This window comes from Neotamlana sedimentorum (genome assembly GCF_000943565.1).
In the GTDB taxonomy this organism is placed as follows: domain Bacteria; phylum Bacteroidota; class Bacteroidia; order Flavobacteriales; family Flavobacteriaceae; genus Neotamlana; species Neotamlana sedimentorum.
The window spans coordinates 1-437,270 of sequence record NZ_JTDW01000002.1; the positions used below are offsets into that span (position 1 = coordinate 1).

Consider the following 437,270-nt stretch of genomic DNA (forward strand, 5'->3'; position numbering starts at 1 on the left):
AACCTGTAGCCATATTTCAGGACTAGACATCTGAAAAAAATAATTTGTAACATTTTGACATTCCTTGTATCTAAATGAAAACTAAAAGGAAACAAAATGAAAAAAATACTAGCAATATTCGTATTTGTATTATCTACAATCATAGTTAACGCTCAAACAGTTTATTCAAAAGCATTTGGTAATCCCAATAATAAACCGATTATCTTCCTTCACGGTGGACCAGGATATAATTCTATGGGTTTTGAAGCAACAACAGCTCAAAAACTTTCGGAAAATGGTTTTTATGTCATTTCTTACGATAGACGTGGAGAAGGAAGGTCACCAGATAAAGATGCAAAATTCACATTTAATGAAACCTTTGATGATTTAAATTTAATTTTCGAAAAATTTAATTTAACATCAGCAACATTAATAGGACACAGCTTCGGTGGTATAGTTGCCAGCTTATTTGCAGAAAAATATCCAAATAAAACTAAATCTATAATTCTCGTTTCTGCACCGCTTTCAATGCAAGAAACCCTTTCAACCATATTAAAGACATCAAAATCAATTTACACAAGTAAAAAAGATTCTGTTAATCTTAACTATATAAATATGTTAGAGAAAATGGATAAAAGCTCATTAGAGTACAGTTCATACTGTTTTAGTCACGCCATGCAAAACGGGTTTTATTATACAAAAGAACCAACAATTGAAGCTTTAAATATCTATAAAAGATTTAAAACAGACTCTTTACTTATAAAATACAGTTCAAAAATGACTTATGAAGCACCAAGAGGATTTTGGCAAAACGAAAATTATACAACGATAGATTTAAAGGACAATCTAAAACAAATATTAAAGAATCGCACCCCTGTTTTCGGGTTATATGGTAAAGATGACGGGCTGTTTTCAGCAACTCAAATAGAAAATATTGAAAAAATACTTGGAGACGTTAACTTTATATATATGAATAACTGCTCGCATAACCTCTTTATAGACCAACAAACCAAATTTATTAACGCATTAAAAAAATGGACTGAATAATGAATTTTGAAACTATATATAAAACACACTGGCAAAAAGTTTTTAGGCTTTGTATGGGTTACGTAAATGATACTGATAGAGCAAAAGATTTAGCTCAAGAAACATTTATTAAAGTTTGGCAACAATTACCCAAATTTAGAAACGAATCTTCTATTGGAACTTGGATATTTAGAATTGCATCTAATACCTGCTTACGGCAGATTCAAAAAGATAACAAAATGCCTAAGTCCGAATTGCCAATAGATATTAAAGATGAAATTTTGAACACAAACATAGAGAAGGATATTCAGTTTTTATATCAGTGTATTTCTGAACTACAAGAAGTAGAACGAATCATAATATCATTAGAATTAGAAGATATGAATCAAAAGGAAATAGCTCAAATTGTTGGTCTGTCTGAAGGCAACGTTAGAGTTAAGATTCACAGAATAAAAGAAAAATTAACACAAAAATTTAAAAAAAATGGAAACTAATATAGATTTTAGAAAAATATGGAATAAACAAAAGACAGAAACCCCAAATGTGGAAATTCTTTATTCTAAAGTAAATAAATTAAAAAAAAGAAGCTTTTTAACACTAATAATAGTAAACATTACACTTTTATTAACCATATCTTTTATTGGTTTTATTTGGTATTATTATCAGCCTGAATTAATAACTACTAAGATTGGTATTGTATTGATTATTTTAGCTACAATTATGTATTTATTACCTTTTAATAAACAATTTTCTTTACTTACCAAAAATAAGACAGAGCCAAATAGCAAGGAATACCTTCAACAACTTATAAAGTTAAAAAAAGCACAAGTATTCCAACAAACTAAAATGTTAAGTATGTTTTTTATAATGCTATCTTTAGGAATTGGATTATATCTTTTTGAGTATGTTTCTAGAATGACACTCACTTGGGGAATAATTACTTATGGAATAACCCTAATTTGGTTTGCAATAAATTGGTTTTATTTAAGACCTAAAGTAATTACAAAACAGAACACAAAACTAAATAGGCTGTTAGTTGAATTTGAGAAATTGAATAATCAAATGAATGACTAAAAGGTAGCATATAACACCGTTTAACCGAAAATAATCGCTAATTTAACCCGTAACTAACGGTGTTATACAAGACCGTTCTATACCATTACAACTTAACAATGGAAAATTTAATTAATTACATACAATCAAGAATTACTTTAACTCAAAACGAGATTGATTTAATCAAAAAATATTTGGTTTTTGAAGAAATACCAGCTCAAACTAATCTTTTAAAAGCTGGAAAAGTTGAGCGATATATTTATTTCTTAGATAATGGAATTGTAAAAGGATATCAAAATATTGATGGGAAAATTGTGGTCCAACACCTTGTGGCAGAACACGATTTTTTCACATCTTTAGACAGTTTTATGACTGAAACACCATCATTAGATTATTATGAGACTATCACAGATTGTAGAATTGTAAAAATTTCAAAACCAGATTTTGATATTTTACAAAAAGAAACAAAATTCTGGTCAATACTTGTCAAAGAGGTAACCAATGCGCATTTAAATTGCAAATTAGAACGTGTAAAAGATTTTCAAACTTTAACAGCAAAACAACGTTATCTAAAATTTGTAAATCAGCACCCAACATTAGCTTTAAATGTGTCTATTGATAATATTGCTTCTTTTTTAGGAATGGAGCCTCAATCTTTGAGTCGTATTCGAAAACAAATCGCTTTCTAACAAATGTTATTTCTAATTCTTTAAAAGGTCTCGAAATTTGCTCAAACAAAATTTAAATTTATGAGCAACGAAATTTCATTAGTAACAGGAGGAAATGGTCATTTAGGTAACAATTTAGTTAGACTATTACTTTCCAAAAATAAAAAAGTAAGAACAACTATTAGAAATATCAATAAAACTGAACCTTTTAAAGGCTTAGACTGTGAAATTGTGCAAGCTGATATTACTGACAGAGAATCTCTAAAAAAAGCATTTCAAGGAGTCACCAACCTATATGCAGTAGCAGCAAATTTTAGTATGTGGGCTAAAAATCCAAAAACTGAAATTTATGATAATAACATGCAAGGAACTCAAAATGTATTTGATATTGCAAAAGAATGTGGTATCAAGAATATCATATATGTAAGTTCGGTAGCCAGTTTAGATTTTACAAAATTACCCGGCAATGTGGACAATGGTTATAACAAAGACCGAAGAAATTGGTATTACAATTCTAAAAATGATTCGGACAAACTTGCTTTAGAATTAGGGGAAAAATATGGGATTAGGACCGTCCTCGTTTTACCTTCTGCAATGATTGGCAATGAGGCTTATAAATTAAGTTATTCTAACAATTTAATTTATCAAATAATTAATGGAGAAGTTCCGGTTGATACTAACATTACGCTTAACTGGATTGATGTAAAAGATGTTGCTTTGGGTTCATATAACGCAATGCAAAAAGGAAGAAACGGAGAACGCTATATTTTGGCAAATAAACAACATACTTCTATGCAAGAAAGTGTAAAAATAGCAGCAAAACAATTTCCAGAACTTAAATTAAAAACACCTAAAAAAGTACCAAAATGTCTACTGTATTCTGTGGCAGGATTAATGGAATTTGGAAGTAAATTAACGGGAAAAGAACCCCAATTGCAAAAACATTATTTAGATATGTTTTATGGGTTAAAACAAGATTATGATATTACTAAATCAAAAAATGAACTTGGTTTTAATCCTAAATCATCAAAAGAAGCCTTGATTGAAGCTATGGGATATTTAAAAAACGAATGGAAACAAAAAAACATAAAATAATGAAATACATATATTTACTATTAATAATAGCATTAAGCATTTCTGCAAATGGACAAACAATACTCGGAAGTTGGGAAACCTATGATGATGACACTAACGAAAAAAAAGCTGTTATTGAAATCTATGAAATGAACAATCTCTATTTTGCGAAAATCATTAAAAATATTATTGGCGATAAAGATGCTGTTTGTGATAAATGTAAAGAAGATAAAAAAGGCAAACCCATTGTTGGATTAATAATTATTGAAAACCTTAAAAAAAACGGTAATAAATTTGATGACGGAACCATTTTAGACCCTGAGTCTGGAGAAATTTATAGTTGCCATTTAGAACCCATTAACAAAGATAAACTTAAAGTAAGGGGTTTTCTTGGATTTTCGGTTTTTGGAAGAACTCAATATTGGATTAGAAAAGAATAAAAAATGGTATAGAACAACCTGTATAAGTAATGGCTACAAAAGAGCAAACTATAACACAAAGAATATTTCTGAATTAGTAATAAAAGAAATAAAAAATAACTAATACCGTATATTAGCTGTAATGTAGAGCGACGTTTCTGCATGTAAGCTACATAACTCTAAACAACCCTATTTCGGTATAGCAGAGAAATTAGAGGCTAAAATAATCCTTTGAAATAAAAATATTCGCTGAACTTAACTTTAGCAGAGGCACTAATAGTTAAGTATTTAACATAAGTTACTGACTTTAAGATAGTATTGGCAATGTTTAAGTATTAAAGCTGTATACTATAAATGAACAATTAAAATAAAAAACATGGGAAGGATTAAAGATAGAAAGAAATTTAAAAGAACAAAAGAACAGACTCATCCAACAAATCCAACTGGTAATATCAACCAACAAACTAGCCATTTTAATATTGATGATACCACTATAAAAAAACAACAAAATAAAAAATAATAATGATGAAAAACAATGTAGAATTAAAGTCTGATGTAATAGATGCTATTAAACAAAAAGAGGTTAAAAATGCCCTTGAACGAAGTTCTATTAATCATAATGATATAAATATAAAAGTGTCAGGCACCGCAGTAACACTTTCTGGAAAAATAATTTCTTTATATCAAAAAGAGAGGGCAGAACACATTGTTGGAAAAACACCTGGAATCTGGCATGTAAATAATGACCTAGAACTTGATTTTTAAAGTGTTAAAATGAAATCTCAAAATAATCTTAATGATAAAATCCGCTTGACAACTATAAAAATTCAAGAGGAACATCCTGAACTGCTTGAATACATAAATGAAATTCCCAGTACCTTTCTTTGTACAACTCAAAAAAAAGTAAGCAACAAAGCACTAAAAAGATATTTAGATTCCCTCGATCAAATATTAAAAAAATATTCAAAAAACACAAAAATTCAACATTATGAAAACGAATAATAATTTAGGTATCTGGATGGATCATTCAGTTGCGAACTTGATTGATTTAAAATCAAAAAAAAAATGCCGTTCTATTGAATCAAAATTCACTTCAGAAATCAAGGAAGAAGCCTTGATTCGAAGCGAAAGTCTTATGCATAACAAAAGACAGCAAATGAATGAAAAATTTTATGACAAAATTGGAGCTCAAATTTTAAAATATAAAAATGTACTACTATTTGGACCAACAAACGCAAAAGTAGAACTTCATAATTACTTGAATAAAGATTTGCATTTTCAGAATATAAAAATTGATATAGAATCGTCAGATAATATTACGGATAATGAACAAATAGCTTTTGTGAAAAATCATTTTGCAAAAACATAAAATTCTAATGGTAATAAACACTACAGCTAACAACGTATATAACTCATAGCTAATTAGATATAATTCCAAGATTAAGGCTTAATTACGAAATCGCCAAATTTTTAAATTTGGCTTTTTTGCGTTTATAAGTAAAAATTTAAAAATTTGTCTTGTGCTTAACTGAAAAGATATTACCTTCTTACACGCTACGAGCCATACACAAGACCATTATTAATTGCTGGTGGTGCAAGTTTGATTAAGAAAATATTTGTGGATTTTCTATTCGATTTTTATTTACTAAATTAGGTGCTTAAACGCGCCAATAATTATACACAAACACGTTGTAAGTAATAGGAACCCTGAACTTTCTCGAAATAGGTTGACTAAAAATTAACAAAATTTCATCGAATAAAACCCGTTGATAAACATTAAGTAGGATCTCATGAAAAAAAGAAAGACAATTGCATTATCATTATTGATTATTGGACTAGCTCTGAGTGTAGCCTTTATAACGAAGATTGATTTTCCACAAGGTTTCGAGGTATATTTTAAAAGAGAATACTACAAACAATATGGTCCTTTAGCAATAAGTGTTGAATTGTTAATTGCAAGCTATCATCTATTTATTGGACATAAAAAATCAAATTTCACTTTGGCTATCTTTGGTTTTACTGCTTTGTTAGATCCCCTTTTTAATCAAATAGGGCTTTTCAATAGCATTGTGCCTTTATATGGAACCATAATTTTAGCGATTTGTGCTTTGCTGTGCCTATGGTTGGCATTTTCAAACACATTTAAATTAAAACGTTTATCTAGTTTAGGAGCCTTATCAGTGTTGTCCTTGGTGTGATTGTAGAATTATTCTTCAATTACCTATTATAAATATTAGCCAACACCATGACAGGTACACGATTAAAATGCGCAGAATTCGTACTCAAACGGAATTTATTAACGTTGCGTAAAACGGAACTGAACACGAAATTAACTCTTGCGGAATTGAGCAAGTTGCAGAATTACTCACCTGAATAAGAAAATAAAAACTGCACGGAAAAACATAACGAATTTTAAACAATTAACACTTCATTCAATTATGTTCTTTAAGCTCTAATATAAGTAGCTGCAACTTACAACACCGTACAAAATCAATTGCCAGTTCTAGCCTACTTATAAATAGTCCCGCAGAACATTCTATTCGGTTTTTATTTGCTAAATTAGTTGCTTAAACACGCAACTAATAACAAATCAAACGGTTAACACCACAAAACCAATTAAGAGTACATGAAAATATTAAAGAAAATAGGAAAGTGCCTTTTGGTTTTACTAGGAGCAATTGTTGTATTTATTTTAGTTGTATTGCTAATAATACGAATTAATAGTTCTGGAAACGAAGAACCGTTTTTAGACGAAAAGGGTAATGTGCTTCCAAATAGTATCGCTATGCACGAGGATATGACCATAAATGGAGTGCCACAACGAATTACTATTCGAGGGAAAGACAAAAATAATCCCGTGCTACTAATAGTTCACGGAGGACCAGGCGCACCCATTTTACCCATAATTTACAAGCTTACAGGTATTGATTTAGAAGATATATTTACAGTTTGTTATTGGGAACAAAGAGGTTCTGGACTAGCTTATAATGACAGTATTCCCGACTCGTCCATTACCCTAAACCATATTGTAGATGATGGTTTAGAACTATCAAATCACTTAAAAAAGACTTTTAAAAAAGATAAAATTTACATTGAAGGTTTATCATGGGGAACGGCGGTAGCAGCTTATATGGTTCAAAAACAGCCTGAATTATATCACGCCTATATTGGTAGCGGTTTAATGGCGAATCTTTCGCTTTCAGAAAAGTTATCTTATGAATTTGCAATGTCTGAATCGCAAAAACACAACGACACCGTTTCAATTAATCTATTAAAACAAATTGGAAAACCTCCTTATGTTCAAAATGCAAAAAATACAGTAGCTGAAGCTTTTGAAATAGAACGACAAATTGTTATGAAGTATGCTCCAATAAAATTAGAAACCGATTTTAGTTTTATTAAAAGTATGTTTTTAGATAATGGATTAACGTTTAAGGAAAAATTTACCGATATGATAAATAGTCCTGAATCCTACTATCCAGCCGCTACGATTTTACAACCAACTGCTATCGACATGAATTTAATGCGCGATGTTCCAGAATTAAAAGTGCCCGTTTATATTTTGCACGGCGACAACGACCATTTTACCGAAACCGCTGTAGCAAAAATGTACTTCGATTCAATTATTGCGCCATCTAAAAAATGGTTTTTATTTGAAAATGGAACACACGGCGTTCAAGTGGAATATCCAGAAAAATATCGTTCAATATATATTAATGACATACTAGGGAAATAATTACTGTCAATGCAATTTATATAATCCATTAAAAGCTAAAACAGAACTTAATTCTGAAATTGAAAGTAAAAATTCTGAACTTTCGACCAAAATTACACAATCCACCAATAACCTTAAATTATTGATTATCAATTACAAAATAAAGTACTAAAAAAAGAATAACTTGATAATAACTGCTGTAATATATATTGTACTTGGAATTTTAATAAAATACAAAAAAATGTATTGGTTAATTGCCGGTTATAACACAATGCCAAAAAAAGAAAAACAAAAATATAATATTGAAGGCATCGCAAATGTTTTTGGAAATGTAATGTTTGGAATGGCTTTAATTTTAATTTTGGGCTACTTAGTAGCTAAATGGACCAGAAATCCCGAAATTGAAAATTATACATTTTGGGTTTCAATTATTATAGGTGTACCTTACTTATTAATTACATCGAACTCGAAAAAATATAAAATTTAATAATGAATTTATCCTTTCACAATCCCTTGTTTTTTATTCCGTTAGTGTCTGGACTAATTTTTATAAGCACAGGATTTGTAATGCTAAAATTTCCACCCAAAAAAATTAACGGGCTTTATGGTTACAGAACGTCAAGCTCAATGAAAAACCAAGAAAGATGGGACTTTTCGCAAAAACTCGCTTCTATTGAAATGATTAAACTTGGAGCTGTTTTAACTTTAACTTCGGTTATCGGGTTAATTTTTAAGACTGATGATAAAATCGGCATGCTTTTAGGGCTTGCTTTAATGATGCTTATAGTTGTATTTTTAATAATACGCGTTGAAAACGCTATAAAGAAAAAATTCACAAAGCATAAATAACAAAAGAGAAACTTTTAATGCTATTTCAGATTATTCGTTTGGTGGTATGTACTTTGAAATAAATATGTGTTGGAGCTACGATCATTAAAATCAATGACATCAACTTTTTACAACTAATTCTTCAATATTTTTTCTCCAGTCTATCAGCAATTTACTTACACTCTTCAAAAAATTTATGTTTCGTTAGGTCAATAAACTTTTCTTACGGCTAAAAATAACGTGTTTGTCCAATTATTTTTTTCAGTTTTACTTATGATTTTTAATTCGGTTTTTATTTGCTAAATTAGGTACCGAAACTACTTGCAAAAGCGACTAAAATACGACAATATTCTACCCATTAAAAAAGCCATATTTAAACGTAAAATGGACAAAAACCTGAAACAAATTAAAACCGAAATTTACGATGCATGTGCACTAAACATTTCGAACTTTAAAACAGAAACAGAAGGTAAAGCTTATCACGCATGTCGGTTTGAACTTAACGGACTTCAAATTTTAAGTAGAACTGCTAAAATAACACCTAATAAAGTCGGGCAATTTGTAACCTTCTGGAAAAGAAACAAAAACGGCATTATTGAGCCTTTTCATGCTAACGATAATATTGACTTTTACATTGTAAATGTAAGCGCTAACAGTAGTTTTGGGCAGTTTGTTTTTCCTAAGTCTGTGCTCATTAATAAAGGTATTATCTCAACCCAAAACAAAGAAGGTAAACGAGGATTTCGCGTTTATCCAACTTGGGATGTCCCAAAAAGCAAACAAGCCGAACGCACACAAAAATGGCAATCGAACTATTTTTTCGAAATAAATAACACAACCAATCTTAAACAGGTGGTTGAGTTATACCGACATAAATAAAAACAAACATTTATCTGCAATTATAATTAACCACAAATAAGTCTAAAAACATGGTGAGCATTTTAGATAAAACCAAAGACTACGCGATTAAAAAACATAAGAGTGTAAACCAAAAATATGACAATCATGATTATGATTACCACTTGAATATGGTGTTCGAAACAGCTCAAAAATTTATCGAGTCTGTTGAAACAAACGAGCGCGAAAACGTGTTGGCAGCGTGTTGGGTGCATGATATAATTGAAGACACAAGAGAAACATACAACGGTGTAAAAAAGGTAACAAACCAAACAATTTCGGATCTTGCTTATGCCTTAACAAACGAAAAAGGCCGTACCAGAGCAGAAAGAGCAAACGACAAATATTATAAAGGCATTAGAGAAACTAAAAATGCTTCGTTTATAAAGTTTTGCGACAGAATTGCGAATGTAACTTATTCTAAAAACTATGGCTCTAGTATGTTCGAACAATATAAAAAAGAACATGAAACTTTTGTGTCTAAAATATTTGTTTCAGGCTGCGAAGAAGTTTCAGAACACCTCAACACCATATTGAAAAATTAGATACAGCCCAAAACTCTTAAAACAAAACCAAAATCACTTATTTTGATCGCTTAAAACTCAAGCAAAAATGGAGGAACTTAAAAAATTCATTTTTAAAATTTACCCAATGAATAATTCAGATTGGGATTTCTTTTCTTCAAAATTGCAGCAAGTAACCTTAAAAAAGCACACTAATCTTATAAAAATAGGAGAAACAGAAAACTATTTATCTTTTATTTCTGAAGGCATCATCCGGTTTTATATTCCATTTGAAGAACACGATTTAACATTTGGCTTTCTGTTTAAAAACGAATTTGTTACCGCTTACGATTCGTTTATTTCCCAAAACCCATCGCAATATCAAATTGAAACATTAACCACTACAACATTGTGGCGCATATCGTTTACAGACCTACAAGAAGTTTACAATAAAACCGAAAGCGGCAATTATATTGGGAGAATAATGGCCGAAAATATGTTTTTAATAAAATCTAAAAGAGAGATTTCTTTATTAAACCAATCGGCCGAAGAACGCTACTTAAACTTGTTTGAAGAACGACCAAAATTATTAAAACAAATTCCTTTAAAATATATAGCCTCCTACATTGGTGTTACGCCTCAAGCCTTGAGCAGAATTCGAAAGCGAATTACTTAACCCAGGTTCATTGTTTTCTCTAAACGCATTTTTAACCTTTGCAAACAAATTAAAAGAAGACCACATGAAACCGTTAATTATACTTTTAACAAGCTTTGTAATTGCAATTTTCGCAATAAAAATAATTAATAAAGCATATCATTTTGCCTTGGCGGCAAGAATAGCTATGTCTGTAATGTTATGCTTTACAGCTATTGGGCATTTCGTGTTTACCAAAGGCATGTCGATGATGATTCCACCATTTATACCTTTCAAAACAAACTTGGTTTATCTCACAGGAATTTTCGAAATTTTATTAGCCATTGGTTTATTGATACCAAAATTAAAAGTGGTTAGCGCATGGGCATTAATTATTTTCCTGGTATTAATGTTACCAGCAAATATTTATGCTTGTTTGCATAACATCGATTTTCAAAAAGGCACTTTTAACGGCAAAGGGCTTTCTTATTTATGGTTTAGAATTCCGTTACAATTTCTGTTTATTGCTTGGACATATTTAAGTTCAATCAGAATTATTTAATAAAAACCCCCACTCAAAAATCGTTTAATCCATAGTTGAAGTATCGGTTCATCTATGGATTTTTAGTATATTTAAAAAACAAAGGAAGGTAAAGTCAATACCATTTCTAAACGAAACCAACTCAGGCTATAATCGGGCTCTTTTTCGAAATCATTTTTTCGCTAATCCTTTAAAACCTAAAGACAAAAAATCTATAAAATGAAAAACATCATAATTGCAACAATAAGCTTGGTAATATTGATTTCTTGTAAATCAAATCAAGAAAAAAATAAGCCACAAGAACCCAATGGACCTAAACCATCTTCGTCGCAATTAATATTAGAAATGGATAGTAATAACGACGGAAAAATATCTAAAACTGAAGCCAAAGGTCCTCTCTCAAACGACTTTAAAAATATAGATAGTAACAACGACGGTGTTTTAACTTTAGAAGAACTTAACCATGCCGAAAAAAATCACAATCATAAACCACCACAACAAGAAAACACCTCTAAAAATTTATCGAACGACATTGATCGTTCTGTAAAAGTACTTCCTGTAAATAAAGATTACTTTATAGCTGAAAACATTATTGATGGTATTCAAACTAAAATGATAGAATTAAACGGAGTAGAAACACTTTGCTATGTTATAAAAACCCATTCGCAAGCCACAGAACACCCTATGGGACCTTGGTGCCCGCAACATATAGATGATGGTATAGAAAAAGCAGGAATTTGGTTTAAAGATGATAAAGTTTATGATGTTTCGGGACATTTTATTGCAAACCTAGACGAATTTTATAGTGACAACCAATGGAAATTATATCGTGAAGATGGAACCATAAACGTTACCAATACCGAAGAAGGTTGTTTAGCAGCAGCAAAACCCGATGTAGAAGAAAAGTATAATAATTATTGCGTGGAATGCTTACCCGAATATTTTAAAGATCAAGTAACCACTTTTGTAATTCCGGCGACTCCAAAATACTTAAAAACCACTCAAAGTTTTGGAAGAGGCGGTATAGGCATTGCTTTTAACGGTGTAAATTACGACCCGCCGGCACCAACTCACGCCATATTAGCAGCTCACACCATCGCTCCTCTAGATGATCATGGCGGGCACGTAAATCCGCATGGAGGTTATCACTATCACGCCGCTACTGGATCGACTAAAGAAATTGCTCAAAACGATACGCACGCGCCACTTATTGGTTATGCCATCGATGGCTTTGGTATATTCGGGCTTTTGGATAAAAATGGAAACAAACCTACCGATTTAGATGAATGTGGTGGGCATTTCGACAATATACTAGGCTATCATTATCACGCGGGAGAACCTGGTGAAAACCAAGTTTTAAAATGTTTACATGGTTTACCGGGTTACACCGAAGTAAAAGAGTAAAAAAATATTTTGAACAGACTAATTGAAAAACCACATCTGGCTTTCTTATATGCTATTCCAGTAATTATGCTTATTGGCATTTTAAGTAATGGCTCTGCTGATTTTAATATTCACGCCACATATTTCATAATAGATCATTTGTATTTAGCTATCGCAATTTCAATGGTTTTTGTAATTATAGGAGCAGGTTATTGGCTTATGCAAAAATTTAAATTATCGAAATGGTTAAACAGAATTCACATGATACTAACTTTTGGCGGCATTTGCACAGCGTGGATTTTAACGAAACTACATAATGTCATAAATACCGAACATAGCTTTAACGACAACACAACCACAATTGTGCTGCTTGTTGTTTTACTAACCCTCGCCGGACAATTAATTTTCCCGATTAATATTATTTACGGATTTATAAATAAGAAAAAGAAAGGTTAATACAGTTTATAAAACAATTCAGATTTACCATTTAGTTACGACTTGATACTACACGCTTAAAACACAGTTATTTCGTACTTTTTATTATATTTACTAGAGTATAATATTCTATTTTCACTCATAACCATAAGCTTGAATACGTTTTAATTACAGAACTTAAAACAAATGAAATATATAATTTTACTAATACTTTCGTTTACGTTTTTAAATTTAACGGCTCAAAATTTTGATGTTCCACCAAACTTTACACCCGGAAAATGCTACGCAAAATGCTTTCATTATGAAAAGAAATTGGAATGGAAAGAAGTAAACTGTGAAGATTTTGAAAATAAAATACTAACCAAAAAAGATCTTTTAGCCCAGGAACAACAAAAGCTAAAAATGGAAAAATATCAAGAAAAATTAATTACACTTCGTTACAATGTCGACATTACAGGAATTCCAGACAATAAAACAATAATTGCACACCATAAATATTTAAAAGTAAAAGAGAAGAAAACTAAACGGAAAAACAGCTAAAAATGACACAGTATAATTTTTTAAATAATTATGCCAACCAAGATCTTAATCCTTCATAAATAAATTTAAACTACCAAACTAGACCTAAGTAAAACTTAACCTATATGCAAAAAACCTGTTTAGAATGCAACGAAAAGCTCATTGGTCGAAGCGATAAAAAATTTTGTAGTGACTACTGTCGTAACGCATACAATAACAATATAAATAAAGACAGTAAAAATTTAATTAGAAACATTAACAACCGCTTACGCAAAAATTGGCGCATTTTAGAAACAGCAAACACCTCCGGAAAAACCAAAACTACAAGAAAAAAACTTACCCAAGAAGGTTTCGATTTTAACTATTTTACCAGTATTTACACCACTAAAGAAGGTAGCATTTATTATTTTGTTTACGACCAAGGTTATTTAGAACTAGAAAATGAGTACTTTTTGCTAGTTAAACGCGAATAAGTAAACGTGACATATAAACCTAAAACATGGCTCAAATTACAATCATTATCATTTTTTTTATTATCACCGCTGCAATAATAATAGCAACTACTTATTTTAATTCAAAAAACACGGTATTACGACAATTAAAAACATATACGCCAAAATCGTCAACACAATTTAAAACTAACCAACCAACAAAAATATCGGGAACTGTTTTAGAAGTTAGCGAACCTTTTATAGCACCATATACAAAACGACCTTGTATTGCTTACATTTTTGAAGTTAAAGAACGTGTTAGTAATGGCAAACACACTCGATGGAAAACCCTAATAAAAAAAGAAGATATTCAAGATTTTTTTATAGAAACTAAAGGCGATCAAGTTATGATAAAGCCTACAAAGAACAATTACTTGCTGTATATGGAGCAAGACCATAAATTACAATCGGGCTTTTTTAATAAACCTAACGAAAATTTTGCTGCAGTTTTAAAAACATTAGGTGTAGAAAACAAAAATTGGTTTGGCATTAACAAGAGTTTAAAATATACAGAACGTATCATTGAAATAGGAGAAACCATAACTGTTGGTGGCATCTCGAAATTAAAATCGTTAAGCGAACCTATTGAAGGTTACAATTATTCGAAAATTGCAACATTAGAAAGTAGCGAAACACACAAACTAATTATTACAGACTCTCCAAAAGCAAAAGCATAAAAAAAGTTGAATTAAAAGTTTATAAGGCTTTCAATTCAACTTTTTACAATGTTTTAAAACTAGTTTACTTCCAGTTTTGTCCTTTTAATTGCATAGCGGCTTTTAACACATCTTTTTGGCTTATTTGCCCAACAAGCTTACCGTTTTCAACAATTGGAAAACGACGTCTTTTAGCATCTAAAAAACGTTTAGCCGCATCAAAAATATTCATATTACCATCAATAGTTTCAACATTTTTAGTGATGTGCTTTTCAATAGTACTATCGTGCATAGGCATATTGTAGTATCGGCTTTCACTAATTTGTTTTATACAATCACCTTCAGAAATGACACCAATCAATTCATTTTTTTCATTTACAACAGGACCACCCGAAATTCGGTTTTTTATTAAGGCCTGCATTACACTTTCAATCGTTTGGTTAGGCGAAAAGGTAATTAAATTAGTAGTCATATAATCACTCACTTTTAGTGGAGAATCGTCAACAGTTGTTGTTTGCATTCGCCTTGCCCCTTGAAAACTTTTAATTCCCATAATTTAGTCTTATTTAAATAGTTAGTAAACTTAAATATATGTATATTTTTTCAAACTTCCTAAATTACAACATTGTAACTCATTAAAAACATGGTATTTATAACTACAAAACATTAATTTCTATAAAAATATGATAAAGTTAAATACATAATTGTTTTGGTTATTAACCTAAAAAAGAAATAATTACATATCTTTTACTAAAAAAAGCATATATTTTTATAGATTTGGCGCACAAAAAAATTAAATAAGAACAATGAAAAAATTATTGACCACAGCTTTAGTTGTATTTGCTATTAGTTTACATTCGCAAACTAATACCGATTTATTAAAGCACTACGAGGCCTATTACAACCAAATGAAATTACAAGGGGATGTACAAGGTATTATTAATGCCATGACACATTTAAATGTATTACAACCTTCGCAAGCCAGAAAAGATACTCTTGCTTATATTTATATGAGCGAAAACCAATATAGACAAGCGATTAACACTATAGGTTTTGAAAAAAAATCGTCCGATTCCGACATTGCTTTAGAGGTTAAAGCAGTTTCTCTTAAAGCTTTAAAGCGACCAGAATTGGCAATTGGACATTTTCAAGAAATGTTTAATCGTAAACCAAATCCTTATATCGCGTATGATTTAGCCGAGCTTAATATGACTACCCAAAATAATTCTGAAGTTGAAAAACACATAAACTATGGGTTAGCAAATGCAAAAGACGATATGAAAAAAGCATATTTTGAAACCCAACAACCTTACGAAGTACCTTTAAAATCGGCTTTTATGTATTTAAACGCTCTAAATACTTTTAATAAAGATCGAAAAAACAATATTGATGCGGCTGTCGATATTCTGGATGCAGCTTTAAAATCGGCACCAAACTTCAACTTAATTCAGTTAACTAAAACTGAATTATTACGCCAAAAACAAGCCTTACAAGCTCAAGAAGAACAAACTAAAAATTAATTATAGTGGTAATAAAATAAAAAAAGCTCTATTTTAAAATAGAGCTTTTTTTATTTTATATTTTTAAAATTACGGTCGTTCAATTTCGCGAACATCGAATTCAATCTTTTTATTCATTTGAAAATTAACATTACTAAAGGCCGTTAAATATTCTTTTATGGCTAATAAAAGTTCGTCTCTATTTGTATTATCAAGATTAGCTAAACTTTTAAGTTTTAGCATCGTTGTTTTTAATACTAAAATTCGAGCCGTTATTGATGGGCTATTTACAGCATCGGGAATGCTTTTATCTAAATTTTTCAACAATAAGTCAACTTCATTTTCTTCAGCAATAAAAAAACCTAAATCTCCAAGTTTTACTTCACTAATAACATTAAGTAACTCAAAATAAGGCTTCCAATCTTTTATCGCATTTTCGGTTTTGGAATCTAATACAAAATCTACATACTTTAACTTCGCAACTTCTTGCTCGGTTACTAAATGCACGTGTTTTTCTTTTTCTTCCTGTGTAACTTCCGTTGTTTCTGACTCCTTTTTGCAGGACAGAAAAACAAGTAGCACAGTTAAAATTATGAAACCTTTAAAATTTATTTTCATTTAATATTATTTACAATGCAAATATAACGCAATAGCCGTTTTTATCGTATTATTTTATGGCCTTATGATAAATAAAAAATAATGAAATTAAAATATAATATTTTCAATAAAATCTTATTATTTTTGAAAAGTTTTCATAAATCACATTTAAAATGAGCTCTAAAATATTAATTATTGGTGCTGGTGGACAAATAGGTTCAGAATTAACATTTAAACTTCGAACTATTTATGGTGAAGAAAATGTAATTGCCAGCGACATAAGTTACAATAACGAATCCATTGTCAATTCCGGCCTTTTTGAAATTGTTGACGCTCAAGATTATGCCAGTATTAAAATTTGTGTTGAAAAATATAACATTGATACTATTTATTTAATGGCTGCTATGTTAAGTGCCACTGGCGAAAAATATCCTATGAAAGCTTGGGATTTAAATATGAGCTCCCTATTTAATGTGTTAAACTTAGCACGGGCAAAATTTATAAAAAAAGTATTTTGGCCATCAAGCATTGCTGTTTTTGGACCTACAACGCCTGTTAATTATACACCGCAATATACGGTTATGGAACCATCGACTGTTTATGGCATTACCAAACAAGTTGGCGAGCGTTGGTGCGAATATTACTTTAATAAATATAATGTCGATGTAAGAAGCCTTCGTTATCCAGGTATAATTAGTTGGAAAACCTTACCAGGTGGCGGCACTACAGACTATGCTGTTGAAATTTACCATGAAGCTATTAAAAACAATCAATACGAATGCTTTTTAAAAGCCGATACCGAGTTGCCAATGATGTTTATGGATGATGCTATTAAAGCCACCATAAATATTATGCAAGCTCCAGACGATACTATTAAAATTAGGTCCTCTTACAATTTGGCAGCTATAAGTTTTACTCCCGAATCTATTGCTAATAGTATAAAACAACGTTTACCAGACTTTAAAATAACGTATAATCCCGATTACCGACAAGAAATTGCGAACAGCTGGCCAAAAAACATTAACGACTCGTATGCAAGACAAGACTGGAAATGGAAACATGATTTTAATTTAGATGAAATTACCGAAGAAATGCTAACACAGTTAAGTAAAAATTATAACCAATAAATTTTTAACAATAAAGAGATACTTTAAATTGTATATTTGAGCAACCTAAAGAAAAAATAATATGCTTCAAGATTTTTGGTTTAATGTGGAGTATGGTGTTAACCATGTGCTCGATATAAATGCTTACGACCATGTATTATTTCTTATTGCTTTAACAGTACCATACCTTTTTAAAGACTGGAAACGTGTTTTACTTTTAGTCTCTATGTTTACTCTTGGTCATACCTTATCCCTAGTTTTAGCTGCTTACAATATAGTAAGTGTAAATGCAACCATAGTTGAGTTTTTAATTCCCGTTTCTATTTTTATAGTAGCACTTTACAACGTTTTTACTGCTGGAAAAGGAGCTCAAAAAGAAAAAGTTGGTGTATTATTTTTATCGACTTTATTTTTTGGTTTAATTCATGGGTTAGGATTTGCCCGAGAGTTTAAAATGTTTCTAGGCAAATCAGATAACAAACTTATTTTACTTCTAGAGTTTGCATTGGGTATAGAACTTGCTCAAATTATTATTGTTTTTATTGTACTGTTCTTAGGATATTTAGTACAAACATTATTTCGGTTTTCTAAACGCGATTGGGTTATGGTTTTATCGGCCATTGTAATTGGCTTGGTAATACCAATGATATTAAACAGCGATTATTTAGCTTAATCGTTATAAAAAGTTTAACTAACTTACGTTGCTTTTAAAATACTTACAACGTATATTCGTTATAGTGTTTTTGCGTTAAGGATTGCAGCGGCATCCTTTTTATGCTAAACTTATGCTTAATTGTAAGTTTAAAACTTTATTGCATAAAAAGATATAGCGAAAAGCCTGACCCCTTGCGGGTAACGCCCAAATTGAATTTTAATGCCAAAAAACAAACAACTTAAATACGATAAAGCCTACTTAAGAATTGCCAAAGAATGGGGTAAATTGTCATATTGTAAACGCAAACAAGTTGGTGCTATTATTGTTAAAGACAGAATGATAATTTCTGATGGCTATAACGGCACGCCAACGGGTTTCGAGAATTTTTGTGAAGACGACGAAGGTTACACCAAATGGTATGTTTTACACGCCGAGGCCAATGCCATATTAAAAGTGGCGGCATCTACGCAATCGGCCAAAGGTGCTACGCTTTACATTACGCTTTCGCCTTGTAAGGAATGTAGTAAATTAATTCACCAAGCAGGTATTATAAAAGTAGTTTATCATAAGGCTTATAAAGACGATTCAGGCTTAAAATTTTTAGAGCGTGCTGGTGTTATAATAGAACAAATTGAAGATATAATAGTTTAATGAGTTACCAAAAAAAATACTTACCCTTAATTTTAGGCGCTGCAATTGCCGCCGGTATTTTTATTGGTGGAAAACTAAATTTCACAGATTCTCCCGATAGATTATTTACCAAAAACAGCAAAAAGGATAAACTAAACCGGCTTATTGATTATATTGAATACGATTATGTTGATGACATTAATACCGATAGTATTGTTGATGTTACAGTTAATGGCATATTAAACAATCTGGATCCGCACTCGGTTTACATCCCAAAAGAAGATATGGAACGCGTTGCCGAAGAAATGAAAGGTGATTTTGTTGGTATTGGTATTAGTTTTTATACTTACCGTGATACTATTGCCGTAATTCGTGCATTGGAAAATGGCCCAAGCGCCAAAGCAGGAATAAAAGGTGGTGACCGTATTATTATGGCCAATGGAGACACCTTAATTGGCGATAAACTTAAAGATGTTGAAATTGTAAAAAAACTTAAGGGCGAAAAAAACTCTAAAGTTAATTTAAAGGTTTATCGTCGTGGTGAACCAGAACTTCTAGATTTTACTGTTAAGCGAAGTACCATACCAATTACTAGTGTTGATGCCGCTTACATGCTTACCGATGATTTAGGTTACATAAAAATAAACAGATTTGCCGAATCAACATATAAAGAATTTAAAGCAGGCTTGAAAAAACTTGAAGCTTTAGGAGCGACACAAATCGCTTTAGATTTGCGCGATAACCCAGGTGGATTTTTAGGAATAGCCGAACAAATTGTAGATGAGTTTTTAGAAGATGATAAACTTATTTTGTTCACTAAAAACAAACGCGGTGATATTGAAAAAAGCTTTGCAACCGATAAAGGTGATTTTGAAGATGGTAAGGTTTATGTATTAATCGATGAAAATAGTGCTTCCGCAAGTGAAATTGTTGCGGGTGCATTACAAGATAACGATAAAGGCACCATTGTTGGTCGACGATCTTATGGTAAAGGATTAGTACAACGCGAAATGGATTTAGGTGATGGCAGCGCAGTAAGACTAACCGTATCAAGATATTACACACCTACAGGTCGCTCTATCCAGCGTCCCTACGATCATGGAAACAAAGATTATTACGATGAATACTTAGATCGCTTAAATAGCGGTGAATTATTAGATTCTGATAAAATTCACGTAGATGACTCATTAAAATTTGTAACACCTGGTGGTAAAGTGGTTTATGGCGGTGGCGGCATAATACCCGATGTTTTTGTTCCGCTTGATACGAGCATGCAAAATGAAACATTGTCTTTTTTAAAGCGTCGTGGTTTTTTTGGCAATTTTGTTTTTGAGGAATTAGAACTAGATCGTCATGCATTTGATAATATGTCGAGAGAAGATTTTATAAAAAACTATCAAGTAAACGACGATTTGGTTTTTGCTTTTCAAGATTATTTAAATCTACGAGCCCAAGCCCAAATTACTTTTGTTGCCTATCACGACGAAGTAAAACAATACATAAAGGCTACCTTTGCCGACCAACTTTTTGGTAGTGGTGCTTTTAATGAAGTTTATAACCAAAATGATATTATGATAGACGAGGTTATAAAAATGAGTAAAGAAGAAACTAACTAATATAAAGAAGCTCGATAAAAAATCGAGCTTCTTTGCATATATTTTATTAAATACTATTTACTTCGCCTTATTAGCTTGTTCAATATACTTTTCTAAAGCCATAGTCATTGACGGTGTTTCAGGTGTTGGTGCAGCAATATCTACACGTAAACCTTTTTCCTCAACAGCTTTAATAGTTGTATTTCCAAAAACAGCAATTCTGGTTTCGTTTTGCTTAAAATCTGGAAAGTTTTTAAACAACGACTCAATTCCAGATGGACTAAAAAACACCAAAACATCATAAGTAACATTTTCTAAATCAGATAAATCACTTACAACTGTTTTATAAAAAGTAGCTTGTTTCCAATCTACTCCTAAAGCATCTAACGTTTGTGGCACTTCTGGTTTTACCTTATCGGTGTTTGGTAATAAGAATTTTTCATCCTTATATTTTTTTATAAGCGGTGTAAGCTCAGCGAATGTACGTTTACCAACATAAATTTTACGCTTTCTATAAACCACATATTTTTGAAGATAATACGCCACAGCTTCACTTTGGCAAAAATATTTTAAAGTATCGGGAACTTTAAAACGCATTTCTTCAGCAACCCTAAAAAAGTGATCTACGGCATTTCTACTTGTTAAAATAATAGCCGTATAATTACTTAAATCGATTTTTTGATGTCTAATTTCTTTAGCAGAAACACCTTCTACATGTATAAAAGGTCTAAAATCAATTTTTACACGCTGTTTTTCCTGTAAATCAAAGTAAGGCGAGTTCTCTATTTTAGGTTCTGGTTGAGATACTAAAATGGTTTTTACTTTCATATTAAGCGCAATTAAATTGTGTTATTTACTAATAAACACCTTATATAAAATTACATAGGGTGCAATTTCAAGAGCGCAAAGATACAAAATAAAATAGAATATATTATCTTTTATTACACTTTGATACGTTTTAAATGAAGCAATTAGCCCAATAAAATTTACAGTTAATAACAATATAATAACAACATAAAAATGCATCAATGTTGGTTTTAAACTATAAAGTAACAAAGCGTTAACCGGTAATAAAATTAAACCGAAAAAATTTTTAATAGTTATTTTTTGAAAAAGATAGTAATCTATTAATTTATCAATTTGAAAAACACTAGCAATTAATCGTTCTAATAGTACTTTTATTAATATAAAAGCCGTAACACCTACTGCTAGTTTAAATATTTCGTTAAAAGAAACCTCGTTACTTTCTATTGTTAATTGATAAAATAAATAAAAAAATACCGACAACGATAATATTAGGTTTCCAAAAAGGAGTCCATCAAACTTATCTAAAAACTTCTGATCGCGTGAATATATTTTTAAATATTTATTATTAATTAAAACAATAACAAAATCTTCAAATCGTTTTGGCGATACCATTCTAGCTACAGCAATTACCATTAAACCTAAGGTTAATAGTATGGTAAATAATTCGTTTGAAACAATGGTTCTAATCATGCTATAAAATTATCACATTTTTTTTTAGATTGATTTTTATTAAGGAATATTTAAAAAAAATAAAATTTGAATAGCTTACATTTGCTAAAATTTGTTTGAAAAGTTAAGTATGATAATATGATTGGGGCTGTAGTAATTATTCCTACATATAATGAAATTGAAAATATTGAAGCTGTTATAAGAGCCGTTTTTAGTCAATCGAACTATATTCATGTGCTTGTGGTCGACGATAATTCTCCCGATTTAACTGGGAAAAAGGTTAAAGCTTTACAACGCGACTACACGAATAGGCTTTTTTTAGAAACAAGAACAAAAAAATCGGGATTAGGCACCGCGTATATTCACGGATTTAGATGGTGTATCGAGAAAAAATACGACTATATTTTTGAAATGGATGCCGATTTTTCGCATAACCCTAACGATTTACCAAAACTTTATCAAGCCTGCCATAACGATGGTGCAGACATGTCTATTGGGTCGCGTTATGTAACAGGGGTAAATGTAGTGAATTGGCCTATGGGTCGTGTTTTACTATCGTATGTCGCATCAAAATACGTTCGTTTAATTACCGGGATGAAAATTCATGATACAACAGCTGGCTTTGTATGTTATAAACGCATTGTACTGGAAACAATAAATCTAGATAAAATTAAGTTTATTGGCTACGCTTTTCAAATAGAAATGAAATTTAAAACCTACTTAAAAAAGTTTAAAATTAAGGAAGTTCCAGTTATATTTACTGACAGAACTAAAGGCGAAAGCAAATTAAGCGGAGGTATTATTTCCGAAGCCATTTTTGGAGTTATTTCCATGAAAGTAAAAAGCCTGTTCACAAAATAAAACAACATGACAACTGCACAAACCACTCTTATAAAAAATGCCAAAATAGTTAACGAAGGCACTATTTTTAATGGCGATGTTTTAATTGAAGGAGCTATTATTACAAAAATAGATAGCTCGATAAGTGCAAAATCGGCCGATGTAAAAATTATCGATGCCGAAGGCAAATATTTACTTCCTGGAGCAATCGACGATCAGGTGCATTTTAGAGAGCCTGGTTTAACGCAAAAAGCAAATATAGAAACCGAAAGTAAAGCAGCTATTGCTGGTGGTATTACTTCTTTTATTGAAATGCCCAACACAAAGCCGCAAACTACTACCATTGAAAAGCTTGAAGAAAAGTTTGCTATAGCTGCAAAATCATCGTACGCTAATTATTCATTTATGTTTGGTGGAACCAACGATAATTTAGATGAAATTTTAAAGTTAGATGAAAAAGCCGTTGCTGGTTTAAAGCTATTTTTAGGTTCATCAACAGGAAATATGCTTGTTGACGACCCAGAGGTTTTAGAAAAAATATTTAAAAGCACCAATTTAGTAATTTCGGTACATTGCGAGGACGAAGGCACTATAAAACGAAATCTTGAAGCTCACATCGAAAAATTTGGCGACGATATTCCTATTAAATATCATCCAATTATTCGTAGCGAAGAAGCATGCTACTTATCATCTTCAAAAGCAATTGAATTAGCTAAAAAAACGGGAGCACGTTTACATGTTTTTCATTTATCAACAGGAAAAGAAACCGAATTATTTTCGAACAAAATTCCATTAAAAGATAAAAAAATTACAGCCGAAGTTTGTATTCATCACCTATGGTTTACAGATGAAGATTACGATAAAAAAGGCACTTTTATTAAATGGAATCCAGCAGTAAAAACCGCCAAAGACCGCGATAAACTTTGGAAAGCGTTACTCGACGATCGTATAGATGTTATTGCAACCGACCATGCTCCACATACTTTAACCGAGAAACAAAACGTTTATACTAAAGCACCGTCGGGCGGCCCGTTAGTACAACACGCCTTACCTGCCCTTTTAGAAATGCACCATCGCGGTAAAATTTCTATCGAAAAAATTGTAGAAAAAATGTGTCATAACCCTGCTATTTTGTTTCAAGTTGAAAAACGTGGTTACATTAAAGAAGGCTTTTATGCCGATTTAGTTTTGGTAGATTTAAACAACCCATGGACAGTAAATAAAAACAACGTATTATACAAATGTGGTTGGTCGCCTTTCGAGGGTTCAACCTTTAAATCTAGAATAACACATACCATTTTAAATGGTAACTTAGTTTATCACAACGCCAAGTTTAGCGAAACAAAACACGCCAAACGATTAACTTTTAACCGATGAAATTAAAAACTTTCATAGCACTTTTTAGTATTTTAGGTTTTATGGCTTGCTATAGTAAGCAGGAACCTAAAAAACCTGAGAACCTAATTTCTAAGGAAAAAATGGTCGATATTTTAATCGACTCTAAACTTATAGGAGCATCGAGTTCGGTTGAAAAAAGAATAATGAAAGAACATGGTATAGATATTACAACCTTTGTTTATAAAAAGCACAATATTGACAGCACACAATTTGCATTAAGCAATAATTATTACGCATTTCATGTAGAAGAATACAAGGCTATTTACGAAAAAGTAAAAGATAGTCTTGAAGCGTTAAAAGAAGCCTTTAAAAAACAAGAAGCTGCAGAATGGAAGAATGCCACTAAAAAAGAGGAAGATTCTATAATTGCTATTCAAGCAACTAAAGATTCTATTGCATTTTCAGAAAAAGTAGACAAATCGAAAACTACACTAAATAAAGATTCCATTTTAAGCGCTAAACTTAAGAAAGATTTAAGACCAAATCCCGACAAGGTTAAATTAATTACGCCTGCTTCAAGTAAATAGCTCCAATTTTGCTAATGGTTTCGCTAACCGAAGTAAACTCGTAATTAATAGCTTCCTTTATTTTATCGCTGCTATAATACGTTTCTGTTGTTAACGATTCTACTAAATGTTTTGTTAAGTGCCTACGTTTACCAGTAATTTTACTAAAAACCCAATCGAAACGCCAAGCTAAATTTAAAAGCCATGGTTTCGCCATAGTTTTTGGAACTTTCCCATTAACCGATTTGGCCAAAGTTTGTAACAGCTTTTTATAAGTCCAATTTTCGGCAACTAAAATAAAACGTTCATCCGTAATATTACGTTCCATTAACTGTATCATTACAGCAACTACATCGTTAACCGAAACAATTCCAACGGTTCCAGAAGTAATATGCGAAATTCCTTTTTGGGCACGTTTAAAAAAATTACCTGTGCCGTAACGCCAAATTCCAGGACCTAAAATTAAACCGGGGTTTACAATTACCGCATTTAAACCTTCTTGGGTTGCACGCCAAACTTCCATTTCGCCACCATATTTGGTAATAGCATAAACGCTGTTATCGCTTTCAGGATTGTAAATTGTAGCTTCGGTAATTGGTTTATTATTTAGTTCGTCGCCCAAAGTAGCAATAGAACTAACATAGCACAGTTTTTTAATATTGTACTGTAAAGCTAAATTTACAACGTTAGCGGTACCTTCAATATTCGTTTTCTTTAAAACATCGTATTTATTAGGCTCAAAACTTACAAACGCAGCACAATGGTAAACATAAGTTACATTTATAAAAGCTTCAGATAAGGTTGGAATATCTAAAATATTAGCTTCAACCCATTCAATTTTATTAAATAACGCATCTACATCATTTGTATAACAAGAAAACACGCTTTTTACATTACTAAACTTACGTTCGTTTCTGTAAATAGCACGCACTTTTTGGTTATTATTTACCAAGGTAAAAAGTAAATGCGCACCTACTAAACCGGTTCCTCCTGTTACTAAAATCATATAACGAATGTAAAGAATTATTAAGAATTGAAGTGTAATTATAAGCGTATTTTTATATTTGCGGTAGTTTTAAAAAATTGGAGAACATGATAAAGAATTTTGTTGAGGAATTAACTTGGAGAGGCATGATACAAGACATTATGCCAAACACCGAAGAACATTTAATGGAAGCTATGCGAATGGCGTATGTTGGCATAGATCCTACTGCAGATTCTTTACACATTGGCCATTTGGTTGGTGTTATGGGCTTAAAACATTTTCAATTAGCTGGACACAAACCTGTTGCGCTTGTTGGCGGTGCCACTGGCATGATTGGCGATCCTTCGGGAAAATCGGCCGAACGTAATTTATTAGACGAAGCGACTTTAAGACATAACCAAGATGCTATTAAAGAACAATTATCTCGTTTTTTAGATTTTGATAGCGATGCTGAAAACGCTGCTTTAATTGTGAATAATTACGATTGGATGAAAAACTTTTCGTTTTTAGAATTTATTCGCGATGTTGGTAAACATATTACTGTAAACTATATGATGGCTAAAGATTCGGTAAAAAAACGATTATCGTCTGAAGCTTCTGTTGGTATGAGTTTTACCGAGTTTACGTACCAACTAGTTCAAGGTTTCGATTTTTTACAACTTTACCGCGAAAAACAGTGTACTTTACAAATGGGTGGTAGCGACCAATGGGGAAATATCACGACCGGAACAGAATTAATAAGACGTATTGATAGTGGTAAAGGTTACGCCTTAACTTGGCCACTTATTACAAAAGCAGATGGTACTAAATTTGGAAAAACCGAAGGCGGCAACATTTGGTTAGATGCTAACCGCACTTCGCCTTACAAATTTTACCAATATTGGCTTAATACAAGCGATATTGATGCCGAGAAATACATCAAAATATTTACCTTTTTAAGTAAAGACGACATTACTGCTTTAATTGAAGAGCACCAACAAGCACCGCATTTACGTGTTTTGCAAAAACGTTTAGCCGAAGAAATTACCACAATGGTGCACTCTAAAGAAGATTTAGACAATGCCGTAAAAGCCAGTAATATTTTATTTGGTAAATCGACTTCTGAAGACTTAAAAGCCCTAAACGAACAAACCTTTTTAGATGTTTTTGATGGCGTACCACTTACACAAATTAACAAGGAAGATATTGAAAACGGTTTAGACATGATTGCCGCTTTAGCCGAAAAAGGTAACTTCTTAAAATCTAATAGCGAGGCGCGTCGTGCTTTAAAAGAAAATTCAATTTCTGTTAATAAAGAAAAAGTAAAAGACGACTATACACTTACAAATGCAGACTTAATAAACAAGAAATTTATACTGCTTCAACGTGGTAAAAAGAACTACTTTGTGCTTCAAATTATTTAATAAGATCAAAACTACTTAATTTTATTATTATAAAACAAACTCTTTTTTTACTAGTTTAAACAAAAAAAATAAAAACTAATATTTAGTTTAAATTTGCGGTTGTTAATGCAAAAATATTTACTATTAATTTATTTTATCACGAAGTTTGTTTTCTCGAAAACTAGCAATCGCCATTTAAAAAACCATATCTAAAAACGCTAAAATTCCCAACGGCCAACGTGCAAAAGACAACACAAAACTAAAAATCATTTAATCCTAATACAGAACAAAATCAGGCCTGTTTCAACTTCTAATAAATAAAATCGCTATTTATTTAACAAAATAAAATTAAGCGTTAATTAATTAAAAATATCAATAAAACTTAAGATTTCGTTCGTAGTTTAATTTTTGGTTTAGTATTTTTATGTTTCATTCTCAATAGAAAAAGAACATATGTCTGTAGAGCCAAAATTAATCCGATTTAAACAAAGTGTTTTATCAAAATACCAAATATACAATAGTATATTTATGACATTACCATTCGATGCTGTTACAAAAACCGGCGTCCTTTTACCTTTATTTCACGAAACTTGTGAAAAAGGGTTTAAACAAGGTGATGACCCAACAACTATTGTAGAAACTTTTTTTAAAAAATACCAAGCACGTCGAAGTGAAGAAAGTCAAATAAATTTACTGTTTCGTTTTATACAATATATAGAACGCCAAGTTGTACTTTTCGATGCGATTGAAGATGCCGCTTTCCCAACGGTAAACAATATGGAAGGTATTGGGACATTACGAAATTTAAAAGAAGCTGCAGCTTCCGAAAATAAACTAGAAGAACTCAAAGATTATCTTGAAGAGTTTAAAGTGCGTATTGTTTTAACAGCACACCCTACCCAATTCTATCCAGGGTCAGTCTTAGGAATTATTACAGATTTAACCGAAGCCATAAAAGATAACGATTTAAATAAAATTAACAACCTTTTTGGACAATTAGGAAAAACCCCGTTTTTTAAACGAGAAAAACCTTCGCCATATCAAGAAGCGAAAAGCTTAATTTGGTATTTAGAAAATGTCTTTTATAAATCGTTTGGAGACATTTACAACTATATACAACAAAATATTTACGACGATAGCAAAAGACATAACGAAATTATAAACATTGGTTTTTGGCCAGGTGGCGACCGTGATGGCAACCCTTTTGTTAAACCAGATACCACGCTTAAAGTAGCAGCTAAACTTAAGCAAGCTATTTTAAAGAAATATTACAGTGATTTAAAAGATTTAAGACGAAAATTAACTTTTAGAGGTGTTGAAGAACGTGTTATTAAACTTGAAACTATAATGTATAATTATAGTATAAACCAAATAACAAGTGAAACCCTAACAGCAAAAGAGTTTATCCGCGAGTTACTAAGTATTAGAGATATTGTGGTAAGCGAGCATCAATCGTTATACGTTAATGAAATAAACGATTTAATTAATCGAGTACATTTATTTGGATACCATTTTGCAACCTTAGATATTCGTCAAGATAGTCGCATTCACCATTCGGTATTTACAACTGTAATCGATCATTTAATTGAAAAAGGAAACTCATCCTTCCCAAATAATTATCACGATTTATCTGAAGCTGAACAAATTGAAATTCTGTCAAAAGCCAACGATCATGTTCACGATTTAGATACTTTTGAAGACGAAATGGTAAGAAATACTCTAAAAACTATTTCAATAATAAAAAACATACAACAAACCAATGGTGAACGTGGTGCAAACCGTTATATAATTAGTAATAACCAAACCGCACTAAACGTAATGCAATTATTTGCTATGCTAAAAATGGTTGGTTTTAAAGAAGAATTAACCGTAGATGTTGCACCACTTTTCGAGACGATTCCAGATCTTGAAAATGCACCAAAAGTAATGGAACAATTGTACACCAACGAAGCCTACATGGCACATTTACGAGCAAGAGGAAGCAAACAAACTATAATGCTAGGGTTCTCCGATGGAACAAAAGACGGTGGTTATTTAATGGCAAACTGGGGAATCTATAAAGCCAAAGAACTGCTAACAGAAATGTCTAGAAAATACGATATTACGGCTATATTTTTTGATGGCCGTGGCGGACCACCAGCACGTGGTGGCGGTAAGACACATAATTTTTACTCATCTTTAGGCCCTACAATTGAAGACAAAGAAGTACAAATTACCATACAAGGGCAAACTATTAGCTCTAATTTTGGTACTTTAGATTCTTCGCGCTACAACCTAGAACAGCTAATAACTTCTGGAATTAAAAATAGAATTGGTGGAGACAACAGCTTATCAAAAGAAGATACCGTAGTTATGGATGATTTAGCTGAAACTAGCTACCAAACCTATAAAAATTTTAAAAGCCATCCAATGTTTATTCCATATTTAGAACGTATGAGTACTTTAAAGTATTACGCCAAAACTAATATTGGAAGCAGACCATCAAAACGTGGAAAATCAGATAAATTAGTTTTCTCAGATTTAAGAGCCATCCCTTTTGTTGGATCTTGGAGTCAATTAAAACAAAATGTCCCTGGTTTTTACGGTGTTGGTACAGCCTTAAAAAAATATGAAGATAGCGGAGAATTTTATAAAGTAGAACAGCTTTATAAAAATTCTAAATTCTTTAAAACATTACTAGAAAACAGTATGATGTCTTTAACCAAATCGTTCTTCGATTTAACTAAATACATGTCTAAAGACGAAGAATTTGGTGCCTTTTGGAATATTATACATGAAGAATATTTAACAACAAAACGTTTACTATTAAAACTAACAGGATACACTGAACTAATGGAAAATGAGCCCGCTGGGAAAGCTTCTATTCAAGTTAGAGAATCTATTGTATTGCCGTTATTAACAATACAGCAATATGCTTTAAAAAAGATTCAAAATTTCGATAGAGAAGGTGTTCCTGCCGACAATGAAGAACGTAAGGTATTTGAGAAAATAGTAACACGCTCCTTATTTGGAAATATTAACGCGAGTAGAAATTCAGCATAAATATTATCTTTTAATAAACTAAAAAAGGATGTAAATTAAAAAATTTACATCCTTTTTTAGTTTAATTATTCCTATTATTTTATTAAAATGTACATTTTTATTAATGCTCATTCAATCTAAAATCTGGATAGGCATCCATACCATGTTCATGCGCGTCTAAACCTTCAAGTTCTTCCTTTTCGGAAACTCTAATTCCAACGGTTTTCTTTAAAGTGAAAATAATTATAAAAGCACTTACAACACAAAATACAGCATACGAACCTACGCCTATTAATTGAATTAAAAACTGATCGACCCCTGCTTTAGCTCCAAAAATACCAACTGCTACTGTTCCCCATATACCACAGGCTAAATGTACTGCAATAGCACCAACAGGATCATCTAATTTCAATTTATCTATTAAACTTACAGCAAATACAATTAAGGCCCCAGCAATACCACCAATTAAAATAGCATCTATTGGGCTCATTTGGTCTGCACCCGCAGTAATTCCAACTAAACCACCCAAAATTCCATTTAAGAACATCGTCAAATCTAAATTTTTATACATAATTGTTGATATTAACATAGAAACTATACCTCCTGCTGCTGCTGCCAAACATGTTGTTACAAGTACTAAAGATGTTAATTCTGGATCTGCAGAAAGTACCGAACCTCCGTTAAACCCAAACCATCCTAACCATAAAATTAAGACACCACCAGTGGCTAAAGGGATATTGTGACCTGGTATAGCCTCTGGCTTGCCAAATTTATTAAACTTGCCTATTCTTGAACCTAATAACCAAACTGCAATTACTGCAGCCCAACCACCAACAGAATGCACCAACGTAGAACCTGCAAAATCGTAAAAACCTTCGGTTTCTCCAATTGTAAATGTAGATAAAAACCCACCACCCCATTGCCAAGATCCTACAATTGGGTATACTAAACCTACATAAACGAGCGTAAAAATCATAAATGGACCAATTTTCATACGCTCTGCAACCGCTCCAGAAACTATGGTTGCCGCAGTAGCCGCGAACATGCCTTGAAATAAGAAGTCTGTCCAATAAGTGTAACCTTCATTATAACTTAAATCGAGTGATCCTTGATCTGTTAACGGCGCGTCTAGACCAAAACCAGCAAAACCAATAAAACCATTAAATTCTCCAGGATACATTAAATTAAAACCTACCAAACAATACAGAAGCAAGCCTACAGTAATTATAAATATATTTTTAAACAGTATGTTTATCGTATTTTTTTGCCTAGTTAAACCTATTTCAAGCAAGGCAAACCCCATATGCATGAAAAACACTAGTGCTGTACAGATCATCATCCATACATTATTTGTTGTAAATATTTCCATTTTAGTTAATTAATTTTTGTTGAATTATTTTATAGTATCTCCTCCTTTTTCACCCGTTCGAATTCGGTAACATTCTTCTATTTGCGATACAAAAATTTTACCGTCTCCAACTTCTCCGGTTGCACCAGAATTTAAGATTGCTTGGACCGTTGCCTCAGCAAAATCATCATTAACTACAATGGACAAATATCTTCGTTGAATATCGCTTGTACTATATGTCACTCCACGATAAACATGCCCTTCTTTTTCATTTCCCAACCCAGTAACATCCCAATAGGAAAAGAAATTTACACCAACTTCGTGCAAGGCTTCTTTTACCGCGCGATATTTGGATTTGCGAATAATTGCTTCAATTTTTTTCATAATTAGTTCTTAAAAATTTTTATTTAGTCTATCAATTTATATAATTAATATGAAATTTTAAAAAAGATCACACTCAAGATATGAAATATTTAAACAATTATATAAATAACAAAAGATGCCTTAAAATAAGGCATCTTTTTATGTAAATTATTTAAAGGGATTATTCTACTATTCTTCGTATTCTCTAACTCTTTTTCCTGGGTAAGCGATAGAACCGTGCTCAGAAATATCAAGACCTTTAATTTCTTCTTCTTCAGTAACACGTAATCCTAAAGTAGCTTTTAAAATACCTAGTACTATTGCAGATAAAACAATTGCCCATACTGCATAAGCTAGAACACCTATAGCTTGAGAACCAAGTTGTGCAGCTCCACCACCATTGAATAAACCAATACCAGTATCACCATCTACACCCCAAAGACCAATTACTAAAGTACCCCAAGCACCGCACACACCATGTACAGAAACCGCTCCAATAGCATCGTCAATTTTAAGTTTTTTCTCTATAAATTCTATTGAGAATACTACAATTACACCACCTATTAAACCAGCAAGTAAAGCGCCAACAGCAGTCATATTACCACAACCAGCAGTGATACTAACTAAACCAGCTAAAGCACCATTTAAAGATTGTGCTAAGTTTGGCTTACCATACCAAATCCAAGTAGTAATCAAAGCACCTAAACCACCTGCAGCAGCAGCTAAGTTTGTAATTAAAACAACAGTTGAAGCTCCAGTAGCATCATCGCCACCCCAAGCTAATTGAGAACCACCATTAAAACCAAACCATCCTAACCAAAGGATAAATACACCTAAAGTAGCTAATATTTGATTGTGTCCTGGAATAGGCATTACTTTACCATCTACGTATTTTCCAATTCGTGGTCCTACCATAAATGCAGCTACTAATGCAGCCCATCCACCAACAGAGTGTACAATTGAAGAACCAGCAAAATCGATAAAACCTAAATTAGTTAACCAACCATCTCCTTGCCATTGCCATCCTCCAGAAATTGGATAAATAACAGCAGTCATTAATACTGAAAAAATGATATAAGTTGTATATTTTGTTCTACCTGCAATAGCTCCCGATACAATTGTTGCTGCAGTTGCTGCAAACATAGTTTGAAAGAACAAATCGGCACCTTCACCTTGCATAAATCCGCCCCAGAAGAACCATCCGTTTGAGGTATCACCATACATTAGAGAGTAACCAATAAGCCAGAAGGTAATTGAACCTACACAAATATCTAAAAAGTTTTTCATAGCGATATTTACCGCATTTTTAGAACGAGTCATACCAGATTCAACTAATGTAAAGCCAGCTTGCATAAAGAAAACAAGAATACCGGATAGTAACATCCAAAGCATACCCATATCGCCTTCTACAGCAGCGGTATCTTGAAAAAATAAAGGAATGTTTAACATTGACATAATTTATTTATTTAATGGTTAGTAAAATTTAATTCTTAAACGCCATAACCCGTTTATAAAAAACGGGTATGGGTTTAATATGTTTGAGTTAGAAAGAATAAATTGCAGCTAAAGTAAATGCAGCTAAGCTCTCGCTAGGCATACCATCGTTATCTAAGAATTTTCCATAAAATTCTCCGCTATCAACATTAGTTAATGCATCAAGTCTAACTTCTGGCTTAATAATTAAGTTATCAACAGTATAACTTCCTGTTAAAGTAGTTGCGAAAACGCTTGGTAAATCGTCACCATCACCATGGATTGCGAAATATTCACCTCTTAAACCAATAGAAAAACTATCAGAAGTTGCTAACTGAGGATATAGAGCAGCTCCATAAAACCCTCCACCTATTTCACTGTTATCATTATAAGCAGCATTGATTCCTAAGAAGAAAGAATCGGATACATCGAAACCACCAGTATAATCGATTTCGAAACCTAAACCGTCGTTTTTACCACTATCGTAGTATAAGTTTAAGTATTGACCATAAAATCCTAACTGAGCACCTAAAGCATACTCACCAGTCATAGAAACATCATTAGTATCCCATGGATTAGTTACAGCTAACATTAAGCTAACATCATCAGATAAAGCAAAATCAGCTTTTAAACCCATATGTGAGAATGGTCCACTAGAGAATAAATAAGAACAGCTATAGTTGAAGTTTGCAGCTGGAGCAATTACCTCGTATCCTAAAAAGGTATTCCATCTACCAAAAGTTAAAGTGGTACCTTCTGAGACATTCCAGTAAACATAAGCTTGATTAACGATTCCGTCAACGATATCTGAATTAAAAGTAGCACCTGCACCTCTTGGACCAGTAACTAGGTCTAACACAGCACCTGCTTTTTCACCTTCATAGCTCACAATTAAGTTAGCCATACCTAGAGCAAAACCAGATTTACCAGCAAAAGCAGTTCCAAAACTTACACCTTCATTATCTGGTGCCGTTAAATAGGTTTGGTAATATGCATCTACACTACCGCTGATACTAAGTTTACTAGTTTCCTCTTCCTGTGCAAAACCTAGAGCCGCTACAAAAAGCAATGAAAGTGTTAAAATTTTTTTCATAATTGTTTTCATTTTTAGTTTTAATTATTAGTTAATTTTTTCTTAAGAGTGAGGTAAATCTATGCTAAAAAGTTATAACCCCCATAAAAAATAGGGGTATTTCCGATACTTTTATCAATATTCTAATTTTAACCCTATTTTTTTAGAGGTATTTTGGATTTTTTTTGATTTTTTGATTTTTTAACAAACCTTAAAATTGAGTTTTTGCTAATTTTTCGCAAAAAATACTATCATAATAGCTATTTAATTATTGCTTTTTTATCATAATAACACTTATCCCTATTTATTATTAACAAAACCATGATTGCATATTTAATAAAAAACACCTTATATATTAGCAGATAATTATTTTTAACTTCACTTCGCCTTAAAAATCGAAATAATGAAACACCCATTATTGCCATTTAATATCTTGTAACTATCTTAGCTATTCAACTCTATTTTTTAATCCAAAATTTGCTGACTATGCTGGAGAAACAAGGACTATATTCGCCCGAATTTGAACACGAAAATTGTGGCGCAGGTTTTATTTGTAATTTAAAGGGAGAAAAGACCAACCAAATTATTCATGATGCCTTAGAAATCCTAGTAAAATTACAACACAGAGGAGGCGTGAGCTCCGATGGAAAAACTGGTGATGGCGCCGGACTTTTAATTGACATTCCTCACGAATATTTTACTCGTGTTTGCGATTTTAGTTTACCCGCTTTTAGAGAGTACGCTGTTGGTATGATTTTTTTACCACAAAACGACAATCAACATATTTTCTGCAAGAACATTTTAGAACAAGAAATTGCCGAACAAGGACTTTCTATTTTAGGATGGCGTAAAGTTCCTGTTGACTCTTCTCAATTAGGTGAAATTGCTCGCGCTTCAGAACCTATTATAGAACAACTTTTTATTGGTAAAAATGAAGCTATAGACGAAGCTACATTTAAAGCTAAATTATACGCGGCTAGAAAGATAGCTGAACATACTATAAGAAAATCAAAAATTTCGGAAAGTGCTTACTTTCACATTCCAAGTTTATCCACTACCACACTAATTTACAAAGGTATAATTATGCCAAAAGACATTGGCCCATACTATACCGATTTACAGCAAATAGACTTAGTTACCAGACTTGCTTTAGTACACCAACGTTTTTCTACCAACACTATGCCTACCTGGGAATTGGCTCAACCATTCCGTTTTATGTGTCAAAACGGTGAAATTAATACCCTTAGAGGAAACGTAAGTAGAATGCGTGTTCGTGAAGAAATTATGAAAAGTGATGTTTTTGGACCACAAATACACAAACTTTTCCCTATAATTTTACCAGGAAAGTCCGATTCGGCATCTATGGATATGGTAGTTGAATTATTAACGCATACCGGTCGTTCTCTACCAGAAATTATGATGATGATGATTCCTGAAGCATGGGAAAAACACAAAACCATGTCTGAAGATCGCAAAGCATTTTACGAATATAACGGCTGTATTATGGAACCTTGGGACGGTCCAGCTTCAGTACCATTTACAGATGGCGATTATATTGGTGCTCTATTAGACAGAAACGGTTTAAGACCTTCGAGGTATACCGTTACCAAAAGTGGAAAACTAATCATGTCTTCGGAAGTTGGAGTTGTAGACGTTGAAGCATCCGATATTAAAGAACACGGAAGATTAGAACCGGGAAAAATGTTCTTGGTTGATATGAATGAAGGCCGTATAATTAGTGATGAAGAAATTAAAAGTAAAATAGTTTCAGAACGCCCTTACAAAGAATGGCTAGACAAAACACGCCTGCATTTGCGAGATGTACCTTACACCAACGAAACTTGCCCAATTGAAACTATTGACATAAAAACAAGACAACGTTTATTTAATTACACCTTCGAAGATATTCAAGAAGTAATTACCCCAATGGCTATTGTTGGCAAAGAAGCTCTTGGTTCAATGGGAATTGATACACCTTTAGCAGTACTTTCTGATAGACCTCAACTTATATCAAACTATTTTAAACAATTATTCGCACAGGTAACCAACCCACCATTAGATGGTATTCGCGAAGAGATTGTAACCGATATTAGTTTAAATCTCGGTAAAGACCGCAATATTTTTAGCATTACAGAACGTCAATGTAGAAAACTACGCATACAAAACCCAGTAATTTCTAATGCCGATTTAGAAAAAATCAGAACCATTGACATTGAAAGCTTTAAAGCCGAAACTATACATATGCTTTATCCTAAAGCACAAGGTTTAAACGGGCTTGAAGACGCTCTTGATTACATTATTGTACAAGTTGAAAAAGCTCTAGATAGAGGGACAAATATCATTATCCTTTCCGATAGAGGTGTAAATCAAGAATTCGCGCCTATTCCTGCACTTTTAGCTTGTAGTTATGTAAACCATCAAATGAACCGTTTACGTAAGCGTTCTTATTTCGATATTATTATTGAATCTGCAGAACCTCGTGAGCCACATCATTTCGCAACATTATTTGGATATGGAGCTAGCGCCATTAACCCTTATATGGTAAACGAAATTATTCGAATGCAAGTTAAAGAAGGCTTCATTAAAAATATAGACGAAGATAAAGCGGTTGAAAACTTTAATAAAGCCATAGGAAAAGGAATCTTAAAAATCATGAATAAAATAGGAATCTCGACCCTACACTCTTATCGTGGTTCTCAAATATTCGAAATTGTTGGCTTCAATTCTGCTTTCGTTGAAAAATATTTCCCATATACAGCCTCAAGAATTGAAGGTATAGGGCTTTACGAAATTGAAAAAGAAATTAACGAACGGTATAAATTAGCATATCCAGATAACAAAATTGATAAACGATTAAGTTTAAATATTGGCGGCGATTACCGTTGGAGAAGAAATGGCGAACGGCACTTATTTAACCCAACAACCGTGGCAAAATTACAACAAGCCGTTAGGTTAAGCGACCAAGCTAGTTACGATATTTACTCTAAAGCTATAAACGAACAAGCCGAAAACTTAATGACTATTCGAGGGTTGTTTGAATTTGATAATTTAGATCCAATTCCTATTGAAGAAGTAGAACCTTGGACCGATATTGTTAAACGTTTTAAAACTGGTGCCATGTCGTATGGTTCTATTTCTCGTGAAGCTCATGAGAATTTAGCTATTGCCATGAACCGTATTGGTGGAAAATCAAATTCTGGTGAAGGCGGAGAAGACAGAAAACGATTTCACCCAGATATGAATGGAGACAGCCGTAACTCTGCGATTAAGCAAGTGGCTTCTGGTCGTTTTGGTGTAACATCACACTACTTAACAAACGCCAAAGAAATTCAAATTAAAATGGCACAAGGTGCTAAACCAGGTGAAGGTGGTCAACTTCCAGGAGAAAAAGTACTACCATGGATTGCCTCCGCACGTAACTCTACACCATTTGTTGGTTTAATTTCACCGCCGCCACATCATGATATTTATTCTATTGAAGATTTAGCGCAATTAATATACGACCTTAAAAACGCAAACCGCGAAGCTAGAATTAATGTAAAACTAGTTTCTGAAGTTGGTGTTGGCACTATTGCCGCTGGGGTTTCAAAAGCAAAAGCCGATGTTGTATTAATTTCTGGATACGACGGAGGTACAGGTGCTTCGCCTTTAACATCATTAAAACATGCTGGTTTACCTTGGGAACTTGGCTTATCCGAAGCACAACAAACTTTAGTGCTTAACGATTTACGTAGTAGAATTGTTGTTGAATGTGATGGCCAATTAAAAACAGGGCGCGATGTAGCTATAGCTGCACTTTTAGGTGCTGAAGAGTTTGGTTTTGCAACCGCACCACTTGTAGCCTCAGGTTGTATTATGATGCGTAAATGCCATCTAAATACTTGCCCTGTAGGCGTTGCAACTCAAGATAAAGAGTTACGTAAAAACTTTAAAGGCACACCAGAACACGTTATTAACTTCTTCTATTATATTGCTGAAGAATTACGTGGTATTATGGCTCAATTAGGATTTAGAACTGTTGAAGAAATGGTTGGTCAAACCCATAAAATTAATGCTAACAGAGCTATTAAACACTATAAAGCTAAAGGGTTAGATTTATCAAGCATTTTGTATCGCCCAGCGGCTTACAAGCACATGACAGTTAAAAATACCGAAAAACAAGACCACGAGTTAGAAAATGTTTTAGATTTCACCATCTTGAAAGATTCTCACCGTGCACTTTATAGAAAAGAAAAAATGACACTTCAATATCCAATTAGAAACACAAACCGTACGGTTGGAGCTATTGTAAGTAACGAAATATCGAAAATTTACGGTCATTTAGGCTTACCTGAAGACACCTTGAATATTAACTTTAAAGGTTCTGCAGGACAAAGTTTTGGCGCCTTTGGTGCTCATGGTTTAACCTTTACATTAGAAGGAAACACCAACGATTACCTTGGAAAAGGTTTATCGGGAGGAAAACTAATTGTTAAAAAACCAGCTAGTGCCGATTTTGTTGCCGCAGATAACATTATTATTGGTAACGTTTGTTTATTTGGTGCAGTACATGGGCAAGCTTTTATAAACGGTATTGCTGGTGAGCGTTTCGCCGTTCGTAACTCTGGAGCTACCGCTGTTGTTGAAGGTGTTGGTGACCACTGTTGTGAATACATGACAGGCGGAAAGGTAGTCGTTCTAGGCAAAACAGGAAGAAACTTTGCAGCTGGCATGAGTGGTGGTATTGCTTATGTTTACGATCCAGACAACAAATTTGTAAACGGTTTATGTAACACCGAAACTATTGAATTCGAGGAAGTGTTATCCCAAGATGCCGAAGAATTAAAAACATTAATCGAAAAACATGTGCTTTATACCAACAGTAACCTAGGTAAAGAATTACTTGAAAATTGGGATATGACACAATCGAAATTTGTGAAAGTAATGCCAACCGAATACAAAAAAGCATTGAAGCGCTTAGAAACCGAAGAAGAAATGTTTGAAGAATTAGAAATAGCTGAATAAGATGGGAAAAGTAACAGGATTTAAAGAATTTGAAAGACAAGACGAAACTTATAAACCCGTTAACGAACGCGTTAAACACTATAAAGAATTTACAGTCCCTTTAAGTGAAGAAGAAATAACGAAACAAGGATCGCGTTGCATGGATTGTGGTATTCCGTTTTGCCACAGCGGTTGTCCGTTAGGTAATTTAATACCAGACTTTAACCATATGGTTCACCAAGGTGAATGGCAAAAAGCCTCTTGGATACTACATTCAACCAATAATTTCCCAGAATTTACAGGTCGTTTATGTCCTGCACCATGCGAAAAAGCATGTGTTTTAGGCATTATAGAAGACCCTATTTCTATTGAAAATATTGAAAAAAATATTGTTGAACGCGCCTTTAAAGAAGGATGGATTAAACCTCAACCTCCAAAAACTAGAACAGGCAAAACTATTGCCGTTGTAGGTTCTGGACCTGCAGGTTTAGCTACCGCACAACAATTAAACCGTGCTGGACATACCGTAACTGTTTTTGAACGTGATGATGAAATAGGTGGATTATTACGCTACGGCATTCCTAACTTTAAAATGGAAAAAGAAATTATAGATAGACGTTTAGCCATTTTAAAAGCCGAAGGAATTACGTTTAAAACAAATGTTCATGTTGGTGTTAATTACGACACCGAAGAACTTAAAACCTTTGATGCTGTTGTTTTATGTGGTGGCGCTACCCAACGTCGTAGCTTACCAACCCCAGGTATCGATGCTGATGGTGTTGTACAAGCTATGGACTTTTTAACCCAACAAACTAAAGTTGTTTTTGGTAAAAAAGTAGAAAACCAAGTACTAGCAACAGGTAAAGATGTTATTGTTATTGGTGGTGGTGATACCGGCTCGGATTGTATTGGCACCTCTAACCGTCAAGGTGCAAATTCGGTTACCAATTTCGAAATTATGCCTAAACCACCGGGACACCGTTCGCCAACTACGCCTTGGCCATTTTGGCCATTACAGCTTAAAACATCATCTTCTCACCAAGAAGGTGTTGAGCGTAACTGGCTAATTAACACTAAGGAATTTGTTAAAGACGAAAATGGTAAACTTACAGCTCTTAAAACTGTAAATGTAGAATGGAAAATGGTTCCAGGACAACGCCCACAGTTAATTGAAATAGAAGGTACCGAAAAAACTTGGCCGTGCGATTTAGCATTATTAGCTTTAGGTTTTACAGGACCAGAAAGTACATTAGCCGAAAAATTAGGAATTAAAACCGATGCTCGTTCTAATTACAAAGCAGATTACGGCAAGTATCAAACAAATGTTCCAAATATTTTTACTGCTGGCGATATGCGTCGCGGGCAATCGTTGATTGTTTGGGCAATTTCTGAAGGTAGAGAAGCTGCAAGACAGGTTGATATTTACCTTATGGGTAAATCAGATTTACCTACAAAAGATGCTAGTGGTGATCTAGTAGCGCTGCATTAAAAATATTAAAGTAATAAAATAACAGGGTTCTCTTCATTTTGATTTGAACCCTTTTTTAAAACAATTTCAAACCAAAAAAGGACCTCAAGTTGAGATCCTTTTTTTCACCAATAAAATTAACTTTAATAAAAAAGTTAACCACCAAAAATTTTATCGCTTAGTTTAAAAACTTAGGTTTTATAACTAGCATAGCCCAAGCCCAGTTTTGTCCACCTGCAGCAGCATCTTCTGTAATACCTTTTAAATCGTACATACCATCGGCAGCAAACATTTGTGAATATCCTGCTACTAAAGCATAACCTTTAAACGCCTTTTTAAAAACAATATCTAACTCTGTACCTAAAGCTTTTTCACCTTCTGTAATTTCTTGCTCACCGCTAAAGTTTAAAACTTTTACTAATAAGCTAGATCCTTTTCCTAAATTAAAGTTTGCACTAGCATGGATATCTACTAAACCAATTGAGTTAGCATGATTACCTACATAAAAATAATCCATAAACCCATTAAACTTGTGGTTTGTACCATATAATGGGAAAAATGCACCAGTTTCTCCAGCATCTGCATCATTACCACTAATAATTTCTACACCAGCACCTAAAGTTACTTTATCTGAAGCTTTAAAAGTTGCATCTAAACTTACATCGTATGCGCCTTTTACAGCAACTTCATTTTGTCTGTCACCTGTTTGAATATAAGCGTTTGCAGCTAAACCAAGTTTACCAGCTTTATATTTTAAGTGCGTACCAAGTGTTAATAAACTACTTGTACCATCTCCTGTTACACCATCATCTTCATATTCTTGAAACCCATTATTCATAAGCAATAAGCTACCTGAAAATTTATCCCAAGCTTTGCTTAAGTGTAACATTTGCATGGTTTTATAAGAGAAAAAACCTGTTGTGTTATATTCTGTACCAGAAGACACAAACCCTGTTGGATTGCTATAATCTTGATTAAATGCTAAAGCAAGATCAAGCTTAAAACTATCTTTTGCATACTTAATTAAAGCAGCATCGTGGTTACGCCCTTGTTGCGCCCAATCTAAACCACCAAGTATACGTTGGTCGTCGTACGATAAAACTTGGCGACCTAATTTAGTAGACCATCCGCCTCCTAATTGCAATTCACCCCAAGCTTGAAAAACACCAAATGAATTATTTTGGTCGTAAGGTAAAATTTGGCGATTTTCTCCCCAAACCATTACATCTTGTAAACTAATAAATACCTTATATTTTTCAGTTTTAAAACCAGAATTTAATCTAATTCTTGTTGAAATCCCGTAACCAGGTTCTGCTTCATCTGCAATTAAGCTTCCAAAACCATGACGGTATTCGGTACGTGGTCTAAATTCACCATCTAAGGTAAATTGTGCATTAGCTACTTGCAAGCAACCTAAAAATAATAGTCCTAGAGTAATTATTTGTTTTTTCATTTTTTGATTATTTTACGTTTTGTGTTAGTTTATATTTTTTTGTTAGTTTTTTAATGCTCTAAAAAGTCAATTAAATGTTTGCGGTATTTGTAATAATCGTCGTGTTCTAAAACTGCTTTACGTGTTCTTGGGCGTTCAAAATCAATACTTAAAACATCTCCAATTTTTGCACGAGGACCGCTAGTCATCATTACCACTCTATCGGCAAGGAAAATAGCTTCATCTACATCGTGCGTAATCATTACGGCAGTAATTTTTTCTTTATTCCAGATTTCAATTAAAATATCTTGTAATTCGCCACGAGTTAAAGAATCTAGCATTCCAAAAGGCTCATCTAAAAGCAATACTTTTGGCTTTATAGCAAATGCTCTGGCAATACCAACACGCTGCTGCATACCTTGAGAAAGTTCGCTGGCACGCTTATTAAAAGCATCTTCTAAACCTACTTTTTGTAAATAATATTTAGCTATATCGTTTCGTTGTGATTTGGTAGCATGAGGAAACACTTGGTTTACACCTAAAAGCACGTTTTGTAAGGCCGTCATCCAAGGCATTAAACTTGGCGCTTGGAAAATAACACCACGATCTGGACCTGGACCTTTAATATGGTTTCCTAAAACCGAAATATTACCACCAGAAATTTCGTTTAAACCTGCTATCATGGAAAGCATAGTTGTTTTACCACATCCTGAATGCCCAATTATAGTAACAAACTCTTCCTTTTTAATTTGTAGATTTAAGTTTTCTAGCACCACATAATCACCTTTTGGCGTTGGGTAAACTTTCTTTAAATCTTTTAAATCTAGCATCACATCTTCCGAAGGAAAAATAATGCCATTTTCTGTTATATTTTGTGTTTGAGTTATCATAATTTCAAGGTTTTAAAAACGTCCTACAAAGCTTTTTGGTTGTAAATCTGGCAATTCAATAGGTGCATTCGCTTCCGCTTTGCGAGAATCTCCTATATCCATTAAATATTCAATAATGGCGTTTCTGGTTTCTTTAAAATTAGCATTATCGTTAAGCTCGGTTTTGTCGCGAGGTCTTTCAATATCAATTTTAAATTCTGGTCCCAAAGTTGCTTTTGGCCCTGGACGTAACGGAATAATGCGATCTGCCATATAAATACCTTCATCTACATCATTTGTAATAAGTAAGGCAGTACGCTTGTTACGGCTCCAAATATTTAAAATTTCGTCTTGTAAATTTCCACGAGTTAAGGCATCAAGCGCACCTAGCGGTTCATCCATAATAATCATTTCCGGATCCATAGCTAAAGCTCTTGCAACCGATACACGCTGGCGCATACCACCCGACAATTCTTTTGGACGTTTATTAATTGCTGGTGTTAAACTTACCATTTCAATATATTCGGCCACCAACTCTTGTAACTCCTTTTTGCTCTTTTTAGGAAAAGCCTCTTTAACCGCCACATATACATTTTGCCCCACAGTTAACCATGGTAATAAGGAGTAATTCTGAAAAATAACACCACGCTCATGGCTAGTACCTTCAACCTTTTGTCCTTTAAAAAGCACCTCGCCCGATGTAGGCGTAATAAGTCCGTTAATTAAGTTTACCAAAGTTGTTTTACCACTTCCAGTAAACCCAACAATCGCCACAAACTCACCTTCTTCTATGGTTAGGTTTATATTCGATAATACCTCTGAAGCATTATCTCCAGTACCATATGTTTTATTTATATTATTTAATTCTAAATATGCCATTTTATTTAAGTTTTGGGTGTTCCCTTCCAGGTCGGGCTTTCGGCTATATCTTTTTTATTGGTTCTGGCGTTTCGCTATCGCTGCACACTAGAACTGACATAAAAAAGGATGCCGCCTCAATCCCTAACACGAGATTTCTACAAAATTTTAAACTATATTACTAACTATCGGTTTGCAATAAAACCAACAATTAAATTGCGTCTGTTTTATCGAAGGACACCGTGTTTTGTATAAACAACATCAATCGATCTAACAAGAAACCTATAATACCAATAACAAACATGGCAACTATAATTTTGGCGTTAGAATCGTTAGCTCCATTTTGAAACTCTTCCCAAACAAATAAACCTAAACCAGGACTTTGTGCTAATAACTCAATAGCAATTAAAACCATCCACGCTACAGATAATGTAATTTTTAAACCTGTAAAAATTAATGGTAACGACGATGGTAAAACCACTTTAAATACTTTTTGAAAAGGTCCTAATTTTAAAACCTTTGCAACATTTATATAATCTTTATCTACCGTAGATACTCCCATTGCTGTATTTACTAAAGTGGCCCACATAGAACACAACCCAACACTAATAAACGAAATGGTAAACGAGCTATCTTCGCTAGAATCTATAAGTAAAGTTTTAACAATCATGAACACTAATAAATACCAAACTACTGGAGATACAGGCTTAAATATTTGAATAAACCAGTTAAAAGCACTTTTTAACGTTGGGCTTAAACCTATAAATATTCCTAAAGGCACTGCAATTAATAAGGCTAAAAAGAAACCGGCAAATACCGTTTTTAAACTTCTAAAAATTTGATCTACAAACGATGGCCTTCCTGTATAAACTATAGGATCTTTACCTTCTGCAACACGTTTTTCATTTAATGCTGCTGTTTTTTCCTTAAATGCTAATTTATCTGCTCTAATTAAAAAGTGATCATCTAAAAGCGATTTGTAAGATGCCCAAACCTGTGAAGGTGATGGTAAAGTATTTGGCTGGCAACTAATATCTCCAGAAGCTATACATGCTTTTAAAGCATCTGCTGCTGCCTGACCTTGTTCGGTTAAAGCTTTTTCAATTTTAAACTCGGCTTCCTTATTGTATAACGCTTTTGCTCCTAAATGCCATATTCCTATAAATAAAAATATAGATAAAATTGGAACAATAAATTTCCTTAAAATCTTTAAATAGTCTTGTTTTCCTAAATTTCCGGAAAATAAATCTTTAAGGGTAGATATAAAACCTAATCCCATAAACTTAGATATTTTATTTAATGTTAAACTTTGACTCATGATTACTAATTTTATTGGTTTGTGTTTAAGTATAAATATTAAAGATTAAGTGACTATTATAGTTTGTAATTCCTGAAATATTGGAGATAATCCTCATCAGGAATAACAAACCAATAAAACCACTTTACTTTTTTACAGCTTATTGCACTGCTTTATCTTTATTTCCTATTGAGAAACTGTTTATGTATGCTATTGGATCTTTAGCATCATATGTTTTACCATCTATAAAATCTGTTGTTGCTGGCTTATAACCATCTGTTGTTGGCACATCGCTAGCAGGAATATGTCCTTCTTCAACTAAAAGATCTGCTGCTTTTTTCCAGATATCTGGTCTGTAAATATCTTTAATAGTTTCTGCATACCATTCTGCTGGTTTTGCTTCTGGAATTTGTCCCCAACGTCTCATTTGAGTTAAGAACCAAATACCATCCGAATAGAATGGATATGTTGCATTGTATTTGTAGAATACATTAAAGTCTGGCATTTCGCGCTTATCACCTTTTTCAAACTCGAAAGTACCTGTCATAGAGTTTGCTAATACCGCTTCGTCTGCACCTACGTATTGAGACATTGATAATATTTTTACGGCTTCAGCTCTGTTTCCTGGCTCGTCTAACCACTTTCCAGCACGAATTAATGCTTTAGTTACCGCAATTGCAGTGTTAGGATTTTCTTCAACAAACTTTTTTGTCATTACAAACACCTTTTCTGGGTTGTTTTTCCAGATATCGTAGTTTGTTGTTACCGGCACACCAATACCTTTAAATACAGCTTGTTGGTTCCATGGCTCTCCTACACAATACCCGTAAATTGTTCCCGCCTCTAAAGTTGCTGGCATTTGTGGTGGTGGTGTTACAGAAAGTAAAACTTCGGCATCAATTTGCCCTTGTACATTTTCAGCAGTATACATTCCTGGGTGAATTCCAGCAGCAGCTAACCAATAACGAATTTCGTAGTTGTGTGTGGAAACTGGGAATACCATACCCATTTTAAATGCTTTACCTGAATTTTTATAATCAGCAATTACTGGCTTTAAAGCTTCGGCTTTTATTGGGTGCACTGGTTTTCCATCTTCTCCTGTTGGTACATTTGGCTTCATTTTGCTCCAAACATCGTTAGATACTGTAATACCATTACCATTTAAATCCATAGAGAATGGTGTAACTAAATCTGCTTGACGACCAAAACCTGCACCAGCAGCAATTGGCTGACCTGCTAACATATGCGAACCATCTAATTGTCCATCAATTACACGGTCTAATACGTTTTTCCAGTTCGATTGCGCTTCAACAGAAACAAATAAACCTTCATCTTCAAAAAATCCTTTTTCTTTAGCAATGGCTAAAGGCGCCATATCTGTTAATTTAATAAAACCGAATGTTAATTGTGGTTTTTCAATTTCTAATGTTTTAGTTTTAGAAGTTTCAGCTACAGCCGCCACTGCTTTTGCCTCTTTTTTAGAATCTTTACCTCCACAGGCAAACATAACTAACGATAGTGCAGCAAGACTTGTTAATTTAATTAATTGTGATTTCATTATTATTCTAGTTTTTATAGTTATCTAAGTATGAATACTTATTTTCAACAAATATATACTTAGAACTAGAAACTACGTATGCAATTGACCATGTAATAACCGCTTTTTATACAGCTAATAACCTGCTAAAAAACATGTTTTTATCACAAACCCTTATTTAACAAGAAGATAAACGCATCGCTATGCAGAAAGAGTTTTAAAAAATTACTTATAAAAACACTTAAAACTTACTTAATTTTTTAAAAAATACGTAGAAAACAAACACTTAAGATTACAGAAAACGACTCAAACCCATTAACAATGACCTATAAATAAACCAATAACTAATAATTGTTTAAGCTCGCTGAAGGGAATAAGGAAAGTTTAAAAAATGATTATTTTTTCAACCATTCTTCTTGAGAAAGTGCGCTATATTTTTTATCGGTTCCATACGGATCGACTCCACCTTTTAAATAAGAACTTATAGCTTTTAATGCTATTGTGTCTTTCATTTTAGAAGCCACTTCGTAACGATGATTTCCATGAAAATCATGACATTGAATACACGTTGTCCATTGCTTTTTAGCGATTAAATCTTTATGAGACACATCTAAAGGATCATTTTCTACTGCTAAATCTTGATGACAATTCATACAATAGTTTATTTTATCGAGTGTAATGCGCTCTCCATGATGTTCTGAGTGACAGGTTACACAAGTAGTTGCATCTATATTTTGAATTGCATCGCTAAAGCGCGGTTCTGAAAAACGATAAATTGGATGCCTATCGTTTGGCCTATCATGACACTCTAAACAGTTATTAGCCGTTACGTCCTGTGTTCCAAAATCAACGCCTTTTTCACGAAATCCTAAGGCATGAGATGTGTTAGACTGCACTTGTTGCAACAAACTACCCTTTGCATCGGCATGACAAGCATAACAAGATAATGTTTCATGTCCAGTATTCATTGGCCCAATAGAAACATAAGACTCGTTAGATTCTAAGGTTAACAAAAAGAAGGCTGCAACACCTACAACCAAACCTATTAAACCCCCTATAACTTGTCTTTTTCTTAACGGACTTACATTAAACATGCACTATAATTTTTTAAAATTCAATAACCACTTTTTCACTTAATGGATACGATACACAGGTTAAAATATTTCCAGCCGAAACTTCATCCTGTGGCATTATATGACCATCTATCATTTTAACTTCACCCTCTACACATTTAGCTTTGCACGTAGAACACATACCCGACCTGCAAGAATATGGCAAAACAACATTATCAGACAAGGCTTGCTGAAGTATAGATTTATTCCCTTTAACTTTTAAATCATATTCTTCGCCGTTTAATTTCAAAACCACATCGCTTAGCAAATCCTTTCCCGTTAATTTTACAGTTGGCGCTTTAAACACCTCGAGTTTAATTTGCTCTCTGGTAATGCCATTTAATTTTAAAATCTCTTTTACTTTTTCCATATAACCATTTGGACCACAAATCATGTATTCATAATTACCAAAATCCAAATTATACTTAGTAAAAATTTCATTTACGAGCCCATTAGTAATTTGCCCTTTGTGATACCCTTCACCACAGGAATCGCAACTAGAAATTATATGCTCTGCATTAAATCTACCTTTATAATTAGCTTTTACTTGTTTAATTTCTTCATGAAAAATAATAGAGTTTAAATTTCGATTTGCATAAATTAAAAGCACACTAGAATCGTTTTCCTCGGTTAAAACAGATTTAATTATTGAAAACATTGGTGTTACACCACTACCTCCAGCAAATAACACATACTGTTTTTTATTACTTTTTTCTGGCGATACACAAAAACTTCCTGCAGGATTATCTACATTTAATTTATCGCCAACCTTTAAATTATCGTGAACATAATTTGAAACTAAGCCACCCTCAACACGTTTTATAGTAATTTTTAAATCCTTATCGGTATAAGGGTTACTACAAAACGAGTAAGCACGTTTATGCACTTGCCCGCTTATTGGCACATGTATGGTTAAAAATTGCCCAGGTTTATAACTTAATTTTTTAAAAAAATTTCCGTTTTTAAAAACCACTGTTAAAGCATCAGGCGTTTCTTTTATAAGTTCTTTTACTACTAATTTCATTTAAAATCTTATTTATAATAAAACACCATTGTAATATGAAACACCATGAGTATGGTTATTATTAAAGAAAGTGCAACATGAGCAATCATCCAACCTTTAAAATAAATTTCTCCGCTTTTCTTAATTACATCTAAATTAAAATACCCCAGTACGGTATTAGCAAGAAACATATACGACAACAAAAGCAAATACCCGTAGCCTAATCCTATACTGTGCATATAAAACAACAACGGACTAATTGCACCAAGCCACTTATGAATTTCTTGCATATTAACTGCAAACTTCTTTAATGTTTTAACGGTTCTAACCAACGACAACAACCATTGAAACAACACAAAAACAGCAAGAAGTAAACCCGTCCACCTTTTATACATTTCTTGTTGTTGCAACTGAAACAACCACTCCCAATTGAGTTTAAAAAGAAACTGAATAACAAAAGCTAGGAAAAAAATAATGCCTAAAATGCTAGTTTTACTTAATGCCATAAAAACGGATTGTAAAAAATGAAATATTACCGAAGTGAATCGAATACTTAATTAAATTATTTTTTATTTAATGAAACTAAGTGCTTCATCGTTTCGTAAGACGATAATTTTTTCACACTATCTAAAAACACCTCTGCAGTTGGCAAATATTTTCCATCTTGGGGCCACTTATCACCAATTTCTGGCTTCTCACTTTCTTTAAAATGCTCAATTTCATCTAAGTATTCCATATAAATATCAACCGTACCTTTTGCGTAAGAATTTAAAACCGCAACAGTTTCTTTATAGGTAAGCGAATCTTTAGGGTATTGCCAAGTGGTTGCTCCCATAACATCTCCTAGTTTCCAATCAGATTTTGTTGTTTGCGGATGATCGTTATGACAGGTTACACAAGCCCCAGCACTAGCTAAATCGGCAAACATGGCTGTATGCAATTTTTGAGAATCATCATAAAAAAATTGAGGTTCTTGATCTTTTTTTATCTGTTCGAACAACTCAGCTTGCTTACCTTCAAACTTATTTGCCGCATTTACGGGGTGGTCAGACCCCAAGTACAAGCCTAAAGGCACAGGGCCGCGTTTAATACTTGTAGCAACACCACGTAAAAACAAAGCTGGCAATGGCCCCGCTTCAACTTTGTCTTTTCGCCAATCTTCGTCAAATTTCATGCCTTGCAATTTCCCTTTACCAACAATAGCTTTAGTATAAAGTGTACGTGTTACGTCGTTTTCTTTAGACACCATTTCTAACACTTCTTCAACCGAAAAAACATTTTCTTCTCCTTGTAATTCAGCTTTTTCCTCAGGAACACCACCACATGCCACAACTATTAATGAAGCTAATAATGGATATGTAAATTTTAGTTTATAAAAAGTTTTCATTGTATTAATTTTTAGTTTATCGAATGTTTTTTTTAGTAAGATGCTTTAATCATAACATCTGCCATTGTACCGTAAACAGCTGCCCAAGCATCTTTTACCTCTGGTGTAAAATCGTCTCCAAGACCAGCTTCTAGAGTACCAAGCAATGCCGCTCCAACGGTATTATAGTGGCTAGCTTCAACCTTATACCCAACATGACGTTTACCTAAATCTTGTAATACAGGGATTAGCGCATCCAGATTACTCAACCCAGCAACCGCAGCACCCAACATAGTCATTAACTTATTACCTTGCTCTTTCATAACACCCTCGTCGTTAGGGAATAATGATTTTAAACCAGGATCTAATTCAAAAAGTTTAGTATAAAAAATGTCGGCTGCGGTAGATGCAATGGGTTTTACTTTTTCGAATGACGTTTGTACAAGTGTTACTGTTTTTTGTTCCATAATATTATCAAGTTAGTTTTATAATTTTCACTTAAGTATTAATACTTAAATAATGAAACAAATTTAATATGACTAGATAAAACTAAGTATGGAAACAAACATGTAAATAACTTTTTTTAAACACCTAATAACCTGATAAATAATAGGAAAATATATGTAATTAGCAGCATTTCATATTTAACAAACACAAAAAAGCCATACATAACAGTATGGCTTTTTTTAATATAAGTTGTTGGTAAAAGTATTAACTATCTAAGTAGAAATTATGTTCGCTAATTTCATTTTTTAAACCTTGAATATCGTTTATAGCAATTTTTTTTCCGCTAGTAGAAATTAATTTTTCACTTTTTAATGCCGAAAAAACTCTAATAACTTGCTCTTCGGTAGTTCCAGCATGATCGGCATATTCTTTTCGATTTAGTATAACGTCTAAATACCCTTTATTCACACCAAATTTTCTGTAAATATATAACAAAGTATCTATAACCCTTTCTCTTACCGTCATTTGTGAAATAGATTTAACTTTAGATTCACTTCTATTGAGCTCATCGGCATAAAACATCATAAAATCGTAGGCAAATTTTGCATCAGATAATAATGCCTCTTGCAAAAGCGATTTTGAAAAATAACACAGCATCGTAGTTTCTATTGCAATGGCACCTATAGAATAAAACTCTTCTGTACCAAACCCACGATGACCAATTATCTCTCCTTCGGTAGCAAACCTAACAATTTGCTCCTTACCATTTATTCCCGTTCTAAACACCTTTACTTTACCATCTAAAACAAAAAACAGGCCATTAACCGAAGCGCCTTCAATAACAAATTGCTGTCCTTTTTTGCATCGTAAAGTATTCTTACTACTTAAAAAAGCTTCGTTTATAGAACTTAAATTCTTCTTTATTAAGCAATTATAATTTTCACATGAAACACAACCTACATTCAAAGATGCTTTTTTTCTATTTAAAGATGAATAGTTCGGCATTATGGAGGTTACTTCATTCAAATTAATATCACATTACTTATTCAAAAGTAAGTAAAAATACTTAGTTTTTAATGTTTTTACGTATTTTTACATATTAAGTAATTATAAATCCTAATTTTTAATAAAACTATAATAAAATGATTCATTATACTTAATTTTTACAAAAATAAGCACAGTATAAATATACTAAAGACGCAATCGTTATATTTACAAAAACATAACGATACATTTAAATGATCTCGATTACCGAAGCCATTTCTTCAATAAAAATTAATCATAAACCTAGTTTTGCAACAACAACAAGACGTATTGAAAAAGCTAATGGCTATATTTTAGCAAAAAACATACGCTCTCCAATTAACATGCCTCCTTTTAAACAATCAGCAATGGATGGTTATGCATTAAACTTACACGATAATTTAACTTACAAAGTCGTTGACGAAGTTAAAGCCGGAGACCAACACCAACCTATTTTAAATCAAGGTGAAGCTGTTAGAATTTTTACAGGTGCAGCCGTTCCAGATTCGGCAAATGCTGTAATCATGCAAGAAAAAGTTATAGCAACAGGCAAACAAATTAAAATTGAACATCAAATTAGCGAACAACTCAATATTCGCCCAATAGGTGAACAAGTAAAACAAAGTGCTACAGCCTTAAAAAAAAGCACTAAACTTACACCAGCTGCCATTGGGTATTTAACCTCATTAGGAATAACCGAGGTTTTGGTTTTTAAAAAACCATCGATAGCCATTATTACAACCGGGAATGAACTTGCAGAACCTGGACACAAATTAAATCATGGCCAGATATATGAAAGCAATTCTAAAATGCTCCAAAGCGCTCTTTATAGTCTAAAATTTTACGACGTAACGCTACACAAAGTAGAAGACGATTACACCAAAACAGTAACACTTCTTAACACCGCTATAAACACCAACGACTTAGTAATAATTACAGGAGGTATTTCGGTAGGCGACTACGATTTTGTTGGAAAAGCTTTAAAAGAATTACATGTTAAAGAGCATTTTTATAAGGTAAAACAAAAACCAGGAAAGCCATTATTCTTCGGAAAAAAGAACAACACATCGGTTTTTGCATTACCAGGAAATCCGGCCGCAGCCTTAACTTGTTTTTACATTTATGTGTACATCGCTTTGCAAAAAATGATGAATAGAACCGAAATAGAATTACCAAAAACACGAGCCAAATCACTTTCTAACTTTATAAAACGAGGGGATCGTCCGCAATTTTTAAAAGGAATTTATTCTGAAGGCAAAGTAGAAATATTAGACGGTCAAAACTCTTCAATGCTACAAACTTTTGCTCTAGCAAATGCTTTAGTTTTTTTACCTGAACACACTCAAGAGGTAAAAATAAACGACAGTGTTGAAACTATTTTACTCCCTGTTTAAACCAACAAACTATGAGCTATAAAATTAAAAGCAGAATTTGGATTGAGGCTAACAACAATGTATTGCTCGGACAAGGCCGCGTACAATTATTAAAAGCCATTGCCGAAACCGGATCACTATCAAAAGCAGCCAAGTCGCTAAACATTTCATATAAAAAAGCATGGACGCTTTTAGACTCTGTAAACAAGTCTGCTAAAAAACCGGTTACCATAAATAGTATTGGTGGTAAAGGTGGTGGTGGTGCCGAATTAACAGATTACGGAAAATCATTAATTCATGTTTTTGACGAGATAAACCAGAATTGCTGGGAGTTTTTAGATAAACAACTTAAGAAAATAGACAATTTATAAACATGTTACAAACAGAAAATATATATATTTTTCTAGCCATACTTCCTATAATTTCATTTTTATATGCAAGTGTTGGTCATGGCGGCGCTAGTGGCTATTTAGCTCTAATGGCCTTATTTTCCTTTGCTCCAGAAACCATGAAACCTACAGCCTTACTACTTAATTTATTTGTAGCTGGCATATCTTTTTTCTATTATTTTAAAGCAGGACATTTTAACAAAAAGCTATTTTCCGCGTTCGCAATCACTTCAATTCCTTGTGCATTTTTAGGCGGCACCATTGAAATTGACGCCTCTATATACAAGAAAATATTAGCTGTACTACTCATATTTGCTATATTAAAAATGCTTAATGTTTTTGGCAAAGAAAAGAACCAAATTAAACCTGTAAAAATTTGGCAAGGTCTTGTTGTTGGTGCCTTAATTGGTTTCTTTTCAGGATTAATAGGCATTGGTGGCGGCATTATACTTACTCCCATAATTTTACTATTGCATTGGGGCAAAATGAAAGAAGCCGCAGCCGTATCGGCTTTATTTATTTGGGTAAACTCTGCATCTGGTTTAATCGGGCAATTAGTAAGCGGAATTACTCTAGAAAAAGGCTCATTCGTGCTTGTTACCATTGCATTAATTGGTGGTGTTTTAGGCGGATTTTTAGGAAGTAAAAAGCTAAACAACCAGAAATTACGATACATTTTAACCTTTGTTCTTGTTATAGCTTGTTTTAAATTAATACTAACCTAGATGATTAATAAAAACAACATAACAGGCATTGTTTTAGCTGGCGGAAAAAGCTCCAGAATGGGCACCGATAAAGGCTTTTTAAAACTCAATAACAAATATTTTGTTTCCTACAGTATCGACGCCTTAAAACCATTAGTTTCTGAAACTCTTATTGTTTCAGATAACAAAGACTACGATGTTTTTAAATGCCAAAGAGTTGAAGATACCATTAAAAACACAGGACCTGTAGCTGGTATTTATTCAGGATTAGCCACATCAAAAACCGAATTTAATTTAGTTTTAAGTTGCGATATTCCCTTTATAAAAACCGAAATATTACAACGACTAATTACTGCCATAGACGATGTTCACGATGTTTTTCAAATTAAAAGTAACAATAAAAATATGCCCCTAATTGCATTGTACAAAACCACTGCTTTAAACGCATTTAATAAAGCATTAAATGAAGATGAACGCCGATTGCAAACCGTATTAAAATCGCTAAAAACAAAATCGGTGGTTTTAAATAAAGAAGAAGACAACACAACACTAAACGTAAATACACCTAACCAATTTAAAGCCATTATAAATGGAAATAACTATTAAATATTTTGGGCAAATTGCTGAAGAAACAAACACAACCGAAGAAACTATTCGTATAGAAAACGGTAATATTTCTAACATTTTAACTCTTTTGCTTAAAAAATACGACGGATTAAAATATAAAGATTTTCAAGTGGCGCAAAACCAAGAAATTGTTTCGCCAGAAACCGAAATAACTGGTGCAGAAATAGCATTATTACCACCATTTTCTGGCGGATAAAAAACACAAATTTTTCATCTTTTTTAAATAGTTAGAAAGCCTAAAAAAAGTAACATATGACAAACAGATACAATAAACATATTATTTTACCAGAAATTGGACAAGAAGGCCAAAACAAGCTTTCTAATGCGAAAGTTTTGGTAGTTGGTGCGGGTGGGTTAGGTTGTCCCATTTTACAGTATTTAGCTGCGGCAGGTGTTGGCACCTTGGGAATTATTGATTTTGATGTTGTCGAAATATCAAATTTACAGCGTCAAGTTTTGTTCGGTCAAACAACTTTAGGAGAAAACAAAGCCTTGGCTGCTAAAAAACGCTTACAAGATTTAAACAGTGAACTAAAAATAAACGCATACCCAGAAGCACTAACCCACCAAAACGCCTTGAATTTATTCATGCAATACGACATTATTGTTGATGGATCGGATAATTTTAAAACCCGCTATTTAGTAAACGATGCCTGCATTATTACCAATAAACCTCTTGTTTTTGGTGCTATTTATAAATTTGAAGGTCAGGTTTCGGTATTTAATTACCAAAACGGACCAACGTATCGCTGCTTATTTCCAAATCCGCCACAAAAAAATGCCATTCCAAATTGTGCAGAAATTGGTGTTTTAGGAGTTTTACCAGGCATTATTGGTAGTATGCAAGCCAATGAGGTTATCAAAATAATTACAGGAATTGGCGCTGTGTTATCTGGAAAATTATTGTGTTTTAATTCGCTAACAAATCAAACATCCATTTTAAAAATTAAAAAAAACGAAGCTATTATAAACGCTGTTAAAACAAAGGCTTCAAAGTTTCAGTTTAATAAATCGATGCAACATAATTGTGAGGTCGTTAAAACGGCTTCATTCAAACATATTATCGGTAAAAAAAACATTCAAATTATCGATGTTCGCGAAATTCACGAGCAACCAAAAATAGATGGTTTCAATGTAATTTCTATTCCGCTTAGCGCAATTCAAAATCACTTAAATCTATTTAAAAATAATTTAGAAAACTACTTGTTTTGTCAATCGGGAATACGAAGCAAAAAAGCAGTTAAAATATTAAACGATGCAGGCATCACCAACTGTTTTAGTATAGAAGAAAGCGCTCAAGAGATAAAGAATTCCACCATCATGGAATTAAAAAAAACATAAAAAATGAAAGACAAAAAACCAAAAAACGTATTTATAAAAGGCGCCATTACCCACGAATTTATTGGGAACAGCATTTATAAACATCAAAGCAAAACTAGCATTGGAGCACACAATATTTTCTTAGGTCAAGTGCGTGCCGATAAAGTTGACGACAAAACAGTTTCGGCTATAGAATACACAGCTTACGAAGACATGGCCAACCAAAAATTTCACGATATTCGAGAAGCCACCTTTAATAAATTCAACCTTACTTGCATGCATATTTACCATAGTTTAGGCACAGTTAAAGCTGGCGAAATTTGCCTATTTGTTTTCGTTTCTGCACCACACCGAAAAGTTGTTTTTGACGCTTTAGAATACGTAGTAGAAGAAATTAAAGCACATGTTCCCGTTTTTGGCAAAGAGATTTTCGAAGACCAATCGCATCAATGGAAAAAAAACACTTAGGTGTTTTTGTGAATCGTTAATTTGTTAAAACGTAGTAATGGTATACCAATTTTTATTTGAAAAATTAAATGTTTGGATAGATCCCAAAGAGCTAGTTAAACTAACATATTTAGTTACAAAAGAATTTCCTATTGAAGAAAAATACGGACTAACTAACCAGCTACGAAGAGCATCCATTTCAGTAGCTTCAAACTTAGCTGAAGGCACTTCAAGAAACACTAATAAAGATAAAGCTCATTTTACAACATTATCGTTTAGCTCATTAATGGAGGTATTAAACCAAATCATAATAGCAAAGGAACTAGGCTTTTTAAATGAAAATAATTATCAAAAAACAAGAACACAAATTGAAAATATTTCAAATAAATTAAATGCATTACGCAAAGTACAGTTAAACAAATAAACCACTCAACACATTAACAAACAACATGGTAGACATCACTCATAAAAACACAACACTTAGAACAGCCATAGCCCAAGCAAGCGTAAAAGTAAGTAAACCCGAAACTATAGAGGCAATAAAAAACGACACCGTGCCAAAAGGCCATGTATTTGCCATGAGTAAAGCCGCTGGACTTTTAGGCGTTAAACGCACACCAGATATTTTACCAGATTGTCACCCATTACCCATTGAGTTTACAGGTGTTGAATATGAAATTGACGGATTAGATATTCACGTTATTTTCACTGTAAAAACCATATACAAAACAGGTGTAGAAGTTGAAGCCATGCACGGCGCAAGTGTAGTTGCTTTAAACATGTACGACATGTTAAAACCTATTGATAAAGGTATTGAAATTCACGCCATAAAACTTTTAAATAAAAAGGGTGGAAAATCTGATTACAAAAACAAATTTAAAACAGATTTAACTGCAGCAGTTGTAGTTTGTAGCGATACCATTTCGGCAGGACATAAAGAAGATAAAGCAGGAAAAGCCATTATTGAAAAGCTTAAATCCTGTGAAATAAGCATTTCGGAATATGTTGTTATTCCAGACGAACTAGACGCCATTCAAAACAAAGCAAAAGGCTACGAAACTATGGGTGTTGATATGGTAATTTTTACTGGCGGAACTGGGCTCTCAAAACGCGACGTAACTCCAGAAGCTTTATTACCCATTTTAAACCGAAGGATTCCTGGTATTGAAGAAGCCATTAGAAATTACGGACAACAACGCATGCCATATTCTATGCTATCACGAAGCATTGCCGGAACTATTGGCAACACTTTAATTTTGGCACTTCCGGGATCTACAAACGGTGCTAAAGAATCTATGGATGCCATTTTTCCATCGGTTCAGCATGTGTTTGGGGTTTTAAGAGGCGCAAGGCATGATTAAAACCAATAAAGTGAAGCATCTTAATTTTATATAAAAAACGATGACAAATATATTAACAGACCATTTTAACAGACAACACAGCTATTTACGCATTTCGCTAACCGAACGCTGTAATTTACGTTGCACATATTGCATGCCAGAAGCCGGCGTTCCGTTGTCGCCTAAAAGTCATTTAATGAGCTACGAAGAAATTTATGCCATAGCAAAAACCTTTGTAGAAAACGGTGTTACCAAAATAAGATTAACTGGTGGCGAACCCCTTGTTCGAAAAGATTTTAGTACCATTTTAAAAAAATTAGCATCGTTACCGGTAGAACTAGCAATAACATCGAATGCAGTAATAATTGATCGCTTTATCGACGATTTAAAAACCTATGGTGTTAAAAATATTAATGTTAGCCTTGATTCGCTTAATAAAGACAAATTTACACATATTACCAGACGCAATAATTTCGATAAAGTTTACAACAATATTTTTAAATTAATAGACGAAGGTTTTAATGTTAAATTAAACGCTGTTTTAATGAAACATTTTAATGAAGATGAAATTGTAGATTTTATTAATTTCACTAAAAACCTACCTATTTCGGTTCGATTTATTGAGTTTATGCCTTTTGATGGTAATAAATGGGATAAAAGTAAAATGATATCTTATGCTGAAGTTATGCAATATGCCGAAGCAGAATTTACACAAAATGATATTTTAAGATTACAAGATGCACCAAACGACACCTCTAAAAACTATAAAATTAAAGGTTACAAAGGAAGTTTTGCAATTATAAGCTCTGTAACCAACCCGTTTTGCGATTCTTGTAACCGACTTAGATTAACTGCAAATGGCCAATTAAAAAATTGTTTGTTTTCTGCAGAAGAATCCGATTTACTAACCACACTTCGCCAAGGAAAATCTATAGAACCTGTTATTAAAAAAGCCATAGAAGTCAAGTTTAAAATACGTGGCGGTATGGATACATTAAAAAAACTAGAAAAACCTCAGCTTCATACCAAAAACAGAAGTATGATAACTATTGGTGGATAGCAAATGCCAGTTTAAGAATTTTTTAAAAAATCAAACAAGAGAATGCCTCTCACTACTTCTTAAGTTTTAACTAACTAAAAACCTCAAACCGACAAATTGCAATCCTTTCTTCAACCAAAAATTAAACTTTATTTATTAACACTTTTTTCTCGAAACTAGATTTTGACGCCTCGCATAACGAACAATGATAAGTTTCTGGCAAGACCTCGAAACTAGTATTTGGTGCAATATTTTGTGTAATATCGCCATATACTTTATTGTAAACTGTTAAACATTCGGTACATTGATAAACTTCTTCCTCTAAAGTTTCAGAAACTACTAATTTGGTTTTCGTATCGGTGCTTTCATTTCCTAAATTTTCAAAATACAGCTTACTTAATTCCATTAATAACCCAGGAAGCTCAACCATATCTACATCTTGAACATGTACTATATATTCTCTTGTATTAGGGTCGAAATTTTTAGCGTAAAGCAAATTATAAGTATCTCGAATTATAAAATCCTCAACTGTTTCTGGCGCTTTATTTTTTTCTATAACTATAGACGTGAAATTATAGGTTGTACTATCAAAATTGGTTATACCAAAAGTTAAACCATAAGTACTAATATCATTTTGATCGAAATTAGTTACTAAGTATTTTTTTAAGTTTAAAGCATCTTTATCGTTTACCGGAATATGCCAATTCATTTCTAACATAGAGTGGCGTACATTTATACCAAACTTCCCTAAAAACTTTTCCCATTGTAATTTAGATTCTGCAGGAATACCCTTTACAATAAAACTTTTCCATGGGGTAATAGATATTTTTCCAATTTTATTTTCTGCACAAATTTCACAAAGTGACTTTAAAAATTTAATATCGTAGCGGTTGTTACGCCAATACAAACCCAACCAATATTTATCACCAATTCGGTTCATGCCTTCATAATAAGGAAAAGGGTAAAATGGCACTTCAAGTGGCTTATCAACAGTTCTATTATTTGTATCAACAGCATCACTAACGAGCTGAAAAATGGTTTCCACATTTTCCGGTTCCTCTTGCAGTACTTGCTCAATAGCCAATTCTATTTTATCCATATCCCAACTATATATTAAGGCAGGGTACATTTGTGTTTTTTTCCAACCAGGTAAGCGCACATATAAATACCAATAATCTTGATGATGTGATGCTACAAAATTTATATTACCTGTAAACAACGGCACCAAACGCTGTTTAGGGTCAGCAACATTTACGCGTAATTTTAAATTGTGTTTAAACTGCTCTATGATGTACAAATACCTATCACTTGTAAGCCATGAAGTACTTGGCAAAATATCAGCAGAAACATAAGACGACGATAAATTTTCTACACTATCTCGCTTTGGTTTAACAAAGGTAATTTTATCAAATTTATTAAATTTACTTTCATCTATTTCTTCTGGGAAAATAATATCTTGTCTCGAGCCAAACGAAATAGCATCCAACCCAAGATACTCTGCAGCTTCACAAATATATTTTAATTCTCCTGGTGACAATACACCACCGTTAATTCGTAATCTGTATGGCTCTATCATTATGCTAATACTTTAGAATTATTAAGAATTTCTCTTACTTCGGTTTTGCAACTACCACAACCTAAGCCAGCTCCTGTAGAATTGCATAGTGCGGTAAAATCGGCACACCCACCACGAATAGCTTCTTGAATGTTACCCACACCTACTTGACTACAAGAACACACCAATTCACCTTTAACAGGCTCTGTATTAGATGCGCCACGAAGCAAAGTGTCTCGTTTTTCGGCCATTTCAATCTTACTTTCAATCATCGATTTAAATTCGGCAAACTCATTTTTATCTCCCATTAAAACTGCTCCAATTAATAAATCGTTTTTAACTATACATTTTTTATAGTAACGCTTTTTTATATCGGTAAAAATTATTTCCTCATAGCTTTCATCATTTTCTGGCACTTTAATTTCTCCTATACTACAAAGATTTAAATCGTTAAATTTTAAAATATTCATAAGTACCGATCCATTGTAAGACGACCCTAAATCTCCTGCAATAAAATTGGCTAAAATATTAGCTTGCTCTTCTGCAGCCGAAGTTATCCCGAAAAGCTGATTGTTATATTCTGCAATTTCACCAATTGCAAAAATATCTGGATTAGACGATTGTAAATGCTGATTTACTTTAACACCTCTTCCGCATAAAATACCATTTTCTCTAGCAATTTCAACATTTGGAATGGTACCAATAGCATAAACAATAGCATTTGCTGTTAAAAATTTACCACTTTTTAAGGTAATATTTAATTCACCCGTATCCTCATCATCAAAAACCGTACTTACCTCATTATCAAAATAAACCTGTATGCCACGTTCCTGCACATCTAATGACAATAATTTGCTTGAAATACTATCTAACTGGCGCTCCATTAATCTTGAGGCGCGTTGAATAATAGTGATTTTAGCGTTTTTATGTTTCATTGCTGCTGCAAGCTCTAAACCAAGTAAACCTCCGCCAACAATTACCACATGTTGCTCTTCTGGCGGTAAGCCTGTAGCCTCTAAATAAGCTTTAAAATCATCTGCATCTTTTTTATTACGCATAGTAAATCGCCCTGGCAAATCTATTTGAACATCGCGAGGCACAAAGGCACGACTACCTGTTGCTAAAATAAGTTTATCAAAATTATGCTTCTCTTTATTACTATCTATTACGTATTTTTCTTTCTGGTTTATTTCGATTATAAACGTTTCAGGATGCACGTTAATATCTAATTTAGAAAGTTCTAATTTCTTGATTTTAAGCAATTGTTCCCAACTTAATTCATCGGTTACATATTCTGGAAGCAACACACGATTGTAAAATAAATTAGGCTCTTTTGAAAACACATGAATATCGTCTACTTCATTTAATTCACGATAATTTTGCACAAACCTAAATGCAGCAGCTCCAGCTCCAACAATTATAATTTTATCTTTTGGCTTTTTATATTTTACAACTTTAACACGAGTGTACTTAAAATCAGGTTCTTTTGAAACTGGATCTATAACCGTATGCGTTAAATTATTAGCTCGATTTAAAGTGTTTTGCAATTGTTTACCCCAATGCATAGGCAGAAAAACCACACCTTTTGCTATATTTTTAGTAACCTTTGCTCTTACACGAACCTCTCCATTTTCGCTGGTTATTTGAGTAATATCACCGTCTTTTATATTATTTAAATATGCATCGACAGGGTTAATTTCCAAAACTGGTTTTGGGTAATGTGTTTTTAATCGTGCTACCTTACCGGTTTTAGTCATGGTATGCCATTGGTCGCGCACACGACCAGTAGTAAGTACTAAAGGAAAATTATCGTTTGGCTTTACTGCCGTATTTTCTATTGATGAAGGCACATTAAAAATTGCCTTTTTTGATGGTGTATAAAACACCTTATCTTCAAACAAACGTGGTGTTCCTGGATGTCTATATTCTGGAACTGGCCATTGAAAAGTACCTTCAGTTTTTAAACGATCGTAATTAAGAAAAGACACATCTATATTTGTGCCTTTTGTCATACTACAATACTCATCGTAAATTTCTTCCGTACTGTTATAATTAAAACCTCTGAACCCCATACGTTGTGCAAAATCGCAGAAAATTTCAACATCTGGTCTGGCCTCACCGGGTGCTTGAATTTCTTTTGGTAAGTATGAAATTCGGCGTTCGGAATTCGTCATTGTCCCTTCTTTTTCCAACCAACCAGCAGCTGGAAGAAGTAAATCGGCATATTCTGTAGTATCTGATTTATGAGATATATCTTGTACCACAACAAACTTAGCGCTTGCCATAGCTTTTTCTATTTTATGCGAATTAGGTAAACTAACCGAAGGGTTTGTACATGCAATCCAGATGGCTTTTAATTTACCAGACTCTAAAGCATCAAACATTTGGGTTGCCGTTAATCCGGGGTTAGGTGAAATTTCTTCTACACCCCAAAACTGAGCGACTTCTCGACGATGTTCTGCATTAGCCAAGTCTTTATGAACAGCTAACAAATTTGCCATTCCACCAACTTCTCGCCCGCCCATGGCGTTAGGCTGACCCGTTAATGAAAATGGACCTGCTCCTGGCTTACCAACATTTCCTGTAATTAACGAAAGATTTAAGAGTGATACATTTTTATCGGTTCCTACAACGCTTTGGTTAAGCCCCATTGCCCACATGCTAATAAAACCTTTCGAAAGCCCTATTACATCGGCAACCTTACGAATGCTTTTTTCGGGAACACCACAAAGTTTAGAAGCTTGTTTAACCGAAGTTTTAAAAATGAGTTCTTTATAAGCTGTAAAACCATCGGTGTAATTGTTTATAAAATTCTCATCTATTAAACCGCGTTCGTATATACAACGTGCAATAGCATTGTAAAGAATAATATCGGTTCCTGGAATGAGTTGTAAATGAATATCTGCAAAATTTGCCGAATCGGTTTTTCGCGGATCGACAACAATAATTTTAACGTTCGGGTTTTCTTCTTTACGTTTTTCTATTCTTCTAAATAAAATAGGATGACACCAAGCTGGGTTTGCACCAGTAATTAAAAAACAATCTGCCAACTCAATATCCTCATAAGAAATAGGCACACTATCTTCACCAAATACTTTTTTATAACCAACAACGGCAGAACTCATGCATAATCTCGAATTAGTATCAATGTTATTAGTTCCTAAAAAGCCTTTAGTTAATTTGTTTGCTATATAATATTCTTCGGTTAAACTTTGACCAGACACGTAAAACGCCACACTATCTGGACCATATTTTTTTATCATTGTTTTAAAAACACTCGCCGCTCTATCTAGAGCATCATCCCAACTTACACGCTCTCTTGGATGTGAACGGCTCCAGCGCATTTCTGGATACAAAATTCTATCGGAAGTATCGTTAGCTACGTAATGCAGATTCATACCTTTACTGCATAGCATACCTTTATTTACCGGATGATCTTTATCTCCTTCTACAAAAACCTTATCGTTATTATCTTTTTTAATAACAATTCCGCAGCCTACACCACAATATGAACATGTTGTTTTTACTTCTTTTTTTAACATATCAAAGGTTTTCTTCTAAATTAAGGTAAATTTTGATGTGAATTTGTTTTACAAACCAAAATATAGCATAAATCAAAAATACGTATAAATACTTAATTTTCTAAGTATTTTATACGTATTTTAAAATTTATACGATTTTAATAATAAGAAATTTTACTTTTTAAGAATATGACAAAAAGAAAGCGATTTATACCCTAAAAAATATAAATCGCTTAATATTAAGCTTATATCGACTTAAATAAGCTGATATTTTTTAGCCTTATTAGTTAGTTCCATTAAATTTTTAACCTCAAGTTTTTTCATAAGATTAAACCGATGTACCTCCGCAGTTCGTTTACTTATTTCTAATTCTTTAGCAATATCTTTGTTGTTTTTTAGCTGTAAAACAAGTTCTAAAATTTGCTTTTCACGCTTAGTTAACTTAAAAGGATCTTGTTTTGTAATTTGGGCTTTAGGGGCTTTAGTTGTTTCCATCGCTATATTTCCGCTTACAAAATTATTAAGTAAAATTGCAGATACTTCGCCTGTAAAATACTTTCCTCCAGAAGCCACAGTGTTTAATGCTTTTAAAAATTCATCTTTACTTGCTCCTTTAAGCATATAACCATCGGCACCTGCCTGAATAGATTTTACTACATATTCTTCGGAATCATGCATAGATAATACTAGTGCTTTTACACCTGGATGTGTTTGTTTAAGCTCTCCAACCACCTCAATACCATTTTTATTTGGCATACGAATATCTACGATTAAAACATGAGGCTGTTCATTATTAATTATATCAATAGCTTCAACACCATCGGATGCTTCATTAACTACATTTATACCCTCTTGATCTTCCAGTAAAGCCTTTATACCATCGCGCACTAACACATGATCATCGGCTAATACCACATTTATTACATCATCCATAATTCGTTTAGTTTTTTAGGTTGGTAAATTTACTAATTTTTCGTTGCTTACCTGCTTTGGCAATGGAATGTTTAAAGTTACTCGTGTACCCTTATCTTTCTCTGAATATAAAAACAAGCGACCATCAATAAATTTAATGCGCTCTTTCATAAAAGTCATCCCCATACCACCATCTGCATTTTTTACTTTCTTAACTTTATTAGGATCGAAGCCCTTTCCATTATCATCAATTACAATACTAAGTAAATTTTCACTGTGCGATAAAGAGACTATTATATATGAAGAATTAGCATACTTAATTGCATTATTTATAGCCTCTTGAACAATACGATAAATATTAATTTCAACTAAAGAATCCAAACGTTGGTTAAAATTACTTTTATTAAAAAGTTGAATGTTTTTACCCGTAAGCTTACTTAGTTCCTGTGTTAACTTTGTTATAGCAGGAACAACACCATGATCGGACAATTCTGGAGGCGTTAAGTTAAACGTTGCCGTCCTTACACCTTTTATAATATTTAAAGCCAACTCTTTTAAATATTCAATTTTTTGCTCTGCCTTTTCTGTATCATTTAAATTAATACTCTCGAGGTTATATTTTAAACCCGTTAACATTTGTCCAATACCATCATGAACATCTTTGGCTATTCGGCTTTGTTCTTTTTCTTGATTTTCTATAATTTGACTTGAAATTATTTTTTGATGATTCATTTTCTCATCAAAACCTTTTTTAGTAAGGCGTTCAATTTCAAGTTGCGCTTCTTTCCTTGAAGTAATATCTGACGCAATAATTAACAATTCCGATTTATCTTCTGATGGATTAAACGGAATAAAAGCCATTTCTAACCATACATCCTTTTCGTCTTTGGTGGTTGCTTTTACCTCTCCTTGCCAACCAATTTTTTTATGCTTAGATACAATATTTTCAATTAAAACCTGTTCGTTTTCATTAACCGATAACACCTCTGCAAAAGATGCAGACGTACTAAACCTAGACACCTTAAAAAGTCTAGAGAATTTTTTTCCCATATGCACCAAAGAGCCGCTAGGGGTAATTCTAGCAAATAGTAAAGTTTCATCCATAGCATAATTTAGGGCTCGCAACTCTCTAATAGATTTTTCTTTTGCTATACTAAGTTCATCCGCTTCAATTGCCATTTGTTTTGCCTTACTTTCTGCTCGAAGCAAATCGGCTAAAGTTGCTCTAATATTTTTTGCGGTTGGCCAAAAAATAAACAAGAATTCCAATAATAAAACCGATAGTGTAAAAATGGTAATAAGCGACTCTAACTGGCGCAACCAATTTACCTTTTTACTAGCCTCTAGATCGTACTGGTTAACGATATCATCCATTAAAAATAAAAAATCACCTTCGGCGCTGGTAACTGTCGCAATTTCTGGTTCGTAATGAACTAATGGTAAAGGCGGTGTATTTTCAATTTTTGAGATTATCCCCTTGGAAGCGTTACTTATACTTAAGAAAACCGGATTTAATTTCTCAAATTTTTGCTGAACAGCTTTACTATTATCTCCTGGTAACCCCATACTATCATTACCTTTTTGTAAAGCATAGTGGGAGGTTTCCCAGACTCTTAAAGTTTGTTTTATTTGATTTTTTAGCTGAAGCTGAACATCTAAATCTTTAGCTGAATTAAGTTTTAAAATATCTTTTGTAAGCTTTTGGCTAAGCATACGTTGCCTTCCTGCAACGTTAATAATTGTTGAATCGCTTTCTTGAGTATTAAGATGTCGCCTAACTAAATACTGACTTACTATAATAGATAGCGCAATTACTGTTAATGCAATAATGTACAACCGGCTTAGTTTACCAAAGGTACGTTGGTCCAATGTGTTGCCGTTGTTACTCATATTTATAATTTAAATTTATGCTAGAGCCTGTTTTATAAGCGCCAAACTTTTTTCTGAATATTTAATTTTTAAGGCTTCTTCGTGGCCTTCATCAGACATTTTAACCCATGTTTTTTGAAGAATATCAATTATTTTTTCATCGGAATGCTTTTCTGCAAATTCTTCAAAATAATAATCTAAAAACACCAAACAAATAACATCTTCTAGTATTTGAGTTTCTTCGTTTTTCTTTATAAGTTTCTTTTTAATTAGGTCGGTTACTCGTTTAATAAACTCAATGTTATATCCTACTTCTTTTAAAATACCCTCTGTTAAATCGGCATGCATTTTTTTTAAAGCCTCACGCCATTTTAAATACCCAACACGATCCATTGGATATTCTTTCCTATCTATTTTCCAACGACAAATGTGTTGTGCTCGAGCTGCTATTTGCAATGCTCTTGAAGCATTAGGTTTAAATTGTAATAATTTTTGCGACATACGTTGCGAATACAATAATTCCTTTGGAAAATTTAATCCATTGGTCGTATATACATTTGTGTCTTCTGCGTTTTTTTTATCTATTAATGCTATTGCGGTTTCAAATCTTGTAGGCTTCATATATGTTTATATTAGTCTGCAAAGCCAATATACACAATTTCTTGTTCAATTTTTACAGGATATGTTGCAATAGGATCTAAATCTCCATTCAAGTTAGTGCCATCTACTAAAGAAAATAATTTTTTATGCAAAGGACAAGCTACTATGGGCACTCCTTTATGATCGCCAATCATGCCACGACTTAACACCATTTCTTCTTTTTCTGGCGATAAGTTTTGCGTGGCATACCAAGTATTTAATCTAGCAAAGTTAAAAACGGCTATTTGCAAATCTTTATACTTTACGCAAGCACCACCATCTTTAGGAAAATCGTTAACCGATGCTGCTTTAAACCAAACTTTTACCTCGTCTGGCTTTACACTTTTATATTTTTTAGCAACTGTAATCATTTTTATGTTTTGTGTTTTTAGCTGTAATTATTATTTCCAAGGTTCTGGCATTTTTTGATCTCTCATTGGCACAAAAACGATGTTATCGTCTTCTTCTTTGCTATTTACAAAATGATTAAAACGTTTCATCATTTCTGGATCGTTAACAGCTTGTGTCCATTCGCATTCAAACTTATTAACTAAAGTTTGCATTTCTTCTTCTAAATCTTTTGCAATACCTAATTTATCTTCTATAATAACTTCTTTTAAATATTCTAAACCACCTTCTAGTCGTTCTTGCCATGCAGCAGTACGTTGTAACGGTTTTGCTGTACGCATGTATAACATTAAGTAACGATCTAAGTATTTAATTACGGTTTCGTTATCAATTTGCTCTGCAAATAACTCGGCATGTCTTGGTGTTGCACCACCGTTACCACCAACGTAAAGATTCCAACCACCTTCAACAGCAATTAAACCAAAATCTTTTCCGCGAGCTTCGGCACACTCACGAATACAACCAGAAACACCACCTTTAATTTTATGCGGTGCACGAATACCACGATAGCGGTTTTCCAGCTCTATACCAAAACTCACACTTTCGTCCATACCGTAACGACACCAAGTAGATCCTACACAGGTTTTTACAGTACGTAGTGATTTACCGTAAGCATGACCACTCTCGAAACCATGCGCTATTAAATCTTTCCAAATTAATGGTAATTGATTTAAGGTTGCACCAAATAAATCAATTCGAACACCACCAGTTACTTTTGTATATAAATCGTATTTTTTAGCTATTTCGCCAAGTGCGATTAACTTATCTGGTGTAATTTCTCCACCAGGAACTCTAGGCACCACAGAATACGTTCCGTTTCGTTGAATATTCGCTAAAAATCTATCATTTGAATCTTGAATAGCATATTCCTTATTCGCAGTATCGGCATGAATACTCGCCATTAAAGATGCTACTACAGGCTTACACAGCTCACAACCATGACCACCGTTTCCGTGATTATCTAAAACTTCATTAAAGGTTTGATAACCTTTAACTTGAATAATTTTATATAAATCTTGACGGTTATAATCGAAATGCTCGCAAATAGTATCTTTAACCTCAATACCCAAAGATTTTAAAGTGGCTTCAGTAATATCTTTTACCATTGGCTTACAACCGCCACAACCAGTTCCTGCTTTTGTACACGACACAACATCGGCTAAATCTTTAGCTTCACCACTTTCAATAGCGCCACAAATTTGCCCTTTAGTTACACTTTCGCATGAACATACTTGAGCATCCTCTGGTAAATCCATAACATCGCCAAAGGCCGCAGCCCCATCGCTAGTTGGTAAAATTAATTGTGCTGGCTCTTCTGGAATAGCCATACTATTCATATACATTTGGTGTAACATATTATAATCGGCAGCATCACCAACTAAAATTCCACCAAGAAGTGTTTTTCTATCTAAACTTACATTAATACGTTTATATAAAAACTTCGTTTTATCTTCATAAATAATAGAATGCCCTTTTGATGCTGGCATAAAAGGCTCTCCAAAACTCGCTACATCTACACCAATTAATTTCAGTTTTGTAGACATATCTATTTCTTCTGGCATTTCAGCAGTAGCATCTCCTAAAACTTGCTTTACAGCAATATCTGCCATATCATACCCTGGAGCCACTAAACCATAAATCATTTGGTTTAACAAGGCCACCTCACCAATAGCATAAATATTCTCGTCTGATGTTTGCATTTTATTATTCACAACAATACCACCACGAACACCAACTTCTAAATCGCATGTTTTAGCAAGCTCATCTCTTGGACGAATACCTGCGGAAACAATTAACATATCAACATCTAAAACATCATCTTCACCAAACTCCATTCCCACAATAGCATCGTCTCCTAAAATTTGATTAGTTGCTTTGCTTAAGTGAATATTTAAACCAATAGATTCTAATTTTAACTGAAGCACTTTACTACTTCTAGAATCTAATTGTCTTGGCATTAATTTAGGAGCAAACTCTACAATATGTGGTTCTAAGTCCATATCTAAAACAGCTTTACCAGCTTCTAAACCAAGTAAACCACCACCTAAAACAGCAGCTTTAGCATTTGGTTTGGTCTTTTTTAAATCGGCAGCATAAGCTAGCATGCCTTCCAAATCTTCAATAGTTCTGTAAACAAACACACCTTTTTTCTCAACACCTTTAATTGGCGGAACAAAAGGCGAAGACCCCGTAGCAAGAATTAAATAATCGTAAGTAAAGGTTCTATCTTTTGAAGTAGTAATAGTTTTAGAATCGCGATGTATATCTACTACACGCTCGTTCGTCACCAAATGGATTCCGTTTTCTACATACCATTCGGCAGGAGCCATTTCTAATGCTTTGGCATCTTGATTTTCAAAATATTCACTTAAATGAACACGATCGTAAGCCGGACGAGGTTCTTCACCAAAAACCGTTAACTTAAAAGTATCATCGGTAGCTTGTTGTACAAACTTTTCGCAAAACTTGTAACCTACCATACCATTACCTACTACAATAATTTTTTTCATAACTACGTATTTTCAAAACAAATATAAGTAAAAACTACGTAATTATACTTAATTTTTAAAATAAGTTTATAGGTAATAATAAAGAATTACCGATTTGACAAACCCAACCTCTAAAATTTGTCAATGTTTAAATATTAGCATTATTTACTAGAAAATTTTTAAATTTTATGAAAAAGCAGCACGAATTATAAGTTAACTAAGTATGATTAACCTTTTAAAATGAAATTAACACCAGACATGGCGTGAATTTTTGTAGTATCGAAAATAGGAACGTTTAAATCGTCTTTAAAAATCATTAGAGGGAACTCTGTACATCCTAGAATTACACCTTCGGCTCCTTTATCGATTAAACTGTTAAGAACGCTTATAACATAAGCTTTAGATTCTTCTTTAATCTCACCATAGGTGAGTTCTTCTATAATTATTCGGTGTAATTCGTTAATAACACTTTCCGATTCTGGTACTAAAACATCTAAACCATTTTCCTCTAACCTTTGGCTTATAAATGTTTCTTGCATACTATATTTAGTACCAATAAAACATACTTTTTTTATGCTTTTTTTTTGAATGGCATGCGCGGTAACATCAGCTATATGAATCACTTTAAAATCTAACTGTTCCTGAACTTGATTGTATACTTTATGCGGTGTATTTGCACAAAACATAACAGCTTCGGCACCAGCCTTACGTAAACTTTTAGCGCCTTGAGTTAACATATGCGCTATAGAATCCCATTTATTTTCTATTTGAAAACGATGTACCTCAGCTTGATTAAGTGTATAAACTAGCAAAGGCGGATTGGTGTTATTACCAAAATAGTCGTTTACAGATTGGTTAATAGCACTGTAATATTCTATTGTAGAATGCCATGATGTGCCACCAATTAAACCTAATGTTTTCATTTTATTTTTATATTGATTTTTTTGAGCATGTATTGAACTTACAAATAACGCTACATTTATAAACAAAAGCACAGAAACACATTTTTTAAACATAAAAAGCTTGTTGTATTAAAAAGTAAATCCCTCTTTTAGTTTATTTGAAAGCTGTTTTATTAAAACTTCGTGTTCAGGGTTATTTACAATATTATAATTTTCTTGAGTATCGTTTTCATGATCGAAAAGCTCTCTCGCAATAAGTTGTTCTGGTACATTTTTATTTTTATTCCATGTGTACCATTCCACATATCTATATCTGTCTGTTCTAACGGTATAACCCATTCGTTCTTGCTTTCGAGCTTCTGGAGGCCCATACCTTCCTAATAAAAACTGACTATAAGCAGCATCTTTTATTGTAGCCTCAGAATCTTCTAAAACAGGTTTTAAACTTAAACCTTGAAGGTGTTTTGGTACGTTAAAACCTGCCATATCGCATAGCGTAGGGTAAACATCTACAAACTCTGTTAATGCATGACTTGTTTTTCCTTTTGATTTTACACCGTTTCCGCTAATAATTAAAGGCACTCGCGTATCTATTTCGTAGTTGGTTTGCTTACCCCAACCATTATGTTCGCCTAATTTCCATCCATGATCGCCCCAAAGTACAACTATTGTGTTTTCGGCTAAACCTAATTGATTAAGCTCATTTAACAACCTGCCTACTTGAGCATCGATGTAGCTAACGCAGGCATAATATGCATGTATTAATTCGCGTTGTTTATCTTCATCCCAAGATGTCTCATTAGGTTTTGGTAAATTGTTTTTTGCATCAACATAACCACGTAATTCGGTATCGCCATGAACCGAAAACTCTGGACTATCTTTTGGTGTGTATTGATTGTTTGCCAACGGAATTTTATCTCTATCATATAAATCCCAATATTTTTTTGGCGCATTAAATGGTAAATGCGGTTTATAAAACCCAACCGATAAAAAGAATGGTGATTTACTGTTTTTTAAAGCCTTTAATTTTTTAATAGCTAGGGTTGTTTGCGCACCATCGTAATAGGCATCGTCTTCTGAAATTCCCATTTCGCTAGATCGTGTTTTAGAATAAATAAAACCGTATTTATCGAACTTTGCTTTACCACTTTTTAAACGCTTTAATTCTAGTTCTTTTTGCTCGACAATATTATCGTGATTTACATAAACGGCATCCGGATCAAAAGGAAATCCATCTACATGCAAATACTCGTTCCATGCTATTGAATCTTGAAGTGTATTATGAAACGTTTTTCCTAATCCTACGGTATAATAACCATTGTTTTTAAAGAACTGAGGTAAAGAGACTACATTAGGTAAATTCCTTCTAAAATGGGTGCGTAAATCCCAAACTTGAGTAGAATCTGGTCTTAAACCTGTTAGCAAACTGGTTCTAGAAGGTGTACAAACCGCTTGCTGGCAATACGCATTATTAAAAACAACACCATTTTCTGCAAGCTTATCTATATTTGGTGAAATTACCAAATCGTTCCCGTAGCAACCTAATTCTGGCCGTAAATCGTCTATAGGAATAAAAAGAATGTTTGGTTTATTATTTTCCTCAATAACTTCTGCTTTTACATTTTTTTCGCCATTACAAGCAACTAGAATTACTAGAAATTGTACTGCAACACTTAATTTAATTAATTTTAAATTCATTTATTTTTTTAAATTTTAGGAACTGCAGCACGCCAACCTTTAGCACGCTTTACAGATAATTCTTCTACTACTTTTTTATATTCAGGGTAGTTAGCTACGTTAACCGTTTCGGTTGGATCTAAATCATGATTATATAGTTCTGTCGCAGCGTAATTTACTTTTTGTTTGGTTTCATTATCCCATGAATACCATTCTATATAATGATAGGTTTTAGTTTGCATAGAATACCCCATGTATTCATTACCATCTTTAGACACTCTGGCGCGTCTTCGAAATTGTGAAAAAACGGCATCTTTCCATTCTAATTCAGGGTTTTCAAAAAGAGGCGTTAAACTTGTTCCTTGAAAATAATTAGCTTTTTCTACGTTTGAAACGTCGCAAAGTGTTGGAAAAATATCAACAAGTTCGGTAAGCGCTTCAATGCGTTTTCCTTCTTTTTGATGGGCTTGTTTTATTATTAAAGGTACATGAGTATCAATATAAAAATTAGTCATTTTTCCCCATCCGTTATGGTCACCTAGTTTCCAACCATGGTCGCCCCATAATACAATAATGGTATTTTCGTAAAGTCTGCGTTCTTTTAATCCTTCAATTAATCTCCCTACGCAAGCATCAATAAAACTTACACTTGCAAAATAGCCGCGTTTTAGGGTGTCGGCATAATCTTCGGGTAAAGGTTCATCTTCGGGTCTTCCAATTTTGTGCGGATGATTATAAGCTCGCAGCTCGTAATTTGAATTTGCTACCATAACAGGTGCATTTTCCGGCAGCTTTGGATTTGCCGCTGGAGAAACAGAGCCTTTTGGATATAAATCCCAATACTTTTTAGGCACAACAAATGGTAAATGCGGTCTAAAATAACCTAAGCCAAGAAAAAATGGTTCGCTTTTATCCTTTATTTTATCTATAGTTTGTAATGCTAATTGAGTTTGCATGGCATCGTAATACAATGAATCGGGTGCATCGGCGCTTTCAATTGCAGGTCCACGATTCCAGCCGTCACCATAAATCTTTTTTCCTTTTCTCTTTTCTAACAGTACTTCTCTATCGCGTTTTTGAATTTCTAAAGCTTCAGGAGAGTAGTAATAGGTTTCTGCATCTCGATTGTTATAAGGCTTTGTATTATATGGGTAAGGTTTTAAATCTGGCTCGTCCCAAGACACAGAATCAGGCATATAATTATGAAATATTTTCCCAATATTTACCGTGTAATAACCCGCTTTTTTAAAATATTGAGGCATGGTTACAGCGTTCGGGTTTATTTCTCTAAACTTATCGCCTAAATGCCAAACTCTTGTAGAATCTGGGCGATATCCTAACATTGTACTGGCTCGTGAAGGCGCACAAACTGCCGACTGGCTATGCGTATTTAGCATAACCATAGACTGTTTTGCTAAAGCATCAATATTTGGTGTTTTAATTTCGGTATTACCATAAACACCTAAATCTGGTCTTAAATCATCAATAGACAAGAAAAGGATGTTGGGTTGTTTTACCTGTAATATTTCTTTAGTATTCGATTTATCTTTTACCTTAGTACACGATTGAATAGAAAAAAAAGAACAAATAATTAGGATTAAAATTCTCATATAATTTGATATACTATATCTTTTTAAGTCAACAATTTTATTTTTATAGACATTTTATATTATAAAATTAGCTACTTATTTTTCATACCACATATTAGTAAACAAGGTTAATCCTTGTGGGGTATTAATATTTGATCCTGCTTCGTTTGTGGAATATGTGTAACGTCTAATAACTTCTGTTGCTCCTGCATTAGCTGGAACATCTAGCTCAACACTTTTAGTTCGCTTCCACTGATTCCAAGCTTCAAGACCATTGTTAAATAATGAAATATAGTGCTGGTCATTTATATAATCTAAAGCTTCATCTGTGCTTAACGTAGATAAATCAGGAAAACTAGCAATATAATTGTCTTTATCTGTTTGAGAAATTTCTCCTAAAGAACCATCAAAATAATCAAGTGCCAATGTAACCCCTTGAATAAACCATGTATTTGCTTGAGACAAACCGCCTGAAACATATCCATTCGCCGCTGCATCTGCAAGTAAAAAATATGTTTCGGATGCAGTTGAATACCTGTCTGGAGTATCGGGTAAAATATTGTTAGCATTAATTTTAGAAATTGTAGCAAACCCTGTATATCCTTGCCATTTTCCTAAGTATGCGCCGTTTACATTAGGCTCGAAATATGTAGATAAACGTGGATCATTTAATTCGTTCATTAAATTTACTAGCGGTCTTCCTGCGTACCACAAATTAATGTTTCCTCCCCAATAATTTTGTATAAACCTATATTTAGGGTTTTCGTTCCCTATTTCTGTTGTGTATGACAATTTAGCTTCTTGACTATTGGTATATATCATAGGCTCACTGACTAAATCTTGCAATTGAGAGCTAACTGTTTCTGGTTTTTTATTAGCAATAAACATGAGCATTTTTAATTTTATAGAATTTGCCCAACGTATCCATGCTTGTCTATCTCCTTTAAAAACCAAATCTGAATCGGTTATGATATCTGAATCCATATCTTGCTCTAAGATGGCTAAACCCTCATCCATTAAAGACACGACTCCCTCAAGAACAACCTCTTGAGAATCAAAATTAGGGTAAGGGTAATCTGTTGGATTTACAGATTCGGTAAATGGCACATCGCCCCAAACCTGAGTAATATTGGAGTAAATAAACCCTTCTAAAATTTTAGCTTGCGCTTTTATATATTGATTTTCAGGATTGTTAGACTCAACCAAAAGCTCTACTAAAGATAAGTTTTTTAAACAGGTAGTATACCATGTTGTCCAACCATTATTTACAGAAGGCACACCTAAAACATAACGACTTCTGCTTAACCAAGTTCCCCCGCTACCACACCATTGTTGTGCGTGCATATTTAAACCAGCAAATTCAATAGACCTAACCGAAGAAAAATTAACCAATACTTCTGGAAACAATAGTTCTGGAGGAACAGATGTTACCGCTAAAGGATCTTCATTAATATCAACCAACTCACTATCGCAAGAGGTTAATGAAAATATTAGAATAAAAATAAATAAGAATTCAAATTTTATATTAGAGAATATATTTTTCATAACTAACAATAATTTTAAAATTTAACTTGAACATTGAAACCAACACTTCTTGTTGATGGCACTCCATTATATTCAATGGCGCCACCATTACTTCCGGAACCAAATAAATTAGTTTCAGGATCTATATGAGGAATACTCGTATTAAAAATGGCTAAATTTCTACCTTGAACACCTAGCCTTAAAGAACTAAATGGCAAAGATTTTAGTTGTTTTTTATTAAAAGAATAAGACAAACCTAACTCTCGCCACTTAATATACGTGGCATCAAACGTGTTACTTTCATGAATTCTACTCGCCGAATAATTACTCCAATATTCTTGAACACTGGATATTGGTATTGTGTTTTCAGAATATGTACCATCACCATTATCCATAAATGCTTCGCTATCAACAAACAGTGTTTCTCTATCTACAGCTGTTTCTGCAGCCAATCCTGAAGTTCTAAGAGATGAAACCGTTTGAGAATAAAGTACTCCGCCTTCTTTCCAATCGAAGGTGGTAGATAAACTCCAACCTTTATAACTAAATACCGAAGTAAGCCCCATAGTAAAATCTGGGAAAATATTACCTAAACGCTCATTATCTCCTTCATACCTAACTCCACTTTCGTTCACTAATATCATATCTTCAATGGTATTTCCGCTGTCATCTACTGCTCGAGCAAATCTATTTCCATAAATACCAATAGATTCTCCTTCTTCTGCACCAACAACAAGACCATTAAATGCCGAAGCCATTGTGTATTTATCAATACCTTCACCTAACTCATCAATTATGGTTTCATTGGTTGAAAAATTATAGTTTAAATTCCACCTAAAACCTTTATACCTAATAATTTTAGCACTTACTTCGAGCTCGAATCCTGTGTTAGAAATTTGCCCTAAATTGGTCATAGAAGTACTATATCCTGTTGAAGAAGGAACCAACAACGCTATAATTTGATCGGTAGTTACGTTTTTATAAAAAGTCGCATCAATATTAAATCGGTTTTTAAAGAAACCTAATTCAACACCCAGCTCATAATTGGCTTGGTTTTCTGGTCTTAAATTTACATTAGGTAATGTATTTGGACCTGAAAACGCTAATTGACCGTCGAAAGGAAAAGTTCCTCCTGTATTGAATTGTCCGAAAAAACTAGATTGCGGAGAATATAAAAAGTCTAATTGATAAGCTCCTGTATCACTTCCAACATTTGCCCAGTTTCCTCTAATTTTTCCATAACTTAAAATATCGCTATCAATATTAAAAGCATCTGTAAACACAAAACTTAAGGCTATAGAAGGATAAAAATAACTATTACCTCCTTGCGGTAATGTTGAAGACCAATCGTTTCTCGCTGTGGCATTTAATGTTAACCATTTTTTGTAAGTAAATGTTAAATCGCCAAACACTCCTAAAATTCGTCGTTTCGAGTAATTTTTCCAAGGTATGTTTGTATCAACATTTCCTGGATCGAATAATTCTGGAATTGTTAACCCAACGCCTTGATTTCCTATGGAACTAAAAACTCTTTGATTCCATTGCACCCCGCCTCTTGCTGTAAAGTCAATATCTCCAAAAGTATCATCGTAAGTCGACAAAAGATCTAATGTTAACTCATTTCTGCTAATATGATTTTCTGTATAGTTTCCATCAAGAAGACCAATGGTACCTTTATGTTTGTTAGAAAAATGTGTTGTATTATAAGTATCGTACCCAACTCGCCCTAGTAGAGATAGTTTTTTTAAAGGATTATAATCTAAACTTATATTACCAAAAAACCGTTCTGTACTGCTAGTTCTTTGGTTTTCATGTATTATCCAATAAGGGTTATTCGTTCCATCACTATCTACGGCTGCTAACTGCTCATCATTACTCTCGGCTTTCCATGGTTTAAATACGTTTACATCTGTAATTCTTGGTAAACGATTAACAATTCCCATAAGCACATTTGGGTCGTTACCTCCTTGAGCAACGGCTCCCTCGACATTAGAATTAATATAGTTAAGACTGAAATCTGATTTTAAATTTTCGAACAATTTTGTACCCGACTTTAAAGCAATATTTAATCGATTTAGTTCCGAACCCGGAATAATTCCCTCTTTAGAGGAATATGAAGTGCTTAACCTGTAATTGCTTGACCCTTTATTTGATAATCCAGAAACAGAAAAATTATTAACTTTTGTAATTCCTAGTGCATAAAAATCTTTTTGCAAGTCTGGGTGAGACTCGAATGTTTGCAAATTACCAGCATAATCGGTATAACTACCTCCTTCTGAAATTAAAGGTCCCCATCCAGGAGAAACATCTTGTAAATTATTTCCATCAATTTCACTATAAACACCCTGCGTACCAGGACCGTATGTGTTTTGAAAATCTGGCAATCTTAAAGGACTATCGAAACGTATTGTAGAACTATATGTTAATGAGCCTTTTTCTTTTCCTTTTTTTGTTGTTACAATTATAACACCATTTGATGCTCTTGAACCATAAAGTGCGGCTGCAGATGCGCCTTTTAACACAGTTAACGACTCTATATCATCTGGGTTTATATCTTGTGCTCTGTTTCCATAATCAATTGAACCTGTTGTTCTTGAACTCGTAAAATCGTTCGCATCTGAAATAGGAACACCATCTATCACCCATAATGGGCTGTTTGAACCACTAATTCGGGTAACACCACGAATAGTTATTTTTGAAGAAGCGCCAATACCTCCTCCTTGTCCTGTAATGTTAACTCCGGAAATTTTTCCTTGCAAGGCTTGTACAACATCTGTTTCTGCTGCCACATCAAAATCTTCCGATTTTACAGTACTTACACCGTATCCTAGTGTTCTGTCGGCACGTTCAATACCCATTGCCGTTACAACAACTTCGTTTAAAGCTTGAGCATCTTCATATAAACTAACATTTATTATTGAAGATTCAGCCACTTCTACTTCCTCTGTTTTCATACCTAAATATGAAAAGACTAAAACTTGACCTTTACTTGATTTAATAGAATAATTCCCATCGAAATCTGTTAAAGCACCCGTATTGGTACCTTTAACTATTACATTAACCCCTGTAAACGGAATTCCTGAACCATCTATAACTTTTCCAGAAATTGTTATTTCCTGAGAAAACGCACTTTGGATAGCTACAAACTGAATGGAAAGAAATAAAATAAATAACTTGGTAATTTTTGAATTCATACACGATTGGTTTTAACAAATACTTATTAATTTATAAGACATTAGTATTTAACTATTTTTAACAGTTTCTTATAAAGCAAATAAAAAACGCCCATTTTAGGGCGTTTACAAGGGTTACATTTGTACTACACTTACGTGTTGAACTAAACTTTTAAGTATATAACAAAATTTAGTCTTTATTTTAATAAATCGATATTTTATATATTCAATAAATACACGAATACTGTGAGAAAATTAATATTTAATTCTTAAAAAAATACTTTTTTTGTATCAAAAATTACAAATTTTTAAATACTTCTTAGCCAAATATACACGTTTTCATCTTCGGGAATGTTAAGTTTTTTTCTTAATCTATACTTTTTGGTTTGTACTGTTTTAGGCTGAACATTTGTATACAATGCTATATCCTTTGAAGAGAAATTAAGCCAAATCATTGCACACAATATTAATTCTGTATTTACTAATTTAGAGTTGCGCAGTAATAACTTTTCGCAAACTTCTGGATAAACTTCTTGAAAACGAGTTAAAAAAGCCGGATCGTTATTTTTAGCAAGTTGAACGACATCATTAAAAGCTTCATTTAATTTTTCTTTTAATTTTTCGCTTTCCATGTGTTTAAGCTCTATTTCTTGTTCTTTTTCAAAAATAATACGCTGTTTTTTTACCCTGAAGTAATATATAATTGAAATGATAATCACAAAAAACATAATCACGGCAAATATTAGCGCTAAGCTTAATTTTTTTTCGCTTGCTTTATAATTAGTTTCTTGTTCTTCTAAAAAGTTATTAATAACCGAATCTACATTTTTTGTATACTTTGCGTTTATACTATCTGTGAATTTCGCATATTTTAATAAATATTCGTGTGCTAACTCTTCATTGTTTAATTCTTCGTGAGTTTCAGAAAGAAGTTTATACGATAGCTTAATCTCTATATATTTATTCATTTTAGTATAGATGGCTAAAGCCTTTTCATAAAAATAAATAGCTTTTGAATACGCACCAGTAGCCTTATAAAAATTAGCCTCTGCTTGAAGAATTATTGATTTTTGATACTCTGTTACAGTCTTCTTATTTTCATAAAACAACGCTTTACTTCTGCTTAAATAAACTTTAGCAGAGTCGATATTTAAATTTTGTTTTAAATAGTAATTTGCAACAACAGCATTCTTAAAAGAGGTACTATCTAACTTAATAGCCTTATGCAAATAAACCAAAGAAGAATCTAGCCGATATGGTGTATTTAAAAATACATCTGCTTTATTTACATACAGCATAGACAATAATTTTTGCCTATCTAAATTTTGAGCTTTTACTATTTCTACACCGTGATTATAGTACTCTAAAGATTTGTTATTTATTTTAAGAGCCGCAAAATTTCTACCATAAATGGCAAGAATTCGCACCTTTAACCTAAAATCGTTTATATTATTTTTATCAAAAGATTTTTCAGCCAATTCTAAATACCTCAAACTTTCCAGGTGTTCGCCGAAAATGCAAAGTATATTAGCTATTTGAGCATATCCGCTAATAACAATTTTATGGTTATTTTCTTTTCTAGCATCCTCAACTATTTCTATATTTAAAAGTAAAGCCTGTTCAAAAAGCCCTTCCTTTATCAAAGAAGCTACTTTCTCTTCTTTTAAAACATATTTATTTAATTCTACATGGCGCTGAGCACTAACAAAAAAAAATGAAAAGTAAAAAAATGAGAGAAACGTACATTTCATAATTTCTTTTAAGAAAAATTTAGCATGCCAACAAAATATTAATATCCACTACCTAAAAGCTCAATCCATTGTGGTGTATACCCAATATTGCGAACGCCATTAGAATGTCCTTTTTTTCCTTCAGGAACAGGTAAATCAAAAGCATAAATATGATCTTTTGGAATATTTAAAGCCTCATAAGTTTCATGAATAGTTTTTGCATTTGGCTCTGTAGCATGATAAGTACCATACCATAAATGCGACGGTGTTACGCTTTCGTAAAAATACCAATCGGCAATTTTATTTTTTGCTGAATAATCCCAACCTCCTGAAAAATCAACTACTCGTGCTACCTTTTTTGTTTTTGCAATAAAAGCAGCCATTCCACCGCCTTGCGACTGACCCGAAACAGCTATTTCACTCCATTTTGGCTTACCATCTTCTAAGTACGCACTCCAATTTGTGGCTTTATCGTTTTTAGCTAGATAAATAAGGAGTTTAGTAAATCGGTTTTCAATAGCATCGTACGATGAATCATCTATAAAATCGAATTCATTTGTACCATAAATTCTTCTTGTTCTAAATTCCTCGGTACATTTGCTATTGTTTTTTAAATTTTCTTTTCTGCAAATTTGAGCAACGGCAGGCCTATTTATGTACGATAAATTAATGACATGATACCCTTGTTGAACAGCAACCGCAAACAATTGTTTAGGTCCCTTTGTAGCAATACCGCCTGTACCTGGCAAAAACAATAGTAATTTTCCTTGCTTTTGTTCTTGATTATACATTATTAAATGCGGCGTGTTCGAATTTACAATTCTAGCATCGGTTTTAGAGGGAGTAACATTCAAAAAAACAATTTCTCCATTTTTTTTATTTGGGTTTTGGGCGATTAAATTATTGGACAGTAACGTTAAAAATACAATTAGTATTGATTTAATAAACATAACATTCAGATTTAAAATAATGAGTTATTATTAAGTTAAGCAACAAATGCATATAATATAGACACTTTAAATAAAGTTAATACAAAAAATTATCTTCTTTACAGTATTTATGTTTTAATTACCTTTGTAACCTTTAACACATAGCTTTATGATTTATTCAATGACAGGTTACGGAAAATCTGTTTTACAATTACCAACAAAAAAAATCACTATAGAACTTAAGTCTTTAAATAGTAAAAATTTAGACTTAAACGCCCGAATGCCTTCAATTTATAGAGAAAAAGAACTGAGTATTCGTAAACTATTAGCCGATAAATTAGTGCGCGGTAAGGTAGATTTTTCGATTTACGTTGAAGCTACCGCCGACGACTCCTCTACACAAATAAACACGCCCGTTGTTAAACAATACATGCAACAGCTAAAACAAGTTGTTAATGCAAACGATGTAGAATTGCTTAAAATGGCAGTACGTTTCCCAGACGCTTTAAATACCGTTAGAGAGGAAATTAATGAAGAAGAATGGGCCACAATACAAACCGAAATTAACAATGCTGTAACCGACCTAGTTAAACACCGGCTTAACGAAGGCCAAGTACTAGAACAAGATTTTAACCAACGCATAATAAACCTGGAAACCTTGCTAACCCAAGTGGCCGCAATGGATCCAGAACGCATTGAAGGTGTTAGAGAACGCTTATTAAAGGGTGTTGAAGAATTAAGAGAAAAATACGACGAAAACAGATTCGAGCAAGAACTCGTTTATTACATTGAAAAGTTTGATATCACCGAAGAAAAAGTACGACTAAAAAATCACCTTAATTATTTTATAGAATCTATTAACTCTAAAGACTCTAACGGAAAAAAATTAGGGTTTATAAGCCAAGAAATGGGTAGAGAAATTAATACTATTGGCTCGAAAAGCAATTATGCACCAATGCAACAACTTGTGGTACAAATGAAAGACGAGCTAGAAAAAATTAAAGAACAATTACTAAACGTACTTTAATAAAACACCATACTTAAGTGACTAAAGAAACTAAAAAACAAGGCAAGCTTATAGTATTTTCTGCCCCATCTGGCTCAGGCAAAACTACAATTGTTAGGCATTTATTAAAAAAAGAAAATTTAAATTTAGAGTTTTCAATATCTGCAACATCCCGCGAAAAACGAGGAAACGAAGTTGATGGTAACGATTACTACTTCTTATCTGCGAAAGAATTTAAAAATAAAATTAAAACAGACGAATTTTTAGAGTGGGAAGAAGTATACCGCGATAATTTTTATGGCACTTTAAAAACCGAAGTAGAACGTATTTGGGCGAAAGGGAAAAACGTTATTTTTGATATCGATGTTTCTGGCGGCTTACGTATAAAACGAAAATTTCCAGAGCAAACTCTAGCTATTTTTGTAAAACCACCAAGTATTGATGAGCTTAAAATTAGGCTTAAAAAGCGTAAAACCGAAAGTGCTGATAAAATAAATATGCGTGTAGCAAAAGCATCTGCAGAATTAGCAACAGCACCTCTTTTTGATAGTATAGTAGTGAACGACAATTTAGAAAAAGCCTTAACTGAAGCCGAAAAACTAGTTAACAACTTCGTAAATTCATAAAACCCATGAAAATTGGTTTATATTTTGGATCTTTTAACCCTATACATATTGGACATTTAATTATAGCCAACCACTTAGCAGAAAACAGCGATTTAGACCAAATTTGGTTTGTAGTAACACCCCACAACCCATTTAAAAAGAAAAGTAGTTTGCTAGATAATTACCAACGGCTAGAAATGATTCATCTGGCTACAGAAGATTATGATAAGTTAAAACCTAGCGACATTGAATTTAACTTACCTCAACCAAATTACACCGTAAACACATTAGCTTACCTTCAAGAAAAACACCCCAATTATGAGTTTGCTCTAATTATGGGGGAAGATAATTTAAAGAGTCTTCACAAATGGAAAAATTATGATGTTATTCTAGAAAATCATCACATTTATGTTTATCCCAGAATTTCAAACAAAACAACTCCCGCCCATTTTATAAATCATAACAAAATTCATACTATTGATGCTCCAATAATTCAAATATCATCAACTCACATACGCAACTCAATAAAAGCAACTAAAAATATTAAACCCTTACTTTCTCCTAAAGTATGGCAATACGTAGATGAAATGAATTTTTATAAATAACTAACACAAGGCCATTTAAAATTTTGTAAATTACCTCATGTATTTTTTATACCATAAACACCTTCTCTGAACTAAAAATTTGTCAATAAAGTATTACTTTAGATGGCTGATAACTTTATTTTTTAAGGAATGGGCGACAAAAACTCTGATTTATACGTAGTAGGTATTGGTGCTTCTGCAGATGGTTTAGATGCAATACAAACTTTATTTGACAATATTCCAAACAATTCAGGTATTGCCTTTGTAATTATTCAGCATTTATCTCCAGATTTTAAAAGCTTAATGCCTGAATTACTTAGTAAGCATACTAAAATGCCCATTTTTACGGCAGAAGATAAACAAACCATTAAACCTAACTGTATATACCTTAATCAGCGAAACAAAAACTTACATATAAAAGGTTCCGAACTTTATTTACTAGATAAAGGCCCTAAAAATAATTTAAATTTACCAATAGATATTTTTTTTCACACATTAGGTGAAGAGTACAAAGAACGTTCGGTTGGTGTTATTTTATCTGGAACTGGTTCAGATGGTTCTAGAGGTATAAGAACTATAAAGGAAGGCAATGGCACTATTATAGTACAAGACCCAATTACAGCTCAATTTGATGGTATGCCTAACTCTGCCATCTCAACAAATTTAGCCGATTACGTTTTAAGCCCGGTTCAAATTGCAGCACTTTTTCAACAAAAACCTATTAAGCATAAAATAGCTATTGATTTAGACACGCACTCATCTAACGAAGCTTTAATTGATAATATTCTTGATGCTATTTATAAATTTTCTGGGATTAATTTTAAAGAATATAAGAAAAACACCCTTTTACGTAGGCTAGAAAAACGCATGAATATTAAAAACATTCATCAGCTCTATGATTATTTAACATACCTTAAAAGCAACGACGAAGAAAAGCAAATTTTAAAAGACGATTTTTTAATAGGAGTTACACGTTTTTTTAGAGACAAAGAAGCTTTTTCAATTTTAAACCAAAATGTAATTGCCGAAATATGTAAATCAAAAAAAAATGCAGAAACCATAAGGGTTTGGATTGCCGCTTGCTCTACTGGGGAAGAAGTTTATTCAATAGCCATTTTAATAGACGATTATATTCGCACGAATAATTTAGGTATAGATTTTAAAATTTTCGCTACAGATATAGATCCTAAGGCACTTGCCATAGCCAGCATTGGCGCTTACCATGTTAATATTGTAAGCGAAATAGACAAATCGTATTTAGATCGTTATTTTTTAAGAACAGGTAATAAAATCCAAATTATAAAACGCTTAAGAGAAAAAATAGTTTTCTCTAATCATAACCTAATTAAAGACCCTCCTTTTATTAGAATGGATTTAATTTCGTGTAGAAACTTACTTATTTACTTTGATAATAAAGTGCAAAAGAAAGTTATGTATAACTTTCAATTTGCTTTAAATAAATATGGGTATTTATTTTTAGGGAATAGTGAAACTCTTGGCGAGGTTTCAAAATTATATAAAACTATTGATGTTAAATGGAAAATTTTTCAAAACATTTCATCAACAAAACATATACCCTCTCAAAATAACTCCATAGAAAGAGTAAGCACATTATCATATAAAACACCTTTTGAGTCTCTTCCAACAACATCTTTTCACAGAGATAAAGAAAACCCTGAGTTAATATTTCATAAATACCTAAGTAAAAAATATAGCCCAGCATCTATATTTATAGACGAAAATTATAATATATTATTCATAAAAGGTGATGCTGGTAAACGCCTAATGCATAAAGAAGGTGTTTTTCAAAATAATCTGCTAAATATTGTACACCCAGATGTTGCGTCAATAATTAGAAACGGAGTTAGAAGACTAAACATCGAAAAAAAATCTGTTTCCATAAAAGGTGTCACTAATAAAACTACAGACAACACCCTGTCTTTCGATTTAACTTTTCATAAACCTAACAAAGAAGAAGGGTTAAGTGATTGTTACTTAATTGAATTTAGTAACGATAAAGCCATAGATCTTTCAGATTCCATTGTGATAAACAATGTAAACTTAAACGCAGCTTCAAGTCAACGTTTAGAAGATTTAGAAAACGAACTTAAATTTGTTAAAACAGAGCTACAAAATGCTATTGAAGAGTTAGAGACAAGTAACGAAGAGTTGCAATCATCCAACGAAGAGCTAATGGCATCAAACGAAGAACTTCAAAGTACAAACGAAGAACTTCAATCTGTAAACGAAGAGTTGTATACTGTAAACTCAGAACTTCAAGAAAAAAACACGGAGTTAACCAACCTTAGTAACGATGTTACTAACCTTTTAGACAATACAGATATTGCCACCTTATTTTTAGATACAGACTTAAGAATACGAAAATTTACGCCAGCATTAAAACAAGTTTTTAGTTTAAGAGAAACAGACTTAGGAAGGCCTTTATCTAGTTTTACATCAAACTTTAACGAAGAGACTAGAGAAGCAATAATTAAAGATTCTGAGCTCGTTCTAAAAAAACTAATAACCGTAGAAAAACAATTAAAAGATAAATTTGGTAATTTTTATTTACAACGCATAAGCCCTTTTATTACTGCCTCAAAAAATATAAATGGTGTTGTTATAACTCTAGACAACATAAACAAACTAAAAGAAATTGAAAAAGAGCTAGCACAAACAGAACGGAGATATCATAGAGTTTTTGAAAACTTAAGTGAAGGCTTTATTCAAGCCAAAGCTATTATTAACGACAAAAACAGAATAATAGATTGGGAAATTATTGATGTTAACCAAAAGTTCGAAGAAATATTTAATTTAAAAGAAAAATTAATTGGATTAAGCATTTTAGATTTAGAACCTTACACTTTAACCAATATTAAAAATTGGATTAGTACTTTTGAAAAAACGGCTTTAACGGAAAAAGACCATTTTATCGAGAACTTCACAACTAAAAACAATAAACATTATTATGTGCATTTATTTTCTCCAGGAGAAAACGAAATAGCAGCTACGTTTACAGATGTTACAGAACTAAAAAACCAAAAAGAGGCACTAACCAAAAGCGAAGCCGAACTTACTAGGGTGCAGTCTTTAGCAGAAATAGGAAGTTGGTATCTCGACTTAAAAACAAATGAAGTAGAATGGACAAAAGAGTTGTATAAAATATTTGATTGGAATCACAAATTACCACCACCTAATTTAAAAGAAACCGAAAAAATATTAGCGCCAAAAAGTTGGATTACACTAAACAATGCCATTGCCAATACATTAAAAACTGGAAAACCCTATGAAATTGAACTTAATTTAAGAACCAAAAAAAATGAAAACACTTGGATTTGGGCTAGAGGAGAAACCGTAAAAGATGAAAACGGTATCGTAATCGCACTTCGTGGAGCTGCACAAAATATTACAAAATCTAAGTCTGCAGAACAAGAAATTATTGCCGCAAAAAAAAATGCAGAACTTGCAAATGCTCATAAAAATTATTTTTTAGCCAATATGAGCCATGAAATAAGAACACCAATGAATGGGGTTTTGGGCTTTTCTGAATTATTAAAAAACGATCAACTTTCAACAAAAGATAGACTGAAATACCTTGAGATTATTGATAGCAACTCAAAACAACTATTAAATTTAATTGATGACATTATTGACATTGCTAAAATAGAATCGGAAGAAATTAAAATACTATATAAACCATGTCATTTAGCTAATCTTGTTAAAAATCTAGAAATAACCTACAATCAGTTAAAACTAAGTAAGTATAAAAAAAGCGATATAGATATACGAGTTGTTATTCCAGAAGAACATAAAGATCTTGTTGTAGTTACCGATATTCAACGTCTTCAACAAATAGTTTCAAATTTATTGAATAACGCTTTAAAATTTTCATTAGAAGGAGAAATATCGTTTGGTTTTAATATTAGTAAAAACAAAATTAATTTTTTTGTAAAAGACCAAGGCATTGGTATTAAGGAAGAAAAACAAAAAGAAATTTTTGAAAGATTTAAACAAGTAAATTACGATGACAATGCCAATTATGGTGGCACAGGATTAGGACTTGCTATTTCTAAAGGCTTAGTAAACCTGCTTGGTGGCGACATGAAACTTCAATCAGAATATGGTGTAGGTACTTTATTTGAGTTTACATTACCACTTAAAGAAGGGAGTCTAAATTCTGATAAGAAAAAAGTTTCTAACATAAACGAAAGCAACTTTATAAAAGATAAAACTATTTTAATAGCAGAAGACGATTCTTTAATACAACTTTTATTTAAAATAGTTTTAAAAAATACCAACGCCAACATTCTATTTGCAAACAACGGTAAAGAAGCTTTGGATATTTTTAAAAAGAAAAAATGCGATCTAGTCTTACTTGACATTAGAATGCCGGAAATGAATGGTATTGATGCTCTTGATAAAATTATAGAAATAAACCCTGAAGCTAAAGTAATTATGCAAACCGCATACGCTATGCCAGAAGAAAAAGAAAAATGTTTTAATAAAGGTTGTGTAGGTTATTTAACCAAGCCTGTAGCAAAAGAAGATTTATTCGAAGAAATAAATAAATGGATTTCATAACAAGACCTAAGTTTGATTACCCACAACAAATGATTAAAAAATCCTTGGTATATTTTTTTAAAGAAAAAAATAACTTTTAAACGAATTTGACCTGTATTTTAAAGAATGATTTAGGGCTTTTATCGAAAAACTTTATTAAAAACAATTTGCAATAACCAATTATTCATAAATTTATCCTGTTATTAATCAACCCCCTCAAATTCATGAAAAATAAAAAATATAGTTTCGCTCCTTTAAGTTTTATTCTTATGCTTACTTTTACAACTAATATGTTTGCTAGTACCTCTGGCAATTGGATTGAAATATGGAATCAATACAAATCTCAAAATAATAATGGGCACACCTCTGTACCAATAGATGGAGGTATGGGTATATTAGTATTAGGAGCTGCAGCTTTTGGTGCATACAAACTAAGAGGTAAAAAAAATGCTAAACATTAAAAAATCATTAAATAACATACCAAAACCTATAAGGCTTTTCCTAGGAAAAGCCTTATTGTTTTTCATAGTTTGGAAACTAGTTTATGGTTTTTATCTGTCTAACACAAAAGTTTTAGATTACCCCTTAACTAAACACGTTGGGGAAGCTTCAACTTATTTATTAAATAATTTTAGCCCAATGAGCGGCTTTACTGTTGAACGGAATGTAGGTACTTTTTATATTGGAGATGAATTAGTCGAAGGAAGTATTTCTTCACAAATTTTTCATAATGATTACCTGGTTCTTCATATTGCCGATAATTGTAATGGTTTAGAACTAATAGTTTTATTTATAGGTTTTATAATATGTATGCCATCAAGCTTTTGGCGAAAGCTTTTATACATCGCTATTGGTATTATAATTATCGATTTTGTAAATATTTTAAGGTGTATGGGTTTAATTTATCTACGTGAATACTATCACGCTTATTTTGATTTTGCACACCATTACTTATTTAAAGCCATTGTTTATACTTGCACATTTTTAATGTGGATGTATTTTTCCAGAAAAATTAGTTTTAAAAATGAAAATTTACAAATCGGATAAGGTTCGTTTTATTGCAGGTCTTATACTTATAGTTATAGTTTATTCTTGGAACGGGTTGTTCTTTATAACCGAAAACCAAGAATGGATGAAATTACCAAAATTAACTTTTCACCTTATACGCTTTGGAGTAACAATAGTTGTCTACTTTATAGGCACCTATCATTTAGGAAAAATTAAAGAGTCTTGGATGAGCACCATTTGGCATTTAGTTCATGTATCTGGTTTAATTATTATTACAAGCTTAGGACTGTTCGATTGGTTTATAATGGAAATACCTCGTGCACTAAAAAGTTTTGCGCATAACGTCCAAGAAATATTAATTTCTCCAGTTTTATACGTTGCCATGGGGTTACTTAACAAGAGTTTAAATAAAGAAGCCAACACTTAGCTAAAAAACTTTAATCTTTTTATCGAGTTAAAAGGTTGTTTTATCTTTTATAAACGTAAATCAAAAGAGTTTTAAAGTTTAAATATTTAGTTTCATCGAAAATACACAACATTTACTATAATAGGCGCTATCTTTATATTGCTATTAATTATTATTTTATAACTCAAATCAACAATTATGAAAACAAATCGTTCAATTTTATTCTCAGCTACCTTATTTGCTGCTTTATTATTTAGTGTAAATGTAAGTGCTTTTGGCGGCAGTGGTCATGGACATGGTGGACCTAAACACAAACCTAAAAAATCTAAAACTAAGAAGTCTAAAAAACAAGATTCTGTGCCTTTAGATGGTGGTTTAAGTGTTTTAGTATTAGGAGCTGCAGCTTTTGGTGTTAAAAAGTTACGTGAAAAAAAATAATTTTAACGTATATGAAATAAAAAAAGGCACTTTTTAAGTGCCTTTTTTTATTTCATATAATAGAGCAATTAAATCTCTAAATTACAAGCATGATGTCATCTGGAAATTATATTAATTTGTTCTCAACCAAATATTCAGCAATTTGAACAGTGTTTGTTGCAGCTCCTTTACGAAGGTTATCAGCAACAATCCACATGTTTAATGAGTTTGGTTGAGTTTCATCTCTACGTATACGTCCAACAAAAACCTCATCTTTTTCGTGAGCAAAAATAGGCATTGGGTAGCTGTTCGTAGCAGTATTGTCTTGTACAACAACTCCTGGAGTTTCACTTAATAATTGACGAACTTCAGCTAAATCGAAATCGTTCTCAAATTCTACATTTACAGATTCGCTATGCCCACCAGCAGTAGGAATTCTAACAGCTGTAGCAGATACAGAAAATGTTCTATCGTCCATTATTTTTTGCGGCTCTCTGGCTAACTTCATTTCTTCTTTTGTATATCCGTTATCTAAAAACACGTCGCAATGTGGTAAAGCATTTCTACCAATTGGGTAAGGGTATGCCATTTCGCCCTCTACACCAGCAATTTCATTTTCTAATTGACGAACAGCTTTTACACCAGTTCCAGAAACCGATTGATAAGTAGAAACCACAACGCGTTTCATTTTATATTTTTTATGTAACGGATTTAAAGCCATTACCAACTGAATTGTAGAACAGTTTGGGTTGGCAATAATTTTGTCTTCTTTAGTTAAAGCAGAAGCGTTAATTTCTGGAACTACTAATTTTTTAGTTGGGTCCATTCTCCAAGCCGAAGAATTATCTACAACAGTTGTACCTGCTTCTGCAAATTTAGGAGCCCATTCTAAAGACGTATCTCCACCGGCCGAAAATAAAGCAATATCTGGTTTCATAGAAACAGCAGTTTCTAAACCAACAACGGTATAATCTTTACCTTTATAATTTAATTTTTTACCAATTGAGCGTTCTGAAGCTACAGGAATTAATTCTGTAACAGGAAAATTGCGCTCTGCAAGAACTTTTAGCATCACTTCGCCTACCATACCAGTGGCACCAACAACAGCTACTTTCATTTTTTTTATATTTAGTTTAAAATGTGCAGGCAAAAATACATAAAAAAAGACCTTATTTAATTAAAAATAAGGTCTTTTAACAACAAATAACAGGTTGTTATTTATTAAACTTTATGTTATTTTTTTAACAAGTCTCTAATTTCAGCAAGCAAATCTTCTTGACTTGGTCCTGCTGGAGCTTCTTCAGCTGGCTCTTCTTTCTTCTTTAATTTGTTAACTCCTTTTACAACTAAGAACATTATAAATGCTACAATTATAAAATCTAAAACATTAGTAATAAACTGTCCGTGCTCTAAGTAAACTTCGCCTACCATTTCTCCAGCATCGTTTAACGTACCGTCTTTTAACTTCATTTTTAAATCTTTAAAGTCTGTATCGAATAATAAACCGATTAGCGGAGAAACAATTCCTCCTGTAAACGATGTAACTACTTCTTTAAAAGCAGCACCCATAACAAAACCAACTGCAATGTCTATAAGGTTGCCCTTCATTGCAAATTCTTTAAACTCTTTTAACATGATAAAAATTTTATTAATAGTTAGTGAGCGACTAAATTAAATAAAATAATTAAAAAAATGTTAAATTTTAGTATAAATACACGCGTTTAATGCGTTGCGAGAGAGATGTTAGAATTTCGTAAGAAATGGTATTCGCCGTTTTAGCAAAATTTTCGGCAGTATTATTAGGTCCAAAAATAATAACTTCATCACCTTCATTGCAGTTTATTTCGGTTACATTTACCATAATCATATCCATACAAACATTGCCAATTATTGGTGCTTTTTGGTTATTAATTATTACATATCCTTTTTCGTTACCATATTGCCTACCAATACCGTCGGCATGCCCAATAGGCAAGGTAGCCGTTTTTAAAGCACTATTACTAATATAGCCACGATTATAGCCAACAGATTCTCCTTTTCTTAAGGTGTGAATTTGTGAAATAATAGTTTTTAAAGTACCTATTGGTTTTAAATTTTGATTTTCTCTTACGGAGTTACCATAACCATAAAGCCCAATGCCACTCCGTACCATATTAAAGTGTGCTTCAGGATAGTTTAAAATACCCGATGTATTACATAAGTGTAAAATGGGTTGGTAGCCAATTAAATTAATAAGATCATTTGTAATAGTTTTAAAACTACTTATTTGAGCTTGAGTGAAAGATTGTTCGTTTAAATCTTCACTGGCTGCTAAATGTGAAAATATTGATTTTACTTTAATAGCCTTCGTTTTTTTTAAGGTTTTAGCTATATAAGAGGTGTCGTTTAAAGAAAAGCCTAACCTATTCAATCCAGTATTAAACTTAAGGTGTATTGGATAATCTTTCTTTTTTACTAACTCCACTTGTTCAATAAATTCATTTAAAATTTTACGACTGTATAAGTTAGGCTCTAAATTATACTCAATGAGCAAATTAAAACTTACTATTTGTGGATGTAATACTAAAATAGGCTTTTTTATTCCGGCATTTCTTAGCGAGATTCCTTCACTAGTATAGGCGACCGCAAAATAATCGACACCCAAATTTTCTAAATAAGTCGCTAATTCGTCGGTATTATTACCATAAGCATAAGCTTTAACAACGGCTAAAAATTTAGTGTTAGATGATATTTTAGATTTTAAATATAAATAATTTTCCTTTAACGCTGCAAGGTTAATTTCTAGCACAGTTTCATTCGCTTTTGGCATCGGGGTTGTCGGTTTTAGCTATCGGAACTTCTTCTGGGTTATTAACTTTAATACTTCGCACTTTATCGCGCATCATGGCTTTGTAATAAGCAGCTCTACTAAGTGGTTCATATTCTTCAACTTCACCTAAAAGTACTAAATTATCATTTTGAGCTTTACGATAGCTATATTGAGCTAAATTACCAGTTCTTGTGCAAACAGCATGAACTTTAGTAACGTATTCTGCGGTGGCCATTAAATTAGGCATTGGGCCAAAAGGGTTGCCTTTAAAATCCATATCTAGGCCAGCAACAATAACACGAATACCTTTATTGGCCAAATCGTTACAAATACGCACTATTTCGTCGTCGAAAAATTGAGCTTCATCAATTCCAACCACATCACAACCATCGGCCAGAATAGGAATATTGGCCGCGGCAGGTACAGGCGTTGATCGAATTTCGTTAGCATCATGAGAAACCACCATTTCTTCATCATAACGCACATCAATAGCAGGTTTAAAAATCTCAACTTTCTGCTTTGCAAATTGTGCACGTTTTAAACGTCGAATAAGTTCTTCGGTTTTTCCTGAGAACATGGAACCACAAATAACTTCAATCCAACCAAATTGTTCTTTAGGATTTACTGTATTTTCAAGAAACATTTTGTAAATTTAACACTAAAACAAATCGATTTTTCGTTTGTATAAAGGTGGCGCAAATTTATTAAAAAAACAAAAGGCTGTTAATAACAATTAAAAAATAAAATAATGAAGAAGAAGTTAGAATCTGAACTCATTAGTATTGCACATAAAATTTTAAAATTAAAAGGCAAAGAGGACGTAAAAAAAATGCATGAGCAAGTTGCATTATTATACGAAAAACTTTCCGTTTTAAAATTTGCCGAAGAAAACGCCGAAGCCGGCATGCCAAGCATTGGTAGTAATTCCTCGTTTTTTGGTATGTTAGATAGTGCGTTCAACAATAAAATTAGTGATAGTATTGAAGTCGAAGATAAGGTTTATATAAAACTAGAAGACGACGAAGATAACAAAGACGATATCATGGAACATGCCATTCATAAAATAAAAGATATGGCAACACTCATGCCCGATAAAGTAGATGAACCTAAAGCAAAACCCGATTTCGATGAAATTACAGCAGGTTTTCAAGAAACACCTATTTTCGAGCCAGTAACAAAAGTAACGTCTAGTTTTTCAGTTGAAAAAAAATCACTAAACGATAAGCTAAATGTTAATAAATTAAGCATTGGTTTAAACGATAAAATCGCCTTTATTAATCAACTTTTTGATGGTAAAAGTGAAGACTACGATCGTGTAATTTCGCAATTAAATACCACCGAAACCTTCACCGAAGCTCAACAATTTATTAATACCATGATTAAGCCAGACTACAATAATTGGCAAGACAAAGAAGAAATTGAAGAACGCTTTTTAGAAATTATACATGCTAAATTCAGTTAACTATTTTTAGGGTGTTACCGCACTCTAAAAGCTAACGCGAGTGCGGTCGTGCTTTCCGTTATATCTTTTTTTATTATTTGTAATACATTTGCAGCATTACAACACTTAGTCATCCTTTTAATTATTCAAACCAATTCAATAAAAAAAGGATGCCACTACAATCACTAACACATGAGTAAACTCTACATTGTACCTACTCCCATAGGAAATTTAAAAGATATTACATTTCGAGCAATCGAAGTTTTAAAAGAAGCCGATTTAATACTTGCCGAAGATACTAGAACCTCTGGGAAACTTTTAAAGCACTTCGAAATCTCAACTCATATGCAATCACATCACATGCATAATGAGCATAAAACAGTACAAAGTATTATTCAAAAATTAAAAGCCGGAACTACCGTTGCATTAGTAAGCGATGCCGGAACACCAGCCATTTCAGACCCTGGTTTTTTACTCTCTAGGGCTTGTATAGAAAATAATATTGAAATTGAATGTTTACCAGGCGCAACCGCCTTTGTACCAGCTTTAGTAAATAGCGGTTTACCAAACGATAAATTTGTATTCGAAGGTTTTTTACCCGTAAAAAAAGGCCGTCAAACAAGGTTAACCCTATTAGCCGAAGAAACACGAACCATGATTTTTTACGAAAGTCCGCATAAATTAATAAAAACTTTAGGGCATTTTTGCGAGTATTTTGGCGAAGACCGACAGGTTTCTGTATCTCGCGAGCTAACAAAAATGTTTGAAGAAACCATTAGAGGAACCGCTAAAGAAGTGTTAGATTATTACACAAACAAACCTCCAAAAGGAGAAATTGTTATTATTGCAGCTGGAAAAAAATAAGTCTGAATTTATAGCTAATAAAAACTAATATGAAATTAGAAACATTTATAAATAAACTAAAAAATAATCCTGATACCATTGAGTTTTCTGAAACTATGGAAACCATCGAAACTAACTATAATTTTACACCAACAGCTTTTAAAAACGGAGATTTACAAAATGAAGCCGGACAAAACACAGGCTCATGTAAATTATTTGCATTCGCCAAAAAGCAACATTTAAGCAAAGCAGAAACATTGGCTTGTTTTGGGAAGTTTTATTACGAAGAAGTTTTAAACGATCCAACAGGAACTGGCCACCAAAACATAAGAAATTTTATAAAAACTGGCTTTGAAGGTTTAACTTTTGAAGGAGACGTTTTAGCAGTGAAGTAACAGGCTTTTTTAAGTTGTCATTCTGTACTAAATTTAGAATCTTTTTTTCTTTTACTAAAAAATAAATCTTTGATTTTGTGTTTTTTATAAAATTCTCTACGTCTTTTAATGATGCCTTCGGATAATTATTAACATGCAAAAGCTTTTAAACAACATAAAATCATGTACTATTTGTGAGCCACATTTATTGCTGGGAGCAAGACCCGTAGTAATTGCCCATCCAGAATCTAAAATTGTAATTATCGGGCAAGCACCAGGCACAAAAGTACACGCCTCGGGCATTCCTTGGGACGATGCTAGCGGTAAACAATTACGCAAATGGTTAAATGTTACTAACAATCAATTTTACAATCCTGAAAATTTTGCTATTATACCTATGGGTTTTTGCTACCCTGGAAAAGGAAAAACTGGCGATTTACCACCGCGTCCAGAATGTGCTCCAAAATGGCACGAGTTACTTTTTAACCAGCTAAACAAAGTAGAACTTGTACTATTAATTGGCATGTACGCTCAAAATTATTACTTGGGTAAATCGGCTAAAAAAACCCTTACCGAAACGGTTAAAAACTATAACCAATATTCGCCTAAATTTTTACCATTACCACACCCATCTCCTCGAAACCGGTTTTGGCTAACCAAAAACCCTTGGTTCGAAACCAATAACATTCCTGTTTTGCAACAACTTGTAAAAAATATTATTAAAAATGGCTAAATACGAATAAACAAATTTTCAAAATACTTTAAAAGCATTGTGGTTTAACTTTAAAAAAAGTATTAACTATATTTGTATACTAACCTTTGGCAAATGAAAAAAATTCTTATTACCATTCTTGTGGTTATTATTATAATTTTTGCATACAATGAATATAAGGATTACAAGAGATTTCATCCTGAAACGTCCAGTTATAAAAGCTGCGATTGCGTAGATTTAGACTATTACAATAAAACTATTGTTTACGATTATTTTAATGCAATTGAAAACCTAAACGGATATGTTTTAATGCAATGGAGCGCTAACGAAATAGATGTTAAATCTCCTGAAAACGACAATAAAGAAACAGAATATGCCGTAAACCAATACCGCGAAAAACTTGCAAAAATTAAATATTTCGAAGCCATATTGGCGCAGTCTAAAAAATTAAAAAATAAAGGTTTTAATAATGCCGATGTTAAGAGTTTTGAATTAGAAGGTTTATCTCTTGACGCTTATAATAAAAAATTAAAAGCCGAAAAATATAAAAATCAGTTAATGTCGAGCATTCCTAAAGAAAACCTAAATTATGGTCGTGGAAGTGCGTTTGTTTACGAAGTACAAAAAATACTAATTAACAAAGGTTATAACATACCATTAGACGGAATTTTTAGATCGGAAACTAGAAATGCTATTATAGATTTCGAAACTAAACATAATTTGTTTCCCGACGGCCAAATAGACGAATCTACTCTAGAAGCTTTGTTGGAGTAATTTTGGCCTATTAAAAGCGGTTTTTTACTCGTATTTATTTAATTGAAATGTTTTTCCATCGAAAACGCCGTAGGTGTAATAAATAATCCAATCACCCAAGTTTATGTATTTTGCTTTGTCTTCAATAGAAATTTCTAGAGGCAAATGTCTGTGCCCAAACACATAGTAATCGCGATGTTTTTGGCTTTCTTTACGCTTGCAATATTGCACAAGCCATTCGTTATCTTCGCCTAAAAATTTAGCATCCTCGTCGCCCGAAATCATTTTATTCTCTACCGATAAGTATTGAGCTAGTTTTACGCCAATATCGGGGTGCAACCACCTAAACAACCACTTACAAAACGGATTGGTAAACACTTTTTTCATGCGTTTGTAACCTTTATCGCCAGGGCCTAAACCATCGCCATGTCCTATAAAAAAAGTGGTGTTGTTAAAAGTGAATTCTTTGGGTTTGTGGTAAACAGGGATGTTTAATTCTTCTTCAAAATAGCCATTCATCCATAAATCGTGGTTACCAACAAAGTAATAAATAGGTATACCAGAATCGGAAATTTCGGCAAGTTTACCTAAGGTTCTGGTAAAACCTTTAGGTACGACGGTTTTGTAATCGAACCAAAAATCGAATAAATCGCCTAAAAGGAAAATAGCTGCCGCATCTTGTTTTATTTCGTCTAACCAGGCTACAAACTTTTTTTCGCGTGGTCGCGAAGCTTCTTTTGTTGGTGCGCCTAAATGATTATCGGAAGCAAAGTATATTTTTTTTCCTTCTGGGATTTGCATGTTATAAATATATCTTTTTTATGGGTTTTAGCCTTTTTAACGGCCTATTAGTTTTGCGTTAGGTATTGAGCAATTGTTGGAGCTCCTTGAAAAGAGCGACTTGCGAAAGCCCGACCCTTGTGGTAACGCCCTAAATATTATCGTAAGCAAACCACTCGGCATACGAGGTGTCTGTTTCTTGTAGCTTTAACGAATGTAAATTGATGTGATTTGGTAGGCGCTTTTTTATTTTTTTCGCAAAATCGATAACCATCATTTCGCTTGTGGGTTGGTAATCGACAAGTAATACGTTGTGCCCACGGTCTTTTAATTCTTTGGCAAGCTCTACATGCGGCGTGTTTTGGTTGAAAACGGTGGCATGATCGAACACATCAACTATTTCTTCTTTTACAATTTTTTTAAGGTCGCCAAAGTCTATTACCATACCAAATTTTACATTGTTAGGGTCTGAAATTGGAGTGCCAATAACGGTTACGGAGAGTTTATAACTGTGTCCGTGTACGTTTTTACACTTGCCATCGTAACCGTAAAGGGCGTGACCGGTCTCGAACGAAAATTGTTTGGTAATACGAATATGGTTGCTCATGATATTGCTTAGAAAATATAATTTGCCACAAAGATATTCATTTTGTTTTACGAATCGATTTTTAGATTACATTTGCGCACTTTTATCCACGGTGGATAGATTTTATTTCTATTTGCTTATGAGCCATTTGTTTGAGGGTATTGATTTTGTTGAAAATACACTTTACGAAAAAATTATCGCGGATTTAGCGCAACAACAATTTTGTATTGTAGAGGATTTTTTCTCAAGTAATGAAGTTGAATTACTTAGAGATTCCCTTTTAAAACGAAAAACGGAAGACGATTTTAAAAAAGCTGCTATTGGTAACAAAACCAACGAAAGTATTATAAAATCGATTCGTGGTGATTTAATTTTTTGGATTGATGAGCTTATAGCTAACACTGCCGAAGGCTTATTTTACACTAAAATTAATGATTTAATTGGGTATTTAAATCGCACTTGCTTTTTAGGCGTGTTGTTTAAAGAATTTCATTACGCTATTTACCCGAAAGGCACGTTTTACAAACGCCATATTGATACTTTCCAGAATGATGATAGGCGTAAACTTTCGTTTGTGTGCTATTTAAACGAAGATGGTTGGTTGCCCGAAAATGGTGGCGAATTAGTGCTTTATCTAAAAAATGAAGAAAAAATTATTTATCCGTTTCCAGGGCGCGTGGTTATTTTTGAAAGCCAAGTTATTGAACACGAGGTTAAGCCGGTAAACACGCAACGTTTTAGTATTACGGGTTGGCTAAAAACACGATAATTTAGCGTTTTCTAATACGGTTTACTATGTAAACTATTATTAAAATTAATGCTAAAAGTAGAAATAAGCCATTACCGCTTAAAAAAGACATGAAATCCATAGGTTTGTTTTTTGAGTAAATTTAATTGTTTTTAGCTAGTGGCAAAAATAGCTGCCTGAATTTAACTATTAACGGTAAGCCACGAGCAACTATCCAAATGGTTAAGGCTATAAAAACAGCATTTAGCTTATAGCCAAAATAATTTAATGTTAACAGTAAAGGAACAAACACTACAAATGTTGAAAACAAGAGTACGTTTCTAAGAAATTTCATTTTACCAAGACCTTTAAATATGCCATCGAAAATAAAAGCTAGAGCACATAATGGCTGCATAATTAAAACTATAAAATAAATAGCGTAAAACGCATCTAAAACTTCGGTTTCGTTGGTAAAAATTCTTCCGATAGGATAATATAAAATAGCACCAATTACCGCTGTTGTAATTCCTAAAAACACACCGTACTTTATAAGTTTATTACTTAATTGAATAAGCAAACTGTACTGTTTAGCGCCATAAAGTTTACCCGATAAAATATTACCCGCACTGGCATAACCATCGATAATAAAGGCGCCTAAAAACCATAAATTTATGGCAATAGTATAGGCCGCTATATAATTGGCTCCATAACTAGTAGCGTACGAACTCGCAAAATAAAGAGTAACATTTAAAGCCAATGTTCGCACGAATAAATTTAAAATCATTAAAATAAATTTTTTAATTTCTTTATTAAATGGCAAGCTTACCTTTAAAGGTATTGGCGTTTTTTTAAGAAGATAGAATGCTGAAAGTAATGCCATTACTATTTGCGAAATTACACTAGCGTAAGCAGCTCCTTTTATATTTAAAGCTGGTAAAACATTGTTTATACCATAAACAAAAATAAAGTCTAATACAATATTTAAAGCCGCACCAATTATTGCTACAACCATTGGATAAAATGTGTTCTGTAAACCTCGAAACGCACCAAAAACAGCAATTGTAAAAAGCGTAAAAGGAAAACCAAAAACACGAATTCGGTAATAATCGACACAGTAATCTAAAATTAAATTACTAGCGTTGTACAGTTTAAATATACTTTGCGCAAAAGGATAAGTACCTAAAATAATAAACAAACTTAACGATGTAATTATAAAAATAGCTTGTGCAGGTAAATTGGTGATTTCATTTAGTTTATTAGCTCCAACATATTGAGATACAATAGAGGAAATAGCACTACGCGTTTGTCCTAAAACCCAAATAAGCATAGATAAAAATGTTGTTACTATACCAACGGCTGCTAACGATTCGGTTGCGTTTTCTGAAATATTTCCAACTACAGCAGCGTCGGTTAACGATAAAATAGGCTCTGAAACGCCCGCAATTAATGCAGGAATAGCTAGTGTGTTTATATGTTTAAAACTTATATCTGCGCTCACAATACTAGTTCGAAACAGTGAAACGGAAATTCACTTTGTTTAGGGAAAAAGATATTACCCAAGCGCTGGTAACCTCTGGTTTCATAGAATTTTACATTTCTTGAATTTTGTGAAAAGGTATCTAATCTTACCGAAACAAAATGATTAGTTTTCGCATAGTTTTCGGCAAAATTCATAAGTTTTTGAGCATAACCATTGCCTTGAACCTCCGGATGAACTGCTAACCTATGAATATAAATATTGTTTTCGTTTTTGGTAAGCCATTTAATTGGCATGTATTCTTCATCCATAAATGTTGAAATAGTTATGCAACCAATAATATTGTCTTCTATTTCTAAAACATAAAGTTCGTCGCGATTAAAATCGTTTAAAAATGGTTTTTTACTTGGATAGAACTCATTCCATTGAAAAATATTTTGTGCAATCATGTTAGCTGCACAGGCTTTTGTAATTTCTAATAACCTATCAATATCTGTAACTTTTGCTTTTCTAATCATGAAAAATGTTTACATTTACGGCAAATTTATTTTAATTTTCTTGTTTGCAATAAGAAGTTGAAACAAATATAAGTTAAACCGGGGATGTAGCTCAGTTGGCTAGAGTGCTTGACTGGCAGTCAAGAGGTCACGGGTTCGAATCCCGTCTTCTCCACAGTAATAAGAGAGCTTCGCAGCAATGTGAAGCTTTTTTAGTTTTGTACAAAATCAAGAACTAGTGTTACAACCTCGTTGAATTCTTTTGGAAGTTCGGTTTTTTCCCAAGGATGACTAGCACCAAATACATGATTAGCTTTATCAATTATTTTTAGTTCGCTGTGATTGCACCATTCTTTTAAACTGAAGGCTTCTTCAATTAAAACACTGGTATCATCATTACCATGAATTATTAAATATGGTATTTTTAATTTGCTTACTGCTCGTTTTATAGTTAAACGCTCCTCGTTTGCTATAAAATCTTCATAAAACTGAATGTAATGAGGCATTTTTTGTTTGGTACGACCATTTAAAATGTACTTTACACCGTCCTTTTGCCACTGTTCTAAATCGCCTATTGTAGAACTTCGTTTACCATAATCTGCAACTCCAGCTAAGGAGATTACCTTTGTTATCCGTATATCTTCTTCGGCTTTTATGGTTACAATACCTCCAGATCGACTGTGACCGAGTAAGGTGATATGGCTTAAATCGGCTTCATTTTTAAAATCTTCGTTATTAAATAGCCAATCGATAACCGATTTTAAATCGTCTAATTCTTTGGTGTAGTTATTATTTCCAAAAGCTTCTAAATCTGGGAAATCTATAGGTTGCTCCAACGTACCGCCATTATGCGAAAAATTAAATTTTATAAAAAACATATTAGCTTTCGCCATTGTTTCTGCCATTATATTCCAAGCACCCCAATCTTTAAATCCTTTGTAACCATGACAAAAAATAATTACAGGTTTTTTTGTGTTATTTTGTTTGAAAAACACATCGGTTACAATAGGTTTATCGTGAATACCTTTAACGGCAATATTTTTAATAATTTCCATAATTAAACTTCTTTTTCGGTAAAATCTACCTCTGGATTACAAATTTCTAAAACAAGTTGTTTTAGTTGTTTTGAAAATTCTAAAAGCGTGTCTTCTGTTATTAAACTGTCTTTTTTTCTAGAATGGGTTGATGGTTTTGTAGAAAATTTTAATAAACCAGCACTTAAATTTTTAAATGAAACTATACCAGCTTCAATTGGGAATTTTAATGGTTGTGATTTAGCCATCATATAAGCATAACAAAGTATCTGGAAACTTTTACTGTATTTTTTATAATCGGTATTTAAATCGTCCCAATTAATAATTTCAACTTGACCTTGATCTACTTTACCCGTTTTGTAGTCTATAATTCTTATAACGCCATTGCATTCATCAACTCTATCAACCTTTCCTCTAAGGTTAACAGGTTGGTTTAGTTCTGGAATATCTATTTTAACGTTATTATCGGCTTCAATAGCTATAATTTTTATTTTTTTTCCAGACTTTAGTTCTTTTATTTCTAAATCTAAAAAGTTTAAAACGTAGCGTTTAGCAATTTCGAATATAATTAGGTTTTTGCCCTTAGTAATGTCACCTTCTTTATATTCATTTTTAAAATGATAAGTAACGCGTTTTTCAATATTTTTTTTTAGATCTTGAATGATTTCTACCGATAAGAATTTATTTATTAGGGGTTCATAAAAATCTTCCAAGGTATTATGCACAACAGTTCCTAATGTGTTTGCGGCTACTGTTTCTTCAACATCGTTGTGCTCTTTAATTTTTAATATTTTTTGATAGTAAAAATCAATTGGGTTACGAATATAATTAGTTAAAGATGAGGGTGAAAAACCATCTTCAGCTACTTTTAAAATAGATTTTGTAAGTGTTTCTGTTTTTTTTACAACTGTTAGTTTTTCTGGAATTACAGGAACATTTGGCGCAACTACATGTTTTTTAAGCTCATGAATATTTTCAAGTTCAAGTTGTGTAATTAAGCGGCTTTTTTCGCCTCCAGTTAAAACGTCTTGTTCTGTATTATAAAGAATATACACGTTTTTTGCACGATGTAATAAATGATAAAAGTGATAGGTGTAAACAGCGTCCTTTTCTTTGTAAGTAGGTAGCTTATTTTCAACCCTAACATCAAATGGAATAAATGAATTATTGCTTTTTCCTGAAGGAAGCACACCTTCGTTAACCGAAGTTATTACTATAGTTTCAAAATCTAAAACACGAGACTCTAACATACCCATAAGTTGTAAGCCTTGTAATGGTTCTCCTTGGAAATCGAGTGTATTGCTGCTTAAAAGTTCTTTATAAATGCTGTAAAGCGCCGATATGTCTTTTATGTGGCTGTAATCGTTATTTAATCTTGTTAGTTCATTAAATAGTTCGTTAAATCGAAATAAATATTCTAAGCTTAACGTATTCTGTGTTTTATCTAAATTAAGATGATTTTTTATAATATGAATTAACTCTGTACAATTGTTTAGTGCAGTTGTTGGGTTATTCATCCAGTTGGAGAATAGCATATTAATTACAATATCGAATTTTGTTTCGCTTATTGTTATTAATCTATCTTTATTGATAAATATAATATTGTTACTGTCTATAGTTTCAATAATTTTTGAAGCATAGTCAACATCATTAAAATAAAATAGTGGTTTTATAAATTGATGAGATAGTATTTTAATAACGTCTTTATAATAAAAATCGTTACTAGCTTTTTTATGAAGATGAAATAAATTCTCGAATATTGAAGCTAAAGGAATTGATTTTAATGGAAAACCCATTGTGATGTTTAATTCATTTAAACTCTCAGGTAATGAATTTAAAACAGGAATCAATAAATTTTCGTCACCTAAAACCACAGCAGTATTCTCGAGATTATTGTTTGTTTCTTTAAGCTTTTCTAAAATAGATCCAACATATTTTGCTTGGCCAATATTTTTTGGAACTGCAAAAAGCGAGATGTTTTTTTGCTGAGTATAATTATCTTTTATCCAATTAAAAGGGCTGTTTTTAAAGTGTTTCCAGTTTTTTTTATGTTGATTTATAAATAAACCAGCATCATGGTTTTTGGTATTTATAAAAGCAGCATCTGTATCCCAATAAATTTTGGCTCGGTCTAGTTCTAATAATTTTTGTATTAAGGTTTCTTCGGCCGTATTTAAAGCATTAAATCCTAAAAACACATATTGTTTATTTTGATTTTGCTGCAAATACATTTCAAAATTATTAACGGCCTCTCTGTAAACTAAACCTTGATAACCTATGTTTTTACTAATTAATAATTCTGTGTAGCTTTTATAGTAAGTGTATAACTTGTTCCAAAAATTTATATAGTTTTTTATAAAATCACTTTTGTTTTCACTTATTGACCAATGATCACTTTCAATTTCCTTAATTGCGCTTAAATAATTAAAAAAATTTTCTTGGGGAATTAAGTAACGATCTACTTCGTTAAAATCTTGCAATAAAATTTGTGCCCATTTAGCAAAAGTTTCAAAAGAATCCCTTTGTTTATCTGGAGTTAATTCGCAATAAATTGTATAAAAATTAAAAAGTAGTTCTGTATTGGTAATGGTTTTTAATCCTGATAATTCGCCAACGAACTCCTCGACACTTAAAATTTCTGGAGCGAATATAGTTTTGTCTACAACTTTCGGTATTTGGTGTTTTAAGAATAAACCAGCACGTTTACTGGGTAAAATAAAGGTTATGTTTGCAATGTCAATGTTATTTGTTTGCAGGTCGTTTAAAACATCAAATATAAAAGTCGTCATAGTATAAAAATAAAAAACGCATCGGAAACCCGATGCGTTTTTATAAAACTTATTTTAAGAATTAAATCAGTAAAATTATTTTACTAAGTTAATTTCTACACGTCTGTTGTTAGCTCTACCAGCTCTAGTTTTGTTAGTATCAATTGGTTTAGACTCACCGTAACCAAGAGCAGATAATCTGAAAGCATCAATACCATGACTAATTAAATACTCTTTTACAGAGTTTGCACGAGAATCAGATAATCTTTGGTTTAATTTTTCGCTACCTACACTATCAGTATGACCTTCAACTGTAAATTTAGCAGTTGGGTATTCTTTTAAGATACCAATGATATCACCTAATACAGCTTCAGATTGCGCTTTAATTGAAGATTTACCAGTATCGAATAAGATAGTTTTAGCGTACTCATTTAAAGTTTTTTGAACTTCTTCAGTTACTTCAGGACAACCAGCGTTAGCAACAGTACCTTTTACTTCAGGACACTTGTCATCTTTATCTAGTACTCCGTCACCGTCTGTATCTGGCCATGGGCATCCTTTATTAGCAGCAGGACCAGCAACATCTGGACAAGCATCATCAGCATCAGTAACACCGTCACCGTCAGCATCAGGACAACCAGCTAAAGCTTTTAAACCAGCAACTGTAGGACAGCTATCATCTTTATCTGCGATACCATCACCGTCAGAATCAGGACAACCGTTTAATTCAGCTAAACCAGCTTCGTTAGGACAATCGTCTTTAGAATCTTCAATACCGTCACCGTCAGTATCAGGACAACCGTTGAATGCTTCTAAACCAGCAACTTCTGGACAAGCATCATCTTTATCGTAGATACCATCACCGTCAGTATCAGTACCACCAAATTTAATTGAGATACCAGCAGTATGTTGGAAATGTGTTTGTAAGTAATCTTCGAAAGCGTGCTTATAAGAAGACTGAAGCGTTAAACCTACGTTCTCTGTGAACCAAACGTTTAAACCAACAGTACCATTTACTGTTCCCGCACCAATTTCATCAATCCAAGTGTAACCACCACCAACACCAACGTATGGGTCTAAAGTAGTTCCTTCTAAAAAGTTATATTTAATTGTACCATCTAATCCATAGTAAGATAAATCATCTTCTGAATTTACAACTTCAGGATCTGAACCAGGAACATCTCCCCAGCTTTCAATTTTGTTTAAAGAACCCGTAACACCTAAAGAGAAACCATTTTTAATGTACCTAGATACCGAAATAGTTGATAAAGAAGGTAAAATATTCCAGTGATCGCTTACGTTAAAGTACTCATCGAAAATAGTTTCACCGAATTGAGCATCACCTACAACACCATCTCCAGAAGGATAAGCATCAACAGCATTTGCTCCAATTGTAATTTGCCAAGGATTGTTTTCGTCTTGCGCATTAGCATTGCTATAACCAAGAACTAGCAACATAGCTAATAATAATCTGCTAAGATTTTTCATATTCAAAAGTTTAATTTTTAAGTGTTAATTGTAAACAAAAGTAAGTTGTTAAATGTAATTAACAAAACAAATATAAAAAAAATAGTTCAAAACACTTAAATATGTATGTTTAAGTGGTATTTTAAATGATTTCGAGTGTTTTGCCCACCTTAGTAAAGGCTGTTATTGCTATATCGAGGTGATTTTTTGTGTGTGCAGCCGATAATTGCACTCTAATTCTTGCTTTTTCTCTGGGAACAACAGGAAAAAAGAAGCCAATAACGTAAATACCTTCTTCTAATAAAAGGTTTGCCATAGTCTGCGATAGTTTAGCATCGTATAACATTACAGGTACAATAGCCGAATCACCATCGATAATATCGAAACCTGCTCTTTTCATACCGTTTTTAAAGTAATTGGTATTCCATTCTAAAGTGTCGCGAAGTTCAGTGTTGTTTTCAAGCATATCGAATACTTTAATTGATGCGCCAACAATAGCCGGAGCTAATGAATTTGAAAACAAATAAGGCCTAGAGCGTTGGCGTAACATTTCGATAATTTCTTTTTTGCCGGTTGTATAGCCGCCCATTGCACCTCCTAATGCTTTACCTAGTGTTCCGGTAATAATATCTATGCGATTTAATACGTTTTTTTCTTCAAGTGTTCCGCGTCCGGTTTTGCCAATAAACCCAGCGGCGTGACATTCATCAATCATTACTAGAGCGTCATATTTATCGGCTAAATCACAAATTTTATCTAATGGAGCAACTAATCCATCCATAGAAAATACACCATCAGTTACAATTATTTTAAAACGAGCTCCGTTTTTATTGGCTTCTAGAAGTTGTTTTTCTAAATCTGCCATATCATTGTTTTGGTAGCGGTAACGAGCCGCTTTACAAAGGCGAACACCATCAATAATAGAGGCATGATTAAGTGAATCTGAAATTATAGCGTCTTCTTTAGATAAAAGGGGCTCAAAAACACCACCATTAGCATCAAAAGCTGCAGCATACAATATAGTGTCTTCGGTTTGATAAAAATTAGCGATTTTTTGCTCTAATTCTTTATGAATATCTTGTGTTCCACAAATAAATCTTACCGAACTCATCCCGAATCCGTGTGTATCCATAGCATCTTTTGCAGCCTGAATTACCTCTGGGTGCGACGACAAGCCTAAATAATTGTTGGCGCAAAAGTTTAAAACAGTTTCGCCTGTGTTTAATGTTATTTCGGCACCTTGAGCCGATGTTATTATACGTTCTTCTTTAAAAAGTCCGTTGTTTTTTATGTCTTTAAGTTCTTCTTTTAAATATTCTTTAATTTCTCCGTACATATGTTTTGGGTTTTAAATAACGGTTACGTTTATATCTTGGTTAATGTAGACTAGAATTTTTTGATTTACTTTAAAATTCATGTCCTCTAAAACATCTTGGTATAATAGCAACTGTTGTTGGTGTTTTTTGTTTTCGCCACCCGTTTTGTAATCTATAATAGTAGCTTCGTTTTGCGAATTTATAACTATTCTATCTGGTCGTAAAATAGTTCCGTATTTATCAATAATATCGCGTTCGTTAAAAATAGTTGAATTTGAGTTAAAATATTGTGCTAGCTGCGGATGATTGATAATTTTTAAAATATCAGACTTTAAATATTCTGCTTGGTTTTTGGTTATGGTTGAAGCTTTTATAAACTCGTTTAAAACAGAATCAACATCATTAATAATTTTTATTTTAGCCATAATATCGTGTACTAAATTCCCTTTTTCTATAGCTTCTTGTTGGTTGGTATCCCAAAGTAAGCCCGATTTTGTAACCACTTTTATATTATGATCTTCTTTTGCGGTTGAAATAAAACGTTGCTCGATAGTTGAATCTAGTTTTTCCTTGTGGATAGATGTTTTAGATTTATCTCCGAATGAATATAATAATTGCGAATCGTTCCATAAACCTAAATGTTGCAAATAGCTTATAAATAAACCTGAATGATTTTTAATATTAACTTCACCTTTTGCATTAATATCTTTTTTAGAAATTATATAAAGTTGCTCAACAGGTCGGGTTAATGTTACGTATAATAAATTAATACTGTCTAACTCCAATTCGGCTTGATGGCGGTTATGAATATTATAGCCTTCTTCTCCAAAATATTCAAAATCTTTATTGTAATTTAGTAAAGTGTGTGTAAATCCGTTATATTTTTCTGCATCAAGTTTATACCATTCTTTAGGCTCTATATCTTCATAAATGTTTAAATCTGCGTAAGGGAAAATAACTACCGGAAATTCTAACCCTTTAGATTTATGAATGGTCATGATTTGAATAGCGTTTTGACCCTTGGGCGATACTACGCTTAAATTGTCTTTTTTCTTATCGAAATACTCTAAAAAAGCTGAAATATCTGATCCTTTTTTCTGGGAGAAATCTAAAACAACATCTAGATAAAATTGAATGTAAGCGTTAGAGTTTTCAACCAAATTAAAACTTCTTACTATAGTTTCTGCTAAATCGTAAAGTGGCAATTCAATGAGCTGTTTGCTGTTTATATAAATGTTAAATTTTTCGAAACCTTCAACGAATTCTGTGCTTTCTAGGTTAATATAGTTTGTATAAAATTCGTGTTTGTTTTCAATATTAAAATGATCTGATAAAAAGTTTAAAATGGCAATTTTTATTTCTTTATTTTTTGGTTGAAGTAATAACCATAACATGTTATTTATAAAAACAACTTCGGGTGAATTATGAATTAATAAACCGTCTGCTGAAATAATTTTAAGGTGTTTTTCTTTGGCCAAAAACTTTGCTAATGCTCTTTCTTCTTTTCCTTTTCTAACTAAAACACAAATATCTCTTTGGCTGTAACCGTTTTTTAAACAATTGTTTATGGTGTTTAAAACTTCATTACCAAAAACTTCGTCTCTGTCATCATCTTTTAATATATCTAGAAAATTCAGTTCTACATAACCTGAGTTATCTATTCTAATATCTTGATGTGCATTACTAAAAAGTTCGCTATAAACGGGGTTGCTAAAGGTTTGTGTAGCTAAGTAATTAAAAAAACCGTTATTAAAACTTACTATTTCTTTGTAGCTTCTAAAATTATTCGGGAGTTTCTCAACGTTTTGATTTATAAACGGGAATGGCTTATTAGTTTTATTAAATAAGTCAATGAATTGTTCAGCTTTACCACCGCGCCAGCGATATATGGCTTGTTTAGCATCGCCAACTAGCATGCTACTGCCAACTTGGGTAGCTAACGAGTTGCCAATTAATGGTAATAAATTTTCCCATTGCATGGTAGAGGTGTCTTGAAACTCGTCTATAAAAAAATGGTTGAATTTATCGCCCAAACGCTCGTAAATAAAAGGTGTAGGTTGTTTTTTTATTTCTTTGCTAATTAAGGTGTTAAATTCTGAAATTAGCATTTTGTTTTGCTCTTCCTTAAGTTCTGTTAACTCTTTTTTTATAGCACTTAAAACCGATAGTGGTGTTATGTTTTTGTAGAAGTTTTTTAAGAATTTTAGATTATAAACAGCAGCTTTAATTACTTTATAATAGCTTTCTATTTCAGGTAATAAGTTATCGATAGTAATTTTAAGTGTGTCATCTAATTTTTGAGTATAAATACCTTTTCTTTCAGCTATATTTTCTTCAAGTTTATTGTCGTATATCTTATAAAAATCTAGATTTAAAACTTTAATAAAATGATTTGGTAGTGTACTTCTTGAAAAATTTTCATGCGATAAACCAGCGCTTTCAATTAACTTTAAAACTTCTTCAGCATTTTCTTTAATTAGGGTTTCTTTAGTCTTTATATCTTTTAATAATTGATTTTTTAAAGTTTTAAAATCTTCAAAAGTTTTATTGTTAAGCTTTGTTACATATTCTAAATCATTTTCATTTACAAGTAGTTTTGCTATTTTATTAAAATCGAAGCTAACATCGCCACTTTTATCATCGTCTACTTTTTCTATAGCAAAATCAACTAAAATTTGGGTTAACGCTTTATTTGTTCCAGCTTTAGCAATAAGACTGTCTACAGCTTCATTTAAAAGGCTGTTTTGGTCTAATTCAACTTCAAAATTTAAGGGTAATTTTAAATCGTAAGCAAAGGTTCTAATTATGCGATGTGTAAAACCATCGATGGTTGAAATATCGAAAGCAGCATAATTGTGCATAATGTGGTTTAATATTTTCTTTGCTTTTTCGTGTAGAGTATTTTGGTCTATGTTTAATTCATTTTGAATAGCCAGAAACATATCGTTTGGCTGGGTTAAAATGGTATTATCTGCAAACTGTTTAAGCGTATTTATAATGCGCTCTTTCATTTCGGCCACAGCTTTGTTAGTAAAAGTTATGGCTAAAATATTTTTAAATAAAAATAAATTGTTTGATGCCAGTAATATTTTTAAATACGCTTTTACTAGAGTGAAGGTTTTACCGCTTCCTGCCGAGGCATTATATATTGTAAAAGTTGGTTTATTTTGCATAAGGGTAATTTGCATACAAGATAAAAACTATCAATGATTTCATAACAATATATTATTTTTTATTACCCGCTTTTATGTGTAAATTTGAAAGAAATTAAATATTAATAATTTAAAACTAAAAATTATGGCTTTCGAATTACCGAAACTAGGATATGCGTACGATGCTTTAGAACCAAATATTGATGCACGTACCATGGAAATACACCATACAAAACACCATAACGGGTATACAACTAAATTAAATGCTGCTATTGAAGGTACAGATTTAGAAGGAAAATCTATTGAAGATATTTTAACTGAATTAGATTTAAGCAACGGTGCTGTTAGAAATAATGGTGGTGGTTACTACAATCACTGTTTATTCTGGGAAGTAATGAACCCCGAAGATAAAGGTTACCTTTCTGGTGAATTAAAAGATGCTATTGAAGCAGAATTTGGATCTAAAGAAGCTTTTATTGAAGCTTTTAGTAAAGCTGCTGCAACACAATTTGGTTCTGGATGGGCTTGGTTATGTGTGCATAAAGGTGGTAAAATAGAAGTTTGTTCTACACCAAACCAAGACAACCCATTAATGCCAGGGGTTGGTTGTGGAGGCACACCAATATTAGGTTTAGATGTTTGGGAACATGCTTACTATTTAAATTATCAAAACCGTCGTCCAGATTATATCGATGCTTTCTTTAAAGTAATTAACTGGAACGAAGTTGAAAAACGTTACGCAGAAGCAAAATAAGCGAATCAACATTATAATTCATTTAAAACGTCTAAAATTTAATTTTAGACGTTTTTTTTATCTCTCATTGTGACTTTTATTTTGTACTGTGTCTAAAAGTTGTAAATACATTACTATTTATTGTAATAAAAACTTATATACCCACTCAAATAGGAAGTAGGACTGTTAATAGCAAGATTACTTATAAGTCGGGCGGCTATTCTCCCCTAAAAATAGCCGTCCTTCTTTACAAACATCATACATAAAACAATGAAAAAATTATTGCTTATTGTAGCTATGTTTACGACTTGCGTAGCATTTGCTCAAAAAAAAGAAAAAATAAAAGGGAATAAAGAGGTTATTGAAGTTTATAATAACCTACCACCCTACACCAGTTTAGAAATTTCCGATGGTCTTGAAGTATTGTTAATGCAAACTGGAGCATCAGGTTATAGAATAAAAACCGACTCTAATTTGGTTGATGTTATTAAAGTAGAAGTTGTAGATAAAATTTTAAAACTTTATACTACTATGCATATTTCATCTTCAAAAAAGTTAGAAATCAATTTAACATCGTCACAAATAAATACTATTAATTTATCTCAAGGTTCTAAATTAGAAAGTCAAAATTTAATTCAGTCAGACTCTTTAACAATATCTACCTTTAACAATTCTAAATACAACTTAGATTTAGCTTCTAAATATCTAGCTGTAAATATGCAAGGAAGCTCAAATGGTAAAATTATTTATAGAGGTGATGATATTTTAATGAATTTAAATGAAAGTGCTTTAATAAAAGGAAGTATTTCCGCTACGAATTTTGATTTAACCATAAATGATCGTGCAGATATGAATATTGAAGGGAACTGTGATAACTTAAACTTAATCGCAACAGGTTCTACCGATATAAAGGCTAAAGATTTAAATGTAATGCATGCAAAAATAAATGGTTCTAATAATTCCGATATTTACATTTATTCAAATAAAGATTTAACGCTTTATGCAAAAGGAAAAAGCAATGTCTATGTTTATGGTAATCCTAAAATTAATGTAGAGGGATTAAGCGATAAATCGCAAATAATAAAAAAATAAATATTATTAGATTATTTGGTTAGTTTTTTAAATGAAAAAGGTGAACTAGAATGTTCACCTTTTTGCCCCAAATCTACCATAAACTTAACCTACTTATGTTATGGTGATTCAAAAATATAACTGTAAAGCCTTCTCGTAAAATATATTAGTTAAACCGCATATAAATTAGCTTAAACGAGAGGATGTAAAATTATTGGTTTGACGATTTTAAACTTTAAGAACTTAATAAAATTTCATAAAAAAAGGCGAACAGATGTTCACCTTTTTTTGCCCCAAATCTACCATGAACTTAACCTACTTATGTTATGGTGATACTAATTTATTTCTAATTTAACTAAATCTAACTATTTTTAGACGAAATACAGATTTATCCGTTTATAAGTAGTTTTTTATAGATAACTATAATTAATAGGCCCTTTCTTTATTGCCTTCGTAAAAATTAATAAACGCTCTGTTTACAACTCGATTTCCACCCACAGTTGGATAATTTCCTGTAAAATACCAATCTCCAAGATGTTCTGGACAAGCTTTATGCAAGTTTTCTACCGATTGAAATATTATTTTAACCTCCGCTTTAATGCCTTCATCATCTAACAATTCTGCAATTTTATCAGATATCTGTTCATCGGTAAATGGTTCGTAAATTTCTTTTACAAAATTAACAACTTCTTTATCTGCTAAATCGGTTTGATCTAAACATTTCTTATAGACCTCTTCTACTATATTGTATTGATTATTGTCTTTTAAAAGTTCCAAAGCAGCCTGAAATGCAATTAAACCCTCTAAATTAGCCATATCAATACCATAGCAATCTGGATAACGTATTTGTGGAGCCGAAGACACAACAATGATTTTTTTAGGATTTAACCTATCAAGCATTTTTAAAATACTCTTTTTTAATGTTGTTCCACGAACAATACTATCATCTATAATTACAAGATTATCGGTTGGTTTCACAACGCCATAAGTAATATCGTAAACATGCGCGACAAGGTCATCTCTACTACTATCTTCAGTAATAAACGTTCTAAGTTTTACGTCCTTTATTGCTATTTTTTCTACACGAGCACGTTCGGATAAAATTTCAGTAACTTTTTCAGCCGAAATAGAACGTTGCCCTTTTAAAATTGCTTCAGTTTTCTTTTGATTAATAAATTTATCAGCCATTTTAACCATTCCATAAAAAGAAGTTTCAGCTGTATTTGGAATATAGGAGAAAACCGTATTTTTTGTGTCGTTATTTATTGCTTTTAAAACTTTCGGCATAACAAGTTTACCTAACATTTTACGTTCTTGATAAATTTCGGCATCACTTCCACGAGAAAAATAAATGCGTTCAAACGAACATGCTTTTTTTTCAAGAGGCTCTAAAATTTGTTTTAACCTCATTTCTCCCGATTTCTTTGTAATAATAGCTTGTCCTGGTTGTAATTCTTTTACATCTTCAAATTTCACATTGAAAACCGTTTGAATAACAGGGCGTTCTGAAGCAATTACCACAACTTCATCATCTTTATAATAATAGGCTGGACGAATTCCCGCGGGATCACGTAAAACAAATGCATCACCATGTCCAATTAAACCAGCCATAGCATAGCCTCCATCCCAGTTTTTTGCAGCACGTTTTAAAATTTTTGCAACTTTTAAACGCTCAGCAATTAACGGCGATGCTTCTTGTTTATTGTAGCCTTCCTTTTTAAGATCTTTATATATTTTACTAACCGCATCATCTAAAAAATGACCAATTTTTTCCATTATGGTAATGGTGTCGGTATAATCTTTTGGATGCTGCCCTAATTGTATTAAATTATCGAAAAGCTCTTTAACATTAGTCATATTAAAGTTTCCAGCCATAATAAGGTTTCTGTGCATCCAGTTATTTTGTCGTAAAAACGGGTGCACACTTTCTACACTATTTTTACCAAAAGTACCGTAACGCACATGCCCTAAAAGTACTTCGCCGATATATGGAATATTCTTTTTTTGAGCCGAAACATCATTTAAATACTCAGGATGTAATTTAAACTCGTTGTTTATACGCTCATTTATTTGTGCAAAAATATCTTGAATAGGTTGTTGCGCAACAGATCGAACTCTACTAATGTAACGATGTCCTGGTTGGGTATCTAGTTTTATGCTTGCAAAACCAGCACCATCTTGCCCACGGTTATGTTGTTTTTCCATCATGAGATACATTTTATTTACACCATAAAATGCACTTCCGTATTTTTCTTTGTAATACTCTAAAGGTTTTAACAGCCTAATCATGGCTATACCACATTCGTGTTTTAAAAAATCACTCATAAGTTAAGTTTTTGTTTTAATGAAAAAACAACTGTAGTTCGTTTTGTGTTAATTAAAAAACGCACTCTTTTTAGAGCGCGTTTGTTTATGTTAATTCTATTTCAAATTGTGTTAGTTCCTTAAACTGCAATAGGCGTTTATGTATTTCTGTACTGGATAAATTAAGCATACGTTCGGTGCCAAATTTTTCGACACAAAAAGACGCCAATGTAGACCCAAAAATAACGGCCTTCTTCATATTCTCAAACGAAGTGCCTCCCGTTTTTGCAATGTAACCTGCAAATCCGCCTGCAAATGTGTCGCCAGCACCAGTAGGATCAAAAACCTCTTCTAAAGGTAAAGCTGGGGCATAAAACACTTCATTGTTATGGAATAATAATGCTCCGTGCTCTCCTTTTTTTATCACTACATATTTTGGCCCCATTTCGTGAATTTTTCTAGCGGCAACTACTAACGAATATTCTCCAGTTAATTGACGAGCTTCTTCATCATTTATAGTAATTACATCAACACGTTTTATAGTTTTATGTAAATCTTCTAATGCAGAATCCATCCAGAAATTCATAGTGTCTAAAATAACAAGCTTTGGTTTAGTTGTCATTTGGTCTAAAACACTAGCTTGCACTAATGGGTGTAAATTACCAAGCATAACAACTTCGGCATCTTTGTAATCTTTAGGTACAACAGGGTTAAAATCGGCCAAGGTATTTAATTCGGTAACCAAGGTATCCCTAGAGTTCATATCGTTATGATATCTACCACTCCAAAAAAACGTTTTACCACCTTTAACTATTTCTACTCCGGAAAGATCAATATTTCTTTCGGAAAGTAAATTCAAATAAGCTTCTGGAAAATCGTCACCAACAATAGAAACGGCTGTGGCATCTACCTCGAATGTTGAAGCAGCTAGACCTATAAAGGTTGCTGCACCACCAAGAATTTTATCGGTTTTACCGAAAGGAGTTTCAATAGCATCAAAAGCTATGGTACCTACAATTACTAATTTACCCATAAAAGGATCGCTGTTTTGGTGCAAATATAATGCTTTATTACTAAAATTAAATACTAATATCTTAATGGAAAAGAGAATGTGACTTCTTAATATTTAATGTGTCTTAAAAGCGCTATTAATTAACATTGAAAAATGGGGGATTTTCCTTCGATTACAGAAGTTTTCCTCCATTTTTATTATTTTCTTCCAAAATCCGCAGGAATTTCCCCCCAAGCTTTTGTTTCCCATTTTACTATTGCAGTTGTGTAATTGTTGTTTTTTAACCACAATAATGCACGGTCTACCAGTTCAAACAGTGGTTTATTTTTTTCGCTACGCTGTAATTTAGTATTGCAGTTTTTCTTTTTTACCCAACTTATTGCGGTTCGCGAATCGGTATAAAGTATTTTGCTGCTGTTATTTTTTTTAAGAAGTGCAAGCCCATGAACAATAGCTAAAAATTCACCTACATTATTTGTACCCTCGTTAAAAGGGCCTTGAATAAATAATTGTTTTTTTGTTTTTGTATCTACTCCGCGGTATTCCATAATTCCCGGATTTCCGCTTGAAGCAGCATCAACAGCAATAGAATTATAATTAGGCTGACCAATTTTTTTTAACTCGGCTTCAGATAGTTTACTTTTAAAATTTTTATTTTTTCCAACAAAATCAAAATAATTACCGTTTAAAGCTTTTTTTGCAGCATCAAATGTTAGGAACGATTTATATTGTGCACCTTCAAAATTAGTTATTTGTACTTTGCAATCATTCCAAGAATCAAAAACACCTGTTTTATGGCCTTTCCAAACAGTATAATATTTCTTTTTTTTAGACATATTATTCTAATCCTAGTTCAGTTTTTTTTAATTTAAGCTTTTTCGGTTGAATTTAGCTTAACATTACATATTATTCTAGTAATTTTTGAACCACCTTAGGAAAATGCTTCATTTCTAGTTCATGAATTTTGACAGCAACATCTTCTGCCGTATCACTAGGAGAAACATCACATTTTGCTTGAAAAATAATTGCGCCCTCATCGTAATTTTCATTTACATAATGTATAGTAATGCCTGTTTCTATTTCTTTGTTTTTAACCACAGCTTCATGCACATTCATGCCGTACATGCCTTTCCCCCCAAACTTAGGTAATAGTGCTGGATGCACATTTATTACCTTATTCTCAAATTCTTTTAAAATAAATTCTGGGAATTTCCATAAAAACCCAGCCAATACAATAAGATCTGGTTTTGCAACTTTTAAAAAATTAAGCACATCACTGGTTTGAGTAAAAGCTATTTTATTAAATGAAAATGCGCTAACCTTAAGTTTTTTAGCACGCTCTAAAACTTTGGCATGCGGATTGTTAGTAAGTACCTGAATAACAGAAACATTATCGCTGTTGTGAAAAAACTTAATTAAATTTTCAGCATTACTTCCACTTCCGGACGCAAAAATTACTACACGTTTCATAAACAGACTATAGATGTTAAGATTATTTCAACAAAAAAAAGAATAATTATTAACAATTAGTAGGTAAAATCGAATTACTTGAAATCATTTTATTAAATTAGATTCACATTTTTATGGTAAAGATGTGTTTTAAAAATAAAGTTTTTTATTTTTGCCAACTAATTAAAACCTTAAATTAAAAAATTATGTCAGACATTGCATCAAGAGTAAAAGCGATTATTGTAGACAAATTAGGAGTTGATGAAAACGAAGTAGTAACTGAAGCTAGCTTCACAAACGATTTAGGAGCAGACTCTTTAGACACTGTAGAATTAATAATGGAATTTGAAAAAGAATTCGATATTCAAATCCCAGACGACCAAGCTGAAAACATCGCAACAGTAGGTCAAGCTATCTCTTACATAGAAGCAGCAAAATAAGCAAATTTACTTTATGGAATTAAAGCGAGTTGTAGTCACAGGATTAGGGGCTTTAACACCTATTGGCAATACCAAAGATGAATATTGGGAAGGTCTTATTAGTGGTAAAAGTGGTGCTGCGCCTATAACCTATTTTGATACCGAAAAGTTTAAGACAAAATTCGCTTGCGAATTAAAAAACTTTAACGCAACAGATTTTCTTGATAGAAAAGAAGCTCGTAAAATGGATAGGTTTACGCAATATGCTATGGTAGCATCAGATGAAGCCATTGCAGATGCTAAGCTAAACCTTGACCAAGTTAACAAATTGCGAGTTGGTGTTATTTGGGGTGCAGGAATAGGTGGTTTAGAAACCTTTCAAAACGAAGTGTTAAATTTTGCCAGTGGCGATGGAACACCGCGTTTTAACCCATTTTTTATCCCAAAAATGATAGCCGATATAGCCCCAGGAAACATATCTATTAAAAATGGATTTATGGGTCCTAATTACACCACAGTATCGGCATGTGCATCATCGGCAAACGCCATGATTGATGCTTTAAACTATATACGTTTAGGGCATTGTGATGTGATTGTTACCGGAGGTAGTGAAGCTGCTGTTACCATTGCTGGAATGGGTGGTTTTAATGCTATGCATGCACTATCTACAAGAAACGATAGCCCAGAAACAGCTTCAAGACCTTTTGATGGAACCCGAGATGGTTTTGTTTTAGGTGAAGGTGCTGGTGCGATTATTCTTGAAGAATATGAACATGCTAAAGCTAGAGGTGCCAAAATTTACGCAGAAGTTGTAGGTGGAGGTATGTCATCAGACGCTCACCACATGACAGCGCCACATCCAGATGGTATTGGTGTTATAGCTGTTATGCGTAATTGTTTAGAAAACGCTGGTATGGAACCCGAAGAAGTCGATCATATTAATACACACGGTACATCCACTCCATTAGGAGATGTAGCCGAACTTAAAGCGATAACTGAAGTGTTTGGAGACCATGCAAAAAATATAAATATTAACTCTACAAAATCAATGACAGGCCATTTACTTGGCGCTGCTGGAGCTATAGAATCTATTGCTTCAATTTTAGCAATTGAGCATGGTGTTGTTCCTCCAACAATAAATCATGAGGTTGTAGACGAAAATATCGATTCTAAACTTAACTTAACGCTTAACAAAGCTGAAAAAAGAGATGTTAAGGTTGCTATGAGTAATACCTTTGGATTTGGCGGTCATAACGCCTGTGTATTATTCAAGAAAATAGATTAAATCCCGAATGAAAAACATTCGTAACATATTAAATTCCCGTTTTAAACGTAACGGGAATTTTTTTATGGAAATACATCAAATTTTAGGGTTTAAACCTAAACAAATAAGATTTTATAATAAAGCCTTTACACACCGTTCTATGAACCTAAAGGACGGCAAAGGTAACGCCATAAATTACGAACGTCTCGAATTTTTAGGCGACGCCATGTTAAGCTCGGTTATTGCATCACATTTATATCTTGAAGTACCAAGTGGAGATGAAGGATATCTTACTAAAATGAGATCGAAAGTTGTGAGTCGAGAACATTTAAACGAGTTGGGCAAAGAGCTTAAACTTATTAAATTAGTTGAAAGCAAAATTCCAGCAGGACAGTTCGGTGATAATATTCACGGTAATTTATTTGAAGCTTTAATAGGAGCTATTTTTTTAGATCGTGGCTATAAATATTGCGAAAAATTTATTTATAAGCGGGTTATTATTCCTTATGTAGACATCGAAACCCTTGAAGGTAAAGTAATAAGCTATAAAAGTTTATTAATCGAATGGTGCCAAAAAGAAAAGAAAACCTTTAATTACAATGTTTACGACGATACTGGAAACGACGAGCTTAGGCATTTTTCAGTTAAACTATCCATAAACGATAAGGTTATTTCAAAGGCACGAGCAACTTCAAAGAAAAAGGCAGAAGAAAAAGCCTCTAGACGCGCATTTTTTGCACTTCAAAATCAAATTTCAAAACCGAATTCGGTTTAAAGAATAAAACTATAACGTTATAGTGTAATTTGTAGTTAAGATTGATACTTTCTTAACATCACGCATTATTATAAACCTTATATTTACCAAGTTTATTAATAGGTTATGGCTGTTCACAAACTTATTTTAGATGATGATTTTGCTGAGGTAGAATACACCCTAATAGCTATACATTGCAATTTGGAAGATTACCGTTTAGCATATCTTTTAAATAAAAATTTAGGGCTATCGCTTACGCGAAAAAAATCAGATTTAAAATTTAATAAAGGCACCATTACTTATCCTATTTATAAATGGGATGATGAAAAACAGCAAGTTTCATGGCATTTAGTTTCAAATATTTGTAAAACAGAAACTGTTCGTGAGGCGGAAGTTAATTCGCTATTCCAAAATCAACAAAAAGTGATAAAAACAACATTTTTATTACCCGAACATAAAAGCGTTAACTATTTTTTAAAGATAGATTTTGAGTTTAGTAATAACAAAAAAAAACTATTACTGAATAATATTTTAAATATATCGCAAATAGCAACTGCTTATAGCTTAAACGCTAACCAAGTAAAAACCAAAGAACATTTAATTTTTAGCTAATGTCAATCAATAAAAAAACAAAAATAGTAGCCACATTAGGACCCGCCACAAGTACCAAAGACGTACTAAAAGGTATGTTAGATGCAGGTGTAAATGTATTTAGAATAAATTTCTCGCATGCCGATTATACCGATGTTACCGAACGTATTAAAATGATACGAGAGCTTAACGAGGAATACGGTTTTACTGCTGCCATTTTAGCAGATTTACAAGGACCTAAGCTTCGTGTTGGTGTAATGAAAGAAGAAGTTGTAGTTAACCCAGGAGACGAAATAGTTTTTGCTACAGGCGAACGTTTTGAAGGCACAAAAGAGCGTGTTTACATGACCTATAAAAGTTTTCCACAGGATGCAAAACCAGGAGAACGTATACTTTTAGATGATGGTAAACTAATTTTTGAAGTAGTTTCAACCGACGATAAAAGCGAAGTTATAGCCAAAGTTATTCAAGGTGGCCCATTAAAGTCGAAAAAAGGTGTAAACCTACCAAATACGAATATCTCACAACCTGCTTTAACCCCAAAAGATATTGACGATGCTATTTTCGCCATTTCTCAAAATGTAGATTGGATTGCCTTATCGTTTGTTCGACATGCTGAAGATTTAAAACAACTAAGTGAGTTAATTGAAAAACATAGTGATCATAAAATTCCTATAGTAGCTAAAATTGAAAAGCCTGAAGCTGTTGAAAATATAGATAAAATTGTTGCACACTGTGATGGTTTAATGGTGGCTCGTGGCGATTTAGGTGTGGAGGTTCCTGCAGAAGAAGTGCCTTTAATTCAAAAAGAATTAGTGCTTCGTGCTAAAAAAGCTAGAATACCTGTGATTATTGCTACCCAAATGATGGAAACTATGATTACTAGTTTAACACCAACCCGAGCAGAAGTAAACGATGTGGCTAACTCGGTTATGGATGGTGCGGATGCGGTAATGCTTTCTGGTGAGACTTCAGTAGGTAAATATCCTGTACAGGTTATTCAAAAAATGGCTAGTATTTTAAAGAATGTAGAAGATTCAGAATTAATTAAAGTACCACAATTACCCCCACATATTCGCACAAACCGTTTTATTACAAAATCTATTTGCTACCATGCCGCTATTATGGCTAACGAAATTGATGCAACGGCCATTTCAACGTTAACAAATAGTGGTTACACAGCGTTTCAAATTTCGGCTTGGAGACCATCGTGTCATATTTTAGTGTTTACATCAAACAAACGTATTTTAACTCGTTTAAGTTTACTTTGGGGTGTTAAAGCTTTTTATTATGATAGTTTTGTAAGTACAGACGAAACAGTAGGAGATATTAACCGTATTGCTAAAGACCAAGGTTATGTTAAAAAAGGCGATATGGTTATTAGTTTAGCATCAATGCCTATTCAAGAAAAAGGCATGGTGAATACTTTAAGAGTACGAGAAATTACAAAAGACTAACAATCTTTATACGTTTATAAAAAAAAGCTGCTCTTGATTGTAACAAGAGCAGCTTTTTTTTTATAACTTAAAAATGCTTTTTAATAAGCTCCTAAATAATAACTACCAGAAATAGTTTTTAATGTAGCACCTTTACTAATTTCTTTTGTTAATGTGTTTATAACATAAATATTACCCTCTTTGCCAGATGGCGTTAATGGCACATATGCTATATCTCCAACAAGACCGATATATTGGTACTGACCTAATGTAGCCTCTAAATCCTCATCTGTTTCAACATCTGTACTTAATTTAACAGAGTTCGATGGGGTGTTTAAATCGATTAAAGCAACGTATCCTCCAGCTGTATCAGCTAATGTGTAAAGCACAATACCAATTCCATCTTTAACATATCTCCAAGCTTTAATAGATGCACCTGTAACACCTATTGCTTCGTTTAAATCAAAATGATAACTTTGATCATAGTCATTAGTTGCACTACTAATACGTAAAACATCTGCGCCAGATGTAGCTGTAGCTTGGTAAATATGTCCATCTGTACCAACATATTGTGTCATAGTACGATATGAGTTATTAACTTCTGTTGAATTTGTAGAAGTAATAACTGTAGGGTTTTTTAATGAAGGATAATCTAAAACTAAAGTTTTGGTACCTTCAATTTCACCATAAGGCCACTCTGGTATACCATCTTCATCTAATTCAGGTGTTGCTGTAGTGTCATACTTTCTTGTTCTACACCCAATAAAAAGTTTAGTTTGAGCGGCGTTCAAAATAGGTACATCTACACGTCCTACGTTGTAACCAGCTGCTCTTTCTTCATCCGTCCAAGGAAAATCGAATATTGCTGTATTAGTAATTGCTGTATTATCTAAATCTAGAACTGCAATTTTTATTTCACTATCTGCACTTAAAAATGTGTAATTTCCATCTTCTCCTTCATACTCTACATCATATGAACTTGCGTAAACACCAATACCAATACCTTCAGCCGCTTTCATCCAACGAGGTGCTGTTCCTAAAATAGCCGCTGTATTTAACTCATATCCTACTTCTTGAAAGTCTCCACCTTCACCAACTTCGTATTTGTTAAACACACCACCTTCTGTACCTGTATATTGTATGTTGTATAAGTATTTACCATCGGCAGAAGCTTGTACACGAGCAGTACGGCTAGATTTTAAACCAATACCTTCTACAAAGGTTCCATTTTCATATTTTAAAAGGTCTACAATATAACTTGGATCCTCTGCATTTTCTACAGTAATACCGTATGCACGAGTACCACCATTACCTCCAGTTCCATCATCGTCTGGGAATGATGCTGTTAACGTAATATATCGCGTTTCATCAACTGGATCTGGATCGGTTATTCCTCCTGGTTGATCATCATCATTACTACAACTGCTAAAAGCTATAGCTATACTTAATAATCCTATTTTAAATAGATTTTTTTTCATGATTAATTGATTTTGATTATAAAAATTTACTGATTATATAATTTAATTTGAAATAGATACCTCTACCTGGTTTTTGTATCGCAAAATTGTCATAGATTTCTGCGTTAAATAGGTTTTTTACATCTATACTTGCTACTAATTTTTGCGAAGGAAAACGATAACTTAGGCCAATATCGTGTGAAACTTGACTAGGTGTTTTAGACCATTCTGGTTGCCCCCAAACCGTATAATATTCTCCCACAAAACCAATAGTGTAATAGGTGTTTAAAATGGATTTTTTTTGAAAAATATTATTGAATCTATATTGAACATTTCCGTTAATTGTAAAAAAGGGCTCATTAGGAACTTGTTGCCCATAAAGAGAATGCGCATTGTCGTTTTCATCGACTTCTTGCTTAAATACATTATTAAATTTTGAGAAATTTAAAGACGTATTTAGTCTGTTGTTATAGATGTAGATAATTTCGGCTTCGAAACCTCGCGCTTGTGTTTTACCAAGATTTACATAGCGAGTTACTTGAATATCTGCTTCTGCTTCTTCTTCAATTTCAGACTCATCAACAGCTTGTTGTGTAATTTTATCGTATCCATTACGCCAAAAAGCATTTGCATAAACCGATACTTTATGCTTATTAAATTCTAAAGTTCCCAAGCGAAAACCTAAATTATAATTAATGTTTTTTTCTGGGCTTAATTGTGTATTTGGAAGAATATTAGTTTCGGGAGATCCATATAATTGTCGCTCACTAGGCGATACATACGAGTTTTCGGTAGATGCGATAATGTATAAATCGGAAACCGCATTATAAGATAACGTTCCGCCATAACCAAAATTAGAGTTAGTTGCAATAGTATCATTTCTTACTATAGAATTCACACCATCGGTTGTTGTAATGTCATATTCTGTTTGACTTGTGTGATTGTATGTATATTTACCTAATAAATTGGTTTTTAGTTTTCTATTAAAGGTTTCCGCTTCATAATTAATAGAAATTATATTTTGAGATATCGTACTTACTGTGGCATAATCTTGATTTATTTCATTTAATAAATCTTCATCTTCTCTATCTGTTGCTTCATACTTATGATTTAAAGATAAACGATGTCTATCGGCTACCATATACCCCAAGTTTGTGCGTATATTGGTGATTTTTCTATCGGTGTTCGAAATAACTTTTTCACCTTGTTGTCCGCCAAGAAGCGTTTTAAGAGGCACTCTTTCGCCAAATTCAATAACTTCTCTTTGGGTACCATCCCAGTTATAAGCTATTCCAACAGTATCCTGTAAAAACGTACTGCGATAACTTCTAGCCGCATTTACTTTTAATGCTAAGTTTTCGGTTAGAAAATTTCTTTTGCTATAATTAAGTAATATAACGCGGGCTTCGGTTTCGTTAAATCTTCCCACATATGGTACAGACATTGTTGTTCCATGCGGTATTTCTTTATAGTTGCTAGAACCGTTGTAGCCTACAAAAAATTGATCTGCCCATTTGGTGTCGGTAAATCCAACTTCGAAACGTCCTCCTAGCGATTTATAAGTATTATTAAATCGTTTAGCGCGATAGGGTCTTGTAATTTGGCCTAAATAATTAACATAGGTTGTAGATCTTCCCCAAGTTTCATAACTGTTATCTGTATAAGTGTAAAAAGCAGAGCCTCTAAAAGCAAGGCCTGTTTTCTTTTCGCGAAAGGTTACTCCAATATCAGATTGTGAAGTATTAAAAGAACCATAAGAGCTAGCTAAATTGATGTTATTTTGAGACACATCTTTTTTCAAAACAACATTTATGGCTCCACCGGCATAATCGCCCGTAAGGTGCGAGGGTAGTACGCCTTTATACACTTCTATGCGTTCAATCATAGAAGTTGGTATATTGTTAAGGTTAAAGGACTGGCCGTATGTTGAAATTTCTAAACCGTCAAGAAATATTCCAATAGCACTTCCAGACATGCCGTTAAGGTTATATTCTACATCAGAACCTATACCTCCATTTTGCCGAATACGTACACCAACAGATCTGTCTAATAATTCATTGGTTGTAAGGTTTCTTAACGATGCTTCTTTAGTATCTATTATGGCGACAGCAAAACCGCCTTCTTCAATTTTTTTCTTGGCTGTTTTTGTTTGTACAACAACCTCACTTAAACCTTGATAATCGGTTAATTCAAGAATTATATTTAGTGATTTATTTGCAGTGTTAAGATTAACTTTTACAGTCTGGCTCTTTGCATTTAACGAGCTTACCAAAATGTTGTAATTACCATAAGATAAATTACTTATAGAAAACTGCCCATTTACATTTGCCGATGTTTCTTTTTTAATGCTGCCATTCTCTATTATTATTGACGCACCGAGGGCAGGTTTATTATTGTCGAACAAAATATAACCACTAACAGTTCCAGTTTGCGCAACCAGGTACATGCTAAAAAGAAATGCGGATAAAAAAAGTAAATATTTTGCCAAGCCTTGAAATTTTTGACAAAAATACTTTTATTTAGACTAAATCCAAATTAAAATAAGAAAAATATCAAGCTTTTAAATGTTAAACTTTAAAAGGGCTAAATCATTGATTAAAAACCAAATTTAAGTTGTGCACTTACTCTTTTTTGTTCCGTTTTTTTCCTTTTTTCGGTATTTAAATTGCTTAAGGAAATACCTAACAATCGTACAGAATTGTTAAGTTTTTCTTGATAAAGTAATTCTTTTCCAGTTTCCAGAATTATACTCTTATCGTTAATAAAATAAGGCAGTGTTTTACTGCGAGTTTGCAGTGTAAAATCACTATACTTAATTTTTAAGGTAATGGTTTTTCCAGAAACCTTAGTTTTAGCTAACCGTCGGGCTACCTCACTAGCGATATGTTCTAATTTTTCAAGCATGAACACCTCGCTCGATAAATTCTCGCTAAATGTACGTTCTGCAGCTAAACTTTTTCTCGTTCGGTTTGGTTTAACTTCGCTATTGTTAATACCTCGCACAACATTAAAATAATAAGCTCCAGACTTTCCAAAATGTGTTTCTAAAAATTCAAGGGACTTTTGTTTTAAATCGAATCCTGTAAAAATGCCTCTTTGGTACATTTTTTCGGCTGTAACTTTACCTATGCCGTAAAATTTTCTAATATCTAAAACTTCTAAAAACTCAATAACCTCCTCCGGATTGACAGTTTTCTGTCCGTTAGGTTTATTATAATCGCTAGCAACTTTAGCTATAAATTTATTTATAGAAATACCTGCAGATGCTGTTAATCCAACTTCATTAAAAATACGTGCCCTAATTTCTTGTGCTATTAATGAAGCACTTGGGTTTCCTTTTTTATTTTGAGTTACATCGAGGTAAGCTTCATCTAGAGAAAGTGGTTCAACTAAATTGGTATAATCGAAAAAAATACTTCTAATTGTATTAGAAATTTCCGAATAACGTTCATAATTTGGTTTTACAAAAATTAATTCCGGACATAATTTTACAGCCAACGTCCCAGACATGGCGCTTTTTACTCCAAATTTTCTTGCCTCGTAACTTGCGGCGCTTATAACACCCCGCTTACCACTTCCGCCAACCGCAATGGGTTTTCCTTTTAATTCTTCATTATCCATTTGCTCGACCGACGCATAAAATGCATCCATATCGACGTGAATAATTTTTCGGATTGGGAAATTGACAGACATCATGTAAATTTATAAATTCCTATGCAGGCAAGAATCTTAAATTAAATTAAAATTATAGTCTTTTTATTATATTTTTGATTTGAAGATAATATGGAATAACCACCAACTTTCTAGGTTTTTTTTATGATAGAAATAGAACGTAAATTTTTAGTAAAATCTGATGCTTTTAAACATGAAGCACACAAGCAAACACGTATTGTTCAAGGCTATTTAAATTCTAATAAAAATCGAGCCGTTCGTGTTAGAATAAAAGGCGAAACTGGATTTTTAACAATAAAAGGCACCTCATCGGCAAGCGGATTGTCTCGCTTTGAATGGGAAAAAGAAATTAGCAAACACGAAGCTGAAGCATTGCTAAATCTGTGTGAACCAGGAATTATAGATAAAATTCGTTATGAAGTAAAAGTTAAAAACCATACTTTTGAAATAGATGAGTTTTTTGGCGAAAACGAGGGTTTAATTATTGCTGAAGTAGAATTGACTTCGGAAAACGAATCTTTTGTAAAACCACTTTGGTTGGCAAACGAAGTCACCGGAGACTCTAAATATTATAATTCGCAAATCAGTAAAAATCCTTTTAAAAACTGGTAATTATGAAACAAGTAATAGCAATTTTAGTAGTACTTCTTTTTTTTATGTCTTGTAAAAATGATGCTAAAAACGAATCTTCAACTATAAATTTAAACGAAAATACCACTACAAATATTGATTCTATTGAAAAAACGGCAAATGAAATTGTTGAAAAACCCGTAAAAATATCGGTTTCCGAACTAAAAACCGATCTTACCAATAAGGGATTTAAAATATTCGATTATGTAGATGAAGAAACTAAAGACACCGTAATTATGCAGCAATATTTTATTGCGTTTTTAAAAAAAGGTCCTATTCGTGGGCAAAATGAAGAAGAAGCAGCCGATTTACAAAAAGAACATTTAGCGCATTTAAAAAAAATGTACGATTTAGGTTATGCTGATATTTCTGGACCTTTTGGCGACGATGGCACTATTCGTGGTATTACAATTTACAACGTACCAACTTTAAAAATGGCCGATAGTTTGGCAAACTCCGATCCTATGGTAAAAGCAGGCCGTTTAGAAATAGAAATTCACCCTTGGTGGGCTGCTAAAGGTTTTCCTTTAAGGTAATAACTATTTAAAAAATTCGTATTCGCGCTCTACTTTACAAATTCTTACTTTATACCACTCGTACCAATTTGTTTTTCCGAGCTTTTGAGCCAAAATATGATTGGTTTGTTGTTTCCACGCACCAATATCATCAAGAGTTTTCCAGTAACTTACTGTTATTCCAATATCATTTCTAGCACTTTCAACACCTAAAAAACCCGGTTGTTGCTTTGCTAAATCTTCCATTGTTTTAGCCATAGCCGCATAATTATTATCTCTATTGGTTCGGGTTGAAGTGAAAATTACGGCATAATACGGTTCAAAGTTTTTCATAGCTACTTTATTAAACCATATAAAAATAAAAAACAGCCTTAAAATAAGGCTGTTTTTAAAGCTATTATTTAAATAATTAATGCTTAATAAGTTTTTTAGAACCTATAAACTCAGCATTATTTTTAAACCTAACAAAATAAATTCCACTATTTAAGGTATCGAAATTAGATATTGTTATTAATTGACCTTTAGCCGTTGTCGTTTTAATTAATCGTCCTTGTATATCAACAAGGTCTAAACTAATGGTTTCGTAATTTATATTATTTGGAAGCTTAATATATAAAACGTCTTTTACTGGGTTAGGGTACATTTCTAAATTAGCCAAGGCAAAATCGTTACCAGCCAAAGTAGAAGATGTAATGTTTATAGTATAATCTTCGAACTCACCACCGTTATTACCATCAAAATCTAAATGACAAGGGTCTGTTCCTGTCCAATACGTTCTTGAAGCAATTCTTAAACGGGTATTACCAGTAGCTGCTGTAATTGGTATGGTAAAACTACCTTGGGCAATGGCTCCGTGAGCAAATAAATCATCTCCATCTGTTGTGCCCCATACTCTTTCGTCTGTATCCTCGAAATCACCATCTTGGTTATAATCAATCCAAACAGAATGTCCCGTAGTTTTATTCCATTCATGTGTATTATGTAAAGTTATAGAAATACTGAAGGTTTCGGTCGATTTGTAATCGGAAGCAGCTACTGCCGTATGGTTAGAATAGCCTTCAACATCATTTGTTTCGTTTGATGAATTATTTAGAAGCGTAGCACCGCTTGCATCGGCAGTAATGGTTACATTACTAATGTAAAAATCGTCTGGATAAAAATCGACCACTGGCGTACAATAAGTAACCGCTGTTGTTGTAAAAGTATCAACTGTTGAAAAAGCCGATTGCGAACCACCACAATCACTTTGTATTTGGTATTCGTAAGTTGTAGAAAGTGTTAACCCAGTTAAAGTTATGGTGTTTGTAGCTACCGATTCTGTTAACCATGTTGAACTGCCTTGTTCTCTATATTGCAAGTTAAAAGACACGTTTTCTAAAGCATCCCAACTAATTTCGGCGGTTGTCGAGCTAGGACTTGCAATCACATTTGAAGGTGATTCTAGTGGGTTAATAATAACATTTTGGCTTGCATTTACAATAGTACCATTATCATTAAACGACCAATTCACAACGTGCGATCCAGAACTATATGTTGTTGGATCGGTAGTAGTACCTGTAATATCTTCACACTCGCTAGCATTATTTGTTACTACAGGCGCCGTTAACGTAATTGGGCAATAGCTTACCACATCTTCTAAGGTTGGTGCTTCTAAAGGCTCTGTTACTTGCGGCCCTACATATTCTATTTTTATAATTACGCCTGGATTAGCGATGCTTACACCACTATCGGACGAAGGTCCAGAGGTACCGCCACCATTATCAGTTACTGCAAAAATGGTTAAACCATCTGGTGAAATAGCTATATCTCGATATCTATCGTTCGAGGAATGAAATTCTTCATAAGCATCATTAATAATATCGTCGCCAGTTGCATTTAGTTGAGCGCGATAAATAGTTCCTTTTTTTAAAGTTGGTATTAACAAAGAAGTGCCCCAACACGGAATGCTACCAGCTTCGTGAATATCGATTCCAGAAGGTGCTACCGTTGGCCATGTAAACCATCCTCCAGGAGGATCTACAGAAGTTGTACTGCCATAAGTACCAATAGGCGGCTCGAAATTACTTGGCACATCTCCAGCAGTTGGATACGATTCGTACTCTGTAGCAGTTTCGGCTCCAGAAGGACAGTTATGATCGCTAAAGGAACCCGAATTACAAGATCCTCCTAAAGAAGACCAGTTGCAATAAGTATAAGCTAAATTATCGTAATAACCCGCTATTTCTGGCCATCCATAATTTTGACCTGACTTAATTATATTTATTTCATCATCTACCTTTGCACCGTGTTCCGACGCATAGAGTGTACCGTTTGCGGCAAAAATAATACCTTGTGCATTACGATGCCCATAAGTATAAACATGACTTTTCACACTGTTTAAAGTTGGATTATCCGAAGGAATGCTTCCATCTAAATTCATGCGGAGTGTTTTACCCGGATAGTTATCATAATCTGTTGAAGAAATTGGTAAAACTTGTGATAAAACAGGATTACAGGCATAATTGAATTGATTAGCACCTTGATCGCCAATAGTGTAATAAATTTTTAAATCTGGACCAATAATTAAACGTCCAGAATTATGGTCTTCGCTACCAGGAACACCTTCTAAAATTGTTCCGTTAGCGTCTAACGAGGTGTCTTCGGTTAAAGTACCGTTGGTATTATTGTAAAGTAATCTCGCAATTCTTAATTTTAATTGGCCACCATCGTTATAAGTATAAGATACAAATACATAATTATTTATTGTTGTATTAATATCAGCATATAAATCTGGATGAATAGCCATTCCCATTAAGCCACCTTGTTTAGCATTAGCGACTTTAGATGATAAATCGATTAATATTGTTGGAGTATTTGTTGATGTAGCAATGTCTACACGTACTATTTTCTCTCCAACTCTTTCGGTTACCCAGAGTTTATCGTCTGGACCATAGGTAATTTCCCAAGGATAATCTAAAGCATTATCCGTTGTAATTTTGTTAGTTTCCCAGTCTGATCCAGAAGTTACAGCACTAGATAAAGGCGTCATAGGTGTTTGGGCAGAAAGCAGTCCAAAACCTAAAAAACAAGCCATTAGGTAGTTTTTTAGCATAGAAGTTGATTATAAGGTGTTGATATTAATTTGAGATTATAATTTTTTTGGTTATTTCTGAGTTATTTATAGATACAGAAGCAATATACACTCCTGTAGCAGATCTTAAAGGAATTTTAATATTAGAGTTGTACAGATTAATGTCTTTATCAAAAATGACCTGACCAAGTGTATTGTATAATTTTATTGTTTTTATTTCTTCATTATTATAATTGTCTATTATTAAAACTTTATCTTGATTCTTGTAATATATATTTAAACTAGATTCTGTAAAATAATTAACTTCTGAAGACAACACTGTTTCGTTATTAAAAACAATTTCAAAACGTTTATTTATTTCATCTTTTTCTATAGTTGAAGAAAAATCTGCTTCATTTAAATTATGATAAGTATTAGTTACATTATCTTTTACATATAACGTCATATTTTCTGGAACAAACTCTAATGATTCGATGGTAATATTAAAAGTTGTATTTGTATTCGATTTAACACCTATTGGTAGTTTGGTGGTTTCAGTATTTATAGTATCGATACCTTGAATTATATATTTTTCATCTTCAATCATCCAATAGGTATCAAATGCATTCTCTTCTATTAAAGCGCCATCGTAACCCCAATCTGTCTTTACAGTTGCATTTTCATCTACAGTAACTAACAATTGTCTTTTATAACCCGTATCAGAACTAATGTTTAACCTAATTTTAGTACGTGTATCTTTTGTAGTAAGGGCTGTATCCTTTTTACTATTAGATTTTAGAAAAGTTGAATTCAAACTAGATTCTGTTACAAAAACACGCTGTTCGTTATTAAAAGTTGTGTCTCCATTAGATAATGCTTTTATAAAAAACCCTTGTCCAACAGGAATATATTGTTCTGGCCTTTTTGTAGAAGCCCCTGATTGTGCAACATCGGAATGTGAAACAGCTGGAACACCTCCTGAAAAATTTAACTGGCCGTAACCTCCCTGATATTCTCTAAGAACGTGTGTACCACCACCAAAGTGCTCCCAAAAATATAAAGTACCATCGGTATGGGTGTTATCTAAAAGAAATGCGTAACCATCTATAGCAGAAGGATATGGGTTACCTACCAAATAATCATTTCCTGCGTTAGTATTTAAGGTTATAGTTCCATTGTTTGGTGTTCCTTTAAAAACATAATTATTTTCAGATGTTACTGCACCAGTTCCATAGCCTTTCATTGTATAACCTTCGCCAACTTTTAATTCTCCAGTACTTTTTACTTGCTGCCAAGCATAATAATTATCGCTTGTTTTGTTAACGAATTTCCACATCCAATATTCCGCAATTTCTACTGGATTTGAGGTTTCATTTCCATTATATCCACCAACAAAATTAAAGTTTTGAGGATTGTTTGCATCGGTTCCATCTAAAAGTACACTTGATACACAATAGCTTTCATCTCCATCAATATCTGTATTGGGGTTAGTGGCATGTACAGGAGACGACCAATAATTGTAGGTATATAAATTTACAGTGCCTTGTTGGTCTCTTTCTAAAAGGCCTGTTCCTAATAAGGTGCTGTTTTCTGTTTGAACTAATTGAGATTCACCTTGTAAATCAATTAAACCTTCTAAATTTAAATACCAGCTATTTTGTAATTCTACATCATTGCTTATTTCAAGCTCAACACCAGAATCTACGATTAAGCCTAAAGTACCATGCCTTGCTGTTGTAGTTAAATTATTTTTTACATGCACAATAGACCAGTCCTTGTTACTGGCTTCATCGGTAATATCCCAAACATCTCCATGTAGCCACGTAGCTTCTGTACTCCAATCTCCATCAGTTACAGTTTCGTATGGTAGTGGGGCTGTTTGAAAGTAAATATTTTTTATGTTATATAATTTTGCTCCAGTGCCAACATCAATGGTCGCAGTGGTTTTATTATCGGTAATATCGGCCTTAAAAGTATCCATTTTGTAATACTTTATAAGTGAAGTGTTAAAAGTTGTCGAGATATTATATGGAATTATTAAACCACTATTAAAAGTATTCGTATCATCTAATTCTTGATAAACCATTTTTTGAATTTGGTCTGCAGTTAAAGCTGCATTAAAAACTCTAACTTCATCTATTTCTCCTTCAAAATAATTTGAATTTAAATTTGGAGCTCTTCCAATTGTGAAGTTTGATGCATCAGTAGGCAAACTACCGGAAACCCCTGGACTATTTATCAATTCTCCATTTACATATTGGTTTAAAATTCCATTAACGCCATCAAAGCTAGCCGCTACATGTATCCAAATACCTTCTGTAAGATTTGATGTTGTTGTTGTAACTCCGTTTACAAATGCAGTAAAAGCATTTCCATTTTCTAATCGTAATACAAAACTGTCTTGACCAACTATAACGCGTTGTCCAGTAGCTCCTGGTTCAATTTTAATCCAGGCCATAAGTGTAGCATTTGGCCAAGCATTAATAATATTATCATCTTCGACATAATCGTTTCTTCCATCAAAAAATAATGTGTAACTATCGTCTAAATCTCTTGGAGAACCAAATACAGTATTATCGGTATCGAAAGTATCTAAAATACCATCACCATCAGAGTCTATAGTACCATCAATTATACCATTATTATCAGTATCAAGATGCGCATAAATTTCATCTATATCACTACCATTAGAAAGGTCATTAGGATTATCAGCACTATCTACATCTAGGTAGTTTGGTATTCCGTCTCCATCATCATCTAATGGTGTTGGGTAAGCGTTTGCCGTTCCATGATCATTATCGTCGGCATCGTCATCGTTGTTATCGGCAAGATTTAAAATACCATCACCATCATAATCATCATTATTAATAGGATCGCCATTTACATCTAAAACTTGTTTATCGGAACCATCGCCATTTCCATCCCCATCAACATCAACATCACCTCTGTTGTCGTATTCAACAGTATCGAAAATCCCGTCATTGTCTGAGTCTAAGTCTAAATAATTTACAACGCCATCTCCATCGGTATCATAAATAGGATCTGTTAAATCGATTGGTGTTCCTAAAGATCCGGAAAAACCTGAATCACCAGGATTTAGGCCATTACTATCTTGATGATCGTAAAGATCTATGAGTCCATTATTATTCGCATCAACCCAAGCATAAGCACCAGAGTCATTGTAAACTGTTCCATCTTTGTCATTGTCTGTAAGAAATAACTCTACTACATTGGGAATACCATCATCATCATTATCTAAATCAATAGAATCTTCAACACCATCACCATCAAGGTCACACAGAGTTTGATAAACAAAAATATCATCGATAGCTAAATCGTTTCCTAATCCACCTGGTGCTTCATTGGACAATCTAACAGTAAAACTAGAATAAGTTGTACTAAAGGTTGCACTTACCTCTACCCAATCTCCAGTTGTATAATTTGCAGTAGGTTGAATATCTCCAGAAGATTCTGAAGCAATAACCGTACCTGTTGGGTCAAGAATTTCAATTAACACAGAAGGTCTTTCTCTAGAACCTATTCCCGGAGCATCTGCCCGATCTAAATTTATGGCTGAAAAACCATAAGTTATATCTACACCAGCGCTAACACCAGAAATAGTGGTTTGATAAAAAACACCTGGATCTTCTTCTGCATTAAACATAGCCATCCTGCCATTGGTGTCTCCAGGTGTATGATCTAAACCTGGGTACCAATATTGATCTGCCCATTGAGCCACTTCTCCATTTGGTGTATCATTAGTACCATTACCATTTGCGGCTTTATAATATACGACATATTCGCCATCATTTAAGTTTGGAGAACTATTACAAGAACCCGAACCATCCTCCCAACAATAAGTAACTCCATCTGTTGTTTTACGGTCTGTTCCTGCGTCAAAATCTTCATTCAAATACGTTGTTCTAGTTGTTGATGCTGATATATTTAGAAGACAAGAGCTTTGCTCATATTCGTCTGTTAAACCATCATTATCATCGTCTATGTCTACATTATTTGGAACACCATCACCATCTGTATCTGGAAATGTTTGATCTCCATAACCCTCTACTACGAAGTTATAAGGATCCTCATCAGAATCATTATTATCAATTGAAATAGTTGCTGATACGGGATTATTTGGATCTGCCACTGATGGATTGAAGGCTACAGTAAAAGTTGTAGATTCTCCTGTCCCCAAAGTTGTAACTGCCGGTTGCGCACTTATTGTGAAGTCTGTACTACCAGAAATTGACACTATTGGTGAACCATCAAGAATTAAATCTGTATTACCATTGTTTGTAATAGTAAAAGTACGTTCTAACGGGATAGGGATGAATATATCGTAAGTTCCAAAATTTGTTAAATTTAACTCGCTTGTGGTAGTTGCGTTATCTAAAATTTCTGCACCGTTTCCAGAGACATCCATTTCAGCAGGACTAGACGGGTCTATTCCTATATTTATTAAATAATCTTCAAATTCTTCAGGATGCCCATCTGTATTGCCACACGAATTATTAGAATGCCAATATCGTCTTGAACCAACACGCATTACGGCATTTCCCGTAATTGCAGAACTAAGTATTGTAAAGCTTAAATCTCCAGTTCCTTCACCACCAGTATCTGCTATAAGTTCCCCCGCATCATCAAAATCGCCATCGTGATTGTAATCTATATGTATAGCCCACCCCATATTGCTACCACCAACAGTAATTGATCCGGTATATAAATTGTTTTTATAAACTTCTAAAGCTGGTATTGTTCCTGTAAAATCTGCATAACCACCATTATCGCCAGAAGAATTATTTATATCCGTACCGTTTTCGCCAGTTATAGAAAAAGAATCAATATAATTAGTACCATTAGTTGTTGATGTAGGTGTACAGTAACCGTAATTTACTGAAATATTTACTGTGGCCGAAACACATTCTTCTGGTATACCAGCATCACATATTTGGTAAGTAAAACTATCAGCACCAAGGTAACCTACAGCTGGAATGTATTCAAAAACACCATCTGAAACTTCAGAAACGGTACCTCCATTGGCTGTAGTTACACCGGAAGTCAAAGCAAAGTTATCACTATCTCCTCCGTCCGTTCCTAAATTATCGTTTGTGCTAACGTCTATTTGGTTGTCTGTTCCAGATGTACTATCAACTAAAACACTTAATTCATCGTCGCTAGCCGAGGGTGTATCTATTCCTAAAACGTTAATTAAATAGTCTTCATAGTCCGAAGAACGTTTATATCCAGTACTTGTATTACCACAAGAATCATAATCATCGGTTTGTAAATGTATTGCCACACGCATTACAGTTGTTCCTGTAATTGCTGTATTAGGAATAGTAATATTATCGCTTTGTGGTGAGTTTTCATTGTTTGTAGAACGGTATAGAGTCTCACCTATATCTGTAAAATCACCGTCACCATTTAAATCGGCATAAATACTCCATCGTGCTTGATTTTTAGGCCAATTATCTGTGGAATTAGAAGTAATAGTTATAGGGTATGCTACCCCTTTATATAAACTTGCTGCAGGAGTAGATGTATAATCGGCATAACCACCATCGTCTCCGGATGAATTATTTATATCTGATGCGCCTTCTCCATCTAAAAACACATTGGAAATGTATAGGTTTTGATTATTACGGTCCGAATCACTATCGGGAGTACAATAATTATAGGTAACTATAACATTTACCGTAGCGGTATCACAATCATTATTAGCGTCACAAAGTGTATAAGAAAAACTATCTGTACCTACAAAACCTGCATTCGGTATATATTCAAAAACACCGTCAACTAATGTTTCGGTAACCGTACCATTAGAAGCAGTAGTATTTAATGCATAATCGTCACTATCAGATCCATCTGAAACACCTATATTATCGTTTGTCGATACATCAATTTGATTGGCTATACCTGAGGCGCTATTAGGATAAACATTTAAATTATCATCATTCGCTACAGGATCTATTACTAATAGAGCAGAAATATTTAAGGTATAGTCTTCAATTTCGGCTCTTCCTGTATAAGTACAGCTATCTGCACTTATGGACGCTCCACCACCACACCCACTACAATATGAAGCAGCAATACGAATTATGGCTTTACCATTTGCAGCAGTGGGATCTACTGTAAAGGAGGCGTTAGTAACTGTTGAACCCGAGTTATTATCGATGTAACCTCCCGAATTATAAACCTCAACATAACTACCATTTCCCTGATAATCAATCCACACAACTACTTTATGATCTCCCCAATTCTCTTTAACATGACTTATATTTAACGTATATGTATTACCTGCTGTAACATTTACCTCTTGAGCCGAAAAATCTGAATATGTAGCGTTATCAGAACCCGAATAATTATTAATTTGACTAGTACCCTCTCCAAGAATTTGAACATTAGAAATATTAAAATTATTATAGTTAACCATTCCAGAAGGTGTACACTGTGCATTGGCAGAAATAACACCTAGAAAAAGCATACTAAAACCAAAACATCCCTTTGAAAGTAAAACCATTGATTTAAGAAAATCGTTTTTAAAAATTAAAAAAGAAATAAATACGCGGAAAAAGCGGAAAACATTTAAAATAAGTGGGTTCATAATTAGTTCCTTTTGGGCTACATAAGAAACAAATGTAGACAACACCACCTTTTATATATAGAGGCAATAAGGTGAAATGCAGTGTTCTGTCGACGAAAAACACAAATGAATGGATAATTGAATTTTTAAGAAAATTGATAAATTTGAGGCCATTTTTATTGAAATTATAACTATTTCTTTTTAAAAAGGGCTATATTTAATTCTCCGTTTGCATCCATAGTAGCTCTAAACATTCCTGGAGTGTTAAATTCCATAACCATATTCCCATGATTATCTACAGCTATAACACCTCCATTGCCTTGGCCATCATCTATTTTTGAAAGCTTACCTTGAATCACGTTTTTAGCAGCCTCCTGTAAACTTAAACCTTTATATTCCATAAGTGCCGAAATATCGTGTGCTACCATACCACGAATAAAATACTCACCCCAACCCGTACTCGAAACAGCGCAAGTATTGTTATTAGCATAAGTTCCGGCACCAATAATTGGCGAATCGCCAATGCGTCCCCAACGTTTGTTGGTCATACCTCCTGTTGAGGTTCCAGCAGCCAAATTGCCATGTTTATCGAGAGCAGCGCAACCAACGGTGCCAAATTTAGAATCTTTTATAGCATCATCGTAAAAGGCAGAAAGCTCGTTTTTTTCTAAATTTTTAACACGTTCTAAACCCTTTAATCTGCTTTCGGTTGCAAAATAACTAGGGTCTACGACGTTAAGATTTTGTTGCTTTGCAAAAACCTCTGCTCCTCTACCAGAAAGCAGAACATGTGGCGATTTATCCATTACAGCACGCGCCAAATTAATGGGGTTTTTCACAATTCGGGTTCCCGCAGAGGCACCAGCGTTTAATGTTTTACCATCCATAATCGAGGCATCGTGTTCGTTATAACCTTCGTTTGTAAAAACCGCACCTTTACCCGCATTAAAAAGTGGCGAATCTTCTAAAATAATTATAGTTTGTTGTACAGCATCTAAACTCGTGCCTCCATTTTTTAAAATATTATACCCCACGGTAATAGCTTCCTCAAGTTTTTGTTGATATTTAGCCTTTTTTGCTTCTGAAAAATTTTCAGGTTTTATATTACCTGCGCCGCCATGAATAACAATGGCAAACTCATTCTCTTTTGTATTTATTTTTTCGGAATTTGAAGAGCTTTCTGTTTCTGTTTTACATGAGAAAACAACAGCCAAAAAAGCAATAATTATAATTAAGTTTTTCATTTGAAGTTATTAAATGTTACATGATAAAGTTACAGGTTTTAAGCCTATTAAACTTTAATTAAAACGACTTAAAATTGTTATATTAGTAAAGAAATCCTATTAAAATAAAAAAAATATAAATATGAACGCTGCAATAAACCATTTTGGAATTGAGGATGCTCTAAATAAATTAGGAATTAAAGCTGTGAACGACGGTTCTTCAACCGGAATACTACATTTTTCTATTGGTAACGATAAAGACATCCATTTAATTGAAAGCTATTCTCCTGTTAATGGTAAACTTATTGGCAAAGTTAAAAGCAGTACCAAAGCCGATTACGACAAAATTATAACCTCTGCCACTACTGCTTTTAAAGTATGGCGCGATGTTCCGGCACCTCAACGTGGTGAAATAGTGCGACAGTTTGGAAATAAACTACGCGAATTAAAACAACCGTTAGGTAAATTAGTATCGTACGAAATGGGCAAATCGCTTCAAGAAGGTTACGGTGAAGTACAGGAAATGATAGATATTTGCGATTTTGCCGTGGGCTTATCCAGACAATTAAACGGACAAGTAATACCTTCGGAACGTCCGGGGCACATTATGCGCGAACAATGGCATCCGTTAGGTATTGTTGGTATTATTTCGGCTTTTAATTTCCCAGTTGCTGTATGGAGTTGGAATACAGCTTTAGCTTGGATTTGCGGCGATGTTTGTATTTGGAAACCCTCGGAAAAAGCACCGTTATGCGGTATTGCATGTCAAAATATTATAGCCGAAATTTTAAAAGAAAATAATTTACCCGAAGGTATTTCGTGTTTAGTAAACGGTGATTATAAAGTGGGCGAATACTTAACAACAGATGATCGAATTCCGTTAGTTTCGGCAACTGGTTCTACACGAATGGGTCGTATTGTTGGAAAAACCGTGGCCGAACGTTTTGGAAAATCGTTACTTGAATTGGGCGGAAATAACGCCATAATTATTACGCCTACGGCAGATTTAAAAGTAGTGGTTCCCGGAGCTGTTTTTGGAGCTGTTGGCGCTTGCGGTCAACGTTGTACAAGTACGCGTCGTTTAATAATTCACGAATCGGTTTACAACACTGTAAAAGACGCTATTGTTGGCGCCTATAAGCAAATAAAAATTGGAAATCCTTTAGATGAAACTAATCATGTTGGGCCTTTAATTGACACTGAAGCAGTAAACACCTATGTAAAAGCTATAGAAAAAGCTAAAGCTGAAGGCGGACGTATTTTGGTTGAAGGCGGTGTACTTGAAGGCGAAGGTTACGAAAGCGGATGTTACGTAAAACCCGTAATTATTGAAGCCGAAAACCATTTTGAAATTGTGCAACACGAAACCTTTGCGCCTATTTTATATATTATGAAATATACGGGTGAGTTAGAAAATGCTATTGCCTTACAAAATGGTGTCGCGCAAGGGTTATCGTCGGCAATAATGACAAACGACATGAAAGAAGCCGAAAAATTTCTCTCGTACGCAGGCAGCGATTGCGGTATTGCAAACGTTAATATTGGTACTTCGGGCGCCGAAATTGGCGGTGCTTTTGGAGGCGAAAAAGAAACAGGTGGCGGTCGCGAATCAGGCAGCGATGCATGGAAAGTGTATATGCGCAGACAAACCAATACCATAAATTATTCCAACGAATTACCATTAGCACAAGGCATTAAGTTCGATTTATAAAATATTTTACAAAAAAACTCATCTTAGAAAAAAATTATCGCAATAAATGGTTAGCAAAATTATTTTTAAAACCTCATGAATTAAATAAATTTCTTACTTAAAACTAGTTCAACCTACTAGTTATGCCTTAAAACCGACATTGAACAAATGTTAATTATTAACAAATTTTTAAAAAATACAACTTAAAACATAACCTTTTCAAGACTAGAAGATTTACTGTTTAATCTAAATTTTCATTATCAGACAAACTACATACGTTTTTTCCGTAATTAAACGTTTTATAATAAATTGAGTCTAAGAGACATGACGTTTAAAGAATATCAACATTTATATTGGCGAGCAGGGTTTGGCGCAAACCCTGCAAACGAGTTTTGGTTTAAAAATAACCGAAAAAAAACGGTCGATTTTCTTTTCAAAAATTCCAAAACCAGCACGCCTTTACATATTGATACTGCTTTTATTGAAAACATCGATATAAAAAAACTTAAAAACGACCCAAAAAAACGTCGAGAATTACAAAAACAAAGTCGAGAAAAAATTAGAGCGTTTAATTTTAAATGGATTGAAAGATTAATTTACCCCAAAGAAATACTTCGCGAACGCATGACGCTTTTTTGGGCAAATCATTTTGTTTGTAAAGACGACAATATTCTGTTTGTAAAACAATTTAACAACACCCTTCGCACCCATGCTTTAGGCGATTTTAGAGCTTTTGTAAAAGCCATTTCTAAAGAAGCCGCCATGTTAAAATACCTAAATATTAAACAAAACAGAAAGCTTAAACCTAACGAAAATTTCGCCCGCGAACTTATGGAGCTTTTCACATTAGGCGAAGGCCATTACAGCGAACAAGACATTAAGGAAAGTGCCAGAGCATTTACAGGTTATAATCACGAACCGGTTAATGGAGATTTTATACTAAGAGCGCGTCATCACGACAATGGTATAAAAATTTTTTTAGGAAAATCGGGTAATTTTAATGGCGACGATATTATCGATATTATTCTTCAAGAAAAACAATGCGCACAATTTATAGCCTCGAAAGTGTACACCTATTTTGTAAACCCTAAACCTAATTTAGAACATATTAACGCTATGGCCAATGTGTTTTATAAAGATTATAACATCGAAAATTTAATGCGGTTTGTATTTACCAGTAATTGGTTTTATACCAAGGAAAATATAGGTGCTAAAATAAAATCACCAGTAGATTACCTTGTTGGAATGGCTCGTACTATTCCCGTAACATTCGAGCGAGAAAACGACCTTATTAAAATACAAAAACTACTAGGGCAAATATTGCTCGACCCCCCCAATGTTGCCGGCTGGAAAGGCGATAAAGCCTGGATTGATGCTAACACCATTATGGTTAGGCTAAAACTAGCATCTGTTTTATTTAATAATGCTTTAATCGACTTAAATAAAACAAGCGAAACACCCAATAACTTAAGAGCAAAATACTTTAAAGCCAATAAAAACAAATTACCTTTTAAAACCACACCTAATTGGACTGCTTTTTTAAAAAACTTTAATACTGTTAAAACCGAAAATCTGCACGAATATATTGTTCAAGGACAATTAAACAACGGCACTTTTTCATATTTAAAATCGCTTAACAAAGCCTCGAAGCAAACGTATTGCATTCAGCTTATGTCGTTACCAGAATATCAAATGTGTTAATTATGGACAGACGAAAATTTTTAAAACAATCGAGCCTTGCAAGTGGCCTTTTTTTCGTGCCCAGTTTTGTAAAAGCTTTCGAAAATATTGCAACAGCAAAACTAGGTTATAAGCGCTTAGTTATCATTCAATTATCTGGTGGTAACGACGGATTAAATACCATAATACCACATAATAACGATATTTATTACAACGCCAGACCACAATTAGCCATAAATAAAGATATTATAAAACTTAACGACGAATTAGGGTTTCACCCGAGCTTAAAACCATTGCGCCCTTTGTTCGATAATGGCGAATTATCCATAATTAACAATGTAGGTTACCCAAACCCGGTACGTTCGCATTTTAGATCTATGGATATTTGGCACACCGCAAGCAATGCCAACGAGTATTTACAAACCGGTTGGTTGGGGCGTTATCTCGACAAGCAAGGCAAAAACCCTTATAATGCCATTGAAACCGACGAGCAATTAAGTTTAGCCATGAAAGGCGAGCACTTTAATGGCATTGCTACTAACGATTATAAAGTATTATACAGAACGGCGCGCGATCCATATTTTAAAAATGTAATAAACCATTACAACGATGCGCATTTAAGCGAACATAATTTGGGCTATTTGTACCAAACCATGATTGAAGCTAAATCGTCGGCAAAATATATTTTTGAAACGACTAAGGTGTCGTCATCAAAACAAGATTACCCTAAAAACAACTTTGCCAAACAATTAAAGTATGTGGCACAGTTTATAAATTCTGGACTTGAAACCAAGGTGTTTTATACCGCTTTAGGTGGTTTCGATACACACGCCAACCAAACCAACAAACAAGCGCAATTACTTAGCGAATATGCAGAAAGTGTACAGGCATTTGTAAACGATTTAAAACGTGAAAACACCTTTAACGATACTTTAATTTTAACCTTTTCGGAATTTGGGCGACGTGTAAAACAGAATGCAGCCAATGGTACCGACCATGGTGCAGCAAATAATGTTTTTGTGATTGGAAAAAATTTGAAACAAGCCGGGTTCTACAACAAATTAGCTAGTTTAAACAACTTAGATGATAACGGCGATATAAAATATGAAATCGATTTTCGTTCGGTTTACGCTACTATTTTAAATAATTGGATGGATGTTTCAACCGATGGGATTATAAGTTCAAACCCTAAAACACTTAACTTTATATAATAAAAAAACCTTGACTCTTTTTCAAAAAGCGATTTGGAGCACAAGGTTTATTAGATTAATAGCATTACAAAAATGCAACTTTTTTTTAATTATAAAAATGTTTTCAAGTTTAAATAAAGGTTAATTTGTTAGTATTCCGATTTTGATAAAAAACCCTTATTAGTTTTATGGTATTTAAATTGTTTAAGCTTCTATATTAACATTTTACAATCTTCTAAGCTAATTATCAAAAAATTAAAACTCTCACTTAAAATTATTTTCAAGTAAGAGTTTTCAAGAATTGATTAATAGCAAATTGTGAATGTTTTTCTTTTTTTAAAATTCAGGATTTTAATTAATTAAAAAATAGTACGAGGTTATTTACTGAATAAAACCCTATAATCCGGCGTTTCTTCATTATAAAGTTCTAAGAATTCATTATCAATAGAATCAATAATTATATTGGTTATATCACCATTTTCAAATTCTACAATAATTTTTGTGCCATCGGCACTCAAAATATAATTAAAAACTTCGAGGCTGCTAGAGACGCAGTTTTCATCTGCATCAAGATTATAGAGCTGAACTAATAATGTTCCATCATTTAAAAAATTGTAGTATGAATTCACACTACATGAGTTTGCTACTTCAATCGTTTCTGGGTCTGTAGAAGTATCTGTAGTTTCTAGAAGAAACCATTTATTTTCTAATAATTCCGAAACTGTAGGTTCTTTTTCATTACTATCATCACTTGAGCAAGCGCTAAATGAAATCATTAAAAGTAATACGGTTAGTAATTTGTAGATTTTAAGTACTGTTTTCATGTTTTTTATTTGTAAATTATGTTAATAGTTGCATGCAAATTATATCTTAACTTGTCAACTTTATAGCTCATATGTAACATGCTTATTTTATGTGTTACAAAGCAACGCAACAATAGTTTGCTTGTAAAGAGTAAAAGCACGCATTTTACACTGTGTTTTACTTGTTTAAAAAAGGTGTTTTCCCCTTTTAGCTGTATTTTACTTTTCTTAAAATTCTAACTGATTCTTTATAATAATTGAAAACTTCGTTACTATGTTTTTTTAAGTAAGGTTTAGCTTCATGAAGTTTGTTAACGGCTTCATGAAATAAGTTTAAATAACAGATAAGGTATGCTGAAGGTAAGTTTTTTAAATCGGCTTCTTCTCGAGGAGTTAGCAATAAGCCTTTTTTTAGTTTTTCTAATAAAGCATTATTATTGTTATAAATATGAAAAAGTATTTTTTTATCGAATTGTGGGGGCTGGAAGAGTAAAGTAGTTTCAATATTATAACTGGCATTGTCTTGAAAGTTTATTATTGTTTCTTCCAGTTGATAATATTTATAATAATCTTGAAGCCCTAATCGCACATACTCTATTATCTTAAAACTGTTTTCATTGTAAAAAATGGAAACCTCATCTAAAGCTGAAAAAAATAACTTTACTTGTTCATTAATTAATTCTATATCAACTCTAGAGAAAAACACTTCATCGTTTACAACTTTTTTTTGTCCGGCCCAACACACTACAAAATACTCTTTAAATACTTTGTATTGTGGTGTGTAATCTGTACGGGCGTTCATGAACTCCATAACACCATCAAGTGTGTGTTCTATATTATTTTGCGAGTTTTTTTCAATAGCGGCAACAAGCTCAGAATTCACATCTTTAATTTCAATATCAAAAACTTTAGGCATGCTCATGCTACCGTCTCTAAAAAATACAGAGCCACCATAATATTTCCAAATATTTTTTCTGAGTGAAGTAATGGTTCCCGTTGGGCGAATGGTAACTAAACCTACTACTTTGTCGTGTGGTAAATGAGGAAACGGTATGTTTTCGTATTGTACAATTGGCGGATGGCTTAAATAAGCGTTTATTAAATTTTGAATTTTACTATCATCAAAAAAATCTACTCCAATAATGGCATTATTTTCATCTTTTACACCAATAACAATATAAGAGTTGTTTTTGGGGTTACTGTTTGATAGTGCACAAATGTGTTTTAAAAATTTGGCTTTACCTTCTTTTTCGCTAATGTCTATTTTTAGCTTTTTATCGTAAAAGCTATTTTCGTCGTTGTGAGCAAGCAAATGTTTAATAAGAAGGCGTTTATTAATCATTTAAAACTCCTTTTTAACGGTTACGCTGTTGGCTTGTGCTGTTGGAAATACTAAAAGATCTGCAATATTTACATGGTCAGGTCTGGAAATTACAAAGTATAATATTTCGGCAATATCTTTAGCTTGCAAGGCTTTAAAACCTTTGTAAACATGGTTGGCTTGGTCGCCGCCTTTAAAACGCACTTTAGAGAATTCGGTTTCTACAAGCCCTGGATTTACAGCGCTAACTTTTATATTGTATGGATTTAAATCTACGCGCATACCTTCGGTAATTGCTAAAACCGCATGTTTACTGGCACAATATACATTTCCTTTTGGATAAACCTCTTTACCTGCCGAAGAGCCAATGTTAATAATGTGTCCCGATTTTCGTTCTGTCATTTGCGGGATTATGGCTTTGCTCACATACAGCAAGCCTTTTACGTTAATATCCATCATGGCATCCCAATCATCTGTATTACCTTCGTTAATAGGGTCTAGGCCATGGGCGTTACCAGCATTGTTTATTAAAATATCTATTTGTTTAAATTTATCAGGCAAACCGTTTATAGCAATGTAAGTGGCTTCTTTATCGCGTACATCAAAATTTAAAATATGTACACGTGTTAGTTTAGATAACGCTTTTTGCATGGTATTTAAGCGTTCTAAACGTCGGCCACAAATAATTATGTTTAAACCTTGTTTTGCAAATTCGTAGGCAGTGGCCTCGCCAATACCACTAGTTGCGCCGGTAATTAGAACCGTTTTTTTCATTTATATATTTGTTTAATCCTTTATAAAAATACTTAAAACAACTCGGATGTAAAAAGTTTGTTTACTTGTAATTCTTTTATCACAAGAAATTAAAGTTGTTTATTTATGATTTACTTATCATAATTATTCGTTAAACCTTTAAGCAAGCGGTTTTAGCTATGTTTTTTAACCATTTTTTAACAGCTACCAAAGAAAAATTTTAACAATTTGCAATGCTCAAATTAGGGCGTTATATTCGTGCTTTATTAAAAAATAAAAATGATGGAAGAAACAGGTACTATTGATATTAAGACCATTAACGAGAAAATTGAAAAAGAAAGTGCTTTTGTAGACTTACTTATGTTAGAAATGAACAAAGTAATTGTTGGGCAAAAACACATGGTAGAACGATTGCTTATTGGTTTGTTAGGGCGTGGCCACATTTTACTTGAAGGTGTGCCGGGTTTAGCAAAAACCTTATCTATTAACACCTTATCACAAGCTGTAGATGGTACATTTAGCCGTATACAGTTTACGCCCGATTTATTGCCTGCCGATGTTACAGGGACCCTTATTTATAATATGAAGGATAATGATTTTTCCATTAAAAAAGGACCCATTTTTGCAAACTTCGTACTTGCCGATGAGATTAACCGTGCGCCAGCAAAAGTACAAGCAGCATTACTTGAAGCGATGCAAGAAAAGCAAGTAACTATTGGCGATGAAACTTTTCCGCTAGATAAGCCATTTTTAGTAATGGCAACACAAAACCCAGTAGAGCAAGAAGGAACTTACCCGTTGCCAGAAGCACAGGTAGACCGTTTTATGCTTAAAACTGTTATCGATTATCCAAAACTTGACGAGGAGCAGCTAATTATGCGCGCTAACTTAAAAGGGGCTTGGGAAAAAGTGCAATCTGTAATTTCAACAGACACCATTTTAAGAGCTCAACAAGCTGTTCGCGAAGTTTATATGGACGAGAAAATTGAAAAATACATCCTAGATATCATCTTTGCAACACGTTATCCAGAAAAATACAGACTTGCCGATTTAAAACCATTAATTTCATTTGGTGCATCGCCTCGTGGTAGTATAAACTTAGCTACCGCGGCAAAATGTTATGCATTTATAAAACGCAGAGGTTATGTAATTCCAGAAGATGTTCGTGCGGTTGTTTACGATGTGTTACGTCACAGAATAGGTATTACTTACGAAGCTGAAGCCGAAAATGTAACATCTGTAGACATTATAAACAAAATAGTAAACGAAATTGAAGTACCATAAAAATAGTTTACAGTGTTCAGTAGCAGTTTGCAGTTGCTTACTATAATTCTGAATACTGTATAAATAGTTTGTGATAACTGAATACTGCGACTGAAAACTGTTTACTGAATAGATGGATACTAAAGAATTACTAAAAAAAGTACGAAAAATTGAGATTAAGACACGCCGTTTGTCTGATCATATTTTTGGAGGCGAATACCATTCGACTTTCAAAGGTCGTGGTATGACTTTTTCTGAAGTTCGCCAGTATCAATTTGGAGACGATGTACGAAATATAGATTGGAATGTTACCGCACGTTATAACGAGCCTTACATAAAAGTTTTTGAAGAAGAGCGCGAACTTACCATGATGCTAATGGTAGATGTTTCTGGTTCCGAAATGTTTGGTACAAACCAGCAATTTAAAAACGAAGTAGTTACCGAAATTGCAGCAACTTTAGCCTTTTCGGCAACACAAAACAACGATAAAATAGGCTTAATTTTATTTTCAGATCAAGTAGAATTGTTTATTCCGCCTAAAAAAGGACGCTCGCATGTATTGCGTATTATACGAGAGCTTATAGAGTTTCAACCGGAAAGTAAACAAACCAATGTTGCTGAAGCATTACGTTTTTTATCAAGTGTAATGAAAAAGAAAGCTATTGTGTTTTTATTGTCCGATTTTATTGCAGACGATTATCATCACACCATGAAAATTGTAGCCGGAAAACACGACGTTACTGGCATACGAGTTTACGATGCTCGCGAAGAAGACATGCCAAATTTAGGTGTTGTACAAATGCAAGACGAAGAAACGGGCGAGCTTATGTTGGTAAACACATCATCAAAAAAAGTAAGACAGAATTACGCGAAATTTTATAGAGAAAAAGTCGACTATTACAAAGATAGTTTCAATAAATCGGGTGCAGGAAGTATGGATTGCCGTGTGGACGAAAGCTATGTAAAAAAGTTACTAGGCTATTTTAAACGAAGAGGATAATAATGCTGTCAGGTTGAGCACTTCGACTTCGCTCAGTATAAACTTAGTCGAAACCTATTTTAGAAATGAAAAGTTATAATTTAAACATACAAGATATCAGAACCAAGAAACAAGTATCAGGATTTATAGTTAATAAAGCTATTATGTCTAGCCTTTTGTTTCTTTTTTCTTTTCTCTCATTTGCTCAAGTAAAATCGTCAATCGATTCAACTTCAATAAAAATAGGAGAACAAATAACCTTTAAAGTTGAGGTAGAAACCGATACTACAAATTTGGTTGTTTTCCCAGAAGGACAATCATTTTCACCATTAGAAGTTATTGAATCTTACCCAATTGATACTTTAAAAAAGACCGATAAGTATAACTTGGTAAAAAAATACGGATTAACACAATTCGATTCGGGTAAATACACCATACCAAAGCAAAAAATAATTATTGCAGATAAAACCTTTTTTACCGATTCGTTACAAGTTGAGGTTTTTAATGTTGCGGTAGATACAACAAAACAAGGCTTATACGATATAAAACCAATTATTGAAGTTGAAAAAAGTAGCAGCGATTGGTGGAAAACAGCTCTTATTGTATTGTTAGTTATAGCTGTTATTGCAGCACTTTTATATTGGTTTATTTGGCGTAAAAAACCATTAACCGAAGCTGAGCAAATTGCATTATTACCGCCTTACGATCGCGCTAAATTAGCACTTAAAAAGCTAGACGAAAGCCACTATTTGGAGCACGAAAATTTAAAAGATTATTATTCCGATTTAACCTTTATTATTCGTAAATATTTAGATGAAAAAGTTTACGATCGCGCTCTAGAAAGCACAACAGACGAGTTAATAGATAGACTTAAAATACTTAAACAAGGTAATCAGGTAGATTTAAGTAACGACGACATTAAAAACCTAGAAAGTATTTTAAAACGTGCCGATTTAGTAAAATTTGCAAAATCCGCACCAGATGTTGAGTTAGCAAAGCTAGATAGAAACACTATTGATGTAGAAATAGATCATGTAAAAGAAGCTTTACCAGAACCAACCGAAGAAGAAAAGCTTTTAGACCAGCAATACCGTGAAGAACAAGAGCGTAAAAAGAAACGCCGAAAAATCTGGTTAACAGCGGGTATAGCTGTGTTTTTAATAGCGGCAACCTATGTTGGGTTTTCATTAAAATACGGTTTTGGTTATGTAAAAGACACCATTTTGGGTCACGACAGCAAAGAGTTACTGGAAGGCGATTGGGTAAATAGTGAATATGGTTTTCCTGCAGTTACTATTTCAACGCCAAAAGTTTTAAAACGCGTTGAGCTTCCTGTTCCAGATGAGTTAAAAGCTAACATGAAAATGACCTCGTTTATGTACGGTACTTTACTTGATGAGTTTAGTGTGTTAGTAAATACAACGGTTTTAAATCAAGCGCCAGAAGGTGGCATTGATGTAGAGCAAAGTATAGAAAGTAGTTTTAAAGTTTTAGAAGCCGAAGGCGCTAAAGATATTGTAACTTTAAAAGAAAAGTTTACTACGCCAAACGGAGCCGAAGGCATAAAAACTCACGGAACTTTAAAAGCAGACCGTTTAAAAACAGGAAATTATGAAGACTTAAAATACGCTATGTTATTTTTTGCTTCAGAAAACGTCGTGCAACAAATTGCTATAACGTATCCTGTTGATGATGTTTATGCAGACCAAACAGTTGAGCGCATTTTAAATTCTATAGAACTTAAAAAAGAACAAGAGTAATGTTAGAAGGTATTGAGTTTGTAAATAAAGAATTTTTCTGGTTGCTATTGGCATTGCCATTAGCTATTGTTTGGTATATTTTTAAAAACAAAAAACAAACTGCCGAACTCAAAATATCGAGTTTAAAAGGGTTTAAAGTTACAAACTCGTTGTTACCAAAATTTAAGCACGTATTATTTGCTTTGCGTTTATTGGCTCTAGCGTTTTTAATTACAGCATTGGCAAGACCACAAACAGTCGATGTTTCTTCTAAAACCAAAACAACTCGAGGTATAGATATTGTAATGGCTATAGATGTTTCGGCAAGTATGCTAGCCAAAGATTTAAAACCAAACCGATTAGAAGCACTTAAAAAAGTAGCTTCAGACTTTATTCAAGGCAGACCAAACGATCGTATTGGTTTAGTAGAATACGCTGGCGAAAGCTACACCAAAACTCCAATTACAAGCGATAAAAGCATCGTATTACGTTCGTTACGAAGCATAAAATATAATAATATAATTGAAGGCGGTACCGCCATTGGTATGGGATTAGCCACATCGGTTAACCGATTAAAAGACAGCAAAGCTTCCAGTAAAGTTATTATTTTATTAACCGATGGTGTAAACAATTCTGGGTTTATCGATCCTAAAATTGCAAGCGAACTAGCCTTAGAATACGGAATAAAAGTATACACTATTGGACTAGGAACTAACGGAATGGCATTATCGCCTGTGGCTATCGACCCAAGAACAGGTAATTTTCAATACAGAAGAATTCAAGTAGAAATTGATGAAGTTTTACTAAAAGAAATCGCCGAAGTTACAAGCGGAAAATATTTTAGAGCGACTAACAATAAAAAACTTGAAGAAATTTACGATGAAATTAATAAGCTCGAAAAAACCGAAATAGAAGAATTTAAATTTTACAATTACGAAGAAAAATTTCGTCCGCTAGTTTTAATTGCTGGTTTGCTATTGTTAATCGAGCTATTATTACGAAACACCGTGTTTAAAAGTTTTGTATAACCGTTTTTAATTTCCGCGAAAGCGAAAATATTAAACATAAAACTTTTGAACTTTAAACTAAAAAGAAAATGTATCAATTAGAAGAGAAAATATGGTTTTGGACGTTGGTTGTTATTCCGGTAATAATCCTCCTGTTTTTAGGTCTACAATTCTGGAGATACAAAACCCAAAATAAGTTTGCCGATAAGGCATTACTTAAAAAATTAAGTCCGAATAAATCTACCTTTAAAACCGTATTAAAAGTAGTGGTTTTATGTTTAGCTTTTTTATGTTTATCCTTAGCTTTAGTAAACCCCAAAATTGGCACAAAGCTTGAAACAGTAAAGCGTGAAGGAGTCGATATTGTTTTTGCACTCGATGTTTCTAAAAGTATGTTGGCCGAAGATATTGCACCAAACCGTTTAGAAAAATCGAAGCAATTAGTTACGCAAATTGTAAATAATTTGGCGAGCGATCGTGTTGGTATAATTGCCTATGCTGGAGCCGCATTTCCGCAATTACCAATTACAACCGATTATGCCTCTGCAAAAATGTTTTTACAAAGCATGAATACCGATATGCTATCGTCGCAAGGAACGGCCATTAGCGAAGCTATTAAATTGGCATCTACCTATTTTGATGATGAAGAGCAAACCAACCGGGTGCTCATTATAATTTCCGATGGTGAAGACCACGGGCAAGAAGCCGAAGCCATTGCCGAAGCCGCACACAACGAAGGCGTTCGTATTTTTACCATTGGTGTTGGCGACGTAAAAGGCGGACCAATTCCAGAAAAAAGAAACGGTGTTGTTTTAAATTATAAAAAAGACAGCCAAGGCGAAACCGTAATAACAAAGCTTAATGAAGACACATTAAAAGCCATAGCAGAAGCTGCAAACGGCGCTTATATAAATGGAAAAAATACAGCTAACGTAGTTGAAAATATTAGAGACATTTTAAACACCATGGATAAAACTGAATTCGAGGCAAAACAATTTGCCGACTTTAAAGACCAGTTTCAATGGTTTTTAGGTTTCGGAATTTTCTTTTTATTATTAGATGTTTTCCTTTTAGAAAGAAAAACAGCTTGGTTAAAAAAATTAAATCTATTTAATGAGAATTTTTAAGATTTTACCGTGTGCAGCGTGTTAATTATTTATCATTTTTTTAACGTGCAAAAACAATGGGTTTTTTAAATTTAAACAAAGAAATGAAGCGTTTACTACTTATTTTAAGCATATGTATTTCAGCAATTTCTGTAGCTCAAGAAGATGCAGAAAAAGCACAATTATTGGCTATGCAAAAAGCAAATAATTTTGTGTACGAAGGCAATTCGTTGTTAAGTGACAACAATTTTGTGTCTGCCGAAATGGAATACCGCAAAGCACTATCAAAACAAGCTTCTACAAAAGCCGGTGTTTACAATTTAGGAACCAGTTATATTAAAAACGGTAATTTCGATGAAGCCCTGTATCGTTTACAACAAGCTACCAGTTCTTCAACTTCAAAAGAGGAAAAACACCGTGCATTTCATAATATTGGTAATATTTTAATGCAAAATAAAAAATGTAAAGAAGCGGTTGAAGCTTACAAAAATGCATTAAGAAACGACCCAACCGACGATGAAACTCGTTATAATTTAGGACTTGCCAAAGAATGTGCAAAACAGCAACAAGATCAAGAAGATAAAAACCAAGATCAAGACAAGCAAGACGAAAACAAAGAAAACGAGGATAAAGAAGACAAACAAGATCAAAATAAGGAGCAGGACGAGAATAAAGAAAACGAAGGAGATAACGACGAAAATAAAGATCAAAAAGACGAGGGCGAACAAGATGATAAAAAGGAAGGTGACGACGAAAAAGATGAAGATGGCAAGCCTAAAGATGAAAAGAAAGATGAAGGCGATAAAGGTGAAGATGAAAAGAAAGAGCAACAACAACCTAAACCTCAACAAGGCCAATTATCGCCACAGCAAATTAAAAACTTGCTAGAAGCCATGAACAACCAAGAACAAAAGGTTCAAGAAAAAATAAATGCCGAAAAACAAAAAGGTGTAAAAATAAAAACCGAAAAAGATTGGTAGTTTTGAAAACCGAAGACTGAATTTGAAATTTTAAAAAAATGTGAAGGCACAAAACCTACTAAACTGAGTTTGTCGAAGTTCTAAGTAAGAATAAATAATAAAATGTCATGCTGAGCGCAGTCGAAGCATCTTAAAAAGTAGAGTTAAAAGAAACGAATTGTCATGCTGAGCACCTTAAAGCAAAGCATCTCATTAAAAATAAAAATGCATATAAAAAATTACATAGCTGTTTTATTTATTGTCATTGCATCAACATTTGCTGGCGCACAAGTTAAGTTCGAGGCCAAAGCAAGTAAGAGCAAATTAGGCATTAACGAGCGTTTACGCATCGACTTTGAAATGAATCAAGATGGCGATAATTTTAATCCTCCAAATTTTGCAAATTTTACGGTTATTGGCGGGCCAAATCAATCGGTAAGTAACTCCTGGATAAATGGTGTGCGTACCTACAAAAAAACCTATAGCTATTTTTTAACACCTAAAAGTCGCGGTACGTTTACAATTAGTCAAGCCACCATAAATATTGATGGCGAAACGTACAAAACCACACCAATAAAAATTGAAGTTACTGCAGCTGTCGATATTCCAAAGGATCCGAACGATCCTAATTATTTGGCTTCAGAGAATATTCATTTAGTGGCCGAAGTATCAAAAACCAATCCGTATTTAAACGAAGCTATTACGGTTGTTTATAAACTTTATGTTTCGCCAAAGGTAGCTGTCGATAATTGGAACGAAATCGATAGTCCGCGCTACAACGATTTTTGGAGTCAAAATATAAACACTCAAAATCAAAAGGTACAAAACGGCACGTATAACGGCGAAGAATATCGCTTTTTGGTATTGCGAAAAACAGTGTTATATCCTCAAAAAACTGGAAAATTAAACATTGAACCTTTAAGCTTAAATATTGCCATGCGCGTCCCTTCAAACCGTCGCGATATTTTTGGAAGCTTACTCATGACACGTGTAAACCGTACCGTGTCTGCAGGTAACAAAACAATAAACGTTAAAGCCTTACCAGAAGCAGGTAAACCAGCAGATTTTACAGGTGCCGTTGGTGATTTTAAGTTTGATGTTTCTACGTCTAAAACCGAATTAGATGCCACAGAATCGCTTCAGCTTAACGTTCGCGTAAGTGGAAACGGAAACTTAAAACTATTTAAATTACCAAAAATTAGTTTACCTAGTTCTTTGGAAGTTTACGAACCTGAGCATACCGAAAATGTAAAAACAAACCTAGCTGGCATGCAAGGAAGCATTGCCGATAGCTATACCGTTGTTCCTCAATTTAAAGGAAAATACCCAATTCCGAATATTTCGTTCTCGTATTTCGATTTAAAAACCGAAAGCTATAAACGTTTATCATCAAATGAAATTGTTATTGATGTTCTAAACGGGCCTTCCAATGGCGTAAATTCTAACGAAAATAATGCAACAAGCAACAATAAACAAGCTGTAGTTTATAACGACAATCAGTTTGCTTTTATAAAGACCAATACCGTATTTTCTAGCATAAAGCAAAGTCATTTCTTTAAAACCAATACCTTTTGGTATTTACTTTTATTGCCGTTTTTAGCCATTCCGTTAGCCATTATTTTAGGCAAACAAAAAGCTAAACGCGATGCCGATGTTTCTGGAAATAAAATTAGAAAAGCCGATAAATTAGCCCGTAAATATTTAAGTAATGCCAAAAAATCTTTAGGCCAAAAAGAAGCTTTTTATGTGGCTCTAGAAAAAGCATTACACAACTATTTAAAAGCTAAATTACAAATTGAAACTAGCGAATTAAGCAAGGATAGAATTACCGAACTGCTAAAAGATAAGCAAGTGGACTCTAGCGTAATTACAGATTTTACTGGCATATTACAAAGTTGTGAACTGGCGCGTTACACCCCAATTGATAATGTAACCATGCAAGAAGATTACGATAAAGCAGCACAAACCATTTCGTTAATAGATAAACAGGCAAAATAATATACTTTTTTTGAACCAAGTGAAGCATTTTATGAAGCACACCATTTATATACTCGTATTTTTTATAGCGGCATTTAGTTTTGGTCAAAATGAGGCCTTGTTCGAAAAAGCAAACGCATTATACAACGATGCTAAGTATGCTGAAGCTATCGATGCCTATGAAGCTATTATAGAAACTGGAAATCATTCGGCCGATTTATATTTTAATCTTGGCAATGCCAATTACAAATTAAATAACATTGCGCCTAGCATTTATTACTATGAAAAGGCTTTGCGCTTAGCTCCCAACGATGCCGATATAAAAAACAACTTAGCCTTCGCGCAAAACATGACTATTGATGTGATAGATATTGTACCCGATTCTGGAATATCAAAATTTATAAAGTCGTTCGCAAACAAATTCACTTTCGATGCTTGGGCAAAAATAGCCGTTGTTTTAGTGTTTGTTTTCGTTATATTATTTCTAATATATTATTTCGCTTTTTCTACCAACAGAAAGCGCTTAACCTTTATTGGAAGTGTGGTTTCTTTAATTTTGATTTGTATTACGCTGACCTTTGCATTTTATAAGTTTAACTTAGACAAAAAAGATAATCCGGCCATAATATTTGCTCAAGAAAGCAAAGTGAAAAGTGGCCCAAACCCAAATAGCGATGAAGCTTTTAGATTGCATGAAGGCACAAAAGTACAAGTAGAAGAAACTTTTGAAAGCTGGAAAAAAATAAAACTTGCCGATGGTAAAACAGGCTGGGTTGCTGCAAACGATATAAAAACCATTAAAGATTTTTAAAACATCTTTAACACGATAATTACTTTGAAATGTTATATTTGTATAACAACCAAACTAAAACATGACTAAAAACACAATTGTTATATTCTTTTCAGTTTTATTGTTGGGCTTTATTGCTGCTCCAACAATAATTGCTAGTATAGACGATTCTGTTGATATTTCAATTTTTTATAATAACGTTGCTGAAGAAGAAGAAGTAAATAAAATTAAGCTTCCGTTTAGTAACGACAGTCATGAACCAGCCGATTTAACTTTCTTAACATCGGAAGTTAGAACAGCATATTTTTTAAAAAATTATCCCAATCCGCATTTAAATCTTTTTTCTCCACCACCAGAAATAGGTTAATTTTTTATTTTCATATCAACCATAGGTTTCCTTAAAAACCAATTTATTTACATTAACCACTTTCAATTAATCTATTTGTCATTGTAATTGAAAGTAAAACTATTTATATATGTTTAAAACAATAAAAAAAGACTTACCAGCCAGTATAGTTGTATTTTTTGTAGCCTTACCTTTATGTTTAGGTATTGCCCTTGCTAGTGGTGCTCCATTATTTTCTGGTTTAATTGCAGGAATTATTGGTGGTATTGTTGTTGGAGGTTTAAGTGGCTCTAATATCGGAGTTAGCGGACCCGCAGCAGGATTAGCTGCCATTGTACTTACTGCAATTGGTTCCTTAGGTGGTTACCAAAATTTTTTAGTAGCCGTCGTTTTAGGTGGTGCTATTCAATTACTTTTTGGGGTTTTAAAAGCTGGCGTTATTGGGTATTATTTTCCATCGTCGGTAATAAAAGGCATGCTTACAGGAATCGGTATTATTATAATTTTAAAACAAATTCCGCACTTTTTTGGTTACGACGCCGAAGCCGAAGGTGCTGACAGCTTTGTTGAAGCATCAGGAGAAAATACGTTTTCTTCTCTTTTAAATATTTCAGATAATATTATTTGGGGTTCTTTTATAATTGGGGCTATTGGGTTAGCTATTCTTATTCTTTGGGATCGTGTTCTTTCTAAAAAAGGTAAAATATTTCAGCTTATACAAGGGCCATTAGTAGCTGTAGTGTTAGGAATTATATTTTATATCACTACAAAAGGTAACGAGAGTTTATCTATTGCAAAATCACACTTAGTTAGTGTTCCTGTGCCAGAAGATGCTTCGTCTTTTTTAGCGCAATTTAGTTTTCCAAACTTTGGTGTCATTACAAACCCAGAAGTTTGGGTTATCGCATTTACAATTGCTTTAGTAGCAAGTTTAGAAACTTTATTATGTGTTGAAGCTACCGATAAATTAGATCCGCATAAAAACGTAACACCAACTAATCGAGAGTTACTGGCACAAGGAACAGGAAATATTATTTCTGGCCTAATTGGAGGATTACCAATTACTCAAGTAATCGTGCGTAGTTCGGCAAACATTCAATCAGGTGGAGAATCTAAAATGTCGGCCATAATTCATGGCTTCTTTTTATTGATTTCGGTAATTTTAATACCGACTTTGCTTAATATGATACCTTTATCTGTTCTTGCCGCTATTTTATTGGTTGTAGGATACAAACTAGCTAAACCAACTTTATTCAAAAAAATGTACAGCTTAGGATGGAAACAATTTGTTCCTTTTATTGTTACTGTTTTAGGTATTGTATTTTTCGATTTATTAAAAGGAATTGGATTAGGTTTAGCTGTTGGAATTGTAGTTATACTTTTAAAAAGCTACCAAAACTCACATTTTCTTCATATTGAAGATAGCACAAACGGTAATCATAAAATGAAAATGACCTTTGCCGAAGAGGTTACCTTCTTTAATAAAGGTGCTATTTTAAAAGAGTTGGATAATATTCCGCCAGATACATTTCTTGAATTAAATGTTCTTGGAACAAGATATTTAGATAATGATATTATTGAAATTTTAGAAGATTTTCTTCTAAAGGCAAAAGAACGGAATATCAATATTAAGTTATTGTCTAAACGTGGTATCGTTGAAAATCCAGAAAGTTTTATTGAATTCTTCAAAAAAAGACCAAAATCGGACCTTAGCTTGAGCTAATTATTATAACAAGACATTAAAAACTATATTATGAAAGCACATACAAAAGAAACTCAGGCAACTATGACGCCTGACAAAGCAATACAATTTTTAAAAGAAGGAAACATTCGTTTTCAAAACAACTTAAAAGCAAATCGTAATCTGTTAGAGCAAGTAAACGATACTAAAGCAGGGCAATTTCCATTTGCCACTATTTTAAGTTGTATCGATTCTCGTGTTTCTGCAGAGTTAGTTTTCGATCAAGGTTTAGGCGATATTTTTAGTGTACGTATTGCAGGAAATTTTGTTAACGAAGATATTTTAGGAAGCATGGAATTTGCTTGTAAATTGGCTGGCACGAAACTTATAGTAGTTTTAGGTCACACGAGTTGTGGTGCAATTAAAGGAGCCTGCGACCACGCCGAAATGGGTAACTTAACCAAGTTAATAGAGAAAATTAACCCCGCGGTAGAAGCTGTAACAGAACCAGCAGACGAAAGCCTGCGTAACTCTAAAAACCTAGATTTCGTAGACACTGTTTCTAAAAAGAATGTCGAGCTTACTATAGATAGAATTCATGCAGAAAGCCCAATATTGTCCGAAATGGAAAAAGATGGCGAAATTAAAATTATAGGTGCCATGTATAATATTACAACCGGTGCCGTAGAATTTTATGAGTAAAATTATGAGCAAAAACTATGTGGCAGCATTAATACTATCTTTAATGCTGCCATTTTTTTCTATAGCACAAGACAGTAATTTGGGTAACTGGTTAATTTATTTTGGAAACAAACAACTTAACCAAAAATGGAACCTTCATCACGAGGTACAATACAGAAATTACAACGCCATTGGCGATTTAGAACAACTTTTACTGCGCACAGGTTTGGGTTACACTTTTAACGAGAGTAAAAACAATGTACTTTTAGGCTACGGCTATATTTTGTCTGAGAATTATGTCGACAATTCAGATAATAAAACCTCAGTAACCGAGCATCGTATTTATCAGCAATTTATATCAAAACAAAATATAGGTAGCGTTAGTTTAAGTCACCGTTACAGGTTCGAGCAACGCTTTGTAGAAAGCGATTTTAAAATGCGATTTCGTTATTTTTTATCGGCAAAAGTACCATTATGCAAACCAGAAAATGGTAACAGTAAATTCTATTTATCGGCTTACAACGAAATATTTTTAAATACCAAAACCTCAATTTTCGATCGCAATCGGTTGTACGGTGGTTTAGGTTATAACCTGTCTAAAAATGTACGTATAGAAGCCGGATATATGAATCAGTTTTTCGAAACCACAAGTCGCGACCAACTAAACATCATGACATTTGTGAACTTTTAAGCCTCTTGAAATAAAGCGTTGTCTTCAGTTTCATCGTCATCAGTTTCATCAGAAATTAACTTCGGAAAAATTAAAGGCACCAAACTTTTTACAGGTGTGTAAAGTATAGAATTTTCAATATCATCATCATCTATAAAGGTGATGGTGTTATTAAATTTGTTGAAAATATTTAAAATAACACTCAGCAAAAGTGCAATTTTTAAAGCTCCAAAAACACCTCCTAAAAGTTTATTTAAAATACCAAGAGCTGCAAAATCGGCAAGTTTAGTAAGTGCTTTACCAGCTAAGGCAATAGCCAAAACAATAACAACAAAAGTAATGGCAAAGGCAGTAATATTAATGGTTTTTTCGCTCCAATCGGTTTTAGTTTGTAAAAATTCGGCAGCAAAATTACTAAAATGTATAGCGCCATAAACACCGGCAACCAATGCAATAAGCGACGCCACTTCAACAAAAAGGCCTTTTAAAAACCCACGAACTAAGCCTAATAAAATTAAAGCTCCTAAAACAATATCAATAACGCCCATAAAAAATCAATTTCAACAAATATAAAATAAATTCCATCCTTTTTTAGTGCAAACCCAACAAGTAACAAAGGCATTCATTAAATTTGAACCCGAAACAAGAAACTTGGAACTTGAAACAAAAAGGAATGGCAAGAGACGAACAATTAAAACAACGCTGGGAACAAGTCGTAAAAAAACTATCCGATCAATTCGCTGATGGCGATACTTTAGATTTAGACGCTATAATTTACCTCATTGGTGTGCAAGAACTCGGGCAATTAAACCGTACGTTTAAAAAAGACCAAAAGCTCGATCTTATGCACATTGCAATATGTAAATTACTCTCGCCATATGGCTATTACGAACTCGATTTTGTAGATAACGATGGTTGGCCACACTACAAAACACTTGAGCAATTGCCTCCCTTAAAAGCCGGAGAACAAAGCGTTTTAATGAAAGAAGCCATTGTAAATTACTTTCTAGAAACCGAATATATTAATTAAATGGGCGTTACCACGCTAAGGCGCGGTCGGGCTTTCCGCTATATCTTTTTCTCGTAACCTCAAAAAAGGATGCCGCTGCAATCCCTAACGCAACCCATCCGCACAAGGCATTGTTTATTCCTTCTTAAATGTAATTTTGCCACAATTAACCATGCAGACTATAGCATTTAAGATAAATAAAACTTGTTTCAGCGCGTTAAAAATCACTAAATTTGCAACCATTTCGATAATATAGCTATGATTGACAAGATAAAAGAACTAATTGCCGAAGCCGAAGCCTTTAAAGCCGAAACTATTGAGGAAGTGGAAGATTTCCGAATTAAATACCTCGGAAAAAAAGGATTACTTAACGCCTATTTTGCCGAATTTAAAAATGTAGCAAACGAGCAAAAAAAGGAATTTGGCCAAACCATAAATAAGCTTAAAACTACTGCACAAACAAAGGTAGACGAGCTTAAAGATGTTCTAGAAAGTAAAGAAGAAGAAAACGGCGTTTTTGGCGATTTATCGCGCCCAGGACAACCCGTTCAATTAGGTTCGCGCCACCCTATTTCAATTGTAAAAAATCAAATTATCGATATATTTTCGCGTATCGGTTTTAACGTAAGCGAAGGTCCAGAAATTGAAGACGATTGGCACAACTTTACAGCGTTAAACTTGCCAGAATACCATCCGGCACGCGATATGCAGGATACATTTTTTATACAAACTAACCCCGATATTTTATTGCGTACACACACCAGTTCGGTACAAGTACGTTATATGGAAAACAACCAACCGCCTATTCGAACTATTTCACCAGGTCGTGTGTATAGAAACGAAGCTATTTCGGCGCGTTCGCACTGTTTTTTCCACCAAATTGAAGGTTTGTACATAGATAAAGACGTTAGTTTTGCAGATTTAAAACAAACTTTACAACACTTTACAACCGAAATGTTCGGGAAAAGTAAAATACGCTTACGCCCATCGTACTTTCCGTTTACAGAACCAAGTGCAGAAATAGATGTGTATTGGGGGTTAGAAACCGAAACCGATTACAAAATTACTAAAGGAACCGGTTGGCTAGAAATTGGCGGTTGTGGTATGGTAGACCCGAATGTATTAACCAACTGTGGTATAGACACCGAAGTATATTCTGGTTTTGCATTTGGTGTGGGTATCGATCGTATTGCCATGTTGTTACACCAAATTGGAGATATTCGTTTATTAAGCGAAAACGATGTGCGCTTTTTAGAGCAGTTTAAATCGGCACTTTAAAAATAATATTGTCATCCTCCCGCAATTTCGGGATCAGGATCTAAATAAATAGATAACAAACTTAAAACCCTGAATTTTCAGGGTTTTTTCATATTCAAAAAATCACATCTTGCATTTTCATAAAACTAAAGTTATCTTCATACATATTTTTTAAACATGAAGGAAAACAAAGAACTCGACCTCGCTTGGAATTTTGTTACCAAAACCAATCGTAATATCTTTTTAACCGGTAAAGCTGGTACGGGTAAAACTACATTTCTTCATAAATTAAAAAAAGATTGCCATAAGCGTATGGTAGTTGTGGCGCCTACGGGTGTGGCTGCTATAAATGCTAAAGGCGTTACTATTCACTCGTTTTTTCAAATGCCTTTTGGCCCTATTTTGCCACACGATAATTTACAAAGTTCGTCGCAGTTTAGCCGAAAATTCAATAAAACAAAAATTAATATTATTAAGTCGCTCGACCTTTTGGTTATAGACGAAATAAGTATGGTTCGTGCCGATTTACTCGATGGCATCGATAAAGTATTGCGCCGTTTTAAAAACAAAATGTTACCGTTTGGCGGCACACAATTACTTATGATTGGCGATTTACAACAGCTTTCGCCGGTAATTAAAGAAAGTGAGTGGCATTTGTTACAACCGTATTACAAAAATGCATTTTTCTTTAGTAGTTTGGCCTATCAACAAAGTAAAGCCATAAGCATTGAGCTTAAACACATTTACAGACAAGAAAACCCCGTTTTTATTACTATTTTAAATGAAATTAGGAATAATAAACTCACCCAAAAATCGGCCGATGAATTAAATAAAAGATATCAGCCCAATTTTATAGCAAACGACGAAGACGGTTATATTTCGTTAACAACCCACAACCGAAAAGCTATTGCAACCAACGAACAAAAGCTAAAGGATTTAACAGGAAAATCTCAAAAATACAAAGCAGCCGTAGAAGGTAATTTTCCAGAACATGCTTACCCAAACGATTTGGTTTTAGAGCTTAAAGTGGGCGCTCAAGTTATGTTTATAAAAAACGATAGCTCTCAAGAAAAGGAATATTTTAATGGTAAAATAGGCAAAGTTATTGCTTTAAATAAAGACGAAGTTGTAGTGCGTTGTCCGCAAGATAATTTCGATATTACTACAAAGCTAGAAACCTGGGAAAACATAAAATACACGGTAAATAACGAAACCAAAGAAATTACAGAAGATAAAGTTGGTAGCTTTTCTCAAATTCCGTTACGTTTGGCTTGGTCAATTACCATACATAAAAGCCAAGGCTTAACGTTTGAAAAAGCAATTATTGATGCCGAATCTGCCTTTGCCCATGGGCAAACTTACGTGGCTTTAAGCAGGTGTAAATCGTTAGAAGGTTTGGTGTTAAAAAGCAAAATTTCTCCGCAACAAATAATTACCGATAGCCATGTTTTAAATTTTAATGAAGAAGCGGCAAATAACGAGCCAGACGAAGCTGTTTTATTAGAATCGGAACGCGATTTTCAACTCGATTTAATTGCCGAACTTTTTAATTTTTACGCCTTTTTATACCCAACAAATCGTGTTTTAGATATCTTTTATAAAAACCGAGGGAGCATTGAAGGTCAAGTTGAAGAACCAGCAATTACAATTAAAAATACCGTAACTAATTTATTAAAAGTTGGTAATGGCTTTAAAGTTCAATTGCAAAACTTGGTTGAAAAAACCGAAATTCCAGAAACCAGCGAACCATTACAAGAACGTTTTGCTAAAGCAGTTACTTATTTTAATGACCAAACAAAAGCCAATATTGAAGCATCATTAAAAGCTTTAAATTTTACAACCGATAATAAAGCCATAGAAAAAGATCTTGAAAAACAACTTGATGCTTTAGAAGAACTTTTAACCGAAAAACTATTGTATTTTAAAGGGTTGCCACACGCCTTTAGTGTAAGCTTTTATTTAAAATTGCGTACCGAAGCTGTATTTTTAGCTAAAGAAAAACCTAAAAAACAACGAAAACAAGTAATTGATGGTACTGTAAATATTGATCTTTTCGAGCTTTTACGAGTTTTAAGAAACGATATTGCTGAACGCGAAGGTTTAGTGCATTTTCAAATTTTCACCCAAAAATCGTTATATGCAATGTGTGAATTATTGCCAACAAATAAAAAAGAATTGCTGGCTATTCATGGCATGGGAAAAACTAGAGTAGATAAATATGGTAAAGAAATTTTAGAGGTTATTACCAAATTTGTTGACGAAAACGATATTGAAGTTACCAACCAAGTTGAGCTAGAAGAAGATCCTAAAAAGCCTAAACGCCAAAAAGGCGATAGCCAAAAAGAATCTTTAGATTTGTTCAAAAAAGGTAAAACCATAGCTGAAATAGCGAATCAGCGTGAGCTTAACGAAAATACTATTTTTGGGCATTTAGCAACATTTATTCCTTCAGGCGAAATTAAAATTACCGATTTAATGGCTTCAGATGTTTACACAGAGCTAAAAGAAATATTACCTACAAAAACCTACGAAAATCTGTCCGATTTAAAACTTCAGCTTAACGATAAATATAGCTACGGCGAAATTAAATTGGTTTTAAGTGAGCTGACATCTTCTTAATTTAAAATAAAAAAAGGCTAACTAATAAGCCGATTTGGAAAAGTTTAAGGCAACCACATAACTCATCTTTGTAACATAAATTAAAACAAAGTATTATGAGTAATTTAAAAGGAAAAGTGGCTTTAATAACAGGCTCTTCCAAAGGTATAGGTGCCCAAATTGCAAAAACGTTTGCAGAAAAAGGCGCAAAAGTTGTGGTTAATTATTCCGGAAGTAAAGCAGAGGCAGAACAAGTAGTTAGTACAATTTTAAAGGAAAATGGTGAAGCTATTTGTGTTAAAGCAGATGTAAGTAAAACCGAAGATGTTAACCAATTATTTGCCCAAAGTATAGCGCATTTTGGCAAAATAGATATTTTAGTAAATAACGCCGGTGTTATGTTAAATACTTTAATTTCTGAAGCTTCTGATGCTATTTTCGAAAAACAAATACAAATTAATTTAAAGGGTGTGTTTAACACACTGCGAGAAGCTTCAACCAAGTTAGCCGATAACGGAAGTGTCATTAATATTTCCTCTACAGTTACACGAACCAATTTTCCAACGTATGGCATATATTCAGCTACCAAAGCAGCGGTAGAACAGTTAAGCAAAGTATTTGCAAAAGAAGTTGGGCATCGTAGTATTAATGTAAATTGCGTTTTACCAGGACCAACAGGAACCGATTTATTTTTACAAGGAAAATCGGAAACCATAATAAATCAGCTTGCTAATAGTAATGCGTTTAAACGCCTTGGAACACCTACAGATATTGCAAATATAGTAGTACAATTGGCAACTAACGAGTTTAAATGGATGTCTGCCCAAAGTGTTGGAGCAAATGGCGGAATGGCTTAAAATTTCATATTATGAAACAGTTTTTATCTGCAATTATAATGGGTGTTTGTGGCGCCGTAGCTACATTTTTAGCTTTTTCGTTTAACTTACCAAGTTGGGTATTGTTTCTAGCTTGGGTAAGTTATTATTTATTTGGCAAATCGTTTAAATCGGCATTATTAACGTTGGTTCCAATATCTGCGGGAATAATTATGGGAACTTTAATATTAAGTTTTGGTGGCTTGTTAGGAGGTTATTTGGCTAAAATGGGTTTTCCCATAGCTGTATTTATATTTATTTCTGCACTTACCTATTTATCAAAAATTAAGTATTTAAATAATATTCCGGCTTGGTTTATGGGTTTAATTATATTTTTTGGCGTTCATCCGCATTTGCAAGTCATTTCAATTTTAAGTCTTTTTATACCAATTTTGGTAGGTCTAGCATTTGCTTTTATAAATGATACGTTAACTCAATTGGTTTTTAAAACTTCTGTAAAATCGTAACTATTTTATATTTAATTTTATAACAACCAAACTTGGTTTACTACAATGGAAAAGATAAAACACATAACAAAATTATCCGATTTTCATGTTTTTGCGAACTTGCCATCTCCAAAACATCCGCTAATCAGTTTAATAGATTTTAGTAAAGTGCAATTTCCAGAAGATATAAAAGGCTTAAAATTAGTTCAAAACTATTACACCATTGGTTTAAAGCGCAATGTGCCTTATAAGTTATTTTACGGGCAAAAAGAATATGATTTTAATGAAGGATTAATGACGTTTTTAGCGCCCAACCAAGTTATGAGCATGGAGCGAAACCCGAATATAAATTTAAGTGGCCCGTTAAAACCTTCGGGCTACTTGCTTTTAATACACCCAGATTTTATTTGGAACTCTACATTAGCGAAAAGTATTAAGGATTATGATTATTTTAATTATGAAATAAATGAATCGTTGTTTCTTTCGGAAGATGAAGAGCATATGATGCTAAACATCTTTAAAAATATTGAAAAAGAATATCGAGCAAACATTGATAAATTCAGCCAAAAAATAATCATTTCTCAATTAGAACTTCTTTTAAATTATGCCGAACGTTTTTATGAAAGGCAGTTTTTAACCAGAAACAAAACAAATCATCAGCTTTTAAGTCAAGTTGAAGCCTATTTAGACAATTATTTTAAAAACGATAATTTAATTGAAGTTGGTTTGCCTTCAGTAGAAAAAATATCATCAGCATTAAATCTATCATCAAGTTACTTAAGTAGCATGTTAAAATCTCTAACAGGCATGTCTACACAACAGCATATTCATAATAAACTTATAGAAAAAGCAAAACAAGAATTAACAACTACTCAGCTGTCGATTAGCGAAATAGCCTATAAATTGGGGTTTGAGTATCCGTCTTCATTCAATAAATTATTTAAAGGTAAAACCGAAATGTCTCCAGTAGAATTCAGGAAAACGTTTAATTAATAATTCTTAAAATAGTTTTAACAACAAATTAACTTCGTTTAGTTCGGTTTGTTCCGAACTAGTTAATATTTTTGCAAAGAAATTACTTCGCAACTTATTTTGCGTTATTGTAATTAATGAAAAAAGGATATTTAATGAAAGGCATTTGTAAAGAAAAAATGGCTTTAGTTGAAAAACTAGGAGTGCATTTAGAAAATAGAGAATATTTAGCACCTGTAGCGGCAAGAATATTGGCTTATGTAATATTAACAGGTAAAAGAGGTACTACTTTCGATGAAATGGTGGAGGTTCTATGTGCTAGCAAAAGCACAATTTCAACGCATTTAAATCATTTACAAGATTTAAATAAAATTGAATATTTCACCAAAACAGGCGACAGAAAAAAATATTTTATTGTTAAAAAAGATATGATTGTTCATCATATTGATAGAATGATGGATCACTGGAGAGATGAACGCAAAATACATTTAGAAATAAAAGATTATAAAAATTTAATTAACGAAAATAAAATTGAAAAAGATGAAGAAAAGTTCGATTTAAATTTTCACAATGATTACATCAAGTTCATAGATAGTGCAACTCTAGCTGTAAAAGAATTAAAAGATAAAATATTAGATAACCAAAAAATATCATAACCATTATTATGAAACAAAATAGATTAATAGCAGTAATCTCGCTAAGTGTTTTCTTAGTGATTTTAAGTTGTGGGAATAGCGAACAGAAGCAGGCGGCACAAGCACCGCCTGCTACTTTTCCTGTAGCGAAAGTAGAGCAAAAAACCGTAACGGGTTATAACGAATATCCTGCAACTATTGAAGGTGTTGTAAACAGTGATGTTCGCGCTAAAACCACCGGATATTTAGAAAAAGTTTTTGTAGATGAAGGCCAAAAAGTACGAAAAGGCCAATCGTTATTTAAGCTAGAAACGCAGTCGTTAAGTCAAGATGCAAGTGCAGCAAGAGCAAGAGTTAATCAAGCTCAGGTGGAGGTAGATAAACTTATTCCTTTAGTTGAAAAAAATATTATTAGCCCTGTACAACTAGAAACCGCTAAAGCTAATTTAGCACAAGCCAAGGCAAGTTATAGTAGTGTTTCAGAAAATATAAATTACGCCACCATAAAAAGTCCAATTAATGGGTACGTTGGTGCTATAAATTTTAGAGAAGGTGCATTAATTAGCCCTAACGATGCTACACCATTAACAACAGTTAGCGAAATAGAACAGGTTTATGCTTTTTTTAGTTTTAACGAAGCGCAATATATCGATCATTTACAACGATCGGAAGGTCGTACTAAAGCAGAACGTATAAAAATGTCGCCAGATTTAACTTTAATTTTAGCAAACGGCACAGAATATTCCGAAAAAGGGCGTATTCAAACCAGTACAGGACAAATAAACCAAAGTACAGGAACCATTCAAATAAGAGCCGCTTTTAATAATCCTAACGAAATTTTAACCAACGGTAACAGCGGAAAAATTAAATTTCCAATAGAATATAAGGATGCCATTGTTGTACCACAATCTGCAACTTTCGAGCAACAAGGTAATATAATGATTTACAAACTTGGAGCCGATAATAAAGTGGGTACATCAATTTTAAAAGTAAAAGGATCGGTAGATAATCTTTATGTTGTGGAGTCTGGTTTAAAAGCCAATGACAAAATTGTAGTTTCTGGAGTTGGTAAACTTAGAAATGGCCAGGAAATTACGCCTCAAGAAATGGCTTTCGACGAAGCTATAAAACCCATAGCAGTACTTTTTAAAAACTAATTAATCCTCAAAAATATTAGTCATGTTAAAAACATTTATTGAAAGACCAGTGCTTTCAACAGTAATCTCTATTATCATTGTTATGCTAGGGGTTATTAGTATAACAACCTTACCTATAGAGGAATATCCAGATATTGCACCACCAACTATTAAAGTATCAGCAACTTATACAGGAGCTAATGCCGAAACCGTTTTAGAGAGTGTAATTATTCCTATTGAAGAACAAATAAACGGTGTAGAAGGCATGACGTACATGACCTCTACAGCTTCAAATACAGGAACTGCAGAAATTACGGTGTATTTCGACCAAGAAATGGATGCAGATATTGCTGCCGTAAACGTGCAAAACCGTGTTGCTAGAGCGGCGCCATTATTACCGCAAGAAGTTACCCAAACTGGTGTTACTACGCAAAAACAAGAAACAAGTGCGTTAATGTTTGTTTCTATGTATTCAGAAAGCGAAAATTACGATGCTACGTTTATTCAAAACTATTTAAAAATAAACGTTATTCCGGCTATGCAGCGTATTAGTGGTGTGGGAGATGTAAGCGTTTTTTCGCAACAAGATTATGCGATGCGTATTTGGTTAAATCCGCAAAAATTAGCAGCATATAATTTAATTCCTTCTGATATTTCAGCCGTTTTAGCCGAACAAAATTTAGAAGCAGCGGCAGGATCTTTAGGTGAAAATAACGGGGAATCGTTTTCGTATGCTTTACGCTATAGCGGAAGATTTAAAAACGAAAGTCAGTACAGCGATATTGTTGTAAAAGCCTTAGGAAACGGTGAGTATTTACGATTAAAAGATGTTGCTACTATCGAGCTTGATGCACAATCGTATGCATCGAACGCTATGAGTTTAGGAAATCCCGCAGTATTTATGGGAATTTTTCAAACCAAAGGATCGAACGCACAAGAAATTATTGAAGGTATAAAATCAACTTTAGAAACCGTTAAAGCCGATTTACCAGAAGGCTTAGATATTTTTATTCCTTACGATACCAGTTTATTCTTAAATGCATCAATCGACAAAGTAATTCACACGCTTATTGAAGCATTTATTCTGGTTTTTATTGTAGTATTTATCTTTTTACAAGATTTTAGGTCTACTTTAATTCCAGCTATTGCCGTACCTGTTTCTATTATTGGTACGTTCTTTTTCCTAAATATTTTTGGGTATTCCATTAACCTTTTAACCTTATTCGCTTTAGTACTGGCCATTGGTATTGTAGTAGATGATGCCATTGTAGTCGTTGAGGCTGTTCATGCTAAAATGGACGACGGGGAACACAACCCTAAAAAAGCCACATTAAAAGCCATGAGTGAAATATCAGGCGCTATTATTTCCATTACTTTGGTTATGGCTGCCGTATTTATTCCGGTAACTTTTGTAACGGGACCAACCGGAGTTTTTTATGAGCAGTTTGGTGTAACTTTAATTATATCCATTTTAATTTCAGCGGTAAATGCATTAACCTTAAGTCCGGCGTTATGTGCCTTATTATTAAAAGAGCATAAAGACGATGAAGCATTAAAAGGAAAAAATCCGCTACAGCGTTTTTATACATTATTTAACCGCGGATTTAATGCTACGGTTAACAAATATGGAAAATCACTTCAGTATTTATATAAGAAAAAATTTGTTTCTGTTGTGTTAATTATAATTGCCGGTATTGGTATTTACTGGGCTTCAAACACAACACCAACAGGTTTTGTGCCAAGTGAAGACCGCGGAATTATTTTTGCAAATATAGAATTACCTGCAGGTGCATCGTTAGACAGAACCGATGCTGTAGCCAGAAAATTATACTCTAAAATTGAAGGTTTAGATGGCATAACAGGCGTAAACTTTATTAAAGGTAGAAGTTTAATTTCTGGAACTGGTACCAACTTTGGTTTTGGTATTATAAAACTTGATGATTGGAGCGAACGTGAAGACGAAGCCCTTTCTGTACAAGCATTAACAGGAAAGCTTTTTGGAATTGCCGCAACGGTGCCAGAGGCTAATATTATATTCTTTTCGCCACCAAGTATTCGAGGTTTTGGTAATGCTTCAGGTTTCGAAATTAATTTATTAGATAAGTTTGGCGGTGAGTTTACCGATTTAGATAAAGCAAACAAAGATTTTTCAATGGCTTTAATGAGTCATCCAGAAATTAAGTATGCAACCTCATCATTCAGTACAAACTATCCGCAATACGAAATGGAAGTTAATGTACCATTGGCAAAAGAAAAAGGCGTTTCTGTTACCAGTATTTTTGCCACATTACAAGGTTATATTGGTGGTATTTATGCTTCAGATTTTTCACGATTTGGGAAACAGTTTAGAGTATACATTCAAGCTTTACCAGAAGATAGAGCAGACGAAAGTGCGCTTAATAGTATGTATGTAAGAACAAATTCGGGACAAATGACGCCAATTACAGAGTTTGTAAAACTAAATCGTGTTTACGGGCCACAATCTGTAACTCGTTTTAACTTACTAAACTCAACAAGTATTACAGGAGCAACAAACGATGGTTACAGTACTGGTGATGCTATTAGAGTTATAGAAGAAGAAGTTGCAAAACTACCAAGTAATTATACCGTAGCTTATTCCGGATTAACCCGAGAAGAAGTAAATGCAGGTAACCAAACTACCTTTATTTTTATTTTAAGTATTCTATTTGTGTACTTTTTATTAAGTGCGCAATACGAAAGTTACTTGTTGCCTTTTGCTGTTATTTTATCCTTACCATTTGGTGTATTTGGAGCCTACATAAGTACTAAGTTTTTAGGTTTAGAAAACAACATTTATTTCCAAATTGCCTTAATAATGCTTATTGGGTTATTGGCAAAAAATGCCATTCTTATTGTTGAAATCGCTTTACAGAAAAGAAGGCAAGGAGAATCTATTGTAGAAGCAGCAATCGATGGAGCAAAATCGCGTTTACGACCTATTTTAATGACATCGTTTGCATTTATTCTAGGTTTAATGCCATTAGTTTTAGCAACAGGCGTAGGATCGGAAGGAAACAGATCTATTGGTTCTGGAGCCGTTGGCGGATTATTAATTGGTACTATTTTAGGTGTTTTTGTAATTCCTATACTATTTATATTCTTCCAATGGTTGCAAGAAAAAATTTCGGGTAAATCAGTAGTTCAAACTATAGAATCTTAAAAACAATGAAAACAAATAAAAAATATAAAACCATAAGTAAAGGCGCTTTATTGTTGGTTGTTGTTGTAACCTTACAAAGTTGTTTTGTAGCGAAAGATTACGAACGTCCTGATGTTACACCAGAAACCGAAGCACTATTTAGAACCGAAAATTTACCACAAGACAGTGTGTCTATGGCAAATGTATCGTGGAAAACCATGTTTACAGATACATATCTTCAACAATATATTGAAGAAGGTTTACAAAATAACATGGATATTCGCATGGCATTACAGCAAATACAATCGGCAACAGCTTATGCAAAAGAAGGAAAAGCAGGTTATTTCCCTTCTTTAGATTTAGGAGCAAATGTTACACACCAAAAACTCTCGGAAAACAGTCAATTTGCTTCTTTAATTACAGGAGATATTGATACTTACGATATTACAGCAAGTTTATCTTGGGAAGCCGATATTTGGGGTAAAATACGAAGTAACCGAAGAGCAACCCAAGCAGCATATCTGCAAACAGTTTCTGCGCATCAATTAGTGAAAACCGAGCTTATTTCAAATATAGCAAATGCGTATTATAATTTATTAGCGCTCGATGCACAGTTAGAGGTTACCAAACAAACTATTGAAACCAGAAGAATAGGTGTAGAAACTATAAAGGCTTTAAAAGATGCCGGCCAAGTAACACAAGTAGCTGTCGATCAAAATATAGCGCAATATAACAACGCCAGAGCTTTACAAGTAGATTTAGAAGCCGCTATTTTTAAAACAGAAAACACCTTGAGTATTTTATTAGGAAAAACACCGCAAAAATTTGAAAGAAGCCGTTTAGAAACACAACATATAGAATCGGAAATTAAGCTTGGTATTCCTGCACAATTACTTAGCAATAGGCCAGATGTTATGGCTGCAGAATATGGTTTAATTCAAAGTTTTGAGTTAACTAATGTGGCAACTAGCAATTTATATCCATCGTTAACCTTAACAGCATCAGCTGGTTTAGAAAGTTTAGAGCTCGATAAATTATTAAACGTTAATTCCTTATTCGCAACAGTAGTTGGTGGTATTGCGCAACCTATTTTTAATAAAAGACATCTTAAAACATTAAAAGAAGTTGCCAAAGCCGATCAAGAACAAGCATTGCTAAGCTTTAAAAAAACACTTTTAATTGCGGGTAACGAAGTATCGAACGCATTATACACCTACGAAGCAGAAACCGAAAAATATGAATACAGAAAACTGGAAGTAGAAGCTTTAAGAGCTGCCGAAACAAACTCTGAAGAATTGCTTAAAAACGGTTATGCGAATTACTTAGATTTATTAACAGCACGCCAAAGTGCTTTAAGTGCAGAGTTAAGCATTATAGATAGTAAACTACAACAATTATCATCGGTTGTAAATTTATATGAAGCCTTAGGAGGCGGATGGAAATAAAATTTTTTAATATAAAATAAAGACAAGTGTAAATTAGTTTTTAATGTTGTGACTAATTATTGATGAAAAAGGGCTTAATTATTTAAGTCCTTTTTTTATGAAGTATAATTAAAAGCGTATTTAAACAGTTTATCTATTTTTGTAATATGAAGAAAGATATAAATATACCTGAAGTAAAAGATGTTCATGTTGCTGTGGTGCAAGAAGAGCATTTAGAGTATAAAACGCAAGATTGGAATGCTTATATTATAAATAATACCAATAAAGAATTAGATACCGTGCTTATTGTATCGCAAGGTTATAACGAAACTAAAATGACGCCACCAATGCGCCATACCATAGCCAAATTACCAGCACGTAGTTACGCCAAAATTGAATATATGCAAGAAAAGGTTTTAGAACTAAACAACGCGTTTAAAGTCACCTTTTTTGAAGGCAATCAAATGTTCGATAAAACCTATTTATTTAGAAAAAACACCATTAATAACAAAGCTTTAAGGCCTTTGCCTCTTATGCAATTAAAAGGTGTTTTGGTGAAGTAATATTTAATCAAGAAATAAAAAAAATCTGTTATTCTTTTGAAGTTTAGAATAACAGATTTTTTATTTTAAAACCTTTGCTCGTTTATTAAGCTGCAGTCAATTTTATTTTCTGGTTAAAGGTGTTTACCCATTTTTCAGAAAAAGGAATTTCCCCATTTAAAGGCGGATCTACTTCATCATCAAAAATATTAAACGTTATTTTTTTACCAGAAAATGTATCAAAAATAATATTAGCGTTTAATAGTGCTTTTTGTCTGCTATCTTTAATAATGTCTAAATAACAATGATTGACGTTTTTTAAATCGACAACAACATCGTCGTTGTTTTTAATAAAGTATGCAAATTCAAAATTTGTATCAATCCCAATAATAGCATTATTTAAAATCTCAAAACTTCCAATTTGGCTATTTTGTTTTTGTGCTAATGTATTTAAACTGTTAATTAATGTGTTTTTGTTTCTTCTTTTTATAATTGAAAATATTACAAATGGCGCAAAGCAAATTAATGCTATAACAAGGCCAATTACGGTACTTCTAGTATCCATTTTTATGTTTTTTTAGTTAAATAAAGGTGTGATTATTTGTGCCTTAATCGTTTAGTTAAGACATAAATATTTAAAACGAAAAAAAAGAATACGGTTTACCAGTGGTAGTGAAACGGAAAAATAATATCGGTTTTCTTAAAAGGAACACCAATTATATTTTGATGTTTAAATTTAACCTTGCAAGTGTTGGTGTATAAAGCTTCAAACGATTTTGAAACATTAAAAGGAAGCTTATAAACCGGAACAAGGTTTTGTGGTGTAGTAACAGACTGTACTAAATTAATTACAGTACTTTCTACACTTTTTGTTGTAATAGAAGGTACATCTGGAGCGTAAAGCTTCCAAATGTTGTCTTCTTGGGCTTGTTCAAATTTAGTGGTTTGTGAATCGTTGTTTTCTAACGAAAAACCATAAGTAGAAAAGCTAAGTAATAAAAGTAAATAAATTAACCTTTTCATGCCACAAAAGTATCTAATAATAAGATGCAGAATGTGTTTTGTAGTGTTAAAATTAATCTAACTTTTCGGTAAGTTTTTTAAAGACTTTTTTTGGGTTTTTGTTTTCGTATAAAATATCGTAAACCGCATTTATTATAGGAAGCTGGGTTTTTTTGTTGTTTTTCTGGTTAAGTAAATGTGCGCTTTTTGTAGCATAATAACCTTCGGCAACCATATTCATTTCCATTTGTGCAGATTTTACAGTGTACCCCTTACCAATCATGTTACCAAACATTCTGTTTCTAGAAAAAACAGAGTAGCCCGTTACTAATAAATCACCTAAATAAGCCGAGTTATTAATATTACGTTTCATGTGATGCATTTTTTTAATAAAACGTTTCATTTCACGAATAGAGTTACTCATTAAAACACTCTGGAAATTATCGCCATAACCTAAACCATGAGCTATTCCAGCTGCTATAGCGTAAATGTTTTTTAGCATAACAGCGTATTCTATACCAATAATATCATCACTAATTTTTGTATTTATATAATCGCTACTTAAATTTTTGGCAATTGCTCTTGCTTTGCTTGAATCGGAGCAGGAAATAGTTAAATACGATAAGCGTTCCAGAGCAACTTCTTCGGCATGACAAGGTCCCGCGATTACTGCAATGTTATCGTAAGGCACATTATAAAAATTATGAAAATGTTCGCCTACTAACAAACCACTTTCTGGCATAATACCTTTAATAGCCGAAACGATTGTTTTTTCAGAAATATCTATGGTTAATTTCTCTAATTCACTGTGAATAAATGCCGATGGAATTACAAATATTAAAACATCGGCGTATTCTGCCATTTCATTTATATCATTACTTAATTTTAATTGCTCTAAATGAAACTCTACAGAACTTAAGTAATTTGGATTGTGCTGTTCGCGTATTAAATGTTCTTTAGTGTAAACACTGCGCATGTACCAGCCTACTTCGTTTAAATTTTCGCACAGCATTTTTACAATAGCAGTGGCCCAACTTCCAGCTCCAAAAACAGCGTATTTTAAAGGTTTTTCCATTTAATTACAGTCAATTTATGTTTGTCAAAAGTAAACAAAATATACACATTCAAAAATCATTAAATCATTAAGATTATTTTTTTTGGCACGCGTTTTGAAATCTATCATACACAAACCATAAACTTTTTGATTATGAAAGCAATAAAATTACTTTTAAGTTTTTCCTTAATTTCAATGTTATTTACCTCATGTTATACCGAAGTAATTGTTGATGATTTTAACGACCATCCAGTTTCTGTAAACCAGTTGTTAAACAGTTATGAACTTTGGTATGTAGATATAAATTCAACTTTAGGTTATGGCGAAACACCATTTTTACAAAAAGCATTTACCATTTCGTTTTTAAACGGTGTAATTTATGCAAATAACAACATTGTGGGTTTAGGGAGCAGCGGAAACGGGTACGGTATAGATGTTGGCACTTACGATGCATATAATATGATTTTAGATGTACAACATGATGTTGATGATTTTGAAACCTTTGATGTATACCAAATAGATAATAATACCATTGAGTTATACAACCCGCATAACGATACTTCATATTTTTTAGATGGTTACCAACGCAGTAATTTTGATTACGACTATGTGTTTTACGACAATATCCATTATTTCTTACAAGAGTATGAAGCTTGGGAAAAAACCTATACCAGTAACTTTGGAGCCATTAATGAATTTGATTCTGAGAACTATTTACAATTTTTAGCTGGCGGAAACGATTCGGAATTTAGAAGCTCTCAAGATGCCACAGGAACAAGTCAAAATAACTTGTATTGGGACTATACTGGTGTTTACGGTGTGGGAGATGTGTCTGGAGACTTTTACCTAAAAACTTTAACATTAGATTATGACTACTTAGGCAATGAATATTTTGAATTGAGCGTTATTAATGACAGAAAGATTGAGTTATATCATCCAAATTCTGGTACGGTATACAGGTTTGAAGGACGTGGATACATTCAATATTTAAAATCTGGAAATAAAAAAGACAGTTTAAAAAATCCAAATACTGATAAAAAACGTAAGTATAGAAAAGATAAAATAGATAACCCTAGAGAAAATATAAGGGATATATAAAAATTTTGGTTGGTTATTTAGTTAAGAAGCCGTTTAAAACAAATGTTTTAGGCGGTTTCTTTTATTTTGACTCATTTTAATTTTTATTTCACTAATTCTAATTATTTTAAGCGTTGATTTATCTTCAAATTTTTAACAATTAAATACCCTTGCATTTCTTAGGTCCAAATTTTTAAAAATGCAAGAGGAAAATTTACTTTGTAATGCTTACTTTTATTTTAGCATTTTACTATAATGCTGAATATTGTAAAAGTATATGTAACAAACAATATTCCCTAAAGGCTATAAGTTATAGTATAAATGTGCTATAAAGCCTTTTTATTCATCTTTTTTAAGCGGTTTTTAAGAATTTTAAGAATGAAATACCCAAATACAGAAATTAAAAATATTACCGACACTTATTTCGGATTTGAAGTAGAAGACCCCTACAGGTGGTTAGAAGATGATATGAGTACAGAAACAGCTGCTTGGGTTGAGGCGCAAAACACTGTAACGTTTAGTTATCTTAATAAAATTCCGTTTAGAAAAAACATAAAAAACCGCCTTGAAAAGCTCTGGAATTACGAAAAAATAAGCGCTCCTTTTAAAGAAGGTAATTACACTTATTTTTACAAAAATAATGGGTTACAAAACCAAAGTGTTATTTATAGAACAGATAGTAATGGTAATGAAGAATTATTTCTAGACCCAAACACATTTTCAAAAGATGGTACTGTTTCCCTTGGCGATTTAAGTTTTTCTAAAGACGGTAGTATTTTAGCTTATTCTATTTCAGAAGGTGGTAGCGATTGGCGAAAAATTGTCATTCTAAATACCGAAACTAAAACCATTGTAGAAGACACTATTATTGATGTTAAGTTTTCTCAAATATCTTGGTATAAAAATGAAGGCTTCTTTTACTCAAGCTACGATAAGCCAAATGGTAGCGAGCTTTCTGCTAAAACAGATCAGCATAAAGTGTATTACCATAAACTAGGTACACCTCAGCAACAAGACCAACTTATTTATGGTGGTTCACCTAACCAAAAACACCGTTACATTTACGCCGGTGTAACCCAAGATGACAAGTACCTAATAATTGCACCAAAAATTTCCACCACAGGAAACAAATTGTTTATTAAAGATTTAACGAAACCTAACAGCGATTTTATTACTATTCTAAACCATACAGATAGTAACACGAATATTATAGACAACAAGGATAATACACTTTATTTAGTTACAAACTTAAACGCACCCAATAAGCGGTTAGTAAAAGTTAATACTTCCAACCCAACTCCTGAATTTTGGGAAGATGTTATTCCAGAAACCAAAAATGTTTTGTCGGTAGCAACCGCTGGTAAATATTTTATCGCTGAGTATATGGTTGATGCCATTTCAAACGTAAAACAATATAATTACAACGGCGAATTAATTAGAGAAATTACGCTTCCCGGTGTTGGTAGTGCCGCTGGTTTTGGCTGCAAAAAAGATGAAATTATAGATTACTTTGTATTTACCAATTACAATACGCCTTCAAATATTTACAAGCTTAATTTAGATACTGGTGCAACAGAACTTTACTGGAAACCATCTATAGAATTTAACAGCAACGCTTACGAGAGCAAACAAGTATTTTACACATCAAAAGACGGTACTAAAGTACCCATGATAATTACTCATAAAAAAGGCCTTGAACTAAACGGTAAAAACCCAACCATTTTATATGGTTATGGTGGTTTTAATATTAGTTTAAACCCTGCATTTAGTATCGCAATGGCAGTATGGATGGAGCAAGGCGGCATTTATGCTGTACCTAATTTACGTGGAGGTGGCGAATATGGTAAAGCTTGGCACGATGCAGGTACAAAAATGCAAAAACAAAATGTGTTTGATGATTTTATCGCTGCCGCGGAATACTTAATAGCTAACCAATATACTTCTTCAGAATATTTAGCCTTACGCGGTGGTTCTAACGGCGGTTTGCTTGTTGGTGCAGTAATAACACAACGCCCAGATTTAGCAAAAGTAGCATTACCCGCTGTTGGCGTTTTAGATATGCTACGCTACCACACCTTTACTGCTGGTGCCGGTTGGGCTTACGATTATGGTACAGCAGAAGATAGCGAAAAAATGTATAAGTATTTAAAAGCATATTCTCCTATACACAACGTAAAACAAACTGCATATCCTGCAACTTTAATAACAACTGCCGATCATGATGATAGAGTTGTACCTGCGCACAGTTTTAAATTTGCAGCAGAATTACAAAATAAGCAACAAGGCGAAAACCCTATATTAATTCGTATTGAAACCAATGCGGGCCACGGTGCTGGTACACCTGTAAGTAAAACTATTGAACAATATGCCGATATTTTTGGCTTTACCCTTTATAACATGGGACTTTCTGTATCAGAATAAGTTTTTAATAAATTCGCAATGTTAATTTTTAGCTAATTTTTTTGTTGGTAAAATAGCATTACTATAGCTTTGTATCCAATTATGAGTAAAAACATTTTTAAATATGTTTCGGTTTTAGCATTGCTATTCTTCACAGGAATTAGCAATTTACATGCTAATAACACATCTCATTCACAGGCCTATATTTATAACCAGTCCTCAAAAATATCGGCGAATAAGCACGTTGAATTAAGTTCGCGACATCATAGAAATACTAGTAATTTAGTTTTTGAAACTGTAGAAGTTGATGAAATTGAAAACGAAGAATCTCCTTCAAAACATTATCAAACGTCATTTCATAATTTCTTAAATGAAGTTTATAAATTTATTGCTTTTAACGAGGTAAAACAATCTCAAAAAGCATCTTATTATAATAAAAAGTATCAAGACAAGGCTTCAACCAAACTTCATGTGAGGCTTCAGGTTTTCATAATTTGATTTTTTCTTCTGTAAATCAATACAACTTCGATTTACACAACATTTATTACACGTAAAAACTTTATAATCAAACTATTTAGTTAGCAGCACTTTTGCGTATTCTTAGCTGAAAAATCACATTAACCTCCATTTATTTCAAACAAAAAATTATGAAAAAAGGATTCCTTTTCATGAGCCTTCTTGTGCTTATAATTTTCACAAGTTGCCATGATAAAAAAGAAAAAAAAGAAGAACATACGGCGTTTTTAGTAACAAACCCCATAAAAAAAGACACTTCAATTACTAAAGACTATGTAAGTCAAATTCACTCAATTCGAAACATTGAACTTCGAGCCTTAGAAAAAGGGTATTTAAAAGACATTGCGGTAGACGAGGGACAACATGTAAAAAAGGGGCAAGTTATGTTCCAAATTATGCCAAATGTTTATCAAGCCGAATTAGAAATGGCCAAAGCCGAAGCCAAAGCAGCCGAAATAGAACTACAAAACACACAACTTTTAGCTGATGGTAATGTTGTTTCAGAAAATGAATTATCGTTAGCTGAAGCAAATTTTTTAAAAGCTAAAGCTGAAGTTGTTCTTGCACAAACTCATCTTGGTTTTACTACAATTAAAGCTCCCTTTAATGGTATTATGGACCACCTTCATGTACGTGAAGGCAGCTTGCTTGATGAAGGCGAACTGCTAACAACATTATCTGATAACAGTAAAATGTGGGTGTATTTTAACGTGCCTGAAGCCGAATATTTGGATTATATAACTAGTGCTGATAAAGACTCGAAAAAAGAAGTAGAGCTTTTAATGGCCAACAACAAACGCTTTAACCAAAAAGGAATTGTTGAAACTATTGAGGGTGAATTTAATAGCGAAACTGGAAATATTGCATTTAGAGCAACTTTTCCTAACCCAGACGGTATTTTAAGACATGGCGAAACAGGCAGTGTTTTAATGACTGTTCCGTTTAAAAATGTTGTCATTATTCCACAAAAAGCCACCTTCGAAATTTTAGATAAAACCTACGTTTTTGTAATAGATAAAAACAATGTTGTTAAACAAAAAGAAATTACAATTGGTGCCGAACTTCCTCACTTATTTGTAGTTAACGATGGCTTAACCGAAACCGATACTATTTTACTTGAAGGTATTCGTATGGTTAAAAACAACGAAAAAATTCACACCAAATTCTTAGAGCCAAACCAAGTGCTTGCCGAATTGGATTTATATGCTGAATAATTAGAATTTAATCTACAAAAACATGTTTAAAAAATTTATAAAACGTCCCGTTTTGGCTATTGTCATTTCGGTAATTATATTATTTGTTGGTGGGCTTTCCATTAAACAATTACCCATATCGCAATTCCCTCAAATTGCACCAACTACGGTAAACATTTTTATTGCTTACCCTGGTTCAAGTTCCGAGGTTTTAGTAAATTCTACACTAATTCCGTTAGAAACGGCTATTAATGGCGTACAAGGTATGCGCTATATTGCATCTGATGCCACAAGTGCTGGCGAAGCTACCATTAGAGTTATTTTCGAACCCGGCACGGACCCCAATCAAGCTGTGGTTCGTGTAAAAACTCGTGTAGACCAAGTTATGCCATTATTGCCGGAACTTGTTCAACGCGAAGGTGTTATAATTACACCTATACAACCTAGTATGTTAATGTACGTTAACCTGTCTAGCTCAGATAAAAACAACGATGAAAAGTTCTTATACAACTATGCATACACCAAAATTATTCCCGAAATACAACGAATTAATGGTATTGCGAGTGCCAAAATTTTAGGTAGTAGAAAATACGCTATGCGTGTTTGGTTAAAACCAGATAGAATGCGAGCCTACAACATTTCGGCCGAAGAAGTGCTTGAAGCCATGGAAGAGCAAAGCATTTTGGCAAGACCTGGCCGTTTAGGTAGAAGCTCGGGAATCACCTCTCAATCTTTAGAATATGTTTTAACATACCAAAACCGCTACAACGAGCCCGAACAATACGAAGACATCATTATTCGTGCAAACAAAGAAGGCGAGATTGTAAACTTAAAAGATATAGCCGATGTAAAATTAGGCTCTGAGTTTTTCGATATTTATTCGAATTTAGATGGTAAACCTTCAGCATCTATAGTACTAAAACAAACTTTTGGAAGTAACGGTAGCGAAGTTATTGATGCTGTAAAAGAAAAATTAGATGAATTAAAAGAAGAATTACCACCAAATGTAGATTTTAATATAAGCTACGACGTATCAAACTTTTTAGATGCTTCCATAGAACAAGTAATACATACACTTCGTGATGCTTTTATTTTAGTAGCATTTGTGGTATTTATCTTTTTAGGAGATTGGCGATCAACTTTAATTCCAATTATTGCTGTTCCGGTGTCTTTAGTAGGCGCATTTTTTGTTATGCAAATTTTTGGGTTATCTATAAACCTAATTACACTATTTGCCTTGGTATTAGCTATTGGTATTGTGGTAGATGATGCCATTGTAGTTGTAGAAGCCGTACACGTAAAAATGCACGAAAAACATTTAAGTCCGTATCAAGCATCTAAAGAAGTACTAGGTGAAATAGGTGGCGCCATTATAGCCATAACATTAGTAATGGTTTCTGTTTTTATACCAATTTCATTCATGACAGGGCCTGTAGGTGTATTTTACCGTCAATTCTCTATAACAATGGCAGGTGCTATTTTAATTTCCGCTCTTGTAGCATTAACACTAACACCTGTGTTGTGTGCTATGTTGCTTAAAAATAATCATGGTAAAAAGAAAAAATCGTTAGCCGATAGATTTATAGACTGGTTTAACCGTGGTTTTGAAAAATTAACAGGTAAATACGTAAAAATTCTTAACAAAATTGTTGCAAGACGTATGGTAACCTTCGGAATTTTAACCGCATTTTGTGCTGGTATATTTTTTACAAATCAAGTATTACCTGCCGGATTTATTCCAAACGAAGATCAAGGGATGATTTATGCTATAATCCAAACACCACCAGGAGCAACTTTAGAGCGTACGAATGAAGTTGCACGTAAACTTCAAAAAATTTGTGAAGAAACTGAAGGTGTTGAATCTGTATCATCTTTAGCAGGTTACGAAATTATGACGGAAGGTCGTGGATCGAACGCAGGTACATGTTTAATTAACCTAAAACCATGGTCCGAACGTCATCATTCTGTTCATGAAATTATGGAAGAATTAGAAGAAGAAACCAAAGATTTAGGTGCCGTAATTGAGTATTTCGAGCCACCAGCAGTTCCAGGTTTTGGTTCCTCGGGTGGTTTTGCAATGCGTTTGCTCGATAAAACCAACTCTACCGATTATCATAAGTTCGAAGACATAAACAGTAAATTTATGGATGCTCTATCTAAACGTAAAGAAATAACTGGATTATTCACGTTTTATTCAGCAAATTATCCGCAATACGAATTAAAAATAAATAATAAAATTGCTATGCAAAAAGGCGTTACCATAAGTAAAGCTATGGAAAACCTTAATATTTTAATTGGTAGTACTTACGAGCAAGGTTTTATTCGTTTTGGACGTTTTTTTAAAGTATATACTCAAGCCGGACCAGAATACAGACGTTTACCCTCAGATTTAGAAAAGCTTTTTGTTAAAAATGAAGAAGGTGAAATGGTACCCTATTCGGCATTTATGAGTGTTGAAAAAAAGCTTGGTCCAAACGAAATTACTCGCTACAACTTATACAATTCTGCTTCAATTAGAGGTTTACCAGCGCCAGGTTTTACAAGTGGAGATGCTATAAATGCCATTAAAGAAGTGGCTGCTCAAGAACTACCTAGAGGTTACGATATTGCTTGGGAAGGCTTATCATTCGACGAAGCAAAAAGAGGTAACGAGTCTATTTACATTTTTATAGTTGTACTAGTATTCGTGTACTTTGTTTTGGCCGCACAATACGAAAGCTTTATGCTACCTTTAGCTGTAATTTTCTCTTTACCGGTAGGTGTTTTTGGTTCTTTCTTTTTACTAAAAATAATGGGGTTAGCTAACGATGTTTATGCTCAAATTGGGGTAATAATGCTAGTTGGTTTACTTAGTAAAAATGCGGTATTAATTGTAGAGTACGCAGTACAAAAACAAAGGCAAGGCGCAACGGTTTTAGAAGCCGCAATTGAAGGTGCCAAAGCTCGTTTCCGTCCTATTTTAATGACTTCTTTTGCCTTTATTGCAGGATTAATTCCTCTAATAATAGCAACAGGAGCAGGTGCTATTGGTAACCGAACCATTGGAGGGTCATCTTTAGGAGGTATGCTTATAGGAACCTTTTTTGGGGTACTCGTTATTCCTGGTTTATACTACATTTTTGCTAAAATGGCCGAGGGTAAAAATTTAATTAAAGACGAAGTAAACGAACCGCTTTCTGAGGAATTTATTAGAATTCGAGAAACCGAGAACCAAACGCAAGCAAACACAACACAAATAAATAAGCTAAAACAATTAATTAAAAAACTTAGAAAAAACAAGACTAATGATTAATTTAAAAACATATAAAGGCTTTTGGCTAAGTTGCTTTATTGCAATTGGCATGTTTTCGTGTGTGCCAACTAAAAATATTAGAGAGGTAAATAAAAGCACTCCAAAACAGTATAAAAATGCCGCAAACGATACTACAAATACAGCTAAAATACCTTGGAAACATTTTTTTAAAGATCCGCATTTAATTGCTTTAATAGATACTGCCTTAACTAATAACCAAGAGCTAAATATTATGCTTCAAAAAATTGGAATAGCACAAAACAACATTAAAGCTAAAAAAGGAGAATATTTACCTTTTGTAAACTTTTTTGCCGCTGCAGATTTAGACAAAGTTGGGGAATACACCAGAGATGGTGCTGTTGAGCAAAACTTAAACATTCGTGAAGATGAAGCATTTCCGGAACCTTTAACCAATTACACAATAGGCTTATCGGCCTCTTGGGAGTTAGATATCTGGAAAAAACTTAGAAACGAAAAAAAAGCTGCTGTTCTAGAATATTTAGCTTCAGTTGAAGGTAAAAATTTTATGGTTACCCAACTAATTTCTGAAATTGCCAGTGCATATTATGAACTCATGGCGCTTGATAATCAACTTACCATTATCGAGCAAAATTTAAATATTCAGCAAAATGCTTTAAAAATGGTTAAGCTACAAAAACAAGCTGCACGAACAACACAACTTGCCGTAAGTCGTTTTGAAGCCGATGTTTATAAAAACCAAAGTAATAAGTATAATATTCAGCAGAAAATAATAGAAACCGAAAACTTAATTAATTACCTGGTCGGTCGTTATCCGCAACCCGTAACACGAGGTTCAGATACATTTTTAGAACAACAAATAAACCCTGTTTTAACTGGTATTCCTTCGCAACTGCTAACGCAACGTCCAGATATAAAACAAGCTGAGTTAGAGTTAGAAGCTTCTAAACTTAATGTAAAAATTGCTCGAGCTAATTTTTATCCGTCGGTTGGTATAAGCGCTGGTGTGGGCTTTGAAGCATTTAAACCTAAGTTTTTAACACACACACCAGAATCTCTAGCCTATTCGTTGGTAGGCGATATGGTTGCTCCGCTAATAAACCGAAATACTATAAAAGCAGCATATAGCACAGCTAATAATAAGCAATTAGAAACCATTTTTGATTATGAAAAAACCATTTTAAATGCTTTTATAGAAGTGTCTAATCACTTATCTAAAGTTGAAAATCTAAAGGAAAGTTATCGATTAAAAGAAAGCCAAGTAAATAGTTTAACCAAAGCCATCGATCTTTCTATCCGCTTATTTAAATCGGCAAGAGCAGAATATACAGAGGTATTGCTAACACAACGTGAAGCACTAGATTCTAAAATGGAAATTATAGAAACTAAAAAAGACCAATTAATAGCAAATATCCAATTATATCAATCTTTGGGTGGGGGATGGAATTAATTTCTCTCAATTAATTCTATTTTTCAAACCGCTCGAAATATTTTGAGCGGTTTTTTTATGTTATTTTTGCAACTATGCTAAACGTTAAAAATCTTACTTTTTCCTATAATAAATCACCTATTTTAAAAAACATTTCTTTTAATGTTAAAATGGGTGAAAACCTAGCTATTATTGGTGAAAGTGGTTCCGGAAAAAGTACTTTACTTAACCTAATTTATGGTGAATTTGATTTAAATGAAGGAAAAATTTTCTGGAAAAACACCGAAATTTTAGGACCAAAATACAACTTAGTTATTGGATACGAATTTATGAAATACGTGCATCAAGAATTCGATTTAATGCCTTACATAACTGTTGCCGAAAATATTGGAAAACATTTATCGCGCTTTTTCCCCGAAGAAAAAGAACAACGCACCCAAGAACTTATAAAAGTTGTAGAGCTTGAAGATTTTGCTAACGTAAAAGTTAAAACACTTTCTGGTGGACAAAAACAACGTGTAGCATTGGCCAGAGCCTTAGCAAAACAACCTGAAATTATTTTATTAGACGAGCCTTTTAGTCACATTGATAATTTTAAAAAACAAAGTTTACGTCGTAGCGTTTATAAATATTTAAAGAATAAAAACATCTCTTGTATTGTTGCTACACACGATAAAGACGACGTTTTAGGTTTTGCCGATACTATGATGGTTTTAAACAACAATGAAATTTTAGACACCGGAAAGCCTGAAACTTTATACAAACACCCAAAAACACCATTAATCGCTTCTTTTTTTGGCGAGTTTAATGTTATAGATAATGAAATTATTTACGCCAATCAATTAAAAGTTGTTGAACAATCTAATTTAAAAGCAAAAGTAATTACCAGCTATTTTAAGGGAAGTTATTATTTAATTGAAGCTGAATTAAATGGTGAAATAGTGTTTTTCGAGCATGGAACTGCGTTAGAAAAAGACTCAGCAATTTACTTATCCATTTCAGAATAATTTTTAACCGATTGTTTCAGTTTTTTTAAAATACGATCTCTTAATTTTTTTGGTTTTAACACTTCAATGCTTTCTCCAAACCCTAAAATAAGGCGTTCTAATTCAAAATTATGCTGCACTAAAATATTAAAAACGGTGCCATCTTCTCTGGTTTCGATGGTACGTTGCGTAGGGTGAAACGGTTTTGTAATTACGTAAGGCGCGTTTTTTTTGTCGACCCAAAATTGCACGCGTTGCGCTCTAGAATTTAATACTGTAACACCAACAACTTCTTTATAAAACACATCGCCATCAATTTTTAAATCAATATATTCCAAATCATTTTCTACTTCAATATTTAATATTCTATCTAAAGCTAGTGTCATCATTTTTTGGTTATGAGATGCTAATAAAAACCACCGATTATTATACTCTTTTAATAACTGCGGATGCACTTTTAATTCGCTCGAACTTCTTGCTGAAAAGGATTTGTACATAACACTAATCACTTTTTTGCTTTGTATGGCGTTATAAATAACATCAATAAACTCTAAACCTTTTAATTGTTCATTTTTATCTAAATGAATAATGGCGCGATTATTTTTTTGAGAAGCATAAACCGAGTCTTCCAAACGTTGCAAAACCCCATCCATTTCTTTAAACAACGAGAAATCTTTAAATTGCCTGAGAACTTGTATAGCTTCGTTCATTACCTTAATATCTTTGTCGGTTACAGGTATGTTTACAATGCTGTATTCTGAATCGTCGTATTTATAAAATTTTCGATTGTAAACCACTATTGGCGCATTATATCCAAGCTTATCACTACGCATCATTTGTATATCTAACTGCACAGTACGTTTACTTACATCTACATCTTTACCTTCATACTCGTAAAGCGCATCAGAACAAGCGGTAATTAAGTCGTCAAGCGTCCATTCGCGATAGTTATTTTGAAGACATTTATCAATGGTTTTATATCTAATTAATGCATTTTTATTTACAGCCATTTTGCTCAATTTTTTCGGATGAAATATAGGTAAATATTTTTTACGCAACTATTTTGCGTACTTCAATTTTTTGAGCAATTTGGGGTTTAAAACAAAAAAAATTGCTTTTTTCAAAAAAAGTTAATACTACGTATTAAGGGTTGTAATTTCCTGAAATTCATAAAATAAATTTTGAAAATTGAAAAATAAATCTAAATCTTTGCAGCGCAATTGGCTAACCGATAACAGCCAAAACAATTAAAATTAAAAACAAGAACAATGCGTTTATCTATAACATATCAACCAAAGCCAAAAGGACTTTCACCTTTTGTGACGCTTCGTGATTATTGTAGATAAACTTTTGTTAACTCATACAAAATGAAAAATCCGAAGCAAATTTTAAACTGTTTCGGATTTTTTGTTTTTCAGTCATTAGCGAGTCTGCTAAAACATTTCCCGAAACTAAGAATTTTAAAATCGTGATGTCACACTGAGCGCAGTCGAAGTGTTTCAAGAACGAAAATATTAAATCAAATTCTGGACAAAATTCAGAATTAAAAACACAAAACAATGGACACGAATTTGTTAAACAACTACGTGCTTAAAGCTATAGATGCCTATCCATATGATTTAGAAGAAACCGTAGAAAACCTAAACTACGCTTTGTCTTACGAAAGTAACAACGCTTACGCTTTGTATTTAATGGGACGTTTGCAAGCAGAGCAATTGGGCGACTATGAAAAAGCCAAACAATTATATGCAGAAGCGTTGGCGAGTAAAATGGAGTTTCACAAGGTGTATGAGAAATACGTTTTAGTATTAATCTGGAACGAGGATTACGCAGCAGCGCAAAACTTAATACATTTTGCGTTAACCGTAAAAGGCATAGACAAAGGTGTTATTTGGCAATGTCAAGGATTGCTTTTTGAAAATCAGCAAGACTATAAAAAAGCCATTAAAGCATTAAAAACAGCAAAAGCATTTGGTTACAACAATGGTTTTATCAGTCATATTGATAATGAAATATCCAGAATAAAAGACAAGATAAAACCTAAAAAGAAAAAAGCTTCTAAGAAGAAAAAGAGTAAAAAAGACAAGAAAAAGAAGAATAAAAAGTAATTTTTAAAACTACGCAAAAACATTGCGCAATAGTGTAAAATATTTGCAGAGTCATTAACAATAAGCTTTGTGGAATCAAGCTTAATTTAACAGTAGCGCTTCACCAGTCGCAGGAACTGGTGAAGCTTAATAAAAGTTCTTAAACATAACTGAAAGGATAACGATGGTTTGTTTACTCGCTTTGGAAGCGAGAGGTTGTAGGTTCGAATCCTATCTCTCAGACAATTAAAACATCAAGCAAGTCTTGTTAAGTGTTTCTGTATAGCACTATTGTATAAATCCTTGCGGTTTCGCATTAGGTTTTTATGTTCAACTTGACTTGAAGGTTTTTAGATTATTTGACCAAATAAATAATCCCATCTATGTACACAGGTTCGAATCCTGTCTTCTCTCACGGGAAGAAGCTAAGTCAGGTATAGCAATAGATTCAAATTGTAGGTTCGAATCCTACCAAGATCTAACGGTCTTGTGGCGAAATTGGCAAACGCGCTGTATTTAGGTTACAGTTTTGAAAATGGACTTTAATCCATCTTTTTTTGATTAAGAAGGTCACTTGTAAAAATCGACCACCAGTGTTACCATCACGTAAAAAATGGCTCTAAAAATAAAAGCAAAGTATAAGTTGGCTAGCTTATGTAATTTTTACAAAAGCAGTCTAGACAACACCTTGAAATACTAATGTATTTAAAGTCACTTTGGGTAATCTTTTAAAGATTCATTTTTAAATTAAATCATTGAAATTATTTCGGTGTAAACATTTAAAAATCATCTACTAAACATTATGTAAAGCGCTATAAAACCATAGTATTTCCGTAGTTAGAAAGATGGTTAATTTTTATTTTGCTTTAACTACGAATAGATCTTTTTCAGCATAAGCTTGAAAATTCTATTATAAATGTATAACCGTTCTGATATTTAAAAAATAATGCAATCAGAACATAATAATTAGAAATCATGAAGAGAGTAAGAATTCATGCAGGAAACGTAGGTTTAGTATTTAAAAGCGGTGATTACAAACGCGTAATTACCAGTGGTACACATTGGTTAGGCTTTAACGAAACCGTTGCAAAATACAGCTTAACTACAGCTTTTAATGCGCCTAAAGCATTGGAAATCTTACTAGAAGACCAAGCTTTAGCCAACATGTTACACGTTGTAAATGTAGAAGACAACCAAATTGTTTTAGTTTACACATACAACAACTTTAAGCAAGTGCTAACCGCTGGTCAATACACCTTTTGGAACACGTTGGTAGACTATAAATTTGTCACTGTAGATTTAAGTAAAATCGAAATCACAGAAAATATCAGCAAGTCTTTATATACCAATATGCAATTAAGACAATACATACGCGCTTTCGAAGTTGCAGCTTACGAAAAAGCCATTATGATTGTAGACGATAAGTTTGATAAAATTTTAGATCACGGTACATACCACTTCTGGAGAAACAATCAAACTATAAAAATCGCAAAAGCAGATTTACGTCAGTTACAATTAGAAGTATCAGGTCAGGAGTTGTTAACCAAAGACAAAGCAGCAGTGCGTATTAACTTTTACGCACAGTACAAAGTAGTCGATATCGAAACGGCATTAATGCAAAATAAAGATTACGAAAAACAATTGTACACAAGCTTGCAATTAGCCTTAAGAGCATACGTTGGCGCTTACACCTTAGACGAATTGTTAGAGCAAAAAGACCAAATAGCAAAAGCAGTTCTAGAAGACGTAAAAGCGCAAGCCAGTAAGTTAGGCGTAAACGTATTACATGCCGGTATGCGCGATGTAATTTTACCAGGCGACATGAAAGACATCATGAACCAAGTGTTAATTGCACAGAAAAAAGCGCAAGCCAACGTAATTACAAGACGCGAAGAAACCGCATCGACACGTAGCTTGTTAAATACCGCAAAATTAATGGAAGACAACAGCATGTTGTTCAAATTAAAAGAAATGGAATACGTAGAAAAAATAGCCGATAAAATTGGCGAAATCACCGTAGCCGGAAACGGAAACGTGATCGAACAATTAAAAGATATTTTTTCAGTAAACAAGTAATTTTTTGGGCGTAACCACGCTTTTAGTGGCGTGGTAGCGCTTTATGTTATATCTTTTGCGAACAAAATGATGCCACTTCAATCGCTTACGCGGGCTAAACCAAAGGGTATTTTGTTAGATAAAAAAACACAAACACGCAAAAACATTGCGCAATACACTATAATATTTGTAGTGTAATTAAAATAAAACAATGAAAACAAACACAAAAATAACCGGAAAAGACTTAATCAATTTAGGTTACAGACAAGGCAAATGGATGCAAGAAGCATTGGTTTACATTAACGAAAACCAATTACAAGGCGATGCTTTACAAAGTTATTTAGAGCAATACAAGTTACCAGATCCATTACCATTGCATAAAACACCAGTAGACTTTTCAATTAACATAAAAGCAGAAAACGAGTTAGAAGAAGATAACGTTTCTAAAGTCATTAACTCGATGCAAACCTTAATGAAAACACCAACATTAGTCAATGGTGCCATTATGCCAGATGCTTGCCCAACTGGACCAAACGGAACCATTCCTGTTGGCGGTGTTGCAGTAGCAAAAAATGCCATTCATCCTGGTATGCATAGTGCAGATATTTGTTGCTCGGTCATGTTAACAGACTTTGGAAAAGTAAACCCAAAAGACGTGTTAGATGCAGCGCATGCCAACACACATTTCGGTCCAGGCGGTCGTGATAGAAATACGCAATTTAGATTTCCAGAAGACTTATTAAATGCTTTTGAAAATAACCGTATTTTAAACGATAAACAAATGATTAAAATCGCAAGAGCGCATTTAGGAACTCAAGGCGATGGCAACCATTTTTTATTTGTTGGAACCTCAAAAAAAACAGGAAATACAATGCTGGTTACGCATCACGGATCACGCGGTCCTGGTGCCAGATTATTTACTAAAGGAATGAAAATTGCCGAACGCTTTAGAAAAATATTATCGCCCGAAACCTTAAAACAAAACGCATGGATTCCTTTTGATACAGATGAAGGTAAAAACTATTGGGATGCTTTACAAACCATACGAAAATGGACAAAAACCAATCATGAAGTTATTCATAACTCGGTTGCAGAAGCCCTAAACATTAACGTTGAAAACCGTTACTGGAACGAGCACAACTTTGTATTTAAAGATGACGATTTATTTTATCACGCTAAAGGCGCAACACCTCTAGATGCTAAGTTTATGCCAGATATAACAGGCCCGCGATTAATACCGTTAAACATGAGCGAACCTATTTTAATTGTAGACGGCGCTACTACCACTACTAATTTAGGTTTTGCGCCCCATGGCGCTGGAAGAAACGTTAGCCGAACGCAACACCGAAGAAACAAAACGGGAAGCACCATGCAAATTTTTAAAGCAGAAACTCGCGGATTGGATGTTAGGTTTTTTTCGAAAGAAATAGATATTACCGAGCTACCAAGTGCTTACAAAAATGCAAAAACGGTTAGAGATCAAATGAATGAATTTGGCTTAGGCGAAGTTATAGACGAAGTTTTGCCTTATGGTTGTATTATGGCCGGAGATTGGCAAAAAAATGCACCTTGGCGCATTAAAAAAGATAAAAAGTCTAGAAAATAAGCAAAAAAGGCCTGTTGCGTTTTAGTAACTCAACAGGTCTATATTTTTAAACAACCGTTAAGATTTCAAAAGTCAAATTTCTAAAAGTCACTTTATCTCCACTTGTTTTTCCTAAGAGCAATTGGCCTATTGGTGTACTTGCAGAAATCGCATAAAAAGCGTCGTTATTAACCTTAATCTCACCGGCACTAATACTAATAAAATAGTTAGATTTTGTTGTAAATACAACGCTTCCTAAACCAATATTTTTTGAGGTAGATTCTGGATTAATTTTAGAAAGAATTTGTTTTGTTTTTTCAATTTCGGCTAATTGATGCCTTGCTTTTTCACGTTCAAGCTGTAACATCGCTCGTCCCGTTTCATGCTTATCGCCGGCACTACTTTTAGTTTCGCTTTGTAAACTTTGTTTTATATCGTTAATAACAGCCAAAACACTTTGTAAACGCGTCTCTAAACTAGCTGTACAGTGTTTTAATAATTGCGTTTTAATTGTTTGATTTTTCATGTTTTTTCTTCGGAAAAATTAATGGTCCGTAAAAACCCATTTGTTTAATAATCCACTGTTTTCGACTTGTTATATATGCCGTTGCTGGTTGCGCTTTGTAGCGCCTGGGATTTGGTAAAATGGCAGCAATGGCAGCAGCTTGATTTTGAGTTATATTTTTTGCCGATGTGTTAAACCAATACGTTGAAGCTGCTTGAGCACCGTAAACGCCATTACCCATTTCGATGCTATTTAAATACACTTCTAAAATGCGCTGTTTGCTCCAAAACCTTTCTATTAAAAAGGTAAAATACAGTTCTAAACCTTTACGTAACCAACTTCTGTTTGGCCATAAAAACACATTTTTTGCGGTTTGTTGACTAATGGTGCTTGCGCCTTTTATGTGTTTTGATGTTTTATTGTTTTGGTAAGCTTTTTCAATAGCTTCCATATCGAAACCATTATGAGATATAAACTTTTGATCTTCGCTACAAATTACTGCTTTTTGTAAATGCAACGATATCTCTTTTAAACCTACCCATTTATGTTTAAAGGTTTGTGTTTTATTGGTGTTTTTAAAATATCGAATACCCATTAAAGGTGTGAAATACACCGGAATGTATCGATACATAAACACCCAAAACACCGAAATTACAACAAACCATAAGCAGCTTTTTAGTAAAAAACGAAATAGCTTTTTCATTTAAAAATTTGGAACCTTTATTTACTTTTTATTAGCCGTAAAGATACTTATTTAAAAAGAAGGTTGATTTGTGTTAAGGATAGAAGTGGCATCCTTTTTTTGAGATTAGGAAAAAAAAGATATAACGGATAGCCTGACTTTTACCCACTAAAAAGGTAAAAGGAACACCATAAAAAAACTCCGAAAATTAATTCCGGAGTTTTTTATTTATTCTTCAACTTTTTTTTCCATTACAAAGTCTTCCATGAATTTTGTGGTATAATTACCCGCAACATAATCTGGATGCTCCATTAATTGCCTGTGGAATGGTATGGTTGTTTTTATACCTTCTATTACAAACTCATCTAAGGCGCGTTTCATTTTGTTTATAGCCTCTTCTCTGGTTTGAGCTGTTGTAATTAACTTCGCAATCATAGAGTCGTAATTTGGCGGAATGGCATAACCTGCATAAACATGTGTGTCTAAGCGCACACCATGACCTCCTGGAGCATGTAAGGTTGTTATAACTCCTGGTGATGGTCTAAAACCGTTAAACGGGTCTTCTGCATTAATACGACATTCAATAGAATGAAGTTTAGGCGTATAGTTTTTTCCCGAAATTGGCACACCTGCAGCTACAAGAATTTGCTCACGAATTAAATCAAAATCAATAACTTGCTCTGTAATAGGATGTTCTACTTGAATACGTGTATTCATTTCCATGAAGTAGAAATTGCGATGCTTATCGACTAAAAACTCCACCGTTCCTGCGCCTTCATACTTAATATATTCGGCAGCGCGAACTGCTGCTTTACCCATATCATCACGCAATTTATCGGTCATGAATGGCGATGGCGTTTCTTCGGTTAATTTTTGATGACGACGTTGTACCGAACAATCTCTTTCTGATAAATGGCAAGCTTTACCTCGCGAATCGCCTACAATTTGTATTTCGATATGGCGAGGCTCTTCAATAAGCTTTTCCATATACATATCGTCGTTACCAAAAGCAGCTTTACTTTCTTGACGTGCAGAATCCCAAGCCGCTTTTAAATCTTCTTGTTTCCAAACGGCGCGCATACCTTTACCTCCGCCACCAGCAGAAGCTTTAAGCATAACAGGATAACCTGTTTCTTCGGCTATTTTTTCGCATTCTTCGTACGACGTAATAACGCCATCACTACCAGGAACACATGGTACACCAGCGGCTTTCATGGTTGCTTTAGCGTTGGCTTTATCCCCCATTTTATCTATCATCTCTGGAGATGCACCAATAAATTTTATGCCATGTTCCTCACAAATTTTAGAAAATTTGGCATTTTCTGATAAAAATCCATAACCTGGATGAATGGCATCGGCGTTTGTAATTTCGGCGGCAGCAATAATATTCGACATTTTTAAGTAAGACTCGCTACTTGGTGCTGGCCCAATACATACCGCTTCGTCGGCGAACTTTACGTGTAAACTTTCGGCATCAACTGTAGAGTAAACTGCTACAGTTTTAATACCCATTTCTTTACAGGTTCTAATAACACGAAGTGCTATTTCGCCTCTGTTTGCTATTAATATTTTTTTAAACATAACTTATAATAAATTATGAATTCAGAATTCTGAATTCTGAATTTTTAAGATGGATCAACTAAAAATAATGGCTGATCGAATTCAACAGGAGATGAATCATCAACTAAAATTTTAACTACTTTTCCTGAAACTTCAGATTCAATTTCATTAAAAAGTTTCATAGCCTCAATAATACAAAGCACATCACCCTCGGCAATAGTTTGTCCTACCTCAACAAATAAAGGCTTATCTGGAGCAGGTTTTCTATAGAATGTACCAATAATTGGTGATTTAATAGTAATATATTTTGAGTCTTCTGTCGATTTAGTTTCTGATGGGACAACAGGTGTTGCTACCGGTGTTTCTACAGCTGGTGCTGCTGCAACAACCGGTGCAGGTTGCGCTATTGTAGCTGCAGGAACTTGATGAACTATCGTTGTATCTGAATCTGATCCGGTTTTAATGGTGATTTTTACATCGTCCATTTCTAATTTAACCTCGCTTGCACCAGATTTGGCGACAAACTTGATTAAGTTTTGAATCTCTTTTAAATCCATAGTTTTAAATTAATTAGTGGGTTTTGGTTAAACGTTTAAGCATTGTAAGCCCATTTTAAATAGATTGAGCCCCAATTAAATCCACCACCAAAGGCAGCAAATATAATATTATCTCCTTTATTAAGTTGCGACTCATAGTCGTTTAAAAGTAAGGGTAAGGTTGCCGATGTCGTGTTTCCATATTTATGAATATTCATCATCACCTTTTCTGGTTCTAAGTTTATACGTTCGGCAGTAGCATCAATAATACGCTTATTAGCTTGGTGCGCTGCCAACCAGTTTACATCCTCTTTGGTTAAATTGTTTCGCTCCAATATTTTTACTGTAGCATCAGCCATATTAAAAACAGCATTTTTAAATACCGTTCTTCCTTCTTGAAAAGCGTATTGTTTACCTTGGTCTAAGGCTTCATGGGTAATTGGATTAAGTGAACCTCCTGCAGGGGCTTGTAAAAAGTCTCTACCAGAACCATCGCTTCGTAAATATTCGTTCTGATAGCCTAAACCTTCAGTATTTGGCTCGAATAAAACAGCTCCTGCACCATCGCCAAAAATAATACAAGTGGCACGATCTTTATAATTAATTATTGACGACATTTTATCGGCACCAATAAGTAAAACGTTTTTATAACGTCCAGACTCGATATAGCTAGACGCAACCGACATACCGTATAAAAAACTAGAACATGCTGCGTCCATATCGAACGAAAATGCATTGGTTGCTCCAATTTCTGAGGCTGTGAATGATGCTGTTGAAGCGGCTTTTAAGTCGGGGGTTGCAGTGGCTACAATAACCAGTTCGATATCTTTTGGGTCGATGCCTTTTTTATTAATAAGATCTTGGGCGGCTTTTATGGCAAGAAATGAAGTGCCTTTGTCTTCATCTTTTAGTATTCTTCTCTCCTTAATACCAGTTCTAGTGGTTATCCATTCGTCATTAGTATCAACCATAGTTTCCAAAATTTGGTTGGTTAACACATAATCAGGCACATAAGCGCCTACAGCTGTAATTGCTGCAGAAATTTTACTCATAACTTTATAGTTAATTAGGACTAAAAATTATTACAAATCGTACAAAAACATCCAAATTTTAGTGTAATTAAAGAAATTTGGTGTAATAAAATGCAAATTACTAGTTTTTGCGATGTATAAAAAACGTTTTCATAAAAAAAACGCCCAAAAAGAGCGTTTTTCTATATGCTTGCATAATAAATTTATGCTACGTTTTCTACTTCAGAATTATCAATTAATACTTGACCTCTGTAATAAAGTTTACCTTCATGCCAGTGTGCTCTGTGGTATAAATGTGGCTCGCCTGTAGTAGGACAAGTTGCAATTTGTGGCGCAGTAGCTTTGTAATGTGTTCTTCTTTTATCTCTTCTTGTTTTCGAGATTTTACGTTTAGGATGTGCCATTTTATATGTTATTTATCCGTTAATAGATTCTTTAATGTATTCCAACGCGGATCTATATCCTCGTTATTATCTTTATTTTCCTTTTGCTCGTTAGGGCTAAGTTCTTCTAATTTTTTAAGTATTTCGGAATCGAGACTACCGTCTTCAACTCCAGGATGTACGCGTTTTGCTGGAACCGCCAATACTATAAGCTCGTAAACATACTGTTGTATGTTTATTTCGTAAGTACCATGCGGAATGATAAGTATATCGATATAATCGTCGTTATACTCGTCTCCAAACTTAACCACCAAATTAAAGTCGTTTTCAACAGTTTGGTTGTAAGGTTCGTTGGTTAAATCGCAATTTACGTTTACCCATCCAGAGATTTTAAAATGCAACTCTAGTAAAGTTGATTTCTTTTCGAGTTCAACATTTACAGTTATGTTGGCATCATTAAAATCTTCAAACTCAAAATATTCAAAGAACGCTTTCTCAACTTGATAATCAAAATGATGCTTCCCAATTTTTAATCCCACAAAAGGAATTGTAAACTCTTTTAATGGCTTCATTTCAATCATGTCTATTTTGAGCCTGCAAATATATAAATTTTTATTTATGCAGCGTTATTTATAAACAATTTTTTGTTTATTAGTTTAATTTCTAATCAATTAACATTGTTAATTACTTTTATAAAGGTAAAAATAATTACTTTTTAGGAGCTTTTTTTAACGAATTTGCTGTTAATTCTTCGTAATCGGTTCGATTTTTATAAATATTTATGGCGCTAAACACGGCTTCTTTAAACGAATTTTCGTCTGCCAATCCTTTACCCGCAATTTCGTACGCTGTACCGTGATCGGGCGAAGTACGCACTTTATTTAATCCTGCAGTAAAATTAACGCCTTGACCAAACGACAGGGTTTTAAAAGGCACCAAACCTTGATCGTGATACGATGCTATTACGGCATCGAAACTTTTGTAAGTGTTGGAGCCAAAAAAGCTATCGGCAGCATAAGGGCCATAAACTAATTTTCCTTTTTCTTTAATAACTTTTAGTGTTGGTCGTAACACCTCGTCGTCCTCTGAACCTATTACACCATTGTCTCCAGTATGCGGATTAATACCTAACACAGCTATTTTAGGTTTTTGAATTCTAAAATCTTGTTTAAGCGATGTGTATAATGTGTTTATTTTATCTTCAATTAATTTAGGGGTAATGTGGCTGGCAACATCTTTTACAGGCACATGGTCGGTAAACAAGCCAACACGTAACGAATTTGTAATCATAAACATTAGGCTTTTACCACCAAGCTCCTTTGCTAAATAATCGGTATGTCCTGGAAAATTAAAATCTTTGCTTTGTATATTATGTTTATTTATAGGAGCTGTTACTAACACATCAATCTGATTGCTTTTTAAAGCATACATTGCTTTTTGTAACGATTTTATAGCGTATTCACCAATTTTAGGGTCTTCCTTACCAAATTCAATTTTTACATTTTCGTTCCAACAATTAAAAACATTAAACTTACCAAGTGCGATTTGTTCTATGTTATTTATAGCTTGAAACTTTATTTCGGAATTAAATTGCTTTTTTAAAAAAGTTATGGTTTTTGCCGATGCAAACACTACTGGTGTACAAAACTCCATCATTCGCGAATCTTCAAAAGTTTTTAAAATAATTTCTCCACCAATGCCATTTAAATCACCTATAGATATTCCTACTATTATATTTTCAGCTTCCTTCATTTAAAAATGATAACTTTTGTTTGTAATTTTGATTTTGCAAATTTAATTAAATAAACCCACAATAAAATGTTTACAGGTATTATTGAAACTATTGGTACTGTTTCGGCATTAGAAACCGAAAAAGATAATCTTCACATATCCATTAAAAGTGATATTACAAAGGAGCTTAAAATAGACCAAAGTGTAGCGCATAACGGCGTTTGTTTAACTGTAGTTGATATTAAAGATGATATTTATACCGTTACTGCTATAAAAGAAACCTTAATTAAAACCAACTTAAACACTTTAAAAACAAAGGATAAAGTAAATTTAGAACGCGCCATGAAACTTGGTGATAGATTAGACGGACATATTGTTCAAGGCCATGTAGACCAAACAGCAGTTTGTGAAAATGTAACTGAAGAAAACGGAAGCTGGATTTTTACTTTTAGCTACGACCATAACTTAAATAATATAACTATTGAGAAAGGCTCGATAACTGTAAACGGCACAAGTTTAACGGTTGTTAACTCTAAAAAAGATAGGTTTAGTGTTGCTATAATACCTTATACTTACGAGCACACAAACTTTAACACCTTTAAAAAAGGCACAGTTGTTAATTTAGAATTTGATGTTTTAGGAAAATATGTAGCGCGCTTGTTTGAATTGAAGCAATAATAAGTTTATTTTTTGCCAAAAACCATTTTTTTAACGCCATAAAATAAGGCAAAAACAACGCCAAACATTACGCCTCCATCAATAGGTAAACCTACTGGAGGTGGAGCACTAGGAGGTGGCGGATTAGTTTGTCCAACACACACCAAACTTATTAATACAAATAAGATTGAGGCAAATATTCTTTTATTTTGTATTGTCATTGGGTCACAAATGTATGAAAAAAAGCGAACTAGTAAAGTAAATACAATTTTAAAGAACTTAATCCACCTTTAAAATAGTTAAAAATATCGATGAAATGCACTTAATTGTAAATTCAGTCTAAAGTCTTAAATAGACTTTCGCTTTTAATTACGAAACAAATATATCTAATTTTAGTTAAAACCAAAATATAAACGGATTTTGTCTTATAAAATTACATTTAATTTGTTTTTTCTCACTAAAACGCATAACTATCTTATAATAAAGCGCTTAAATCCAAATTAATCTAATAAGGAAAAACGACAGAATAATATTTTAAATATTGTATACGAAAATGCTTTAAGAGATCGAATAGAAGAAGATCATGAAGCTTTAGAAAAGCGTGTTATTAAAATGAATCAAATTATTCAAACTTTGCCTCCAAAGTGCAGACAAACACTTGAAATGAATAAAATTAAAGGCTACAAATACAAAGAGATAGCAGAAATAACAGGAGTTTCTATAAAAACGGTAGAATCACAAATGAACTTAGCTTTTAAAAAAATTCGAAAAGGTTTTGAAAAAGAAAATATTAAGTACCTTTTTATTAATTTTTATAATAATCTAAACCTATTAGCTAAGTAAAAATACTTTAATTTCTTTCATTTTAAAGCTATTTACATACTATAAAGTCTCCACGCTATAATAAAAGGGTAAAGTTATAATTGTATTAGGATCTATCTACATTAAACCTTTAAGTTCAAAATAATATTGAAATAATAAAAAGTTACAAACGTATAAATTACCACTCTTTCTATCTCCCAAAAAATAAAAACCTCCCAAACACAAAGTATTTGAGAGGTTTTATGTGGTCCCACCTGGGCTCGAACCAGGGACTTTCTGATTATGAGTCAGATACTCTAACCAACTGAGTTATAGGACCCATTAGCATAAGCTAACATCTCTTTTTAAAAAGAGAGTGCAATATTACTACTTATTTTAATACTCTACAAGAAAAATCAATCCTTTATATCTTGGAAAAGCTCTATTAAAACACCATTACTGCTTTTTGGGTGTAAAAAGGCCACTAATTTATTATCGGCTCCACGTTTTGGTTCTTCGTTTAACACAGTAAAACCCTCCTTTTTAAGTCGTATTATTTCTGATGTAATATCGTTAACAGCAAAAGCAATATGGTGTACGCCTTCTCCTTTTTTATTAATAAACTGGGCTATTGGGCTATTGGGGTTTGTTGCTTCAAGCAATTCAATTTTGTTATCACCAACCTTAAAAAAAGAGGTGTTTACACCTTCTGCATCTACCGTTTCTGTTTTATAGTGCGCAGCTCCTAAAAGTTTTTTGAATAAAGTGTTAGAATCCTTTAAATTCTTTACCGCAATACCAATATGTTCAATTTTATTCATTTTAAGGCCGTTATTTGTTTAAGATACAAATAATGCTAATAAAAATAATCTTATTTTTGCATTTTAATAGCAAATAACATTTTGGAAGAAAGTCAAAGACAAAAAAAAATAGCATCGGTTTTACAACACGATTTAGTAGATGTTTTACAACGAGCAGCTACCGATGGCGGTATGCGTGGCGTTATAATTTCGGTAAGTAAAGTTCGAGTAACGGTCGATTTAAGTATCGCAAAAGTGTACTTAAGTATTTTTCCAAACGATAAAGCCAAAACACTTTTAGAAGGTATCCGTTCTAACACGTCACTTATTCGTCATGAATTGGCGCAGCGCACAAAAAATCAGTTACGTCGCATGCCTAATTTAGAGTTTTTTATTGATGATTCTTTAGAGTATATCGACAATATAAACAAGTCTTTAAAAGGCGAAGACAACCCCATTAAAGATCCTACAATTTTAGATAAACGCAAAAAAAAGTAAGTCGGTAAACACATCTGTGTTTTTGCTTTCTTATCTTTAAAACATGAATTTTTCGCTTTACATTGCCAAACGCTATTTACACTCTAAAAGTAGTAACAATGCCATAAATTTTATCACCTATATTGCCTTAATTGGCATTATTTTAGGTGCTGCTTCTCTTTTTATAGTATTATCTGGTTTTGCTGGTTTAAAAGATTTTACCCTTAAGTTTTCTAGTATTTTAGATCCCGATTTAAAGGCAGAAACCACAAGTGGAAAATCTTTTTTTATTACCAATAGCGAACTTGCGGAGCTTGAAAACATAAAAGAAATAACCCATTTTTCCAAGGTAATTGAAGATCGCGTTGCCATTCGAACCGAAGATAAAAACGCCTTAGCAACCATTAAAGGTGTTGATGCCAACTACCAATATATCGCTAGCGTTGATTCTATTTTAGATTATGGCGATTGGTTCGACCAAAAATCGAATCAAATTGTGGTGGGTTGGGGAATTTCGAATACGCTATCTCTAGGAGTTTTAGACTTTACGAAACCCATAAATATTTATGTGCCCAAACCAGGAACAGGACAAATAACCTCAACAAAAAACGCCTTTAACTCGGTAAAAACCATTAATGTAGGTGTATTTTTTATAAATGAAAGTTTAAACGATGAATACATTTTTGCGCCCATAGATTTGGTTAAAAACTTACTTAATTATGAGGATAATCAACTTTCTTCAATTGAATTTGTTTTAAGCGAAAACGCCGATGAAGCCAATGTGAAAGCCAAAATACAAGCTATTTTGGGCGATCGTGTAACCATAAAAAACCGAACACAGTTAAACGATGCGCTTTACAAAATGCTTAATACCGAAAATTTAGCCGTGTATTTAATTTTTACTTTAGTACTAATAATTGCGTTTTTTAATATTATCGGTTCACTAATCATGATGATTTTAGATAAAAAGAATAGTCTAAAAACATTGTTTAATATTGGAGCAACTGTAAAAGATATTAAGAGAATATTTTTTCTTCAAGGTAGTTTAATGAGTGTTATTGGAGGCGTTATCGGGCTCATTTTAGCCTTAATTATTACCTTGATACAGCAACAATTTAATTTAGTAATGATCACGCCAACATTGCCTTACCCAGTTACCATTAAACTAGAAAACTTTTTTATTGTGCTGTTTACCATTTCGGTATTAGGAATTATAGCAAGCAAAATTGCTTCTGCAAGAATTACAAAATCAATGGTACAACATAGTTGATTTTTTTTGTAGGGTTGCTTTAATCTTTACAATTTAAAAAAACAAAACTATTGCTTTTTCCTATCGATATGTCCTAAATCTCTACTTGGAGCAATAACGTCTCGTACCTTTATTTTTAAAGTCGTAATTTCTGGGAAACCATTCATTTCTTTTCGCGACCAAATATTCTCTTGGTTGGCATAAACTTCAAAAATACCACCGGTTCCAGGTTCTAATATTAATTCATCTATTTCATCGTTAAACGTAGATAGTAATTCTTGGGCCATCCAAGTGGCACGCAATAACCATTTACATTGGCTGCAGTATGTTATTTTTACAGTAGTTTTCATAATAATTTTAATTTTCGTCAAATTCATAATCTTCAGTTAAATCTAACTCACGAAGTACTTTATTTTTAAAACCAAGGCCAACAACTGTAAGCAATGTCATAGTTCCACCAAAAATAACAGCTCTTGCAGGCCCTAATAATTTCGCAGCTAAACCGCTCTCGAAAGCGCCTAACTCGTTAGACGAACCAACAAACATTGAATTTACAGACGATACACGTCCGCGCATTTCGTCGGGTGTTTTTAACTGCAAAATAGTTTGCCTAATAACCATAGAAATGCCATCGGCAGCACCACTTAAAAATAGAGCCACCACACTAAGCCAAAAGCTAGACGATAGGCCAAAAACTATAATACAAATTCCAAAAATAAATATAGAAGCTAATAACTTTTTACCTGCATTTTTTGCAACCGGAATATAGGTGGTTAAAAACATACTGGCTATGCTTCCTAAAGAAATAGAAGCATTTAAAATACCAAAACCTTTAGAACCAACTTCTAAAATATCTTGTGCAAAAACCGATAATAACGCTACAGTTCCGCCAAAAAGAACTGCAATCATATCTAATGTTAAAGCTCCTAAAATGGCTTTATTTGAAAATACAAACTTAACACCAACAGCCAAACTATCTTTAACCGACTCTTCTTTGTTAGTATTTAAAATAGGTTTCTTTTTAATTCTGAAAGTGAAAATTAAGGCTAAAACTACCAAAATAAAAATGACGCACAGTGTTTTATCGACACCAATCCAATGAATAAAAAATCCACCACAAAGCGCACCTAAAACCGTAGCTGCTTTCCAAGTACTCGTGCTCCAAGTTGCGGCATTTGGGTATACTTTTTTAGGAACAATTAAAGCGATGAGTGAAAATATGGTTGGCCCAAAAAACGAACGTAAAAAACCACCAAAAAACACTAATGTATAAATACCGTATAAAATAGTTTTTGTAGACCAATTTGCTACAACAACATCCCAAGTAAGACAAAATAAACCTAAACTAATAAATGAAAATGAGGCAATACAAAGAGCAAGTAAATTCCGTTTTTCGCTTCGGTCTACAATATGACCTGCAAAAAGTGCCATGGTAAACGCTGGAATAATTTCCATTAAACCAATAATTCCCAGAGCTAACGGATCTTTAGTTAAACTATACACTTCCCACTCGATAACAATAAATTGCATGGACCAGCCAAATACAAGTAGAAATCGCATAAAAAGGAAGATATTAAACTCCTTAAATTTTAAAGCCGCGTAAGGATCGTTTTTTGCCATAATTTTAGATAACGAAAGTATTAAAATTACATCTTGCAGCTAGTTAATTTATCTAATTTTTACATAAATCTCCAACATAATCGTCGAGCTCTAACTGAAAAAGCGTGCCTTTAATTAAATCATCAACCAAGGCTAATTCCTTGTTATTTATTGCAACATCAATTTGTTTACAAGGTGTTTTAAGTAAAATATTTCTGGTATCGCAATTTAAATCGCATTGATTGCAAGGTAAATTCCATTTGGCAGCACTTACACAATTGTAAAATTCTATTATTTCTTGGTGAGAAAAATAAAAGCCCATATCTCTAAATATAATTTGAACTTTATTTTGAACCTGATCTGTAATTGGGTCTTTCCATTTAAAGGCTATACCAAAGCTGTTGTTATATAATTTATAAATATCTTGTTGCATAACACTTGATTTACAACAAATATAAGAATTATTTAGAATAAGTCTAAATAGTTTCTGTGTTTCAAGTTCTCCAGATTCTATTTGATAAATTTTCTAAAAGAGTAGATTGATTCCCTTTATAAATAAAGTTTGGAAACCTTTCTCTTAATTGTTTTCTAATTTTAAAATCTCTAATATCTTGTAAAACCATTTTCACATTATATCCTTTTGCGGGAATAACTATGGTCATATGAACGGTATTATCTCTATGACTACAAGTTTCATTTTTAAGGAATGATTTTATATTAGTTCTCAATGAATCGGCATTTTCCTCAATTATTTTTTCCGAAAATCTATCTTTTCGAAATTTTCCAATTCTAACCAAGTCAAATTTTACTTCCATACAATCAAGATCAATTTTAAACTGAAGTTAAAATAAATTTTGTAAATGACATAAACCTAGATTTTATTTAACATCTCGAAGCTTTAATTGCAAACTTACTTGCCCTTGCCAATGGTTTTCATCAATAGAATATACAGCGCTAAATGGCTTATTATTACTTACCAAATTTAATTTATCGCCTAAACCAAAACCAATAGCTCCCATTTTATTATGGGCGTTTTTTTGAGTGGCCGTGAGCCTTAAATGGGTTTTATCTTCTCCGACGCATTTGGCATAACCGGTATCTATTAAATCTTCAGTCATAAAAACAGGCGTCATATTACCTGGTCCAAAAGGAGCAAATTGTTTTAAAATGCGATAAAATTTGGGTGTAATATTATCTAACTCTATTTTACCATCTACTTTAATTTCCGGTGTAAGTAAATTGGTATCGATAGTTTTGGAAACTTCATCTTCAAAAGCTTGTTTAAAAGCTTCGTAGTTTTCTGCTTTTAATGTTAAACCTGCGGCATATTTATGACCTCCAAATTGTTCTATATGTGCTTTGCAGCCTTCCAAGGCATTGTAAACATCGAAACCTGTTACAGAACGTGCCGAAGCCGCTAATTTATCGCCACTTTTAGTAAACACCAAAGTGGGACGATAATAGGTTTCGGTTAATCGCGAAGCCACAATACCTATAACGCCTTTATGCCAGTTTTCGCTGTATACAACGGTTGTAAAGCGCTCTTGCTCTTGCTGTGCTTCAATTTGCTGTAAAGCTTCTTGAGTAATTAGTTTATCGGTTTCCTTTCTATCGGAATTAAAGGCTTCAATTTCTGCGGCGCACCTTTCGGCTTCAGCCAAATTCATTTCTGTTAAAAGCGAAACAGCGTAGTCACCATGTTTCATTCGACCCGCAGCATTAATTCTTGGAGCCACAATAAAAACCACATCGGTTATGGTTAATTCATCTTTATTTGTTTGAGCTATAATCGCTTTTATGCCGGGTCTTGGGTTAGTGTTTATAACTTGTAAACCATGATAAGCTAATGCTCTGTTTTCCCCATCTATAGGCACGATATCTGCACCAATAGCTGTTGCAACCAAATCTAAATACGGTAAAAGATCGTTGATGGTTTCTCCAGTTTTTGAAGCTAACGCCTGAATAAGTTTAAAACCTACGCCGCAACCACAAAGCTCTTTGTATGGATAATTGCAATCGGGTTGTTTGGCATCTAAAACCGCCACAGCTTCTGGAATTTCGTTTCCTGGGCGGTGATGATCGCAAATTATAAAGTCGATACCTTTTTGTTTAGCGTAACTTATTTTATCGATGGCTTTTATGCCGCAATCTAAAGCGACAATAAGCGTAAAATCGTTATCGTGCGCAAAATCGATACCTTGTGTAGACACGCCATAACCCTCGTTATACCTATCTGGAATGTAAGTCGATACATTAGGCGTGCGTGTTTTTAAATAGGATGACATTAAGGCTACTGCCGTTGTTCCATCTACATCGTAATCGCCATAAACTAAAATATTCTCACCATTTGCAAAGGCTTGCTCAATGCGTTTTACGGCTTTATCCATATCTTTCATTAAATACGGATCGTGTAAATCGTTTAAACTTGGGCGAAAAAACCGTTTTGCATCATTATATGTTGTTATGCCACGCTGCACCAATAAGGTTGCTGTAGTTTCGTCGACATTTAAGGCTTTTTGTAAAGCTTCAACGTTATGAGATTCTGGTTTTGGTTTTAGCGTCCAACGCATTGTTCATTTTAAGTTTCAGGGGTTACTTATCGATATTAATTTGCTTCATTTCTCTTCAAAGATTGACTAAAAGAAACCACAATTAAACTATTTATTATGAAAATGAGTTTGAATATCTAACTCGGCGAATTGACGAAACATTTCCATTACACCACAGTATTTTTCAATAGATAAATCGACTGCTTTTTGAAGCTTTTTTTCGTTTAAGTTACTGCCTGTAAAGTGAAAATGCATGGCAACTTTATCGTAATATTTTGGGTGTTCTTCGGTTAAATTAGCATCAATTTCAATTTTAAAATCGTCTACCTCAAGCTTCATTTTTTTTATTAACGAAGCCACATCTAAACCAGAACAACCCGCTAAACCAGATAGCATAAGTGCTTTTGGACGGTAACCTTCGCCTTTACCTCCGTTTTCTTCGCCTGCATCAATAAATAAATTATGTCCTGATGGGTTTGTACTTTCAAACTTCATGTCGCCCAACCAGGTTGTTGTAATATGATTTGCCATTTTTTGTAGTATTTCAATAAACATCAAAAATACTACTTATAAAGTTAATTTAATAATTATCGCGAAGCCATTCGAATACCGATTCCATGTGATGTTTTACCTCAACTGTAGATTTCCTGTAATGGTTATTCATAAAACTAAAAATAAGTGTTTCTCCAGAATTGGTAATTAAATAACCGCTTAAAGAATAATTATTACCAACCGTTCCCGATTTAGCGTAAATATAAGGCTTATTACCGCCTTTATAATACCGTTTTAAAGTGCCCGTTTTTCCGCCCACAGGAAATAAATTAAACAGTCGTTCATGAGGAATATCGTTATACAGTTTAGTTAAAACTTGAACAAAAGATGTTGGTGTAAACAAATTATATCGGCTTAATCCAGAGCCATCTACCCAACGCGGTTCTTGTTTTAAATCGTTTAACCGATGTTTTAAAATATGAGTTCTCGCTTTTTGAGAACTTAAAGTATCGGACAATGTAGATGATGCCATGATAAGCATTTGTTCGGCCAGAAAATTATCGCTTACTTCCATCATGCGCTTATATAATGAATCTGATGCAATATTGCTGTAAGCTACCTTATCGAATGGTTTGTTTGATGCTTTTACAAAGGTTATTTTATTAGGATAAATGGCTTGCCAAAGTTGTTTTATTAAGGTAGAATCTATGACCAAAGGGACTTCAATAGTATCTTGATTTTTTTTGTTGTAATAGAAGGTGTTATCGTTATAATTTCTGCGCTTGGAGGTAAAAACTTCCGTAACATTTTGGCTTAAAACTTCGGGAGTAACCTGCAAACTATCGGTTTTACTAATTGTTGCAACATTGGCGTACATAGGAAAACTGCTTCGCTCTGGACTAAAATAAGTGTCGTAATCTTCCCAAGCCCAACCAGGACCAAATTTTTCATCATCTAAATTATTATAAATCAATTTTACATGTTTATAATTTTTAGCCATTTTTAAAACGGTGCTATCATTAAAAAAAGGATGCAAAAACGTTGGATTTCCGGTACCTAGAATAGTAATAGTATCGCCTTCTGTTTTATATTTAAATGCAGGAATATGGGTTGGCAAAAGCTGTAATGCCGAATACAGCGTAAAAATTTTGGTATTGCTTGCTGGTGTAAAATATTTGCTCGCGTTATAACTAAAAACGGTATCGCTATTTTTAGCATTTACTACAAGTAAGCCCGTAAATTGATTGTCGTAAAAAGGCGCCTCAATTTTATTAATTATACTTTTTTTTAGTTTAACCGATTTACAGCTTAAAATACCAGCTAACAGAAAAACAAAAACAACCACCTTTTTAAACATATGCACTAAATCTTAAATGATGGTTAAATTTAATCCTGTAAATTCATTAAATATGTCATCATCGGGATTTATATCTGATACTAAAGCATCGATTTCAGATATTGATACCACCGAATGTCTCTTAACAGAATTTACTCTACTGCTTACGCACAAAACTACTACATAATTTGAAGCTCTAATCATACTATTCTTTATTCTAGAAACTTCCCAATTTGGTTCGGTTAAACCACGATTTACATCAATACCATCGGTTCCCATAAAACAAATATCGGCACTAATATTATATATTGGGTTTACAACATCGATACCTACGGTAACTTGCGCTTCTTTATTTAATTTTCCTCCTATAAAAATAACTTCAATTGAGGGGTGATGAGATAACTCTACAGCTATTGGTAAACTATAGGTATAAATGGTTGCATTTATTTCTTGAGGAATTATTTTAGCCAACTCTAAGTTAGTGGAACTACCACTCATAATAATAACTTGGCCACTTTTTATAAGCTTTACTGCTTTAAATGCAATTTTTTTCTTTTCCTCAACATCGGCAATACTACGCTCGTCGTAAGAACGAACCCTATTTTCTTTAAGTAAAGCACCCCCATGTACTTTGTAAATTAAATCTTTTGATTCAAGTTCTTTTAAATCTCTTCTTATGGTATCTTCGGACACTAAAAGCTCGTCACTCAAATTTTTAGACAACACTTTTTTACTCAATTTTAGCTTATCTAAAATCAATTTATGACGCTCTTGTTTTAACATCTTTACTGAGAATTTTTCTATATATATGCAATTTACTAATTTTTTTTGCAAAAAAAACGCACAAACACGCAAAAAAACGCATTTCTTTTTTTATATTTGAGTGACTATTAACTTAAAATTAACTTTTATGAAGAAAAAAACTACCCTCGCTCTTCTTGTTTTTTTCACATCCACTTTTAGTTTATTGTTTGCGCAAAACATTACTGTTAGCGGTAAGGTAACCGACGCCTCTGGTGTACCGTTGCCTGGTGTGAATATTCAAATTAAAGACACAAACCAAGGCGCTTCAACCAATTTTGATGGTGTTTACAGTATTTCGGCAAAAAACGGCGATGTACTAACATTTTCGTTTATTGGATTTGAAACCAAAGAAGCTGTTGTTGAAGGTTCAACCTTAAACATAAGCTTAACCGAAAGTACCGATGCTCTCGACGAAGTTGTTGTAACTGCTTTTGGTATTCAAAAGAAAGAAAAATCGCTTGGTTACTCGGTATCACAGGTAAAAACCGAAGATTTAAATTTAACTGGTAACACCAACCCAATTCTAGCATTGCAAGGTCAGGTTGCGGGCTTACAAATTAGCAACCCTTCTGGAACTGCTGGTGGTGGTGTAGATATTTTAATTAGAGGTATGTCTTCTATGGATCCTACGCAAAATAACCAACCACTTATTATTTTAGATGGTGTTACTTTAAACAACGACACCTTTTCAGGTAGTATTCTGCCTGCGGCTGGAAGTAATGCCTCTGGAAGTAACGAACAATTCTCGTTTGCAAGTAGAATTGGCGATTTAAATCCCGAAGACATTGAAAGTTTTAGCGTATTAAAAGGTGCTGCTGCTACAGCGCTTTATGGTAGTGCTGGTGCAAACGGTGTGATTGTAATTTCTACTAAAAAAGGAAAACTAGGAAAACCAAAAATTAATTTAAGTGTTTCTACAACCCTTAGTAATGTTACAAAAGCCCCAGAATTACAAACCGAATTTAGACAAGGTATTTACGGTGAAACTAACACCTTGTATTTACCAGAAACACAAACTGGATACCAATATATTTCTGGAACATCAAGTTCTGGGCCATACAATTGGGGTGTAAGATACTCCGATGATTCCATTTTACAAGATGGTGAAACTTACGATTTATCTAACGATAAATTTTACGACCCTTACGAACTTTTTGATATGGGCGTAAACAAAAATATAAATTTTGATATCTCAGGTGCTACAGAAAAAATAGACTACTATTTTTCGGCTGCAAACTCAAAAACCGATGGTATAATTCCGTACACCGATTTTGCTAAAACAGCTTTTAGATTTAAAGCTGGTTTTCAAGCTACCGAGAGTTTTAAAATTAACACCTCGATAATGTACACGAAATCGGATTCTAGAAAACCAACTGGTGGTGATAAATCTATAATAAGTGCATTAGGTTATTGGTCGCCAACTTTTCCAATAAACGATTTTTTAAATGCTGATGGATCTGCTAGAAACCCTTATCCAGGATGGATAGACAACCCAAAATACAATGCCTATATTAGTGGTTTAACCGAAGACACTAACCGCTGGTTAGGTAACTTAAATTTAAACTGGACACCAAAAGAATGGTTCAATTTAAACTACACAGCTCAGGTTGATAATTACACAACTTTACTTAATCGTTTTGTACCACCAGAATTAGATGCTGGATCTCAAGTAAACGGCTTTATTGTAGATCAAGTTTACGATTTTATGGGATTAGAGTCTAACTTACTAGCAACCTTCACAAAAGATATTTCAGAAAAACTATCGGCTTCTTTACTTGTAGGTAACTCGATTAGAGATTTTAAAAGAACATCGTATAGAATGTATGGGCAAAACTTAAATATTCCTCATTTTAATCATATGAGTAATGCTCAAGAAAACTTTTCTATTTCCAATTATGTTGCCCAAACAAGAACAGTTGGTGTTTTTGGAGAATTTAAACTCGATTACGACGACAAATTATTCCTTTCTGTTACCGGACGAAACGATTGGTCTTCAACTCTACCTATCGAAAACAATTCTTATTTCTACCCATCGGTTAGTTTAGCTTATAACATTCAAAGTTTATTTGGAAATAACGATATTTTTAGCTTTGGTAAGCTTAGGTTATCTTACGCTCAAGTGGGTAACGACACATCGTTTGGACAAACCGGATATTTCTTTTACCCAGATGCTAATTTCCCTTGGGGAGGCACAGGCGGTTATATTGCCGATAAAACCATTGCAGACCCTAACTTAAAAGCAGAAATGACAAAAGGCTGGGAATATGGTGCCGATTTACGTTTCTTTAAAAATCGCTTAAGAGTAGATTATGCCTACTTTAAAAACGAAGTGCATGATGCTATTTTTGCAACCAATACAGCACCTTCAACTTCGGTTACTTCTATTAGAAGAAATGCAGGTTTATACGAAACTAGCGGTCATGAACTTTTAATAAGTGGCGATTTAATAAAATCGGAAGATTTAAACATCTCCTTAATTTATAACTTTAGTAAAAACCAAGGAAAAGTAATCGATTTACCAGAGGAAGTACCTTATATTAATTTCTCTACCGACCTTACTGGTGCCTATTTATATTTACAACCAAGAGAAGGCGATAACATTGGTGCTATTTATGGTTATAATTATGACAGAACTGAAGATGGAGAACTAATAATTGATTCTTCCATTGGATTGCCAACCACAACAATAACCGACGAAAAAAGAGTTATTGTAGGTGATGCAACACCAGATTTTGTAATGAGTTTAGGAAGCAACATTAAATGGAAAAACTTTGCTTTTAATTTTATGTTTGAATGGAAAAAAGGTGGCGATAAATACTCTTGGCAACGTTATATTTTAAATCGTATGGGACAATCGGAATTTACCATGCAATTTAGAGAAGGCGATGGCCAATACCTTTTCGATGGTGTTATGGAAGATCCAAACAATCCTGGAACTTATATACCTAACACTACAGTTGCCGATTTCTCACCAGAATCTGTTACAGGATATAGAATGTTTAACTGGACTGCTTACGGACGTAGAACGGCAGAAAACCTATTACAAGACGCCTCTTGGGTAAAAATAAGAAGTCTTGGTTTTAGCTACAGCATTAACGCTTCTGTTTTAGAAAAATTACACCTTAGTAATTTCGAACTTAGCGCAAATTTAAATAACATTTTACTGTGGACACCTTTTGATGGTTTCGATCCTGAAGGAAGCGATTACTCTGCAGGTAGCAATAAATACGGATTTACGGGTAGAGGAATTCCTTTAACCGAAAACTATTCATTTGGTTTAACTATAGGATTTTAAAAAATAGCATTATGAAAAATAAAATAAAACATATACTCCTTTTAGTTTTACTAACTACAGGAATTTATAGTTGTGAAGACTATTTAGATGTAAATACGCCTTCGAGTGCTCAAACCGAAGATGCGCTTGATATGAAAGATATAATTGGGCCTGTAATGTTTAACACTGTTTATGCATTTTACTATGCCGAATTATCGTACGGAAACTATACGCAATATTTCGGTTCGTACGGTTACGGTGCTGCTGGACTTACAAGTACCTCTGCCACTTGGTCTAACATTTACACCGAGGGACTTCCAAATATTGAAGTATTAAAAGCCAAAGCCGATGCACAAGGCGCTATACATTACAAAGCGGTAATTAAAATACTCGAAGCCGTAAATTTAAGCTTAGCCGTAGAATGTTGGGGCGATGTACCGTATTCTGAAATTGGTGATGCCTTTACATATCCTTACCCAAAATTAGACGATGGCGAAACCGTTTATACCGAAGCTTTAAATATACTTAATGAAGCCATTTCTGATTTAGAAGGCCCAGACAATTCTCAAATTTTAATGGGAGCCGAAGATTTATTTTACGATGGCGATTTCGATAAATGGTTACGTGCTGCATATACCTTTAAGGCACGCATGCAGTTAAAACTTATAAATACAGGCGGTGCTACTGCTAGCGATGTTTTAGTTTCAATTAATAAGGGTTTCACTTCTAACAACGATAACATCATGTTAGAATTTCCAGAAGGCGAACTTAACCCGTATTACTCCACCAATATTTTAGCGCGTAACACATCAAACTTTTATCGCGCACCTAACGACCAAATAGTTAGCATGATGAATGGTACCTCGTACCCTTTTGAAAGTGGCGTTGTTGAAATAGACCCAAGACTTCCTGAGTTTTTCGAAAACGAAGGTGAACCAGGAGATCCTTGGAGAGGGTTTATGAATGGTGGTACAGGCGAATCATCTGATGGAGAAGATGGAAATACATTCTATAAAGATGGTGGTTACCACACCAGTGCTACATCGCCATTAATTTTAATGACCTATGCTGAAGCGATGTTTATAAAAGCTGAAGCTGAGTTTTTAGCCAATGGCGGCACAACAACAAGCACAGGAACTACAACCGCTGGTTACAACGCTTATTTAGCTGGAATTGAAGCCAGCATGGATGAAATTGGTGTTAATGGTACAGATTACCTCGCCGATACGGCTGTTGCTGTTGGTGAAGCCGGATTAATGCTTAACCACATTATGAAAGAAAAATACATTGCCAATTTTCATAACGTTGAAACTTACAATGACATGAGACGTTACGATTTCTCAGCAGATGTCTTTAAAGATTTAGCGCTTCGTTTAGAGGAAGATTCTGCAAGTGAATACTTAGGTAAATGGTTCAGACGATCTATTTACCCTTCTTCTGAAACAAACTCCAATGAAAATATAACCTACGACGAAACTACTTCAATTACCAATATTTGGCTTTTTGAGTGATAGTTAATTTTTTAATAGCAAGTAAAACCTCAGCAAAAATGCTGAGGTTTTTTTTAAATTAAAAACTTAATACCTGCTTCAAATTTAATAAATCGGTCTTAGTATGGTTTGCAGTAATAACAATACGACTCATTACGTTTTTATACGTAGGGTATTTAAAATTTGTAATTACCATATTTTCATTTAATAACTTCTGATAAAACGTTGCTTCTTCAGAATAAATAACTGGATAATTTTTATTGAATTTTAATGCTTCGGAAGGTTTAAAATCTTCAAACAAAAAACATAAATTTTCTTTCAATTTAGCTTGCTGAGATTTTATAATATCCTGAGATTTTAAATAAGCATATAAATACGCCGAATTTGTACAAGACGACGATACAAACAGCGGTTCGTTTTTAATAGCTTCAACAACATTTTCATCGGCAGCAATAACTCCGCCCGATAATCCTAAGGCTTTCCCTAAGGACGACACCATTATTTTTTGATGTAAACAAGAATTATTTATACTATTAAAAACACCTGTACCATTTTTACCCATAATACCAAGACTATGAGACTCATCGACAACCAAAATTACTTTTTTTGATTTTGAAATATTTTGAAGAAAATTAAAATTTGTAGCTTCTACTTCTAAACCTAAAATAGCATCTGTAGTAATAACAACATGTTCTTCGGTGTTGTTTAATAAATTTGGATGCAACTTGTTGTCTTGAAAAATAGATACACTTTTTTCGTGCAAAATAGCGGGGTGTGTTTTTGGATAATGATAAAACACATAATTTTTTTTAGAAAAATGCTGTAAAACTAATTTTCCGGCTAAAGTTCCAGACGATGTGGTTACCGCTGCTTCTGCACCAATTTGTTCTGCAAAAAGTGTTTCGGATTCATTAAAAATAGAAAGTTTAATGTTGGAATTTCTTGAGCTTCCGTAAAACGATCCCCATTTTTGTAAACCTTCAGCTAAATATTCTAAAAATTTTGGATGCGTTGGCAAGCCTAAATAAGCAGTTCCACCAAAATACAAATAGTCTTTACCATCAATATTTATAAGCCTATCTGGAAACTCATTTACAATCATACATTTAAATTAGCGTAACTCCAACCCCGTTTTTTTCACTGTATTTAATAACGCCATCGGTTATGGTAACTCCCTTTGCAATATCTTCGGCAAGTAATAAAGCGCCATCCATATCTACATAATCGAGCAATGGCAATAAGTGCGCAATGGCCGAAATACCAACCGACGATTCTGTCATGCAACCCACCATGGTTTTCATACCCAAACTTTTAGCTTGATTAAGCATGCGTCGTGCAGGTGTTAATCCGCCACATTTTACCAATTTTACATTAACACCATGAAAATGATTGTGGCATTTTGCAACATCGGCTTCAATTTGGCAACTTTCGTCGGCAATAACAGGTAAAACCGAGGTTTCGAATACTTTTTTATGGCCATCCCAATCATCGGCTTTTAAGGGTTGTTCTAAAAATTCAACACCTAATTTTTTTAATTCAATAGCGTTTTTAATGGTTTCATCTACGGTCCACCCGCAGTTAGCATCAATTCTAAAAACCGCATCGGTATGCTTACGAAGTTCGGTTACTATTTTAATGTCTTCTTTGGTGCCCAATTTTATTTTATAAATTGGCCATGGTAGTTCTTTCATTTTAGACACCATTTTTTCAACGGTATCAATGCCAATAGTATAATCGGTTAACGGATTATTTTCGGTACTGTATCCCCAAAGTTCGTAAAGTTTTTTGCCTTGTTTTTGAGCGTACAAATCGTTAAAAGCTAAATCTAAAGCACAAAGCGCAAACATGTTGTTTTTAAGCAACGGATAAAATACTTCCCAAAACTGTTCTGGAGTTTTATTTTTATGCGCTTGAATCTCTGGAATTAAAGCCGAAATAGCATCGCGCATTTTTTCAACCGTGATATTGTAATATGGATTAGAAGTAGCTTCTCCCAAACCAGAAAAACCATCGTCGTTCAACTGCACAATTAATGATGGTTGCACATCGTGCGACTCGCGCGAAATGGTAAATGTATGTTTTAATTTAAGCTGGTAAGGTTTTAATATAACCTCCATAAATAATGTGTTTTTATTTAAAGTGAAGGTACTAAAAATGCTTATTTACACCAATAAAACAAAGGTTAAAAAAAGTGTTTAACTTTAACAATTTAGCGTTTAAAAATAGAATTATTAAATAAACTGGTAATCGGCAAATTTTTCTTGAACCTCATCAAAAGCAGCGAATACGTCTTTAGCATCGTCGCTTGTTACCATTTTAGTTCTATATTCCTTAAAGTGCGGTATACCTTTAAAATAATTTGTATAATGCCTTCTGGTTTCAAGTACACCTAGAATTTCACCTTTCCAATCGATACTCATTTGCAAATGTTGGCGTGCAGCTTCAACACGTTCTTTCATACTAATTGGAGCTAAATGTTCTCCTGTATTAAAAAAGTGTTTTACTTGCTTAAAAAACCAGGGATTACCAATACTTGCGCGCCCAATCATACAACCATCTAAGCCGTATTCGTCTCGCATCTCCATAGCACGTTCTGGCGTGTTTACATCACCGTTTCCAAACACCGGAATATGCATTCGTGGGTTGTTTTTTACTTGAGCTATAGGTTTCCAATCGGCATTTCCTTTATACATTTGTGCACGTGTACGCCCATGAATTGCAATGGCTTTACAACCAACATCTTGTAAGCGTTCGGCAACCTCAACAATTTTTATAGAATCGTGATCCCAACCTAAACGGGTTTTTACCGTAATAGGAATGCTGCTTCGTTTAACCATTTCGGCAGTAAGTTTTTCCATGAGGCACACATCCTTTAAAATACCAGCACCAGCACCTTTACTTACCACTTTTTTTACCGGACAACCAAAATTTATATCGATTATATCTGGTTTAGATTCTGATACAATATCGATGGTTTGAAGCATACTATCGAGGTTTGCTCCAAATATTTGGATTCCAACAGGGCGCTCTTTGTCGTAAATATCGAGTTTCATGACGCTTTTTGCAGCATTTCGAATTAAGCCTTCGCTCGATACAAATTCGGTATAAACCACATCGGCACCTTGTTCTTTGCACAACTTTCTAAACGGCGGATCGCTAACATCTTCCATTGGTGCTAACAACAACGGAAAATCTGGAAGTTCTATGTTACCTATTTTTACCAAAAGCTATTTTTTTAAGTATTAATTTTCAGCAAGTTCTGTGATCTTTTTCTCGTAAAGGTTTTTGCTTTCTACAACGGCAACGTTAAGTTCGTCCATAATACCATCTACCCTATCTTCAATGCTTTTCATTTGTCCGTTAATAGAATCGAAAGAATTTAATGCTGCAGCAACCTCAAGCGCTTTTACAACCTCGACCGCATCGTTATGTAGCAAACGCAATTTATCAATAGCTTTTGAAGTGTTTGCTAAAGTGCCATTATATTTTGTTTTAGCTTTGCTAATGGCTTTTAAAAGCGTGTTTTTACTAGCGTCATCACTTAAACTATTGGTTTGCTTTTCCATAGCCGCAAATAGGTTTGAGGCTTTCGCTTTTAAATCTTCGTACTCTTTATTTAGGTTATTAACGCGTTTATTTACTTTTTCCCAGTCGCCATAAACTTTCGCAAACTCTTTATCTTCGTTTTTAGCGTCTTCTAATGCGCTTTTTAATGCTCCTAAAGACGATAATCCTTTGGTAACATTTTTATTAGCATTGTCCTTTTTGTTTTCAAATTTTGAAACTTGTGATTTAAATTGATCTTTAAGTCTTATTAAATCTTCCGGACTTTTATTTTTCCAACAAGAAGTTACAATAAATAAAACGAATACAAGCGCAATAGCTTTTTTAACCATAATTGTTAAATGAGTTTATTTGCGCAAAACTACAGCTTTTATCTATATTAATAAAAACAGAAATTAAGTATCTATAAATCAATACATAATTGAAGAAAGAAATTATTGTTCTATAACATAATTCGTCTTTTTTACCACAGGAATACCCGTTGCAGTTAGCCCTTCTAAAGTTATTTGAACCTCGGTTTCCACCGAACTATTAAAATATTTTAGTTGGATTTCTCCGTTGTTTTCAGGATGAACATACGGGTTCCAATATAAGGTATTTCTAATTGCATATTTACTACTATCTTCATTTTTTTCTGAAGGATTTGGCACATAAAATGCTCGAGCTTTGTAAAAGCCATCAATATCGTCTTTAACGGTGTGGTAAATGGTTTTTTCTCGGTTTGATGCGCCTTCTTTTGTATAAATTAATATCACGCCGTTACCGCCGTTGGCACCTAAAATAGAAGCGCTAGCACCATTTAAGGTTTCTATTTTTTCGACATCGCCAGGTTGTATAAAAGCTACTTCTTCTTGCTCCCAAGGAATACCATCTACAATTATTTGTGCAGGTCCATTATATCTTGTAAACTTAATAGTAGAACCAGTAACTTGTACCCCAGGAATAGTTACTTGAATAAGCTGATGGATGGTAGAAAAAGACCGCCTTTCGTCTTCGAAAGTAAACGTTCTATCTGGTGTTCCGTAAATGCTTTGCGAAGGTTCGGTTTTTTTCTTAGCTAAAATTTCAACCTCATCTAAAACGTTTTCTGGCATAACACCAAAAGACATGTATTTTCTTAAAATATTATCTTTTATAGTAGCGTCCTGTAAGGTGTCAATTTTTACAACTTGCGGATTAGAATTGGTTTCAAGCGGAAATCTATTAAACTTATCTAATAATAATTGCCCTTTTCCTTTTCCTTTTTCGTTTTTAGAACTTAACACAAACTTTGTTTTGCCATAAAACATGAGGTCTTTAAATCTAAACATTCCTAAAGCATCGGTTTCTGTACTTAACATTTCTACTTTACCGTTATTAAACAAAGCCAATGTTACTATATTATTTGCCTTAGCTTTTGTTCCCAAAATTTGTTTTACACGACCACTAAATGAAATACCTTTTTCGGCTAAAAAAGGTGCTTTTAATGGTTTAGTTTCTGGTAAATTTTTCCATAAATAGTTTCTCCAACCTTGGGTTAACAATAACAAATCTAAATTTAGTAATCGTCTTGGGTTTGCTTCATCGAAATAATAACCCGGATTATGCACTTTTCCTTTAATGTCGAATTCCATTAAAAAATGTGTTGCAATATTAGAGTTGTATTGTTTCGATTCGTCACCATTTCTATCAACACAACTTATAGAATAACTTGCCAAAGCAACTTCTCCGGTTTTATTTTTTGAAGAAACCGTTACCGTTATGTTTTCATTTGGTTGGTAACTATATTTATTGGTTGTAACTGCAACCTCCAAGTCTTTAGCCTTTTCTATATAAATTAATCGTTCGCTATGCGGCCGGTTACTAGCATCGATTAAAGTAACTTGATTTATACCTTCTGGAAGCGTGTTATTTGGGATTTCTAAATAAGTAGTAGGGCTTGAAATTACCTGTGAAATATCGAAATAAGTAACGCCTTTAAATTTAAATATTATTTGAAAAGATGCACTTGTTTGACTAGCTAAAGTACTTGCATTAGTTTTAATAATGAGCATATTTTTACCTCTTATTTTTCTGAAACCTAAGGCGTAACCTTGATCTAAACTACTTGGAATTGGTGTTTTTTTATCAGAATTTAAAAGTTTAGCATAAAATTTTTCACCAGGTTTTGGCTTAAGTATAAATTTTCCCATGCCATCGTGAAGTGTCCCAAAAAAAGTAACTAAAGAATCGTTTGATGCTTTATAAATTTCTCCTTTTACATGAATTGGAAAACCCTTACCATTCGTTGCTTTAAACGCAACAACATTGTTTACATTACTTATTAACGAACCGCCTTCTGGAAAAAACTGAACATTATTTTCTGCAATCGCATTGGTTTTTAAATCCTCTTTTTTTGATTTTTTAGAAGCCTCTTGAGGTTGAGAATTAGGCGACGCTAAAACATTTAAAATTTCTATGTTTTTTTTAAACACAAAATGATCGTCAAAATTTCTGTTCCAATTGGTATAGGCTCTTAATTGATACATTCCTGGTTTTTTAATTCCTAACGAATCGTTTAAAATAAAATCGCCATGACCCAATCCGTTTTCTAAAATAGTTTTGTTTTGTACCACAACCTCATCGTCTGGAGAAACCAATTCTACATATAAAATATTACTTTTACTAAACAGAAGATTGCTGTAAGGATAAACCGAATAAGCTTTATACCAAAGTGATTCGCCAAACATATATTTTGTACGGTCGGTGTGCACATAAATCCCTTCAATTTCTGGGACTTTTTTATTGGTTTGAGCTTTTAATACACTAATTTTAAAAATAGATAGTAGTATAAAAAGGAAAAAAAACGTTCGTTTTGAAGCTTTTAAAAACGTGGTCATAAGTTTAGCGGTTTAAAATATAAACTTAAGACTACAAATTACTGGAAACGTTTAAATTATATGTAATATTTATAAATTATCACCCATAATTATAAATTAACTTATAATTTACCAACAAGCATTGTTTTACGCTCATTTAAAATCACATATATTTGCAAACTAAATCTATTTTTAGGTTAGCCATATGAAGAATATTAGAAACTTTTGCATTATTGCACATATTGACCATGGTAAAAGTACCCTTGCCGATCGTTTATTAGACTACACAGGTTCTGTAACCGAACGCGAAAAGCAAGATCAACTTTTAGACAACATGGATTTGGAACGCGAGCGTGGTATTACTATAAAAAGTCATGCCATTCAAATGGATTATATTTTTGAAGGCGAAACCTATGTATTAAACCTAATTGACACACCTGGTCACGTAGATTTTAGTTACGAAGTTTCTCGATCTATCGCTGCTTGCGAAGGCGCATTACTAATTGTTGATGCGGCACAAAGTATTCAAGCACAAACCATTTCGAATTTATATTTAGCTTTAGAAAACGATTTAGAAATTATTCCGGTACTTAATAAAGTAGATTTACCAAGTGCAAACCCAGAAGAAGTTACCGACGACATTGTAGACCTTTTAGGTTGCGATCCAGAAGATGTAATTCACGCCAGTGGAAAAACTGGTTTTGGTGTCGATAATATTTTAAAAGCTATTATTGAACGTATTCCTGCTCCTGTTGGAGAACCTAACGAACCTTTACAAGCCTTAATTTTCGACTCGGTTTACAACCCATTTCGTGGTGTAGAAACTTATTTTAGGGTAATAAATGGTTCTATTAAAAAAAACCAGCAAATTAAATTTATTGCAACCGGTAAAACCTATGGTGCCGACGAAGTTGGTACACTTAAATTAAAGCAACAGCCAAAACAAGAAATTAAAGCTGGGGATGTAGGTTACGTTATTACAGGTATAAAAGAAGCTAAAGAAGTAAAAGTTGGTGATACTATTACAGATTCGGCCAACCCAACTAAAAATGCAATTGGTGGTTTCGAAGATGTAAAACCTATGGTTTTTGCAGGTATTTATCCTGTTGATACCGAAGATTACGAAGAACTTCGCGCCTCTATGGAAAAGCTTCAACTTAACGACGCCTCGTTAGTATTTGCTCCAGAAAGTTCTGCAGCTCTTGGTTTCGGGTTCCGTTGTGGGTTTTTAGGTATGCTTCACATGGAAATTATTCAGGAACGTTTAGAGCGTGAATTTAACATGACGGTAATTACAACCGTACCAAACGTAAGTTACCACGCCTTTACCAATAAAAATCCTGACGAAGTTATTGTTGTTAATAACCCTAGCGATTTACCAGAACCTTCCACTTTAAACCGTGTTGAAGAGCCTTTTATAAAAGCAACCATTATTACAAAAGCCGATTTTGTTGGTAACGTTATGGGCTTATGTATAGAAAAACGTGGACAAATAACCAACCAAACTTATTTAACCACCGAGCGTGTTGAGCTTAACTTCGATATGCCGTTGGCAGAAATAGTTTTCGATTTTTATGATCGCTTAAAAACCGTTTCTAAAGGTTATGCCTCGTTCGATTATCATCCAATAGGCATGAAACAATCTAAGCTAGTACGTTTAGATGTTTTATTAAATGCCCAATCTGTCGATGCATTATCTGCATTAATTCACGCCGATAACGCACATAATATTGGTAAAAAAATGTGTGAAAAGCTAAAAGAATTAATTCCGCGTCAGCAATTCGATATTCCTATTCAAGCAGCTATTGGTGCCAAAATTGTGGCAAGAGAAACTGTGAAAGCCTTACGCAAAGACGTTACAGCAAAATGTTACGGAGGCGACATTTCTAGAAAACGGAAATTACTTGAAAAACAGAAAAAAGGTAAAAAGCGAATGCGTCAAGTTGGTAATGTAGAAATCCCTCAACAAGCATTTATGGCCGTTTTAAAACTTAACGATTAATAATTCAATAAATTTTATATCTATTAATATCAAATTATTATTAATTCTATCTTCAATTATTAATAACTCATTAATTTATTGAAAAATAAGAATAATTTTCATTTTTTGCTGTTTAATTTCGTAAGTTTATATCAACGAAAACTAAATAATGAAAATTGTTCACATAAGCGCAGAATGCTATCCTATAGCTAAAGTTGGAGGGCTTGCCGACGTGGTAGGTGCTCTGCCTAAATATTTAAATAATTCTGGTGAATATGCCCAGGTTTTTATACCTTTTTATGATAATACGTTCACAAAGGCTAATACCTTTAGTGCTATTTATTCTTCAGAAATTCTCTTAGGTGAAACACCTTATAAATTTAACATTTTAGTACTCGAAGAGTCTACACTTGATTTTGATGTCTTTTTTGTAGATGTTCCAGATTTACTTTTTAAAGAACAGGTCTATTCTTTTGAAGATACCGAACGTTTTTTAGCATTTCAAATCGCTTCCCTAGATTGGTTATTAACCTGGCATACCAATCCAGATATTATTCATTGTCATGATCATCATACAGGGTTAATACCGTTTATGCTTCAAGAAAGCTTTAAGTATGAAGTGTTTAGAAAAATCCCGAATATTTTAACTATACATAATGCGCAATACCAAGGTTGGTTTTCGCACGATAAAGTAGGATTAATTCCTCCTTTTAATTTTGATAATGTTGGTCTTTTAGATTGGGGCGGACAAATAAACCCTTTAGCCGCAGGAATAAAATGCGCTTGGCGAGTTACTACTGTTTCGCCAACCTACATGGAAGAATTAAAAGAGAATGCCAACGGGTTACAAAGTCTCTTAGCTACCGAAGGTGAAAAATGCTTAGGTATATTAAATGGTATAGATACAGATGTTTGGGACCCAGAAACAGATAGCTTTCTAGTTGAAAATTACACCATAAAAACAGTAAACAAAGGGGCAAAAGCAAATAAAAAATACCTTTGTGAAGCTTTTAATTTAGACGAAACAAAACCGCTTTTTGCTTTTATAGGACGATTAGTACACCAAAAAGGAACAGATTTGTTTCCTGAAATTTTTAAAAATGCTCTTAAAAATAAAGACCTTAATATTCTTCTTTTAGGTTCTGGCGATCCAGATTTAGAAGACAGTCTTAACGCTCTTAAATCAGAATTTAAAGGTAATTATAACACCTATATTGGCTATGACGAAAAACTATCACATATTATTTACGCTGGTGCCGATTTTCTTTTAATGCCATCACGAGTAGAACCGTGCGGATTAAACCAAATGTACTCTCTTCGTTATGGTACAATACCAATTGTAACAAAAATAGGAGGTCTTAAAGATACGGTTATTGATATAAAAGAACCGAATGGGTTTGGAATTTGCCACAATAGTACAGACATTCAAGAAATAAACAAAGCCATAATACGCGCAGTAGAACTTTATTTAAAACCAAATAAATACAAACGAATAAGAACACAAATAATGAAAATTGACCATTCTTGGCATGCTTCAGCAAAACAATATATCAACCTATATAAAACTTTAAACTAAAAGTCATGATAAACAATAAAGTTCTATCAATTATTCTCGGTGGCGGCCAAGGTTCAAGGCTATACCCTTTAACAAACGAGCGCTCTAAACCAGCAGTTCCAATTGCTGGTAAATATCGTTTGGTAGATATTCCAATTTCAAACTGTATAAATTCCGATATTAAACGCATTTTTGTACTAACTCAGTTCAATTCAGCCTCGTTAAATAGACATATAAAAAACACCTATCATTTTAGTTTTTTTAGCAGTGCTTTTGTAGATGTTTTAGCCGCCGAACAAACACCACACAATAAAGGTTGGTTTCAAGGAACAGCCGATGCGGTTCGACAAAGCATGCACCATTTTGTTCGTCATGATTTTGAGTATGCTTTAATTCTTTCGGGCGATCAATTATATCAAATGGATTACGATAAAATGATTTCAGCCCATGAAGCTAGTAATGCCGAAATTTCTATAGCAACAATTCCTGTTAATGCCAAAGACGCTACCTCTTTTGGTATTATGAAAGCTAATGAAGAGAATGTTGTAACCTCATTTATAGAAAAACCAGATGCAAGCTTATTACCTGAATGGACATCAGAAGTAAGTGATGATATGAAAGCAGAAGGTAGAAACTACCTCGCATCAATGGGTATTTATATTTTTAATCGAGATTTATTAATCGATTTAATGAAAGACGAATCGACCATAGATTTTGGTAAAGAAATTATTCCGCAATCCATAAATAAACATAAAACTTTAAGCTTTCAATACGAAGGTTATTGGACAGATATTGGAAATATCGACTCCTTTTTTGAAGCTAACATTGGCTTAACAGATGATATTCCAAAATTTGATTTGTACGATAAGAAAAAACGCATTTACACAAGAGCCAGAATGCTTCCTACTACAAAAATGGCTGGTACTATTTTAGAAAAAGCCGTAGTAGCAGAAGGCTGTATTATAGGCGCTCAACGTATAGAAAAATCTGTAATAGGTATTCGCTCTAGAATTGGTAAAGATTCTGTGGTAATTAGTACTTACATGATGGGTAGCGACTCTTATGAAACTCTTTTAGAAATAGAAGAGAAAAAAATTGAAATTTTAAAAGGAATTGGAGAACGCTGTTTTATAAAAAATGCCATTCTCGATAAAAATTGCCGCATTGGCGACGATGTAACTATTGAAGGTGGGCCACATTTAGAAAATTCAGAAACTGATACTTATGCCATAAAAGACGGTATTGTAGTAATTAAAAAAGGAGCTGTAATTCCTACAGGCTTCAAGTTATAATATATGACACAAGTTAAAGCACACAGTTTATTTACAGAGTTTGATATAAATCTTTTTAAAGCTGGAAAACATTTTAGACTTTTCGAAAAATTTGGATCGCATATTATTACCTTAGATGGTATTGAGGGTACTTATTTTGCAGTTTGGGCACCTAGTGCAAAAGAAGTATCGGTAATAGGTGATTTTAATTACTGGACAGGAGGCGAACACCAACTTAACGTACGTTGGGACTCCAGCGGTATTTGGGAAGGTTTTATTCCTTATGTAGGTAAAGGTAATCTATACAAATACAAAATTGTGAGTCACCACCATGGCATAGTTACTGAAAAATCTGATCCTTATGCAAGACGATGCGAGCATCCACCTAGTACTGCATCTATTGTTTGGGAAGATAATTACAGCTGGAAAGACAGCGGTTGGATGAAAAAACGTAAAAAGAATAATGCATTAAATGCTCCTTACTCAGTTTACGAAGTCCATTTAGGGTCTTGGAAGAAAAAGGTTGAAGAGAACCGTTTTATGTCTTATTTCGAACTTGCAGATGAATTAGTAAGCTACGTAAAAGACATGAATTTTACACATGTTGAACTCATGCCTATTATGGAATATCCTTTCGATCCGTCATGGGGTTACCAAATTACGGGCTATTTCGCACCAACCTCGCGCTACGGATATCCTGAAGAATTTAAATATTTAGTAGATAAATTACATCAAAACGATATTGGTATTATTCTCGATTGGGTACCATCGCATTTTCCAGAAGACGCTCATGGTTTAGGCTTTTTCGATGGTTCACATTTATATGAACATCCTGACAAACGTAAAGGTTATCATCAAGACTGGAAAAGCTTAATTTTTAATTACGAGCGCAACGAGGTGCGTTCCTTTTTAATAAGTAATGCCATTTTTTGGTTAGACCAATATCATGCCGATGGCTTAAGAGTAGATGCTGTAGCATCCATGCTATTCTTGGATTATTCTAGAGAAGATGGAGAATGGGAACCTAATATTTATGGAGGCCGCGAAAATTTAGCTGTTGTAAGTTTTTTAAAAGAACTCAATACCGAAGTTTACGCATCCTTTCCTGATGTACAAACCATTGCCGAGGAATCTACAGCATTCCCTATGGTATCTAAACCAACCGATATTGGTGGTTTAGGTTTTGGTATGAAATGGATGATGGGTTGGATGCATGATACGCTTGAATATTTCCAAAAAGATCCGGTATATCGTAAATTTCATCACAACGAAATCACTTTCAGTTTAGCCTACGCATTTACCGAAAACTTTATGCTACCTTTATCGCATGACGAAGTTGTGTATGGTAAAAATTCTATTTTAGGACGTATGCCAGGAGATGAGTGGCAACGTTTTGCTAACCTACGTTTATTATATGGTTATATGTTTACACATCCAGGAACTAAACTACTGTTTATGGGTGGCGAAATTGGGCAATACAACGAATGGGATTTTCAAGGAAGTTTAGACTGGAATTTGCTCGATTTTATTCCACATCAAAATCTAAAAAAATATTACAAAGCTCTAAATACATTTTACAAAAACACACCTGCTTTATACCAAAAACCGTTTGATGGTGAAGGCTTTGAATGGATAAGTTACGACGATCATGAAAATAGTGTTATATCATATATACGTAAAGGAGATAATAACGAACAAAATGTGGTTGTAATATGTAACTTAACTCCAACTTTAAGGGAAAATTATCGTATAGGTTTACCCGTAAGTGGTAAAATTAATGAAATATTTAACAGTGATGAACACGATTTTGGTGGTAGCGGAGTTTCAAATAAAAAACCAATAAAAATTGTAAAAACACCTTGGAACGGTAAGCATTATTCGGCAAAAGTAACATTACCTCCATTGTCTGTAATAATTTTCAATTTTATATAAACCAAATAGTAAATTTTGTTTTAGTAAAAATTAAAAACCTCTTATTTTTTATACTTCTTGCGTTATTTAAAGGTTAATCACTTAAATTTTTAATATTTATTAATTTATTAGGTGTTTTTTTAGTAAAAAGAAACGCAAGAGGTTTTTTTAATTTATTAAATTAGAAACCGAACCATATAAAGTATAAGCTATGATACTTAATACAGAATTAGAATATAAAGGAAACCTATTTCCTTCCAAAATAATAAACTACGAAAAAAACATTAATGTACTTTCTTTTACAGCCGATAATGGCGTCGTTCTGCAAATTACTGTTCGAAGAGATAGTATACTTCGCTTTAGATATACAACAACAGGTATTTTTGAAAATGATTTTTCGTATGCCATAACCAAATATGCAAGCAGAGGTTATAACCATTTAGAAGTAGAAGAAGAAACAGATGTATATGTAATAACAACATCTAAACTAATATGTAAAGTATCTAAAGCAGATATGCGAATTTCGCTTTATGATGCCCTAGATAATACCCTAATTTGCGAAGACGAGCTTGGTTTCCATTGGGAAGAAAGTTATCAATTTGGAGGTAATGTTGTTAAAATGTCTAAAACAGCACAACCAGGCGAAAGTTACTATGGTTTAGGCGATAAACCTGTAGATAATAATTTAAAAGGCAAACGTTTTGAAAATTGGGTAACCGATTCGTATGCATATGGTAGAGACACCGACCCAATTTATAAAGCTATTCCATTTTATACAGCGCTTCATAATAAAAAATCGTACGGTATATTTTTCGATAACTCGTTTCGTTCTTATTTCGATTTTTGTCATGAACGCAGAAATATTACAAGTTTTTGGGCCCATGGAGGCGAAATGAACTATTATTTTATTTACGGGCCACAAATGTCTGAAGTTGTTGCTAATTACACTGATTTAACAGGTAAACCGCACGAAATGCCCGCACTTTGGGCACTTGGTTACCACCAATGTAAATGGAGCTACTATCCAGAATCTAAAGTCAAAGAAATAACAAGCAAGTTTAGAGAACTCAAAATACCATGCGATGCTATTTATTTAGATATTGATTACATGGAAGGTTTTCGCTGTTTTACATGGAGTAAAGAATACTTTCCAGACCCTAAACGTATGGTTAAAGAATTAGCCGACGATGGCTTTAAAACCATCGTAATAATAGATCCAGGTATTAAAATTGATATGGACTATTCGGTATTTAAAGAAGGGTTAGATAACGATTATTTCTGTAAGCGTGCCGATGGGCCTTACATGAAAGGTAAAGTATGGCCTGGAGAATGTTATTTTCCAGACTTTACAAACCCCGAAGTTAGGGAATGGTGGTCTAATTTATTTCAAGAACTTATTGAAGATATTGGAGTAAAAGGTGTTTGGAACGATATGAACGAACCAGCCGTAATGGATGTTCCTGGAAAATCGTTTCCAGACGATGTAAGGCACGATTACGATGGTAACCGTTGTAGTCACCGTAAAGCACACAATATTTATGGTATGCAAATGGCACGTGCCACGTATCAGGGTTTAAAAAAATTCTCGTATCCTAAGCGTCCGTTTGTAATTACAAGAGCGGCTTATTCTGGAACACAACGTTACACTTCGAGTTGGACTGGTGATAATATTGCCACTTGGGACCATTTAAATATTGCTAATTTACAAGCACAACGCATGGCTATGTCTGGATTTTCGTTTGTAGGATCGGATATTGGTGGTTTTGCCGAACAACCTAATGGAGAACTTTATGCGCGTTGGATACAATTAGGTATTTTCCATCCATTTTGTCGTACGCATTCATCGGGCGATCATGGCGATCAAGAACCTTGGGCTTTTGATGATACTATAACTAACGTAGTTAGAAAATTTATTGAACTACGTTACCAATTATTACCTTATTTATACACGGCATTTTGGCGTAATGTAAGCGATGGTATTCCTATTTTAAAATCGTTGGTATTGCACGACCAAGAAGATACACAGACGCACTACAGAAATGACGAGTTTGTTTTTGGAGAAAAAATACTCGTTTGTCCAGTTAATGGTCCGAATCAAAAAGGACGTCGTATGTATTTTCCATTTGGAAGATGGTATAATTTATGGACCGATGAAATTGTAACTGGTGGCCAAGAAATGTGGGTTGATGCCGATTTAGATAGCATGCCTATTTTTGTAAGTGAAGGTGCAATTATACCAAAGTATCCAATACAACAATATGTTGGCGAAAAAACTATTGAAGAACTTACTCTTGAGGTTTATTACAAACTAGGTAAAGAAACCTCTCAAGTATACGAAGATGCTGGAGATGGTTACGATTACATAAAAGGACGTTATAGTTTAAGAGACTTTAAACTTACAGGTAAAGAAGACGAACTTATTATACAACAGTTTAAAACAGGTAAATATATAACAACGTATAAAACGTTTAAACTTAATTTACATGGTTTACCTTTTAAAATAAAGAAAATTGAAGTAGATAATGTTTTAATTCCTATTGAAAATTTAATTTCTAGCAGTAATGCTTTAGTAATAGACAAAGAATTTACAGAGCTTCATATTATGGCTTAGTTCTAACAAAATAATTTGTATAACATTGTAAAAAGCTTCAAACGTATGGTTTGAAGCTTTTTTGTTTAATGATGATAACTTTTTAAATAGGTATTTATAAAAAATTAATAATCTAGATGGTCCGTTAATAATGATCGATAAAAAAGATATAAGTCAAATAAAATATGAAAATGACGAAATAGAAACATTTCAAAAATACAACCTCTCAAACAAAAGCGGAATAATCAGAAAAAGAACAAACTGATGACGTAAATAATGAGGCTTTAGAATATTCTAAAAATTTATTAAAAAATATTTTCATCCAAAAAGGTTCTCTTAAAAGTTTATATATTTAATTTTTAATCAAACCTGTTTCTGTATTTATTAAAATACATTACTAGTTATAAAAAATCTGAAATAAACTCAGATTCAACACTTAAATTTTGAGACGATTTTTTTTTAATATACAAAAATTAACTATAGGTTAAATTAATAAGAAGTTTCTTGTTATTTATTCGGTTTTACTTGATTATTAATGATTTAAATATTAATTTTAAAAGTAAAACTTAATATAATGAAGCTATTTAAACTAATTCTTTTTGTTTTTTTAACACTAAACCATTTAACCTCACAAGAACTTATTAAAAGTCATGATTTTAATTTAGAAGAAAATGATTTTTGGTATATAAAAGATAAGAAACTCCATACAATCTATCAATATAACGGAGACACTTTTAAATGCTTCGATTATATAAAGGGTCAACAGGCATGGGAAGTATCTGTTCCTGGTTTTAAAGAAGATGAAATTACTTTATTTAACAATCATCCTTATATAAAACTTACGAAATCACAATTTTTTTCAGACGAAATTGTAGAAAAAACTATAGCTATAAATAGAATAACTGGTAAAGTTATTTTTGATACTAGCAAAATCGAAGATTACAAACCAAGTGAAATTTTTTATTCTCGTGATAATCGTTACGCCTTAATTTTACATACAGAAAAAATAAAACGAGATAAGAAAAAAGGTATTGAAAAAAAGTTTATTTATAACTTAAGCCTAATAAAAATGTCTAATTCTGAAAAGTTGTGGACTATGCTTATGCCAGAACCCGAAAAAACGGACTTATTTGGTTTAAAGTTGAATTCGGCTAAAACTTTGGATTTCGACCCAATTTCAAATGAAGAAGCTATCGTATTTTCTTTTGGGAAAACACTATTTAGTATTGATGTTATAACTGGAAATATATTATGGCAAAAGAATTTTAGTGACTTAAACATTAACAAAATATATCAACCAAAAGGATTTAATAAAAACAATCATTTTATTGCTTTAAACAAATACGAAGATAAGAGTTATAATATGGATTTTATATCTTTTAAAACAGGAGAAATAGACCTTGAAAAAAGAATAAAATTAGGGTCTTACTACAATATAAAATTCAACACTAATTCTATAATGGTAAAAAGTGCTAAAGGCCTTAATTATGTAAATTACGATGGCACGGCTAAATGGGAAAAATGGCCAAAATTTGAAGGCAAAATTGAAAGTGTGTTTCAACAAGACAATAATCACTTAATAATTGAAAAAATTGAAGACAGCTATTACGCAAATTGTATAAATGATATTGGTGAAATACAATTTCAAAATCCATTTAAAATTTACAATAAAAAATTACGCGATGGTTTTTTGTTTAACGATGTTTTAGTTGCTATTACAGACTACAATATTATAACTTATGATATTAATCACAATCGAATAAAAAATATAATTCCCTTAGCATATTATGAGCCTTTTAAAATTGATCATCAAAATAAAAAGGTAATATATTCACAAAAAAAGGGTAAAACGGTTTATAGCTTGGATATAGTAAAAGAAACCGAACAACAGCTAACAGAGAAAAATTTATTCGAAAAAGGAAAAGATACCATTTCTAGAATTGAAATTTTTAACGATAAATACGCCTTTCTTTCTAGTAACGAAATGGTACAATACAACGCAAATGGAGAAAAATTAAAATCGGTATACTTTAAACCAAAATCCAATATAATGAAAACAATTGCTCCTATAGCTATTCTTGCTTTAGGTACCATATTTTCAGATGAAGTCAATAAAATTAATCAACAACTATATAAATATGGCTTAAAAAATACAGATGATTTTTACTCAGATCTAGAAATACAAACCTATACTCATGCTTATGGTATAGGCGATTTTGGAGCAGGTGTTATAGCTTTAGGAGAAGCTGAAAAATTATTTGGTAACTTCAATAAAAATAAACCAAAAACTAATAGGGAAAATCCGTTCGATTTAATTAATAAACTTTGGTTTATAACTGATAAAATAGAAAACGTTGGTACTGTAATAAAAATTATTGATATTAATTTAGGAGATATTGTTAGCTATATTCCCATTGGGAATAAAGATTTCTCTTATTCAATAGATGAAACTGCTAAAACAGTTATTTTAAGAACCGGAAATAATTATTCTTTTTATAGTTTAGATAATATTGGTAAATAATTTACTCCTTTCCAAAAGAATTATTATCAACCGTTGGTACTTTTTCAACATCAAAAGGTTTTCCAAGGTAAACTAGTTGAAAACCGTCTTTTATTTTTTCAACAATATCTAATCCAAAAGATGAAATTATATGTAATTCGCCTTTTATATCTTTAATAAATAGCGGTATAATATCGTCGTCGTTATTCGTAATTTCAATAAGGCTTTCGTAATGAGCTTTATCGGTTAAATCTATTTCCTGTATACTTGGGTGGCGTCTAGAGAGCTCTAACAACGAATTAAAGTCATCACGATGCGAAAATAATCCTTCTTTTGGATGATTACTAAAATCTTGATCGAGCATTTCCTGCGTGGTAATCAATCTAAACGAACCATTTTCTCCAAATTGATTTCCAAATTTTTCAATAGCGTATTTATTAATATCAGAATTTCCGGTTAAAGCCATTAAATAACCCACATCGTTAAGTTCAATATTATCCATAAGGGTATCAGAATAAATATTGGTAGAAATAGCTTCAAGCCCAAGTTCACGTGCTTTTTCAATATTGCGTTCGTTGCTATCAATTAAAACTACATGGCGCCCGTTGGTTTCTAAATAATGACCTAACAAGCGTGATACTTTCGAAGCACCAACTATTAAAATTCCGCCAGATTTTTCTAAAAATACACCCACTAATTTTGCAAATAAGCGTGCCGTGGTAGCATTTAATAAAACGGTTCCTAACACAATCATAAACACTAAAGGCGTAATATATTTAGCATCGGCTATACCTTTATCGGCAAGTGTTAAACCAAATAACGACGCTATACCTGCAGCAACAATTCCGCGCGGACCTACCCAACTAATAAATAATTTTTCTTTTAGTTTTAATTTAGAACCATGAGTGCTTAAAAACACACCAATTGGCCTAATAATAAATACGACACAAGTAAACAAAATGGCTGCATTCCAATTATAAATAAGTAATAAATCTTCAAAATTTATATTAGCAGCGAGTAAAATAAAAAGTATCGAAATTAATAAAACGCTTAAGGATTCTTTAAAATACAATAGCTCTTTTAGATAAGGCGATTTAGAATTTCCTAAAACCATACCCATAACTACCACAGCCAATAAACCAGATTCGTGAGCAAAAACATCAGATAAAATAAAAACACCCAAAACCGCAGCTAATGCAAATACATTAAGTAAATAATGCGGTACTAATTTTTTATTAATTATAAAGTTTAAAGCGTGTGCAAATGTAAATCCGAATGTAAATCCGAATAAAACAATTTTTCCAAACTCAATTAAAGCAGTTTTTGTAAACTCGCCTCCAGCACCAACACTAATAAACTCGAAAACCAATACAGCAACAAGCGCTCCAATTGGATCTATTAAAATACCTTCCCATTTTAAAATAGCCGAAACATCTTTTTTTAAGGGAATGTTTCTTAAAATAGGCGTAATTACTGTGGGTCCCGTAACAATTATTAAAGCCGAAAATAAAAAGGAAATTTCCCAAGTTAAATAAAACACATAATGTGCCGCAATAGCAGCACCAAAAAAGGTTACTACAGAACCTAAGGTTATTAATTTTGTAATAACAGGTCCTACATTTTTTATTTCGTTAATTTTAAGTGTTAAGCCACCTTCAAAAAGAATAATACTAATGGCTAAGGATACAAAGTAAAATAAACTTTCACCAGGAAATAAACCTTCTTTACCATTCCAAATAGGTTCAATCCATTTTGTTCCATCGTACGATAAATATTCGGCAGCGAAAGGACCAACAAGAAGGCCTATTAAAATTAAAGGTAAAATTGCAGGAATTTTAAATTTCCATGCTACCCATTGTGCTAATATTCCTAAAATAATTATCCCTCCTAATTCAACCATATGTTATGTTATAAGCTACTAATTTAAAAAAATCTAATAAGTATATGTTTTTAAATACACTTTGTTATAAATTTTTAATTTTTTTATGAGATTTTAAAATTTTATGTCTTAATAAATTCTTAACATTTTTAGGCAATCCTATTAGATTTCTTAATTTTACATCCTTATGAATTTATATCCTATAAATGCTGGTAATTTTAAACTAGATGGTGGTGCTATGTTTGGTGTGGTTCCAAAATCATTATGGCAGCGTACCAATCCGGCCGATGCTAATAATATGATTGACTTAACAGCTCGTTGTTTATTAATTGAAGATGGTAAACGCCTTGTTTTGATTGATAGTGGTATGGGAAATAAACAAACAGATAAATTTTTTAGTTATTACTTTCAATGGGGCGACTTTAATTTAGATAGCTCTCTAAAAAAATACGGCTTTACTCGCGATGATATAACCGATGTGTTTTTAACACATTTACATTTCGATCATTGTGGCGGATGTATACAATGGAATAAAAACCGAACAGGTTACGAAACTGCCTTTAAAAACGCACGCTTTTGGAGCAATAAAAACCACTGGCAATGGGCTACACAACCCAATGTACGCGAAAAAGCATCGTTTTTAAAAGAAAACATTTTACCAATAGAAAAAAGTGGACAATTAAAATTTACGTCCATTCCAGAAGGTGACTTTCTTGAAAAATCGCAGCTTGGTTTCGATATTTTTTTTGCTAACGGTCACACCGACAAGCAAATGATTCCGCTAATTAAGTACAAAGGTAAAACTATAGCCTTTATGGCAGATTTATTACCAACTGTTGGCCATTTGCCAATACCTTACGTTATGGGTTACGATACTAGACCACTTTTAACGCTAACAGAAAAAGAAAAATTTTTAAGTATGGCTGCAGATAATAATTATTATTTATTTCTAGAACACGACGCTCACAACGAAATAATCACAGTTAAACATACCGAAAAAGGCGTTAGGCTAAACGAAACGTTTGTAGCTACAGACATATTTTAACTTAATTTAAAAATAAACATAAAATAAACAAATGAAAATTATTAAACCCTTATTTACCTCTGCCATAATTTCGGCAGTATTATTTGGCTGCGGTACCGGAGCTAGTATTATTTCTACACCTCCAGAAAACATTGATACTTCACCTTTAAAAGTTTCAGAATTAACGGAAGCCGAAAAGCACAATTGGGGACATTTAGACATGATAGCCGATACCATTCCTGGTATGAGTGTAGAAAAAGCTTACGCTGAAATTATAAAGAACAAAAAAGGAAAAAAAATAATAGTTGCTGTTATTGATTCTGGAATTGATATTGATCATGAAGATTTAAATGACGTTATTTGGACTAACGAAGATGAAATTCCAAATAATGGAAAAGATGACGATAATAACGGTTATATTGATGATATTCACGGCTGGAATTTTTTAGGTAAAGGCTATAACGAACAATTAGAATTTGTTAGAATTTTAGCAAAAGGAGATACCAGTAACCCAAATTATGCCGCTGCCCAAGCCGAATACGATTCGCAATACCAAACATGGATAGGTCGTAAAACACAATACGACCAAATTTACCAACAAATTTTAGCAGCAGACCAAATTCTTGCAAAAGCTACAGGTAAAGAAAAATATACCAAAGAAGATGTAAATACCATTGAAAGTGAAGATGAAAAAGTAAATCAAGCTAAACAAATGGCCCAATACATGTTTAGTAATGGTATGGAATCGATGGATGAAGCTAAAGAAGAATTAAGTTCTAGTTTAGAGCAAATTAACGAACGTTTAAACTACAACCTTAACAAAACGTTTAAAGGACGTGTAACTGGTGATAATCCAGACGATTTATCTACAAAATACTACGGCGATGGTAATGTGAAACCAACTGTAAAAACAGAAAGTCATGGTACCCACGTAGCCGGCATTATTGCAGCAGAACGCAATAATGGTTTAGGTGCAAATGGTGTAGCTAACAACGTTGAAATTATGAGTATTAGAACCGTGCCTAACGGAGACGAATACGATAAAGACGTGGCACTTTCTATTCGATACGCAGTAGATAATGGTGCTTCAATTATTAACGGAAGTTTTGGTAAAAGTTTTTCAACGCACAGCGATTGGGTGCGCGATGCTATAAGTTATGCTAGCGAAAAAGATGTAGTTTTTGTGCATGCTGCAGGTAACGATAGTAAAGATGTAGATACAGAACCTAATTTCCCAGACGATAATATTAACGGCGAAGAAATATCAAATACATACATTCGTGTAGGCGCATTAGCTCCAAAATACGGGTCAAATATGGTCGCTGGTTTCTCTAACTACGGTAAAAAAAATGTTGATGTTTTTGCTCCAGGAGCAAGCGTTTATTCTACAACGCCAGAGAACGAATATGATATTAAAGGCGGAACGTCTATGGCTGCTCCTGCTGTAGCTGGTGTAGCTGCTTTAATTCGTTCGTATTATCCAACTTTAAAAGCATCACAAGTAAAACAAATTATAATGGATTCTGGTTTAGCTTTAAAACCTAAAGTTATTGTTGGAGGCAATTCTAGCGATATCCGTTCGTTTTCAGAATTATCAAAATCAGGAAAAATTGTAAATGCTTACAATGCGTTAATCATGGCTTCAAAAGTTGCCGCTCAATAAAAAAATAAACCTATGAAACGTTATTTTATATATCTTTTAAGCCTTTCTTTTTTATTATCTTGTGGTAGTAGTAAAGGTGCTATTTCTATTACACCAACACCTCCAGAAACACCTGAAACTCCAAAAATTTTAAGTGTTAACCCAGGATATTGGCAACAACATGTCGATTACAAAATGGAAATTGATATGGATGTTAACACCTATCAATACCAAGGAAAACAACAATTAGTTTACACCAATAATTCTCCCGATGTTTTAAATAAAGTATTTTATCATTTATACTTTAATGCGTTTCAACCTGGTAGCGAAATGGATGTACGCTCGCGTACTATTGCAGATCCAGACCGCCGTGTTGAAGATAGAATTAGCAAACTTAAACCTAACGAAATTGGTTATATTAACGTTAGTTCTTTAAAACAAAATGGCACGATTTTAAAGCATGAAACTGTTGGTACTGTATTGGAAGTTGAATTAGCAAAACCTATTCAACCAGGTGAAAAAGTTACCTTCGATATGGTTTTTGATGCGCAAGTGCCCGTACAAATTCGTCGTTCTGGTAGAAACAACAAAGAAGGTGTTGCCCTATCTATGACTCAATGGTACCCAAAATTAGCAGAATACGATTTTGAAGGTTGGCATGCCGACCCTTATATTGGTCGTGAATTCCATGGTGTTTGGGGTAATTTTGATGTAAAACTAACGATCGATAAAAATTACGTTGTTGGTGGTTCAGGGTATTTACAAGAAGAGCCAACTGTAAAAGGCGATAAAAAAATCATGCATTTTAAAGCTCCAAACGTACACGATTTTACTTGGGCAGCCGATCCAGATTATATTCACGATACCTTACAAATAGAAAACGGGCCTTTACTTAATTTCTATTACAAAAAAACACTTCCTGAAGAAAATTTAAAATTTTGGAAAGAATTTCAACCTAAAGCAGCCGCTTTAATTGAATATTACTCCGAGCATGTTGGTAAATATCCTTACGAGCAATACTCAGTAATTCAAGGTGGCGATGGCGGTATGGAATATGCTATGTGTACTTTAATTACTGGTAAACGTAGTTTTGGTAGTTTAGTTGGTGTAACAGCTCACGAAATGGCGCATACTTGGTTTCAATTTTTATTAGCAAGCAACGAGGCAAAACACGAGTGGATGGACGAAGGGTTTACAAGTTACATTAGCGATTTAGCAATGAACGAAGTTATGGAAACTAATAAAGAAAATCCTACTGCTGGCGCTTACAGAAACTACCTGTATTTAGCAAAATCTGGTAAAGAGCAACCGTTAACTACACATGCCGATAGATATGCATATAATCAAGCTTACAGTATTTCGGCTTACAGTAAAGGTGAAGTGTTTTTAGCTCAATTAGGTTATGTTATTGGAGAAGAAAACTTAATGAAAACCATAAAAAAATATTTTACCGATTTTTCTTTTAAACACCCAAAACCATTAGATATTGTTAGAACTGCTGAAAGAGTTTCTGGTTTAGAACTCGATTGGTATTTAATAGATTTTGGCCAAACAACAAACACTATAGATTATGGTATTACATCTGTTGAAGATAAAACTATTACTTTAGAGCGTATTGGTTTAATGCCAATGCCTATAGATTTAACAGTGACTTATACCGATGGTACAACACAAAATTATTACATACCATTACAAATGATGCGTGGTGAAAAACCAACCAATGCAACCGTTATAAAAGATTGGGCATGGGCATATCCAACCTATACTTTTAATGCAGAAAAATCGGTTAAAAGTGTTCAAATAGACCCAAGTGGTTTAATGGCAGATATTAACCCAGATAATAATAAAAAATAGATTTAATTTTTTCTATCGATTTTAAAACCTTCTGTTAAAGCAGAAGGTTTTTTATTTTTATATTTTACATACCTTTGGCAAATAAAAGCTCAATAATTGCGTCTTACCTACCCTAAAAACGAAAAATTAAAAAGCAAAACGCTTATCGACGAACTATTTGCGAGCGGTAAATCGGTTTCAGCTTACCCTTTGCGTTTAGTGTATTTACCAACAACATTTAATAATAATGTTATGGCTAAAACAGGTGTTTCAGTAAGTAAACGTAATTTTAAAACTGCTGTAGCACGAAATCGTATAAAACGTTTAATGCGTGAAGCTTATCGCTTAAATAAACCTGATATATTTAACAATTTATCAACACCCCATGCGTTTATGATTTTGTACATTGGTAAAGAAATACCTAGCTTTTACCATGTAAATGCAAAAATGAAGCAATTATTCGAGAAATTTTCGAATAAAAGCGAAGCCTAATAAAAATTCGTTCATGAAAAAATTATTAAAAAGAAAAGTAATTGTCCCCGTTTTACTTTGTGCTGTATTTTTAACAACATCGGCCTTTAAAAACGACTTTTTTGAAATTGCAAAGCAAATTGAAATATTCACCACCTTGTTTAAAGAAATTAACATGAATTATGTTGATGATACTAATCCTGGTGAACTCATGGATACGGCTATTAAAAGCATGCTTGCCGATTTAGACCCATATACCAATTTTATGAACGAACAAGATGTTGAAGCGGCAAGAATTAATAATACTGGCGATTATACAGGTATTGGTGCTAAAGTTAAAACCTTAAAAGACAAACTTGTTATAATTGAGCCTTATAAAGATTATCCTGCCGATAAAGCTGGACTTAAAGCTGGCGACGAAATTATAAAAGTTGGCAACACTTCTATTTTAGATTATAAAGACGATGCTGGTAACTTATTAAAAGGTACTGCTGGATCGCAAGTTGAAGTAACTTTTAATAGACAAGGCAAAACACAAACTACAACCATTAAACGTGCCGAGGTAGAAATTAAAGCTGTTCCGCATTTTTCAATGATAAACGATAAAACTGGTTACATTGTTTTAAGTTCTTTTAGCCGTAAAGCGCATAGCGAAACTAATTATGCACTACGCGATTTAAAAGCACAGGGTGCTAAACGTATTATTTTAGATTTACGCGGAAACCCAGGCGGATTGGTTAACGAAGCTATTAAAATTGTTAACTTATTTGTACCTAAAGGTCAGTTGGTTGTAACTACAAAATCGAAAGTTAAAAAATACAATCGTACGTATTATACACAAAACGACCCTATTGATACCGAAATTCCATTAGTTATTTTAATTGATGGCAAAAGTGCTTCGGCTAGCGAAATTGTATCTGGATCTTTACAAGATTTAGATCGCGCTGTAATTGTTGGTTCTCGTAGCTTTGGAAAAGGTTTAGTACAACGTCCAAAAGAATTAACGTACGGAACACAAATTAAAATTACTATTTCGCGCTATTACACACCTTCTGGTCGTTGTATTCAAGCTTTAGATTATTGGCATAGAAATGAAAATGGAGAGGCTGTTCGCGTAAAACAAGAAAATTATAACGAATTTAAAACTAAAAACGGACGTAAAGTTTTTGATGGCGGTGGTGTTTTTCCTGATGTTTTAATAGGAAGCTACAAAACCTCACCTATAACATCTGCAATTGTTAATAACGATTTGGTGTTTAACTACGCAACAAATTACTATTATAAACATAAAATTAATGATGTTAACAGTTTAAAATTAAACGATAACGATTTTAAAGACTTTAAGAATTATTTAAAAACTAACGATTTTACTTTTGAAACCGATACCGAAAAAGCCCTTAAAAAAGCATTTGAAGTAGCTAAAAAAGAAGAGTTAAACGATAATATACAAACCGATTATTACGCCTTAATTTCAAATTTAAACAAATCAAAATCGACGGTAATCGATGAAAATAAAAACTATTTATTAAATAAACTTACAGAAGAAATTGTTAAACAATATGCTTATCGCGAAGGTTTATACGAGTATTACAAAATACACGATAAAGAAATTAAAAAAGCCACCGAAATTCTAAGCAACTTAAGTACTTATTCAAGTTTTCTAAACTAAAACATTTACGAAATACGTTATAATAGTGGGGCTATCATAGTTTTCAATTAAAAATACTATATTTATCCCACATTGATATGAATATATTTTTAATCAACATACTACTAATTTTTTGTGTAACAATTTGTTCTTCACAACAAAATTTAACACATGAAGTATATTTTGAAACTGATGAATATGACGTACCAAATACAGAAAAAAACAGATTACTTTTATTCATATCAGAATTAACAGATGTGAATATTGAAACGATTTCTATTTTTGGTTTTTGTGACGATAGAGGTGCCGATACTTATAATTTAAAACTTTCTCAACAACGTGCCGATGCTATAAAAAGCATATTTTCAGAAAATGAAATTAGTGAATCATTAATTACAAATGTTGATGGTAAAGGTGAAATTCTTTTAAAAATAGTCGAAGAAAAAAATCTTTTAAAAATTCGTGGATTAAATAGAAAAGTTGAAATTATTGTTAAACCTAAGCCTCCAAAACCAGTTATTAAGGTTGCTAAAATAGTTGAAAAGCCTAAAGAAAAAACAGTAATAGATAAAATTAACGAAAGCGTTAAAGGTGATAAAATAATTTTTAAAGATATTTTATTTAAAACAGGATATGCAACTATAACTCCTGCAACTAAAAAAAACCTAACCGCAATTGCTGAAGCTTTAGCCAAGAGACCTGATATTTACTTTACTATTCAAGGTCATGTGTGTTGTACCAAATATTCACGCGATGCTATAGATAGAAAAACAAAACTTCGTAATCTTTCCGAAGCACGAGCTAAATATGTTTACGATTATTTTGCTAAAAAAGGCATAGATAAAAAACGTATGCGGCATATAGGACTACGCCGAAAATTTCCACTAGGTGGTGATCCTCAATACGACCGTCGTGTTGAAATTGTAATAAACTATGTTGATAATGCCAATTAAATGTTATGTGCTTCAAAATCTCAGATGTTTGTCTTTTTTTTATTGTTTTTCAATTAAAAGTAATAGCACAAACTTATGTTCCAGATAATAATTTTGAACAAGCACTAATAAATTTAGGTTACGATACTGCTCCGCTAGATAATTTTGTACCAACAACCAACATAAATACAGTTACTTCCTTAGATATTGCAGAACTAAACATTACAGATTTAACAGGAATTGAAGATTTTTTAAGCTTAACAAGTTTAGATTGTTCAGAAAACCAAATTACTAGTTTAAACGTTTCGCAAAACACCCAGTTAACTGAACTGTACATTAATGATAATCAAATAAACACGATTGATATTTCGAATTTAACGATTTTAAAAATATTTTGGTGTTTTAATAATAACTTAAATCAATTAGTAATTGATAACAATCCGAATTTAATTTCTTTAGTTTGTTGGAATAACAATTTATCAACTTTAAGCGTAACTAACAATAAGGCTTTAACTGTTTTAGTTTGTGAAGAAAATAATCTGTCAAACCTCGATATAACTCAAAATACAGCTTTAAATAGATTACAATGTGGTAGTAATTTTTTAAATAATTTAATGCTTACTAAAAATACAAATTTAACTTATTTAGCCTGTGAAAATAACCAATTATCAACACTAGATGTTAGCCAAAATACAGCACTAAAAACCGTAATTTGTAACAATAATAACTTTAAAACACTAGATTTTTCGAATAATACCAACCTATCATATTTAGATTGTCATTCTAATAACTTATGCACATTAAACATAAAAAATGGTAATAATTCGACGATTACGTTTATGGATTTTAGTAATAATAATTTTATTAACTGTGTAATTGTAGATAACGAAAATGCCGATTTTAGCGCTTGGAAACCCAATAATTTTAATAATTATACCAATAAGATTGAAACTTGTAGAGTATTTATACCAGTAGATGAACTTAATGATTTTATTGGTAAATATTATACTTTACCAACCCTGACCAATGGAAATTATTTTACAGAAAGTAATGGTGCCGGAACACTTTTAAATGCAGGTGATAATATTACCGAATCGCAAATAATTTACATTTATAATGAAACCATTTGCGATAGCAATGAATCTTATTTTAATGTATTAATAACCGATGCCGATTATTATATCCCAAAATATTTTACACCCAATAACGATGGTAGTCACGATTTATGGAAAATTTTAGATAATACCAATATAATTTCGAAAATTAGTATTTACAATAAATATGGAAAGCTGTTAAAAAATTTATCTTCAGGAAATTTGCAATGGGATGGTACATTTAATGGTAAACATTTACCAACCGACGATTATTGGTATGTTATAAATTTAAATACAGGCGAAGCTATTCGCGGGCATTTTGCTTTAAAGCGTTAAATTTTAAACATGGCAATATGCGGAATATCATCTTCAAGATACTCCTCTCCTATTTCTTTAAATCCTAAGCTATTATAAAACTTTTTTAAATAACACTGTGCAGAAATTTTTATTTCGGTTTCGTTAAAATAATTATTTACAGCAAGTATTGAAGCGTTCATAATATCGTAACCATATTTATGTTTACGTTCGTTTTGCGCCACTACTACCCTACCAATACTGGCATTTTTAAAATAATCACCTGGTTTAAAAATACGTGTGTATGCTACAATTTTTTCATTTTTAAATCCTAAAATATGAATTGCTTTTTGGTCCTTATAATCAATATCTTGATACACACAATCTTGCTCTAAAACAAATACTTCACTTCGTAATTGAAGTATATTATAAAGTTCTTGGATGCTAAGTTGGTTAAAGGTTTTAGTTTGTATGGTTAGCATATACTATTTTTTTAAAAAGATTTTGAAATAACTTAGGGACCACAATAAAATTGTTAATCTTGAACAATAATATCTTTTATATCGTCTTTATTAAATTCGGGTTGAATTGTTACGTGGTTAATATTAAATTTTTTATGTAAAATAGTTTCAATTGTTAATAAAATAGCATCAAACTCGGTAATATTAACATCTTCATTTAAATCTAAATGCGCTTCTAAATGCAATTCATCATCACTTAAATTCCAAATATGAACATGATGTAATTTTTTTACTTTTGATAACTTGTTAACTTCGTTTACAACTTCATTAATATCAATATGTTCTGGTGTAAATAACATTAACATTTTAGTTGAAGTTTTTAGTAAAAAATAACCCATCCAAATTAAATACAAAGCAATTAAAAAGGTGAGTAAACTATCTACCCAAAACAATTGAAAATATTTCATGAGCAAACCGCCAATTAAAACAGCAATACTTGCTAACATATCGGTTAATAAATGAATGTAAGCCGATTTTATATTTATATTATTCCCAGATTCTTTTTTAAGTAAATACACGCTAAATCCGTTGCCCAGAATAGCCACCAGCGCAAGAATTATAACTAAATTAGAATGAATAGTTTGCGGATTATTAAAACGCTCGAAAGCTTCTTTAATTAAGATAACAGCAACAATTATTAAGGTAGCTGCATTTATAAAAGCGGCTAAAATTTCGGCACGTTTATAACCAAAAGTACGGTTTTTAGATGCTTTTCTCTTTGCTAATTTAGTAGCTACATAACTTACAATAAGCGAAATAACATCGCTAAAATTATGCAAAGCATCACTTAATAAAGAAAGACTGCCTGAAATTAAACCACCAACAACTTGTGCTGCTGTAATAACTACATTTAATAATATAGAAATTAACAGATTTCGCCCATTTAAATTAGGATGTTTGTGCGAGTGCTTATGCGACAGACTGTGTTCCATTCATATTAACAGGATAATGGAATTTTATCGATACGACGTTGGTGACGACCACCTTCAAATTCGGTATTTAAAAAGGTTTCAACCATTTCAACAGCTTGTTCTATAGCTGTAAAACGCGCAGGAATACAAATAATATTTGCATTGTTATGGCCACGAATAAGTTCTACAATTTCTTTAGTCCAACTTAAACCAGCACGAATACCTTGGTGTTTATTTGCTGTTATAGCAACACCATTTGCACTACCACAAATTAAAATACCGTAAGTTGCATTTTTGTTTGTAACATCGGTTGCAACCGGATGTACAAAATCGGCATAATCTACGCTATCTTTATTATCGGTTCCATAATTAATTACGGTATAACCTTTAGCTTCAAGATATTTTACAATGGCGTATTTATAATCGGTACCAGCGTGGTCGTTTCCTATAGAAATTGTCATGTTTATATACTTTATTTATATATAAACAAAGGTAATAAATTAGTATTTAGATAGCTATTATTAAAAAATACTTATGCTTTATATTAACATAGTACAAATAAATAGTATTAAAGTGTTTTATTAGTATTTCAGAATCAAACAAATTAAACTAAATGCTTATTTAAGTGTATAATACATTCATTTATATATTTAGCTTGTTAATAACCTATTGTTTTTTACAAAAGCTGCTTATTTTTTTTCATTACTTGTTAATAAGTGTTGATATGTTTCTAAAACATTTATTTGGTTTTTATCTAAAAAATTACAATCCGTAACATTTAGTTAACATACAAATAAGTTAATGTAAATTTTTAGTTAACTTATAAGCACTAGAATGTACAGTTATAAGCTATGTTAACTCATTCTTTTATTAAAAATTAGCTGTTAATTGAGTTATTAACAGTTGTTAATAGCAAATTAAAAAAGCTTATAAATTAAGAGTTTAGCTAGTTTAAAATATGTTAATTACCTATCAATAATTTTGAATAACATACTTATCAAAATAAAACTTAAAAAAGTTATACCGCTATTAACAAGCTATAATAACCATCATTTATTTTTTAAAATTTTTAAAAGAAAATGGTATTATAATATATAGTGTGGATAACTATATTTTTTAAAATTTAATTAATAAACTTTTGCTAGATTTTATATCTAAATTTGTAATTAGCTATTAATCAATAATTTTTATATGAAAAATATAATTGTATTTCTTTATTTATTACCTGTTTTATCGTTTTCACAAATTCAAATAGGAGAGGATATAGATGGTGAAGCTCAAAGTAATAATTCTGGATGGTCTGTTGGTTTAAATAATGATGGCACTATTGTGGCTATTGGAGCTATTGGTAATTCTGGAGTTAACGGTATTGCTTCGGGTCATGTACGTATTTTTAAAAACGAATCTGGAACGTGGACACAAATAGGAGAAGATATAGATGGTGAAGCCCAAGTAGATTATTTTGGATACGCTCTCGATTTAAGTTTAGATGGTAGCATAGTTGCTATTGGTGCAATTAATAACTCAAATTCGGCTGGACATGTACGAATTTTTAAGAATAATTCGGGTGTTTGGACACAACTTGGAAATACAATAAATGGCGAAGCAGCAAATACTTTTTCTGGTTGGTCTGTAAGTTTAAGTGCAGATGGTAATGTTGTTGCTATTAGTTCTCCAATGGCTGGAGTTTTTTCGGGATACGTAAGTGTTTATAAATACGATTCTGAGTCTGAAGTTTGGCTAAAAATAGGAAACCATATTGAGGGCGATACTTTTGATTATTCTGGTATGTCTATAAGTTTAAGCGCAGATGGCAATATCGTTGCCATTGCTAGTTCTTCTAGTGGCGATGGTTTACCTGCTAATGGTAAAGTGCGCGTTTATAAAAATGTAGCATTAAATTGGGTTCAAATAGGTACAGATTTACATGATAATTTAGCGGGTGAAGTTTCTGAAACAAAAGTTAGTTTAAATGCGTCTGGAGATATTTTAGCTTTTGGTTCTCCTAGAAATGATAATAATGGTGATGATTCTGGATTTGTTAGGGTATTTAAATATAATTCGGGTATTTGGGAACAAATAGGTACTGGAATAAATGGTGAAGCAGCAGGAGATGAATCTGGAAGTGCTATAAGCTTAAATGCTACTGGTGATGTTTTAGCTATTGGTGCATATAAAAATGAAAATAGTTCTGATTCTGGTCATGTTAGAATTTATAAAAATATTGCAGGAAATTGGCAAAAAATAGGTAGTGATATTGATGGAGAGTATGCAGGCGACGAATTTGGAGGAGCGGTTTCTTTAAGTGCCGACGGAAATGTGGTTGCTATTGGAGCTATTGAAAATAAGGCTAAAGGCGTGCAAACAGGGCATGTTAGAGTTTATGATTTAACGGCTGTATTATCAAACAAAAGTTTTGAAAATAACTATTTTTCATATTATCCAAACCCTGTAAATAATGTTTTAAATATAGATGTAAATAATGGTTTAGAATTAAAACAAGTAAACATTTACAACATGCAAAATCAATATTTATATTCTGCAAAAACATCGAAAATAAATGTTAATAAGCTAGTCAGTGGTATGTATTTTATTGAAGTAGAAACCACTCAAGGAAAATCTGCTAAAAAGATAATTATAAATTAAATATTAGTTTTTAAATTTTATTTAAATCGATACAAATTTTATAAGCCTTTTTTATGAATTAACTTTTCCTAAACATCGATTAAATTAAATTATTGTAAGTTTGTGTAAACAAATAGCAATTACTTCACACTAAAAAAGCTATTTACTAACACAATTTCCGTTATCTTAGGAAATAAATATGATTACTCAATTTTTATGAACAGAAAAAGAAAAGGAAAATCCAATAAAAAGGGAATTTCCAACCTTACAAATACAATTTTAAGCATATTAAAAAAAGAACGCAACCAGGCATTTAATTATAAACAAATAGCAGCGAAAATAGGCGTTAACGATGCCAGTAGCCGTAACCAAATTATAAAAACTTTAGCTAAACTTGCAGCTAAACAAGAAATTGAAGAAGTAGATCGTGGTAAGTTTAAAGCCGTGATAAATACCGAGTATTACACTGGAATTTTAGATTTAGCAGCACGCGGGTCTGGTTATATTATCTGCGACGAGTTTGAAGAAGATATATACATAGCTTCAAACAATATTAATCGTGCGTTAAATGGAGACGAAGTTGAGTTTTACCTTTATAAACGCCGTAAACGCGGTAAAATGGAAGGTGAAATTACTCAAGTTTTAAAACGCGAAAAAAGCGAGTATGTTGGTGTTATCCAATTACATAGCAATTATGCTTTTGTAGTTGCAGATAGTACAAAAATGTATAAAGATATTTTTGTACCCATAAATAAAACTTTTAAAGCTGAAGATGGTGATAAAGTATTAGTAAAACTTGAAGATTGGCCAGAAAAAGCTGATTCACCTTACGGAAAAGTAGTAAAAGTTCTGGGGAAACCTGGAGAGCACAACACCGAAATTCATGCTATTTTAGCCGATTATGGCTTACCAAACGAATTTCCAGAAGCGGTTGAAACTTATGCAAACGAGCTCGATACCTCTATAACCGAAGCAGAAATTGCTAAACGTCGCGATATGCGTAAAGATTTAACCTTTACGATAGATCCTAAAGATGCTAAAGATTTCGATGATGCCTTATCTTTTAAAAAATTAGAAAATGGCTTGTACGAAATTGGAATTCATATTGCAGATGTGTCCCATTATTTAAAAGAAGGTACCGTTCTCGACGATGAAGCTTACGAGCGTGCCACATCGGTTTATTTAGTAGATAGAGTAGTGCCAATGCTGCCCGAAGTACTATCTAACAATGCCTGTTCATTGCGTCCGCATGAAGAAAAATATACATTTTCGGCAGTATTTACTTTAAATGATAAAGCTGAAATAAAAGACCAATGGTTTGGTAGAACGGTAACTTATAGTGATGCTCGTTTTGCTTACGAAGAGGCTCAGGCAATAATTGAAAATAATCCCGATGTCACGCTTGGTGCAGTCGAAGCGTCAAAAATCAATACCGAAATTCCTGAAGAAGTATCATTAACAGGAAAAACATATCAAACAAAACCCGAAATTGCCGAAGCAGTTTTAGTATTAGATAAGCTTGCTAAAAAAATGCGCGGTGTGCGTATGCGTTCTGGAGCGATTTCTTTCGATAAAGTTGAAGTAAAATTCAATTTAGATGAAAACAACGATCCGGTTGGTGTATTCTTTAAAACCAGTAAAGATGCTAATAAGTTAATTGAAGAATTTATGCTTCTTGCTAACCGAAAAGTATCGGAATTTATTGGTAAGCAATCACCTAAAAAAACCTTTGTTTACAGAGTTCATGATGAGCCAGACGAAAGTAAATTAGCTAGTTTACAAGGTGTTGTAAAACGTTTTGGCTATAAACTCGATTTTAAAGATAGAAAATCTACTTCAGCTTCATTAAATAATTTACTTAAAGAAGTTAATGGTAAAAAAGAGCAAAATTTAGTAGATACTTTAGCCATACGAAGTATGAGTAAAGCTGAATATTCTATACACAATATTGGGCATTATGGTTTAGCATTCGATTATTACAGCCATTTTACATCGCCTATACGCCGTTATCCAGACGTTATGGCACACCGATTACTACAACACTATTTAGATGGCGGAAAAAGCGCTAATGAGGATGTTTACGAAGAAAAATGTAAACACTCTAGCGATATGGAAAATTTAGCGACAAAGGCTGAACGTGATTCTATTAAATACATGCAAATTCGCTTTATGGAAGATCATAAAGATGAAGAATTTATAGGTGTTATTTCTGGAGTAACAGATTGGGGTATTTATGTTGAAATTATTTCGAATAAATGTGAAGGTATGGTAAGTGTTCGTGATATGACAGACGATCATTATGCTTTCGATCAAGAACTTTACGCTATGGTTGGCAGAAGCAATAAAATTATTTACCAACTTGGTGATGAAGTTGTTGTAAAAGTAAAAAATACTGATTTAGTTAAAAAGCACTTAGATTTTACTTTAATAGGTAAAGTTGAAGAAGAAGCTTAAAATATAAAATAGAATAAAAAAAGAGCTTGTTTAAAATATTTTAATATTATCAACCTTTTAATAGTCTGTAACCGAGCTCCAGTTTTCTCCAGATTTTATGCGGTATAATTGCATTTCTGAAATTCCAAATTGTTTAGCAATCATTTTTAAACGTGTTCTGCGGTTAGGGTCGTTTATTTTTCGTTTTATCAATCTAACTTTACTTTCGGTAAGTTTCGCATAAGTACGCTTTCTAGGTTTATTTTTATATTCTGGATTACTAAATTGATGAATTTCTTTTTCACGTTTAGTGGCCCATTTTAAGTTTTCAACCCGGTTATCATTTTTATCGTAATTTAAATGAATTACGTAAACGCCATCATTTTGTTCTAAAAAGTGTTGTGCAACAAGTTTATGAATATATCGGCTAGTAGATTTTCCATTTACCTTTTGTTTTACTGGTAAATTTCGATACCCGTTTATATACGATTCTTTTACTAAAAATTCTTTTTCACCTTTACAATTAATAACTCTTCCGTAGTTCGAAATTTTAAATTTTTCATTTTCTGCAATAGCATCATCAAATTTAATTTCTTTCCATTCTTCTTTCCAATAATCTCGTATCATAGTTTTTTTTTAAAGTAAAAATAGCAAGTATGTAATTTACGTAAAATAGAAGGAAGCTAGAAGCATTTTAACCAAAAACTATTAATTTTCGCTATAATGAAAGAAATAATATACATTTAAATTTATATATTTTTGTTAAATTATAGTTTTAAAATATAATATAGTTTATTTCGAATGGTTTTGTTTACATATTAAATTGTTCGGTAGTTAATCCGTTATTAAATTTAATATTGCTCCAGTTTACAAGTATCCAAGGATCTTGAGAAACAGTTGCATCCCAAGTAGATTTTTTATACTTACGAGTTGTTGGTATTAATAGATCATCAATCTTTTCGTATTCTAAAGTCATTAAAAAAGGTGTTTCCATAACACCAAAATCGGCAACAGTAAATAAAAATTGGTCTACTAATTGAGTTTCTTTATTAATGTAAAGCTGATAAATATCGGTTGGTTTATCGTTTTTAGTTTCAAACGATACTTTTACAATTTGGTAATTGGTTTCGTTTATAACAGTATCGCCTAAATAGTCGTAAATTAAACCTGGATCTAATAATTTTTGAAACATAGTAAACCAATAAAAATTGGTAGGTCTATTAAATGCAACACGTTTTAAAGCCGTTTCGTCGTTAATTGGGTCACCTTCATGTTTTAACCAATAGTTTTTTCCGTCGTAACCTTGTTCTAGAACGCCTTTTAAATAGGGTAAAGTTCTTTCGTGTTGTTCATATTTTCCATACGAAAGTTCGCCATTAAATATGTATTTTTCTGTCGATACATCTTTTTTACCATCAGGAGTTTGGTAAGTATAAGTGTAAACAACATCTTTTTTTGCGCGAAGTGTTTTGTAATTTCCAACGGTTTGTACCAGGTTATAAACCAATTCGTGTCCTTTATTTTTAAAGGTTTGTTTTGGAGTTTCTGTAGTTTGTTTAATTTCTGTTTTTTCTGTCTTGACTTTGTTATTACACGATAAAGCAAGCAAACTCGATAGCATTACAGCCGAAAAGTAATTTTTTGTAATCATAACTATTATTTTTTGTATAAAAATATAACTAAATAAACGGTTAGCTATGTTTTATATGTAACTTTAACAATCTTTTAAATACTAATAAGTAAATAAAATAGATAAACATGATTTTAACTACAACACCTAATATTGAAGGCCATAAAATTGTTGATTATTTAGGAATTGTTTCTGGTATTTCTAGCAATATAAAAACCTCGTTTTCATTTAAAACCGAGAAGAATTTAAAATTGTTTTCTGAGGCTATAGATAAAGCTAAAGAAGAAGCATTTCAAAAACTAAAAGTAAATGCTGTACAGTTGCAAGCTAATGCTATTGTTGGTATTAGTGTAGATATGGAAACCGAATCGAGCGCATATTTTTTTATTTCGGTGACAGGTACTGCTGTGAAAGTAGAATAAATTATAATGTTTTGCTAAAGTTTTTAGGTAATGGAACAATTATTGATTCCTTTACGTAAATTATAAAAAAGTAGAATTTAAAATTTTTAAAATTTAAAATGAAAACCTTAGTTAAAACACTTGTATTATTTATTACTGTAAACTTATTTTCTCAAAATGTTATTGAAAAAACGGTTGGAGAATTTAAAGAACTTAAAGTTTACGATTTAATAAACGTAGAACTTGTTAAAGCAGACCAAGATAAAGTTGAAATTACAGGCGATAATAAAGACGATGTTGTAATTGTAAACAAAAACGGTACTTTAAAAATAAAAATGAAGTTGGGTGAATCGTTTGAAGGAAACCAAACTAAAGTAAAATTGTACTACACCAACGTTGATATTATTGATGTAAATGAAGGCGCTACAGTAACTTCAAACGATACAATAAAACAATTTGAAATAGATTTTAATGCACAAGAAGGTGGTATAATTAAAATACCTGTAGATGTGTCGTTTACCAATGTTAAAGCGGTAACTGGTGGTGTGGTTGAAGTGTTAGGAACTTCTAAAAGTCAAGATATTTCTTTATTAACAGGTGGCGAATATCATGGTAAAGAATTAGCATCCGAAAAAGCTAAAGTATCAATTAATGCTGCTGGTTCGGCATATGTAAAAGCCTCAAAATCAGTAGACGCTAAAGTTAGAGCTGGAGGCGAAATATTTATTTATGGTAATCCAGAAACAGTTAACGAAAGTAAAATTTTTGGTGGTAGCATAAAGCGTATAGATTAACTTTTAAGCTTTACAACACCTATACACGAGTGCTTGTAAAGCTTATTTTTAGTAATTTAGCTATACAACAAACTAAATTTTACCGTTGAAGCTAACTAAATTTTTAAGTTTTGTAGCTGTAATATATTCTTTTTTAATAGTTACAGCTCAGGAACGCCCGCCTATTCAAATTTTTACACCATCGCAATATGGTGCCGAAAATCAAAATTGGTCTATTTCTCAAGCCAAGAATCAATCTATTTTTATTGCTAATAATAAAGGTTTATTAGAATTTAATGGCGCAAAATGGCGTGTTTATGCTTCGCCAAATAAAACGATTATCCGATCGGTAGCGGTTATAAACAACGTTATTTATACTGGTAGTTTTAGAGAGTTCGGACTTTGGAAACGCGATAATTATGGAAATTTAAAATATACATCTTTATCTCAACAATTAAACATTCCATTTTTAGAAGATGAAGAGTTATGGAATATTATTGGTATAGACGATTATGTTCTGTTTCAATCCCTTAACAGAATTTATATTTACAATACTAAAAATAAAAGTTATTCTATAATAAATTCTCAAGACACTATTTATCGTTTGTTTAAGGTCGACGATTCTATTTATTTTCAAAAGTTAACCAATGGTTTATTCGAAATAGTAAATGGTGAAGCACGTTTAGTTTCAAACCATAACATTATCAAGCAAAATTTACTGGTTAATGTTTTTAAGAAAAATAATAAATTGTTTTTTTTAACCGAGGATAATGGTTTTTACTATTTAGAAAATAATGAAATATTGCCATGGCAAATTCCTGCAAGTAGTTCTTTAGAAAAATTACGCATTTACAGTAGTAAAAAATTAAAAGATGGAAGTTTTGTATTAGGAAGTATTTCCGATGGTATTTTACTTTTATCATCTACTGGCGAAATTCTTCATAAAATCAATCAAAAATCTGGTTTAAGTAATAATACGGTTTTATCGGTTTTTGAAGATGTTGAAAATAACATTTGGTTAGGCTTAGAAAACGGTATTAACTGCATCAATATAAAATCACCTTTTAGTATTTATAATGACACCGAAGGCCATATTGGAGCTGTTAATGCTTCAGTTTTACATGATAATTACTTATACATTGGTACTAACCAGGGGTTGTTTTATAAACGATATAAAAGTAACGAAGATTTTAAGTTTATAAACGGAACTCAAGGTGCTGTTTGGTGTTTAAATATAATTGATAATCAGTTATTTTGTGGTCATAATTCAGGCACATTTTTAGTTAGTAAAAATCAGGCTAATTTAATTTTGAATGTACAAGGAACTTGGAATATTAAAAAACTTAACGATAGTTTATTAATTCAAGGTAATTATACTGGTTTATATCTTTTAGAAAAAGGTAAAAATACTTGGAAACTTCGTAATAAAATTAAAGGCTTTAATATTTCTAGTCGTTATTTTGAAGTGCTTAATAGTAAAAATGTTTTTGTAAGTCATGAATATAAAGGAGTGTTTAATATTACCCTTAATAATGCACTTAACGAAGCAGTTAAAATTTCGCAAGAAGCTATTGAAACCGGCCTAAAAACCAGTTTAATTAAGTACGAAAACAACATTTATTATTCCCAAATTAGTGGCGTTTATAAGTATAATAAAACCGATAAATCTTTCGAGCGTGATTCTATTTTTAGTCAGCTTTTTAATAAAGAAGAGTATATTTCTGGTAAACTTATTGTCGATAACCAAACGAATAAACTTTGGGCAACTTCGGTTTCTGGTTTAAGTTACATGGCGAGTAGTAAACTTAGTAATACGCCAAAAATAAATCATATTGCTATACCAAGTCATTCTAGAAATGATGTAGCAGGTTACGAGAATATAACACACTTAGAACAAAATAAATTCCTTTATGGTAATTCTACAGGCTATATTATTTTTAATTTAGAACAGGTAAAGCAAAAACCATTTAAAGTTTATTTAAATAGAGTCATTAATAGTGCTTTTAAAAATAGAAACGATTCATTAATTTTTGTAAACACTAGTAAAGCGCAAAAGTTTAAATACGCTAATAATAATATTCGATTTACTTTTAGTGTTCCAGAATATCAAAAATATGCTTTAGCCGAGTATCAATATCAATTAGAAGGCATTCAAAACACTTGGAGTAAATGGAGTAAAAAACCCGAAGAATTTTTCGAAAATTTACCGCATGGAAACTATACTTTTAAAGTACGCGCCAAAATAGGAAGTACACCTTCTACCAATACCGAAACATATAGTTTTACGATACAACGACCTTGGTATATTTCTAATACCATGATGATTTGTTATGGTGTTATGGTGCTGTTATTTTCTTGGTTTATGCACAACCAATATAAGCGAAGTTTTAAAAAGCAACAGAAAAAATTAATTATTAAAAAACAACGTGAACTAGAATTAAAAGAACTTGAAAATAAAGAACAATTAACTCGATTTAAAAACGATAAACTGCAACAAGATATTGAAAATAAAAACCGTGAACTTGGTATTTCTACCATGAACTTAATCAAGAAAAATGAGTTTTTAAATAATCTTAAAAAAGAACTTCAAAATGTAAACGATGTTAAATCTATAAAACGAGTAATTAATATTATTGATAAGAATATTAATAATACAGACGATTGGCATTTGTTTGAAGAAGCTTTTAATAACGCCGATAAAAATTTCCTTAAAAAAATAAAACAACTGCATCCAGAACTCACCTCAAACGATTTACGTTTATGTGCCTATTTGCGTTTAAATTTAGCTTCAAAAGAAATTGCGCCATTACTTAATATTTCTCCTCGAAGTGTTGAAGTAAAACGTTACCGATTGCGAAAAAAGATGAATTTAAAGCACGAAGCCAGTTTAACCAATTATATTTTAAGCGTATAGTTACTATACAAATTTAATTTTTACCTATACAACACCACAACATACACCTTTTTTGTCTTTTTTTAGTGTTTCATTAAATTCCTTTATTTAAAGCCTATAACAAGTTAAAATTATATAATTAATAATATTTTTATATTTTTTTTACGATGTATGTTTTTTGTTGAGGTGTTTTTTAATAATACCTAAAACGTCTTTTGTAATTTTATTTCAAACTAAAACTAAATTTTTATGAGACACACGCTAATTAAATGTTTAGCCTTTTTCTTATGTGTATTGTCCTATGCTCAAACTACCAATTTGAGCGGTACAGTTCAAGATGAAACCGGTTTACCTGTTCCTGGTGCCAATATCATTATTAAAGAAACAAACAATGGAACTACCACAGATTTTGATGGTAATTTTACACTAAGTAAAGCTAAAATTGGTGCAACTATTACAGTAAGTTTTATTGGTTATATTACTAAAGAAATAGTTATTACAGACAGTAAAAACCTAACCATTACATTAAAAGAAGATGTATCGCAACTTGATGAAGTTGTAGTTGTTGGTTATGGTACACAAAAGAAAAAAGATGTTACAGGAGCTGTTTCTACAGTTTCTGCCGAAACATTAGAAGATTTAAAACCTATCGATGCCGCTCAAGCCCTTCAAGGTACATCTGCCGGAGTTTCGGTTACGGCTCCTTCGGGTTCTCCTGGTGGTAATTTTAATATTTTAATTCGTGGAGTTAGTTCCAACCTTAATAATGGGCCGTTAGTAATTATCGATGGTTATAAAGGCGATTTAAACTCTATTAACCCAAGTGATATTGAAACGTTTACCATTTTAAAAGATGCGCAAGCGGCTATTTATGGTATTCAAGGCGCTAACGGTGTGGTGTTAGTTACCACAAAATCTGGTAAGAAAAATGCGAAAGTTAAAATTAACTACACGGGTTATACGGGTATACAAGAAACCACTAGAAAATTACCATATTTAAATGCTACAGAATACGCTTTAATTTTAAACGAAAGTTATGCGGCCAATGGGCAAGCCTTACCATATCCAAATGTAAGTGGCTTAGGTGTTGGTGTCGATTGGCAAGATCAATTATTCGAAAGTGCGCCTATTACAAGCCATAGTTTATCCGTAACCGGTGGTGGAGAAAAAAGCACTTATTATTTTGGTGGTTCTATTTTAGAGCAAGATGGTATTATTGCAAGCGATAAATCTAATTTTCAACGTGCCAATGCCAAAATTAAATTAAGTTTCGATGTTTCCGATAAATTAAAATTTACAACTTCGGCAAACTACTTTGCTAATAATCGTGCTACAATTGGCGAAAATGCTTTGGGAACACCATTATTCAACGCTTTAAATTATGCACCAACCTATAGTCTAAATCAAGAAGATACTAGTGGATTTTTAGGAAACGAAGTAGTGAATCCTTTATCTCAAATAGCAAATACCTTTAACGACTATAAAGGAAGTTCTATTGAAGGAACCTTTCAAGCTGATTACGAACCTATCGAAGGTTTAACCATTACCTCACGTATTGGTTTAAAAGCCTACAACGACACAAATAAAACCTTTGCTCCTATTGTAAATTACGGTTCGGGTAAAGTGTTTAATAACGACCGTAGCAGTGTAACACAAACTAAAAACACCAATAATTCCTATACTTGGGATACCTTTGCTACATACAACAAGGGTTTTGGTGAAAATCATAATACAACTTTTACTTTGGGTACTAGTTCACAACGCGCTTGGGGCGATAATTTACAAGCCACTGGTTTCGATGTACCTAATAATTCTTGGGAATTTGCCGATATTTCTTTAGCCAATGGTTTAAGCGAAGCAAAATCTACAAGCTCATACATTTACGATACGCGTTTATCATCATATTTCGGAAGATTACAGTACGATTACAATAGTAAATATTTATTATCGGCAATGATTCGTCGTGATGGATCTTCAGATTTCGCACCAGAAAACCGAATCGATTATTTTTATTCGGCTACTGCAGGTTGGAAAGTTTCCGATGAAAACTTTTTAAAAGATTCAAAAACAATCAACTTTTTAAAACTTCGTGCCAGTTACGGTACGCTTGGTAATAATGTAGGGGAAGATTTATATCGAGCTTTATTAAGTGGTGAAGCTACTTATGTTTTCGATGGTGCTTTGGTTACTGGAACAGCAAATGGTAGAATACCTAATGCTGATGCTAGTTGGGAAACTGCCGAAAAATTAGATATTGGTTTAGATTTAAATTTATTTGATAACAAACTTGAAATTGTTGCCGATTATTTTGTTGAAGATAGAAACGATTTATTAATTGGAGATTTTCCAATTTCAGGAATTATTGGTGGTAGTGCTCCTGGTGCTGGTTTGCCAACCGTTAATGCTGGTACAACAAGAAATAAAGGGGTGGAGTTATTTTTAAATTATAAACAATTTATTAGTGACGATGTTTCGTTTGGGTTAAGTTATAATGTTACTAAAATTGATGGTGAAGTTACAGCGGTTAACAACAATATTGTGTCCGAAGGTGGTTCGTTTAGTGTTGGGCAACCTGCCATTGCTAGAATGGAAGTTGGGCAGCCTATTGGTTATTTCTACGGATTAAAAACCGATGGTATTTTTCAAAATCAAGCCGTAGTCGATGCGCATCCTTCGCAATCTGGATTAGGTGCCGAGGCTTCTCCTGGCGATATTCGTTTTGTTGATGTTAATGGCGATGGCGAAATTACTATCGACGACAGAACGTATTTAGGTAAACCAGTGGCCGATTATATTATGGGGCTTAACTTAAGTTTCAATTATAAAAACTTCGATTTTGGAGCTTACATGTATGCCGAATTAGGTAAAGAAACTGTACGAAACTACGAACGCGATCAGCCTAATGTAAATCGTTTAAATCTGTATTTAAATCGATGGACAGGCGAGGGTACAAGTAATACCGTACCGCGTGCTACAACGGCTGGAACTACCAATAAATTGTTTTCCGATTTTTATGTTGAAGATTCTTCATTCTTAAGAATTCAAAACATCCAATTAGGGTATTCTTTACCCAATGCTGTAATCGAAAAGTTAGGCATGAGTAAATTCCGTTTATATGCTTCTGTAAATAACGCTTTTACTTTTACTAAATACAATGGTTACGACCCTGCTGCAACCAATGGAGACGCTATTGGTGGTGGTATCGATTATGGATTTTATCCTATTTCAAGACAATTTATCATTGGTTTAAACTTATCAATTTAATACAAGCATCATGAAAATATATATAAATAAAACAGTTAAAAGTATACTGCTTGTTTTAGTACTTTTTGGTGCTAATTCTTGCGGTGATTCTTACCTTGAAGAGGTAGATCGTTATAGTATAGATTCCGAGAATTATTTTAATTCCGAAGACGATTATTATCAAGCCCTTGTTGGTGCTTACGATTTGTTACAATCTACATATCTCAATGTTATTTTAGGCGAAATAGCTTCCGATAATACCTTATGTGGTGGCGAAAGTGCTACCGATGTTATTGGTTGGCAACAAATTGATGATATGATTCATACGCCTGTAAATAGTCAACTTAAAAACCTTTGGGATTGGATGTATGCCGGTGTTAATCGAGCTAATTTTATCCTAGAATTTCAAGATAAAACTGATTTTGATGGTAGAGAAATCATTATTGGTGAAGCGCGATTTTTAAGAGCTTATTATTATTTTGAATTAGTAAAATGGTTTGGTCCAATTCCCTTAAAAGAAACACGTTTTCAAATTGGCGATGAAACTAGTTTACCACGCGCTTCTGTAACCGATGTGTATGCTTTAATTGAAGCCGATTTAAAATATGCTATCGATAACTTAAACTATACGGCACCTCAAATTGGAAGAGCAACAAAAGGATCGGCTCAAGCACTATTAGGAAAAGCCTATTTGTATCAGGATAAATTTTCTGAAGCTGCCAGTGTTTTGAATAATTTAATTGAAAACGGACCTTATGATTTGGTTACCGATTACGATACTATTTTCGAAAACGAAGGTGAAAATAATATAGAATCTGTTTTCGAAGTACAATATTCTGATGCCGAAGGTGCTGGTTTCGATTGTTTACAATGTAGCGAAGGTAATGTTGCTGTTGGTTTTAACGGTATTCGTAATTATTCTGGTCCGTTTTTCGATTCTGGTTTTAGTTTTAATGTACCAACTCAAGAAGTGGTTGATGCTTTTGAAGCCGACGATTTACGTAAAGATGTAGCTATTTTAGATATTGAAAATTGGGCAGCTTTAAATGCCGCTACATTTGGTACGGGTTTCGAACATACAGGGTATTATAACCGTAAATATATTGCCCGTAAAGGCGATTTAAATACAGGCGATCAAAACCTTACAAATCCTAATAACTACAGAGCCATTCGTTTTGCCGATGTATTATTAATGGCAGCCGAAGCTTATAATCGTGGAGATATAGACGATACCAAAGCACAACAGTTTTTAAACCGGGTTCGTGCCAGAGCTTTTGGAGATAACAATCATGAGGTTACTTCAACAGGAGCAGCTTTAACCGATGCTATTGCTCACGAACGTCGTGTAGAATTGGTAGGTGAAGGGCATCGTTTTTTCGATTTGGTAAGAACCGAAAAAGCAGCTCAAGAAATTGATGGATTTACCGCTGGTAAACACGAAGTTTTTCCTATTCCCTTTGAAGAAATTCAATTTTCTAATGGAAACTGGGAACAAAATCCAAACTACTAAAAAAACAAGACTATGAATTCATTAAAACATATATTTAAATTTTGCCTGATAGCATTATTCTTAGCGAGTTGTGTTCAGGAAGACGATAATACCAATTATGTAGATAACATAGAGGCACCGTCAAACATTTCGGCAGCTGTTACCGTAACGCAAGATAATACAGGCTTAGTAACGCTAACACCACTTGGTGAAGGCGCTATTAGTTTTGTAATTGATTATGGAGATGGTTCGGGAACATCAAACGAAATTGAACCAGGAGATAGTGTTGAACATACCTATACCGAGGGCACTTACGAAGCATCAATTACAGGTACAGGTATAAATGGTTTAACAACTACAGTAACACAACAAGTAATAGTGTCTTTTAGAGCTCCAGAAAACTTAGTCGTTACTATCGAGAATGATGCAGCCATATCAAAGCAAGTTAATATTACAGCAACCGCCGATTTTGCAACCATGTACGATGTGTATTTTGGCGAAGCTGGAAACGACGATCCGGTTTCTGCCAATAATGGCGAAAGTGTGTCGTATGTGTATCAAGAGGCTGGTACTTATACTATTCGTGTGGTATCAAAAAGTGCCGCAATTGCAACTACCGAATATACCGAAGAGTTTGAGGTTACGGCTATTCTTCAGCCTTTAAATTCGGCGCCAACGCCATTGTCTCGTAATACAGAAGATGTTATTTCTATTTATAGTGGGGCTTACACCAATGTAGAAGGCACAAATTATTTCCCAGATTGGGGACAAGCAGGACAAGGTAGCGGATGGGCAGAATTCGATTTAAATGGCGATACCATGCTGCAATACATTAATTTAAGTTACCAAGGTATTGCTTTAGCAGATGGTACTTCAGTGGATCTATCAGGTATGGAATATCTGCACCTTGATGTTTGGACAGCTGAAGGCATTAATACTATTGAAACCTCACTTATTAACAACGCAGGAGGAACCGTAACCGAAGCTCCTGTAGTTTCTGCGTTAACAGCAGGTGAGTGGACTAGTATTGAAATTCCTATTTCAGATTATACAGATCAAGGACTTACTGTTACCGAAATTTTCCAATTAAAATTCGTAGGCGATCCTTGGGCTTCTGGTACTGTTTTTATAGATAATATTTATTTCTATAAGGAGCCAACTATGGTTTCAACTGGTTTAGCTGGAACATGGAAACTAGCGCAAGAAGCTGGAGCTTTAGGTGTTGGTCCTGCGGTAGGAGATATTGGTTGGTGGAATTGTGATGCCGATTGTGTCGATTTAAGAGCCTGTTATTACGACGATACTTATGTATTTGGAACCGATGGCTCTTTTACAAATAATTTAGGTAGCGAAACCTGGACCGAAGGTTGGCAAGGTGGTAGCGATTCTTGTGGAGCACCAATAGCACCACACGATGGTTCTAACACTGCAACTTATGTTTATAATGAAACTGCAGGAACAGTTACTCTTAATGGCACAGGGGCATTTATAGGGCTTGCAAAAGCTGTTAATTCTGGTGAATTAAGTAATCCGGCAGATGCTCCAGCTTCGGTAACTTATAATGTTGATTTTATAGATGCTAATACTATTTCTGTTTATATCGAAGCGGGTGCAGGTGTATTCTGGCAATATAAATTAGTTAGAGATGGTGCAGTGGTTTCGCCAGTTGTAGGTACTTGGAAATTAGCCGAAGAGGCTGGGGCTTTAGGTGTTGGTCCTGCGGTTGGAGATATTGGTTGGTGGAATTGTGATGCCGATTGTGTAAGTGCAAGAGCGTGTTATTACGACGATACTTATGTATTTGGAACCGATGGCTCTTTTACAAATAATTTAGGTAGCGAAACCTGGACCGAAGGTTGGCAAGGTGGCAGCGATTCTTGTGGAGCACCAATAGCTCCGCACGATGGTTCTAACCCTGCAACTTTTACTTACGATGACAGTACTGGAACAATAACTTTAAACGGATTAGGTGCTTTTATAGGATTAGCTAAGGCTGTTAATAGCGGTGAATTGAGTAATCCTGTAGATACCCCTGCTTCTGTAGTTTATAATGCCACGTTTATCGATAATAATACCATGTCGGTTTATATTGAATCTGGTGCTGGCGTTTTTTGGCAATACAAACTGGTAAGAATTTAAAAATTTAAGAAAAATGAAAAATATAAAATATAAAATTACAATCATACTTTCATTGGCATTAGTAGTTTTTAATTGTCAAGAAGATGATGCCACAATTGGAGATATTACAGCACCAAATACTGTTGAAATTACGGCCGAAATTGTTGGTGCAGATACTGATAATCCAGATGGTGATGGTAGCGGATTTGTAAATTTAATTGCAACGGCAAATAATGCCGTTAGTTATAAGTTCGATTTTGGCGATGGTTTAAGCGAAGTGGCGCCGTCAGGAGTAGTAACACATCGTTTTACTAATGTAGGTACGAATACTTATACTGTTGTGGTAAATGCTATTGGTACTGGTGGTTTATCGTCTAGTACGGCTATGGAAATAACTGTACGAAGTGATTTTGACGATCCAGAATTAAAACAATTACTTTCGGGTGGTTCGTCTAAAACGTGGTACTTAGCTTCTTCTGAAGCTGCTCATTTAGGTGTTGGTCCTGGAAATATTGGTGTGGATGCTGAAGGGTTTTGGTATCCAAAATGGTATGCAGCACAACCTTTTGAAAAATGTGAAGACGACATTAGCGCTTGTTTATGCGACGATGAGTTAACTTTTACTTTAGATGCTAACGGACAACTAACTTACGAATTAGATAATAACGGATTTACATTCTTTAATGCAGGACACCAAGGAATAGTTGGTGAAAATGCTGGTGAAGATGCCTGTTTTGCTTACGATACTTCTGGAGCTAAAATTGTGTCTTTAGCACCATCATTAACCGATTGGACTACTGTTCCCGATCCTGATTTTGCAGCACGCGGAACGGCTATGAATATTGCCGAAGGTGGATTTATGGGTTACTATGTTGGTTCTTCTGTTTACGATGTTATTTCAGTATCCGATACCGAATTATATGTTAGAACTTTAGATGCAAACGATTCTGGTTTAGCATGGTATCATAAATTTCAAACAAGTCCAGCAGATAATACATTTGAAACTGTTTTTACCAATTTGGTTTGGCAAGACGAATTTGATATACCTGGTACACCCGATGCTACAAAATGGACCTACGATTTGGGTGCAGGCGGTTGGGGAAATAACGAAGTACAAACTTACACCAACAATGTCGAAAATGTTATTGTTGAAGATGGTTTACTTAAAATTACAGCTAGAGCCGATGGTTCTGGTGGCTATACTTCTGCCCGATTAAAATCTCAAGATTTACAAGAATTCACCTATGGAAGAGTAGAAGTAAGAGCAAAATTACCAGCGGCACAAGGTACATGGCCAGCTATTTGGATGCTTGGAGCAAATTTCGATACAGTTGGATGGCCAACGTGTGGAGAAATAGATATTATGGAACAAACCGGTCAAGATAAATTTAATACTTCTGCTGCTTTACATTTTCCTGGAAATTCTGCAGGCGATGCTATTACCGAAGAAACATCGAACGAAACTTCAACAACAGAATTTCATAATTATACTGTTGAGTGGACTTCAACTGCCATAAAAGTTTTAGTTGATGATACCGTGTTTTTAAGTTGGGCAAATACATCAGATTCTGCTTTTAATGCCGACTTCTTCATGATTTTAAATGTAGCTATGGGCGGTACTTTAGGAGGAACCATTGATCCGGCATTTACGCAAGACACTATGGAAATTGATTATGTAAGAGTTTATCAATAAGATATGAAACAATTAAAAATATACACGCTCCTAATTTTATTTACAGCTTTAAGTTGTGGTAAAAATCAGGAGGTCATAAAGGATGAAAACAGTTCAGTTTCTTCAAACATAGAGAGTAAAGTTGAAGATTTACTTTCTAAAATGACATTAGAAGAGAAAATAGGACAAATGAACCAATACAATGGTTTTTGGGATGTTACTGGACCTACTCCAGATAATGGAGATGCCGCTAAAAAGTATGAACATTTGCGTAAAGGTTATGTAGGCTCTATGCTTAATGTAACCGGAGTTGAAAACGTTCGTGCTGTACAAAAAATAGCGGTTGAAGAAACCCGATTGGGCATTCCTCTTATAATAGGTTTCGATGTTATTCATGGTTTTAAAACCTTAAGCCCAATTCCGTTGGCAGAATCTGCTAGTTGGGATTTGGAAGCTATTAAAAAATCCGCCGAAGTTGCAGCACTTGAAGCTTCTGCAGCAGGTATAAACTGGACCTTTGCGCCAATGGTTGATATTTCTCGCGATGCCCGCTGGGGTCGTGTTATGGAAGGCGCTGGCGAAGATCCGTTTTTAGGTTCTAAAATAGGTGTGGCCAGAATAGAAGGGTTTCAAGGTGTAGATTTAGGTTTAGAGCATACCATAGCCGCATGTGCAAAACATTGGGCAGGATATGGTTTTGCAGAGGCTGGTAGAGATTACAATACAGTCGATGTTGGTACATCTACTTTAAACAATATTATTTTTCCTCCATTTGAAGCCGCTGTAAATGCAAACGTGAGAACCTTTATGAATTCTTTTAATGAGCTTAACGGTGTTCCAGCAACAGGAAATAGTTATTTACAACGTGATATTTTAAAAGGAAAATGGAATTTTGATGGTTTCGTTATTTCCGATTGGGGCTCTATGATAGAAATGGTTAATCATGGTTTTGCAAAAGATAAAAAACAGGCAGCAGAATTATCTGCTACTGCAGGGTCAGATATGGATATGGAATCTTATGCTTATGTTACAGAATTAGCAAATTTGGTTAACGAAGGTAAAGTTTCAGAAGATTTAATAAATGATGCGGTTAAACGCATTTTACGCGTAAAATTCGAGTTAGGTTTATTTGACGATCCTTATAAATATTGCAATTTAGAGCGTGAAAAAGAAGTAACGGGAAGCCAACAAATACACGATGCTGTTCTAGATATGGCTAAAAAATCTATTGTGCTTTTAAAAAATGAAAATAATATACTTCCATTAGAAAAAGAAGGTCAAAATATAGCCGTAATAGGAGCTTTGGCTAACGATAAAACAAGTCCGTTAGGAAGTTGGAGAATAGGAGCAGAGGATGGTACAGCGGTATCTTTTTTAGAAGGCATGAAACACTATCCTAATAACAAAATTAGTTACGCAAAAGGTGCTAATGTTATTACTGGAGACGCTTCTTTTCCTTTTGAATTAAACATTAATACAACTGATAAAAGTGAGTTTAGTAAAGCTGTTTCAACGGCTAAAAATGTAGATATAGTTGTCATGGTTTTAGGTGAACATGCTTTTCAAAGTGGTGAGGCTCGAAGCAGATCAGAATTAGGTTTACCAGGTGTTCAACAAGAATTGTTAGAAGCTGTTTATGCAGTTAATAAAAATATCGTTTTAGTGTTAAACAATGGTCGTCCGCTAACTATTCCGTGGGCAGATGCTCACATTCCAACTATTGTTGAAGCATGGCATTTAGGAACGCAAAGTGGTAATGCTATTGCTCAAGTTTTGTATGGCGATTATAACCCTAGCGGAAAGTTACCAATGACGTTTCCAAGAAGTGTAGGGCAAGTGCCTATATATTACAACTATAAAAATACTGGAAGGCCAACAGCAAACGAACCAAATAGTGTGTTTTGGTCGCATTATACCGACGTGAGTAATACACCGCTGTATCCGTTTGGTCATGGTTTAAGTTATACAACGTTTCAATATTCTAACTTAAATGTAACTGTTAAAAGTGAAAATGAAGTTGAGGTATCTTTCAATTTAAAAAACACAGGAAGTTTAAAAGGTAAGGAAGTAGCTCAGGTTTACATTCGCGATTTGTTTGCAAGTGTAACTCGCCCTGTAAAAGAATTAAAAGGCTTTGAATTAGTTGAATTACACCCTGGTGAAACAAAGCAAATTACTGTAACATTAACCGAAAATGAACTTGGTTTTTATAATAATTCAGGCGACTATGTTGTAGAACCTGGAGATTTTACAGTGTTTGTTGGTGGAAGTTCTAACACTGCTTTAGAAAACAATTTTACGTTATAAAAGATGAAACCAAGTTTAGTTATTGTTCTTTTTCTAAGTATTTTTTCTTATAAAGGTCAGGATACAGAATTATTATGGGAAGAAAATTTTGATGGAAATACTTTAAATGAATCAGTTTGGAATTTCGAGTTAGGTAATGGTTGTCCAAATATTTGTGGTTGGGGAAACAATGAGCTTCAAGAGTATACAAAAACCAATCATAAGGTGGAAAATGGTTTACTTACTATTACTGCAAAACATGAAGATTCGGTGTATTCTTCAACAAGAATAACAACCAAAAATAAATTTCAATTTAAATATGGCAAAATTGAAGCTAGAGCTAAATTACCTGTTGGTAAAGGCTTGTGGCCAGCTTTTTGGATGTTAGGTAGTAATATTGATAAGGTGGGCTGGCCGAAATGTGGTGAAATAGACATTTTGGAATATGTGGGTAAAGAACCGCATAAAATTTTTAATTCGTTGCATACCCGGGATAGCCATGGAAACACGGTTAATACTAAAAAAACAAAAATTGAATCGATTGAAGAAGGATTTCATGTGTATTCAGCTAACTGGACAGAAACAAAAATTGAATTTTTTGTAGACAATAAGTTGTTATACACGTTTGCGCCAGATGAATTAGAGAATGATAATATTTGGCCATTTAATCAATCGTTTTACGTTATTCTAAACTTGGCTATTGGCGGTAATTTTGGTGGTCCAGAGGTTGATGATTCTATTTTCCCGCAAGAATTCGTAATAGATTATATTAAAGTATTTAAACACAAATATTCTGATTAATAGCACTTAAAACCTTTAGTTTTTAGTTTGTTTGTAGTTTGATTAGCGAGGTTGTTTTTTACAATCTCGCTTTGTTTTTGTTAAATGAAAGTTTAAATACTTTCTCTTAAATTAAAAAAAAGCTTTATTTTGTAAAGAAACCACCACAGCATTTATGTTCGACGATATTTTAGCAGCAATTCCTTTTGGTATTATTTTATCCTTTACTATAGGGCCTGTATTTTTTGTTTTGCTTGAAACTAGTGCTACTAAAGGCATAAAGAGTGCTTTAATATTTGATTCTGGGGTTATTCTGGCAGATATACTATTTATTATTGTTGCCTTTTTTAGTACCAATAAACTTTTAGATAAAATTAAAGACGATCCTAATTTTTTAATTTTTGGTGGCGTTTTATTAACCGCTTATGGTGTTATTACCTTTATAAAAACATCAAAATCGTTTAGAGAAATTGTTCGAGAATACCATAGAGTAGAAATTAAAAAAGGCTATGGAAAGCTATTTTTAAAGGGTTTCCTGCTTAATTTTATAAATATTGGTGTGCTATTAGGTTGGGTTGCTTTTATTGTATTAGCAAATAGCTTAACGAGTTCTAAAAACGGAGTAATAGTATTTTTATCTACTATTTTAATAGTGTATTTGTTAGTAGATATTATAAAAATAATAGTGGCTAAAAAGCTAAAAAATAAGCTCACGCCAAGAGCTATTTTTAAAACCAAAAAAATTATAGCTTTAGTAATTTTAGCATTTGGTATTTTGTTGCTTGTTCAAGGGTTTTTTCCAAAAGAAAAGGAATTAATTAAAGAGAAGTTCGAACAAATTAACCCTATTATCGGATAGTATAAAGTTGGTTTTACCAAGAGAAAACCCTTTCGAATTTTCTCTTGTAAACCAGTATTTTAGTAATTATTTTTTGTCTCCGAAATAAGAAACACCATCACCAGTTAAGAAATCTTCTCTTACTGGGCTAAAAGTATCAATTAAAATTCCAGCTTCTAAACAAACAGCGCTGTGTAATAAGTTTGGCTCGATGTAAACACCATCACCAGCTTCAACAATTTGTTTTACGCCATCAATTTCAAACTCAAATTTTCCGGCAGCACAATATGTAGCTTGTGTATGAAAATGTTTATGAGGAGAACCTAAAGCTCCTTTTTCAAATTTTACTTGTACCATCATTATTTGGTTATCGTATCCTAAGAATTTTCTAGATACACCACCGCCAAGGTCTTCCCATTCCATGTCTTTAGTAATGATGTACTTGTCGCTAAATCTTTGCATTTTATTATATTTTTAGTTATTTCTTTTGCAAGATAATTTATTTCTATGGAAGTTAAAATGACAAAAGTTAGATTTTTAAAGTCTAATGTGCTTAAATAAGTTTGTAAACAAAAAAAGCCTTCAGAAATACTGAAAGCTTTTTGTTTTGAGGCGTCTAGCGGATTCGAACCGCTGTACAAGGTTTTGCAGACCTCTACCTAGCCACTCGGTCAAGACGCCATAATTGGAGTGCAAATGTAAAAAAAAATAAGACTATTTTATACCTAAGTTTTATTTTTTCCTTTTATCGGTCATTTTAATGGTCACTTTAGCTACATCGCCACCAATTGGCGGGTTAACTTTACTTACCAAAACCGTTGCTTTTTTAACTAATTTATCTTCGTTAAAAATACGATCTAAAATACGTCTTGCTACCGTTTCAAGAAGGTGCGACGGTTTTGCCATTTCTTCTTTTATAATACGATTTAAAAAAACATAATCTACCGTATCGCTTAATTGGTCGGTTTTTGCCGAAGGTTGTAAATTCGCTTTAACTTCTAAATCTACACGATAATCGCTACCTATTTTAGTTTCTTCTTTTAAACAGCCATGATATGCAAATACACGAATGTTTTCAACTTTTATAATTCCCATATTGCAAAAATAATACTTTTTCATTCCTGCAAAGGCAGGAATCTCTAGTTTGTAAAAAAGTCGAAAATATTACCTAATGCACTGGTTTTCGATTTATAAAACTCGGTATAGGTGCATTTTTTACATGTTACCGATGAGAATTTTTTGTTTTGAACATCAAAAATTTTGGCAAATGCCCCACCAGTAGCACGCATTTCGTCTATTTCGTAGGTTGTATTTCCGCACTTTGGGCAATGGTAATTCATTTTTAAAAGGTTTTAATTAATATTTATGTACTATTAGTATTAACTTTCTCTGTTTTGTTACGAATTTCATTAATTTTACGCTTTATATTAAGTACAGTTTATATATGTCTGAAGAAACAAAATCGCTCAACTTTATAGAGCATATTATTGAAGAAGATTTAGCTAACGGATTAGCTAAAGATAAACTACGTTTTCGTTTTCCGCCAGAGCCAAATGGCTATTTACACATTGGGCACACTAAAGCTATTGGTATTAGTTTTGGTTTAGGATTAAAGTATAACGCCCCTGTAAATTTAAGGTTCGATGATACAAATCCGGCAAAAGAAGAACAGGAATATGTCGATGCTATTAAAAAAGATGTGGCTTGGTTGGGTTACCAATGGGAAAACGAATTATACTCTTCAGATTATTTCCAGCAGCTGTATGATTGGGCTGTTCAATTAATAAAAGATGGTAAAGCTTATGTTGATTCGCAATCTAGTGAAGCTATGGCAGAACAAAAAGGCACACCTACACAACCAGGAGTAGATGGTCCTTATAGAAATCGTTCTGTTGAAGAAAACTTAGACCTTTTTACACGCATGAAAAATGGCGAGTTTGAAGAAGGCGAACATATTTTACGCGCTAAAATTAACATGCAACATACAAATATGTTAATGCGTGACCCTATTATGTATCGTGTTATTAAAAAAGACCATCATAGAACTGGAAGCGATTGGTGCATTTACCCAATGTACGATTGGACGCATGGCGAAAGTGATTATATCGAGCAAATTTCGCACAGTTTATGTTCGTTAGAATTTAAACCACACCGCGAACTTTACGATTGGTTTAAAGACCAAGTTTACGATTATTCGAAAACCGAATACCCAATGTTACCTAAGCAACGTGAATTTGCACGTTTAAACTTAAGTTATACCATAATGAGTAAACGTAAGTTGCTTAAGTTGGTTGAAGATAAAGTGGTTTCTGGTTGGGACGACCCACGAATGCCAACCATTTCTGGATTACGTCGTCGTGGTTATACTCCAAATTCTTTAAGACAATTTATTGATAAAGTTGGTGTTGCTAAACGTGAAAATGTAATTGATGTAGCGCTTTTAGAGTTTTGTATTCGTGAAGATTTAAACAAAATTGCACCACGAGTTATGTCGGTTTTAAACCCATTAAAAGTAGTTATTACCAATTATCCCGATGGAAAAGAAGAATGGTTAGATGCCGAAAATAATCCGGAGGACGAAAGTGCTGGTTCTAGAAAAGTACCTTTTTCAAAAGAAATTTATATAGAGCAAACCGATTTTAAAGAAGAAGCAAGTAGTAAATATTTCAGATTAAAATTAGGTGGCGAAGTTAGATTGAAGAATGCCTATATTATAAAAGCAGAAAGCGTTGTAAAAAATGCAAACGGTAACATTACCGAAGTGCATTGTACTTACGATACCGATACTTCTAAAAAAGTAAAAGGAACGTTGCATTGGGTATCTATAAAACACGCAATAAAAGCAGAAGTTAGAGAATACGATCGTTTGTTTATGGATGAATCTCCAGATAGCCACGACGGAAAAGATTTTATGGAGTTTTTAAATCCGAATTCTTTAAAAGTAATTGAAGCATTTGTAGAGCCAAGTTTAGTCGATGCTAAAGTAGGCGAGCAGTTCCAGTTTCAACGTTTAGGTTATTTTAATGTAGACGACGATTCTAAACCAAGCGCTTTAGTATTTAATAAAACTGTTGGTTTGCGCGATAGTTGGGCAAAACAAGCACCAAAACAAAACACCGATCAAAAACCACAACAAAATAAGCCACAGCAGCAACGTAAAGCAATTAATGTGGTGCAGCAGTTAGGTAAAAAATACACCAATTATCCGCCAGAAAAACAAGAAAAAGTTAAAGCCGAAATATTAGAATTAGCCAAGGACGTAAGCTACGACGAGTTAGAACCGCTATTTAACACGGCAGTTAAAAAAGTAGGAACTCGTATTGCAGCGATGTTAGTTTTACAAGTAAAATTAAATGAAGGCCAAGAAAAAAACGAAGCAATTAATAGTTTTATTGAAAAAGCTTTAAATGATAAAAATGAATTGCTTGTAACTCAAGCAAAAGAGATAGGTTAATTTTTTTAGAACTCTTCGTCCATTCGAGTAATTCTGAGGCACGAAGAATTGTATCGAGAATAATTCTACCAAGGTCTTTTTTATCTAATATCCATTTTTTAAGTATCTTTAAATACTAACTTTAACTAATAAACATATGGAAATTAATTTTTTAGCTGTGGTGGTAGCTGCAGCTTCGGCGCTGGTTTTGGGTTTTATTTGGTATAACCCAAAAACCTTTGGAACGGCTTGGATGAAAGCCGCAGATATGACTGAAGAAAAAATGCAAGGAGCAAACATGGCTAAAATTTTTATATTGGCCTTTATTTTTGCTTTATTACTCGCAATGAGTATGCATACATTGTCGGTGCATCAAATGGGTGCTATGGGAATGGTTGGTGGCGATATTGAAAATGCGTTACCTTCGTATAATGCCTTTATGGCCGATTATGGAACGGCTCATCGAAGTTTTGGTCATGGTGCGTTACATGGTTTTTTCGCTTCTATTTTTATTGTTTTACCCGTTCTTGGAACTAATGCTTTATTCGAAAGAAAAAGCGCAAAATATATTTTAATAAACTCTGGTTATTGGGCTTTAACTATGGCGGTTATGGGCGCAATAATTTGTGGTTGGCATTAAGTTTTGTAATTATTTCATATAAATAAAGACTGAGAATTGTATTTTCAGTCTTTTTTATTTCAAGCTATGCAATTTAAAATTTATACATCGGTAAACGAGCTTCCAGAAAACTGGGATGGTTTTGTTAGTCACGATGTATTTTTACAAACGCTCTATTTTAAAGCTATAAAGCAATCATCACCAGGCAATATTAGCTGGTTTTTTGTAGGTGTTTTTAAAAATGAAAATTTAGTTGGTGTTGCTGTTATTCAGCGTGTGGCCTTGTATTTAAAAGATATTTTTAGGGATGAAAGAGAAAAATGTATCAGAACATTTTTGCAAGACACCGTTGCTAAAGTTTTAAAAGGAAATATTTTAGTTGTTGGTAATTTAATGCACACAGGGCAACATGCATTTTCTTTTAATGAAGCTTTAATATCGTATCCTGAATTTTTGCAAGGTATTTTTAAAGCCATTGATGAAATAAAAACACTAGTTAAACGCACCCAAAACAAGAAAATTAGAGTTATAATGCTCAAAGATTTTTTTGAAACCAATGCTATTCACAAAGAAACAGTTCTGTTTAATCAGCAAAAACTATATAAAGTAAAAGTGCAGCCCAATATGTTGCTTTCGGTGACTGCAAATTGGCTTAAATTTGATGATTATACAGCAAGTTTAACAAAGAAGTACCGCGACCGATATAAACGGGCTAAAAAGAAACTAAATGGCATTCAAATAAAGGAATTATCGCTTGTTGAAATGGAAAAGCTCCAAAATATAATGCATGAGTTTTACTTAAATGTTTCAAACAATGCAAAGTTTAATACCTTTATTTTACCCGAAAATCATTTTTATAGTTTAAAAGAAAATCTTCAAGACAATTTTAAAGTATTCGGTTATTTTTTAAATGAAGAGTTGGTTGGTTTTTACACCTTAATTTTAAATAAGGATAATTTAGAAACCTATTTTTTAGGCTATCACCAAACGCATCAATACAAAAACCAGTTGTATTTAAATATGCTTTACGATATGCTAAAGTTTGGCATTGAAAATAAGTTTAAAACTATAGTTTACGCGCGAACAGCTATGGCTATAAAAAGTTCGGTGGGCGCAGAAGCAAAAAATATGTTCGTTTATATGAAGCATACAAATGTTTTAATTAACGGATTGTTAAAGCAAATTTTCAAACTTATGAATCCTAAGCAAGATTGGGAAGAACGACATCCGTTTAAAACATAATTTTTTAGTTTTTAACGTCAATTCGAGTGATTTCGAGGGACGAGAAATTGTATCGAGAATAACTTAAAAACGATAATAGATTTTAATCAAGAATCAAAAAATCACGATATTTACAATTACAACCAACAACTAAACCATGAGCTTGCGATCGTTAATATTAATTATTATAAACAGTCTTGTGTTTTTAGTTATTGTATTGCTTTCGGTAACGTTTTACAATCAGTTTTCTAAGGTTTTAGACGATAGAATTCTGCTTCAGCTTAACTCGATTAAAACTTTAAAACAAATTCAAATTGAGCGTTTAATTACTTCAGAATGGGAAGCATTTCGAAATAATCCACAAACGGCATCCTTCAGCGACAGCTTAAAAATTATAAATCCAGAACAGTTATTTTCATCATCTGGAGTTTACGATTTAACCGAGTTTCATCTTAATAAAAAAACATCAATTGCTTTAGTTTTACGCGATAGTAATCAAACTAAAATTAAAATAATCGATTATAATAAAATTAAAAATATTCTTTTAGAGCGTACTGGAATGGGTGAATCAGGAGAATCGTATTTGGTAGGTCAAGATTTTTATTTGCGTTCGCAATCGCGGTTTTTAACTCAAAAAACACCTGCCACGATTTTAGCAAAAACAGTTGGAGTTACTCAAGCATTTTCTGGACAATCGGGTAGGGGAATTTATCCAGATTATCGCGGTATTAAAGTTTATGGCGTTTACGATGTAATAAAAATTAAAAATTTAAAACTCGCCATAGTTTCAGAGATTGACGAAAATGAGGTTAATGCGCCATTAAAAGATTTACGATTGCGGCTATTTGGGTTAATTGTTTTAATAACGGTTTTGGCTATTGTTCTGTCGTTGTTTTTAACCAGAATTATTACCAATCCGGTCGAGAATATGAAAAAGAGTTTAAAAATTATGGCAAATGGCGATTATTCCGAGAGTCATCAATTTAATAAAAACTCTACCGAAATTGCCGAAATGTTTAACGCGCTTGGGCAATTAAAAAAATCGTTGCAAGGTGCTGTTAGTTTTTCGGAAAACATCGGAAAAATGAATTTAAATGCGCAATACACACCAAAAAGTACGAATGATGTTTTAGGTAAAAGCTTGGTAAAAATGCGTGATAAATTGGTTGAATTTCGAAATAATGAAAACAAAAACAGATTAAACACCAAACGTCAATTGGTTGATGGTTTAGAAAAAGAACGTCGCCGTTTAGCAAGAGAGTTACACGATGGTTTAGGCCCGTTGCTAACCTCTTTAAAATTCTATATCGATAATAAAATAGAAAATGATGCGCAGCGTCTTGAAATGAAAACGATTTTAGATGAAACTATTACAGAAATCCGTGTTATGTCTAATGCGCTTATGCCTTCTAGTATTGATGATTTTGGAGTGTCAACAGCTATTTTAAACTTTATTGAAAGCATAAAAAACTCCACTAAAACTCAAATAATTTTTGAAGATTTAACCAAACAAAATGATAGTAAAATAACTAAAAACCAGCAAATTAATATTTTTAGAATCACCCAAGAACTTATTAATAATACCATAAAACACGCCCAAGCAAAACATATTAGAATTAGCTTATCGGAATTTGACGATTTTATATCGCTATTTTATTTTGATGACGGCATAGGTTTTAATTTAGACCATGTAACTTTAGGTTCTGGCATAACAAATATTAAAGAACGTGTAGATATTTGTAACGGCGATGTAAACATAAATTCTAAAGCCGGAAATACCACTTTTGAAATTGAATTACCCATTGATTATGAAACCAATTAACCTAATTATAGCAGACGACCACGAACTTTTTAGAAACGGCTTAAACGAGCTTTTAAAGAAGTACGACGATGTACATGTGGTTGCTCTTGTTGAAGACGGAAACGAGTTGTTTAAAGAATTAGAAAAACATAAAGATATTGCTATTGTTTTACTAGATATAACCATGCCAAATATGGATGGATTTCAGGTTTTAAATAAGTTGAAAAACAGTGATAACAACATAAAACCAATTGTTATTTCTATGCACGACGAAGGTAATTATATTGCAAGTTGTGCCAAAAACGGAGCATATAGTTATTTGTTAAAAAATACCGACCAAGATGAGCTTATAAAAACCATTAGAATTGTAAATGGCGGAAAAAAGTATTTCCAACCGCAAATTGCAGAGAAAATGATTAATTATATGTCGGAACAATCGGTAAGTGAAAATATATTATCAAACAAAGAAAAGGAAGTTTTAGATTTGATTTCTAAAGGATTAACTACCAAAGAAATAGCAAAACGGTTGTTTGTTAGTAGCCGAACTATTGAAACCCATCGGGCTAATATTATTAAAAAACTAGAGGTAAAAAACACAGCAGAACTTATTAAAAAGGCTACAGAAATTAACTTGATATAACTGTTGATTCTGTTTTTAAAAGAAAATGTAGTTAAACTTCTAGTGATTTCTTCCGAATTGAATAATATTTATAAGTCACCTTGAGCGTAGTAGAAAGGTTTTTGAGTATTGTTTTAATAGATTTTAAAATCCATAAAAAGCTAATTAATTTGGTTTCGACTGCGCTCAACCTGACATCACGTTCCACTATGATATTCTAAAAATCAGTATAAATACGGATGCTATTTCGGTAGTTTCATAGACCTGTAAACAGGCTAATCTGTTATTAATTTTATAAAAGAATTTAAAACAGAATTAGTTATGAAAAAAATAGCATTTACCGCATTAGCAATTATAATTTCGTTTGGAGCTTACGCACAAAAACGAAACGAATTTAAAGGGCCTGCCTATAAAAATTACAAACCTTGGCAACACGATGTTGAGCCTACAGTTGTTTATACCATTATTGAAAAAGAAAGTTTAACTGGGCCAGAATATAAAAACCAAAAGGTTTGGGAAAATAAGAATATAGAAGATTATAAAGTAATTTCTATTGGTACAAAACGGTCTAAATTAAAAGGGCCTGCTTATAAAAATTACAAACCTTGGTTGCATAAAAATGAAGAGGATCAAGATTCTTAAAACTTTAGCAACTCTTTAAGACAAAGTGTGTTATATTTTTTATAAGTTATATGAAAACAAAAAATATAATTTATGAAAACTGCAAATAGCGAGATACTTACAGAAATAGCAACTTTAACAAGAACTATTGAAGACAATTATCCAGAGCTTCAAAAGTATTTAGATGAGAGTAGAAGCACTTTACCAAAAGGAAACTTTAATAAAGGAGAACTTGATACGGAAGAATTAGAAAATTACCGAAATAGTTTAAAGAATTTAATTAGCAAATACAACAATTAAAATTTAGAGTGAAAAGATGCCTTATTAAGCTAGTACATTTACCAGTTTAATTAAGGCTCTTTTTTTTTAAGAAATGTAAATCGTTTTCGACTAAGTTTAAAACAATTTACAAAATGAGAAAATTAGCTTTCCTTCTTTTAATACTGCCTTTTTTATCGTTTTCGCAAAGTATGACAAATGCAACATTGCATGAATTATATACTTCGGTAAGCGATTCTATTAATGGAAAATCTGGACGTTGGGAATTTTTCGTAAATCAAGTACCAATGCTTTCTGTTACAGATGAAAACCATAATAGGATGCGTATAATTTCTCCAATAACAGATGCTAATAATTTAAACGACGAACTTATAAAAGCTGCTTTAGTTGCTAATTTTCATACTGCTTTAGATGTTAAATATGCGGTGTCAGATGGTATATTGTGGTCTGTTTTTATTCATCCTTTAAAAGAATTAACAAAAGAACAAGTTGAAGATGCAGTAAGGCAAGTTTATAACGCAAATGTAAATTTTGGAACTACTTTTAATAGTACATCTTTAACATTTCCTGGAAGTATAAATAATAAGGAAAGTAGGGAAGTGGTACCAGAAAAAACAACTATGAAATTTAAAAAATCATAGTTGCAATAAAATAACAAAGGCTGTTTGAAATGCTTCAAACAACCTTGTTTTAAATTTATAAGGCTTATATTAAAATCTAGTCTTCGTTTTCGCTGTTATTTTTCTTTTTGGCATTTTTCATAGCTTCACCAATTTGGTTACTAGCTGTAAAACTAGCGACCATTTCGTTAAGCATGTTACTACCTGTTTGAGGTGAATTAGGTAATAAAATAAGATTACTATTAGTTTCTTCACCTAGCGATTGTAACGTGTCGTAATGTTGCGTAACAACAATTAAGGCAGAAGCTTCTTGGCTATTTATACCCACACGATTTAAAACTTCAACCGACTCTTCTAAACCACGAGCAATCTCACGGCGTTGGTCTGCAATACCTTGCCCTTGTAAACGCTTGCTTTCAGCTTCAGCTTTAGCTTTTTCTACAATTAAAATACGTTGAGCATCACCTTCATATTGAGCGGCTGTTTTTTCACGTTCTGAAGCGTTAATTCGGTTCATTGCAGCTTTTACTTGTGCATCTGGATCGATATCTGTAACAAGTGTTTTGATAATATCGAAACCGTATTCTAACATGGCATCGTTTAATTCGGCTTTTACAGCCAAAGCAATATCATCCTTTTTAACAAAAACATCATCAAGTTTCATTTTAGGTACTTCGGCACGAACTACATCAAACACATAACTTGTAATTTGCTCGTGCGGATAATCAAGTTTATAAAATGCATCGTATACTTTTTGACTAAGCACGCGATATTGTACAGATACTTTTAAGCGAACAAATACATCATCTAAAGTTTTAGTTTCAACAATAACATCTAATTGCTGAATTTTTAAACTTAGTTTACCAGCTATTTTATCTACTAAAGGAATTTTAAATTTTAGTCCGGATTGGCGTATACTATGAAACTTACCAAAACGTTCAATAATAGCAGCGGTTTGTTGTTTTACAGTAAAAATAGAGGAGATTAAAATTACGATTCCAATAAAAAGAATGGGAATAAATACGAAGTTCATAATAATTAAGGTTTAAACATGGTTAAAAAATTAAGGTACAAAATAAATGTTATATTTGGGATGATTTTCTCTCAATCCATGAAACATAACCAATTTATAATATTAGTAGCTATTTGTACATGTTTTGTTACAAAAAGTTTTTCTCAAAGAGGAAATCAACGGATCCAGAACGGTATTGGTTTAATGGGAGGGATTACAAAATTTGATATTGTAACCAGTAATTTTGAAATCGAACAAGGCAATGGATTTTTAGGAGGAACCGCAGCAACTGTTGATATTCCTTTTAAATGGTATAATATAGGTTTTGGAATGCAACTATCTGAAAATCATGTTAATATTTTAGGTCGACCGACTAGTGCAAGCACAGAAAGCGAGTTTATAGATTATAAGTTGTTTGCTGTACAAATTCCTTTATTAATACATATTAAGGTTTTTTCTCATTATTTTAATGTCGACGTCGGCCCTATGTTTCAATACAATAGTAAACTAGAACTTGTCGATGATTCACAAGAAGGATATTACATAAATAACTATAATAATTTAATGGCAGAAGATATTGTAAATATCTCTCAGTTTAACATTAATGGTGTTATTGGTGCTTCGCTTGGAATTAGAAATTTTAAGCTTAAAGCACAGTATATTTATGGATTCACAAATATTTTTAACAAATTAGAAAAACAAAATTTAGAAACTTCTGGAGGCGATTCTCGTTTTAAAGGGAACCAAAGCCAAATATTTTTAGGTGCCGCCGTGATGTTTTAAAATTTATTTATGAAAAGAAGAACATTTTTAGAAACAGGTTTAAAAGCCACAGCAGCCTTAGCATCTCTTCCTTTATTAAACTGTGTTGATGCACCAAAAAAAGAAGAAGCATTTATTGATAAAATTTTACCAGCTCCAAAAAACGGCGGTTTTCGTGATGATAATTACTGGATTTGGGGATCGTCTGTTATAAAAGGTGAAGATGGAAAATACCATATGTTTGCCTCAAGATGGTCTAAAGATGTTGGTTTTGGTAATTGGGTTACAAACTCAGAAATTGTTCGTGCTGTTGCCGATACACCTGTTGGTCCTTATAAATTTCAAGAAGTAGTTTTACCTCCAAGAGGTAAAGCGTTTTTCGATGGTATGTGTACGCATAACCCAAGAATAGTAAAATATAAAGACAAATATTTATTATATCACTTTGGTACAACTTACGATTTCGATATGCCTACCAAAGAAAACCGCAAACCAGAAGGTTATAATTGGAACCAAGCATGGTTAAATAAGCGCGTAGGTTTGGCCATTAGCGATTCGGTTTTTGGACCATGGGAACGTGTTGATAAACCGGTAATTGAACCTAGAGAAGGCCATTGGGATGCTACAATAACATCTAATCCATCTCCAGCGGTAGATCCTGAAACGGGAAAAATTTTATTAATGTATAAGTCTTCGGCGACACCAAAACCACCTTTATTATTGGGTGTAGCTATGGCAGATAGCCCTACAGGCGAATACAAGCGTTTAAGCGAAGAACCTGTATTTAGATTTGAAACACCAGATAACAACCATATTGATGTTGAAGACCCATTTATTTGGTGGGCAGGCGATAAATATGAAGGCGTTATAAAAGACCGCTCCGGATTAATTTGCGGAGAAGAAGGTGGCGGTGTTCACATTTGGTCTAAAGATGGTGTAACCTGGAATTTATTCGACAAGGTAAAAGCCTATAGCCGAAATATACTTTGGGAAGATGGTACAACTACGCATCAAAATCACTTTGAGCGTCCGTTTGTTTTAGTTGAAGATGGAAAACCAACACATTTATTTGCTGCTGTTGGTAGCGGGCCAAAAGCTTGGAGTTTTGAAAATACTTGGAATATGGTAATTCCTTTAAAGCATTAAGCTTTAAAGGAATTTTCTTTTTAATATTATTCTGCTAAGAAAGTTTTTAATGGCTTTATAAAACTATCAAACTTTTCAATATGTGGTAAATGTCCCACGTTTTCAATTTCAACTAATTTGGCATTTGGAATTGCTTTTTGCGTTTTTTTGCCTAATTCTGCATAAAGTCCCATGGTTTTTCTAACAGCTTCTGTAACTAATGGCTTTCCTAAAGCGGTTCTGTCTCTAGTTCCAATTATTAATAGAGTAGGAGCGGTAATGTTTTTAAATTCGTACACTACAGGTTGTGTAAAAATCATATCGTAGGTAAGCGCATTGTTCCACGCAATAGTTTCGTAACTAGAGTTTAATGTCCAACCGGCTAATAAGTTAACCCATTGATCGTATTCTGGTTTCCACTTGTTATCGTAATAATTAACTAACTGATATTTTTTAATGCCTTCGTAACTCTTTTTTAACTCGTTGTTATACCACCACTCAACAGGTTTGTAAGGTACTTTTAGTTTCCAATCTTCTAAACCAATTGGATTTTCTAAAATAAATTTCTCTGTAGTTTCTGGATACATTAAAGCAAATCTAGTAGCAAGCATACCACCCATAGAATGACCTAAAATGGCTGTTTTTTTCACATTTAAACTATCTAATAATGTTTTTGTGTTTTGAGCTAATTGCTGAAATGTATAATGAAAATGATTTGGTTTTGATGATTTACCAAAACCTATTTGGTCTGGAACAATTACTCGATAACCTTCCGATGCTAAACTATTAATGGTAGTTTTCCAGTATGCTCCATTAAAGTTTTTACCATGAAAAAGTACGATGTTTTTACCATTGTAATTTTCTGGTTTTACATCCATATAAGCCATTTTTAAATCTTGGTTTTGGATGTTTAAATCTAAAACGTTAACAGTAAACGGATATTCGTAATTTGATAATTCAATATCTAACCATTCCAATTGATTGGTTTGTGCATTAATGTTAGTAATGGTTAAAATAACTAGGCATAGGTTTAAAAATAATGTTTTCATAAATGTGAGGATTTAAAAAAAGCCCTGATGTTTTTCAAGGCTTTTGTTTTATATTATATTTTTTCAATGAGGTTGTCAATGCGTTTTACAGTTTCGTTTTTGCCTATTAAAAACATAATTTCAAAAACATCAGGACCTTGTAAGGCGCCAACTAAAGCTAAACGTAAAGGCATCATAATTTTTCCAAAACCAATATTGTTGTCTGTAATCCAGCCTTTAATATCGGTTTGTAAAGCATTAACGGTAAAATCGTCTATATGTGTTATAATCCTTTTTACTTTAGTTAATATTTCGGCAGTATCGTCTTTTATAGCCTTTTTAAAAGCCTTTTCATCGTAGTTTGAAGGCGATGTAAAGAAAAAGTGCGATAAGCCCCAGAAATCGTTTATAAATGTTGCGCGTTCTTTTACTAAACTTACAACCATTTCAATATAGTCTACATCAATAGTTTTTAATTCTTCTTGATGGTTTTTAAACGCTTCTGCAAGTTTTAAATTGTCTTGCTCTTGCATGTAATGGTGGTTAAACCATTTTGTTTTATCTGGATCGAAACGAGCACCAGCTTTATTTACTTTGTTTAAGTTAAAAGCTTCAACCAATTCTTCTAAACTAAAAAGTTCTTGTTCGGTTCCTGGATTCCATCCTAAAAATGCTAAAAAGTTTACAACAGCTTCTGGGAAATAACCATCTTCTTTGTAACCTCTAGAGATGTCGCCTTCTGGAGATTTCCATTCTAAAGGAAAAACAGGAAAACCTAATTTATCGCCATCACGTTTGCTTAATTTTCCTTTTCCGGTTGGTTTTAAAATTAATGGTAAATGTGCAAATTCTGGAGCTTCCCAATTAAAAGCACGATAAAGTAAAATGTGTAATGCTAAACTTGGTAACCATTCTTCACCGCGAATTACGTGCGAGATTTCCATTAAGTGGTCGTCAACAATATTTGCTAAATGGTAGGTTGGCATACCATCGCTTTTAAACAAAACTTTATCATCTAAAATATTAGTATCAATTTTTATATCGCCACGAATAATATCTTTTAAGTGTAGAGTTTCATCTTGCGGACTTTTAAATCGTATAACATAATCTTCGCCAGCTGCAATTTTGCTTTGCACTTCTTCCGCGCTAAGCGATAATGAATTATTTAGTTTTAAACGGTTATGCCAATTGTAAATAAAAGTTTTACCGTTAGCTTCGTGCTCTTTTCTATGTTTGTCTAATGCTTCGGCAGTATCAAAAGCATAGTATGCATTGCCCGATGCAATTAATTCATCGGCATATTGCTTGTACAAATGTTTGCGTTCGCTTTGTCTGTATGGGCCAAATTTTTCGTTTATGTTTGGGCCTTCATCAAAAGGAAATCCGCACCAGTTTAAGGCATCAATAATGTATTGTTCGGCACCTTCTACGTAACGGTTTTGGTCGGTATCTTCAATACGTAAAACAAAAGTTCCGTTATGTTTTTTAGCGAACAAATAATTGAATAATGCTGTACGAACACCACCAATATGTAGTGGACCGGTTGGGCTTGGTGCAAAACGCACACGAACGTTTTTTGTCATGTTTTATTATGATTTTTTAAACTTCAGTATTTTTTGCAAAGATACAATTAACAGCTAATTATGATGCGTGTAAAAAATAAAATTGTAGTTTAGTAATTTATAGTGTTTTACCCAAATCATGACAAATTTTAACGACATACAAAACAAAGTTGAAGCCTTTATAAAAAGGTATTATACCAACGAATTGCTTAAAGGTGTTATCCTGTTTTTCGCTATTGGTTTATTGTATTTTTTATTCACGCTTTTTATTGAACATGTTTTGTGGTTAAGCACAAATGCACGAACCATTTTATTTTGGCTTTTTATTGCTGTTGAAGCTGGGTTACTCTTCAAATTTATTCTTTTGCCTTTGGCGAAGTTATTCAAACTTAAAAAAGGCATTAATTATTTAGATGCTTCAAAAATTATTGGACAACATTTTCCCGAGGTTAACGATAAATTGGTTAATATTTTTCAACTTGAAAATAACGAATCAAAATCGGAATTACTTTTAGCGGGTATCGATCAAAAGTCTGTAGAATTAAAACCAGTGCCGTTTAAACTCGCTGTTAATTTTAAAAACAATGTTAAGTATTTAAAGTATGCAGCAATTCCAATAGCTATTATTTTATTGTCGTTTTTCTCTGGTAACTTTAATTGGTTTAACGAGAGTTACAATAGGGTAGTGCATTATAAAACTGCTTATACACCTCCGGCACCTTTCGAATTTTTTGTGATTAATGATAAGTTAACGGCTGTTGAAAATACAGCGTTTAAATTATTGGTTAGAACTGCTGGAGAAGTGGTTCCTGAAACAATGGAAATTTTGTATAACAACGAAACCTATTTTTTACAGCAAAAAGGTAATGGGGAATTCGAGTATGTTTTTACCAAACCAAAAAAGGATATAGAATTTGGGTTAGTGGCAAACGATGTGAGTTCTAAACCTTATAAAATTAATGTGGTAAAAACACCAAGTATTGTTAATTTTAAAATGCATTTGGACTATCCTGATTACACAAATAAAAAGGATGAAATTTTAAATAGTTCTGGAAATGCTTTGGTTCCGGAAGGCACTAAAGTAACGTGGGAATTAATTACCGAAGCGACCAATTCGGTGACCCTGTTTTCAAATGATACGATTCCCTTTTCTAAGGAAAGTGATAATTCTTTTCAGGCTTCAAAACGTATGTTTAATAACATCAATTATACTTTAAGCACAAGCAATACTGATTTAAAAAATTACGAAAATTTAAACTTCAATATTCAAGTTATTAAAGATGCTTACCCTGAAATTAATATTGAAGTTAAACAAGATAGTTTAGATAATGAATCACTTTATTTTCATGGTAGATTAACCGACGATTACGGATTGCGTAAAGCGCAAATGGTTTACTATCCATCTGATAGTTTTAATAAGAAAGAAACTTTAGATTTAGGTGTTTCTGGTACTAATTTTTCTGAGTTTGTTACAGCATTTCCAAATAATTTAAATATTGAAGAAGGCGTAGCTTACAGTATTTATTTTGAGGTTTTCGATAACGATGCGGTTCATAATTTTAAGCAAATAAAAAGTGGCGTTTTCACGTATAGAAAACGGACTAAAGAAGAAGAGAACAATCGTAATTTGGAGCAGCAAGGTAAAACTTTAAACGATTTACAAAAGTCTGTTGAGAAGTTTAAGTTGCAAGAAAAAAGTTTAGAGGAAATTACACGTCTTCAAAAGGAAAAAAACGATCTTAATTTTAATGATAAAAAGAAATTAGAATCGTTTATAGAGCGACAAAAAGAACAAGATGAAATGATGAAACATTTCAACAATAAATTAAAAAATAATATTGATGAGTTTCAAAAGGAAGAACAAGACGATCCGTTTAAAGAAGCTTTAAAAAAACGTCTTGATGAAAATGAAGAACGGTTAAAAAAAGACGAGCGTTTGCTAAAAGAGTTAGAGCGCATGCAGGATAAAATTAGTAAAGAAAAATTAACCGAAAAGCTTGAAGAACTAGCTAAGCAAAACAAGAATAAAAAACGAAGTTTAGAGCAGTTGTTAGAGTTAACAAAAAGGTATTATGTTGAAAAGAAATTAAATCAGTTAAAAGAAGATTTAATGAAACTTGCTATCGATCAAGAGAAGCTTTCTAACGAAAACAAAGAACAAAATACAACTGAAAAACAGAAGGCTTTAAACAAGAAATTTGAAGCGTATAAAAAGCAAATTTCAGACCTAGAAGAAGAGAGTAAATCTTTAAAAAAGCCGGTTGATATTCCAAGAGATAAACAAGATGAAAAGGAAGTTGATCAAGATCAAAAAACAGCATCCGAGGAATTAGAAAAGAAAGAACAAGAGAATGCTTCAGATAATAAAAAGCAGCAACAAAACAGTACAGATGAAAATTTAAAAAAGGCTCAAGAAAGTCAAAAGAAGGCTGCAAAAAAAATGATGCAAATGAGCCAAAGTATGCAGGAAGCAATGCAAAGTTCTGGTGGTGAACAATTGCAGGAAGATGTTGATGCGCTTCGGCAAATTTTAGATAATTTGGTGTTGTTCTCTTTCGATCAAGAGGATTTAATGAACTTGTTTAAATCGTCCGAGACTAACGAAAATGGCTTTGCTTCAAATTTAAAAAAGCAACATAATTTATTGGAACATTTCGAGCATGTAGACGATAGTTTGTTTGCGCTGTCACTTCGTAATCCTAAGTTGTCCGAACAGGTTAATAAAGAAATTTCAGAAGTGTATTATAACATGGAAAAGAGTTTAGAAAACTTTGCTGATAATAGAGTGTATCAAGGTGTTTCTAACCAGCAGTTCGCCATCACTGCAACAAACAATTTAGCCGATTTTTTAAGTGATGTTTTAGATAATATGCAAGAGAGTTTGAGTATGTCTGCAGGAAAAGGAGGTAGTGGCGATATGCAATTACCAGATATTATTATGAGCCAAGAAGAGCTTAATAAAATGATGGAGGAGGGTATGAAAAAAGGAGAAGGAAAACCTAAAGATGGTGAGGGAAAAAAGCCTGGAGAAGGACAAAAACCGGGTGAAGGTTCTCAGGGTTCTGGTGGAGAAAATGATGGTGGCGAAAATAATGGAGAAGGTAAAAACGGAAAGAATGGGCAGAAGCAACCAGGTGAAGGTGAAGGTACAAATGAAGATTTAAACGGACTGCTTTATCAAATTTACCAAGAACAACAAAAGCTTAGAAATGAACTGGAAGATCGTATTGCTAAGGAAGGTTTAAAAGGAAACGCAAGGAATCTAGTACGCCAGATGGAAAACGTTGAAATGGAATTATTGAATAAAGGATTTACGCAACAAACGCTTCAAAAAATGATGCAATTAAAGCATCAATTATTAAAATTGGAGAATGCGACGCATCAGCAAGAAGAAGACAATAAAAGGCAATCTAAAGCTAATTTTAATCAGTTTAAAAACACAACTTCAAATCAAATTCCTACCGCAAAACAATATTTTAATACTACTGAAATATTAAACAAACAAGCATTACCTTTGCAGCCTGTTTATAAAGTTAAAGTACAAGAATATTTCAATCAAACCAATGATTAGTTTTAATTACGAAACCGATTTTAAATTGTCTTCTGAAGAAGATGTTTCTAAGTGGATTTTAGAAACCATTACATTAGAAAACCACAAATTAGAAGAGGTGAATTATGTGTTTTGTGATGACGAATATTTGCATAAATTAAATGTTGAGTTTCTTAATCATGACACCTTAACCGATATTATTAGTTTTGATTATTCTGTAGGTAAACAAGTAGCTGGAGATATCTTTATTTCTGTTGAAAGAGTTGCAGATAATGCAAAGGATTTTAATGTTTCTTTTGATGTTGAATTGCAGCGCGTAATCATTCATGGTATTCTGCATTATTGTGGTTATAAAGATAAAACCGATGACGATGCTAAGGTAATGCGAAGTAAAGAAGATAGCTATTTAGAGCTTTATAATCAGAAGTTTAGTTAATTTTAAAGTATATTCATTATTAGTGTTCCACGTGGAACACTTCAAATTTCCACGATATGTTTAACGAAGTTTATGATGTTATTGTTGTAGGTGCAGGTCATGCTGGTAGCGAAGCTGCTGCGGCTGCCGCCAACATGGGAAGTAAAACCTTATTGGTTACTATGAATCTTCAAAACATTGCTCAAATGTCTTGTAATCCTGCCATGGGTGGTATTGCTAAAGGGCAAATTGTGCGTGAAATTGATGCGCTTGGAGGTTATAGTGGCATTGTTTCAGATACGTCTGCAATCCAGTTTAAAATGCTAAATAAGTCTAAGGGGCCTGCAATGTGGAGTCCGAGAGTGCAGAGTGATAGAATGCGTTTTGCTGAAGATTGGCGAATGCTTTTGGAGCAAACAAAGAATTTAGATTTCTATCAGGAAATGGTGTCTGGTTTGCTTATTGAAGGCGATAAGGTAGTTGGGGTAAAAACGTCTTTAGGTGTTGAGGTTCGTGGTAAATCTGTGGTGTTAACAAACGGTACTTTTTTAAATGGCTTAATTCATATTGGAGATAAAAATTTTGGTGGAGGTAGAGCTGGTGAAAAAGCGGCAACTGGAATTACTGAGCAATTGGTTGATTTAGGTTTCGATTCCGGTAGAATGAAAACAGGAACTCCGCCAAGGGTTGATGGTAGAAGTTTAGATTTTTCTAAAATGATTGAGCAACCTGGTGACGAAAACCCTGAGAAATTTTCATATTTAGACACTACAAAACCATTAAAAGAGCAACGTTCTTGTCATATGTCGTATACAAGTGCTTTGGTGCATGATTTGCTTCGTGAGGGTTTTGATAGGTCGCCAATGTTTAATGGTAGAATTAAAAGTTTAGGGCCTCGTTATTGTCCGTCTATTGAAGATAAAATTAATCGGTTTGCAGATAAAGATCGTCATCAGCTTTTTGTGGAACCAGAAGGTTGGAATACCGTAGAATATTATATAAATGGTTTCTCTACATCGTTGCCAGAAGATGTTCAGTTTAAGGCTTTGCGTTCTGTTGTTGGATTCGAAAATGTTAAGTTTTTCCGTCCTGGTTATGCAATTGAATACGATTATTTTCCGCCTACACAATTAAAACATACTTTAGAAACTAAATTGGTTAGTGGGTTGTATTTCGCTGGTCAAATAAATGGAACAACGGGTTACGAAGAAGCGGCTTCTCAAGGTTTGATGGCTGGTATAAATGCGAGCTTAAAAGTTCAAGAAAAAGATCCTTTTATGTTGAAAAGGGATGAAGCTTATATTGGAGTTTTAATTGATGATTTAATTACGAAAGGTACCGAAGAGCCGTATAGAATGTTTACTTCGCGGGCTGAATATAGAACATTGTTGCGTCAAGACAATGCTGATTTGCGTTTAACTCCTAAGGGTTATGAGTTAGGTTTGGCTTCTGAAAAGCGATTAAAACGCATGGAGCAAAAACATGAGTCTGCTAAAGATTTTGTTTCTTTTTTCGAAAGCACAAGTGTAAAACCTGAAGAAATTAATCCGATTTTAGAGTCTAAAAATTCTTCTCCTGTTAATCAATCGGGTAAATTGTTTAAAATTTTTGCGCGCCCTAATATTGATATGTACGATGTTAGAAAGGTAAAAAGTGTTGAGGCATATATTCAAGAACATCATTTAGATCGTGAAGTTATAGAGCAAACTGAAATTCAAGTTAAGTATTCTGGTTATATCGCTAAAGAAAAAAATAATGCCGATAAGTTAAGTCGATTAGAGTATGTAAAAATCCCAGCCGATTTCGATTATTCTAAAATTAAATCGATGAGTTTTGAAGCTCGCGAAAAGTTGAAAAAAATTCAGCCAACAACGGTTTCTCAAGCATCAAGAATTAGTGGTGTTTCGCCTAACGATATTTCTGTTTTATTGGTTTATATGGGTAGATAATTTAAAAATTAGTAAAAGTGTTCCACGTGGAACAGAAAATAAATATCTAAAAAACAATAAATTTTTAATAATATTCATGAATTCGTGGTGCTAAAACAATCGAAAAATATCATTTTAAAAGTAAAAGATTATTCAGTTTCTGGTGAAGATTTCGAGTTGTTAGAAAACGAAAGCTATGGTTTTTTAGAAACACATCCGCAACCTTCAAAAGAAAAACTTCCGGAGTATTATAAAAGCGAAGATTATATTTCGCATACCGATGCTAAACGAAATCTTTTTGAAAAAGTATATCATTTAGTTCGTGTTTATGCTTTAAATAAAAAGTTGAGTTTAATAAACAACCATGTGTCTGCAGAAAAAAATTTATTAGATGTTGGTTGTGGCACAGGAGATTTTTTAAGTGCAGCTATAAAAAACGGTTGGCAGGTAAGCGGAGTAGAGCCTAACGAACAAGCAAGAGACATTGCTAATAAAAAAACAAACAACGCTGTTTTTAATGTTGAAAAACTAAAAGAATTTCAAGAAGCTTCGTTTAATGTAATTACGCTTTGGCATGTTTTGGAACATTTAGCAAACCTCGAAGAACATATAGAGTTGTTTAAAAAACTATTAAAACCCAATGGTGTTTTAATAATTGCAGTGCCAAATTATAAAAGTTACGATGCTAAACATTATAAAAGTTTTTGGGCGGCTTACGATGTGCCAAGGCATCTTTGGCATTTTAATAAATCTTCAATTAAAAATTTAGTGGAACGTTATGGTTTTAGTTTAAATCAAATTAAACCCATGTGGTTCGATGCGTTTTATGTAAGTCTGCTTTCGGAAAAATATAAAACAGGTAAAATGAATTTTATAAAAGGATTTTTTATCGGCTTAATTTCAAATGTAAAAGCATTGGCTTCAAAAGAAACATCTTCTTTAATTTACGTCGTAAAAAAATAAATTACGATAATTTGGTTGTGAAATTTTACAACATTTAAAAACACTCAATTTTTTATTTATTTTTCTAATAATCCTTTTTTTAGGATTTTTTAAGTGGTTTTTGAGTGAAAAAAACTAAAATATTTATTTTAAGAATAAATATTAAATCAATTTTAAGGTCAATAACTATTTATATGTCTTTTTTATGAAAGTGGCTTAAAACGCTTTAAAACGGGTTGTTTTTTATAAAGGAATTTTATTTTTAGTGAATTGTGTTATAAGTTTTCTTTATTTGTTAAAAACAGAATAATTTTCGGTTATTCTAAAACTTACTTTATTACATTTGTTTGATTAAAAAAAAATGATCTAACTAATTTTCATAAAACCATGAAAAAATTAATTTTTACTGCTTTTGCAGTTTTAGCATTAACTGCTTGTCAAGAGGAAAAAAAAATAGCATTTGTAGATAACGGAGAAGTTATAAATGAATACCAAGAGAAAAAAGATGTTGAAGCTAAGTTTCAATTAAAAGATGAAGCTTTTAGAAAAAGAGCCGATAGTATAGGGCAAGCATTTCAAGCCGAAGTACAATCTACACAAGCGACTGCTCAAAAATCGTCGCAACGTAAAGCGCAAGAATTAATGGCTGGTTTACAACAAAAGCAACAACAATTACAGCAGCAAATGCAAATTGAGCAGCAACAATTAACGCAGGAGTTTCAAGCCGAAATTGACTCTGTTATTGGTAAAGTGAAAGACTTTGTTAAAGATTATGGTAAAACAAACGGTTACACTTATATTTTAGGAACGAGTGATGCAGCTGCAACAGTTATGTATGGTTCTGAAGAAAACAATTTAACCGAAACAATATTAAATGCGCTTAACGATTCTTATAAGTCAGAATAAGGTTTTAAGCTTAGTATTTTAAAATATCAGGCCAGAAGTTAATAGCTTCTGGTTTTTTTTATGTCTTTTTTTAATTATTAGTGTAACAAACTTAGGGTTATGGTCGTCTTTATTAAGTGTTTACCAATGTTTTATCGTTAATAAATACATAAAGGTAAATGTCATTTTATTTATTAAACATAACCTAACTTTATCAAATCAAAATAAGAACAGTTTTAATGAAACATTTAAGTTTAATTATTGTCTTGTTTACGAGCTTTATGTGCTTGTCGCAAGAAAAATTTAGTATCAGCGGTACTATAACCGATGCGACTAACGGAGAAACACTTTTAGGAGCAACTGTTTACTTAAAAAACACCAATTTTGGCGCTACAACTAACGAGTACGGGTTTTTCTCGCTAACTGCCCCAAAAGGAGATTATGGCCTAGTAATTTCATACGTGGGTTACCAAACATTTTCTCAAAATATACAGCTAAATGCAGATAAAAAACTGGATTTCGAATTACAAGAATCGGCAACTTCTTTAGATGAAGTTGTTATAATTGCAGAAGAATCGGAAGTAGTAAGCATTAAAAAACCACAAATGAGCGTGTCTAAACTTAACGCTCAAACTATTAAGGAAATGCCTGCGGTTTTAGGCGAGGTAGATGTTATAAAATCGATACAAATGTTACCTGGTGTTACGAGTAATGGCGAAGGTTCAGCTGGTTTTCATGTGCGTGGTGGTGCGGCCGATCAAAATTTGGTGCTTCTCGATGAAGCTATAATTTATAATACCTCACATTTCTTTGGTTTTTTCTCGGTATTTAATACTGATGCGATTAAAAATATTAAACTTTATAAAGGTGATATTCCTGCGAAATTTGGTGGGCGGGTCTCATCTGTACTCGATGTTCGACAAAAAGATGGAAATAACAAACAATTTGAGCTTAACGGTGGCGTTGGTTTAATATCTAGCCGCTTAACTGCAGAGTCTCCAATTTTTAAGGATAAAGGCTCCTTTTTAATATCAGGCAGAGCCTCGTATGCACATTTATTTATGCCTTTAATAGAAGATGTTAAGGATGATAAAATTTCTTTTTATGATTTAAACCTAAAAACAAATTTCGAACTTAATAAAAAGAATAAGTTGTATTTGTCGGGTTATTTTGGTCGCGATGTTTTTAACCTATCAAGTTTAATTGAAAACAACTACGGGAACGCTACCGGAAACTTAAGATGGAACCATGTTATTAGCGATAAACTATTTTCTAATTTATCGTTTATTTATAGTAAATACGATTACAATATTGTCCTTGATTTTATTGAGCTCGATTGGGATGCCGATATTGTTAATTACAACATAAAATACGATTTAGGTTATTATGTAAATAACAATTTAACACTAGATTTTGGAGTAAGCGCTTTAACTTATAATGTTAATCCAGGAGAAATCCATCCTTCTACAGAAACATCTTCGATAAATGCTTTAATTTTAGACGAAAAACGCGCGTTTGAAGGCGCAGCTTATGTGAGTGCAGAACATAAAATTACCGAAAAATTAGCTCTAAATTATGGTTTAAGATTTAGCACTTTTTCGAGACTTGGAGGACAGACTATGACGAATTATATTAATAACCAACCGGTTGTTTACAATAGCGAATTAGATGTTTACGAGCGCGGTGAAGTCGAAAGCGAAACTGATTATTCAAAGGGCGAAAGCATAAAAACATTTGGAAATTTCGAGCCTCGTTTTGGTGTTTCTTATCAGTTAAATAAGGCATCATCTATAAAAGCAAGTTATACAAAATCGGCTCAATATTTGCATTTATTGTCTAACACATCCTCGGTAACGCCATTAGATGTTTGGACACCAAGTGGGCAGTATATTAAGCCACAAATTTCCAATCAGTATGCATTGGGTTATTACAAAAATTTTAAAGAAAACACCTTTACATTAGAGCTTGAAACTTACTTTAAACAGGTAGATAATAGAATAGATTACATCGATGGATCGGATTTAATAGGTAATAATAATATTGAAACCGAAATTTTAAACGGTGAAGCAAGAGCGTATGGTTTAGAATTGTTGTTTCGTAAAAACAAGGGTAATTTTACCGGTTGGTTGGCTTATACCTTATCAAAATCCGAACAGCGTGCGCTTGGTGGAAATGCAGGAGGACCAGGAATTAATAATGGAGATTGGTACAACACCTATTACGACAGAACACACGATGTGTCTTTAACAGGTTCTTATAAATTAAACGATAAGTGGCGTTTTAGTAGTAATTTTGTGTTTCAAACGGGGCGCCCTGTAACTTATCCTAATGGGCAATATAATTATGAAGGCTTGTCTATAGCTACTTATGCTAATCGTAACGAGAATCGTTTACCAACCTATCATAGACTCGATATTTCGGCTACTTTAACTCCAAAACGAAAAGCAGATAGACGCTGGAAAGGCGAGTGGGTGTTTGGTATTTACAACTTGTACGATCGTCGTAATGCGGCTTCAGTTGGTTTTAATCAGAATAACCAAACCGGATTAAACGAAGCTTCAAGAATTTCTATTTTCGGCCGAATTCCTTCAGTAACCTACAATTTCAAATTTTAAATAATGAAAAAGATATATAAATCAGTCATTTTTATCGCTTTAAGTTTAATACTTTCTTCTTGTGAAGATGTTATTGATGTCGATGTAAATACAGCAGAACCGCGCTTAGTTATTGAAGCTTCTTTAGATTGGGAAAAAGGAACAACCGGAAGTGAGCAAACCATAAAATTAAGCATGTCCTCACCTTATTTTAGTACCGATACAGACACCAGTGTAACTGGCGCTTTGGTAACTGTTACGAATATGAATAGTGGATCTGTTTATTCTTTTACAGATGAAAATAATGGTTCGTATTCCATTGATAATTTCGAACCAATTATTGGTAACACTTACCAATTAAGTGTAGCCTATAATGGTGAAACTTATGAGGCCACAGAAACTTTAATGGAGGTTTCAAGTATAAACCAAATTAATCAGAGTATTGAAGACGGTTTTGATGACGAATTGCCTGAAGTAAACATTTATTTTGATGATCCAGCCGAAGAAGAAAACTTTTATTTAGTAAGTTTTTATGAAATAGGTGATATGTTTCCATTTTTTGCAGATGTTTCAGACGAATTTGTAAACGGTAATGAGGTATACTACTTTTTTGAAAAGGAAGAAGATGAAGACAGTAACATGACTCCATTTGAAGCTGGTGATACTGTTGAAGTTAAACTATATGGCATTTCAGAGCAATATTATCGTTTTATTAGACTTTTAATAGAACAGTATTATAACTCAGGCAACCCATTTGCATCAAATGCTGCTCTTATAAAAGGAAATTGTATTAACCTAACTAACCCAGATAATTATGCTTATGGGTATTTTAGAGTTACAGAAGTGGATATAGCTACTTATACTTTCGAGTAAAATAGACATATAAATTAAACTTATTTGACCTATCGGTTGTTAAACCTGATAGGTCTTTTTTTAACAGCAAAACAAAACATAAAAAACATTAGTCTGCATTTGTAATATAATCTATGTCTATAAGAAAAAGAATGGTTAATAGCTGGAAACTAATTCTCTTTTTTATGCAATAAACGAGTTAGTTTTATGCTTAAATCTGTTAAAATAATTTTAGAGTTGCCGTTACGCTCAATATGGTAAATAGCATCTTGAAGTTCGTTACTAATATCCATAATATTGTTTCCATGAACGTAAGGTGCGAATTTATTTAAATTAAAAGCCTCACTTCTAGGTTCAAAAAACACTAAATTGTTAGCATTATAGTTTAATAGTAGTGCTTGTCTAAAAAAATCTAAACAAAAATTCAAAAATTGTTTTTGAGTTTCTCTCCCTGTTTTTGCAACCTCTTCACTCCATGAAATTAAATCGTGAATTGAGGCTTTGTTGCCTTTAGCTTTAAAAGCAGTACGTACCCAAAACACAAACCACTTTTCAAATTGAATATCTTCACTATCGTTATAAACTAAATCGCAAGCTTTGTTGTAGTTTCCGTTAGCCTGATGCGCAATTTTTATAGCATCGGCTTCAGGGATATTATATTGCTTAATTAAAGCGTCTTTAACGTGGTTTTCTGCTAAAGGCGGGAAATGTAAAACTTGACAACGCGATTTTATCGTGTTAATTATTTGTTCTTCATCTTCAGCAATTAATAAAAATATCGTTTTTGCTGGTGGTTCTTCAATAAGTTTTAAAAGTTTGTTTGCAGCTGCAGTATTCATTTTTTCGGCCATCCAAACCAAAAGAATTTTATAACCACCTTCGTAAGCTTTTAACGATAACGATTTTACTATATCTTGAGCTTCATCTACACCAATTTGGCCTTGTTTATTATCAACACCAAGTAGTTTATACCAATCGAATAAATTCCCATAAGGTTGCTCGTTTAATAATTTTCGCCATTCTTCTAAATAATGACTAGAAACAGGGTGTTTTTTTACTTTTTCGCTGGTTGTTACCGGAAATGCAAAATGTAAATCGGGATGCGAAAAGTTTTTAAATTTAAGGTTACAACTGTCGTTTCCTCCGGTATTTTCGCCATTGGTATTATTGCAAAGTATGTATTGTGCATAAGCCAAAGCCATTGGTAGAGTACCAGAGCCCTCGTTACCAACAAAAAGTTGGGCGTGTGGTATACGGCCATTATCGGCACTTTGCGTAAGGTGCTTTTTTATATGTTCTTGTCCTATTATTTCATTAAATAGCATAAGCAAACCTACATATTTTTTTGTATTAATTTTAATTCTTATAACGATAAAAAATGCCTATAAAAAATTAATTTCAAAAAAATCTTTGTAAGCTATATCGATTTCGTGAAAAATCGCATTTTAATTAGGCTATTTATTAGTTACATTTGTAGGACAAAATAGTAAATACAAAATAATGAAAACGATAAACGATTTTAATTTCGAAAATAAAAAAGCACTTATCCGTGTAGATTTTAATGTGCCTTTAAATGATAAGTTTGAGGTAACCGATACCACAAGAATTGTTTCGGCAAAACCTACAATTATTAAAATTTTAGAAGATGGTGGTAGCTGTATTTTAATGTCGCATTTAGGTAGACCAAAAGGGGTGCAAGATGAATTTTCGTTAGGTCATATCGTTGAAACTGTCAAAGATATTTTAGGAGTAGAGGTTATTTTTGTAAAAGCATGTGTTGGCGAAACGGCCGAAGCTGCTGCTGCAAAATTAGAACCAGGACAAATTTTGTTATTAGAAAATTTACGTTTTCATGCCGAAGAAACCGCGGGCGATATTGCTTTTGCAGAACAATTATCTAAACTAGGTGATATTTACGTGAATGATGCTTTTGGTACAGCGCACCGCGCGCATGCTTCAACTACTATAGTTGCACAGTTTTTTGAGGGTAAAAAGTGTTTTGGTACGTTATTAGCTCAAGAAATTGAAAGTATTAAAAAAGTGTTAGAAACAGGTGAAAAACCAGTTTTAGCAATTTTAGGAGGTGCTAAAGTATCTTCTAAAATTACAATTATTGAAAATATTTTAGATGCCGTAGATCACTTAATTATTGGTGGTGGTATGGCCTTTACTTTTGTTAAAGCTCAAGGTGGAAAAATAGGAAATTCTATTTGTGAAGACGATAAAATGGAACTGGCTTTAGATATTTTAAAACAAGCTGAAGCTAAAAATGTAAAAGTTCATATTCCAATAGATACAATAGCTGCCGATGCGTTTAGTAATGATGCTAACACACAAACGGTTGATATTAATGTTATTCCTGATGGTTGGGAAGGTGTTGATGCTGGACCAAAATCGAGAGCACAATTTCATGAGGTGGTTATGCAATGTAAAACTATTTTATGGAATGGGCCATTAGGTGTTTTTGAAATGGAAAGTTTTGCCGGTGGAACTATTGAGTTAGGAAATTCTATTGCCGAAGCTACTAAAAACGGAGCATTCTCACTAGTAGGTGGTGGCGATTCTGTTGCTGCAGTGAAGCAATTTGGTTTCGACGATAAAGTAAGTTATGTTAGTACAGGTGGTGGCGCTATGTTAGAAAGCTTAGAAGGAAAAACATTACCAGGAATAGCTGCAATTTTAAAATAAAACCTTTATTTAAAGGAGTTTAGGGATGTTTTTTTGTTTGTATTGAAGCGCATTACTATGCAGTTGAATTCGGCAAACGGAAAAAATTAAATTTAAGTTTTTTAATTCCCTTAAAAAATACGAATTTAGCCATAATGTCGTTGATTAACATGTTAACCGATTTTATGGCTATTCGTTTTTATATTGTTTTGTTTGTGTGTGGTTTAGGATTTTCTCAAACTACAGATTCTATTATTGATGGAAGTAATAACACCTTAAAAACAATAGAAGTTAAACCCGATTCTACCGAAGTAAAAGGGTTTGTTGATAATGAATACGCAGCGCAAATAGATGAAAAATGGCTCGAAGAATTGTATAGTAATGCCTTGTTTGACACCATTTACAAATCAGTCACAGAACTCGATTTTAAAGCTGTCGATTTTCCAGAGTTATCTACCGATACTTTAAAAGCACGATTAAAAGAACTCGATGCCAGAACACCTTTTAATGTAGAGTATAATCCGTCGCTAGAAAGTGTAATCAAATCTTATTTAAAACACCGCAGAAACTCCATTCAAAAACTTATTAGTTTAAGTGCGTATTATTTTCCAATGTTCGAGCGCGAGCTGGATTTATACGATATTCCGTTAGAAGTTAAATATTTGGCCATTGTAGAATCGGCTTTAAAACCACGTGCCAGATCTCGAGTAGGAGCAACTGGGTTGTGGCAATTTATGTTTAGCACAGGTAAAATGTACGGACTCGATGTAAGTAGTTATGTCGACGAGCGTAGCGACCCCATAAAATCTACCGAAGCAGCAGCAAAATATTTAGCTAAATTATACAGCATTTTTGGCGATTGGGATTTGGCTTTGGCAGCCTATAATTCCGGACCAGGAAACGTATCTAAAGCCATTCGTCGTTCTGGTGGATATAAAAATTATTGGAATATTAGGCACAATTTACCTCGTGAAACCGCTGGTTATTTACCAGCATTTTTAGCTAATATGTATATTTTTGAATATGCCGAAGAGCACGGTTTTAAAAAAATAAAACCCGAATTAGCCTATTTTGAAACCGATACCGTTCGAGTAAAAGAAATGATAACTCTCGATCAAGTTTCAGAAGTCACCGGAACACCAATCGAAGAACTTCAATTTTTAAATCCGTCTTATAAATTAGATATTATTCCATTTATTAAAGACGAAAACTATACGTTGCGATTACCTCGCGATGTCGTTGGTGCTTTTGTAACTAACGAAGATTCTATTTATGCCTTTGCTAGAGCCGAATTTAATAAACGCGAAAAGCCTTTACCACAATTTTCAAATGCCGATGAAAAAGTGCGTTATCGTGTAAAATCGGGCGATTATTTAGGTAAAATATCAAGAATGTATGGTGTTCGTGTAAGCGATATAAAACGTTGGAATGGCTTGCGAAACAACGATTTAAGTATTGGGCAGCGTTTAACTATTTACCCTAGAAAACCACATGTTTCAACACAGCAAAAGGTGGTGCCAACAACACAAACAAAACCTATTTCTGGACCAGTTACAATTTATATCGTGAAATCTGGAGATTCGCTTTGGAGCATTTCTCAAAAATTTCCAGGCGTTTCTATTCAAAATATTAAAGATTGGAACGGTATTGGTGGTAGTAAACTAAAACCAGGAATGAAGCTTAAAATTGCCAAGAGCTAACTTCTTTTAAAAAAAATTAAAACAATGATACGTTACATTATTTTATCAGCATTTACATTATTTTTTTTAGTGTCATGTGGAAATAAAAAGAAATCAGATAATGATATTTATATCGCCGATGCTTCTGGAGCTATTAATAATGTGTCGGTGGTTATGGAAAACGATTTATGGAATGGAAGTGTTGGTGAAGCTGTTAGAAGCGTGCTTGCGAAACCTATTTATGGATTGCCACAAGATGAACCTACATTTACAATAAGTCAAATTCCTCCAACCGTTTTTTCGGGTTTTGTAACTAAAAATAGAACAGTTTTAAAAATTGAAACCAATAAAGCTCCTGGGTTTGTTGTAAAGGACGATGTTTACGCGAAACCACAAAAGGTAATAGTTGTATCGGGAAAAACAAAACAAGAAATCATTGATTTAATTTTAGAAAATGAAGTTAAAATTGTTGATGTTTTTCATAACATGGAACTTGCCGAACGCGCCAGACAAATGGCAAAATCACCTCATAATTATAAATCGATTGAAGAAAAATTAGGTTTAACTATAGATTTCTCTTCAATTTACAGAATAGCGAAAGAAACTGATAATTTTTTCTGGATTAGAAAAGACATTACTACAGGAACAACAAATTTACTGCTTTACGAGTTACCATACGATGCTATTAAACGAAACGATAGTGTAGTTAATCAAATAATAGCCATTAGAGATTCTATTGGAAAACAATTTATTGAAGGTCCAGTGGAAGGCTCTTATTTAGCAACAGAAGCCGCTTATACGCCATTTCATGGTGAAACTATTCTAGATAATAAACCAACCTTAGAAACCAAAGGTATTTGGGATGTGAAAAATGCGTTTATGGGTGGCCCATTTATTAATTACGCAATAGAAGATAAAGTAAATAATCGTTGGGTGGTTATTGAGGGCTTTGCCTTTGCGCCGTCGGTAGATAAACGAAACTATGTTTTAGAACTGGAGTCCATTATAAAATCAATTGAAATAAAATAAAAAAAACCAGCAAATCTGCTGGTTTTTTATTATTGGTATAAATCTAAATTATTCTTTTTTCGATGTATCGGCACTATCTTCTTTACTAGCATCTTTAAATTCTTTAATACCACTACCAAGTCCTTTCATAAGCTCCGGAATTTTTTTACCTCCAAAAAGTAACAAAACTACAACGGCTATCAAAACTATTTGAGGCCAACCGATAACTAATGGTAACATATATAAGCTCATAATATTAAATTTTAAAGCACAAAGTTACTAATTAAACTTTAATAAAATTGTTTTAAACATAATTTTAGCATAGTCTTATATTTAAAAAGATTTTATGGCGTTATACTTTACTTAAAAGCACAGAGCATTTAATAAATTCTATTATTTTTGTTTAACTATGGCTACTAAAAAAAAGAAACCAAAAAAAATTAAAAAGAAATTACTCGATAAGTATCGTTTACTTGTACTTAATGAAGTAACTTTTGAAGAGCGTTTATCGTTTAAGTTAACACGTTTAAATGTGTTTGTTTTAGGTTCTATAATTTCGGTGTTTTTAATAGCGTTAACCTATTTAATTATTGCGTTTACACCATTGCGTGAATACATTCCGGGATATTCTTCAACAGCTTTAAAAAAGAAAGCCACAGAATTAAACTATAAAACAGATTCTTTACAACAAGTTATTGCTATTAACGAAACCTATTATGCATCAATTAAAAAAGTATTAAAAGGAGATATAAGTGCCGAAGATTTTAATAAAGATTCAATTGTTGAAGCCATAAAAATTGAAGCAAGTGAAGTCGATTTAAACCCAAGCATCGAAGATTCATTATTGAGAGAAAAAGTCGACAAAGAAGATAAATACAATTTGTTCGAGTCGGCCATATCGGCTACAAACTTTGTATTATTTCCTCCTGTAAATGGCACGATTAGTTCGCATTACAATGCTAAAGAAAAACATTATGCTGTAGATGTTGTGGTTGCCAAAGACACACCTGTAAAAGCCACCGCCGATGGTATTGTTATTTTTGCAGAATGGACAGCTAACACAGGTTACGTTATAATTTTAGAACATAGTCATGGTTTAATTTCAATTTATAAACACAACGGTTCTTTAACAAAGTCTCAAGGCGATTTAGTAAAGGCGGGGGAAGTAATTGCAACCTCAGGAAACACGGGCGAATTAAGTACTGGTCCACATTTACATTTTGAATTATGGAACGATGGCTACCCAATTAATCCAACAAACTTTATAGATTTTAAATAAATGATTTCATTAAAATCGGCGTTAGCAAAACCTTTTGCAAAACGTGTATATAAAAGCATACAAAAATGGGCAAATAACCCCATTGAAACACAAGAAAAAGTGTTTCAGGAACTTATTGCAACGGCAACAAAAACTGTTTTTGGTCAAGATCACGATTTTGTAAGCATAAACAATCATGCCGATTTTGTAAAGCGAGTTCCTGTGCGCGATTACGAAGGTTTAAAACCTTATGTAGAACGCATGGTAGCCGGCGAACCCGATATTTTGTGGGAAGGAAAACCTCTTTATTTTGCAAAAACTTCAGGAACAACTTCGGGATCTAAATTTATTCCAATTACCAAAGAAAGCATGCCAACGCATGTTGAGGCAGCAAGAAATGCTATTTTAATGTACATTAAAGAAACAGGTAATGCTAAGTTTGTAAATGGTAAAATGATTTTTTTACAAGGTAGTCCCATTTTAAAAGAACAAAACGGTATTCAGTTAGGGCGATTATCTGGTATTGTGGCCCATTATGTACCTAAGTATTTACAAAAAAACAGGTTGCCATCGTGGGATACTAACTGTATCGAAGATTGGGAAACTAAAGTAGATGCTATTGTTGAAGAAACTTTGCCTGAGAATATGACTGTTATTTCTGGAATTCCATCGTGGGTACAAATGTATTTCGAAAAAATTAAAACCAAAACAGGTAAACCAGTAGGCGAAGTGTTTAAAAACTTTAACCTGTTTATTTTTGGCGGTGTAAATTACGAACCTTATCGTGCAAAATTCGAAAAATTAATTGGAAGAAAAGTTGATAGTATAGAGCTTTATCCGGCAAGTGAAGGCTTTTTTGCATTTCAAGATAAACAAAACGAAAAAGGCATGTTACTTCAATTAAATTCAGGTATATTTTATGAGTTTATTAAAGCCGACGAATTTTTTACCGAAAACCCAAAACGAATTACAATTAAAGATGTAGTTGTTGGTGTAAATTATGTTATGTTAATTTCAACCAATGCGGGGTTATGGGCATATAATATTGGTGATACTGTCCAGTTTACTTCAACAAAACCGTATCGTGTTATTGTTTCCGGAAGAATAAAGCATTTTATTTCGGCCTTTGGTGAGCATGTAATTGGTAAAGAAGTAGAGCAAGCCATGCAAGAAGCTATTTCTGGAACAAACGTTCAAGTTTCAGAGTTTACGGTAGCTCCTCAAATTAATCCTGAACAAGGTTTGCCTTACCATGAGTGGTTTGTAGAGTTTGAAAACGCACCCGAAAATCTGTCAAAATTAGCCAGAAAAATAGACCAATCGTTGCAAAAACAAAATACTTATTATTTTGATTTGATTCAAGGTCATGTTTTACAACCTTTAAAAATAACAACTGTAAAAAAAGATGGTTTTCAAAAGTATATGAAATCTATTGGTAAATTGGGAGGGCAAAATAAGTTGCCAAGACTAGCAAACGACCGCAAAATTGTAGACCAATTTCCTCAATTCAATTAAGTTAAATAGTACTATATTTGTATCCGACTAAATCTTAATATGAACAGTAAAAAACATCAAGGAAGAACTAGAGCACAGGAAAGTTCAAACGCTATAGAACGCATGTATATTACAATGCGACACCTTTTTAATCGTGGGTTTTATAAACCAATGGGTATTTCGGGCGAAACTTTAAGGCAGGCGTTATTGTCGTTACGCCCCGAAATTTATGGTTCTATAGCCGATGAAAAAGCCGAATTAGAAGGATTGTTATATGTAATCGACAGGCTTCCATCTGGCATTGAAGAATGTACGTTTATAAATTTAACCAGCGATGAAGGTTATTCCGATTCGCATTTTAAAGCCATAATTCCCGAAAAACGACGCCGAAATTGTTATCGCATCGATAATGAGCAAATGAATATTGAAATTACGCGAGGGCGATCGGAAATTTACGATATTTTAACGCATCTTACTTTTTTATTTATTGAATCGCATAAAATTAGTAATCGGGTTTTAATTAACGAAGAAGGTTTAACCACACGAGATTGGGAAAAGCTTGAAAAAGCCGTTTTAAGTAAAAAGAAATTAAGTCAAGAAGAACGAGAAATAGCAATAACACATACGGCTAATATTTTAGGTAGAACTTTTAGAGAGATAACAGCTGTTTATAATAATTTTGCCACGCAAAAACAACCGGAAAGATTATTACACATTGTATACTGGCTTGGTAAATTAGCTATTGAAGAACAAGTAAATAACAATAAGCGCACCGTTACTTTTACACCAGTGCTTAGAGAGCGTATTGGACATCATATTCATGGAGAAATTTGGGCCGATGCAGTAAAAGAAACACTTTATAAAAACGGTTTAATAAATCGTCCAATTCATATTATTAGTGCTAATATGCATAGTGTAATGAATACACTATTTGCATTTAGTGCTTTAAAAACAGAGTTTAATAAAAAGGATGCTTTTCAGGTTTACGAGGCCTTAAGTAATAGTGAAAACACTAGTTTAAGGAATAAAATTAGTAAGGAAGCTTTGCAAAAGGGTATGATTTATATTGATGATACATCTGGTGCAAATATTGATGTTCAAATTTTCGATACTGAAAAACTTGACGCTTCAAAAATTGATTTAGATATTTCAGAAAAGGTTTTAAAAGAAACCAAACCCGTTATTTTAGTTATGGATTATGCGTTTGGGGAGCAGGCTTACGAAACTATCGACGAATTATTAAAACCTTACCAAGTTAAAGGAAAAAAAATACATTTAAATGTTGAGTCCGTTTCCATAATGGGAAAAGCGGGGATTTTAGAAGGCGGTAAAGGCGATATTATGATTCCGTTTGCACATATATTTGAAGGAACAGCCGATAATTATCCTTTTGAAAATGAGCTTAAAAAAGAAGATTTAGAAGGTCAAGGCGTTGATGTTTACGAAGGTTCTATGATTACCGTTTTAGGCACCTCGTTACAAAATAAAGATATTTTAAAGTTTTTTTACAACTCCACTTGGCAGGTTATTGGGTTGGAAATGGAAGGTGCGCATTATCAAAAAGCTATTCAAGCAGCTGCAAAAGTACGAGGAAGTATTGGTCCAGATGTAAAAGTACGTTATGCCTATTACGCTAGCGATAATCCGTTAGAAACAGGAGCAACTCTAGCATCGGGAGGTTTAGGAACCTCTGGAGTTAGGCCAACTTATTTAATAACAAGAACAATTTTAAAACAAATACTAAATTAATATAAAATAAAAATGAGTAAAGATTTACAACCATCATCGCAAAAATCTGAAGAAGTCGATTTAGGGCTTTTATTCAATGTTATTGGTTCTGTTTTTAATCGGTTTATCAAGTTTATAGAAAAGGTTTTTAAGTTAATATATAATTTATTATTAATATTACTTTTTCATATTTATAAAAGGTTTTTATGGTATGTTGGAGCTGCTTTAATTGGAGCCGTAGTTGGTTTTATAATTGACATGAATTCTGAGCAAATTTATGGAGCCAATATGTATATTGAAACTAATTTTAAGTCATCAAGACAAGTTTATGAAAATATTAAACAATTTAATCAATTAGCTTCAGAGGATAAAGATTCATTGGAGTTAGCCAAGGTATTAAAGATATCTGTTAAAGATGCTTCAAAACTTAAAGGATTTTATATCGAACCTGATTTGGACGAAAATAACATCGCTAAAATGTATTCTGATTTTTATAAAAATTTAGATTCTGTTTCTAGAGATGAAACTAATTATGAAAAATATAAGGAGTCATTAACACCACATAATTTTAATGTTCATAGAATAGGAGTAGCGAGCTCAGATAAACATTTATATACAAAAATAGAAAAAGCATTTACAAAGGAGCTAACGAATAACTCTTATTTATACGATCTTCTTCATGTATCAAATGAAAACCTTGACAATGAAGATTTAACTTTACAGACTCAAGTAAAGAAAACAGATTCTTTAGTAGCAGAGTATTTAACTATTAGAATGAATGAATCTAAACGGCAGACAGCTTCAGGAAGTAATACAAACCTATATATGGGTAATGCTGAAGCAAACAACTTAATTGTAGATGAAACTAAACTTATAGACAAACGCTTAGATCTTGAAGCGCGTAGACGTTTTGTAAACACAAATAAGGTGGAACAACAAGACGTTATAAATGTTTTAGCAGGCTTTCCAAAAACAGGTTACGATATAAGTGTGTGGCATCAAAAAATGAAATTTGTTTTGCCGTTAATTATTTTTGGATTAACATTTTTGTTTTTCTTACTTTTTGGTTTAAAAAAATATCTAGATTCTGAAAGTAAAAACTTATCATTAAAATAATATGAAGGTTTTAATTACCGGCGGTGCAGGTTTTATTGGTTCCCATGTGGTTAGGTTGCTTGTTAAAAAATATCCTAATTACCACATTTATAACCTTGATGCTTTAACTTATGCTGGAAATTTAGAAAACTTAACAGACATTGAAAACGAACCAAATTATACGTTTTTAAAAGGCGATATAACATATGAACCTGCCATTAGTGAGCTTTTTAAAACCTATAAATTTGACAACGTAATTCATCTAGCTGCAGAATCGCATGTCGATCGTTCCATTACCGATCCATTAGCGTTTGTAAAAACAAATGTAATTGGTACTTTAAACTTATTAAATGCCTTTAAAGAACTTTGGAAGGACAAATTTGAAGGCAAACGTTTTTACCACATAAGTACAGATGAGGTTTATGGTACCTTGGGCGAAACGGGTTTGTTTACCGAGACTACGTCTTATAATCCAAACTCACCGTATTCAGCGTCAAAAGCAAGCTCAGACCATTTTGTGCGAGCGTATGGCGAAACATATGGCTTACCTTTTGTTATAACCAATTGTTCTAATAATTATGGACAAAATCAGTTTCCAGAAAAGTTAATTCCGTTATTTATAAACAACATAATTAATAAAAAACCTTTGCCTGTTTATGGTGATGGTAATTATACTAGAGATTGGTTATATGTTATAGATCATGCCATAGCAATCGATTTGGTTTTTCATAAAGGAAAGAACGCCGAAACTTATAATATTGGCGGATTTAACGAATGGAAAAACATCGATTTGGTAAAAGAATTATGTAAACAAATGGATGTTAAATTGAGGAATCCGGAAGGCACATCTGAGCAATTAATTACATTTGTTAAAGATCGTCCAGGGCACGATTTACGTTACGCTATTGATGCCTCAAAAATTAATAGAGAATTAGGGTGGAGCCCTTCGGTTACGTTCGAAGAAGGATTAAAAATTACCATCGATTGGTATTTGTCGAATGCCAATTGGTTAAAAAGCGTTACCTCTGGTGCTTATCAAAATTATTACGAAAAACAGTATAGCTAATCATATATGAAAGGGATTATTTTAGCAGGCGGATCGGGAACTAGGTTGCATCCTTTAACACTTAGTGTTAGTAAGCAGCTTATGCCGGTATACGATAAACCTATGATTTATTATCCACTTTCAACATTAATCTATTCTGGTATAAAGGAAATATTAATTATTTCAACAGCTAAAGATTTACCGCTATTTAAGGATTTATTAGGCGATGGAAAAAAATACGGATGTTGTTTTGAATATGCTGTTCAAGATGCGCCAAACGGATTAGCTGAAGCTTTTATAATTGGAGCAGATTTTATTGGTAACGATAAAGTTGCCCTTATTTTGGGCGATAATATTTTTTACGGTTCGGGTTTAAGCAAGTTGTTACAGGCTAATAATAATCCAGAAGGCGGTATTATTTACGCCTATCGTGTTCATGATCCCGAACGTTATGGCGTTGTTGAGTTTAATAACGAAGGACAAGCCGTATCTATTGAAGAAAAGCCAGATAATCCAAAATCTAATTATGCTGTACCAGGTATTTATTTTTACGATAACTCGGTGGTAGAAATAGCAAAAAACATAAAACCAAGTAATAGGGGAGAACTTGAAATAACCGATGTAAATAAAACCTATTTAAAACAAGGTAAACTTAACGTAAGCGTACTCGATAGAGGTACCGCTTGGTTAGATACAGGTACGTTTCAATCACTAATGCAAGCCTCACAGTTTGTTGAGGTTATCGAGGAGCGTCAAGGTTTAAAAATTGGCTCTCCAGAAGCAGCAGCTTTCGAAATGGGTTTTATAAACGAAACAGAATTTAAAGCTTTAGCAAATCCACTACTTAAAAGTGGCTACGGAAAAAATTTATTAGGATTACTTAATAGTAAAAAATGATAGTTTCAGAAACCAAACTAAAAGGTTGTTTTATTTTAGAGCCTAAAGTTTTTAACGATAGTAGAGGTTATTTTCTTGAAAGTTTTAATCAAAAAACGTTTGAAGAAAAAACAGGTGTTGCTGTAAATTTTGTTCAAGATAACGAATCGCTTTCTTCAAGAGGTGTTTTACGTGGCCTGCATTTTCAAAAAGGAGATTTTGCTCAAGCAAAATTAGTGAGAGCTGTTAAAGGAAGTGTTTTAGATATTGTGGTCGACATAAGAAAAGACTCCTTAACTTTTGGAGAGCATGTTTCGGTCGAACTATCCGAAGAAAATAAAAAACAATTATTTGTACCTCGTGGTTTCGCTCATGGGTTTGTGGTGTTAAGTGAAATAGCTTTGTTTTCATATAAATGCGATAATTTTTATAATAAAGCTTCTGAAGGAGGTATTATTTACAACGATAAAAATCTGAATATAGATTGGAAACTAAACGAATCTGAATTTATAATTTCAGAGAAAGATTTGGTGCTTCCAACGCTCGAAATGGCTAAGATATGATACGAATTTTGGTTACTGGCGCTAATGGGCAGTTAGCCCAATGCTTAAAAACGTTGACTAAAAACCTTGAAGGGTATCAATTTTCCTTTTATTCTCGTAACGATTTCGATGTTTCAGATAAAGCTAAAGTTGAGGCTATATTTAAAACCAAAAACTTTTCATTTTGTATAAATTGTGCCGCTTTTACAAATGTTGACACAAGCGAATCTAATAAAGAAACATCAGATTTAGTAAACCATAAAGCGGTTTATAATTTAGCGGTCGCTTGTAACCAAAATAACGTAAAATTAATACATGTTTCAACTGATTTTGTGTTTGATGGCAACCAATCTTTCCCTTATAAAGAAACCGATAAAACGAATCCGTTAGGAGCGTATGGAAACTCCAAATTGTTGGGAGAGCAAGCTATACAAAACACCTGTAGCGCGCATTATATTTTACGAACATCGTGGTTGTATTCCGAGTTTGGTAACAATTTTTTAAAAACTATGTTGCGTTTAGCAGAGACTAGACCAGAAATTGGGGTGGTTTTCGATCAGGTAGGAACACCAACTTATGCGATAGATTTGGCTGCGTTAATTATTACAATTATTCAAAAAAATAACGATGCTTTTGGCGTGTATCATTACAGTAACGAAGGTGTTGCTAGTTGGTACGATTTTGCAATGGCTATTTTCAATTTAAAAAATTTAAATACAAAAGTGTTGCCAATTCGCTCAATACAATATCCAACACCAGCAAAACGACCAAGTTTTAGTGTTTTTGATAAGCAAAAAGTAAAGTATACCTTTAACATTTCTATTCCACATTGGAGAACAAGTTTAGAAAAGTGTTTACAAAACGTTTAAATGATGAATTATAACATAGCAATAATAGGTTTAGGATATGTGGGTTTACCGCTTGCAGTTGAATTTGCTAAAAAATACAAGGTTCTTGGTTTCGATATTAGCGAAAGCCGAATAAACGAACTTAAAAATGCTAACGATAGCACTTTAGAGGTTGAAGAAAGTAGTTTAAAGCAGGTATTAAACACACAGGAAAACGGATTAACCTTAACAACAATACCAGCAGAGATTGCCGATTGTAATATTTATATTGTAACGGTACCAACTCCAGTCGATAAAAATAATAAACCAGATTTTACACCTTTATTAAAATCGTCGGAACTTGTTGGAAGCGTTTTAAAACACAACGACATTGTAGTTTATGAATCTACCGTTTATCCTGGAGCTACAGAGGAGGTTTGTGTTCCTGTGTTAGAAAAAGTAAGCGGATTAACCTTTAATAAAGATTTTTTCTGTGGTTATTCTCCTGAGCGAATTAACCCGGGAGATAAAACAAGAACGGTTACAAAAATTATCAAAGTAACTTCTGGGTCTACGCCCGAAATTGGTAAAACTGTCGATACACTTTATAAATCAATTATAGAAGCTGGTACGCATTTGGCTCCAAGTATAAAAGTTGCCGAAGCTGCTAAAGTTATTGAAAACGCTCAAAGAGATATTAACATTGCCTTTGTTAACGAGCTGGCAAAAATATTTAATCTTTTAAATATTGATACGCATGCGGTTTTAGATGCTGCTGCTACAAAATGGAACTTTTTACACTACAAACCGGGTTTGGTGGGCGGCCATTGCATTGGCGTCGATCCGTTTTATTTAGCACAAAAAGCACTTGAAGTAGGTTATCACCCAGAAATTATTTTGGCTGGACGCCGATTAAACGATAGTATGGGCGAATTTGTAGCCACAGAAGTATTAAAGCTAGCCGTAAAGCGTAATATTGAAATAAATACAGCTAAAGTGCTTCTGTTGGGCATAACATTTAAAGAGAATTGTCCAGATATTCGAAACACTAAAGCTATTGATGTGTATCGCGCATTAAGCGATTTTAATATGAATGTAGATGTTTATGACCCAAGAGCATCATTCGAAGACGTTAAAGCAGAATACGGAATTGATTTAATAAAAAATATTAATAAAACCTACGATGTTATTGTTCATTGCGTATCGCATAGTGATTTTTTAAATCTGAATTTTTTAGAAATAAGAACCGAAAATTCGGTGTTTTACGACGTAAAAGGCACTTTAGATGTTAATTTAATTGACAAACGACTTTAAATATGTACGAAAATAAATATCACGACCAAGATTTAAGTCAATATTCCTTTTTGGTAACGGGTGGCGCAGGGTTTATTGGATCTAATCTCGTAGAATATTTGTTAAAGTATAATGCAAAACAAGTGGTTATTTTAGATAATCTTGAAACAGGATTACTAAGTAATATTGAGCATTTTATTAAACAGGAAAATTGTACGTTTATTGAAGGCGATATTTGCGATTTAGAAACCTGCCAAAAAGCCGTAGAAGGTGTCGATTTTATTTTACATCAAGCGGCATTAGGTTCGGTGCCACGTTCAATAAAAAACCCGATAAAAACAAACGAGGTAAACGTAACGGGTTTTCTAAACATGTTAATGGCAGCAATAGCATCACCTACATTAATTAAAATGGTTTATGCAGCCTCTTCTAGCACCTATGGCGATCATCCAGATTTACCTAAAGTTGAAGATAAAATTGGTAACCCTTTATCACCTTATGCCGTTACAAAATACATTAACGAGTTGTATGCCAACGTTTTTAATAAAACCTACGACCTACAAATTGCAGGTTTGCGCTATTTTAATGTTTTTGGGCCAAAACAACAGCCCAATGGTGCTTATGCGGCTGTAATTCCGTTGTTTTTTAAAGGGGCAATAAATAATTCCGAAGTAAAAATAAATGGTGATGGTGAGCAAACCAGAGATTTTACTTATATCGAAAATGTAGTTCAGGCCAATATAAAAGCACTTTTTGCCGAAGTAGATAAACACGAAGTTTACAATGTAGCTTTTGGTGAAAGAATAAGCATAAACAAGCTATGGGAAACTATTAAAGCGTTTACCAATTCGCAAGCTAGTGCAGAGTATGGACCAACTAGAGTAGGTGATGTAAAAAACTCTTTAGCTAATATCGAAAAAGCAAAAAATCAATTGCAATACAATCCTCTATTTAACTTACAAGAAGGCTTACAACAAGCCTTAAAATGGTATTTAGCAAATAATTAATCTATAAAAAATTGGAATAAACCGCAATTATTCTATTTTTGTAAAAAATTAAACCCTATTAAATTGGTAGGAAAAATAGAAATTACATATTAAAGCAAATTTTTATGTTACAAAATTTAGTTCTAGCCATTGAAGCTGCTTTATTAGCAGGAGAAGAAATCTTAAAAATTTACAATAAAGATTTTAGTATAGAAATTAAAGATGATAAGTCGCCATTAACCGAAGCCGATTTAGCTTCAAACGAAATAATAGTTAAAAAGCTTCAGGAAACTAATATTCCAATAATTAGCGAAGAGAATAAAACCATCGATTTCGCAACCAGAAAAACGTGGTCGCAATGCTGGATTGTCGATCCTATTGATGGTACAAAAGAATTCATTAAAAAAAATGGCGAGTTTACTGTAAATATTGCTTTAGTTGAAAATGGAAATACTAAACTAGGTATTATTTATGTACCAGTTTCAAAGGAACTTTATTACACAAACGTAGATCAAACAAAAGCCTATAAAACCATAATTTCAGCTCAAGATTCAGCTATTGATGCTTTGCTTTTTAAGGCTGAAGATGAAATTAATAAGGCAGAAGCAAATACTTCAGAAATTAAAGTTGTTGGTAGCCGCTCACATATGAATGACGATACTTTACAATTTGTAGAAAGCTTAAAAACAAACGGAAAAGAAGTAGAAATAGTATCGAAAGGGAGTTCGTTAAAATTTTGTTTGGTAGCCGAAGGTAAAGCTCATGTGTATCCAAGATTTGCACCAACCATGGAATGGGATACCGCTGCAGGACAAGCCATTTGCGAAGCCGTTGGTTTAGCCGTAATAGACCAAGGAACTAAACAGCCCATGGTTTATAACCGAGAAAACTTATTAAACAATTACTTTTTAGTTACAAACAATGGCTAAAAGTGTATATAAAAGGCATATTGCAAAAGCCATAACCTGGCGTTTGGTTGGTACTATTGATACTATTTTGTTGTCGTGGATAATATCTGGCAACCCATTAACAGGGTTAAAAATTGGAGCCTTTGAGGTGGTAACAAAAATGATTTTGTATTACTGCCACGAGCAAGTTTGGTTTAAAATAAAAATTGAAGAAAGTAAAAAACGCCATCTGTTTAAAACAATAACTTGGCGTGTTATAGGAACCATTGATACGATGACGATAGCTTGGATAGTTTCTGGCAATCCGTTAACCGGATTAAGTATTGGTTTAGCTGAGGTTTTAACAAAAATGGGACTGTATTACTTACATGAAAGAGCTTGGTATAAAATTGATTTTGGATTAGATAAACGCAGACGATTAAAACGATGGAAAAAAACATCAAAAAACACGAGTACAGAGTCGGGAAATTAGACCGCCAAAAATTAAAAGGACATAATTCCTTTTTAATATTTTTTACTGGTCTTTCTGGCTCGGGAAAATCTACAATTGCAAATGCACTTGAAGAAAAACTTAATAAACTAAGTGTACACACTTACACGCTCGATGGTGATAATATGCGTTTTGGTTTAAATAAAGATTTAAGTTTTACACCAGAGGATCGTACCGAAAATATTAGACGCATTGGTGAAACAGCAAAACTTTTTATCGATGCCGGTGTTGTTACACTAGCGGCATTTGTAGCACCGTACGAAAAAGATAGAAAAAATATAGAAGATACCGTTAAAACTGATAACTTTGTCGAAGTTTTTGTAAACACGAGTTTAGAAGAATGCGAACGAAGAGACGTAAAAGGCTTGTATAAAAAAGCTAGAGCGGGAGAAATAAAGAACATGACAGGTATTTCGGCACCATACGAAGCACCGCAAAACCCAACGGTTGAAGTTTCGCATTTAAACTCTGTAGAAGAATCGGTTGAAATTATTTTTCAAGCCATTAAAAATAAATTAGAAATTAAAGAACAATGAGTAAATATTATTTAAACTATTTAGACGAATTAGAATCTGAAGCGATTTTCGTTTTAAGAGAAGTTTGGGCACAGTTTCAAAACCCAGTAATATTATTTTCAGGAGGGAAAGATTCAATTGTAGTAACCCATTTGGCAAAAAAAGCATTTTATCCTTCTAAAATACCATTTTCTTTAATGCACGTCGATACAGGACATAATTTCCCTGAAACTATTCAGTTTAGAGACGATTTAATAAAAGAATTAGGCGCAAACTTAATTGTAGGTTCGGTTCAAGAATCGATTGATGAAGGTCGTGTGGCCGAAGAAAAAGGTAAAAACGCAACCCGTAATGCACTTCAAATAACAACACTTTTAGATGCAATTGAATCGAACAAGGTTGATTGTGCTATTGGTGGTGGGCGTCGTGATGAAGAAAAAGCACGTGCCAAAGAGCGTTTCTTTTCACACCGTGACGATTTTGGACAATGGGACCCGAAAAACCAACGTCCGGAATTATGGAACATTTTTAACGGTAAATATTTTGAAGGTGAGCATTTTAGAGCGTTCCCAATTAGTAACTGGACCGAAATGGATGTTTGGAATTACATAAAGCGTGAAAACCTTGCAATTCCATCGTTATACTTTGCACATGAGCGCGAAGTGGTTTGGAGACAAAACTCATGGATACCAAACTCTGAATTTTTAGTATTAGAAGACCACGAGGAAGTTGTTACCAAAAAAATAAGATTTAGAACTTTAGGCGATATCACAATTACTGGTGGTATTGAATCTGATGCCGATACGTTAGAAAAAATTGCCGATGAGGTTTCCACCATGCGTCAAACAGAACGTGGTAACCGTAGCGACGATAAGCGTTCAGAGTCTGCAATGGAAGACCGTAAACGTCAAGGATATTTTTAATCAATCAGTTCTAATCAACAAAAAAGAAAAATTAACATGTTAGATAATAATCAATTATTACGTTTTACAACTGCAGGAAGTGTAGATGATGGAAAAAGTACCTTAATAGGTCGACTGTTATACGATTCTAAATCTATTTTTGAAGATCAAATAGAATCTATTGAAAAAACAAGTAAACAAAAAGGACACGAAGGGGTAGATTTAGCTTTGTTTACCGATGGTTTGCGTGATGAGCGCGAACAAGGTATCACTATCGATGTGGCTTACCGTTATTTTACAACACCAAAACGTAAATTTATTATAGCCGATACACCAGGACATATTCAGTATACTAGAAATATGGTTACAGGAGCTTCAACAGCAAATGCAGCCTTAATTTTAGTTGATGCACGCCATGGCGTTATTGAACAAACCAGACGTCATGCTTTTATTGCTTCATTATTACAAATTCCACACATAATTGTTTGTGTTAATAAAATGGATTTGGTTGATTTTAGTGAAGAGGCTTATAACAAGGTTTTAGGTCAGTTTGAGGAGTTTTCATCAAAATTATTGGTAAAAGACGTTCGTTTTATTCCAATGAGTGCTTTATTAGGTGATAACGTAGTAAACCGTAGTGAAAACATGAGCTGGTACCAAGGTGCGCCATTATTACACACACTTGAAACGATGCATATTAGTAGCGATGTAAATAAAGTAGATGCACGTTTCCCTGTACAAACCGTTTTAAGGCCACAACGAGAAGGTTTTATCGATTATAGAGGTTATGCGGGTAGAATTTCGAGTGGTGTGTTTAGAAAAGGCGATGAGGTTACAGTAATGCCTTCTGGGTTTACAAGTAAAATTAAAACTATTGATGCTTTCGATAAAGAACTAGATGAAGCCTTTGCGCCAATGTCTGTTTCTATAACGTTAGAAGACGATATTGATATTAGTCGTGGTGATATGTTGGTGCGTTCTAACAATAAGCCAGATGCTTCTCAAGATATTGAGGTAATGTTATGTTGGTTAAACAATGCACCATCTAAGCCAAGAGCAAAATATAGTATATTCCACACCTCTAATCAACAGAAAGCTATGATTAAAGAGTTGGTTTATAAAATAGATATTAATACCTTGCAACGTAAGGAAGACGAAGCTGAACTAAAAATGAACGAAATTGCAAAGGTTAAAATTAGAACAACAAAACCTTTAATGACAGATTCTTACCGTGAAAACCGAACCACAGGAAGTATTATTTTAGTTGATGATGCAACTAATGAAACTGTGGCTGCGGGGATGATTGTGTAAATAAAAAATTTTTTTAAGAAACAACCTTTGAATAAACATTATAAAAACTCTTTTGCACTACTATTAAATAAAGCGGTGACAATTGTGTTAACGCTTGCCGTAAGTATTTTATTTGCGAGGTGTTTAGGTAAAGAGCTTTTAGGTAAATTTAATTACGGTTTATCTATAATTGCCTTTTTAAAACCAATTGTAGATTTTGGTTTAATAGGGATGGTTGTTAAAGAGATTCATCAAGCGCCAAATAATCGCGTAAAAATTCTTCGAAATGTATTTACTATTAAACTATGCCTTGCATTTATAATTGTTTTAGGAGTTTTTGTTTTTAGTTATTTTTCGAGTTTTGAGTTAAAGTTTTTAATATGTATTCTTTCACTTGGTTTAATAAATCAAAGTTTTGCTGTAATTCAATTTTATTTTGAAGCCATAAGTTTAGGTAAAAACAATCTTATTGCGTTTTCAACGGCCTCAATAATATCTTCAGTTTTAAAAATAATATTTATCCTTAACGGATTTCATATTAATTACATAGCGATATTATTTGTGTTAGATACAACATTGGCTTCTTTAATTTTTGTTTTAATTTTATACAGAAGGAATAAATCAATTTTTCATGATTTCAAAATTGATTTCAAGTATATTAAATCGATAACTTCAAAATCATATCTTTTATTACTTTCTTCCTTTGCTAGCATTTTTTATTTAAAAATTGATCAAATAATGCTAAAAATGATGCGGTCCTATGAAGAGGTGGGGGTATATTCCATAGCTGCTCAAATATCAGAAGTATGGTATTTTATTCCAGCAACAATTGCTGCTGGATATTTCCCTAAAATACTTGAAACAAAACATTCGTTTAAAGACTTTAAAATTGAGGTACAAAAACTACTAGATTTTTTATCTTTTTTATCTATTTTAATAGCTGTGATTCTTATGTTTATAGCGACTCCCTTAATAAACTTTTTTTATGGTATAGAGTTTAACGAAGCCGCCACTATTTTAAAAATTCATATTTGGGCATCTGTTTTTGTGTTTTCAGGATCTGTTTTTAGTAAGTGGATATTAGCCGAAGAAAAATATAAATATTCCATTTTCAGACATATTCTAGGAGCGACCTTTAATTTAATACTTAATTTTGTTTTAATTCCAAAGTATGGTGGTATTGGTGCAGCAATAAGCACGATTATATCTTACGCGGTTGCTCATTTTTTTTCTATACTTTTGCTAAAAAAGGCAAAGTGGTTATTTTTAGCTATGGTTAAATCGTATTTAGTTTATTTTAGGTTGCCTATAATTATAAAGAAATTTAAAAGTTAAATGAAAAATTATTTAAAAAAAATTATACCTAAAAGCATGTTTCTTCTTATAAAGAAATATGTTATTTCAGTAAATAGTATAATTTATAAAATTTGTGCTTCGAATAGGTTTTTTTCAGTATTGTATTACGTTTTTTTATCCAGAAGTTTTTACCGCGAATGTCAGTCAGTAATTTCAGGCAAATCATCTTATTATAGCAGTTTAAAAAATAATAATGACTTTGAATTTTTATTAAGAAGAAACATTCATAGAATAGAAAAAGGACTTATAATGATTCCTAGACGACCCGTTTTTGCACGTGATTATATAGTTGAAACGGTAGAAGCTTTTAGAGATTTTAGTAATCAACAAAATAAATCTAATTTAAGTCAAGAGTATTTTTGGTATAAAGATGTTTTAGATGAGTATTTTTTAGCTGTAGATAATTCAGAAAGCACAGTAAAAAAAGCAAAACTAATTTACAGTCAGAGTAATAATAAGAATGAGAGCAATCAAGTAAAGCGTAAACCTTATGTACGCGATTTCAAAAATAAAATTGCTTACGACGATATGTATGAATTATCTAGGCAAAGAAGAAGCGTTAGGTGGTTTGAGCAGCGAAAAGTAGATCGTGATTTACTAGATAAAGCTTTTCTTGTAGCAAATCAATCTCCTAGCGCCTGTAATAGGCAACCTTTTGAGTTTTTGGTATACGATAATGCAGAAATGGTTAGAAAGATATCCAATTGTTCAATTGGTATGACTGGTTTTAAAGAAAACGTGCCAGGTATAATTGTATTAAAAGGTAATTTAAATGCTTATTTTTCTGAGAGAGATCGTCATATAATATATATTGATGGGGGTTTAGCAGCTATGTCTTTTATGTTTGCTCTAGAAACCTTAGGATTAAGTTCATGCCCAATTAATTGGCCAGATGTAGAAAAAAATGAGAAAAAGCTAGCTAATCTTCTAAGGTTAGAAAAATACGAACGCCCCATTATGTTAATAGCTTATGGATACCCAAATAAGAACGCGTTAGTGCCTTATTCTGAAAAAAAATCACTAAACAATATAAGAAGATATGATAATACAAATTGATGAGACTAACACTCTAAATAAAGGTGCAGAATTAATGTTTTTTGCTATCATAGAGGAATTAGAGAAAAGACAGCTTAGTTCGAAAGTAATTTTTAATTCTAGCACACCACATTTGCCTAAAAACAGGAGTAATCTTAATTTAGTTGAGAGAAGAAAACAGTTAGGTTATCTTTACTCATCAATAATTGCACCTGGGTTAAATAAATTTAATTTACCCAATGCATTTTTTACAACCAAATTTAAAGTAGACAATGTAGATGTTGTTATCGATGCTGGGGGCTTTCAATTTTCAGACCAATGGAAGCCCACACAAAATTATTTAAATTTAATAAATAATTATTATGGTAAATTAAAACGACAAAACCCTAAATCAAAACTTATATTTCTTCCTCAAGCATTAGGTCCATTTGAAACAAAAAATGGAAAAAAAATAGTAGAAATTTTAGATAAATATGCTGATTTAATTATTGCTAGAGAACAAATTTCGTTTGATTACATAGAAAAACACTTAGTTAATAAAAGTAAACTAAAATGTTTTCCAGATTTTACCTTAAAGGTTTTAGGTGAAATTCCAGAAAAATACAAGCATTTAAAAGATAAGGTTTGTATTATTCCTAATAGAAAAATGGTAACGCATACCAATGCTTCAATTGACCAATATGTTAACTTTTATAAAGTAATAATTAATGAGTTGAAAAACAGAAACAAGGATGTTTTTTTGCTAAACCATGAAGGAAAAGGAGATTTAAAAATCTGTAATACTATTAGACAAAAAATAGATCCAAATATAGAAATAGTAACTAATATTAACGCCAAGGAGGTTAAAGGAGTTATTTCTCAATCGGCATTAGTAATCTCATCTAGATTTCATGGTGTTGCAAGTTCTCTTAGTTCGGCGGTGCCTTGTTTATCAACTTCATGGAGCCATAAATATAAAATGCTCTTTCAGGATTTCGGACAAACGGATATGATTTTTAACTTAGATTCTGATGAAGAACAAATAAAAGAAAAAATTGAATTTGTTTTTAAAAACAAGGAAAAAATTCAAGACACATTAAAAACAAAAAAAGAAGAGTTATTGGTTAAAATTGAAAGCATGTGGGACTTGGTAGAAAATACTATAAAAAACAATTAATAATACGGTTAGGTTACTAAAAAAAGAAAAACCTTAATGAAAAACATGAATCATTTAATTTCTGTAATAATACCTTGCTATAATAACTCTGTTTCTATCTGCAATACATTGGATTCATTAGTGCAGCAAACTAAAACAGTTTATGAAGTATTAATTATTGATGATTTTTCAAATGATTTTGATGAGCTCCAAAAAGTAGTTTTAAATTATAAGGAAAACCTACCTATTAAATTGTTAAGAAATTATGAAAATAAAAAGGGGGCTTACACCAGGAATAGAGGGATAAAGGAAGCAAAAGGAGATATTATTGCTTTTTTAGATGCAGACGATTTGTGGCTTTCTCATAAAGTTTCAACTATAATAGAACACGTAAATCTTTTTGGTAAAGACAATTTATTTTTCTCTAAGGTTAAAATAGAAAATAATGGCAATATTGTAGGGTCAAGACCAAGTCATTTTAACCCAAATGTTCATATCTCAGAATACTTATTTCTTGAGGATGGTTTTATTCAAACTAGCAGTATATTTTGTAGCACCAAAATAGCAAGAGAAATTCTGTTTCAAGAACATTATAAACGACATCAGGATTACGATTTTGTATTGCGTGCGGCATATAATAATGTAGAATTTAAATTTATTGAAGACGAATTAGCAATTTATTCAAGCGATATTTCTGTAAATCTATCCAAAGGCGAAGCATCTGAATATTCCCTTTTTTGGTTAAACGATATGAAAAAGTATTTTTCTAATAGTGGTTTTAAAGGGTTTCGGTTTTTTAATATAACAGCTAGATTATTGGCTGAAAAGAAGTATTTAAAAGCCATCATTAATGTAATAAAGGTGTTTTTTACTATAAATATAAAAGATTACAAAAGAGTTTACCCTAAGTTTAAAAGAACAATAAAAGGGACTCTATTAAATTAATATTTGTTTAATAATCATTCAACTTTTGCCGGGTTTATATGATAAATTTGTTTAAAATTATTTACAATTAATAGTAAAAGGAATTCTTGAGATGAATTTATTTTAAGTCATTATTTCTAAGTATAAAATTAACTTGTATAACTAATAATACTAAAATTCTTATATTTTAATATATTTGTGACTACACGGTTTTAGCTTCTATTTTTTTTGCTTTTATAACCTCAATCAGAAATTTGTAATAAATAATAGGTTTAAAAAAAATTTATTTTAACAATGAAGCATAAACACTTAAAAGGATTAAATACATTACGTTTTTTTGCTGCTTTTCTTGTAGTAATCTATCACGGAAAGCACCATGTAAACAAAATGGGTGTTGACTTTGCTGAAAATTGGACCATTTTTAATCGAGGTATTGAGGCTGTTAGTTTCTTTTTTGTTCTTTCAGGATTTTTAATAACATTTTTAGCCATTAATGAAATAAATTATAGAGGGCGTGTTAATTATAAAAACTTTTTTTTACGACGGGTTTTTAGAATAATGCCCTTATATTATTTGATACTTTTTCTAATGTTATTTTTTTTAGGATTTGCTGCTCCCAAATTATTATCTCAGGAAAATGTATTAGTTTTTCCAATGTTAAAAGGAACGTTATTGTACGTTTTTATGATTCCTAACCTAGTTAAACCTTTATGGCCTGATATTCCGGGCGGTATGAATATTTTTTGGAGCATAGGTGTAGAAGAACAATTTTATTTGATTTTCCCTGTATTAATATATTTGTATTTAAAATCTAAGAATAAGGTATATACATTGCTAACAGTTTTTTTATTGTACTACATATGTTATATGCTGGTGTACTATAACGTGTTTAATTTAAATCAAGTTTTAGTGAAATTTATACTAACACTAAAATTTCATTATATGTTAATGGGCATGACTTTGGCGGAATTTGCTCAAAAAGCTATTTTGAAAGAAAAATTGGTGAAACTTATTAATAAAGATATTTATCAACTTGTAAGTTTCGGGTTGGTTATTTGTTTCTTGTTTCTTGATATAGAATACCCAAAATTATTAGAAGATATTTTGCTTTGTTTAATTTTTTCGAATTTAATATTTGTTGTCGCTTTTCGAACAAGAGGCAGCCTTTTGAATTATAACGTTAAATTTTTGTCTTATTTTGGTGTTATTTCTTATGGAATTTATTTAATTCATCCTTTGGCGTCCTATTTTGTAAGAATGCTAATAGTTAAAATTCAATTTTTAAATAAACTATTTATAAACTATCCCATAATTTATATTATGATTTTATTTATGGTTACTTTATTGTGCTCTCATGTTTCTTATAAATTTTTTGAAAAACCTTTTTTAAAATTTAAGGAGAAATTTAGGTAAAACTTAATAAATGAATAAAGTTTTGAAAATTTCAAAGTCAACTATAGTTTTTTATTTTTTATTTTTAATAGGCATAATAATAACTATTTTATCATTATATATATTTCCAGAACGATTTTTCTTTGATGCTAAAACAATTTTAGGAAGAGGAGGATGGTATTTTGAACCTGGTTTAAGGGGGAGCTATCAATTTTCTATTTTATTTTATCAAGTTACAGGGTTAAAACACTTGCCTTATCCCGTTATTGGTTTAATTCAATACTCAACTTTATGTTTTATTTTTTATAAAATTGGAGTTTCTAAGGACTTACATAAAATTACAATTAAAAACTTAATTATATATATAATGTTTTTGTTTCTGGCACTTTACGTGTCAGTTCCATCTAAAGAGTTTATTAATTTTACTTATTTGTCGTTAGTAGTTTTTTTTATAAAAAACAGAAAATTAAGTTTTAAAAAGACATTAATATTGACTTTATTTTTGGTGATTTTTTTAGGGTATTTTTTCAGACCTTATTATATTATAGTAGCAATAATTACTCTTTTTATGTATGCCTTAAGTTATGTTAAATTTAAAAGCTTTAAAGTTGCAACCTTTTTTTATGGCCTTGCTTTACTGGTTGGAATGTCATTGAGTTATGGTATAGTAAAAGGCCAATATATTTCTAATAGTACGAGATCAGCTATGGTAGTATACGGTAATTCAAATTCTGCTATTGTTCCACCACTAGATACTAGCACATGGTACGGTGAAGCAACAAGTATTATTCATGGGTTTTTTTCTGTTAATTTACCTGTAAATGGTTTTAAATTTTTTAATTCTCCTCAAATTATTTTTTTCGTGATTTGGCAACTTGTATTGTTTTATCTCTTAATTTTAAGATATGATAGATGTATAAAAGAAGGTAAAAGGAGAAATTTTGATTTATGGTTATTTTATATTTTATTCTCCTATTTTATAGTTCAGGGTGTTTTTGAGCCAGATTTAGGGTCTGCTCTAAGGCATAAAGCAAGTGTTTTTCCAATAATATACTATTTGTTAAATTATGAAGAATTTAGAAGAAAAAAGTAATAAGGCATATAGTGTTTTTCTTGTTCTTATTTTAAGCACCTTGATGTTTAGGGAGTTTAATACTATTTTAATACTATTTTTTGCGTTTTTTAATATCCTTTTTAGGAAACACTTTAATATTACAAAAAAAACATTGGTTTTTACTTTATTAATAGCATTACCATTTTTACTCGATCTATTCTTTTTTTGGAATAACGATTCCTTTTTAGCCGCCATAAAAACGACAGAAAAAAGAGTAACGCTGCTTTTATTTCCTCTAATGGTTGTAGGTTATTATAAAAAAATAGATTTTATTTCGCTTCTTAAAAAAGTAACCACTTTAACATCTATAATTTTAGTTGTTTTGTTTATTAGATATGTTATTGTTTATAACGAAACGTTTAGTAAATATTTAAAAGGTATAGATTTATGGGAGTTAGGATATAGCTTTTGCAATAGCTTTGGTAATCATGCTCCAGCGTTTAATATGCAAATAAGTTTTATTGCTTTAAGTAGTTTTTACTTGTTTTTCAAATTAAAAAAGAAAATTTTTGGCTTTATATTCTTATTTTTATTTGTAGCTGTTTTGTATATAAATACTAGAATAGCTATTGTTAATACCATTTTATGTTCCGTTTTTATTTTAGTTTATGAATTAATTAATAAAAGTAGAAATAGGAAACTGTTAGTAAGAAGTGTTTTAATATTATCGTCGGTTATTTTTATTTTAGTTTTTTTATTTGTAACAATTTTCCCCAGATTGGTTAAAAAATTCACTACGGATAGTTTTTCTAATATGGATAAAATAGGAAAAATAGACGAGCTTGAAAGGCCAGAAACAAAACACGGCTCGCTTGTTTTAAGATTAAGTATCTGGAAAGGTTCTTTAGAATTGGCAAGAGAAAAAATATGGTTTGGTTATGGAGCATCTGATGGTAAAAGAGAACTTATTAATTACTTTGAAAAAACTAATCAGAAACATTTGGCTAAATGGAAATTTCCAGTGCATAATCAATACTTAGATTTCTTATTGAAATTTGGTATTTTCGGCTTAGTTTCAGTTTTCATTTATATCGGTTTTATTGGTTATTTAGGTTTTAAATTAGAGAACTCATTAGTAATAAGTTTTTTTATTGTTTTCTTCATTTCAAACTTAACAGATGATTTTTTAATAAGATACGACGGCATAGTTTTTAGCAGTTTATGGATATCAATTTTTGCTAATCAATTTAAATATAAAGTTATAAATGGGTAAAATAAAGGTGGCTCACATATTACACTCAGTTGGAGGCGTGGAAGTCTATTTGGATTTAGTAGCTAAAAATATTGACTCTAATAAATTTGAAACAATTATTATTCATGGTAAATCGCGAAAAAATAAGCAGTATTTTAATAAGGAAAATCAAGTTGTAAAGCAGTTTTTTGTTCCTATGACGCGAGATATTAGTATTATTACTGATTTAAAATGTGTTTTCAAAACTATAAAAATTTTAAAAAGAGAAAAACCAAACTTAATTCATGCGCACAGTGCGAAAGGAGGAATTATAGCTAGATTAGCATCTTTGTTTTATAAAGTACATGTTTTACATACACCCCACGCTTATTCATATTTGTCGACTAACTCTAAGCTTAAACGTAATTTGTTCTTAGTAATTGAGCAGGTTTTTAAAAGTTTTAACTCTATATTATTAGCAACTTCAGAATCAGAACTGGAACGCGGAATTAATGAGGTTGGTTATAAAAATGAAAAAGCTTATTTGTTTAATAATTCAATAAAGCCAATAAAACTCTCATCAACTAATCAAGAGATTAATTATAGTTTACCTAATAACTATATTTGTACGGTAGGTAGGCCATCATTCCAAAAGAATATTGAAATGATGGTGGAAGTAATACAATTGGTAAAATATTCGATTCCTAATATTCATATGGTCGTTATGGGATTAGGTGTGGTTAGTCCTAATACCGAAAATGTAAAACAATTAATTAGAGAAAAAGGGCTAGAGTCAAATTTCACTTTAATTGAATGGATGGAAAGAGAAAAGGCCTTAAAGGTTATTAGTAATTCTGGATTTTATTTATCTACTTCCAGATATGAAGGGTTACCATATGCAATAATTGAAAGTTTAGCCTTGTCAAAAGCCATAATAGCAACAAATTGTGATGGAAACAAGGACTTGGTTAAAAACAATTTCAATGGGTTTTTAACACCTCAAAAAAATAAAAAACTAACTGCCGAAAAAGTTATTGAATTATTAAATAATTTAGAAATGAGAAAAACTTTTGAACGTAATTCGTTTGAGTTATTTGAAAATAATTTTAACATTGATTCTAATATTAGTAAGTTAGAAAATATTTATTTAAAATTTTCAAAATAAAATACCGTTTAGAAAAAACTATATAATTAAAGTTCTTATGAAGAAAAAAGGATATTCAATAATTATAAAACCATTTATTTATGTTATCGATTTATTTTTAATTTCTATAGCTTCATTTTATTTTCTAAAGCAAGATATGAATAATATTGTAGCCTTTTGTATAATGTGGTTTAGCCTATCTTTTTTTACATCTTTCTACAAGATTTATAGGTTTACAAAAATTACAGAGGTGATATCCTTGTTAAGTAAACAAATATTTATTTTTATTACAGTAGTATTTGCTTTTTTATTTTTAAAAAATTCGGATGTAAAACCAGTAAACGGAGTTTACTTTTTTTTATTATTATATATTTTAATGGTTTTATTTCGTGTGGCTTTCTTTTTTTTATTGAGAAAATATAGAATTGTTACGGGAAGTAATTACAAAAAAGTTGTTATTATAGGTATAAATAATTCAACTAAAAAACTTGAACATTTTTTTAAAACTCATCCAGAATTTGGCTATAAATTTTTAGGTTTTTTTTCCGATGAAAAAAGTATTGCAAAAAGAGGAAGTGTCTCAGAAAGTATAAATTTTATTTTAAAAAACGAAATTGAAGAAATATACTGCTCTGTAAAAGAACTTTCTAACAAACAAATTAAAGAATTTATCGATTTTTGTGATATTAATATGAAATCCTTAAAATTTATACCAGACAATAAAGAGTTGTTTACTAAGAACTTATATCTAAATTATTTAGATATAACCCCCATTTTATCTTTAAGAAAAATTCCTTTAGAGGATTCTGTTAATAGTTTAGTAAAACGTCTTTTCGATATCATTTTTTCGTCTTTTATTATTGTGTTTGTACTTTCATGGTTAATACCAATTTTAGGATTAATAATAGTTTTAGAAAGCAAGGGGCCAATATTTTTTAGGCAAGATCGTCCTGGGATAAAAGAAGAAGGTTTTGGTTGTTATAAGTTTAGGTCTATGACTATTAATAATAATTCTGAGATTTCAGCGTCGAGAAATGATGCTAGAGTAACACGAGTGGGTAAATTTATTAGAAGAACAAGTGTTGATGAACTCCCTCAATTTTTCAACGTTTTATTTGGTTCAATGTCAGTTGTTGGTCCTCGTCCACATTTATGGAGACAAAACGAAATGTACGGAACCAAAGTGCCAAAATATATGGTAAGACACTACGTAAAACCAGGGGTAACAGGCTTGGCACAAGTAAGAGGATATCGAGGTGAAATAGAAACAAAGGAAGACATAATTAACCGAACCAAATATGATATATTCTATATAGAAAACTGGTCCATTCTTTTAGATATTAATATTATAATTCAAACGGTGGTTAACGTTTTTAAAGGAGAAGATAAGGCATATTAAAAAACTTTAGAGTTGAAAATCATAAAGCTGGCACCGCCGTATAAAACTATCAACGAAGTAAAATACGTTGAAGAAGCCATTTTAAATGGTGAAATTTCAAATTATGGTGAAAACTTATCTGCTTTTAACAAAAAATTAGAAAGGTATTTTTCGAAACCGAATAAAATAGCTCTTTTAAATTCAGGTACATCTGCAATACATTTAGCCTTAATTCAATTAGGAATAAAAGCTAACGATGAAGTTATTTGCCAAAGTTTTACCTTTTCTGCAACAGCAAACCCAATTTGTTATCAAAAAGCCATTCCTATTTTTATAGATAGCGAAGCAGATACCTGGAATATGTGCCCCGTTCAACTTGAAATAGCAATAAAAGACAGACTGTCTCTGGGCATTAAGCCAAAAGCAATCATTGTTGTTCATAGTTATGGAATGCCAGCGAAAATGGATGATATTGTAAAAATTTCAAAAAAATTTAGTATACCAATAATCGAAGATGCAGCCGGCGCACTTGGCAGTACATACAAAGGATTAAAGTGCGGTAGTTTTGGTGAATTCGGTATTATATCTTTCAACGGAAATAAGATAATTACAACATCTAGCGGTGGTGCTTTAATTTGTTCTTCAGAAGATCAAAAAATAAAAGCTAATTTTGTAGCAACACAGGCTAAAGCTAATGAGCCGTTTTACCACCACGAAGAAATAGGGTATAATTACAGTATGAGTAATATTACAGCTGGTATTGGTAGAGCCCAAATGGAGGTTTTAAAAGAACGTGTTCTAAAAAGACGTGAAATTAATGCGTTTTATAAAGAAATTTTTGAGAGCATTAATGGCATTACTTTATTAAGTGAGCCTAGTCAATATTATTATTCTAACCATTGGTTAACCTGTATTTTAATTAATTTTGAAGAGGTAGGTTTTTCTAACGGAGATTTAAAAATGGAATTAGAAAAGTATAATATTGAAACTCGGTTTTTATGGAAACCTTTACATTTACAACCTGTATTTAGTGATTTTCCATATTATGGACGGGTTATTAGTGAACAATTATTTAATACGGGGTTATGTTTGCCATCCGGTTCAAACTTAACAAAACAAGATAAGAATAACATAAAAACAGTAATAATGCGCTTTATATCTAATAAAATTAATTAATGCCGTTATTTCTTTCTTTTTTTGCATTTTAGTTTTAGATTTAAGCACGGTAAAACGATAATTTATAATAAGTTATATACAAACAAGTATGAAAAAAATATTAATTACAGGAGCGGCTGGTTTTTTAGGCTCTCATTTATGCGATCGCTTCATTAAAGAAGGGTACAAGGTTTTTGGTATGGATAATTTTATTACTGGTGATGCCAAAAACCTTGCTCATTTATCTAATAACCCCGATTTTGAGTTTATAGATCATGACGTTACCAAACATATTGACTTTGAAGGAGATTTGGATTATATTCTTCATTTTGCATCTCCTGCAAGTCCAATAGATTATTTAAAAATTCCTATTCAAACCCTAAAAGTAGGATCGTTAGGAACGCATAATTTATTAGGTTTAGCAAAAGCTAAAGACGCAAGAATTTTAATTGCATCTACATCCGAAATTTATGGAGATCCACTCGTTCACCCACAAACCGAAGACTATTACGGTAACGTAAACACCATTGGTCCTCGTGGTGTATATGATGAAGCTAAGCGTTTCCAAGAATCTATAACCATGGCTTATCATACTTTTCATGGTGTAGAAACACGTATCGTACGTATATTTAATACCTATGGTCCAAGAATGAGACTAAATGACGGACGCGTAATTCCAGCTTTTATGGGGCAAGCTTTACGTGGTGAAGATTTAACTGTTTTTGGTGATGGATCGCAAACCCGTTCGTTTTGTTATGTAGACGATCAAGTTGAAGGTATTTACCGTTTATTATTAAGCGATTATTCACATCCAGTAAACATTGGAAACCCTCACGAAATCACAATAAGAGATTTTGCAGAAGAAATTATAAAACTTACAGGTACAACTCAAAAAGTAATTTATAAAGATTTACCGGTAAACGACCCAATGCAAAGGCAACCAGACATAACCTTAGCTAAGAAAATTTTAGGTTGGGAGCCAAAAGTAGATCGTGCTGAAGGAATGAAAATAACGTTTGATTATTTTAAAAGTTTAACCGAAGACGAGCTTTATAAAAGCGAACATAAAGATTTTACAGGATTTATAAAATAAACTAGTGTATGGAATATAAACGCGGAAGATTTTCGTGGTTATTAAGACCTATACTAATTATTTGCGATCTATTAATTATAAACATTCTTGCTCATTATATTTTACAGTTTAATGAGCAAGATTTATATTTTTATAAGGTCGATAGAATAAATAACCAGCAGTTATTATTTGCTATATATTCTTTATTGTTTTGGTTGTTTTCTGCTTCATTAATTAAGTTTTATGAGGTTTATAGGTATTCGTCTTTCTTAAAAATAACGTCGCTTTTATTTAAGCAACTTGTTGTTTTTTTAATTGGTGTTTATGCTTTTATTGGTTTTTTTAGAAGTGTTGATATTCACGCGCTTGTTGTTCTTAAGTATATTTCCTTTGTATTTTTAGCTGTTGGTGTTTTAAAAATATTGACGTATTTGTTTTTAAAAGCTTTTAGAGCTTATTTTCAAGGTAATATTAGAAATATTGTGGTTTTTGGTGAAGGAAAAAACATAGATGAATTAATTTCAATATTTACAAATCAAAAGGAACTAGGATATAATTTAAATGCGTTTTTTAGTGATAGAAATTATTTAAATAGAACAGGAACCGTAAAAGATGGGCTAAAATACTTAATAAACAATACAGTGGTTGATGAAATTTTTTGTGCCATTGATGAGTTAACAGAAAAGGATGTTAATGAGCTGGTGAAACTTGCAGATATTAATAAAAGTAATATAAAGTTTATACCTAAAACTTCTAAATTATTTAAAAAACGTTTACGTGCCGATTATTATGCCTTTTTACCTGTATTTTCTATTCAGGAAGGTCCATTAAATAATGTTTTAAATAAAATGTTAAAGCGCGTATTTGATGTCGTGTTCTCACTGTTTGTACTTATATTTTTATTTTCTTGGGTATCCATCATCTTATTTGTTATTATTAAGTTAGACTCAAAAGGACCGCTATTTTACAGACACAAGCGTAATGGAATTAATTACAAAGAATTTTATTGTTATAAATTTAGGTCGTTAAAAACAACCAAAGAAGTTAAAGGGACTTACGTAAAACAAAATGACGACAGATTAACTAAAGTTGGTAGGTTTTTAAGGAGAACTAATCTTGACGAATTACCACAGTTCATTAATGTACTTCTTGGTGATATGAGTGTTGTTGGACCAAGACCTCATATGTTGTCTTATACAGATGTATATTCGAAAAAAGTAGATAAGTACAATTTTATTTATAGACATCATATTAGGCCAGGAATTACAGGTTTAGCGCAAGTGAGTGGTTATAGAGGTGAGATAGAGCTTGATTCAGATATTATAAACCGAATTAAATATGATAATTTTTATATTGAAAACTGGTCGTTGGTATTAGATATAAATATTATTTTTCAAACACTTTTCAATATTATAAAAGGAGAAGAAAAAGCTTATTAAAGTATCTTAACTAAAGCAACCAACTGCTTTTCAAAATTAAAGTTTTGTAAAGCAGTTTTTTGTATTTGAGATCTAAATTGATGATTTAATTTATTGAGTTCAATTTTTGAAAGCTGAAGGTTTAATGCTTTATAATTTGTTGGAGGCACAACCCAACCTAAATTATAAGTTTCAATTATATTTTCGCCTTCACCACCACCAAAATAAAGCATAGGAAGCCCTAATTTGCCGTATTCAAATATTTTTGAAGGTACAGAACCATAAATTCTATTTAAAAGCGGAATAACGGTTAAATCGTATTTTAAGAGCGCCTCATGAAGTTCTGTTCGGGCAATTTCACCGTGATATATAATATCTAGTTCTGGATTTTTAGCAATTAACGCTTCAATTTTTTCTTTCTCGGCGCCAGCACCATAAATATGAAACTGTATATTCTTATAATTTAACTCTGTGCAAAGTTTATAAATGCCTTGTGCTATGCCAAGTAAGCCAGCGTAAACCATTTTTATTTTTCCGTTTTCGGTAGCTTGTTCTTCCAGAATTGGCGGATTAAAATCAGGAAAATTGCGATATAAAAAAGTATCTTTTTCAGGGAAAAGTGAAGTTATGTGTGTTAAAATTTCTTCACTTTGCCCTAGAACTAAATCGGCTTTTTTGTAATTAAATCGCTCTATGCGTTCTAAAAGTTTGTAACTAAAATTCTTTTTAAATGCACCAAGCTCTAAACCTGCAATAGGCCATAAGTCGCTTACATTTAAAATAAGTTTACGTTTCTTATTTCTTATAAAAAACATACAAGTAAAAGCGACTAAAAGCGGGGGCGACTGCACAATAACTTTCTCCGGAAGTTTGTTCCACATAAAAAACCAAATCAAGCTAAAACTATACGAAAGCATGGCAATTAAGCGTTTTAGTTTGTTTTTAGAATTGCTAGCGTAAATCCATAATCGGTGTATGGTAATATGGTGTTCTGTAGTCGTTTTTTTAAAAACACCTTTATAACCATCAAAAATTTTGCCTTTTGGGTAATTGGGTAAAGGTGTAATTACCGAAACCTTGTAGTTTTGACCTTGTAAACCTTGGGCTAAATGAAAAATACGGTTCGATGCCGCTCCTATTTCTGGAGGAAAATAGTTGGTTATTATTAAAACTTCCTTCACTATAACTTGTAAATTTCTGTAAGATGGTCTATAATTCTTGTAGCCGTTTGTCCGTCCCAAAGTTCAGGAATTTTACCTGCTTTCCAATGGTTAGCTAATAAATTTTTAAAGGCTTCTTCAATTTTTTTACTGTCGCTTCCTACTAAAATATTGGTGCCAATTTCGCAGGTTTCTGGGCGTTCGGTATTTTCACGAAGCGTAATACACGGTACATTCATAACTGTGGTTTCTTCAGTTATACCGCCAGAATCGGTTAAAACACCAAGGGCATATTTTACTAAATAATTAAATTCTAAATACCCTAGCGGATTAGTGTAATGCAGATTTTTAAAGTTTAAATTTAAGCCTTCTAATAACTTTTTAGTACGCGGGTGCACTGGAAAAATAATAGGTAAATTTTTACCTAAAGTTACTATTTGTGTGATTAATGATTTTAGCTGATTTTCTTCATCTACATTACTTGGGCGATGTAATGTAATTACTAAATAGTTTTTTGGTTTTAGATTTAAAGTTTGCCAAACTTCGGGTTGCTTTAGGCGATGTTCGTTTTTTCTAAGGGTGTCAATCATGACGTTACCTACAAAGAAAATTTGCTCTGGTTTTATGCCTAAGTTTAATAAGTTTTCGTTGGCTTTGGTTGAGGTTGTAAAAAAGTAGTCGGTTAAACTATCGGTTACAATACGATTAATTTCTTCGGGCATTCGCATATCTCCCGAGCGAATTCCAGCCTCGACATGAGCCACATCAATTCCCGCTTTTTTTGCAACTATAGTACAAGCCATTGTTGAGGTTACATCGCCAACCACCAACACTAAATCGCATGGATTTTGGGCAAGTTCTTCCTCAAAACCAACCATAATACCTGCCGTTTGTTCAGCTTGTGTGCCGCTTTTTACTTCAAGATTAATATCTGGTAACGGAATATTTAGCTCTTCGAAAAAAGTACTGCTTAAGTTTTTATCGTAATGTTGCCCGGTGTGTACTAACCTAAAATTTATATTAAAACCTGCACTTTTTTTTTGTTTAATAGCTTCAATAATAGGAGCTATTTTCATAAAATTTGGTCGTGCACCTGCAACTATGGTAATATTCATTTTTTTTTGTTTAAATACGACGAAAACTGCTTCAATTTACCACTTTTCTGTCGGTTTAACTTATTTTGTTTTTCGTAAATAATGTGCAACCCGCTTTCAAGGTAATGCTCAATTTTACGATTTATGGTTTGTTTTTGGCTTTCGGAAAGTGTTTCATCTCCAACATAAATAATTTTAAAAGTATCGGGTTTTACCTGTTCAATTACAAATTCTTTAACCTTGCCATCGTTTTCAATAATGCTTTTGGTAATGTAATAAAAGGTTAAACCAGCAGCTCTTTTTCCGCTAGGCAAAATTACAATATCGTTTGTTCTTCCGGTAAGTTTTTCTAAAATAGGTGTTTTTATGGTACTTTTTTTACTTAATACACCAATATCACCAAGGTCGTAGCGAATAAATGGCTGTGCTTTGTTGTAAAGCGAGGTAATTACAACACGACCTTCTTCGCCGTTTGGTAAAACCTTGTTTTTTTCATCAAGAATTTCAATAAATAAAGTTTCGCTATTAAGTTGCCAGTTGCCGTTTGGGTTTTGAAAAGCTATTAAATCGAGTTCGGAAGCACCATATTCGTTCACCACAGGAATTCCTAATTGGGTTTCCAGCAGTTTTTTGTCGGTTTCAAAAAGCATTTCAGACGTTACTACACAAACATTTAAACTCGGGCAAACCGATTTTAAAACAATGTTTTTTTTCTCTAAATATTTAGCAAACTGCACAATGGCACTGGTGTAACCATTAATGTAATGGAATGTTGTGGTTTTGAATTTTTGTAAAGTAGCCGCAAAAGCTTCATCACTTAAATTAAAAACAGAAAACCGATAACGATGACTCAAAAAATCTTTAAAACGCTCTTTGTAATAACCTACTTTATTTAACGGAATACCGTAAAAACGCGCTTGTTTAGAGCTATTAAAATTAATGTTATACCAGCCAAATCGGTTTTGAATAACCGCCCAAGTTAAAGCATGACAAAATTTATCTTTAGCAAAAATAAATGGGTGTCCAGAAGAGCCTGAAGTTTTGTTAACGTAGATATTTTTGGTTGTAAACCCTTCGCTTAAACGTTGTTCTAGCGGTTGTTGTAAATCGGATTTCGTCATTACAGGAACGCTGTTCCAATTGTTTAAATCGATGTTTTTTCCGAAGGATTTGTAAAACGGATTATGATTTAGGTGATACATTATTATATCACGTTTTTTCTCTTCCGCGAAAGCGATAAAATCTACTTCATTTTTACTTTGAATGTCTTTTAAAACACGTTTAGCTTTCGCAATAGGAAAGCCATTTAGTTTTAAAGAAAAATCGAATACATTCAACGTAAGCAAAATTATTAGGTAAAGTAACTAAAAATAATTCGTGTATTTAAAGCATTAGTTTATTTTTGTGCAAACAACAAAACTCATGAACATTTTAATTCTTGGCTCTGGAGGAAGAGAGCACACATTTGCTTGGAAAATAGCGCAAAGCGATAAATGCAATAATTTATTTGTAGCACCAGGAAACTCGGGAACTGCCCAGGTTGCAACCAATGTAAATATTAGTGAAACTGACTTCGATGCGATTAAAGAATTAGTGTTAAAAGAAGCCATTAGCTTGGTTGTTGTTGGTCCGGAAGCGCCGCTTGTAAAAGGTGTTCACGATTATTTTTTAAACGATGATGCGTTAAAAAATGTATCGGTAATTGGGCCACAAAAAGTTGCTGCCGAACTTGAAGGCAGTAAAGAGTTTGCCAAAGAGTTTATGGACAGACACAATATACCAACGGCTGCTTACCAAAGTTTTACAAAAGATAATGTTGAAGCTGGTTATACTTTTTTAGAAAGTTTAAAACCACCTTACGTTTTAAAAGCCGATGGATTGGCTGCTGGTAAAGGTGTGGTGATTTTAAATGATTTAGATGAAGCTAAAGCTGAATTAAAAAGCATGTTAGTTGATGCTAAATTTGGCGATGCGAGTGCAAAAGTGGTTATCGAAGAGTTTTTAGATGGTATTGAGCTTAGTTGTTTTGTGCTTACCGACGGTAAAAACTATAAAATTTTACCAACAGCCAAAGATTATAAACGTATTGGCGAAGGTGATACAGGTTTAAATACGGGTGGTATGGGAGCTGTTTCTCCAGTGCCGTTTGCTACTCCAGAATTTTTAAATAAAATTGAAGAACGTGTTGTTAAACCAACCATTAATGGTTTTGCAAAAGATGAATTACCTTATGTTGGTTTTGTGTTTATTGGCTTAATTAAAGTTGAAAACGACGACCCTAAGGTTATCGAATATAACGTGCGCATGGGCGACCCAGAAACCGAGGTGGTTTTCCCAAGACTTAAAAACGATTTAGTTGAAGTGTTAGATGCTATGGCAAACCAAACATTAGACAAAATTAATATTGAAATTGATGAGCGTGCTGCTACAACTATTATGGTTGTTTCGGGTGGTTACCCTGAAGCTTACGAAAAAGGAAAAGAAATTACAGGTATAGAAAACATAACAGAATCTATTCCGTTTCATGCAGGTGCGCAGTTAAAAGATGGTAAAATTGTAACCTCTGGCGGACGTGTAATTTCTATAACGTCGTACGGAGAAACGTACCAAGAGGCCATAAAAAAATCTTACCAAAGTATAGAAAAACTACATTTTGATAAGATGAATTATCGTAAAGATATTGGATTCGATTTATAAAAACGAGTGCGAAGAAACGCTTTTGTCTTCAGCTTCGGTTTTATTAAATATCTGTAATTGTTTTAACCAGTAAACTACAGCTGTCATACAAATTAAAATAAAAATCCAAGAAATAGTATTGGCTGCCCACCAGTTTTCTAACTCTAATTCTTTAAGAGCATCCATTGGTGATAAAAGAACATTTACAAATAAATCTTGTATAGCGTAGAAAAAATCTTTCATAGTGTAATTTGTGTTTTCTAACTCGTAATTGTTAGTATATTTACAAAGCAAAAATACAAAAACAGTTAATGATTACAAGTTTTTTTAAAAAATCTAAATCAATAAATTTTATTATTGTTTTTTTTATTGCCTTATTAGCCTTGTTAATTGGGAAATTAGGGGTAGAAAACCTTGTTTTAGACGTTAGCTTTTTTGTAAAATTAGCAGTGCTATTTGCTGTTATTTTTGGTTCTATTTTATTGCTTAATTTTATAGTTAATAAAAACAGTTTAACGCAAAAAGACAATTACGAAATGTTGCTGTTTAGCTTGTTTTTACTGCTAATAACACAGTCGTCGCAACATTCTAATGTGTTATTTTCCAATCTTTTTATTTTGTTGGCTTTAAGACGATTAATAAGCTTAAGAACGTTAAAAAACACAAAAGAAAAACTGTTTGATGCCGCCTTTTGGATTGGCGTAGCAGCCTTATTTTACTTTTGGTCTATTTTATTTTTTGCACTTATTATTTTGTCACTAATTCTGCTTTCCGATGGTAGTTTAAGACATTGGATTATTCCTTTTTTAGGAGTTTTAGCGGTTTTTATATTGTCTATTGCCGTATCAGTTATTTATTATGACGAATATTTTCGGTTTATCGATCAATCTTTTAGTGTAAGTTTCGATTATAGTATTTATAACTCCTTAAGTTATATTATTGCTATTACGCTATTGTTTTCTTTTGGCGCTTGGTCGTCGTTATTTTATTTAAAAAATATTAAAAAGAAGAAAAAGGCGTTTCGAGCATCGTTTGTTACCATTATTTTTGCAGCCATTATAGCGTTTTTAATTGTGCTTATTGCGCCCAATAAAAATGGAGGTGAGTTTTTATTTTTGTTTGCACCACTTGCAATTATTATTACAAATTATATCGAAGTTATTCACGAAAAGTGGTTTAAAGAGGTGTTTTTGGGCATTTTAATTATAGCGCCATTTGTGCTTTTATTGTTGTAGTTTTTCACCAAAAGCTAAATCGCCAGCGTCACCTAAACCAGGAATAATATAACCTTTATCGTTTAAGTTTTTATCTATAGCCGCAATCCATAAATGAGTATTTTCCGGAAAATTGGTATTAACAAAATCGACACCTTGTTGTGCGCCAATAACACTTATTAAATGCACTTCTTTGGGTGTTCCAAACGGTTTTAAAGCTTCAAAAGTAGCGAGCATCGATTGTCCTGTAGCTAGCATAGGATCTGCTAAAATTAAAGTTTTTCCTTCTAAATTAGGGCAGGCTAAATATTCAACTATAATTTCAAAAGTTTCAGGGTTTTCTTTATGATGGCGATAGGCCGATATAAAAGCATTTTCGGCGTCGTCAAAATAATTCAACAAACCATTATGTAAAGGCACTCCAGCACGTAAAATGGAACATAAAACAATGTCGCTTTTAGGTAAAAAAGTTGGGGTTGTTCCTAATGGCGTTTCAACAGTAACATTTTTATAGGTCAAGGTTTTGCTCATTTCATAACCTAATATTTCGCCAATACGCTCAATGTTTCTTCGAAATCGCATGCTGTCTTTTTGAATAGTCGAATCTCGTATTTCGGCAATAAATTGATTTAAAATGGAGTTTTCGTTCGAAATGTTATGAATTTGCATTTGCTGAATTTTATTAAGTTTAGTAAAGTTAATTATAATCGAATAATAATTTCCGGTTTATTAATACGAAAAATAAAATCTACCGTTTTTATAAATAGTATCAATATTATATAATTTACGTAGTTTTGCACATTAAATTTTTACAACATGTTTACAGATAAGGCTAATAAAATATTTCAAGACGTTATTGAAAAGTACCACATTATTAACACGGTAGACCAACCGTTTGAAAATATTTACCCTAAAAGCGATTTAATAGAGCATTTATTATACAGAAAATGTTGGATTGATACCGTACAATGGCATTACGAAGATATTATTCGCGATCCACAAATAGATCCTGTTGCTGCGTTAACACTGAAGCGCCAGATTGATGCATCGAACCAAGATAGAACGGATATGGTTGAGTATATTGATAGTTATTTTCTAGAACAATATAAAGATGTTTCTGCAAAAGCTGATGCTACAATAAATACCGAAAGTCCTGCTTGGGGAGTTGATAGGTTATCTATTTTGGCCTTAAAAATATATCATATGAATGAGGAAGCTACACGCGAAGATGCTACAGATGCACATCGCGAAGCATGCCAAAAGAAACTTGATATTTTATTAGAACAACGTGTAGATTTATCTACTGCTATCGATACACTTTTAACCGATATTGAAAACGGAGATAAGTACATGAAAGTTTACAAACAAATGAAAATGTACAACGACGATGAGTTAAACCCAGTGTTGCGTTCTCAAAAATAACATCTGTTATCCTGAACTCAATTCAGGATCTCAATTTAAATTTAAATGCCAAACCCAAAACACATACTCGTTATTCGCTTATCTGCAATGGGCGATGTAGCTATGACGGTGCCTGTGTTGCGAGCATTAACAAAACAATATCCCGAGGTTAAAATTACCGTTTTAACTCGGGCTTTTTTTGCGCCTTTTTTTAGAGGTTTACAAAATGTTCAAGTACTTGCAGCCGATGTAAAAGGAAAGCATAAAGGTGTTTTAGGACTCTATAAACTTTCTCAAGAAATAAAAACTTTAGGTGTTGATGCTGTAGCCGATTTGCATAATGTGTTAAGAAGTAAAGTTTTGAAGTTTTTTTTATCAGGAAAACCTTTTTACCAAATAGATAAAGGGAGAATCGAAAAAAAAGCTTTGATATCGGGTGTTTTTTTTAAGCCTTTAAAAACCACACATCAGCGTTATGCCGATGTTTTTAAAAGTTTAGGGTTTCCTATAGATTTAAGCAATCCATCTTTTCCTAAAAAAGCCAATTTAAATAATAAATGCGAAGCGCTTTTAGGTGATTTAAAAAGTAAACGTATTGGTATTGCGCCGTTTGCTGCACATGAAGGCAAAATGTATCCTTTAAGTTTAATGAAGGAAGTTATTGAAACTCTAGCTAAACAGAATAAAATCTATTTATTTGGTGGTGGTAAGCAAGAAATTGAGGTTTTAAACCGCATTTCTGAAGCTCATGAAAATGTACAAAACTTTGCGGGGAAACTAAGCTTAAACGAAGAGCTTGATGTAATTTCGAATCTAGATGTTATGCTTTCTATGGATTCTGGAAATGCACACATTGCAGCCATGTTAGGCGTAAAAGTGATAACTATTTGGGGAGTAACACATCCGTATGCTGGGTTTGCACCATTTAATCAGCCAGAAGATTGTGCTTTGGTAGCAGACAGAACTAAATACCCGTTAATACCAACTTCAATTTACGGCAATAAACACCCTGAAGATTATAAAAATGCAGCAGGAAGTGTTTCTCCAAACACAATTGTTGAAAAACTAGAGTCCGTTCTTTAGTTCAAATTAAAGCAGACGTTTTTCAAAAGGCTTCATGTATTATTTTTTGAGTTTTTCGCTTTCGCGGAAATAAATAACGGTCTAATAATTAAACATCATCAAAATCTACCGAAATATTTGGAGTTTTTGGGTGTGCTTGACAAGTTAAAATTAAACCTTCAGCAACTTCGGCTTCAGTTAAAATATTATTTTGCCTCATAGTAGCTTCGCCCTCTGTAACGCGAGCTAAACAACTACTACAAATACCACCTTGGCAAGAGTAAGGGGCATCTAAATCTTCATCGAGAGCTGCTTCAAGAATGGTTTGTTTGGCATCCATTTCAAAAGTAGTAGATTCGTCATCAACAGTTACGGTAATTTTAGATTTTCCTTGGGTAACTGGCGCAGCAGCTTCAGTTTCAATTTTTGATGCTTTAAATAATTCAAAATGTATTAAATCTTCAGAAACACCATGTTCGGTTAAAACATCTTTTACCGTGTGTATCATACCTTCTGGCCCACAAATGTAATAGGCATTAGGTTCAATATGCTTGTATTTGTTTTTAACAACGTAGTTTATGGTACTTTTTTCAATACGACCAAAAACAGCATCGCTTTCGTCTTGCTGGCTAAACACAAACTGAATAGAAAAACGGTCGTTATATTGATTTTGTAAATCTAATAATTCGTTTAAAAACATAGTGTCCTTTGTGGTTTTATTACCATAAACCAACACTATTTTACTGTTTACTTCTTCGGTTAAAGCACATTTAATTATGCCTAAAATTGGCGTAATACCACTTCCTGCGGCAAAAAGTGCAATGTTTTTTGTTTTATTGTCTTTTGGTGTAAACGTAAAGCGTCCTTTTGGTGGCGCAACTTCAAGTGTGTCTCCTGCTTGTAAGGTGTTGTTGGCATAAACCGAAAATGTACCGCCATCAACCGCTTTTACGGCAACCGTTAAATTTCCACTAGTTGGTGCATCGCAAAGGGAATAATCTCTACGAACTTCGTTGCCATTAATTGTAGTTTTTAAAGTAATGTATTGCCCTGCGGTATAGTTAAATGTGTCCTTTAAATTATCTGGTAAATTAAAAGTGATGCTAACCGATTTATCTGTTAATCGAGTAATGTTTTTTATAGATAGGTTGTAAAATGACGCCATGAATATAAATTTTTAGCAAAAATAAGGAAGCCTAAATTGTTTACCTTGTTTTTCTAAAAAAATTAATACCTAAAATCCTTAGGTATAGTATTTTTCTGTATATTTGATTTATGCCAAACTCAAAACTTTATAAAGGTAGTTTAACCACTATAATCTTAAAGCTATTAAGCGAACAAGAAAAAATGTATGGTTATGAGATTACCCAAAAGGTAAAAGAATTAACCAAAGGTGAATTAAATATTACCGAAGGTGCGCTTTACCCCTCGTTGCATAAGCTTGAGGCCAACGGTTTGCTTGAAGTTGAGGTTGTAAAAGTAGATAATAGATTGAGAAAATATTATAAACTAACCAATAACGGAACCAAAGAAACGGTAAATAAGCTCGAAGAATTGCAGAGTTATTTAAAAACCATGCAGAGTTTAATAGGTAAGCTAGCTTAATTTTATTCAATGAAAATAACTGAACAACAAATACAAGAACTTTACAAATTTACAGCGCAACATTACGTTGAGTTTTACGATGTACAAACCGAACTTGTAGATCATTTAGCAAACGGTATTGAAGCATTATGGCAAGAAAAACCAGAATTAAAATTTGAAGAAGCTTTGCATATTGAATTTAAAAAGTTTGGCGTTTTTGGTTTTTCAGATGTGGTAGAGCAGAAATATAATGCACTGTCTAAGCACTACCGTAAACAAGTTTATAAATACACCAAACAATACTTTAAACTCCCTAAAATTATACTAACCTTATTTAGTATGTGGGCTTTGTTTAAACTTTTAACAGTAGTTGAAAACAAAAACTATATTGTTATCCCATTAATTGCTTTTTTGTTTGCTTTTCAAATGTGGTATTTAATTTTTGAACGAAGAAAACGAAAAAACATTAAACAATTCACAGGGAAAAATTGGCTTTTTCAAAGAATAACCACCGAGTTGGGTGGATTGGTACATTGTGTCAATTTTATATTATATGTGCCTGACTTATTTTTTATAGATGGCCCATGGTCTTTATGGTATCAAATTGTATTTTCAATAGGAACTGTACTCTATATATTAATGTTATATGTTGGCGTAAATATTGTATCACCTAAATTACGCATGGAGGCGCAAAACCAATTCCCGCAATTTAAATTTATTTAGTTGTAACATTTTAACTAAATTTCATACAAATAATTATCAATTATTAAATCACTCAATTTACATGAAAAAATTACTATTACTTTGTTTATTTGTTATAGGATTAACTACCCAAATGCAAGCTCAAGATGATGCTTTTAAAACTGAAACCATCGAATTTATAAAACTTACAGGAGCTGGTTCTGCTTTCGAAAATGCTATTGGCCAAATTGGAGCCATGGTGCCCGAAGCCAAAAAAAAAGGTTATAGGCAAGAAGCTCTAGGAACTTTAGATGGACTTTATGGTAAAATGGCCGATTTATACATGAAAGAATTCACACAAAGCGAGATTAAAGAATTAGTTGCATTTTATAACACCGATTTAGGTAAAAAATTAGCCGAAAAACAATTAGGATTAACCCAACAAGCCATGATGCTAGGTCAATCTTGGGGTATTGAGGTTCAAGGAATCGCTCAAAAACACATGTAATGCATGGTTAGCCAGTTTTTAAAACTAGAATGGAAATCTCTTTACAGATCTGCTAGCTTTGGTAAATCCATAGGTATTAAAATATTTATGGGTTTATTCGCCTTGTATTTTATTGTTATGTTTTTGGGAGCTGGCTTGGTGCTTTATCCGGGTTTAAAAAAGGAATTTCCAGACCAAGAACCTATTTATATTTTAAATAATGTTCTTTTTTACTGGATTTTAATCGATTTAGTATTTCGGTTTTTCTTTCAAAAACTACCTGTTATGGTGGTAAAACCATTATTAATCTTACCTGTAAAGCGCAGTAAGGTGGTTAATTATGTTCTACGAAAATCGGCATTATCGTTTTTTAACTTTTTGCCTTTATTCGCCATTGTTCCTTTTGGAATAACATTGTTAGTTAAAAATTATCCTGTCGTGTCGGTTTTAAGCTGGATGCTTGCCGTTGTTTTAACCACTTTAATAATCAATTTTTTAAATTTTATTATTGAAAGTTTTTCAGCCGAAACCGAATTTTCTTTTTTACCAGTTGTTATTTTTACAGGTGGTTTGTATGCTTTAAACCATTTCGATTTAGTGTCTTTTAATACCATTGTTGGTGCTGGTTTTAATGCGGTTTACGAAAACCCTATTTATGTTCTAGCGCCTTTATTAATTTTGGTTGGCTTATACATTTACAATGGGAAACTATTAAAGCAAAAACTTTTCTTAGATAGTGGACTAAAAACAAAAGTTAAAGAAGTTAAGGCTTCAAACTTAGAATGGACAAAGAATTTTGGAGACATAGCGCCATTTTTAAGGCTCGATTTAAAACTTATTTGGCGAAATAAGCGTACAAAATCATCCGTTTGGATGCTGGCCATGGGTTTGCTTTATGGCTTGGTTTTTTATCCGAATCCACAGTTTAAAAACTTTGAAGGTATTTATGTTTTCGTTGGAATATTTTCAACGGGTATTTTCTTAATTAATTTCGGGCAATTCATTCCAGCTTGGGACAGTGCATATTACAAACTATTAATGAGTCAGAATTTAAAATACGAGCAATATTTAAAGTCTAAATTCACATTAATGGCAATTAGCGTAGGTGTTTTGTTTTTACTTGGTATTCCGTATGTTTTTTTTGGTTGGAAAATTTTAGTAGCTCATTTTGCCGCTGCCATTTATAATGTTGGCGTTAATACGCATGTTATTTTATTGGGCGGTTCGTTTAACCGCAAAAAAATAGATTTATCGCAAAAAGCCGCCTTTAATTATCAAGGTACTGGTGCTGTGCAATGGTTAATTGGCATCCCGTTATTGTTGCTGCCAATGGGTATATTTTCTCTAGCTTTTTTTACAATAGGTTTCGAGGTTGCCTGTGCTATAATTGCTGTTTTAGGCATTATTGGTGTTGTGTTTCATAAGCAATTCATGAAAGCTATTACAGCCAAATATTTACAATCGAAGTATAAAATGATTGATGCTTTCGATCAAGACAACTAATACATTTAAAGAATGATATCTACTATTAATTTATCAAAAAAATACGGCGGAAAACAAGTTTTAAATGTTGAAGCTTTAGATATTCCTAAAGGACAAAGTTTTGGACTAGTAGGAAATAATGGTGCTGGTAAAACCACCTATTTTAGTCTGTTGTTAGATTTAATAAAGCCAACCACAGGCCATATTATAAACAACAAAGTTAAGGTTAACGAAAGCGAAAACTGGAAACCATTTACTTCGGCATTTATAGATGAAAGCTTTTTAATAGGTTACCTAACGCCCGAAGAATATTTCTATTTTATTGGCGAATTACGCGGACAAAACAAAGCCGATGTTGATGCCTTGGTAAGTCAATTTGAAGATTTTTTCCATGGTGAAATATTAGGTCAAAAAAAGTACTTGCGCGATTTAAGCAAAGGAAACCAAAAAAAGGCGGGAATTGTTGCTGCTTTAATTGGAAATCCTGAGGTTGTTATTTTAGATGAACCTTTTGCAAACCTCGATCCCACAACACAAATTAGGTTAAAAGCAATTGTAAAAGATTTAGCCGAAACAAAAGGTGTTACCGTGTTAATTTCTAGTCACGATTTATTACATGTTACTGATGTTTGCGAGCGCATTGTAGTTTTAGAAAAAGGAGAAATTGTAAAAGATTTAGAAACTAGCGAAGCTACATTAAAAGAACTTGAAGCCCATTTTACAAACTAGAATTTCGTGTAAAAGTAATGGCTTTATCTAGCTAAATTCAAAAAGATGCTTATTTTTACCGTTAAATATAATAATGGCAAGCCTTTAAAGTTATTATTATGGTAAAATATGAACCTTGTTTAGTAAATCGTTAAAATACATATTCGTTTTTAGTATCGTTTTTTTTGTGGCTAGTTGCTCCAGAAAAAAAGATAAATTTTTAAGCAGAAATTTTCATGCGGTTACGGCCGAATATAACATACTTTACAACGGACAAATTGCTTTCACCGAAGGCCGAAATGCTCTAAACGATGCTTATTTCGATAATTATTGGGAAGTTTTACCTATTGAGCGCATGCAGGTTTTCGACGAAATTGTGCTGCCTGGGCAATCTAAAAACGAGCAGTTTACGCGTGCCGAAGAAAAAGCGGTAAAAGCCATACAAAAACACAGCATGAATATTGGCGGAAAAGAAAAAAATCCGCAAATAGATGAAGCTTATCTGCTTTTAGGTAAAGCGCGTTATTTCGACCAACGTTTTATTCCTGCGCTAGAGGCTTTCAACTACATACTTTATAAATATCCAGCTAGCGATAAAATTAATCAAGCTAAAGTTTGGCGCGAAAAAACCAATATTCGTTTAGATAATAACGAGTTGGCTATTAAAAATTTAAAGCGTCTGTTAAAGCAGGAAGAAATTGAAGGTCAAGATTTAGCCGATGCTACATCAATAATGGCTCAAGCCTATTTAAATCTTAAGGTTGTAGATACGGCAATAACCTTGCTAGAAGTTGCTTCAAATGCTACAAAAAGTAGCGACGAGCGTGGTAGATATCGATTTATTCAAGGGCAATTATACAATCAGTTAGAAATAAAAGATAGCGCCAATTACGCTTTCGATCGAGTTATAGAGCTTAACCGTCGTATTCCAAGAATTTATTTAATTTCGGCTTATCTAGAAAAAATAAAAAACTTCGATTACGAAAACGGAAACAAAATTGAAGCACAAGAATTACTTACTAAACTTGAAGAAAACCGTGAAAATCGTCCGTTTTTAGATAAAATTTATCACCAAATTGGCACCTTTCATTTAAAAAATAATAAAGATTCTTTAGCCGTAGTTTATTATAATAAATCTTTACGAGCTAACTCCATTGACAAAGTTTTAAAAGCCAAAACATACGAGATTTTAGGCGATATGAATTTTGATGAGACTATTTATGCCGAAGCAGGTAAATATTATGATAGCACCATGCTAAATCAAAAACTTAACTCGAAACCTTATCGGGTTATGAAACGTAAACGCGATAATTTAGACGATGTTATTCAATATGAAGCTATTGCTAAGGCTAACGACAGTATTTTAACCTTAATAAGTCTGCCAGAATCATTGCGATTGTCTTATTTTGAGCGTTATATAGAAGATTTAAAAGTTAAAGACGAAGCCGAACAAGCATTGGCAGAAGCGCAAGCTGAAGCAGAAACCAATACGGCTACCAATAATTTAGGAATTAAAAATTCTAATGCGCCACGTACAGGTTTTGGGCCGCCAGTTAGTTTCCAGCAAGGGCAAGCGGCATTGTTTTATTTTTATAACCCAACAACATTGGCTTATGGTAAAAATGAGTTTGTAAAAGTTTGGGGTAATCGTCCGTTAGAAGATAATTGGCGATGGTCGACAAAAATTTCTAGTATTTCGGAGGTTTCAAACACTTCAGAAAACAATGTTGAAGCTTTAGCAACCGAAAATGTACGTTACAACCCTGAGTTTTATTTATCTCAAATACCTTCAACCGAAAAAGAAATCGATAGTATTAAAAAAGATAGAAATTTTGCTTACTATCAACTTGGTTTAATTTATAAAGAACGATTTAAGGAATACGAATTATCGAAAAATAGATTTTTAAATTTACTAGATAGCCAACCGGAAGAACGTTTTATTTTACCATCAAAATATAACCTTTATAAGTTGTATGAATTGTTAGGAGAAGAAAGTGAAGCTGCAAAATTAAAAGTAGATATTATTTCGAGTTTTCCAGATTCGCGTTACGCAAAAATATTAACCAATCCAGATGCGGTATCTGAAAAAGATGAAAACAGTCCGGAAAATATTTATGCGGCACTTTTTGCGAAACACGAGAATCAGGAATATGCCGAGGTTATTAAATCGACCGAAGCGTTTATAAACGATTACGAAGGTGATGTACTGGTGCCAAAATTCGCGTTGTTAAGGGCAACAGCAATGGGAAGATTATATGGTTACGACGCCTATAAAGAAGCGATAAATAATGTGGCACTAACTTATGCCAATACACCCGAAGGAAAACAAGCGCAGCATATTGAAACTAATGTTTTACCGCAACTCGCAAATGCTAATTTTGCTGCAACTGGCAATGGTGATACAAGCGATAATTATAAGGTAGTATATCAATTTAATAGTAACAATCCAGAAAAAATAACAGCATTTAAAACAACTTTAGATGAGGTTTTAGAGCATGTTAGGTATTACCGTTTAACAGCATCTGTTGATGTTTACGATACAGAAACAACATTTGTAGTGGTGCATGGTATAAAATCGGAAACCGTAGCAAAAACCTTTACGCAATTGTTTAACGACGAAGATCAAGAAAAAATAAAAGAACCATTTATTGCGGTTTCTTCAACGAATTATCAAATAATACAAGTGCATAAATATTTAAATGTATTTTTAAACCTAAACAACAATTAAAACCTAACAGGTTATGTTTTCAGATAATAAAAAAGAACGACACATGGCAGATACAAGCTCAAGCCAAAATATTATTGCTAAAGGCACTAAATTGGTTGGCGATATTAATAGTGAAGGCGATTTTAGAATTGATGGCACTATTGAAGGTAATGTAAACACAAAAGGCAAAATAGTTTTAGGTAAAACAGGAGCGATAACAGGTACTTTAAATGGTACCGATGCTTATTTTGAAGGTGATTTTTCGGGTAAATTAACACTATCTGGTACCTTAACTTTAAAAGCTTCTGCAAATGTAGAAGGCGAAGTTGTAGCAGGAAAACTAGCTGTAGAACCAGGCGCGACTTTTAATGTGTCTTGTAGTATGCAAGGTGCGGTAAAACAAGTTGGAAAAAGTGACAGAAAAACCGCAAAAGCAGTTTAATAAATACATTAGGTTTACAACCATGGCTCTACAAATGGGTGTCACCATTTACTTAGGTAGCTTGCTTGGGGAATGGCTCGATGTTAAATTTAATAACACCAACCAGCTGTATTATAAAATTGTAACACTTTTAGCTGTTTTTTTAGCGATGTATGTTATTATTAGGCAGGTTTTAAACATTACCAATAAAAACGATTAAATTTGATTAAACGCATACTTGTTTTTACGCTAGTTGTAATTGGCGTATTGTTTTCATCCTATTTTTTGCACGATTATTTAATTACAACAACACTTTCATTTAAATTATGGCAAGTATATGTATTTCATGCTATTGCCGCATTTTTAGTGTATTTGTGTGTGGAAATTACAGCCGATAAACTACCAAATCAGGCTGGTTATGCCTATTTAATGCTTATGTTTTTTAAAATTGGTGCCTTTGTTTTAATTTTTCAAGAATCGGTATTTGCTAAAGAAAGTTTGCTTAAAGTAGAATCGGTTGCCTTAGTTATACCATTATTCTTATTTTTAATTATTGAAGCTATTGCTGTAGCGCGTCTTCTTAACAGCAAATAAACTAGGTGTTTAAGCAAAATAAATACAATATTGAAGTGTTAAATAAAACTAAACAAAAAAAGGCCTTGGTTTTTTAAATTATTGTTTACATTTGCACAAAATTTTACAAAGCCTAAATGTTATTATTTAGAAAAGAAATTATGATAGCAAAACAATCTATCAAGTTTTTAGTCGTATTGTTTACATTAACAGCTTCATTTGCAGTATTTGCTAATGGAGGCGACCATGAAAACCAACACACTAAAGGAAACCAAGTTGATACTCCAGAAGAAATTAAGGGGTATATTGAACATCACTTAAAAGATTCTCACGATTTTCATTTTTATACAGATAATGCAACCGGTTCGCATGTAAGTTTTCCGTTGCCTGTAATTGTTTGGACAAGCGAAGGGTTAAGAACTTTTATGTCTTCAGAATTTCATCATGATGATGCTGGACACGTTGTTGTAGAGAAAGATGGTGTACACTTAACTAAAATCCACAGTAAAATTTACGAATTAGAAGCTGGTGCTCACGAAGTAGAATTCGACGATCATCACCATGCAACAAACGCTCACAAGGTTTTAGATTTTTCTATTACCAAAAGTGTTTTTGGTATGTTGCTAGCAGCGCTTTTAATGTTTTTAGGGTTTGGTGCATTAGCTAGAGGTTATAAAAACGGAAAAACGATTCCAACTGGAGTAGGTCGTGTTTTAGAGCCATTAGTAATTTATGTGCGCGACGAAATTGCAAAGCCAAATATTGGCGAGAAAAAATATAGAAAATTCATGGGCTTTTTGTTAACCGTGTTTTTCTTTATTTGGATATTAAACTTATTAGGATTAACGCCACTTGGCTTTAACGTAACAGGGCAAATAGCAGTAACGGTATGTTTGGCTATTTTTACCATGTTAATTTATATGTTTAGCGGTAGTAAAGATTTTTGGGCGCATACGTTATGGATGCCAGGTGTACCAGTAATATTACGTCCTATTTTAGCAGTAATCGAGTTGGTTGGTTTTATTTTAATTAAGCCATTCTCTTTATTAGTGCGTTTATTTGCAAACATGACGGCAGGTCACTTTGTGGTAATGAGCTTAATTGCTTTAATGATTACCATGAAAGAAGCCTTTGGTCCTGTTGCATCAACAGGAATGTCGTTGGTGTTAGCATTATTTATATCGGTTATCGAAATATTGGTAGCCTTTTTACAAGCGTTTATTTTTACGATGTTATCATCGTTATTTATAGGGATGGCTGTTGAAGAACACGAGCATCACTAAATATAAATTTGTTTAATTAATATATTTAAAATCAATTAGTATGTACAATTTAATTGGAGCAGGATTAATCGTAATCGGTGGAGGTATCGGTTTAGGTCAAATTGGTGGTAAAGCAATGGAAGGTATTGCTCGTCAACCAGAAGCAGCTGGAAAAATCCAAACTGCGATGATCATCATCGGTGCATTATTAGAAGGTTTAGCTTTCGGTGCATTAATCTTAGGAAAATAATATTTCCGCATTAAAAACAAAAAACCAGAATACCTGTAACGGTTGGTTGCAGGTTCTGGTTTTTAAAACAATTAAACAATAAATAACCCATTTAATAAAAAAACATGGATCAGTTATTAAACGATTTTTCACCAGGTTTGTTTTTCATGCAAGCCATCATTTTAATAATTTTAATATTATTAATGCGCAAATTTGCATGGAAACCTATTTTGAATTCTTTACAAGATCGCGAAGATGGTATTAAAAATGCATTAGAATCGGCTGAAAATGCGAAGTTAGAAATGCAAAATCTTCAAGCAGATAACGACAGATTGTTAAAAGAAGCAAGAGCAGAACGCGAAACGATGCTTAAAGAAGCGCGCGAACTTAAAGATAAAATGATTGAAGATGCTAAAACTGAAGCTCAAGAGCAAGCAAATAAAATGATTGCTCAAGCACAAGCATCAATTGAAAGCGAAAAAAATGCGGCCATGGCAGAACTTAAAAGTCAAGTAGCTGGTATTTCTTTAGAAATTGCAGAGAAAGTAGTACGTACAGAATTATCTAACAAAGACAAACAATTACAATTGGTTGAAACAATGTTAGATGAAAAATCATTAAACTAATAAAGCATGTCTGGATCAAGAGCAGCCATACGTTATGCTAAGGCCGTGTTTAGTTTAGCAACAGATCAAAATACAACCGAGGTTGTAAATAACGATATGAAGCTAATTGCAAACACCATAGCAGAAAGCAAAGACTTAAGTGATATGCTTGAAAGTCCAGTAATAACTTCGGCCGTAAAAAAATCGGTATTAAACGAAGTTTTTAAAGGCACAGACAAATCAACTTTAAGTTTAATAAATACATTAATAAGTAATAAACGAATTAATATTTTAAATCAAGTTGCAGAAAAATACAATGCGTTATTTGATGCTTCAAAAGGTGTAGAATTAGCAACAGTAACCACAGTTGTGCCCATTACACCAGCAATTGAGGAAAAAGTATTAGCAAAAGCTAAGGAGCTTACTGGTAAAACAGTTGTAATAAAAAACGTTATTGATGAGACTATATTAGGAGGTTTTATTTTACGAATTGGCGATATACAATACAACGCAAGCGTAGCAAACCAACTTAATAAACTAAAACAAGAATTTACATTGAATTAAAAAACGTTTTGTAACATTAAGCATAGTCGAAATGTTTCAAAGCGACATTTAAACATAAACAAAAGATGGCAGAAGTAAAACCAGCTGAAATATCAGCAATCTTAAAACAACAACTATCAGGTTTCGAAGCAAGTGCTTCGTTAGATGAGGTAGGAACTGTATTAACTGTAGGTGATGGTATTGTACGTGCTTACGGATTATCGAACGCACAATATGGCGAGTTAGTAGAATTTGAAGGCGGCTTAGAAGGTATCGTTTTAAACCTTGAAGCAGATAACGTAGGTATTGTATTATTAGGTGCTTCAAAAGCAGTTAAAGAAGGTTCTACAGTAAAAAGAAAAGGTGTAATTGCTTCTATTAATGTTGGTGAAGGTATTGTTGGCCGTGTGGTTGATACTTTAGGAAACCCAATTGATGGTAAAGGCCCAATTGCTGGACAAACTTACCAAATGCCATTAGAGCGTAAAGCGCCTGGTGTTATTTATCGTGAGCCTGTAACCGAGCCATTACAAACGGGTATTAAGTCTATCGATGCTATGATTCCTGTAGGTCGTGGACAACGTGAGCTTGTTATTGGTGACCGTCAAACTGGTAAAACAACAGTTTGTATCGATACCATCTTAAATCAAAAAGAATTTTACGATGCTGGTGAGCCAGTATATTGTATATATGTTGCTGTTGGGCAAAAAGCTTCAACAGTAGCAAACATTGCAAAAACTTTAGAAGATAAAGGTGCTTTAGCCTATACTACTATTGTTGCGGCAAATGCATCAGATCCTGCTCCAATGCAAGTTTACGCGCCAATGGCGGGTGCTGCAATTGGTGAGTATTTTAGAGATACTGGTCGTCCTGCTTTAATTATTTACGATGATTTATCGAAGCAAGCAGTAGCATACCGTGAGGTATCTTTATTATTACGTCGTCCACCAGGACGTGAGGCGTATCCAGGTGACGTTTTCTACTTACACTCGCGTTTATTAGAGCGTTCGGCGAAAGTAATTAACGATGACAATATCGCTAAAGAAATGAACGATTTACCAGAAAGCCTTAAACCAATAGTAAAAGGTGGTGGTTCGTTAACAGCTTTACCAATTATTGAAACACAAGCGGGAGACGTTTCGGCATATATTCCAACAAACGTAATTTCTATTACCGATGGACAAATATTCTTAGAGTCAGATTTATTTAACTCTGGTGTTCGTCCTGCAATTAACGTAGGTATTTCGGTATCTCGTGTTGGTGGTAATGCGCAAATAAAATCAATGAAAAAAGTATCGGGTACGTTAAAATTAGACCAAGCACAGTTCCGTGAGTTAGAAGCTTTCGCGAAGTTTGGTTCAGATTTAGATGCCGCTACTTTAAATGTAATTGAAAAAGGTAAACGTAACGTTGAAATCTTAAAGCAAGCACAAAACGACCCGTTTACAGTTGAAGATCAAGTTGCAATTATTTATGCAGGATCTAAAAACTTATTAAAAGACGTTCCTGTAAATAAAGTAAAAGAATTTGAAGCAAATTATATCGAGTTCTTAAATGCTAAACACAGAGATGTTTTAGATACATTAAAGTCTGGTAAATTAACAGACGAAGTAACCGATACTTTAGTAGCCGTAGCAAAAGAATTATCGGCTAAATATATAGCTTAAACCATTATAATGTCATCCCGAACTTGTTTCGGGATCTCATAATTTTTTAAAAAGATTCTGAAATAAACTCAGAATGACAAATAGGAAAAAATGGCAAACTTAAAAGAAATACGTAATAGAATATCAACGGTATCTTCAACCATGCAGATTACCAGTGCCATGAAAATGGTATCGGCTGCAAAGTTAAAGAAAGCTCAAGATGCTATTACTGCAATGCGTCCATATGCAGATAAATTAACAGAGTTGTTACAAACGTTAAGTGCGACGTTAAATGATGATTCTGGAAGTATTTATGCGACGCAACGCGAAGTAAAAAAGGTTTTAATAGTTGCGATTACTTCTAACAGAGGTTTAGCTGGTGCTTTTAACTCGAACATTATAAAAGCAGTTAACAGACTTACCGAAGAAACGTATGCCAACCAAGAGGTGTCTTACGTAGCAATTGGTAAAAAAGCTAACGATGCGTTTAAAAAAACGAACAAAGTTATTGCCGATAACAGTACTGTTTTCGATGATTTAACTTTTAATAATGTGGCTGCAATTGCAGAAGATTTAATGGAGAAGTTTGTTGCTGGAGATTTCGATAAAATTGAAATTGTATACAACAAATTTAAAAACGCGGCAACACAAATTGTAATGACCGAGCAGTTTTTACCATTAGTACCAGTTGAAGGTGAAGCTAATGCGAATACAGATTATATTTTTGAACCATCAAAAACTGAAATCGTAGAAGAACTAATTCCTAAGTCGTTAAAAATTCATTTGTATAAAGGTATTCGCGATTCATTTGCATCAGAACACGGTGCTCGTATGACGGCAATGCATAAAGCAACAGATAACGCAACAGAACTTAGAGATCAGCTTAAATTAACTTATAATAAAGCACGTCAAGCTGCTATTACTAACGAAATTCTTGAAATTGTTGGTGGTGCAGAAGCTTTAAATAATTAATATATTTGATGCTCGATTTTTTGAAGCAGACAACATAAATTGAAAAGCCTCACTTTTAGTGAGGTTTTTTTATGGATATATTTTATAACTAAACCAGATATTTAAAGCGAACTTAGCAATATCCAACAATCTACTTTTGGCTAAAGCAAATTAAAAGGTTATTTTTAACCAACTAGAAATATTCAATAATTGAGCGGATTAAAAACACTATTTAAGCAAACATTTATTTACGGTTTGGCAACTGTTTTACCCAGAATGTTGAGCTTTTTATTAGTACGATTACATACCGACGAAAGTGTTTTAAAATCGGTGGCCGATTACGGCGATGTTTCACTTGTTTTTTCTTATTTCGTACTGTTTAATGTTATTCTTGCTTATGGCATGGAAACCGCATTTTTCAGGTTTTATAATAAAGATGATAATAAAGAAGAGGTTGTTGGTACTTCAGCTATTTCGTTAGTAATATCATCTTTTCTATTTTTTGGGTTAGCTTTCATTTTTAAAAAACAAATTTCTGTTTTAACCGATATAAAAGAAGCTTACATAAATCTAGTTATTTGGATTTTGCTTCTCGATGCACTTGTTATCATTCCGTTTGCTTGGTTACGTGCCAATGCGAGACCAATAAAATATGCGATTATAAAAATTTTAAACGTTGTAATTAACTTAGGATTAAATCTGTTTTTATTATTATGGTTGAAAGATTTGGCAAATGGCAATGCTATTTTTGATAGTATTTATAAACCAAACTTCGAGATTAATTACATATTTATAGCCAATTTAGTGGCAAGCGCAGTGACAATATTATTCATGTTGCCGTTTTATTTTAAAATAAAATACAGCTTCAATAAAACCCTTTGGAAACAAATGATGCAATATGCATTTCCGGTGCTTATTGCTGGTGTTGCTTTTTCAATAAATGAAACTTTCGATAGAATTTTACTCGATAAATTATTACCAGAAAACATTGCCAAAACCGAAATTGGTATGTATTCGGCATGTTATAAATTGGCGTTGTTTATGACTTTGTTTGCAACTGCTTATCGATTAGGAATAGAACCCTTCTTTTTTAGTCATGCAAAAACTGAAAATCCTCAAAAAAACTACGCTAGAATTTTAGAATATTTTGTAATATTTGGTTCTGTAATTTTGTTAGCCGTTGTGGTTTTTGCCGATGTTTTAAAGGTTATTTTTATAGGCGACGAAGCTTATTGGCAAGCCATGTGGATTGTGCCTATAATATTATTGGCAAATTTCTGTTTAGGTATTTATCACAATTTATCGGTTTGGTACAAAATAACCGACAGAACAAAATTTGGAGCTTACATTTCGGTTTTTGGAGCCTTACTCACATTAGTGTTAAACTTTTGGTTAATTCCTATTATGAGCTACAAAGGTTCGGCAATTGCTACGTTAACAGCCTATGCAAGTATGATGTTGGCGTCCTATTTTTTTGGGAAGAAATATTACCCAATTCCATATAACGTAAAAAAAATAAGCGTGTATTTGTTTGGGTCGGTTTTGTTTTCTGTTATATCGTTTTACCAATTTAGAGGTAATTATTTTGTAGGGATATCAATGTTAATTGTATTTTTGATAATCGTTTACGTTTCAGAAAAAAAGACAATAAAGAGTTTAATTAACAAATAAAAGCCGCTTCCCTTTGGGAAGACGGAAAATAGGCTTATGAAAATAAAAATAGTAAACAAATCCAACCACGAATTGCCACATTACGAAACCATGGCATCTGCAGGAATGGATTTACGAGCAAATTTATCCGAATCACGTATTTTAAAACCGTTAGAGCGCACCATTGTTGGTACAGGTTTATACATGGAGCTTCCTGTTGGTTTCGAAGCTCAGGTACGCCCTAGAAGCGGTTTAGCGGCAAAGAAAGGCATAACTGTACTAAACGCCCCAGGAACTATCGATGCCGATTATAGAGGCGAAATAGGTGTAATTTTGGTAAATTTATCCAATGAAAATTTCGAAATTAACAACGGCGAGCGCATTGCGCAATTAGTAATTGCAAAACACGACCGCGCCGAGTGGGAAACTGTAGAACAGCTCTCTGAAACCGCTAGAGGTGAAGGTGGTTTTGGAAGCACTGGAGTAAAATAGCATTTGTAAATTGTTATTAAACTTTTAGCTATTTGTTGTAATAATATAAAGTTAAATTAAAGACACCCGCTTTCGCGGGCATGAAATATGAAAATTATAGTCCCAATGGCTGGTCGAGGTTCTCGATTACGCCCACATAGTTTAACCGTACCTAAACCACTCATTCCTGTAGCAGGAAAACCTATTGTTCATCGCTTGGTAAGTGATATTGCCAAAGTATTACAACAACCTATAGAAGAAGTTGCCTTTGTTTTAGGTGATGCGGCTTGGTTTGGCGATGATGTAGTGCAAAGTTTAACCGAATTAGCCAGTAGTTTGGGTGCTAAAGCCTCCATTTATCGTCAAGATAAACCATTAGGAACAGGGCATGCCATAATGTGTGCCAAACAATCGCTCTCTGGCTCAGCGGTTATTGCTTACGCCGACACGTTGATTCGTGCAGAGTTCGATTTAGACCCGGATGCAGATGGCGTAATTTGGACCAAGGAAGTTGAAAATCCTCAAGCATATGGTGTTGTTAAGCTAAATAAAAATAAAGAAATTATAGAATTGGTTGAAAAACCAAAAGATTTTGTTAGCAATGAAGCTGTAATTGGTATTTATTATTTTAAAGATATAGAAATTTTAAAAAATAAATTACAAGAAGTTTTAGATGAAAACGTTATGAATGGAGGCGAATACCAAATTAACGATGGAATTAAACGAATGATGACAGATGGAAAGGTTTTTAAAACAGGAAAGGTAGACGAGTGGATGGACTGTGGAAATAAAGAAATAACAGTAGAAACCAATGGTAAAATGTTAGGATTTCTGGCGACTGATGCAGAAGAAATACTTGTTGATGCATCAGTTATACTTGAGAATTCAGAAATTATAGAACCTTGTTTTATTGGTGAAAATGTGGTGCTAAAAAACACAACTGTTGGACCAAATGTGTCTATTGGTAGAGGTTGTGTCTTTGAAAACACAACCATAAAAAATAGTTTAATTCAAACTGAAACCACCATAAAAAATGCTAATTTAGATAATGCCATGATTGGTAATCACGTAAAATATGATGGTAATTTTACTAGTATAAGCATTGGAGATTATTCTGTGTTGGAGTAAGTAAGATTTTTTCTTAAGTTAAGGTTGCGATAAATGCAATTGAAGTGTTTTTGGTAGAATTTCAAAACTATGAAACAAAACATCTACATATTAATTTTCCTTTTCGGAATTGTTTTAATTCCTAGGTTGTCCTTTGCTCAAAATGACGATTTAGGCGATAACGACGATAAGTTTCAAGAGTTATTTTACGAAGCATTAAAGCAAAAAGGTATAGAAAATTACGACCGTTCGGCCGAGGCCCTTTTAGCATGTATTGAAATAGATAAATCGGTGCCCGTTTTATATTTCGAATTAGGTAAAAATTACATGCAACTTAAAAATTTTGGTGCTGCTGAAGATGCTTTGAAAGAAGCGGTTAGTAAAGATCCTAATAACGAATGGTATCTTGACGAGTTGTATGGCTATTACGCGTCGCAAAACGATTATAAAAATGCCATAAAAACGGTAAAACAATTAGTGAAATATCATCCTGATTACGAAGAAGATTTGGCTTCACTATATCTGAAATCTGAAAGATTTGATGAGGCCTTAGAAGTGTTAGATCAAATGGATGCGAAACATGGAGTTTCGGTATCACGGGATTTAATGCGAAATAGAATTTATAAAATAACCGGACGGAAAAAAGATCAAATTAAAAACTTACAAGATAGGGTAGATAATAATCCTCAAAAAGAATCGAATTACTTGGCGCTAATCTTCCGCTACAGCGAAAACAATGAAAAAGAAAAAGCTTTTGCAACAGCTAAAGAGTTATTAAAAATGAATCCGGAATCGCAATTGGTTCATTTGGCGCTTTATAAGTTTTATTTAGATGAAAACGATGCTGAAAATGCTATTGAATCGATGAAAATAGTTGTTAAAAGTACCGAAATTAAGCCTGAAGCAAAACTGAAAGTACTTACCGATTTTGTGCAATTTGTTAGCGATAACCCCGAATATGAACAAGATTTGGTTGAAGCTACCACTTTGGTAAGTAACACCAATAATAGCAAAACCTTAATTGAGTTGGGGCAATATCATTTATCTAAAAACGATAAAACGAAGGCTTTAGAGTATTTTGAAACAGCGCTTCAACTAGAGCCCGATAATTTTAATGTGTTGCGTACCGTAATGCTGTTATATATAGATTTAAAACAGTATAAATTAGCCCAAGAAAAAAGTAGTGCAGCTTTAGAAGAATATCCGTCACAGCCGTTATTTTATCTTGTAAATGGTGTTGCGCTAAACGAATTAAATACCCCAAAAAAAGCATTGGAATCTCTGGAAATGGGTTTAGATTTTATAATAGACGACACTAAAATGGAAGCCGATTTTTATAAACAATTAAGTAAAGCTTATACCTTGCTAAACAATACGCAAAAGGCTAAAACGTTTAATGATAAAGCGCAAAAATTAGAATCTTCAAATTAATGATAAAACATATCAAATACAGCTTTATTTTAGGGTTGGTTGTCTTTGTTTTTGGCTGTAAAACGGCTAAAACAGTTACAAATGGTGAAGCCAATTTAAATTTAAACACGAAGCAATTAATTAAGGAAAACGCAAAACGTGTAGCGACCTATAAAACGTTACAATCTAAATTAAAGTTAACCCTAACTCAAAAAGGAAAAACACAATCGTACACGGTTACTTACCGAAGTAAAATGGACGAAGTTATTTGGATAAACGCTCCTTTTTCGGTAATTCGAGCTATGATAACACCAGAAAAAGTAAGTTTTTATAATAAGCTAGATAACACTTATTTTGATGGCGATTATAATTATTTAAGTGATTTATTAGGTACAGAACTCGATTTTTATAAAGTGCAGAATTTACTTATTGGAGAAACTATTTATAATTTAAATACAAGTGATTATGAAGCCGAAGTTGCCGATGGAAATTATGTGGTAAAGCCAAAAGTACAACGTAACTTATTTGATATATTATTTTTAATCGATCCTAGTATCTTAAAGGTTAAATCGCAACGCATTTTGCAACCAGTAGAGCAAAGAGATTTACAAATTAATTACTTAAGTCATCAAAATATTAATAACCAAAGTTTACCTGAAGAAATAAAGGTAGTTGCTGTTGAAGAAAATGAAGAGTTAATTGTAAATTTGGAGTTTAAAAATGTTGTACTAAACGAAGATTTAAGATTTCCGTTTAAAATACCTTCTGGTTTTAAAGCCATAGAACTTTAATGGATTTTACTAAAAAATCATATTTTAAAAATGTTGTATTTACCCTTGTATTGGTAAGTACAATGGCATTTTCTCAAAACAATAAACAAAAAGAATTAGAAACACGTCGCCAAGAATTGCGCAACCAGATTGAGCAGTTAAATAAATTACGTGCCGATAATAAAACCAAAGAAAAATCGCAGTTAAGTTTAGTTGAAGGCGTTAATCATAAAATTAACGTGCTTTCAAACTTAATTAAAGTGACCAATCAACAAGCCAATTTATTAACTCGGGAAATAAACGATAATCAAAAAAAAATAACAAATTTACGTAAGGAATTAGCCGATTTAAAAGACGATTATGCCGCTATGGTGGTTAAGGCTTATAAAAGTAAAAACAAACAAAGCAGAATTATGTTTTTACTGTCTTCAAATAACTTTAAACAGGCTTACAAGCGCTTGCAATATATTCAGCAATACGCCGATCATCAAAAAAAACAGGGCGAAAGTATAAAAACTAAAACCTTAGAATTACAGGCAACAAACAAGAAGCTGCTAAATCAACAAAAAGAAAAAAACACGTTAATTGCCGAAAACCGACAAGTGCAAAAAACCTTGCAAGAAGACAGAAAGGAACATGAAGCCTTAATGCAATCTATACAAAAAAACCTATCGACTTATACAGCACAAATAAGGCAAAAACAACGCGAGGTAAACAGAATTGATGCCGAAATAGATAAAATAATTAAGGCTGCTATTGCAAAATCGAACACCAAAGCGGGTAAAAGTTCAAGTTCTAAAAGTTTTGCTTTAACACCTGAAGAAAAGGTATTAGCATCAAATTTTACATCCAATCGAGGGAAATTGCCATGGCCAGTAGATAATGGATACGTGAGTTTGGGTTATGGAACACAGCGCCACCCAATCGATAAAAGTTTAACCATTAAAAGTAATGGTGTTAGAATTACCACTCAAAAAGGTGCGCAAGTTAGAGCTATTTTTAATGGAGAAGTTAGTGAGATTTTAAAAATGCGAAACGTAAACCCAATTGTAATGATTAGGCATGGAAACTACCTAAGTATTTATAAAAATTTAAGTAAGGTTTATGTAAAAGTAGGCGATAAGGTTTCTACAAAGCAGGCCATTGGCGAGGTATTTACCAATCCTGGTAATGGCGAAACAATATTAAGTTTTATTATTTCTAAAGACAGTAATACACAAAACCCAGCAAGTTGGTTGTATAAAATGTAGTGTGTTTTTTAAGATAAATGAAATTTAATAAAATGTTGTTTGCCTTAATTTAATTTACACTGTTAAGTTCAAAAATACTTCTCGATACAAATTTGCTACCCCCGCTCTGCGTAAATTCACTCGAAGTGACAACATGAGTTTTATGTAATGAAGGCTTTATTTGAGTTACGCCGTCAGTTCGAGTGATTCTGAGGTACGAAGAATTGTATCGAGAACAAATAACTTGCTATAACTTTATTTTTTAATCAAACAACGCTTTTAATTCTGTCGCATCTTGCGGTTTTATTTTCCCAGCAAGAAGTAAACTAAGTTGTTTACGACGTAAAGCAGCGTCGTAGCGTTCTTTTTCGAGTTTCGTTTCTGGAATAACTTCAGGAATGGTAGTTGGCTTACCGGTTTCATCAACGGCTACAAAAGTGTAAATCGCTTGGTTTACTCTCGTTCGTTCACCAGATTGACGATCTTCTATCCAAACATCAATACATACTTCCATTGAGGTTCTAAAAGCACGTGATACTTTAGCTTCAACTGTAACAACACTACCTAGCGGAACTGCTTTTGTAAAGGCAACATGGTTTACAGAAGCCGTAACAGTAATGCGACGACTATGTCTACCTGCTGCTATGCTTGCAGCACGATCCATTCGAGCTAAAAGTTCGCCTCCAAAAAGGTTGTTTAATGCATTGGTTTCGCCTGGTAAAACGACATCGGTTAAAATGGTTTTTGATGCTTCTGGTGTTTTTGCCTCCATAGTAGATTATTATGATTTGGCAAAGGTAAAATTATTCTTGATTTTTTAAGTAAGAATCTAATTTAACTCCTTAACCAAAATCCAAGCATCTTGATTGTGAGTTTTTCTAATACTTTTTACGGCGGCTAAAGCTTCGCGCCCTGTTTTGTAAGTGCCATATACCACTTCGTGCAAGCCATATTTGTTCAAGCCAATTTTTCTAGCTTCGTAGCCAAGTGCTTTAAGCTCTTTAACTTTAGTGTCTCCGTTGGCTTCAACTCTAAATGCACCTGCAACAATGTGAAAATTTCCTAAGGTTTTCTCTGTTTTATTGATGTTTAACGTTATAGCTGGTAACGGGTTTAAATTAAAAGTTGCTTGCTGAATTTTTGTGTCTAATTGTTTTGTAGCCTCTTTTTGTGCCACTTGATTGTAAGCTTCAACTTCGTTAGCGTAGTAATTTGAGGCTATATAACCGCCAAGTGTTAAAGCTATTAACGCAATAGATGCATACTTTAAAAGAGGAGATGTTTTTCGCTTGTTATTTGTAACTGCAATTGGGACTACTTTTTCTATGGCTTCGACTTCTTCTTTATAAACTTCTCTATCAATTTTTCTAGAAGTAAACTGAGATAAGCCAAAAGCTTCAGTTAAATAATTTAAATGATAGGTAGGTTCAAATTGTAATTTGCCTTCTCCATTAAGAGAAATAGTTCCAATATTATTAAAAGTTAAAGTCTCACCTTGCGTTAAAAACGATTTTAAGTTTTTAACACGGTTTGCAACTTTTTGATTGGCCGTTTCAAAAGGTATTTTTTCTACATCGGCAATATAATGTGCTAACAAACCATCGTTATTTTGAATTTGCTCGTTAAACGACATAATTTTTTTTGGAGCAAAAAAGGTGTTCGACGCTTCATCGATTGTAGCCGATGCATTTTGAGTTAAAAATGAACCAAAATCTGGTACAGTAACGCACTCGTATCGGTACAATAAATCGCTTATGTAGGTTTCTAATTGCATAGTAACAAAGTTAAAATTTTTTATTTTCTCATAAAAATTTGCGTTACATTTTTTTAAGCCTGTTAAAATTAGCTTATTTTAGAAAAAATATACCTAATTTTCTTAATGAGTGAGCAAGATTTAATTTACACTTTAGCCTTACAAAACGTGCCTAATATTGGCGATATTATTGCTAAACGACTAATAAATCATTGTGGTTCGGCCGAAGCTGTTTTAAAAGAAAAGCCATCAAATCTTTTAAAAATTGATAGTATTGGAAGCATTACTATTAAACATTTACATGAACCATCACGCCTTTTGGAAGCCGAAAACGAACTTCGATTTATTAGAGAAAATAATATAAAGACGCTTTATTTTGAAGCTAATAATTATCCTAAAAAACTAAAACACTGTATCGATGGCCCAATTTTACTTTTTCAATCTGGGAATATAAGTCTGGAAAATCAGCGTATTATTAGTATTGTTGGAACGCGTAAAATAACCACTGCAGGTATTGCTTTTTGCCAAAATTTGGTTGAAACACTTGCTGTTTATAATCCTATTATTGTATCTGGGTTTGCTTATGGCACCGATATTACTGCTCACAAAGCCGCTATTAAAAACGAGTTGCAAACTATAGGCTGTTTAGCACATGGTTTAAACACAATTTACCCAAAAGTGCATAAAAAATACATGGTCGATGTAGAAAATAACGGGGGATTTTTAACCGATTTTTGGAGTACAGCTAAGTTCGATAGAAATAACTTTTTAAAACGAAACAGAGTAATAGCTGGTTTAAGCGAGGCAACAATAGTTATAGAATCGGCCGAAAAGGGAGGAAGTTTGGTTACTGCCGATATTGCTAACTCGTATAATCGTGATGTGTTTGCAGTTCCAGGACGAACTACAGATAGCCAAAGTGTAGGTTGTAATAATTTAATAAAGCAGCAAAAAGCGCATTTGTTAAGTACAGCTTTAGATGTGCCTTATATTTTAAATTGGCAACTCGAAGAAAAAGCACCTCCAACCATACAAAAGCAATTGTTTGTAGAACTTAATACCGAAGAAAAATCAATTTATAATTTCTTAAGAGATAATAATAAAGAGCAACTCGACACTATTGCTATAAATTGCAACTTACCAGTGTTTAAGGTAAGTAGTTTGTTATTAAATATGGAATTGAAAGGCGTTGTGCGCCCCTTGCCAGGGAAATTGTTTGAGGTTATTTAAAAAAAGTTCCGTTTTTTGTGTCACCCTGAACTTGTTTCAGGGTCTTATAAAATTAGAGAATAAGATTCTGAAATAAATTCAGAATGACATTCTAACGTCTACTAAACTAATATCCAACCTTCTCACGAACACGACCAATAACAGCATTTGCAACTTTCGATGCTTTTTCGGCACCAATATTTAAAGCTTTATCCAACTCAGCAAGGTTGTCCATGTAGTAATGGTACTTTTCGCGTTGTGCAGCAAAGGTTTCAACAATTAATTCAAACAGCGCTTGTTTCGCATGTCCGTAACCATAATTACCATTTTCATAGTTGGCTTTCATGGTGGCTAATTGTTCGTCGTTAGCTAACAGCTTATAAATAGCAAAACAATTACAAGTACTCCAATCTTTAGGTTCTTCAAGAGGCGTACTATCGGTTTGAATACCCATTATTTGTTTACGTAACTTTTTATCGTTTAAAAAGATATTGATGGTGTTATCACGACTTTTACTCATTTTTTCACCATCGGTACCCGGAATTAGCATGATGTTTTCTTGTATTTTACCTTGAGGTAAAACAAAGGTTTCTCCCATTTTATTGTGAAAACGAGAAGCCACATCGCGAGTCATTTCAATATGCTGTAATTGATCTTTACCAACTGGAATTATTTCGGCATCATAAGCTAAAATATCGGCAGCCATAAGCATTGGGTAAGTAAATAAGCCTGAATTTACATCTTCTAATCTATCTGCTTTATCTTTAAAACCATGGGCAAGTGTTAAGCGCTGGTACGGAAAAAAGCAACTTAAGTACCACGATAATTCGGTTACTTGTGGCACATCGCTTTGTCTGTAAAACACCGTTTTTTCAATATCTAAGCCAAAAGCTAACCAAGTTGCAGCAACAGAATAAGTGTTATTGCGAAGCGTTTCGGCATCTTTAATTTGTGTTAATGTATGCAAATTAGCAATAAATAAATACGAATCGTTTTCTGGCTGTTCTGCCATTTTTATTGCAGGTAAAATTGCTCCTAAAATATTGCCTAAATGCGGTGTTCCTGTACTTTGTATTCCGGTTAAAATTCTTGCCATAGTTATATTCTCATTAAAGTGAGAATTGCATTAATATTAATCTTAATCTTTTTTGTTCGAGCAAAGGTATATTTTTTAATAGAATTGCTCAATACAATTCTGTATTTTTGAATTTCATGAAGGCTTTTAAATACATTTTTTGGATTCTATATCGGGTTTGGTTTTATGTACTGGTAGCGTTGCCTATTTTGCTTTTATTCCCAATTTTATTGATTTCTATTTCAAAAGAATCGTGGTATCCGTTTTTCTTTAAGCTTGCGCGATTTTGGGCAAAATTTATTCTTATTGGTATGGGCTTTACATATAGTATTAAACGCGAACAAACGCCTATAAAAGGTAAAAGTTACATGTTTATTGCGAACCACACCTCAATGGCCGATATTATGCTTATGCTTGCCACCGTGAAAAACCCATTTGTTTTTGTAGGTAAAGCAGAATTAGCAAAAATACCGTTGTTTGGGTTTTTTTATAAACGTACTTGTATTTTAGTTGATAGAAGTTCAGAAAAAAGCCGAAAAGCTGTGTTTTTAAGAGCACAACGACGTTTAAAATCGGGACTAAGTATTTGTATTTTTCCTGAAGGCGGTGTGCCCGATGAAGCGGTAGTTTTGGACAGCTTTAAAGATGGCGCTTTTAGGTTGGCCATAAACCACCAAATTCCTATTGTGCCAATTACCTTTGCCGATAATAAAAAACGATTTTCCTTTACTTTTTTTAGTGGAAGCCCTGGTAGAATGCGTGCCTATATCCATAAATTTATAAAAACCGAAGGCTTAACCATACAAGATACTAAACCGCTTAATATACAAGCACGAACCGTTATTTTAAATAAACTACAGGCGTATAATAAATAAAAAACTGCCCGGGGGAACGAGCAGTTTTTTTAGATTTGTACACTTCTGCACAAATCCAGATCTAACCAAAAACCTAAAATTTAATAGCGAATCCGGTATACACTCCAATAAAAAATGGTTTGAAATTACCAGAAGTATTTTTAAACGTATTAATTTGATATTTAAACATAGGTTCTAAATTCAAATCAATTGTGTTAGTCATTTTATAATTTAAGCCAAGGCCTAAATTGGCACTGTAGCTAAAGCTGTTAATATTGTTGGCTTCTCCTAAGAGAATGCTGTTGCCGTTTGCAGACTCCGAGTAAATTTCATTTTTATTTAAAAACAATGAACTGAAACCTCCAATTACATTAACACCAAATTTTTTATCTAAAACCACATATTGAATTTCTAAGGGCACTTCAATATATCCAAGAGATTGATTTAGCGAAGTGTTTTCGGTTTCAAACGAATTAGGTATTACAGCAGCAGCTTTGGCGCTTTCAAAACTTACATTGGTACTGCTGCCAGAAGCATCGTTGGCTATTAAAGCGTCACTAGTATTAATAGATAAGTTTTGCAAAGCACTACGGTTACTAACTCCAGCCGATTGAAATACAAGCACATCGTTGGTGTTGTAACCTAAATTCACACGGTTCACGCCCGAGCGAATGGTAATTTTATTATTAACAGCATAACTCGCCGAAATACCATAACTCATATTAATATTTCCTGTTTTAGAGTTGCTATTAAATTGCGGATCGATAGAAGAACCATTGCCCATGGTATTAAAATAAACAGGCGCAGCATTTGGGGCAACGCTCCACCTGTTTTTGGGGTTTTCTTTTTCTTCTTCAATGGTTGTTTTATTGTTTTCAAGAGCTTCTTCAATGGTTAAAGAGGCCTTTGTATTGTTTTCGGTGTTATTGTTTTCGTTACTTGTTTTGGTTTTTGTGATAGCCGTATTATTGTTATTCGTTTGGGTAATAAGTTTCTTAGCTTGGGTTTTATCAATTAAAACAGTTGGTTTTTCGGTGTTGTTTGGTGTTGTAACCACAGCTTCGGTTGCGTTGTGGTTATTTAAAACCGACTTACTTTCATTTTCAGCAATGTTTTTCAGCATGTTTTCGTTTTGGGTTAAACCCGGATTTTGTGCCAGATGCGAATTGTTTTTAGTTTTATTACCTGCTTTTGTACTCGCATTAAAGGGTTTTGTAATTGCCGTTTCATCTGAAGGTTTTACAACAGTTGAAGCGGTTTTGGTGTTTGAAACAGCTTCCGTTTGTGTATGGGTGTCGTTTGGTTTTGTATGGCTTGTATTGGCTATGTTATTTTTGTTTGCTGCGTTTGTGTTTTCAACGTTATTAACATCAGCAATACTATTTTTATTAGTGTTTATTGTGTTGTTTGGTGTGTTTTCAGAATCAACAACGTTTATGGTGTCTTGTGGTTTATCAGTATTAAAATAATTAAAACCTATGGTTAACAATAGCAATAAAGCAGCGGCTACACCAGCATAACGCCACCAAATTGGTATAACACGACGTTTTTTATTTTTCTGGTTAAGCTCTGTTTCAATACGTTCCCAAACGGCATCATTAGGTGTGGCTTCAAAATCTTTAAAGCCTTCCTGAAATAATCGATCTATGTGTTTTTTATCACTCATTATAAGGTTTGCGACTGTGGTCGCGCTTTATGTGCTTCTATGGTTTGTATCAAAATGTGTCTTGCTCTTGCTAAGTTCGATTTTGATGTGCCAATATTAATATTTAGCAAACCAGCTATTTCTTTATGCGAATACCCATCTAACACGTAAAGGTTAAACACCAAACGATATCTATCGGGTAATTCTTGAATTATTTTTAAAAGATATTCTATAGAAATGTTGTTGTCGTCAATTTCTATATACTCATCTTCAATATTATTTTCGTTTACGATATCAAAAACCTTTTCGTTTCGGTAACGCTGTAACGCGGTGTTTACAGTAATGCGTTTTAGCCAACCTTCAAAAGAGCCTTTGTGTTTATACTGTTCTATTTTATTGAAAATTGTTAAAAAAGCATCTTGTAAATTATCTTCGGCTTCGGCATAATTACGCGAATACTTTAAGCAGGTGGCGAATAACTTACCCGAAAAGAGTTTGTATAATTCGCTTTGTGCTTTGGTATCATTGGTTTTACAATTTTCTATGAGTTGTTTTAAACTCAAATTAAAACACGTATTAATTTATAATTAGTTTATTCGGTTACCGGTACTTCTATGGTTAAATAGGTGTCTTCTTCTGCATCGTTTTCACCTTGCCAAAATTTAAAAATATACGACCCATTACTTGTTACCGTAAAATTAAATGTGGCTTCAACCAATTCGTCATCTAGGGTTTCGCATGCGCTATCTTCAAAAACATAAGTTATTGGAGCTACTGTACGTTCGTTATTGTTTTTATTATAATAAAAATCTCTGAAACTGTGGCAAGAGGTTGGCCTATAATAATAAATGGTTATTGGGTAAGTTTCTCCCATTATGAATTCATCGGGAATGTCTACGCTATCAACAGGTAAAACTTCAAAATAGTAATTAGGGTCATCATCTAGACTACATGATGCTAGGCTAAAAATTAGTAAACAAAGTGCAATAAACTTTTTCATTGCTTTAAATTTAGGGATATTATACACGTTTGCCTATAAGATGCAATGTTTTATAAAAGGTTGCGTAGTAAAATAAAAAAATCCCGTTTTTAACGGGATTTTATAAATTTTTTAAGCTTTGGCTTCTGCTACAGCTTGCCTTACTTTGGCTTCTAGTTCATCCATTAGCTCTGGATTGTCTTTTATTAAAGCTTTAACCGAATCTCTACCTTGGCCTAGTTTAGTATCGTCGTAACTAAACCACGAACCGCTTTTCTTTACAATTTCGTAATCAACGGCTAAATCTAAAATTTCACCTACTTTACTAACGCCTTCACCATACATAATATCGAATTCGGCGGTTTTAAAAGGAGGAGCTACTTTGTTTTTCACCACTTTTACACGAGTTTTATTCCCCGAAACATCTCCGCTTGTATCTTTAATTTGTGTAGATCGACGAATATCTAATCTAACCGAAGCATAGAATTTTAATGCGTTACCACCAGTTGTGGTTTCAGGGTTACCAAACATAACTCCAATTTTTTCACGTAACTGGTTAATAAATATTACAGTACAATTGGTTTTACTAATCGATGCTGTTAATTTTCTTAAGGCTTGAGACATTAAACGGGCGTGAAGTCCCATTTTAGAGTCGCCCATTTCGCCTTCTATTTCGCTTTTTGGGGTTAATGCTGCAACAGAATCTATTACAACTATATCTATAGCTCCAGAACGAATTAAGTTATCGGTAATTTCTAAGGCTTGTTCACCATTATCTGGCTGAGAAATAATTAAATTATCTATATCTACACCTAGTTTTTTGGCGTAAAATCTATCAAAAGCATGTTCAGCATCAATAAAAGCAGCAATACCTCCAGATTTTTGTGCTTCGGCAATGGCATGCAGCGTTAAGGTCGTTTTACCCGATGATTCTGGACCGTAAATTTCTATTACACGCCCGCGTGGATATCCGCCAACGCCTAAGGCAATATCTAAACCTAACGATCCCGACGAAATAGCTTCTACATCTACAATGGCAGAGTCGCTCATTTTCATTACTGTACCTTTTCCGTAGGCTTTATCTAATTTATCTAAAGTAAGTTTTAGTGCTTTTAATTTTGCTTCTTTTTCGCTACTCATCGTTTCGTTTTTTTCTAAAAAATTGTATGCTAAAATACTATAAGTTTTGGCATCTTACAATATTAAGGCCTATGCTTTTTTAACAATTTACGTTGTTGTTAATAATTTATCTTAATTAAAAAAAAATTAGCACGCAACCTTTTTATGTTTTTAGCATCTACTATTTAAAGTGGGAAAAATTGCTATGAAAAGATTATTTTTTTTTCACGAAAACTAAATTAACTAACGCCTGGGGTTTCTCAATAGCCTTTTTTGGTTAATGGTAATTGTAAAATCACCGAAGGAGAAAAAGCACTTTAAGTTTAATTAAAGTGCTTTTTTTATGACAAATAATTGCTAAAAGCCTCGAAAATTGTAGTTTTGCACTTTATATTATTACTTTTTTTAACCTTAAAACTTAGTATAGCATGCAACTGTACAACAAATTAAGCGCAAAAGAAAGAGCAGAATTAATCGAAAAAGCAGGGCAAGATCGATTAACACTTTCTTTTTATCAGTACGCCAAAATTAAAAATCCACACGAATTTAGAGATCAACTTTTTTTAGTTTGGGATAAACTCGATGTATTAGGTCGAATTTATGTCGCAAACGAGGGGATTAACGGGCAATTATCGTTGCCAGCCGAAAACTTCGAAGCTTTTAAAACACATTTAGATACCATTGATTTTTTAAAAGATATTAGACTGAATATTGCTGTAGAGCAAGACAATATGTCGTTTTTAAAATTAAAAGTTAAAGTGCGCCCAAAAATTGTAGCCGATGGTTTAAATGATGAAACTTTTGATGTAACAAACAAAGGGGTACATGTTGCTGCCGATAAGTTTAATGAGCTTATTGAAGATGAAAACACCGTTTTGGTTGATATGCGTAACCACTACGAAAGCGAAATTGGACATTTTAAAAATGCCATAACGCCAGATGTTGATACCTTTAGAGAATCTTTAGATATTATTGAAGACGATTTAAAAGAACACAAAGAAGATAAAAACTTAGTGATGTATTGTACAGGCGGTATTCGATGCGAAAAAGCCAGTGCTTATTTTAAACATAAAGGATTTAAAAATGTGTATCAGCTTGAAGGTGGTATTATAGAATACACCAGACAAGTAAAAGAGGAAAATTTAGAAAATAAGTTTTTAGGGCAAAATTTTGTGTTCGACGATCGGCGAGCAGAGCGCATTAGCGACGATGTAATTGCAAATTGCCACCAATGTGGAGAACCTTTTGATGTGCACACCAATTGTGCTAACGAAGCCTGCCATTTATTATTTATTCAATGTCCAAAATGTAAAGAAGAAATGGAAAACTGTTGTTCTACGGCGTGCATGGAAATAAACCGTTTGCCCTACGAAGAACAAAAAGAACTTCGCAAAGGTCAAGGCAATAGCAACGATATCTTTAAAAAAGGGAGAGCCGACCATTTGCCTTACAAAAAAGATCTCCGAAATATATTTGAGCATTTTAAAAAATAATCTATCAAAAAAAAGCAACTTAAATAGTTGCTTTTTTTATGCCATAAAACGTTTTATTTCGAAAAGTAATTTCTAATTTAGTGATGTTTACGTTACATAAAATGTATATTTATTTAACTAAACAAATAATGTTATCTTTACACATTAAAATTAATTACAAATCGTTATTCGTAATAAATTAGTTATTAACGAATTCAATATATACTTTATTAACTTATGGCTTGTGCAAGTTGCTCAACTAAAGATGGACAACCAAAAGGTTGCAAAAATAATGGCACGTGTGGTACAGATAGTTGCAACAAATTAACTGTTTTCGACTGGTTATCTAATATGTCACTTCCATCGGGAGAAGAACCTTTTAATTGGGTTGAGGTGCGATATAAAAACGGGAGAAAAGAATATTATCATAACACCGAAAATTTAACGCTTAGTATTGGTGACGTTGTTGCTACCCAAGCTAAAGCAGGTCATGATATTGGAATGGTTACCCTTACGGGGGAATTGGTACGCGTGCAAATGAAGCGTAAAAAAATACCAACCGACACCAAAGAGGCTTTAAAAATTTACCGAAAAGCAAGTCAAAAAGATATTGATATTTGGCAAAAAGCCAGAGATCGCGAAGAACCTATGAAGGTTAAAGCGAGACAGTTTGCAATAGATTTAAGATTGCAAATGAAAATATCTGATATCGAATTTCAAGGTGATGCCAGCAAAGCGACCTTTTATTATACAGCAGAAGAACGCGTGGATTTTAGAGAGCTAATTAAAGTTTTTGCACGCGAGTTTCGTACAAGAATCGAAATGAAACAAGTAGGCTTCCGACAAGAAGCAGCCAGACTTGGTGGTATAGGTTCTTGCGGGCGTGAATTGTGTTGTTCTACCTGGTTAACCGATTTTCGTTCGGTAAGTACTTCAGCTGCGCGTTATCAGCAGTTATCGTTAAATCCACAAAAACTTGCTGGACAATGTGGAAAATTAAAATGTTGTTTAAATTATGAGCTAGACACCTATTTAGATGCTTTAAAAGATTTTCCTAAAGTTGAAATTAAAATTCAAACAGAAAAAGGAACTGCTGTTTGCCAAAAAACAGACATATTTAAAGGGCACATGTGGTATGCATACGAAGGCGAATGGATGAATTGGCACAAAATTACTACAGAACAAGCCAACGAAATTATTGCGCTTAATAAGCAAAATAAAAAAATAGCCAGCCTCGAAGAATACGCTAGCGATTTGGTTGAAGATACTAAAACTAATTTCGAGAACGTTGTAGGACAAGATAGTTTAACACGTTTCGATAGTCCAAAACGTCCTAGAAAACGTAAAAACAATAGAAACAAGCAAAACAGCGCGAATAAAAACAACGGAGGTGGTAATAATAATCGTAGCCGTAATAGTAACAGGAGTAATAATAACAATAACAATAATAAGCGTAAAAAACCGCAAAGACAAAAATCGAATAATGGCTCGAAGTAATGTTTTTTTATTGTTTTTAATAACCTTTTTAAGTTTAGTATCGTGCGATTCAAATCGGGTTTTCGACACCTATAAATCGGTTCCTAATAAATGGCATAAAGACTCTATTGTTAGTTTTAATATTGCACCGCCCGATTCTACCAATGCGTACAATTTGTTTGTAAATTTAAGAAATACTAATGCGTATAAATTCAGCAATTTATTCTTAATTGTAGAAATGCAATTTCCGCATGGTAAAACTGTAAAAGATACTTTAGAGTACCGTATGGCAGATCCCACAGGAAAACTTCTTGGGGTTGGGTATACCGATGTAAAAGAGAATAAGTTGTGGTACAAAGAAGCCGTTATTTTTAACGAAACTGGTAATTATATTGTAAAAATACAACACGCCATGCGAGAAAATGGTAAAGTAAATGGTGTTGAAGAACTAATAGGTATTACCGATGTTGGTTTTAGAATAGAGCATGCAACGAAAAGTAATTAATAGAACTTTTTAAGGTAATTATTAAAATAAATTATGGCTAAAGCAAAAAAACAAGAAAATGAATCGCAAGGATTTTCAAAATACATTCGTTGGTTTTGGTGGTTATTTTTAGGCGGTATTTTTTCGGTTATTTTTATTTTTTTATTAGCGTCATGGGGCGCTTTTGGCGATATGCCAGACCATACGGTTTTAGAAAACCCTAAAACCAATCTAGCAACAGAAATTATTTCTTCCGACGGAAAAACCCTTGGTAAGTTTTATTTTGATGATAACCGTACACCTGTAGGTTATAATCAGCTGCCTCAAAATTTAGTCGATGCTTTAGTCGCGACCGAAGATGCTCGTTTTTTCGAACATTCCGGTATCGATGCTCGTGGTACCTTACGAGCCATTGTAAAGTTAGGTGCAGGCGGCGGTGCGAGTACTATTTCGCAGCAATTAGCAAAACAATTATTTCATGGTGAAGGGTCTAAAAATATTGTAGAAAGGGTGTTACAAAAAGCTAAAGAATGGATTATCGCTATTCGCCTAGAGCGCCAATACACCAAAGAAGAAATTATAGCCCAATATTTTAATATTTACGATTTTGGTAATAATGCCGATGGTATTCGTAGTGCATCCAGAATTTATTTTAATAAAGAACCTAATGAGCTCGATTTAAAGGAATCGGCCATGTTGGTTGGGATGTTTAAAAACTCTTCATTGTACAATTTTAAAAGGAATCCTGTAGGCGTAAAAAATCGTCGTAATGTGGTTTTAGCACAAATGTATAAATATGATTTTATTGCTGAAACGGTTAAAGATTCTCTACAAAAAACAGATTTAGGAATTGATTATACACCTGAAACTCATAATGCTGGTACTGCTACATATTTTAGAGAATATTTACGCGATTTTATGAAGCAGTGGATAAAAGACAATCCTAAATCTGATGGTGAAAACTGGAGTTTATACAACGACGGACTTAAAATTTACACCACCATCGATTCGCGTATGCAAAAACATGCCGAAGATGCCGTAGCACAACACATGCCAAGGCTACAAGCTGAGTTTTTTCATCAAAATACGCCAGATAGAAACCCAACCGCACCGTTTTTAGATTTAGAGGAAGATGAGATTACCGATCTAATGAATCGTTCAATGCGCCGATCGGAGCGTTGGAGACACATGAAATACGATTTAAAAAAATCGAATAAAGAGATAGAAGATTCATTTTACAAACCAACGCAAATGGAAGTTTTTGCTTGGGACAATGGTAAACCAACCGAGATTGATACCATTATGAAACCAATCGATTCTATGCGTTATTACAAATCGTTTTTACGTACCGGAATGATGTCTATGGATCCGCATACAGGTCATGTAAAAGCTTGGGTTGGTGGTGTAAATTACAGACATTTTCAGTACGACATGGTAAAGCAAGGGAAACGCCAAATAGGTTCAACCTTTAAGCCTTTGGTGTATACAGCAGCTATCGATCAGTTACACTATTCACCATGCGATGAGTTTCCAGATGTACCTTATTGTATTGAAGCTAATAAATATGGAAATCCAGAAGAATGGTGTCCAAAAAATTCGACGCCAGACTATGGTGGTACCCGATCGTTAAAAAATGCCTTAGCAAATTCGGTTAACACTATTACTGCGCAACTTATTGATAAAGTGGGGCCACAAACCGTGGTCGATTTAGCTAAAAAATTAGGTATAGAGTCCGATATTCCTGCGGTACCTTCAATTGCTTTAGGAACGCCAGGTATTAGTGTTTACGAAATGGTTGGTGCTTATTCTACGTTTGCAAACCAAGGTGTTTATACCAAACCTGTAATGGTTACTACCATTGAAGATAAAAACGGGACTATTTTATACCAATTTAAACCAGAAACCCGCGATGTTTTAAGTGAAGAAACGGCTTATGTAACGGTTAAATTAATGCAAGGTGTTACCGAAGGTGGTTCGGGTACACGTTTACGAACCGTAGGTTACGATAAGTGGCGCGCAGAATACAGAGAAGTTATTACAGGATATCCATACCAGTTTACAAACCCAATAGCTGGTAAAACAGGTACTACGCAAAACCAAAGTGATGGTTGGTTTATGGGTATGGTTCCAAATTTAGTAACGGGTGTTTGGGTTGGTGCCGATGATAGAGCTGCGCATTTTAAAAGTATTACCTACGGGCAAGGCGCTACAATGGCTTTACCTATTTGGGGTGTTTATATGAAAAATTGTTATGCAGATGCCGATTTAAATATATCCAAAGAAGACTTTATTGCGCCAAAGGAATTAACCATTAACATTGATTGTTCAGTTAAAGATGATGGTAATAATGCTTCAGATGATACTCCAAATACCGAAGAAACTTTAGATGATTTGGATTTTTAACTAATACTCTTAGCAAAATCAACAAAAAACGCCACCGATTCGGGGTTTTTCATAGCATCAATATTTATGCTTTTTTCTAAAGGCATTTTAAGTAAAATCTTTTTTACGGGTGCTTCCATTTTTTTACCGCTAATGGTATACGGTATATCTGGAGTTTCTATAATTGCATCGGGGACGTGGCGTGGTGAATATTCGGTTTTAAGTTCGTGATTTATTTGTGCTTTTAAATCGTCGTTTAAAACGTTGTTGGGTTTCATTTTTACAAAAAGAGGCATGTAATGGTTACCACCTTCAAGTTCTAAATTAACAATTAAAGCATCTTCAATTTCGGTTATGTTGTTAATTGCTCTATAAATTTCGGCAGTACCAATTCTAATACCGTGTCGGTTTAAAGTAGCATCAGAGCGTCCGTAAATAACTAATCCGTGTGTTTCAGAATTAATTTTTATAAAATCGCCATGGCGCCATTTGCCTGGGTAATCTTCGAAATAACTGGCTTTATAACGTTTGTTTTCGGCATCATTCCAAAAATAAATAGGCATTGTGGGCATGGGTTTATCAATTACCATTTCGCCTAATTCATCTTCAACTGTTTCAGCTAAATCATTATAAGCAAAAAGCGACACACCTAAAGCTCTACATTGAATTTCACCCGAATACACAGGATAGTCTAAACAACCACCAACAAAAGCAGTACAAACATCGGTGCCACCAGCCATTGAGCATAGCCAAACATCATTTTTAATATGTTTATAAACATAATCGAATGCATCGGGAGGTAAAGGGGCTCCTGTTGAACTTATGGATCGAATAGACGATAAACTGTGTGTTGTTTTTGGCGATATATTACGTTTCATACTGGTTACTAAAAACGGTGCGCTGGTGCCAAAATGAGTGATGTTTACCTTGTCGGAAAAATCCCAAAGCGCATTAAAATTGGGAAATGTTGGAGAACCATCGAACAATACCATAGTAGCGCCCATGAGTAATGAAGCTTGCAAGAAATTCCACATCATCCAGCCTGTTGTTGAAAACCAAAAGTAATTTTCGTTAGGTTTTACATCATTGTGAAACGCCATATATTTATAATGTTCTAGTAAAACACCTCCAGTACTATGTACAATGGGTTTTGGCAGGCCTGTGGTGCCGGAAGAGTATAAAACCCAAATAGGATCGTTAAACTCAACAGGTGTGAATTCTAAAGTTTTAGCAGTGTTGTTCCAAAGAGTTTCAATATTTGTATAGTGCTCTGGAAATGCGTTAGCTTCCTTTATATAATTATGAATAATAACGTTCTCGAGCGATGGTAATGCTTTAACAATACTATTTACAACATCGGTTTTATCGTAGGGTTTTCCGTTGTAATAATAACCGTTTACAGCAATAATTACTTTTGGATTTATTTGCGAAAAGCGATCGATTACACTATCAACACCAAAATCGGGAGAGGTGCTCGACCAAATTGCGCCTAAACTATTTGCCGCCAGAAAACAAATGGTGGCTTCGGGTATGTTTGGTAAAAATGCTACGACACGATCGCCTTTTGTTATGCCTATACTTTTAAAATAATGTGCCATGGCAGCAACTTTTAGTTTTAACGCTTTCCAGGTAATGTTTTGTATTGTTCCTGATTCATGACCAAAAATAATGGCCGTTTTAGTGGCTTGGTAGTTTTTAAAAATATGTTCGGTATAATTAAGAGTGGCGCCTTCAAACCATTTTACACCTGGCATATTGTAGCTTGAAATAATGTTTTTGTATGGCGAATGGAAAGTTACTTTAAAATATTTAGTAATGCTTTGCCAAAAATCTCCAATATGTGTAATGGACCATGTCCATAGCTCTTCGTAACTTTTAAATTTGAGGTTGTAATGTATTGATAGCCAGTTTCTATATTGATTTAAATGACTTTGTTTTAAAACACTAGTTGTTGGTATATAAAGTGGTGTAACCGACATAGTTTGTATGTTTTTAATTTAGTTGATTTACGCCTAAAATTTTATCAAATGTTAAAAAAATATGTATTTCAACGAAAAAATATGTTTTTTAGCGATATAATTAAATAACTCTATTATATTTGTAGAGCCCAAAATAACCAAATAATTAATAATAGATTTAGCCAAATCTGCTAAAAAATTAACCAAAAATGTAGACCCAAATCTACCTGAACTTAACCAAAATTGTAGACCCAAATCTACTAAAATCTTAAACCTATGAATTTTGCATCAAATCTACCTGAACAACCTACTTTAATTGAAAGCAAATTCAAGGAAACTGTTAAAAAAAATATACAGTTTTTGAAAAGTTTGCTTTATTTAACCAAAAAGATTTTCATGCTATAACCCTTTGGGTATAGCATGAATTAGCTTTTGGGTATATGCCTTTTTAGGGTTGCTGTAAATAGCATCGGCATCATCTAATTCTTCAATTTTACCTTTATTCATTACCAGTAATTGATCGCTCATATATTTTACCACTGCTAAGTCGTGTGAAATGAAAATATAGGTAAAACCAAAAGCTTCTTTTAATTCATTTAATAAGTTTAGCACTTGGGCTTGAACCGAAATATCTAATGCCGATACAGATTCGTCGCAAACTATAAGTTTTGGCTGTAATGCAATAGTTCTGGCAATACCAATACGTTGACGTTGACCACCAGAAAATTCGTGTGGATATCTATTAAAATAATCTTCACTTAGACCAACACGGTTTAAAATATCGATAGTTTTTTCTTTTCTTTCAGTATCTGTTTGATATAATTTATGGACTTTCATGGGTTCCATAATAGCTTCACCAATTGGAATACGTGGATTTAAAGACGAATAAGGATCTTGAAAAATGATTTGTATTTCTTTTCTTAAGGTTTTTAAATCGCTATTTTTTAGCTTTGTAATATCCTTACCTTTATATAAAATACTTCCTGCTGTAGCCTTGTCTAGTTGTAAAATAGCATTGCCTAAGGTGCTTTTACCACAGCCCGATTCGCCAACTAATCCTAATGTTTCGCCTTCGTAAAGCTTAAAACTAACACCGTTTACGGCTTTAAAATTCTCCGGTTTTGTAAACCAACCACCTTTCTTTAAATATTCTTTTTCAACATTTATAACCTCTAATAGAGGTGCTTTACTATATATTTTCTTATGGTTTTCGGTACGTTGTTCTGTGGTAATGATTTCGGTTTTTGGTGTGCCATCTAAAAAATCTTGAATGGTTGGCAAAACTTTTAATCGAGTATCTAGCGAGGGTCTAGAGTTAATTAGGGCTTTGGTGTAAATGTGTTTAGGCTCCTTAAAAATAGTTTGTGCTTTACCTTGTTCTACAATGTCTCCTTTGTACATTACTAAAATACGATCGGAAATTTCGGAAATTAAAGACAAGTCGTGAGTAATAAAAATAATACTCATTTTAGTATCGCTTTGTAACGATTTTAAAAGTTTAACAATGTCTTTTTGTACGGTTACATCGAGTGCTGTTGTTGGCTCGTCGGCAATTAAAATATCGGGTTTGCAAGCAATGGCCATAGCAATCATTACCCGTTGTTTTTGTCCGCCAGAAATTTCATGGGGATAAGCTTTAAATACCCGTTCTGGGTTAGGGAGTTTTACCTTTTCGAATAGAGAAATAACTTCTGGTTTGGCTTCCTTTTTTTCGTAAAATGTATGCTGTGTTAATATTTCTAAAACTTGTTCTCCACAACTCAAAGACGGGTTTAAAGAACTCATTGGTTCTTGAAAAATCATAGCAATTTTATTGCCTCGAATGTCTTGAAATGATTTTGATGGTAAGGTTGTTAATTCTTGATTGTTATAAGAAATAGAACCAGAAGTAATTTTTGATATTTTTTTAGGTAACAAACCTAAAATAGCTAAAGATGACACCGATTTGCCTGATCCAGATTCTCCAACAATACCCAAAATTTCGTTTTCGAAAACTTGGTAGGAAATACCATGGATAACTTCATTTTTGCCAAAGGAAATTTTAAGATTATTTATCGATAAAATAGGTGCTTTGTCCATTTTAGTTTTTCAATTTTTATACATGTAAAATTTCATCCTCATTTAAAATATCGTCACCGCGTAGGCGCAACAGTATTTGCGCTACAGCAATAGTGTCTTTTTCACAATAAATTATTATTCGGTCTATGTCGTTTTCTTCGTAATATACCCGGCACACTTCGCTACCGTCAATATCGTCTTTTGGCGACGGAATTCCTAACACATTGGTTAATAACTTTAATGAGGTGTAAGTTTTAAAATCGCCAAATTTCCAGAGTTCGAGGGTGTCTAAATGTGGAACTTCCCACGGTTTTTTACCAAATAAATTAAGTTTATATGGTAACTCGATATTATTTATAATCATGCGGCGCGCAATGTATGGAAAGTCGAATTCCTTGCCGTTATGGGCGCAAAGTAAATGATGATTTTGGCTAAAATGAGAAATGATTAAGTTCTTAAATTCACGTAAAAGTTTGGCTTCTTCACCAAAAAAGGAAGTAACTCGAAATTTGCGTAAATCACCTTGAAAATTAAAGTAACCGACAGATATGCATACTATTTTACCAAATTCAGCCCAAATACCAGCACGTTCGTAAAACTCTTCAGGTGTGTAATCGTCTTTACGTTGGTATTTCGATTTATGTTCCCAAAGGGTTTGTTTGGTTTCGTCTAAATCTGAAAAGTTTGCTGTTTCTGGAACGGTTTCAATATCTAAAAATAATATATGTTCAAGATTTAGTTTTTGTATCATGGTTGTTTTCCGCGAAAGCGCTGTGTTAATTATTCATCATTTTGTAGGCTTCTTCTATATAAACGGTTATATCGTTTGTGAATTTACCAACGCCTTGGTCGGGCGATTTTTTGTGGCCTAAGCGAACAATAATTAGGTTGTCGTTGGGTTCAACTAAAACGTATTGGCCTAAGTGGCCACGCATCATAAAAAAGTGTTTGTTGTCAACATCTTTTAGCCACCAGCCATAGCCGTATTCTGGACTTTCTTTAAAGCGCGGGGTAATGCTTTTTTTTACGAATGCAGAGTCTAGAAGTTGTTTGCCGTTCCATTTACCGTTGTCTTTGTATAGTTTGCCAAAGCGGGCAAAATCTCGAGCACTGCTTGAAATACAACAAAACGTTTTGGCTAACCTGTTTTTGTCGTCGTCTAGTTGCCAAAGCGCATTGTTGGCAGCTCCCATAGGTTTCCAGAAACTTTCTGATAAGTAATTGGCTAAGGTTTTTCCTGTAGCCTTTTGTATTACCATGCCTAATAGAGCTGTGCTTCCACTTAAATATTCAAATTCTACACCTGGTGTTTTTACTACTTTTTGGTTTAAAATGGTTTCGGCTAAATCGTCGTCGTAATTGGCTCGTGCGGTTACCGAAAACGGACTTGTGTAATGCTCAACCCAATCTAAGCCTGATGCCATTGATGATAAATCGCCAACCGTTGTTTTTGCATAATTATATTGAGGATAAAAATCACTTAACGGTTGGTCTAGGTTTTTTATATAACCATCCATAATGGCTTTTCCTAATAGGGCTGAGGTTATACTTTTTGCCATTGAGAACGAGTTGGTTTTAGAGTCTTTATTGTACCCATCGTAATATTTTTCAAACCAAATACTATCGTTTTTTATAATTACATAGGCAATGGTTCCCCAATCTTGATTTACTTTCTTGAGCTTTTCTGTAGGTTTTACGCTGTTGTAGTTTTTATGAATTGGCCATTCATCAACCTTTGTTCCTTTTTTTATGGTATCGTTTTCAAAGTACGGATAATCGTCTATAAAAGCTGTTTTATGGCCAGTAAAATAAACAACTTTTACGCCTTTAATAATATAATCATAATCAAAAACATATAATAAAATTATTATAAGAGCAAGTATTGCAGCAAGCCATTTAAGAAGCTTTTTTATAAATTTCATAGGGTGTAGGGTTTAGTTGAAATAAATATAAGTATTTTAAATGAAGATTATTTATTTCTACGAAGCTTTAGCTTTTCTTTGTAAAAAGATTTATTCGCAACATAAATGGTTTTGCTTAATTCTGATATTACAACCCCGTTTTTATCTGTAATGCTTGTGTTTTTTATAAGATTAAACTCTCCGTGTTTTGCAACTTCAGATTTTATGTTTTTAATTTCTTCGTTTTTAAATATAAACTCGCAATAAACAGTGCTTCTTGCTGGTTTTTTATATTTTATAGTTGCTGCTTTATCCCAAACTACATACTCTTTTCCTAAAATATTTATAAGCTGAATCATGTAAAGTGGGTCTGTTGCAGAAAACAAACTGCCTCCAAAAATAGTTCCACAAAATTTTTATAGCTTAAAGGAATTTTTATTTTAACGTATAACAAATCGTTTGATACTTCTGTTACTTTAGCTGTTGTTCGCCTATACATTGGCGACCAATTAAAGCCATATTTATATATTTGAGCATCGCTAAAAAATGTTCTTGCTAATTTTGTAATGGTTTGGTACACACTAAAACAAAGTTTGTTGTTTAGACGGGCTTTCGTGATTTAATAGCCATTGTTTGCGGTGTAAGCCCCCGGCATAACCTGTTAAACTACCATCGCTACCTATTACGCGGTGACAAGGTACTACAATCCAAAGAGGGTTTTTGCTATTGGCGTTGGCAACGGCTCGAATGGCTTTTATATCACCTAGTTGTTTAGAAAGTTCTAAATAAGATAATGTTTTTCCGCAGGGAATTTGTTCTAATAGTTTCCAAACTTGTTTTTGAAAGTCGGTCCCTTTTGGATTTAGTTTTAAACTGAAGTTTTTACGAGATCCGTCAAAATACTCTTTTAATTGAATAACACAGTCTTCTAAAATTATAGGAATAATATCTGTTAAGCTTTCTTTTGAATTTAAAACAGTAATGGATTGAATACCATTCTCATTTCCGGAAATTTTAGTGAATCCTATTGGCGAGTTAATGATACATTCTTCCATTTATTTTTTTGCTTAAGATACAAAATATAACAGCAAAATTTTTTTTGATGACATTTTAAAATTAATTCGATGAGTAAACAAACAATACAATTATCAAGTTATGAAACAAACAAATTTTTTATTCTTTTTAATTCTAATAACAGTTACTGTTTTGGGGTGTAGCTCGGAGAATGATACTAGTAATAATATTTTACAGGAAGATATAATTAATGTTAATGAGGCTGTTGAGAATTTTATGCAAACCTATGATGTACCTGGAGCAAGTTTAGCTGTAAGCATAAATGAAAAAATGGTGTACTCTAAAGGTTTCGGATTTTCTAATGTTGAGATGGACATACCCACAAACAAAGATGATGTATTTAGAATAGCTAGCGTTACTAAAGTATTTACATCAACTGCTATTATGAAATTAATTGATGACGGTCTGTTGTCTTTAACCGATAAAGTTTTCGGTGATGACAGCGTACTTGGTAATGATTTTGGAACGTCAACCTTTACTGAAGATCATTTGAATATTACTGTTGATCATCTTCTAATGCACGAACACGGCGGTTGGGGCGTATCGTCTGGTGGCGACCCTATTGACTATCAACCTCAACTAGATACTAATGATTTTATAGAGTATTTTATAAATAATTGGCCATTGCAAAATGTTCCAGGTCAATCATTTAGTTATAGCAATACAGGATATTGGCTTTTAGCTCGAGTAATAGAACGCGTTTCTGGTGAATCTTTTGAAAGTTATATACAAAGCATGCTTGCTGATTCTGAAATTACTAGCTTCAAAATCACCACATTTAGAGAAGAAGACAGAGAAGAAAATGAAGTTTATTATTATGCCAATGAGGCTGAAACTCCCTATATCTATAATATAGCTTCACGACGAGATGGTGACGGCGGAGGTGTTATAAGTGCTCCAGATTTGCTGAGATTTTTATGTGCTATAGATGGTTTTTACAATCGAGATGAAATATTAAGTAATTTATCCAATAGTATAATGAGACAGACTAGCTCTCACAGTAGCCTAGGGCGAGGGTTGGGCGTGTGGGAATCACAAGGTCTATACTATTTTACAGGGAGCTTTCCTGGAACAAGAACTTGGTTTATTATACATAATAATGGTAAAACTGTCGTTTTACTACTAAATTATCGGAGTAGTTTGAAAAATTTTGACCAAGACTTTCAAAACCTATTACTAAATATAGTGACTAATGATAGCATTCCTTGGCAAACAGAACTGGATCAATTTTAAAAAACAACGTAGTAAAGACGTTTTAAACTCGTTATGATGTCTTTGAAAATAAATAAATTAAATAGTATGAAAGCAACAAAATCTTTATTAATGTTATTTTTAATAGTGGCAACACTTTATTGTTCATCAAGTGATGATTCGGACGAAATGAATATTGATTTAATGTCAGGATTCTGGTCGGGAACATTTAGTGGTGATGATACCGGAACCTTTTCTGTATTCGTCTATGCAAATGGTACAGTTACAGGAACAGCGTATTCTAATAGTTTAAAAGCATCTTTAGAAATAGAAGGAACTATAGATGAAAAGGGTAATTTAGATGCAGTACTAGGATCTTCCGATAATGGGGCTTCTTTTACAGGGAAATTTGCAAAAGTAACATCTTCAGGTACATGGAATAACCCAAATTTTAATATTTCAGGAACTTGGTCGGGAACAAAAGATTAATTGATGTTAGTTTTTTTGAACGCCATGAAACCATTTGTATTTCACGCCGTTACTTATTTTTTTAGTCTTCTATGATTCCAAGTTTTTTAGCTCGTGCCTCCCAGCTTTTTCTAGCTTGTAATTGGAGGTCTAGGACAGTATCACTTTCATCCATAATTTCTAATCCTAAAAGAGTCTCAATAACATCTTCCATGGTTACCAAACCACTTACACTGCCATATTCATCAACTACTAAAGCCATGTGGTTGCGGCTTTCAACTAGTTGTTCAAAAAGGGTAGGAATTGGCAGGCCACGGTTTACAATTATAATAGTTCGTTGCAATTCTTCTAGCTTTTTATTGCCGTTTCCAAGCGCCATTTCTTTAAAAATTTCATCTTTTAAAACAAGGCCTTTTATATTGTCTGGGTTATCGGCGTAAATAGGAATTCTAGAAAAACGAAGATTTAAGTTTCTTTTAAAAAAGTCTTCAACAGTTGCAGTTTGATTTTCGGTTTTCATTACTGTTCGCGGCGTCATAATATCTTTAGCAAACACCTCTTTAAAAGTAAGTAAGTTTTTAATGATTTTGCTTTCGTTTTCTTGAAAAACACCTTCTTTATGTGCCATTTCAGTCATTACCATAAAGCTTTCACGATTTAAAACACTGCCATGACCTTTGCCTCCTATAAGTTTTGTAGTAAGTTGTAGTAACCATAAAATACCTGTCCATTTTAAAGGAAATATTAAAACATGAAGTGCTTTTGTTGTAAAATTTGATAATCCTTTCCAATAGGTTGCACCAATTGTTTTAGGGATTATTTCTGATGCTACAAGTATTAAAATAGTCATAATAGATGATACGATACCAACCATTAAATCTTCGGTAACAGTAATGCCAAAAATGGTTGAGGTTTTCGAGCCATATATTTCAACATAAGCCACTTTAGCTTGCACACCAACTAAAATAGCACCAACGGTATGTGCAATAGTGTTAAGTGTTAAAATAGCAATTAAGGGGCGGTCTACATCTTGTTTTAATTGCTCTAAACTTGTGGCAAAAGCTTTTCCTTCCTGTTTTTTCAGGTTAATAAAAGTAGGGGTAACACTTAATAAAACAGCTTCTAAAATAGAGCATAGAAATGAAAAAAAAATGGAAATAACGCCGTAAAAAATAAGTAAGGCCATAAATTGGAATATAGTTTATATATAGGACTAAGTTACAAAAAGCAATTTACAATTAAAGGCTTTTTTAGTATTGCTTAAATATAGTTTAATCTTAGGTTTAGTACTTGTATAAAAAAAATGAATATTGTTAAAAAAATGAGTAAATAATAAAATTTTGATAGAAAAAAAATGCGAAAATAGTTAAAAAACACGGTTTATTTTTGTGTTTTGCTGTTTTCAATGCGAATAATTAAATTTTATTCAGCTATTGATTTAAGTTACTGATTATTAAGTTTTTAATATTATTTTTGTGCTTTCAAATTTCGGTAAAAGCTAAAAACATAAGCTTTATTTATAATAATTGTCTGTATACCTTTAGGGTGTATAACTAACTTATATTAATCCGAAACTTTATGAAAAAAATTACGCTTTGTTTAATGATGCTAATCGGCATCACTGCATTTGCTCAAATCGAGATTGTAGAAAATTTCGATGGGCTATCTAACAACGGTGTTCCAACTGGTTGGACAGAAACCAATTTTGGAGCAACAGCGAACTTTACTTGTGATGGTTCTGAATATGCTATGGGAACTGCATTTACAGGAGCCGGATCAGAAACTTTATCAACACCTAATTATTCGGCTATTTCAAACGGTACCGATCTTACTGTTAGCTTTTCATATAATATATTTGAGCAAACAAGTCAATTTCCTCCTGTAGCTTATACAGGTCCAGCATCTGGTTGGGGTTCTATTGCGGTAGAATATACTACAGATGGTACAACTTGGAATCCGCTTACAACAATAACCGATAGTGATTTTACATTTGTAGATAACCAAACTTGTGGAACTGTAAATGTAAATGCTGGTACTATTGCTAATGCTAGCGATTTTCAAGCGCGTTTTGTAGTTACAGCTTCTACTATTTCTACTTTTGTATTATGGGTTGTTATCGATAATGTTTCTTTAACACAGGTTGCCGATGCGGTACCTAATTGTGATGCTGTTTTAACATCACCTTTAAATGCATCTAACACAGCCGAAACCGATGCTACTTTAACATGGAGTAGAGCAACTGGTTTGGCAACTGGTTACACGCTTTCTGTTGGTACTACTTCTGGTGGAACCGATGTTGTAAATGCTGTAGATGTAACAGGAACTAGCTACGATGTAACAGGTTTAGCATACGAAACCGATTATTACGTAAACATTGTACCTTACAATGCTATAGGAAGTGCAACAAGCTGCACAGAAGAAATGTTTACAACTCGTGTTGAACCTATAGATGGTACAAGTTGTAGTAAGCCAATTGCAGTTTCTACGTTCCCATTTTTACACCAAGACGATACGGCTAATTACGAAGATAATATTGATGTGAGCCCATGTAGTAATACTTACATGAGTGGTAACGAAGTATTTTATGAAATTACACCAGCTACAGACATGTCAATAAACATTTCGGTTACAAACATTTTACCTGCAACTGGTAGTAGAGCAGCCATTCACGTTGTTGAAGGTTGTATAGATACGGCTACCGAATGTTTAGGTTATGTTGGTGCTTACAGTGCGCCTTCTGGTGGTGTTGCAGATGAAAGAACTTTAAACGATATTGTTCTTTCTGCTGGAACAACATATTACGTTGTTTTAAGTACTAGTAATAATAGTGCTACTTTTTCTTATAATTTATTTATTGAACAAAATCCATGTATTAACCCAACATTTGGAGAGTTAACACCTGTTGCCGATTGTGGAAACAATCAATTTACAGTAGATGTAGATATAAACTATTTAGGCGATGCTACTACGTTAACTTTATCAGATAATATGGGTAATACTTATGAAGATATTTCTGCAACTGGTGTAGTTAGTGCAGGACCTTATGCAAGCGGATCGACTGTTGAGTTTACAGTAACAAACGACGATGAAGCGTCTTGTTCTGCAACAGCATCTGCATATTTTTATTGTCCTCCTGCTAACGATGAATGTTCAAGTAGTATTGTCTTAACGGTAAATGCAGACGATACTTGTACAAATATGTTATCGGCATCGAATGCTGGTGCAACAGAATCTACTAGCGATACTGTAACTTGTGGTAATAATACAAACGATGTTTGGTTTCATTTTGTTGCTACACAAGAAAGTATGGTTGTAGAATATTCTAATGTAACTGCTGTAATTGGTACAGGGGGAACTATTCAAGCTACTGAGTTTTACGAAGGTACTTGCGGTAGTTTAACAAGCATATCTTGTACAACAGGAAATTATATGACTTATACCGGTTTAACAATTGGTAACACCTATTACTTACGCAATGTTTCTAATAACTCTGGAGAGTATGCGCAAAGTTTTGATATTTGTGTTAGAGAATTATCTAGTCCGCCGGCAAACGATGAGTGTTCTAGTGCTACTGCATTAACAGCGCCAACAGCCGATAATGCGCTAGAAACTATATCAGGAACAACTGTAGGCGCATTACCGTCTGCCGATAATGCTTGTAATACTTCTGGTTATGGTGATGTTTGGTATGTTGTTAACCCAACTGTCGATGGCATTTATCAATTCTCTATCGCAGAAAACCCAACTGGTCAAACAGGTTCTGTATATTTTTCAGTTTACGAAGGCATTTGTGGTAGTTTAACAGAAAAATCTACCTCATGTAATTCAAGTAGCGATTTTATTATTTCATTAAGTAGTTCATCTACATATTATGTAATGGTACAAACAGCGCTTACATATCCAGGCATCACGTTTGATTTAGATTTAACAAAATTACCAGATGCTGTAGCACATAGTGATTGTTCGAGTGCATTAGCCTTTAACGAATCTCCAGATGCAACTGGAGCTAATAAAATTACCGGAAATATTAATGTAACCGATGTTGTATACTATTCTCCAGAAGGTTGTGCTAGTTCTACTAACGAAACGGTTTGGTACGAATTTACACCAACTAAAACGGGTACTTATCATTTTGAATTAGTGAGAACTTCAGGAACATCTTATTACACTGTATACAGTTCTAACGATTGTTCTTCAGATTTAGAATATTTAGGTGGCGAAATTAATAGTTGTTTTGAATCTGGATCGGATTCTGGCCCTGTGGAAGCAGGAAAAACTTATTTAGTAAGTATTCAAGCTTCTTCAGCAGCAGAATTTACTTTTAACGCTTACCCAGATGAGACATTAGATATTAATGATGTTAATTTTGAAGGATTTACTTATTATCCAAATCCAGTAAAAAACACATTAACTCTTGAGGCAAGAAATGCTATTTCTAGTATTAGCATTCGCAATATCGTTGGGCAAGAAGTAAAGCGAGTTGTGCCAAACAGCATAAAGTCTATGGTAGATATGAATAATCTAAAAGATGGTGTTTACTTTGTATCGGTTAAAATTGATGCTTCAGTAAAAACGTTTAAGGTTATCAAGAAATAATTTCATAATTCATTTTTAATTATTTGCTTATTCTGTAAAAAGTATAGCAGGTCATTTTTTTTAAGCTTGGGCATTTTTGCTCAAGCTTTTTTGTTTTACTATTAAGTTTTCTTTTATAATTTTAGTTAAATTATAGGTATGATTATTTTGTGGTCGTAAAACTTTATTAAAGTTTAGTATATTTATCATTTTTTAATTCTTTTGTTGAAAATTTTAACATTGATTGAATTTTGTTGATTGAAAAAATGCAAATTCTGTATGTGTAGAAATTGAAATGCTTTTGAGTTTATGAATCAAAGTTTAACATATTTTAAAAAACGCTTTATCAAAGCGTTTTTTTGCATGTTATTATTTTGTGTTTCGTCAGTGTTTTCTCAAGAGAATGATTTATTAAATAAAGCTCAGGAACTAATTTATTCTAATCCCGATGAGGCTATTAAAATAGCCGAACATGCTTTAAAAAATACCGTGCATATTAGTGATAAAGCGCAACTTAATGTTATTCTTGGGAAAAGTTATTTTACAAAGGGAAGTTATAATAAGGCCGCTAATGCTATTTTTAAAGTACATAATAGTTCGCCTAATATTGATAGTCTAGTTAAAATTGATATTAGCCTAGAAAAAGCAAAAATATTGCGGGTATTGTATTTAGACAAGCAATCACAACAACACCTAAACGAAGCTAAAAAATTAGTAAGCCATATTTCAGAAAAAAGCACTAAAGATTCTATTCAATATCTTGTAGCTTTAGAGGATATAAACTTTAAATTAAACCTAAGGCAAAGTCAAGAAGCTTTAAGCGCAATACAACAAGAGTTAAATAATTTTAAGTCATTTTTAAACTCACATAAACCAGAACATCAAAAACTACTGTTGTTAACGGCAATTGCGTATAAACAATTAGAAAGGTACGATTTAGCAGAAAAATATATTGATGAAACCTTGAAATTTATACACCCTATGCAAATAAATAGCTTGAACGAAAAAGCTATTATTTATAAAGAAATAGGAGAGCTTTATTTGCAAGAAAAAAAATTTAACGAAAGTGAAGAATCGCTTTTTATTGCACTTCGATTTGCCGAAATAATACAAAATCCTGTACTATTAATGGAGATTAATAGAGCTATTGCTATTAATTATATAGCAACCAATCAACAAAGCAAGCACCGGGTTTATAATGATGAATTTTTGGTGTTAAATAATAAGGTGGAATTAATGGAGCAAGATGCCATAAACACTGTTTTTAATTTAATAAATAGCGAAGATAATCAAGCTGTGATATTAAAAGAAAACACCTATAAAAAATATCAAAACTTTTTAGTTTTTGGACTAGTTATTCTGTTTATTATAAGTGTGTTTATGTGGCAAAAAAGCCAAGGAAAAAAACGACGGTTACAAGAAATTATTAAATATTTAGAGATAAGTAGAAATACGTTTAAAAAAACAAAACCTAAAACAAAACCAAGAGCTAATCGCATTGTAATTCCGGCAGAAACCGAAAAAACAATTTTACAAAAGCTTAAGCGTTTTGAGAACTCCAAAATCTACTTAAACAAAGATATGTCCTTAGCCTTGTTAGCAGGACATTTTGAAACTAATACTAAATATCTTTCAGAAATAATTAACAAACATTATAACGATAACTTTAATACTTTCATAAATAAGTTAAGGTTAAATTACATTATAAATAAGTTAAAAAATGACCCGAATTATATAAATTATAAAATAAGCTTTTTAGCAGAAGAAAGTGGTTACTCATCTCACAGCAGTTTCGCTACAGTGTTTAAGTCTATAATTGGTATGTCTCCGGCAACTTTCATCAACTTAATAAAAGAAGAGCGCGAGGCTAATAAAAAGAAAGAATCGTAAATAAATGATACTTAAACCAATATATCGCTTTATTTTCTTAATACTTTTAAGTGTTATTTCGGGAGCTATTTATGGTCTTGAGACTAACGTACAACAAATTGATAGTTTACTTAAAGCAAGTAAAAATAGAGTTTACGAAACGCCGGATAAGTCTATAGAATTAGGTGTATCTGTGGCAGAAAACACTTCATATTCAAAAACCATTCGAACACGAGCTTTAATGTTGGTGTCATTGGCTTATACCTCGAAGCGCGATTATCAAAAAGCACTTGAATATAGTGACAAAGCAGGTGTTTTAGCAAGCCAAATAAATGACAAAAAACTAGAAATTGAAATACTTTTTACTACCGGAATTTTATACCAACAACTTAAAATATTCGATAAATCCATTGAGTTTTTAGAAAAAACTGAAGCCCAAGCATTAATTTATCCCGAGCGCGATTCGGTTGGTAAACTTTTGGCTAACAGTTATATAGTTAAAGGTTTCATTTACAAGGATAATTTAAATTGCGATATTGCTCAAGAGTTTTTCGATAAAGGAATTCATCAATATCAAAAATTAGAAAATCAAAGTCATAATGCTAATTTAAGCATTGTGTATTATAATAAAGGGAATTGCTATATTTTACAATCGGAATACGGACTCGCAAAAAACAGTTTTAACAGATCTATTGCTTTTGCAGAATTAGAAAATGCAAGTAGTTTAATTTCGTTTGCTCAAAAAGGGTTAGCTGAGGTTTATACATTGGAAGGTGCTTATCAAAAATCGGTCGATTTACTTTTAACGGCTTTGAATCAATCAAAAAATGTTGGAGATCTAGTTTTAAATTCGGCAATTTATAAAGGACTTTTTGAAAATTATTTAGCCTTAAATAATTGGGAATTATATCGAAATTATTACAATTTATATTTAGAAGTTCAATTAGATATTAAGACCTCAGAGCGAAACTCAATTAGCGATTCTTTAAGTAAAAATAAAATTAACCAGAATAATTATTTAGAAATTTTAAATAAGAAATATAAAATTCGCTTTATATGGATACTTGTTTTTTCTTTTTTAGTGTTTGTTTCGCTGTTCTTTTTTTATAAAAACAACCGAAAAACAATAAAATCTTTACAAAAAACAATAGATTCTATTCAAAATACGCAATAAAACATCTAGAGTGTTAAGAAATATCTAAAACATACCTATGTATCTGATTGTTAGTTTTTTATGTTTAATTTTTGGGTTTCAAATTTCAGTAAAAAGCAAATACTAAGCCTTAGTTTACACCTTTATATTATTTATCTTGGACATTGAAAACTCTAACTGAAAATGTCTTAACATGCAAAACAAACTACAATGTGTATTTGTTGGTAAGTCTGCTGGTAATTTTAAATTCAATTCGCAGGTAAACGCACAAAGCACAATTTACAAAAAAAGCACCCTCATATTCTTTTTTGTACTTAGCATTTTAATGCTGTTCTCGAACAAAAATTATGCACAGTTAACTGAAAATTTCGAAAGTGGAATTCCTGGAACATGGACCATAATCGATAATGGCGTTGGTACTTTAAATTGGCAAGCCACCACCGATGGGTATTTTGCAAGCAATGCGGTATCGGTTAATCCTGGAGCCGATAATATTGGCAACCAAAACACAGCACAATACTTTTTGGTAACACCACAAGTGGCAGTTCCAGAAAATGGCGAAATTCAATTTTACACTAAACAGTCTAGTAACGACGATAATGGTGCGCAATACGAAATTAGAATTTCAACAGCGGCACAGCCCGATATTAATGGGTTTAATATTGTACTGCAAAGTTATACCGAAACAACCTTAAATATTGGTTCGCAAACGGTTTACGAAAAGAAAGTAGTCGAAATACCAAGTTCTATTCCTCAAGGCTTAAATATTTACGTGGCTTTTGTAGCTGTAAATACTCAAAATGGGGCTTCTCCAACTGGCGACGAATGGTTTGTAGATAATGTGGCTATTGTACAAGGTTGTTCGGAGATTTTAGATGAAGAAGTTTCTATAGATAATATCACTATAGATTCGGCCGATATTACATGGTCGCATCCTAGTGCTACAAATTTCGAAATTCAAATTTTACCTGAAGGTGGTGTGCCTGCCGATAGCGGTATTCCTATTTCAGGAACCAGTTATAGTTTAACAAACTTAGATAGCCAAACCAATTACGAGGTTTACTTGTCTGCTATTTGCGATAATGATACCGAAAGTACTTGGACGGGTCCTTACGCGTTCGAAACCTTAAAACTAGGATTGTCTTGTGCGACACCAATTGTATTAGAAAATCTAGATACAGACCCATTTTTAATGGTAGACAATCTTTCGAATTGGCAAAACGAAAACGAAGTTTACTCAACACAAGGTAGTAACTGTTTAATAAGTTCTTCAACGGCAAATCATTTGGCAGGAAGCAAAGTGTTTTTATCTTACACACCAACCGAAGATGGTTTAATTACCTTAACTCAAGAAACTGGTGTTGGTGGAGATCCAGATGATAATTGTTGGAACTCTAGAAGTTCATTATTTGTGTATAATGGTTGTTCTAATGTAGGTGTGAATTGTTTAGCTGGTGTAATTACCGTTAACAGTAACGATCCTAAAACCATTTCTAATTTATTTGTTGAAGCTGGACAAACTTATATTATTGTAGTATCTTCTCAGCTATCCTCAACGGCAGGAATTTGTTTTAAATTGGAAATAACAAGTCCAACTTGTGCGCCTCCAGGAGACTTAGATATTAATAGTTTAACCGATACTAGTGCTAGTGTTTCATGGGATAATGTTGGCGGTTTTGCAAGTGCTTGGGATTACGCCATTGTTGCAACCGGAGCTGGCGAGCCAACCTCGGGTACACAAACAACAACCAATACAAATAACCTGTTAACAGGATTAACACCTGCAACTACTTACGATTATTATGTGCGTTCGATTTGCGATGGTACTCCAGGTGTTTGGAGCAGGCCATTTACTTTTACAACGCAGTGTACTGCTTTCGATGCGCCATATTATACAGGCTTTAATAATGCAACTACAGAATCACCAGAACCATGTTGGACCATAATGGACGAAAACCGCGATGGAGTTACATGGGATTTTATTGGAAGCGCAGTAACAAACGCTTATGCAACCGTAAGAATACGTGATTCACAAGAACAGAATTACGATATTTATGCTTCACCACAAATAAACTTCGATGGTGTTACTCAAAAACGAATTCGCTATAAACATGCAACAACTCAAGGGGTTTCAACATACGCTATTGTGTTATCAACTACTGGAGTTGGTGTAAACGATTTTACAACAGTTGTATTACCCGAAACTACAATAAATAATACAACATTTCAAGAAACTATTGTAGATATTCCTGCAAACATATCAGGGCAAGTAAACATTGCTTTTGTCGTAAGCCCAAACACATCAGAAACAGCATTGCGTCTTTCAATTGACGATGTTTATATTGAAGATAAACCAACTTGTCCAGACCCAACAGGATTAAATGCACTTAATATTGATGCAGATTCGGCTTGGTTAATTTGGAATAAAGGTGACCAAGAAACGCAATGGGAAGTTGTTATACAAGATTTGGGTTCTGGAGTTCCAACAGGAAGTGGTGAATTAACGTCTACTAATTTTCCTCATCAAGCTACCGGTTTAGAACCTGGAACACGATACGAATTTTATGTTAGAGCTTATTGTGCTACCGACGACCAAAGTAATTGGGTTGGGCCATTCGCCTTTACAACCGAGTGTACATCGTACGACACGCCATTTTTCGAAAGTTTTAATGAAGACGATGTAAATACTCAAAAATTTTGTTGGCAAGTGGCCGATAATAACAATGATGGTTTTACATGGACTATTAACGAAAACGAAGCCGAGTTTGGTTTTGGTGGAGGAGACGACTACTTAATTTCGCCAGCGATTAATATTGATGGAACTAAACAATTAAAATTTAAGTATCGTGCAGAATTTTCTTTTGCATCGCAATCTACTATAAATAATTTTGAAGTATTAATGTCTACAACAAATGCAAACGCATCTAGTTTTACCACGGTAATATCGCCTGTAGAAACCATTACAAACCCAAATTATTTAGAAAAATCGTTAATTATTCAAGCTACAGGAACGATTTACATCGCTATTAGAGTTCCTCCTGGAGTAAGCGGTTCTTCACCATTACATATAGATGATTTTAGTATAACCGATGCACCTCAATGTCCAGATCCTTCAGATTTGGCCGTTGAAACAGTTACAACAACGGGCACTACTTTATCTTGGACTCCTGGATATCAAGAAACATCGTGGCAAGTGGTTGTTCAACCTTCAGGAACAGGAGCACCAACAAGTACCACGGCGGGAGAAAACGTAACAACCCCTTCTTTTTCAACAACGAGCTTAAATGCCGATGTTCAATATGAAGCTTATGTTTTAGCTAATTGTGATGCCGAAAATAGTAACTGGGTTGGGCCTATTAATTTTAAAACATTATGTGATAGTTTTATGTTGCCTTTTGTTGAAACGTTTAATACCGATTCTGAAACAGAGAGCTGTTGGACGGTGTTTAACGAAAACCAAGATGCTGAAGCTTGGGAACTAAATAGTGCTTCATATCCATACGAAGGCGATCAAGCCGCTGCGATTTTTTCTGGTACAAATGGTAGAAACGACGATTGGCTAATTTCGCCTACTATTAATATAACAGAAAATCAACGTTTACGTTATTATTACCGTGTTAACGATAGTTTCTTTAGCGAAGATTTAGAGGTGTTATTATCAACCACTGGAATAGGATTAGATCAATTTACAACCGTTTTATACGATTCTGATGATGATCCGGTACTTATAAATAATACCGAGTACAAGGTTAAAATTATTAATATCCCAACAAATATTATAGGAGATGTTAATATTGCATTTCATGTGCCATATTTCCCGAGTACAGGACCTTACAGAGGTCAAACTTTAGTAATCGATAATGTTAATATTGAAGATATTCCCGATTGTCCAGAGCCTACAAATATCACTTTAAATACTATTACAGATACAACAGTTCAAGTGGGTTGGGATGCTAACGGAAGCGAAACAGCTTGGGAAATATCTGTACAACCAACAGGAACGCCAGCACCAGTTGGCGATACCGATCCTAGTTATTTATACAATGCAACTACAAACCCGTTCGATATAACAGGATTAACGGCTGCTACAAAATACGATGTGTATGTAAGAGCTGTTTGTTCTGGAGATACAGAAGCTGTTTGGACAGGTCCTATACAGTTTACAACTAAATGTAGTTTCGATAATTTATGTCAGTATACGTTTGTGTTAAATAGTGATTCCGATATTTCAATACGTTTAGATATTACACAAAATAACCAAGTAACGCAGTCGTTACCATTCGATAATATAGACGACGATACTTATGTTATTAATTTCTGTTCTGGAGTAGAGTTTAGCGTTTTTCTTGCTACTATTCCAGGTGGTGGTGGTAACCCAGCACAGTATGAAAATTATACGGTTGAAATTTATGATGCTGAAAACAATTTAGTTTTCATGAATACATCAGGAATGGCGATAAATACAACAGTTTATAGAGGTTACGCTTCGTGTGGTGTAATTTCTTGTCCAGAGCCAACCAATTTATCGGTTAGCGAAACTATGGAGTTTTCATGGGACGCTGGTGGAAGCGAATCGCAATGGGAAGTAGCTGTACAGCCTTTTAAAAATCAAACTATTCCGCAATCGGGAACCATTGTTTCAACAAATTCGTATATGCCTGTTGCTTCAGATTTTTCAGATCCTAATGCTGCAACTTACGAGTATTTTGTTAGAGCTGTTTGCGGAACAGATGATGAAAGCTTTTGGTCGGGACCATATCCGTTTGTTAGAAACGACGACGTATCAACCGCTTTGGAAGTTCCAATAAATAACGCTGAAGCTTGTAACGAATCAACAACAGCTGTGTCGTTTATTTCAGCTACAGCTTCAGCCGAAACCATGAGTTGCGAAGGTAATATTTCAAACGATGTTTGGTTCAGCTTTACAGCACAATCAAAGGTGCATAATATAGTTGCTAGTTTTTATACAGGTAACTACAGAGTAAGTGGAAGCTATCCTGTTTATCCAGATATTGTTATGACGCTTTATAAAGATGACGGTTCTGGTGACTTACAAGAATTAAGTTGTAGCTACGACAATGCTATTTCAGCTATGTATTCTAGTGCATTGGTTGTTGGCGATACCTATAAAGTTCGCTTATCTAAAGTAAGTGCAGAAGATACCGAGTATTTATTAAACTTATGTATTAGTACACCAAACGATATATGTATAGGAAATACTATTAATGGTAATTTCGAACAGCCTAGTTTAAATGGTTTAAGTGGTGTAAATACCATTGTAAATATTAATACGGTGCCTGGTTGGAGATCAAATTTAGACACTACAAGCGGGTTATTCCTGTGGGAGTCTTTAAACGCTCCTGGTTTTCAGCCGTATGAAGGCGGTCAATGTGCGCAATTACTTTCCGATCAAGGTGTAGAAATCGATCCTAACGATAATATTAATGTAAAAGGGTTGTATCGAGATTTTGATACTTCAGAAATTACTTTACTAGAGTTTAGCTACGCGCATTTAGGTAGGTTCGACGATAATTCTATTCAAGTATTTGCGGGTGCTCCAGGAGGACCTTATACTATGATTAATGAACATTTAGGTCCAACACAAGCTTGGAGTGTTGTAATGGACGATTATCAAGTGCCTGCTGGTCAAACCCAAACAAGAATTATTTTTAGGTCTAAAGACAACATTATTGGTAACGTTTTAGATGCTATTGAGTTTTGGTCTACAAACGAAATTATATCCACTCCTTTCGAAGTAGATTGTACCGATCCAACAGCAACGTTAAATGCTAATGGTATTGGAGAATGGGTGGCTGCCGACGGTAATCCGGGAGATGTTACTATTAATAACAACAACCCAGGAGAAGCCGAAGTTACAGGTTTCTTATATCCTGGTACTTATACTTTTATTTGGGAAACAAGTAATTGCTCTAGCAGCATAGAACTTACTTATAACGGTGTTGCCGATATGCCAACGGTTACCACACCAATTGAGTATTGTTTAGATGCAACGGCTACCGAATTAACTGCCACAACTACAAGTCAATATGCTTTAGTTTGGTACACCACCGAAACGGGAGGAACAGGAAGTACAACAGCAATTACGCCAAGTACAGCAACTGTAGGGAATACTTCGTATTATGTTGCTAATCGCGATACTAATGGTTGTGAAGGTCCACGTAGCGAAATTGTAGTTACCATAAACGATGTTATTACGCCAGAGTTAATGTTTAGTTACAGCGAAACATGTGTTGTTTCTACCACAAACCCAACAGCAAGTTTGGCAATAGGGTTCGCTGAAGGTGGAACATTTAGTTCATCTACATTAACGGTTGATGCTGCTACTGGAGAAATCGATATCACTTCAGCTTCTGTAGGAACACATCAAGTAACATATACTTTTAATGGTGATGATGCTACTTGTACGCAATCGGGAACTTACAATGCTTCTATTGAATTTACAGCGGCTATCGAACCTGTTACAACGTTCGATTATGGAATGACCTCGTTCTGTGAACTTGAAACCGGAACAATTTCGCCAATCTTAGCAACAGGATTTACAACTGGTGGAGCTTTTAGCTCATCAACATTAACTATTGATGCTTCAACTGGAGAAATCGATTTATCGAATGCTTCTTCAGGAACGCATAATATTACTTACACTTACCAAGGCGATGCAACTAATTGTGAAGCAGATGGTCTTTATAGTTTAAGTATTGAAATTATTGAAGCAACTGCAACAGTTTCAGATTTTACATATGAAAATGATGTGTATTGTGCTTCAAGCTCTAACGTTTTACCAGAACTAGCATCAGGATTTACAACTGGTGGAACATTTTCAGCAGAAGCAGGATTATCGATTGATGCCACAACAGGTGAAATTAATATTGCTGCAAGTACCGAAGGAAATTATAATGTTACCTATCAAGTTTTAGATGATATTGCAAACTGTTCCGCAGGAAATACATCAACATTTAATATTACTGTTTTAGATGCTATTGAAGCTGAAATTGAAGGCGGTTGCGAAAATGAATCTTATTGGTTAACTGTATCGCCTGTTAATAGTTCGTATGAAGCGAGCGAAGTAAGCTATACTTGGATGGATGCCAGCGGTAATGTTGTTGGGAATGATTCTGATATGTTTGATGTTACTGCCTATGCCGATGCAAGTGCTAACCTTACTACACCAATTACATTTACCGTTGTGGTTAATTTTGGCGATTGTTCTACAACTGCAAGTTTTACTACAAGTCGTTTATCGTGTAGAAACATTCCTAAAGGTATTTCGCCCGATGGTAACGGTAAAAACGATACGTTCGATTTAACCGGATTTGGTGTAGTAAGACTTAATATTTATAACCGAAATGGTGTTGAGGTGTATCGCTTTAATGGTAATTACACCAACCAATGGAATGGGACTACTAATAAAGGGAAAGACCTACCAGATGGCACTTATTTTTATAACCTTCAAAAAGACAATGGAAGCTCTGAAACAGGATGGGTTTACATAAACAGAGCGCACTAATTGTAAAAAATATACCAATGAAGAAAATATATTTAACAACACTAATTGTATTTACGGTTTTGCTAAGTGTTTCGGCACAACAAGACCCGCAATACACGCAATATATGTATAACATGAATGTTGTAAACCCAGCGTATGCGGGTTCTAAAGAAAATCTTGCTATTGGGGTTTTATACCGTTCGCAATGGGCTGGTATACAAGACGCTCCTAAAACAGCAACGTTTTCTATACACAGTCCTGTTGGTAAAAATGTAGGATTAGGATTTTCAATAGTTTCCGATAAAATTGGCCCTGTTGAAGAAAATAACATTTATGCCGATTTCTCTTATACTTTAAAATTAAGTGGCGAACATAAGTTGGCCTTTGGTTTAAAAGGAGGTTTAACAGCTCAAAATATAGGTTTGTATAGCGATATTGGAGCTGGTTTTGTTCCCGATGCCAACGATGAGGCTTTTAGCGAAAATAGCAGTAGCACCAATTTAAATATTGGTGCAGGTATGTTTTATTATACCAATAATTACTATGTGTCTTTAGCTGTGCCAAACATGCTTAAAAATACCTATTTAAATGTCACCAATAACGGACAAGAGTACACTTACGGAAGCGATGTGATGCACTATTTCTTGTCTGCTGGTTATGTGTTTAACCTTTCGGAAAACACCAAGTTTAAACCATCATTTATGTTAAAATCGGCATTTGGGGCACCATCGTCGCTAGACTTGTCGGCTAACTTTTTGTTTTTCGAGAAGTTTGAAGCAGGCGCAACCTATCGTTTAGACGATTCGGTTGGGCTTATGGCAAATTTTGCTATTACGCCAGATTTACGTATTGGTTATGCTTACGATTATATTACCTCAGAATTAAGTGCAGGAACTTCGGGATCGCACGAAATTATGTTATTGTTCGATTTAAACTTCCCGAAAAAAGTATCTATTTCACCTAGATTTTTCTAATAAAACTACAATTAAAATGAAAAATATTTTCTGTCTATGTTGTTCAATCTTACTTGTTGCGGTAAGTTATGGGCAAACAAGTTATACCGAAAAAGCCGATAAGCTTTTCGATACCTATCAATATGTTGATGCCATTGATGCATACTTACAACTTGTTGAAAAACAAAACGCCGATGCTCATGTTTATAAACAATTAGCCGATAGCTATTATAACGTTTTTAACATTAATGAAGCTGCAAAATGGTATGAAATGGCGCTTACAACCTCGCAAGATGCCGAAACTTATTACCGTTATGCTAACGTTTTAAAATCACAAGGAAAATACGAGGCGGCAAACAAACAAATGGATATTTTTGCTAAAATGGCGCCTAACGATAATCGTGCAAAAGCACATTTAGCTGATCCTGATTTTGTGCCTAGTCTAGAAAATAGTTCGAAGCTTTATACCGTTGAAGAAGCACCGTTTAATACGGCAGAGCAAAGCGATTTTGGTGCCGTTTTAACCAACAACAATATTTTATACTTTGTTAGTACCAGAAATACTGGAAAAAAGGAAGATAGTTGGACAAAGCAACCGTATTTAGACATTTATAAAGCAAACAGGAACGACGACGGTACTTTTACCCAAGCCGAACCAGTAAATAGTTTAAATACACCATATCATGATGGGCCTATAACTTTGAGCGAAGATGGAAAAACCATTATTTTTTCTAGAGATGGCCATAGCCAAGGACTTTATAAAAAGTTAGACAAAAAACAGGTAAAATTAGCGCAACAAGGTCTTTATCAAGCAACATTAATCGATGGTAAATGGGATAATATTAAACCCTTGCCGTTTAACAGTAACGAGTATTCGGTTAGTCACCCAAGTTTAAGTAGCGATGGTAAAACCTTGTTTTTTGCATCGAATATGCCCGGAGGTTTAGGTGATACCGATATTTGGAAAGTAAGTATAACGAATGGCAAGTACGGTGAACCCGAAAATTTAGGGCCAAATGTTAATACTCCAGGTAAAGAGGGTTTCCCGTTTATTAGTGGCGATAATATTTTGTATTTTTCTTCAAGAGGAAAAAAAGGTTTTGGTGGATTTGATATTTTTAGGGTAGACCTAAACAAGAGCGAGGAGGCCGAAAACCTGGGAAAGGACATAAATACTAAAAGTGACGATTTCTCTTTTAGTATTAATTCAAAAAATAATGTAGGTTTTTATGCATCAAACAAATCAGGAAACGATCAAATTTATGTTGCTGTTCCTGTGTGTAAATTCGATGCCATTGCTTTAGTTAAAGATGCAAAAACAAAGGCTCTTTTAAACTTAGCAAAAGTTTCTTTAAATGCTAAAGCTAACGTTTTAGCTGTTAAAAACACTACAACTAATGGAAAAACGAGCTTTAATGTAACTTGCGAAAATCCGTATTCTTTTACAATTGAAAAAGAGGGTTACGAGAGCTTAACTGTTGCTGTAAAGCCTAACAACGGAGAAGCTGTTGTTGTTGAAGCATTATTAATTCCAATAGTAGAAAATGAATTAATTACTGAAACAGAAGTTAAATTAAACAACATTTATTTCGAGTTTAATAAAAGTAATATTACCGCTCAAGGAGCTAGTGAGTTAGATAAGTTGGTGGCTATTATGAAAGCCTATCCAAACATGGAAATTTTAGTACAATCGCATACCGATACTAAAGGTAAAGCCGCTTATAACTTAAGCTTGTCTGAAAAACGTGCACAATCTACCGTTCAATACTTAATTTCAAAAGGAATTGAGAAAAATCGTCTATCGGCAAAAGGTTTAGGAAGTACACAACCAAAAATAGATTGTACTCGTAATTGTACAAAAGAAGACGACGCAAAAAATAGACGTTCAGAATTTTTGATAATTAAGAAATAGAATTGTTAAATTTATAACCTAAATAATTTGATTATTATGAAGATAGGGCAAACGGTGAAGTTTTTATTGTTGGGGTTATTAATTTTAAGTTTTGTTAAGTTACAAGCTCAAAATGAACCTAACGATTGTGATAACATAATAACTGTTTGTGGTAACGGAAATTTTCAATCTAATGCTACTGGTCCTGGAAACAACCCAACCGAGGTTAATTCCTGTGGTGGATTCGAACATAATTCGTTGTGGTTAGAAGTTAATATTGCCCAAGCTGGAACTTTAGGTTTCGATTTAATTCCTAACGATCCGGATATTATGGTCGATTACGATTTTTGGGTTTATGGTCCAAACAGATTATGTTCTAACCTAGGAAGCCCTATTCGTTGCGCAACAACTAATCCTAATCAAGCTGGTTTAGCAAATAATCATACAGGTATTAATGGCTCAACAACATTAACGCAAACGGGACCAGGACCAAATGGTAATGGTTACGTATTTTGGTTAACTGTAGCGGTTGGAGAAACGTACTACATTGTAGTAGATCGACCTGATGGTGATGGCGGTTTCGAAATTCAATGGACAGGGACAGCAATGCAAGGTACAGGTGCTTTTCCTGCGCCTCCAACAACTAATGCTATTGATGACGTTATTGCTTGTAGTGGTACGCCAGATATTTCTATTTTTAATTTAGATGGTTTAAAAAGCAGTATTAACGCAGATCCTAGTAACACCATCGAATTTTACGAAAACTTAGCCGATGCTACCGATGGCATTAACGCCTTACCAGGTATTTATGCTAACACCAGTAATCCGCAACAAATTTATGCTAAGGTACTATCGGGAACGACCGATTGTTATAGTTTAGTAGATTTTAATTTAGTGGTTTCGCCTATTCCAGATGCTCAAGTTTCTGTAGATAGAAATACCATTTGCGATGGTGAGTCGGTTTCTTTTACATTCACAGGAACCGAGAATACAACAGTAAATTACAATATTAACGGTGGTGCAACACAACATGTTGTTATGGATGCTTCAGGTGTAGCAACTTTAAATCAGGTGCTAACGGTAAATTCAACATTAACACTAGAAAGTGTGCAGGTTATTGATGGTTCTGGAACTGTAATTTGTTCACAAAATTTAACTGATTCTGAATCTATAACTGTTAACCCAAGTGAAACACCAGATTTTGCACAGGTTGCCGATATATGTAGTGGCGAAACTTTAGCTGCGCTTCCTACAACCTCGAATAACGGAATTACAGGAACCTGGAGTCCGGCACTCGATAACACAACAACCACAACCTATACTTTTACTCCAGATGGTAGCCAGTGTGCTTTCACCCAAACCATGACGATTACAGTTAATCCAAATATCACACCCAATTTTACACAAGTGGCCGATATTTGTAGCGGTGAAACTTTAGCAGCACTTCCAACAACCTCCGATAATGGCGTTACGGGAACATGGAGTCCAGCGCTCGATAATACGGCAACCACAACTTATACGTTTACACCAGATGCAGGTCAATGTGCTTCTAATCAAACCATGACAATCACTGTTAACCCAAATGTTACACCAACATTTACTCAGGTGGCCGATATTTGTAGCGGTGAAACTTTAGCAGCACTTCCAACAACTTCCGATAATGGTGTTACGGGAACCTGGAGTCCAGCGCTCGATAATACTGCAACTACAACTTATACATTTACACCAGATGCAGGTCAATGTGCTTATAATCAAACCATGACAATCACGGTTAATCCAAATATTACACCAACATTTACTCAAGTGGCCGATATTTGTAGCGGTGAAACATTAGCTACGTTGCCAACAACTTCCGATAATAATGTTACAGGAACCTGGAGTCCGGCATTAGATAATACTGCAACTACAACTTATACATTTACACCAGATGCAGGCCAATGTGCTACGGAGCAAACTATGACCATTACAGTTAATCCGAATACCTCACCTGATTTTACACAAGTGGCCGATATTTGTAGTGGTGAAACTTTAGCGCCATTACCAACCACCTCGAACAATGGTGTTACAGGAACCTGGAGTCCGGCGTTAGATAATACAACAACTACAACTTACACGTTTACACCAGATGCAGGCCAGTGTGCTACGGAGCAAACTATGCTTATAACGGTAAATCAAAATATTATACCCAATTTTACACAAGTGCCCGATATTTGTAGTGGTGAAACTTTAGCAGAATTACCAACCACCTCAAACAATGGTGTTGTGGGAACATGGAGTCCAGCGCTCGATAATACCGCAACTACAACCTATACGTTTACACCAGATGCAGGTCAATGTGCTTCTAATCAAACCATGACAATCACTGTTAACCCAAATGTTACACCAACATTTACTCAGGTGGCCGATATTTGTAGCGGTGAAACTTTAGCAGCACTTCCAACAACTTCCGATAATGGTGTTACGGGAACCTGGAGTCCAGCGCTCGATAATACTGCAACTACAACTTATACATTTACACCAGATGCAGGTCAATGTGCTTATAATCAAACCATGACAATCACGGTTAATCCAAATATTACACCAACATTTACTCAAGTGGCCGATATTTGTAGCGGTGAAACATTAGCTACGTTGCCAACAACTTCCGATAATAATGTTACAGGAACCTGGAGTCCGGCATTAGATAATACTGCAACTACAACTTATACATTTACACCAGATGCAGGCCAATGTGCTACGGAGCAAACTATGACCATTACAGTTAATCCGAATACCTCACCTGATTTTACACAAGTGGCCGATATTTGTAGTGGTGAAACTTTAGCGCCATTACCAACCACCTCGAACAATGGTGTTACAGGAACCTGGAGTCCGGCGTTAGATAATACAACAACTACAACTTACACGTTTACACCAGATGCAGGCCAGTGTGCTACGGAGCAAACTATGCTTATAACGGTAAATCAAAATATTATACCCAATTTTACACAAGTGCCCGATATTTGTAGTGGTGAAACTTTAGCAGAATTACCAACCACCTCAAACAATGGTGTTGTGGGAACATGGAGTCCAGCGCTCGATAATACCGCAACTACAACCTATACGTTTACACCAGATGCAGGTCAATGTGCTATCGAGCAAACCATGACCATTACGGTTAATCCTGTTATTGATCCAGAATTTACGCAAATGGCCCCACGTTGTAGCGGACAAAATATTAACCCGTTACCAACCACCTCTAACAACGGTGTTACAGGAACTTGGAGTCCGGCAATTGATAATACAACAACTACAGTTTATACCTTTACGCCAGATGCTGGCCAATGTGCCAACGAGCAAACTATGCGTATTATTGTTAGCCCAACACCAATAATAGTTTTAGATAATTTAAGTGAATGCACGCTTAGTGGCAACGGTTATTTCGATTTCGATTTAAATGCCGAAATTCCTGCTATTTTAGGAAGCACACAAGACGCTTCAGATTTTACTGTGGCATTTTTTGAAGACGCTTCTGCTTCAATGCAAATAACAACAAATCCGTATACTAATTCAACGGCATACAATCATATCATTTATGTTCAAATTACAGATAATGCTACGTTGTGCGATGCTATTTTTCCATTTAATTTAACGGTTGAAGACGCTGCAATTGCAACAACACCTAATCCTATTAATATTTGTGATGGCGATGGTGAAAATGATGGGTTTTTTCAGTACGATTTAACTACTTTAAATGCTGAAATTTTAAATGGACAAGATCCAAATAATTATATTGTCGATTATTTTGAAGACCCGCAAGATGCAGAAGATGGCGTAAATGCTATTTCGAATCCAGACACTTTTGTGAATTCGGTGGCAAACAATCAAACCATTTATATTCGTGTTTATCATGCTAGTTCGCCAGATGTTTGTTATGATACAACTTCGGTAAGTTATACTGTAAATCCTATTTTAAAACCGTTGATTTCATCTTTAACAGGTAACAACACTTTATGTGTCGATTTTGAAACAAATGCCGTGTTAAACAGCGTAACATTGGTTAGCGATTTACAAAACGCAAATTATGTTTACACTTGGTTTTTAAATGGGGTTGAAATTACTGGAGAAAATGATAGTGAGTTAATTATAGATGCTGCCAATCCTGGTGTTTATACTTTAAGCATTGAAGAAAATACACCTATTGCTAATTGTACTTCGGCAATTAGTGAAGGTTTTGAGGTGTTTCAATCTGGGCCACCTGTTTTATTAAGTGTTACACAAACTGAAACCTTCGAACCCAACCCACGAATAACCGTTTCGGTTGATGGTTATGGCGAATACTGGTTTCAGTTAGATGATGATGCACCTTTAGATAATGGCGGTGTATTTACAGGTGTTAGTAGCGGTACACACACGGTAACTGTTTTCGATATGAAAACCAACAACCCATCGTGTGGTACAATTACGGTTGATGATATTACGATTATAAATTACCCAAAAGTTCTTACACCAAATAATGATGGTTATAACGATACTTGGCATGTTTTTGCAGTAAGCGATCAGCCTTCAACTATAGTTAAAATTTTCGATAGGTATGGCAAATTACTTAAGCAATTACGACCTAACGATATTGGTTGGGATGGTACTTTTAGAGGTCAACCTTTGCCAGCAACCGACTATTGGTTCGATTTAACTTATGAAGAAAATGGCGAGCTCAAACATTTTGTGTCTCATTTTTCGTTAAGACGATAACGTACCAGTTATTTCTTTTTTTAGTATTTATATTTTTTGTAATTTTATAAAAATCAATTATTTACCCAGTTCTGGGTATTGTGTTTCCTCCCTAAAAATGTCAATTTAGCATTGTAAAATTCATTTGTGTTTTATTTAGCATATGGGTTTTTGCAGTAAAACCACCACTAAACTAAATATTATGGAAACATTTGAAACTTTTGGGAATAACCAGCAAATTGCAGTAAATATTACAGACATCGATACGGTAGCCCAACAATTAGGCACTCCTGTTTTTGCATTAAAAGCTGAAGAAAACCCAATGGATTTCGAGATTTTAGAGTCTAAAGAAAACTCGACTTCATTCTCAAAAGAACAATCTAAAAGTAGGCCAGTTTTGGCTATTAAGTTTGTTTTTATTGTCGATATAAATCAAGAGCCAAATATTAAAAAAGTCATGGAACGCACCTTAATTCGATACAGCGTGTACGACCAAGACAACAGAAAAACCTATTATTCTTCATTTATAAATTTTGAAGCTGAATTTGTTAAAATCTCCGATGAGCAGTTTACAGTAGAAAAAAATATAACGGTTGTTTTAAACGAAGATTTAAGAAGTAATCACAGAGCGTTTGTTAAATCTTTAAACTCATAATTATGAAACGGTTTTATATATTTTTTCTAGTTTTTCTTGGTTTTATGCAAAGCAAACAAGCACAAACATCAATAAGCGATTTTAATTTTGAAAGTACCACAAATCCAGCTTTTACTTTAGTTGATGAAACTCCGACTGCCATTAACTCACCGGAAAACATTAAAAGTTTAGCGGTGTATGCTTACAACGGGTTTTCTAACGGAAACATAGCTTTAGAATCGAATCCGTATTGGATAATCCCGAATAAAAAAGATCGTTCTTATTATGATTATCGTGGCATAAAATTAAACAACAAAGGCGCATATTATATCAATCCGTTTAACGGTATTAAAACCAACTCTTCATTTTCGTTTGGCTACATTACAAAACAGTTTGATGGTTATGCTGAAGAAAAAAAAGTGGCTTCAGTTGGTGTTAGAACGGCGCTATTTCAATTTTATAATCAAAATAAAACAAAAGGTTTAGTTGATATTTTAGAACGAACGCGTGCACCGTATTCCAATGAAGCGCTGCAAAAATTTAATGGCACATTAGTATTTTTAAATTTAATTGTAACCAAATTTGACGCTGAAGAATATATTATAAACAACAAAATACCTCAAAATTTTATTGATGCTGCCAATAATTTTTTAGCTAATAATTCTGAATTTAATTCCAGTTATCCAGATGGTAAAAGTTTGGCAAATGCCTATTTTAAAGAAATTGCCGATAGAATAGTTAACTTTTACTATAACCCTAAAGATATAAAGCCCTTTTTACGAATTGATGCTGCTTTGGCCTATGGCATGCTTTTTAAAGATAATAACATCGCATCGAATGTAAATAGGTTTTCTAGTTGGTTAACCCTCGATTTTGCTATTAATTTGATAAAAAAGGAAAATTTACGCTCTAAAAATGCCAACTATTTACATGTTTACTGTATTGCCAAATATGTCGACGATGGTTTTATAGCAAACCAAGGTGTTTTTTGGGATTATGGCGGAAAAGTGGAACTTGAATTTCATAAATTAAAGTTCGCTTACGAGTATTTAAAACGCGATGGTTTTGGTAAGCAATACCGGTCTGTTGGAAATATAAATTACCAAGTTTTTAAAAAAGTAAGTTTAACAGGTGCTTTTGGTAAAGATTTTCCTGAAGACAATAATTTAATTACGCTTTTAGGGGTGAATTGGGATTTAGATTTTAAAGGGCTTTTTTAAAACGATAAATTATTCAATATCACCACCGCCAACTTTTACGCTAAAAGGCTCGCACCAGTAGAGTAAATAGGTGTAATCGGTTAAGTTTACATTTTCTATAATGTAGTTGTGTGCGCCACTAAAAACTTCAACTGGGCCAAGAGATAAAGCATTAGTAACCGAATTGGCATCGTTAGTTAAATACACATACAAACCAGGCAACTCGGTTGAAGCTACATAGTTTTCGTTTAGAGTAAGCAATAAATTGTTAGTGTTTTCAATGCTAGAAAGTGTAAAACTTCCCATTAATTCGTAGTCGCTAGTTGTTGCAACAACGCCCGATTTAGAGCTGCCAATAGGTGTTTCTTCAGTATCAATTTCTTCAGTATTACAGGCGAAAAAACTAAAGAATAAGCAAGTGAAAATAAAAATTCTAGACATCCGTTATGTGTTTTTAAAAATAGTCGGTTATAAACTCACATGCTTACTTTTAAAGTTTAATTAGTGAGTGTAGCGTTATAAAAAACCTGTTGTAATTTAGGGCGAATGTTTAAATTATAAATATTTCGATGGCTTCGCGATGGATAAACACGATTAGATAAAAATATAAAAACCAATTCTGCTTTTGGGTCTGCCCAAATAAAAGTGCCCGTAAAACCAGAATGACCAAAGCTTTCCGGACTAACCTGTGGCGCAGGATAAGCCTTTGTAATGTTTAATGTGTCGTTGCCAATTAATGGTTTATCGAAACCTAAACCGCGGCGGTTATTGTTTTCTGGATATTGAATTTTTGTAAATTCCCTTACAGTTGCAGGTTTAAAAATAGTGTTGCCATTAAAAGTTCCGAAATTTGTTAGCATTTGCATGTATTTTGCCAAATCGGTTGCAGTGCCAAATAAGCCGGCATTTCCCGAAATACCACCAAGTAAAGCGGCATTTTCGTCGTGAACCCAACCGTGAGTTAGTGTTTTTCTAAAAACCGAATCGTTCTCGGTAGGAACAATGGTGTTTTTAAAGTTTTTTGTTTTAGGAAGGTAACCTAAAGTTTCGCAGCCTAAAGGTTTGTAAAATTGTTTTTGAAGATAATCGGTGTAATTTTCACCTGTAATATTTTCAATAATTTCAGGATAAATTAATGACGCTAAACCCGAGTATTTATAAGTTTTATCATTACTAACCTTGGAGCGATTTATGTTTCGAAATACTTTGTTTTTAAAACGATTTTTCACATAAATGCCTTCGTATATTTGGTTTGAAAATCGTTTACTAGCTTCAGTTTTAATAAATCGTTTTTTAAGCTTACCATTTTTAACAACACGACTTAAAAATACAATATAAGGTTGCATTCCCGATTGATGCGCTAAAAGTTCGCGCAACGTGATGTGTTTTTTGGTTTTTTTATGTTTCCAAGCGTTCCAGTAATTATTAAAAGGCGCATCTAAATCCAGCTTACCTTCTTCGTAAAGTTTCATTAGAGCGGGCAGCGGCCCCACAATTTTAGTAACCGAAGCTAAATCGTAAATATCGTTTAAACTTACTTTATTAATACTATCGTAAGTGTGATAACCATAAGCTTCATGAAAAATAATTTGTCCTTGTTTAGCCACTAATAGTTGAGCGCCAGGAAAAGCCTGCTCTTTAATGGCTAATTGCATAATAGAATCGACTTGCGTGTTAATGTAATCACCGTTTAAGCCAACCGATTCTGGGTTTGTATAAGGCATTTGCGCGCAAGCCCATTGGCAAAAAACTAAAAAAACAACGAATTGAATAGCAGATTTTATCATTAAACAATATTTACAAAAAAGCACTATCTACAGGTTCCCAAAGTTCAATTTTGTTGCCATCGTTATCTAAAATATAGCCAAATTTACCGTATTCGTATTCTTCAATGTCGCCAACAACGGTTACGCCTTCTTCTTTTAAAACCTTTAATATTTCGTGTAAATTTTCTACACGATAATTAAACATAAAGTCTTTTTTCGATGGTTCGTAGTATTTTGTGTCTTCCGGAAACGGGCTCCATTGCGTCGAGCATTTATTGCCGGCTTCGTCTTTCCACCAAAAGGTGCAGCCATAATCGTCGGTATCAAAGCCCAGGTGTTTTTTGTACCAATCTTTAGTGGCATTAGGATCTTTGGTTTTAAAAAATAGCCCACCTATTCCTGTTACTCGTTTTTTCATGAATTATAATATTTAAAGTTACGCTTTCGCGGAAATGTAATACGACATGTTAAACATGCTGATCGATTAAAATAGTATTCCCGTCAGGGTCTTTAAGTACAATGCTTGCAGGTCCGGTTGAAGCTTCATCAGCTTCGTTAATTAGGGAAACACCATTGTTTTTTAAATGGTTTTGAATGCTACGAACATCATCGAAATCGGGTAAAGTTTGAGCATTTTCGTCCCAACCAGGGTTGAAGGTTAAAATATTTTCTTCGAACATGCCTTGAAACAAACCAATTAAAGCATTGCCATTTTTCATGATGAGATAATTTTTATCTAAATCGCCAGCAAAAACCGAAAACCCTAAGGTTTCATAAAATTGTTTTGAAGCTTTAATGTCTTTTACACTCAAGCTTGTTGAAAATGCGCCTAGTTTCATAATATTTGCGTTTAGTTACTTTTTAATTGCGGTTTCGTAAATGGAAATCCATTTTTCAACAGTCAGTTTTTGACAAAGTTCTGCAATAAGCTCAAACGGAATTTGATCTACTTTTTTAAACCGGATACAGCTTTTTTCCATATCGAGTTTTAATTTAGAGTGCTTGGGGTATTCGGCAACAAACCAATCGTAAATTTCGGCAACAGCATAAATACCCATATGATATAAATTTACAGAGTTTTTCTGTGAAGCAAAACTCATAAAAGGCAAAGGTTCTTCAGGTTTACAATGGTAACCATCGGGATAAATGCTGTGTGGCACAAAATACCCAATCATGCTGTATTGCATGCCTTCTTTAAAACCATCCGGAAGGTTTTTATTTATAACCTCTCGCAATTTATTTAAGGCTTCGTGCCTATTTTCTGGTGTTTGTTTTATATAGTCTTCTGGCGAGTTGGCTTTATATTGCATGGTGTTAGCTTTAGAAACCTAAAGTTAACAAAATTTCGCTTTAATTTTATCTACAATAGTTTGGGCTAGTTTTTCTTTGCTTTCTACAGTCCAACCAGCAACATGCGGTGTTAATAACACATTTTTAGCATCGATTAAATACTGAAACGCTTCTGGCATTTCCACGGCGCCCGATGTGTCGTCTTGTTTAAAAAGGTTCTCGAACGATGCTTTTTCGTATTCTAAAACATCTAAACCTGCGCCTAATATTTTACCAGATTTTAAAGCGGCAACTAAATCTTTTGTTACCACACTTTTACCTCGCGCCGTGTTTATTAACCAAAACGGTTTTATAAAGCCGTTTATAAAATCGGCATTAATCATGTTTAAAGTAAGTGGTGTTTGTGGCGTGTGTAAACTTACCACGTCTACTTTTTCTTGAAATTCCTTAAGCGATACTTGTTTGGCATTTTCGTTACCAACACCTTCTTTAATATCGTAACACAACACCTCGACATCGAAACCGCGTAGTTTTTTAGAAAAGGCATTTCCCATATTGCCATAACCAATTAGTCCAACGGTTCTGCCATCGAGTTCTATACCTCGGTTGGCTTCGCGAAGCCATTTGCCACTTCTAACTTCTGCATCGGCCTGGTTTAGTTTATTAAAAAGCGATAACAGCATGCCTAAGCTATGTTCGCCAACGGCGTTACGGTTGCCTTCTGGAGCAGATATTAAATGAATGCCTTTGGTTTCGGCATAATCGCAGTCTATGTTTTCTAAACCGGCACCAACACGACCAATAAATTTTAAATTAGTGGCGGCATCGAGAAATTGTTTATCGATAGTGAAACGACTACGGATAACAATACCATCGTAGTTTGAAATTTTTGCTTCAATAACTTCTTTTGAAGCTGTAAAATCGGTGTGGTTTGTAAATCCTAAATCGTTTAACTGATTTATTAATAACTCGTGGTTAGAATCTAGGTGAAGTATTTTCATGTAAAAAAGCTAATCTAAATCTTCTTATTGGGAAGATGTTTTCATATTTACCCAAAAGTAATTTGTTTATTGAGTTGATGCAAGCTAATGTTGGGTAAATTGTATTGTTAATAGTGTGTTATGGATAAACACTATTTATTTTATAGCAAAATATCATTAAAACATGCTTTACTTTGTAACAAAAAATATAAAAATAACCCTTTATTTTGTTACAAAAAAGTATATTTGTGTCTAAATTACTAAAACAAGTGTAAGATTGAATTTTAAGAGACATATAAGTATACACTTAGAAGATTGGAAGGTTTCCAGCAATAGAAAACCCTTAGTGTTAAGAGGTGCAAGACAGGTTGGTAAAACCACTTTAATAAAAGAATTTTCTAAGGGATATAAGCATAGCATTTTATTAAATCTTGAAAAATTTAAGGATGTTAGGTTTTTTGAAGACTATGAGGATATACACACAATTAAGGAGGCTTTGTTTTTTGAACATAATATTTCGAGTAGTGAAATTAATAATACCTTAGTATTTATTGACGAAATCCAGGAGTCTCCAAAAGCAATTCAATTATTGCGTTATTTTTATGAAGAATTACCCGATTTGCATGTCATTGCAGCAGGTTCGTTGCTAGAGTTTGCAATACAACAGGTAAAAAGCTTTCCAGTAGGAAGGATAGAATACTTATATCTATACCCATTAAATTTTTCGGAGTTTTTATTAGCTCTAAATAAACAACAGGCTTTCGATGAGTTGAATCAAATTCCTGTAAAAGAATTTGCGCATAAAACCCTTATAAATTTGTTTAACACTTATGTAATTATAGGCGGTATGCCCGAAATAGTACAAACGTATATTGTAAATAATAGCATTTCTGATTTACCAAAAGTGTATGAAAGTATATGGACAAGCTATAAAAATGATGTTGAAAAATACACTTCGAATAATACAGAACGTAGCGTAATTAAACACATTATGGATGTTACGCATTTATATGTTGACCAACGTATAAAATTTCAAAACTTTGGAAATTCTAATTATCGTTCACGTGAGGTAAGTGAAGCGTTTAAGAATTTAGATGCGGCAAAAGTTATTCAGTTAATTTACCCTACAACAAATCTGGAAGTGCCAATTATGCCAGATATTAAAAAATCGCCTCGATTACAGTTTTTAGATACAGGACTTATCAATCACGATCTAAAAATTCAAGCTGATTTATTAGCGCTTAACGATCTAAGTAAGGCTTATAAGGGAGCAATTATTCCACATATAATTACTCAAGAAATATTGTCGTTAAACACTATTAGTACATCGAAACCTAATTTCTGGGTTCGAGAAAAGGCACAAGCATCATCTGAAGTTGATTTAGCAATTCAATATAAAGACAAAATTATTCCTGTCGAAATAAAATCTGGAGCAACGGGTGCTTTAAAATCGTTACATGAATTTATAGAGCGAACAAATCATAATTATGCTATTCGCATGTATGCTGGAGCGTTTAAAATAGAAACGCATGAAACACCAAAACAAAAGAAACCATATAAGCTTATGAATCTTCCTTATTATTTAGGGACAAAACTACCAGAATATATTGCTTACTTTACAAAGCACTATTAAAAAATAGCACAACCGAAAATTTATAAAAAGAATACGACTTTAAACAAACTCACCTGCGTTAGGGGTTGCAGCGGCATCCTTTTTTAGAGGCACGAGAAAAAAGATATAGCGCAAAGCCCGACCCCGAAGTTTCGGGGGTAACGCCCAAAATATTTTTTTGAAATGCTGAAACTAGTTAAGCATGATAAATAAATTCCAATAAAAATTTAGATTCCTAGTATGAGTTTGGCTATTGAAAAGTAAATTAAAATGCCAAAAATATCGTTACTGGTGGTTATAAATGGCCCTGTAGCAATGGCTGGATCGATACCGCGTTTGTCGAGAAATAAGGGTACAAATGTACCTATTAAACCTGCTACAATTATTACCACAACTAATGAGGTTGACACGGCTAATGCGGTGTTGGCTTCGCCTTGTGCTATCCAAACGAATACGAATAAAAATAGGGCGAGAATTAGTCCGTTTAGGGCTGCGAGTAGCATTTCTTTTAACAGACGACTGTTTATGCTACCTTTTACATCGTCGTTTGCCAGACCTTGAACAATTATGGCGCTAGATTGTACGCCTACGTTTCCGGCCATCGCAGCAATTAACGGTGTAAAGAAAAATAACACGGTGTATTTGCTAAAGGCTTCGTGGAACCCTTCCATGATTAAAAAAGCGCCCACACCACCAACTAAACCAAGGAATAACCATGGTAAACGGGCTTTGGTGAGTTGTATGATACTATCATCGGCTTCGACATCGCTGGTTATACCTGCGGCCATTTGGTAATCTTTGTCGGCTTCTTCTTTTAAAACATCAACAATATCGTCAATGGTTATGCGGCCTAAAAGTACTTTGTTGTCGTCGCTTTCAATTACCGGAATGGCTTCTAAATCGTACTTTGCCATAATTCTGGCTACTTCTTCGGCGTCTTCGTTTACGTTTACATAATCGACATTAGATATATAAATATCGGCAATTTTTTGTTCGCTTTTAGCTACTATTAAATCTTTTAAAGAGAGACGACCAATTAAACGGTCTTTTTTATCGACTACGTAAATGGAATGTACACGTTTAACATCTTTAGCTTGCCCGCGAATTCGGCGTAAACAACCGGCTACAGTCCAGGTTTCGTAAACTTTTACAAGCTCTTTTGCCATGAGTCCTCCGGCAACATCGTCGTCGTAGGTTAATAGCTCGGTAATTTCGGCTTTGTGTGCCTCGTCTTCTATTTGGTCTATTACAGCTTGTTGGCGTTCTTCGGGTAATTCGGCAATAATATCGGCAGCATCATCGGTGTCGAGCTCTTCAACTTCTTCGGCAATTTCTTTTGCTGATAGGTTTTTTAATACTTTTTCTCGATTGTCTTCATCGAGTTCCATTAAAATATCGGCGGTGGTTTCAGAATCTAGAAGTTTTATAACGTACATGGCTTGTTCTAGATTTAATTCGTCTAGAATTTCGGCAATGTCGGCGTAATGAAACTCGTCCATAACACTTTTAAGTTCCTTATCGTTTTGGGTTTCGATAAGTAACTCCACTTGCTCTAAAAGCGTATCTGTTAATTGAAATTGGCTATTTTCTTTTTCTTCTGACATGAGATTTCACCGTGTTTTGAAATTTCCTGATGCATAATTTTTGAAACCTATGCATCGTTTGAAATTCTATGAAACTTTTTTAATTCTGGTCGTTATCAATAAGTTGCGTAAGTTCTAAAAACTGTTCTACGCTTAATTGTTCTGGCCGCTGCCCAAAGATAGTATTTGCTTTTAAATTATCGGACAGATTGAATGTTTTTAAACTATTACGAAGTGTTTTTCGGCGTTGCTGAAATGCGGTTTTTACCACCCTAAAAAACAATTTTTCGTCGCATGGTAATTGGTAGTTTTCTTTGCGCTTTAAAATAAGCACGCCAGAATCGACCTTTGGTGGCGGGTTAAATACGTTTGGTGGCACAGTAAACAAGTATTCGGCATCGTAAAAAGCTTGTGTTAAAACCGATAAAATACCGTAAACTTTACTGCCTTCTTTTGAGCAAATACGTTGTGCCACTTCTTTTTGAAACATTCCAGAGAATTCTGGAATTTGATCGCGCATTTCTAAGGTTTTAAATACAATTTGGCTAGATATGTTATACGGAAAGTTTCCTATTATGGCCAAAGGTTCGTTATTAAAAACCTCGTTTAAATTGTACTTTAAAAAGTCTTTTTCTATTATTCGTGGTGCTAAATTTAGGTAGTTGTTTTGTAGGTAATCTACAGATTCGCTATCTATTTCTATAACGTAAGTGTTACAGGGTTTTTTAAGTAAGTATTTGGTAAGTACACCCATTCCTGGGCCTATTTCTAACACATTTTTATAGCCTTGTAGCGAAAGTGTATTGGCTATTTTTTCGGCGACCGTTTCATCGTTTAAAAAATGTTGTCCTAAATGTTTTTTTGCTTTTACCTGATGATTGTTGGAGTTTTTTACCACGAATAGATGCCTTTTAGGAAACAAAGATACAAAACCCTTCAGGATTGCTTTTTACTAAAGGGTTTTTAAATTTTTAATACAACAGTTTTACAACATCCTTAGCAAAATAACTTGTTATAATATCGGCTCCAGCACGTTTAAACGCCATTGTAGTTTCTAACATAATTTGGTCGTGGTTTAACCAACCTTTTTCGGCCGCAGCTTTAATCATAGCATATTCGCCAGAAACTTGGTATACAGCAACAGGAACATCGACTTCGTTTTTAATATCTCGAAGAATATCTAAATATGAAATACCAGGTTTTACCATTACAATATCGGCGCCTTCTTCAATATCAATTAAAGTTTCACGAATCGCTTCTATTCTGTTACCAAAATCCATTTGGTAGGTTTTTTTATCTTTTGGTACATCAACTAAATCAACAGGAGCAGAATCTAGAGCATCACGAAACGGACCGTAAAAAGATGATGCATATTTAGCGGTGTAAGCCATAATGCCTGTGTTTATAAAGCCTTCTTGCTCTAATAACTCGCGAATTTTTAAAGTTCGCCCATCGTTCATATCGCTTGGTGCCACAAAATCGGCTCCAGCTTGAGCGTGGGTTAAGGCCATTTTTGCTAAAACTTCTGCCGATTCGTCGTTAATTATCATGCCGTTTTGTACAATGCCATCGTGACCAACTGAAGAGTAAGGGTCTAGAGCAATATCGGTCATTACCAACATATCTGGACAGGCATTTTTTACGGCTTTAACCGCGCGTTGCATTAAACCATTTGGGTTTAAGGCTTCGGTGCCTTTATTGTCTTTTAAATTGTCTGGAACTTTTGCAAAAAGTAATACGGCTTTTAGACCTAAACTCCATAATTCTTTAACTTCTTTTTCTAATAAATCTAAACTATAACGAAAGTAATTGGGCATTGATGCAATTTCGTCTTTTACACCTTTACCTTCAACTACAAAAAGTGGTACTAAAAAATCGTTAGGCGTTATAACAGTTTCTCGAACTAAACTGCGAATAGCCTCGTTTGTTCTTAATCTTCTATTTCTTCGTAATGGGTACATAGTTTTATCTGTGAAGTTGTTTTTAAAGTTTTCTATTAATAAATACAAAGTTAATTATTAAAACTTAGTTTTATTTATCTGGATTATTTGGGTTTATTATTTACTCAAACCTAAATAATACCATTTGTTATTTTCTTTTACAAAAGCCGATTTTTCGTGAATTACATCTACTTTTCCGTTTTCGTAAAAATAAGCTTTAAAAGTTACGGTGCCTTCGGTGTCGTTTTCTGTTCCTTTTGTTGTTTCTAGAACATCTAGTTTAATCCATTCTACAGATTTTGCCCATTTTACAATGGCTTTCTTCTCTTTAATTGGTCTGGTTGAGGCGTGATGACTCTGCATTAAATAATCGCCATTAGCAGTAACAAAAGCTGAATATCTAGAACGCATAAGCTGTTCGGCAGTTTCTGCTTTCTCTATGTTTTTGTGTGCTTGTTCGCAGCAGTTGGCGTAAGTTTTTGGTTGTCCGCAGTAGCAATTCATATTTAATAATTAAACCCAGTTTACAGGATTTTGTAATACTTTAATTAATTTTTCTTCTTCGCTGCCTGCTTCTGGTTGATGATTGTAAACCCATTGTACATGAGGAGGTAAACTCATTAAAATACTTTCTATTCGTCCGTTTGTTTTTAGCCCAAAAAGGGTGCCTTTATCGTGCACTAAATTAAATTCTACATAACGACCACGACGAATTTCTTGCCAATTTCTATTGGCTTCGGTATATGGTAAATCTTTACGTTTTTCAACAATAGGCACGTAAGCCTCTAAGAAACTATTGCCTACTTCGGTCACAAAATTATACCAATCTTGCATATTCATAATGTCGGTTGCTTTGCAATAATCGAAAAACAAGCCGCCAATACCACGACCTTCATTGCGGTGTGCGTTATAAAAATATTCGTCGCAACGGGCTTTGTATTTTGGGTAAAACTCAGGATTATGTTGGTCGCAAGCGGTTTTACAAGTTTTATGAAAGTGTTTAGCGTCTTCTTCAAATAAATAATAAGGTGTTAAATCTTGGCCACCACCAAACCATTGGTCAACTATATTTCCTACTTTATCATACATTTCGAAGTAACGCCAATTTGCGTGTACAGTGGGCACCATGGGGTTTTTGGGGTGTAGTACTAAACTTAATCCGCAGGCAAAAAAATCGGCATCTTCAACGCCAAAATATTTCTGCATAGAGTCGGGAAGTTTACCATGAACACCAGAAATATTTACACCGCCTTTTTCAAAAACGTTGCCGTTTTCTATAACTCGTGTTCGACCACCGCCACCTTCAGGTCGTTTCCAAATATCTTCTTGAAATTTGGCTTTACCATCAATAGCTTCTAAACTAGAGGTTATGGTATTTTGTAAATCTTGTATATATTGGTAAAATTTGTTTTTCATTGAAATTTTGTTTTCTGCACAAAAGGATTTATTTAATTAATATCAAATGTTGCCAGCAATATAGCTGACATATTCTTAATAAACTGACTTACTAAAATCGCTTTATTTTTTTCCACTCTTTTTTTGGCTTGTTTGCGGATAAAACACTGATTGTTAAAAACTTGTTGATAAGGTTTTGGATTACTCAGTAATCTTTTTACTTATATTTTATAATTTTATAGTATAAATGAATGAAATAAATATAACAATTATGACCAGAGCAATCACAGAAAAAAAGACAATCACTTTGCGTAGTGAAATAGTTGAAAGACTTGAGCGTATTGCGCAAGAAGAGAACCGTAACTTTTCCAACATGATGGAAACAGTAGCTATAAATTATCTAAAACAAAACGACAACTATGCGTTATAAAAAAGAACAAAGCCTTCCGTTTGGAGGGCTTTGTTTTATGAATGTTGACCCTGTGGCCAAGTGGTAAAGGCGTCCGCGTTGCAACCGGGAAGACGTCAGTTCGAATCTGACCAGGGTCTCAATCAAAGGAATGAAATCAAATTTCATTCCTTTTTTTTATTTTGTTGTTACAAATTAACTAAAATATTTGACTTCTAAGACAATCACAATGTTAAAAACGTTATATTTTAAGCATATATGTGTATTTCATAGATTTTTTTATTTATTTTCAACAAATAACACTTTTTTATAATTTTTTAGTTTTTCTTACGTCAGCAATTAGCCAAAGCTCTAAAAAAATAAAGGTTTCAGTATGTCAATGAACTTTTTGTGTGACTGAAAATACAGCTGGCAACAACGTGTATTTTTAACTGGTTTTTTCAGTCTTACTTATGAAATCGTTTCGGATTTTCTATTTCGGTTTTAATTGATATAACTCCATATTCAAGGGTTTTTCACCCGGAGGCGTGTATTCTTTTTCAAGTGTTTTTATCCAAGTAAATTTACAATTTTCTGCAACTTTAATACTTGTAATATTGGTGTGGTGTACAATAATTTGAAGGTTTTCTAACTTAAATTCTTGAAAAGCATATTGAGACAAGAATTTTATGGATTTTGAAATGATGCCTTTACTTTCAAAATTATAATCGATAGCATATGCAAATTCGCCTTGTTTTGTATTCCAGTTTAGAGCTTTTAAATAGATGAGACCAATTATTTTTTTAGAATTATTGGGTTTTAATGTGAATAGGAATTCTTTTTTTGCATTGTACTCTTTTACTTTTTTTGTTACAAAAAGTTGCGCTAAATCTGGTGTTAAATTTTGCTCTAGTGTTAATGGAAAATAGCGCTTTAATCTATCTTCGTTGGCTGCTACAAAATCGCAAATGCTCCAAGCATCTTTTTCAGAAATGGTATGTATTTCAAATAGCGTAGAATTATACAGCATGTTGCGGTTTGTTTTTCGATTTTAAAGTATTAATAGTTGTAACCGATGCTGCAGTTACAGAAAGCGGTAATACTAGAACAAAACCAAATATAGGAATTAGTAAAATGAGTAGGAATACAATACCGTTTCCGATGGCTATTCCGCGATTGTTTTTAACAAACTGAATGCTTTCTTGGTATTTAAAATGCCGTTCTAAAGTATAATCCATATTACCAAAACCGGCATAGTAGGCTTGCATTAAAAAGAGTAAAACGGTTGAAAAAATATTTACAACGGGAATAAATTTTAAAAGTAAAATAGGCATGGTAAATAGCAGTTCCTTTCCTAAGTTTCTAACATTTACTCGAATACCACGCCACAATTGTTCTTTAAAGGTGGTATTACGATGGTAATGCACTGTGTTGCCTGTAATGTGTGCTTCAATTTTTTCGGAAACGGGACTCATAAATGGTGCAGAAAGCGCCATAATAATGTGTTTAAACAAAATTAAGCCAATAACTACAATAATTAAACCGCCAATAAACGCGCTTATGGTTGTGAAGGTTTCGTGACCCCAATTCCAGATCCAGATTTTTGCAATAAAATGCCCAATATTATCCGAAAGCGTATAAGCTGAACCAAAAATAATAATAAAGGTTATAAAGCTTATTAACATGGGAATAGCAAAGTATTTCCAGAGTTTTAATTTTGAAATTAAGCCGAAAGCACCTGCATAACCTTTTAAACCTTGAAGTATATTTTTTATCATAACTTTTTTAATTAGTTATAGATCTGCGTTAGCGATTGAGGCATTTGTTGAAGCTCTTTTATTTACTATTAAAAGTAAATAAAAAGCGACTGCCGAAAGCGCGACCTATTTTTTATAACTATTAGTTTGTTATTTGCACTAAATGTTACTTAAAAAATAGGTAACGCCCAATTTATTTTAGGCTTTATAGTTTTTTACAGCATCTATAAAGGCTTTGGCATTTTCTAGAGGAATATCTGGTAAAATACCGTGCCCGAGATTTACAATGTATTTGTCTTTACCAAATTGGTTAATCATTTCTGTAACCATTTCTTTTATTTTTTCTGGTGAAGAATACAATCGTGTTGGATCGAAATTACCTTGAAGTGTAATGTTCCCGCCGGTTAAATAGCGTGCATTTTTTGGAGAACAAGTCCAGTCTACACCAAGGGCAGAAGCTCCAGATTTTGCCATAACATCTAATGCAAACCAACAGCCTTTACCAAAGGCAATTACTGGTGTTTCATCTTTTAAAGCATCGATTATTTGCTGTATGTATTGCCAAGAAAATTCTTGATAATCGGTTGGTGACAGCATACCGCCCCAAGAATCGAATACTTGTACGGCGTTACAACCAGCTTTTACTTTTTGTTTTAAATAGGCAATGGTTGTGTCGGTAATTTTTTGCAGCATTTGGTGTGCCGCAACAGGGTTTGTAAAGCAGAATTTTTTGGCTTTATCGAAATTTTTACTGCCTTGACCTTGCACGCAATAGCAAAGAATTGTCCAAGGTGAACCTGCAAAACCTATTAACGGTATTTCGTTGTTTAGCTTTTCTTTAGTGGCTTTTATTGCTTTGTAAACGTAGTCTAACTCTACTGTAACATCTGGTACAACTACGTTGTCTACATCTTTTTGTGTACGAATTGGGTTTGGTAAAAACGGGCCAAAATTGGGTTTCATTTGCACCTCAATATTCATGGCTTGCGGAATTACCAAAATATCGCTGAATAAAATAGCGGCATCCATACCGTAACGACGAATAGGTTGAACGGTAATTTCACTAGCAAGTTCTGGGGTTTGGCAACGTGTAAAGAAATCGTATTTCGCTTTAATTTCCATGAATTCTGGTAGATAGCGACCTGCTTGACGCATCATCCATACGGGTGGACGTTCTACGGTTTCTCCTTTTAATGCTCTTAAAAATAAATCGTTTTTAATCATGTTAGTTTTTGGCTTTTGGCTCTTAGCGGTTGGCTAAAAAGCATTAACTATTTTTTATTTTGCTTATTAAGCTATTTATCATTCTTGCTTCTTTTTGAATTAAAGTAAAACTATTTTCAAGTTCATTTTCTTTTAGGAATTTTAATTCTTTAGCAATAATTAATTGTGTTTCTACTTCAAATAAAGAACCGATTGCAATTTCTAAAAATCGTTTAAATTCAATCTCACTATTTCTACTACAACCTTCTGCTATATTCGATGGAACAGAAACTGCGGCTCTTGTAAGTTGACTTTTTAAACCAAACTTTTCTTCGGAAGGTAATTTGTTAGATAATTGATAGACTTGTTTTACAAGTTCGATTCCGTTCTTTCATATGTCTAGTTTTTTAAAATCTCTCATTTTATTAACTATTTACCTTTAGCTGTTGGTTATAGTGCGTAGTTGTGCCAAAAGCCAAAAACTAATAGCTAAGAGCTACAACACAAAGTGGTTGTTCACCAACTCGATAACGCTTTCTACGGTTGGTACTTTGGCTATTTTTACTTCTTTAAAATGTTTTCGAGCTTCTTTTGCGGTGGTTTCACCTATGCAAAACGCTGTAATGTCGTTATCGTTTTTTTGCTTGTAACTTTGTACAGTCGATGGGCTAAAAAACAGCACACTGTTTACAGATTTTGGAAGCTCTACAGCATCGAATTTGGTTTGGTAAGCTTCAACTTCGTTTACTTTAATATTATTGTTTTCTAAAATATTTGGTAAATCGTCGAGCCTTAAATTGCTACAAAAGTAAGTGACTTCGGTGCCTTCAATATATTCAACTAAATGTTCGGCTAAAGCTTTTGCGTTTTTTTCGGAGTGCTTTACTTTGCCAATTTTGTTTTCAATTAAGCGTTTTGTGCGACGACCAACACAATAAATATTTTTGAATTGTAACTCGGGTGCCGAAAAGTTGGTTAGCAAAGCATCAACAGCGTTTTTACTTGTAATTATTACGTTTTCAATTTCGTTTTTTATTACATGTTTTAAAATGCGGTTGGGGTTAGTTTTTATAAAATCTGAACTTTCTGCTTTTATAGCATCACTAAAAAGTAAACGTTGGTCTTCGGTTAAGGATTTTGTTGAATAAACGTTGGTTTGCTTGCCTTCGTTTTTAATATCGTCCATTAAACGTTTACCACCGCGTTCTATAATATAATTTGAAGCGTATGTTGCAATATCGTGGTGTTTACCTAGTTTTTCAACGCGTGTTACTTCTATTTTTTTGCTTCCGTCTTTACTTAAAAGAATACCTTTAAACGAAACTTCTTCATTTTTAATTTTTGCTAAAGCACCTATTGGAGCAGTACAACCGCCTTCTAATTTGTTTAAAAAGTCACGCTCTATGGTTGTGCAAATTTCGGTTTCTTCGTCGTTAAGTTGTTTGCAAGCTTCAACTGCAAAGTCGTTATCGGCTAGAGCTGCAATCATTATGGCGCCTTGTGCGGGCGCAGGAATCATCCAATCTAAATTTATGGCTTCGGTTGGTCTTATTCCAATTCGGCCAATACCTGCAGCGGCAAAAATAGCACCATTCCAATCGTTGTTTTGTAGTTTTTCGAGTCTTGAGTTTACATTTCCTCGTAAATCTACAACGTTGTGGGTTGGATAGCGGTTTAGCCATTGTGCGCGCCTGCGTAAACTTCCGGTAGCGATAGTTGCATTTTTAGCTCCTAAAAACTCTTCGTTATCTTTAAAAACCAATGTATCGTTAACATTGCCACGTTTTAAAACAGCGACTTGTTTTACGCCTTTTGGTAAAATGGTTGGTACATCTTTTAGAGAATGCACCGCAATATCTATATCTTTATTTAATAAAGCAATATCTAGAGTTTTGGTAAAAATACCAGTAATTCCAAGCTCGTAAAGTGGCTTGTCGAGTACAATATCGCCTGTAGATTTTACAGGAACTAGCTCGCTTTTATAACCTAAGTGTTCGAGTTGTTGTTGTACAGTTTTGGCCTGCCATAACGCTAATTCGCTATCGCGGGTACCTATTTTTATAATTTTAGACATTTTTTGTGGAAGGCTCTAGTTGAAACACTTTTTTAATTAGTTCTAAACTGTCGTTTGTAGAAATATTATCATCTTTTAAATGATGCGCAAAGTGGTTTGTTATTTTTTGAATGATGTTATTACTAATTAATTCGGCTTGGGCTTCGTTAAAATCGGATAGTTTTTTACGTTGCACATCGAGTTCGGCAACGGCAAAATCGTTTAACTTGTGTTTTAAAGCTTTTATTGTTGGTGCAAATTTTCGGGTTTCTAACCAGGAGTTAAAATCTGCTTTAACATCTTCAATAATAGTTTCGGCTAAAGGAATATGTTTTTTTCTTGCTTCTAAAGTTTGATCTGTGATTTTCGATAAATGATCTAAATGAATTAAAGTCACATTATCCAGTTCTTTTACGTTTTCATCTACATTTTTAGGTATAGATAAATCGAGAATTAATAATGGCTTTTTACTCTGAATTAAATATTTATCGATAGTTGGGCGTTGTGCACCAGTGGCCACAATTAAAATGTCCGATTTGCTTAATTCTTCTTGTAAATTGGCATAATCTTTAACTACTAAATTAAATTTACCAGCAATTGCTTCGGCTTTAGTTTTGGTACGATTAATTAATGTAATATGCTCGTTCTTAGTGTGTTTTACAAGGTTTTCACAGGTGTTTCTTCCTATTTTTCCAGTTCCAAAAAGTAAAATGTTTTTGTTAGGAATATCTGCAACAGTATTAAAAATATATTGAACCGATGCAAACGAAACCGATGTTGCACCAGACGAAATTCCAGTTTCATTTTTAATACGTTTACTGGCTTGAATGATTGCATTTACTAAACGCTCTGAAAATGGGTTGAGTAAGTCGTGCTTTCTAGATAATCGTGCAGAGATTTTTAACTGACTAATAATTTCAAAATCTCCTAGAATTTGGCTGTCTAAACCAGAACCTACCCGAAACATGTGCGAAATAGCTTCTTGGTTTTTATAAATGTATGCTACTTCTCTAAACTCTTCAACTGTACCTCGGGTGTTGTTACAAAGTAATTCAATAAGTTGGTAAGGGTGTTGTGCAAAACCGTAAATTTCAGTACGGTTACAAGTAGAAATAACAATTAGGCTATCAATAGTATTAGCTTTAGCTTGTTTTAATAATTTTAGTTTAGCCTCATCGTCTAAGCTAAAATGTCCTCTTACTTCGGCATCGGCCTTTTTGTAACTTAAGCCAATAGCATAAAAGGAACTACTTTTCGAAATGTTATACTGCTGCATACTCAAACCTAAATTCTGGAAACAAAAATATAGTCTTACCTTAACAAAAAATAACGCTTAAAGAACTTTTAGTATCGTTAAGAGTTTTTTATGGTTAATTTACTTAAAACTGTGATAAATATCATATTTTTGTAGTAAATACAATGGTTTTGAATACAACTATTTAGAACAAATCTAAATAATACAATGATGAATAACACTCAAAGTCAAAAAAAAAATGTCGCTGTAAGAACTTTTGAAGAAACAAAAGTAGACGAAGGTTTTTTTGTGTTAACTTATAAAAATGATGAAAACCAAACGCAAAATATTGTAAAAGATATAGATAGCGATTATATACAATTTCATTTTTGTTTAAAAGGAAGTAGTAAGTTTGTTTTTAATCAAGGACGCTATGCGTTAAATATTTTGGCAGAAAATGCATTACTACTTTATAACCCACAGCGCGATTTACCAATAAATTTAGAAGCCGATCCCAATTCTTGGATTGTTTCGGTATTAATTTCAATAAAAAAATTTCACGGTTTATTTTCTCAAGAAGCGGGTTATATTACTTTTTTAAGTGAAGAAAATATAGATAAAAAGTATTATAAAGACGGAGTAATTTCACCATCAATGGCAATTGTTTTAAATCAGTTAATCAACTATAATTTAAATCAGAGCATTAAAAATTTGTACTTTAAAGCTAAAGCATACGAATTACTAAGTCTATATTTTAATAGAAGTGAAGATGCTGATGTAGAACAGTGTCCGTTTTTAGTTGATGAAACTAATGTTATTAAAATTAGAAAAGCAAAAGATATAATTATCGCAAGAATGGCAGAACCACCTAGTTTGCAAGAATTAGCAGATGAAATAGGATTAACTTTAAAAAAGTTAAAAGAAGGATTTAAACAAATTTATGGCGATTCTGTATTTAGTTTTTTATTCGACTATAAAATGGAAGTGGCGCGTAAATTACTTGAAGCCGGAAATGATAATGTAAACGAAGTTGGCCTAAAAGTTGGATATAGTACGGCAAGTCATTTTATTGCAGCCTTTAAAAAGAAGTATGGAACAACTCCAAAAAAATATGTAACCTCTTTAAATTAGTATGTTATGAAATTTTTAACCCCAGAAATTGAAGCATTAGCCAACGAATCAAACAGAAAATCGTTAGTAAAACAAGGTGTATCTTGTGGTATTTTTCAGGATACCGAAAACAAAAACGAACGCCAAAAATATTACTACGAGCAAAAAATAGAACAACAAAATAAATAAAACATGAAACAATTTTTATTATTAATCTTAATAGGTTTTACCTCTTTATCGTATGCCGGCGATAAGGTTTTAGTATTTAGTAAAACCGATGGTTATAGGCATAAATCTATAGAAGTAGGAGCAGAAGCAATTAAGAAACTTGGTAGTGAAAACCAGTTTGAAGTTTTCCACACCGAAGATGCGAGTTTGTTTACCTATAAAAATTTAAAGGAATACCAACTTGTTATATTTTTAAACACCACCAAAAATGTTTTAAATGAAAGCCAAGAACAAGCTTTTAAAAAATACATTAATAAAGGTGGTAGCTTTTTAGGTGTTCATGCAGCTACCGATACCGAATTTAATTGGCCTTGGTATAATAAATTGGTTGGCGCTTACTTTTTAAGTCACCCAAAACAATGCGAAGCTACTATGCATGTTCAAGATGGTGAACATGAGGCAACCAAACATTTAAATGAAACTTGGGTAAAGCACGACGAATGGTATAATTTTAAAAACATTAGCGATGCTATTAATGTGGTTTTAACAGTTGATGAAGACTCTTACGAAGGTGGAGAAAACGGCGATTTTCACCCCATAGCATGGTACCAAGAGTTTGATGGAGGTCGCATGTTTTATACGGCATTAGGGCATACTAAAGAATCGTATACTAATCCTAAATTTTTAAATCATTTACTTGGAGGTATTATTTATTGCTTAAATCGGAAATAAAATAATGTTGCGAACATTTTTTAGTTTAAAAATAATTGCAGTTTTGAGTTTAACCTTAAGTTTACATAATTTAGAGGCACAAACAATACATGTATTAACTTATATAGAAAATAATACCGCCGTATTTGAAACCGAGGTTTTTCAATTGTATTCTAACAAACTTAAAAACCAATCTGAAGCTATAAAAAATCAGCTTCAAATTTCGCATTTAAAAGCTAAGTATGCCGACCATAGTGGGTTTAGTAGCAGTTTTTTCAATTTGGTAAAATCAGAAAAAAAGGAAAATATCTTTAAGGCTGAAAAAGAAATACACTTTAAATTAGATTATATTATTGATGAAACAGGGGAAAATGTTTTAGCCTGTGCTATTTGTTTTCCAAAAGAACAAGTGTTTTTAAGCGCTTCAGAAATTCAGGCTGTTTTAGAAGAAGCCATGTTGCATAGATTTACGTACATAAATAAGCCAAAGGGCATAAGTAATTTTTATTTCACGGTAACATATTCATATAATACTTTGCTTTAAGGTTGTATAAAACATAAGATATTTGTAAAAAAAATAGATGAAAAAAGGAGTTTTACTTGTAAATTTAGGTTCACCGGATAGCCCAACACCAAAAGATGTTAAAAAGTACCTTGGTGAGTTTTTAATGGATGAGCGTGTTATAGACATTCCCACTATAGCCAGAGCAGCATTAGTTAAAGGTATTATTTTAAAAACCAGACCAAAACAATCTGCCGCAGCATATCAAAAAATTTGGTGGGACGAGGGCTCTCCTTTAATTGTTTTATCAGAAAGATTACAAAGTAAAGTGCAAAGAAAAGTTGATTTTCCTGTAGCATTGGCGATGCGTTACGGTAGTATGACTATTAAAAAAGGATTGCAAGAATTAGTAGACAAAGGTGTAAGCGAAGTGCTTTTGTTTCCTCTTTACCCACAATTTGCTATGGCGACTACTGAAACTATTACAGTTTTAACCGAAGAATTACGACATGCATATTTTCCGAATTTAAAAATAGAATCATTTCCTGCATTTTATAACAAAGAAGATTATATAGAGGTATTAGCCAATTCTATGAAAAAGCATTTAGAAGGGAAAAAATTTGATCACCTTTTGTTTTCTTATCACGGAGTTCCAGAACGACATATTCGAAAAAGCGATGTAACAAAATCGCATTGTAAAATAGATGGTAGTTGTTGTAAAAACGCTAGTAAAGCACACGAGTTTTGTTACAGACATCAATGTTTTGAAGTAACACGATTGGTGGGCGAAAAGTTAGAACTAGCAGAAGGCACGTTTTCAACATCATTTCAATCCAGATTAGGTTTCGATCCTTGGTTACAACCTTATACCGATAGAACTATAGAGCGTTTTGGCAAAAAAGGAGTAAAAAATATGGCAATAGCAACTCCAGCATTTGTTAGTGATTGTCTTGAAACCCTTGAAGAAATAGCTATGGAAGGCGAAGAAATATTTCATGAAATGGGCGGGGAAAATTTTACAACCATTCCGTGTTTGAATGACGATCAAGAATGGGTAGATTTACTCGCAAAATGGATAAATAATTGGGCAAAGGCCTAACCCGAAAAAACATAAATGCCAAAAATACAATCTGAAGATTTAGCAACATTACCAATAAATAAACTTTTAATAAGGCAAGCAGTTCCCGCCTCAATAGGCATATTGGTAATGTCGCTAAATATTCTGGTAGATACTATTTTTGTAGGACATTGGATAGGTTCCATAGCCATAGCAGCTATAAATGTAGTATTACCAGTATCTTTTTTTATTGCAGCTTTAGGTATGAGTATTGGCATTGGTGGCTCATCTATAATATCAAGAGCTTTAGGAGCAAATAATAAAGAAAAAGCTTTATTAACTTTTGGTAATCAAATAACACTAACCTTAATCTTAACACTAACCTTAGTAACACTAGGCTTATTTTTTATCGACAATATTATTCCAGCATTTGGAGGTAAAGGCGATATTTTTGCTCCAGCTAAAGTTTATTACAGAATAGTACTTTATGGAGTGCCCATATTGGCTTTAAGCATGATGGGTAACAACGTAAGTCGTGCAGAAGGGAAACCTAAGTTTGCTATGTATGCCATGATGTTGCCATCGGTAAGTAATTTAGTTCTAGATTATGCTTTTATAAATTTATTAGGTTGGGGAATGCAAGGCGCGGCATGGGCAACAACATTGTCCTATGGTTTTTCATTTTCATTTTTATTATGGTTTTTCTTGTCTAAGCACTCCGAGTTAAAAATAAATTTCAAGCATTTTACTTTAAATTTTGGTATAGTAAAAGAAATTACCTCTCTAGGTTTTGTAACTTTATCAAGGCAAGCTGTAGTGAGTATAACTTACTTGCTTATGAATAATATTTTGTTTAATCTCGGTGGTGCAAATTCAGTAACGGCCTATGCTATTGTTGGGCGTATGCTTATGTTTGCAATGTTTCCTGTTCTAGGGGTAACCCAAGGTTTTCTGCCTATAGCAGGGTTTAATTATGGTGCAAAAAATTATATACGAGTAAGGCATAGTATAAACATAGCAATAAAATATGCATCTGTTTTAGCAACCATAATTTTTATAGTATTAATGGCTTTGCCTGAATATATAACCAAGATGTTTACAACAGATATAGAGGTTATTAAGCAAACACCAAATGCTATGCGATGGGTGTTTGCGGCAACACCAATAATAGCCGTTCAACTAATAGGTGCGGCTTATTTTCAAGCTATTGGTAAAGCAAAACCAGCACTTTTATTAACGCTAACACGGCAAGGTTTTTTCTTTATTCCTTTAATTTTTATCTTGCCAAAGTTTTACGGCGAGTTTGGTGTTTGGGTATCGTTTCCAATAGCAGATGTGCTTTCAACATTAGTAACGGCATATTTTTTAAACCAAGAAATTCGAAGAGATTTAATAGCCAAAACAGAATAATTATGGAATATTATAACTACATAAAATCATTTCATTTAATTTTTGTAATTACATGGTTTGCAGGTTTGTTTTACATTCCACGTTTATTCGTTTATCAAATAGAAGCCAACCAAAAACCTTCGCCAGATAAAGAAATTTTAGGTAAGCAACTAAAACTTATGGCCAAACGCCTTTGGTTTATAATTACATGGCCATCTGCAATTTTAGCAACACTTTTTGCGGTTTGGTTGCTTATTATTATGCCACAATGGCTAGAACAACCCTGGATGCATGTTAAACTTGCATTCGTTTTTTTGCTCTTTATTTATCATTTAAAAACCCATCAATTTTACAAACAATTACAAACCGATACCTGTAAAAAAACCTCAAGTTTCATGCGAATTTGGAACGAGGGTGCCACCTTTATTTTATTCGCTGTTGTGTTTTTAGTAATTTTAAAAAGTGCTATAAATTGGGTTTGGGGTATTGTAGGTATATTAGTTTTAGGTGTTTTAATTATATTAGGCTTTAAATTGTATAAAAAAATCCGCGAAAAAAATTCAGAAGCCTAATTATAAATAGTAAAAAAATATTTTATGGCGTTACCACGCTTTAGGCGCGGTCGGGCTTTATATTATATCTTTTTCTCGTACCTCAAAAAAGGATGCCATTTCAATCCCTAACGCGGGCAGCAACACTACAAATTTACAGTAATATGTTTATGTTAAACAATATCGTTTATATAAGCTTTAACTAATTTTGGTGTAATTATTGCTATCTTTAAAACCAATAAAAGCTTTGCTGTTGAAATTAAAAAAATTATCCCTACGAACCCGAATATTTATAGCCATGATACTTTTAGTATTATTGGCATCTATATTAATTTCGGTAGTCGTTGTATATCAATATAAAGAGCAAAGTGAAGATTATCATACAGATCGATTAGAACGTAAAGAAGAAAATATTCGAACGCATATTACGAATGTTTTAAATGGAAGACAAAACACTTGGGAAATAAAAACTGAAAACATTCCATACATTTTTAAAGAAGAAGTTTACAGTATAGCGCACGTCCATAAACTTCAAATAAATTTGTACGATTTAGATGGGAGTTTACTTATATCATCCAAAGCAAATTTAAAACCCAATGAAGAAGATAAGTGCATTAATGCAGAAATTTTAAATGCTATTTCTCATGGTGTAGAGCATCGTTACGTAGATAAAAATGTAGAAAATGGAGAAACATTTCTTTCATCCTATACCTATATTAAAGATAAAAAATCGAATTCGTTAGCCATTCTAAATTTACCATATTTAGAAAGCGACGATTTCTTAAATATGGAGCTTAATGAGTTTTTAGAGCGTTTACGTTATGCGTTTTTTTTAATTCTGTTAATGGCTATTGGTATTGCGTTTTTGCTTTCTAAATTTATAACCAAATCATTAAAAACTATAAGCGATAAAATAAATGCAACACGTTTAGAGAAGCGTAACCAAAAAATTGAGGTAAGTGATACCAGTGAAGAAATTTCAACGTTAGTAACCTCATACAATAGTATGATAGACGATCTTGAAGAAAGTGCTATACAACTAGCAAAAAGTGAGCGTGAACAAGCCTGGAGAGAAATGGCAAAACAAGTGGCGCACGAAATAAAAAACCCGTTAACACCAATGCGATTAACGGTGCAAAACTTTCAGCGTAAGTTTAATCCAGAAGATCCCGAAATACAAACTAAAGTCGACGAGTACAGTAAAACACTCATACAACAAATCGATACCATGAGTTCTATAGCTTCGGCATTTTCTAACTTTGCAAAAATGCCAGCGCAACAAAACGAAACACTTAATGTGGTTAATATCGTAAAATTGGCCTTGGATATTTTTAACGAAAATTACATCGATTTTTCTGCCGAAGAAGACGAAATTATCGCCAAAGTAGACCGAACACAACTTATACGTGTCGTTACCAATTTGGTTAAAAATGCCATTCAAGCCATTCCAGATGAGGTTTCCGGACGCATAGAAGTAAATGTTTCTAAAACCGAAAATCAAGTATTAATTACGGTGGCCGATAATGGCTCGGGAATTTCCGAAGAGAATATCGATAAAGTGTTCGAGCCTAAGTTTACAACTAAAACCAGCGGAATGGGACTTGGTTTAGCCATGGTAAAAAATATTGTAGAAAACCATAACGGAACTATAAATTTTACAACCCAAAAAAATATTGGGACAACCTTTACAGTCATTTTTCCTAAAGAATAAAATTATGAGTTATAATAACATATTGTCGAGTTTTAAAAATGGAATAACAACCATAACTATAAACCGACCAAAAAAACTAAATGCACTAAATAAAGCAACTATAAGCGAGCTTCATGAGGCGTTTAACGCTGCGAATATTCATAAAGAAACTCAAGTAATTATTGTTACGGGTAGTGGAGAAAAGGCTTTTGTTGCCGGTGCCGATATTAGCGAGTTTGCTAATTTTTCGGGTGAAGAAGGTGCCGAATTAGCCCAAAAAGGACAAGATTTACTTTTTAATTTTATCGAAAACCTAAATACGCCTGTAATTGCCGCAGTAAATGGTTTTGCACTTGGCGGCGGACTAGAATTGGCTATGGCTTGCCATTTTAGAGTGGCAAGTGATAATGCTAAAATGGGCTTACCAGAAGTTAGTTTAGGCGTTATTCCTGGTTATGGCGGCACACAACGGTTACCGCAATTAATTGGTAAAGGTCGCGCTATGGAAATGATTATGACTGCAGGTATGATTGACGCTAACAAAGCACTAAATTATGGTCTTGTAAACCATGTTACTACTCAAGAAGAATTGCTAAATTTAAGTGAAAGTATTGGTTTAAAAGTAATGAGAAATTCTCCAGTTGCTATTGGTAAAGCTATTGAGGCTGTTAATGCTGGTTTTAAATCGGGTGTAAATGGTTTTACTAAAGAAATAGCATCTTTTGGTGCTTGTTTTGATAGCGATGATTTTAAGGAAGGTACCACTGCCTTTTTAGAAAAACGAAAAGCTAATTTTCCAGGAAAATAATTTATGAAGTACTTTATTAGTTGTATTTGTATTCTGGTTTTTGTGTTACAAAGTTATGGTCAACGCATCAAAACCTTAAGTGGAGATATTACTGTTTTAGCTGGAGAAAAAGAACTCTCAGTAACTTTTAGCTACGATAGTATTAAAGTACATGGTTACGATACCGAAGCAGAATTTGTTAAAGATAAAGCTCAAATAAGAGATAGTCATGAGCCTGGTTCTGGAGCTGTTTTCGAGAACGCTTGGTTTGCCGACAGAGAAGCCGTTTACGAACCTTTATTTATCGAAGATATCAACAAGGCACTACCCAAAAAACGGCAAATTAATTTGGTTAAAAATAATCCTAAAGCCAAGTATAATTTACATGTTGAAACGCTTTGGGCATTTCCTGGTTATAATGTAGGTTGGTCTCATCCTGCAAAAATTGATGTCGCCCTTAAAGTTTACGAAATTAATAATCCTGAAAACGTGGTTTGGCAATCACAAGCTCCCATTAGGATACAGGCTAAAGTAGCACCTTATAAAAGAGAGTTACGCATAGGTGCCGCTTATAAGGAATTAGGAATTTTATTATCTTGGTATTTTAAGAAGAAGTTGAAGTAGGTGTTTTTAATTTACCAAATGTATATTTTCATATACAATTTCTAGTATTTCCATGGCGGGTTCGTTTGTGCTTGCTTTAAGGTCGCTCCATTGTAATTTTATAGGAAAAGCGTTTGCCAATTTCCAAGTTATTTCTGGTTCTTTATTTTCATTTAGTAGCGAAATGGTAATATCTCGACGCTCAATGGTGTTTCCTATTGCAGAGTTTATCCAATCGTAATAGTCGTTGTCGTTTTTAATAACACCTCGTTTTAAAATAATAGTATTCTTTTTTTGTTGTCCAGGCATTAAAATTGGGCCATTTGTAACAAAGCTGCCTTCGGTATATTGAATAGGTTCAATTTCTAATGAAAGGCCTATTACTTCTGAAACGCCTATACGATTACCGCCCCAATTAACAGTAAATCTATTTGTGCTTAATGGATATTTAGACATAAAAATTACTTTATTAAAAATATTATTAATTCGATTAATCAAAACTAAGTTTTTTATTATCAGTAGTTTAATTCTTAAATTTAGTGTATTTAAGTCAATTTACCAATTTGTTAATAACCAACGCTTGCTTTAACAATTACTAGCGGTTTTAATACTTAACTTTAAGCTGAATTTTTCCAAAAAATCCTCAAACCCTTAAATATTGAACCCAAAATCTGCCATAAAAGGTCGCGGAGCGCAACAAAACACGCCTAATCGGTTTTTCGAGTTAAGCCATGAAGTGCGTAACGATTTCTTAGAATATTGTCATAAAGAAGGCGAAAAAGCCGATAAAAACAAGACACTTTACTTACCAGTATTTCCTAAAACAATAGTAAATAAAGTACAAAGTCCCGATGTTGGTATGGCGTATTCTATGAATATGTATCAAGGTTGCGAACACGGTTGTATTTACTGTTATGCGCGTAATACACACGAATATTGGGGTTACAGCGCTGGTTTAGATTTTGAGCGAAGAATTTTAGTAAAAAAAGACGCTGCAAAACTGTTAGAAGCCCATTTAAAAAAGAAATCCTGGAAAGCGCAAACTATTGTAATGTCTGGTAATACTGATTGTTACCAACCAGCCGAAAAAGAATTTGAAATTACAAGGCAGTGTTTACAGGTGTTTTTAAAATATAAACACCCGGTTGGTATAATTACCAAAAACGCTTTAATTCTGCGTGATTTAGAGGTATTAAAAGCACTTGCAAAAGATAATTTAGTGACTGTAAATATTTCTATTACATCTCAGTTTGAAGATACGCGACGTATTTTAGAACCGCGAACGGCTAGTATTAAAAAGCGTTTAGTGACTGTAAAAGTTTTAAGCGAAAATAATATTCCAGTTAATGTTATGCTGGCACCAATTATCCCTGGAATAAATAATCATGAAATATTGCCTTTAGCTAAATTGGTTGCAGAACATGGAGCACAGTCTATTAGTCATACCATTGTGCGGTTAAACGGAGCGATTGGAGATATTTTTACCGATTGGATTTATAAAACCATGCCAGATAAGGCCGAAAAAGTATTGCATCAAATAGCCGATTGCCATGGTGGGAGTTTAAACGATTCGCGTTTCGGTAATCGCATGCGTGGTGAAGGTAAAATAGCAGAACAAATAAATAACCTAATTGCTTTAGCCAAACGCAAGTATTTTGCAAATAAAAAAATGCCCAATCTTAATACTACTCTGTTTGAGCAGCATAAAAACGGACAACTAAAACTGTTTTAAAATAAAAAAAGGTTGCCATAATAGGCAACCTTTTTCAATATATCGAAATATGATTAGTGAAATATTAAATGTTTTGGGTAAAGATTTTACCTTCAGTTTTAAATACTAACTTGTAGTGGTTATTTCCTAATCCTTCAAGCTTATAAGCTTTTTGAATGTTTTTCTTGTGATCGATGTTATCAGAGTAAACTAAATCTGAATTAGCATCATAAATGTTTACTTCTAAAGGAGCTTCATTTAAAGATAATTTTGAAACATATACTACACCATTTTCTAATCTAGCATAAGGCTTGTAAGTAACTGTTTTGCTATCATTGTTAAAAACAACTTCGCTTGCAGATACAGAGAAAGGCATTGTATCAATTTCTAAATCTTTATCTAATTCTACAGTATAATTTCCATCAGGAAGCGATGTAAAATCGAATGCTTTTTGGTAGTTACCAGTTTCGGCAATAACCTCTTTATATAGAATAACACCGTTTGCATCAATAATAGTTAACTTGTTGCCTTCTTTAACACTTTGTAAAGTGATTACTGTTTTTTTAGCGTTTTTAGTTACAATTACGTTAGCAGACTCGTTTGCGAAACTTAACAAGGTAGCAAACATTGTTACCATTAAGAATCCTTTTTTTGTGTTTTTAATTACGTTTTTCATAATATGTTGTTATTAACTTTCAACACTTCAAAGATAGGGGAGGTATGAGACAGGGAAAACAATGATATTAATTGATAATTATGCTATTTTAACAAGAAAATTGGCAGCTTGTTAATATGGTATAGTTTCGGATTAAATGAGCATAAAACCGATGAAATGCATAATTTTTTTGATGAAATTTTTATCAATTTAAAATATAATTTGAGGTTTATCTTAAGGCATTAAATAATTAAATGAAGATTGGTTTTCTACGGAATACATTTTTAAGCATAAAATGATTTACCTTCATCATTTAGTTTAAAATAATTTTTACTGAAGAATACCTAACACAATATACCCAAGCTTTACATTAATAAAGTATAGTCTGTTTTTAAATAAATATTATGAAATAAGATTAGGACAAAAATGGTTTCATATAATATTTGAAGAGTTGCTGATGCAGTTATACCGAAATTTAAGTTGCGCAGAACCTTAAAGGTTTTTGATTTTTTTAATCTTTGAACAATTTATAAGAAGAAAACGAAACTAAACCAAACATGTATGTTATATAATTGGAGGCTAATTATTTTATTTAATCTATTTGTTGTGAAGAATTCATTATAGGTTTGAATAACCTAAACCTATAAGTGATACATAATTTATAGTTATTTATGCAAGCTTTGCAGCATTTATAATTTTAGATGAAAAGATAAACGGTAATGTAGCAGCTATAGTAATTGTTTCTTCTACTATAATTTAATTTCCTAGCAAAATATTACGTTATTTAGTAGTCCCAAAAGTTAAATACTCTATATTCTATGGATGGTGTTGGTAGCTGTAATATAGTTATAACAAAAAAGCGGATCATTTATAAAATGATCCGCTTTCTTAATAAAATCAAGAAAATAAAGGGATTAAATTTGTTCTGTAAAGGTTTTACCTTCAGTTGTAAATACAAATCTGTAGTTACCTTCACCTAAACCAGCAAGCTTGTATGCTTTTTGAATGTTTTTGGTGTTTTCAATACTTTCAGAAAAAACTAGGTTAGAATCCTGACCATAGTAAATTTCAACTTTTAAAGGCGATTCGTTTAATGAAAGCTTCGAAACAAATACAACGCTATTTTCAACGCGTACAAATGGTTTGTAGGTTACTTTTTCACTGGCTTTATCAAATGTTACCAGATTATTCGTAACAGTAAAAGGCATTGTGTCAATTTCTAAATCCTTCTCTAGTTCAAATACGTATTTTCCATCAGGAAGCGCAGTTAAATCGAAAGATTTTTGGTAGTTACCAGTTTTGGCAATAACTTCTTTATATAATACAATACCATTTTGATCAATAATGGTTAATAGATTTCCTTTCTTTACACTATCTAAAGTTACGATAGTTTTTTTTGCATCTTTAACAACAGTTAAATTAGCAGGTTCTGTTGCGAAACTTAACAAGGTAGCAAACATAGTTACCATTAAGAATCCTTTTTTTGTGTTTTTAATTACGTTTTTCATGATTTGGTGTTATTAACGTTCAACACTACAAAGATATGATAGAAGTTTAAGGTGTAAAACATTGATATTAATTACTTTATATGCTAAATTATCTAATAAATTAAGGTTAGGTTAATTTAGTTGTATCATGGGTTAAATGACCATAAAAACCGACGAAAGGTGTTTTTTTAGTGAGTTAAAATGAAATAACTCTATTCTATGTATCTATTAGACTAAACGTTTTTTTTAGTTTAAAAGTTATGAATAGTATGGTTGTTATTATGCCCGTAATTTAAATTAATAATGTGGTTAAATTTAATGTATATCTTAAATATAAATTAGATAAGTATGGCTCGTTAGTAGCAAAAAAAAAGGCTGCAAATTGCAGCCCTCTTTTATTCTAAAATTTATTTAAAATTATATGACCTTAGTAAATGTTTTACCGTTTGTAGTAAACACAAATTTATAGTTAACGTTACTTGAACTTTTTAATTTAAATACACGCTCAATAAGCTCGGTATTTTCAATAGTTTCTGTATGAATAAGTTCGAACGATCCTTCAGAACCCGAAAAAACTTCAATTTGTAACGGCGCCTTATCTAAAGATAATTTATTAATAAAAACTAAATCTTTTGAAGTACGAACAATAGGTTTGTGAATTACAGTTTCTAATTTATTATTAAAAACAACTTCTTTATTGTTTACTTGAAAAGGTATGGTAGAAACTTCTACGTCTTTATTTAATTCGAAAACATATTCTCCGTTTGGAAGTTTAGAAAAATCGAATGCTTTTTGGTAATTTCCAGTTTCGGTAATTTGTTCTTCATATAGAACAACACCATTTGTGTCTAGAATAGTTAATAGGTTTCCGGCTTTTACACCTTCCAAAGTTAAGATTGTTTTTTTAGCATCTTTAACAACAGGTAAGTTAGCAGACTCATTTGCGAAACTTAATAAGGTAGCAAACATAGTTACCATTAAGAATCCTTTTTTTGTGTTTTTAATTACGTTTTTCATGATTTGGAGTTATTAACGTTCAACACTGCAAAGTTATAGGTAGGATTAACGGTGCAAAACATTGATATTAATGGGTTTGTATGCTAAATTACCAGTGGAATTCTAAGTGTGTTAATATGGTATAGCTAGAGGTTAAAAGACCATAAAATCGGTTAAAACGTAAAATTTGAATAGGTAACTTAGCGAATTGTAAAAGAAGATGGCTTTTTAAATTAATTTTAAACAAAAAAAAAGTGAGCCACCACAGCTCACTTTTACCAACTAAACTAAATAAGACATTAAACTAATTATTAATGAATTTTGTCACTCTGTTAGAGTATATATTTTATCGATTTTTATTTTAATAGACTTAAAAAAATCTACCACCAATTTTTTCAAGTCTGTTATCATTAAAATTATATCGATATAATTTA

At 33.1% G+C, this 437,270-nt stretch carries 381 protein-coding genes and 5 tRNA genes; 240 read left to right on the top strand and 146 right to left on the bottom strand.

Going from position 1 to position 437,270, the window contains the following annotated elements; translation table 11 throughout:
- Positions 1–96 precede the first annotated feature (96 nt).
- The 23 genes from PW52_RS02365 to PW52_RS02470 all read left to right on the top strand — a co-directional run bounded on the left by PW52_RS02365 (position 97) and on the right by PW52_RS02470 (position 14,842).
- Complete coding sequence (locus tag PW52_RS02365; protein ID WP_044631332.1) at positions 97–1,026, top strand: alpha/beta hydrolase; 930 nt, start codon at positions 97–99, stop codon at positions 1,024–1,026.
- Positions 1,026–1,499 (top strand): RNA polymerase sigma factor, encoded by a 474-nt coding sequence (locus PW52_RS02370; protein WP_044631333.1) that lies wholly within the window; start codon positions 1,026–1,028, stop codon positions 1,497–1,499. The genes PW52_RS02365 and PW52_RS02370 overlap by 1 nt, the downstream gene beginning before the upstream one ends.
- Complete coding sequence (locus PW52_RS02375) at positions 1,489–2,079, top strand: hypothetical protein (protein ID WP_044631334.1); 591 nt, start codon at positions 1,489–1,491, stop codon at positions 2,077–2,079. The genes PW52_RS02370 and PW52_RS02375 overlap by 11 nt, the downstream gene beginning before the upstream one ends.
- Before the next feature lie 98 nt (positions 2,080–2,177).
- On the top strand, positions 2,178–2,747 hold the full coding sequence (locus PW52_RS02380; protein WP_044631335.1) for a Crp/Fnr family transcriptional regulator: 570 nt from the start codon (positions 2,178–2,180) through the stop codon (positions 2,745–2,747).
- Positions 2,748–2,807: 60 nt separating this feature from the next.
- Positions 2,808–3,821 (top strand): NAD-dependent epimerase/dehydratase family protein, encoded by a 1,014-nt coding sequence (locus tag PW52_RS02385; RefSeq protein WP_044631336.1) that lies wholly within the window; start codon positions 2,808–2,810, stop codon positions 3,819–3,821.
- Positions 3,821–4,240, top strand: coding sequence for a DUF2147 domain-containing protein (locus tag PW52_RS02390; RefSeq protein WP_044631668.1), 420 nt, complete (start codon positions 3,821–3,823; stop codon positions 4,238–4,240). The genes PW52_RS02385 and PW52_RS02390 overlap by 1 nt, the downstream gene beginning before the upstream one ends.
- 355 nt (positions 4,241–4,595) lie before the next feature.
- The gene (locus PW52_RS17500; protein ID WP_165586746.1) at positions 4,596–4,739 is read left to right on the top strand and encodes a hypothetical protein; all 144 of its coding nucleotides are present in this window, start codon (positions 4,596–4,598) and stop codon (positions 4,737–4,739) included.
- Between the two features lie 5 nt (positions 4,740–4,744).
- Positions 4,745–4,984 (top strand): BON domain-containing protein, encoded by a 240-nt coding sequence (locus tag PW52_RS02395; protein ID WP_165586747.1) that lies wholly within the window; start codon positions 4,745–4,747, stop codon positions 4,982–4,984.
- A 9-nt stretch (positions 4,985–4,993) separates the two neighbouring features.
- Positions 4,994–5,221 carry a hypothetical protein gene (locus PW52_RS02400; protein WP_044631337.1) on the top strand — a complete coding sequence of 76 codons (228 nt, stop codon included), beginning with the start codon at positions 4,994–4,996 and terminating at the stop codon, positions 5,219–5,221.
- Positions 5,208–5,588 (top strand): hypothetical protein, encoded by a 381-nt coding sequence (locus PW52_RS02405; protein WP_044631338.1) that lies wholly within the window; start codon positions 5,208–5,210, stop codon positions 5,586–5,588. The genes PW52_RS02400 and PW52_RS02405 overlap by 14 nt, the downstream gene beginning before the upstream one ends.
- A gap of 421 nt (positions 5,589–6,009) precedes the next feature.
- Complete coding sequence (locus PW52_RS02410; protein ID WP_044631339.1) at positions 6,010–6,417, top strand: hypothetical protein; 408 nt, start codon at positions 6,010–6,012, stop codon at positions 6,415–6,417.
- Between the two features lie 428 nt (positions 6,418–6,845).
- Positions 6,846–7,955: an alpha/beta fold hydrolase gene (locus PW52_RS02415; RefSeq protein WP_044631340.1), complete on the top strand. Its 1,110-nt coding sequence runs from the start codon at positions 6,846–6,848 to the stop codon at positions 7,953–7,955.
- Between the two features lie 163 nt (positions 7,956–8,118).
- A complete protein-coding gene (locus tag PW52_RS02420; protein ID WP_044631341.1) occupies positions 8,119–8,421 on the top strand; it encodes a DUF3784 domain-containing protein in 303 nt (100 codons plus the stop codon).
- 2 nt (positions 8,422–8,423) lie between these two features.
- Entirely contained in the window at positions 8,424–8,783 is a 360-nt protein-coding gene (locus PW52_RS02425; protein WP_044631342.1) for an SdpI family protein, read from the top strand.
- A 363-nt stretch (positions 8,784–9,146) separates the two neighbouring features.
- Positions 9,147–9,641 carry a MepB family protein gene (locus PW52_RS02430; RefSeq protein WP_044631670.1) on the top strand — a complete coding sequence of 165 codons (495 nt, stop codon included), beginning with the start codon at positions 9,147–9,149 and terminating at the stop codon, positions 9,639–9,641.
- Positions 9,642–9,691: 50 nt separating this feature from the next.
- A complete protein-coding gene (locus tag PW52_RS02435; protein ID WP_044631343.1) occupies positions 9,692–10,204 on the top strand; it encodes a phosphohydrolase in 513 nt (170 codons plus the stop codon).
- 67 nt (positions 10,205–10,271) lie between these two features.
- Positions 10,272–10,838, top strand: coding sequence for a Crp/Fnr family transcriptional regulator (locus PW52_RS02440; RefSeq protein ID WP_044631344.1), 567 nt, complete (start codon positions 10,272–10,274; stop codon positions 10,836–10,838).
- A gap of 64 nt (positions 10,839–10,902) precedes the next feature.
- On the top strand, positions 10,903–11,358 hold the full coding sequence (locus PW52_RS02445) for a DoxX family protein (protein ID WP_044631671.1): 456 nt from the start codon (positions 10,903–10,905) through the stop codon (positions 11,356–11,358).
- 198 nt (positions 11,359–11,556) lie between these two features.
- The gene (locus PW52_RS02450) at positions 11,557–12,741 is read left to right on the top strand and encodes a YHYH protein (protein ID WP_044631345.1); all 1,185 of its coding nucleotides are present in this window, start codon (positions 11,557–11,559) and stop codon (positions 12,739–12,741) included.
- 9 nt (positions 12,742–12,750) lie between these two features.
- A complete protein-coding gene (locus tag PW52_RS02455) occupies positions 12,751–13,176 on the top strand; it encodes a hypothetical protein (protein ID WP_044631346.1) in 426 nt (141 codons plus the stop codon).
- A gap of 165 nt (positions 13,177–13,341) precedes the next feature.
- A complete protein-coding gene (locus tag PW52_RS02460) occupies positions 13,342–13,695 on the top strand; it encodes a hypothetical protein (RefSeq protein WP_044631347.1) in 354 nt (117 codons plus the stop codon).
- A 104-nt stretch (positions 13,696–13,799) separates the two neighbouring features.
- Entirely contained in the window at positions 13,800–14,147 is a 348-nt protein-coding gene (locus PW52_RS02465; protein WP_044631348.1) for a hypothetical protein, read from the top strand.
- Positions 14,148–14,173: 26 nt separating this feature from the next.
- Positions 14,174–14,842 (top strand): hypothetical protein, encoded by a 669-nt coding sequence (locus tag PW52_RS02470; RefSeq protein ID WP_044631349.1) that lies wholly within the window; start codon positions 14,174–14,176, stop codon positions 14,840–14,842.
- Positions 14,843–14,906: 64 nt separating this feature from the next.
- Here the strand turns inward: PW52_RS02470 and PW52_RS02475 are convergent, their stop codons facing one another.
- On the bottom strand, positions 14,907–15,374 hold the full coding sequence (locus tag PW52_RS02475) for a CBS domain-containing protein (protein WP_044631350.1): 468 nt from the start codon (positions 15,372–15,374) through the stop codon (positions 14,907–14,909).
- Between the two features lie 253 nt (positions 15,375–15,627).
- On the opposite strand from PW52_RS02475, the gene PW52_RS02480 reads away from it, so the two are divergent.
- Complete coding sequence (locus tag PW52_RS02480; protein WP_044631351.1) at positions 15,628–16,341, top strand: hypothetical protein; 714 nt, start codon at positions 15,628–15,630, stop codon at positions 16,339–16,341.
- 69 nt (positions 16,342–16,410) lie between these two features.
- On the opposite strand, the gene PW52_RS02485 is transcribed toward PW52_RS02480, so the two are convergent.
- The gene (locus PW52_RS02485) at positions 16,411–16,938 is read right to left on the bottom strand and encodes a hypothetical protein (protein ID WP_044631352.1); all 528 of its coding nucleotides are present in this window, start codon (positions 16,936–16,938) and stop codon (positions 16,411–16,413) included.
- Between the two features lie 152 nt (positions 16,939–17,090).
- Between PW52_RS02485 and PW52_RS02490 the strand changes: the two genes are divergently transcribed.
- The 4 genes from PW52_RS02490 (at position 17,091) to PW52_RS02505 (ending at position 20,924) form a co-directional block, all read left to right on the top strand.
- Positions 17,091–18,044 carry an NAD-dependent epimerase/dehydratase family protein gene (locus tag PW52_RS02490; RefSeq protein ID WP_044631353.1) on the top strand — a complete coding sequence of 318 codons (954 nt, stop codon included), beginning with the start codon at positions 17,091–17,093 and terminating at the stop codon, positions 18,042–18,044.
- Between the two features lie 61 nt (positions 18,045–18,105).
- Entirely contained in the window at positions 18,106–18,696 is a 591-nt protein-coding gene (locus PW52_RS02495) for a HupE/UreJ family protein (RefSeq protein WP_044631354.1), read from the top strand.
- A 201-nt stretch (positions 18,697–18,897) separates the two neighbouring features.
- The gene (locus PW52_RS02500; RefSeq protein ID WP_044631355.1) at positions 18,898–19,329 is read left to right on the top strand and encodes a deoxycytidylate deaminase; all 432 of its coding nucleotides are present in this window, start codon (positions 18,898–18,900) and stop codon (positions 19,327–19,329) included.
- Positions 19,329–20,924, top strand: a complete 1,596-nt coding sequence (locus PW52_RS02505) for a S41 family peptidase (RefSeq protein WP_044631356.1) — start codon at positions 19,329–19,331, stop codon at positions 20,922–20,924. The genes PW52_RS02500 and PW52_RS02505 overlap by 1 nt, the downstream gene beginning before the upstream one ends.
- Before the next feature lie 57 nt (positions 20,925–20,981).
- Here the strand turns inward: PW52_RS02505 and PW52_RS02510 are convergent, their stop codons facing one another.
- Entirely contained in the window at positions 20,982–21,731 is a 750-nt protein-coding gene (locus tag PW52_RS02510) for a uroporphyrinogen-III synthase (protein ID WP_044631357.1), read from the bottom strand.
- 21 nt (positions 21,732–21,752) lie between these two features.
- Positions 21,753–22,400 (bottom strand): DUF4271 domain-containing protein, encoded by a 648-nt coding sequence (locus PW52_RS02515; protein ID WP_044631358.1) that lies wholly within the window; start codon positions 22,398–22,400, stop codon positions 21,753–21,755.
- 117 nt (positions 22,401–22,517) lie between these two features.
- On the opposite strand from PW52_RS02515, the gene PW52_RS02520 reads away from it, so the two are divergent.
- Genes PW52_RS02520 through PW52_RS02530 form a run of 3 tightly spaced genes read left to right on the top strand, consistent with a single transcriptional unit; the run spans position 22,518 to position 25,144 of the window.
- Positions 22,518–23,240 carry a polyprenol monophosphomannose synthase gene (locus PW52_RS02520; RefSeq protein WP_044631359.1) on the top strand — a complete coding sequence of 241 codons (723 nt, stop codon included), beginning with the start codon at positions 22,518–22,520 and terminating at the stop codon, positions 23,238–23,240.
- Positions 23,241–23,246: 6 nt separating this feature from the next.
- Positions 23,247–24,596: a dihydroorotase gene (locus PW52_RS02525; RefSeq protein ID WP_044631360.1), complete on the top strand. Its 1,350-nt coding sequence runs from the start codon at positions 23,247–23,249 to the stop codon at positions 24,594–24,596.
- On the top strand, positions 24,593–25,144 hold the full coding sequence (locus tag PW52_RS02530; RefSeq protein ID WP_044631361.1) for a DUF4296 domain-containing protein: 552 nt from the start codon (positions 24,593–24,595) through the stop codon (positions 25,142–25,144). The genes PW52_RS02525 and PW52_RS02530 overlap by 4 nt, the downstream gene beginning before the upstream one ends.
- Here the strand turns inward: PW52_RS02530 and PW52_RS02535 are convergent.
- Positions 25,122–26,129 (bottom strand): NAD-dependent epimerase/dehydratase family protein, encoded by a 1,008-nt coding sequence (locus PW52_RS02535; RefSeq protein WP_044631362.1) that lies wholly within the window; start codon positions 26,127–26,129, stop codon positions 25,122–25,124. The two genes, PW52_RS02530 and PW52_RS02535, sit on opposite strands and share 23 nt — an antisense overlap.
- Positions 26,130–26,215: 86 nt before the next feature.
- Between PW52_RS02535 and tyrS the strand changes: the two genes are divergently transcribed.
- Together tyrS and PW52_RS02545 are read left to right on the top strand one after the other, a co-directional pair.
- Positions 26,216–27,511, top strand: coding sequence for a tyrosine--tRNA ligase (tyrS, locus tag PW52_RS02540; RefSeq protein ID WP_044631363.1), 1,296 nt, complete (start codon positions 26,216–26,218; stop codon positions 27,509–27,511).
- Between the two features lie 432 nt (positions 27,512–27,943).
- The gene (locus PW52_RS02545) at positions 27,944–30,532 is read left to right on the top strand and encodes a phosphoenolpyruvate carboxylase (protein ID WP_044631364.1); all 2,589 of its coding nucleotides are present in this window, start codon (positions 27,944–27,946) and stop codon (positions 30,530–30,532) included.
- Between the two features lie 100 nt (positions 30,533–30,632).
- Here the strand turns inward: PW52_RS02545 and PW52_RS02550 are convergent, their stop codons facing one another.
- The 4 genes from PW52_RS02550 to PW52_RS02565 all read right to left on the bottom strand — a co-directional run bounded on the left by PW52_RS02550 (position 30,633) and on the right by PW52_RS02565 (position 34,788).
- A complete protein-coding gene (locus tag PW52_RS02550) occupies positions 30,633–31,880 on the bottom strand; it encodes an ammonium transporter (protein WP_044631365.1) in 1,248 nt (415 codons plus the stop codon).
- 24 nt (positions 31,881–31,904) lie between these two features.
- Positions 31,905–32,243 carry a P-II family nitrogen regulator gene (locus tag PW52_RS02555; protein WP_044631366.1) on the bottom strand — a complete coding sequence of 113 codons (339 nt, stop codon included), beginning with the start codon at positions 32,241–32,243 and terminating at the stop codon, positions 31,905–31,907.
- 168 nt (positions 32,244–32,411) lie between these two features.
- Positions 32,412–33,677 (bottom strand): ammonium transporter, encoded by a 1,266-nt coding sequence (locus PW52_RS02560; RefSeq protein ID WP_044631367.1) that lies wholly within the window; start codon positions 33,675–33,677, stop codon positions 32,412–32,414.
- An 88-nt stretch (positions 33,678–33,765) separates the two neighbouring features.
- Entirely contained in the window at positions 33,766–34,788 is a 1,023-nt protein-coding gene (locus PW52_RS02565; RefSeq protein ID WP_044631672.1) for an outer membrane beta-barrel protein, read from the bottom strand.
- A 465-nt stretch (positions 34,789–35,253) separates the two neighbouring features.
- On the opposite strand from PW52_RS02565, the gene gltB reads away from it, so the two are divergent.
- Positions 35,254–39,771 (top strand): glutamate synthase large subunit, encoded by a 4,518-nt coding sequence (gene gltB, locus PW52_RS02570; protein ID WP_240475137.1) that lies wholly within the window; start codon positions 35,254–35,256, stop codon positions 39,769–39,771.
- A gap of 1 nt (position 39,772) precedes the next feature.
- Entirely contained in the window at positions 39,773–41,239 is a 1,467-nt protein-coding gene (locus tag PW52_RS02575) for a glutamate synthase subunit beta (RefSeq protein WP_044631368.1), read from the top strand.
- Positions 41,240–41,396: 157 nt separating this feature from the next.
- On the opposite strand, the gene PW52_RS02580 is transcribed toward PW52_RS02575, so the two are convergent.
- The 11 genes from PW52_RS02580 to PW52_RS02630 all read right to left on the bottom strand — a co-directional run bounded on the left by PW52_RS02580 (position 41,397) and on the right by PW52_RS02630 (position 52,144).
- On the bottom strand, positions 41,397–42,671 hold the full coding sequence (locus PW52_RS02580) for an alginate export family protein (RefSeq protein ID WP_044631369.1): 1,275 nt from the start codon (positions 42,669–42,671) through the stop codon (positions 41,397–41,399).
- A 50-nt stretch (positions 42,672–42,721) separates the two neighbouring features.
- On the bottom strand, positions 42,722–43,540 hold the full coding sequence (locus tag PW52_RS02585; protein WP_044631370.1) for an ABC transporter ATP-binding protein: 819 nt from the start codon (positions 43,538–43,540) through the stop codon (positions 42,722–42,724).
- Between the two features lie 12 nt (positions 43,541–43,552).
- A complete protein-coding gene (locus PW52_RS02590) occupies positions 43,553–44,398 on the bottom strand; it encodes an ABC transporter ATP-binding protein (RefSeq protein ID WP_044631371.1) in 846 nt (281 codons plus the stop codon).
- A 190-nt stretch (positions 44,399–44,588) separates the two neighbouring features.
- Complete coding sequence (locus tag PW52_RS02595) at positions 44,589–45,695, bottom strand: ABC transporter permease (protein WP_044631372.1); 1,107 nt, start codon at positions 45,693–45,695, stop codon at positions 44,589–44,591.
- Between the two features lie 139 nt (positions 45,696–45,834).
- Positions 45,835–47,232, bottom strand: coding sequence for a CmpA/NrtA family ABC transporter substrate-binding protein (locus PW52_RS02600; RefSeq protein WP_044631373.1), 1,398 nt, complete (start codon positions 47,230–47,232; stop codon positions 45,835–45,837).
- Between the two features lie 374 nt (positions 47,233–47,606).
- Positions 47,607–48,305: a cytochrome c3 family protein gene (locus PW52_RS02605; RefSeq protein ID WP_044631374.1), complete on the bottom strand. Its 699-nt coding sequence runs from the start codon at positions 48,303–48,305 to the stop codon at positions 47,607–47,609.
- Positions 48,306–48,318: 13 nt separating this feature from the next.
- Positions 48,319–49,347, bottom strand: a complete 1,029-nt coding sequence (locus PW52_RS02610; RefSeq protein WP_044631375.1) for a ferredoxin--NADP reductase — start codon at positions 49,345–49,347, stop codon at positions 48,319–48,321.
- Between the two features lie 8 nt (positions 49,348–49,355).
- Positions 49,356–49,832, bottom strand: a complete 477-nt coding sequence (locus PW52_RS02615; protein WP_044631376.1) for a hypothetical protein — start codon at positions 49,830–49,832, stop codon at positions 49,356–49,358.
- 56 nt (positions 49,833–49,888) lie between these two features.
- Positions 49,889–50,713 (bottom strand): c-type heme family protein, encoded by an 825-nt coding sequence (locus tag PW52_RS02620; protein WP_044631377.1) that lies wholly within the window; start codon positions 50,711–50,713, stop codon positions 49,889–49,891.
- A gap of 32 nt (positions 50,714–50,745) precedes the next feature.
- Positions 50,746–51,159 (bottom strand): globin family protein, encoded by a 414-nt coding sequence (locus PW52_RS02625; protein WP_044631378.1) that lies wholly within the window; start codon positions 51,157–51,159, stop codon positions 50,746–50,748.
- Between the two features lie 244 nt (positions 51,160–51,403).
- Complete coding sequence (locus PW52_RS02630) at positions 51,404–52,144, bottom strand: Crp/Fnr family transcriptional regulator (RefSeq protein ID WP_044631379.1); 741 nt, start codon at positions 52,142–52,144, stop codon at positions 51,404–51,406.
- A 233-nt stretch (positions 52,145–52,377) separates the two neighbouring features.
- Between PW52_RS02630 and PW52_RS02635 the strand changes: the two genes are divergently transcribed.
- The 10 genes from PW52_RS02635 to moaA are packed head-to-tail and all read left to right on the top strand — an operon-like array spanning position 52,378 to position 59,422.
- Complete coding sequence (locus PW52_RS02635) at positions 52,378–53,556, top strand: molybdopterin molybdotransferase MoeA (RefSeq protein ID WP_044631380.1); 1,179 nt, start codon at positions 52,378–52,380, stop codon at positions 53,554–53,556.
- Positions 53,557–53,567: 11 nt separating this feature from the next.
- Positions 53,568–53,906, top strand: coding sequence for a winged helix-turn-helix domain-containing protein (locus tag PW52_RS02640; RefSeq protein WP_044631381.1), 339 nt, complete (start codon positions 53,568–53,570; stop codon positions 53,904–53,906).
- Between the two features lie 2 nt (positions 53,907–53,908).
- The gene (locus PW52_RS02645) at positions 53,909–54,649 is read left to right on the top strand and encodes a sulfite exporter TauE/SafE family protein (protein WP_044631382.1); all 741 of its coding nucleotides are present in this window, start codon (positions 53,909–53,911) and stop codon (positions 54,647–54,649) included.
- Positions 54,650–55,234 (top strand): molybdenum cofactor guanylyltransferase, encoded by a 585-nt coding sequence (gene mobA, locus PW52_RS02650; RefSeq protein WP_044631383.1) that lies wholly within the window; start codon positions 54,650–54,652, stop codon positions 55,232–55,234. It begins immediately after the preceding gene.
- Entirely contained in the window at positions 55,218–55,451 is a 234-nt protein-coding gene (locus PW52_RS02655; protein ID WP_044631384.1) for a MoaD/ThiS family protein, read from the top strand. Before mobA ends, PW52_RS02655 begins: the two co-directional genes overlap by 17 nt.
- 56 nt (positions 55,452–55,507) lie before the next feature.
- Positions 55,508–56,596 carry a HesA/MoeB/ThiF family protein gene (moeB, locus tag PW52_RS02660; protein WP_044631385.1) on the top strand — a complete coding sequence of 363 codons (1,089 nt, stop codon included), beginning with the start codon at positions 55,508–55,510 and terminating at the stop codon, positions 56,594–56,596.
- A gap of 3 nt (positions 56,597–56,599) precedes the next feature.
- Positions 56,600–57,043: a molybdenum cofactor biosynthesis protein MoaE gene (locus PW52_RS02665; protein WP_044631386.1), complete on the top strand. Its 444-nt coding sequence runs from the start codon at positions 56,600–56,602 to the stop codon at positions 57,041–57,043.
- A 37-nt stretch (positions 57,044–57,080) separates the two neighbouring features.
- Positions 57,081–57,446 (top strand): four helix bundle protein, encoded by a 366-nt coding sequence (locus tag PW52_RS02670; RefSeq protein WP_044631387.1) that lies wholly within the window; start codon positions 57,081–57,083, stop codon positions 57,444–57,446.
- Positions 57,447–57,471: 25 nt separating this feature from the next.
- Positions 57,472–58,383 carry a bifunctional molybdenum cofactor biosynthesis protein MoaC/MoaB gene (gene moaCB, locus PW52_RS02675; RefSeq protein WP_044631388.1) on the top strand — a complete coding sequence of 304 codons (912 nt, stop codon included), beginning with the start codon at positions 57,472–57,474 and terminating at the stop codon, positions 58,381–58,383.
- A 40-nt stretch (positions 58,384–58,423) separates the two neighbouring features.
- Positions 58,424–59,422, top strand: a complete 999-nt coding sequence (gene moaA, locus PW52_RS02680) for a GTP 3',8-cyclase MoaA (RefSeq protein WP_044631389.1) — start codon at positions 58,424–58,426, stop codon at positions 59,420–59,422.
- A 121-nt stretch (positions 59,423–59,543) separates the two neighbouring features.
- On the opposite strand, the gene PW52_RS02685 is transcribed toward moaA, so the two are convergent.
- The 14 genes from PW52_RS02685 to PW52_RS02750 form a co-directional block, all read right to left on the bottom strand.
- On the bottom strand, positions 59,544–60,977 hold the full coding sequence (locus PW52_RS02685; RefSeq protein WP_044631390.1) for a rubredoxin domain-containing protein: 1,434 nt from the start codon (positions 60,975–60,977) through the stop codon (positions 59,544–59,546).
- On the bottom strand, positions 60,977–64,498 hold the full coding sequence (locus PW52_RS02690) for a nitrate reductase (protein ID WP_044631391.1): 3,522 nt from the start codon (positions 64,496–64,498) through the stop codon (positions 60,977–60,979). Before PW52_RS02690 ends, PW52_RS02685 begins: the two co-directional genes overlap by 1 nt.
- Positions 64,499–64,732: 234 nt before the next feature.
- Positions 64,733–65,410: a response regulator transcription factor gene (locus PW52_RS02695; RefSeq protein WP_044631392.1), complete on the bottom strand. Its 678-nt coding sequence runs from the start codon at positions 65,408–65,410 to the stop codon at positions 64,733–64,735.
- A 15-nt stretch (positions 65,411–65,425) separates the two neighbouring features.
- Positions 65,426–67,279, bottom strand: a complete 1,854-nt coding sequence (locus tag PW52_RS02700) for a sensor histidine kinase (protein ID WP_044631393.1) — start codon at positions 67,277–67,279, stop codon at positions 65,426–65,428.
- A gap of 15 nt (positions 67,280–67,294) precedes the next feature.
- The gene (locus PW52_RS02705) at positions 67,295–67,879 is read right to left on the bottom strand and encodes a DUF4202 domain-containing protein (protein WP_044631394.1); all 585 of its coding nucleotides are present in this window, start codon (positions 67,877–67,879) and stop codon (positions 67,295–67,297) included.
- A gap of 11 nt (positions 67,880–67,890) precedes the next feature.
- Positions 67,891–68,268 (bottom strand): nitrite reductase small subunit NirD, encoded by a 378-nt coding sequence (nirD, locus tag PW52_RS02710; RefSeq protein WP_044631395.1) that lies wholly within the window; start codon positions 68,266–68,268, stop codon positions 67,891–67,893.
- A 30-nt stretch (positions 68,269–68,298) separates the two neighbouring features.
- Entirely contained in the window at positions 68,299–70,815 is a 2,517-nt protein-coding gene (gene nirB, locus PW52_RS02715) for a nitrite reductase large subunit NirB (protein WP_044631396.1), read from the bottom strand.
- A 206-nt stretch (positions 70,816–71,021) separates the two neighbouring features.
- A complete protein-coding gene (locus PW52_RS02720; protein ID WP_044631674.1) occupies positions 71,022–71,717 on the bottom strand; it encodes an aspartate/glutamate racemase family protein in 696 nt (231 codons plus the stop codon).
- Between the two features lie 108 nt (positions 71,718–71,825).
- Positions 71,826–73,394 (bottom strand): sulfatase, encoded by a 1,569-nt coding sequence (locus tag PW52_RS02725; protein ID WP_052823357.1) that lies wholly within the window; start codon positions 73,392–73,394, stop codon positions 71,826–71,828.
- Between the two features lie 8 nt (positions 73,395–73,402).
- Positions 73,403–74,983: a sulfatase gene (locus PW52_RS02730; RefSeq protein WP_052823358.1), complete on the bottom strand. Its 1,581-nt coding sequence runs from the start codon at positions 74,981–74,983 to the stop codon at positions 73,403–73,405.
- A gap of 75 nt (positions 74,984–75,058) precedes the next feature.
- A complete protein-coding gene (locus tag PW52_RS02735) occupies positions 75,059–76,507 on the bottom strand; it encodes a SusD/RagB family nutrient-binding outer membrane lipoprotein (protein ID WP_044631397.1) in 1,449 nt (482 codons plus the stop codon).
- A 14-nt stretch (positions 76,508–76,521) separates the two neighbouring features.
- Complete coding sequence (locus tag PW52_RS02740; protein ID WP_052823359.1) at positions 76,522–79,680, bottom strand: SusC/RagA family TonB-linked outer membrane protein; 3,159 nt, start codon at positions 79,678–79,680, stop codon at positions 76,522–76,524.
- Positions 79,681–79,967: 287 nt separating this feature from the next.
- Positions 79,968–81,410 carry a helix-turn-helix transcriptional regulator gene (locus PW52_RS02745; protein ID WP_044631398.1) on the bottom strand — a complete coding sequence of 481 codons (1,443 nt, stop codon included), beginning with the start codon at positions 81,408–81,410 and terminating at the stop codon, positions 79,968–79,970.
- A 38-nt stretch (positions 81,411–81,448) separates the two neighbouring features.
- Positions 81,449–82,339, bottom strand: a complete 891-nt coding sequence (locus tag PW52_RS02750; RefSeq protein ID WP_052823360.1) for a BPSS1187 family protein — start codon at positions 82,337–82,339, stop codon at positions 81,449–81,451.
- A 148-nt stretch (positions 82,340–82,487) separates the two neighbouring features.
- Between PW52_RS02750 and PW52_RS02755 the strand changes: the two genes are divergently transcribed.
- The 8 genes from PW52_RS02755 to PW52_RS02790 all read left to right on the top strand — a co-directional run bounded on the left by PW52_RS02755 (position 82,488) and on the right by PW52_RS02790 (position 90,925).
- On the top strand, positions 82,488–83,345 hold the full coding sequence (locus PW52_RS02755) for a YicC/YloC family endoribonuclease (protein ID WP_044631399.1): 858 nt from the start codon (positions 82,488–82,490) through the stop codon (positions 83,343–83,345).
- A 17-nt stretch (positions 83,346–83,362) separates the two neighbouring features.
- On the top strand, positions 83,363–83,950 hold the full coding sequence (gene gmk, locus PW52_RS02760; protein WP_044631400.1) for a guanylate kinase: 588 nt from the start codon (positions 83,363–83,365) through the stop codon (positions 83,948–83,950).
- Positions 83,951–83,955: 5 nt separating this feature from the next.
- On the top strand, positions 83,956–84,534 hold the full coding sequence (gene nadD, locus PW52_RS02765; RefSeq protein WP_044631401.1) for a nicotinate (nicotinamide) nucleotide adenylyltransferase: 579 nt from the start codon (positions 83,956–83,958) through the stop codon (positions 84,532–84,534).
- Between the two features lie 129 nt (positions 84,535–84,663).
- A complete protein-coding gene (locus PW52_RS02770) occupies positions 84,664–89,094 on the top strand; it encodes a CheR family methyltransferase (protein WP_044631402.1) in 4,431 nt (1,476 codons plus the stop codon).
- A gap of 248 nt (positions 89,095–89,342) precedes the next feature.
- Positions 89,343–89,534: a PID-CTERM protein-sorting domain-containing protein gene (locus PW52_RS02775; RefSeq protein ID WP_131453966.1), complete on the top strand. Its 192-nt coding sequence runs from the start codon at positions 89,343–89,345 to the stop codon at positions 89,532–89,534.
- Entirely contained in the window at positions 89,521–90,120 is a 600-nt protein-coding gene (locus PW52_RS17010; protein ID WP_052823361.1) for an archaeosortase/exosortase family protein, read from the top strand. The genes PW52_RS02775 and PW52_RS17010 overlap by 14 nt, the downstream gene beginning before the upstream one ends.
- Positions 90,098–90,508 (top strand): hypothetical protein, encoded by a 411-nt coding sequence (locus PW52_RS02785; protein ID WP_044631404.1) that lies wholly within the window; start codon positions 90,098–90,100, stop codon positions 90,506–90,508. Before PW52_RS17010 ends, PW52_RS02785 begins: the two co-directional genes overlap by 23 nt.
- A 177-nt stretch (positions 90,509–90,685) precedes the next feature.
- Entirely contained in the window at positions 90,686–90,925 is a 240-nt protein-coding gene (locus PW52_RS02790) for a PID-CTERM protein-sorting domain-containing protein (RefSeq protein WP_044631405.1), read from the top strand.
- 106 nt (positions 90,926–91,031) lie between these two features.
- Here PW52_RS02790 and PW52_RS02795 read toward each other — a convergent pair whose 3' ends face one another.
- From PW52_RS02795 to PW52_RS02810, 4 genes are all read right to left on the bottom strand, one after another.
- Positions 91,032–92,021, bottom strand: a complete 990-nt coding sequence (locus PW52_RS02795; protein WP_044631406.1) for an aspartate-semialdehyde dehydrogenase — start codon at positions 92,019–92,021, stop codon at positions 91,032–91,034.
- A 116-nt stretch (positions 92,022–92,137) separates the two neighbouring features.
- Positions 92,138–92,539, bottom strand: coding sequence for a large-conductance mechanosensitive channel protein MscL (gene mscL / locus PW52_RS02800; protein WP_044631407.1), 402 nt, complete (start codon positions 92,537–92,539; stop codon positions 92,138–92,140).
- Between the two features lie 67 nt (positions 92,540–92,606).
- A complete protein-coding gene (gene alr, locus PW52_RS02805) occupies positions 92,607–93,713 on the bottom strand; it encodes an alanine racemase (RefSeq protein WP_044631408.1) in 1,107 nt (368 codons plus the stop codon).
- The gene (locus tag PW52_RS02810) at positions 93,697–94,356 is read right to left on the bottom strand and encodes a thymidine kinase (protein ID WP_044631409.1); all 660 of its coding nucleotides are present in this window, start codon (positions 94,354–94,356) and stop codon (positions 93,697–93,699) included. The genes alr and PW52_RS02810 overlap by 17 nt, the downstream gene beginning before the upstream one ends.
- 105 nt (positions 94,357–94,461) lie before the next feature.
- Between PW52_RS02810 and PW52_RS02815 the strand changes: the two genes are divergently transcribed.
- The 5 genes from PW52_RS02815 to PW52_RS02835 all read left to right on the top strand — a co-directional run bounded on the left by PW52_RS02815 (position 94,462) and on the right by PW52_RS02835 (position 97,857).
- Positions 94,462–95,175: a hypothetical protein gene (locus tag PW52_RS02815; RefSeq protein ID WP_044631410.1), complete on the top strand. Its 714-nt coding sequence runs from the start codon at positions 94,462–94,464 to the stop codon at positions 95,173–95,175.
- A gap of 171 nt (positions 95,176–95,346) precedes the next feature.
- Positions 95,347–96,018 carry a 16S rRNA (cytidine(1402)-2'-O)-methyltransferase gene (gene rsmI, locus PW52_RS02820; protein ID WP_044631411.1) on the top strand — a complete coding sequence of 224 codons (672 nt, stop codon included), beginning with the start codon at positions 95,347–95,349 and terminating at the stop codon, positions 96,016–96,018.
- 29 nt (positions 96,019–96,047) lie between these two features.
- Positions 96,048–96,392 carry a HopJ type III effector protein gene (locus PW52_RS02825; RefSeq protein WP_044631412.1) on the top strand — a complete coding sequence of 115 codons (345 nt, stop codon included), beginning with the start codon at positions 96,048–96,050 and terminating at the stop codon, positions 96,390–96,392.
- Between the two features lie 133 nt (positions 96,393–96,525).
- A complete protein-coding gene (locus PW52_RS02830; protein WP_044631413.1) occupies positions 96,526–97,104 on the top strand; it encodes a uracil-DNA glycosylase family protein in 579 nt (192 codons plus the stop codon).
- A gap of 93 nt (positions 97,105–97,197) precedes the next feature.
- Positions 97,198–97,857 carry a peptidoglycan-binding domain-containing protein gene (locus tag PW52_RS02835; RefSeq protein WP_044631414.1) on the top strand — a complete coding sequence of 220 codons (660 nt, stop codon included), beginning with the start codon at positions 97,198–97,200 and terminating at the stop codon, positions 97,855–97,857.
- A gap of 24 nt (positions 97,858–97,881) precedes the next feature.
- Here PW52_RS02835 and PW52_RS02840 read toward each other — a convergent pair whose 3' ends face one another.
- Positions 97,882–98,637, bottom strand: coding sequence for a UDP-2,3-diacylglucosamine diphosphatase (locus PW52_RS02840; RefSeq protein ID WP_044631415.1), 756 nt, complete (start codon positions 98,635–98,637; stop codon positions 97,882–97,884).
- Between the two features lie 130 nt (positions 98,638–98,767).
- A complete protein-coding gene (locus PW52_RS02845; protein ID WP_044631416.1) occupies positions 98,768–99,223 on the bottom strand; it encodes a 6-pyruvoyl trahydropterin synthase family protein in 456 nt (151 codons plus the stop codon).
- Positions 99,224–99,341: 118 nt separating this feature from the next.
- Here PW52_RS02845 and PW52_RS02850 point away from each other — a divergent pair, with 118 nt between their 5' ends.
- On the top strand, positions 99,342–99,971 hold the full coding sequence (locus PW52_RS02850) for a 2OG-Fe(II) oxygenase (RefSeq protein WP_044631417.1): 630 nt from the start codon (positions 99,342–99,344) through the stop codon (positions 99,969–99,971).
- Positions 99,972–100,092: 121 nt separating this feature from the next.
- On the opposite strand, the gene PW52_RS02855 is transcribed toward PW52_RS02850, so the two are convergent.
- A complete protein-coding gene (locus PW52_RS02855; protein WP_044631418.1) occupies positions 100,093–101,427 on the bottom strand; it encodes an MATE family efflux transporter in 1,335 nt (444 codons plus the stop codon).
- On the bottom strand, positions 101,424–101,924 hold the full coding sequence (locus PW52_RS02860; protein WP_044631419.1) for a GNAT family N-acetyltransferase: 501 nt from the start codon (positions 101,922–101,924) through the stop codon (positions 101,424–101,426). The genes PW52_RS02855 and PW52_RS02860 overlap by 4 nt, the downstream gene beginning before the upstream one ends.
- 80 nt (positions 101,925–102,004) lie before the next feature.
- Here PW52_RS02860 and PW52_RS02865 point away from each other — a divergent pair.
- Positions 102,005–102,078 (top strand) — tRNA-Ala (locus PW52_RS02865).
- A 37-nt stretch (positions 102,079–102,115) separates the two neighbouring features.
- Here PW52_RS02865 and PW52_RS02870 read toward each other — a convergent pair.
- From PW52_RS02870 to PW52_RS02890, 5 genes are all read right to left on the bottom strand, one after another.
- The gene (locus tag PW52_RS02870; RefSeq protein WP_044631420.1) at positions 102,116–102,958 is read right to left on the bottom strand and encodes an alpha/beta hydrolase family protein; all 843 of its coding nucleotides are present in this window, start codon (positions 102,956–102,958) and stop codon (positions 102,116–102,118) included.
- A gap of 2 nt (positions 102,959–102,960) precedes the next feature.
- Positions 102,961–105,726 (bottom strand): PD-(D/E)XK nuclease family protein, encoded by a 2,766-nt coding sequence (locus tag PW52_RS02875; RefSeq protein WP_044631421.1) that lies wholly within the window; start codon positions 105,724–105,726, stop codon positions 102,961–102,963.
- A gap of 75 nt (positions 105,727–105,801) precedes the next feature.
- A complete protein-coding gene (locus PW52_RS02880) occupies positions 105,802–107,193 on the bottom strand; it encodes an OmpA family protein (RefSeq protein WP_044631422.1) in 1,392 nt (463 codons plus the stop codon).
- Between the two features lie 121 nt (positions 107,194–107,314).
- Positions 107,315–108,508 (bottom strand): glycine C-acetyltransferase, encoded by a 1,194-nt coding sequence (kbl, locus tag PW52_RS02885; RefSeq protein WP_044631423.1) that lies wholly within the window; start codon positions 108,506–108,508, stop codon positions 107,315–107,317.
- A gap of 12 nt (positions 108,509–108,520) precedes the next feature.
- Entirely contained in the window at positions 108,521–111,661 is a 3,141-nt protein-coding gene (locus tag PW52_RS02890) for a UvrD-helicase domain-containing protein (RefSeq protein WP_044631424.1), read from the bottom strand.
- 124 nt (positions 111,662–111,785) lie between these two features.
- On the opposite strand from PW52_RS02890, the gene PW52_RS02895 reads away from it, so the two are divergent.
- The gene (locus PW52_RS02895; RefSeq protein ID WP_044631425.1) at positions 111,786–112,394 is read left to right on the top strand and encodes a superoxide dismutase; all 609 of its coding nucleotides are present in this window, start codon (positions 111,786–111,788) and stop codon (positions 112,392–112,394) included.
- Positions 112,395–112,643: 249 nt separating this feature from the next.
- Positions 112,644–113,465, top strand: coding sequence for a head GIN domain-containing protein (locus PW52_RS02900; RefSeq protein WP_044631426.1), 822 nt, complete (start codon positions 112,644–112,646; stop codon positions 113,463–113,465).
- 405 nt (positions 113,466–113,870) lie between these two features.
- Here PW52_RS02900 and PW52_RS02905 read toward each other — a convergent pair whose 3' ends face one another.
- From PW52_RS02905 to purN, 4 genes are all read right to left on the bottom strand, one after another.
- A complete protein-coding gene (locus PW52_RS02905; protein WP_044631427.1) occupies positions 113,871–115,769 on the bottom strand; it encodes an amidophosphoribosyltransferase in 1,899 nt (632 codons plus the stop codon).
- 85 nt (positions 115,770–115,854) lie between these two features.
- A complete protein-coding gene (locus PW52_RS02910) occupies positions 115,855–116,781 on the bottom strand; it encodes a PfkB family carbohydrate kinase (RefSeq protein ID WP_044631428.1) in 927 nt (308 codons plus the stop codon).
- Positions 116,782–116,957: 176 nt separating this feature from the next.
- Positions 116,958–117,596 (bottom strand): ribonuclease H1 domain-containing protein, encoded by a 639-nt coding sequence (locus PW52_RS02915; protein ID WP_044631429.1) that lies wholly within the window; start codon positions 117,594–117,596, stop codon positions 116,958–116,960.
- A 70-nt stretch (positions 117,597–117,666) separates the two neighbouring features.
- On the bottom strand, positions 117,667–118,230 hold the full coding sequence (gene purN / locus PW52_RS02920; protein WP_044631430.1) for a phosphoribosylglycinamide formyltransferase: 564 nt from the start codon (positions 118,228–118,230) through the stop codon (positions 117,667–117,669).
- A gap of 185 nt (positions 118,231–118,415) precedes the next feature.
- On the opposite strand from purN, the gene PW52_RS02925 reads away from it, so the two are divergent.
- From PW52_RS02925 to pyk, 5 genes are all read left to right on the top strand, one after another.
- Positions 118,416–118,649 (top strand): acyl carrier protein, encoded by a 234-nt coding sequence (locus PW52_RS02925; RefSeq protein WP_007647141.1) that lies wholly within the window; start codon positions 118,416–118,418, stop codon positions 118,647–118,649.
- A 13-nt stretch (positions 118,650–118,662) separates the two neighbouring features.
- Positions 118,663–119,913: a beta-ketoacyl-ACP synthase II gene (fabF, locus tag PW52_RS02930; protein ID WP_044631431.1), complete on the top strand. Its 1,251-nt coding sequence runs from the start codon at positions 118,663–118,665 to the stop codon at positions 119,911–119,913.
- A gap of 7 nt (positions 119,914–119,920) precedes the next feature.
- Positions 119,921–120,667: a ribonuclease III gene (gene rnc / locus PW52_RS02935; protein WP_044631432.1), complete on the top strand. Its 747-nt coding sequence runs from the start codon at positions 119,921–119,923 to the stop codon at positions 120,665–120,667.
- A 105-nt stretch (positions 120,668–120,772) separates the two neighbouring features.
- Entirely contained in the window at positions 120,773–121,258 is a 486-nt protein-coding gene (locus PW52_RS02940; protein ID WP_044631433.1) for an IPExxxVDY family protein, read from the top strand.
- Positions 121,258–122,694: a pyruvate kinase gene (pyk, locus tag PW52_RS02945; RefSeq protein ID WP_044631434.1), complete on the top strand. Its 1,437-nt coding sequence runs from the start codon at positions 121,258–121,260 to the stop codon at positions 122,692–122,694. The genes PW52_RS02940 and pyk overlap by 1 nt, the downstream gene beginning before the upstream one ends.
- 80 nt (positions 122,695–122,774) lie before the next feature.
- Here pyk and PW52_RS02950 read toward each other — a convergent pair whose 3' ends face one another.
- The 3 genes from PW52_RS02950 to dinB all read right to left on the bottom strand — a co-directional run bounded on the left by PW52_RS02950 (position 122,775) and on the right by dinB (position 127,823).
- Positions 122,775–124,151, bottom strand: a complete 1,377-nt coding sequence (locus tag PW52_RS02950; RefSeq protein ID WP_044631435.1) for a hypothetical protein — start codon at positions 124,149–124,151, stop codon at positions 122,775–122,777.
- Positions 124,152–124,167: 16 nt separating this feature from the next.
- Positions 124,168–126,618 carry a TonB-dependent receptor gene (locus tag PW52_RS02955; RefSeq protein WP_205618117.1) on the bottom strand — a complete coding sequence of 817 codons (2,451 nt, stop codon included), beginning with the start codon at positions 126,616–126,618 and terminating at the stop codon, positions 124,168–124,170.
- 107 nt (positions 126,619–126,725) lie between these two features.
- Entirely contained in the window at positions 126,726–127,823 is a 1,098-nt protein-coding gene (gene dinB / locus PW52_RS02960; RefSeq protein ID WP_044631437.1) for a DNA polymerase IV, read from the bottom strand.
- Positions 127,824–127,946: 123 nt separating this feature from the next.
- Here dinB and PW52_RS02965 point away from each other — a divergent pair, with 123 nt between their 5' ends.
- The gene (locus tag PW52_RS02965) at positions 127,947–128,414 is read left to right on the top strand and encodes a CYTH domain-containing protein (RefSeq protein ID WP_044631438.1); all 468 of its coding nucleotides are present in this window, start codon (positions 127,947–127,949) and stop codon (positions 128,412–128,414) included.
- Between the two features lie 2 nt (positions 128,415–128,416).
- On the top strand, positions 128,417–128,968 hold the full coding sequence (locus PW52_RS02970; RefSeq protein WP_044631439.1) for a YciI family protein: 552 nt from the start codon (positions 128,417–128,419) through the stop codon (positions 128,966–128,968).
- Positions 128,969–128,971: 3 nt separating this feature from the next.
- Here the strand turns inward: PW52_RS02970 and PW52_RS02975 are convergent, their stop codons facing one another.
- The 4 genes from PW52_RS02975 to PW52_RS02990 all read right to left on the bottom strand — a co-directional run bounded on the left by PW52_RS02975 (position 128,972) and on the right by PW52_RS02990 (position 139,826).
- Positions 128,972–129,280, bottom strand: a complete 309-nt coding sequence (locus PW52_RS02975; RefSeq protein ID WP_044631440.1) for an antibiotic biosynthesis monooxygenase family protein — start codon at positions 129,278–129,280, stop codon at positions 128,972–128,974.
- Positions 129,281–129,356: 76 nt separating this feature from the next.
- The gene (locus PW52_RS17015) at positions 129,357–132,020 is read right to left on the bottom strand and encodes a PQQ-dependent sugar dehydrogenase (RefSeq protein WP_052823362.1); all 2,664 of its coding nucleotides are present in this window, start codon (positions 132,018–132,020) and stop codon (positions 129,357–129,359) included.
- A gap of 43 nt (positions 132,021–132,063) precedes the next feature.
- Positions 132,064–138,519 (bottom strand): GEVED domain-containing protein, encoded by a 6,456-nt coding sequence (locus PW52_RS02985; RefSeq protein ID WP_165586748.1) that lies wholly within the window; start codon positions 138,517–138,519, stop codon positions 132,064–132,066.
- A 254-nt stretch (positions 138,520–138,773) separates the two neighbouring features.
- A complete protein-coding gene (locus PW52_RS02990) occupies positions 138,774–139,826 on the bottom strand; it encodes an isoaspartyl peptidase/L-asparaginase family protein (protein WP_044631442.1) in 1,053 nt (350 codons plus the stop codon).
- A 121-nt stretch (positions 139,827–139,947) separates the two neighbouring features.
- Between PW52_RS02990 and amaB the strand changes: the two genes are divergently transcribed.
- The 3 genes from amaB to PW52_RS03005 all read left to right on the top strand — a co-directional run bounded on the left by amaB (position 139,948) and on the right by PW52_RS03005 (position 144,386).
- Entirely contained in the window at positions 139,948–141,516 is a 1,569-nt protein-coding gene (gene amaB, locus PW52_RS02995) for an L-piperidine-6-carboxylate dehydrogenase (protein WP_044631443.1), read from the top strand.
- Positions 141,517–141,819: 303 nt separating this feature from the next.
- Positions 141,820–143,196: a DUF1800 domain-containing protein gene (locus PW52_RS03000; RefSeq protein WP_044631444.1), complete on the top strand. Its 1,377-nt coding sequence runs from the start codon at positions 141,820–141,822 to the stop codon at positions 143,194–143,196.
- A gap of 2 nt (positions 143,197–143,198) precedes the next feature.
- Positions 143,199–144,386, top strand: coding sequence for a DUF1501 domain-containing protein (locus tag PW52_RS03005; RefSeq protein WP_044631445.1), 1,188 nt, complete (start codon positions 143,199–143,201; stop codon positions 144,384–144,386).
- 356 nt (positions 144,387–144,742) lie between these two features.
- Here PW52_RS03005 and PW52_RS03010 read toward each other — a convergent pair whose 3' ends face one another.
- The 3 genes from PW52_RS03010 to PW52_RS03020 all read right to left on the bottom strand — a co-directional run bounded on the left by PW52_RS03010 (position 144,743) and on the right by PW52_RS03020 (position 147,263).
- Entirely contained in the window at positions 144,743–145,189 is a 447-nt protein-coding gene (locus PW52_RS03010; RefSeq protein ID WP_044631446.1) for a hypothetical protein, read from the bottom strand.
- Between the two features lie 187 nt (positions 145,190–145,376).
- Positions 145,377–146,510, bottom strand: a complete 1,134-nt coding sequence (locus tag PW52_RS03015; protein ID WP_044631447.1) for an ATP-binding protein — start codon at positions 146,508–146,510, stop codon at positions 145,377–145,379.
- Positions 146,511–147,263 (bottom strand): SDR family NAD(P)-dependent oxidoreductase, encoded by a 753-nt coding sequence (locus tag PW52_RS03020; protein WP_044631448.1) that lies wholly within the window; start codon positions 147,261–147,263, stop codon positions 146,511–146,513.
- 261 nt (positions 147,264–147,524) lie between these two features.
- On the opposite strand from PW52_RS03020, the gene PW52_RS03025 reads away from it, so the two are divergent.
- The 12 genes from PW52_RS03025 to PW52_RS03080 all read left to right on the top strand — a co-directional run bounded on the left by PW52_RS03025 (position 147,525) and on the right by PW52_RS03080 (position 160,461).
- Entirely contained in the window at positions 147,525–148,526 is a 1,002-nt protein-coding gene (locus PW52_RS03025; protein ID WP_044631449.1) for an AAA family ATPase, read from the top strand.
- 112 nt (positions 148,527–148,638) lie between these two features.
- Positions 148,639–149,505, top strand: a complete 867-nt coding sequence (locus tag PW52_RS03030) for a DUF58 domain-containing protein (protein ID WP_044631450.1) — start codon at positions 148,639–148,641, stop codon at positions 149,503–149,505.
- A gap of 143 nt (positions 149,506–149,648) precedes the next feature.
- On the top strand, positions 149,649–151,244 hold the full coding sequence (locus tag PW52_RS03035; protein WP_044631681.1) for a BatD family protein: 1,596 nt from the start codon (positions 149,649–149,651) through the stop codon (positions 151,242–151,244).
- Positions 151,244–152,251, top strand: a complete 1,008-nt coding sequence (locus PW52_RS03040; protein WP_044631451.1) for a vWA domain-containing protein — start codon at positions 151,244–151,246, stop codon at positions 152,249–152,251. The genes PW52_RS03035 and PW52_RS03040 overlap by 1 nt, the downstream gene beginning before the upstream one ends.
- Positions 152,252–152,319: 68 nt before the next feature.
- Positions 152,320–153,357 (top strand): vWA domain-containing protein, encoded by a 1,038-nt coding sequence (locus tag PW52_RS03045; RefSeq protein WP_044631452.1) that lies wholly within the window; start codon positions 152,320–152,322, stop codon positions 153,355–153,357.
- A 56-nt stretch (positions 153,358–153,413) separates the two neighbouring features.
- A complete protein-coding gene (locus PW52_RS03050) occupies positions 153,414–154,316 on the top strand; it encodes a tetratricopeptide repeat protein (protein ID WP_316930115.1) in 903 nt (300 codons plus the stop codon).
- Positions 154,317–154,520: 204 nt separating this feature from the next.
- Complete coding sequence (locus tag PW52_RS03055) at positions 154,521–156,293, top strand: BatD family protein (RefSeq protein WP_044631453.1); 1,773 nt, start codon at positions 154,521–154,523, stop codon at positions 156,291–156,293.
- Positions 156,294–156,324: 31 nt separating this feature from the next.
- A complete protein-coding gene (locus PW52_RS03060; protein WP_044631454.1) occupies positions 156,325–157,083 on the top strand; it encodes a tetratricopeptide repeat protein in 759 nt (252 codons plus the stop codon).
- A 61-nt stretch (positions 157,084–157,144) separates the two neighbouring features.
- Positions 157,145–157,429, top strand: a complete 285-nt coding sequence (locus PW52_RS03065) for a hypothetical protein (protein ID WP_044631455.1) — start codon at positions 157,145–157,147, stop codon at positions 157,427–157,429.
- A 109-nt stretch (positions 157,430–157,538) separates the two neighbouring features.
- A complete protein-coding gene (locus tag PW52_RS03070) occupies positions 157,539–159,131 on the top strand; it encodes a SulP family inorganic anion transporter (protein ID WP_044631456.1) in 1,593 nt (530 codons plus the stop codon).
- A gap of 30 nt (positions 159,132–159,161) precedes the next feature.
- Complete coding sequence (locus PW52_RS03075; RefSeq protein ID WP_044631457.1) at positions 159,162–159,791, top strand: carbonic anhydrase family protein; 630 nt, start codon at positions 159,162–159,164, stop codon at positions 159,789–159,791.
- A 4-nt stretch (positions 159,792–159,795) separates the two neighbouring features.
- A complete protein-coding gene (locus tag PW52_RS03080) occupies positions 159,796–160,461 on the top strand; it encodes a DUF2490 domain-containing protein (protein ID WP_240475138.1) in 666 nt (221 codons plus the stop codon).
- On the opposite strand, the gene PW52_RS03085 is transcribed toward PW52_RS03080, so the two are convergent.
- The gene (locus PW52_RS03085) at positions 160,458–160,988 is read right to left on the bottom strand and encodes a CvpA family protein (RefSeq protein WP_044631459.1); all 531 of its coding nucleotides are present in this window, start codon (positions 160,986–160,988) and stop codon (positions 160,458–160,460) included. The two genes, PW52_RS03080 and PW52_RS03085, sit on opposite strands and share 4 nt — an antisense overlap.
- 125 nt (positions 160,989–161,113) lie before the next feature.
- Here PW52_RS03085 and PW52_RS03090 point away from each other — a divergent pair, with 125 nt between their 5' ends.
- The 11 genes from PW52_RS03090 (at position 161,114) to PW52_RS03140 (ending at position 174,515) form a co-directional block, all read left to right on the top strand.
- The gene (locus PW52_RS03090) at positions 161,114–161,470 is read left to right on the top strand and encodes a hypothetical protein (protein WP_044631683.1); all 357 of its coding nucleotides are present in this window, start codon (positions 161,114–161,116) and stop codon (positions 161,468–161,470) included.
- Between the two features lie 237 nt (positions 161,471–161,707).
- The gene (gene pheS / locus PW52_RS03095) at positions 161,708–162,727 is read left to right on the top strand and encodes a phenylalanine--tRNA ligase subunit alpha (RefSeq protein ID WP_044631460.1); all 1,020 of its coding nucleotides are present in this window, start codon (positions 161,708–161,710) and stop codon (positions 162,725–162,727) included.
- A gap of 156 nt (positions 162,728–162,883) precedes the next feature.
- On the top strand, positions 162,884–165,325 hold the full coding sequence (locus PW52_RS03100) for a helix-turn-helix domain-containing protein (RefSeq protein WP_044631461.1): 2,442 nt from the start codon (positions 162,884–162,886) through the stop codon (positions 165,323–165,325).
- Positions 165,326–165,420: 95 nt separating this feature from the next.
- Entirely contained in the window at positions 165,421–166,161 is a 741-nt protein-coding gene (locus PW52_RS03105; RefSeq protein WP_044631462.1) for an SDR family oxidoreductase, read from the top strand.
- Positions 166,162–166,172: 11 nt separating this feature from the next.
- Entirely contained in the window at positions 166,173–166,646 is a 474-nt protein-coding gene (locus tag PW52_RS03110; protein WP_044631463.1) for a DUF1097 domain-containing protein, read from the top strand.
- A gap of 45 nt (positions 166,647–166,691) precedes the next feature.
- Positions 166,692–167,618: a helix-turn-helix domain-containing protein gene (locus tag PW52_RS03115; protein WP_044631464.1), complete on the top strand. Its 927-nt coding sequence runs from the start codon at positions 166,692–166,694 to the stop codon at positions 167,616–167,618.
- Positions 167,619–167,734: 116 nt separating this feature from the next.
- Entirely contained in the window at positions 167,735–168,253 is a 519-nt protein-coding gene (locus tag PW52_RS03120; protein WP_044631465.1) for a GbsR/MarR family transcriptional regulator, read from the top strand.
- Between the two features lie 8 nt (positions 168,254–168,261).
- On the top strand, positions 168,262–169,389 hold the full coding sequence (locus PW52_RS03125) for an efflux RND transporter periplasmic adaptor subunit (RefSeq protein ID WP_044631466.1): 1,128 nt from the start codon (positions 168,262–168,264) through the stop codon (positions 169,387–169,389).
- 22 nt (positions 169,390–169,411) lie between these two features.
- Positions 169,412–172,549 carry an efflux RND transporter permease subunit gene (locus tag PW52_RS03130; RefSeq protein ID WP_044631467.1) on the top strand — a complete coding sequence of 1,046 codons (3,138 nt, stop codon included), beginning with the start codon at positions 169,412–169,414 and terminating at the stop codon, positions 172,547–172,549.
- 5 nt (positions 172,550–172,554) lie between these two features.
- On the top strand, positions 172,555–173,973 hold the full coding sequence (locus tag PW52_RS03135) for an efflux transporter outer membrane subunit (protein ID WP_044631468.1): 1,419 nt from the start codon (positions 172,555–172,557) through the stop codon (positions 173,971–173,973).
- Positions 173,974–174,119: 146 nt separating this feature from the next.
- Entirely contained in the window at positions 174,120–174,515 is a 396-nt protein-coding gene (locus PW52_RS03140) for a hypothetical protein (RefSeq protein ID WP_044631469.1), read from the top strand.
- An 85-nt stretch (positions 174,516–174,600) separates the two neighbouring features.
- Here PW52_RS03140 and PW52_RS03145 read toward each other — a convergent pair whose 3' ends face one another.
- The 3 genes from PW52_RS03145 to PW52_RS03155 form a co-directional block, all read right to left on the bottom strand.
- A complete protein-coding gene (locus PW52_RS03145; protein ID WP_044631470.1) occupies positions 174,601–175,059 on the bottom strand; it encodes a hypothetical protein in 459 nt (152 codons plus the stop codon).
- Between the two features lie 95 nt (positions 175,060–175,154).
- On the bottom strand, positions 175,155–175,517 hold the full coding sequence (locus PW52_RS03150; RefSeq protein WP_044631471.1) for a hypothetical protein: 363 nt from the start codon (positions 175,515–175,517) through the stop codon (positions 175,155–175,157).
- 52 nt (positions 175,518–175,569) lie between these two features.
- A complete protein-coding gene (locus PW52_RS03155) occupies positions 175,570–176,571 on the bottom strand; it encodes an NAD(P)H-dependent glycerol-3-phosphate dehydrogenase (protein ID WP_044631472.1) in 1,002 nt (333 codons plus the stop codon).
- Between the two features lie 132 nt (positions 176,572–176,703).
- Between PW52_RS03155 and PW52_RS03160 the strand changes: the two genes are divergently transcribed.
- The 7 genes from PW52_RS03160 (at position 176,704) to PW52_RS03190 (ending at position 187,443) form a co-directional block, all read left to right on the top strand.
- Positions 176,704–177,648: a hypothetical protein gene (locus tag PW52_RS03160; protein ID WP_044631473.1), complete on the top strand. Its 945-nt coding sequence runs from the start codon at positions 176,704–176,706 to the stop codon at positions 177,646–177,648.
- 357 nt (positions 177,649–178,005) lie between these two features.
- Positions 178,006–180,048, top strand: a complete 2,043-nt coding sequence (locus PW52_RS03165; RefSeq protein ID WP_240475139.1) for a prolyl oligopeptidase family serine peptidase — start codon at positions 178,006–178,008, stop codon at positions 180,046–180,048.
- An 81-nt stretch (positions 180,049–180,129) separates the two neighbouring features.
- Positions 180,130–180,525 (top strand): hypothetical protein, encoded by a 396-nt coding sequence (locus PW52_RS03170; RefSeq protein WP_044631475.1) that lies wholly within the window; start codon positions 180,130–180,132, stop codon positions 180,523–180,525.
- Between the two features lie 149 nt (positions 180,526–180,674).
- Complete coding sequence (locus tag PW52_RS03175; protein ID WP_044631476.1) at positions 180,675–181,757, top strand: efflux RND transporter periplasmic adaptor subunit; 1,083 nt, start codon at positions 180,675–180,677, stop codon at positions 181,755–181,757.
- Positions 181,758–181,779: 22 nt separating this feature from the next.
- On the top strand, positions 181,780–185,028 hold the full coding sequence (locus PW52_RS03180; protein ID WP_044631477.1) for an efflux RND transporter permease subunit: 3,249 nt from the start codon (positions 181,780–181,782) through the stop codon (positions 185,026–185,028).
- Entirely contained in the window at positions 185,021–186,457 is a 1,437-nt protein-coding gene (locus PW52_RS03185; RefSeq protein ID WP_044631478.1) for a TolC family protein, read from the top strand. Before PW52_RS03180 ends, PW52_RS03185 begins: the two co-directional genes overlap by 8 nt.
- 74 nt (positions 186,458–186,531) lie before the next feature.
- Entirely contained in the window at positions 186,532–187,443 is a 912-nt protein-coding gene (locus PW52_RS03190) for an ABC transporter ATP-binding protein (protein ID WP_044631479.1), read from the top strand.
- On the opposite strand, the gene PW52_RS03195 is transcribed toward PW52_RS03190, so the two are convergent.
- Positions 187,422–188,432, bottom strand: coding sequence for a helix-turn-helix transcriptional regulator (locus PW52_RS03195; protein ID WP_044631480.1), 1,011 nt, complete (start codon positions 188,430–188,432; stop codon positions 187,422–187,424). The genes PW52_RS03190 and PW52_RS03195 overlap by 22 nt on opposite strands.
- 549 nt (positions 188,433–188,981) lie before the next feature.
- Between PW52_RS03195 and PW52_RS03200 the strand changes: the two genes are divergently transcribed.
- From PW52_RS03200 to PW52_RS03210, 4 genes are all read left to right on the top strand, one after another.
- A complete protein-coding gene (locus tag PW52_RS03200) occupies positions 188,982–189,530 on the top strand; it encodes a tetratricopeptide repeat protein (RefSeq protein WP_044631481.1) in 549 nt (182 codons plus the stop codon).
- Between the two features lie 149 nt (positions 189,531–189,679).
- Positions 189,680–189,752, top strand: a tRNA-Pro gene (locus tag PW52_RS17505).
- Between the two features lie 732 nt (positions 189,753–190,484).
- Positions 190,485–191,585, top strand: a complete 1,101-nt coding sequence (locus PW52_RS03205; RefSeq protein WP_044631482.1) for a slipin family protein — start codon at positions 190,485–190,487, stop codon at positions 191,583–191,585.
- A gap of 190 nt (positions 191,586–191,775) precedes the next feature.
- On the top strand, positions 191,776–193,170 hold the full coding sequence (locus PW52_RS03210; protein WP_044631483.1) for an RtcB family protein: 1,395 nt from the start codon (positions 191,776–191,778) through the stop codon (positions 193,168–193,170).
- A 46-nt stretch (positions 193,171–193,216) separates the two neighbouring features.
- Here the strand turns inward: PW52_RS03210 and PW52_RS03215 are convergent, their stop codons facing one another.
- The 8 genes from PW52_RS03215 to pdxA form a co-directional block, all read right to left on the bottom strand.
- On the bottom strand, positions 193,217–193,675 hold the full coding sequence (locus PW52_RS03215) for a 3-oxoacyl-ACP synthase (RefSeq protein WP_044631484.1): 459 nt from the start codon (positions 193,673–193,675) through the stop codon (positions 193,217–193,219).
- The gene (mtgA, locus tag PW52_RS03220; RefSeq protein ID WP_044631485.1) at positions 193,656–194,357 is read right to left on the bottom strand and encodes a monofunctional biosynthetic peptidoglycan transglycosylase; all 702 of its coding nucleotides are present in this window, start codon (positions 194,355–194,357) and stop codon (positions 193,656–193,658) included. The genes PW52_RS03215 and mtgA overlap by 20 nt, the downstream gene beginning before the upstream one ends.
- Before the next feature lie 207 nt (positions 194,358–194,564).
- The gene (accC, locus tag PW52_RS03225; protein ID WP_044631486.1) at positions 194,565–195,917 is read right to left on the bottom strand and encodes an acetyl-CoA carboxylase biotin carboxylase subunit; all 1,353 of its coding nucleotides are present in this window, start codon (positions 195,915–195,917) and stop codon (positions 194,565–194,567) included.
- A gap of 44 nt (positions 195,918–195,961) precedes the next feature.
- A complete protein-coding gene (gene accB, locus PW52_RS03230) occupies positions 195,962–196,453 on the bottom strand; it encodes an acetyl-CoA carboxylase biotin carboxyl carrier protein (protein ID WP_044631487.1) in 492 nt (163 codons plus the stop codon).
- A 35-nt stretch (positions 196,454–196,488) separates the two neighbouring features.
- Complete coding sequence (locus PW52_RS03235) at positions 196,489–197,484, bottom strand: beta-ketoacyl-ACP synthase III (RefSeq protein ID WP_044631488.1); 996 nt, start codon at positions 197,482–197,484, stop codon at positions 196,489–196,491.
- A 182-nt stretch (positions 197,485–197,666) separates the two neighbouring features.
- On the bottom strand, positions 197,667–197,867 hold the full coding sequence (gene rpmF / locus PW52_RS03240; RefSeq protein WP_042496062.1) for a 50S ribosomal protein L32: 201 nt from the start codon (positions 197,865–197,867) through the stop codon (positions 197,667–197,669).
- An 8-nt stretch (positions 197,868–197,875) separates the two neighbouring features.
- Complete coding sequence (locus PW52_RS03245; protein WP_044631684.1) at positions 197,876–198,418, bottom strand: YceD family protein; 543 nt, start codon at positions 198,416–198,418, stop codon at positions 197,876–197,878.
- Between the two features lie 136 nt (positions 198,419–198,554).
- Complete coding sequence (gene pdxA / locus PW52_RS03250) at positions 198,555–199,598, bottom strand: 4-hydroxythreonine-4-phosphate dehydrogenase PdxA (protein ID WP_044631489.1); 1,044 nt, start codon at positions 199,596–199,598, stop codon at positions 198,555–198,557.
- Positions 199,599–199,664: 66 nt separating this feature from the next.
- Between pdxA and PW52_RS03255 the strand changes: the two genes are divergently transcribed.
- Positions 199,665–200,255 carry a riboflavin synthase gene (locus PW52_RS03255; RefSeq protein ID WP_044631490.1) on the top strand — a complete coding sequence of 197 codons (591 nt, stop codon included), beginning with the start codon at positions 199,665–199,667 and terminating at the stop codon, positions 200,253–200,255.
- Between the two features lie 5 nt (positions 200,256–200,260).
- On the opposite strand, the gene PW52_RS03260 is transcribed toward PW52_RS03255, so the two are convergent.
- A complete protein-coding gene (locus PW52_RS03260) occupies positions 200,261–200,455 on the bottom strand; it encodes a PID-CTERM protein-sorting domain-containing protein (RefSeq protein ID WP_044631491.1) in 195 nt (64 codons plus the stop codon).
- A gap of 349 nt (positions 200,456–200,804) precedes the next feature.
- On the opposite strand from PW52_RS03260, the gene PW52_RS17020 reads away from it, so the two are divergent.
- Positions 200,805–201,077, top strand: a complete 273-nt coding sequence (locus tag PW52_RS17020) for an RNA polymerase sigma factor (RefSeq protein ID WP_262509258.1) — start codon at positions 200,805–200,807, stop codon at positions 201,075–201,077.
- 224 nt (positions 201,078–201,301) lie between these two features.
- Here the strand turns inward: PW52_RS17020 and PW52_RS03270 are convergent.
- Positions 201,302–201,375: transfer RNA gene (locus tag PW52_RS03270), tRNA-Ile, on the bottom strand.
- A 76-nt stretch (positions 201,376–201,451) separates the two neighbouring features.
- Entirely contained in the window at positions 201,452–201,856 is a 405-nt protein-coding gene (gene mce, locus PW52_RS03275; RefSeq protein ID WP_044631492.1) for a methylmalonyl-CoA epimerase, read from the bottom strand.
- An 81-nt stretch (positions 201,857–201,937) separates the two neighbouring features.
- Between mce and rbfA the strand changes: the two genes are divergently transcribed.
- Both rbfA and PW52_RS03285 read left to right on the top strand, forming a co-directional pair.
- The gene (rbfA, locus tag PW52_RS03280; protein WP_044631493.1) at positions 201,938–202,333 is read left to right on the top strand and encodes a 30S ribosome-binding factor RbfA; all 396 of its coding nucleotides are present in this window, start codon (positions 201,938–201,940) and stop codon (positions 202,331–202,333) included.
- A 43-nt stretch (positions 202,334–202,376) separates the two neighbouring features.
- Complete coding sequence (locus tag PW52_RS03285; protein WP_044631494.1) at positions 202,377–203,582, top strand: ABC transporter permease; 1,206 nt, start codon at positions 202,377–202,379, stop codon at positions 203,580–203,582.
- 47 nt (positions 203,583–203,629) lie between these two features.
- Here PW52_RS03285 and PW52_RS03290 read toward each other — a convergent pair whose 3' ends face one another.
- From PW52_RS03290 to PW52_RS03325, 8 genes are all read right to left on the bottom strand, one after another.
- A complete protein-coding gene (locus tag PW52_RS03290) occupies positions 203,630–203,911 on the bottom strand; it encodes a SelT/SelW/SelH family protein (RefSeq protein WP_044631686.1) in 282 nt (93 codons plus the stop codon).
- A gap of 7 nt (positions 203,912–203,918) precedes the next feature.
- Complete coding sequence (locus PW52_RS03295) at positions 203,919–205,181, bottom strand: MFS transporter (RefSeq protein WP_044631495.1); 1,263 nt, start codon at positions 205,179–205,181, stop codon at positions 203,919–203,921.
- 52 nt (positions 205,182–205,233) lie between these two features.
- The gene (locus PW52_RS03300) at positions 205,234–205,593 is read right to left on the bottom strand and encodes a hypothetical protein (protein WP_044631496.1); all 360 of its coding nucleotides are present in this window, start codon (positions 205,591–205,593) and stop codon (positions 205,234–205,236) included.
- A gap of 61 nt (positions 205,594–205,654) precedes the next feature.
- Positions 205,655–205,975, bottom strand: a complete 321-nt coding sequence (locus PW52_RS03305) for a hypothetical protein (RefSeq protein ID WP_044631497.1) — start codon at positions 205,973–205,975, stop codon at positions 205,655–205,657.
- Between the two features lie 63 nt (positions 205,976–206,038).
- Positions 206,039–207,730 (bottom strand): single-stranded-DNA-specific exonuclease RecJ, encoded by a 1,692-nt coding sequence (gene recJ, locus PW52_RS03310; protein WP_044631498.1) that lies wholly within the window; start codon positions 207,728–207,730, stop codon positions 206,039–206,041.
- 87 nt (positions 207,731–207,817) lie between these two features.
- Positions 207,818–208,240: an OsmC family protein gene (locus PW52_RS03315; protein ID WP_044631687.1), complete on the bottom strand. Its 423-nt coding sequence runs from the start codon at positions 208,238–208,240 to the stop codon at positions 207,818–207,820.
- A gap of 49 nt (positions 208,241–208,289) precedes the next feature.
- Positions 208,290–209,558, bottom strand: coding sequence for a D-alanyl-D-alanine carboxypeptidase/D-alanyl-D-alanine-endopeptidase (locus PW52_RS03320; RefSeq protein WP_044631499.1), 1,269 nt, complete (start codon positions 209,556–209,558; stop codon positions 208,290–208,292).
- 12 nt (positions 209,559–209,570) lie between these two features.
- Complete coding sequence (locus PW52_RS03325) at positions 209,571–210,320, bottom strand: DeoR/GlpR family DNA-binding transcription regulator (RefSeq protein ID WP_044631500.1); 750 nt, start codon at positions 210,318–210,320, stop codon at positions 209,571–209,573.
- 127 nt (positions 210,321–210,447) lie between these two features.
- Here PW52_RS03325 and PW52_RS03330 point away from each other — a divergent pair, with 127 nt between their 5' ends.
- The gene (locus tag PW52_RS03330) at positions 210,448–213,636 is read left to right on the top strand and encodes a SusC/RagA family TonB-linked outer membrane protein (RefSeq protein WP_044631501.1); all 3,189 of its coding nucleotides are present in this window, start codon (positions 210,448–210,450) and stop codon (positions 213,634–213,636) included.
- Positions 213,637–213,647: 11 nt separating this feature from the next.
- Positions 213,648–215,126: a SusD/RagB family nutrient-binding outer membrane lipoprotein gene (locus tag PW52_RS03335; RefSeq protein WP_044631502.1), complete on the top strand. Its 1,479-nt coding sequence runs from the start codon at positions 213,648–213,650 to the stop codon at positions 215,124–215,126.
- A 58-nt stretch (positions 215,127–215,184) separates the two neighbouring features.
- On the opposite strand, the gene PW52_RS03340 is transcribed toward PW52_RS03335, so the two are convergent.
- The 5 genes from PW52_RS03340 to PW52_RS03360 form a co-directional block, all read right to left on the bottom strand.
- Positions 215,185–216,207 (bottom strand): aminotransferase class I/II-fold pyridoxal phosphate-dependent enzyme, encoded by a 1,023-nt coding sequence (locus PW52_RS03340; protein ID WP_044631503.1) that lies wholly within the window; start codon positions 216,205–216,207, stop codon positions 215,185–215,187.
- Positions 216,208–216,211: 4 nt separating this feature from the next.
- The gene (locus tag PW52_RS03345) at positions 216,212–217,222 is read right to left on the bottom strand and encodes a dipeptide epimerase (protein ID WP_044631504.1); all 1,011 of its coding nucleotides are present in this window, start codon (positions 217,220–217,222) and stop codon (positions 216,212–216,214) included.
- A 114-nt stretch (positions 217,223–217,336) separates the two neighbouring features.
- The gene (gene dusB / locus PW52_RS03350) at positions 217,337–218,329 is read right to left on the bottom strand and encodes a tRNA dihydrouridine synthase DusB (RefSeq protein ID WP_044631505.1); all 993 of its coding nucleotides are present in this window, start codon (positions 218,327–218,329) and stop codon (positions 217,337–217,339) included.
- 18 nt (positions 218,330–218,347) lie between these two features.
- Complete coding sequence (locus PW52_RS03355; RefSeq protein WP_044631506.1) at positions 218,348–219,001, bottom strand: hypothetical protein; 654 nt, start codon at positions 218,999–219,001, stop codon at positions 218,348–218,350.
- 102 nt (positions 219,002–219,103) lie between these two features.
- Positions 219,104–221,527, bottom strand: a complete 2,424-nt coding sequence (locus PW52_RS03360) for a TonB-dependent receptor (RefSeq protein WP_044631507.1) — start codon at positions 221,525–221,527, stop codon at positions 219,104–219,106.
- 184 nt (positions 221,528–221,711) lie between these two features.
- Between PW52_RS03360 and lepA the strand changes: the two genes are divergently transcribed.
- From lepA to PW52_RS03390, 6 genes are all read left to right on the top strand, one after another.
- The gene (lepA, locus tag PW52_RS03365; RefSeq protein WP_044631508.1) at positions 221,712–223,508 is read left to right on the top strand and encodes a translation elongation factor 4; all 1,797 of its coding nucleotides are present in this window, start codon (positions 221,712–221,714) and stop codon (positions 223,506–223,508) included.
- A gap of 148 nt (positions 223,509–223,656) precedes the next feature.
- Positions 223,657–225,063 (top strand): glycogen synthase, encoded by a 1,407-nt coding sequence (locus tag PW52_RS03370; RefSeq protein WP_044631509.1) that lies wholly within the window; start codon positions 223,657–223,659, stop codon positions 225,061–225,063.
- Positions 225,064–225,068: 5 nt separating this feature from the next.
- Positions 225,069–226,334 (top strand): glucose-1-phosphate adenylyltransferase, encoded by a 1,266-nt coding sequence (locus tag PW52_RS03375; RefSeq protein WP_044631510.1) that lies wholly within the window; start codon positions 225,069–225,071, stop codon positions 226,332–226,334.
- Between the two features lie 3 nt (positions 226,335–226,337).
- Complete coding sequence (gene glgB, locus PW52_RS03380) at positions 226,338–228,245, top strand: 1,4-alpha-glucan branching protein GlgB (RefSeq protein WP_044631511.1); 1,908 nt, start codon at positions 226,338–226,340, stop codon at positions 228,243–228,245.
- A 190-nt stretch (positions 228,246–228,435) separates the two neighbouring features.
- A complete protein-coding gene (locus PW52_RS03385) occupies positions 228,436–230,835 on the top strand; it encodes a glycoside hydrolase family 31 protein (protein ID WP_044631512.1) in 2,400 nt (799 codons plus the stop codon).
- 553 nt (positions 230,836–231,388) lie between these two features.
- A complete protein-coding gene (locus PW52_RS03390; protein WP_044631513.1) occupies positions 231,389–233,335 on the top strand; it encodes a hypothetical protein in 1,947 nt (648 codons plus the stop codon).
- Between the two features lies 1 nt (position 233,336).
- On the opposite strand, the gene PW52_RS03395 is transcribed toward PW52_RS03390, so the two are convergent.
- Positions 233,337–235,214, bottom strand: coding sequence for a cation:proton antiporter (locus tag PW52_RS03395; RefSeq protein WP_044631514.1), 1,878 nt, complete (start codon positions 235,212–235,214; stop codon positions 233,337–233,339).
- Positions 235,215–235,380: 166 nt separating this feature from the next.
- Here PW52_RS03395 and PW52_RS03400 point away from each other — a divergent pair, with 166 nt between their 5' ends.
- The 7 genes from PW52_RS03400 to PW52_RS17025 all read left to right on the top strand — a co-directional run bounded on the left by PW52_RS03400 (position 235,381) and on the right by PW52_RS17025 (position 244,173).
- Complete coding sequence (locus tag PW52_RS03400; protein ID WP_044631515.1) at positions 235,381–236,238, top strand: MBL fold metallo-hydrolase; 858 nt, start codon at positions 235,381–235,383, stop codon at positions 236,236–236,238.
- Between the two features lie 31 nt (positions 236,239–236,269).
- Positions 236,270–237,880 carry a S8 family peptidase gene (locus PW52_RS03405; protein WP_044631516.1) on the top strand — a complete coding sequence of 537 codons (1,611 nt, stop codon included), beginning with the start codon at positions 236,270–236,272 and terminating at the stop codon, positions 237,878–237,880.
- Between the two features lie 12 nt (positions 237,881–237,892).
- Entirely contained in the window at positions 237,893–239,713 is a 1,821-nt protein-coding gene (locus PW52_RS03410; RefSeq protein ID WP_052823367.1) for a M1 family metallopeptidase, read from the top strand.
- Positions 239,714–239,809: 96 nt separating this feature from the next.
- Positions 239,810–240,184 carry a ribonuclease P protein component gene (gene rnpA / locus PW52_RS03415; protein WP_044631517.1) on the top strand — a complete coding sequence of 125 codons (375 nt, stop codon included), beginning with the start codon at positions 239,810–239,812 and terminating at the stop codon, positions 240,182–240,184.
- Between the two features lie 13 nt (positions 240,185–240,197).
- Positions 240,198–241,832 (top strand): S41 family peptidase, encoded by a 1,635-nt coding sequence (locus PW52_RS03420; protein WP_044631518.1) that lies wholly within the window; start codon positions 240,198–240,200, stop codon positions 241,830–241,832.
- Positions 241,833–241,909: 77 nt separating this feature from the next.
- Positions 241,910–242,764, top strand: coding sequence for an OmpA family protein (locus PW52_RS03425; RefSeq protein ID WP_044631519.1), 855 nt, complete (start codon positions 241,910–241,912; stop codon positions 242,762–242,764).
- 5 nt (positions 242,765–242,769) lie between these two features.
- Positions 242,770–244,173, top strand: a complete 1,404-nt coding sequence (locus tag PW52_RS17025; protein WP_052823368.1) for a T9SS type B sorting domain-containing protein — start codon at positions 242,770–242,772, stop codon at positions 244,171–244,173.
- Here the strand turns inward: PW52_RS17025 and PW52_RS03435 are convergent.
- The 3 genes from PW52_RS03435 to PW52_RS03445 are packed head-to-tail and all read right to left on the bottom strand — an operon-like array spanning position 244,170 to position 246,024.
- A complete protein-coding gene (locus PW52_RS03435; protein WP_044631520.1) occupies positions 244,170–244,613 on the bottom strand; it encodes a GNAT family N-acetyltransferase in 444 nt (147 codons plus the stop codon). The two genes, PW52_RS17025 and PW52_RS03435, sit on opposite strands and share 4 nt — an antisense overlap.
- A gap of 53 nt (positions 244,614–244,666) precedes the next feature.
- The gene (locus PW52_RS03440; RefSeq protein WP_044631521.1) at positions 244,667–245,584 is read right to left on the bottom strand and encodes a cation diffusion facilitator family transporter; all 918 of its coding nucleotides are present in this window, start codon (positions 245,582–245,584) and stop codon (positions 244,667–244,669) included.
- Positions 245,585–245,589: 5 nt separating this feature from the next.
- Positions 245,590–246,024, bottom strand: coding sequence for an RpiB/LacA/LacB family sugar-phosphate isomerase (locus PW52_RS03445; RefSeq protein WP_044631522.1), 435 nt, complete (start codon positions 246,022–246,024; stop codon positions 245,590–245,592).
- A gap of 730 nt (positions 246,025–246,754) precedes the next feature.
- On the opposite strand from PW52_RS03445, the gene PW52_RS03450 reads away from it, so the two are divergent.
- Positions 246,755–248,209: a T9SS type A sorting domain-containing protein gene (locus PW52_RS03450; RefSeq protein ID WP_044631523.1), complete on the top strand. Its 1,455-nt coding sequence runs from the start codon at positions 246,755–246,757 to the stop codon at positions 248,207–248,209.
- Between the two features lie 195 nt (positions 248,210–248,404).
- Positions 248,405–250,642 carry a ribonuclease R gene (rnr, locus tag PW52_RS03455; protein ID WP_044631524.1) on the top strand — a complete coding sequence of 746 codons (2,238 nt, stop codon included), beginning with the start codon at positions 248,405–248,407 and terminating at the stop codon, positions 250,640–250,642.
- A gap of 57 nt (positions 250,643–250,699) precedes the next feature.
- On the opposite strand, the gene PW52_RS03460 is transcribed toward rnr, so the two are convergent.
- Together PW52_RS03460 and PW52_RS03465 are read right to left on the bottom strand one after the other, a co-directional pair.
- Positions 250,700–251,248, bottom strand: a complete 549-nt coding sequence (locus PW52_RS03460) for an HNH endonuclease (protein WP_044631525.1) — start codon at positions 251,246–251,248, stop codon at positions 250,700–250,702.
- A 184-nt stretch (positions 251,249–251,432) separates the two neighbouring features.
- Positions 251,433–252,272 carry a hypothetical protein gene (locus PW52_RS03465; protein ID WP_044631526.1) on the bottom strand — a complete coding sequence of 280 codons (840 nt, stop codon included), beginning with the start codon at positions 252,270–252,272 and terminating at the stop codon, positions 251,433–251,435.
- A gap of 107 nt (positions 252,273–252,379) precedes the next feature.
- Here PW52_RS03465 and PW52_RS03470 point away from each other — a divergent pair, with 107 nt between their 5' ends.
- The 10 genes from PW52_RS03470 (at position 252,380) to PW52_RS03515 (ending at position 268,765) form a co-directional block, all read left to right on the top strand.
- Complete coding sequence (locus PW52_RS03470) at positions 252,380–252,673, top strand: YbjQ family protein (protein ID WP_044631527.1); 294 nt, start codon at positions 252,380–252,382, stop codon at positions 252,671–252,673.
- A 98-nt stretch (positions 252,674–252,771) separates the two neighbouring features.
- A complete protein-coding gene (locus tag PW52_RS03475) occupies positions 252,772–253,446 on the top strand; it encodes a head GIN domain-containing protein (RefSeq protein WP_044631528.1) in 675 nt (224 codons plus the stop codon).
- 85 nt (positions 253,447–253,531) lie between these two features.
- Positions 253,532–256,339 carry a helix-turn-helix and ligand-binding sensor domain-containing protein gene (locus PW52_RS03480; RefSeq protein WP_044631529.1) on the top strand — a complete coding sequence of 936 codons (2,808 nt, stop codon included), beginning with the start codon at positions 253,532–253,534 and terminating at the stop codon, positions 256,337–256,339.
- A 228-nt stretch (positions 256,340–256,567) separates the two neighbouring features.
- Positions 256,568–259,582, top strand: a complete 3,015-nt coding sequence (locus PW52_RS03485; protein WP_044631530.1) for a SusC/RagA family TonB-linked outer membrane protein — start codon at positions 256,568–256,570, stop codon at positions 259,580–259,582.
- Between the two features lie 10 nt (positions 259,583–259,592).
- Positions 259,593–261,071 (top strand): RagB/SusD family nutrient uptake outer membrane protein, encoded by a 1,479-nt coding sequence (locus PW52_RS03490; RefSeq protein ID WP_044631531.1) that lies wholly within the window; start codon positions 259,593–259,595, stop codon positions 261,069–261,071.
- 12 nt (positions 261,072–261,083) lie between these two features.
- Positions 261,084–263,189, top strand: a complete 2,106-nt coding sequence (locus PW52_RS17030; RefSeq protein WP_052823369.1) for a hypothetical protein — start codon at positions 261,084–261,086, stop codon at positions 263,187–263,189.
- A gap of 13 nt (positions 263,190–263,202) precedes the next feature.
- On the top strand, positions 263,203–264,861 hold the full coding sequence (locus PW52_RS03500; protein WP_044631532.1) for a family 16 glycosylhydrolase: 1,659 nt from the start codon (positions 263,203–263,205) through the stop codon (positions 264,859–264,861).
- 3 nt (positions 264,862–264,864) lie between these two features.
- Positions 264,865–267,147, top strand: a complete 2,283-nt coding sequence (bglX, locus tag PW52_RS03505; RefSeq protein WP_044631533.1) for a beta-glucosidase BglX — start codon at positions 264,865–264,867, stop codon at positions 267,145–267,147.
- A 3-nt stretch (positions 267,148–267,150) separates the two neighbouring features.
- On the top strand, positions 267,151–267,927 hold the full coding sequence (locus tag PW52_RS03510; protein WP_044631534.1) for a glycoside hydrolase family 16 protein: 777 nt from the start codon (positions 267,151–267,153) through the stop codon (positions 267,925–267,927).
- A gap of 154 nt (positions 267,928–268,081) precedes the next feature.
- Complete coding sequence (locus PW52_RS03515; protein WP_044631535.1) at positions 268,082–268,765, top strand: LysE family translocator; 684 nt, start codon at positions 268,082–268,084, stop codon at positions 268,763–268,765.
- Between the two features lie 66 nt (positions 268,766–268,831).
- Here the strand turns inward: PW52_RS03515 and PW52_RS03520 are convergent, their stop codons facing one another.
- The 4 genes from PW52_RS03520 to PW52_RS03535 all read right to left on the bottom strand — a co-directional run bounded on the left by PW52_RS03520 (position 268,832) and on the right by PW52_RS03535 (position 270,084).
- Positions 268,832–269,206, bottom strand: coding sequence for a cupin domain-containing protein (locus PW52_RS03520; protein ID WP_044631536.1), 375 nt, complete (start codon positions 269,204–269,206; stop codon positions 268,832–268,834).
- A 148-nt stretch (positions 269,207–269,354) separates the two neighbouring features.
- A tRNA-Cys gene (locus tag PW52_RS03525) sits at positions 269,355–269,425 on the bottom strand.
- A 51-nt stretch (positions 269,426–269,476) separates the two neighbouring features.
- Positions 269,477–269,839, bottom strand: coding sequence for a dihydroneopterin aldolase (folB, locus tag PW52_RS03530; RefSeq protein ID WP_044631537.1), 363 nt, complete (start codon positions 269,837–269,839; stop codon positions 269,477–269,479).
- A gap of 44 nt (positions 269,840–269,883) precedes the next feature.
- Positions 269,884–270,084: a zinc ribbon domain-containing protein gene (locus tag PW52_RS03535; protein ID WP_044631538.1), complete on the bottom strand. Its 201-nt coding sequence runs from the start codon at positions 270,082–270,084 to the stop codon at positions 269,884–269,886.
- A gap of 104 nt (positions 270,085–270,188) precedes the next feature.
- Between PW52_RS03535 and PW52_RS03540 the strand changes: the two genes are divergently transcribed.
- The 8 genes from PW52_RS03540 (at position 270,189) to PW52_RS03575 (ending at position 277,978) form a co-directional block, all read left to right on the top strand.
- Complete coding sequence (locus tag PW52_RS03540) at positions 270,189–272,198, top strand: glutamine--tRNA ligase/YqeY domain fusion protein (protein ID WP_044631539.1); 2,010 nt, start codon at positions 270,189–270,191, stop codon at positions 272,196–272,198.
- A 136-nt stretch (positions 272,199–272,334) separates the two neighbouring features.
- Entirely contained in the window at positions 272,335–272,817 is a 483-nt protein-coding gene (locus PW52_RS03545) for a DUF1761 domain-containing protein (protein WP_044631540.1), read from the top strand.
- Between the two features lie 66 nt (positions 272,818–272,883).
- Positions 272,884–274,038, top strand: coding sequence for a hypothetical protein (locus PW52_RS03550; protein WP_044631691.1), 1,155 nt, complete (start codon positions 272,884–272,886; stop codon positions 274,036–274,038).
- A 136-nt stretch (positions 274,039–274,174) separates the two neighbouring features.
- On the top strand, positions 274,175–275,839 hold the full coding sequence (locus PW52_RS03555; RefSeq protein WP_044631541.1) for a sensor histidine kinase: 1,665 nt from the start codon (positions 274,175–274,177) through the stop codon (positions 275,837–275,839).
- Entirely contained in the window at positions 275,826–276,458 is a 633-nt protein-coding gene (locus PW52_RS03560; RefSeq protein ID WP_044631542.1) for a response regulator, read from the top strand. The genes PW52_RS03555 and PW52_RS03560 overlap by 14 nt, the downstream gene beginning before the upstream one ends.
- Positions 276,459–276,758: 300 nt before the next feature.
- A complete protein-coding gene (locus PW52_RS03565; protein WP_044631543.1) occupies positions 276,759–277,079 on the top strand; it encodes a hypothetical protein in 321 nt (106 codons plus the stop codon).
- A 72-nt stretch (positions 277,080–277,151) separates the two neighbouring features.
- Positions 277,152–277,358: a hypothetical protein gene (locus PW52_RS03570; protein WP_044631544.1), complete on the top strand. Its 207-nt coding sequence runs from the start codon at positions 277,152–277,154 to the stop codon at positions 277,356–277,358.
- Positions 277,359–277,471: 113 nt separating this feature from the next.
- A complete protein-coding gene (locus tag PW52_RS03575; RefSeq protein WP_240475140.1) occupies positions 277,472–277,978 on the top strand; it encodes a hypothetical protein in 507 nt (168 codons plus the stop codon).
- 76 nt (positions 277,979–278,054) lie between these two features.
- On the opposite strand, the gene PW52_RS03580 is transcribed toward PW52_RS03575, so the two are convergent.
- Positions 278,055–278,990: an SPFH domain-containing protein gene (locus PW52_RS03580; protein ID WP_044631545.1), complete on the bottom strand. Its 936-nt coding sequence runs from the start codon at positions 278,988–278,990 to the stop codon at positions 278,055–278,057.
- 18 nt (positions 278,991–279,008) lie between these two features.
- Here PW52_RS03580 and PW52_RS03585 point away from each other — a divergent pair, with 18 nt between their 5' ends.
- The gene (locus PW52_RS03585) at positions 279,009–279,752 is read left to right on the top strand and encodes a PorT family protein (protein ID WP_240475141.1); all 744 of its coding nucleotides are present in this window, start codon (positions 279,009–279,011) and stop codon (positions 279,750–279,752) included.
- Positions 279,753–279,761: 9 nt separating this feature from the next.
- Entirely contained in the window at positions 279,762–280,877 is a 1,116-nt protein-coding gene (locus tag PW52_RS03590; RefSeq protein ID WP_052823370.1) for a glycoside hydrolase family protein, read from the top strand.
- Between the two features lie 26 nt (positions 280,878–280,903).
- Here PW52_RS03590 and PW52_RS03595 read toward each other — a convergent pair whose 3' ends face one another.
- On the bottom strand, positions 280,904–281,905 hold the full coding sequence (locus tag PW52_RS03595) for an alpha/beta fold hydrolase (RefSeq protein WP_044631547.1): 1,002 nt from the start codon (positions 281,903–281,905) through the stop codon (positions 280,904–280,906).
- A 53-nt stretch (positions 281,906–281,958) separates the two neighbouring features.
- Entirely contained in the window at positions 281,959–283,467 is a 1,509-nt protein-coding gene (gltX, locus tag PW52_RS03600) for a glutamate--tRNA ligase (RefSeq protein ID WP_044631548.1), read from the bottom strand.
- Positions 283,468–283,585: 118 nt separating this feature from the next.
- Here gltX and PW52_RS03605 point away from each other — a divergent pair, with 118 nt between their 5' ends.
- The 7 genes from PW52_RS03605 (at position 283,586) to PW52_RS03635 (ending at position 294,633) form a co-directional block, all read left to right on the top strand.
- Entirely contained in the window at positions 283,586–287,017 is a 3,432-nt protein-coding gene (locus tag PW52_RS03605; protein WP_044631549.1) for a DUF4175 family protein, read from the top strand.
- Positions 287,010–287,432, top strand: coding sequence for an rRNA maturation RNase YbeY (gene ybeY / locus PW52_RS03610; protein ID WP_044631550.1), 423 nt, complete (start codon positions 287,010–287,012; stop codon positions 287,430–287,432). Before PW52_RS03605 ends, ybeY begins: the two co-directional genes overlap by 8 nt.
- A gap of 56 nt (positions 287,433–287,488) precedes the next feature.
- A complete protein-coding gene (gene mnmG / locus PW52_RS03615) occupies positions 287,489–289,360 on the top strand; it encodes a tRNA uridine-5-carboxymethylaminomethyl(34) synthesis enzyme MnmG (RefSeq protein WP_044631551.1) in 1,872 nt (623 codons plus the stop codon).
- 87 nt (positions 289,361–289,447) lie between these two features.
- Positions 289,448–290,302 (top strand): class I SAM-dependent methyltransferase, encoded by an 855-nt coding sequence (locus tag PW52_RS03620; RefSeq protein WP_044631694.1) that lies wholly within the window; start codon positions 289,448–289,450, stop codon positions 290,300–290,302.
- A gap of 366 nt (positions 290,303–290,668) precedes the next feature.
- On the top strand, positions 290,669–291,187 hold the full coding sequence (locus PW52_RS03625; RefSeq protein WP_044631552.1) for an OmpH family outer membrane protein: 519 nt from the start codon (positions 290,669–290,671) through the stop codon (positions 291,185–291,187).
- Positions 291,188–291,405: 218 nt separating this feature from the next.
- Positions 291,406–293,781 carry a TonB-dependent receptor gene (locus tag PW52_RS03630; RefSeq protein ID WP_044631553.1) on the top strand — a complete coding sequence of 792 codons (2,376 nt, stop codon included), beginning with the start codon at positions 291,406–291,408 and terminating at the stop codon, positions 293,779–293,781.
- Between the two features lie 3 nt (positions 293,782–293,784).
- Positions 293,785–294,633 carry a DUF4249 domain-containing protein gene (locus tag PW52_RS03635; protein WP_044631554.1) on the top strand — a complete coding sequence of 283 codons (849 nt, stop codon included), beginning with the start codon at positions 293,785–293,787 and terminating at the stop codon, positions 294,631–294,633.
- A gap of 149 nt (positions 294,634–294,782) precedes the next feature.
- On the opposite strand, the gene PW52_RS03640 is transcribed toward PW52_RS03635, so the two are convergent.
- Positions 294,783–295,937, bottom strand: coding sequence for a DNA polymerase III subunit (locus PW52_RS03640; RefSeq protein WP_044631555.1), 1,155 nt, complete (start codon positions 295,935–295,937; stop codon positions 294,783–294,785).
- Positions 295,938–296,112: 175 nt separating this feature from the next.
- On the opposite strand from PW52_RS03640, the gene PW52_RS03645 reads away from it, so the two are divergent.
- The 3 genes from PW52_RS03645 to PW52_RS03655 all read left to right on the top strand — a co-directional run bounded on the left by PW52_RS03645 (position 296,113) and on the right by PW52_RS03655 (position 299,987).
- The gene (locus tag PW52_RS03645) at positions 296,113–297,300 is read left to right on the top strand and encodes a phosphoglycerate kinase (RefSeq protein ID WP_044631556.1); all 1,188 of its coding nucleotides are present in this window, start codon (positions 296,113–296,115) and stop codon (positions 297,298–297,300) included.
- 164 nt (positions 297,301–297,464) lie between these two features.
- Positions 297,465–298,979: a lytic transglycosylase domain-containing protein gene (locus PW52_RS03650; protein WP_044631695.1), complete on the top strand. Its 1,515-nt coding sequence runs from the start codon at positions 297,465–297,467 to the stop codon at positions 298,977–298,979.
- 24 nt (positions 298,980–299,003) lie between these two features.
- Positions 299,004–299,987, top strand: coding sequence for a DUF4837 family protein (locus PW52_RS03655; RefSeq protein ID WP_044631557.1), 984 nt, complete (start codon positions 299,004–299,006; stop codon positions 299,985–299,987).
- Positions 299,988–300,035: 48 nt separating this feature from the next.
- Here the strand turns inward: PW52_RS03655 and tatA are convergent, their stop codons facing one another.
- The gene (gene tatA, locus PW52_RS03660; RefSeq protein WP_044631558.1) at positions 300,036–300,218 is read right to left on the bottom strand and encodes a twin-arginine translocase TatA/TatE family subunit; all 183 of its coding nucleotides are present in this window, start codon (positions 300,216–300,218) and stop codon (positions 300,036–300,038) included.
- A 157-nt stretch (positions 300,219–300,375) separates the two neighbouring features.
- On the opposite strand from tatA, the gene PW52_RS03665 reads away from it, so the two are divergent.
- From PW52_RS03665 to PW52_RS03795, 27 genes are all read left to right on the top strand, one after another.
- Complete coding sequence (locus PW52_RS03665) at positions 300,376–301,245, top strand: M23 family metallopeptidase (protein ID WP_044631559.1); 870 nt, start codon at positions 300,376–300,378, stop codon at positions 301,243–301,245.
- A complete protein-coding gene (locus PW52_RS03670) occupies positions 301,246–302,739 on the top strand; it encodes a GH3 auxin-responsive promoter family protein (RefSeq protein WP_044631560.1) in 1,494 nt (497 codons plus the stop codon). It begins immediately after the preceding gene.
- A 39-nt stretch (positions 302,740–302,778) separates the two neighbouring features.
- Positions 302,779–304,467, top strand: coding sequence for a DUF6909 family protein (locus PW52_RS03675; RefSeq protein WP_044631561.1), 1,689 nt, complete (start codon positions 302,779–302,781; stop codon positions 304,465–304,467).
- Between the two features lie 12 nt (positions 304,468–304,479).
- Positions 304,480–305,562, top strand: coding sequence for a hypothetical protein (locus PW52_RS03680; protein WP_044631562.1), 1,083 nt, complete (start codon positions 304,480–304,482; stop codon positions 305,560–305,562).
- A 1-nt stretch (position 305,563) separates the two neighbouring features.
- Positions 305,564–306,607, top strand: a complete 1,044-nt coding sequence (gene rfbB / locus PW52_RS03685; protein ID WP_044631563.1) for a dTDP-glucose 4,6-dehydratase — start codon at positions 305,564–305,566, stop codon at positions 306,605–306,607.
- Positions 306,608–306,613: 6 nt separating this feature from the next.
- Positions 306,614–307,483, top strand: a complete 870-nt coding sequence (rfbA, locus tag PW52_RS03690; protein WP_044631564.1) for a glucose-1-phosphate thymidylyltransferase RfbA — start codon at positions 306,614–306,616, stop codon at positions 307,481–307,483.
- Positions 307,480–308,025 (top strand): dTDP-4-dehydrorhamnose 3,5-epimerase, encoded by a 546-nt coding sequence (gene rfbC / locus PW52_RS03695; RefSeq protein WP_044631565.1) that lies wholly within the window; start codon positions 307,480–307,482, stop codon positions 308,023–308,025. Before rfbA ends, rfbC begins: the two co-directional genes overlap by 4 nt.
- Positions 308,022–308,873, top strand: coding sequence for a dTDP-4-dehydrorhamnose reductase (gene rfbD / locus PW52_RS03700; RefSeq protein WP_044631566.1), 852 nt, complete (start codon positions 308,022–308,024; stop codon positions 308,871–308,873). Before rfbC ends, rfbD begins: the two co-directional genes overlap by 4 nt.
- A gap of 3 nt (positions 308,874–308,876) precedes the next feature.
- Positions 308,877–310,145, top strand: a complete 1,269-nt coding sequence (locus tag PW52_RS03705; RefSeq protein WP_117584358.1) for a nucleotide sugar dehydrogenase — start codon at positions 308,877–308,879, stop codon at positions 310,143–310,145.
- A 2-nt stretch (positions 310,146–310,147) separates the two neighbouring features.
- A complete protein-coding gene (locus PW52_RS03710; RefSeq protein WP_044631568.1) occupies positions 310,148–311,131 on the top strand; it encodes an SDR family oxidoreductase in 984 nt (327 codons plus the stop codon).
- 104 nt (positions 311,132–311,235) lie between these two features.
- Positions 311,236–312,039, top strand: coding sequence for a 3'(2'),5'-bisphosphate nucleotidase CysQ (gene cysQ, locus PW52_RS03715; RefSeq protein WP_044631569.1), 804 nt, complete (start codon positions 311,236–311,238; stop codon positions 312,037–312,039).
- Positions 312,032–312,490 carry a DUF2061 domain-containing protein gene (locus PW52_RS03720; RefSeq protein ID WP_044631570.1) on the top strand — a complete coding sequence of 153 codons (459 nt, stop codon included), beginning with the start codon at positions 312,032–312,034 and terminating at the stop codon, positions 312,488–312,490. Before cysQ ends, PW52_RS03720 begins: the two co-directional genes overlap by 8 nt.
- Positions 312,445–313,044 carry an adenylyl-sulfate kinase gene (gene cysC / locus PW52_RS03725; protein WP_044631571.1) on the top strand — a complete coding sequence of 200 codons (600 nt, stop codon included), beginning with the start codon at positions 312,445–312,447 and terminating at the stop codon, positions 313,042–313,044. Before PW52_RS03720 ends, cysC begins: the two co-directional genes overlap by 46 nt.
- A complete protein-coding gene (gene cysD / locus PW52_RS03730) occupies positions 313,041–313,946 on the top strand; it encodes a sulfate adenylyltransferase subunit CysD (protein WP_044631572.1) in 906 nt (301 codons plus the stop codon). The genes cysC and cysD overlap by 4 nt, the downstream gene beginning before the upstream one ends.
- Positions 313,947–313,982: 36 nt before the next feature.
- A complete protein-coding gene (locus tag PW52_RS03735; RefSeq protein WP_044631573.1) occupies positions 313,983–315,236 on the top strand; it encodes a sulfate adenylyltransferase subunit 1 in 1,254 nt (417 codons plus the stop codon).
- A gap of 27 nt (positions 315,237–315,263) precedes the next feature.
- On the top strand, positions 315,264–316,550 hold the full coding sequence (locus PW52_RS03740) for a flippase (RefSeq protein WP_082050824.1): 1,287 nt from the start codon (positions 315,264–315,266) through the stop codon (positions 316,548–316,550).
- Positions 316,551–316,820: 270 nt separating this feature from the next.
- Complete coding sequence (locus tag PW52_RS03745) at positions 316,821–317,627, top strand: nitroreductase family protein (RefSeq protein ID WP_165586749.1); 807 nt, start codon at positions 316,821–316,823, stop codon at positions 317,625–317,627.
- Complete coding sequence (locus PW52_RS03750; protein WP_044631576.1) at positions 317,611–318,762, top strand: polysaccharide pyruvyl transferase family protein; 1,152 nt, start codon at positions 317,611–317,613, stop codon at positions 318,760–318,762. Before PW52_RS03745 ends, PW52_RS03750 begins: the two co-directional genes overlap by 17 nt.
- 45 nt (positions 318,763–318,807) lie before the next feature.
- Positions 318,808–319,686 (top strand): glycosyltransferase family 2 protein, encoded by an 879-nt coding sequence (locus tag PW52_RS03755; RefSeq protein WP_165586750.1) that lies wholly within the window; start codon positions 318,808–318,810, stop codon positions 319,684–319,686.
- A 273-nt stretch (positions 319,687–319,959) separates the two neighbouring features.
- Positions 319,960–321,078 carry an acyltransferase family protein gene (locus tag PW52_RS03760; protein ID WP_044631577.1) on the top strand — a complete coding sequence of 373 codons (1,119 nt, stop codon included), beginning with the start codon at positions 319,960–319,962 and terminating at the stop codon, positions 321,076–321,078.
- Positions 321,079–321,088: 10 nt separating this feature from the next.
- Positions 321,089–322,150 carry a hypothetical protein gene (locus tag PW52_RS03765; RefSeq protein ID WP_044631578.1) on the top strand — a complete coding sequence of 354 codons (1,062 nt, stop codon included), beginning with the start codon at positions 321,089–321,091 and terminating at the stop codon, positions 322,148–322,150.
- Positions 322,125–323,384 carry an O-antigen ligase family protein gene (locus PW52_RS03770; protein WP_044631579.1) on the top strand — a complete coding sequence of 420 codons (1,260 nt, stop codon included), beginning with the start codon at positions 322,125–322,127 and terminating at the stop codon, positions 323,382–323,384. Before PW52_RS03765 ends, PW52_RS03770 begins: the two co-directional genes overlap by 26 nt.
- Positions 323,377–324,507 carry a glycosyltransferase gene (locus PW52_RS03775; RefSeq protein ID WP_044631580.1) on the top strand — a complete coding sequence of 377 codons (1,131 nt, stop codon included), beginning with the start codon at positions 323,377–323,379 and terminating at the stop codon, positions 324,505–324,507. Before PW52_RS03770 ends, PW52_RS03775 begins: the two co-directional genes overlap by 8 nt.
- A gap of 37 nt (positions 324,508–324,544) precedes the next feature.
- Positions 324,545–325,885: an undecaprenyl-phosphate glucose phosphotransferase gene (locus PW52_RS03780; RefSeq protein ID WP_044631581.1), complete on the top strand. Its 1,341-nt coding sequence runs from the start codon at positions 324,545–324,547 to the stop codon at positions 325,883–325,885.
- Between the two features lie 12 nt (positions 325,886–325,897).
- The gene (locus PW52_RS03785; protein ID WP_044631582.1) at positions 325,898–327,040 is read left to right on the top strand and encodes a DegT/DnrJ/EryC1/StrS family aminotransferase; all 1,143 of its coding nucleotides are present in this window, start codon (positions 325,898–325,900) and stop codon (positions 327,038–327,040) included.
- Positions 327,041–327,128: 88 nt separating this feature from the next.
- Positions 327,129–328,112 (top strand): UDP-glucuronic acid decarboxylase family protein, encoded by a 984-nt coding sequence (locus PW52_RS03790; protein ID WP_044631583.1) that lies wholly within the window; start codon positions 327,129–327,131, stop codon positions 328,110–328,112.
- An 8-nt stretch (positions 328,113–328,120) separates the two neighbouring features.
- Complete coding sequence (locus PW52_RS03795; protein ID WP_044631584.1) at positions 328,121–329,530, top strand: exopolysaccharide biosynthesis polyprenyl glycosylphosphotransferase; 1,410 nt, start codon at positions 328,121–328,123, stop codon at positions 329,528–329,530.
- On the opposite strand, the gene PW52_RS03800 is transcribed toward PW52_RS03795, so the two are convergent.
- From PW52_RS03800 to PW52_RS03810, 3 genes are read right to left on the bottom strand one after another with little or no spacing between them, the layout of a single operon-like run.
- A complete protein-coding gene (locus PW52_RS03800; protein WP_240475143.1) occupies positions 329,527–330,750 on the bottom strand; it encodes a glycosyltransferase family 4 protein in 1,224 nt (407 codons plus the stop codon). The genes PW52_RS03795 and PW52_RS03800 overlap by 4 nt on opposite strands.
- Positions 330,690–331,784, bottom strand: coding sequence for a non-hydrolyzing UDP-N-acetylglucosamine 2-epimerase (gene wecB, locus PW52_RS03805; protein ID WP_044631586.1), 1,095 nt, complete (start codon positions 331,782–331,784; stop codon positions 330,690–330,692). The genes PW52_RS03800 and wecB overlap by 61 nt, the downstream gene beginning before the upstream one ends.
- A complete protein-coding gene (locus tag PW52_RS03810) occupies positions 331,781–333,100 on the bottom strand; it encodes a phenylacetate--CoA ligase family protein (RefSeq protein ID WP_044631587.1) in 1,320 nt (439 codons plus the stop codon). The genes wecB and PW52_RS03810 overlap by 4 nt, the downstream gene beginning before the upstream one ends.
- 85 nt (positions 333,101–333,185) lie before the next feature.
- Between PW52_RS03810 and purD the strand changes: the two genes are divergently transcribed.
- Positions 333,186–334,460 (top strand): phosphoribosylamine--glycine ligase, encoded by a 1,275-nt coding sequence (purD, locus tag PW52_RS03815; RefSeq protein ID WP_044631588.1) that lies wholly within the window; start codon positions 333,186–333,188, stop codon positions 334,458–334,460.
- Here the strand turns inward: purD and PW52_RS03820 are convergent.
- Positions 334,455–334,682: a DUF6341 family protein gene (locus PW52_RS03820; protein WP_044631697.1), complete on the bottom strand. Its 228-nt coding sequence runs from the start codon at positions 334,680–334,682 to the stop codon at positions 334,455–334,457. The genes purD and PW52_RS03820 overlap by 6 nt on opposite strands.
- A 68-nt stretch (positions 334,683–334,750) precedes the next feature.
- Here PW52_RS03820 and PW52_RS03825 point away from each other — a divergent pair, with 68 nt between their 5' ends.
- A complete protein-coding gene (locus tag PW52_RS03825; protein WP_044631589.1) occupies positions 334,751–335,674 on the top strand; it encodes a DUF6427 family protein in 924 nt (307 codons plus the stop codon).
- Here PW52_RS03825 and upp read toward each other — a convergent pair.
- Complete coding sequence (upp, locus tag PW52_RS03830) at positions 335,663–336,322, bottom strand: uracil phosphoribosyltransferase (RefSeq protein WP_044631590.1); 660 nt, start codon at positions 336,320–336,322, stop codon at positions 335,663–335,665. The genes PW52_RS03825 and upp overlap by 12 nt on opposite strands.
- Positions 336,323–336,469: 147 nt before the next feature.
- Here upp and PW52_RS03835 point away from each other — a divergent pair, with 147 nt between their 5' ends.
- Together PW52_RS03835 and PW52_RS03840 are read left to right on the top strand one after the other, a co-directional pair.
- Positions 336,470–337,075, top strand: a complete 606-nt coding sequence (locus tag PW52_RS03835; RefSeq protein ID WP_044631591.1) for a DUF4254 domain-containing protein — start codon at positions 336,470–336,472, stop codon at positions 337,073–337,075.
- Positions 337,076–337,120: 45 nt separating this feature from the next.
- Positions 337,121–338,137: a glycosyltransferase family 9 protein gene (locus PW52_RS03840; RefSeq protein WP_044631592.1), complete on the top strand. Its 1,017-nt coding sequence runs from the start codon at positions 337,121–337,123 to the stop codon at positions 338,135–338,137.
- Positions 338,138–338,225: 88 nt separating this feature from the next.
- On the opposite strand, the gene PW52_RS03845 is transcribed toward PW52_RS03840, so the two are convergent.
- Positions 338,226–339,281 (bottom strand): ferredoxin--NADP reductase, encoded by a 1,056-nt coding sequence (locus PW52_RS03845; RefSeq protein ID WP_044631593.1) that lies wholly within the window; start codon positions 339,279–339,281, stop codon positions 338,226–338,228.
- Between the two features lie 110 nt (positions 339,282–339,391).
- Between PW52_RS03845 and PW52_RS03850 the strand changes: the two genes are divergently transcribed.
- The 21 genes from PW52_RS03850 to PW52_RS03945 all read left to right on the top strand — a co-directional run bounded on the left by PW52_RS03850 (position 339,392) and on the right by PW52_RS03945 (position 358,653).
- Positions 339,392–339,721, top strand: coding sequence for a PadR family transcriptional regulator (locus PW52_RS03850; RefSeq protein ID WP_044631594.1), 330 nt, complete (start codon positions 339,392–339,394; stop codon positions 339,719–339,721).
- A 9-nt stretch (positions 339,722–339,730) separates the two neighbouring features.
- Positions 339,731–340,423: a hypothetical protein gene (locus PW52_RS17035; RefSeq protein WP_052823372.1), complete on the top strand. Its 693-nt coding sequence runs from the start codon at positions 339,731–339,733 to the stop codon at positions 340,421–340,423.
- 61 nt (positions 340,424–340,484) lie between these two features.
- Positions 340,485–340,889 carry a DUF2059 domain-containing protein gene (locus PW52_RS03860; RefSeq protein WP_044631595.1) on the top strand — a complete coding sequence of 135 codons (405 nt, stop codon included), beginning with the start codon at positions 340,485–340,487 and terminating at the stop codon, positions 340,887–340,889.
- Between the two features lie 3 nt (positions 340,890–340,892).
- Positions 340,893–342,371 carry a DUF5687 family protein gene (locus PW52_RS03865; RefSeq protein ID WP_044631596.1) on the top strand — a complete coding sequence of 493 codons (1,479 nt, stop codon included), beginning with the start codon at positions 340,893–340,895 and terminating at the stop codon, positions 342,369–342,371.
- Between the two features lie 12 nt (positions 342,372–342,383).
- Positions 342,384–343,079 carry an ABC transporter ATP-binding protein gene (locus PW52_RS03870; RefSeq protein WP_044631597.1) on the top strand — a complete coding sequence of 232 codons (696 nt, stop codon included), beginning with the start codon at positions 342,384–342,386 and terminating at the stop codon, positions 343,077–343,079.
- 115 nt (positions 343,080–343,194) lie between these two features.
- Positions 343,195–345,786, top strand: a complete 2,592-nt coding sequence (gene porW / locus PW52_RS03875) for a type IX secretion system periplasmic lipoprotein PorW/SprE (protein ID WP_240475144.1) — start codon at positions 343,195–343,197, stop codon at positions 345,784–345,786.
- 13 nt (positions 345,787–345,799) lie between these two features.
- Complete coding sequence (locus PW52_RS03880) at positions 345,800–346,207, top strand: bactofilin family protein (protein ID WP_044631598.1); 408 nt, start codon at positions 345,800–345,802, stop codon at positions 346,205–346,207.
- The gene (locus PW52_RS17325; protein ID WP_240475145.1) at positions 346,179–346,406 is read left to right on the top strand and encodes an AtpZ/AtpI family protein; all 228 of its coding nucleotides are present in this window, start codon (positions 346,179–346,181) and stop codon (positions 346,404–346,406) included. Before PW52_RS03880 ends, PW52_RS17325 begins: the two co-directional genes overlap by 29 nt.
- A gap of 2 nt (positions 346,407–346,408) precedes the next feature.
- Positions 346,409–346,780 (top strand): DUF6168 family protein, encoded by a 372-nt coding sequence (locus PW52_RS03885; protein ID WP_082050827.1) that lies wholly within the window; start codon positions 346,409–346,411, stop codon positions 346,778–346,780.
- A 116-nt stretch (positions 346,781–346,896) separates the two neighbouring features.
- Positions 346,897–348,042, top strand: a complete 1,146-nt coding sequence (atpB, locus tag PW52_RS03890) for a F0F1 ATP synthase subunit A (protein WP_240475146.1) — start codon at positions 346,897–346,899, stop codon at positions 348,040–348,042.
- Positions 348,043–348,082: 40 nt separating this feature from the next.
- On the top strand, positions 348,083–348,271 hold the full coding sequence (atpE, locus tag PW52_RS03895) for an ATP synthase F0 subunit C (RefSeq protein ID WP_004569351.1): 189 nt from the start codon (positions 348,083–348,085) through the stop codon (positions 348,269–348,271).
- A gap of 104 nt (positions 348,272–348,375) precedes the next feature.
- The gene (locus tag PW52_RS03900) at positions 348,376–348,876 is read left to right on the top strand and encodes a F0F1 ATP synthase subunit B (RefSeq protein WP_044631599.1); all 501 of its coding nucleotides are present in this window, start codon (positions 348,376–348,378) and stop codon (positions 348,874–348,876) included.
- A gap of 6 nt (positions 348,877–348,882) precedes the next feature.
- Positions 348,883–349,419, top strand: a complete 537-nt coding sequence (gene atpH / locus PW52_RS03905; RefSeq protein WP_044631600.1) for an ATP synthase F1 subunit delta — start codon at positions 348,883–348,885, stop codon at positions 349,417–349,419.
- A gap of 65 nt (positions 349,420–349,484) precedes the next feature.
- Positions 349,485–351,065 carry a F0F1 ATP synthase subunit alpha gene (gene atpA / locus PW52_RS03910; protein ID WP_044631601.1) on the top strand — a complete coding sequence of 527 codons (1,581 nt, stop codon included), beginning with the start codon at positions 349,485–349,487 and terminating at the stop codon, positions 351,063–351,065.
- 90 nt (positions 351,066–351,155) lie between these two features.
- The gene (gene atpG, locus PW52_RS03915; protein WP_044631602.1) at positions 351,156–352,016 is read left to right on the top strand and encodes an ATP synthase F1 subunit gamma; all 861 of its coding nucleotides are present in this window, start codon (positions 351,156–351,158) and stop codon (positions 352,014–352,016) included.
- A gap of 189 nt (positions 352,017–352,205) precedes the next feature.
- Positions 352,206–353,666, top strand: coding sequence for an oligosaccharide flippase family protein (locus PW52_RS03920; protein WP_044631603.1), 1,461 nt, complete (start codon positions 352,206–352,208; stop codon positions 353,664–353,666).
- Positions 353,667–353,702: 36 nt separating this feature from the next.
- A complete protein-coding gene (gene dut, locus PW52_RS03925; protein WP_044631604.1) occupies positions 353,703–354,137 on the top strand; it encodes a dUTP diphosphatase in 435 nt (144 codons plus the stop codon).
- An 87-nt stretch (positions 354,138–354,224) separates the two neighbouring features.
- Entirely contained in the window at positions 354,225–355,244 is a 1,020-nt protein-coding gene (locus PW52_RS03930; RefSeq protein ID WP_044631605.1) for a sugar phosphate nucleotidyltransferase, read from the top strand.
- 69 nt (positions 355,245–355,313) lie between these two features.
- Positions 355,314–356,654 carry a tetratricopeptide repeat protein gene (locus tag PW52_RS03935; RefSeq protein ID WP_044631606.1) on the top strand — a complete coding sequence of 447 codons (1,341 nt, stop codon included), beginning with the start codon at positions 355,314–355,316 and terminating at the stop codon, positions 356,652–356,654.
- Positions 356,654–357,424, top strand: a complete 771-nt coding sequence (locus PW52_RS03940; RefSeq protein WP_044631607.1) for a DUF4292 domain-containing protein — start codon at positions 356,654–356,656, stop codon at positions 357,422–357,424. The genes PW52_RS03935 and PW52_RS03940 overlap by 1 nt, the downstream gene beginning before the upstream one ends.
- Positions 357,424–358,653, top strand: a complete 1,230-nt coding sequence (locus PW52_RS03945) for a murein hydrolase activator EnvC family protein (RefSeq protein ID WP_044631608.1) — start codon at positions 357,424–357,426, stop codon at positions 358,651–358,653. The genes PW52_RS03940 and PW52_RS03945 overlap by 1 nt, the downstream gene beginning before the upstream one ends.
- Before the next feature lie 241 nt (positions 358,654–358,894).
- Here PW52_RS03945 and PW52_RS03950 read toward each other — a convergent pair whose 3' ends face one another.
- Both PW52_RS03950 and PW52_RS03955 read right to left on the bottom strand, forming a co-directional pair.
- The gene (locus PW52_RS03950) at positions 358,895–359,404 is read right to left on the bottom strand and encodes an acyl-CoA thioesterase (RefSeq protein ID WP_044631609.1); all 510 of its coding nucleotides are present in this window, start codon (positions 359,402–359,404) and stop codon (positions 358,895–358,897) included.
- 57 nt (positions 359,405–359,461) lie between these two features.
- Positions 359,462–360,406, bottom strand: a complete 945-nt coding sequence (locus tag PW52_RS03955) for an HU domain-containing protein (RefSeq protein WP_044631610.1) — start codon at positions 360,404–360,406, stop codon at positions 359,462–359,464.
- 105 nt (positions 360,407–360,511) lie between these two features.
- Between PW52_RS03955 and dprA the strand changes: the two genes are divergently transcribed.
- A complete protein-coding gene (dprA, locus tag PW52_RS03960) occupies positions 360,512–361,615 on the top strand; it encodes a DNA-processing protein DprA (protein WP_044631611.1) in 1,104 nt (367 codons plus the stop codon).
- 106 nt (positions 361,616–361,721) lie between these two features.
- Here the strand turns inward: dprA and trpS are convergent, their stop codons facing one another.
- On the bottom strand, positions 361,722–362,690 hold the full coding sequence (gene trpS / locus PW52_RS03965; protein WP_044631612.1) for a tryptophan--tRNA ligase: 969 nt from the start codon (positions 362,688–362,690) through the stop codon (positions 361,722–361,724).
- A gap of 116 nt (positions 362,691–362,806) precedes the next feature.
- Here trpS and PW52_RS03970 point away from each other — a divergent pair, with 116 nt between their 5' ends.
- Entirely contained in the window at positions 362,807–363,544 is a 738-nt protein-coding gene (locus PW52_RS03970; protein ID WP_044631613.1) for a lysophospholipid acyltransferase family protein, read from the top strand.
- A gap of 73 nt (positions 363,545–363,617) precedes the next feature.
- Here PW52_RS03970 and PW52_RS03975 read toward each other — a convergent pair whose 3' ends face one another.
- The 4 genes from PW52_RS03975 to recA form a co-directional block, all read right to left on the bottom strand.
- A complete protein-coding gene (locus PW52_RS03975; protein ID WP_044631614.1) occupies positions 363,618–365,189 on the bottom strand; it encodes a hypothetical protein in 1,572 nt (523 codons plus the stop codon).
- Positions 365,189–365,731, bottom strand: a complete 543-nt coding sequence (locus tag PW52_RS03980) for an RNA polymerase sigma factor (RefSeq protein ID WP_044631615.1) — start codon at positions 365,729–365,731, stop codon at positions 365,189–365,191. The genes PW52_RS03975 and PW52_RS03980 overlap by 1 nt, the downstream gene beginning before the upstream one ends.
- 29 nt (positions 365,732–365,760) lie before the next feature.
- Positions 365,761–366,168 (bottom strand): hypothetical protein, encoded by a 408-nt coding sequence (locus PW52_RS03985; RefSeq protein ID WP_044631616.1) that lies wholly within the window; start codon positions 366,166–366,168, stop codon positions 365,761–365,763.
- A 111-nt stretch (positions 366,169–366,279) separates the two neighbouring features.
- Positions 366,280–367,287, bottom strand: a complete 1,008-nt coding sequence (recA, locus tag PW52_RS03990) for a recombinase RecA (protein ID WP_044631617.1) — start codon at positions 367,285–367,287, stop codon at positions 366,280–366,282.
- A gap of 407 nt (positions 367,288–367,694) precedes the next feature.
- On the opposite strand from recA, the gene trhO reads away from it, so the two are divergent.
- The 4 genes from trhO to PW52_RS04010 all read left to right on the top strand — a co-directional run bounded on the left by trhO (position 367,695) and on the right by PW52_RS04010 (position 373,101).
- On the top strand, positions 367,695–368,759 hold the full coding sequence (gene trhO / locus PW52_RS03995) for an oxygen-dependent tRNA uridine(34) hydroxylase TrhO (RefSeq protein WP_044631618.1): 1,065 nt from the start codon (positions 367,695–367,697) through the stop codon (positions 368,757–368,759).
- 216 nt (positions 368,760–368,975) lie between these two features.
- The gene (locus PW52_RS04000; protein ID WP_044631619.1) at positions 368,976–370,235 is read left to right on the top strand and encodes a PSP1 domain-containing protein; all 1,260 of its coding nucleotides are present in this window, start codon (positions 368,976–368,978) and stop codon (positions 370,233–370,235) included.
- Entirely contained in the window at positions 370,222–370,719 is a 498-nt protein-coding gene (locus PW52_RS04005; protein ID WP_044631620.1) for a gliding motility lipoprotein GldH, read from the top strand. Before PW52_RS04000 ends, PW52_RS04005 begins: the two co-directional genes overlap by 14 nt.
- A gap of 33 nt (positions 370,720–370,752) precedes the next feature.
- A complete protein-coding gene (locus PW52_RS04010; RefSeq protein ID WP_044631621.1) occupies positions 370,753–373,101 on the top strand; it encodes a penicillin-binding protein 1A in 2,349 nt (782 codons plus the stop codon).
- Here the strand turns inward: PW52_RS04010 and PW52_RS04015 are convergent.
- The 6 genes from PW52_RS04015 to PW52_RS04045 form a co-directional block, all read right to left on the bottom strand.
- Complete coding sequence (locus tag PW52_RS04015) at positions 373,098–375,059, bottom strand: acetoacetate--CoA ligase (protein ID WP_044631622.1); 1,962 nt, start codon at positions 375,057–375,059, stop codon at positions 373,098–373,100. The genes PW52_RS04010 and PW52_RS04015 overlap by 4 nt on opposite strands.
- Before the next feature lie 378 nt (positions 375,060–375,437).
- On the bottom strand, positions 375,438–377,117 hold the full coding sequence (locus tag PW52_RS04025; RefSeq protein WP_044631624.1) for an ABC transporter ATP-binding protein: 1,680 nt from the start codon (positions 377,115–377,117) through the stop codon (positions 375,438–375,440).
- 16 nt (positions 377,118–377,133) lie between these two features.
- Positions 377,134–377,847, bottom strand: coding sequence for a 3'-5' exonuclease (locus PW52_RS04030; protein WP_044631625.1), 714 nt, complete (start codon positions 377,845–377,847; stop codon positions 377,134–377,136).
- Positions 377,848–377,872: 25 nt separating this feature from the next.
- Positions 377,873–379,018 (bottom strand): serine hydrolase domain-containing protein, encoded by a 1,146-nt coding sequence (locus PW52_RS04035; protein ID WP_117584354.1) that lies wholly within the window; start codon positions 379,016–379,018, stop codon positions 377,873–377,875.
- A 47-nt stretch (positions 379,019–379,065) separates the two neighbouring features.
- The gene (locus tag PW52_RS04040; protein ID WP_316930118.1) at positions 379,066–379,356 is read right to left on the bottom strand and encodes a DUF4442 domain-containing protein; all 291 of its coding nucleotides are present in this window, start codon (positions 379,354–379,356) and stop codon (positions 379,066–379,068) included.
- A 222-nt stretch (positions 379,357–379,578) separates the two neighbouring features.
- Positions 379,579–380,052 (bottom strand): methylated-DNA--[protein]-cysteine S-methyltransferase, encoded by a 474-nt coding sequence (locus PW52_RS04045; protein ID WP_044631626.1) that lies wholly within the window; start codon positions 380,050–380,052, stop codon positions 379,579–379,581.
- A gap of 151 nt (positions 380,053–380,203) precedes the next feature.
- Between PW52_RS04045 and PW52_RS04050 the strand changes: the two genes are divergently transcribed.
- Together PW52_RS04050 and PW52_RS04055 are read left to right on the top strand one after the other, a co-directional pair.
- A complete protein-coding gene (locus tag PW52_RS04050) occupies positions 380,204–381,304 on the top strand; it encodes a serine hydrolase domain-containing protein (RefSeq protein ID WP_165586751.1) in 1,101 nt (366 codons plus the stop codon).
- 66 nt (positions 381,305–381,370) lie between these two features.
- Complete coding sequence (locus tag PW52_RS04055; RefSeq protein ID WP_044631628.1) at positions 381,371–381,751, top strand: hypothetical protein; 381 nt, start codon at positions 381,371–381,373, stop codon at positions 381,749–381,751.
- A 61-nt stretch (positions 381,752–381,812) separates the two neighbouring features.
- On the opposite strand, the gene PW52_RS04060 is transcribed toward PW52_RS04055, so the two are convergent.
- A complete protein-coding gene (locus PW52_RS04060) occupies positions 381,813–382,916 on the bottom strand; it encodes a CNNM domain-containing protein (protein ID WP_044631629.1) in 1,104 nt (367 codons plus the stop codon).
- Between the two features lie 392 nt (positions 382,917–383,308).
- Here PW52_RS04060 and PW52_RS04065 point away from each other — a divergent pair, with 392 nt between their 5' ends.
- The 9 genes from PW52_RS04065 to PW52_RS04105 all read left to right on the top strand — a co-directional run bounded on the left by PW52_RS04065 (position 383,309) and on the right by PW52_RS04105 (position 406,239).
- Entirely contained in the window at positions 383,309–386,326 is a 3,018-nt protein-coding gene (locus tag PW52_RS04065; RefSeq protein WP_082050828.1) for a T9SS type A sorting domain-containing protein, read from the top strand.
- Between the two features lie 342 nt (positions 386,327–386,668).
- A complete protein-coding gene (locus tag PW52_RS04070; protein WP_165586752.1) occupies positions 386,669–388,195 on the top strand; it encodes a helix-turn-helix domain-containing protein in 1,527 nt (508 codons plus the stop codon).
- 4 nt (positions 388,196–388,199) lie between these two features.
- Positions 388,200–389,348: a tetratricopeptide repeat protein gene (locus PW52_RS04075; RefSeq protein WP_044631632.1), complete on the top strand. Its 1,149-nt coding sequence runs from the start codon at positions 388,200–388,202 to the stop codon at positions 389,346–389,348.
- Between the two features lie 172 nt (positions 389,349–389,520).
- On the top strand, positions 389,521–396,852 hold the full coding sequence (locus tag PW52_RS04080; protein ID WP_044631633.1) for a choice-of-anchor J domain-containing protein: 7,332 nt from the start codon (positions 389,521–389,523) through the stop codon (positions 396,850–396,852).
- A gap of 17 nt (positions 396,853–396,869) precedes the next feature.
- Entirely contained in the window at positions 396,870–397,805 is a 936-nt protein-coding gene (locus PW52_RS04085) for a PorP/SprF family type IX secretion system membrane protein (protein ID WP_044631634.1), read from the top strand.
- Positions 397,806–397,821: 16 nt separating this feature from the next.
- Entirely contained in the window at positions 397,822–399,696 is a 1,875-nt protein-coding gene (locus PW52_RS04090; RefSeq protein ID WP_044631635.1) for an OmpA family protein, read from the top strand.
- Positions 399,697–399,732: 36 nt separating this feature from the next.
- Entirely contained in the window at positions 399,733–404,406 is a 4,674-nt protein-coding gene (locus PW52_RS17040; protein ID WP_052823373.1) for a T9SS type B sorting domain-containing protein, read from the top strand.
- 181 nt (positions 404,407–404,587) lie between these two features.
- Positions 404,588–405,040, top strand: coding sequence for a hypothetical protein (locus PW52_RS04100; RefSeq protein WP_131453967.1), 453 nt, complete (start codon positions 404,588–404,590; stop codon positions 405,038–405,040).
- A gap of 2 nt (positions 405,041–405,042) precedes the next feature.
- Positions 405,043–406,239, top strand: coding sequence for a hypothetical protein (locus PW52_RS04105; protein ID WP_044631637.1), 1,197 nt, complete (start codon positions 405,043–405,045; stop codon positions 406,237–406,239).
- Between the two features lie 9 nt (positions 406,240–406,248).
- Here the strand turns inward: PW52_RS04105 and PW52_RS04110 are convergent, their stop codons facing one another.
- The 6 genes from PW52_RS04110 to PW52_RS04135 are packed head-to-tail and all read right to left on the bottom strand — an operon-like array spanning position 406,249 to position 410,275.
- A complete protein-coding gene (locus tag PW52_RS04110; RefSeq protein ID WP_044631638.1) occupies positions 406,249–406,659 on the bottom strand; it encodes a DM13 domain-containing protein in 411 nt (136 codons plus the stop codon).
- Between the two features lie 56 nt (positions 406,660–406,715).
- The gene (locus PW52_RS04115; protein ID WP_044631639.1) at positions 406,716–408,005 is read right to left on the bottom strand and encodes a serine hydrolase domain-containing protein; all 1,290 of its coding nucleotides are present in this window, start codon (positions 408,003–408,005) and stop codon (positions 406,716–406,718) included.
- A gap of 10 nt (positions 408,006–408,015) precedes the next feature.
- On the bottom strand, positions 408,016–408,402 hold the full coding sequence (locus PW52_RS04120; RefSeq protein WP_044631640.1) for a VOC family protein: 387 nt from the start codon (positions 408,400–408,402) through the stop codon (positions 408,016–408,018).
- A 49-nt stretch (positions 408,403–408,451) separates the two neighbouring features.
- Positions 408,452–408,823, bottom strand: coding sequence for a VOC family protein (locus tag PW52_RS04125; protein WP_044631641.1), 372 nt, complete (start codon positions 408,821–408,823; stop codon positions 408,452–408,454).
- A gap of 15 nt (positions 408,824–408,838) precedes the next feature.
- Complete coding sequence (locus tag PW52_RS04130; protein WP_044631642.1) at positions 408,839–409,294, bottom strand: DUF1801 domain-containing protein; 456 nt, start codon at positions 409,292–409,294, stop codon at positions 408,839–408,841.
- A 24-nt stretch (positions 409,295–409,318) separates the two neighbouring features.
- Positions 409,319–410,275 carry a 2-hydroxyacid dehydrogenase gene (locus PW52_RS04135; RefSeq protein WP_044631643.1) on the bottom strand — a complete coding sequence of 319 codons (957 nt, stop codon included), beginning with the start codon at positions 410,273–410,275 and terminating at the stop codon, positions 409,319–409,321.
- A gap of 256 nt (positions 410,276–410,531) precedes the next feature.
- Here PW52_RS04135 and PW52_RS04140 point away from each other — a divergent pair, with 256 nt between their 5' ends.
- Positions 410,532–411,887 carry an ATP-binding protein gene (locus PW52_RS04140; protein WP_044631644.1) on the top strand — a complete coding sequence of 452 codons (1,356 nt, stop codon included), beginning with the start codon at positions 410,532–410,534 and terminating at the stop codon, positions 411,885–411,887.
- A gap of 206 nt (positions 411,888–412,093) precedes the next feature.
- On the opposite strand, the gene mgtE is transcribed toward PW52_RS04140, so the two are convergent.
- The 5 genes from mgtE to hemF all read right to left on the bottom strand — a co-directional run bounded on the left by mgtE (position 412,094) and on the right by hemF (position 416,805).
- Positions 412,094–413,470, bottom strand: coding sequence for a magnesium transporter (gene mgtE, locus PW52_RS04145; RefSeq protein WP_044631645.1), 1,377 nt, complete (start codon positions 413,468–413,470; stop codon positions 412,094–412,096).
- A gap of 79 nt (positions 413,471–413,549) precedes the next feature.
- Positions 413,550–414,347, bottom strand: a complete 798-nt coding sequence (gene rsmA, locus PW52_RS04150) for a 16S rRNA (adenine(1518)-N(6)/adenine(1519)-N(6))-dimethyltransferase RsmA (protein ID WP_044631646.1) — start codon at positions 414,345–414,347, stop codon at positions 413,550–413,552.
- Positions 414,348–414,420: 73 nt separating this feature from the next.
- Entirely contained in the window at positions 414,421–415,410 is a 990-nt protein-coding gene (hemB, locus tag PW52_RS04155) for a porphobilinogen synthase (protein WP_044631647.1), read from the bottom strand.
- A gap of 96 nt (positions 415,411–415,506) precedes the next feature.
- The gene (locus PW52_RS04160) at positions 415,507–415,893 is read right to left on the bottom strand and encodes a YchJ family protein (RefSeq protein WP_044631648.1); all 387 of its coding nucleotides are present in this window, start codon (positions 415,891–415,893) and stop codon (positions 415,507–415,509) included.
- A 9-nt stretch (positions 415,894–415,902) separates the two neighbouring features.
- The gene (gene hemF, locus PW52_RS04165; RefSeq protein ID WP_044631649.1) at positions 415,903–416,805 is read right to left on the bottom strand and encodes an oxygen-dependent coproporphyrinogen oxidase; all 903 of its coding nucleotides are present in this window, start codon (positions 416,803–416,805) and stop codon (positions 415,903–415,905) included.
- A gap of 250 nt (positions 416,806–417,055) precedes the next feature.
- Between hemF and PW52_RS04170 the strand changes: the two genes are divergently transcribed.
- Together PW52_RS04170 and PW52_RS04175 are read left to right on the top strand one after the other, a co-directional pair.
- Positions 417,056–417,214: a ribbon-helix-helix protein, CopG family gene (locus PW52_RS04170; RefSeq protein WP_131453968.1), complete on the top strand. Its 159-nt coding sequence runs from the start codon at positions 417,056–417,058 to the stop codon at positions 417,212–417,214.
- A gap of 46 nt (positions 417,215–417,260) precedes the next feature.
- Positions 417,261–417,333, top strand: a tRNA-Ala gene (locus PW52_RS04175).
- 332 nt (positions 417,334–417,665) lie between these two features.
- On the opposite strand, the gene PW52_RS04180 is transcribed toward PW52_RS04175, so the two are convergent.
- The 6 genes from PW52_RS04180 to hemA all read right to left on the bottom strand — a co-directional run bounded on the left by PW52_RS04180 (position 417,666) and on the right by hemA (position 423,461).
- Positions 417,666–418,202 carry a GNAT family N-acetyltransferase gene (locus tag PW52_RS04180; RefSeq protein WP_044631651.1) on the bottom strand — a complete coding sequence of 179 codons (537 nt, stop codon included), beginning with the start codon at positions 418,200–418,202 and terminating at the stop codon, positions 417,666–417,668.
- Entirely contained in the window at positions 418,192–418,950 is a 759-nt protein-coding gene (locus PW52_RS04185; RefSeq protein WP_044631652.1) for an EI24 domain-containing protein, read from the bottom strand. Before PW52_RS04185 ends, PW52_RS04180 begins: the two co-directional genes overlap by 11 nt.
- Positions 418,951–419,127: 177 nt before the next feature.
- A complete protein-coding gene (gene hemE / locus PW52_RS04190; protein ID WP_044631653.1) occupies positions 419,128–420,153 on the bottom strand; it encodes a uroporphyrinogen decarboxylase in 1,026 nt (341 codons plus the stop codon).
- Between the two features lie 43 nt (positions 420,154–420,196).
- The gene (locus PW52_RS17330) at positions 420,197–420,514 is read right to left on the bottom strand and encodes a four helix bundle protein (protein ID WP_240475147.1); all 318 of its coding nucleotides are present in this window, start codon (positions 420,512–420,514) and stop codon (positions 420,197–420,199) included.
- A gap of 114 nt (positions 420,515–420,628) precedes the next feature.
- A complete protein-coding gene (hemC, locus tag PW52_RS04195; RefSeq protein ID WP_044631654.1) occupies positions 420,629–422,206 on the bottom strand; it encodes a hydroxymethylbilane synthase in 1,578 nt (525 codons plus the stop codon).
- Positions 422,199–423,461, bottom strand: coding sequence for a glutamyl-tRNA reductase (hemA, locus tag PW52_RS04200; protein ID WP_044631655.1), 1,263 nt, complete (start codon positions 423,459–423,461; stop codon positions 422,199–422,201). Before hemA ends, hemC begins: the two co-directional genes overlap by 8 nt.
- 189 nt (positions 423,462–423,650) lie before the next feature.
- Here hemA and PW52_RS04205 point away from each other — a divergent pair, with 189 nt between their 5' ends.
- The 10 genes from PW52_RS04205 (at position 423,651) to PW52_RS04245 (ending at position 432,008) form a co-directional block, all read left to right on the top strand.
- The gene (locus PW52_RS04205) at positions 423,651–424,550 is read left to right on the top strand and encodes a helix-turn-helix transcriptional regulator (RefSeq protein WP_044631704.1); all 900 of its coding nucleotides are present in this window, start codon (positions 423,651–423,653) and stop codon (positions 424,548–424,550) included.
- A 6-nt stretch (positions 424,551–424,556) separates the two neighbouring features.
- Complete coding sequence (locus tag PW52_RS17510; RefSeq protein ID WP_165586753.1) at positions 424,557–424,718, top strand: hypothetical protein; 162 nt, start codon at positions 424,557–424,559, stop codon at positions 424,716–424,718.
- 3 nt (positions 424,719–424,721) lie between these two features.
- Positions 424,722–425,429 (top strand): ThuA domain-containing protein, encoded by a 708-nt coding sequence (locus tag PW52_RS04210; RefSeq protein ID WP_044631656.1) that lies wholly within the window; start codon positions 424,722–424,724, stop codon positions 425,427–425,429.
- Between the two features lie 43 nt (positions 425,430–425,472).
- The gene (locus PW52_RS04215) at positions 425,473–425,952 is read left to right on the top strand and encodes a hypothetical protein (RefSeq protein ID WP_131453969.1); all 480 of its coding nucleotides are present in this window, start codon (positions 425,473–425,475) and stop codon (positions 425,950–425,952) included.
- A gap of 37 nt (positions 425,953–425,989) precedes the next feature.
- On the top strand, positions 425,990–427,009 hold the full coding sequence (hemH, locus tag PW52_RS04220) for a ferrochelatase (protein ID WP_044631658.1): 1,020 nt from the start codon (positions 425,990–425,992) through the stop codon (positions 427,007–427,009).
- A gap of 15 nt (positions 427,010–427,024) precedes the next feature.
- Entirely contained in the window at positions 427,025–428,377 is a 1,353-nt protein-coding gene (locus PW52_RS04225) for an MATE family efflux transporter (protein WP_044631659.1), read from the top strand.
- 2 nt (positions 428,378–428,379) lie between these two features.
- Complete coding sequence (locus PW52_RS04230) at positions 428,380–428,928, top strand: CopD family protein (protein ID WP_044631660.1); 549 nt, start codon at positions 428,380–428,382, stop codon at positions 428,926–428,928.
- A 277-nt stretch (positions 428,929–429,205) separates the two neighbouring features.
- Positions 429,206–430,618, top strand: coding sequence for a sensor histidine kinase (locus tag PW52_RS04235; RefSeq protein WP_044631661.1), 1,413 nt, complete (start codon positions 429,206–429,208; stop codon positions 430,616–430,618).
- 4 nt (positions 430,619–430,622) lie between these two features.
- Positions 430,623–431,405, top strand: a complete 783-nt coding sequence (locus PW52_RS04240) for an enoyl-CoA hydratase/isomerase family protein (RefSeq protein ID WP_044631662.1) — start codon at positions 430,623–430,625, stop codon at positions 431,403–431,405.
- A gap of 3 nt (positions 431,406–431,408) precedes the next feature.
- Positions 431,409–432,008, top strand: a complete 600-nt coding sequence (locus PW52_RS04245) for a hypothetical protein (RefSeq protein WP_131453970.1) — start codon at positions 431,409–431,411, stop codon at positions 432,006–432,008.
- A gap of 6 nt (positions 432,009–432,014) precedes the next feature.
- On the opposite strand, the gene PW52_RS04250 is transcribed toward PW52_RS04245, so the two are convergent.
- On the bottom strand, positions 432,015–432,443 hold the full coding sequence (locus PW52_RS04250) for a phage tail protein (RefSeq protein WP_044631664.1): 429 nt from the start codon (positions 432,441–432,443) through the stop codon (positions 432,015–432,017).
- Positions 432,444–432,645: 202 nt separating this feature from the next.
- Between PW52_RS04250 and PW52_RS04255 the strand changes: the two genes are divergently transcribed.
- Positions 432,646–433,719: a PA0069 family radical SAM protein gene (locus PW52_RS04255; RefSeq protein ID WP_044631665.1), complete on the top strand. Its 1,074-nt coding sequence runs from the start codon at positions 432,646–432,648 to the stop codon at positions 433,717–433,719.
- A gap of 64 nt (positions 433,720–433,783) precedes the next feature.
- Here PW52_RS04255 and PW52_RS04260 read toward each other — a convergent pair whose 3' ends face one another.
- From PW52_RS04260 to PW52_RS04270, 3 genes are all read right to left on the bottom strand, one after another.
- Entirely contained in the window at positions 433,784–434,374 is a 591-nt protein-coding gene (locus tag PW52_RS04260) for a hypothetical protein (protein WP_044631666.1), read from the bottom strand.
- Positions 434,375–435,267: 893 nt separating this feature from the next.
- Positions 435,268–435,861 (bottom strand): hypothetical protein, encoded by a 594-nt coding sequence (locus tag PW52_RS17045; RefSeq protein WP_052823374.1) that lies wholly within the window; start codon positions 435,859–435,861, stop codon positions 435,268–435,270.
- Between the two features lie 396 nt (positions 435,862–436,257).
- Positions 436,258–436,857, bottom strand: coding sequence for a hypothetical protein (locus tag PW52_RS04270; protein ID WP_044631667.1), 600 nt, complete (start codon positions 436,855–436,857; stop codon positions 436,258–436,260).
- Positions 436,858–437,270 lie beyond the last annotated feature (413 nt).

What these genes read in the sequence shown, in the direction of transcription:
- PW52_RS02365 (WP_044631332.1), top strand. Translation starts at nt 97, where the DNA reads ATGAAAAAAATACTAGCAATATTCGTATTTGTATTATCTACAATCATA.
- PW52_RS02370 (WP_044631333.1), top strand. Translation starts at nt 1,026, where the DNA reads ATGAATTTTGAAACTATATATAAAACACACTGGCAAAAAGTTTTTAGG.
- PW52_RS02375 (WP_044631334.1), top strand. Translation starts at nt 1,489, where the DNA reads ATGGAAACTAATATAGATTTTAGAAAAATATGGAATAAACAAAAGACA.
- PW52_RS02380 (WP_044631335.1), top strand. Translation starts at nt 2,178, where the DNA reads ATGGAAAATTTAATTAATTACATACAATCAAGAATTACTTTAACTCAA.
- PW52_RS02385 (WP_044631336.1), top strand. Translation starts at nt 2,808, where the DNA reads ATGAGCAACGAAATTTCATTAGTAACAGGAGGAAATGGTCATTTAGGT.
- PW52_RS02390 (WP_044631668.1), top strand. Translation starts at nt 3,821, where the DNA reads ATGAAATACATATATTTACTATTAATAATAGCATTAAGCATTTCTGCA.
- PW52_RS17500 (WP_165586746.1), top strand. Translation starts at nt 4,596, where the DNA reads ATGGGAAGGATTAAAGATAGAAAGAAATTTAAAAGAACAAAAGAACAG.
- PW52_RS02395 (WP_165586747.1), top strand. Translation starts at nt 4,745, where the DNA reads ATGAAAAACAATGTAGAATTAAAGTCTGATGTAATAGATGCTATTAAA.
- PW52_RS02400 (WP_044631337.1), top strand. Translation starts at nt 4,994, where the DNA reads ATGAAATCTCAAAATAATCTTAATGATAAAATCCGCTTGACAACTATA.
- PW52_RS02405 (WP_044631338.1), top strand. Translation starts at nt 5,208, where the DNA reads ATGAAAACGAATAATAATTTAGGTATCTGGATGGATCATTCAGTTGCG.
- PW52_RS02410 (WP_044631339.1), top strand. Translation starts at nt 6,010, where the DNA reads ATGAAAAAAAGAAAGACAATTGCATTATCATTATTGATTATTGGACTA.
- PW52_RS02415 (WP_044631340.1), top strand. Translation starts at nt 6,846, where the DNA reads ATGAAAATATTAAAGAAAATAGGAAAGTGCCTTTTGGTTTTACTAGGA.
- PW52_RS02425 (WP_044631342.1), top strand. Translation starts at nt 8,424, where the DNA reads ATGAATTTATCCTTTCACAATCCCTTGTTTTTTATTCCGTTAGTGTCT.
- PW52_RS02430 (WP_044631670.1), top strand. Translation starts at nt 9,147, where the DNA reads ATGGACAAAAACCTGAAACAAATTAAAACCGAAATTTACGATGCATGT.
- PW52_RS02435 (WP_044631343.1), top strand. Translation starts at nt 9,692, where the DNA reads ATGGTGAGCATTTTAGATAAAACCAAAGACTACGCGATTAAAAAACAT.
- PW52_RS02440 (WP_044631344.1), top strand. Translation starts at nt 10,272, where the DNA reads ATGGAGGAACTTAAAAAATTCATTTTTAAAATTTACCCAATGAATAAT.
- PW52_RS02445 (WP_044631671.1), top strand. Translation starts at nt 10,903, where the DNA reads ATGAAACCGTTAATTATACTTTTAACAAGCTTTGTAATTGCAATTTTC.
- PW52_RS02450 (WP_044631345.1), top strand. Translation starts at nt 11,557, where the DNA reads ATGAAAAACATCATAATTGCAACAATAAGCTTGGTAATATTGATTTCT.
- PW52_RS02460 (WP_044631347.1), top strand. Translation starts at nt 13,342, where the DNA reads ATGAAATATATAATTTTACTAATACTTTCGTTTACGTTTTTAAATTTA.
- PW52_RS02465 (WP_044631348.1), top strand. Translation starts at nt 13,800, where the DNA reads ATGCAAAAAACCTGTTTAGAATGCAACGAAAAGCTCATTGGTCGAAGC.
- PW52_RS02470 (WP_044631349.1), top strand. Translation starts at nt 14,174, where the DNA reads ATGGCTCAAATTACAATCATTATCATTTTTTTTATTATCACCGCTGCA.
- PW52_RS02475 (WP_044631350.1), bottom strand. Translation starts at nt 15,374, where the DNA reads ATGGGAATTAAAAGTTTTCAAGGGGCAAGGCGAATGCAAACAACAACT.
- PW52_RS02480 (WP_044631351.1), top strand. Translation starts at nt 15,628, where the DNA reads ATGAAAAAATTATTGACCACAGCTTTAGTTGTATTTGCTATTAGTTTA.
- PW52_RS02485 (WP_044631352.1), bottom strand. Translation starts at nt 16,938, where the DNA reads ATGAAAATAAATTTTAAAGGTTTCATAATTTTAACTGTGCTACTTGTT.
- PW52_RS02490 (WP_044631353.1), top strand. Translation starts at nt 17,091, where the DNA reads ATGAGCTCTAAAATATTAATTATTGGTGCTGGTGGACAAATAGGTTCA.
- PW52_RS02495 (WP_044631354.1), top strand. Translation starts at nt 18,106, where the DNA reads ATGCTTCAAGATTTTTGGTTTAATGTGGAGTATGGTGTTAACCATGTG.
- PW52_RS02500 (WP_044631355.1), top strand. Translation starts at nt 18,898, where the DNA reads ATGCCAAAAAACAAACAACTTAAATACGATAAAGCCTACTTAAGAATT.
- PW52_RS02505 (WP_044631356.1), top strand. Translation starts at nt 19,329, where the DNA reads ATGAGTTACCAAAAAAAATACTTACCCTTAATTTTAGGCGCTGCAATT.
- PW52_RS02510 (WP_044631357.1), bottom strand. Translation starts at nt 21,731, where the DNA reads ATGAAAGTAAAAACCATTTTAGTATCTCAACCAGAACCTAAAATAGAG.
- PW52_RS02515 (WP_044631358.1), bottom strand. Translation starts at nt 22,400, where the DNA reads ATGATTAGAACCATTGTTTCAAACGAATTATTTACCATACTATTAACC.
- PW52_RS02520 (WP_044631359.1), top strand. Translation starts at nt 22,518, where the DNA reads ATGATTGGGGCTGTAGTAATTATTCCTACATATAATGAAATTGAAAAT.
- PW52_RS02525 (WP_044631360.1), top strand. Translation starts at nt 23,247, where the DNA reads ATGACAACTGCACAAACCACTCTTATAAAAAATGCCAAAATAGTTAAC.
- PW52_RS02530 (WP_044631361.1), top strand. Translation starts at nt 24,593, where the DNA reads ATGAAATTAAAAACTTTCATAGCACTTTTTAGTATTTTAGGTTTTATG.
- PW52_RS02535 (WP_044631362.1), bottom strand. Translation starts at nt 26,129, where the DNA reads ATGATTTTAGTAACAGGAGGAACCGGTTTAGTAGGTGCGCATTTACTT.
- tyrS (WP_044631363.1), top strand. Translation starts at nt 26,216, where the DNA reads ATGATAAAGAATTTTGTTGAGGAATTAACTTGGAGAGGCATGATACAA.
- PW52_RS02545 (WP_044631364.1), top strand. Translation starts at nt 27,944, where the DNA reads ATGTCTGTAGAGCCAAAATTAATCCGATTTAAACAAAGTGTTTTATCA.
- PW52_RS02550 (WP_044631365.1), bottom strand. Translation starts at nt 31,880, where the DNA reads ATGGAAATATTTACAACAAATAATGTATGGATGATGATCTGTACAGCA.
- PW52_RS02555 (WP_044631366.1), bottom strand. Translation starts at nt 32,243, where the DNA reads ATGAAAAAAATTGAAGCAATTATTCGCAAATCCAAATATCGCGCGGTA.
- PW52_RS02560 (WP_044631367.1), bottom strand. Translation starts at nt 33,677, where the DNA reads ATGTCAATGTTAAACATTCCTTTATTTTTTCAAGATACCGCTGCTGTA.
- PW52_RS02565 (WP_044631672.1), bottom strand. Translation starts at nt 34,788, where the DNA reads ATGAAAAAAATTTTAACACTTTCATTGCTTTTTGTAGCGGCTCTAGGT.
- gltB (WP_240475137.1), top strand. Translation starts at nt 35,254, where the DNA reads ATGCTGGAGAAACAAGGACTATATTCGCCCGAATTTGAACACGAAAAT.
- PW52_RS02575 (WP_044631368.1), top strand. Translation starts at nt 39,773, where the DNA reads ATGGGAAAAGTAACAGGATTTAAAGAATTTGAAAGACAAGACGAAACT.
- PW52_RS02580 (WP_044631369.1), bottom strand. Translation starts at nt 42,671, where the DNA reads ATGAAAAAACAAATAATTACTCTAGGACTATTATTTTTAGGTTGCTTG.
- PW52_RS02585 (WP_044631370.1), bottom strand. Translation starts at nt 43,540, where the DNA reads ATGATAACTCAAACACAAAATATAACAGAAAATGGCATTATTTTTCCT.
- PW52_RS02590 (WP_044631371.1), bottom strand. Translation starts at nt 44,398, where the DNA reads ATGGCATATTTAGAATTAAATAATATAAATAAAACATATGGTACTGGA.
- PW52_RS02595 (WP_044631372.1), bottom strand. Translation starts at nt 45,695, where the DNA reads ATGAGTCAAAGTTTAACATTAAATAAAATATCTAAGTTTATGGGATTA.
- PW52_RS02600 (WP_044631373.1), bottom strand. Translation starts at nt 47,232, where the DNA reads ATGAAATCACAATTAATTAAATTAACAAGTCTTGCTGCACTATCGTTA.
- PW52_RS02605 (WP_044631374.1), bottom strand. Translation starts at nt 48,305, where the DNA reads ATGTTTAATGTAAGTCCGTTAAGAAAAAGACAAGTTATAGGGGGTTTA.
- PW52_RS02610 (WP_044631375.1), bottom strand. Translation starts at nt 49,347, where the DNA reads ATGAAATTAGTAGTAAAAGAACTTATAAAAGAAACGCCTGATGCTTTA.
- PW52_RS02615 (WP_044631376.1), bottom strand. Translation starts at nt 49,832, where the DNA reads ATGGCATTAAGTAAAACTAGCATTTTAGGCATTATTTTTTTCCTAGCT.
- PW52_RS02620 (WP_044631377.1), bottom strand. Translation starts at nt 50,713, where the DNA reads ATGAAAACTTTTTATAAACTAAAATTTACATATCCATTATTAGCTTCA.
- PW52_RS02625 (WP_044631378.1), bottom strand. Translation starts at nt 51,159, where the DNA reads ATGGAACAAAAAACAGTAACACTTGTACAAACGTCATTCGAAAAAGTA.
- PW52_RS02630 (WP_044631379.1), bottom strand. Translation starts at nt 52,144, where the DNA reads ATGCCGAACTATTCATCTTTAAATAGAAAAAAAGCATCTTTGAATGTA.
- PW52_RS02635 (WP_044631380.1), top strand. Translation starts at nt 52,378, where the DNA reads ATGATCTCGATTACCGAAGCCATTTCTTCAATAAAAATTAATCATAAA.
- PW52_RS02640 (WP_044631381.1), top strand. Translation starts at nt 53,568, where the DNA reads ATGAGCTATAAAATTAAAAGCAGAATTTGGATTGAGGCTAACAACAAT.
- PW52_RS02645 (WP_044631382.1), top strand. Translation starts at nt 53,909, where the DNA reads ATGTTACAAACAGAAAATATATATATTTTTCTAGCCATACTTCCTATA.
- mobA (WP_044631383.1), top strand. Translation starts at nt 54,650, where the DNA reads ATGATTAATAAAAACAACATAACAGGCATTGTTTTAGCTGGCGGAAAA.
- PW52_RS02655 (WP_044631384.1), top strand. Translation starts at nt 55,218, where the DNA reads ATGGAAATAACTATTAAATATTTTGGGCAAATTGCTGAAGAAACAAAC.
- moeB (WP_044631385.1), top strand. Translation starts at nt 55,508, where the DNA reads ATGACAAACAGATACAATAAACATATTATTTTACCAGAAATTGGACAA.
- PW52_RS02665 (WP_044631386.1), top strand. Translation starts at nt 56,600, where the DNA reads ATGAAAGACAAAAAACCAAAAAACGTATTTATAAAAGGCGCCATTACC.
- PW52_RS02670 (WP_044631387.1), top strand. Translation starts at nt 57,081, where the DNA reads ATGGTATACCAATTTTTATTTGAAAAATTAAATGTTTGGATAGATCCC.
- moaCB (WP_044631388.1), top strand. Translation starts at nt 57,472, where the DNA reads ATGGTAGACATCACTCATAAAAACACAACACTTAGAACAGCCATAGCC.
- moaA (WP_044631389.1), top strand. Translation starts at nt 58,424, where the DNA reads ATGACAAATATATTAACAGACCATTTTAACAGACAACACAGCTATTTA.
- PW52_RS02685 (WP_044631390.1), bottom strand. Translation starts at nt 60,977, where the DNA reads ATGATAGAGCCATACAGATTACGAATTAACGGTGGTGTATTGTCACCA.
- PW52_RS02690 (WP_044631391.1), bottom strand. Translation starts at nt 64,498, where the DNA reads ATGTTAAAAAAAGAAGTAAAAACAACATGTTCATATTGTGGTGTAGGC.
- PW52_RS02695 (WP_044631392.1), bottom strand. Translation starts at nt 65,410, where the DNA reads ATGGATGATGTAATAAATGTGGTATTAGCCGATGATCATGTGTTAGTG.
- PW52_RS02700 (WP_044631393.1), bottom strand. Translation starts at nt 67,279, where the DNA reads ATGAGTAACAACGGCAACACATTGGACCAACGTACCTTTGGTAAACTA.
- PW52_RS02705 (WP_044631394.1), bottom strand. Translation starts at nt 67,879, where the DNA reads ATGAAGCCTACAAGATTTGAAACCGCAATAGCATTAATAGATAAAAAA.
- nirD (WP_044631395.1), bottom strand. Translation starts at nt 68,268, where the DNA reads ATGATTACAGTTGCTAAAAAATATAAAAGTGTAAAGCCAGACGAGGTA.
- nirB (WP_044631396.1), bottom strand. Translation starts at nt 70,815, where the DNA reads ATGAAAAAAATTATTGTAGTAGGTAATGGTATGGTAGGTTACAAGTTT.
- PW52_RS02720 (WP_044631674.1), bottom strand. Translation starts at nt 71,717, where the DNA reads ATGAAAACATTAGGTTTAATTGGTGGCACATCATGGCATTCTACAATA.
- PW52_RS02725 (WP_052823357.1), bottom strand. Translation starts at nt 73,394, where the DNA reads ATGAATTTAAAATTAATTAAATTAAGTGTTGCAGTACAATTTCTAGTA.
- PW52_RS02730 (WP_052823358.1), bottom strand. Translation starts at nt 74,983, where the DNA reads ATGAGAATTTTAATCCTAATTATTTGTTCTTTTTTTTCTATTCAATCG.
- PW52_RS02735 (WP_044631397.1), bottom strand. Translation starts at nt 76,507, where the DNA reads ATGAAAAATATATTCTCTAATATAAAATTTGAATTCTTATTTATTTTT.
- PW52_RS02740 (WP_052823359.1), bottom strand. Translation starts at nt 79,680, where the DNA reads ATGAATTCAAAAATTACCAAGTTATTTATTTTATTTCTTTCCATTCAG.
- PW52_RS02745 (WP_044631398.1), bottom strand. Translation starts at nt 81,410, where the DNA reads ATGAAATGTACGTTTCTCTCATTTTTTTACTTTTCATTTTTTTTTGTT.
- PW52_RS02750 (WP_052823360.1), bottom strand. Translation starts at nt 82,339, where the DNA reads ATGTTTATTAAATCAATACTAATTGTATTTTTAACGTTACTGTCCAAT.
- PW52_RS02755 (WP_044631399.1), top strand. Translation starts at nt 82,488, where the DNA reads ATGATTTATTCAATGACAGGTTACGGAAAATCTGTTTTACAATTACCA.
- nadD (WP_044631401.1), top strand. Translation starts at nt 83,956, where the DNA reads ATGAAAATTGGTTTATATTTTGGATCTTTTAACCCTATACATATTGGA.
- PW52_RS02770 (WP_044631402.1), top strand. Translation starts at nt 84,664, where the DNA reads ATGGGCGACAAAAACTCTGATTTATACGTAGTAGGTATTGGTGCTTCT.
- PW52_RS02775 (WP_131453966.1), top strand. Translation starts at nt 89,343, where the DNA reads ATGCTTACTTTTACAACTAATATGTTTGCTAGTACCTCTGGCAATTGG.
- PW52_RS17010 (WP_052823361.1), top strand. Translation starts at nt 89,521, where the DNA reads ATGCTAAACATTAAAAAATCATTAAATAACATACCAAAACCTATAAGG.
- PW52_RS02785 (WP_044631404.1), top strand. Translation starts at nt 90,098, where the DNA reads ATGAAAATTTACAAATCGGATAAGGTTCGTTTTATTGCAGGTCTTATA.
- PW52_RS02790 (WP_044631405.1), top strand. Translation starts at nt 90,686, where the DNA reads ATGAAAACAAATCGTTCAATTTTATTCTCAGCTACCTTATTTGCTGCT.
- PW52_RS02795 (WP_044631406.1), bottom strand. Translation starts at nt 92,021, where the DNA reads ATGAAAGTAGCTGTTGTTGGTGCCACTGGTATGGTAGGCGAAGTGATG.
- mscL (WP_044631407.1), bottom strand. Translation starts at nt 92,539, where the DNA reads ATGTTAAAAGAGTTTAAAGAATTTGCAATGAAGGGCAACCTTATAGAC.
- alr (WP_044631408.1), bottom strand. Translation starts at nt 93,713, where the DNA reads ATGCCAAAAGCGAATGAAACTGTGCTAGAAATTAACCTTGCAGCGTTA.
- PW52_RS02810 (WP_044631409.1), bottom strand. Translation starts at nt 94,356, where the DNA reads ATGTTTCTTGAAAATACAGTAAATCCTAAAGAACAATTTGGTTGGATT.
- PW52_RS02815 (WP_044631410.1), top strand. Translation starts at nt 94,462, where the DNA reads ATGAAGAAGAAGTTAGAATCTGAACTCATTAGTATTGCACATAAAATT.
- rsmI (WP_044631411.1), top strand. Translation starts at nt 95,347, where the DNA reads ATGAGTAAACTCTACATTGTACCTACTCCCATAGGAAATTTAAAAGAT.
- PW52_RS02825 (WP_044631412.1), top strand. Translation starts at nt 96,048, where the DNA reads ATGAAATTAGAAACATTTATAAATAAACTAAAAAATAATCCTGATACC.
- PW52_RS02830 (WP_044631413.1), top strand. Translation starts at nt 96,526, where the DNA reads ATGCAAAAGCTTTTAAACAACATAAAATCATGTACTATTTGTGAGCCA.
- PW52_RS02835 (WP_044631414.1), top strand. Translation starts at nt 97,198, where the DNA reads ATGAAAAAAATTCTTATTACCATTCTTGTGGTTATTATTATAATTTTT.
- PW52_RS02840 (WP_044631415.1), bottom strand. Translation starts at nt 98,637, where the DNA reads ATGCAAATCCCAGAAGGAAAAAAAATATACTTTGCTTCCGATAATCAT.
- PW52_RS02845 (WP_044631416.1), bottom strand. Translation starts at nt 99,223, where the DNA reads ATGAGCAACCATATTCGTATTACCAAACAATTTTCGTTCGAGACCGGT.
- PW52_RS02850 (WP_044631417.1), top strand. Translation starts at nt 99,342, where the DNA reads ATGAGCCATTTGTTTGAGGGTATTGATTTTGTTGAAAATACACTTTAC.
- PW52_RS02860 (WP_044631419.1), bottom strand. Translation starts at nt 101,924, where the DNA reads ATGATTAGAAAAGCAAAAGTTACAGATATTGATAGGTTATTAGAAATT.
- PW52_RS02870 (WP_044631420.1), bottom strand. Translation starts at nt 102,958, where the DNA reads ATGGAAATTATTAAAAATATTGCCGTTAAAGGTATTCACGATAAACCT.
- PW52_RS02875 (WP_044631421.1), bottom strand. Translation starts at nt 105,726, where the DNA reads ATGACGACTTTTATATTTGATGTTTTAAACGACCTGCAAACAAATAAC.
- PW52_RS02880 (WP_044631422.1), bottom strand. Translation starts at nt 107,193, where the DNA reads ATGAAAAATCTTAGCAGATTATTATTAGCTATGTTGCTAGTTCTTGGT.
- kbl (WP_044631423.1), bottom strand. Translation starts at nt 108,508, where the DNA reads ATGTACGGAGAAATTAAAGAATATTTAAAAGAAGAACTTAAAGACATA.
- PW52_RS02890 (WP_044631424.1), bottom strand. Translation starts at nt 111,661, where the DNA reads ATGCAAAATAAACCAACTTTTACAATATATAATGCCTCGGCAGGAAGC.
- PW52_RS02895 (WP_044631425.1), top strand. Translation starts at nt 111,786, where the DNA reads ATGGCTTTCGAATTACCGAAACTAGGATATGCGTACGATGCTTTAGAA.
- PW52_RS02900 (WP_044631426.1), top strand. Translation starts at nt 112,644, where the DNA reads ATGAAAAAATTATTGCTTATTGTAGCTATGTTTACGACTTGCGTAGCA.
- PW52_RS02905 (WP_044631427.1), bottom strand. Translation starts at nt 115,769, where the DNA reads ATGAGTGATTTTTTAAAACACGAATGTGGTATAGCCATGATTAGGCTG.
- PW52_RS02910 (WP_044631428.1), bottom strand. Translation starts at nt 116,781, where the DNA reads ATGGGTAAATTAGTAATTGTAGGTACCATAGCTTTTGATGCTATTGAA.
- PW52_RS02915 (WP_044631429.1), bottom strand. Translation starts at nt 117,596, where the DNA reads ATGTCTAAAAAAAAGAAATATTATACTGTTTGGAAAGGCCATAAAACA.
- purN (WP_044631430.1), bottom strand. Translation starts at nt 118,230, where the DNA reads ATGAAACGTGTAGTAATTTTTGCGTCCGGAAGTGGAAGTAATGCTGAA.
- PW52_RS02925 (WP_007647141.1), top strand. Translation starts at nt 118,416, where the DNA reads ATGTCAGACATTGCATCAAGAGTAAAAGCGATTATTGTAGACAAATTA.
- fabF (WP_044631431.1), top strand. Translation starts at nt 118,663, where the DNA reads ATGGAATTAAAGCGAGTTGTAGTCACAGGATTAGGGGCTTTAACACCT.
- rnc (WP_044631432.1), top strand. Translation starts at nt 119,921, where the DNA reads ATGAAAAACATTCGTAACATATTAAATTCCCGTTTTAAACGTAACGGG.
- PW52_RS02940 (WP_044631433.1), top strand. Translation starts at nt 120,773, where the DNA reads ATGGCTGTTCACAAACTTATTTTAGATGATGATTTTGCTGAGGTAGAA.
- pyk (WP_044631434.1), top strand. Translation starts at nt 121,258, where the DNA reads ATGTCAATCAATAAAAAAACAAAAATAGTAGCCACATTAGGACCCGCC.
- PW52_RS02950 (WP_044631435.1), bottom strand. Translation starts at nt 124,151, where the DNA reads ATGAAAAAAAATCTATTTAAAATAGGATTATTAAGTATAGCTATAGCT.
- dinB (WP_044631437.1), bottom strand. Translation starts at nt 127,823, where the DNA reads ATGTCTGTCAATTTCCCAATCCGAAAAATTATTCACGTCGATATGGAT.
- PW52_RS02965 (WP_044631438.1), top strand. Translation starts at nt 127,947, where the DNA reads ATGATAGAAATAGAACGTAAATTTTTAGTAAAATCTGATGCTTTTAAA.
- PW52_RS02970 (WP_044631439.1), top strand. Translation starts at nt 128,417, where the DNA reads ATGAAACAAGTAATAGCAATTTTAGTAGTACTTCTTTTTTTTATGTCT.
- PW52_RS02975 (WP_044631440.1), bottom strand. Translation starts at nt 129,280, where the DNA reads ATGAAAAACTTTGAACCGTATTATGCCGTAATTTTCACTTCAACCCGA.
- PW52_RS17015 (WP_052823362.1), bottom strand. Translation starts at nt 132,020, where the DNA reads ATGGCTTGTTTTTTAGGTTTTGGACTGCTTTCTGCCCAAACACCTATG.
- PW52_RS02985 (WP_165586748.1), bottom strand. Translation starts at nt 138,519, where the DNA reads ATGGTTTTACTTTCAAAGGGATGTTTTGGTTTTAGTATGCTTTTTCTA.
- PW52_RS02990 (WP_044631442.1), bottom strand. Translation starts at nt 139,826, where the DNA reads ATGAAAAACTTAATTATAATTATTGCTTTTTTGGCTGTTGTTTTCTCA.
- amaB (WP_044631443.1), top strand. Translation starts at nt 139,948, where the DNA reads ATGAACGCTGCAATAAACCATTTTGGAATTGAGGATGCTCTAAATAAA.
- PW52_RS03000 (WP_044631444.1), top strand. Translation starts at nt 141,820, where the DNA reads ATGACGTTTAAAGAATATCAACATTTATATTGGCGAGCAGGGTTTGGC.
- PW52_RS03005 (WP_044631445.1), top strand. Translation starts at nt 143,199, where the DNA reads ATGGACAGACGAAAATTTTTAAAACAATCGAGCCTTGCAAGTGGCCTT.
- PW52_RS03010 (WP_044631446.1), bottom strand. Translation starts at nt 145,189, where the DNA reads ATGAAAACAGTACTTAAAATCTACAAATTACTAACCGTATTACTTTTA.
- PW52_RS03015 (WP_044631447.1), bottom strand. Translation starts at nt 146,510, where the DNA reads ATGATTAATAAACGCCTTCTTATTAAACATTTGCTTGCTCACAACGAC.
- PW52_RS03020 (WP_044631448.1), bottom strand. Translation starts at nt 147,263, where the DNA reads ATGAAAAAAACGGTTCTAATTACCGGCGCAACTAGTGGTATTGGCGAG.
- PW52_RS03025 (WP_044631449.1), top strand. Translation starts at nt 147,525, where the DNA reads ATGGAAGAAACAGGTACTATTGATATTAAGACCATTAACGAGAAAATT.
- PW52_RS03030 (WP_044631450.1), top strand. Translation starts at nt 148,639, where the DNA reads ATGGATACTAAAGAATTACTAAAAAAAGTACGAAAAATTGAGATTAAG.
- PW52_RS03035 (WP_044631681.1), top strand. Translation starts at nt 149,649, where the DNA reads ATGTCTAGCCTTTTGTTTCTTTTTTCTTTTCTCTCATTTGCTCAAGTA.
- PW52_RS03040 (WP_044631451.1), top strand. Translation starts at nt 151,244, where the DNA reads ATGTTAGAAGGTATTGAGTTTGTAAATAAAGAATTTTTCTGGTTGCTA.
- PW52_RS03045 (WP_044631452.1), top strand. Translation starts at nt 152,320, where the DNA reads ATGTATCAATTAGAAGAGAAAATATGGTTTTGGACGTTGGTTGTTATT.
- PW52_RS03050 (WP_316930115.1), top strand. Translation starts at nt 153,414, where the DNA reads ATGGGTTTTTTAAATTTAAACAAAGAAATGAAGCGTTTACTACTTATT.
- PW52_RS03055 (WP_044631453.1), top strand. Translation starts at nt 154,521, where the DNA reads ATGCATATAAAAAATTACATAGCTGTTTTATTTATTGTCATTGCATCA.
- PW52_RS03060 (WP_044631454.1), top strand. Translation starts at nt 156,325, where the DNA reads ATGAAGCACACCATTTATATACTCGTATTTTTTATAGCGGCATTTAGT.
- PW52_RS03065 (WP_044631455.1), top strand. Translation starts at nt 157,145, where the DNA reads ATGACTAAAAACACAATTGTTATATTCTTTTCAGTTTTATTGTTGGGC.
- PW52_RS03070 (WP_044631456.1), top strand. Translation starts at nt 157,539, where the DNA reads ATGTTTAAAACAATAAAAAAAGACTTACCAGCCAGTATAGTTGTATTT.
- PW52_RS03075 (WP_044631457.1), top strand. Translation starts at nt 159,162, where the DNA reads ATGAAAGCACATACAAAAGAAACTCAGGCAACTATGACGCCTGACAAA.
- PW52_RS03080 (WP_240475138.1), top strand. Translation starts at nt 159,796, where the DNA reads ATGAGCAAAAACTATGTGGCAGCATTAATACTATCTTTAATGCTGCCA.
- PW52_RS03085 (WP_044631459.1), bottom strand. Translation starts at nt 160,988, where the DNA reads ATGGGCGTTATTGATATTGTTTTAGGAGCTTTAATTTTATTAGGCTTA.
- PW52_RS03090 (WP_044631683.1), top strand. Translation starts at nt 161,114, where the DNA reads ATGGCAAGAGACGAACAATTAAAACAACGCTGGGAACAAGTCGTAAAA.
- pheS (WP_044631460.1), top strand. Translation starts at nt 161,708, where the DNA reads ATGATTGACAAGATAAAAGAACTAATTGCCGAAGCCGAAGCCTTTAAA.
- PW52_RS03100 (WP_044631461.1), top strand. Translation starts at nt 162,884, where the DNA reads ATGAAGGAAAACAAAGAACTCGACCTCGCTTGGAATTTTGTTACCAAA.
- PW52_RS03105 (WP_044631462.1), top strand. Translation starts at nt 165,421, where the DNA reads ATGAGTAATTTAAAAGGAAAAGTGGCTTTAATAACAGGCTCTTCCAAA.
- PW52_RS03110 (WP_044631463.1), top strand. Translation starts at nt 166,173, where the DNA reads ATGAAACAGTTTTTATCTGCAATTATAATGGGTGTTTGTGGCGCCGTA.
- PW52_RS03115 (WP_044631464.1), top strand. Translation starts at nt 166,692, where the DNA reads ATGGAAAAGATAAAACACATAACAAAATTATCCGATTTTCATGTTTTT.
- PW52_RS03120 (WP_044631465.1), top strand. Translation starts at nt 167,735, where the DNA reads ATGAAAAAAGGATATTTAATGAAAGGCATTTGTAAAGAAAAAATGGCT.
- PW52_RS03125 (WP_044631466.1), top strand. Translation starts at nt 168,262, where the DNA reads ATGAAACAAAATAGATTAATAGCAGTAATCTCGCTAAGTGTTTTCTTA.
- PW52_RS03130 (WP_044631467.1), top strand. Translation starts at nt 169,412, where the DNA reads ATGTTAAAAACATTTATTGAAAGACCAGTGCTTTCAACAGTAATCTCT.
- PW52_RS03135 (WP_044631468.1), top strand. Translation starts at nt 172,555, where the DNA reads ATGAAAACAAATAAAAAATATAAAACCATAAGTAAAGGCGCTTTATTG.
- PW52_RS03140 (WP_044631469.1), top strand. Translation starts at nt 174,120, where the DNA reads ATGAAGAAAGATATAAATATACCTGAAGTAAAAGATGTTCATGTTGCT.
- PW52_RS03145 (WP_044631470.1), bottom strand. Translation starts at nt 175,059, where the DNA reads ATGGATACTAGAAGTACCGTAATTGGCCTTGTTATAGCATTAATTTGC.
- PW52_RS03150 (WP_044631471.1), bottom strand. Translation starts at nt 175,517, where the DNA reads ATGAAAAGGTTAATTTATTTACTTTTATTACTTAGCTTTTCTACTTAT.
- PW52_RS03155 (WP_044631472.1), bottom strand. Translation starts at nt 176,571, where the DNA reads ATGGAAAAACCTTTAAAATACGCTGTTTTTGGAGCTGGAAGTTGGGCC.
- PW52_RS03160 (WP_044631473.1), top strand. Translation starts at nt 176,704, where the DNA reads ATGAAAGCAATAAAATTACTTTTAAGTTTTTCCTTAATTTCAATGTTA.
- PW52_RS03165 (WP_240475139.1), top strand. Translation starts at nt 178,006, where the DNA reads ATGAAATACCCAAATACAGAAATTAAAAATATTACCGACACTTATTTC.
- PW52_RS03170 (WP_044631475.1), top strand. Translation starts at nt 180,130, where the DNA reads ATGAGTAAAAACATTTTTAAATATGTTTCGGTTTTAGCATTGCTATTC.
- PW52_RS03175 (WP_044631476.1), top strand. Translation starts at nt 180,675, where the DNA reads ATGAAAAAAGGATTCCTTTTCATGAGCCTTCTTGTGCTTATAATTTTC.
- PW52_RS03180 (WP_044631477.1), top strand. Translation starts at nt 181,780, where the DNA reads ATGTTTAAAAAATTTATAAAACGTCCCGTTTTGGCTATTGTCATTTCG.
- PW52_RS03185 (WP_044631478.1), top strand. Translation starts at nt 185,021, where the DNA reads ATGATTAATTTAAAAACATATAAAGGCTTTTGGCTAAGTTGCTTTATT.
- PW52_RS03190 (WP_044631479.1), top strand. Translation starts at nt 186,532, where the DNA reads ATGCTAAACGTTAAAAATCTTACTTTTTCCTATAATAAATCACCTATT.
- PW52_RS03195 (WP_044631480.1), bottom strand. Translation starts at nt 188,432, where the DNA reads ATGGCTGTAAATAAAAATGCATTAATTAGATATAAAACCATTGATAAA.
- PW52_RS03200 (WP_044631481.1), top strand. Translation starts at nt 188,982, where the DNA reads ATGGACACGAATTTGTTAAACAACTACGTGCTTAAAGCTATAGATGCC.
- PW52_RS03205 (WP_044631482.1), top strand. Translation starts at nt 190,485, where the DNA reads ATGAAGAGAGTAAGAATTCATGCAGGAAACGTAGGTTTAGTATTTAAA.
- PW52_RS03210 (WP_044631483.1), top strand. Translation starts at nt 191,776, where the DNA reads ATGAAAACAAACACAAAAATAACCGGAAAAGACTTAATCAATTTAGGT.
- PW52_RS03215 (WP_044631484.1), bottom strand. Translation starts at nt 193,675, where the DNA reads ATGAAAAATCAAACAATTAAAACGCAATTATTAAAACACTGTACAGCT.
- mtgA (WP_044631485.1), bottom strand. Translation starts at nt 194,357, where the DNA reads ATGAAAAAGCTATTTCGTTTTTTACTAAAAAGCTGCTTATGGTTTGTT.
- accC (WP_044631486.1), bottom strand. Translation starts at nt 195,917, where the DNA reads ATGTTTAAAAAAATATTAATAGCAAACAGAGGCGAAATAGCACTTCGT.
- accB (WP_044631487.1), bottom strand. Translation starts at nt 196,453, where the DNA reads ATGGATTTAAAAGAGATTCAAAACTTAATCAAGTTTGTCGCCAAATCT.
- PW52_RS03235 (WP_044631488.1), bottom strand. Translation starts at nt 197,484, where the DNA reads ATGAGTAAAATTTCTGCAGCAATTACAGCTGTAGGCGCTTATGTGCCT.
- rpmF (WP_042496062.1), bottom strand. Translation starts at nt 197,867, where the DNA reads ATGGCACATCCTAAACGTAAAATCTCGAAAACAAGAAGAGATAAAAGA.
- PW52_RS03245 (WP_044631684.1), bottom strand. Translation starts at nt 198,418, where the DNA reads ATGAAGCCATTAAAAGAGTTTACAATTCCTTTTGTGGGATTAAAAATT.
- pdxA (WP_044631489.1), bottom strand. Translation starts at nt 199,598, where the DNA reads ATGAAGGAAGCTGAAAATATAATAGTAGGAATATCTATAGGTGATTTA.
- PW52_RS03255 (WP_044631490.1), top strand. Translation starts at nt 199,665, where the DNA reads ATGTTTACAGGTATTATTGAAACTATTGGTACTGTTTCGGCATTAGAA.
- PW52_RS03260 (WP_044631491.1), bottom strand. Translation starts at nt 200,455, where the DNA reads ATGACAATACAAAATAAAAGAATATTTGCCTCAATCTTATTTGTATTA.
- mce (WP_044631492.1), bottom strand. Translation starts at nt 201,856, where the DNA reads ATGAATAAAATTGAACATATTGGTATTGCGGTAAAGAATTTAAAGGAT.
- PW52_RS03285 (WP_044631494.1), top strand. Translation starts at nt 202,377, where the DNA reads ATGAATTTTTCGCTTTACATTGCCAAACGCTATTTACACTCTAAAAGT.
- PW52_RS03290 (WP_044631686.1), bottom strand. Translation starts at nt 203,911, where the DNA reads ATGAAAACTACTGTAAAAATAACATACTGCAGCCAATGTAAATGGTTA.
- PW52_RS03295 (WP_044631495.1), bottom strand. Translation starts at nt 205,181, where the DNA reads ATGGCAAAAAACGATCCTTACGCGGCTTTAAAATTTAAGGAGTTTAAT.
- PW52_RS03300 (WP_044631496.1), bottom strand. Translation starts at nt 205,593, where the DNA reads ATGCAACAAGATATTTATAAATTATATAACAACAGCTTTGGTATAGCC.
- PW52_RS03305 (WP_044631497.1), bottom strand. Translation starts at nt 205,975, where the DNA reads ATGGAAGTAAAATTTGACTTGGTTAGAATTGGAAAATTTCGAAAAGAT.
- recJ (WP_044631498.1), bottom strand. Translation starts at nt 207,730, where the DNA reads ATGCGTTGGACGCTAAAACCAAAACCAGAATCTCATAACGTTGAAGCT.
- PW52_RS03315 (WP_044631687.1), bottom strand. Translation starts at nt 208,240, where the DNA reads ATGGCAAATCATATTACAACAACCTGGTTGGGCGACATGAAGTTTGAA.
- PW52_RS03320 (WP_044631499.1), bottom strand. Translation starts at nt 209,558, where the DNA reads ATGTTTAAAAAGGTGGTTGTTTTTGTTTTTCTGTTAGCTGGTATTTTA.
- PW52_RS03325 (WP_044631500.1), bottom strand. Translation starts at nt 210,320, where the DNA reads ATGTTAAAACAAGAGCGTCATAAATTGATTTTAGATAAGCTAAAATTG.
- PW52_RS03330 (WP_044631501.1), top strand. Translation starts at nt 210,448, where the DNA reads ATGAAGAAAAAAACTACCCTCGCTCTTCTTGTTTTTTTCACATCCACT.
- PW52_RS03335 (WP_044631502.1), top strand. Translation starts at nt 213,648, where the DNA reads ATGAAAAATAAAATAAAACATATACTCCTTTTAGTTTTACTAACTACA.
- PW52_RS03340 (WP_044631503.1), bottom strand. Translation starts at nt 216,207, where the DNA reads ATGATTGTAAATGAGTTTCCAGATAGGCTTATAAATATTGATGGTAAA.
- PW52_RS03345 (WP_044631504.1), bottom strand. Translation starts at nt 217,222, where the DNA reads ATGGAGGTTATATTAAAACCTTACCAGCTTAAATTAAAACATACATTT.
- PW52_RS03355 (WP_044631506.1), bottom strand. Translation starts at nt 219,001, where the DNA reads ATGGTTAAAAAAGCTATTGCGCTTGTATTCGTTTTATTTATTGTAACT.
- PW52_RS03360 (WP_044631507.1), bottom strand. Translation starts at nt 221,527, where the DNA reads ATGACCACGTTTTTAAAAGCTTCAAAACGAACGTTTTTTTTCCTTTTT.
- lepA (WP_044631508.1), top strand. Translation starts at nt 221,712, where the DNA reads ATGAAGAATATTAGAAACTTTTGCATTATTGCACATATTGACCATGGT.
- PW52_RS03370 (WP_044631509.1), top strand. Translation starts at nt 223,657, where the DNA reads ATGAAAATTGTTCACATAAGCGCAGAATGCTATCCTATAGCTAAAGTT.
- PW52_RS03375 (WP_044631510.1), top strand. Translation starts at nt 225,069, where the DNA reads ATGATAAACAATAAAGTTCTATCAATTATTCTCGGTGGCGGCCAAGGT.
- glgB (WP_044631511.1), top strand. Translation starts at nt 226,338, where the DNA reads ATGACACAAGTTAAAGCACACAGTTTATTTACAGAGTTTGATATAAAT.
- PW52_RS03385 (WP_044631512.1), top strand. Translation starts at nt 228,436, where the DNA reads ATGATACTTAATACAGAATTAGAATATAAAGGAAACCTATTTCCTTCC.
- PW52_RS03390 (WP_044631513.1), top strand. Translation starts at nt 231,389, where the DNA reads ATGAAGCTATTTAAACTAATTCTTTTTGTTTTTTTAACACTAAACCAT.
- PW52_RS03395 (WP_044631514.1), bottom strand. Translation starts at nt 235,214, where the DNA reads ATGGTTGAATTAGGAGGGATAATTATTTTAGGAATATTAGCACAATGG.
- PW52_RS03400 (WP_044631515.1), top strand. Translation starts at nt 235,381, where the DNA reads ATGAATTTATATCCTATAAATGCTGGTAATTTTAAACTAGATGGTGGT.
- PW52_RS03405 (WP_044631516.1), top strand. Translation starts at nt 236,270, where the DNA reads ATGAAAATTATTAAACCCTTATTTACCTCTGCCATAATTTCGGCAGTA.
- PW52_RS03410 (WP_052823367.1), top strand. Translation starts at nt 237,893, where the DNA reads ATGAAACGTTATTTTATATATCTTTTAAGCCTTTCTTTTTTATTATCT.
- PW52_RS03420 (WP_044631518.1), top strand. Translation starts at nt 240,198, where the DNA reads ATGAAAAAATTATTAAAAAGAAAAGTAATTGTCCCCGTTTTACTTTGT.
- PW52_RS03425 (WP_044631519.1), top strand. Translation starts at nt 241,910, where the DNA reads ATGAATATATTTTTAATCAACATACTACTAATTTTTTGTGTAACAATT.
- PW52_RS17025 (WP_052823368.1), top strand. Translation starts at nt 242,770, where the DNA reads ATGTGCTTCAAAATCTCAGATGTTTGTCTTTTTTTTATTGTTTTTCAA.
- PW52_RS03435 (WP_044631520.1), bottom strand. Translation starts at nt 244,613, where the DNA reads ATGCTAACCATACAAACTAAAACCTTTAACCAACTTAGCATCCAAGAA.
- PW52_RS03440 (WP_044631521.1), bottom strand. Translation starts at nt 245,584, where the DNA reads ATGGAACACAGTCTGTCGCATAAGCACTCGCACAAACATCCTAATTTA.
- PW52_RS03445 (WP_044631522.1), bottom strand. Translation starts at nt 246,024, where the DNA reads ATGACAATTTCTATAGGAAACGACCACGCTGGTACCGATTATAAATAC.
- PW52_RS03450 (WP_044631523.1), top strand. Translation starts at nt 246,755, where the DNA reads ATGAAAAATATAATTGTATTTCTTTATTTATTACCTGTTTTATCGTTT.
- rnr (WP_044631524.1), top strand. Translation starts at nt 248,405, where the DNA reads ATGAACAGAAAAAGAAAAGGAAAATCCAATAAAAAGGGAATTTCCAAC.
- PW52_RS03460 (WP_044631525.1), bottom strand. Translation starts at nt 251,248, where the DNA reads ATGATACGAGATTATTGGAAAGAAGAATGGAAAGAAATTAAATTTGAT.
- PW52_RS03465 (WP_044631526.1), bottom strand. Translation starts at nt 252,272, where the DNA reads ATGATTACAAAAAATTACTTTTCGGCTGTAATGCTATCGAGTTTGCTT.
- PW52_RS03470 (WP_044631527.1), top strand. Translation starts at nt 252,380, where the DNA reads ATGATTTTAACTACAACACCTAATATTGAAGGCCATAAAATTGTTGAT.
- PW52_RS03475 (WP_044631528.1), top strand. Translation starts at nt 252,772, where the DNA reads ATGAAAACCTTAGTTAAAACACTTGTATTATTTATTACTGTAAACTTA.
- PW52_RS03485 (WP_044631530.1), top strand. Translation starts at nt 256,568, where the DNA reads ATGAGACACACGCTAATTAAATGTTTAGCCTTTTTCTTATGTGTATTG.
- PW52_RS03490 (WP_044631531.1), top strand. Translation starts at nt 259,593, where the DNA reads ATGAAAATATATATAAATAAAACAGTTAAAAGTATACTGCTTGTTTTA.
- PW52_RS17030 (WP_052823369.1), top strand. Translation starts at nt 261,084, where the DNA reads ATGAATTCATTAAAACATATATTTAAATTTTGCCTGATAGCATTATTC.
- PW52_RS03500 (WP_044631532.1), top strand. Translation starts at nt 263,203, where the DNA reads ATGAAAAATATAAAATATAAAATTACAATCATACTTTCATTGGCATTA.
- bglX (WP_044631533.1), top strand. Translation starts at nt 264,865, where the DNA reads ATGAAACAATTAAAAATATACACGCTCCTAATTTTATTTACAGCTTTA.
- PW52_RS03510 (WP_044631534.1), top strand. Translation starts at nt 267,151, where the DNA reads ATGAAACCAAGTTTAGTTATTGTTCTTTTTCTAAGTATTTTTTCTTAT.
- PW52_RS03515 (WP_044631535.1), top strand. Translation starts at nt 268,082, where the DNA reads ATGTTCGACGATATTTTAGCAGCAATTCCTTTTGGTATTATTTTATCC.
- PW52_RS03520 (WP_044631536.1), bottom strand. Translation starts at nt 269,206, where the DNA reads ATGCAAAGATTTAGCGACAAGTACATCATTACTAAAGACATGGAATGG.
- folB (WP_044631537.1), bottom strand. Translation starts at nt 269,839, where the DNA reads ATGGGAATTATAAAAGTTGAAAACATTCGTGTATTTGCATATCATGGC.
- PW52_RS03535 (WP_044631538.1), bottom strand. Translation starts at nt 270,084, where the DNA reads ATGAATTACCATTGCCCAAAGTGCGGAAATACAACCTACGAAATAGAC.
- PW52_RS03540 (WP_044631539.1), top strand. Translation starts at nt 270,189, where the DNA reads ATGTCTGAAGAAACAAAATCGCTCAACTTTATAGAGCATATTATTGAA.
- PW52_RS03545 (WP_044631540.1), top strand. Translation starts at nt 272,335, where the DNA reads ATGGAAATTAATTTTTTAGCTGTGGTGGTAGCTGCAGCTTCGGCGCTG.
- PW52_RS03550 (WP_044631691.1), top strand. Translation starts at nt 272,884, where the DNA reads ATGCAATTTAAAATTTATACATCGGTAAACGAGCTTCCAGAAAACTGG.
- PW52_RS03555 (WP_044631541.1), top strand. Translation starts at nt 274,175, where the DNA reads ATGAGCTTGCGATCGTTAATATTAATTATTATAAACAGTCTTGTGTTT.
- PW52_RS03560 (WP_044631542.1), top strand. Translation starts at nt 275,826, where the DNA reads ATGAAACCAATTAACCTAATTATAGCAGACGACCACGAACTTTTTAGA.
- PW52_RS03565 (WP_044631543.1), top strand. Translation starts at nt 276,759, where the DNA reads ATGAAAAAAATAGCATTTACCGCATTAGCAATTATAATTTCGTTTGGA.
- PW52_RS03570 (WP_044631544.1), top strand. Translation starts at nt 277,152, where the DNA reads ATGAAAACTGCAAATAGCGAGATACTTACAGAAATAGCAACTTTAACA.
- PW52_RS03575 (WP_240475140.1), top strand. Translation starts at nt 277,472, where the DNA reads ATGAGAAAATTAGCTTTCCTTCTTTTAATACTGCCTTTTTTATCGTTT.
- PW52_RS03580 (WP_044631545.1), bottom strand. Translation starts at nt 278,990, where the DNA reads ATGAACTTCGTATTTATTCCCATTCTTTTTATTGGAATCGTAATTTTA.
- PW52_RS03585 (WP_240475141.1), top strand. Translation starts at nt 279,009, where the DNA reads ATGGTTAAAAAATTAAGGTACAAAATAAATGTTATATTTGGGATGATT.
- PW52_RS03590 (WP_052823370.1), top strand. Translation starts at nt 279,762, where the DNA reads ATGAAAAGAAGAACATTTTTAGAAACAGGTTTAAAAGCCACAGCAGCC.
- PW52_RS03595 (WP_044631547.1), bottom strand. Translation starts at nt 281,905, where the DNA reads ATGAAAACATTATTTTTAAACCTATGCCTAGTTATTTTAACCATTACT.
- gltX (WP_044631548.1), bottom strand. Translation starts at nt 283,467, where the DNA reads ATGACAAAAAACGTTCGTGTGCGTTTTGCACCAAGCCCAACCGGTCCA.
- PW52_RS03605 (WP_044631549.1), top strand. Translation starts at nt 283,586, where the DNA reads ATGACAAATTTTAACGACATACAAAACAAAGTTGAAGCCTTTATAAAA.
- ybeY (WP_044631550.1), top strand. Translation starts at nt 287,010, where the DNA reads ATGATTAGTTTTAATTACGAAACCGATTTTAAATTGTCTTCTGAAGAA.
- mnmG (WP_044631551.1), top strand. Translation starts at nt 287,489, where the DNA reads ATGTTTAACGAAGTTTATGATGTTATTGTTGTAGGTGCAGGTCATGCT.
- PW52_RS03625 (WP_044631552.1), top strand. Translation starts at nt 290,669, where the DNA reads ATGAAAAAATTAATTTTTACTGCTTTTGCAGTTTTAGCATTAACTGCT.
- PW52_RS03630 (WP_044631553.1), top strand. Translation starts at nt 291,406, where the DNA reads ATGAAACATTTAAGTTTAATTATTGTCTTGTTTACGAGCTTTATGTGC.
- PW52_RS03635 (WP_044631554.1), top strand. Translation starts at nt 293,785, where the DNA reads ATGAAAAAGATATATAAATCAGTCATTTTTATCGCTTTAAGTTTAATA.
- PW52_RS03640 (WP_044631555.1), bottom strand. Translation starts at nt 295,937, where the DNA reads ATGCTATTTAATGAAATAATAGGACAAGAACATATAAAAAAGCACCTT.
- PW52_RS03645 (WP_044631556.1), top strand. Translation starts at nt 296,113, where the DNA reads ATGAAAACGATAAACGATTTTAATTTCGAAAATAAAAAAGCACTTATC.
- PW52_RS03650 (WP_044631695.1), top strand. Translation starts at nt 297,465, where the DNA reads ATGGCTATTCGTTTTTATATTGTTTTGTTTGTGTGTGGTTTAGGATTT.
- PW52_RS03655 (WP_044631557.1), top strand. Translation starts at nt 299,004, where the DNA reads ATGATACGTTACATTATTTTATCAGCATTTACATTATTTTTTTTAGTG.
- tatA (WP_044631558.1), bottom strand. Translation starts at nt 300,218, where the DNA reads ATGAGCTTATATATGTTACCATTAGTTATCGGTTGGCCTCAAATAGTT.
- PW52_RS03665 (WP_044631559.1), top strand. Translation starts at nt 300,376, where the DNA reads ATGGCTACTAAAAAAAAGAAACCAAAAAAAATTAAAAAGAAATTACTC.
- PW52_RS03670 (WP_044631560.1), top strand. Translation starts at nt 301,246, where the DNA reads ATGATTTCATTAAAATCGGCGTTAGCAAAACCTTTTGCAAAACGTGTA.
- PW52_RS03675 (WP_044631561.1), top strand. Translation starts at nt 302,779, where the DNA reads ATGAACAGTAAAAAACATCAAGGAAGAACTAGAGCACAGGAAAGTTCA.
- PW52_RS03680 (WP_044631562.1), top strand. Translation starts at nt 304,480, where the DNA reads ATGAGTAAAGATTTACAACCATCATCGCAAAAATCTGAAGAAGTCGAT.
- rfbB (WP_044631563.1), top strand. Translation starts at nt 305,564, where the DNA reads ATGAAGGTTTTAATTACCGGCGGTGCAGGTTTTATTGGTTCCCATGTG.
- rfbA (WP_044631564.1), top strand. Translation starts at nt 306,614, where the DNA reads ATGAAAGGGATTATTTTAGCAGGCGGATCGGGAACTAGGTTGCATCCT.
- rfbC (WP_044631565.1), top strand. Translation starts at nt 307,480, where the DNA reads ATGATAGTTTCAGAAACCAAACTAAAAGGTTGTTTTATTTTAGAGCCT.
- rfbD (WP_044631566.1), top strand. Translation starts at nt 308,022, where the DNA reads ATGATACGAATTTTGGTTACTGGCGCTAATGGGCAGTTAGCCCAATGC.
- PW52_RS03705 (WP_117584358.1), top strand. Translation starts at nt 308,877, where the DNA reads ATGAATTATAACATAGCAATAATAGGTTTAGGATATGTGGGTTTACCG.
- PW52_RS03710 (WP_044631568.1), top strand. Translation starts at nt 310,148, where the DNA reads ATGTACGAAAATAAATATCACGACCAAGATTTAAGTCAATATTCCTTT.
- cysQ (WP_044631569.1), top strand. Translation starts at nt 311,236, where the DNA reads ATGTTACAAAATTTAGTTCTAGCCATTGAAGCTGCTTTATTAGCAGGA.
- PW52_RS03720 (WP_044631570.1), top strand. Translation starts at nt 312,032, where the DNA reads ATGGCTAAAAGTGTATATAAAAGGCATATTGCAAAAGCCATAACCTGG.
- cysC (WP_044631571.1), top strand. Translation starts at nt 312,445, where the DNA reads ATGGAAAAAAACATCAAAAAACACGAGTACAGAGTCGGGAAATTAGAC.
- cysD (WP_044631572.1), top strand. Translation starts at nt 313,041, where the DNA reads ATGAGTAAATATTATTTAAACTATTTAGACGAATTAGAATCTGAAGCG.
- PW52_RS03735 (WP_044631573.1), top strand. Translation starts at nt 313,983, where the DNA reads ATGTTAGATAATAATCAATTATTACGTTTTACAACTGCAGGAAGTGTA.
- PW52_RS03745 (WP_165586749.1), top strand. Translation starts at nt 316,821, where the DNA reads ATGATTCCTAGACGACCCGTTTTTGCACGTGATTATATAGTTGAAACG.
- PW52_RS03750 (WP_044631576.1), top strand. Translation starts at nt 317,611, where the DNA reads ATGATAATACAAATTGATGAGACTAACACTCTAAATAAAGGTGCAGAA.
- PW52_RS03755 (WP_165586750.1), top strand. Translation starts at nt 318,808, where the DNA reads ATGAATCATTTAATTTCTGTAATAATACCTTGCTATAATAACTCTGTT.
- PW52_RS03760 (WP_044631577.1), top strand. Translation starts at nt 319,960, where the DNA reads ATGAAGCATAAACACTTAAAAGGATTAAATACATTACGTTTTTTTGCT.
- PW52_RS03765 (WP_044631578.1), top strand. Translation starts at nt 321,089, where the DNA reads ATGAATAAAGTTTTGAAAATTTCAAAGTCAACTATAGTTTTTTATTTT.
- PW52_RS03770 (WP_044631579.1), top strand. Translation starts at nt 322,125, where the DNA reads ATGAAGAATTTAGAAGAAAAAAGTAATAAGGCATATAGTGTTTTTCTT.
- PW52_RS03775 (WP_044631580.1), top strand. Translation starts at nt 323,377, where the DNA reads ATGGGTAAAATAAAGGTGGCTCACATATTACACTCAGTTGGAGGCGTG.
- PW52_RS03780 (WP_044631581.1), top strand. Translation starts at nt 324,545, where the DNA reads ATGAAGAAAAAAGGATATTCAATAATTATAAAACCATTTATTTATGTT.
- PW52_RS03790 (WP_044631583.1), top strand. Translation starts at nt 327,129, where the DNA reads ATGAAAAAAATATTAATTACAGGAGCGGCTGGTTTTTTAGGCTCTCAT.
- PW52_RS03795 (WP_044631584.1), top strand. Translation starts at nt 328,121, where the DNA reads ATGGAATATAAACGCGGAAGATTTTCGTGGTTATTAAGACCTATACTA.
- wecB (WP_044631586.1), bottom strand. Translation starts at nt 331,784, where the DNA reads ATGAATATTACCATAGTTGCAGGTGCACGACCAAATTTTATGAAAATA.
- purD (WP_044631588.1), top strand. Translation starts at nt 333,186, where the DNA reads ATGAACATTTTAATTCTTGGCTCTGGAGGAAGAGAGCACACATTTGCT.
- PW52_RS03820 (WP_044631697.1), bottom strand. Translation starts at nt 334,682, where the DNA reads ATGAAAGATTTTTTCTACGCTATACAAGATTTATTTGTAAATGTTCTT.
- PW52_RS03825 (WP_044631589.1), top strand. Translation starts at nt 334,751, where the DNA reads ATGATTACAAGTTTTTTTAAAAAATCTAAATCAATAAATTTTATTATT.
- upp (WP_044631590.1), bottom strand. Translation starts at nt 336,322, where the DNA reads ATGCAAATTCATAACATTTCGAACGAAAACTCCATTTTAAATCAATTT.
- PW52_RS03835 (WP_044631591.1), top strand. Translation starts at nt 336,470, where the DNA reads ATGTTTACAGATAAGGCTAATAAAATATTTCAAGACGTTATTGAAAAG.
- PW52_RS03840 (WP_044631592.1), top strand. Translation starts at nt 337,121, where the DNA reads ATGCCAAACCCAAAACACATACTCGTTATTCGCTTATCTGCAATGGGC.
- PW52_RS03845 (WP_044631593.1), bottom strand. Translation starts at nt 339,281, where the DNA reads ATGGCGTCATTTTACAACCTATCTATAAAAAACATTACTCGATTAACA.
- PW52_RS03850 (WP_044631594.1), top strand. Translation starts at nt 339,392, where the DNA reads ATGCCAAACTCAAAACTTTATAAAGGTAGTTTAACCACTATAATCTTA.
- PW52_RS17035 (WP_052823372.1), top strand. Translation starts at nt 339,731, where the DNA reads ATGAAAATAACTGAACAACAAATACAAGAACTTTACAAATTTACAGCG.
- PW52_RS03860 (WP_044631595.1), top strand. Translation starts at nt 340,485, where the DNA reads ATGAAAAAATTACTATTACTTTGTTTATTTGTTATAGGATTAACTACC.
- PW52_RS03865 (WP_044631596.1), top strand. Translation starts at nt 340,893, where the DNA reads ATGGTTAGCCAGTTTTTAAAACTAGAATGGAAATCTCTTTACAGATCT.
- PW52_RS03870 (WP_044631597.1), top strand. Translation starts at nt 342,384, where the DNA reads ATGATATCTACTATTAATTTATCAAAAAAATACGGCGGAAAACAAGTT.
- PW52_RS03880 (WP_044631598.1), top strand. Translation starts at nt 345,800, where the DNA reads ATGTTTTCAGATAATAAAAAAGAACGACACATGGCAGATACAAGCTCA.
- atpB (WP_240475146.1), top strand. Translation starts at nt 346,897, where the DNA reads ATGTTATTATTTAGAAAAGAAATTATGATAGCAAAACAATCTATCAAG.
- atpE (WP_004569351.1), top strand. Translation starts at nt 348,083, where the DNA reads ATGTACAATTTAATTGGAGCAGGATTAATCGTAATCGGTGGAGGTATC.
- PW52_RS03900 (WP_044631599.1), top strand. Translation starts at nt 348,376, where the DNA reads ATGGATCAGTTATTAAACGATTTTTCACCAGGTTTGTTTTTCATGCAA.
- atpH (WP_044631600.1), top strand. Translation starts at nt 348,883, where the DNA reads ATGTCTGGATCAAGAGCAGCCATACGTTATGCTAAGGCCGTGTTTAGT.
- atpA (WP_044631601.1), top strand. Translation starts at nt 349,485, where the DNA reads ATGGCAGAAGTAAAACCAGCTGAAATATCAGCAATCTTAAAACAACAA.
- atpG (WP_044631602.1), top strand. Translation starts at nt 351,156, where the DNA reads ATGGCAAACTTAAAAGAAATACGTAATAGAATATCAACGGTATCTTCA.
- dut (WP_044631604.1), top strand. Translation starts at nt 353,703, where the DNA reads ATGAAAATAAAAATAGTAAACAAATCCAACCACGAATTGCCACATTAC.
- PW52_RS03930 (WP_044631605.1), top strand. Translation starts at nt 354,225, where the DNA reads ATGAAAATTATAGTCCCAATGGCTGGTCGAGGTTCTCGATTACGCCCA.
- PW52_RS03935 (WP_044631606.1), top strand. Translation starts at nt 355,314, where the DNA reads ATGAAACAAAACATCTACATATTAATTTTCCTTTTCGGAATTGTTTTA.
- PW52_RS03940 (WP_044631607.1), top strand. Translation starts at nt 356,654, where the DNA reads ATGATAAAACATATCAAATACAGCTTTATTTTAGGGTTGGTTGTCTTT.
- PW52_RS03945 (WP_044631608.1), top strand. Translation starts at nt 357,424, where the DNA reads ATGGATTTTACTAAAAAATCATATTTTAAAAATGTTGTATTTACCCTT.
- PW52_RS03950 (WP_044631609.1), bottom strand. Translation starts at nt 359,404, where the DNA reads ATGGAGGCAAAAACACCAGAAGCATCAAAAACCATTTTAACCGATGTC.
- PW52_RS03955 (WP_044631610.1), bottom strand. Translation starts at nt 360,406, where the DNA reads ATGCAATTAGAAACCTACATAAGCGATTTATTGTACCGATACGAGTGC.
- dprA (WP_044631611.1), top strand. Translation starts at nt 360,512, where the DNA reads ATGAGTGAGCAAGATTTAATTTACACTTTAGCCTTACAAAACGTGCCT.
- trpS (WP_044631612.1), bottom strand. Translation starts at nt 362,690, where the DNA reads ATGGCAAGAATTTTAACCGGAATACAAAGTACAGGAACACCGCATTTA.
- PW52_RS03970 (WP_044631613.1), top strand. Translation starts at nt 362,807, where the DNA reads ATGAAGGCTTTTAAATACATTTTTTGGATTCTATATCGGGTTTGGTTT.
- PW52_RS03975 (WP_044631614.1), bottom strand. Translation starts at nt 365,189, where the DNA reads ATGAGTGATAAAAAACACATAGATCGATTATTTCAGGAAGGCTTTAAA.
- PW52_RS03985 (WP_044631616.1), bottom strand. Translation starts at nt 366,168, where the DNA reads ATGAAAAAGTTTATTGCACTTTGTTTACTAATTTTTAGCCTAGCATCA.
- recA (WP_044631617.1), bottom strand. Translation starts at nt 367,287, where the DNA reads ATGAGTAGCGAAAAAGAAGCAAAATTAAAAGCACTAAAACTTACTTTA.
- trhO (WP_044631618.1), top strand. Translation starts at nt 367,695, where the DNA reads ATGCAACTGTACAACAAATTAAGCGCAAAAGAAAGAGCAGAATTAATC.
- PW52_RS04000 (WP_044631619.1), top strand. Translation starts at nt 368,976, where the DNA reads ATGGCTTGTGCAAGTTGCTCAACTAAAGATGGACAACCAAAAGGTTGC.
- PW52_RS04005 (WP_044631620.1), top strand. Translation starts at nt 370,222, where the DNA reads ATGGCTCGAAGTAATGTTTTTTTATTGTTTTTAATAACCTTTTTAAGT.
- PW52_RS04010 (WP_044631621.1), top strand. Translation starts at nt 370,753, where the DNA reads ATGGCTAAAGCAAAAAAACAAGAAAATGAATCGCAAGGATTTTCAAAA.
- PW52_RS04015 (WP_044631622.1), bottom strand. Translation starts at nt 375,059, where the DNA reads ATGTCGGTTACACCACTTTATATACCAACAACTAGTGTTTTAAAACAA.
- PW52_RS04025 (WP_044631624.1), bottom strand. Translation starts at nt 377,117, where the DNA reads ATGGACAAAGCACCTATTTTATCGATAAATAATCTTAAAATTTCCTTT.
- PW52_RS04030 (WP_044631625.1), bottom strand. Translation starts at nt 377,847, where the DNA reads ATGATACAAAAACTAAATCTTGAACATATATTATTTTTAGATATTGAA.
- PW52_RS04035 (WP_117584354.1), bottom strand. Translation starts at nt 379,018, where the DNA reads ATGAAATTTATAAAAAAGCTTCTTAAATGGCTTGCTGCAATACTTGCT.
- PW52_RS04040 (WP_316930118.1), bottom strand. Translation starts at nt 379,356, where the DNA reads ATGATTCAGCTTATAAATATTTTAGGAAAAGAGTATGTAGTTTGGGAT.
- PW52_RS04045 (WP_044631626.1), bottom strand. Translation starts at nt 380,052, where the DNA reads ATGGAAGAATGTATCATTAACTCGCCAATAGGATTCACTAAAATTTCC.
- PW52_RS04055 (WP_044631628.1), top strand. Translation starts at nt 381,371, where the DNA reads ATGAAAGCAACAAAATCTTTATTAATGTTATTTTTAATAGTGGCAACA.
- PW52_RS04060 (WP_044631629.1), bottom strand. Translation starts at nt 382,916, where the DNA reads ATGGCCTTACTTATTTTTTACGGCGTTATTTCCATTTTTTTTTCATTT.
- PW52_RS04065 (WP_082050828.1), top strand. Translation starts at nt 383,309, where the DNA reads ATGAAAAAAATTACGCTTTGTTTAATGATGCTAATCGGCATCACTGCA.
- PW52_RS04070 (WP_165586752.1), top strand. Translation starts at nt 386,669, where the DNA reads ATGTTATTATTTTGTGTTTCGTCAGTGTTTTCTCAAGAGAATGATTTA.
- PW52_RS04075 (WP_044631632.1), top strand. Translation starts at nt 388,200, where the DNA reads ATGATACTTAAACCAATATATCGCTTTATTTTCTTAATACTTTTAAGT.
- PW52_RS04080 (WP_044631633.1), top strand. Translation starts at nt 389,521, where the DNA reads ATGCAAAACAAACTACAATGTGTATTTGTTGGTAAGTCTGCTGGTAAT.
- PW52_RS04085 (WP_044631634.1), top strand. Translation starts at nt 396,870, where the DNA reads ATGAAGAAAATATATTTAACAACACTAATTGTATTTACGGTTTTGCTA.
- PW52_RS04090 (WP_044631635.1), top strand. Translation starts at nt 397,822, where the DNA reads ATGAAAAATATTTTCTGTCTATGTTGTTCAATCTTACTTGTTGCGGTA.
- PW52_RS17040 (WP_052823373.1), top strand. Translation starts at nt 399,733, where the DNA reads ATGAAGATAGGGCAAACGGTGAAGTTTTTATTGTTGGGGTTATTAATT.
- PW52_RS04100 (WP_131453967.1), top strand. Translation starts at nt 404,588, where the DNA reads ATGGAAACATTTGAAACTTTTGGGAATAACCAGCAAATTGCAGTAAAT.
- PW52_RS04105 (WP_044631637.1), top strand. Translation starts at nt 405,043, where the DNA reads ATGAAACGGTTTTATATATTTTTTCTAGTTTTTCTTGGTTTTATGCAA.
- PW52_RS04110 (WP_044631638.1), bottom strand. Translation starts at nt 406,659, where the DNA reads ATGTCTAGAATTTTTATTTTCACTTGCTTATTCTTTAGTTTTTTCGCC.
- PW52_RS04115 (WP_044631639.1), bottom strand. Translation starts at nt 408,005, where the DNA reads ATGATAAAATCTGCTATTCAATTCGTTGTTTTTTTAGTTTTTTGCCAA.
- PW52_RS04120 (WP_044631640.1), bottom strand. Translation starts at nt 408,402, where the DNA reads ATGAAAAAACGAGTAACAGGAATAGGTGGGCTATTTTTTAAAACCAAA.
- PW52_RS04125 (WP_044631641.1), bottom strand. Translation starts at nt 408,823, where the DNA reads ATGAAACTAGGCGCATTTTCAACAAGCTTGAGTGTAAAAGACATTAAA.
- PW52_RS04130 (WP_044631642.1), bottom strand. Translation starts at nt 409,294, where the DNA reads ATGCAATATAAAGCCAACTCGCCAGAAGACTATATAAAACAAACACCA.
- PW52_RS04135 (WP_044631643.1), bottom strand. Translation starts at nt 410,275, where the DNA reads ATGAAAATACTTCACCTAGATTCTAACCACGAGTTATTAATAAATCAG.
- mgtE (WP_044631645.1), bottom strand. Translation starts at nt 413,470, where the DNA reads ATGTCAGAAGAAAAAGAAAATAGCCAATTTCAATTAACAGATACGCTT.
- hemB (WP_044631647.1), bottom strand. Translation starts at nt 415,410, where the DNA reads ATGTACCCATTACGAAGAAATAGAAGATTAAGAACAAACGAGGCTATT.
- PW52_RS04160 (WP_044631648.1), bottom strand. Translation starts at nt 415,893, where the DNA reads ATGAATTGCTACTGCGGACAACCAAAAACTTACGCCAACTGCTGCGAA.
- hemF (WP_044631649.1), bottom strand. Translation starts at nt 416,805, where the DNA reads ATGAAAAACAAATTTTACCAATATATACAAGATTTACAAAATACCATA.
- PW52_RS04170 (WP_131453968.1), top strand. Translation starts at nt 417,056, where the DNA reads ATGACCAGAGCAATCACAGAAAAAAAGACAATCACTTTGCGTAGTGAA.
- PW52_RS04180 (WP_044631651.1), bottom strand. Translation starts at nt 418,202, where the DNA reads ATGCTGTATAATTCTACGCTATTTGAAATACATACCATTTCTGAAAAA.
- PW52_RS04185 (WP_044631652.1), bottom strand. Translation starts at nt 418,950, where the DNA reads ATGATAAAAAATATACTTCAAGGTTTAAAAGGTTATGCAGGTGCTTTC.
- hemE (WP_044631653.1), bottom strand. Translation starts at nt 420,153, where the DNA reads ATGATTAAAAACGATTTATTTTTAAGAGCATTAAAAGGAGAAACCGTA.
- hemC (WP_044631654.1), bottom strand. Translation starts at nt 422,206, where the DNA reads ATGTCTAAAATTATAAAAATAGGTACCCGCGATAGCGAATTAGCGTTA.
- hemA (WP_044631655.1), bottom strand. Translation starts at nt 423,461, where the DNA reads ATGCAGCAGTATAACATTTCGAAAAGTAGTTCCTTTTATGCTATTGGC.
- PW52_RS04205 (WP_044631704.1), top strand. Translation starts at nt 423,651, where the DNA reads ATGAATAACACTCAAAGTCAAAAAAAAAATGTCGCTGTAAGAACTTTT.
- PW52_RS17510 (WP_165586753.1), top strand. Translation starts at nt 424,557, where the DNA reads ATGAAATTTTTAACCCCAGAAATTGAAGCATTAGCCAACGAATCAAAC.
- PW52_RS04210 (WP_044631656.1), top strand. Translation starts at nt 424,722, where the DNA reads ATGAAACAATTTTTATTATTAATCTTAATAGGTTTTACCTCTTTATCG.
- hemH (WP_044631658.1), top strand. Translation starts at nt 425,990, where the DNA reads ATGAAAAAAGGAGTTTTACTTGTAAATTTAGGTTCACCGGATAGCCCA.
- PW52_RS04225 (WP_044631659.1), top strand. Translation starts at nt 427,025, where the DNA reads ATGCCAAAAATACAATCTGAAGATTTAGCAACATTACCAATAAATAAA.
- PW52_RS04230 (WP_044631660.1), top strand. Translation starts at nt 428,380, where the DNA reads ATGGAATATTATAACTACATAAAATCATTTCATTTAATTTTTGTAATT.
- PW52_RS04235 (WP_044631661.1), top strand. Translation starts at nt 429,206, where the DNA reads ATGATACTTTTAGTATTATTGGCATCTATATTAATTTCGGTAGTCGTT.
- PW52_RS04240 (WP_044631662.1), top strand. Translation starts at nt 430,623, where the DNA reads ATGAGTTATAATAACATATTGTCGAGTTTTAAAAATGGAATAACAACC.
- PW52_RS04245 (WP_131453970.1), top strand. Translation starts at nt 431,409, where the DNA reads ATGAAGTACTTTATTAGTTGTATTTGTATTCTGGTTTTTGTGTTACAA.
- PW52_RS04250 (WP_044631664.1), bottom strand. Translation starts at nt 432,443, where the DNA reads ATGTCTAAATATCCATTAAGCACAAATAGATTTACTGTTAATTGGGGC.
- PW52_RS04260 (WP_044631666.1), bottom strand. Translation starts at nt 434,374, where the DNA reads ATGAAAAACGTAATTAAAAACACAAAAAAAGGATTCTTAATGGTAACA.
- PW52_RS17045 (WP_052823374.1), bottom strand. Translation starts at nt 435,861, where the DNA reads ATGAAAAACGTAATTAAAAACACAAAAAAAGGATTCTTAATGGTAACT.
- PW52_RS04270 (WP_044631667.1), bottom strand. Translation starts at nt 436,857, where the DNA reads ATGAAAAACGTAATTAAAAACACAAAAAAAGGATTCTTAATGGTAACT.